A 444,021-nucleotide genomic window follows, 5' to 3' on the forward strand; every position below is an offset into this window, starting at 1 on the left:
CCCGGCTGAAGTTAATGGCGACGGCGGGGGAAAGCGTCACGGCGCGGGGTGAACCGGGGTCCCCCGTGCAGGGGACTCCGGCCCTTACCCAGGTGGGGGTTTCACCCGAGCAGAAACGGTTTCAGGTTTTCCAGCAGGGCGCGAGGACGTTCTTCGGCGAGGAAATGGCCACATTCTTCGATCGCCGTACCGGAGACGTCCTTCGCGTAGTCCCGCCAGATCTCCAGCGTCGGCAACTTTCCCAGCAGGCCACTCGCACCCCACAGTGCCAGCACGGGGAGTTCGAGGCGACGACCCGCGTCGAAATCGGCGTCGTCCGCTTCCGCGTCGTGCGGGAAGGACGCGCGGTAGTCGTCGAATCCGGCCCGCAGGGCGCCCGGCGCGGAGAAGGCGCGGACGTATTCGTCGACGGCCTCCCGGCTCAGGCCTTGCCGCTGATGCGTCCGGCGTTCGAAGAAGTAGCCGAGGTAGGCGGCGATGTCCTGGCCGGCGAGCAGCTCCGGCAGATCCGGCTGGAGGTGGAACAACCAGTGCCAGTAGGCGCGGCCGATCTCGGCGTCGAGGCGATTCCAGAGTTCCCGGGTGGGGATGATGTCGAGAGCGCTGCGGCAACCGGGCGAAGGCCCGTGCCCACTACGCCCGCACCCGAAAGCGCGTTTAGAGGACTAAACGCGGGCACTTCCGGGGCCGGTGGTGCCGCCGAGGAAGCGGTACGCGCGGGGGTGGGCCCGGAACCAGACGTTGAGCCTGCCGATCCGGCGCACGAGCGAGGAGCGCAACGTCGTCGGCACCAAGCCGCCGAAAACCCGCACCGCCGAACGGAAACGATCGAAGCGGCGTTGGTCGCGCTCCGTCCACTGTAGACCCAGCCGGGCACGCAAGGCGGGTGGCAAGGTACCCCGGATGACGAACATCTGCGCTAGGTACTGCCAGTGTCGCAGGCGAACCCAGCGCTTGTCGGGCAACCATCGCCACGGCTTCTTCACCGTCCGGATCGTCTCGAACAGCGTCGAGATCGTCTCGTTCGGAGCGAAACCGTCGATCATCTCCGCGTAATACCGCTCGAATTCCGGCCACGTCGGCGGCATGTCCTGCTCGCGCAGGCCGAGAAGCCGTCCGACGCCGCACATCTGCCCGTAGTATTCGTCCAATTCGGACGGAGTCAGCGGAGTGCCGTAAAACCTTTGCGTGTCAACGGGAACCATGACGAGCGTGGCATGAACCCAGGCGTAGGCGGGTGGGTTCAGCGCGCTGTACCGGTGCCCGTCGGCGTCGATCCCGGTGAACGACCGGTGCAGCGCGCGCAACCGGTCCGCCTCGTACCGTGCGCCGTCCGGACCGCCGTAGACGTAGATGGACAGCGACGCGGCCGTGCGCATCAGTCGGGTCCACGGATCCTCGATGTAGTCGGAATGATCCCGCACCCCGGCCGCCACCACCGGATGCGCGACCTGCAGCACCAGTACCTGACCGGCCAGCAGCCCGGCCCGGAAGTCCCCGAAGTACCGCCACGCCGCCGTTCCCTTGACGATCGGCGGCCCGCTCATGACGCGCCGCGGATGAGCATCATCAACGGCAGCGCCACCTCGACGCCGTCGTCGCCGGTGGCGAGCCTGCGCAGCTGCAGCCCGGCGATCAGCGCCACGACCGGTCCGGTCAGGCGTTCCGGCGACGCGACCCCGAGCGTCCGCAAAATCACCAGCGCGAGTTCGTCGTAGGCGGCGAAACAGCGCGCCGCCGCGTCCTGCAGACCGGGGTCGCGCGCCGCCTGGAGCCACAGCTCGTGCGCGCCGAGTTCGTCGGTGCCGAACGGCAGCTTGGCGATGACCTGCTCGACCACCGACGCGGCCTCCTCGACGCTCAACCCCTGTTCGCGGTAGGCGTCGACGAAGCCGGTCAGCTTCGCGGTCTCTTCTTCGACGAACAGCAGCATCGCCTCACGCAGCAGCGCCGTCTGGCTGGGGAAGTGGTAGGTCAGCGTGCCGAGCGAGACTTCGGCTTGCCGCGCGATACGGCGGTTGGTCAGCCCACCGACGCCCTGTTCCCCGACCACCTTGAGCGTGGCGTGGAGGATGGTCTCGCGGGTGTTCACCAACCGGTCTCGGGTTTGCGGTCCTGCCACCGTTCGACCTCTTCCAGTTGCGCGGCCAGCGAGATCAGCCGTTCCTCGGCATGCGATGGGCCGAGCAACTGCCCGCCGAGCGGCAGCCCGTCCGGGCTCAACCCGGCGGGCACGTTGACCCCCGGCCAGCCCAGCACGTTCCACGGCCAAGCGTAGGGGCACGCCGCGATCATGGCCTGGTCGGTCTGCCAGCCACTGAGCTCGTCGAAGCTGCCGATCCGCGGTGGCGGGGTCGCGGTCGTCGGGGTGAGCAGCACGTCCACCCGGCCGAACACCGAGCCGATTTGCCGCTGCAGCAACGGTTCCGCGGCCCTGGCGAGGCGCAGCGCCGGACCGGCGAGTACCGAGCCCTGTCGTGCGTTGGCCCGTGTGCGCGGGTCGAGCCGCGCCTGATCCGGGACGCGACGGGACCAGTCACGGACGCCGACGAGCGAGCGTGGCAGGAAGGTGAGGCCGATCAGCCGGTAGTCCGGTTCGACCTCGACGATTTCGTGGCCGAGTTCGGCGAACCGCTCCGCGAGCCGGATGACCGCCGCGTGGACGTGCGGGTCCAGCCGGGTTTTGGTCGCGGTGAAAGGGATCCTGGTGGACAGCCCGATGCGCATCCGGCCAGGTTCACGGTGGGCGGCCGCCTGGAACGCGGTGCCGGTGCCCGCCGCGACGTCCAGCAGCAGGGCCGCGTCGGCCACGGTGCGCGCGAGCGGGCCGACCACGGTCAAGCCGTGGAACAGTTCCCGTTCGGTCGGGACGCGGCCGCGCTGCGGTTTGATCCCGACCAGATCGGTCCAGGCGGCGGGGATCCGGATCGACCCGGCCCCGTCGGAACCCAGCGCGGCGGCGATCACCCCCGACGCGATGGCCGCCGCCGCGCCGCCTGAGGAACCGCCCGGGGTGCGCTCGGGGTCCCACGGATTGCGGGTCGTGCCGAACGCCGGGCCTTCGGTGAAGGGCCACTGGCCGAGTTCCGGGGTGTTGGTCTTGCCGATGAGCACCGCGCCCGCCTCGCGCAGCGCGGCCACGGGCGGGGAGTCGGTCGTCGCGAGGGAGAAGTCGCCTTCGCAGCCGAACGCCGTCGGCAGTCCGGTGACGTCGAGGTCGTCCTTGATCGCGGTGGGGACGCCGAGCAGGGGAGCGGTTTCGCCGTCGGCCAGCCGCCGGTCGGCGTCCTCGGCCTCGCGAAGGGCCTCCTCATGGCGAAGGCACTTGAAGGCGTTGAGGGTCGGCTGGCTCGCTTCGGCGCGTTCGAGTGCGAGACGGGTCAGCTCGACTGAGGACGTCGCCCCACTGGCGAGCAGGGCGGCCTGTTCGGCGAGGCCGGTGAACGCGAGGCTCGATTTCGAGGTGGTCATGGCTCCCCCTGCACGTCTCGTTCGTTCAAACGAACGATACCACCGGGTAGCGTCGGTGTGGTTACGTGAGTTTCATGAACCTCGATCGCTTTCCCCGCGTCGACCTCGGCGGTTACCCGACGCCGCTGCATCCGGCACCCCGGCTGGCCGAGGCGCTCGGCCTGGAGAACCTGCTGCTCAAACGGGACGACGTGCATCCGCTCGGCGTGGGCGGCAACAAACTGCGCAAACTCGAGTTCTTGCTCGGGGCGGCGATCGAGGCCGGTGCCGACACGGTGATCACCTTCGGCGCGCTGCAGACCAATCACGGCCGTCAGACCGCCGCCGCCTGCGCGAAGCTCGGCTTGCGGTGTGAACTCGTGCTCACCGCCAAGGTCCCTCGCGACGGCGACGCGTACGAACGGTCCGGCAACGTCGCCCTCGACCACCTCTTCGGCGCGAACGTGCACCTCTGCCAAGACGGCGAGGAGACGGGCAAGACCTACGACCGGCTGCTCACCGAAGCTGTCGCCGAGGGCCGCGAGGTGGCCACCTTCCCGGTCGGCGGGTCCGACGCCGTCGGGGCGCTCGGGTACGTCGCCGCCGCGGGGGAGATCGCCGGGCAACTCGCCGATCGCGGCATCACCAAGGCACGGCTGATCGCCCCGCACGCCAGCGGCGGGACGTCGGCCGGGCTCGTCGTGGGGACGGCGGACCTCGATTGGCTGACCCTCGACATCGCCTGCGTCAGCCATCCGGTGGACGAGGCCCTGGACAACCTCGCCGACCTCACCACCGCGGCCTCCGCCCTGCTGGGCACAGTGCCGCCGTCACTCGAAGGACTTCATATCGACGACCGCACGATCGGCCCCGGCTACGGCGTCCCGACCGCCGAAACCTGGGACGCGGTGCGGCTTTTCGGTCGTACGGAAGGGATCGCGCTCGATCCCGTGTACACCGGCAAAGTGGGCGCCGCGCTGATCGACTGGGCCGCTGAAGGCCAGTTCGCGGCCGACGAGCACGTGGTTTTCCTGCACACGGGCGGGTTGCCCGGCCTCTACGGGTACGCCCCGGAATTCACCGACGCGGTGAGCCGCTGACGCGACCCTCAGCATCCCGGCGATCAGGACCACGTGCACCACCAACGAAAGCCGTTGCGCGACCCCGACCGGGAGGATGTCGGTGAGGGTCATGAAGAACGGGATGTCGGACAGGCGCACGAAGATGAAGCTGAGCCCGAAGACGATCAGGCCGGTCGCGCTGCCCCAGGCCAGGCGGCCGATCTGCCTGGCCGCGGGGGTGCCCCGCAGGTTGTCGCGCAGGCTGAAGCCGGCGGCGGGCAAGCTGAGGAACGCGATGAGGCAGGCGTAGAGGTGGATCTCGCCGCTGACCGGGTCCGGGAACTCCGGGTAGCTCGCCGGGAAGATCGCGGCCGCCGCCAGTCCCAGCGACCACAGCATGAAGAGCAGTTTCGTGGTGCGGCTGAGCGGGATCCCGGCCGCGGCCAGCGCGCCCAGCGCGGTGAGCGAACCGATGGACAGCGAGAGCACACTGGCCCCGAGCATGCCCGTGCCGCGATCGACGTAGGCGTAGCTGGACAGCGTGTCGAACACCGGATCGCGTGAGCTGATCAGGTGCAGCACGACCATGGTGAACAGCGCCCAGCCGATGGCCGCCCCCGACGCGATCAGCCAGGGCTTGGTCCGCGATCTCTCCCCAGGGAACGTCATGCGTCCAGCGTGCTCGCGCGGCCGCGGCTTTCCGATCCGGGAAGCCCCCGGTTTTACCCTGGGGCTACCCCGAAGTCGACTACTACCAACAGCTGGTCATCGTGCCTTTTCGCGCGGGGCCAGCGTTCGCCGTCGGGGTCCTGTTTCTCCGCGGTGCGCACCGCGTCGAGGACGGCGTCCGGACCACGCTTCCGGCTGATGTCGAGCACTTCCGGCCAGTCGAAAAGCTCGTAGTCGTCGACACCGACCGCGACACCGTCCGTCGCCAGCAGCAGGGCTTCGACCTCCGAACGCGGCCAACTGCGGCGGACGGCCTCGGCGGCCGCCTTCGGTTCCGCCTCGGCGACCCAGAAGCCGTCCGGCGCGTTGCGTTTGGCGCGGACGTCGGAACCGGTGCGGAGCTGACCGCCGCCGCGAAGCGAGACCAGTCTGTCGTCGGTGAGCGGGTCGGCACCGGAGGGCCCGAACGCGACGATCGGGCTGTCGGCGAGCACGAGCCCGTCGACGGTGTCGTCCGTCCAGCGCGCGATCGCGACCGTGCTCGACGGCGAGCGGCCCGGTTCGAGGCCTTCGCGCCGCGCGACGTCGGCGATCGACTCGGCCAGCAGCACCGCGAGATCCGCCTGGGGTTCCGCGCTCAGCGCCTGCGACAGGCTGTGCACGAGCAGGCTCGCGTACCAGCCGCCGGGCGGGAGATCCGGCTGCGGCGAGGTCGCGCCGTCGAGCACCACCACGGCGTTCCCGAGCACCGCGACGTGGTCCTCGGTCGGGCGCGGCGAGCCGTCCGCACCTACTCCGTCCCTTTCCGCCACTGCGATTTCGGCCATGCCACGACCCTAACTGTCAACCGGAGTTGACACAGCCGAGGTGTCAACGTAGGTTGACGTCATGACTGAAGCGACAGACCTGGCCGCGCGAGCCGGTGACCGCGATCCCCGGGTGGGATTGCGCGCCGTCGCCGCATTGCGCCGGCTGTTGGAACAACTCGAAGCCGTGCAGGTCCGCAGCGCGCGGGTGCAGGGCTGGTCCTGGCAGGAGATCGCGGCCGAACTAGGCGTCAGCAGGCAAGCGGTGCACAAGAAGTACGGGAGGCACTGATGTTCGAACGCTTCACCCCTGAAGCCCGCGAAGTCGTCGTCGAGGCTCAGCGCGTCGCGTCGGACGAGGCGTCCGCCAACGTCGACCCGCTGCACCTGCTGACCTCGCTGGCGCGGAACACGAAGGTGCTGACCGCGCTGGGCTGCCCGGGCGACGAACTGGCCGACGACCTCCGGCGGGTGCGCCGCCGGGGCGGGATGAGCGACGCCGACGTCGAAGCCCTGAGCGGTTTCGGCATCGACGTCGAGCACATCGTCGAACGGGTCGAGCAGACCCACGGCCCCGGCGCGCTGACCGGCGGTCAGCGGAGCAAACGCGGCCATCGGCCCTTCACGCCGGAGGCGAAGAAGGTGCTGGCGCAAACCCTTCGCGAAGCCGTCGATGTCGGCAGCAAGCGCATCGAGGGCGAGCACCTTCTGCTCGCACTGACGTCCCTTCCCGGCGTGGCCGCCGACGTCCTCGCCCAGCGCGGCATCGACTCCCTCGCCGTCCGGCGCCTGCTGGAGCGGCGGGAGGCCAGCTGACGCTCGTGAGTGATCCGAGTCGTTGGAACGCCCCGGATCACTCACGAGCACGCCAGGCGACCAACGGCAGGAACGCCTGCGTGAGCGGCCCGATGGCGAGCGCGTAGAGGATCGTGCCGACGCCGACGGTGCCGCCGAGCAGCCACCCGGCGGCCAGGACGGTCAGCTCGATGAGGGTTCGGACGAAACGGATCGACTTACCCGTCCGGGCCGCGAAACCGGTCATCAGCCCGTCGCGGGGGCCAGGGCCGAGCCGCGCGCCGACGTAGATCGCGGCGGCGAGGCCGTTGAGCACGACGCCGGCGACCAGGTTGGTGATCTGCCAGCCGAGGACGTCCTGCTCGGGCAGGAAGAGCCGCACGAAGTCGACGGTGAGCGAGATGACCACGATGTTGGCGACGGTGCCGATACCGGGCCGCTGCCGCAGGGGGATCCACAACAGCAGCACCGCGACCGAGGCGAGCGCGGTGACCGTGCCGAACGTGAGGCCGGTGAGCTTCATCAGGCCTTCGTGGAGCACGTCCCACGGGTCGAGGCCGAGGCCGGACCTGGTCAGCATGGCCATGCTGCCGCCGTAGAGGGCGAGCCCGCCGACGAGCTGGATCGAGCGGCGGGTGGTGTCGTGGGAGATGCCGACGGGTCTGAGGTCGAGTGTAAGTGCCACGACTGCACCATCGGGGGTAAGTGGCTATCTTGACCATGGCCAATCCGCAATAATTGGCCTTATGGAACCGCTGATTCCGCTGACTGGACGTGTTTCGGGCCAGAAATTGGCCACCTTGCTGGGAAGTTGGCGGCAGAGTGGTTCTCGTCACGGCGCAGCGGACCTCGCGGCGGCCGTCGAATTGCTGGTCCTCGATGGCAGGCTGCCGCTCGGCACGAAACTCCCGGCCGAACGGGAACTCGCCGACGCGCTGGAGGTCAGCCGCACGCTGATCGGCGCCGCGTTGGACAAACTGCGCGCCGACGGGCTGGTCGCCAGCCGCCGTGGGGCAGGCTCCTGGATCGCTTCCCCCGGCGGCCGTGGCCGGGAGACGCTCCTGCCGTCCGGCGACGACCTGATCGACCTCGCCCAGGCCTGCCCACCCGCCATCGCAGGCCTGGTGCCCGCGGTTGACGCCGCCCGCAAGGCCTTGGTGGAGCATCTCGGCGAGAACGGCTATCACGTGCGCGGCCTGCCGGTCCTGCGCGAACGGATCGCCCGCCGCTACACCGAACGCGGGATGCCGACCAACGCCGATCAGGTGATGGTCACCAACGGCGCACATCACGCGTTCGTGCAGGTCCTGCGGATGCTGGCCGGTCCCGGTGACCGGGTGCTGGTCGAGCAGCCGACGTATCCGAACGCGCTCGAAGCCATCAGCGCAGCGCACGCCATCCCGGTGCCGGTGCCGCTGGACCCGGCAAGCGGCTGGGACATCGTCGGGATCGAGGCCGCGCTACGGCAGTCCGCGCCGAGGCTCGCGTACTTCGTCGCGGACTTCCAGAACCCGACCGGGCTGCGGCTGGACGCCGGCGGCCGGGAGCGGCTCGCCACCGCGCTGAACCGCGCGCGGACACCGGCGATCATCGACGAGACCCTGGTCGAACTGGACCTCGAAGGCGATCCGGTGGACGGGCCGCCGCCACTCGGCGCGTTCGCGGGCGACCTCGGCATCACGATCGGCTCGGCGTCGAAATCGCATTGGGCCGGGCTCCGGCTGGGCTGGATCCGCGCTTCGGAGGACGTCATCGGCAGGCTGATCGCGGCTCGCTTCGCCATCGACCTGGGGTCTCCGGTCTTCGAGCAACTCGTTCTCGCCGAACTGCTCGACGACGGCGGGGCCGCGCTCGCGCACCGCCGCGAGGAGACGCTGGCCCTGCGTGACGCCCTGACTGGAGCACTGAACTGGTACTGCCCGGATTGGATGTTCACCGTGCCGCCGGGCGGGCTTTCGCTGTGGTGCCGTCTGCCGGAGCCGATGAGCACGCGCTTGGCCGTCGCGGCGGCGGGGCACGGGGTGCAGGTGGCGCCCGGTTCGCGGTTCGGCGTCCACGGTGGGTTGGAGCGCTGGCTCCGGCTGCCATACGCGTTGCCCGCCGACCGGCTTTTCGAGGCCGTGCGCCGGCTTGGCGCGGCCGCCGCTTCGGTGACCGCCGCCCCTTCCACGGCCACCCCGGTGGCCGTCCAGATCACCTGACGCCCTCCTGACCTCCCGCGTTTCGTCCTCTGAACGCGGTAGTTGGCGACACGAACTACCGCATCTAGAGGACGAAACGCGAGGTTAAAGGGGCGTGGAAACGGAAATAGCCGGTGCGCCGGCGGGGCGGCCGATGCTCCAGGGAGGGCATCGGCGCCGCACGACCAGCGCACCGGCTATCCGGCCCGCCCCCAGGCCGAAACCTGGGGACGGGCACCGCGGCGGTTACCCGGCACAGCCCCTCGACGTGCCGGGAACCGCCCGCGGATCAGGTGGTCTTCGAGCTTGGCCGGCTCCTGCTCGGCGCGGTGAGCAGAAGCCCCCGAAGTCCACCCGGTGCTGGTCCCGGCGCCGCAGGGGCAGCGCGGCGCCGGGGCCGGGATCCGAACCGGCCGGGCGCGGTCGGCCGTTCGGAAAGACGGGGAAAACCTGAACGAGGGCAGGCTGAAACGCGACTGGGCCGGGGATTCTCAGAAGACGTCGAAAACCGAAGTTGATCTTGGTTTGGACGTGGTTCTCCCCGGCGACCCGGTCAGGTCAGTCGGGGGAGGTGGCGGGAAGCGCGGCTTCCCTGCCGGTGCGCTCGCCTTCGTGATCGCAGCCGGTGCCGAGAAGCTTCAGCTGCGTGGCGGGGATTCCGGCGTCGAGCACCGCGAGCGGCCCGCGGCCGCCGGCGGAGTTGTCGTGCCCTGGCTGGGCGCTCGTGGTGGGCGCGAGCGGGGCCACCGGGGTGTTCGGCAGGCCGCCACCGCCGCCCGAGCCGCCGCCGTCCGGGGACGCGTGCGTGTCGGACTCGGCGGGAGCGGCCGGAGAAGCGGGCTTGGCGTCGAACTTGACCCGGGTGGGCAGGACGACGCGGTGGTTCTGGCTCGCCGTGGCCGGAGCGGGCGTCTCGCCCGGGACGGCCGGACGCGGGGCCTGGCTGATCGGTGCTGCCGGTGCGATCGGCGTGGCGGTCTTGGCCGGGACGGCGATCGTGACCGAGCCACTGGCCGAATCGCCGGAGCCGCCGTCGAAAACGGGGTCGAGTGCGTCGCCGACGCCCGGCAGGATCTCGGGATCACCCGATCCGCAGCAAGGACCCGGCGTGATGATCGGCGCGAGAACGTTCTCGCCGATCCCGCCGACGACCCCGCCGACGGTTTCGACGACGCCGCCGACCGTGTTGGTGACGACGTTCAGCACACCGCCGATGAGGCCGCCCAGCAGACCGTTGCCGGACTGGGTCTTGGTGGTCTGGGTCTTGGTGGTCTGAGGGGCCTTCTCGGCGGTCTTCTCGACGGAACTCGCGCTCGATACGGCCTGCTCCTCGACGGTGGCCTCAGGCTCCTCGCTCGAAGCGGGAGCGGGCTCTTCCGTCGCGGATTCGTCCTTCGCTGGTCCGGTTTCCGGGGTGTCCGTGGTCTCGGCGGGTTTCGTGGCCTTCGCCGGGCCGGAGTCCGAAGTGGACTCGTCCGGAGTAGTCGTTTTCCCGGCGTCGGTTTCGTTCGACGGCTGGACCACGGAGGTCTCCGGCGTCGTGGCCGTCACTTCCTCGGCCGAAGCCGGAGTGCTCAGGACGGCACCGAGGACCCAGCCCGTGATCGCGATTCCGCTCGCGAAAAGGATTCGCGCTCCGGCGTTCGACAGCGTCTTCGAGGGAATGCGGCCGCCACGGCGCACGACTGCCGTACCACTCATGGCAATCACCGCCGTCCGCGCCTGAAACCCACGTTCTCCGCGTGAGTTCGATCTTTCTTGGGGTCTCTTCCGGCCAGGTCGCAGTTCCCCCGGGGCTGCACCAGTTTTAGCACCGGAGGGGAGTGTTTCACTTCAGCCGCCGCCGATCCAGCCCGTTAGGCGGAACGACGCAACCGGCTCCGGTGCCTGGAGTACTGAAGTTGATCACTCTCGGTGTGTGTCGAGCGGCCATCCGGGGATGGGTGGAACTACTCAAATCCCCGGTGACCTGATGTTTTCAAGCCTCGAGCCGGATCCCTGCTGCGGTGCGTGCCGTCGAAGTCGCGTTCGGTGATCGAGCGGGCGGCCGTGTGCCGCCGGAGACGGAGAGTCCGCGATGTGGGACGCGAACGCGGTGTCGGCGGCGGTGCTCAGCGCGCTGAAGGCCTATCGGCTGAGCGAAGCCGACGCCAGGGACGTCTGTCAGGAAGCGTGGCTGGAGCTGTTCCGCGCGCCGGGCGCGCTGCGCGACGAAGCGAAGCTCCGTGCTTGGTTGACGACCACCGCGCGACGCGGCGCGCTCCGGATGATCAGCAGGAACAGGCGCGAAACGCCCCCTCCGCCTCCGGGGCTTGAACCGACCCCGGAGGCGGAGGTCGTTCGCGCCGAACGGGACCGCGCGCTCTGGGCGGCGGTCGATCGGCTCCCGGACGTGCACCGCCGCCTGATGTGGTTGCTCGCGCACCGGCCGGAGCTGTCCTATGCCCAGCTCGCCGGGGAGCTGGGGATCAGTCCGGCCAGTGTCGGAAGGCTCCGAAGACGGTGTCTGGACAGGCTCCGGCGCGCTCTCGAAAAGGGTGGCTGGGCCTGACGGACATCAGACCAGTCACCTCAGTTTGCGCAATCGGGTGACGGCTTCGTCGATTACCTCGTTACGTTTGCAGAACGCGAAACGCAGCAGGTGTTTCCACTCTTCCGGGTGATCGGTGAACACCTTTACGGGGACGGCGGCCACGCCCACCCGTTCGGGGAGCTCCCAGGCGAGTTCCGCGGCGTCTTCGAAGCCGAGCGGCCGGACGTCGACGCAGACGAAGTACGTCCCGGCGGTCGGCCGGACGGCGAACCCGGCTTCCGCGAGGCCTGCCGCGAGCCGGTCCCGTTTGCCCTGCAGGCTCGTGCGCAGGTCCTCGACCCACGGCAGTTCGCGGTCGAGCGCGTGGGCGACGGCCGGTTGCAACGGGCCGCCCGAGACGAAGGTGATGAACTGCTTCGCCGCCTTCACCGCCGCGACCAGTTCGGGGCTCGCGCAGACCCAGCCGATCTTCCAGCCGGTGCAGTTGAACGTCTTGCCCGCGCTGGAGATCGAGACCGTCCGCTCGCGCATACCGGGGAAGGTGGCGAGCGGGAGGTGCTCGGCGTCGTCGAACACCAGGTGCTCGTACACCTCGTCGGTGATCGCGAGCAGATCGTGCGTCACGCAGAGCGCGGCGACGGCCTCCAGTTCGGCCCGCGTGAACACCGTGCCGGTCGGATTGTGCGGCGAATTGATCAGGATCGCCCTGGTGCGCGGGGTCACCGCGGCGCGGAGGCCCTCGACGTCCAGCGCGAACCGGCCGTCCCGTTCCACCAGGCCGACGACGCGCCGCTCCGCACCCGCCATGGCGACCGCGGCCGCGTACGAGTCGTAGTACGGCTCGATGACGATGACCTCGTCCCCGGCCTGCGTCAGCGCGATCAGCGACGCCGCGATGGCCTCGGTCGCGCCCGTGGTGACGAGGATCTCCGTGTCCGGGTCGTACTCGACGCCGTACCGCAGGCGGTGCCCCGCGATCGCCGCGCGCAGCTCCGGCCGCCCCGGGCCCGGCGGGTACTGGTTCGCGCCGCCGAACAGCGCGTTCTTGGCGGCGTCGAGCATCCCGGCTGGCCCGTCGGTGTCGGGAAAACCCTGGCCGAGGTTGACGGCGTCGTGGCGGACGGCCAGCGCCGTCATCTCGGCGAAGATGGTCGACGTGAAGGGCTGGAGGCGGGAGACGAGGAGAGGTTCGCGCACGATCAGCCATCCTCACGGACAATGGCGGTGTGGAGCAACTGACGCCCGCCAAGGTGACCCCAGCCGACCCGCCCGGTGGAACCGCCGCCGAGGAGGAGAAGCGTCGCGGCCTGCGCAAGATGAAGATGGTCGCGCTGTCGTTCCTGCTCGGCGCCACGGTGATCTTCCTGCTGACCAGCTGGGCCGAAGCCGCGGGCTGGCCGGGCTGGGTCGGCTACGTCCGCGCCGCCGCCGAAGCCGGGATGGTCGGCGCGCTCGCCGACTGGTTCGCGGTGACCGCGCTGTTCCGGCATCCGCTGCGGATCAAGATCCCGCACACCGCGATCATCCCGAACAAGAAGGACGCGCTGGGCAACAGCCTCGGTGACTTCGTCGGCTCGAACTTCCTGTCCGAGTCCGTCATCCGCGAGAAGCTGAGCCGGGTCGAGGTCTCGAAGCGCCTCGGAGGCTGGCTCTCACAGCCGCAGAACGCCGAACGCGTGACGTCCGAGCTGGCCACCGTCGTCCGTGCCGCGGTGAAGGTGCTCCGCGACGAAGACGTCCAGGCGATCATGGAACAGGCGGTGGTCAAGCGGATCGTGGACAAGCCGTGGGGGCCGCCGCTCGGCAAGATCCTCGCGGGTGTGTTCGCCGACGGGGCGCACCACAAACTGGTGGACCTGATGTGCGACCGCGCCTACGAATGGGTGCGGGACAACCACACGACGATGCTGCGCGTGGTGTCGGACCGGGCGCCGAGCTGGTCGCCGAAATTCGTCGACGGGATGCTCGCGGACAAGGTCTACGGCGAAGTGCTGTCGTTCGTGTGGGCGGTGAAGACCGACGTCAACCACCCCATGCGGCTGGCGCTGGACAAATTCCTCGGCGAATTCGCCCTCGACTTGCAGACCAACCCCGAGGTGATGGCGCGCGCCGAGCAGGTCAAGTCCCAGATGCTGGGGCACGACGAGGTGCAGAAGCTGATCGGTTCGGCCTGGGCGACCGCCAAGGAGATGCTGCTCAACGCCGCCGAGGACCCGTCGAGCGAGCTGCGCCGCCGGGTGCGCACCGGCCTCGAGTCGCTGGGCGGTCGGCTGGTCTCCGACGACCACATCCGGTCCAAGGTGGACAACTGGGTGGAGGGGGCGGCGGCCTACCTGGTCACGCACTACTCGCAGGAGATCACCACGATCATCACCGACACCGTGCAGCGCTGGGACGCCGAGGAGACCTCGCGCAAGATCGAACTCCAGGTCGGCCGGGATCTGCAGTTCATCCGGATCAATGGCACGGTGGTCGGCGCGCTCGCCGGACTGGTCATCTACGCGGTCGCGCAGCTGCTCTTTTGAGCGGCGGCGCATATACCACACTCCGGAGGCCTCGCCGCGAGTTGTCCACAGGAAGTGGAGTCATCCCCAGGGTTATCCACAGCTTTTCACGTCTTTGGCCTAACGCTGTGCACAACCCCTGGGGGTAACTCGGGGGTGAGTGACACCAGAAGTTGTGGTGAGGGCGGACGAGTTCCGCCTCCAAGCACGCGAGATCCGGCTCTGAACACGGGTGTGACGGGGCCAGGCACACGCAAGTAGATGATCGGTCGCGGTCAGGTCATCAGGTCGAGACGTCCGCCGTCCGCGCCCGCCACGCCCGCGCCTTCTCCCGGTTCCCGCACGACCGCATGGAGCACCACGTCCGCGACCGGTTGCGCGACTCGTCGTAGAACGCCCACAAGCAGTCGTCCGCCGGGCAGATCTTGAGCCGGATCCACTCGCCGAGCACGGCCAGCCGGATCGACGCCGCCATCACCGCCTCGCTGACCGATTCCGCGACCAGGAGCGGGCCTTCCGGACCGAGGACGACCTCGGCCGGCGCGCGCAGGCCGAGCCGGGGCAGCCGCGGATCGCCGATCGCCGCTCGCAGCGCGTTCCGGGTTTCGCGGGCGACCGCGGGGGTATCCGCGCGCAGCCGGTGATCGTGGGCCCAGTGTTGCCAGGTCTCCAGCTCGTCCAAGAGGTCGGTGCCGCGTTCGACGTTCACCGTGTTCAAAAACTCGACCACCAGGGACGCGTCGGTGTTCACCTCGCCCAGTGTACGGCCGGGACCGGTTGTCATCGGCAGCGATAACCCCCATACTCGGTTCACTGGTTACTCGATCATTCTGGAGGCTGACCCATGGGTGCGGTACCGACCTTCGGCGCGGTGGCCCTCGACTGCCCGGACCCGGTCGCGCTGGCGGAGTTCTACCGCGAGCTGCTCGACTGGGAGGCCGCTGACGTCGCCGAAGACGGCCATTGGGTGACGTTGCGGAACCCGCAGGGCGGCGCACGGTTCTCGTTCCAGCGCGTCCCGGACTACCGGCCGCCCGCGTGGCCGTCCGCCGAGCACCCGCAGCAGGCGCACGTCGACCTCGACGTCACCAACATGGAAGCCGCGCACGAGCGCGCGCTGAAGATCGGCGCGAAGCTGCTCGACGACTCCCCGGAGACCTTCCGCGTGTACGCGGATCCGGTCGGACACCCGTTTTGTCTGTGCGCCTGCTGACCTCGGCCGCGAAAAATGCGTAATCTCTGATACGTGATTTGTCCGAAGTGCCAGAACGCCATGAAGACCGTCGACAAGAACGGTGTCCACATCGACCAGTGTCAGGGATGCCGCGGCATCTTCCTGGACAGGGGCGAGCTGGAAGCCATCGCCGGTGCCGAGAACTCGTACTACGGCGGCGGGCACCAGCCGCCTCCGCCGTATCAGGGAGGTGGCCACGCGCCGGCTCCGCACTACGGCCGTCCGGATTCCCCGCGTCCGCACCGAGGGGGGTACGCCGACTCGCCGAAGGGCTACCGGGGCGGTTACGCGGATTCGCCGAAGGGGCACCGCGGCGGCTACGCGGACTCCCCGCACGGGTACGGCCACAGCCACAAGCGTCGTAAGGGCGGCTTCCTCGAGGGTCTCTTCGACTGACCGTGGTCCTCGATCTCAAGATCTGCCCGGCCTGCGGTGATCGCGCCGAACGGCCACGAGTCGAGAGCGGGCTGCTGGTGTGCGCGGAATGCGCACACCGGTGGCCGTTCCGGCGGCTTCCGCTGTTCGCGCTGACCGGGCCCAGCGGCGCGGGGAAATCGACGGTCGGACCCCGGCTGGCGGACCGGCTCGGCGAGCTGGCCCTCGTGGTCGAACAGGACGTGCTGTGGACGGGGGCGCTACGCGACGACGTCCCCGGCCATCCCGCGTTCCGGTCGACCTGGCTGCGGATGGCGGCGATGTTGCACCAGAACGGGCGGCCGGTCGTGCTGTGCGGCACCGTCGCGCCGCCCGAGTTCGAGCGCTTGCCCGAGCGCGTCTTCTTCTCCGACATCCACTACCTGGCGCTCGTCAGCGAGCCCGAGGCCCTGCGCAAACGCTTGCTGGCGCGGCCGGCTTGGCGTGAGTGGGACGAGGAGCGGGTCGAGGAGATGCTGGAGTTCAACGAGTGGCTGCAGCGGGAAGCGCCGTCGCTGGAGCCGCCGGTCGAGTTGTTCGACACCACTCACATCCCGGTGGACGCCGCCGTCGACCGCGTGGAGGCCTGGGTGCGCGGCTTCCTCTCAGGGTGACAGCGGCCAGGTGCGGCCTTCGGGTGAATCCAGCCAGATCACCTGCTCTTCGCCGTCGAGGCTGAGCCCGAACCGGTCCCGCCATGGCTGACCGAGTTCGAACCATTCCTCCTGCGCGCTTTCGACCAGTTCCCAGAGCCGCCGAGGGCCGCCCTCGGCCACCTCGAAGCCGTCGCCTCGTTGCCGATGCCGCACCCATGAGCCGTCCGGGTGGACCAGCGCGGTGTGCCGGCCGTCCCGCAAGGCTGTCACCCCGGGAAGCTGAAGCCCGGCGAAGAACTCGAACCGGCTGCGGACTTCGGTGATGGCCCTCATCGGCAACCGGGTCGGCCGCCAGGCCGCTTCGCCCTCGGGCACCTTCGACGGTTTGAACCGATGCGCGCGCAGCGGCATGAAGCGGCCGTCGCGGGCGAGTACGCGTCCGTGTCCCGTCGCGCCTTCGCCCGCGACGATCCGGACGAGCCCGCCGCCGATCGGCCGGTTCAGCGTGGTGACGATCAGCCCGCCCGGCACCGTCTGTTCCAGCCACGCGGGCGGGATCGAGGACACCGAGCAGGTGCACAGGATCCGGTCGTAAAGCACGCCGGCCGGGTAGCCCTCGGCGCCGTCGGCCGCGGCGCACGAAGGCGCGTATCCGGCCTCCGCGAGCCGCTTGCGCGCGGTGTCCACCAGTTCCGGGTCGATGTCCACCGTGTACACGAGTCCCGAGCCCAGCCGCTGACAAAGCAGCGCGGTGTTGTAGCCGGTGCCCGTGCCGATTTCCAGCACTCGGTGCCCGTCGGCGACCCGGAGCTCTTCGAGCATGATCGCCATGATCGACGGCTGGCTGGACGAACTCGTCGGCGTTCCCGGCTGCGCGCCGAGGTAGCGCGCCCGTTCCCAGAGCCCGGAATCGTCGTCGAGCTGGACGACCAGCACGTCGGGGGAGTAGACCCGGGCGAGCCAGCCGTCGTCGCCGCTCTGCATCGCGGCCCAGCCGTTCGCCGCCGGGACGAAGAACCGCGGCAGGAAGACGTGCCGGGGCACGGTGCGGAAAGCGGTCATCCAGCGCGCGTCGTGCAGGACGCCTTCGGCGAGCAGATGCTCGACGAGGCGCCGCCGTAGCCGCGTCGCACCCGACATCCCTCCACCGTAGCGGGGTGAGCGCCAACACACCCGATGGTTGCAAGCAGGGTGCTTGCAATAGCTAGCACTCGGGCGTAGCGTTGAAGACGTCGCGAGGAGGTGACCGATGTCAGACACCAACCGGGACCAGCCCGCATCGGGCGGACCGATGGAGAAGGTCGCGGACATCGCTTCCGACATCGGCGAGTACATCCGTCAGCAGCGCAGCAACGCGAAGATCTCCTTGCGGCAGCTGTCGAAACTCGCCGGCGTGTCCAATCCGTACCTGAGTCAGATCGAGCGCGGGGTCCGCAAACCCAGCGCGGAGATCCTGCAGCAGATCGCCAAGGGCCTGCGTATCTCGGCCGAGGCGCTCTACGTGCAAGCGGGAATCCTCGATCTGCCGATGGGCGGCCCGGTCGGCGACGCGATCCGCGCCGACACCGAGCTGACCGAACGGCAGAAGCAGGTCCTGCTCGACGTCTACGAATCGTTCCGCCGCGAGAACGCCGCCGCGAAACCAGAACCGGCGGCGCAACCCCCACAGCAAGCCGTCGAAGCCAAGGAGTCAGCATGACCACCCCCACGAAGAACAAGACCGACCGCAAGCACAGCGCGCTCGACCAGGTCCGCACCCCGCTGCTGGCCGCCCTCGGCGCCGGGAACCTGGCGGGCCAGGCCGTCGTCGGCGCCGTGTCGAAGGCCAAGGAGCGCGTCGTCGAGGGCAGCGAGACGGCCCGCAAGAACATCGAAGAGCTCCCGCACGACGTCGAGGGCCTCCGCGAGAAGCTGGACCCGGCCGAGCTGCGCAAGGTCATCGACGAGTACACCGAGGCCGCGCTGAAGCTGTACAACAAGCTGGCCGAGTCCGGCGAGCAGGCGTGGGACAAGATCGCCACGCAGCCGCAGGTCAAGAAGGCCATCGAGCAGCTCGAAGAGGCGCTGAGCACCGCGCAGGACCGCGTCGAGGACGCCACCAGCGAAGCCCGTGAGCGCATCGACACCGTGCTCGGCAAGGTCACCAAGGGGACCCGCTCGGTCGGCGAGAAGGCCGCCCGCAAGGTCTCCGACGTCGCGGTCGACATCGCAGGTGAGGTCGAGGAGATCGGTGACGACCTCGCGCACGAGACCCGCTCGGCTTCGCGCAAGGTCGCCAACAAGACCGCGCCGAAGACCACCACCCCCGCGCGCCGCACCACCACCAGCACCACCAGCACCACCACGAGCCCGGCCGCCAAGAAGCCGGCCACCGCGCCGAAGACGACCGAGAAGTAAGGTCCGCGTGGATCCCAGGGCCCCTGGTACCGGCTTCGGTACCAGGGGCCCCGGCCATTCGCCCGGTTTGACGTAAGCTGACTTCGTGTTCGTTGCCACCTGGATCCTCTTCGCCATCCACTGGGGCGGCGCACTGACGGGGCTGTTCGCTTTCGTGCATGCGCTGCTGCAGCGCGCTGACGCGTATTCGGCCGCTGACCGCAAGACCAAGCCCATCTGGATGCTCATCACCGGCGGGGCCACCGTCGTGCTGATCGTCTTCCGGTTCTACGGCGGCGGCATGATCCTGTGGCTGCCCGCACTCGTCGCGGTCCTGGTCTACCTCGTGGACGTCCGGCCCAAGCTCATCGAGGTCCAGCGCGGCGGCCGTAACTGGTGACTATCGTGGCGGTGTGACTGACTGGACCATCGCCGGAAGCCTCACCGTCGTCCCCGCCCCTTCGCGCCCGGACCTGCTCGCCGAGCCCGTCGCCAAGGCGCTCGCCGCCCTTTCCGATCCGGACGCCGTCGGCGTCACCGAGATCGATGCCGGACTGGCCGACACCGCCGCCTTTTGCGAGGCGTACGGCTCACCGCTCTCGGCGTCCGCGAACTGCGTCGTCATCGCGGGCAAACGCGCCGGTGAAGTCCGGTTCGCCGCCGCGATGATCCTCGCCACCACCCGCGCCGACGTGAACGGCGTGATCAAGCGCCGCCTCGACGTGCGCAAAGCGTCTTTCGCCCCGATGGACGAAGCCGTCTCGCTCACCGGAATGGAGTACGGCGGCATCACGCCGGTCGGGCTGCCGGAGGGCTGGCCGATCCTGATCGACCAGCGCGTCGCGGATGAGCCCGAACTCGTCATCGGGAGCGGCATCCGCGGCAGCAAGCTGCTGATCTCGGGTGCGGCGCTCGCGTCGTTGCCCGGCGCCGAGGTGATCGACGGGCTCGCCCGTCCCATCACTGACTCGTGAGTGGTAATGACGGTTAGAACCGTCATTACCACTCACGAGAAAGACGTGACTTCCGCGCGGGACCGGATGGCCAGTCCCCGCGGAGTCACCCAGCGAGTGATGAGCGCGAAGGCGGCCTCACACACCAAAGCCAGTACGACGACGGCGATCCCGCCTGCCAGGATCTCGCCGTGGCCCGGATTCCCGAGCGCGAAACCGTCCACAATGTACCGTCCGAGCCCGCCGCCGTCGTTGACGATCGCGCCGATCGCGACGGTGGCGATCAATTGCAGGAACGCGACGCGAGCACCCGCGAGGATGACCGGTGACGCGAGCGGCAACTCCAGGCGCAGCATGATCTGCCACTCGCGGTAACCGGTTCCGCGTGCGGCGTCGATGGTTTCCTGCTCCAGTTGGATGACGCCCGCGTACGTGTTCGTGAACAACGGAGGCAGCGCCAAAGCCACCAGCGCGAGCATCAGCGGCCAGAACGTCGTGTCGACTTCGAGCCGGGAAGCCAGGAACCAGAACAGGATCACCAGCCCGAAGCTGGGGATCGCGCGGCCGATGTTCACCGCGCTCGTCGCGAGGAACTGCGCGCGCCGGTAGTGTGCCAGCCACAACGCGGGCGGGATCGTCAGCACGGCCGAGATCGCCAGAGCCAGCAAGGAAAACTGGAGATGTTCGAGCGTCCGGTACGGCACGCCTTCCGGGTCGGTCCAGCTCCAGCGGCCCGGTTCGCCGAACCACTCGATGGTCTGGTCGATGATGCTCATCGCGACGCCGCCTTCCGCGACCACGGCGCGAGGGCGCGCCCACCGAGCCACAGCAGCAGATCGACCACGACGGCGAGCACCACGGAAAGCCCGACACCGACGATGATCGACGTCGGATTAGGGGTGGTCGTCTGGATTCCGGCGCGGATGAAGTAACCCAGGCCGCCCTTCCCGAGCATGGAAGTCACCGTCACGAGCCCGATCGTGGTCACCGCCGCGACCCGCAGCCCCGCCATCACCACCGGCAGCGCGAGCGGGAGTTCGACCTGCCACAGCAGTCGCGAGCGCGTGAAACCCATGCCTATCGCGGCTTCGCGGACTTCCTTGGGTACCTGTTCGACACCGGTGACGATGTTGCGGATCAGGATCAGCAACGTGTAAGTCGCCAGGGGGATCACCGCGGTGGTGAAGGACGTCAGGCCGGTGAACGGCACCAGCACGGCGAAGGCGCCGAGACTCGGTATGACGTACAGCGAACCGGCCGTGCTCAGCGCGACGACGTAGAACCAGCGGCGACGCAGCGAAACCACGGAAACACCGACCGACACCACCAGTCCGATGGCCAGCGCCGCCGCGGTCAGCGTGATGTGTTCGCCGAGTCGATCGAGGATCTCGTCGAAATGGCGGTCCACCCAGCGCCATTCGAACAACGGTCGCCCGCTTTGGGACGGCACGGGGAACACGGAGGACGCTCGCACCGGCCGACCCTACCCCGTTCGGGGAGCCCGATTCCGTTCGTCGGGAGCGAAAAGGGCGGAACTCTCAAAATGTGGATTCTGTCGGTACCCGGAGATACTGTCCATTCCTCTGAACGAGTCATAGGAGTGTGTGCACGTGCGCTGGACACGGAACGTTCGAGTGGGCGCGGTGCTCGCCGCCGCCGTCCTCGGTATGACCGCCTGCGGGGGTGGCGACGACGCAGCGGCTCCGGCCGCGCAGAGCAAGGGCGGGGCGCCGATCGTCGTCGCCTCCTTCAACTTCACCGACAGCCTGATCCTCGCCGAGTTGTACGCGAACGCGCTGGAGGCCAAGGGCTATCCGATCACCCGCAAGCTGAACCTCGGTTCGCGCGAGCTGATCTACCCGGCGTTGAAGTCCGGTGAACTGCAGTTCATCCCGGAGTACCAGGGCGCCGCCATCACCACCGGTTTCGGCAAGGAGGCCGCGAAGGACGCGGCAGCCGAGCACGAGCAGCTGAAGAAGCTGTTCGAGCCCGAGGGCATCGGCCTGCTGGACTACTCGCCGGCGGAGGACAAGAACACCTACATCGTGAAGGCCGATCTCGCCAAGGAGAAGGGCCTCAAGAAGATCAGCGATCTGGCCAAGGTCGACAACGTCATCGTCGCGGGCGGCCCGGAGTGCGAAACGCGGCTTCCCTGCTTCAAGGGCTTCACGGACGTGTACAAGCTGAAGGCCACTTTCCAGACCGTGCAGGAAGCAGGCCCGCGGGTCGAGCAGCTGCGGTCCGGCAAGGTCACCGTCATCCCGGTCGACTCGGTGAGCCCGCTCGTCGGCGACCCGCAGTTCGTGGCGCTGGAGGACGACCTCGCCATCGTCCCGACCGAGAACGTCGTGCCCGCGGTGAACAAGAAGGTGCTCGACGAGCGCGGCGCCGACTTCGCGGCCGTCGTCAACGCCGTCAGCAAGGCCCTCGACACCGTGCAGCTGCGTGAGTTGAACAAGCGCGTCGACTCGGACGGCGAGAAGCCGGGCGACGTCGCGAAGGACTGGCTGAAGGAGAAGTCGCTCATCTAGTCCCACCTCGCGCGCGCTATGAAAGGTCCTTTCCTTGCAAATTTTGCAAGGAAAGGACCTTTCATAGCGTTCGGGGCAGGGGCGCTCGCTCCCCCTGCGGGCGGCGGTGGAATCGTGGACGCTGTCTTGCACACGGGTGAAAGGGAGTGGGATGGGAAAGGTCACCGCCATCGCGGAGCGCACCATCGAGGCGCCGGCCGACAAGGTCAGGGCGCTCGTCGCGGACTACGCCGAAACCCGCCCGAAGCTGCTGACAGAGCACTACCGCGACTACGAGGTCATCGAAGGCGGCGTCGGCGCGGGCACGAAGGCGCGCTGGAAGCTGCAGGCGACGTCGAAGCGCGTACGTGACGTCGCCGCGACGGTGACCGAGCCGTCCGAAGGCGCCCTCGTGGAAACTGACGCGAACTCCAGCATGGTCACCACCTGGACCGTCCGCGAGGTGCCCGAGGGCAGCCTCGTCCGCATCGAGACGACCTGGGACGGTGCGGGCGGCATCGGCGGTTTCTTCGAGAAGACCTTCGCGCCCGGCGGGCTCAAGCGGATCTACGAGGGAGTTCTCGGCAAGCTCGCCGAGGTCGTGTAGCGCTCGCCACAATCGGAATGGTCGCCCCGGTTAGACCGTTGTACCCGTCGTGAATACGGGGTGATCGCCCCGCTTGTGTTTCGCAACAGACTTGGAGTTACCTCGTGAACGCAACCGAGATCCGGCTCGCCTCCCGTCCGCACGGTGTCCCGACGCTCGAGAACTTCGAGATCGCGGACGTCGAGATCCCGACCCCCGGCGAGGGGCAGATCTTGGTCCGCAACCAGGTGCTGAGCGTGGACCCGTACATGCGCGGCCGGATGAGCAGCGCGAAGTCCTACGCCGAGCCGTACGAGGTCGGCAAGGTCATGCACGGTGGCGCCGTCGGTGAGGTCGTCGAGTCGACCGTCGACGACTTCAAGCCGGGCGACATCGTGCTGCACGGCCTCGGCTGGCGTTCGCACGCCGTCGTCGCCGCCAAGCACGCGGTGAAGGTCGACCCCGACGCCGCGCCGATCTCGGCCTACCTCGGCGTCCTCGGCATGACCGGGCTCACCGCGTACGCCGGGTTGCTCGAGGTCGCGGAGTTCAAAGAGGGCGACACCGTCTTCGTGTCCGGCGCGGCGGGGGCCGTCGGGTCCATCGTCGGCCAGCTGGCGAAGCTGAAAGGCGCGAAGCGGGTCATCGGCAGCGCGGGCACGGACGAGAAGGTCAAGTGGCTGACCGACGAGCTGGGCTTCGACGCGGCGTTCAACTACAAGGACGCCCCGGTCGCCGAGCAGCTGCGCGCGGCGGCGCCCGAGGGAATCGACGTGTACTTCGACAACGTCGGCGGCGAGCACCTCGAAGCGGCCATCGACTCGATCAACCTGCACGGCCGGATGGCGATCTGCGGGATGATCTCGGTCTACAACAACACCGAACCCGCCGCGGCGCCGCGCAATCTCGCGTCGATCATCGCGAAGCGGTTCACCATGCGCGGCATGCTGGTCGGCGACCACTACGCGCTGCAGCCGCAGTTCGTCAAGGAGGTCGCGCCGCTGGTCGCCGCCGGTGAGCTCAAGTACTCCGAGACCATTGTGGACGGTATCCGCAACGCGCCGCAGGCCTTCCTGGACCTGTTGGGCGGGGCGAACACCGGCAAGATGCTGGTCCGCGTCTGACTCACCCCCGCGCTATGAAAGGTCCTTTCCTTGCAAAATTTGCAAGGAAAGGACCTTTCATAGCGCGCGCGGAACTCAGTACTGCGTCGTGAGCGCGCCGTGCGTCAGCGCCGCGTCCAGTTCCTCGACCGGCATGTCCAGCTTCATCTGGTCGCGGAAGATCTGCCCGGCGCTCGGCAGGACGGACCGCTCCGGCCAGGTTTCCGGCTTCCACAGCGAGGACCGCAGGAAAGCCTTGGCGCAGTGCAGGTACAGCTCTTCGACCTCGACCAGGATCGCCAGCGCGGGCCGCTTCCCCTTGATCACGAGGTCGTCGAAGAACGGGGCGTCCGCGACCAGTTTCGCGCGGCCGTTGACCCGCAGCGTCTCGTTCATCCCCGGCACCAGGAACAGCAGCCCGGCGTACGGGTTCTCGATGATGTTGGTCTGGCTGTCGAGCAGCTTGTTGCCGGGCCGGTCGGCCAGCACGAGCGTCCGGTCGTCGAGCACCTTCACGGAACCGGCCGGGTCACCGCGCGGGGAGACGTCACAGGTCCCCTCGGCCGAGGCCGTCGCCAGCAGGTAGAACGGCGAGTGTTCGATCAGCGTGCGTGCGTGCGGGTCGATGAAGGGGATGATCTTCCCCTTGGTCCGCTCGGTCGGGTGGCCGAGATGCTCGCGGAGCGCATCGAGTGTCTCGATCACCTTGATTTCTGGAGTCCCCATAGACTCAGTCAACCACTAGAAGACGACAGTCCGGTTCCCGTGCACGAGCACGCGGCCCTCCAGATGCCACCGCAGTCCCCGCGCCAGCGTCACCTTTTCGATGTCGCGGCCCTTGCGGACCAGGTCCTCGACCGAGTCGCCGTGGTCGACGCGGATGACGTCCTGGTCGACGATCGGGCCCGCGTCGAGGTCGGCGGTGACGTAGTGGCAGGTCGCGCCGATCAGCTTCACCCCGCGCGCGTGGGCCTGGTGATACGGCCGCGCGCCGACGAACGAGGGCAGGAAGCTGTGGTGGATGTTGAGCGCCCGCCCGGCCCAGGCCTCGCACAGTTCCGGGGGCAGCACCTGCATGAACCGGGCGAGGACGACGGCGTGCGGGTCGTGTTCTTCGACCAGTTTCCGCACCTCGGCGAAAGCGGACGCCTTGGCCGCGGGGTCGCCGGCGGGGAACGGGACGTGGTGGAACGGGATGCCGTGGGCGCGGGTGATGTCACCGAGCGAGTCGTGGTTGCCGATGACCGCGGCGACGTCGACGTCCAGTTCGCCGGACGCGACGCGACCGAGGAGGTCGTAGAGGCAGTGCCCGGCCTTGGAGACGAGGATCACGGCGCGGCGGCGCTCCCCGGTGTCGCTGACCTGCCAGCTCGACTCGGCCGAAAGCGACTCCGCGACGTCGGCGAAGCGCGAGCGCAGTTCCGCGGCGTCGAAGGGGAGCGAATCGGCGCGGACGACCTGGCGGGTGAAGAACCAGCCGGTGTCCGGGTCGGTGTGGTACGCGGCTTCGACGATCCAGCCGCCGTGCTCGGCGAGGAAACCCGAGATCCGGGCGATGATGCCGGTGCGGTCGGGGCAGCCGAAGGAGATCACGTAGCGGCGTTCAGGGTTTGACACGCACTCCATTGTCGCTGGTCCCGGCCGCGGCGCGGCGCCGGGTCAGGATGCGGACGCGGATCCGCCGTCCGAGCTCGATCGTCCCGACGAGCAGCAGGCCGAGCGCGAAGGACAGCAGAAGGCCCTTCTCCGGTTCGTCCGCGAAGGCCGCTCCGCCGACGAGACCGATAAGGACGCTGTACACCGCCCAGACGCTCGCGCCGAGGGCGTCGAGCGGGACGAACTTGTGCGGCGGGTAGCCGAGGCTGCCGGTGGCGAGCCCGCTCGCGACGCGGCCGCCGGGCAGGTAGCGGGCGGCGAGGATCAGCAGGACGGCGTTGCGCCGAACCTGGATCTTGGCCCATTCGTAGCGCCGGATCCCGTCCGGACCGCGCTGCAGGCGGGCGAGTGCTCGGGGGCCGGCCGCGGCGCCGACGGTGTAACCGAGACAGTCGCCCAGCCAGGCCCCGAGTGCGGTGACCACGGCCAGCAGCGCCAGTTGCGGCAGCTCCGGGCCGATCAGGACGGCGACGGTGATGACGGTCGTCTCACTCGGCATGAACGGCAGGAGCGCGTCCAACCCGGACACGAGGAACACGATCACCCACAGCCAGGGTGAGCCCAGCGAGCCCCGAAGCAGTTCGGTGACGTACTCCAGCAGTTCCACGGTTCCATGGTGATCACCGCAGGTCGCTTTGGGGTGACGGAGCGGGGTTCGACCGGTGAATTCCTAGTCGGGGGCCACCGACGACCAAGGCACCGTGAGTTCACCCAGCCGCCAGCGCGACGGACGGCTCAGCACCGGCCAGCCGCGCGCGGTGAGCAGATGCACGGTATGCGCCCAGCGGGCACGGACGCCGAAGTTCTGATGCGGCGCCGCCGTCGCCCAGCAAATGTCCAGAGTGGACAGTAGTTCGTGGACGCGTTCGCCGGGAACGTTGCGGTGGATGAGGATTTTGGGCAGTCGTTCGGCCACTGTGGACGGACGTTCCAGGCTGGCGAGATGCACCGACAGGGTCAGCGCACGAGGGCCGTCGTGTCCGACGGCGACCCACGTGCTCAGCCGCCCGATCTCGTCGCAGGTGCCTTCGACGAGGAGTCCGCCCGGCGCCATCGCGTCCAGCATCAGCGACCAGGCGCCGGTGACCTCGGCTTCGTCGTACTGCCGAAGCACGTTGAACGCGCGCACCAGCACTGGCCGTGTCCCGGCGAGCTCGAAGCCACCGCGCCGGAAGTCCAACCAGGGCCGGTCGACGCACGCCTGCGCCACGGCCACTCGTTCGGCGTCCAATTCCAGGCCGAGCACCCGGACGTCGCGGCGCACGGAGCGCAGCCATCGCGCCATCTCCACCGTGGTCACCGGCGAGGCGCCGTAGCCGAGGTCCACCACCAGCGGTTCGTCCGCGCTGCGCAGCAGCCGGGTCACGCTCGCGTCGCTCGCGAGCCACCGGTCCACGCGGCGGAGCCGGTTGGGGTTGGTCGTCCCGCGTGTCGGTGCCCCGACCGGTTTCAGCGCTCGGCCAGCCACTTCGCGACGAATTCGGCCTCGCGCTCCAACAGTTTGACGACCTGTTCGGCGATCACGCCCTCCAGCTTCCCGCCGACGAACGGGATCCGCACCTTGACCTCGCCGCTGTTGGCCAGCGTCGTCCGCTCGCCTTGGCCGGTCAGCGACGTCTTCGCGGTGATCTCGCCCGGTACACCGTGTACGGACGCCGTCGCGACGCCCGTGTACCCGTCGCCGTCGGCGCGCCAGGTCTGCTCGCGCTCGACGACGAGGTCGCCGCGGTGCAGGGTCCGGACGGCGGACGGGAGCTTGTCCGAGCTGATGCCCTGACGCAGCTTGTAGCGCACGCCGTCCCCGGTCATGCCGTACTCCAGCAGTTCCGCGTCGTCCCCGCCGATCTGCTCCAATCTGGCCCGCAGCGCCGCCTCACTCGACACCGCGTCCCACACGCTCGCGACGTCGGCGGAGAAGGCTGTGCGGTGCTCGATACGGGAGGCCATGGCGCCAGACAGTACCGTTCACGGGCGTGAGCACCGCTGAAACTCCCTCCCAGCACGTCGCCCTCGCCGACCACACCACGCTGCGGCTCGGCGGCCCGGCGCGGCGCTACGCCGAGGCGAAGACGGCGCAGGCCCTGGTCGACGCGGTCCGCGAGGCCGACGACGCGGGTGAGCCGGTCTTGCTGCTCGGCGGCGGTTCGAACCTGGTCGTCGCCGACGAGGGCTTCGACGGGGCGCTCCTGAAGGTCGGCAACACCGGCTGGACACGTGACGGAGGTCTCGTCGAGGTCGCGGCCGGGCAGAACTGGGACGGTTTCGTCGAGGGCCTCGTCGCGGAAGGCGTCGGCGGGCTCGAATGTCTCTCCGGGATCCCCGGTTCGGTCGGCGCGACGCCGATCCAGAACGTCGGCGCGTACGGCTGTGAGGTGGCCGAGTCGCTGGTCTCGGTCGACCTCTACGACCGCGCCGCCCGCGAGATCCGCACGCTGACCGCTGAAGAGCTCGGGTTCGGCTACCGCACATCGATCTTGAAGGGGACTGACGCGGGTGTCGTCCTCACGGTGCGCTTCAACGTCACCGAAGACGGCCTCTCGGCCCCGATCCGCTACGCCGAACTCGCTCGCACGCTCGGCGTCGAGATCGGCCATCGCGTCCCGACGGCCGAAGCGCGCGAAGCGGTCCTGAAGCTGCGTCGCGGCAAGGGCATGGTCCTCGACACGGACGATCACGACACCTGGAGCGCGGGCTCGTTCTTCACCAACCCGATCATCGGGGAGGCGCAGGCCGCAAAGGTATTGGCGGGGATCGTCGACGTCGTCGGCGAGGACGTGCGCGTGCCGCGGTACCCCGCGCCCGGCGGCACGAAGCTGTCGGCGGCGTGGTTGATCGAGCGGGCGGGGTTCGCGAAGGGCCACGAAGGGCCGGGAGGCCGGGTCTCGCTGTCGACGAAGCACACTCTCGCGCTCACGAACCGGGGGAAGGCGTCGACCGCCGACCTCCTCGCCCTGGCCCGCGAAGTGCGCGACGGCGTCGAGGCTCGCTTCGGTGTTTCGCTGCACCCCGAGCCCCTGCTCATCAACTGCTCGCTCTAGTCCCTGTCGCATTTAGTCCTCTAAATGCGGTTCTTGCGCGCGCAAAGACCGCATACAGAGGACGAAATGCGGGTAGCCGGAACAACCAGGCGAAGGCCCCGCGCGTCTACCAAGCGAGGGGCGAGGGTGAGTTCCGTCGCCGCGGGTAACGTCGGAGAGGTCCCCAGCGCTGAGCGGGTAGGTGCTCGCGTGGGGGTCAATGGGAGGTTCACGGTGATCGAACGGCGCACGGTGTTCAAGGCCGCGCTCGCCGCGGGGGCGGCCATGCTGGCCGCTGCCTGCTCCAGCGAAGAAGGTGGCAACGCCAAATCGCAGGGCAGTGGTGGCGAAGGGGAGTCCTCCGCGCCGTCGGTGGCGAAGATCACCGCCGAACCCGCCGTCGACGCCAAGGACGCTTCCGTGGTGACGCCGGTCGTGGTGAAGGTCGCCGACGGCAAGCTCACCGAGGTCAAGGTCACCGGCGAGTCCGGAAAGGACGTCAAGGGCGAACTTTCCCCCGACGGCCTCACCTGGACGGCCTCCGAGGTCCTCGGCTACGGCAAGACCTACACCTACGCCGCCAAGGCCACCGGCAGTGACAACAAGACCGCCGAGCTCAAGGGCACGTTCACCACGGTCAAACCGGCCAAGGAGGTGCGTGCCACGCTGAACCCGACCGACGACGCCGAGGTCGGCGTCGGCATGCCGATCAGCGTGAAGTTCGCGTCCCCGGTCAAGGACAAGGCGGCCGCCGAGAAGGCGCTCAAGGTGAAGACCGACAAGGACGTCGAGGGCTCCTGGGGCTGGCTGTCGGACACGCAGGTCGACTGGCGGCCCAAGGAGTACTGGCCCGCCAACATCACGGTCAGCGTCGAAGCGAAGCTCTACGGCGTCGCGCTCGGCGGCGGCGCGTACGGCAAGGCCGACGTCACCACCAAGTTCAAGATCGGCCGCAACCAGGTGGTCAAGATCCACACCCCGGACCACGAGATGAAGGTCTACCGCGGCGGGGCGGTGTCGGCGAGCTACCCGTGCTCGAACGGGCTGGACGGCGACGTCCAGCGCAACACCCCCAACGGCACGTTCATCGTGATGACGAAGGAGCCGACGGCGCGGTTCGACAACGCGCGCTACGGCTACACCAACGTCAACAAGAAGTGGGCCTGCCGGATCTCCAACAACGGCGAGTACATCCACGAGAACCAGGACAACGCGGCGAACATCGGCAAGGCCAACACCTCGCACGGCTGCGTGAACCTGCTCGACGCGGACGCGAAGAAGTACTTCGACTCGGCGATGATCGGCGACCCGGTCGAGATCACCGGCTCGAAACTGAGCAGCCCGATGAAATCGGACGTCAAGAACTGGTTCTACGACTGGAAGTCCTGGAAGGCCCTCTCGGCCGTCAAGTAGCCCCTCGGCCTCGTGAGCGGTAATGACGGTTCTAACCGTTCTTGCCACTCACGAGGCCCACGCGTCAGCCCATACAGTGCTGGCATGAAGACCGAAGTAGTCGGCTACGGCGGGACGCGGATCGGCCTGTGGGTCGAAGGCGCCGAGAACACCCGTCCGATCGTGTTCGTGCACGGCTGGGCCCAGTCCAGCCGTGCCTGGGCGCCCCAGCTCGCCGACCCCGCGCTGTCCGAGCGGTTTCGCCTGGTCGCGATGGATCTGCGCGGGCACGGGGACTCAGAAGCCCCTTCGGCCGGCTACGACGATCCGCGGGTTTGGGCCGAGGATCTCGCCTCCGTGCTCGACTTCGCCGGGGAAAACGCCATCCTCGTCGGCTGGTCGTATGGCGGATTGGTGATCACGGATTACCTTCGCGTGCACGGTGCCGCACGGCTCGGTGGCGTCGTACTTGTGGGCGCGATCACAGAAATCGGCAAGAATCGTCCGGGCGGGAAGGTCGGCCCCGCCATGCGCGAGGCCATCCCGGCGGTGCTGTCGGACGATCCGGCGGTCGCGATTCCCGCGTTGGTGCAGTTCAGCCAGCGGATGACCGCCTCGCCGGTGTCGGGAACGCTGACCCAGGCCCTGCTCGGCGCCAGTCTCGCGACGCCGCCCTCCGTGCGTTCCGCCCTGTTCCGGCGCGACGTCGGCAGCGGGGACGTACTTCGCGATCTGGACAAACCGACCCTGATCGTCCATGGTCTCGCGGACGCTGTGATCGATCCGACGTCCGCGGAGTACGCCGCCGGGAAGATTCCGGGGGCCGTTGTGCGTTGGCTACCTGAGGTGGGGCATCTGCCGTTCGCCGAAGCGGCGGAGGAGTTCGGTGGCCTGCTGCGCGGGTTCGCCGATCAGTAGGACTTCAGGAGTGTTGACCAGGTGACGTTCCCTCTGCACGGGTTCGATGCCGCGCCCAGGCGCGTCGCGGTGCTGTCGTTGCACACCTCACCGCTGGAACAGCCGGGTACCGGCGACGCCGGCGGGATGAACGTCTACGTGAGCCAGACGGCCACCGAGATGGCCCGCCGCGGCGTCGAGGTCGAGGTGTTCACGCGGGCCACGTCCTCGGACCAGCCACCGGTGGCCGAACTGGCGCCCGGCGTACTGGTGCGGCACATCCCGGCCGGGCCGTTCGAGCCGCTGGGCCGCGACGAGCTGACGGCACAGCTGTGCGCGTTCACCGCCGGGGTGCTGCGGGCCGAGGCTTTCCACGAGCCCGGCTACTACGACCTCATCCATTCGCATTACTGGCTCTCCGGCCAGGCGGGCTGGCTCGCCCGCGACCGCTGGGGCGTGCCGCTGGTGCACACCGCGCACACCCTGGCCAAGGTCAAGAACGCCGCGCTGGCCGAAGGCGACACCCCCGAACCGCGCACCCGCGTGATCGGTGAGGAGCAGGTCGTCGCCGAGGCGGACTGCCTGGTCGCGAACACCCGCGTCGAGGCCCGCGAGCTGATCGAGCTGTACGACGCCGACCCGCACGCCGTGCACGCCATTCCGCCGGGGGTCGATCTCGACCGTTTCACGCCGGGCTCCCAGCAGGCCGCGCGCCGCGCGCTGGGGCTGCCGCAGGACGCGATCGTGCTGGCCTTCGCGGGCCGGATCCAGCCGCTGAAGGCGCCGGACGTCCTCCTGCTGGCCGCGGCCGAGATGCTGCGCGAGCGGCCGGAACTGGCGTCGCGGCTGGTCGTGCTGATCGTCGGCGGCCCGTCCGGGAACGGGCTGGAGCAGCCACAGGCCCTGCGTGAACTGGCCGTCTCCCTCGGCATCGAGCGGCAGACCCGGTTCATGCCGCCGCAGCCGGGCGCGGCACTGGTCGAGGTCTACCGCGCGGCCGACATCGTCGCGGTGCCGAGCTACAACGAGTCGTTCGGGCTCGTCGCCCTCGAAGCGCAGGCCTGTGGGACGCCGGTGATCGCGGCCGAGGTCGGCGGGTTGCCGGTCGCGGTCCCGCACGGCGTTTCCGGGCTGCTGGTGCCTTCGCACGATCCGAAGGACTGGGCGGACGCGCTCGCGAACGTCGCGCTGCGGCCGGGCTGGCGTGCCGAACTTTCGGCCAACGCCGTCGTCCACGCGAGGCGCTTTTCCTGGCGTCGCACGACGGACCGGCTGCTCGACACGTACGCTCAAGCGACCGGCGCGTTCCGGCGTGCCCTCGAACAGCGCGCGGAGGTGGCGGTTTGACGCTCGACGAAACTTTGCAGTCCTCTTTGGACAACGCGGGCCTGAAGTACGACAAACGTGGCGAGGGAAGGTACTTCGTCACCTTGCCCGGGACCAAGAAACTGCAGACGAACTGCTGGCTGGTCGCCGGGGATCACGCCTTCGCCGTCGAAGCCTTCGTCTGCCGCCGCCCCGATGAGTCCCATGAGGACGTTTACCGCTTTTTGTTGCGGCGCAACGCGAAACTGTACGGCGTGCACTACACGGTGGACGCGATGGGCGACATCTACCTGGTCGGCCGGTTCGGCCTGGACACGGTGACCGAGGCCGAACTGGACAAGATCCTCGGGCAGGTGCTGGAGGCCGCCGACGGCGACTTCAACACGCTGCTGGAACTCGGGTTCGCCGAATCGATCAAACGCGAATGGGACTGGCGGGTCTCGCGCGGCGAATCACTGGCGAACCTGCAGGCGTTCAAGCATCTCGTCGAACCTTCGAACGGGCACGAACCAGGAGCCTTGACCGACTCGTGACCCGAATGGTGCAACGGCACCGAGTCCCGCTCCGTCTCTCTCCGCAGCACTGGAGGGAGAAGGTTTGATGCACAAGCGATGGAGATGGGTCGCCGCCGCCGGGATCGTGCTGGCGCTCGCGGGTTGCTCGGCGAAGCAGTCCGGAGAGCAATCCGCCGCCCAGCCGATGTCGGCCGACGGCAGGGAGGCGGCCCCGAACCAGGGGGCGCCGAACAAGGAGAGCGGCGGAACGGCGGGCAAGGAGAAGGCGCCGGTGCCCGCCGGACAGCCGGGGATCGCCGACCGCAAGCTGGTGCGCACGGCGAGCCTGGAGCTCACCGCGCCGAACGTTGGCGACGTGATTTCGCAGGTACGCGTCATCACCCAGGGCGCCGCCGGTTACACCGGCCAGGAGAGCACTCAGGAGAAGCGGGCGTCGGTCAACGTCGTCGTCCCCGCCGAGCGCCTCGACGGTGTGCTGGACCAGTTGGGGAAGCTGGGGAAGCAGGTCAGGCGTGAGGTCACCGCGACGGACGTGACCGAGCAGATGGTCGACGTCGATTCGCGGCTGGCCACCCAGCGGGCGAGTGTCGAGCGCATCCGCGCGCTGCTCGCGAAGGCGACTTCGGTTTCGGAGATCGCTTCGGTCGAGAGCGAGCTGACGAGCCGCGAAGCCGAACTCGAGTCACTTCAGAAGCGGCGGGAGAGCCTGGCCGGAAGTGTCGCCATGTCGACAATTTCTTTGCTGGTAAAGCCGGAAACGGCCGCTGCGGCGGAGCAGTCGAGCAGCGGGTTCTTCGGCGGGCTGGCCGACGGCTGGGACGCGTTCCTGACCTTCGGCGGCGGCCTGCTGACCGTGCTCGGTGCGATGGTGCCGTTCCTGCTGGTCTTCGGGATCCCCGCGGTCGCACTGGTGTGGTGGCTGCGCAAGCGGCGCCGCTCGGCGACGCCCGCGATGGCGACGGCGTCGGACCTGCCGTCCGCGCCACCACTGGACTGAGTCAGGCACTGAAAGAACTAGGCGGGACGGCTCGAGGGAGGGGGGAGTCGCGATCTCGAGCCGCCCCGCTGAAGTTCCCGCCAGGGTGGACCCGGTGACGAGGGGGATGCCAACGGGGCCGGCGGGCGCCGCGACTCGGCAGGGGGGAGACGAGTCGCGGTCGTCACCCGCGTCGAGCCGGGGAGTGCGTGGAATCCGGCCGCGCGGGACGTAGTCAACCTGTCAGATCTCCACCTGTAATCACAAGACTACCCGTTACTCCGTTAGAGTGAACTTCGCGAACCGGGATAACGGAGTGCAGTCCGATTTCCAGGGATTGGCGCTTGTTGGCAGCCCGTCTTCTGGACGAGTGAGGTGTTACCCGTAGGTAACGCACTCTCTGTAGAAGAAAGGGCAATTCCAGCCCTCTGACCGGCGCTTCCGCTCACTCTGGCAGGCTGGGGCCCATGGCTGAGCTTGGGACTCTGGTGCTGCTGCGTCACGGGCAGAGCACGTGGAACGCCGAAAATCTGTTCACCGGCTGGGTGGACGTGCCGCTCTCGGAGCAGGGCGAGCGGGAGGCCAGGAAGGGCGGGCAACTGCTCGCCGAGTCCGGTCTGCTGCCGGACGTCGTGCACACCTCGCTGATGCGCCGGGCGATCTCCACCGCCAACCTGGCGCTCGACGCCGCCGACAGGCACTGGATCCCGGTGAAGCGCGACTGGCGCCTCAACGAGCGGCACTACGGCGCGCTTCAGGGCAAGAACAAGAAGCAGACGCTGGACGAGTTCGGCGAGGAGCAGTTCATGCTCTGGCGCCGTTCGTACGACACCCCGCCGCCCCCGATCGACCCGGCCGACGAGTTCAGCCAGGTCGGCGACGCGCGCTACGCCGACCTCGGTGACGCCGCCCCGCTGACCGAATGCCTCAAGGACGTCGTCGCGCGGCTGCTGCCGTACTGGGAGTCCGCGATCGTGCCGGATCTGCGTGACGGCAAGACCGTCCTGGTCGCCGCGCACGGGAACTCGTTGCGGGCGCTGGTGAAGCACCTCGACGGCATCTCCGACGACGCCATCGCCGGGCTCAACATCCCGACCGGTATCCCGCTGCGCTACGACCTGACCGAGGACCTCAAGCCGGTCACCGCCGGTGGGACCTACCTGGACCCGGAGGCAGCCAAGGAAGCCGCGGCCGCCGTCGCGAACCAGGGCCGTTAGCCCGCATTTCGTCCTCTAAACGCGGTAGTTCGTAGTACGGACCACCGCGTTTAGAGGACGAAATGCGTCAGGGGAGGGCCTGGACCATCTCGATGCCGGCGGCCTTCCAGCCTTCAGGGAGACGCTGCAGGCGCAGGACCATCGGCAGCTTCTTCTCCTGGGCCTTGCCCTGGGCGTCCACGACGTTCATGGTCGCGTAGAGCAGCACGCTCGCCTTGTCGTCCACGAGCTCCATCACCGCCGCGATCGACTTCGGATCCATCGACGACTTCGTGCCCCCGCTCCGGATCTGGCTCACCTGAGTCGCTTTGCCCTGCTGGAACTGGGTCAGCAGCGGTCCGGTCGAGACGGACTCGTAGCGCGCGTGGGTGCCTTCAGCGTCGGCGGGATCCACGTTCAGCAGGGTCTCCGCGATCCGCAGACCGCCGTCACGGGCGGAGTCCCGCGTCACCGCGATCGCGCGGTCGCCCGCGCCCGGCTTCTCGGGCGGCAGTTGGACCCGCCACGGGTTGACCTTGAACTCGCCGATCCGCCACCGGTCGCCCTCGCGCACGGTCGAAAGCAGCACCGACGCGATGCCCTTGCTGGTGGCGCCCGCCCGGGTGCTGCTCTGGTCGACCACCGTCAGCACCTGGGCCTTCTCGGGTGCCAGCTCGACGGCTGCCGAGACGATCACCCGCGTGACCAGCTTGACCGGCTCCGGCGAGTTCCGGACCGTGGTCAGCAGCTTCGCCACCTCTTCGCGGGCGGCGGGCGTGAGGTGCTCGCTGGTCGCCTTCTCGTGCGCGGGCAGGGCCGTGCTGTCGTAGGAGAGCACCGCTTCGATGGCCGTCTGCACCGCTCCCAGCACCGAACCGGTCCGCGCCGGGTTGACGAGGGCGAGATTCGCCGGTGGGCTCTCCGGTTCGGGCCGCGCGGCGCCGGAGACCGTGGTGGTGCAGCCCGCGAGCGCGAGCAGCACGGCGAGCCCGGCCCAGCGCTTCACAGCAGGCCCAGCTCCCGCGCCCGTGCGTCCACCTGGAGCCGCGACGTCACGCCGAGCGCGACCAGCAGTTCCGAAACACGCCGCTGATAAGTGCGTACGCCCATGCCGAGGCTCTTCGCCGCCTTGTCGTCTTTGCAGCCGGTGGTCAGGAACTCGAGGATCTGCGGTGCCTCCATCCGGATGTCGGCGAACCGCGCGTCGAACGTCTCCAGCGTGGCGGCCGCCCGCCAGGCGGTTTCGAACAGCGACAGAATGCCCTGGACCAGCTCCGGGCGCGAGATGACGCTGTAGGAGCGCACCGCCTTGCCCTCGTCACCCGCCATGATCGCGACCCGCTCGTCGAGCAGGATCGTCTCGTTGATCTCCTCGGTGCCGATCCGGATCTGCGCGCCGAGGCCGGAGAGGTGGTGCAGGTGCTGCGCGGTCTGCTCGTTCAGCAGGACGCCGGGGCGGTACAGCTTGCGGATCCGCTTGTCGTGCACCAGCCGCTCGCCCTGTCTGGTGAGCGACGGCCGGGAAAGCGCCCAGGTGTACAGGTCGTCGGCCGCGCACGCGATGTCGGTCGCCGCGACGAACAGATGAGCCGTCCGGTCGAACAGCTCTTCTTCTCCACGGATCAGGGAGATGTCACTGACGAGTTCCACGGCGACAGTCTTCCAACATTCGGATGACTTGTGCCGGGAACGTCGCATTTCCCCGTGGGCGGGATACCCGGAGTCGGGATAAACGCGACGAAAGTAGGGATCCGGGCATCCGGCACCGACGGCGTCCCCGCTTCGGGTGACCCGCTTCACCCGGGAGATCTCGGCAAGGGATCGGCCACATGAACGGGGTCTGACCTGCAGGCGAACAGGCTGTCCCCAGGTGTCATAGGCATCACGAGTACGCGGCCGGGACTAGGCCAAAAGGCTACCCGGACGCTTACGATTCCCCTGTGACCACGCCTGTTGCCCTCGCCCTTGCCGTCGGCGGACTGATCGTCGGTGTGGTTTTCGGCTTCCTGATCGCGAGGGGCCGTGCCCGCCGCGAGGAACGCCGCCCGACCGGGCCCACCGTGGCCGAACTGCTCGAACGTCTCGTGCGGTCGAGCAACAACGGGGTGGTCGTGCTCAACAAGTTCGGCGACATGGTCCTGCACAACCCCCGTGCCTACGAGCTGGGCCTGGTGAAGGTCAACCAGGCCGACCCGCGGGCCCGCAAGGCCGCCGAGCAGGTGGCCGAGACCGACGAGCCGGTGGAGATCGACCTGTCGCCGCTGGAGGCGAGGGGACGTCAGCCGGAAGCCGTCCTCGGCGAGGTCCGCCCGCTCGGCGACGGGTTCACCGTGGTCGAGGCCGTCGACCACTCCGAGGCGGCCCGCCTCGAAGCCGTCCGGCGGGACTTCGTCGCGAACGTCAGCCACGAACTCAAGACGCCGGTCGGCGCGATCGCGCTGCTCACCGAGGCCGTCCTCGACGCCGCGGACGACGAGGAGGAGGTCCGCCGGTTCGGCGGCAAGATCCTCCGCGAGTCGACCAGGCTCGGCCAGCTCGTCACCGAGCTGATCGCGCTTTCGCGGCTCCAGGGCGCCGAACGGCTGCCCGATCTGAACGTGGTCGAGGTCGACGCCGTCGTCCGCGAGGCGCTCGGCCGGACCACGCTCTCGGCCGAATCCGCCCAGATCACCATCACCACCGACGCGGCGAGCGGGCTCCTCATCGAGGGCGACCGGACGCTGATGGTCACCGCGCTGTCGAACCTGCTGGAGAACGCGGTCGCGTACTCGCACCCGGGGAGCCCGGTGTCGATCAGCAGGCGGCTGGTCGACGGCAAGGTCGAGATCGCGGTGACCGACCGCGGTATCGGCATCGCCGAGGACGAGCAGCAGCGCGTCTTCGAGCGGTTCTACCGCGCGGACAAGGCGCGGTCGCGGGCCACCGGCGGGACCGGGCTCGGCCTGGCGATCGTCAAGCACGTCGCGGCCAACCACGGCGGTTCGGTCGGCCTGTGGAGCCGTCCCGGCACCGGGTCGACGTTCACCCTGCGGATCCCCGCGCACATCGGTGCCGAACCGGCGGCGACCGCCAAGCAGACTCCGCCGGTATCCCGGCCGGAGAAGACCCCCGAGCGGACACCCCGTCTCGTGGCAACAGGGCATGAAAGCCCCGACCATGGAGGAAACCTGTGACGAGGGTTCTCATCGTCGAGGACGAAGAGTCGTTCGCCGACCCGCTCGCGTTCTTGCTGCGCAAGGAGGGCTTCACGGCCGCCGTGGCCGGAACGGGACAGCAGGCGCTCGAGGAATTCGACCGCAACGGCGCCGACATCGTCCTGCTCGATCTCATGCTCCCCGGAATGAGCGGAACGGACGTCTGCAAGCAGCTCCGGCAGCGGTCCGCCGTCCCGGTGATCATGGTGACCGCGCGGGACAGCGAGATCGACAAGGTCGTCGGGTTGGAACTCGGCGCCGACGACTACGTCACCAAGCCGTACTCGGCCCGCGAGCTCATCGCGCGGGTGCGGGCGGTGCTGCGCCGAGGCGGTGAGCCCGGCGCCGAAGGCGAACTGGCGCCGTTGGTGCTGTCCGCCGGCCCGGTGCGGATGGACGTCGAGCGGCACGTGGTGACCGTCGACGGCCAGGAGGTGTCCCTGCCGCTCAAGGAGTTCGACCTGCTCGAATACCTGTTGCGCAACGTGGGCCGCGTGCTCACCCGCGGGCAGCTGATCGACCGGGTGTGGGGCGCGGACTACGTCGGTGACACCAAGACGCTCGACGTCCACGTGAAGCGGCTGCGGTCCAAGATCGAACCGGATCCGGGATCGCCCCGCCACCTGGTCACGGTCCGTGGCTTGGGCTACAAGTTCGAGACCTGATCGGCCTGGTACCCGCCTGTTGCGATACAGATCACGGTTACGGTTTCGTGACCTGACGTGCGGGCGGGTACCGTAGACGCTCGTGCGCCTAGGGGTACTCGACGTCGGTTCCAACACCGTCCATCTACTCGTGGTCGACGCCCACCGTGGCGCCCACCCGACCCCGATGCATTCCGAAAAGGCCGTCCTCCGGCTCGCTGAGCAGATCACCCGCAACGGCGACCTGAGCCGCGCGGGCGCGGACAGCCTCGTGCGGGCGGTCGAATCGGCGAAGGCGGCGGCCCTGCGGCTCGGCTGCGAAGAGGTCATGGCGTTCGCCACCTCCGCGGTCCGCGAGGCCAAGAACGCCCCCAAGGTGCTGGCGAAGGTCCAAGAGGAGACCGGCGTCGAGTTGAAGGTGCTCTCCGGGGTCGACGAGTCCCGGCTCACCTTCCTCGCCGTCCGCCGGTGGTTCGGCTGGTCGGCGGGCAAGCTGCTGGTCCTCGACATCGGCGGCGGCTCGCTCGAGATCGCGATGGGCCGCGACGAGGAGCCCGAACTGGCCGAGTCACTGCCGCTGGGCGCCGGCCGGACCACCCGGACGAGGTTCCGGAACGACCCGCCGTCCCGCTCGGAACTCATCGCGACTTCGGCCTGGCTCGAAGAACAGCTCGGCACGCTCGCGAAGAAGGTCGCCAAATTGGGTGAACCCGATCGTGTCGTGGCGACGTCGAAGACGTTCCGGTCACTCGCTCGATTGACCGGAGCGGCGCCGTCGGCCAGCGGGCCGCATGTGCGCCGTACCCTGACCGACACCGCGTTGCGCCAGCTCATCGCGTTCATCTCCCGGATGACCGCCCCTGACCTGGCACAACTCGAGGGGGTCAGCGCGAGCAGGTCCCATCAGCTGGTGGCGGGCGCGCTCGTCGCACAAGCCACCATGCGGGCACTTTCCTTGGAAGAACTGGAGATTTGTCCGTGGGCGCTGCGCGAAGGTGTCATCCTGCGGCGGCTGGACCATTCGAATGGTGCGGACGACACTGTGGGCGGCAGCGCCCGACTGGACTTCGTCGAAGGAGAACGGGCACGGTGAAGAGGTGACGGAAATGCGGATGACGGCCACTAGCGCGCGCGACGCCGCCGATGCCCCGTCGCGTGCCGGTTCACAACGGCTCGAGCGCGCATTGGACAGCACGGTATGACGGACGAGACAGAGAGCGGCCAGCCACAGAAGACCGTGGCGGAGCTGCTCGCGCAGCACGGAGCCCAGCCGGAAGGCGGGCGCCGCAGGCGACGCCGCGCGGCCGACGACGACGAGGACGAGGCTCCCGAGCCGACGCCCGGCCGCCGTGCGCCGTCGGTGAGCGACACCGCGCCGCAGGCGATCATCGACCGGGTCTCCGGCGACACCCCGCCGCCGCCCTCGCGCCCGCCTCGCCGCGGCCGCCCGCCGGGGCCGCCGCAGCAGGACTCCGCGCCGCTGCCGGTGCCGCCGGACGTCGCGTCGACACCGACCCGCCAGACACCGCCGGTGCGTCCGCCGAAGCCGGTCCAGCCGCCGCAGGAGTCCGGGCAGTTCGCCCGTCCGGCCCCGCCCAAGCCGGGTCAGCCGCCGCAGGAGTCGGGCCAGTTCGTCCGACCGGCTCCGCCTCAGGAACAGAGCGGCTATCAGCAGCGGCCACCCCAGCAGTCCGGTCAGTTCGCGCGCCCGGCTCCGCCGCAGGAGTCGAGCGGCTACCAGCGGATGCCCGAGTCCAACGGCCTGCCCCCGCGCGGCCGTCCGCGGCCGACCGGTCCGGAAGAGACCCGCGGCGCGGTGCCGCCGGTCCGCCGCCGCCCCGAGCCGCCAGCCGGCCCGCCGTCCGCCGGTCTCTCCGCGAGACTCGACGGTGGGGCCGACGCGGGCGTCGACGAGGAGCAGGACCAGCCCGGCCCGATGGCCAGCGGCGCGTTCGCGACCCCGCCCGCCCAGCCGGTGCGGCGCCGTCGCCCGCCCGCCCGCCCGGTCCAGCCCAAGGCCGAGCCGAGCACCGAGCAGTTCGCCGCGGTGGGTGACGAGGCCCCTCCCGAAGCCAAGGCGCCCGCGCCCGTCGAGCCGGAGGTACCCGCCGGGCTGGCGGGCTGGCGCAAGCGACGCCAGAAGGTGCAGTCCGAGGACACCGAGATCGGCGGGATCCCGCCGGTGCCGCCCCCGGCGGCCGCCGCGCCCGTCGAGCCGGTGACGGATCCCGAACCGGATCCGTTCGACGCGGGGCCCCCGACCATGGGTTCTCCCCACCCGCCCCATCCCGCCCCGATGCCGTTCGTGCCGCCGCATTCGCTCGACGACCGTGACCGGCAACAGGACGACCTCGACGAGTATGAGCGCGACTTCGCCGACCCGGCCTACCCCGACAGCGGTCCGGACTTCGACCGCGAGGAGTACGGCTTCGGCCGGACGGCGGACGGCTACCGGTCCGACGACTACGAAGACGACTACGAGGACGACCAGGACGCGGACGTCGTCGAAGAGGACGAGCCCGAGGAGTACGTCGAGAACGCCTCGCCGGGTAAGCAGTGGCTGGCCTTGGCCGGTCAGCTCGCCCTCGGCGTGGTCGGCGGTGCCGGGGTCTGGCTGGGCTTCAACTGGCTGTGGGTGAACATCCCCGCCGCCGCGCTGGTCGCCGCGCTGCTGGTGATCGTCGCGCTGGTGTGGATCGTCCGGAAGATCCGCAAGGCGGACGACCTGCAGACCCTGGTGCTCGCGGTCCTGGTCGGCCTGGTGGTGACGGTCTCACCGGCCGCGCTCCTCCTCGTCGCCCGTTAGCCGGCGCCAAGGCGACGGTGACCAGCACGACGGTGACCACGACGATGGTGACCACACGGTCTCCGAAAGCGCGCCAGCGCGACGGAGACTTCACCGTCGCGCCCTCTTTCGCCGGAGGCTCGCGATCTCGATGGCAGGGCGCCCTTAGGCTCTCCCCGTGAGTGCTCTCGGGGACTCGCGCCCGGGCAGCGAGATCGCGAAGGGCGCGACAGACAAACACAGCGCGACAGATATTTCAGTAGGCGTGTCGACCGCGTCCGTCTGGCCGTTGCGGGCGGGAGCGGCCTTCGAGATGGCCGCCGACCTCGGCTACGACGGCGTCGAGGTGATGGTCTGGGCCGACCCGGTCAGCCAGGACGTCACCGCGCTGCGCCGGTGGTCCCGCCGCACCGGGGTGCCGGTGCTGTCGATCCACTCGCCGTCGCTGCTGATCACCCAGCGCGTGTGGTCGCCGGATCCCGAGGTGCGCCTGCGGATGTCCGTGGACGCGGCGCTGGAACTGGGCGCGCGCACGGTCGTGGTGCATCCGCCGTTCCGGTGGCAGCGCCGCTACGGCGACGCGTTCGGTGACCTCGTCGACGAACTCGAAGAGGAAAGCGGCATCGAGATCGCGGTCGAGAACATGTTCAAGGTCCGCCCGCCCGGCGGCTCGCGGACCGCGCGCGTGTCGGCCTTCCGGCCGTCGATCGACCCTACGGACGTAGGGTTTCGCCACTACACGCTCGACCTCTCCCATACGGCGGCGGCGGGTATGGACGCCCTCGCGCTCGCCGAACGGATGGGTTCCGGGCTCACGCACGTCCATCTGGCGGACGGCACGGGCCTGCCGAAGGACGAGCACCTGGTCCCCGGACGCGGGATCGAACCCTGCGCCGAACTCCTCGAAAAGCTCGTGAACAGCGATTTCGCCGGACAGATCGTGCTGGAGATCAACACCCGCCGATCGCCGAACGCGGCGCAGCGGTCGAGGGACCTCGCGGAGTCACTCTTGTTCGCGCGGTTTCACCTCGGCCAGTGACAAAGATCGTCTCCAGGTGCGGAGATTCATTCCTGTCTGCACTCCAGGCGCTGGTACACGTAAAGTTCCGACCGTGAACCAGCTGCGCTTGTTGATCTCCCGCACCCCGATGGATCGGCTCGTGGTCTTGGTCAGTTCTCGGTGAGCGCGGCCGACGACACGGTCACCTCCTTCGACGCGGCGTGTGCGACGCGATCACTGGGTGACGGCACGTTCACCGCGGTACTGCGCACGGAATGGTCGATCGGCGGGCATCCGCACGGCGGCTTCCTGATGGCCTTGATGGCGCGGACCGCCCTCTCACTCCTGCACGAACGCGGCGAACCGCCGTCCGAGCCGCTGGCGATCAGCGCGGAGTTCCTGCACCCGCCCGCGGTGGGGCCGGTGCTGCTGCGTACCGACGTCCGGAAGGTCGGAAGGCGCGCCTCGGTCGTCGCGGTCCTGCTGGAGCAGCGGGGCCGCAGTTGCGTCGAGGCCAGGGTGACCACCGGGCGGCTGCCGATGCGGCGGCCGGAGTGGACCGACGTCCCCGCCATGCCCGCGGAGCCGCCGCCCGGCGCGGTGCCCGTCACCGGTGAGACCTCCGAAGGCATGTTCAACCTGGCGAAGGGTTGCGACGTCCGGCTGGATCCGGCGAGTGTCGGCTACCTGCACGGCCGGATCGGCGACCCGCCGAAGGTGCGGCTGTGGGTCCGGCCGCGGCACGGCCTGCCGGATCCGTTCTTCGCCCTGCTCGCGGGGGACGTGAACCCGCCGGTGGTCTACAACCTCGGCCGCGTCGGCTGGGCGCCGACCGTGCAGCTGACCGCGTTGCTGCGCACGCGCCCGGCGCCGGGCTGGTTGCGGGTGATCGTGCAGGCCCAGTCGGTGCACGAGGCCTGGTTCGACTCGGACGCCATGGTGGTGGACTCGCAGGGCAGGCTGGTCTGCCAGGCGCGTCAGCTGGCGCTCGCCCCGGCGCCCGGCGGCTGACGGCGGTTTGGCACGCTGAACCGCATGACTGTGATCGCGGTTCTGGGTGCCGGGAAGATCGGGGAGGCCCTGCTCTCGGGCCTGCTGCACGGCGGGCACAGCCCCGCTGACCTGTTGTTCACCGAACGCTACCCGGCACGCGCGGCCGAGCTGACCGAGCGCTACGGCGTACAGGGCGTCACCGTCGCCGACGCCGCGCGCCGGGCGGACGTCCTGGTCGTCGCGGTCAAACCGCAGGACATCGACCCGGTGCTGGACGACCTCGCGCCGCTGCTCGGCAAGGAGTCGTTGGTGGTCTCGCTGTGCGCGGGCCTGCCGACCGCCCTGTACGAGCGCAGGCTGGCCGAGGGCGTCCCCGTGGTGCGGGTCATGCCGAACACCCCGATGCTCGTCGGAGAGGCCATGAGCGCGGTCTCCGCGGGCGCGCACGCGACCGCCGAGCACATCGCGGTGGTGAAGGACCTGCTTTCGCACGTCGGGCAGGTCGTGGAGGTGCCGGAGTCGCAGCAGGACGCCGTCACGGCGCTGTCCGGCTCGGGGCCGGCGTACTTCTTCTACCTGGTCGAGGCCATGATCGACGCCGGGATCCTGCTCGGCCTGCCGCGCGCGCTCGCCGGTCAGCTGATCATCCAGTCGGCGGTCGGGGCGGCGAAGATGCTCGCGGAGTCCGACGAACACCCGGTGCTGCTGCGCGAAGCCGTCACATCGCCGGCCGGAACGACCATCAACGCCATCCGCGAGCTGGAGAAGCACGGCGTCCGCGCGGCACTCCTGGCCGCCATCGAGGCCGCGAAGGATCGCTCGACCGAACTCGGCGCCGCCCACGACCCCCGCATTTAGTCCTCTGAATGCGTTTTGGGGCCGGCGCCGCCGGCCGGAGCGACCCAAAATCACTGACGACCCCTGTGGACGCTGAAGCGACCGAGGCTGCGGCGGCCGAGGTCTTTTGATCTCTTGAAGTCGCGCGTTTAGGCCGATAGGCGCCGCCATCGCGATGGCAGGGCGCCATTTGGGCCAACCGCGACTTCACTCCGTAGTCGCGCCCTGGCAGCGCGATCGCGGTCGCGCGATAATTCATACAGTCTCGCGTCGCTTTAGTCCCACCAGTCCCGCTACTCTCAGGAGAGCACGTGCGTGTCGATACCACAGGTGGGGAAGCCTCGTGGCGCGACACGTGTCGAAGGACACGGTGAATCATGCCGCCGAACAAGAAGGATGATCTGCCCTCAGTGGGCCAGGTCCAGTTTTTGACGGTCGCCGAGGTGGCCACGCTGATGCGGGTCTCCAAGATGACCGTCTACCGCCTGGTTCACTCGGGCGAGTTGCCCGCGGTCCGCGTGGGAAAGTCGTTCAGAGTGCCCGAAAAGGCCGTTCACGAGTATCTGCAGGGCGCGTACTTCGACGTGGGCTGAGGCCCGCTTCGCGAAGCACAACGTGCCCGCCGGAGGGCGTCTTCCGGGGCGCGGGTACCCTGGAAGACCGCTCGTGCCTGTGCGCTCCACCCGTTGGACGCTGCGCCGGGCAGCGTGACCGACGACGAAGGAAGGAGCGCTCTCGATGGGCTCTGTGATCAAGAAGCGCCGTAAGCGCATGTCGAAGAAGAAGCACCGCAAGTTGCTGCGCCGGACGCGTGTTCAGCGTAGGAAGGCCGGCAAGTAGACACAGCCGGTGAGTGGCCCGTCCAGTTTCTGGACGGGCCACTCCCATTTAGTGGACGTCGTCCGCCCATTCGAGTGAGACGTGCATCCCCTCTGCGAGCGTCCGGTTAATAGCATGTAAGCGCTGCATCGACTACCCCTAATGAGCGGTAACATCTCAAGGGCAGCCGCGCGATGCTTCCAGTGAGTGCAGGTTCGCGCACACTCGGTAGATCAAGTACGTACTCAAGGTCATCAGGACCCCGTGATCGAAGTCCGAGAAACCGCCTGAAAGCCGCAGGGAGTCCTATGCCGTCGAACATCGTGCTCGTGACCGGGGTCGGGGGAGACCTTGGCGGGAAGCTGCTCGCCAGACTCGGCAACAATCCGGAGTTCGAGCGGGTGATCGGCGTGGACACCACGCCTCCGCAGAAGTCGGTGCTGCAGCGGATGGGCCACGCCGAATACGTCCGCGCCGACATTCGCAACCCGCTGATCGCCAAGGTGATCAGCACGGCCAAGGTCGACACGGTCGTGCACGGCTCGTGCACCGCGCATCCGGCCGGGCCCGCCCGCCGTACGGCGATCAAAGAGGTCAACGTCATCGGCACGATGCGGCTGCTGGCGGCCTGTCAGCGTTCGCCGCTGGTGCGCAAGCTCGTAGTGAAGTCGACGGCCGCGGTTTACGGCGCCGGAGCGCGTTCGCAGGCCGTCTTCACCGAGGATTCCGAGCTCATCCCCACCTCGGCCAGCGGATACGCCAAGGACGCCGTCGAGATGGAGGGGTACGTGCGCGGGCTCATGCGCCGCCGTCCCGACATCACGACGACGCTCTTCCGGTTCGCCAACATCATCAGCCCCGAGATCGACACCGTGCTCTCGCGCTACTTCGCGCTGCCGATCGTCCCGACCGTCTTCGGCTACGACGCGCGGATCCAGCTGCTGCACGCCTCAGACGCGTTGGCCGTCTTCGAGCGGGCGACGATGGAGGACAAGCCAGGCGTGTTCAATGTCGGCTCGGCAGGGGTACTCACCCTCTCCCAGGCGATCCGGCGAGCCGGCCGGGTCGGGCTGCCGATGCCCAGCGGTGTGGTGCCGTCGGTCGGGAAGGTCCTGCGCGGCGCCCGCGTGGTCGACTTCTCCGCCGACCAGGTCCGGCTGCTGAACTTCGGCCGCGTCGTGGACATCACGAAGCTCAAGAAGGACTTCGGCTATATCCCGCGCTGGACGACGCGTGAGGCGTTCGACGACTACATCACCGGCCGCGGGCTCAGGCCCGTGGTGGACGGTGGCAGGCTCGCCGGGCTCGCGGGCAAGGTACTGGTGGCCGCGGCGACCGGGCAGGCGACGAACCGGTGAGCAGGCCCTACGAGAACACCCCTGAAAACTCTCACGAAGGCGAGGCGGAAAACGTGAGCGGCGCTCAAGCGCAGGTCATCCCGTTGCACGGCCCCGGCAGAGAGAAGCCGGCCCCGGCCGCTCAGGCGGATCGGGATCTTCGCGAGTCCGAAGAGGCGCAAAACCACCTGAACCAGCAGGAACGCGGGGCCGACGCGCCCGTCGTCGAGTTCCCCGGCTCTTCACGGGTCTCCCCGGCGAAAACCCAGCCCGCCGATGCGGATCTGCTCCCGGAGTCGCTCAAGAAGGCGCTGGGGTTCCTGCGGGGCAGGCTGACCGGTGACTACACCGTCGACGAGTTCGGTTTCGACGCCGAGCTCACCGAAACCCTGCTGTTGCCGCCGCTGCGCGCGCTGTACGAAAAGTGGTTCCGCGTCGACACGTTCGGCGTCGAGAACCTGCCGTCCGACGGCGGCGCGCTGCTGGTGTCGAACCACTCCGGCACGTTGCCGCTCGACGCGCTGATGACCGCCGTCGCCGTGTACGACCACGCCCCCGGCGGCAGGCATCTGCGCGGCCTTGGCGCGGACCTGGTGTTCCAGGTGCCGTTGGTCGGCTCCTTCGCGCGCAAGTCCGGGCAGACCCTCGCCTGCAACGCGGACGCGGAACGCTTGCTGCGCAAGGGAGAACTCGTCGGTGTCTGGCCGGAAGGGTTCAAGGGCATCGGGAAACCGTTCTCCTCGCGGTACAAACTGCAGCGCTTCGGCCGTGGCGGTTTCGTTTCCGCGGCGCTGCGGGCCGGGGTGCCGATCATTCCCGTGTCGGTCGTCGGCGCGGAGGAGATCTACCCGAAGGTGGGCGACATCAAGCTGCTCGCCCGGCTCCTCGGCCTGCCGTACTTCCCGGTGACGCCCTTCTTCCCGCTACTCGGCCCGCTCGGCGCGATCCCGCTGCCGACGAAGTGGAGTATCGAGTTCGGCGAGCCCATCCGCACGGACACCTACGACGCGGACGCCGTCGACGACCCGATGCTGGTGTTCACGCTGACCGACCAGGTGCGGGAGTCGATCCAGCAGTCGCTGTACAAACGCCTTTCGCAGCGGAAGAGCGTCTTCAAGGGGTAGGCCGCCTTCCGAATGCCATGAAAGGTCCTTTCCTTGCAAAATTTGCCAGGAAAGGACCTTTCATGGCGTTGGAGAGAGGTGGCTCAGCGCTTCCGGTAGGCCATCCCGGCCGCCACGGCACCGGCCACCGCGCCGACACCCAGCACCGAGGGAACGCCGATCTTCGCGGCCTTCCGCCCGGTCCGGAAGTCGCGGATCTCCCAGCCGCGCGCACGGGCGACGTCGCGAAGGCCGCCGTCGGGGTTCACCGCGACGGCGGTCCCCACGACCGACAGCATCGGGACGTCGTTCTGTGAGTCCGAATACGCCGTGCAGCGCTTGAGATTCAGCCCTTCGCGTGACGCGAGCGCCCGGACGGCGTGGGCTTTCGCGCGGCCGTGCAGGAGATCACCGACGAGACGGCCGGTGTAGACGCCGTCCTTGGTCTCGGCGACGGTGCCCAGCGCGCCGGTGAGGCCGAGGCGCCGCGAGATGATCGCCGCGAGTTCGATCGGGGTCGCGGTGACGAGCCAGACGCGCTGGCCGGCGTCGAGGTGCATCTGCGCCAGCGCCCTGGTGCCGGACCAGATCTTGTCCGCCATCAGCTCGTCGTAGATCTCTTCGCTGATGTCGGTCAGTTCCTGCACGGTGCGACCGGCCACAAAGGACAGTGCGCGTTCGCGATGGGTTTTGATGTCCTCTTTGTTCTCCCGGCCGCCGAGCCGGAATTTCACTTGCTGCCAGACGAATCCGGCCAGATCGGCGGAGGTGAAGAACTTGCGCGCGGCCAGGCCGCGGGCGAAGTAGAAGATCGACGCGCCCATCATCATGGTGTTGTCGACGTCGAAGAAGGCGGCCGCGGTCAGGTCCGGCGGTGCGGGCGGGGCCGGCGGTTCGAGGGCTTCGGCGGACGCGGTCGCCATGGCGGCCTCGGCCGACGCCTCGCCCGCGAGCTCGGCCAGCCGTTCGAGCTCTTGACTCTTATCCCTGCCCCGCCAAACTGACACGCACACCGCCTCCGGAATCCCAGGTGCCTATGCACAGCGTAGCGAGAGCTCACCCGGGCTGTCCCAGGTGTGGCGCCTGCCTCACCACCCGTCCCGTCAGCCGATGACGATCGGTGGCAATCCCGGGATCAGCGGCGGAATCGAAAGCAGCGGCGGGGGTGGCGTGACAGTCGTCGGAACCGGCAGCGGCGGGTTCGGTTTCGGCGTCGGAGTCGCCACCACGGGCGGCGGGGTCCCGCCGGTCGGCGGCGCGAGCGGTCCGGTCGGGTTGGCGGTGTCCACGCCGGAGGACGGCGGGACAGCCGTCGGTGTCGATGTCGACGTCGGCGACCCTGTCGGCGCGGAGGACGGCCCGGGAACGGTCACCGGCGGTACGACGGCGTCGGGGGAGCCGGGGTCGCGCTCGCAGTCACCGGCGGCCGGGACGGCGCCCAGTTCGTCGGACGAGCCCGTGGTGATCGTGTAGCAGACCAGCCGCGAGCCGAGATCCGTCGTGCGGTCCTGGACCTTGTCGAGCAGGACACGGGCCGCGGTGAACTTGTCCCGCGCTTCGGCGGGGGCTCGTTCGATCTGGAGACCGAGCCGGTCGGATTGCTGCCGCGCCCAGGTGTGCAGTTCCGTGAGCCGGTTCTGCCCGCCTTCGTCGGTGACGACGGCCGTCAGCTGCGAGACGCCGGCGCGCAGATCGGACTCGAAGTCGGCGAGTCCGGTGAAGTACGCCTCGGTGGTCGAAGCCTGGCGGGTGAGTTCGTCGAGTTCGCCGACGCGGTTCGTGGCGAACTCCAGGTGCTTGTTCGCCTTGTCCTTCTCGTCGAAGGTGAGCCCGAGCGCGGCCGATTCACCCGCTCGTTTGATGCCGTAGAGCGGATCGCCCGGCAAAGCGTTCTTGGACAGCAGCAGGGTGAGGCCGCCCAGCGCGAGGACGAGCGCGACGGCGGCCGCGGCGAGGTTGGCGATGGTGCGGCCACGCCGTTTCGGCGGTGCTTCGGCTTCGGCGAGACGTCCGGCGATCTCCTCGCGGATCCGTCGCCGGGTTTCGGCGTCGGGCGCGCCGGCCGAGCCCAGTTCGCGAAGGCCACCGACGAGCGCGAGTTCACGCGCGAATTCGTCTTCTTCCGGAATCGCGTCGCCGTCGACAAGGTCCGCGAAGCGGTCACCGTCCGCTCGCTCCCGTGCGAACCATCCCGGCACGCCCACGGTCCTGCTCCGTCTCTTGCGCTCAGCCCGGTCCTGACACCGGTCTGGCTTGGGAAACGAGTGGGAGCGCCCCAGGGTTACGGCAAGGCCCGGTGAGGAAGAAATATGGGACTTTAACGCAATCCGGTGGGCAGGAGTTGTGCCAAACGGCGTACCGCGCGGTGCTGGAGCGCCTTGATGGCGCCTTCGTTGCGTTTCATGATCGCCGCGGTCTCGGCGACGGAAAGCCCCTGCATGAACCTCAGCACGATGCATTCGCGCTGGTCTTCACCCAGTTCGGCGACGCAACGCAGCAATTCGGCCCGGGTCGCGCGGCTGATGGCCTGCTGTTCCGGTCCCACGACGGCCTGGACGCCGACGTTCCCGATCGGTGCTCCGCTGGGTTCGGCGACCTCGTCGGTCACCACCTCCAGCCGGAACCGGCTCGACTTCACGTGATCGAGGATGATGTTGCGCGCGATGGTGACGAACCAGGCGCCGACGTCACGCCCCTGGTAGCTGACCGACGTGATGCGGCGCAGCGCGCGAAGAAAGGTTTCGCTGGTGACGTCTTCGGCGAGGTCCCGGTCGCCGAGGCGGAACAGGACGTAGCGGTAGACGACGTCGACGTAGCGGTCGTAGAGCCGTCCGAAGGCGGAAGTGTCGCCACCCTGCGCGGCGCTGACCAGCTCCCAGGCTTCGGCCTTCGCGGCTTCGGCGGCGGCATTGGTCTCTTCGGTGGTTTCGTCGTGGCGCGGGGCTTTGGCCTGCCGAGGCGACGGCGCCGGGGAGAGACCGCTCCGGCGGAGAATGTGGCCCGCCAGCATCGAGACGGGATGGGGCGCGGGAAGGGTCACTGTGCTCCTCCCGTTCCGGGCAGAGAAGACCGGCCGGCATGTCCCACCACCGCGTGGGCCTGCAAGATCTGCACGTCCGGACTTCCTTTCTCACCATCGAGTGATCAACACCACTCGACGACGATCAGCAGCATACGTGTAGTTACCGCGAAGTAGGTAGCGGTGCCGGGGTTACGGAACTGCGACGAAAGCGAGTGACCCCCATGACGACGGCCGAGATGACAAACTGGCAACGCCGTTCACCGAGGGAAGAGGTTCGCAGTTGAGCGCGGAGCAGGTTGCCGAAGGAAGCGTGCCCACTTTGCTCGCCGAGGCCGCCCGGCAGTGGCCCGGCAAGACGGCCGTCCTGGAGACCGGGGGCGGGGTCACACTGACTTGGGCGGAACTCGACAACGCCGCCCACACACTGGCTCGTGCCCTGCTCGACGCGGGAATCGACCGCGGCGACCGGGTGGCGTTGCGGTTGCCGACGTCGGCCGCCTTCGCCGTCGCGCTTTTCGGAGCTTTGCGGGCGGGCGCGACCGTGGTCCCGATCTCGCCGCAGGCGCCGGTGGCGGAGCTGAACGGGTTGCTTGAGCACAGCGGCGCCCGGCTCCTCCTCGAACGCGAAGCGACCGAGGAACTCTTCGACGGAGTGACAAGCCTCTCACCCCCCGTTACCTCGGATGGAGCAGTCGAACCAGTCGACGCGGCCGGGGCCGATGAGGACATAGCTGTCATTTCGTACACCTCCGGGACGACCGGTCCGCCTCGCGGCGTGATGCTGTCGCACCGGGCACTGCTGGCGAACCTGGACCAGCTGAGCCGGATCGTCCCGACGCCGCTCGTGCACAGCGACCGGGTGCTCATCACCATCCCGCTGTTCCACGTCTACGGCCTCGGTCCCGGTCTGCTGCAGACCACCTCGGTCGGCGCGACGGCGATCCTTTCCGAGCGTTTCCTCGCCGAGCGGACGCTGGCCGACTGCACCGAATACCGCGTGACCTCGATCGCCGGCGTGCCCGCGATGTACGCCGAGTTCGCCGCGATGGACCCGGAAGAACTGGGCGCGGGGCTTTCCACCATCCGGCGGATGACCTCGGGTGCGGCGCCGCTGCACCCCCGGATCCTCGCCGCGATCCGCGGCGCCACCGGCCTGGACGTCTACGAGGGCTACGGCCTCACCGAATGCGCGCCGGTGGTCACCACGACACTGGTCACCGGCTACCCGAAGCCGGGCTCGGTCGGGCGGCCGCTGCCCGGGATCGAGCTCCGGCTGGTCGACAGCGACGGTGACGCGACGCCCGTCCCGCTGGACCCCGACGACCTCGGCGACGCCTTCGACGAGGACGGCGGCACCGGACTGGTGTCCATCCGCGGCGCGAACCTGTTCTCCGGCTACTGGCCCGACGGCGCGCACGGACCCGACGAGGAGGGCTGGTTCCGCACCGGCGACGTCGGCTACCTCGACACCGACGGCGACCTGCACCTGGTGGACCGGGCGAACGACCTGATCATCGTCAACGGCTTCAACGTCTATCCGCACGAGGTCGAGAACGTGATCTCGATGCTGGACGAGGTCGTCGAGGCGGGGGTGGTCGGCGTCGTCGACGAGCGCACCGGCGAGGCCGTGAAGGCCGTCGTGGTCCCCGCGCCCGGCGCGTCGCTCTCGGAGCAGCAGGTCGTCGAGCACTGCGGGCAGCACCTGGCCGGGTACAAGGTGCCGCACACCGTCGAGTTCGCCGAGTCGCTGCCGCATTCGGCGACCGGGAAGCTGCGGCGTTTGCGCCTCAGGTAAGGATGGAGCCATGGCGCACCACGTGACCGTCATGACCCGCATGGGCTGTCATCTGTGCGAGGTCGCGGAACAGGACATCGAACGGATCTGCGGCGAACTCGGCGTCGCCTGGTCGGCGCAGGACGTCGACAGCGACCCGGAATGGCGGGCCGAATACGGCGACCGCGTGCCGGTGATCCTGATCGACGACACCGAACACGGATACTGGCGGGTCGAAGAGGACAGGCTTCGCAAAGCCTTGGCGTAACACACTCGTAAGGGCGAACGGCCGACCTCGGACCGCTTTCGCTCCGAAGATGGAGTCGTGGACGACGAACGCAGGCTCACCTTCCCGCAAGCCGCCCTGACTGGGCTGCTCGCCCTCGCCGCCGCGCTCGGCGTCGGACATCTCGTCGCGGGCTTCGTCGGGTACACGGCTTCGCCGTTCATCGCCGTGGCGAACTTCGTCATCGACCACAGCCCCCACGCCGTCGTGGCTTGGGCCGAACAGACCCTGGAGACCTGGGACAAACCCGTCCTCAGATTCGGTCTCTCCGTCGTCCTGGTCCTGTTCGCGCTGCTCGCCGGGCAGCTGTCGCGACGCAAGCCGCTGCCGGGTCAGGTGTTCATCGGGGTGCTCGGCGCGGCCGGGGTCGCCGCGGTTTACGTGCGCACCGACCTCGGGCAGATCTCGCTTTTGGCGCCGGTGGCCGCGACGGTCGCCGGGCTCGTCGTGTTCACGTGGCTGCACCTGGTCTTCCGGCCGCCGGTGTTCTTCGACGACCGCGAAGGCGAGGGGCCCGACCGCCGCAAGGTGCTGATCACCGGCGCCTCGGTCGCGGCCGGAGCCGGTGTCGCCGCGCTGACCGGCCAGCTCGTCGGGACCCGCAAGAACGCCGAGGAGTCGCGCGCCGCCGTCGGCAGGCTGGTCGCGGCCCGGACCGCTCCACCGATCCCGCCGGACGCGGACTTCGTGAAGTTCGGCACCCCGCCGTATCTCACTCCTTCGAAGGATTTCTATCGGATCGACACGGCCCTGGTCGTCCCGCAGGTCCGCACCGAGGACTGGCGCCTGCGGATCCACGGCATGGTCGACCGCGAAGTCACCTATACGTATGAAGACATCCGCTCGCGGCCGCTGCTCGAACGCGACGTCACGTTGTGCTGCGTCTCCAACGAGGTCGGCGGCCCGTACATCTCCAACGCGCGCTGGATCGGCATCGACCTGCGCGACCTGCTGAACGAGGCGGGCGTCGAACCCGGCGCCGAACAGCTGTTCGCGACCAGCGTCGACGGCTGGACCTGCGGAACACCCGTCGAAGCCGCGCTGGATCCAAGGCGTGGCGCGATGCTCGCCATCGGCATGGACGGCGAACCGCTGCCGATCGAGCACGGCTTCCCCGCGCGGATCGTGATCCCCGGGCTCTACGGCTACGTGTCCGCCACGAAATGGGTGACCGACCTGGAGATCACCACCTGGCAGGCGCGCGAGGCGTACTGGCTCGGCCGAGGCTGGGGCCGCGAAGGGCCGGTGAAGACGCAGTCGCGGATCGACGCCCCCGGTTCGGCGGTGAACGCGGGCAAGATCGTCGTGTCCGGGATCGCGTGGGCGCAGCACACCGGCGTCGCGAAAGTCGAGATCCGCGTCGATCAGGGGCCGTGGCAGGAGACCGTGCTGTCGGCCGAGACGTCGAAGGACACCTGGCGTATGTGGTGGACCGAGATCGACATCCCCGCTGGTCAGCATCAGATCGCCGTCAGGGCGACGGATCAGTCGGGCTACGCGCAGACCGAAACGCGCGTCGGAACCGTGCCGGACGGCGCCACCGGCTGGCACACGGTGTCGGTGAACGCGCGCTGACCCGCGGGAAGGGGGCCTTCACGCGGAACGGCTGGTGTGGGGTGCGTCATCCTCCCTACCAGTGACTTTGTGCCTGCGTTCACAAATGGCTACCGTAGATACGTCGCCTCCGCGAGCGCCCGGCATCGAACCGGACTCAGCGCCACGGGTCAAGAGCCGATTTCCTGGTTCAGGTGACTCATGTCGTCAGCAGGACCAGTAGGGAGCGGACAAGCGTGGTGTCGCAACGAGGCCGGCGCACCCGGGTGACACCGGACGCCGACAACGCGCCCACCGCGGAGATGCCCGCCGTCGAGACCGCCGCCGAACCGGAAGCGGTCCGCGCGAAGTCGATCCCCGAGGCCGCGGTCGCCCGCCTCGCCGTCTACCTGCGGGTCCTCTCCGGACTGGCCGAGCAGGGCGCGACCACGATCTCCAGCGAGGAACTCTCACAGGCCGCGGGCGTCAACTCCGCGAAACTGCGCAAGGACCTGTCCTACCTCGGCTCCTACGGCACCCGCGGCGTCGGCTACGAGGTCGGTGTCCTGGTCAGCCAGATCGAGCGCATCCTCGGCCTGACCCGCAAGCACAAGGTCGCCGTGGTCGGTATCGGCAACCTCGGCCACGCGCTGGCCAACTACGGCGGGTTCCCCGGCCGCGGTTTCCCGGTCGAGGCGCTGTTCGACCTCGACCCGGATCTGGTCGGCGTGCCGGTCGGCGGCCTCCCGGTTTCGCATCTCGACGAGATCCCCAAAGTCTGCGCCGAACGGCAGATCTCCATCGGCGTCATCGCCACTCCGCCCACCGCCGCGCAGTCGGTCTGCGACCGGCTTGTCGCAGGTGGCGTGCAGTGCATCCTGAATTTCGCCCCGGTGGTGCTGCAGGTGCCGCCGCATATCGAGGTTCGCAAAGTCGATCTCGCCGTCGAGCTGCAGATCCTGTCGTTCCATGTCGCCCGCCGCGCGGATCTGGCCGCTCATGGCAACGGTGGAGGGGACGTCGGCCCCGCGACGGCCGAGAATGGCAGCGTGAACGGCCACGGCAACGGAATGGTGGTGCGCTGAAATGAGCGTGTTGGCGGTCGGGCTCTCGCACCGCAGTGCCGAGCTGAGCACCCTGGAGCGCGTCGCGGTCCCCGCGACCGAAGTGACCAAGGTGCTCCACGAGCTGCAGCAGGCTGAGCACGTCAGCGAGGCGATCCTCGTCTCCACCTGCAACCGCATCGAGGTCTACGCCGTCGTCGAGACCTTCCACGGCGGGCTGAACGACGTTTCCGACGTACTCGCCCGCCAGGCCGGGATGCTGCCCGCGGACCTCTACGACTCGCTGTACGTGCACTACGCGGGCGCGGCGATCGAACATCTTTTCTCGGTCACCTCCGGTCTGGATTCGATGGTCGTCGGCGAGACGCAGATCCTCGGCCAGATCCGGTCCTCGTACGCCACCGCGCGTGACGCCGGCACCGTCGGCCGCACCCTGCACGAGCTGATCCAGACCACGCTGCGCGTCGGCAAACGCGTGCACAGCGAGACCGGTCTCGACAAGCTCGGCGCCTCGGTCGTGTCCGAGGCGCTGGCCGCGGCAGGGCACATCGAGGGCAAGCACGCGCTGATCGTCGGCGCCGGTTCGATGGGCGCGCTGACCGCGTCCCACCTGCGCAAGTCCGGGATCGGCGAGCTCACCATCGCCAACCGGACCGAGGCGAGGGCCGCCCGGCTCGCCGCCGCGAGCGTCGAACAGGGAGTGCCTGCCAAGGCCGTCCAAATGAGCGGCATCGCGGCCGCGGTCGCCGAGGCGGACGTCGTCGTCTGCTGCACCGGCGCGCAGGCCGCGGTCTTCACCGCCGAGCACGTCCCGGCCCGCGACGGCCGTCCGCTGGTGGTGTGCGACCTCGGTCTCCCGCGCGACGTCGAGCACGACGTCGCCGAACTGGCCGACGTCACCGTGGTCGACCTCGAGACCATCCAGCGCCGCATGCGTGAGGCCGGCACCCCGACCACCGAACGCCAGACCGCGAAGGCCACCGGCATCGTGCTCGACGAGGTGCGCGAGTACCTCGCCGGACAGCGCAGCGCCGAGGTCACCCCGACGGTGACCGCGCTGCGGCGCCGGGCGGCCGAGGTGGTCGACGCCGAACTGCTGCGGCTGGACAACCGCCTGCCGGATCTCGAAGCCGGGGTCCGCGAGGAGGTCGGCCGCACGGTCCGACGGGTGGTCGACAAGCTGCTGCACGCGCCGACGGTGCGGGTGAAGCAGTTGGCCGCCGAGACGGCCGACACCGACTACGCCAACGCGCTGCGCGAGCTGTTCTGCCTCGACCCGCAGGCGCCCGCCGCCGTGGCGAGTCCCACCGCACCAAAGGGTGACGGTGGCGAGCGCGGCCCGATCCCGCCTTCGGGAAACGAGCCGTCGCGCGCGCTTCGGCCGGAGGCCCCGCTGTCGCGACGGCAGGGCGCCGAGTAATGACAAGCGAGTTCCAAGAGCAGGGGCGCCCTGGCGGCGCGATCGCGGTCGCGCGCCGCACCGCGAAAAGGACGAGTGATCATCAGTGAGCAGAGTCATCCGCATGGGGACGCGCGGCAGCAAACTCGCCCTCGCGCAGACCGGCACCATCGCCGACGCCCTGCGCGCCACCGGGGCCGAGGTCGAGCTCGTCACCGTGACGACCCCTGGCGACAAGTCGTCCGCGCCGATTCCGACGATCGGGGTCGGCGTCTTCACTTCCGCGCTGCGCGAAGCGTTGCTGCGCAAGGAAGTCGACGTCATCGTGCACTCGTACAAGGATCTGCCGACGAAACCGGAACCGGACATCGTGCTGGCCGCCGTGCCGCGCCGCGAGGACCCGCGTGACGCTTTGATCGCCCGTGACGGGCTGACTCTCGGCGAGCTTCCGCCCGGTTCGACCGTCGGCACCGGGTCGCCGCGGCGCACCGCGCAACTGCGCGCGCTCGGGCTCGGTTTGGAAATCGTGCCGATCCGAGGCAATATCGACACCCGCATGCGCAAGGTGGCCGACGGCGAGCTGGATGCCGTGGTGCTCGCGCGTGCCGGACTGGCCAGGATCGGCCGGGCCGGGGAGATCACCGAGACCCTCGACCCGATCCAGATGCTGCCCGCCCCCGCGCAGGGTGCGCTGGCGGTGGAGTGCCGGGCCGGGGACGTGGACATCGAGCACCTGCTCGGGTCCACAGTGGACGATGAAGGCACCCGTGCCGTGGCGACCGCCGAACGGGCGTTGCTCGCGGCGCTGGAAGCCGGGTGCAGCGCACCGGTCGGAGCGCTGGCGGAGATCGTCGAGGACCTGGACGCCGAAGGGCGGGTCGTCGAGCGGATCTCCTTGCGGGGCACCGCCGCCGTCGAAGCCGACGGGGAAGCGGTCGACATGGTGCGCGCTTCGGCGCTCGCCGACGTCCGCGATGCTGAACAGCTCGGCCGGACATTGGCCGCCGAGCTGCTTGACCTGGGGGCCGGCGCGCTGTCCGGCCCCGCCCAGTGAGCTGAGAGTGACAGTTACGGCCGCGATCGACCGCGGCCGCCTAAGAGGAGAACGCACAGATGACCCCCGCGCGTAAGACCACCGGGCGTGTCGCCTTCGTGGGCTCGGGCCCCGGTGACGCCGGTCTGCTGACCGTCCGCGCTCAGGAGCTGCTCGCCAAGGCCGAGGTCGTGGTGACCGACCCGGACGTCCCTTCGGGCGTCCTGGCCTTCACCGCGGAGGGCGCCGAAGTGCGCCCCGCCGTCGGCGAGGCCACCGAGGTCGCCAAGGACCTGGTGAACGAGGCCAAGGCCGGAAGACTGGTGCTCCGGCTGATCGCCGGTGACCCGCTCACCCAGCCCGCCGTCGTCGCCGAGGTGCAGGCCGTTTCCCGCACCAGCGCCGTGTTCGACATCATCCCCGGCGTCTCGCCCGGCGCCGCCGTCCCGGCGTACGCCGGTGTCGCGCTCGGTGGCATCCACACCGAGGTCGACGTCCGCGGTGACGTCGACTGGGCCGCGCTGGCCGCCACCCCCGGCCCGATCGTGCTGCACGCGACCTCGGCGCACCTCGCCGAAGCCGCGTCCGCGCTGACCGAGCACGGGCTGGCGGCGACCACGCCGGTCGCCGTCACGTCGAACGGGACCATCAATACCCAGCGCACCCTGGACACCACGCTGGCCACCGTCGCGAACGAGGCGGGCGAGCTCGTCGGCCCGCTGATCGTGACCATCGGCCAGGCCGTCGGCCAGCGCTCGAAGCTGTCGTGGTGGGAGTCGCGCGCGCTGTACGGCTGGAAGGTCCTGGTGCCGCGCACCAAGGAGCAGGCCGGTGAGATGGCGGAGCGGCTTCGCGGCCACGGCGCCACCTCGCACGAGGTCCCGACCATCTCGGTCGAGCCGCCGCGCAGCCCCGCGCAGATGGAGCGCTCGGTCAAGGGGCTCGTCGACGGCCGCTACCAGTGGATCGTCTTCACCTCGACCAACGCCGTCCGCGCGGTGTGGGAGAAGTTCGAGGAGTTCGGCCTCGACGCCCGCGCGTTCTCCGGTGTGAAGATCGCCTGCGTCGGCGAATCGACCGCCGCGAAGGTGCGCTCCTTCGGCATCATCCCGGAGCTGATCCCGGAGGGCGAGCAGTCCTCGGAGGGCCTGCTGGCCGAGTTCCCGCCGTACGACGACGTCCTCGACCCGGTCGACCGCGTCCTGCTGCCGCGGGCCGACATCGCCACCGAGACCCTGTCGGCCGGCCTGCGTGAACGCGGCTGGGAGATCGACGACGTGACCGCGTACCGCACCGTGCGTGCCGCGCCGCCGCCCGCCGAGACCCGCGAGATGATCAAGACCGGCGGTTTCGACGCGGTCTGCTTCACCTCGTCCTCGACCGTGCGGAACCTCGTCGGCATCGCCGGCAAGCCGCACACCCGCACGCTGGTCGCGTGCATCGGCCCGAAGACCGCGGAGACCGCCGTGGAATTCGGGCTGCGGGTCGACGTCCAGCCCGAGAAGGCCGACGTCCCGCACCTGGTCGACGCGCTCGCCGAGCACGCCGCCCGGCTCCGTGCCGAAGGTGCGCTTCCGCCGCCGCGTAAGGCGAAGCGAGCCCGCCGCTCCTGATTTCGTGACGAGAACCCCCTTCTCCGCATGCTGTAGGAAGGGGGTTCTCGTCGTTAGCGAAACCTTGGTGCTTGCCAAGCGATGAGGCTTAACCTCGGTGATCCGACAATCGCTGGGGAGTGACCATGAAGTCTCCCGTTCACGCAGGTACCGCTTTGAGTGTGCTGGCGCTCGGTTTCGCCGGGTTCGCGGGCACCGCCTCCGCCGCGGCGGCCACCCCGTTCGAGGTCTGCAGTCCGCTCGGTTGCGCGGTGCAGAGCGTGCGGGGCACCGTCGAGAACCTCGGCGGCCAGACCCGGGTGTCGGCCACCGTCACCGACAGTTCGCCCACTTCGAAACTCACCGCCCAGTTCGTCCTGTCCGGTGCCTCGACCGAGGGGTACCAAGTCGTCGCCGACAACGAAACGAAGCGGATCTCTTTCACCGGGCGGACCGTGGCGACCAAGCTGACCGTGACCGCCTGCGGCGGCGGGGGCTGCAACACGAAGTCCATTCCGCTGTAGGGCCTCGTGAGTGGTAATGACGGTTAGAACCGTCATTACCACTCACGAGGCCCTCGCGAAACTGCGCGGATCACCTGAAACGGGCGCCATGGTCGCGAGAAGTGTCTCTTGTGGACGGTCAAGGCCGTCGATCTTCGACACCTGGACGCCGACGTGGATGAGCGGGGAAGATTCCGGCCGTTGAACGGCCGGAATCTTCCCCGCTCGGGTCTACCGCAGGTCAGTCGCTGGGGGAGGGCCAGTCACTCACAAGGTTTTCAGCTGAAGAACTTCACGACCTCCGTGTAGGCGAGGTAGGCGAACATCGCGAGACAGATCCCGAGAAGCCCGTTGGAAAGCCACCGCGAACGCCCTTCCCGTGGCACCCGCGATGTGTTCAGCAGTACCAGCAAGGTCGCCGCCAGGAACGGCATGAACAACGCGCCCAGCACGCCGTAGATCACCGTGAGCTGGAAAGGCTGATCGAGGAACAGCAACGCCATCGGCGGAAAAGTCAGCCACAGCACGTAACCCCGGTACGCGGGACTGTGTTCCCCGGCCTTCTTCTCATACTCCTCAACGGTTTCCGTCGCGTTCGCGGGCAGCCGCAGAATGCGCCACCAGTCCGCGAAGAGCAGGCTCACGCCATGCCAGACCCCGATCACCGAGGTGAACGAAACCGCGAAAAAGCCGATGAGGAAGGGGATCCGCGCCCATTGCCCGTAATCCGCGGCGAGGGTGTCGCCGAGGAACAGCAGGCCCTTGTCGCCCGAGATGATCTTCTGGCCGATCAGCAGTTCCGCGCCGACGATCAGCATCGCGATCACGAAGATCCCGGTCATGACGTAGCCGACGGCGTTGTCGGTCCGCATCATCGACAGCCACTTCGACGAGCGCCAGCCCTTCGCGAGTGTCCAGTAGCCGTAAGCGGCCATCGTGATCGTGCCGCCGACGCCGCCGACCAGGCCGAGGACGTAGACGAGCGACCCGTCGGGCAGGGTCGGGACGGCGCCTTCGAACAGCGCGGTGAAGTTCGGCGTGACGAGGATCGCGGTCCCGACCACGGTCACGAACATGATGCCGACCAGGACGGTCATCAGTTTCTCGATGATCGCGTAACGCCCGAACCACACCAGCGCGAAGCCGAGCAGGCCGCAGATCATCGCCCAGTACCGCACCGAGAGCCCGGGGAAGAGCGCGTTCAGCGGCAGCCCCGACGCCGACATCGCGGTCGCGCCGTAGACGAACCCCCAGATCACCGCGTAGATCCCGAAGTAGATCAGCGCCCAGATCCCCAGCGTCCGCCAGCCGGACAGGATCGTCCGGCCCGACGTCAGGTGCCAGCGGCCGACGGCTTCGGCCAGCGCGAGTTTGAAGATCGTCCCGACGAGCACCGCCCACAGCAGCGTGTACCCGAAGCGCGATCCGGCCACCATCGTCGCGACGAGGTCGCCCGCGCCGACGCCGGTCGCCGCGGCCATGATCCCTGGCCCGACCTGACGCAACCGTGCGCGCCAGCCGACGGGCGGTTCTTTTGGTCGGTCGGTCACCGTTGAGCTCGACATGAGAGGCAAAGTAACCCACGTCACACCGGGAACGAATCGGGCAAAGGCGACTCTTTACCGTCCCTTAGGAAAGCTCCGCCCGGCTGGACCAACGAGCCGTTCACCGCGCCTGTGGACGGCTTCTCGAGCGGGCGGGAGTACCGTCTATGGGGTGTTTCCCGAACATCGTCCCCGCAGGCTCCGTACCACTCCGGCGATGCGCAGGCTGGTCGGTGAGACGACGCTGCGCCCACGTCAGCTGATCCTCCCGATGTTCGTGGCCGAGGGTATCGACACGCCCCGCCCGATCTCGAGCATGCCCGGCGTCGTCCAGCACACCCGCGACACGCTGCGCAAGGCCGCCGTCGACGCGGTCAACGCCGGCGTCGGCGGCCTGATGCTGTTCGGCATCCCGAAGACCCGTGACGCCGAAGGCTCCGGTGCGATCGACCCGGACGGCATCCTGAACGTCGCCCTGCGCGACCTTCGGGCCGAACTCGGTGACGCGACGGTCCTGATGGCCGACACCTGTCTCGACGAGTTCACCGACCACGGTCACTGCGGTGTCCTGGACGCCGACGGCGCGGTCGACAACGACGCGACGCTGCGTGTGTACGCGGAAATGGGCTTGGCGCAGGCGGAAGCGGGGGCGCATCTGCTCGGGCCCAGCGGGATGATGGACGGCCAGGTCGGCGTCATCCGCGCCGCCCTCGACCGGGCCGGGCGTACCGACACCGGCATCCTCGCCTACTCGGCGAAGTTCGCGAGCGCGTTCTACGGACCCTTCCGTGAGGCCGTCGATTCGCAGCTCAAGGGCGACCGGAAGACCTACCAGCAAGACCCGGGCAACGTGCGCGAAGCGCTGCGTGAAATCGAGCTGGACATCGCCGAGGGCGCGGACATGATCATGGTCAAGCCCGCACTGTCCTATTTGGACGTCATCCGGGCGGCGGCCGACGCGTCGCCGGTTCCCGTCGCGGCGTACAACATCTCGGGCGAGTACGCGATGGTCGAGGCGGCCGCGGCGAACGGCTGGATCGACCGCGAGCGCACGGTCCTCGAAGTGCTGACGTCGATCCGCCGCGCGGGCGCGGACATGATCCTCACCTACTGGGCCGCCGAAGCCGCCACCTGGCTGGACTGAGCGTTGTACAGACGAAAGGGGCCCCTTCGCTGCGGAAGGGGCCCCTTTCGCCTCGCTAATCAGCCTGAAGCAGGAAGACTTCCACACTGAGGTTCGACCATCGGCCGGCCACGGCGTAGACGCGATCGTCGGCCCAGAGGTACCGGAAGAACCCCGGGATCGGCCCGGTCTCGTCCTGGTCGGAGTTCCTGATCTGTGCCTCCAGGAACGGGGTCACCTTCCCGTCCGTGACCGCGATCTTGACCGTCCGTTGCGGTCCGGTGTTGTAGATCGGGCCGACCTGGGTGAGGATCTGGCCGTCCACGATCTGGATCGGCGCCTGGATCGTGCCCTCCGGAACCGACGCCGTCCACTTGCGCTGCCCGGTGTTCAGGTCCACCGCGACGAGCGCGTTCACCTGTCCGCCGATCGTCCTGGTCGGCGTGTAGAACGTGTCGCCTTCCACGATGATGGCGCTCGTCTGGTGTTCGGTCCCCGAGGCGAGGCTCCCGAAGCCCTGCGGCGAGGTGCCGTCGAGCTCCTCCTCGCTGTTGGGTTTGCCGCCGTCGATCTTCGACTTGAGCTTCATGTTGTCGTCGAAGAGGAAGTACGTGCCTTGCTCGGTGTTCGAGCCGTAGGCCAGCACGGGCTTCACCGAGAGGAGACCGATCCCGGAGACCGAGTAGCCGGAGTGGGGGACGCTGTCCTCCAGTTCGACGTTCCCGGTCGCCGGGTCGATCTGGAGCGCGGTGACCGAGAAGTCGCCGGTGAGGCAACTCGCCACGACGATGGCCTTGCCGTCCCTCGGCATCATGTCGTGTCCGGAGCAGGTGTCCTCTCCGTCGGCTTTGCGGGAGAAGGTCTTCGTCCACTTGATCGCGCCGGTGGCCAGGTCGAGCGCCGCGTAGCCCTGGTCCGCGGTGACGAACACGACGTCGCCCATGATCTGCGTGACGACGGCCTCCACCGAGACCACCCGGTCCTGCATCTTCTGCGGGACGACCATCGGCACCTGCCAGCCGAGCTTCCCGTCCTTCAGATCGAGGATGGTGGCGTTGTCGCAGCTCCCGTCCTCCTTGTCGACCTTCGCCTTGCCGAAGGCGAGGACGATCTTGCCGCCGACGGGCTCGACCCCGGTGCCGCAGAAGATCTTGCCGTCCGGTGCCTTCGTCAGCCAGCGCTGCTTGCCGTTCGCCCTGGTGAACGCGGCCACGTACCGGTCACGGACGACGACGAGGTCATCGTCGTGCAGCCAGGTGGTGATGCCGTGCTTGTACTCCGGGACGTCCTGCTTCGCCCCCGACAGTTCCCATTTGACCTTCGGTGACCCGCCGGGAGAGCCGGGATTCGCGGAGGGCTGAGCGGCCTGATCCTGCTTCGAGTCCCCGCCGCTCAGCGCGATGGGGAGCACGACGGCCGCGGCGACGACCACCACGACCAGCGGGACGAGCCAGAAGAGGAACTTCTTGCGCTTGGGCGGTGGCGGTGGTGGTCCCTGCCGTGGGGGGCCGTACTGCTGCTGAGGGTAGGGCTGCGGCCGCTGCCATCCCTGAGGCGGTTGCCCGTGCGGTTGCCAGGGTTGTTGTGGCGGCCATGGCCCGTTGCCGGGCGGAGTAGGTCTGGTCATTTTTGTTCCCCAGTTATTCGGTGATGATCGCGGAAAAGCCGCCCGCGCTACGGTTCGACGGTGTAGATGTCCAAGCTGTACTTCGGGAAACGGCCGGAAACGGCGTAGACGCGGCCGTCCGCCCAGAGATACCGGTAAAGGCCCGAAATCGGCCCGTTCTTGTCGTTGTCGGCGTTCTCGATCTGCGCCTCGACCAGCGGTGTCACCGTGCCGTCCGCGACGGCGATCTTGACCACTCGCTGCGGTCCATCCCGTTCGACGGGCGCGACCTCGGTGATCACCTGGCCGTCCTCGATCGCGAGCGGGGCCATCACCGTGCCCTCGGGGACCTTCGCCGACCACTTGCGCTGCCCGGTGTTCAGCTCCACGGCGACCAGTGCGTTCACCGTGCCCGCCTGGGGCATCGTGATGGTGTAGAGCACTTCTTCGGTGACCAGGACCGGGCTGACCTCATGCTCGGTGCCGGACGCGTCACTGTCGAAGCCCTGGCCGTCCGTGCCGTTGAGGCCGTCCGGGGTGAAGGGGTCGCCGCCGTCGATCTTCGACTTGAGCTTCAGGTCGTCCCCGAAGAGGAAGTACGTGCCCGTGTCGGTGGTCTTGCCATAGACCAGCAGGGGTTTCGCCGAGAGGACGCCGACGTTGCCGAGCGAAGAGCTCTCCTTCGGCAGGTGTTCTTGCCCCTCGATGTTCCCGGTCGACGGGTCGACCCGCAGCATGCTGAGGCCGTACTCCCCGGTGAGGCAGGTCATCACGACGACGATCTTGCCGTCCCTCGGCACGGCGTCCTGCCCGGCGCACGTCGGGCTGTCGGCCTGGTCGGGTTCGCGCAGGTGGGTCTTCGCCCACTTTTTCGCGCCGGTGGCGAGGTCGAGTGCGCCCATACCCTCCCCCTGCGTGGCGAAGACAGCGTCGCCGGCGATCTGCAGGATCGCGGATTTGGGCGGGCGGTCGCCTTGCAGCTTCTGAGGTATCTCGAGTGGCTGCTGCCAGCCGAGCTTCCCGTCCTTCAGGTCGAGGACGGCCGCGTTGTCGCAGGTCTTCTCCTCGCCGTAGGCGAAGGCGATCTTCGCGTCGACAGGTTCCACGGAGGCCCCGCACGCCCGCTTCCCGTCCGGTACCTCGGTGAGCCAGCGCTGTTTGCCGTCCGCCCTGGTGAACGCGGCGACGTACTTGTCCCGGACGACGACGAGAGTGTCCTCGTACAGCCAGGTCGTGATGCCCTGCTTGTACTCGGGAACGTCGCCCTCCAGCCCGGACAGCCGCCATTTCACCTTCTGGGCGACCGGGGCCGGACTGCTCGGCTGCTGCTGTTGGGCGGCCTGATCGCGGGGCGGGTCCCCGCCGGTCAGCGCGATCGGGAGCACGACGGCCGCGGCGACGACCACCACGACGAGCGGAATCAGCCAGAAGAGGAACTTCTTGGACTTCTCCGGCGGAGGAGGAGGTGGCGGCGTCTGGTGCTGTTGTGGATAGCCGTACCCCTGCGGTGGCCAGGGTTGTTGCTGCCCTTGCCAAGGCCCGGTGGGCCGGTTCGGTGTGGTCATGCGAAATCCCCAGTTTTCGTGTCGATTCGCGCACAAGCTACCTGGGCGGCAACGCTCTGGCCTGCGGAACCACGTAGGCTGCCCGGCGTGAGCGACAGCACAGCCGACGAGACGGACGACGAGCGCCGCAAACGGGGGAGGGCACCCGACCCGCTCCTTCCCGGACAGAAGCCACCGGTGATCACCGTGCCGACGCCGGTCGTCATCTCCTTCTGGCTCTGGATCGCCACGGGTGTCGTGCTGGTGGCCGGTCAGATCGCCTTGCTGGTGTTGAAGCAGGAATTGACCGACGGGATCATCAAGCAGATCACCGCCAACCCGGTCCCTGGGCAGCCGGTCGACCCGGCGCAGATCGCGTCCGGGGTGAACACCTTGCTGTGGATGCTGCTCGGCGGGGCCGTCACCTTCGCCGTCCTGTTCGCGTTGTTCGCCTACAAGGCTCGCGAGGGAACGCGCTCGGCCAGGACGGTGCTGACCGTGGGTGCCGTCTTCCTGGTGCTGGTGGAGCTGTTGGTCCTTCGCGGCACGCTCAACGTGTTCCTGCTGGTGGCCACGCTGCTGACCGCGATCGCGCTGATCCTGATGTACCTGCCCAGCGTGTCCGACTTCTTCCCGAAGGTCGGGCGCAAGCTGCCATGACCGCCGAGCCGTCCCTCTACGGCGAACCCGGCGTCGGCTGGACGGCGTTGCTCTGGGCACCGCTGTTCGCCCTCGCCGGGCTGCTCGCCGAACTGGCGACCGGCGGACCGGTGCACTGGCTGGCCTGGATCCTGGTCGCGGCGGGGCTGGTGCTGATCACCGTGCCGTGGGTGTACGCGCGCCGCCGGTACCTCTCGCTCGAAGTCACCGCCGACGGCTATCGACAAGGCAGGGAAACTCTAGAGGCGGCGCGGATCGCCGAGGTACTCGAAGACGAGGAAGCCCCCGTCGGGGCACGGGTCCTCGGTGGCGGCTGGACGATCCCCAAGAAGCACGGCGAGGTCCCGCTGAAGCTCGACGACGGCGTCTTCGTCCGCGCCTGGGCCAAGGATCCCGACGCCCTTCGGGAGGCTCTCGAGGGTTTGGTGCGTGCTCGCACCACAGAGTCATGAGAAGCTGCTCACTGTGATCGACCTTCCCCAGCCGACCGGGGCCGACTTGTGGCCGCCGGAGGACGACCGGCCAGCGGCCCGGCTGCACAAACCCCTGCGCGCTCTGGTGGGGGTCGCCGAACTGATTCTCGCCGCGCTCGCGGTCTGGGGCGTCTTCGCCTGCTGGAAGGCCGGGGTCGTCCCGGTCCCGATCACCTACGGCGAATCGACGACGCTCGAATCGCAGCGGTACTTCGGTGGCCCGCTCGCCGGTGCCATCGGGCTGGGCGTGCTGGCCGCGATCCTGGTGGTGGACGCGATCCGCCAGTTCCTGCTCGCGATGAAGACGCGACACCGCGCGCCCAAGGAAGCCCAGAACTGAAAACCGGCTCAGTTGAGCCAGACGACCGCGGCGTTGACCGCGGTCGAGAACAGCAACCACAGCAGATACGGCACGAGCAGCCAGGCCGCGAGCTTCGACCGGCGCGCGAACTCCGTCATCGTGACGGGCACGACGAAGTCCAGTACGACGACGTCGGCCAGTGCCAGGACGTGGGCGCCGCCCGCGAAGAACAGCGGCGTCCACAGCAGGGTCAGCAGCAGGCAGACGCCGTAGAAGGCGAAGCCGCGCGTTTCGCCATCGGTCCGCCAGTAGCACCAGGCCGCGATGGCGACCAAGAGGAGCAGGGCCGACCACATCGGGCCGTAGAGCCAGCCTGGCGGTGCCCACGAGGGGCGGGTCAGCGCGTTGTTCATCCCGGAACGGGTCGCCACGGCCAGCGCGGCCACCACCCCCACGATCGCCGACATGCCGATGAATCCGGCCAGTGCTTGCCAGCGCAGGCGACGGTGGTGGGTCGGCGGTGGCGGCACCGTGGACACGTGGGTTCCTCCGCGAGGTTTCGGCGGGAGTGGTGCCCACCCTAGTGGGGCCGGTCACCCCGTGCCCATCTCCGCGAGACTCGGCGGCGGGAGTCGCCGGGGATTTGCGAGACTGGGGAGGTGACTACCGGAGTCGATCAGTCCAAGGCATGGTTCGAACGAGCGAAGGCCGTGGTCCCGGGCGGGGTGAACTCCCCGGTGCGGGCCTTCAACTCCGTCGGCGGGACCCCCCGGTTCATGGTGCGCGGCGAAGGGCCGTATCTCTGGGACGCCGACGACAACCGCTACGTCGACCTGGTCTCTTCTTGGGGGCCGATGATCCTCGGGCACGCGCATCCGGCCGTCGTTTCCGCCGCGCGCGAAGCCGCCGTTCACGGCCTGTCGTTCGGCACGCCGACCCTCGGTGAGGTCGAACTGGCCGAGGAGATCATCGCGCGCGTCGCGCCGGTCGAGCAGGTTCGCCTGGTCAACTCCGGCACCGAAGCGACGATGAGCGCGATCCGGCTGGCCAGGGGGTTCACCGGCCGGGCGAAGATCATCAAGTTCGCGGGCTGCTACCACGGCCACGTCGACGCGCTGCTCGCCGAAGCGGGCTCCGGCGTCGCGACACTCGGCCTCCCGACGTCGCCTGGGGTCACCGGCGCGCAGGCGGCCGACACGATCGTCCTGCCCTACAACGACCTCGACGCCGTTCGTAAGTCCTTTATGGACAACCCGGACTCGATCGCCGCGATCATCACCGAAGCCGCCGCGGGCAACATGGGCGCCGTCGCCCCGGTCGAAGGCTTCAACGCCGGGCTCGAGGAAATCGCCCACGAGCACGGCGCGCTGCTGATCATGGACGAGGTGATGACCGGGTTCCGCGTCTCGAAGGCGGGTTGGTTCGGCCTCGAAGGCGTCGCCGGTGACCTCTACACCTTCGGCAAGGTGATGTCCGGCGGGCTGCCCGCCGCGGCCTTCGGTGGCCGCGCCGACGTGATGGCGAAGCTGGCCCCGGGCGGGCCCGTGTACCAGGCGGGGACGCTCTCGGGTAACCCCGTGGCCGTCGCCGCCGGGCTCGCGACGCTGCGCGCGGCCGACGACGCCGTGTACGCGGCCCTCGACGCCAACGCGAAGCGGCTCGGCGACCTGTTCGACCGGTCGCTGACCGAGGCCGGTGTCACGCACACCGTGCAGTACGCGGGCAACCTGGTCAGCGTGTTTTTCAGCGACAGCCCGGTGACGAACTATCCGGGCGCGCAGGCCTCGGAGACCTGGCGATTCCCGGCGTTCTTCCACGCCCTGCTCGACAACGGCGTGTACGCGCCGCCGAGCGCCTACGAGGCGTGGTTCGTCAACGCGGCCATGGGTGACGCTGAGTTCGAAATCATCGAGTCGGCGCTTCGCGTGGCCGCTCGTGCCGCGGCCGAGGCGGTCCAGGCGTGAGCGAGACGACGATCGTGCACCTGCTTCGCCACGGTGAGGTGCACAACCCGGACAAGATTCTCTACGGCCGCCTGGCCGGCTTCAAGCTCTCCGACCGCGGTCAGCGCCAGGCGCTGACGGTCGCCGAGGCCGTCGCGACGCACGACATCACCTACGTCGTCGCTTCGCCGCTTCAGCGTGCGCAGGAGACCGCGGCGCCGATCGCCGCCGCGCACCGGCTCGACGTCGACACCGACGAGCGGCTCATCGAGGCGGACAACCAGTTCGAGGGCGAGCGGGTCGCCGTCGGCGACGGTGCCCTGCGCCAGCCGAAGCACTGGCCGAAACTGGTCAACCCGTTCCGCCCCTCGTGGGGCGAGCCATACGTCGAGATCGCGCACCGCATGCTGGGCGCGATCCACCGCGCTCGGCGGGCGGCGGAGGGGCACGAGGCGCTGTGCGTCTCACACCAGCTGCCGATCTGGACCGTGCGGCGCTTCCTGGAGGCGAAGCGCCTCTGGCACGACCCGCGGGTCCGGCAGTGCTCGCTCGCGTCGCTGACCAGCCTGGTCTTCGAAGGCGAAGAGCTCGTGCGGATCGTCTACAGCGAGCCCGCCGGCGCGACCGACCCGAAGGTGACCGGGGCATGAAGCGACTCGTGGCGGCCGTCGTCGGGCTGGCGCTCGTCGTCACGGGCTGCACCACCGGCAAGGACGCCGTCGTCACCGGCGGCTCGTTCAACTTCGTCTCGCCGGGCGGGAAGGTCGACATCACCTACGACGTCGCCGATCGCCAGCAGTCGCCGACGCTGTCCGGTGACGACCTGATGAACGAGGGCAAACAGCTCTCGATCGCCGACTTCCCCGGCAAGGTCGTCGTGCTGAACCTGTGGGGCCAGTGGTGCGGGCCGTGCCGCGTCGAGGCGCCGGAGATGCAGAAGGTCTACGACCAGACCAAGGCGTCCGGCGTCCAGGTCGTCGGCATCGACCTGCGGGACAACGACCGCGCGCCGGCGCAGGACTTCATGCGGGACCGGAAGCTGACGTACCCGTCGATCTACGACCCGTCCGGCCGGACGTTGCTGCAGCTGTCGGGCTATCCGCGCAACATCATCCCGTCGACGATCGTGCTGGACAAACAGCACCGTGTCGCGGCGGTCTTCCTGCGGGACCTGCTCGCCTCGGACCTGCTGCCCGTCGTCGAACGGTTGGTCGCCGAAGCTGTCTGACGGGCTGGTTATCCTCCTCATCTCAGCCGCGCGGCGGCTCTGAACTGGGGAGAAAGAAATGACGACGGCTTCAGACGTGCCCAGACCCGGGCAGCAGGACGCCGAGGCGATGATCGCCGAGGCCAAGAAGGCCCTCTGGGTCATGGTCGGTGTACTCGTCGTCCTCTGGTTGATTCAGATCTACAACGCCATCGACGGCTACAGCCTCATGTACGAATACGGGACGCGGGCGCGCGAAGTCAGCTCCTTGCCGACCGTGCTCACCGCACCGCTCATGCACGCCAGTTGGGGGCACATCGAGTTCAACTCGGGACCGCTGTTCATCTTCGGGTTCCTCGCGGCGTATCGCGGGGTGAAGAAGTTCCTCAGCGTCACCGTGCTGATCGCGGTGCTGAGCGGGCTCGGAGCCTGGACCCTCCACGAGTCCGGCACAGTCGGGGTCGGCGCGAGCGGCCTGGTCATGGGGTACTTCGGGTACGTCCTGGTGCGCGGGATCTTCGACCGGCACAAGATCGACATCGTCATCGGGCTGGTGATGGCGCTGTGCTTCGCCTACCAGTTCGCAGGTCTGTTCCCGCAGGACGCGGCGATCAGCTGGCAGGCGCACCTCTTCGGCTTCCTCGGTGGCCTGACCGGCGGCTGGGTGTTCCGGGACCGACGTCCCAAGCCCGAGGTCGGCGCACCCGCGTTCCCGACCATCCCGCTGACCCCGCCCGATTCTCCCAAGTAGCGCGTTTCGTCCTCTGAACGCGGTAGTTGCGTGTGCAAGGACCGCATTCAGAGGACGAAACGCGGCGAAGCGGGTAGGACCAACGTCCTGACCGGGTGCGACGTAGGTCCCGTTGAGGGCGCCCCGGCGTTTTCACCTCGACCACACTGCCTACGCTCCTTTGCGTGAACGGTGTGACCGAGCTGGCCCTCTCCGGGCCGCTGCTGCTCGCGGCGGGTGTCGCGCTGCTGGCCGGGGCGATCTCCTTCGCGTCACCGTGCGTCGTCCCGCTGGTGCCGGGATATCTCGCGTACCTGGCGGCGCTGGTCGGCGCGGACGCCCCCGCGGTCAGTCCCGACGAAGAGCGCAAGAAGGGTCGCTACGCCGTCGTCGGCGCGGCGGCTCTGTTCGTGCTCGGGTTCACCGTCGTCTTCGTGGTGACGCTGGGGACGCTGGTGTGGATCGCCGACGCCGTCCAGCTCAATATGGACCTCCTTCAGCGACTCGGCGGCGTGCTGACGATCGCGATGGCGCTGGTCTTCCTCGGCTGGATCCCCGGACTGCGGCGCGAGTTCCGTTCGCACCACGTGCCGCGCGGCGGGCTGTGGGGCGCGCCGGTGCTCGGCGCCGTGTTCGGCCTCGGCTGGACGCCGTGCATCGGGCCGACGCTGTCCGCGGTCACCACCCTGGCCAGCGCCACCGGCGGCACCGCCGTCCGCGGTTACGCGCTGATCCTGGTGTACTGCCTCGGCCTCGGCGTCCCGTTCCTCCTCATCGCGGTCGGCGCCCGCTGGGCCGTCCGCGCCACCGACTGGCTGCGCCGCCACGGCCGCCAAGTGCAGGTCTTCGGCGGTGTCCTGCTGATGATCGTCGGCATCCTGCTGGTGACCGGGCTGTGGGGCGACATGATCGGCTGGATCCGGAACACCCTCGTCAACGACCTCAGGCTGCCCTTGTGACCACCACCGAAGCGCCGCCCAAGAAGGAATACCGCCAGACACCGCTGAAGCGGGTTCTCGCCTTCCTCCGCAACACCTGGCGTGGCCTGACGTCGATGCGCACCGCGCTGGTGCTGCTGTTCCTGCTCGCGCTCGCCGCGATGCCCGGCGCGCTCCTGCCGCAGCGGAACCTCAACGTCGCCAAGACCGACGAGTACATCGCCGCGTACGGCTGGTGGGGCGAACTGCTCGACCGCACGCAGTTCTTCGAGGTCTACGGCAGCGTCTGGTTCTCGGCGATCTACATCCTGCTGATGATCTCGCTCATCGGCTGTCTCGCGCCGCGCAGCCTCGAATACGCGAAGGCGATGCGCGCGAAGCCGGTGCTCACGCCGCGCAAGCTCTCGCGGATGCCGCACCACCTGTCCACCACGACCGACCGGACCCCCGAGACGGTCATGAAGGACACTCACGCACTGCTCAAGGGCTGGCGCCGCGTAGAGCGCGAAGAGGCCGACGGCGTCCGAAGCATCTCCGCCGAACGCGGATACCTCCGCGAGACCGGCAACCTCGTCTTCCACTTCGGCATGCTCGGCCTGATCATCTTCTTCGCGCTGGGCAAGCTCTTCGGCTACGAAGGCCAGGTCATCGTCCAGGCCGACAACAGCCCGTGGTGCAACTCCGGCATCCTCGGCTACGACACCTTCAACGCGGGCCTGCGCGTCGACGGCACCGACCTCAACGCGTTCTGCATCCGGCTGAAGGACTTCGAAGCGCGCTACACCGAGTCCGGGCAGGCGAACTACTACCACTCCAACATGGAGTACCAGTCCGGCGAGGATCTGCGGACCGGCGCGTGGAAGCCGTACGGACTCGAGGTCAACTCGCCGCTGCGCACCGCGGGCGACCGCGTCTACCTGCTGAACTTCGGCTACTCGCCGAAGTTCACGGTGACGTTCGCGGACGGCACCGTGCGCTCCAACATCACGCCGTGGCGTCCCGCGGACGAGCCGACGAAGCTCTCCGAAGGTGCTACGAAGATCGACCAGCCCGGCATCACCGACCCGGTCGAACGCCGCACCCGGCAACTCGCGATCACCGGCCTGCTCGCCCCGACCGCGTTCATGCACGGCAACGTGCTGACGTCGTCGCGGCCCGAGGCGAACAAACCGGCCGTCGCCGTCGACATCTACCGCGGCGACCTCGGTCTCGACGCCGGACGCGGGCAGTCGATCTTCCAGATCGACCAGTCGCTCGTCGAGGACGGCAGGCTCAAGAAGCTCACCCGGCAGAACCTGGACCAGGGCCAGGAAACCGTGCTGGACGACGGCACGAAGGTCCGCTTCGACGGCGTCCAGAAATGGGTCGCCATCCAGGTCTCGCACGATCCGGTGCAGGGCTGGGTGCTGGTCTGCGCGATCGCGATGCTGCTCGGATTGGCGGGATCGTTGCTGGTCAAGCGGCGCCGGGTGTGGGTCCGGGTGACCCCGGCACGCGAAGGTGAGACGGGTACCGTGATCGAGGTCGCCGGGCTGGCGCGCACCGATCAGGCGGGCTACGGCGAAGAGTTCCAGCGGATCGGCGACAAGCTGGTCCAGGGGCAGAGAGGCAACTAGAGGTCATGCCGATCAACGAGACGCTGTCCCAGTACAGCGACTACTCCTACACCACCGCGGCGGCGATCTACGTCCTCGCGCTGATGTTCACCCTGTTCGAGCAGGGCTTCGGTGCTAAGGGCCGTCTGGCGGCGGAGCGCAGCAAACAGCGCGTCCGCGAACTGGTCGGCGCGGGCGGGCCGTCGGCGACCACCGTGACCCCCGCCGAGCCTCCGCGCGAGGTCGGCCGCCCCGAGCGCATCGGCCGCATGGGCGCCGCGCTGCTGGTGCTCGCCGCGCTGCTGCACCTGGCCGCGATCGTGCTGCGCGGGCTCGCCGTGCACCGCGCGCCGTGGGGCAACATGTACGAGTACGGCATGGCCACGACCTTCATCGCGGTCCTCACCTGGCTCGTCATCCTGCGGAAGTTCCCGGTCCGCCACCTCACCGGCTTCGTGCTCACGCCGGTCGTGATCCTGATGTTCGTCAACGGCACCATGCTGTACACGACGGCGGCGCCGGTGCAGCCCGCGCTTCAGTCCTACTGGCTGATCATCCACGTTTCGGCGGCCATCATCGGTTCCGGTGTCTTCCTGGTGCCCGGTGTCGCGAGCGTGCTCTACCTCTTCCGCGCCGCCCACGACGAGAACCCGGCCAAGTTCGCGCGGTTCGGCCCGAAGCTGCCCACCGCGGACGTGCTCGACCGCATCGCCTACCGCACGACCATCTTCGCCTTCCCCGTCTTCACCTTCGGCGTGCTGTGCGGCGCCGTGTGGGCCGAGGCGGCGTGGGGCCGGTTCTGGGGCTGGGACCCGAAAGAGACCGTCGCGTTCGTCGCGTGGGTCGTCTACGCGGCGTACCTGCACTCCCGTGCCACCGCGGGCTGGCGCGGCAAGCGCGCGGCGATCATCAACATCGTCGGGTTCTCGGCGACGGTGTTCAACCTGTTCTTCGTGAACCTGGTCACGGTGGGTCTGCACTCCTACGCCGGGGGCTGACCGTCACCGCTGCACGCGAGCCGACTACCGTCGATACTTGAGGTAATGGGGGAAGACGTGCGCGGAGGAGGATTTCAGCGGTGACCGGACCCAGCGAAGAATCGGCTCCTGGCCACCCCGAACCCACCGAGAGCGTCCAGCCCTCGGAAATGTTCTCCGAGGACAGGACGGACTCGGCGCCGCATCCGAACGCGAGCGGTTTCGAAGCCGAGCCGACGCAGGTCGTCCAGCCGCAGTACCCGCCCCAGGCTCAGCAGGCGCAACAGGCTCAGTACGCGCCGCAGCCCGGCCAGCAGCCGCCGCCGCTGCCGCAGCCCTCCCACGGGCAGTACCCGCAGCCGTACGACCAGAACCTGCCCCCGTTGCATCCGCAGCAGCAGCCTCAGCAGCCGCCGCAGGCTCCGCAGCAGGCGCAGTACCCGCCTCAGCAGCAGTACGTCCCGCAGCCGGTCCAGCAGCAGCCGGCGGTTCCGGGCCTCCCGCAGCCGCAGGGCAGGCACGCGCTCCCGGACGAACTCGCCACCGCGAGCCTGGTCAAACCGCAGAAGCGCAAGCCGCAGTCGGGCTGGCGCAAGGCCGTCTACGTCGGCACCGGCAAGCTCATCAACCCCGGCGAGAGCCCGGCCGACACCCGCAAGCGCGAGCTGATCGCGCAGATCAACCAGCCGCTGCGCGGGTGCTACAAGATCGCGATGCTGAGCCTCAAGGGCGGCGTCGGCAAGACCACCACGACCACCACGCTGGGCTCGACGTTCGCGTCGCTGCGCGGTGATCGCGTCGTCGCCGTCGACGCGAACCCGGACCGCGGGACGCTGTCGCAGAAGATCCCGATCGAGACCACCGCGACCGTGCGGCATCTGCTGCGGGACGCGGACAAGATCACCAGGTACAGCGACGTCCGCTCGTACACTTCGCAGGGCGGAAGCCGGCTGGAGATCCTCGCCAGCGAGCAGGACCCGGCGGTGTCGGAGGCGTTCTCCGAGGACGACTACCGGCGCACGGTCACCCTGCTGGAGCACTTCTACAACATCGTGCTCACCGACTGCGGGACCGGTTTGATGCACTCGGCGATGAAGGGCGTCCTGGACGTCGCGGACGCGCTGGTGGTGGTCTCGTCAGGCTCCGTGGACGGCGCGCGCAGTGCATCGGCGACCCTCGACTGGCTTGAGGCGCACGGCTACGGTGACCTGGTCAAACGGTCTGTCGCGGTGATCAACTCGGTGCGGCCGAAGGGTGGCTCCGTCGATCTCGACAAGCTCTCCGCGCACTTCGGCGCCCGCGTCCGGTCGGTCTGCCGGATCCCGTTCGACCCGCACCTGGAAGAGGGTGCCGAGATCGAACTGGACCGGCTCCACGCCGACACCCGGCTGGCGCTGCTGGAACTGGCCGCCACCGTCGCCGATGGTTTCGGTGGCCAGCAGTACCGCCAGGTCCAGCCCTAGTCTTTGTCCTCGTCTTTACTCTTGCGCTGCTGCTCACCGAGCTTGCGCAGGAAGTCGGGGTCGTCGTCCGGGGCCAGTGTCGGCCGCGACGAGGGCACCCCGACGCGCTCGATCCCGAATGCGCGCCACAAGACAACGGCGACGGTGAGCGCTCCGATGGCCGCGAGCAAATAGATCATGCTCGGTCCCTTTCCGCGTGGAGGACGTTGCTCAGTCCCACGAGGCTAGCCTCTTTGCCGCGCGAGGGGGGACCTATGGATACCCCAATGTGACGAAGGGCCGGTTCGGGCCCTTCGTCACCGGAGTCCTTTATGCGAAAAACGCGAGGTCAGACGGTGCGTGCCGGCTCGCTGGCGTCGGTGGTCAGCTCCGCGAGGAGCTCGTTCACTTCGGCCTCGCGGAATCGGCGGTGCCCACCGGGAGTACGAATCGAGCCGATCCGGCCCGCGGTCGCCCAGCGGGTCACGGTCTTGGGGTCGACCCGGAACAGGGCCGCCACTTCACCGGGGGTGAGCAACCTTCCGCCTATGGTCGCGGTCATCTTCCGCCTCCTTCACGGTTCCAGTGCTAGACCGGAGGCGGGCCCAATGCCCGTCGTGCCGGGTAGCCAACGCGGCAATCGTTGCATCTCACCCGTCAGGTACTCGAACGGTTGTCCAATAGTAAAGAGCCCTTAAAGGGCAAAACCGACAAGCGAGACATGCGCCGCCGGACCCGGTGGTCTTGTCAAGGAGGTACGAAAAACGCGCCCTTGTCCTGCCGATCGGCGCAGGGCCCCTAAGGTGTAGCGGTGGACCAGGTGGATCGGAAGATCATCGCGGCATTGCGGGAGAACGGGCGGGCTACCTACGCCGACCTCGGCCGATCGGTCGGCCTCTCGGCCTCGTCGGTGCACGAGCGGGTCGGCAAACTCGAAGCCGCCGGGGTGATCACCGGCTACCACGCCATGGTCGATCCCAGCACGGTCGGACTCGGGGTGACGGCGCTCGTCGGCATCCATCCCACCGACACCGCGACCGAAGACGACGTCGCGGCCGCGCTCGGGGCTTTGGACGAGGTCGAAAGCTGCTATGCCGTCGCCGGTGACGAGGCGTTCGTCGTCAAGGTGCGGGTGTCGACCGTCGACGACTTGGAGCGGACGCTCGGCAGGCTGCGGCGGATCCCCGGCGTCGGCCGGACGAACACCACCGTCGTGCTTTCCACCCGCTTCGAAGGACGCCCGAACAACGCGGGTCTGGACGACGGCCGCAACGGCAACGCGTAGCCTGCGTTGATGTGAGCGACACTCCGGAAACCGCCGATCACCTCGCCCGTGACCTGACGCTGTACGTGCTGGCCAGGTTCCTCCTGGTCGGCGTCATCGGTGGCGGGTTGCTGCTGGTCAACGTCCCGCTGCTGGTCGCGTTGCTGATCGGCCTGGTCGTGGGGCTGCCGCTGGGGCTGCTGCTGTTCCGCCCGCTGAACGCGCGCGTGACCGCCGGGCTGGCCCGCCGCAACGAAAAGCGCGCCCGCGCCCGTGCCGAACTGCGCTCCCAGCTGCGCGGCGACCGGGTGGACGGGACAGCGTGAGCCGGCTCCACAACCGCAGCTGGGTCCGCGAAGCCGTCCGCATCATCGAGGCCGACGCGAACCGCAGCGCGGATACGCACCTGCACGTCTTCCCGCTGCCCGCGGAATGGGGGATCGACCTTTACCTGAAGGACGAGTCCGTCCACCCGACCGGCTCGCTCAAGCACCGGCTCGCGCGTTCGCTGTTCCTGTACGGACTGGTGAACGGCCAGATCGGGCAGAACACCGTGCTGGTCGAGGCCTCCAGCGGCTCGACAGCGGTTTCGGAGGCGTACTTCGCGCGGATGCTCGGGCTGCGGTTCATCACCGTGGTGCCGCGGAGCACCTCGCCGGAGAAGATCGCGCTCATCGAGTTCTACGGCGGCGAGTGCCACTACGTCGACCGGGCGCCGGACATGTATCCGGAGGCCGAGCGGCTCGCCGCGGAGTGCGACGGCCACTACCTCGACCAGTTCACCTACGCCGAGCGCGCGACGGACTGGCGCGGGAACAACAACATCGCCGAATCGGTCTACGCGCAGATGCAGTCCGAGCGGCACCCCGTGCCGACGTGGATCGTGGTCGGCGCCGGAACCGGCGGCACGAGCGCGACCTTCGGCCGCTACGTGCGCTACAAGCGGCACACCACGAAGATCGCCGTCGTCGACCCGGAGAACTCGTCGTTCTACGGCGCCTGGGAGACCGGTGCGCTCGACTACGCGACCGGCATGCCTTCCCGGATCGAGGGGATCGGGCGGCCACGCGTCGAGCCGTCGTTCGTACCCGGCGTGATCGACGAGATGCTGCAGGTGCCCGACGCCGGTTCGCTGGCGGCCATCCGCGTCCTGCGCGAGCGGACCGGTCACTGGGCGGGCGGCTCGACCGGCACGAACCTCTTCGGCGCGTTCACCCTGATCTCGCGGATGATCTCGGAAGGCCAGGCGGGCAGCGTCGTCACGCTGCTGTGCGACGGCGGCGAGCGGTACGCCAACACGTACTACGACGACGAGTGGCTGGCGCGGAAGAACATCGACATCGCGCCTTATCTGGAGAAGTACCGGGAGTTCCTGGTGAGCGGGAAGTTCGCTCCGGAGAGCTGAAGGTCTCGTGAGTGGTAATGACGGTTAGAACCGTCATTACCACTCACGAGGCGTTCTACAGCGCGAGCGCGACCGCCGTCAGGATCGCCCAGCCCAGCATGGCGAATCCGGTGTCCCGCAGCGCCGGGATCAGCGCGCGGCCCTGCTCGCCGCCGCCGACGGCCTTGACCGACTTCAGCAGCAACGGCGCGGTCAGGAGGCCCAGCAGCGCCCACGGCGTCACGAAGGCGAGCAGCACGCTGACGACGTACGGCACCGCGACCAGCACCAGGTAAAGCCGCCGGGTGCCCTTGTCGCCGAGCCGGGTGGCGAGCGTGCGCTTGCCGGACTCGATGTCGGTCGGGATGTCGCGGAGGTTGTTGGCGGTCAGCACACCGGTCGAGAACGAGCCGACGGCGACCGCGCAGCCGAACGCCGTCCAGCTGAGCTGTCCGGCTTGGACGTACACCGTGCCCAGCACGCCGGCCAGTCCGAAGAAGACGAAGACCGCGATCTCGCCGAAACCGTAATAGCCGTAAGGCTTCTTGCCGCCGGTGTAGAACCAGGCGCCGAGGATGCAGACCGCGCCCATCGCCAGCAGCCACCACAGGCCGCTGATCGCGACGAGCACGAGCCCGAGAACTCCGGCGAGTCCGAGAGCCACGAGAGCGGCCGCGAGGACCGCTTTCGGCTTCGCGGCCCCGGAGCCGACCAGGCGCAGCGGGCCGACGCGGTTCTCGTCGGTACCGCGGATGCCGTCGGAGTAGTCGTTCGCGTAGTTGACGCCGACGATCAGGGCCAGCGAGACCAGGAGCGCGAGAACCGAGCGGGGCCAAGAAAAGCCGTCGAGCGCGATAGCCGCGCCGACCCCGGCGACCACCGGCGCCACCGCGTTGGGCAGCGTCCGCGGGCGCGCCCCTTCGATCCATTCACCAGCAGTCGCCATGCCGCCATTCTGGCCCTGGCCACTACCGGTCGGTACGTGGGGCTACTCGCATTTAGTCCTCTGCTTGCGGCATCGAGTCACCGCAAGCAGAGGACTAAATGCGCTACTTCACGTCGAGGACGTCTTCGAGCGTCCAGGTGAGCGTGCCGCTGTTCGGAACGGCGATTTCCGGTTCGTCCGCCAGCGCGGGCCCGGCCAAAGCGACCAGACCCATCGTGACGGCGGTGCAGGCCAATACTGTGCGTGTCCAGCGCGTCATGGTTAAGACGTAAACCCGCGGGTAACGACTCTGTCAACAAAGTCCCAGTAATCGGTGGGAAATTCACGACCTTAGTAGGAGATCCCGGACGGCCGCCCTATCGATCTTTCCGGGGCCTCGCAACGGTAGTTCTTCGGTGAACTCGACCCGCTTCGGCGTGGCCGCCGCACCGGCCTCTTCACGGCACGCGGCGCGCAAGGCTTCGACGTCGCAACCAGCACCGACGACGAGCGCGACGACCGCTTCGCCCCACTCGGGATCGGGTATGCCGACCACACACGCGTCACGGACTCCGGGCTGCGCGGTCAGTACCCGTTCGACGGTCGCGGCGGCCACCTTCACCCCGCCGGTGTTGATCATGTCGTCGATCCGGCCCAGGATCTCCAGCCGTCCGTCGGGCCCCAGCCGTCCGCGGTCGGAGGTGCGGAACCGGCCCCCGTCGAACGCTTCCGCGGTCAGGTCCGGTCGAAGTCGGTAACCGTGCGCGAGCACGCCCCCGGCGACGCAGACCCGCTCGTCGTCGAGTTCGATCCGGACGCCGTCGAGCGGCACGCCGTCGTAAACGCAGCCGCTCGCCGTCTCGCTCATGCCGTACGCGGGCACGATCCTCACGCCCGCTTCGGCCGCGCGCTCCCGCAGCTCCACGGTCGTCGCCGCGGCGCCGATCACGATCGCGTCGAACGCGCGGGCCGCGGCCAGTCCCGGGCCGGCGTCGTCGAGCAGCCGCCCGAGCTGGGTCGGGACGAGCGCGGTGTAGCGCGGTCCGTCCAGCGCGAGGAGCGGCGCGGCGGCCTCGGCGAAGTCGTCCGGCCGGAAACCGGAGGCGTACAGCACGGCGGGTGTCGTCCCGGCCAGCAGCGAGCGGACCAGCACCTGCAACCCGCCGATGTACTGCGCCGGAGTGGCGAGCAGCCACTGCCCCGGCCCGCCGAGCCGCGCGTGGGTCGCGTTCGCCGACGCGATCAGCGCGGCGGCCGAGAGCAGGACGCCCTTGGGCTCGCCGGTCGACCCCGAGGTGGCGATGATCACCGCCGTCCCGGGCTCGGCCGGGCGTGTCGGCTCCATCGCGTCCCGCAGGGCCTCCGACGCGTAGGGGAGGACGGCCGGACCGCCGTCGAGCGCCCCGGCCAGTGCCGTGGTCAGCTCGGCGATCGCCTCCGGACTCCCGTCCACCCCTACCGCACGCATCCCGCCAGCCTAGGCCCGCCGCCGGATCGCGTTTAGCCCGCTGAAGGCGATCAGTAGTAGTACGGGAAGGCCGACCAGTCGGGGGAGCGCTTCTCCAGGAACGCGTCGCGTCCTTCGACGGCTTCGTCCTGCATGTAGGCCAGCCGGGTGGTCTCGCCGGCGAAGAGCTGCTGGCCGACCAGGCCGTCGTCGGTGAGGTTGAACGCGTACTTCAGCATCCGCTGCGCCGTCGGAGACTTGCCGTTGATCGTCCACGCCCAGTCCAGCGCCTCGGTCTCGAGGTCGGCATGCGGGACGGCGGCGTTGACCGCGCCCATGGCCTGCATCTGCTCGGCGGTGTATTCGCGTCCGAGGAAGAAGATCTCCCGCGCGAACTTCTGCCCGACCTGCTTGGCGAGGTACGCCGAGCCGTAGCCGCCGTCGAACGAGCCGACGTCGGCGTCGGTCTGCTTGAACCGCGCGTGCTCGGCCGAGGCGAGCGTGAGGTCGCACACCACGTGCAGCGAGTGCCCGCCACCCGCGGCCCAGCCCGGGACCACCGCGATGACCACCTTCGGCATGAACCTGATCAGCCGCTGCACCTCGAGAATGTGCAGCCGTCCGGCCCGCGCCGGATCGATCGTGTCCGAGGTCTCCCCATCCGCGTACTGATACCCGGAGCGTCCGCGAATACGCTGGTCACCACCGGAACAAAACGCCCAGCCACCGTCCTTCGGCGACGGGCCGTTGCCGGTGAGCAGGACGCACCCGACGTCCGAGCTCATCCGCGCGTGGTCGAGCGCGCGGTACAGCTCGTCGACGGTGTGCGGCCGGAAGGCGTTGCGGACCTCGGGACGGTCGAACGCGACACGCACGACGCGTTTGCCTGAGCGGCTCTCAGAGGAGCGGTGATAGGTGATGTCGGTGAAGTCGAAACCTTCGACCTCGGTCCACAAGGCGGGGTCGAACAGCTCGGAAACCTGGGCGTCATCCACGTTTGGGAGAATAGGACGTGTGGCCGTGAGTCGTAGTGTCAAACCCGAGGTCTGCCGGTGAATCCATCCACCGCGCAGGCCAGGGTCATCGTCGACGAGCTCGTCCGCAACACCGTCTCGCACGTCGTCCTCTGCCCTGGCTCACGCAACGCCCCGCTGTCGATCGCGCTGTACGACGCCGCGGCGGCCGGGCGTCTCCAGCTGCACGTCCGCATCGACGAACGCGGTGCCGCCTTCCTCGCCCTCGGCATCGCCGCGCGCACCGGCCGACCCGTCGCCGTGCTGTGCACCTCGGGCACCGCTGCCGCGAACTTCCACCCCGCCGTGCTGGAGGCCGATCGGGCCGGGGTCCCGCTGATCGTGCTGACCGCCGACCGGCCGCCCGAGCTGCGGGCCGCGGGCGCGAGCCAGGTCATCGACCAGCACCAGCTCTACGGCAACGCCATCCGCTACTTCGACGAACTCGCCGTCGCCGAACGCCGCGCCGGGCAGAACTCGTACTGGCGTGGCCAGATCTGCCGCGCCTGGAACGCCGCGTACGGCGAATGGCGCTGCGGGCCGGTGCATCTGAACATCCCGTTCCGCGAGCCGCTCGTCCCCGACATCGACGATGACGGTGAGTGGTTCGAGTCACTCGAAGGGCGTCCCGACGGCGCCCGGTGGACCGAGCTTCCCGACTTCGGCGCGCTTCCCTCTTTCGTGGTGCCCTCGGCCCGCTCCGGCCTGGTCATCGCTTGCGACACCGGCGTGCAGGCCGCCAGCGAATGGGCCGAACTGCATGGCTGGCCGGTCGTTTCCGAAACCGGCGGCATCGGGCTGGCGGGCGCGACGGCGATCTCGTCCGGCGCCTGGCTGCTCGGCGTCGAGGAGTTCATCTCGCGGCACAAGCCGGAGCAGGTGCTGTGCATCGGGCGTCCGACGGTGTTCCGGCAGGTCCAGCGGGTCCTGTCCGATCCCGACGTCGAGGTGCTGCTGGTCCGGCCCGATTCGGACTGGCCCGCGCCCGCGCACAACGTCCGGCAGGTCGGCCAGTGGTTCGACGAGCCGACCAAACCGGCCGATCCCGAGTGGCTCGCGAGCTGGCAGCGCGCGGACAAGGCGGCGTCGTCGGCGGTGGCCGAAGCACTGGCCGCCGAACCGTGGCCGAGCGGGTTGCGCCTGGCCACCGAGCTGGTCGACGCGGTCCCGGAGGGGTCGCTGCTGGTCGTCGGCTCGTCCAACCCGACCCGCGACGTCGCGCTCGCCGGACGGCTCCGGCCCGACGTCCTCGTGCACCGCAACCGCGGTGTCGCCGGGATCGACGGCATGGTGTCGACGGCCATCGGCGCCGCGACCGTCCACAGGGGACATTCGTACGCGCTGCTCGGGGACCTGACCTTCCTCCACGACGCGAGCGGCCTGCTGACCGGACCCGCGGAGCAACGCCCCGACCTGACGATCGTGGTGCTCAACGACGACGGCGGCGGCATCTTTTCGCTGCTGGAGCAGGGCGCGCCGGAGCACAACGCGAGCTTCGAGCGCGTCTTCGGGACGCCGCACGGCGCCGATCTGGGCGCGTTGTGCGCGGGCTACCGCGTGCCGCACGTCGTCGCGGAGACGCTTACCGAGTTCCGCGCCGCGCTGAAGCCCGGGCCCGGACTGCGAGTGGTGGAGGTCCGCGTGGACCGAACGCGCCATCGCGAGCTGCACGCGCGCCTCCGTACGGCGGTGTCCTCCGCCGTGCGCGCTGTCTAACTGTTTCCAGAGGCTGGGAACCCCTCCTTCGGCCGTGTCTGCGCGATGCTCGTCTGGCTACGTTCGAGCGCGCTGACAAATCCCTGGGAGGGACTCGCAATGCGCTTGAAGACTCGCGCCGGCTTCGCCGGATTGACCGCGGGCGTCGTCACGGTGCTGCTCGTGGGCACCGCGTCCGCCGCGCCCGCGCCCGGTTCGATCGGCGTCGGCGACCCGTACTACCCGCACGCCGGCAACGGCGGCTACGACGTCGGGCACTACGACCTCCGGTTGAGCTACCAGCCGTCCACCGACCTGCTGTCCGGGACCACGACGATCCTGCTCACCGCGACACAGGACCTCTCGGCGTTCAACCTCGACTTCGGCTTGAAGGTGTCGAGCGTCCGCGTCAACAACAGGCCCGCGCAGTTCGCGACGTCGACCGATGGCACCGGTGAGCTGACCGTCACCCCGGCGACCCCGCTGAAGAAGGGCCAGACGGCGACCGTCGTCGTCGCCTACGCGGACACGCCGTCGAAGGTGAAGATCGACGGCTTCACCGCCTGGAAGAAGACCCCGGACGGCGCGCTGGCCGTCGACGAACCGCAGAGCGCGGCCTGGTGGTTCCCGTCCAACGACCACCCGACCGACCTGGCCACCTACGACGTCTCGGTCGAGGTCCCGAACGACGTCGCGGCGCTGTCCAACGGCACGCTGGTGCGCAAGACGGTGCAGCGGCCGGGCTGGACCCGCTGGAACTGGCGCAGCACCAAACCGCAGGCGACGTACCTCACGTCGCTGGAGGTCGGCAAGTTCGAGGTGCGCGAGCAGACCACGCCGGACGGCCAGCCGTTCATCACCGCCTACGGCGCCGACCTCGGCGAATCGCTCGGCGCGGCCAAGGCGAGCATCGAGCGGACACCGGAGATCACCGAGTTCCTCGCCTCGAAGTTCGGCCCGTACCCGTTCGAAGCGCAGGGCGGCGTGGTCACCACCGGCATCACCTTCGCGCTGGAGAACCAGACACGGCCGGTCTACGGCGCCAGGGCCTTCCGGTCCGGCTCGAACACCTCGATCGTCACCCACGAGCAGGCACACCAGTGGTTCGGTGACAGCGTCACACTCGGCAAGTGGAGCGACATCTGGCTCAACGAGGGCTTCGCCTCCTACGCGGAGTTCCTGTGGTCGGAGGAGACCGGCGAGGGCACGGCCGACGAACTCGCCCAGTACCTCTACGACTCGGCGCCTGCCGATGACCCGTTCTGGCAGGTCCTGCCCGCCGACCCGGGGGTGGAGAACCAGTTCGACGCGGCCGTCTACGACCGTGGCGCGCTCGCGGTGCACGCGTTGCGCAAGGCTGTGGGCGACGACACGTTCTTCCGGATCCTGCGGACCTGGCAGCAGGTGAAGAAGAGCAAGTCGGCGGTGATTCCGGAGTTCATCGCCCTGGCGGAGAAGATCTCGGGCAAGCCGCTGTACGACCTGTTCCAGACCTGGCTCTACACCAAGGGCAAGCCCGCGGTGGGCCCCAACGGCGCACCGGCTCTCCGGGCCGCTGTGGCGCCTGTCGCACCGAAGTCCTACCCGCAGATCAAGGCGACGCACGAATTCCTCGCCGAGCGACACGCCCACTGACGGGTAGCGATACGCTCGCGGCGTGACGGCCAAAACGGAGCGGGTGAGGCGCATCGGGTGGTACGCCGCCCTCGGTGTCGCCTCACTCGTCACCGTGCTCTGCTGCTCGCTGCTGTTCGCCGCCATCCGCAACGACAGCGCGATCGAAGCACAACTCGGTCAGGCGACCGCGCAGGTCGAGTCGGTGACCTTCGACCGCACGATCATCAACTACGCCACCCCGGACGGCATCGTGCACAGCCCGGCCAACGGCGTCCTCTACCCGGCCGGGCTCGCCGCCGAGCAGCTCGTGAACATCGAGTACGACGTCAGTGACCCGGAACTCGCGCGGGTGGCGGGCCGGTCGGCGGTCAACACGCTGCTGCCGCTGGGCAGCATGGTCTTCTTCACCTGGCTGATCGCGGGGCCACTGCTGTGGTGGATCCGGCGGCAGCGGCTGGCTTACCGGCGCTCGCTCGCCGAGAGCTCGGTGACGGCTCCGGCTCCGGAACCCTCCGCGCCCTCCGCCTGACGGGGCAATGCGCGTGAGGCGGTGTACCGCGTGCCATGAAAGGTCCTTTCCTTGCGAAATTTGCAAGGAAAGGACCTTTCATGGCACGACCCGAAGCCCCCAACAAGGCTTACCCGACGGACTCCCGCCACCACCCCAGGACCTCGTCCGCCACTCCCGGCGCCGCGACCAGCAGCCCGTCGGTGGGCAGCGGGACCCCTTCCCCGCGCCGGTCCAGCACCACGGCCCCCGACTCGATGGCCAGCGCGACCGAGCCGGCGACGTCCCATTCGCGGTAGCTGTGCAGCACCGCGGCGGCCGCGTGTCCCAGCGCGACCTGCGCGATGGCCAGCGCCGCCGAACCCAGCACCCGGACGCCGGCGTGCGCGGCGGCGGCGCGTTCGACGAACTGGCCCATTCCGGGCCAGAGGCCCTTGCGGGTGAGTTCCGTGCAGACGATCGCTCCGGCGGTCCCGCAGCGGTCGGTCAGCCGGATCGGCTTGCCGTTCGCGCGGGCGCCGCGGCCACGGGCGGCGGCGTAGATCTGGGCGCGGTACGGGTCGGCGACCACGCCGACCACCGGGCCCGAAGCGTCGATCAGGGCGAGGCTGTACGCGCACCAGGGGACACCGGCGACGTAGTTCGCGGTGCCGTCGACCGGGTCGACCACCCACCGGTATTCGGCGACGTCGGCACCGTGGTCGGCGCCGAATTCACCGCCGACGACGGGGATGCCGGGGAATTCCGCGGTCAGGACGCGGCGGGTGTGGCGTTCGAGGATGCGATCGGTGTCGGTGACCCAGTCGAAGGGCGAGTCCTTCAGGTCGGGCTGGGTGCCGCGGCCGGCGGTCGCGGTGATCACGTCGGTCGCGTCGTTGGCCAGCCGCCCGGCCACTTCGAGGGCCCTCGACAGCAACCCGGGCTCGACGGGCTGCGGCGGCCTTGACGACAGGAGGGTCATGCCTGCCTAGTGTGGCCGAGACTGGTTTCCGGAACACGACCACGAGATGACATGTCGTCTGTTCCGTTTTTGTTGGCATGGGCGTCACAACCGGATGCGACAGTGTGCCTCGTGCGAGTCGCGATAGTCACCGAAAGTTTCCTGCCCCAGGTGAACGGCGTGACCAACTCCGTGCTCCGCGTCGTGGAACACCTCCGCGACCGCGCGCATGACGTGCTGATCATCGCCCCCGGACCGGGCCCCGTGGAGTATCTCGGCGCTCCGGTCGTGCGCATTCCCGCCCTCGACTTCCCCGGCGTGAACTCCCTCCCGGTCGGTGTGCCGACCCGGGCGGTGCTCACCGCCCTCGCCGATTTCCGGCCGGACGTGGTGCACCTCGCCTCGCCGTTCGTGGTCGGTGCCCGCGGGCTCGCCGCGGCCAGACGGCTGCGGGTGCCGTGCGTCGCGGTGTATCAGACCGACATCGCCGGTTTCGCCGCCGCGTACGGCTTCGGCATCGCCGCCCGCGCGGCCTGGCGCTGGGTGCGCCGCCTGCACTCGCGGGCCGACCGCACGCTCGCGCCGTCGTCGGATTCCGTGGAGCAGCTGAGACTGCACGGGATCCCCCGGGTGCACCACTGGGCGCGTGGCGTCGACATCGAGCGGTTCTCGCCGGTGCACGCCGACCCCGCGTTGCGCGCCGACCTGGCGCCGAACGGGGAACTGCTGGTCGGTTTCGTCGGCAGGCTCGCGCCCGAAAAGGAGGTCGAGCGGCTGACCGCGCTCGCCGGGGTCGCGGGGATCCGGGTGGTCGTCGTCGGGGACGGGCCGGAACTGCCGATGCTGCGCGAGCGGATCCCGGGCGCAGCCTTCCTGGGCGCCCGGTACGGCGAAGAGCTTTCCGCCGCGTATGCGAGCCTCGACGTCTTTGTCCACACAGGACCGCACGAGACGTTCTGCCAGGCAGTCCAGGAGGCGATGGCGTCCGGGCTGCCGGTGCTCGCCCCGAACGCGGGTGGCCCGAAGGATCTGGTCCTGCCCGGCCGCACCGGCTACCTGTTGCCCGCCGACCGGGCCGGATTCGCGGCGGCGCTGGTCGACAAGGTGAACGACCTGCGCGACGACGCACTGCGCGCCAGGTTGGGGGAGAAGGCGCGCAAGGTCGTGCTGGGCCGGACCTGGCCCGCGGTCGGCCACGAATTGGTCGGCCACTACGAGGCCGTTCAGGGCAAAGTCGCTCGCGCGGCCTGACCAAATGCACATCGTTCAGCTGGCCAACTTCTACGGGCCACGCTCGGGCGGCTTGAAGACGGCGCTGCACCACCTCGGCGCCGGTTACGTGGCGAGCGGCCATCAGGTGACCCTCATGGTGCCGGGACGTCGCTACACCGACGAGGTACTGCCCTCGGGCGTCCGGCGCGTTTCCCTTCCGGCACCGCGGATCCCGGGTACCGGCGGTTATCGCGCGGTCGATCCACACCGGGTGCGCGCGGTGCTGAACCGGCTGGAGCCGGACAGGCTGGAGGTGTCCGACAGGCTCACGTTGCGCGGCATGGGCGTCTGGGCGCGGCGCAACGGCGTGCCCAGCATGGTGATCTCGCACGAGCGGCTCGACAGGCTGCTGGAGCAGTTCCTGATGCCCGAACCCGTCGCGCGGCGGATCGCGGACGTCGCGAACCGGCGGATGGCGCGGCGGTACGACACGGTCGTCTGCACGACGGCGTTCGCCCGCACGGAGTTCGACCGGATCGCCGCGCCGAACGTCCGTCGTGTCCCACTCGGCGTCGACCTCACGACGTTCACCCCGGCCCGCCGCGACGAGGGCTGGCGGCACACGCTGTCCGGTACCGCCGACGCCCTGCTCGTCCACTGTGGACGCTTGTCGCCGGAGAAGCACGTCGAGCGCAGTGTGGACACCGTCGCCGAGCTGACCGAGTCCGGACATCGCGTGCGGCTCGTGATCGCGGGCGACGGGCCACGGCGGCGGGCACTGGAACGGCGGGCTCGCGGGCTTCCGGTGACGTTCCTCGGCTTCGTTGCCGGACGCGGGGAGGTCGCGCGCCTGCTGGCCAGCGCCGACGTCTCCCTCGCGCCGGGGCCGCACGAGACGTTCGGGCTGGCCGCGCTGGAGGCGCTGGCTTCGGGAACGCCGGTGGTGGTTTCGGCGTCGTCGGCGCTGCGGGAGATCGTGCGCCCCGGCTGCGGCGAGGCCGTCGACGATCACGCCCCGGCCTTCGCGGGCGCTGTCACGGGTCTGCTGGAGCGCCCCGAGGACGCCAGGCGCGCCGCCGCGCGGGCCCGCGCGGAGGAATTCGCCTGGCCGAGATCGGTACAGGGAATGCTCTCCGCACTCGCCTGATCACTTTGTATCTCTTTTGTACAACCGGCCTTCATCGTCCCCACACGCCATCGAGCGAGAGGACGGCACGTGAGGTTCGAAGTACTGGGGACGTTCACCATCTCTTCCGGTTCGCGGTCGGTCCCGCTGGGCGGCCGGATGAGAAGAACGCTGCTGGGCGTGCTGCTGGTCCGGGCGAACACCTTCGTACCGGTCGACGTGCTCACCGAGGCCCTGTGGGAGAGCCGGTGGGAGCCGAGGGCGGTGCCGAAGCTGCACTGGCACGTCCACAAGCTCCGGCAGTCCCTTCCCGAAGACGACCGGATCGGCTTCGACAACGGCGGCTATCGGCTCGAGGTCCATCCCGGCGAACTCGACGTCGAGACCTTCGAGACGCTGGGCGGCCAGGCGCTGAAGGCCGCGGATCCCGCGCAGCGCGTCTCGTTGATCCGGCAGGCGCTCACCCACTGGCACGGCGCGCCCTACGACGGCCTGGACGTCCCGCTGCTTTCGGACGAGACGATGCGTCTCTCGGAGTACCGTCTGGTCCTGCTCGAAGAGCTCTACCAGGCGGAACTGGACCTCGGACGGCACGCGAGCGCGGCCGTCGAGCTGGCCGGCCTGGTGCGGCGGCATCCGTTGCGGCAGCGTGCCCAGTACCTCCTGATGGACGCTCTCTGGCGAGCCGGGCGCACGTCCGACGCGCTGGCGGCGTACCGGCGCGCACGCCGGGTCTCGATCGATCAGCTCGGCCTCGAACCGGGGCCGGAACTGCGGTCACTGGAGCGGAGGATCCTCGCCGGTGAAGCCGCGGGGGCCGGTGCGCACCGTGCCCCGGCGTTGCTGAACCGGACAAGGTGAACCTACGGGGCGCCGCTTTGCTCCTGCTTGGCCGACGGCGCCCCTCAGGGTTCGCGAAGTAGTGTTCGAGTATGTCCCGAGCGAGTCTTGACAAGGATCCGCACGAAGTCGCCGCCATGTTCGACGACGTCGCGAACGGCTACGACCGCGCGAATTCGTTCATGACCTTCGGCTTCGATCGCCGCTGGCGCACCACCACCGCACGGGTGCTGGACGCCAAACGCGGCGAGAAGGTGCTGGACCTCGCGGCGGGCACCGGCGTGTCCACCGTCGAGTACGCGCGCAACGGCGCCTGGTGCCTGGCAGCGGACTTCTCGGTCGGCATGCTCAAGGCCGGCAAGCATCGCGGCGTCCCGATGGTGGCCGCCGACGCGTTGAAGCTGCCGTTCGCGGACGAAAGCTTCGACGCGGTGACCATCTCGCTCGCGCTGCGGAACTTCGTCGACACCAAGGCCGCGCTCACCGAGATCGCGCGGGTGGTCAAACCGGGCGGCCGTCTGGTGATCTGCGAGGTGTCGACGCCCACATTCCCGCCGATCCGGTTCCTGCACCGCAAGTTCATCCTGCGGCTGCTCACCTGGGTCGGCAGCCGGACCTCGACGAACCCCGAAGCCTACTCCTACCTGGCCGAATCCATGCTGGCCTGGCCGGATCAGCGGACGCTGGGCGAGATCATCGCGAGCGCGGGTTGGACCGAGGTGGAGTGGCTGAACCTCACCTTCGGCGTCGTCGCCATCCACCGCGCCAAAAAGCCCGCATAAACTCGCGGCCATGACACGTCGCAACGCAGACCACGACGCCGAAGTCATCGTCGTCGGTGCCGGACCGGCCGGCTCCACCGCCGCCACGTACCTCGCTCGCGCGGGTGTCGACGTGCTGCTGCTGGAGAAGACCGAGTTCCCGCGCGAGAAGGTGTGCGGCGACGGTCTGACCCCGCGCGGCGTCAAGCAGCTGATCGATCTGGGCATCGACACCAGTGAGGACGCCGGCTGGGTGCACAGCCGCGGGCTGCGGATCCTCACCGGCGAGCTCACGCTGGAGCTCGACTGGCCGGACCTCACCAGCTACCCGCCTTACGGCGTTTCGCGGACCCGGCAGGACTTCGACGACCTGCTCGCGAAGACCGCGGTCAAGGCGGGCGCGCGGCTGTACGAGCGCACCACCGTCACCGGCGCGATCACCAGCCCGGCCGGTCGCGTGATCGGCGTCGAGGCGAAGGTCGGCCCCGAGAAGACCCCGGTGAGCTACCGCGCTCCGCTGGTATTGGCCTGTGACGGCGTCTCGGCGCGGCTCGCGCTGAGCGTCGGCATCCAGAAGAACGAGAAGCGCCCGATGGGCGTCGCGGTCCGCCAGTACTACAAGAGCCCGCGCCACGATGACCCCTTCATCGAGGGGCACCTGGAGCTTTGGGACCGCAGCGACCCACGCGACCCGAAGCTGCTGCCCGGCTACGGCTGGGCGTTCCCGCTCGGCGACGGCACCGTGAACGTCGGCCTCGGCATGCTGTCGACGTCGGCGGCGTTCCGCAGCACCGACTACCGCGCGCTGCTGCGCCAGTGGCTCGACGGGACGCCCGAGGAATGGGGCTACCGCGAGGAGAACGCCATCGGCAAGGTCGGCGGCGCCGGTCTCCCGATGGGTTTCAACCGCACCCCGCACTACCGCGACGGCCTGTTGCTGCTCGGCGACGCGGGCGGCATGGTCAGCCCATTCAACGGCGAGGGCATCTCGGCCGCGATGGAGTCCGCGCAGCTGGCGTCCGAGTTCGTCGTGCAGGCGCTTGCACGGCGCGAAGGACCGTCGCGCGAGCGGGCGCTGGAGGGCTACCCGCGCGCTGTCGGGGAGCTGATGGGCGGCTACTACCGGCTCGGCAATGTGTTCGCGAAGCTGATCGGCAAGCCGAAGGTCATGCACGCCGCGACGAAGTACGGATTGCGGATCAACTCGATCCTTCCGCTGGTCTACAAGGGACTCTCGGGCTGCTACGACGCCAAGGGCGGCGACGGCGTCGACCGCCTGATCGCCGCCTTGGCCCGCGCCACCCCCTCGCCGCGCTGACCCCACACCCGCATTTAGTCCTCTACATGCGTGGGCTCCCGCCCTCTCGTGCCTCTTACCGGCGCATGTAGAGGACTAAATGCGTGAGGGCGCGAGTGGTATCGGTCACAGGACAAAGGTGGCCAAACGGACCCGGGAAGCCGATCTTGGGAACGACGTCGCAGGTCACCGGTACCGCACGGCGGAAGTAACCGTACTGGCCGTGCGGCCAGGTTAGGGCAGCCTTATAGCACGGGGCCTAGGGACAAGAATGTGAGTCGCGTCCTACACTCCCCCCATGCTTTGTGAATCGCTTCACATCCTCGACGGGAGGCTTGTGAACTATTTCACAAGCAAGGGGGTCGTCATGCACGGCCCGTAAGGGTTGCCTAACCCTCGGCGGTGTGACCCAAGTCCCTTAGGGTGCCGACGAGGGAAGCGGTGAACCCCGACTCGAAAACCGCAGCGGCGCGGAAAGGATGGCGAAAACCCCGTGCTGATGTTGCCTGTGCTGGCCCAGGCCGATACCCCACCGGTGCCTACAGTGCCGAATCTCGACATGTACCTCCCCCTGGTCCTCCTGTTCGTCCTCGCTCTCGGATTCGCGGTGCTCTCGGTGCTGCTCGGTCCGCTCGTCGGTCCGAGCCGCGCCAACAAGGCGAAGCTGGCGGCCTACGAATGCGGCATCGAACCGTCGCCGCAGCCGGTCGTCGGCGGTGGCCGGATGCCGGTCGCGTACTACATCACCGCGATGCTGTTCATCCTGTTCGACATCGAGATGGTCTTCCTCTACCCGTTCGCGGTCTCCGCGGACGCGCTGGGCATGTTCGGCCTGGTGGAGATCGTGCTGTTCATCGCGACGGTCGGTTTCGCGTACGCCTACGTATGGCGTCGCGGCGGCCTGGATTGGAACTAGAGAAGCATGGGCCTCGAAGAAAAACTCCCCAACGGCATCCTGCTGGCCAGCCTCGAAGGCCTGGTGAACTGGGCCCGCAAGAACTCGATGTGGCCCGCCACCTTCGGCCTCGCCTGCTGCGCGATCGAGATGATGACCGTCGGCGGTTCCCGCTACGACATCGCCCGGTTCGGCATGGAGCGCTTCAGCGCGACGCCGCGCCAGGCGGATCTGATGATCGTCGCCGGCCGTGTCACGCAGAAGATGGCGCCGGTGCTCCGCCAGATCTACGACCAGATGGCCGAGCCCAAGTGGGTGCTGGCGATGGGCGTCTGCGCCTCGTCCGGCGGCATGTTCAACAACTACGCCGTGGTGCAGGGCGTCGACCACATCGTCCCGGTCGACATGTACCTCCCCGGCTGCCCGCCGCGGCCCGAGATGCTGCTCGACGCGATCCTGAAGCTGCACGCCAAGATCCAGGACGAGCCGATCAACGCGCGCCGGGCCGCGATCCGCGCCGCCAGTGGTGAGCGCACCGAGCTGATCGCCTCCTCGATCAAGTACGCGAAGAAGTGAGCGACGTGCCTGAAGACAACACCCCCGAAGAGACCCCGGAGACCGGCGGCGAGCAGTCCAGCGCCGATCGGCCCGAAGGCGGCCTCGAGCCGCAGGGTGCCCGCCCGGCCGAACCGGTCGTCACCGGTAAAGAGCGCCAGGGCATGTTCGGCGTCCACGGCACCGGCGACACCTCCGGCTACGGCGGCGTCCGCCTCCCCGCGTACAGCCCGCCCCCGGCGGAGCGCCCGTACGGCGGCTGGTTCGACGAGTTCGCCGACGAGTTCTACGCGGCCTTGGCGGACAACAAGATTCCGGCGGACGCGATCCTGCAGACGACGGTCGACCGCGGCGAGATCACCTTCTACGTCGCCCGCGAGCACCTCGTCGAGATCGCCAAGGTCCTGCGCGACGACACCGGTCTCCGCTTCGAACTGCTCAGCTCCGTCTCCGGCGTTGACTACGGCGTCGACGTCCCGCAGCGGCTGCACTCGGTCTACCACTTCACGTCGATGACCTACCGCCGCCGCATCCGGCTCGAAGTCACCCTCGACATCGAAGACCCGCACGTCCCGTCGCTGGTCGGGGTCTATCCGACCGCCGACTGGCAGGAGCGGGAGGCGTACGACCTGTTCGGCATCGTCTACGACGGCCACCCGGCGCTGACCCGCATCCTCATGCCGGACGACTGGGACGGCCACCCCCAGCGCAAGGACTACCCGCTCGGCGGGATCCCCGTCGAATACAAGGGCGCGGAGATCCCGCCGCCGGACCAGCGGAGGTCGTACTCGTGAGCAACTTCCTGCGGGCACGGATATCCCGGCCATGTCGACACCAGCGGAGGTCGCACTCGTGAGCACCGAAAACCTCTCCGACGTCACGACGGGCACCGCCACGGGACCCCAGGGCTCCGACAGCACCGACGACGTCGACTACGCCGACTCGCGTGACACCACCGAAGGCCGCGTCTACACCGTTTCCGGCGGTGACTGGGAAGACGTCATCGAGGATTCCCGCCACGACGAGCGCATGGTCATCAACATGGGCCCGCAGCACCCGTCGACGCACGGCGTGCTCCGGCTCGTGCTGGAGATGGAGGGCGAGACCGTCACCCAGCTCCGCTCGGTCATCGGCTACCTGCACACCGGGATCGAGAAGAACTGCGAGTACCGCACGTGGACCCAGGGCGTCACCTTCGTGACGCGCATGGACTACCTCGCGCCGCTGTTCACCGAGATGACGTACTGCCTCACCGTCGAGCGCCTTCTGGGCATCCAGGCCCCGCGCCGCGCGGAACTGCTGCGCGTGATGCTGATGGAGATCAACCGCATCGGCTCGCACCTGGTCTACATCGCCACCGGCGGGATGGAACTCGGCGCGACCACCGCGATGACGCTCGGTTTCCGTGAGCGCGAAGAGGTCCTGCATCTGCTGGAGCACCTCACCGGTCTCCGGATGAACCACGCGTTCATCCGGCCCGGCGGTCTCGCGCAGGACATGCCCGCCGACTACCAAGAGGTGGTCAGCGCGTTCGTCAAGACGATGGACGAGCGGCTTCCCTTGTACGACAAGCTCTTCACCGGTCAGCCGATCTGGCGCAACCGGCTCAAGGGCGTCGGCTACCTGCCGGTGGACGCCTGCCTCGCGCTCGGTGTCACCGGCCCGGTGCTGCGCAGCGCCGGTCTCCCGTGGGACCTGCGCAAGACCGAGCCGTACTCCCGCTACGACGAGTTCGAGTTCGACATCCCGACCTCGACCGACGCCGACTGCTGGGCGCGGTACCTGATCCGCGTCGAAGAGATGCACCAGAGTCTGCGGATCATCAAGCAGTGCCTCAAGAAACTCGAACCGGGCCCGGTCATGGTCGAGGACAAGAAGGTCGCCTGGCCGGCGCAGCTCTCGATCGGCAGCGACGGCATGGGCAACTCGCTCGAGCACGTCCGCAAGATCATGGGCCAGTCGATGGAATCGCTGATCCACCACTTCAAGCTGGTCACCGAAGGCTTCAAGGTCCCGGCGGGCCAGGCGTACGTGCCGGTCGAGTCGCCGCGCGGCGAACTCGGCGCGCACCTCGTGTCCGACGGCGGCACCAGGCCGCTGCGGGTCCACGTGCGCGAACCGAGTTTCGTGAACCTGCAGTCGATGCCCGCGATGGCCGAAGGCGGCCTGGTGGCGGACGTCATCGCCGCCATCGCCTCGATCGACCCCGTCATGGGGGGAGTGGACCGCTGATGACCCAGCCCGGAACGACACCGACGCCCGAGCCCGGCACCAGCCCGGCCGAGCAGACCCACATCGCCGCCGGCGGTGACGTCGACGTGATCGCGATCGCGCCGGATCCCGCCGAGGCGGCGGGGATCCTGGAGAAGGCGAAGCTCGAAGACATCTTCGACGCCGACACCTACGCCAAGGCGCGGAACCTGATCTCGCGGTACCCGCAGTCGCGGTCGGCGCTGCTGCCGCTGCTGCACCTGGTGCAGTCGGTACAGGGTTACGTGAGCCAGGAAGGCATCGCCTTCTGTGCTCAGCAGCTGGACCTGTCCGACGCCGAGGTCAGCGCGGTCGCGACGTTCTACACCATGTACAAGCGCCGCCCGTGCGGCGAGCACCTGGTGAGCGTCTGCACGAACACGCTCTGCGCGGCCATGGGCGGCGACGCGATCTACAAGAAGCTCCAGACGCATCTCGGCTCCGAAGAGAAGCCGTTGGGGCACAACGAGACCGCGGGTACGCCGAACGAGCCCGGCTCGATCACCCTCGAACACGCCGAATGCCTCGCGGCCTGTGACCTTGCCCCGGTCATCCAGGTCAACTACGAGTATTTCGACAACCAGACCGAGGACAAGGCCGTCGCGCTGGTCGACGCGTTGCAGGCGGGCAAGAAGCCCGCTCCGACGCGCGGCGCGCCGCTGACGAACTTCAAGGGCGCCGAACTGCAGCTCGCCGGGTTCTTCCCGGAGGACGCGCAGCAGTACCGCACGGACGTCGACGGGCCTTCGCAGGCCGTCGAAACCCTGCGTGGCGCGCAGGTCGCGCAGGACCGCGGCTGGACCGCGCCCGCGATGAAGGACGTTCCGCTCCCCACTGTTCCCTCTAACACAGGGGAGAAGAAGTAATGGCCGATCCCATCACTCCGGTCCTCACGAAGCGCTGGCTTTCGCCCAACTCCTGGACGATCCAGTCCTACGAAGCCCTCGAGGGCTACACCGCGATCCGCAAGGCGCTCAAGGGCACTCCCGAGCAGATCGTCCAGCTGGTCAAGGACTCCGGTCTGCGCGGCCGTGGCGGCGCGGGCTTCCCGGCGGGCATCAAGTGGTCCTTCATGCCGCCGAACGAGGACAAGCCGCACTACCTCGTCATCAACGCCGACGAGGGCGAGCCGGGTACCTGCAAGGACATCCCGCTGATGATGGCGGACCCGCACTCGCTCATCGAGGGCTGCATCATCGCCTCGTACGCGATGCGTTCGCACCACTGCTTCATCTACGTCCGCGGTGAGGCGCTGCACTGCATCCGCCGTCTCAACGCGGCCGTGCGTGAGGCCTACGAAGCGGGCTACCTCGGCAAGAACATCCTCGACTCCGGCTTCGACCTCGACATCACCGTGCACGCGGGCGCCGGGGCGTACATCTGCGGCGAGGAGACGGCGCTGCTGGACTCGCTGGAGGGCCGTCGCGGTCAGCCGAGGCTCAAGCCGCCGTTCCCGGCCGCCGCGGGGCTCTACGCCGCGCCGACCACGGTGAACAACGTCGAGACCATCGCCAGCGCGCCGTACATCGTCAACGGCGGCTCCGACTGGTTCCGCCAGATGGGCCGCGAGAAGTCGCCTGGCCCGAAGATCTACTCGATCTCCGGCCACGTCGAGAAGCCCGGCCAGTACGAATGCCCGCTCGGCACCACGCTGCGCGAGCTGCTCGACATGGCGGGCGGCATGAAGGACGGCATCCCGCTGAAGTTCTGGACGCCGGGTGGTTCGTCCACGCCGATGTTCACCAAGGAACACCTCGATGTTCCGCTGGACTTCGAAGGCGCGGCGGAAGCCGGGTCGATGCTGGGCACGACGGCCGTGCAGGTCTTCAACGAGACCGTTTCCGTGCCGTGGGCCGTGATGAAGTGGACGCAGTTCTACGAGCACGAGTCCTGCGGCAAGTGCACGCCGTGCCGCGAGGGCACCTACTGGCTCGCGCAGATCCTGGAGCGCATGGTCGCGGGCAAGGGCACCGAGGAGGACATCGACACCCTGCTCGACGTCTGCGACAACATCCTCGGCCGCTCGTTCTGCGCCCTCGGCGACGGCGCCGTTTCGCCGATCCAGAGCGGGATCAAGTACTTCCGCGAGGAATTCCTCGCACTGTGTCAGGCAAACAAGCGCGAATTGGTGGGGGCGCAGGCATGACGATCGCACCCGACAAGCCCGGGACCGAGGTCGAAGAGACCCCGGTTCCCGAGGGCCACGTCAAGCTGGTCATCGACGGTGAAACGGTCATCGCGCCCAAGGGTGAGCTGCTGATCCGCACCGCCGAACGGCTCGGCACGGTCATCCCGCGCTTCTGCGACCACCCGCTGCTCGACCCGGCGGGCGCCTGCCGCCAGTGCCTGGTCGAGGTCGAAATGGGTGGCCGTCCGATGCCGAAGCCGCAGGCCTCGTGCACGATGACGGTCGCCGACGGCATGGTCGTGAAGACCCAGCTGACCTCGGCCGTCGCGGACAAGGCCCAGCAGGGTGTGATGGAGCTGCTGCTCATCAACCACCCGCTGGACTGCCCGGTCTGCGACAAGGGCGGCGAATGCCCGCTGCAGAACCAGGCGCTCGCGCACGGCCGCGCGGACTCCCGTTTCGTCGACACGAAGCGGACGTTCCCGAAGCCGCTGCCGATCTCCTCGCAGGTGCTGCTGGACCGCGAGCGGTGCGTGCTCTGCCAGCGCTGCACCCGGTTCTCCCGCGAGATCGCCGGTGACCCGTTCATCGAGCTGCTCGAACGCGGCGCCCACCAGCAGATCGGTACCGCCGAGACAGCCGACGTACTGGACATGGCCTCCCGGACGACGTCGGGACAGCCGTTCCAGTCCTACTTCTCCGGCAACGTCATCCAGATCTGCCCGGTCGGCGCGCTGACGTCGGCCGCGTACCGGTTCCGTTCGCGGCCGTTCGACCTGGTGTCCGCGCCGAGTGTGTGCGAGCACTGCTCGTCCGGCTGCGCCGAGCGGACCGACTTCCGCCGCGGCAAGGTCATGCGGAAGCTCGCGGGCGACGACCCCGAGGTCAACGAAGAGTGGATCTGCGACAAGGGCCGGTTCGCGTTCCGTTATGCCACGGCCGAGGACCGCATCCGCCGCCCGCTGGTCCGCAACGCCGACGGCGTGCTGGAAGAGGCTTCCTGGACCGACGCGCTGCGTGCGGCCGCGACAGGGCTGGCCAAGGCGCGTGACGGCAAGGGCGCCGCGGTGCTGACCGGTGGCCGTCTGACCGTCGAGGACGCCTACGCATACTCGAAGTTCGCGCGAATCGCCTTGGGCACCAACGACATCGACTTCCGGGCGCGTCCGCACTCGGCCGAGGAACTGAACTTCCTCGCGTCGCACGTGGTCGGGACGACGCCGGAAAGCGGTGTCACGTTCGGCGAGATCGAGCGGGCGCGCACGGTGCTGTGCGTCGCTTTCGAGCCCGAGGACGAGGCGCCCATCGTGTTCCTGCGGCTGCGCAAGGCGGCCCGCAAGAACCGCACGAGAGTTGTCCACTTGGGACAGTGGACCACCTCCTCGGTCAGCAAGACCTTCGGTGAGCTGCTGGCCTGCGCGCCGGGCGCCGAGGCCGCCGCGATCGACGGCATCGCGCAGCACGCGCAGGACGTCGACCAGGCGCTCATCGCCGAAGGCTCGGTGATCCTGGTCGGCGAACGCGCGGCCGAGGTCCCCGGCCTGTTCTCCGCCCTGCACCGGCTGGTGGAGCGCACCGGCGCCCGGCTCGCGTGGATCCCGCGTCGTGCGGGTGAGCGCGGTGCCCTGGCGGCGGGCGCGGCGCCGACGTTGCTGCCCGGTGGCCGTCCGGTCACCGACGCCGCGGCCCGCGCCGAAATCGAAAAGGCTTGGGGTGCCACGCTTCCCGCCACGGAAGGCCGCGACACCACCGCCATCCTCAAGGCGGCCGCCGAGAACGGCCTCGACGGCCTGCTGGTCGGCGGCGTCGACCCGGACGACCTGCCGGATCCGCGCCTGGCGCTGCGGGCACTCGTGAACGCGAAGTTCGTGGTGAGCCTGGAACTGCGGCACAGCGCGGTCACCGAACACGCGGACGTCGTCCTCCCGATCGCCCCGGCGGTTGAGAAGGCGGGCAGCTACCTGAACTGGGAAGGCCGCCGCCGCGAGTTCGCCGTCACCCTCGAAGGCACCGGCGCCCTGCCGGACTGCCGGGTGCTCGACACCCTCGCCGTCGAGATGGACGCGGACATCTTCACGCAGACCCCGGCCGCCGCCGCGGCCGATCTCGCCAAGCTCCCCGCGCGTGAGATGAAGGACGCTTTCATCGCAGATTTCGCGATGAAGGACGCTTTCATTGCGCGCGCCGAGCCCGCCAACGGTCAGGCCCTCCTCGCCACCTGGCGGCAGCTGATCGACAACGGTTCGCTGCAGGACGACGAGCCGCACCTCAAGGGCACGCAGCGCGAGGTCGTCGCCAAGCTTTCGGCGAAGACAGCCGAAGGCCTCGGCAAGACCGTGAAGGTCTCCACCGAACGCGGCTCCATCACGCTGCCGATCGAGGTCGCGGACCTGCCGGACGGCGTCGTGTGGCTCCCGGGCAACTCCGACGGCTCGGCCGTCCGCGCCTCTCTGGGCGCGGGGCACGGCTCCACCGTCAACCTCACCGGAGGTGAGAAGTGACTCCGTTGCTCAGCCAGATGCCGGACGCCGCCGAGCGGGCGGCGCTGCTGGCCGACGACCCGTTGTGGCTGGTCCTGATCAAGACGGTCGTGATCCTGCTGATCGGCCCGATCCTGACGATCTTCCTGATCGTCTGGGAACGCAAGGCCGTCGGCCGGATGCAGAACCGTCCCGGCCCCAACCGCGTCGGTCCCGGCGGCTACCTGCAGTCCCTCGCGGACGCGATCAAGCTGCCGTTCAAGGAACAGATCATCCCGGACACCGCCGACCGCAAGGTGTACTTCCTCGCGCCGGTGATCTCCGCGGTGCCGGCGCTGATCGCGCTGGCCGCGATCCCGTTCGGCCCGGTCGTGTCGATCTTCGGTGAGCGGACCACGCTTCAGCTGGTCGACCTGCCGGTCGGCGTGCTGGTGATCCTGGCCTGCTCCTCGATCGGCGTGTACGGCCTGGTGCTGGCCGGTTGGTCGTCCGGCTCGCCGTATCCGCTGCTCGGTGGCCTGCGAAGCGCGGCTCAGGTGATCTCCTACGAGATCGCGATGGGTCTGTCCATTGTGGGCGTCATTCTCTACGCGGGTTCGATGTCGACCTCGGCGATCGTCGAGTCGCAGCAGAGCGGCTGGTACTTCTACCTGCTGCTGCCGAGTTTCGTGATCTACCTGATCTCCATGGTCGGTGAGACCAACCGCGCGCCGTTCGACCTCCCCGAGGCCGAATCCGAGCTGGTCGGCGGTTTCCACACCGAGTACAGCTCGATGAAGTTCGCGATGTTCTTCCTCGCCGAGTACGTCAACATGGTGATCGTTTCGGCGTTCGCGACCACGTTGTTCCTCGGCGGCTGGAAGTTCCCGTTCGTCGGCGCCGACCACGCGCTCAACCAGGGCTGGCTCCCGCTGCTGTGGTTCACGGCCAAGCTGTTCATCCTGCTGTTCGGGTTCATCTGGCTGCGCGGCACGCTGCCGCGGCTGCGGTACGACCAGTTCATGCGGCTGGGCTGGAAGGTCCTGGTCCCGGTCAACCTGGTCTGGATCGTCGTGATCGTCTCGGTCCGCGCGATCAAGAACTCGGGTGGGCTGAGCACACCGCAGATCCTCATCGGCGGCGGCGCGCTCATTCTCGTCGTCGTCATCCTGAGCCTGCTGTTGCCGGACAAGAAGGTGCCGGACGACGACTACGTCCCGGTCACCGGTGGCGGGTTCCCGGTACCGCCGCTCGATCTGCAGGTTCCGGACAAGACCCCGCGTCAGAAGGCCATCGCGAAGGCCGAAGCCCGGGCTGCCAAGCGCAAGCCCGCGGCGGTTTCCAGTGGAAGGGAGGCCGGCGATGGGGATGTTTGATCCCATCAAGGGTTTCGGTGTCACCTTCGGGATGATGTTCAAGAAGGTCGCCACCGAGGAGTACCCGGAGGCAGGCGCCCCCGCCGCTCCGCGTTACCACGGCAGGCACCAGCTGAACCGGCATCCCGACGGGCTGGAGAAATGCGTCGGCTGCGAGCTGTGCGCGTGGGCCTGCCCGGCGGACGCGATCTTCGTCGAAGGCGGCGACAACACCGAAGAGGCGCGTTATTCGCCCGGTGAGCGGTACGGCGCCGACTACCAGATCAACTACCTGCGCTGCATCGGCTGCGGGTTGTGCGTCGAGGCCTGCCCGACCCGGTCCTTGACGATGATCAACTTCTACGAGCTGGCCGACGACGACCGCCAGCGGTTGATCTACACCAAGGAAGACCTCCTCGCGCCGCTGCTGCCCGGCATGGAGCAGCCGCCGCACCCGATGCGGCTCGGCGACAACGAGCAGGACTACTACGTCAACGGTCCGGAACTCGCGCGCAAGCAGCCCACCGGGGCCACCGAAGCGGAGGCCGTCCAGTGATCACGGCTTTCCTCGCTCAGACGGACGTCTCGGCCGGGATCACCACCGGCGAGACCATCGCCTTCTGGGTGCTCGGTCCGCTCGCGCTGCTCGGCGGGCTCGGGATGATCTTCTCCCGCAACGCCGTGCACTCGGCGCTGTGGCTGGTCCTCACCATGCTGTGCCTCGGCGCGCTGTACATGATCCAGCAGGCGCCGTTCCTCGGCTTCACGCAGATCATCGTCTACACCGGCGCGATCATGATGCTGTTCCTGTTCGTGCTGATGATGGTCGGCCGGGAGAGTTCGGACTCGGTCGTCGAAGTCCTGCGCGGGCAACGGGTCATGGCGACCCTGCTCGGCATCGGTGTCGGCGGGCTGCTCGCGGCGGGCCTCGCCCGTTCGCTGGCCAACGTCACCCCGGCGATGCCGCTGGACCCGGCGAGCCTCGACGGCGGCGGCCCCGGCGGGCTGGGACGGCTCATCTTCACCAAGTACCTGTTCCCGTTCGAGCTCACGTCGGCACTGCTGATCACCGCCGCGCTCGGCGCGATGGTGCTCGCCTTCACCGACCGGCACGCCAAGGGCGGCAAGAAGTCGCAGAAGGAACTCGTCATCGACCGGTTCACCGGCAAGCACGACCGGCCTTCGCCGCTGCCCGGCCCGGGTGTCTTCGCCACCGCCAACTCGATCGCCACGCCGGCGCTGCTGCCGGACGGTTCGATCGCGCCGGAGTCGCTCTCGGACATCATCGAGTCCACTTCGGCCTCGCGGCTGGAAGACGAGCGCAAGCAGGTCGCGGGTTCGACCGAAGGCCCCGACGCACACGCTCTCGTGGGCAAGCCTGAAGGGGAGAAGGAATGACCCCGACGTACTACCTGCTCCTGTCCGCGCTGCTGTTCACCATCGGCGCGGTCGGGGTGCTGGTGCGCCGCAACGCGATCGTCGTGTTCATGTGCATCGAGCTGATGCTGAACGCGGCGAACCTGTCCCTGGTCACGTTCGCCCGGATCAACGGGACGCTCGACGGCCAGGTGATGGCGTTCTTCGTGATGGTCGTGGCCGCCGCGGAGGTCGTGGTGGGGCTGGCGATCATCATGGCGATCTTCCGCACCCGGCGCTCGGCCTCGGTCGACGACACCAACCTGCTGAAGTACTAGGGGTTCAAGAGTGACCGCATCATCGTGGCTGCTGGTGGCCTTCCCGGCTCTTGGCGCACTGATTCTTCTGCTGGCCGGTAAACGTGCCAGGGGCTGGGGACACCTCCTCGGCAGCGCGACCGTCTCACTGTCCTTTGTGTACGGCTTGATCCTGTTCTTCACGGCCGACACGAAGAACGTCGCGGACGTCAAACTGTTCTCGTGGATCCCGGTTTCGGCGCTGCAGGTCGACTTCGGGCTCCGGATCGACGCGCTGTCGCTGACGTTCGTGCTGCTGATCACCGGCGTCGGCATGCTGATCCACTTCTACTCGATCGGCTACATGGCCGAGGATCGCGACCGGTCGAGGTTCTTCGCCTACCTCAACCTGTTCGTCGCCTCGATGCTGATCCTGGTGCTGGGCAACAGCTTCGTGACGCTGTACCTCGGCTGGGAAGGCGTCGGCCTCGCGTCGTACCTGCTCATCGGCTGGTACCAGGACCGCCCGTCCGCCGCCACCGCGGCGAAGAAGGCGTTCCTGATGAACCGTGTCGGTGACGTCGGGCTCGCGCTGGCGATCTTCCTGATGTTCAAGTACGTCGGGAGCACCGGTTACGCCGAGGTCTTCGGCGCGATCGACAAGATCCCGACCGGCGCGATCACCGCCATCGCGATCCTCCTCCTGCTGGGCGCCTGCGGTAAATCCGGTCAGTTCCCGCTGCAGGCCTGGCTTCCGGACGCGATGGAGGGCCCGACCCCGGTCTCGGCCCTCATCCACGCGGCGACGATGGTCACCGCCGGCGTCTACCTGGTCGCCCGCGCGCACGAGATCTTCAACGCCACCCCGGACGGCCGCCTGATCGTCACCCTGGTCGGCACGGTCACGCTCCTGATCGGGTGCATCATCGGCTGCGCCTACGACGACATCAAGAAGGTCCTGGCGTACTCCACGGTCAGCCAGATCGGGTACATGATGCTCGCCGTCGGCCTCGGGCCGATCGCCTACGCGCTCGGCATCATGCACCTGGTGGCGCACGGCTTCTTCAAGGCGGGGCTGTTCCTCGGGGCCGGTTCGGTCATGCACGCCATGAACGACGAGGTCGACATGCGGAAGTACGGCGGGCTGCGCAAGCACATGCCGGTCACCTTCTGGACCTTCGCGCTCGGCTACCTCGCCCTGATCGGCATCCCGCCGCTGTCCGGCTTCTTCACCAAGGACGCGATCATCGAAGCGGCCCTGTCCCAGGGTGGCTGGCGCGGCTGGGTGATGGGCGGCGCGGCACTGCTCGGCGCCGGGCTCACCGCGTTCTACATGACCCGCCTGATGGTGATGACCTTCTTCGGCAAGGAACGCTGGAAGGAGATCAAGAGCAGCGACGGCCGCGACTTCCACCCGCACGAATCGCCCGCGGTGATGAAGTGGCCGATGATCATCCTCGCCGTCGGTTCGGTCGGTGCCGGTGCGTTCTTCGCCCTCGGCGACCGGTTCGCCGAATGGCTCGCTCCCGTGGTCGGCCCGCTCGAGGAGGGTGGCCACAGCGTCATCCCGCACGCGCTGGTCCCGATCCTCACCGTGGCGCTCTCCGTACTCGGCGCGGTGGCCGCGTGGCTCTTCGTCGGTCGTAAGGACGTGCCGGTGGAACGGCCCGAGCGAGTCTCCGGCGTGGTCAAGGCCGCGCGCAACGACCTCTACGGCAACACCCTGAACGAGACGCTGGTCGCCCGTCCGGGCACCTGGCTCGCCCGCGCGCTGGTCTACGTGGACAACCGCGGGGTCGACGGCGCGGTCAACGGCCTCGCCGCCGCACTCGGCGGCGGATCCGGGCGCCTGCGCCGCCTGCAGACCGGCTTCGTCCGCTCATACGCACTGTCCATGCTGGGCGGCACATTCCTGCTTCTGGCGGCACTTCTGCTGGTGAGGTTCGCATGACCTGGGTACTCGCAACCATCCTGCTGCCGCTGGTCGGCGCCGCGGTCGTCGCGGGGATGAAGAAGAACGACAGGCTGGCGACGCTCACGGCGCTCGTGGTGTCGCTCCTGACGTTCCTGCTGGTGATCCCGATGTGGGCGAGCTACACGCCCACGGGGGACCGGATCCAGCAGAAGTCCTCGATGGACTGGATCCCGAACTTCGGCATCCACATCTCGTTCGGCATCGACGGCATCGCGCTGGTGATGATCGCGGTCATCGGGCTGCTGGTGCCGATCGTGGTCGGCGCGCTGGGCCTGACCGACAAGCTCCCGGCCGGGCGCTCGGCGGGCGGGTTCCTCTCGCTGATCCTGGTGCAGGAGGCGCTGACCATCGCGGTGTTCGCCGCGACCGACGTCTTCCTGTTCTATGTGCTGTTCGAGATCATGCTGATCCCGATGTACTTCCTGATCGGCGGCTACGGCGGCGCGAACCGGCAGTACGCGGCGGTCAAGTTCTTCCTGTACTCGTTCCTCGGCGGCCTGATCATGCTGGCGTCGGCCATCGGGGCGTACTCGATGGCGTCGGACGAACTCGGCAAGGGCACCTTCGACTGGGAAACCCTCGTCACCGTCGTCCGCGACGCCCCGCTGGGGACGCAGATCTGGCTGTTCATCGGGTTCTTCCTCGCCTTCGCGATCAAGGCCCCTTTGGTGCCGTTCCACACCTGGCTGCCGGACGCCGCGGGCCAGGCGCCCATCGGCGTCGCGGTGCTGCTGGTCGGGGTGCTGGACAAGGTCGGCACGTTCGGGTTCCTGCGCTACTGCCTCCCGATGTTCCCGGAGGCCAGCAAGGAACTCGCGCCGTGGGTGCTGGTGCTCGCCGTCGCGGGTGTCCTTTATGGATCGATTCTCGCGGCGGGCCAACGTGACATGAAGCGGTTCATCGCCTACGTGTCGATCGCCCACTTCGGCTTCATCGCGCTGGGCATCTTCACCTTCAACGAGCAGGCGATGGTCGGCTCGGTGTCGTACATGCTCAACCACAGCCTCGCCACCGGCATGCTGATCGTGGTGGTCGGCCTCATCGTGATGCGCGGTGGCTCCACCAGGATCTCGGACTACGGCGGCATGGCGAAGGTGACCCCGCTGCTCGGCGGGATGCTGCTCATCGCCGGTCTGTCCACTTTGTCCCTGCCCGGCACCAACTCCTTCATCAGTGAGTTCCTGGTGCTGTTGGGGTCCTTTGTGGACTACCCGGTGTACACGATCATCGCGACGGTCGGCATGGTGCTGGCCGCGGCGTACGTGCTCTGGCTCTACCAGCGCGTCATGCAGGGCCCCGTCCGTGGTGACGCCCTGATCGGTGCCGGCGGTGGGCCCGGCACCGCGATCGCCCCCGAACTCGGGGCGACCAAAGCCATCAAGGACCTCGGCGGCCGGGAGATCGCGATCCTGGCGCCGATGGTGGTGCTGATCATCGGGCTCGGGTTCTATCCCAAGCCGGTGCTCGACACGATCACCCCGTCGGTGCAGGCGACGATGTCGTCCGTGCAGGGAGGCAAGTAAACCGTGCACTTCTTGACTCAGGCGCCACCGGTGCAGGTGCCGTCGATCGACTACTTCGCCGTCACGCCGATCTTGATCATTCTCGGCGCGGCGTGTGTCAGCGTGCTGTTCGAGGCCTTCCTGCCCAAGCACATGCGGTGGCCGTCGCAGGTCTTCCTGTCCCTGCTCGGGATCGGTGCGGCCGGCGTCTTCCTCGCCTGGTACGCCAGTTCGTCCGCCCCGAAGAACGGCATCACGACCTTCAGCGGCGCGATCGCCGTCGACCGGCCGTCGCTGTTCCTGTGGGGCACGCTGCTGGCGCTGGCGCTGGGCGCCGTCCTGCTGATCGCGGACCGCTCGGTCGAACCGGGCGGGGCGTTCGTCGCGCAGGCGGGCATCCGTCCCGGCACGCTGCAGGACCGCGCGCAGGTCGGCACCACCGGGATGCAGACCGAGGTCTTCCCGCTGACGCTGTTCGCGCTCGGCGGCATGATGTCGTTCGTCGCGGCCAACGACCTGCTGACCATGTTCATCGCGCTCGAAGTGCTGAGCCTGCCGCTGTACCTGATGTGCGGTCTCGCCCGGCGTCGTCGCCTGCTCTCGCAGGAATCCGCGGTCAAGTACTTTCTGCTCGGCGCGTTCTCCTCGGCGTTCTTCCTCTACGGCCTCGCGCTGCTGTACGGCTACGCGAACTCCGTGAAGCTGTCCGACATCGCCAACGCCGCCGCCGGTTCGGACCGTTCGGACACGCTGCTGTTCGCCGGGCTCGGCCTGCTCGCGGTCGGTCTGCTGTTCAAGGGTTCGGTCGGCCCGTTCCACACCTGGACCCCGGACGTCTACCAGGGCGCGCCGACCCCGGTCACCGCGTTCATGGGTGCCTGCACCAAGGTCGCCGCGTTCGGCGGGATCCTGCGGGTGTTCTCGGTGGCGTTCGAGTCGACCAGCTGGGAATGGCGCGGCGTGCTCTGGGGCGTCGCGATCATCTCGATGCTGATCGGCGCGGTGCTGGGTCTCACGCAGACCGACGTGAAGCGCATGATCGCCTACTCGTCCATCGCGCACGCCGGATTCCTGCTCGTGGGTGCGATCGCGATGACCGAGGAAGGCCTGTCGAGCACGCTGTTCTACCTGCTGGCCTACGGTTTCACCACGCTCGCCGCGTTCGGTGTCGTCTCGCTGGTGCGGGACTCGAACGGCGAGGCGACGCACCTGTCCGCGTGGGCGGGCTTGGCGAAACGGTCACCGGTGCTGGCCGCGGTGTTCACGTTCCTGCTGCTCGCACTGGCCGGTATCCCGCTGACCAGTGGGTTCGTCGGCAAGTTCGTGGTGTTCTCGGCGGCCCTGTCCGACGGGATGGCGCCGCTGGTCGTCGTCGCACTGGTCTTCAGCGCCGTCGCCGCGTTCTTCTACCTGCGGGTGATCGTGCTGATGTACTTCTCCGAACCGGCGCCCGACGGCCCGACCGTCACCGTGCCCGGCGCGTTCACCACCACCGCGATCACCATCGGCGTCATCGTCACGCTGGTGCTCGGCCTGATTCCGGCGTTCGCCCTCGACTGGGCGGGCTCCGGCGGTTTCGCTCTCAAGTAAGGCTTTCTTGCGCGTGAAGGCCCCCTTCCCTCGGGAAGGGGGCCTTCACGCGCATCGGGTACTGAATTGCCGGGCCGCACCTGGCAAGTTTTCGCCATGCCGAAGCCGAAACCCAGCCCTCAGCTACGGGCACTCGCCGAGGGACTTCGAGTCGCGCGGCGGGTCAGCAGACTGGCCATGACCGAAGTGGCCGAGAAACTGGACTGGTCACAGTCGACGATCAGCCGTCTCGAAACCGGAGTGCGCGCCGCGTCCACCGAAGAGGTGTCGGCACTGCTCGCCGTCTATCAGATCACTGGCGGGCAAAGGGAAGCGTTGATCGAGCTGGCTCGCGACGCCGACCGCCCCACCTGGCTGGAAACTCGCGACACCGAGGTGCCATGCCAGGTGAAAACCCTTGCGCAGTACGAACTCGAAGCCACCAAGATCGTCGAATCCAGTACCGCGTCGCTTCCCGTGCTGCTGCAGACACCTTCGTACGCGAGGGCCGCGCTCTCCGCGGCCGACGTCTCCGCCGCCGCCCTCGAAGCGCGAATGGACCTACGCCAGGACCGGCAGAAGGTCCTGGAGCGGAAGGATCCGCCGAAGCTGGTCGCGTTCCTCGACGAGGGAGTTCTGCGACGGCAGATCGGCGGCGAACGGATCATGGCGAACCAGCTTCGGTACCTCCTCGCGCTGGCGCGGCGGCCGACTGTCGAGCTGCGCGTCTTCCCCTTCGACATCGGCGGCCATCCCGGGATGTGCGACGGCTACGCCCTGCTCGAATTCCCTGACGGCAGGCCGGTGGTGCGGCTGGAACACCAGCGTTCCGGGTTGTTCTTGCACCAGCCCGCCGACGTCGAGCCTTACGCGCGGGCGACCGTGCGCTCGACCGCGGTGGCACTGGGTCCGGGGCGGTCGGTGCAGTTGATCGAGAGCCTGGTGCCGCCGGTTTAGTGGTCGAGGCTCGCCCGCAACGCGGCGACCTTCTGGGTCAGCAGCGTGGGTTCGCCGGGCAGGACGGTGATGTACCGGTTGGTGGACGAGCCGGTCACGTGCATGGCCACCCGCCCGGCGTCGATGTCCAGGTACGTCAGACCGTCGGTGGCTTCGACGCGCTTGCCGCCATCGGGTCGCTTGGCCGCGGCGAAGAACCCGATACCGAAGTACGGCTGTTCGAAGACCTCGTCCAGTTGCCGGGCCTCACGGCTCCGCGACTCGGCTTCGTCGTCGTAGAGGCCGCTTCCGGCACCGGGCTTGAAATCGTCCTGTGGCAAGGAGAACGGGGCGAACCGCGCGGGCGGATATTCGGGCAGGTTCAGCACGAGCGCCGCCGCGCGGTCGTCGGTCCGCACACTCTTCAGCCAGACCCGGTTGCCCTGGCAGATCGCGGTCACCGCGGCACGACCGCGTGCGGCGACCAGGACGCTGTACTGCTCCGCTTCCGTCCGCACCGTCGCGTAGTACTCGGAATTCGGCCGGTCGAGGATGTGCAGGACGTCCTCGAAGTCGCTCGTCAACCGCTTGCCCTCGGTGAAGCCGAGCCCGCCGAGCTCCTCGAACGCCGCCCGATCCTCACTGTTCAGCGAAGACGGCGGGATGTACCGCAAGCCGCCCGCGAAGATCAAATGCGGATCTCCGCAGCCGGCGTGACGGAACGCGGTCAGCAAGGTGTCGAGCGTGATCTCGACCGGGCGCGCGAGCACCACGTTTCTCCCTCCCCTGAGACTGTGGCGCTACTTCTTCTTCTCGCCGATCACCGGCGGCATCGGCTTCTCGATGTAGCCGCCGAAGGTCTCGTCCGGGTCCGGGTTCTGGAGGTACGCCGGAGCCTTCTTCTCCTTGTCCTCCTCGCCCTTCCCGCGGGCCGCACCGGGCGCCATCGGCATCCCGTTCACCCCGCCACGACCGGCGACTCCCGGCGCTCCCGCCGTACCCCGGCCGCCCACGGGCTGGCCCGGCGTCCCGGTGCCGCTTCGGCCACCCGGACCGGGCTGCCCGCTGCCACCCGGCGCGCCGGGGACGCTGCCGCCCCGGTACCCGCCCGGCGACCCGGGCCCGGCTGGCGTTCGCCCCCCGGGCGACCCCGGCGTGCCACCGGTTCCCGGACCGAAGGAGGGGTACCCGGGCGGGAAGGCCCCCGGCTGGTTGAAGGTGTTGATCGGCTTGCCGGTCGGCCCGAAGTCGACGTTCGCCGCCGGCGGTACGACCGGCGTGACCGGAGGTGGCGTGTACGAGTTCGCGCGGGTTCCGTCGTCGGGCGGCGGAAGGTGCGGCCCAGGCTGGACCGGCTGCGGCCCACCCTGTCCGGGCTGTGGCCCGCTCACGGGGCCGCCCGTGCCGAGGCCGCCAGCACCTGGACCACCTGTGCCGGGACCGTCCGGACCCGGCGTGCCGATGCCCGGCCCGCCGGTCCCGCGATACGGCTCGCCTGTCCCGGGGTCACGCCCGTCGGAGCCGTCGCCGAAGCCCTTGACCGCCGGCTTGCCGGAGCTGCCGTCGTCCAGCGCGATGGACCCACCCGGATCGTTGAGCTGCGCGTACTGGGCGGGGAGCACGTCACCGTTGGAGGTACTGGCCGAGTGATAGGTCGCGAAGGTATCGATGTTGTGCTGGCTGTCAGCCTGGTATCCCTTGACCCGATCGAAGTAGCCGACAGGCTTGCCCTGCATCAGGTCGAGCGCGTCCTGAGCGGTGGGCTGGGGCTGCTCCGGCGGCACAGGCTTGACCGAGTTCTTCGCCGAACCGAAGGCGTCCATCTGCGCGGAGATGGCGCTCTGGGCGACCGCCAGATGCATCGCGTCGTCGTACGCGGCCTCCACGACCGGCTTCGTTGCGTCGGCGGCTGCCTCGCTGGACGCGCCTTGCCAACCGGCCATGGTCTTCTGGGTGAGCGCAACGAGCTTCTGGGCGCGTTCGTGGTACCGCTTGGTCAGGTTGTAGGCCGCAACCTGCGCCTCGGAGAGTGACCCGGTGCCTTCGCCACCCGTGATCTGCTCGTAGATCTGAGCCGCGGTTAGCGGTCCTTCGGCGACCATCAGTTGCCGCCCCCTCTGACCGTGGCGAGGACTCGGATCGCAGCCTCACGCGCGGCATTGCAGGGGTCCTTCTTGCCGATGTTGGCTTCGGACTGCTCCAGCACGATATCAACGGTCTCGTTGTCGCTGGTTCCCAGCGCAACGGAGCATCTGCCCCGACTTGTCCGCTCGTCTTCCGTGCCATAGGCGGTTACTGGGTATCCGTCGATCGATTCGAGCGGTTGAAACAGTTTGTAGGGATTCCCCTTGGCTTCGTAGACACTCGTCATGCCCCTGTCGGGAGACTTGCTGAAGAGCACGTTGACCCGAGGGCGGGTGGCGGCTGGCGGGGACCACCTGCAAGAAGGGCCAGACGCGCCATCTAACCGATCTGTGGTTTCCGCAGTGGTGCCGAGAAGTTCCTTGGCTTGCGTTTCGGTAAGGGCACTGCAGGGTGCCTGCTTGATCCGCGCCAGATCGATCGGGCTTCCGACCTTAGGCACGCCTGGGCCGGGTAGTTGACCGGTTGTGTTTGAAAGGCTCGGGCTAGTGCCGCCACCGGTAGGTGTGGGCGTGCCGGTGGTAGTAGGAGTCGAGCATGCGCAGAGTGCAAGCGTGGTCGCGCTGAGGACAAGGATGGTGCGTCGCATCAGGCGATGCCCTTCGGCTGTTGGTTGATGACTGAAGTAGCGTGGTCTTCCGCAGTGGCGTACTTGCCGAGAGCAGCCACGTACTTCTGGGCCATGTTCTCGCAGTATGCGACACGTTGCCTCAAGGCGTTCTCCAGCGCGACACCAGAGTGTTGAGTGACGTTGGCGTTTCCTCCGCTGGCGAAGTCCTGCCCTGGAGGCATAGCCCTGGCGACCTTGCCTGCCTCATCAAGGTCATCGATGTATTCGTTGGCCAGCTCGCGCCACTCTTTCACCAGTTCGTGAAGGGTCGCCTCGTCGTACTTGAACCCCGCACCCTCCGCAACCGGCGCACCATACGAACCACCGGTGGGACGAGGACCCATGGAGTCGTTCCAGCGCATCCCTGGGTCGTAGGTCGGCTGACCCTCAGGCATGGCCATGCACCCCTGCCACCTCGAGCCGATCCCCGCTGACTGGGCGAACCCGCCCCGAAGTCACCGTCGTCATATGCCCCTCCCGTGGCTACAAGGCGCTCTACCCCGATGCACCCTGCGTAATCCGACGCCGGGAAGATTACCAGGGTTCCCCGGCAGCCGAGCACGTCTGCATAAAGTTCCGTTCCTCGCTGAATAGCGTTCGTGACCATGGTGACTATCCGTGAAAACCATTCGGGTGGATGCGCGCCGAAAGAAGAGGTTTTTCCTGGTGTATGCGACTCCTGGTCCGCATACTCCGCGTAATGAAGTTCCGAAGAGTGATTCTTGTTGCACTGCTTGCCGGACTATTGGCGGCTTGTACGGATTCCGTGGTCACGGCCCCGCCTCAACCGCACTTTCCGAAATGGCAGCCAAAGCAACCGCGGCCTGCGGATCGTGACGAAGAGGCCACCGATGCCGCCCTCGCCGCCCTGGACTTCTGCGAGCTAATTGACCTGGCCGCCTACGACCGCAGGAAGGGCGACGATCCCCGGCCCGTCGAGCGGAAAGCGGAGGTGAAGGACGGCAGGAAGTGGTGCTCATTGTTCCGTGGGGGCTACGACATCATCTACGTTCGCGATGTGGACCCCGGCCACACGGTGCTCCGGAATGACGGCGCCGTCGTCGACCTGGGCGGTGTGAAGGCCTACCAGATCGAAACCCATCGTGAGGGCGGGATCGCGGGGTGCTCGATCACGGTTCCGGTCAGCTTTCTGCGAGCCGTCAGATTCGAGATCGGTAGCGCCAGCAGGGGCAAGGACTGCGAACTCCTCCGTGACTTCGCCGCCGCCGGTGCCGCCAAACTCTCCCGCGACCTCGTCTACCCACCGGACGGCCAGGACAGCGCCCGGGTCGGGGCCTGCGCGAACTGGATCTCGAACAGCAAGGGCGAGGACTGCGATCCGGCCGTCGACGCGCGGGTGCCCACGGGCGCCGAGCTGGTCCTCGCCGCCGGGGCCGCCGATCCGAACGTCGAATGCGCGGTGTTCCGCGACGCGGTCGAAAAGACCTTCGGGCCGGAGTTCGAGCCGATCGCCACACCGGGCTCCTGTTACTTCGTCGAACCACTGCATCGCCTTCAGATCGAGGCCGGGGCGACCGCGAGTGGCGGCGCGCCGGGGGAGTGGCTCGCGGATCCGAACAAGACCTTCAAAGACCACCATCGAACGTCGTTCAGCGGAAACCCCGGGGTCACGTTCCGCTCGAAGGACGACAGCGAGTTCTCCCTGTATGTCTCGCCGCTCGGCGATCTTGACGTGCCTGGGCATGTCCGGCTGCGGATTTCGCCCCAGCGGGAGCGGGGGATCGACGACTGGGATCGCTCGAAGGTGGTCTCGGCCGTGGACGTCGCACGGGCACACGCCGTGATGGAACGGGCGATGGCGACCCACTTTCGGACGACCAGGTGAGGTCCGGGCCGTCGTAAGCTTTCCTCCATGTACATCGAGCGGGTCCGGCTGGAGAACATCCGCGGGTTCAGTGGTGCCCGCGCCGTGGACCTCCGCCTGCCCGGCCCCGGTTGGGTAGTGCTCGCCGGGCGGAACGGTTCCGGCAAGACCTCGTTGCTGCGCGCCATCGCGGTCGCGGCGGCGCCGGATGTGGCGTGGGGGCTGCTGTCGGACGCCGCGAGCTGGATTTCGACGGGGTCGACGAACGGGTCCATCGAACTGTCGGTGATGCGCGAGGAAGGTCCGGCGCCGGTCGAGGTCCGCTGGCTCGATTCCGGGCTGCTGCCGATCTCCGGTCTCCCGCCTGGTCAGCCGTTCTGCGCGGCGTATGGCCCCTTCCGTCGGCTCGCGGGCGGTAGCGGCGAGGCCGAATCATGGATGCGTGGCGCCGGATCGCTGGCGCGGATGGCGAGCCTCTTCCACGAAGACGCCTCGCTCGCCGAGGGCGTCACCTGGCTGATCAATCAACATCTCCGTGCCCTGGAAGGAAAAGCAGGCGCCCGCGAACTGAAGGACGCGGCGCTGGAGATCCTCGGGGACGGCCTCCTGCCCGGCGGCTACCGGATCCGGGACGTCGATTCGGACGGGCTCTGGGTCGAATACCGGGGCGACCGGTTCCCGCTGCGCGAGATGAGCGACGGCTACCGCACGGTGACGGCGCTCGTGGTCGACCTGCTCAAGCAACTCGACAGTGCGGGCCTCGACCACGAGAGTCCCGGGGTCGTGATCATCGACGAGGTGGACGCGCATCTCCACGTGTCGTGGCAGAAACGCATGGGGCCGTGGTTCAAGGCGCATTTCCCGCGGATCCAGTTCATCGTGACCACGCACAGTCCCTACGTCTGCCAGGCCGCCGATCCCGGCGGGCTCATCCGGCTTTCCGGGCCGGACGAACAGGTCCCGCCGCGTGTGGTCTCCGAGGAACTCTACGATCGGGTCGTGTTCGGCACCGGCGACGACGCCGTGCTTTCCGACCTCTTCGGTCTGGACACGCCCTATTCGCCGCAGGCGGTCGAGCTTCGGGAACACCTCGCCGAGCTCGAGTTTCAGGTGGCTTCCGGGCGGGCGGACGAGAACGGCGTCCGGGAATGGGAACGCCTGCGGGACATGCTGAGCAGCTCGCCACCGAGCCGGGTGGACGAGGTGTCCCGGCGGTTCGAGGCCGACGATCGGTGATCGCAATCCGCCGGATCGCGCTGCCGGGCCGGGTGGTGGCCGATCTCGAAGACCTGACAGCGCGCATTCCGCCAGGTGACAGCAAAGAAGCACGACGGCTGTGGCGGGTTTCCCGTGCCGTACGGCGTTCTTTGCGGGCAGGCTTGGACGTCATGGCCGCCGGCCGCGGCTACTGCATGTACTGCGGTGACGGCCTCGGGTCCACTGTGGACCATTTCGAGCCGATCGCGCGGAATCCAGGGCGGGCGTTCGACTGGCTCAACCACCTGCTCGCTTGCGAGTACTGCAACAGCCACCACAAACGTGATCTGTTCCCGGTGGACGACGAAGGCGACAGCCTGCTGATCGATCCGACCGCCGAAGACCCGCTGGAGCACCTGTTCCTGGTGCTGTCGATAGGGGCTTACCGCGCGCTCACCGAAAAGGGCGAACAGACGATCAAGGTGTGCGGGCTGAACCGCGCGCAACTGGCGCGCGGGCGGGAAACGGCGGTCAACCAAGTGAGCGCGCTCGTCATGGGCTGGTGGACCGCACGCGAACTCCGGGACGAGGAAATGCGGCGTGCGATGGTCTGGACCCTGCTCGACCAGCCGCACGCCGACGTCCTCCACGCGATGCTCCGGCAGGCGGGAATGCCCGGGGCACGCGCCGTTTTCCGGGCGGACGACGACCTCGTCTCCCTGCTTCGCGCCCCGGAACTCGCCGAAGACCTTCAGCTCTCCGGCGGCGCCGTGTAGGCGGCCAAGGTGGCGTCGGCGCGGGTGCGAGCGGTGTCCGCGTCGGTCCCGCCCTCGATGTCGGCCTGGTACCAGGCTTCGCTGCTCAGGGTCATGAACCGCACGCCCTCTTCGCTCACCATCCAGGACATGGCCGCCCCGGGATCGTTGGCCTCACCGGATTCGAGGTGCAGCGCGAGCCCGTTCAGCATCATGTCCCAGCCGATGCCGACCGCGCCCGGCCCGAACCGGTTCCAGTGTTCGTTCGGGACGGCGGTGTGGTCGAGTTCGAATCGGGTGCGCCCGTCGGGCTCAGCGCTCAGCCGGACCTCGATCCAGCTGACGTCGCCGCCGTACTCCCAAGTCGCGGCGAAACTCTTCGGGGGATCGCAGCGTTCGACGGTCCCGCCCGCGTTGCCTTCGAGCTGGTACTTGCCGCCGACCCGCAGTTCGCCGACGACCGGCAGGAACCAGCGCGGAATGCGTTCGGGGTTGGTGCAGGCGTCCCAGAGGTCGTCCGGATCGGTGTCGTAGACCTGGCCGACGGTGACCGTCACCGCGTCACCCGCTTCGACCACACGTTTGCCCACCTTGCGCTGGACGGAGTTGATCTGGCTGGTCACGGTGACCATGGGAGTCCTCCTCGGCTCGGCAACGGACAAAGTATCAGTTCCTGCTTATATAAGCCAACATGGAAAAGGGCGCCCGGGTTGACCCGGACGCCCCTCTCCCGGCGTGCTGGTTACGGCGTGGGGGAGCAGGCCGCGCGGCCGACGATCACTTCACCGGTGATGTTCGAGGCCGGGGCGAATTTGATCCGCAGCATGGTCAGCCCGATGCTGCCGTCGCCGGGCAAGGCCTGCTCGTTGAAGATCGCTTCGGCGAGCAGGGTCCCGTCGGACTTGGTGATCGGCTTGACGTAGCCGACCGGCACCGGCGACGGCAGCGTGCCGAAACCGGTCGCGCCGCCGTAGGACCAGGTGGCGTTCGTGTTGCTCTGGGTCGCCGTGCAGCTGACCGAGTAGGACCGGAGCTTGAGCCGCGACCCGCCCGTCGAGACCAGTGCCGACAGCTCGAAGTTCTGGCCCTTGGCCTCCGACTTCGTCGTGGTCACGTCGTTCTCCGGGTTGACGACCGTGGTCGTGCACGTCGTCGTGCCGCCACCGAAAGTGATCCCGGTCTTGGACACGACCCCGGACGAGTTGGCCGTCGGTCCCTCGACCGCGCAGTCGGCCAGCGACGAGATCGCGATCGGCGTCTGCCCGGCCTTGCCGAAAGCGGCGGAGCCGAGCGACGCGACGCCTGCGGGGTTGGCCGCGGCGGCAGGCGCCACTCCGACGCCGAGACCTGCCAGCAACAGTGCGCCGACGAGGCCGGTCCGACTTGCGATGGTGATGCGCATCGCTTCCTCCTCACGTGTTGGAGAGCGAGCCCGAAGCGGCCGTTCTTCCCTTTTGTCATCACTATCTGCATGTCGGATTCACCTGTTGCGCGCGTGACGGTCGTTTCACTCGTCCGTGGATCATGGGCACTCGTTGGATATTCACATTCGTATTCGGATACAAATCTGTATATTCGGGTGCATGCCGACCTACCGCGTCCTTGTCAACGGCAAGTTCGACCACCCCGACGCCGAGACCCGTGCCCGGCTCCTCGCCGAGTTGGACCAGCACCAGGCGATCGGGTTCACCGAGGACGGCCTGCTCACCTACAGCGCGCACCTCGGCGCCTTCACCTTCCGCATCACCTTGCGCGGCGACGAAGAGCGTGAGGTGCTCGATGAGGCCGAGCTGAAGGTCATGGAGCTGCTGGACGCGAAGGGCCACCCGTATCGCGACGTCGCGGGCAAGGCGACCTGCATGGACGACATCAAGATCCGCCGCCGCTGACCTCGGACGGTCAGGAGACCTCGGCGGGCGGGGCCGCGAAGGTGTTGCACGCCGAAGTGTCCTTGGCCTTCAAGCCGCGCTTCTGCCACAACGCGGCGTTCTTCGCCGAGCCGTGGGTTTCGCTGTCCGCGCCTTCGTATCCGGCTTGCCCGAGCGGGGCGATCAGTCCGGCGGTGATCGAACCGCGGCCGGCGGCGTTGGCGAGGAACAGTGTGCTGAAGCAGTCGGCCTGCAGTTCGAGCCGCCTGCTCAGATCGAGGATCTTCGGCCGGTCGCCGTCCGCCTCGCGGTAGAGCGTGTCGTGTTTCCGGAGGAGATGCCGGACTGCTCCTGGACGTGATGCCCGTCCTCGTGGGCGAGTCTTTCGCCGGAATCGTCCGGTGTCGTCATGTCGTATCCCCAGTTCGTGCCGAGCGCGGCGGGATACTCGGCGGGGGTGTCATATTCGTCACCGTTTCCCCTGGACAGCACGTCAACAGGCCTCAGCGGGTAGCCACTACGCTGGAAGCAATCCCGAACCGGTGTCAAAGAGAGCGGAGCCGACGTGTCTGTGTCTTCACCTGCCCCAGGTGGTGCCATCGAGGACCTGCGCGCGTCCGTGGGGCTCCAGATCGCCGACGAGCAGCTCCTGCGCACCCTCGCGGCCGGTCTCGCCGACGTCGAGACCCTGCTCCGCGAGGTCGTCCGCAGTGACGTCAAGGCCGTCGAGGACGCCGCTTCGCACCTGGTCGAAGCGGGGGGCAAACGCTTCCGTCCGCTGTTCACGCTGCTGGCCTCGCAGTTCGGGCCGAAGCAGGGCGACCAGGTGGTCATCGCCGCCGCGGCGGTCGAGCTGGTGCACCTCGCGACGCTGTACCACGACGACGTGATGGACGAGGCGACGATGCGCCGCGGCGCGGAGAGCGTCAACGCCCGCTGGGACAACACCATCGCGATCCTGACCGGCGACTTCCTGTTCGCGCACGCCTCGCGGCTGGTCGCCGACCTCGGCACGGACGCCGCCCGGATCATCGCCGAGACCTTCGGCGAACTGGTCACCGGCCAGATGCGCGAGACGGTCGGCCCGGCCGACGGCGACGACGCGGTCGAGCACTACCTCACGGTCATCGCGCAGAAGACCGGTTCGCTGATCGCCACCTCCGGCCGCTTCGGCGGGATGATGTCCGGCGCCTCCGACGAGCACATCGACGCGCTTCGCCGCTTCGGCGACATCATCGGGACGGCGTTCCAGATCTCCGACGACGTCATCGACATCGCGTCGCCCTCGACGGAACTCGGCAAGGCGCAGGGCACGGACCTGCGCGAAGGCGTCAGCACCCTGCCGATGCTGTACGCGCTGGCCGACCCGGCCACCGACCCGCGCCTGGTCGAGCTGCTGTCCGGCCCGATCTCCGACGACAAGCTCGTCGCCGAGGCCCTCGACCTGCTGCGGGCCTCGTCCGGACTCGAACGCGCACGCGAAACCCTTTCCGACTACGCTCGGCGAGCGCGTGCCGAGCTCGCTGCGCTGCCCGCGTCGCCCGCCCGGGACGCCTGCGAATCGGTCGCCGACTACCTCGTCGCGCGAACGCATTGACAAGGGGCAGGATAGATGTCCATTTTCGGACAGGTTTGGCTGTGGAGTCTGCTGGCGTTCGTCGTCGGGGCGCTGCTCACCTGGCTGGTACTGGTGCTGCCGGCGCGCAAGCGCGTCCGTGAGCTGGAAAGTTCGCTGGCCACCGCGCATGCCGAGACGTCACGGGTCCCGGCCGGGGTGAGCCTCGGCGCGGCGGCCGCCGGCGGGACCGCGTACTTCACGAAGCCGTCGCACGACGAGCTGGACGAGGAGTTCGCGGCCGCCGAGGAGCCGAAGCCCGCTTATCCCGAGACCCTCACTGAGCGCGAGCCCGCGCGGCCGTGGGCCGAACCGGTCGAGGAGAAGGCACCGGAGCCTGTCGAGGACGTCCAGGAGGACCTCGTCGAGGAGCGGCAACCGGAGCCGACGCGGACCTTCGAGCCTGAAGAGGAATACGAGGCCGAGTACCATATCGCGCCCGAAGCGGAGCCGGAGCCCGCCGAGCGGACGCAGTTCATCCCGGCGACCCCGGTGGATCCCGAGCCCGAGCCGGAGAACCCGTACGCCGCCGCGGCGACCGAGTATCTCCAGCCCGCGTCGCAGCTGGATGTCGAGCCCCTGCCCGAGCCGGAGCCCGAGCCCCTGCCCACGCCGGGTGAGGGGCCGTACCGGTCCCGCCTGGAGATGCAGCTGGACCCCGAGGGCACGGAAACGCAGCCCGAGCCGGTCTCGCTGTTCAGCCCCGCGTCGCGCGTGGACATGGAGCAGCCGCCCGTCGAGACCAACTGGTTCGAGCGGGAAGAAGAGCTGCAGGAGCCGCCGGCGTACGCCTTCGGTTCCGACGAAGAAGCGAAGGCCGGTCTTCTCGACTCCGAGCCCGAGACGCCCGCCGAAGCCACCCAGGTGCTGCCCAAACGCACGCCGCGAGGCACGGTCCGCGGCGGTTTCGAGCCGCCGCAGCCGATCCAGCCGTCGATGCGGGCCATCGAACGCCGTGAGCCGGACCTGTCCGGTGGGCAGAGCGGCTCACTGTTCGAGCCCGCCGTCCAGCCCGGTGACGCCATGCCCGCCCCGGAGCCCCCGCCCGCGCGGCAGGTCGCGCCCGCGGTGGAGTCCGTTCCGCCGGGCCCGTTCGGCCCCGGTTCGGCGATGCCGCGGCCGGGCGGTGGCCGTCCCGCCGACGACTTCGGGGTCAAAGCCAGCGTCACGGCACTGCGGTACTGCACCGAGGACTCGCCTCAGTTCCCGAAGATGGTCGCCGAGGTCTGGTTCCGCACCGCCTCCGACGCCGAGCGGGTCGGGTTCCGTCCCCTCGCCTAGATATCTGCGATGAAGGGGCCTTTCATCGCAAAATTCGCGATGAAAGGCCCCTTCATTGCATTCCTGACTAGCTGACGACGGTCCAGGTGTCCTTGCCGCGCAGCAGCCCCTGCAGATCGGGTGTGCGGGCGGCCTGGGCCTCCGCGACCTGGGCACGCGCCTGGTCGTCGTAGGTGGGCCGCTCGACCTGCCGCAGGATGCCGGTCGGCACGTGGTTCAGGTTCTGGTCGCCGATCCGCGACAGCGCGAACGCGTACGCGGTGTCCTCGATCGTCGGGTCGTGCACGATGAGGTTCTCCTCGCCGATGTTCGCGACCTTCCCGACCTCGAGGCCGCCCCAGCCGCTGCGCGTGACGCCGAATTCACTCTGCGGGCCGAACCTGATCGGCTCACCGGTCCGCAGTGGGATGAGCCTGCTGGCGGCTTCGTCCTTGTCCTTGAGGACCTCGAACGCGCCGTCGTTGAAGATCGGGCAGTTCTGGTAGATCTCCACCAGCGCCGAACCGCGGTGCTTCGCGGCGGCCTCCAGCACCTCGGTCAGGCCCTTGCGGTCCGAGTCGAGCGCGCGGCCCACGAACGACGCCTCGGCGCCGATCGCCAACGACAACGGGTTGAACGGGGTGTCGACCGAGCCCATCGGGGTGGACTTGGTGACCATGCCCTGTCCGGACGTCGGCGAGTACTGGCCCTTGGTGAGGCCGTAGACGCGGTTGTTGAACAGCAGGATCTTGATGTTCACGTTGCGCCGCAACGCGTGGATCAGGTGGTTGCCGCCGATCGACAGCGCGTCGCCGTCACCGGTGACGACCCACACCGACAGATCCGGGCGGGCGGTCGCGAGCCCGGTCGCGATCGACGGCGCGCGGCCGTGGATCGAGTGCATGCCATAGGTGTTCAGGTAGTACGGGAACCGGGATGAGCAGCCGATCCCCGAGATGAACACGATGTTCTCGCGTTTGAGGCCGAGTGTCGGCAGGAACGACTGCACGGCGTTGAGCACGACGTAGTCGCCACAGCCTGGACACCAGCGGACCTCCTGGTCCGACTTGTAGTCCTTCGCCTTCTGCGGTTCGGTTTCGGCCGGCACGAGGTCCAAGCCGCCGAGGGTGGGAATCCCCAGATCAATCGCGGTCACTTCGCCGCCTCCGTACTGGTGATGATCTCCGTGAACACGCCTTGCAGCTCCTCGGCCTTGAACGCCATCCCGGCGACCTTCGTGTACGACTTCACGTCCACGAGGTACTTCGCCCTCAAGAGCATCGACAGCTGGCCGAGATTCATTTCAGGGACGACCACGGTGTCGTACGCACGGAGCACGTCACCGAGATTGCCCGGGAACGGGTTGAGGTGTCGCAGATGCGCCTGCGCGATCGGCATGCCTTCCTTGCGGACCCGGCGGCACGCGGCGCCGATCGGCCCGTAGGTGGAGCCCCAGCCGAGCGCGAGGACCCTGGCCTTGCCGCCGCTCGGGTCGTCGACGACGAGGTCTCCGACGTCGATGCCGTCGATCTTGGCCTGCCGCAGGCGGACCATCTTGTCGTGGTTGTCGGGATCGTAGGAGATGTGCCCGGTCTTGTCGGCCTTCTCCAGCCCGCCGATGCGGTGCTGCAGACCGGCCGCACCCGGCACGGCCCAAGCGCGGGCGAGTGTCTCGGGATCGCGGACATACGGCCAGAACTCCCCGGAACCGTCTTCGGCATTCGGCTCGGTGGCGAATTCCACCCGCAGGTCCGGCAGGTTCTCGACGTCCGGGATCAGCCACGGCTCCGAGCCGTTCGCGATCGCGCCGTCCGACAGCAGGAAGACCGGGGTGCGGTACTTCAGCGCGATCCGGGTGGCCTCCAATGCTGCTTCGAAGCAGTCCGCGGGGGACAGCGGCGCGACGATCGGGACCGGGGATTCGCCGTTGCGGCCGAACATCGCCTGCAGCAGATCGGCCTGCTCGGTCTTGGTCGGCAGCCCGGTCGACGGGCCGCCGCGCTGGACGTCGATCACGACCAGCGGCAGTTCCGTCATCACCGCGAGGCCGATGGCTTCGGACTTCAGCGCGATACCGGGACCGGAGGTCGAGGTGACGCCCAGCGCGCCGCCGTAGGAAGCGCCGATTGCCGCGCCGATACCGGCGATCTCGTCCTCGGCCTGGAAGGTGAGGATGCCGTAGTTCTTGTGCTTGGAAAGCTCGTGGAGGATGTCCGACGCCGGGGTGATCGGATACGTGCCGAGCAGGATCTGCAGGCCGGACTGCTGCCCGGCGGCGACCAGGCCGTACGCCAGCGCGGTGTTCCCGGTGATCTGGCGGTACGTGCCCTGGTTCAGCTTCGCCGGCGCGACCTCGTACGTGGTCGCGAACGACTCCGTGGTCTCGCCGTAGTTCCAGCCCGCCCGGAAGGCCAGGATGTTGGCTTCGGCGATGTCGGACTTCTTCGCGAACTTCTCACGCAGGAAGCGTTCGGTGCCCTCGGTCGGCCGGTGGTACATCCAGGAGAGCAGCCCGAGCGCGAACATGTTCTTCGCGCGTTCGGCGTCCTTTTTGGACAGTCCGGTTGCTTCGAGCGCGCCTCTGGTCAACGTCGACATCGCGACCCGGTGGACTTGATAGGCCGAAAGGGTGTCGTCGTCGAGAGGATCGTTGTCGTAACCGACCTTGACCAGGTTCCGCTTCGTGAACTCGTCGGTGTTGAGAATGATCGTCCCACCGTGCGGGACGTCGGCGAGGTTCGCCTTGAGCGCCGCGGGGTTCATCGCGACCAGGACGTCCGGCCGGTCGCCCGGAGTCAGGATGTCGTAGTCGGCGAAGTGCACCTGAAAGCTCGAGACGCCGGGGATGGTGCCCTGTGGCGCGCGGATCTCCGCGGGGAAGTTCGGCATGGTCGACAAGTCGTTGCCGAAGGCCGCCGCCTCCGAGGTGAACCTGTCGCCGGTCAGCTGCATGCCGTCACCGGAGTCACCGGCGAACCGGATGACCACCCGGTCCAGCTTGGCGACCGCGGTGGGCCGTATGGCCGACAAGGAGCCGTTGCCGTTCGCGCTCGTGCTCATAGGTCAGGGATTCCCTCTCTCCCGACGTGCGTCGTCCCCCGGCGAAGCCGGAGATCGACGTGCCTCGCCCGGCGATGTCAGCCCGGTCACAGGTGCCATGTCCCGAGGTTAGTCCCCGGCACACTTTCCAGGTTGCCCTAAAAATGGCCTCGACCTACTCCTCGAGTGGCCTGGGCTCGTCGCTGAGCGGGGATTATCCGGTTTATCTGTTACCGATGGTAACGGTTAGAGATACGCCTCGACTGTGAGCCGTATCTCCTTCAAGCGTAGTGAAGTCCGGTCGAGGAACGGTCAGCGGCCGGTCATGGCGGCTTTGAGCCTGGCGAGCCTTTCGGCGAAAGCGGGCGCGGTGAGCGACGCCAGCTGCGGCTCGATCTCGGCGTCGACGGCTTCCGGATGTCCGGTCAGCGCGGCGGTGTGCCGAAGCGTGCGCTTCGTCGCGAGGAGGACGTCACGCGGAGCGCCGACGGCGGGTCGTGCCAGCTCACGGGCTGCCTCGACCAGATCTCCGTCGACGAGGCGGAGCGCGAGCCCGGCTTCGACAGCGGCTTCGGCGCCGACGACTTCTCCGAAGAGGGTCATCGCGGCCGCCTTCTGCGGACCGACGAGCCGCTGGATCATCCACGTCATCCCGCCGCCGGGATGGATCCCCAAGTCGAGAAATCTGGCCACGAATTTCGCCCGCGGTCCCACGATGCGGACGTCCGCGGCGAGCGCGAGGTTCAATCCGGCGCCGACGGCGGCGCCACCGACCGCCGCGATCGTCGGCAGGGAACACCGCGCGACCGAGAGGAATCCGTCATAGATGGCGCGGAGTCCGTCCTCCCGGGCGCCGGCGAGAGTGTCGAGGTCCGCGCCCGCGCAGAAGGCCGGTGGCTCCCCGGTGACGACCACAGTGTGGACGCTCTCGTCGGCTTCGGCGCGCGCGACGGCGTCGGCCAGCTGGGCGGACAGGTCGAGGGTCAGCGCGTTGCGGGTCGCGGGCGCGTCGATGGTGAGCACGGCGACGCCGCCGTCGTGGCTGGAACGGATCTGATCGGTCACGGGGTCGAGGGTTTCATGCCTCGGGGGTCGGCGGGCGTTCCAGTAGCCGGGAAAGGTTCATGCCTCGGGGGTCGGCGGGCGTTCTAACAGCCGGGAAAGGACGACGGTGGAGACGGTCCGGTCGACGATCTCCAGTCCGCGCAGCCGCTCCAGCGCCGTCTCCAGGTGGTGGATGTCCGACGCGCGCAGGTGGACGATCGCGTCGGCCGCGCCGGACACGGTGTAGGCGGCGACGACCTCCGGCAACGGTTCCAGCCGGGCGCGGATCCGGGCCGGGGTGATGTTGCCGTTGCACGTGACCTCGACGAACGCCTCGGTTCCCCAGCCCAGCGCCTCGGGGTCGACGACCGCGGTGAAGCCGCGCAGGACGCCGGTTTCGAGCAGTCTGTCCACCCGTCGCTTCACCGCCGGCGCGGACAGACCGACGACTTTCCCGATGTCGGCGTAGCTGGACCTCGCGTTGGCCATCAGACATGAAACGATTCGCTGGTCGATGGTGTTCACACGCAATGTTTAGCAGGTATACGCGCAGCGAACAGCGATTGATTGCGGAATTAGGTAAGCCTTACCCTTCGTGTATGCCGGTACTAGAGCAGCCCCGTGTGCCCACGACGCGCCGCTACCTCATGTGCCCGCCGCGGTACTTCGCGGTGGATTACGTCATCAACCCCTGGATGGACCCGACCGTCCCAGTCAGCGTCGACACCGCGATGGCGCAATGGACCGAACTCCGTGACACCTACCGACGCCTCGGCCACACGGTCGAGGAGATCGACGCTCAGCCCGGCCTGCCCGACATGGTGTTCGCCGCGAACTCCGGCACCGTCGTCGACGGCCGTGTCCTCGGCTCCCGGTTCCGCGCCCCGCAGCGCACCGCCGAGGCCGAGCACTTCCGCCGCTGGTTCGTCGAGCACGGCTACCGCGACATCACCATGCCCGAGAAGATCAACGAGGCCGAAGGCGACTTCGCCTGGACAGGCAGGGTCCTGCTCGCCGGCACCGGCTTCCGGACCGACCCCGCGGCGCACGCCGAAGCGCAGGAGGTCCTCGGGGTCCCCGTCGTCTCGCTGCGGCTGATCGATCCGAGCTACTACCACCTCGACACCGCCCTGTTCGTCCTCGCCGAGGCCACCGACACCACGTCCGCGCAGATCGCCTATTACCCGGAGGCGTTCTCGGCCGGATCGCGGAAGGTGCTGGAGCGGATGTTCCCGGACGCGGTAATCGCGGACCGGGCCGACGCCGAGTGCTTTGGGCTGAACGGGGTTTCCGACGGCCGTAACGTGGTCCTGCCGGTCGAGGCGACCGGATTGGCCGCGCGGCTGACCGAACGCGGCTACGAGCCGGTCTTCGTGGACATCTCCGAGCTCAGGAAGGCGGGCGGCGGCCCGAAGTGCTGCACCCTGGAGATCCGCAAGTAATCCGTTCGTGGAGACCTTGCGGGATCATGTAACTACTCCATTCGCCAACGCGATTAATCGGGAAACTGACTGACTCGGTCCCGAATGAGGCGCGATGGTGATCCTGGCGATTGGCGGCGTGGGCAAGCCCGTGCGCGCGCTGGATCCAGGCGAAAACGAATCCTGGGTGACGGTCGACCAGTTCGAACGGGTGCTGGACGCGGTGGCCGGACGAGAAGACGTCGGCCTGACCTTCGACGACGGCAACTCCTCCGACGTCGAGATCGCGTTGCCGCGACTGGTCGAGCGCGAGCTGACGGCGGAGTTCTTCCCGCTGGCCGGCCGCATCGGCCAGCGGGGCTTCCTCGACGCCGACGGTCTTCGGGCGCTGGTCGACGCCGGGATGTCGATCGGTTCGCACGGCTGGGAGCACCGTGACTGGCGGCGGCTCGACGGCAGGCACGCGCGCCGCGAACTCGAAGCGGCGCCGAAACTGCTCGCCGATCTGAGCGGCAAACCCGTGCGGTCGTACGCGCCGCCGTTCGGCGCCTACGACCGGCGGGTGCTCAAGCGGCTCCGGTGTTCCGGCGCGACGAGGGTTTACACGGCCGAAGGCGGCGCGGCGTCGCATGACGGCTGGCTGCGGCCGCGGACCGGGATCCGGCACGACGTCGATCAGGAGTGGATCGACGGCGTACTCGGTGACCGGGACGGCCTGTACCACCGAGCGGGAAGGTTCATGGCGCGCGTCGCCAGGCTTGCCCGCTTTTGACCGATTTCCGTTGTGTAGTGGGAAAGCAACACCCTGGCAGCCCTTGAGTCCAGTCGTTGGCGGCGGCATCCTGAGCATCCTCGATAAAGAAGTCTTATTAACTAAGGGGTGCACGGTATGCGGAAATCGCTCCTGCTCTCGACGATGGTGCTGGCCGCAGGACTGACCCCCGCGGCGCTGGCCGCGGCTTCACCGGCTCCGGTCTCGGTCCAAGCGGGGCCGACCGCGCAGCAGTTGCTCGCGAAGACCGCCGCCTGCAAACAGATCTCGAACGGCAAGTACAAGACCGACGACGAAACCGGCCGGACCATCGCGGTCTGCGACGCGGGAAGCGCCGTGTTCTGGAAGGCCGACATGGACATCGACTGCGACGGGCAGCCGACGCCGCGATGCAACAAGACCACCGACCCGTGGTTCCAGGACGGCACCGCGTACCCGCGCTCCGACGGCAAGGCATTGATCGCCGACCAGACGCCCTACGTCGTCGTGCCGAGCATCAGCGGTACGTGGAACTTCGAGAAGTCCGGGCTCAAGGGCGCCGGCTCGTGCGCGGTGATCTACAACAACAAGGTGCTCTACACCGTCATCGGTGACACGGGCCCGAACGACATCATCGGCGAAGCGTCCTACGCGACCGCGAAGGCGCTGGGCATCAACCCGGACCCGAAGAACGGCGGCGTCGACTCGGGCGTGACCTACATCTGCTTCAAGAACTCGAAGGTGTCGCCGATCGAGGACCACGGAAAGTCGACTTCCGGGGGGGAGGGCCTGGCGGCGAAGTTCGTGCAAGGCTGACCGCGGGGCGAAGCGCGGGGTGGGGAGCAGCGGCGCGGGGTGGGGCGTGGGGCACGTTGGTCGTGAGTGGCGATTCGGGTTAGAACCCGAATCGCCACTCACGACCAGCCGGACCGACCCCTCACCGCCGCCCCTCGGTTCTTCCTTCTCCCCGGCTCACGAGCCCTAATCGAGACGAAACCCTTACGCGCCGCCTGTAGCGTTTCGCACCCCGTGGACGATGAGTAATTCCCTTGCCGCACAGGCATTCCGCCAAAAGCAGGCGAACCGAGGACACCGGTAACGAACCCGGCCTTCCCGCCGACCAACGGGCAGCGGAATGCGGCTGGAGGAATTCGTCATGAAGATCAGTGTCTTCGGGCTCGGTTACGTCGGTTGTGTGTCGGCGGCGTGCCTGGCCGGGCGTGGGCACGAGGTCGTCGGGGTCGACGTGAACCCGGTGAAGATCGACCTCGTCTCCAGCGGCAAGGCGCCGGTGGTGGAGGAGCGCATCGGTGAGCTGACCGCCGAAGTGGTCGCACAGGGCAAGCTGAGAGCCACCACCGACGTCAGACAGGCGATCGCGGACAGCGAAGTCTCCCTCATCTGCGTCGGTACCCCCTCGGCTCCCAACGGCAGCCTGTCGACGGCGTTCCTGGAGCGCGTGGCCGAGGAAATCGGCGAAGCGCTCAAGGAGAAGACCACCAGGCACACCGTCGTCTTCCGCAGCACCATGCTCCCGGGCACCTGCCTCGATCTGCTCGTCCCGATCCTCGAGAAGTCGTCCGGCCGTACCGCCGGTGTCGACTTCGGGGTCGCGGTCAACCCGGAGTTCCTGCGCGAGGGCAGCAGCGTCAAGGACTTCTACGACCCGCCCAAGACCGTCATCGGCCAGCTCGACGCGGCCAGCGGTGACGTCGTCGCGGCGCTCTACGAAGGGCTTCCCGGGGAGGTCTTCCGTGTCGCGATCCCGGTCGCCGAGATGACGAAGTACGCCGACAACTCGTTCCACGGGCTCAAGATCGGCTTCGCGAACGAACTGGGCTCGATCTGCCGCGCCTTGGGGCTCGATTCGCATCAGGTGATCGACGTCTTCCTCGCCGATCGCAAGCTCAACATCAGCCCCGCCTACCTTCGCCCCGGGTTCGCCTTCGGCGGCTCGTGCCTCCCCAAGGATCTCCGCGGTCTCGTCTACGCGGCGCACCGCGCGGACGTCGCCGTCCCGATCCTCTCGCACGTGCTGCCCTCGAACGACGAACATCTCCAGCGTGCCTTCGACCTGGTCGCGCGCGCCGGAAAACGCAAGGTCGGCCTGTTCGGCCTGTCCTTCAAACCCGGCACCGACGACCTCCGGGAGAGCCCGCTCGTCGAGCTCGCGGAGCGCTTGCTCGGCAAGGGGTACGACCTCCGCATCTACGACGCCAATGTCAGCCTTTCGCGGCTGATGGGCGCGAACCGCGAGTACATCGAGGGCAGGCTGCCGCATCTCGGGCAGCTGCTGGCCGGTTCCGTCGGCGAGGTCGTCGACCACGCCGAGGTCTGTCTCATCGGCTGCACCGATCCGGACGTCCTCGCGGCGCTCCCGGCGGGTGGCGGTCACACCATCATCGATCTCGTCCGCGTACCGGACGCCGACCGGCGCCGGACTGAAGAGGGATATGTCGGTCTTGCCTGGTAAAGCTCTCATCCTCGTCGAGAACCTTTCCGTCCCCTTCGACCGCCGGGTCTGGCAGGAGTGCCAGACGCTGACGGGCGCCGGCTGGGAAGTCCACGTCATCTGTCCACAAGGGACGAAACGGGACACCGAGGCCGAAGTCACCATCGACGGCGTCCACATCCTTCGGTACCCGCTGAAGGCCGCCACCGGTGGCCCGGCCGGGTATGTCCAGGAGTACGGCTCCGCGCTGTGGCACACCCTCCGGCTGGCCCGCAAGGTCGGCCAGGGCGGAAAAATCGACGTCGTCCACGCCTGCAACCCGCCGGACATGCTGTTCCTGGTCGCGCGGTACCTCAAGCGCCAGGGCGCGAAGTTCATCTTCGACCAGCACGATCTCTGCCCCGAGCTGTACCTCTCGCGCTTCGACCGCGGTGAGGACTTCCTGTACCGCGCGGTCTGTGCGCTGGAGCGTCGCACTTACAAGACCGCCGACGCCGTCATCGCGACCAACGAGAGTTACAAGGACGTCGCCGTGAAGCGCGGCGGCAAGTCGCCGGACGACGTCTTCGTCGTGCGTAGCGCCCCGATGGTCGAGCGGTTCCACCAGGTCCCGGTCGAGCCCGAGTTGAAGAAAGGCAAGCCGCATCTGCTGGCGTACCTCGGCGTGATGGGCCCGCAGGACGGCGTCGACTACGCCTTGCGCGCGCTCGCGTCCCTGCGTGACACCGTCGGCCGCACCGACTGGCACGCCGTGTTCATCGGCTCCGGTGACGCCTTCGACGCCATGGTCGCCTTGTCCAAGGAACTGAAGCTCGACGACCAGGTCGAGTTCACCGGCCGGATCTCCGACGACGATCTGCTGCGCTACCTGTCCGCGGCCGACGTGTGCCTTTCGCCGGATCCGCTGAATCCGCTCAACGACGTGTCGACCATGAACAAGATCATGGAGTACATGGCGATGAGCCGCCCGATCGTCTCGTTCGAGCTGCGGGAGGCCCGGGTTTCGGCCGGGGAGGCCGCGCTGTACGCGCCGGCGAACGACGAGCCGGAGTTCGCGAAGCTGATCGCGCATCTGCTCGATTCGCCGGAACAGCGGGCGGAGATGGGTGAGCTGGGGCGGGCGCGGGTCGCCGGTCCGCTCTCTTGGGAGAACTCGCAGAAAGCCCTGCTCGCGGCCTATGCGGCCGCGACTCGTTGATCGGCTTCCCCGGTCGCGTTTTGAACAAGACTCGGGCGATCCTGTAACCAACGCCGCGATCGAGCCGACGGGGTTGATGCACACCCGCACGCACCGAGGGGAGATCCCGGCTTTGACTGACGACACGGTGCGCCTGTCCATGATCGGGCAGGTTCTGCGCGGACGATGGCGGACCCTGGTGGTCCTCGCCGTCCTCGGTGCCCTGGTCGGCGCGGGATCGTCGGTGATCCTTTCCCCCGGCTACCGGACCACGTCCAGCGTGCTGCTCCAGGGGCCGCGCGAGGCGGACGAACTGCTCACCCAGGCCGACGTGGCGACCAGTTCCGTCGTCCTCGACCGGACGGCCGCCGCTCTCGGTGACGGCCAGACCGGCGCCGATCTGCGGGACAAGGTGGCCACGTCGGTCGCACAGGGCAATGTGATCACCATCGAGACCATCGGCGAAACCGCCGAACAGACGCAGCGGCTGGCGGATCAGCTCGCGCAGGAGTTCGTGAAGTACTCCACCCAGATCATCGCCGGTTCCGGTGACGCCGCCGTGCAGTTGGCGCAGGAGCGTCGCGAGACGTTGCGCCAGCAGGTCGCGCAGACCAACCAGCGGATCAGTGAACTCTCGGCGAAGGTCAACGACGGCAAGACGACCGTGGAGAGTGTCCAGCTCCGCACCGAACTGCAGGGGCTGCGCTCGACGATCGAGTCGGCGATGTCCACGTTGAACGCCGCCGACACGGCGAGCGGGCTCGGCAACATGGTCGTGCTGGGCTCGGCCGAACTGCCGTCCTCGGCGGCGGCGCCCACCCTGGTGCAGCTCGCGCTCGGCGGTGCGGCGCTGTTCTTCCTGCTCGGCCTGTTCGGGTATCTCTTCGCCGCCCGCACCGACCGGCGGCCGCGCGACGAGCAGGAGATCGCCGCGGCGCTCGGCGGCCCGGTGCTGGCCACCTTCGACGTCGTGGACGAGCGGCCTGCCGAGACCTCCTTGCGGGCCAAGCTCCTCCATGACGACCGGCCGTGGAACATCCCGCGGGTCGACGTCTTCCCCGACGAGATCGACACCGTCGTCCAGTACCGGCGCCTGGTCTCCCGGCTGCCGCACCGGCGGCTGCTGGTGGTGGCCGCCGACGGCGACCACGCCGGTGCGAAAGCCGCCGAACGGATCGTCGGTCTCGCCGACCGGTGGTTCGTTCCGGTGACCGTTTCCCCGGCCCGTCCCCTCATCGAAGACACCGACGCCGACGGCGTTCTCGTCGTGTCGAGCCTCGGCTCCCGGTCCGCTTGGGAGCTGGTCGGAATCGCCGAAGCCTGTGCCGACGCCGGTCTCACCGTGGTGGGCATCGTGCTGACCCGCCCGGTCCGGCCGACCCGCACCCGGCCCGGCGCACCCGCCCCCAAGGACCACGAAGCACTGGCAGGAACATCGTGACGAGCGCCGAGAAAGCGAAGTCAGAGCCGCTCATCGACCTGCAGCGGCTGGTCGTGTCGATCCGGCGACGCCGCCGCCTCTGGGTGGCGACCGCCCTGCTCGGGCTGATCGCCGGTGGGCTGGTCGCGGTGTTCCTGCCGTCGCCGCCCACCGCGGTGGCGCAGATCCTGGTCATCCACCCCGACGACTCGCCGACCGACAGCGGGACGCTGATGCGGACCGACGTCGCCGTCCTCCAGACGACGAAGATCGCCACGGAGGCGCTCAAGAAGCTGAACAGCACCCAGGCACCGGAGGAGTTCCTCAAGGATTACGAGGGGCTCGGCCTGACGAACAACGTCCTTCAGCTGACGGTCAAGGCCAAGAGCAAGGACGAGGCGCTGGCTCGCGCGCAGGCGATTTCCGACGCCTTCATTACCGAGTACATCGCTCGCAACCAGGCGGCCGCGGCGGCGCAGCAGAAGGCCCTGCTCGACCAGCGCAACCAGGCGCAGGACGAACTGACCCCGATCGAAGCGGCGATCGTGGCCGAGGAGGCCAAGAACCGCAACGCCAACCCGGCCCAGCTGGAGCGGCTGTACGCGCGCCGGGCGGAGCTGAACTCGAAGATCTCCGACTACGACGGCCGGGCGCAGGAGGCTGGCATCGGCACGCCGAAGGTCGCCGCCGGGACGCAGATCGTGGACGCGCCGCGGATCCTGCCGAACTCCTTCCTGAAGACCCTCGCCACCGACGCCGGGATCGGCTTCGCGCTGGGACTGCTCGTCGGACTGGGGCTCGCGGCCGTCACGAGCGTGATCAAGGACCGGCCGGTGCTCCGCCGCGAGATTTCGCGGCACCTCGGCGCTTCGGTGATCGCGCAGCTGCCCGAACCGGCACGTTTCCTGCGGAGTTCCCGCGCGGTCACCCGGCGGCGGCGGGTCGCGACGACGCTGGTCCGGGCCGTGCGGCAGCCGGGTGGTCCGGTGTCCTTGCTCGACCTGGGCGCCCGCAAGATCACCGCCGCGCTCGCCGTCGACATGGCGCGAGAGCTGGCGGCGAAGGGGCCGGTCTCGCTCGTCGACGACCTGCCGAAGGCGGACCTCCGCGGGCTGGCGGGCGAAGGCCCGATCCGGGTATTGGACCGCGGTGACGTGCCGATCTCCGGGCAGGAATGCCGGATCGGCGTCGGCTCGGTCGAGCCGGGGACGTCATGGACCGACCTGGAGTTCCTCGGTGAGGAGACGATCCTCGTCGTCCGCACCGGCTACGCGAACACCGAATGGCTGCACACCGTCGCGCGGCAGCTGGCCGATCGGCACATCCCGATCATCGGCGTCGTCGTGGTGGATCCCGATCCGCGTGACCACACCGACGGGACCCTGTGGGACGGCCTGCACACGGCGTTGCGCGGGCGCGCCGCGCCGATGCCGAAACCGGTGGAGATGTTCCCTCGGGAGAGGAAGAACGGGTATCCGACGCCGTACAAACGCGCCAAGGAGGTCGGCAACGCCGATCTGCCGACGAAACGATTCGCGCCTGTGTCACCGGATAACGCAGAAGCCTTGTAAGGGGAGTAAAAGCAGATGTGCGGTATCGCAGGCGCTTACTCGTGGCCGGACGGGGGACCGCTCACCGATCGGCTCACCAAGATCCTCGCCCACCGCGGACCGGACGGTTCTGGCCGGTACGACCACCGGGCCGGGGACGGGGAAGTCCACTTAGGACATCGAAGGCTCTCGATCGTCGACCTGACCGAGACCGGCGCGCAGCCGATGGTCTCCGGCGGGCTCGCGCTGACCTACAACGGCGAGCTGTACAACGCGCCGGAACTGCGGAAGGAACTCGAAGCCGCGGGTGTGCGGTTCCGGGGGACCTCCGACACCGAGGTCCTGCTGGAGGCTTGGCGGAAGTGGGGCACCGATGGCTTGCACCGGCTGCGCGGCATGTTCGCGTTCGGCGTTTTCGACGAGCGTTCCGGCGAGCTGGTGCTGGTGCGCGACCAGCTGGGGATCAAGCCGCTCTTCCTGGTGCGCCGCGGCAAGGGCGTTGTCTTCGCGTCGGAACTGAAGGCGCTGGCCACCGAACTCGGTGGATCGCTGACCGTGGACGACACCGCGCTCGTCGCTTCCCTGCTCTACTACTGGGTTCCGGACGGACGCTGCGCGTTCCGCGAGGCCGAGAAGCTGCCACCGGGCAGCTGGGCACGGTTCCGGCCCAACGGTGACGTCGAACGCGGCACCTTCTGGTCGCTGCGCCAGGTCGCCGAAGAGGGAGCCGCTTACGAGGGCGAGTTCGACCTCAACGCCGTCATCGAGGACTCGACGAGCAAGCACCTGATGGCCGATGTGCCGGTCGCGACGTTCCTCTCCGGCGGCCTCGACTCCAGCTACCTGACCGCGCTCGCCGCGCGTGAGCAGCCCGGCATTTCCGCGTACACCATCGGTTTCCGGGCCGAGGACGCGAAGTTCGAAGCGATGCCGGACGATCTGATGTACGCGAAGAAGGTCGCCGCGAAGTTCGGCGTCGACCTGCACGAGATCGAGATCGCGCCGCAGGTGCTCGACCTGCTGCCGCGGATGACCTACCACCTCGACGAGCCGATCGGCGACCCGGCTGCGATCAACAGCTACCTGATTTGCACCGCCGCTCGCGAGGCAGGCGTCAAGGTGATGCTTTCGGGCATGGGCGCCGACGAGCTGTTCGCCGGTTACCGCAAACATCTCGCGAACAAGATCGCCGTCCAGTACCAGCGGGTCCCCGGTCTCGTGCGGCGGCCGGTGGAGTCCCTTGTGGACAGACTGCCGGTGGCGACGTCGAAGCGCGGGTTCCGGTCGGTCCGCTTCGCCAAGCGGTTCCTCTCGTTCGCGGAGCTGCCGGAGGAGACCGCGTTCCGGCGCAGCTACACGATGTACGACCAGGCCGAGCTCGTCGCGTTGCTGAACCCGGACCTCGCGGGCGCCGTCGGCGACGTGCTCACCGAGCACGCGGACACCTATCACGACAACACGTTGACCGACTTCGTGAACCGAATGTGCCTGGCCGATTCCCGGCTGTTCCTGCCCGGACTCAACCTCGCCTACACCGACCGGTCCAGCATGGCCGCCTCCACCGAAGTGCGGACGCCGTTCGTCGACATCGAGGTCGTGAAGGCCGCGTTCCGGATCCCCGGTGACAAGAAGATCGTGAAGCGCCAGGGGAAAATGGCGCTGAAGGAAGCGGCGTTGTCGATCCTGCCCGCCGAGATCGTGCACCGGCCCAAGGGTCTGTTCAGCGCGCCGCTGCGGGCTTGGATGAGCCGCGACCTCGCGCCGCTGGTGCGCGAGGTGACGAATGAAGGCGAATTGGTGAAGGCCGGTTTCCTCCGCCGTGAGGCCCTGCAACGGCTCGTCGACGAAGACGCGTCCGGGCAGCAGGACCGGTCCAAACATCTCTGGCACATCTTGACCCTCGAATACTGGTATCGCGGTGCCGTTGCCGCCCGGTCCGGTGGGTCGTGAGTGGCGATTCGGGTTCTAACCCGAATCGCCACTCACGACCAACCCGACCGCCCACCTACCGCCGCGCCGTTGCGGCCCGATCCGATTGATCGCTGAGGAGCGACGTGAAGCAGGTAGTGCAGAACTACAAGAGCGGGGAGCTGGCGCTTCTCGACGTCGAGGTCCCCGCGTGCAAACCGGGGGGTGTGCTGGTCCGCACCGCCTATTCGCTGATCTCCACCGGCACCGAGATGATGAAGGTGTCCGAGGCGAGCCTTTCCCTGGTGGGCAAGGCGAAGGCGCGGCCGGATCAGGTCGCGAAGGTGATGCAGAGCGTCGCGGCGAACGGACTGGGCGCCACCTACCGCAAGGCGATGAACAAACTCGACTCCTACACGCCGCTGGGGTACTCGCTGTGCGGTGTCGTCGAGGAGGTCGGCGCGGGCATCGACGACGTCGCCGTCGGAGATTTCGTGGCGTGCGCCGGGAACGAGCACGCGCTGCACGCGGAACTCAACTGGGTGCCCAAGAACCTCTACACCAAGGTGCCCGACGGCGTCGATCCTCGGCACGCCGCGTTCGGCACGGTCGGCTCGATCGCGATGCAGGGGGTCCGCCAGGGCGAACCGCAGATCGGCGACATCGCGCTGGTCATCGGGCTCGGCCTGATCGGGCAGCTGGTCGTCCAGCTGCTGGTGGCCTCCGGCGTCCGCGTGGTCGGCGTCGACCCGGACCCGGCGCGCTGCGCGCTCGCCGAACAGCTCGGGGCGCTGAAATGCGGTGATCCCGGATCCGGCGTCATCGACACCGCGGTCGCGGAGATCAGCTCCGGGCACGGCGTCGACCAGGTGTACCTCGCCGCGGGCGGCAGCACGAACGAGCCGGTGGAGCTGGCCGCGAAGCTGGCCCGCGACCGCGGCCGGGTGATCGACATCGGCAAATGCTCGCTGAACCTGCCGTGGAACGCCTACTACGAAAAGGAACTCGACGTCCGGTTCTCCCGCTCGTACGGCCCCGGCCGCTACGACCCGGAGTACGAACTCGAAGGCCGGGACTACCCGATCGGCCAGGTCCGGTGGACCGAGCGCCGTAACCTCGAATGCGTCGTCGACCTGATGGGCAGCGGCCGTCTCGACGTCGAGCCGCTGATCTCGCACGTCTCGGACTTCTCCGACGCCGTCGAGACGTACCGGAAGCTGAACGAGGGCGAACTCAAGGCCGTCGCGGTGCTGTTCGAATACGAGAAGCGGGTGGCGGGCGCCGCCGAGCAGGCCGTCACCTCGGTATCCGTGCCGAAGCCGTCGGTGGTCCGCGCGGCGCCGAAGCCCGGCGGCGTGCGGGTCGGGTTCATCGGCGCGGGTAACTACGCGTCCTCGATGCTCCTGCCGCATCTGGCGGAGATGGAGAACGTCGACCTCGCCGACGTCGTCACCACCTCGGCGCTTTCGGGCGCGAACGCCAAGCGCAAGTTCGGTTTCGCGCGCGCCACCACCGACCTCGACTCGATGCTCGAAGACACCTCGATCGACGCGGTGTTCATCGTGACCCGGCACAGCTCGCACGCCGAGCTGACCCGCCGCGCGCTGCTCGCGGGCAAGGCCGTCTTCGTCGAGAAGCCGCTCGCCCTGTCGGAGAAGGAACTCGAGGTCGTGCTCGGCGCGATCGAGGAGTCCGGCAACGACCGGCTGCAGGTCGGCTTCAACCGCCGGTTCGCGCCGCTGCTGAACGAGTCGGTGCTCCACTTCGGACCGCGGATCGGCCCGGCTTCCGTGCGGTACCTGGTCAACGCCGGTCGTCTCGACGCGGGCAGCTGGTACAACCAGGCCGACAGCGAGGGTTCGCGCTTCGCCGGCGAGGGCGGCCACTTCATCGACACGGTCAGCTGGCTGCTCGGTTCCGACCCGGTCTCGGTGTACGCCACCGCGACACCCGGTCACCAGGACCTGCAGATCCTGCTGCGCTACCCGGACGGCTCGACGGCGTCGATCGCCTACACCACCAGCGGTTCTTCGGCGTTCCCCAAGGAGACCGTCGACGTCACCGCCGACGGCAAGGTGCTGAAGTTCGACGACTTCGCGCGCGCGTCGGTGTTCGGCCGCAAGAAGTGGGCGAGTTCGCGCATCCCCAAGGGTCGCGACAAGGGGCAGGCCGCCGAACTCGAAGCCTTCGTGAACGCGCTGACGACCGGGGTCGCGATGCCGGTGTCCGTCGACTCGCTGGTCTCGACGACGCTGGCCACGCTCGCGGTCAACCGCAGCCTGGAAACCGGTGCCGTGGTGCGGATCGACGCCAAGGAGGGGCTTGGCTGATGGATCCCTCCTGGTACCTGCGAAGACTGTCGCGGATGGGGCCCGCCGAGATCGCGGGCCGGGTGACCGACGTCGTGCGCAAACGCCAGTGGCGTGGCGTCGCGGGGGAGAAGGCGGTCTGGCTGCCGGACCGGCGATTCGCGTCCGTGCCGGGCGAAGACGTTCTCGCCGCCGTCTCCGGTGAAGCGGTCAAGGATCTGCTCGTCAAGGCGGACCGGCTGATGGACGGGCGCGCCGAGTACTTCGGCGTCGAACGGGACGACCTGGTCGGCCCGGACTGGTCGTTCGATCCGAAGACCGGCAGGCGCGCACCGTCCGATGTGTACTCGTTCGATATCCCGTACCGGAGCGAGGACGCCGTCGGTGACATCAAGCAGATCTGGGAGCCGTCCCGGCACCAGCACCTCACCGTGCTGGCCGCCGCGTACGCCCTGACCGGCGACGACCGGTACGCCGAGCGCGTCGCCGCGCACCTGAAGTCCTGGTGGGCGGCCAACCCGCCGATGCGCGGGGTGCACTGGGTCAGCGGGATCGAACTCGGCATCCGGTTGCTGTCGTGGGTCTGGGTCCGGCGGTTGCTCGACGGCTGGGCGCCCGCCCCGGCGCTGTTCGAGGACAACCCGGTGGCGCTCAACCAGATCTGGCAGCACCAGCGCTGGCTGGCGGCGTTCCCCAGCCGGGGTTCGTCCGCGAACAACCACGTGATCGCCGAGGACGCCGGGCAACTCGCCGCCGCTTGCGCTTTCGACTGGTTCCCGGAATCCGCGGGGTGGCGCGATTCGGCGCTGACGTCGCTGGACAAGATGCTGCGCCACAACACCTTCGACTCCGGGATCAACCGCGAACTCGCCACCGAGTACCACGGGCTCGTCCTGGAACTCGGGCTCGCCGGGGCGCTGGAGGCGAAGACCGCCGGTGTCGCGGTACCCGAGTCGACCTGGCTGGTCCTGCTCCGGATGACCGATGCGCTGGCGTCCATAGTGGACAACCGGCTGCGGCCGCCGAGGCAGGGTGACGCCGACGACGGCTTCGGCTTGATCGTGGACGGCGACGAAACCAGTCGCTGGGCTTCGCTGCTGAACACCGGAACAGTCCTTTTCGGACGGACCGACTGGTGGCCGGAGGTGCGTGCCGGGGACGTGCGGACGCAGCTCTTCTCCGCGTTGGGCGGGAACATCGAGGTGCGTTCGTCGCGTCCGGTCAAGCGCCGGGACGACTTCGCCGACGCGGGGACGACCATTCTGCGTGACGGCGCGATCTGGTGCCGCTGCGACGGCGGGCCGCACGGCTTTCTGTCCATCGCCGCACACGCGCACGCGGACGCGCTCTCGGTCGAAGTCCGGCACGACGGCGTCGACATCCTCGCCGACCCGGGAACCTACTGCTACCACGGCGAACCGAAGTGGCGGTCGTACTTCCGGTCCACGGCCGGGCACAACACGCTCGAACTCTCCGGTACCGACCAGTCCGTTTCCGGCGGTCCGTTCCTGTGGACGAAACACGCCGTCACTACGGTGATCTCGGCCGGGACGCCGTCGCACTGGAGTGCCGAGCACGACGGCTACGCGCCGTCGGTCCACCGGCGCTCGGTGGAGCTGGAGGGTGCCGAGCTGCGCATTTCCGACGAGGTTCGCGGCGGCGATGCGCGGCCGTGCCGTCTCGCGTTCCACCTCGGCCCGGCCGTCGAGGTCGCGCTGTCCGGCGGGACGGCGACGCTGTCCTGGACGGTCGACGGCCACGAACGGAAGGCTTCGCTCGAACTGCCGCCGGAGCTGCGGTGGACGGCGCACCGCGGGGAGACCACCCCGCCGCTGGGCTGGTATTCGGCCGGGTTCGGCAGGCGCGAGCCCGCGTGGACGGTGCTCGGCAGCGGAACAGCCGCCGACGGCACCACCTTCACCACCGCGCTCACCTTCGATTCAGGTAGCGAGGACCCCCCATTGTGATCGCACGACCGCACCGTCTTCGCCGGGCAGCGCTTCTGGTGCTGCTCGGCCCGTTGGCGCTCACCGCCTGCACCACACCGGCCGAAGAGCCTGGGCCCGGACCGGATCCGGCCAAGGCGCCGTCCGGTTCGATCGCGCAGGTGTGCGACAAGCAGCCGGCGGGTCCGGCGGAGGCGCCGGCGGGGGCGGTGAAGATCGACCCGGCGGTACCGGGCGACCTCGCCGCGAAGACGCGGTCGAGCCCGGCCGGGACGACGTTCTGGCTGGCACCGGGCACGCACAAGCTCGGTGACGACCGCTACGACCAGGTCAATCCGAAGCCGGGGAACGTCTACGTGGGTGGCCCGAAGGCTGTCCTCGACGGACGGAAGATCAACCAGTACGCCTTCGCGGGCGACGGCGCCGACGTCAAGATCCAGTACTTGACCGTGCAGGGTTTCGCGGCACCGCACGACGAGGGTGTGGTCAACCACGATTCGGCCGACGGCTGGATCGTCGAGCACAGCACCCTGCAGGACAACGACGGTGCCGCGCTGATGGCGGGCGCACGGCAGCAGGTGCGGGGCAACTGCCTGCGGCGCAACGGGCAGTACGGGATGAACGCCTACGCGCGGGACAGCGGCATCACCGGTCTCGTCGTCGAGGGTAACGAGATCTCCGGCAACAACACCGGCGACTGGGAAAGCAAGATCGACGGCTGTGGCTGCACCGGCGGGATCAAGTTCTGGGCGGTGAACGGCGCCGACGTCCGCGGTAACTGGGTGCACGACAATCGCGGCGCGGGCCTGTGGGCGGACACGAACAACAACGACTTCCTCATCGAGGGCAACGTCATCGAGAACAACGACAGCTCCGCCCTCCTGTACGAGACCAGCTACAACGCCGTCATTCGCGGCAACACCTTCCGCCGCAACAACTGGGTGGACGGCAAGCGCTACATCGACCGCGGTGACAGTTTCCCGGTGGCGTCGATCTACGTGTCCGAGTCCGGTGGCGAGCCGAGGGTGAAGGCGCGCACGGACAAACTGGAGATCTCCGGGAACTCGTTCGAGAACAACTGGAACGGCGTCACCCTGTGGGAGAACTCCGACCGGTTCTGCAACAGCCCGGCGAACACGTCGTCCGGATCCTGCACCCGGCTGGTGCCCGAACAGGGGAAATGCGCGCAGCCCGCGATCGCGGCAGGCGCGCTGAACGCCGACTGCCGGTGGAAGACCCAGCGCGTCGAGATCCACCACAACCGCTTCGTGCTCGACCCCGCCGCCACCGGCTGCGAGGAGAGCTGCGCGCGGATGGCGATGCTCGCGAACTTCGGCACGTTCCCGGAGTGGTCGCCGTACAAGGGCGAGGTCGTCCAGCACGCGATCACCTTCGCCCAGGGCAACCGGCTCTACGACAACACCTACTCCGGGCCGTGGAGCTTCGTGGCCTTCGAGCCAAGCCGGGTGCTGGGCTTCGGCGAGTGGCAAGGCTCGCCCTACCGGCAGGACCCGGGCAGCAAACTCACCCGTGCCGGAGGTGGCTGACATGCTCGATCCCGCGGTCCGGCCCGCGGCGGCGATCCGCCAGAGCACGCCCAAGGCGGTCGGTGTCGTCTGGACGCTACTGATCATCAACACCCTGGGCTCGACAGGCGCGAAGACGGTCCTCTCGCTGCCGAGGTCGGTCAGCCAGCTGATCACCATGGGCGCGCTGGGTGCCGCGTTCGTGATCGCGCTCGCCTTGAACAGCAAGCTGCGGATCAGGCCGAGCGCCTATCTCTTCCTGCTCACGGTGTTGCTGGTGCTGAGCGTGGTCGCGAGCCTGAACCTCGACGGCGGGTTCGGCGCGCTGTTCCGCTGCTTCCGGTTCGGCCTGTTCCTCAGCACCCTGTGGTTGCTGACCCGCTGGTGGGGCGGCCTCGACCTCGTCCGCACCCACATCCGCGCGTACACCGTGGTGCTGGTGACCGTGGTGATCGGGCTCGCGCTGAGCCCCGGCAACGCGCTGCCGTTCGAGTACGGCGGACGGCTCACCGGGACGCTGTGGCCGCTGACCCCACCGCAGGTCGGCCAGTACGCGGCCATCGTCATCGGCCTCACGACCCTGTTGTGGCTCGGCGGGAAACTGGACCGGCGGAACGCGCTGATCGTCATCGTCCCGGCGTTCGGGATCCTGCTGCTGACCCACACCCGCACCGCGATGCTCGGCCTGGTCGCCGGAACCGTCGTGGCGCTGATGTCGCAATGGATGTCCAGCGCCCGCGCCCGCAAGGTGTTCACCGGACTGGTCTTCGGCGGGCTGATCGTCGTGGTGGCGCTGGGCGGGCTGTTGCAGGCGTGGTTCCTGCGTGGCCAGAGCGAGGAGAACTTCTCCAGCCTCACGGGCCGGGCGAAGGTGTGGGACGCGCTGCTCGACGCGCCGCGTACGACGCTGGAGTACCTGTTCGGTGTCGGGTTGACCGACAAGTCCTACGACGGGCTCCCGATCGACAACAGCTGGCTCGCGGTCTACCACGAACAGGGTTTCGTCGGGATGGCGATCGTGGCGGCGTTCCTGCTCGTGCTGGTCGTGGTCGCGGTGCTGCGGCCGCCGTCGCCCGCGCGGGCGTGCGCGATCTTCCTGATCACCTACTGTCTTTCCGCCTCCTACACCGAGGCGGGCCTCGGCGACGCGTCGCCGTACCTGCTGCACCTGGCCTTGGCCGCGTCGCTGCTGGCGCGGGTGCCCGTCGACGAACCCGAGTTTCTCAAGGAGACGGCGTGAAGATCCTCGTGATCCACAATCGGTACAGATCCGAGCAGCCGAGCGGGGAGAACAACGTCGTCGACCAAGAGGCCGCGTTGCTGACCGAAGCCGGGCACGACGTCGACCTGTTCGAACGGCGCAGCGACGACATCGCGGAGATGTCGCTTCCGCGCAAGGCCGTCGTCCCGCTTCAGGTGCCGTGGAATCGGGCCGTACGCGCGGAACTCGCCCGGCGGTTGAGCGAAGACCGGCCGGACGTCGTCCACATCCACAACACGTTCCCGCTGCTGTCGCCTTCGGTACTCGCCGCTTGTGCCGATGCCGGGGTCCCGACGGTCGCGACCGTGCACAACTACTCCCTGATCTGCCCTCCCGGCACGCTGTACCGCGATGGCAAGGTGTGCACCGATTGCGTAGGCCGCAAGCCGATTCCGGCCGTGCGGCACGGGTGCTACCGCGGCTCGGGGCTCGCCACCGTGCCGATGGCGGCAAGTCTGATGCTGAATCGCAAACGCTGGTGGTCTTGGGTCTCGCGGTTCTTCTGCATTTCGGGCGCGCAACGCGAAGTGCTGATCTCCGCCGGGATGCCCGCCGAGCGGCTCATGGTGAAGTACAACTACGTCGACGATCCGGGCAAGACGCGCAAGGGCGCGGGGGAACACGTGCTGTTCCTGGGCCGGATCACCGCCGAAAAGGGGGTCGGCCTGCTGATGGCGGCCTGGGACCGGCTCGCGGCGGCGGGCGGCCCGTTGCCGCCGCTGGTGATCGCCGGCACCGGCCCGATGCAGGACGAGGTCGCCCGCTGGGCACACGGCCGCGACGACGTCCGCTACGTCGGCCTCCAGTCCAAAGAGGAGTGTCGCGACCTCGTCACCCGCTCGACCGCCGTCGTCGCCCCCTCCGCATGGCTGGAGACGTTCGGCCTCGTCGTGGTCGAGGCGATGGCCGCCGGTGTCCCGACGGTCGCCGCCGCCCACGGCGCCTTCCGCGAACTGGTGGAGGACGGCGTCACCGGCTTGCTGCACGAACCCGGTAATGCCGACTCGCTCGCGGCCCGGCTGCGGGAAATCGTCATCGACGCCGAACGGAACCAGCAGATGGGCTGGGCGGCCCGGCTGGTGTACGAACAGGAATTCACGCCGAAGGTCGGTCTCGAACGACTCGTCGGCGGATACCAGGCCGCGATCGACGTAGTATCGCCCGCGTGATCACCGGTCCGCCCGCGCTCCCGCCGCGGGCGCGGATCCCGCTGTGGGTCCTGGGCGCTTTCGGCTTCCTCGTCGCCCTCGTCCTCGGCGTGCGCTACGCCGGAACCTCCCACACAGCCGGACTGGACGCCTTGCTGCTTCCGGCCATCGACCGGGTCGAAGGCCCGCTCTGGTACCTGGCGACCGCGATCGACTTCGCCGGCGAACCGGTGGGCGCGGTCGTGGTCATCGCATTGTTCGGCTGGCTGTGCCTGCGCCACCGGCGGCCGCGGACGGCGATCCTGCTGGTGGCCGCGGCCGGGGTGACGGTGGCGCTGACCACCGGCCTGAAACCCCTGACCGGCAGGCTGATCCACGGCGAGTTCCTCTCGTATCCCAGCGGGCACACGGCTTTCGCGGTGACCGTGGCGGCGGTCGTCGCGTTGCTGGTGATCGACGTACGGGACCTCGGACCCGGCGGCGCGGCTTCGGTACTGGTGGGGCTGGTCGCGCTCGCGGGGCTCGCGATGGGGTGGGCTGAGGTGGCGCTGGGGGCGCACTACCCGACGGACACCTTCGGGGGCTTCGGCGTCGCTGTCACGGTGGTGCCGGTGGCGGGGTGGGCGGTGGACCGGCTCACGCGGCGGGCTTGAGTGTCGCTACGACGGCTGGGCGAGGTGGAACAAGATCCACGCCAAAGCCGGGAACTCCTCGACGCCACCGCGCCCCAAGGTATCCAGAGGCGTGACTGTGACCAGCCGGACGCGGTTCTCTCGCTCCCCTTGGAAGAACGCGAGGATCTCGCCGGTGTCCTCATCCGGTGTGACCAGCCCATTCTTGCTCGGCCTTGCCGTATCGGGTGAAGTCGACGTGCGTGCCTTCGAACATGTGCCGAATCCAGAACCTGTCGGTGAGCACCGGTGAAGGCTCGGGCGTCTCTGCCATCCCTCCACGTCACGCGGCCTGCTTGACTCCGACGGCTGGGCGAGGGCGGGTTCGTGCGGCCCGGAACGCGGCGTGGAGTTCGCCGAGCACGACGTCCGGCTCGGTGCGCAGCCGGGACGGCAGGGTCTGCAACACGACGATCCCCGCGGCGGCGTACCGGGCGTTGCGGGCGACAGTGGCGCGGTGGTCTTCGAGGCTCGTGTGGTGACGGTACGAGTCGATCTCCCAAGCGAACGCGACCTCATCGCACCAGAAGTCCGGCGTGGCGATGTAGTTCCCGTTCGCGTCGTGGATCGCGACATTCCACTGGCCGGGCGGGAGACCGGATCTTCGTAAGAGGTGCCAAGCGTCGGCTTCGGCGACCGATTGGGCTCCTCCGAGGAGCGGGGCGAGGGCTCGTCTCGGTAGGGCGGTTCCGGTGCGTCTCGCTTGGTCGAGTTCGACGGCGAGCATGCCGGAGGTACAGAAGCGGCGTTGGACGGCCTCGGCCATCATCGCCTGGATCTCGTCTTCGTTCGTGAGCCTGCGGGCGGCGTCGATGACGGCTCGGGGGACGGGGGCGACGGGCAGCTCACCGCGAAAATACGGACGAGGAAGGTGCCTTGTCCTTTCGACGTGCACGAACCCCGTCGTGGCGACTCGCCGATCGTGGGGTATCAGGATGTGCACGTCCCGCGGTGAGGGCAATCGTTGCAAACCGTGGTGGCGAAGTGCCCAGAGACCAGTGAGGCTCGAGCCTTCGCGTCCGTGGAGCAACGCGCCCTGGAGCCGCTGTTCATCGGTGGGTTCTCCACTGTGGAGCAGCACTATCCCGGGAAGTAGCCGTTGCCACGGGCCGCCGGGACGGCATCGGCGCGTAATGGTCCGTTCCGGCACACCGGCGGCTTCGAGCTCCGCCGCTCGAAGGACCTGCGGGCCATTGGTCAGAAGCGGGTTGTTCGTCCAGTTTCCTCGATGCACTTGATCACCATGGACCTCGGCACCGACAAGAGTGCTCGAAAAGGTGCTTGAACGGACCTGTCACGCCGAAATTCGGTCGAGTGGGGAAGATTCCGGACGTTCAACGTCCGGAATCTTCCCCACTCGACCCCGCCTCGCAGCAGGTCCGCCTCAGCACCCACCGTCTCCAAACGAACTACAAGCATCCTGCGAGTAAGGAGCCCCCTGCCACCCCGAAACCCCCACCGTCCGCGAAGTATCGTGCACGACGAAGCGCCATTCACCCGAGTAAACGTTGCCGTGCCACCGGTTCTCCTGCCGGAAGGTCACCGCCTCCGAAACGGAAGAGCCCCGGTAAGGCGACCAGTCCGGATAGGTCCCGAAATTCGACAGAAGAGCCATCCGGCCACAAAAGCCGGAACACTCAGAACCGATACGGAAACGATTTCCGTGAATGGAAACGCGCTGCGTCTTCCACCGGCAATCGTCGTACAAGGGACGAGAAGCGATCCCGGGTGAAGAACAGGTCGAAACCGAAGGAACGAGGCGCGTGCAAGAGCCGGAAGAGGTGTTCGCCGGGCTGTTGCAGAAGCGGTCCGCGTTTTCCCACAGGGTGATTCCGGCCCAGTTGTCCTCGAAGACGTTGTCGACGATCTCGATCAGCGACGTCCGGGCGCGCACGCGCGGTTCACCGCCGGCCTCGGACAGGTAGATCGTCCCGACCGGGAAGTCGTCGCCTCGCGCGGCGAAGGCGCGGCCCTGCACGAGGGTGTTGCGCCGGAAGGTGTTCCCTCGGACGACGAGGTTGTAGGAGGTTTCGTAGAACAACGCCTCCGCCTCGTTGTCCTCGATCACGTTGTTCTCGATGAGGAAGTCGTTGTTGTTCGTGTCCGCCCACAGTCCCGCGCCGTGGTTGTGGTGGACCCAGTTGCCGCGGACGTCGGCACCGTCGACGGCCCAGAATTTGACGCCGCCGCTGCAGCCGCAGCCGGGTACCTTCTTCTCCCAGTCGTCGGTGTTGTTGCCGCTGATCTCGTTGCCTTCGACGAGCAGTCCGGTGATCCCGTCGCCGGCGCGGTAGGCGTTGATGCCGTACTGCCCGTTGTTCCGCAGGCAGTTCCGCAGGATCTCCTGGCGCGGTCCCGCCATCATCGCGGCGCCGCGGTTGTCTTCGATGGTGTTGCCCTCGATGGTCCAGTGCGCACCGGAGTCGTGGTTGACCACGCCCTCATCCTGCGGCGCCACGAAACCGCGGATCGTGAGGCCGCGGATGAGGACGTCGCTCGCCTGCTGGGTGAACGCGTAGCGGTTGACGCCCGCGCCGTTCAAGACCGCGCCGGGTGCGCCGAGGTAGGCGTTGCCGTCTTTCGGGATGATCTGGCCGAACTCGTCCGGGCCGAGCGTGTGCGTGCCCTTGGTCAGCCAGAACGTCGTGCCTGCCGGGAGTTCACGCGTCTTCGCGGAAAGGTCGGTTCCCGGCTCGACGACCACGGCGCCGGCCGGTTTCGACGGGCTCACCGGCCCGGCGGCGCAGACCGCGACAGGAGCCGCCGCGGCAGGCGAGGCCACGACGACTCCTGTCGCGAGGAGCAGCGACAAAACCAGGGACAGGGGTCTCCAAGTGGGCATACCGGAAACGGTAAGCCACTATGGACGGTCCCAGACCGACACTTACAGGTGAACCTTCAGCAGGTCTCCGTCTCCCCGAACCCGCTGCAGGTGTCCTGCAGATAGGGCGCGGCCTGCCATTGCGCCGCGGTCAGCCGCCGCGACGTGTCATGGGCGACGAACGTCCAAGGCCCGTAGTACTTGTTGTCGTGCCACCGGTTGTCCTGCCGGAACGTGATCGCCTCCGAGATCACCGCGGCGCGGTACGGCGACCACGTCGGGAAGGTCCCGTAGTTCGAGAGCACCGCCATCCGTCCGCAGAGGCCCAGGCAGCCTTCCATCGCCGAATCGAACTCGAACGTGTTCTCGCGCACCGAAACGCGTTGGGTCTTCCATCGGCAGTCGCCGTACAGCGGCTCGGTGGCGATAGCCGGAGCGGAGCAGCTGGACGTCGGTGAGACCAACGCCGTGCACGAGAGCGTGGAGGTGTTGGCCGGGCTGTTGCAGAACCGGTCGGCGTTCTCCCACAGCGTGATCCCCGACCAGTTGTCGGAGAACATGTTGCCCCGGATGTCGATCCGGCTGGTCCTGGCGGGCAACCGCGGCTCCCCGCCCGATTCGCTGAGGTACACCGCCGCGACCGGGAAGTTGTCACCCTTCGCCGCCCGGGTGCGGCCCTGGACCAGCGCGTTGCGGTTGAACGTGTTCCCGATCAGCTCCAGGTTGTAGGAGATCTCGTAGAACAGCCCCTCGGACGCGTTGTCCTCGATCAGGTTGTCCTCGATGAGGAAGTCGTTGTTGTTCGTGTCGGCCCAGAGCCCGACACCGTGGTTGTGGTGGACCCAGTTGCCGCGGATGTCGGCGCCGTTCACGGCCCAGAACTTCGCCCCGCCGCTGCAGCCGCAGCCGGGGACCTTCTTCTCCCAGTCGTCGGTGTTGTTCCCGGAGATCTCGTTGCCTTCGATGAGCAGATCGCTCAGCCCGGTACCGAAACGGTAGGCGTTGATGCCGTACTGGCCGTTGTTCCGCAGGCAGTTCCCGATCACCCGCTGGCCGGAGCCGGTCATCATCGCGGCGCCGTCATTCTCCTCGATGACGTTGCCCTCGATGGTCCAGCGGTCACCGGAGTCGTGGTTCACCACGCCTTGATCGCGTTCGGCGACGAAACCGCGGATGGTCAGCCCGCGGATCACGACGTCCTTGGCCGACGTCGTGAAGGCCGCGCGGTTGATCCCGCGTCCGTCCAGAATCGACCCAGGGGCGCCGAGGTAGACGTTGCCGTCCTTGGGCATCACCTGCCCGTACTGGTCGGAACTCAGGTGGTGCGTGCCGGGCGCCAGCCAGAACACGCTCCCCGGTGGGCTGAACCGGGTCTTGTCGGTCAGATCGGTTCCCGGTTCGACGACCTGGGCGCCTTCCGGTGCGGAAGGGACGCCGACAGTCGTGTCGCACACCCCTCGGGCCGGCTCTGGAGTCGCCACCGCTGTGGATTCAACGGCGACCTGGAGCAGTAGTACCGACAGCGCGACGCGGAGCGCGCGCGAGCCGGCCGAGCGATAGGCGATCCCTGGACTCATACCCTTCTCCGAAATACCGGCTTCACCGGACGGCCACCCAGCCACGGCGCCGGATCATCCGCGTCGAGCGCTTTGCGGTACACGAGGCACGCCTGCGATACCACTTCGACAGTCCGGTCGATGTCTTCTTCGGACAGTGCGCTGCTGACCACGAACGACGGTCCGAGGACCCCGCCCGTGACCAGTTGCCGCAGGAACAACGTTCGGTAGTCCTGCGACGGTTTCTTTTCCGCGTCGAGCGTGCCGAAGACGAGGTTGCTCGCCCGGCCGCGTACGACGACGTGTTCTTCGACCCCGGCCGAGGCCGCGACTTCGCGGACCCCGGCGGCGAGCCGGTCGCCGAGCGCGTGCAGCCGCCCGGCGATGCCTTCTTCGGTGTAGGTCTCCATGACCGCGATCGCGGCGGCCAGTGAATGGGTCTCGGCGCCGTGCGTGGTGGACAGCAGGAAGACGCGCTCGCCGGCGGTGCGGAGCCCGCCGAGTTCCATCAGTTCGCGCTTGCCCGCCAACGCCGAGACGGCGAACCCGTTCCCGAGTGCTTTCCCGAAGGTCGAAAGATCCGGTGTGACACCGTACATTCCCTGCGCTCCGGCCTCCGACCAGCGAAAACCGGTGATCATCTCGTCGAAGATCAGCACGCAGCCGTACCGGTCGGCGAGTTCACGCAGGCCGATGAGGTAGCCGGGCGGGGGTTCCTGTTGAGTGGCCGCCTCCAGGATCAGGCAGGCGACCCGGCCCGCGTGCTCCCGCAGCAACGCTTCCGTCGCCGTGAGATCGCCGTAGGGGAACGACACGGTCAGGTCGGTGATCTCGGCCGGAATCCCCGACGACATCGGCGTGGTGCCGATGAACCAGTCGTCGATGGAGAAGAACGCGTGGTCGCGGCAGATCGCCGCCAGCGGCCTGCCGGTGGCGGCCCTGGCGAGCTTGACCGCGGCCGTGGTGGCGTCCGAGCCGTTCTTGGCGAACTTGACCATCTCGGCGGTGGGAACGGTCTCCAGGAACTTCGACGCCGCCTTCTCCTCCACGATGGACGGACGGGCGAAGTTCGCGCCTCGGTCGATCTCGCGGTGGGCGGCTTCGGTGACCCGAGGGTGCACGTGCCCGAGGCTGACCGCGCGCAGCCCCGAGCCGTACTCGATGTAGGAGTTCCCGTCGACGTCCCAGACCTGCGCGCCACGCCCGTGGGAGATGACCGGTGCCAGGTTCTCCGGGTACTGGTCGTCGCCCTTGGCGTAGGTGTGGGCGCCTCCGGGGATCATCGCGTGGAGACGCTCGTTGGCCCGCATGGAACGGGGAAGATGACGGGTCACCTGTCTCACCTCGTGTTCTGTAGTACCGCGGAGAGCGGGAGGGCGTGGCGGTCCCGCGCCGAGACGAACGCGACCGGGAGGGGCCAGGGGATCGCGAGATCCGGGTCGTCGTAGGCGATCGCGACGTCTTCGGCCGGATCGTGCGCGCGGTCGATCCGGTAGGAGACGTCGGCGTACTCGGTCAGCGCCTGGAACCCGTGCGCGCAGCCCGCCGGGATGTACAGCGAGACCTGGGTCTCCCCGGTGAGTTCGAAGGTCTCCTTGCCGAGGTAGGTCGGGGAATCCGGGCGGAGGTCGACGACGACGTCGAAGACTTCGCCCCACGAACAACGGACCAGTTTCGCCTCACCCTTGCCCGAGCGGAGGTGCATCCCGCGCAGCACTCCCTCGCGGGACCGCGAAACGCTGTCCTGAAGGAACCCCTCCGGGTCGATCCCCACCGACCGGACGACGTCGGCGTCGAACGTGCGGCTGAAGAATCCGCGTTCGTCGACATGCGGCGTCGGCTCGAACAGGTACGCGCCCGCGATGGCGGGCACCGGTATCGCCTTCATCGGACTCCCATCGGGAGGAAGGCGGACGACAATTCGGAGAACTGCCGTTCCAGCAAGCGCGCCTGCTCCGCGCCGCGTTTCGCCAGGGTTTCGGACAGTTCGTCGGCCCGGTTTTCCAGCTCGGCGAACTGGCGCTCCAGCGCGTCGGAGTCGATCTCCTTGGCCGACTGGCAGAACTCCCCGAGACCCAGTTCGGTCATGAGGACGTCGTTCTTGTGGGCATACCCGATGGACAACGTCGGTTTCGCCAGCTTCAGCGCGCACAGGACGTTGTGGTAGCGGGTGGCGACGACGGTCTCGACCGCCGACATCGCCCGCAGCACGTCATCCAAAGTGGACGCTTCGGGCGCGGAGAGCAGCGGCGAATCGAGTTCCGCCATGATTTCGTCGACGACCTGCCGATCGGCCTGATCGCCGATGAACAACCGGACCTGACGGCCGTCGGCGATCAGTTTGGCCACGAACCGGGTCATCTTGTCCACATAGGACTCATAGATCTCCTCGGCCCGTCCCCGGTCGTCGTTCCCGCCGTAGTAGGCCATCACGCCGACCCCGACGGCTCCCGGGCGCACCGGTGCCGACGGCGCGGAGAGGGCGAAGGCCAGATCCGGATAGACGTGATCCCGGGTGACGTCCACGCCCATCTCGCGCATCGCGTCGCGGGACGGCTCGTCCCGGTAGGACCGGAACGCCGCCAGCCGCGCGGCCCAGCCGATGATCGCCCGCGTGGCCCGGTGCCCGCTCACGTTGGCGCCGACACTGACGAAGGCGACCTTGGTGCCCACGAGCCTGCCGGACATCGAAAGCAGCAAAAGGGCGTACGGGAAACCCCATGGCCGCAACGGAAGAGTGGATTCGAGGACACCCATCCCCGGCACGATCACCACGTCCTGGCGCCGTACCCACGCCGCCGTGCGGAAGGCGTCGACGAGCTTGCCGAGTGCCTTCATGGCGATGGACAGTGGTCCCGAAGCCGTCCGGTATTCCCCCTGGTACCAGTTCAAGGCGGTCGTCTCGAGTCCGTAGCGCGACGCGACGATCTCCGGACCGCCGCACATCACGTGGAGCGCGGCGTCCGGATGTTCCGCCCGCAGATACCCGAGAACCGCCTCGAAGGAACCGTCGTTGCCGAGGTTCCCGGAGCCGAGGAGTCCGAACAGCCCGATTCTCGCGGGCCGGCTCAAGGGATTCTTCCCTCCTGGCCGGCGACGACCGACACCACGGAGACCTCGCGCGGGCCGACTTCGGCCTCGGCCTGCACCGGCATCCGGCCCATGGCCGGGTTCCCCGCCCGGTTCAGCATCCATTGCCGCAGGTACCGGAAGCACTCGCGTTTCTCCGCGCCGGAGATCGGCGCGTTGCGGATCGCCTTGACGTAGCCCAAGACGTACTCGCCGAGCAGCCGGACCATCGGGTGACGCAGTTTGTCGGCCCGCTTCGGGTCCAGGTTGGTGGCCCGGCGGCGCACGGTCGGGTGTTCGTGCTCGGAGCGGCCGGGGTGGTCGCGGCGGAAGTACAGCCAGTCCGGCACCTGGTGGAACCGGCCGTGCAGGGCCAGCTCCGAGATGATCGTGCGGTCCGCGTGGTGGTAGCTGTCCAGCGGCGCGACGCGGCGCAGCACCTCGGTGCGGATGACCGCGCCGTCGTCGTCCCCGCCGGGCGCGAACAGCGTGCTGCGGAAACGTTCCGCGGCATGCGGCGAAACCGTGTTGAGCGGGTACTCCAGCGCCTGCGTGACGACACCCTTCTCGTCGATCATCGCCGTCCACGAGTGCGACAGGACGAACTCGGGGTGCTCGTCGAGCGCCTCGATGCAGCGCTCAAGCAGGTCGCGCGCGTAGAGGTCGTCGTCGGAGGCCCACTTGAACAGCTCGCCGCGGGCGACGTCCACGCAGTAGTTGTGGTTGGGCGCGCAGCCGATGTTCACCGGCTGGCGCACGTAGCGCACGCGGGAATCCAGCTTCGCGTACTCGCGGCCGATCTCTTCGGTGCGGTCGGCGGACGCGTTGTCCGAGATGATCAGCTCGAAGTTCTCGTAGCTTTGGCCGAGGAGTGCGTCCAGCGATTCGGCGAGATAGTCCTCGCCGTTGTAGACCGGGAGCCCGATGCTCAGCCGAGGAGCGGTGCTCATGACGTCCTCATTTCTTCCTTCTCCGGGGTCAGATGGTCTTTGAGAGCGGCATGGAGCTGAAGCCACCACACCGCCGAACCGCTGGTGATCGCCAACGCGACCCCCCAAGCGGATCCGGACGCCCCGGCCAAGAAGGCGCCAATGAGCCCGAAGCCGACATAGCCGGCGGAATTGATCAGCTGGGCGCGAAGGCTCCGTTTCGCAGCGCCGAGCGCACGCAATCCGGCGGCCGCCCCGGTGTTGAATCCGGCCGCGGCGATACCGATGGTCACCGGGAGGATCAGTTCCGAAGCGGGATCCCAGACGTCGCCGAGCACGAACCGGCCGGCGTCGTCGGGTACCAGAAGCAAGGTGAAGCCCCAAAGCAGGGCCGCGGCCGCCTGACCCGCGCCGAGAACGGCGCAGAAGCGGCGAAGGCGATGCGGGGCCCGTTGGAGCACCCGCGCGCCTTCGGCCACCGTGGCCAGGGAAAGTCCCATCAACAGAGCGAAGAAAGGTCCGAGAAGGAGTTCGGCACCCCGCACCGCGCCGACACTCGCCAGCCCGGCGATCGCGCCGAGGCCGTACATCCGCAGCTGCGTCGAACCGGCGTTGCTGACGTTCTCGACCACGTACCGGGCACCGAGGTCACGATGTCGTTTGAGCCATTCGAGCGTGCTGCGCGGGTCCGGCCGGACGCCGGACTGCAAGCAGCCGTATCCGGCGGCGACCGCCCCGGACAGGCCCCACGCCAGGATGAACGCGACGACCGTGTCGAACCCTTGGTGCGCGATGAACAGCGCCGGGATCAGGGCGATGCCCCAGACGACGTCGTTGACGAACGCCTTCTTCCCGTGCCCCGCGGCGAAGAAGGTGAACCGCCAGGCGTCCTGGAGCAGCAACGCGGGGATGACCACACCGAGCGCGACGAACGCCCCGCCGATGGGGCCACCCACCACGAGACCGGCGACCACACTGATCACACCGGCGACGACACCCGCGGAGAGCGCCGTGCCGGTCGCCCTGGCGGTCGCCGTCCGCCAGATCTCGGTGGGTACCCCGGAGAACCGCACCATCAGCGGATCCGTCGTCAGTCCGCGTGAAAGGTTGAGCACCACGCCGTAGCTGACCCAAGCGAGGCTGAACATGCCGAAGGCGAACGTGCCGAGTGAGCGCGCCACGAACAGCCCGACCACGAAGTTGGTGATACTGGAAACGGCCTGGTCGCCCAGGCCCCAGCTGAGCCGTCCGGCCATGGCCCGGACGGCTGGGGAACGCAGAAGTGATCGCACTGCCATCATTCCTTGAGCAATCCGGCGTCGTGCAGCGCCTTCGCGGCGGCGACGACGGAAGCGAACGGCAGCCCGGACCGCTCGGCGACGTCGAGCAGCCTGTGCTCACCATCCGAGAGGTTGAGCACCCAGAGCATGGCCATCTGGGCTTGTTTCGCGTCGCTCCGGCCGCCGAGCGAGTCGTACAGCCCGCGTTTGCCCAGTTGCGGCTCGCCGTACGGACTGAGGTTGACGTAGCTGCGATTGTGGTCGAGGACGGCGAAGGTGTCCCGCAAGGTCTGGAGGGTTTCCTCCATGGCCGCGGTCGAGACGAAATCGAGGTTGTCCGCCGAGGTGTGGTACTCGGGGTAACCCGCGTAGGGCGTCCTCGTCAGGGATCCGACACCGAGGTTGAAGCCGGGGGAGCAGAACTGGCGTTCGTCGTAGCCGTACGGCGAGAAGTCCACGATCTCGTGCGCGCGATCGGCGAGGACATACGCGAGCACGCGGTCTATCTCCGCGTCACCTCGGCGGCTTCGCTTGTACGTCAGCGATCCCGGGTCGCCGGCGCACGCCAGTACGAGCCCCGCTTTGATCCGGCCGACGCGTTCGGTGTTGCGCGCGAGCCAGGTGATGGCCCCGATCGTGCCCGGCATGAACAGGAACCGGTAGGTGTAGTGGGGATTTTCGAGCGTCTGCGCGAAGGCCGCCGCGATCGCGATCCCGGCGACGTTGTCGTTCGCCAGCGACGGATGGCAGGTGTGGCAGGAGATGATCACCTCGTCGGCGACCTCGCCCGGCACGACGTGTTCGGCGTAGGTGAGGTGACCGTCGTCCAAAGTGGAATCGATGTGCACCTCGTACTCGCCGTCCGGCAGCGCGTCGAGGGTTTCCTGCGCCAGGCAGAAGCCCCACGTCGGCGAGTAGTAGCTGGTCCGGTACGGCACCCAGGACGGCTGCTCGGGCAGCGTGTGAAGATGGCTACGCAGCTCGGTGAGCGGCATCTTCTTCGACACCGGGACGCTGTAGCCGACGACGTGCAGGTTCGACTCCTGGAAGTCGACGACGCGGCGGCCGGAGGCGTCCTTGATGTAGGCGTCGCGGATGTTCCACTCCTGCGGCACCGTCCAGTCCAGTACCTGGGTGCCGGTGGGGACCTCGTGGGTCTCCAGTGGGATGTGCTCGCCGACGATCTCCAGCGTGCGGCGGACGCCGTCGCCGGTGATGCTGCGGCACAGCGGATACAGGCGCGCGACCAGCTCCCGCAGGTCGGCGCCCGTCTCCAGCTCCCGGTGCGTCATCAGCGACGCCGCAAGGTGTCGTCGAGTTCACCGGCGGCGGTGCGGTCCTGCAACCGTGCCAGCCGGGTGAACAGGCGCTGGAAGCCGTGTTCGGTGAGGCCGTGGGTCCGGTACGCCTCGATGAGTTCGAGCGCGCCGTCCTTGACCGACCAGTCGCAATCGAAGCCGGGGATCGCCGCACGGAACCGGGAGAAGTCGACCCGATAGGAGCGCGGGTCCGCGCCCGCCTCGCCGGTGATCCGCAGCGTCGAGCCGGGAACGGCCTCGACGACCTCTTCGGCGATCTCGGCGACGGTGACGTTGTTACGCTCGGTGCCGATATTGAACGCCTTGCCGTGTATGGCCTCCTTCGGCGCTTCCAGTGCGGCGGTGAAGGCGCGTGCGATGTCCTTGGCGTGCACCAGCGGCCGCCATGGCGTGCCGTCGGACAGCACCAGCACTTCGCCGGAGAGGTGGGCGTGCGCGGTGAGGTTGTTGAGCACGATGTCGCCGCGCAGCCGGGGCGAGAACCCGAACGCGGTGGCGTTGCGCAGGTACACCGGGCTGAAGTCGTCGTCCGCGAGTTCCTGGACGTCGTCCTCGACCCGCACCTTCGACTCGGCGTACGGCGTCACCGGGCGCAGCGGCGCGTCCTCGTCGACCAGGCCGTCGCCGCCCGAGGCGCCGTAGACCGAGCACGTCGAGGCGTAGAGGTACCGCTTGACCCCGGCGTCCTTCGCCAGCCTGGCGAGCCGGACCGAAGCGTGGTGGTTGATGTCGTAGGTCAGGTCCGGCGCCAGCGAACCGAGCGGATCGTTGGACAGCGCGCCGAGGTGGATCACGGCGTCCACCCCGGTCACGTGCGCGGCCGTGACGTCACGAAGGTCGACCTCGTAACCCTCGGGGTCTTCGGGCTGGGGGCCCAGCACGCAGGTGTCGTAGAGACCGGAGTCGAGCCCGATCACCTCGTGGCCGGCGGCGGCCAGCACCGGGGCCATCACCGTGCCCAGGTAACCCTTGTGCCCGGTCAGCAGCACACGCATGGCTTTCAGCCTTTCGAGGAGAGATCGAGCGTCAGTTTCTTGAGGTCGAAGGCCTCCGCGTACCGCTGTCCGCATTCGATGCCGCGAATACGGGCGAGTCCTAGGAAGGCTTCACGGTCGTACCAGGGACGGTGCCGCTGCGAGGCGTAGTGCTCCTGCAGCAGGCGGACCTTCTCCTCGGCGCGCTCAGGGGAAAGCGGGACGTACGCGGTGGGCTTGCCGAGGTCGCCGTCCCATTTGGCGATCTCGTACTCCAGCTGGAGATGGGTGCGGAACACCGTCGGCACCAGCGTCGCCAGGCCGCGGTGGTCCTGATGGGCGTCGGCCGTGCGCGGCGAGAGGACGAGGTCCGGATCCGTGCGGCGGCGCAGGTCCTCCATCGCGTTCTTGGCCTCTTCCCACTGTGCGGGGAGCCGGCCGTCGGGCAGTTTGAGCACGGTGACCTCGACGTCGGCGCCCGGGCAGAAGGCCGCGAGCGCGGCGTGCTCCTCGGCTTCCCGTTCGGTGCCGCCACCGGACAGGACGAGCGCGTCGACCCGGACACCAGGGTTGTCCGCGCAGATCGTCAGCAGTGTGCCGCCGGCGCCGATGGCGATGTCGTCACAATGCGCGCCGAGGGCGACGATCCGCTGGAGCCCGCCGGTACCGAGTCCGATCACGCGATGCCCACCGGTGCCGGTTCGTGCTCCCACAACGCCCACGGGCGGTCGCCGTGCGCGTAGGCGTCGTCGAGCTGGACCCGTTCCTTGACCGTGTCCGTCGGCTTCCAGAAACCGCGGTACGGGTACGCGAGCAGTTTCCCCCGCTTGGCGAGTTCACCGCAGCCGTCGGTCACCAGGTCGCCGCCCTCGGGGATGTGGTCGAAGACCTCCTGGCGCAGCACGAAGTACCCGCCGTTCTCCCACAGCGGCATCTCGCTGACCGGGGTCAGCGAGCCGATCCGGCCGTCCTCGCCCATTTCGACGCAGTGGAACGACGACTGCGGCGGCACGACCATCATCGAGGCGCCGGCGTCGGAGTTCGATAGCCGCTCGATCATGTCCGGCAGCGGGGCGTCGGTGAGGACGTCGGCGTAGTTGGCGAGGAACATCTCGTCGCCTTCGAGGTACGGGCGCACCCGGCGCAGCCGCTCCCCGATGGCCGATTCGAGGCCGGTCTGCACGAAGGAGATCGACCAGTCCGCGATGTCGGTCGACAGCAGTTCCGCCTTGCCGTTCCGCAGGATGAAGTCGTTGGAGGTGGTCTCCTGGTAGTTGAGGAAGAATTCCTTGATGTGGTGCGCGCCGTACCCCAGGCAGAGGATGAACTCGGTGTGGCCGAAATGCGCGTAGTACCGCATGACGTGCCAGATCAGGGGCCTGGGGCCGACCATGGCCATCGGCTTGGGCACGTCGGACGCGTCACCGTTGCGCATCCGCATGCCGTAGCCGCCGCAGAAGAGGACTACCTTCACGACTTCACCTCGACGATTTCCAGGTGCGGGATGGGAAAGACCAGTTTTCCGCCCCAATCATCCACAAAGGACAGCTGGGCGGTCAGTTCCTTCCGGAGATTCCACGGAAGGACGAGCACGTAGTCGGGCCGGTCCGCCTCGATGTGCTCCGGCGGGAGGATGGGGATGCGGGTACCGGGGGTGAACCGGCCGTGCTTGTACGGGTTGCGGTCGACGGTGTACCGCAGGACGTCCGGCCGGATACCGCAGTGGTTCAGGAGCGTGTTGCCCTTGCCGGGGGCGCCGTAACCGACGACGGTCTTGCCTTCGAGCGCCGCGTCGGTGAGGAACTTGTTCAGCTCCAGCCGGACCGTGGTGACCCGCTCGGAGAATTCGGTGTAGCCGGACATTTCGTGCAGTCCGGCGGCCTTCTCGGCGTCGAGAACCTGCATCATCCGCTCGCTCGGCTCGGCGGCGACGGCGTCCGGACGCGCCCACAGCCGGATGGAACCGCCGTGGGTGGGGAGGAGTTCGACGTCCACAACGGACAAACCGCCCCGGGAAAGCGCCCGGCGCGCGGATTCCACCGTGTAGTACTGGAAGTGCTCGTGGTAGATCGTGTCGTATTGGTTCTCTTGGATCAGCGTCAGCAGGTGCTGGACCTCGATGCTGACCCAGCCGTCATCGGCGACGAGGGCGCGGAGGCCGCGCGTGAACCCGATGATGTCCGGAATGTGCGCGTAAACGTTGTTCGCCACGACGAGGTCGGCGGGACCGTGCTCCTCGCGGACGTCGCGCCCGGTTTCGGGGCTGAGGAAAGCGGTCTTCGTCGGCACCCCGGCGTCACGCGCGGCTTGGCCAACGTTCACCGAAGGTTCCACGCCGAGACAGCGGATCTGCTGCGACACAACGTGTTTGAGCAGATAGCCGTCGTTGCTGGCGACCTCGACGACGAACGAGGACTCGTCGAGTCCGAGCCGCTCGACAGCGCCGTCGACGAACGTCTTGGCGTGTTCGACCCAGGAGGCGGAATACGACGAGAAGTACGCGTACTCGGTGAATGTCTCTTCCGGGGTGATCAGCGGCGGGATCTGGGCGAGCCAGCATTCGGTGCAGACCAGCAGGTGCAGGGGGTAGGTCGGCTCTGGTTCCGCGAGCTGCTCGGCGGTCAGGAAACGCTCGCACGGCGGCGTCGCCCCGAGGTCGACGACACTGGCGAGATGGGCCGAGCCGCAGAGTCGGCAGGTGGTCATCGAGAGGGCTCCTTGGCTCGCGTCACGTATCCGAGACGTCGGCCCCCCGGGTCACCTCGTTACAGGCCTTTCAAAGCTCTCGTGGTTCCGTCTCACAACCGAAACCTGTTCGGCGCAGGCGCCTCCGCCATCCGGGTGCGCGGCACCGCATTCAGAGGACTGAACGCGGTGCCGCGGCTCACACCGTCAAGAAACCACCAACGCGTAGTCCGCGTCGGTCGCCGAGGTTTCCGGGTGACCGTCGGCGTTCACCTGCGTCGCCACGACTTCGACCGTCCAGGTGCCCGCGGCCGGCTTCTCCAGAATGACGTTCTCCACCGTGTCGATGGTGTTCGGCGACCCGCCCGCGGTCGAGAAGTTGCCCGCACGCAGGCCGTTGTTGCCGTAGTACACCGTCCCGTCCGGCGCGGTGACCTTCAGCGTGAGGTCGTTGACCCGGGTGACCGACGCGCTCGGCGAGCCGGCCGGGTCGGTGTAAGCCAGCGTCGCCTTGAACTGCTTCGTCCCGTTCACCGCGACCGTGTACTTCTTGCTCTGCCCGGTGCCCAGCAGGTCCGTTTCGTTGACCAGTACCGGCAGTTTCCACCCGTTCGCCTTGGCCTGTTCGTGCAGGTAACGCACGTTCGCGGTACCCCAGCCCTGATGGGTGCGGGTCATGTCGTGCGAAGTGCCACTGAACGCGAACTGGTCGGCCCCGTTGACCAGCAGCGCTTTCGCGGTCGCGGCGTGGGGGCGGCTCGTGAAGACGTCGCGGCCCTTGCCGGGGCCGCCGTCGAACACGCCGTCGGCCCACATCTGGAACAGCAGACCGGCGTTTCCGCAGGTGATCGGGGTGGCGCCGCTCGTCCCGCCGAAGGACGTCGTGTAGGAGGTGTCACTGGTGGACGACGTCGTGTCGATCCGGTCGTAATAGTTCGAGAGCTCCGGCTTGATCCGCCCGTCGGCGGCCGGGCCGATGCTGGCGCCGCCGTTCCACTTGTCGTCGGTGCGGCCCAGCGTGTTGTAGTGGTACTGCCCGCCGACCGAGAGCACGTTCTTCGACCAGGCCTGCGGTCGCGACTGCTGGGTCCCCGCGTTGCTCTGTGACTGGCAGATCAGCAGGTCGTGATCGAAAACGATCTTGTCGAGTTCGGCCGAAACCGAGTTGTACGCCGTCGTCAGCCCGCCGCCCCAGCTGTTGCTCTGGAACACCGCGCGATATTTGCCCGCCGGGTCGACCAGTTCCTTGGTGTGGGCGTAGCGGTCGGGCTTGTTGTAGGTGGCGAAGATGCCCTGGGCCTCGGGCAGCAGGCCGCGCTGCGGCGCGCTCACCCCGGAGGCGAAGATCTGCCCGTAGGTCGAAGTGCCGTGGCTGGTGCTGGTCGAGTTCGACCCGTGCAGCACCGTAGGCCGCGCCTTGAATTCCTGGTGGGTGACCCGCAGCCCGCCGTCCATCACCTCGCCGCGCACACCTTGCCCGCGGTAGCCGCCGACGCTTTCGAGGTGGTTCGCACCCCCGCTTTCGCGGGCGTTGGCCATGTCGGTTTCGGGCGCGGTGATCGCGCCGACGGCGAGCACCTCGGCGCCCTGGGCCACGGCGGCGACCTGACCGGAGCCGAGCTTCGCGACGATGTGCTGGCCGCTCTGCGAGATCGCCTCGATGACGCCGCCGAGCCGCAGGATCCGCTCGGCGACCGCGCGCTGGTCCCGCGCGTCGGATTCGACGAGTGTCACCAGATGGCTGCCGGTGCCGCTGATCGAAAATGCCGACGATTCCACCTTGTCGCCTGGCCGGTATTCGCCGAGCCAGCGGACGAAATCCAATTTCGTGATCGATTCCCTGTTCTCCGGCTTCAAGCGGACCACGTAGGCGAAATCGGGAATGTAGGTCCCGATTCGCACGCCGAGTGCCCGCAATCGCTCGCGCTGCGCGTCGGTCAGCGCGCCACGGACCTGGAGCAGGTACGCGCCCCGCCAGTCCTGGCTCGCGGCGGTCCGCTGGCTGAGTGGATCGAAGGTCCTGCTGGCCAGCCGGATGAACTGCGGGTTCTCCTCGGCGTGAGCGGCGACGGCCACTCCGCTCGTCAGGAGAAGCGCGCCGACCAAGGGCGCGAGAATGCGGACAGACTTCGGCCGTGGCATGAAATACCTCCGGGGAGCTCTGCAGGGGAGAGGTCTTCGAAGGTACCGGCCAAAAGACGTGTTGATCAGCCACTGAACGGCCCAGCCGTTTTCCGCCGGTGCGGGAAATGGAGCATAAACGGTTAAAAACCGATTCGGGAAAGCCTCGTCGGTCGTCCCGCCGAACCGGGTCAGCCGCGCGCGTAGACGGCCCTACCGTCACGCAGCCTGCTGTTCAGCACGATGCCGCACGTGCCGATCCTGCCGACCACGGTCTCCACCTCGACCGCGAGGTAGTCCAGGTCGGTGACACGCAGGCGGTGGCGGTACAGGTGCATCTCGGGAGCCGTCCCCAGCGGATGTGCGTGCACGAAGTGGATCTTGAACGATCGCGTGGTGATCCGGCCGCGCGGCGCAACGGACGCCGGGCCGGGTTCACTCCATCAGGGCTTCGGAAAGCTCGCGGATCGCGGCGGTCTCGGCGGTGTGGATGCCCCGGAGCAGCTCGCCCATCGTGCTGAAGAGGTCACCGACCTCGACGTCGGTGCACGGCATTTCGTCGTTGTAGTGCGCGCGCAGTTTCCACAACTCCGCACCGGCCGCCGCGGCCGCGTCCTGTCCGGCGTCGCCCTCGCGGACGCCCGCCGAGACCGCGCTGACCAGCCCGCGCACCCAGGCGAACTCCGCGTTCGACGCCGGGAGGGCGGCCTCGGCCAGTTCGGCCCAGCGTTCGCCGATCCCGCGCCAGGTCGAGGCCTGTTCGGCCAGTGACGGCAGGCCGAGCAGCCCCGAAGCTTCCGTGAGCGCGTCGGCGAACAGGCCACGCAGATGTCCGCCCGCCATCCCCGCCGGGGTGACGCTCTCCCAGACGTTGAGCAGCGCCCCGAAGAGGCCGCGTCGCTCGCTGAACGCACGCGGCCAGCCCTTGGGGTCGCGTGCGTCGGTCATCCCCTTCGCCCAGCGCTCCCAGGCGGGCAGCGAGAACGATTTCGACGGTGTCGAGAGGTTTCGCGCGCAGTCCGCCAGCCCGCCGCGGACGGCCGCCCGCCAGTCGGAGACCTCGCCGGGCTGGATCGTCGCGAGCAGGTTCTTGTACGAGCCGACGCGGTCGCGCGCGAGGTCGAAGGTCTTGCGGTCGACCGTCAGCGGGGCGAGGTTCCGGTCGTCGACGAGCACCCGGCCGTCCTCTTCGCCGTACGCTACGACGAAATGCCCGCCGGCACCGGACAACTCCGGCGGCAGCTGCCAGTAACGGAGCGACTCGCGGTCGGGGAGGACGAGCACCGGCCGCCCCGCGCCGAGGTCGGCGGTGAGCCGTTTCGCGGCGGCGCGTTTGCCACCGGTGGTGTGGATGTCGGCCTCGAGGCCGACTCTGTCCACTGTGGACTTCAGCCAGTCCTGCGGATACTGCCACCGCGCGCGGAAACCGAACACGATCGTCGACGTCGATTCGTGCGCGAAGTCCCACAGGAGGTAACCGGCCCCGATCCCGCCGGACACGGCGAACAGCAACGCCTCGCTGGGCGCCTTTCCGTCCGGCCCTTCGACACCGTGGTGCGCCAGTACGGCGGCCACCGCCGACACGTCCGGTTGCAGGCCGCCGCGCAGTTCGTACTCGCTCACCCGGCCATCATGCCACTCAGAAATCCCTGACCAGGAAAACCCTGCCACGCACGGGATCCGTCACATACACGGCTTTGAAACGCTGGTCGATCGCGACCCCGCCGGGGTTTACCCCGAGTGACAGGTCACCGGTGAGCGAGTTGGTCACGCCGTCGATCCGGGCGATCCCGTTGGGACCACCGTTGGCGTACACGGTGTTCGTGTCCTGGTGGATCGCGACCGCCGACGATTCGGAGCGCAGCAGCACCGTCGCCTTTTCCTCGCGGGCGTCCGCGTCCACGACGGACAGATGATGGATCGCCGAATTCGCGACGAACACCGTCCCGCTGCCGCGATGCACGGTGACCCCGGTCGGTGCCTTGCCGACCTTGACACCGTCGGTGAACTTCTCCGCGCCGATGTCGAAGATCTCGAGGGAATCCGTGCGCGTGCTGGTGCAGTGCGCGAGTTTGCGGCCGCCGTCCACCGCGATCGAGGACAGGCTCGACGCCGGCCCGGGCACCAGCTTCAGCAGGCGGCAGCCGACGCCGTCGAGGACGGCGAGGATGCCGGTGACGTCGCTGACCGCGTAGATGCGGTTCGCCTGCTCGTCGACGTCGACGCTCGACGCCCCCGGACCGGCGGGCATCACGCTGACGACGTCGTTGGTGAACCCGTCGATGACGAGGACGGTCCCGGCGGGTGGGTTGGTGACGAAGACCCGGTTGGTCACGGTGTCCACGGCCAGGCCCGCGGGCTCGCCGCCGACCGGGATCACCGCGCCGACGGTGCCGGACCGCGAGTCGAGGACGACGATCGTGCCGGTGGAGGGGTCCGAGACGTAGGCGAAACCGGTGACGGAATTCACCGCCACGGTCTCCGGGCTGCCGCCGACCTCGATCACGATGACTTTTTCGGCGCTGGCCGCCGGGGCGAAGGCGATCGTGGAAGCCCCGGCCGCGGCCAGCGTGAGCAGGGCTCGGCGGCTCAGTTCGGGTCCTCGCACAGGCGCCTCCCCAAGATCGCTCCGGGAACTGACGATAACCCGCGGTTCGTCCGGGCGAAGGAACTTCGCGTCCCCCGATCGCGTTGTTTCCGGTGGGTAACCCCCTCGCCCACTACTCGGAGAACGAAAGGAGCAGGACGCCGTGCACAAACACCAGAACGGGCTGAAGACCGTCGTCCTGCTCGGCGTGCTGTCCGCGTTCATCGTCGGGATCAGCGGTTTCTTCGGGCGGGGCGCGCTGGTCATCGGCCTGGTGGTGGCGCTCGGCGTCAATGCCTACGCCTACTTCAACTCCGACAAGCTCGCCCTGCGCGCCATGCGCGCCCGGCCGGTGTCCGAGGCGGAGCATCCGGCGATGTACCGGATCGTGCGCGAACTGGCGACCACGGCGCGTCAGCCGATGCCGCGGTTGTACGTCAGCCCCACGCGGGCCCCGAACGCGTTCGCCACCGGCCGCAGCCCCCGGCACGCGGCGGTGTGCTGCACCACCGGGATCCTCGGCCTGCTCGACGAGCGCGAGTTGCGGGCGGTGCTCGGGCACGAACTGTCGCATGTCTACAACCGGGACATCCTCATTTCGTGCGTCGCGGGCGCGCTGGCGAGTGTGGTCAGCGTGATCGCCAACATCGCGATGTTCGCGAGCGTCTTCGGCGGCAACGACCGAGAGGACGGCGACAGCCCGCTGGTCGCGCTGCTGCTGGTGCTGATCGGCCCGATCGCGGCCGCCGTCGTGAAGCTCGGCGTCAGCCGCTCGCGGGAGTACCAGGCCGACGCGTCGGCCGCGGAACTCACCGGTGACCCCCTCGGCCTGGCGTCGGCGCTGCGGAAACTCGACCAGGGGACGCGAGCGGCGCCGCTCGCGCCGGAGCCGAAGCTGGTCTCGCAGTCGCACCTCATGATCGCGAACCCGTTCCGGCCGGGCGAAGGCCTCTCGAAGCTCTTCTCCACCCACCCGCCCATGGACGAACGCATCCGCCGCCTGGAAGAGATGGCCCGCCACCCCCTCTGACCAGGCAAAGCGCGTTTAGCGGGCTAAACGCGACGTCTCGAGCCGTGGGCGGCGTAGTCAGTTCAGCCGGTAGCGCCTTGGGTGCGCGCGACGTTCATCAGGTATTCGCCGTAGCCGGACTTCGCCAGCTTCGCGCCGAGGGCGAAGCACTGGTCGGCGTCGATGAAGCCCATCCGCAGCGCGACCTCTTCGAGACAGGCGATCCGGACGCCCGTCCGGTGCTCGAGGACCTGCACGAACTGGCCCGCTTCCAGCAGCGAGTCGTGCGTGCCGGTGTCGAGCCAGGCGAAGCCGCGGCCGAGGTCGACCAGGGTCGCGCGATCCTGCCGGAGGTAGGCGAGGTTGACGTCGGTGATCTCGAGTTCGCCGCGCGGCGACGGTTTGAGCTCGCGGGCGATCTCGAGGACCTGGTTGTCGTAGAAGTACAGGCCGGTGATGGCCTTGTTCGACTTCGGCTTCGCGGGCTTTTCCTCGATGGAGAGGAGTTTGCCGTCGGCATCGATCTCGCCGACGCCGTACCGCTGCGGGTCCTTGACCGGGTAGCCGAACAGCACGCAGCCGTCGAGCGAGGTCGCGGCGGCCTGCAGCCTGCTGGAGAAACCCTGGCCGTAGAAGATGTTGTCGCCGAGCACGAGCGCGACCTCGTCGTCGCCGACGAAGTCCGCGCCGATGATGAACGCTTCGGCCAGCCCGTTGGGGGCGGCTTGTTCGGCGTAGCTGAGGCTGAGCCCGAACTGGCTGCCGTCACCGAGGAGCTTGCGGAAGTTCGGCAGGTCGACCGGCGTCGAGATGATCAGGATCTCGCGGATCCCGGCGAACATCAGCACCGAGATCGGGTAGTAGATCATCGGTTTGTCGTAGACCGGCAACAGCTGTTTCGAGATGGCCTGGGTGATGGGATGCAGCCGCGTCCCGCTGCCCCCCGCCAGCACGATGCCCTTCATCCTCAGCCCCCGCTTCGTAGCCGTCCGTCAACGACTCACACTACCGGGTGGTGGTCAGAAAGCAGGTCCCTTGGCGAAGTACGCCTTGCAACCGAGGTTGTATTCAGTGGAGATCTGCAGCACGTTCTCGCCGCCGTCGACCGGCAGCAACGTCGAGCTGTAGTTGGGGCAGAAGTTGTCGTAGATGCCGGTGATGTGCAGCGGCGCGGGCAGCTCGTACCAGTCCCCGGAGCCGAAGTCGTCGTTGGCGAGCAGGACCCGGCCGTTCTTGCTCTGCGGGTCGCCGGCGGCGTTGGTGTAGACCTGCCCGACCATCACCAGCCGCACCCCGTTCGGGCCGCCGGGGAACAGCGTGATCGTCTGGGCGTGCTGGAAGTAGTTGCCGTTCGCGGTGGTGACGCGGGTGCCCGGATCGACCGGGTCGCCCCAGTTGGCGCCGTCGGAGGAGATCTTGAAGTACGGGTCGCAGTAGCGGTCGCGGTAATTGCAGATCTCGTAGGCCAGGTAGTACCGGCCGTCGGGGAGGCGGCGGATGATCGGCATACCCGGTCGCACGCGATGCGGTGGGATGGCCATCGTGCGCTGCTTCGTGCCCCAGTTCACCCCGTCGGTGGACGCGACCCGGTTCATCACCTGCGCGAACTGCGGTGCCTCGGTCTCGTCGGCGTAGTGCAGCCACAGCGTGCCGCCGGCGTCGACGACGAACTCGGGCTCCCAGACGCCGTCGTGGTTGTGTGAACGGGCGGCCTCGGAGAGGAAGGACCAGCTGCGGCCGGTGTCACGGCTGGACCAGATCTTGATGCCGATCCGGCGCTGCGGACCGGCGTCCTGGCGGTAACTCGCGGCCCACAGCAGTGTGCCGGGGCGAAGCCTGCCGACACGCTGCGGCAGCTCGTACAGCGTCCCGCAGCACATCCCATAGCGGCCGTCGCGGTCGCGGACCTCACCGACCTTGTGGAAGCTCTGGCCCTCGTCGGTGCTCTCCATGATCGGCGTGAACTTGCCACTGGCGTCTTCGCTGGTCAGGGACGCGAGGATGCGACCGCGACCGATCGGGGAATGCTCAAGGCGGATGAGTCGCGGGTACGAGCCGTAGCCCGTCACGAGCTGTTGCCGCTCGGACGCGTGCGCGGATGTGACCAACGACGCGATCACGGTGAGTGACAACGCAAAGGCGAGTGCGGTGCTGAGGCAGCGCTTCATCGTGACCTTCCTCGAACGCGAGCGCCGGATTACACCATGTGGATTTGTCCTTTTCGGACTCCCGCGAAGGCGGCGCGGCAGAAACCCACGCCAGAGTGGCCTGAATCGCCCGGCCGGGTGGCCCGGTAACGCTGGGCGATCGGTCGGCGAAGCTCCTAGGACTGCTCGATATGGGGGAACACGTGATCAGGCGCTTGTGCGCGGCCTCGGGCGCCGTGCTGTTGACCGTCGGCCTGGTGGCCTGCTCGCCGGCGAACACCGGCCGCGTCGTCCCGCGAGCCGCCGCCCAGGAAGGGCTGCGCGCGCCTTCGGGAGTGCCCGCACCGCCGACGTCCACCACCACGCCGCCGCCCGCGCCCCAGCCGCCGGAGACGCATTCGGGCAAGGGGAACGCGTCGGTCCCCACGACCTGGCCGAAGCGGCTGGGCTTCGTGACCTTCGACTGCCCCAAGTGTTCCGGGCATGTCGCGGTCAACACCGAGAACGAGCTGATCGTCAACGACTCCGGCCCGTACAAGGGCACGCAGTGGATCAACGACATGCCCGGCTACCAGGCGAAGACGTTCACCATCAAGGCCAACGCCGCCTGGACGCTGACCGTCACCGACGAAAGCGGCCTGCCCGTCCTGGAGCCGGGCAAGCCCGTCTCGGGCAAGAACGAGGCGGTCTTTTCCGTGCCCGACGCCGTCTCGTCGGTCGCGCTCACCACCAAGAAGAGTGGCCGCGTCGCGGTATGGGTGCACAGCGGCGACCACTCGGATCTCCCCGTGAACCAGCTCGGCGACTACAAGGGCGACATCCCCGTGTCCGGCCCCGCGTTCGTGTCGATCGAAGGCGACGGAACCTGGACGCTCACCGCGTCGTAGGCATGAAGAAGGCCACCTTCGAGACTCTCGAAGGTGGCCTTCTTCACAGGGATCAGCGGTAGTTCGTGAACTGCAGCGCGATCTCGAAGTCCTTGCCCTTGAGCAAGGCGATCACGTCCTGCAGCTGGTCCTTCTTCTTGCCGGACACCCGCAGCTGGTCACCCTGGATCTGCGCCTGGACGCCCTTCGGGCCCTCGTCCCGGATGAACTTGGCGATCTGCTTCGCCTTGTCCGACGCGATCCCCTGCAGGATCTTGCCGCTCACCTTGTAGATCTTGCCGGAAAGCGCCGGCTCGTCCGCCTCGAAGGCCTTCAGGGAGATGCCGCGCTTGATCAGCTTCTCCTTGAACACCTCGACCGCCGCCAGCGCCCGCTCCTCGGTCTCGGACTCGATCGCGATCGCTTCCTCGCCGGACCAGTCGATCTTGGTCCCGGTACCCCGGAAGTCGAACCGTGTACCGAGTTCCTTGCCGGCCTGGTTCAGGGCGTTGTCCACCTCCTGGCGATCGACCTTGCTCACCACGTCGAAAGAGGGATCCGCCACGTGTTCTCACACCTCGTACTCGCTTGTCAGGAGCTTCCACCCTAGCCCTGCGGAACCCGGTTGACCGGCCCGCCACGGCATTGGGTATTCTTTCGTCTCGGCCGGGCTCGCCCGGCCACGGCGAGTTGCCCGAGCGGCCAAAGGGATCTGACTGTAAATCAGACGGCACAGCCTTCGGGGGTTCGAATCCCTCACTCGCCACCCAGAGCGGCCCCGTGACCAGGTCACGGGGCCGCTCTTGTTCGCCTTCTCCCTGAGTTCCGGAGCCGCGCGAGACATGCTCCTCTACGTGTCGCCGTGAACCGCCCGCCTCGATTCGTACCAGGTCTCGCCCGCCGGTTCGCCCGCCATGTTCCAGCTCCACGACACCGTCGGCGTGACGCGCGCGTAGATCCCCGGCCCGACGGCTCCCACCCGCTCGATCGGGTCGGCGGCCTCGCCGTAGACCCGGACGCCACGCGCGATGAACGGGTCGAACGAGACCACATCGTCGATGACCAGGGCGACCTTGCGTCGTCCCGCCTGGATGTTGCGGAACTTCCGGGTCTTCCGCACCGATTCGCCGACTCCGCCCACCCAGAAGTACGTCCCGTCGTACTCGAACGACAGCGGGACGACATCCGGCTGCTCGCCGTCGAGCGTCGCGAAACGGGCCAGCGGTTGTGAACGGAGGTACGCGATCTCTTCTTCGGTGAAGGACACGATGGTTTCCTCTCTGCGGACTCTCGTCACCTACACGAACGCCGGTCTCTGAAATCGACATCGGGAAGAAGCCGCCGCGACCGCCACACCATGGAGGGCAGCCGCGCCTCGGTGAGCCGCTACTCGCGGACCGCGTAGTCACCGAAAGCGGGTTCAAGTAGCTCGAAAGCCCGCTTCGTCGCCTTCGTCAGCGCCTTGGCGATGTCGTCGTTGTTCTCGCCGGCGTGCGATCGCCGCAGGACCTCGCGGAAGAGGACGCGGTCGATCGCGTTGAGTTCGGCGGCCGCCATGACCGGGGTGACGTCGTCCGCCTCCGCGCCGGTTTCGGCCGCGAGGAGGTCGGCGAGCGCGGCCTCTCGCAGTTCGTGCAGCTCACGCAGCCGCGCGGTCAGGGTCGGGCTCTCCAGCACCATCTTCGCGAAGGCAGGCCCGGTGAAGCCGATCACGGGCGAGTGTTCCGCCACCGCGTCCAGGAAGGTGCGCCGTAGCGCGGCCAGCGCCGACTCACCCGTCTTTCTGGAGCCGACCGCGTTCGCCAGCCCGTTCGTGAACTCTTCGTGCTGGTCGAGCGCCAGGTCCTCTTTGCGTGGGAAGTAGTTGGTGACGGTCTTCTTCGCGACCCTCGCCGCCGCGGCGATCTCGGCGATCGTCGTCTCTTCGAAGCCCTTCTCGATGAAGAGCATCGTCGCGTGGTCTGAGATCAGTTGCCGCGTCTCCTGCTTTTTGAGCTCTCGCAAACCCACATCCTTGCTGGTCATGAGCGAACTTTACCACCGTCGTAAAAATATCCTTGACTTATTGTAGGTCGGATGTAAACTTACGTCCGTACTACCGACCAGAGAGACGGAAGAGGCTCCTTGACTGCTCGAATCCCCCAAGGCAACGAAGGCATCAACCGCGCCCAGGTCCGCCGGAGCGACCGCCGCCAGCAGCAGCCGTTCCCCGGCCGCTCGGCGCCGGTTCGCCGCTCGATCGGCGTTCCGCGGCGCAGGTCGTACTGACCGCCCAGCCAGTCCGAAAATCCACCGCTGACCGAAGGGGATAGCCCATGAACGTCCTGACCTCCACCATTTCGCTGACCGTCGACGACGTCGCCGCCTCCAGCCGCTTCTTCACCGAGCACTTCGGCTTCACCGAGCAGATGGCCGCGGAGGGTTTCGTTTCCCTCGGGCACGAGACCGCGAAGGTGAACATCGTCCTGCTCCAGGTGGGGATCGAGGTACTGCCGGAGAACCTGCGGCAGCAGCGCGCGTCCGGCGTGATCGTGGCCTTCACGGTCGAGAACCTCGAAGCCGAGGAGAAGCGCCTGCGCGGCGAAGGTGTCGAGATCACCTTGCCGCTTCGGGAGGAGCCATGGGGCGAACGCCTCTTCATGGTCACCGACCCGAACGGGGTGCCCGTGGAACTCGTGGAGTGGGTTCAGCAGTAAGGAAACAGCGAAGCGGGGCTTGGTCCACAGTGGACCAAGCCCCGCTTTTTCGGTGCCGCTACTTCATCGTGGCGAGCTGGATCAGGTTGCCGCAGGTGTCGTCGAAGACGGCGGTGACGACCGGCCCCATGTCGACGGCGTCCTGGGTGAAGACGACGCCCAGTCCCTTGAGTCGCTCGACCTCGGCGAAGACGTCGTCGACGGCGAACTGGGTGAACGGGATGCCGTCGCTGACCAGGGCTTCCTTGAACGGCTTCGCCGCGGGGTGACCGTCCGGTTCCAGCAGCAGTTCGACTCCGTCGGGGTCGGCGGGGGAGACCACGGTGAGCCAGCGGGCATCGCCGGTGGGTACGTCGTGTTTCTTCTGGAACCCCAGTTTCTCGGTGTAGAAGGCGAGGGCCTTGGCCTGGTCGTCGACGAAGACGCTGGTGAGGTTGACGCGGATCACGGGTTCGGTTCCTTCCGGTCGAGGGGCCACCGCTCGACGATCGAGCGCAGCGGGCTCGTGTCGAGGTGGTGGAACTTGTAGCGGCCCTGTCGCCGGGTGCGCACCAGGCCTGCTTGTTCGAGCATCGCGAGATGCTGTGAGATGGCCTGCCGCGAAGAGGTCAGGCCGTGCTTCATGGTCAGCCTGCCGCAGATCTCGAACAGGGTCTGACCGTCCTTTTCGGTCAGCTCGTCCAGGATGACGCGCCGGGTCGCGTCGCCGATCGCCTTGAACAGGTCGCCGTCCACGAGTCAGTTATAGGCAAGTCGCCGCTTGCCTGTCAAGCCGGGATCAGGAGCCGAGGTAGCGCAGGATCGCGAGGACGCGGCGGCTGTAGCCGGCGGTGTTGGCCAGTCCGAGCTTGTCGAAGATGGCGTTCACGTGCTTCTCGACGGCGCTTTGCGACACGTACAGCGACTCGGCGATCCCGGCGTTGGTGTGGCCCTGCGCCATTTTCTCCAGCACTTCACGCTCGCGGGCGGTCAGCTTCGCGAGCGGATCGGTGTGCGTGGTCCTGGCGAGCAGCCGCCGTACCACCTCCGGATCGAACGCGGCACCACCCGCCGCGACCCTGTCTAGCGCGTCCAGGAATTCGCCTACCTGGGCGACCCGGTCCTTCAGGAGGTAGCCGACGCGTTCGCCGTCACCCGTGATCAGTTCGGCCGCGTACCGCTTCTCGACGTACTGAGAGAGCACCAGGACGCCGATCTCCGGCCAGCGTTTCCGGATCTCGAGTGCGGCGCGAAGGCCCTCGTCGGTGTGGGTCGGCGGCATGCGGACGTCGGTGACGATCACGTCCGGCCGATACGCGGCCGTCGTCGAGACGAGCGCTTCGCCGTCTCCGACCGACGCCACGACGTCGTGCCCTTCTTCGACCAGCAGCCGGACCAGGCCTTCCCGGAGCAAGGTCGAGTCCTCGGCGAGGATCACCCGCACGGCAGCACCGCCGTCACCACGGTCGGACCGCCGAGCGGACTGTCCACAGTGAACTCCCCGTCCGCCGCCGCGACGCGCCGTGCGAGACCGGAAAGACCGCCACCGGACTCCCTCGCCCCACCCGTGCCGTCGTCGGTGATCCGCACCCGCACGCTGTCCCCGTCCCGTTCGGCCTCGATGTCGATCCGCGTCGCCGCGGCGTGTTTGATCGTATTGGTGACCGCCTCGGACGCGACGAAGTAGACGACGGTCTCGATCGCCGCCGATGGCCGTTCCGGCAGGTCGACGCGCAGGTGGACCGGTATGCCCGAGCGTTCCGCGAGTGCCTCCAAAGCCGGGTGCAGCCCGTCGGAGTCCAACGCGATCGGATACACCCGCCACGAAACCTCGCGCAGGTCGTTCAGCGCGCGCTGGGATTCCTCGTGCGCCTGCCGGAGCAGATCCGACGCGTGGTCCGGATCGCCGGTGCGCCGCGCCCTGCCGAGCAGCATGCCGAGCGCGACGAGCCGCTGCTGGACGCCGTCGTGCAGGTCTCGTTCGATCCGCCGTCGTTCGTCGTTGACCGCTTCGACGACCTCGGCGCGACTGGTGGCCAGCTCGGAAACCCGGCGGCGCAACTGTTCCTGTTTGCTGGGGCCGAGGAAGTGCCGCGCCAGCTTGCGATCCAAGGTGGCGATGCCGATGAGCCCCTGTACGGAAAGGAAAATGAGCAGCGCGCCGAAGAGCGCGGTGGTGATGAAGTCGTACCAGTCCGCGGGGGCCCCGCCGCCGGGCGACTGGCCGTTCAGGAGCTGGTAGCCGACGATGGCGCCGGATACGGCGCCGAACAGGATCAGGAGGAAGATCCCGGCACCCAGCAGGCCGACGACGCTGCGCGGGACAAGGTAGGTCATCGCACGGCGGCCGGTGTAATCCGTCGCGTTCTCGGCGCCGAGGTACTTCTCCAGCCGCCGTCGCTCCACTTCGGACAGTGCGCGGGCGCCGGCGAAGACGTGCCCTCGCAGCGCGGGGATCGCGAGCGCGATCCCGCCGAAGAGGACGTAGCAGAACTCCGCGAACGCGGTGGCGGCGCCGATCGCCAGGCCAAGCGTGCCGCGGAGCAGCTCGCGCAGGTGGCGGCGCAGAGCGGCCGGAACGGGCATAACGCCAGGTTAGCCGGGTATCCGAAGAAGGGTATTGCGGTTTTCCTCAGTGATCTGTGCCGCTTCACCTCAGGGTGCGGAACCCGGGCGATTCGTACGTTCGTTGGCATCTGCAGACGACCATGAAAGGCCGCCATGAACCTCCTCCTCGCCGAAACCGCCAACGAATCGATGGGCGGCCTGGCCGGCTGGGCAGTCTCACTGATGGACTCACTCGGTGGCCCGGGGGCGGCGATCATCGTCGGGCTGGACAACCTGTTCCCGCCGATCCCCAGCGAGCTGGTGCTGCCGCTCGCCGGGTTCTCCGCCAGCCGGGGGACGTTCACCCTGGTCGAAGCGCTGGTGTGGACGACCTTCGGCTCGGTGGCCGGTGCGATCATCGTCTACTACCTCGGGATGCTGCTGGGCCGCGACCGCACGCGCCGCTGGATGGCGAAGATCCCGCTGGTCAAGACCTCCGACTTCGACAAGACCGAGGCCTGGTTCCAAAAGCACGGCGCCAAGGCCGTGTTCTTCGGCCGGATGGTGCCGATCTTCCGCAGTCTCATCTCCCTGCCCGCCGGGATCGAGCGGATGTCGTTTTGGCGGTTCCTGGCGCTGACCACGCTGGGCAGCCTGATCTGGAACACGGCGTTCGTCCTGGCGGGCTACGGCCTGGGGGAGAGCTGGCACATCGTCGAGAAGTACGCCGGGTTCTTCCAGTACTTCGTGATCGCGGCCGTCGTGGTCGCGCTGGTGCTCTTCGTCGTCAACCGCCTGCGGGAAAAGTCCCGCACCAACGCCTGACGAACGCGCGTGAAGGCCTCCTTCCCTCGGCTGAGCAGAGGGAAGGAGGCCTTCACGCGGGGCTCAGGAGCGGAAGGGGCCGGTCACCTCGTAGGTGATCCCGCCGGAAGACGAGCCGGAAGTGCCGCGCTGTGAAGAGAAGTACAGCCGATTCCCCGCCGGGCTGAACGCCGGACCGCAGATCTCCGACGAGCTCTGGCCGTTGATCCGCAGGAACGGCGCCACGATGTCGTTCGGCGTGATGATGCAGATCTCCATGTTGCCGCCGTCTTCGGCGACGTACAGGTCACCCGACGAGGTCCCGGTGACGTTGTCGACGCCGGTCAGCGGCGCCGAACCGGGGCTGACCAGCGAATCGTCGTAGGCGAGTTCGTAGGTGTTGTTCGTCAGGTTGAGCTGCCAGACGCGGTTGTCGCCCTTGGTGGTGAACCAGGCGGTGTCGTTGGCGTAGTGCAGGCCTTCGCCGCCGCTGAACCGCTTCGCGCCGGACACCTGGTTGCGCGTGGGGGTGGGGGAGCCGTCGGGGTCGGGCACGTTCGCCCAGGTGAAGCTGCCCGAGGTGGCCGTACCCGCTTTGAGTACCTGAAGCGTTCCGGCGGAGAGGTTGCCCCAGGTCGTTGGGACGAAGCGATAGAAGCAGCCGTCCGAGACATCCTCGGTGAGGTAGACGACCTTGCGCACCGGGTCGGCCGCGGCCGCCTCGTGCTTGAACTTCCCCATCGCGGGCCGCTGGACCGCGGCCGTGGCCGGTCCGTTCGGCTGACACTCGTAGACGAAGCCGAGGTCGACCTCCTCACAGGAAAGCCAAGTGTTCCAAGGGGTTTTACCGCCCGCGCAGTTCTGCCGCGTATTCGCCAGGATGCGGTGGGCGCCGGTGATGTTCCCGCTCGCGTCGAATTTGACCGCGCTGGCGCCGCCACCCGGGGTGATCTCCGAGTTCGACACGTAGATCCAGCCGCTGCCGTCGGCGAACACCGCACCACCGTCGGGGGCGTTGTGCCAGGTGTACCCGGTGCTCGCGACCTTCTGGCCGGAGCGCGCGATGACGCGGCTGGTGAATCCGGCGGGCAGCTGGATCCCGTTCGCGTCGGCCGCCTGAAGCGCGCCGTACGGGCTGGGTCCGTTCTGCGCGGGCGCTGCCAAAGCCGTCCCCGAGAGCCTGTTGCCGAACGCCGTGACCCCGGCGCCGACCACGGCCGCGCGCAGGAAATTCCGTCGCTTCACTCGTGCCTCCAAGACATCCGCTGATGTGGTGGTGCGGTAAGGAGCGGAGGGGAGGTTACGGGCGTAACGGGACTTTCAGGTGAACTCGCAACGTATTCGCCGGTGGAAGGGAACTTTCGTAGGGATCACGTTCAGCCGAAAGCCCCGGATCCTGCGCGGATCCGGGGCTTCGGACTTCGTGCCGTTACGCCGCCTGAGCGACCGGCGTCGACGCCGGGGTCAGCGCGATGTCCAGCACGTCACGGACGTTCGCCACGGCGTGGACGTCCAGCTGGGCCAGCACCTCGGCCGGGACGTCGTCGAGATCCGGCTCGTTGCGCTGCGGGATGATCACCGTCTTCATCCCCGCCCGGTGCGCGGCCAGCAGCTTCTGCTTGACCCCGCCGATCGGCAGCACCCGCCCGGTCAGCGACACCTCACCGGTCATCGCGACATCCGACTTCACGACCCGGCCCGAAAGCAGCGACGCCAACGCGGTCGTCATCGTGATCCCGGCGCTCGGCCCGTCCTTGGGCACCGCGCCCGCGGGGACGTGCACGTGGATGCCGCGCTCCTTCAGGTCACCGACCGGCAGTTCCAGCTCGGCGCCGTGCGAACGCAGGTACGACAGCGCGATCTGTACGGACTCCTTCATCACTTCGCCCAGCTGGCCGGTCAGTTGCAGCCCGGTCGCGCCGGACTCCGGATCCGCCAGCGACGCCTCGATGTAGAGGACGTCACCACCGGCGCCGGTCACCGCGAGGCCGGTCGCCACGCCGGGGGTCGACGTGCGCTGGGTCGACGCGGGCAGCGAAGACTCCGGCAGGTGCCGCGGGCGGCCGAGGTAAGTCTCGAGCCCGTCGGCGTCGATGGTCAACGGCAGCTCGACCTCGTCCAGCGCCACCTTGGTCGCCACCTTCCGCAGCACCTTCGCGATGGTCCGGTTCGCGTTGCGCACCCCGGCTTCTCGCGTGTACTCGGCGGCGATGCGGCTGAAGGCGTCGTCGGTCAGCTTGACGTCTTCCTTGCCGAGGCCGGCGCGGTCCAGCTCGCGGGGGAGCAGGTGGTCGCGGGCGATGGTGACCTTCTCGTGCTCGGTGTAGCCGTCGAGGGTGACCAGCTCCATCCGGTCCAGCAGCGGACCGGGGATGGTTTCGAGCGCGTTCGCCGTGGCGAGGAACACGACGTCGGACAGGTCGAGTTCGACCTCCAGGTAGTGGTCGCGGAACGTGTGGTTCTGTTCCGGGTCCAGCACCTCCAGCAGCGCCGCCGTCGGGTCGCCGCGGTAGTCGGCGCCGACCTTGTCGATCTCGTCGAGCAGCACGACCGGGTTCATCGAACCCGCTTCCTTGATGGCGCGGACGATCCGGCCGGGCAGCGCGCCGACGTAGGTGCGGCGGTGCCCGCGGATCTCGGCCTCGTCGCGGATGCCGCCGAGCGCGACCCGGACGAACTTACGGCCCATCGCCTTCGCCACGGACTCGCCGAGCGAGGTCTTGCCGACCCCGGGAGGACCGGCGAGCGCGAGCACGGCACCCGAACGGCGTCCGCCGACCGGCCCGAGACCGGACTCCGCGCGACGCTTGCGCACGGCCAGGTACTCGATGATGCGTTCCTTCACGTCGTCGAGACCGGCGTGATCGGCGTCGAGGATGTCGCGCGCGGCGGCGATGTCGTGGACGTCGGTGGTGCGCTCGTTCCACGGCAGTTCGAGGACGGTGTCCAGCCATGTGCGGATCCAGCCGCCCTCGGGGGACTGCTCCGACGTCCGCTCCAGTTTGTCCACTTCGGACAGTGCGGCTTTCTTGACCGCGTCCGGCAGTTCGGCGGCTTCGACGCGGGCGCGGTAGTCGTCGTCGTTGGCGGTGCCGTCGAGTTCGCCCAGCTCTTTGCGGATCGCTTCGAGCTGACGGCGCAGCAGGAACTCCTTCTGCTGCTTCTCCATGCCCTCCTGGACGTCCTTGCGGATGGTGTCGGTGACCTCGAGTTCGGCCAACTGCTCGCGGCTCCATTCGAGGGCCTTTTCGAGCCGTGTCGAAACATCGAGCGTGGAGAGCAGTTCGAGCTTCTGGTCGGTGTTCAGGTACGAAGAGTTGCCCGCGAGGTCGGCGAGCGCGGACGGGTCCTCGACCTCCTGGACGGCGTCGATCATCTGCCAGCCGCCGCGCTGCTGGAGGATCGCGAGGACGACGCTCTTGTACTCGGACGCGAGCTTCGCGGAGTTGTCGTCGGTGGTCTCGGCGGCGACTTCGGCGTGGACCCAGCGGGCGGCGCCGGGACCGTCGGCGATGCGGCCGACGGTGGCGCGGCGGGTGCCGCGCAGCAGCACCGCGGTCTTGCCGCCGGGCACGCGGCCGATGCGCTCGACGGTCGCGATGGTGCCGAGTCCGGCGTACTCGCCGTGGACGCGGGGGACGATCAGCACCTCGGCCTTGGCGGCGGCGCTGGAGCGGATCCCCGGGAAGGAAGCCTGGGCAGGCGTGTTGGCCTGGGCGGACTCCACCGCGGCCCGCGTCTCCGTGTCGGTGAGGTCGAGCGGGACGATCATGCCCGGCAGCACGACGTCGTCATCGAGCGGGAGGACGGGCAGGAGGCGGTTGTCGGTCATCTGTGCACTCCTCGGTTAGTTGAGTCTGCCTAGCTCAACTCTCCGATCGACCCGTTTGTTTCCTCCTCACGTTCGCCGTCAGCGATCACCCACCCCTCGGACCTCTGCGCCCCAACGCGTCACGGTTAGCCTGCTAAAGGCGACGCGACGGGGTCAGAGGTCCGACCTCTTCTTGTGCGCCGCGTCCAGCAGCCCGCCTCGGGGCCGGGACGCGGGATTCGGCCCCCTCCGCCTCCCGGCCGCCGCACTGCTGGCCGCAACTCACCCACCCCTCGGACCTCTGCGCCCCAATGCGTCACGGTTAGCCCGCTAAAGGCGACGCGACGGGGTCAGAGGTCGGACGTAAGCGGGTGGGTGGCGACCCCGCACCAAGCGAACGGCCGGGCACCTTCCTCGTCCCGCCGCAGCTCCCGCACCGGCCGCCAGTCGGGCAGGTGCACGATGCCAGGCTCCAGCAGCGGCCAGTCCCCGAAGAGCGGCTTGATCTCTTCGCGGTCCCGCATCCATACGGGGTTGCTCGTCTTGCGGTACTGCTCCACCATCCATCGCAGGCCGTCGGCGTCCTCGCCGGTCTGGCCCCCGAAGCTCATGTGGGACAGCCCCAGCCAGCTGCCCGGCGCCAGCGCGTTCCGGTAGGTCGCGACCAGCGCGGGCGGATCGTCGTGCGGCCCGGCGAAATGCAGTACGGCCATCATCATCACGCACACCGGCTGGTCGAAATCGATCAGCCGCCGCGTCTCCGGATGCCCCAGTACGTCCTTCGGCCGCCGCATGTCCGCGTGGACGATTCCGGCCCAGTCCGTCGCCTCGTGTCGTTCGAGGATCAATTCCGCGTGCGCCACCGCCACCGGCTCGTAGTCGACGTACACGACCTTCGCCGTATCGTCCGGTTCCAGTTCCTCCTGGACGATCTCGTGCACGTTCCCGGCGGTCGGGACACCGGACCCCAGATCGATGAACTGCCGGATCCCCGCGTTCAGCGCGGCGCGCACGACCCGATTCATGAACTCGCGGTTGTGCCGCGCCCCCGGTTTGACCCACCGCCACTGCCGTTCCAGCGCGCGGGCGAACTCACGGTCGACCGCCCAGTTGTGGGTGCCGCCGAGGAACCAGTCGTAGATCCTCGCCGCGGACGGCTTTTCGGTGTCGACCCCGGTCGGCGCCACCGGCGCCACGTCGTCATCGCTGCTCATGACCAACCCCCTGATCCTCGAAGATCAGCGTATCTGGATCAGTACACGGCGGGCCGACGCTGCCAGTAGGTCCAGAGCGGCCGATAGCCCTGTGCGTACCAGAACGGCGTCGAGCGCGGATTGGCCAGCGCGTGGTGCAGCAGCACCGCTTCGGTCCCGCATTCGTCGAACACCTGGTGCGCGTGCGCGGCGAGCGCGGACCCCACCCCGCTCGATCGCGCCGGCTCGGCCACCGCCAGCGACGACAGATAGCCGACCCGGTCCGCCGCGACCCGGTCGCCGATCCACGAAGTCTCGTCGGGGAACTGCACCCGCACCATGCCCAGCGGACGCCCGTACAGCTCCGCGATCCACAACGTCGGGTTTTCCCGGCCCAGCTGTTTCGACAGATCCGCTGTGATCGCTTCCTTCGCGCCTTCGCGCAAAGTGACAGAGCCGAACTGCGCGTCATATCGCTGCAATTCCAGCTCGAGACCGACCGCGGTTTCGAGATCATCCGCTTCGGCGGGCCGGATGTGCACCCCAGGCGTCGTGGGCGGGCCGGTCACGGCGAGCCGGTCGGCCGGGCGGACCGCGATCACCAGCACCGGAGCGAATCCGCGGCGCAGCAATTCGGCCGAGCCGGGCGAATCGCGGCTCGGCCGCACCACGATCGCCGCCGTTTCGACATCTCCAGGTGGGGCGACCGCCTTCAGATGTTCATCCCATCGGGTGAGTAATGCGTCAAGGGCCGCTTCCGGGCGGGGTCCGGTGAGCCGGGCTTCGAGGCGATGTTCCACGAGGGCCCGCCACGGAGAGTCAACAGAATCAGGGCCCGCTTCGGTGCGTACCGACAATCCGGCGGCGGCCGAGTCGCCGGCTGTCGCGGAGAGTGACACGGAACCCTCGACAGGCTCCAGTGCAGGCATTTCCGGGAGCAGGGCGTCCACTGTGGCGAGCCGCTCGGCATGTCCGGCGGCGATCGCGTGGCTATTCATACGACTATTCAAGCCCCTACTGACGGGTCCGCGGGGAACTTCACGAGATTGGCCCCGTCGCGGTGCCAGGTGACTTCCGGTAGTCGGAAGGAACGCGAATAACGCTCCCATTTCACCCCTTGGTCCACGCAGGTCAGCGCGACGAGCCCATTGTTAACCCTGGGGTGATCTCATACTGTCTCGAATGGGACTTGGGTACGCCCTCCGGGGTACTGTATTGCCCTCATCCCCGAGGTCGCGGTAGGACAAGACCGGTTGGGCAGCCGGGAAGGAAGGTCGGATGCCGGACACGAACGGCAGCCCCGGGAGCACCGCACAGGCGGCACCGGGCAAGGGAGGGGCCGTTACGGAGGCTCGAACCGACGAGCGTCGATTCCGCGTCTACACCTTCGCCGTACTCACCATGGGCATCGCCGCCGCGGCCGCGGTCAGCCTGTGGCTGGACTTCGAGGCCTCCGACGATCTGTTGTGGATCGGGCCGATCCTCGCGCTCGCCTTCCTGCTCGCCGAACAACTCGGGATCAACGTCGACGTCCGCAGCGGCATCTCGTGGACGATCTCGTTCACCGAGATCCCGCTGGTCATCGGATTCTTCGTCGCGCCATTCGAAGTCGTCCTCGCCGCGCATCTCGCGGCGGGCATCGGAACCCTGCTGGCCCGCAAGGTCGCGGGCCGCGTCCTCTACAACGCCGGCGCCTTCCTGCTGGAGATCACCGGCGCGTTCGCCGTGGCAGGACTGGTGAAACAGGCCTCCGGCGCGCACGACATGACCTGGATCGCCGCGCTGGCAGGCACTTTGACCGCACCACTGGTCAGCACGCTGCTGGCGCTCGCCGCCGTCCGCGTGCTGCGCCGCCGCATGCGGGTCAGCACCGCGATCCGGCTGACCGGCCGCATCCTCGTCGTCGGGTTCGTCAACGCGTCGGTCGGTCTTTCCGGTTATTTGGTCATTTCCGGTACCCCGAAGGCCTGGCCGCTGGTGCTGGCGGTCTTCCTCGGGCTCACCGCGTTGTACTGGGCGTACTCCGATCTGCTTCGCGAACAGCGGGACATGGAAGCGCTATCCGATGTCAGCCTGATGGTCGCGCGTTCCGGTCAGCAGGCCGCCGCGCGTCCCGCCGGGCGGGCCGACGAACTCGTCGGCGGAGTGGACGTCCGTGAGTGGGCGACCATCGCCGAACGCATCAAGGACCAGCTGGCCGCCGGTCGCGTCGTGCTCAGACTGCGTCTGGAACCCAAGGACACCATGCGGATGGTCGTCGCGGGCGACGAACTGCCGCCGGTGGACCCGGCCGCCGACGACCCGCTGCTGCGCCTTCCCGGCGCGCACGTCCGGCATTTCCGGATCACCGAAGCCAATCCCGACGTCCGCTCCGCGTTGCTCGACCGCGGCGCGCAGGAGGCGCTGGTCGTCCCGCTGCGCAGTGCGAACCAGCTCCTCGGTGTCGTCGAAGCGCACGACAGGCTTTCGCGCTGGCGAGGCTTCGGCAAGTACGACGTCCAGTTGCTCGGCACCATGGCCAGCCACCTCGCGACGTCGCTGGACAACCGGCGCCTGCTCGCGACCCTGCGCCACGACGCCTACCACGACCCGCTGACCGGCCTGCTCAACCGGCCGGGTTTCCGCCAGGTCGCCAAGGAACCGTTGCGGGAACAGGTCGACGCGGTCGTGCTGCGGGTCGACCTCGACGTCTTCTCCACCGTCAGCGACGCGCTCGGTTACGTGTGGGCCGACCGGATGGTCATCGCCGCCGGCCGCCGCATCCGCGACGCGCTCGGTCCCGACGTCCCGCTCGCCAGGCTCGAAGGCGCTTCCTTCGCGGCGCTTCTCGTCGGCTGCGCGCCGGGACGCGCCCAGGCCGCCGCGGAACTGCTTCGCGCGGAACTCGTCGCCCCGTATCCGGTGGACCGGCTTTCCGTCGAAGCCAACGCGATGATCGGCTACGCCACCTCGTCCGCGGAGGACGACGACCAGGTCGACGTCGACGGGCTCCTGCAGCGCGCCGACGTCGCCGTCCGCGCGACCAAGGGCGGTGAAGAGGTCCGCGGCTACATGGCCAGCATGGGCCAGATCTTCATGCGCCGGTTCCAGATGGTCACGCAGTTCCGGCAGTCGCTCGAAGAAGGCCAGCTGAGCGTCCACTATCAGCCCAAGATCACCTTGCCGAACCGGCAGATCCAAGGTGTCGAGGCGCTGGTGCGCTGGGTGCACCCGGAGTTCGGGAGACTCGGCCCGGACGAGTTCGTCCCGGCGATCGAAGCCGCGGGCCTCATCGGCGTCCTGACTTCCTTCGTGCTCGAAGAATCGTTGAAGCGCGTGCGGAAGTGGCTGGACGAAGGCCTGCGCATCTCCGCCGCGGTGAACCTGTCGGTGCGGAACCTGGCCGACGAGGACTTCCCGACGAAGGTCGCGCGCGAACTCGACCGCTTCGGCATCCCGCCCGAGCTGCTCACCTTCGAGCTGACCGAATCCGGTGTGATGTCCGACCCGCAGAAGGCGCTGCCGATCCTGCGGGAACTGCACTCGCTGGGCATCGTGCTCGCCGTGGACGACTTCGGCACCGGCTACTCGTCGCTGGCCTACCTGCGGCAGCTCCCGGTCGACCAGGTCAAGATCGACAAGAGTTTCGTCCTCGGCATGGGCACCGACCTCGGCGACCTCGCCGTCGTGCGCTCCATCGTCGAACTGGGCCACTCGCTCGGCCTCACGGTCGTCGCCGAGGGTGTCGAGGAGGACGTGGCGCGGGATCAGCTCGAAGCGATGGGATGTGACGTGGCACAGGGCTACCTCATCTCGCGGCCGCTGCCGGAGGACCGCCTGGAGGCGTGGCTGCAGGCCCGCACGGCGCGCTCGCCCGGCCGCCACTCCGAGACCGTCCTGACCTTGCTGACCTGAGGTTTTGCGGTAACCACCCCCCAGTTCAGGCCCCCTGAACCTGGGTTGGTAATCTTTCCAAGTCCTCGCGAGAGGGCAAGGCCCCTTTAGCTCAGTCGGTAGAGCGTTTCCATGGTAAGGAAAAGGTCTACGGTTCGATTCCGTAAAGGGGCTCGCAACCTCAACCGCGTCACGCAAGCGTGTCGCGGTTAGGGTTATGTAAGGGCGGTGTAGCTCAGCTGGCAGAGCAAGCGGCTCATAATCGCTGTGTCGCCGGTTCAAGTCCGGCCACCGCTACGCGGTAATCCTGGGTATCCCAGGCCTAGTAGAGAAGGAAATGCTGTGGCTGCCACTGACGTGCGACCGAAGATCACGCTCGCGTGTGAGGAGTGCAAGCACCGCAACTACATCACCAAGAAGAACCGGCGCAACAACCCGGATCGCCTGGAGATGAAGAAGTTCTGCCCGAACTGCGGTACGCACCGGACTCACAAAGAGACCCGCTGAGCGTCTGGCGGTTCTCCAAGTCTCACCCGAAGCCGTCCTGGTCACACCAGGGCGGCTTCGGGCATTTCCGGGTTCTGTAGCCTGCTCGGGTGGCCTTGGACCAGTCGTTCACCGGGCGGGTGTACCCGCCGACCAGTACCTATGAAGTGAGTCGCGAGAAGATCCGGGAGTTCGCCGACGCACTCGGCGACGCGAACCCGCTCTACCGCGACACCGAAGCGGCGAAGGCGGCCGGATACCCCGACGTCATCGCGCCGCCGACGTTCCTCACGATCATCAACCTCGCTTCGATCAACGCGATCGTCACCGACCCCGAACTCGGGCTTGACTATTCGCGGATGGTCCACGGTGACCAGCGGTTCACCTACGTGCGGCCGGTGCACGCGGGCGATGTCTTGTCGCTCACCACGCACATCGACCACATCATGGCCCGCGCGGGGAACGACTTCATCAACCTGCGCGCCGAGATCGCCGGTGCCGACGGTGGTCCGATCGCCACCACGCACGCCCAGCTCGTGGTCCGAGGGGAGGGCGCGTGAGCACGTTCACCGCCGGAGAAGAACTGCCGCCACTGACCGTCGACGTCACCAGGGAACAACTGGTCCGGTATGCCGGTGCGTCGCTGGACTTCAACCCGATCCACTGGAACGAGGCCTTCGCGAAGGAGGTCGGCCTGCCGGACGTCATCGCGCACGGCATGCTGACCATGGCGCTCGGCGCGCGGCTCGTCACCGACTGGCTGGGTGACCCGGGCCGTCTCGTCGATTACTTCGCGCGCTTCACGCGGCCCGTGGTCGTGCCGAACGACGGCGCGGCGACGATCGAGTTCACCGGGAAGGTCGCCGTGGTCAACGACGACGGCACCGCGCGTATCGACATCATCGCCAAATTCGACGGCAAGGCGGTTCTGGGCAAGGCCCAAGTGATCGCCCGCGCCTGACCCAAAAACGACAGCAAGGGACCTTTGCTAGCGTCGCTTAGCATGCCTAAGTAAGCGAGAGCAAAGGTCCCTTGCTCTCTTTTCGCAGGTCAGAGGGTTCGCTAGGTCTCGGAGTCGGCTCGCGAAGCGCCGCGAAGACGCTTCGCGAGCTTAAGAAAGGCTCCTACGCGAGCTTAAGCAGCTTCTCGATGACCTCCGCCATGCCTTCCTCGCCCCGCGCGTTCGGGTGCAGCGGCGCCGCGGGAACCGCGGGCGCCGGGCCCTCGACCCACCGCCGGTTCGCGGCACTGCACATGTCGCGCCCCTTGCTCGCGGTCGACATGTCGGCGAAGCCTGCTTCGTGCTTCTTCGCCGTCTCCTGCAGCGCGGTGTTCAGCCGCGCGAGCGAGCCGCGGAAATAGGCCATGTCTCCGGCTCCGACCGGCAACACCGGCCAGCAAGCGCCATCATCGTCCGGAAGCACGGTCGGGTATCCGACGACCACGATGCGCGCTTCGGGCGCCTTCGCGCGGATCTGGTCCAGAATCCCGCCCAACCGGTCCATCGCGGTGGTGATCCGTTCGACGAGTTGGTCGCGTCCACGCGCGGTTAGCTGCGTCTTGCAGGGCGAAGCGGTCTGCTGCTGCGTCGCGCACTGGCTCGCGAAGCCGACGAAGCCCACGTCGTTGCCGCCGATACCGACGGTCACCAGCGTCGTGTCGCCGTTGATCGCGTCGAGTTGCGGAGCGTTCGTGCCGTCGCGGGTCTTCTGTGCGCCGGTGAGGTGTTCGGTCGTGGCGCCACCGCAGCTGACGTCGACGAACTCGGCCGGCCGCAGCTTCGCGGCGAGCAGGCTCGGATAGTTGTTGTCCGACCGGTCGCAGCCGGCGGGTGCGCCCACGGGTCGTCCGGTGCCCGGCGACGCCGTGTAGGAGTCACCCAGAGCGACGTACCGGCCCGTGCCATCCGAGGTGGTGACCCCCGCTGGTGTCACCGAGGTTCCGCGCTCCCACAGGTGGTAAGCGATCCCCAGAACCGACAGCACGATCACCAGGAACAGGCAGCCACCACCAGTTCTCCGCTGCGTCACCCATTCGTTGTACGCGACCAAGGTCACTTTTGTCATCGGACTTAAGGCCGATGATTCAGTCGTCCGGGATCAGACCGCGCAGCTCCGCGGCGAGGTCGAGCGCGTGGGTGACGTCCCGCGCGAAGTAATGCGGGTCGACGAACGCCTCGGCGACCCCGGTTTCGGCGGCCGCGTCCAACTGCTCGGCGACGTCCTCGAGGTCGGTGCCGGGTTTCGGATTGATCCGCAGCACCCGCCGCAGCGTGCCGGGGTCGCGGCCGGCCTTCTCCGCCGCGCTCGCCACGGTCTCCCAGAGCTTCGCGAGGTGGGGCGCGGGCAGCCCGGCAGGCAGCCAGCCGTCCGCGCGGCGGCCGACACGGTCCAGTGCCGCCGCGGACAATCCGCCGAGCAACACGGGCGGATGCGGCCGCTGCACCGGCCGCAGCCCGACCTTCGACGCCGGGATCCGCCAGCGTTCGCCTTCGTGCTCCACCGGGTCGCCGGTCCAGAACTCCCGAAGGACGTCGAGAAGCTCCTCCAGTTGCCTCCCGCGGCCCTTCCAGGGCGTGCCGGTCGCGGTGTACTCGTCGCGGAGCCAGCCGGTGCCCAGACCGACATCCAGACGGCCACCGCTCACCTGATCCAGCGAAGTGAGCATTCGGGCGAGCAGAACGGCCGGATACACCGTTCCGGTGAGGGTGCTCGTCCCGAGCCGGACCTTCTTCGTGACGCTCGCGGCCACCGTCAGCAGGATCAGCGGATCGGCGAAGGTGACGAATTCGGGCGGGTACGGCCGTTCCGGCGTGCCACCGGGGTAGAAGTCCGACGGCGAGACCGGGGCCAGCACCCGGTCTCCGACCCACAAGGACGCGTAGCCGAGTTCCTCGGCGGCCGTCGCGAAACCTGCGACGGCGTCCATCCTCGCGAGAGGACCGTACTGCGGAAGGGCGATTCCCAGGCGCATCACCGTCACCGTGCTTCCGCGAGCAGCCGGCCCATCCTGGTGATGCCCTCGGCGAGATCGTTTTCGGCCAGCGCATAGGAAATCCGGAAGTAGCCGGGCGTCCCGAACGCCTCCCCGGGCACCACGGCGACCTCGGCCTCGCGCAGGATCAGATCGGCCAGCGCCGCCGTGTCCGTCGGCCGCTCACCGCGGATTTCCATGCCCAGTAAGGCTTTCATCGACGGGTATAGGTAAAAGGCGCCGAGTGGCGCGGGAGTCTCGACCCCCGGGATCTCGGAAAGCAGCGAAAGTGCCGTCTTGCGCCGTGAATCGAACGCTCCGCGCATCGAGTGAACGGCGTCGAGCGGACCGCTCACCGCCGCCAGCGCGGCCCGCTGCGCGACGTTCGAAACGTTGCCGCACAAGTGCGACTGGTACGCCGTCGCAGCCTTGACCACGTCCTGCGGGCCGAGTAGCCAGCCCACGCGCCAGCCGGTCATCGAATACGTCTTCGCGACGCCGTTGAGGACGACAGTCCGGTCAGCGAGTTCCGGGACCACGACTGGCATCGAGGGCGCTTCGGCGCCGTCGTAGACCAGGTGCTCGTAGATCTCGTCAGTGACGACCCAGAGGCCGTTCTCGTACGCCCAGCGTCCGATCGACTCGACCTGCTCACGCGGGTACACGGCGCCTGTCGGGTTCGACGGCGAGACGAACAGCAGCACCTTCGTGCGTGGCGTCCTGGCGGCTTCGAGCTGCTCGACGGTGACCAGATATCCCGTCGTCTCGTCCGCCGTGACCGGCACTCCGACGCCGCCGGCGAGGGCGATCGACTCCGGATACGTCGTCCAGTACGGCGCGGGGACCAGTACCTCGTCGCCCGGGTCGAGCAAAGTCGCGAACGCGGAGTAGACCGCCTGCTTGCCGCCGTTGGTCACCAGGACGCGGCCAGGGTCGACGTCGAACCCGGAGTCGCGGAGGGTCTTCGCCGCGATCGCCTCGCGAAGCTCCGGCAGCCCGCCCGCGGCGGTGTAGCCGTGGTTCACCCTGTCCCGGACGGCCGCTTCGGCGGCATCCAGCACGTTGGCCGGGGTGGGGAAGTCCGGCTGCCCCGCCCCGAACCCGATCACCGGACGGCCCTGCGCCTTGAGCTCCCGGGCCTTCGCGTCGACCGCCAGCGTGGCCGATGGCGTGATGCCGCCGATGCGGGCCGAGACGCGGGACGCCGGGGAAAGCGAGGGTGCGGGAGCGCTCATGGCGACATCGTGGCACGATCATGGGGTCGGCCGTGGGGGAGTTTCCTCGCGGAAGGCTGCTCCGCGACGCTTTGAGGGGCGCGGTTGCGAAGCTGTTCGGGGGTTGCCGTAGACTTCTGGTCTCGGAACGCACTACGGTCATCCCCGCCACGGCGGTGGGGACGATGGAATGCGTCCTCGGGAGCCCCAGAGCATCGGGGATCCAAAGGGGTGTAGCTCAATTGGCAGAGCAGCGGTCTCCAAAACCGCAGGTTGCAGGTTCAAGTCCTGTCACCCCTGCGTAAACGAACTGGTGAAGGCGGAGGAGTGGTCGTGAGCGACAGCGACGCCAGCGGTGAGAAGGCGCAGGACGGCGCCGGGCGGAAGCCCGACGAACAGTCCCGCCCGGTGACCGCCGCTGCCCGGCGTGAGCGCCGTGCGTCCGCGCGCCCGTCCGGCAAGTCCGACGCCAAGTCGGATGACAAGACCCGCCCCGCCGGCAAGGCGAAGGCCGGGGACAAGACCGAAAAATCCAAGGACGCCAAAGGCACGGCGACTCCGAAGCGCGACCGCAAGCCGAAGCAGGCGTCGATCTTCGCCCGGCTGATGCGTTTCATCCGCGAAGTCTGGGCCGAGCTGCGCAAGGTCATCTGGCCGAACCGCAAGCAGATGGTCACCTACACCGCGGTGGTGCTGGTCTTCGTGGTGTTCATGGTGGCGCTGGTGAGCGGCCTCGACCTGGCCTTCAAAGAGGTCGTCGGTGCCGTCTTCGGCAGCTGAGGCAGCCGGTCGCGGGGCTTGAACGCGCCGCACGCCTGCCTTGCGCCACGGCAACCGATCAACTGAGAGGACGGAACGTGACCTCCGACAACGGCACAGCAGCCGGTCATGAGCTGACCGAGCTTTCCGACGAGCAGGTGCACTCGGCACTCGGCGACGAGCAGTCCGAGCACCTGGACTCCGTCGAGGTGCCTGCCGCAGGCGACGAGGTCGACGAAGCCGGAGATGTCGCGGAGGCCGAAGAGGCGTCCGACGAGACCGACGACACCGCAGCTGAGGCCGAGCCCGCCGAGGAACTCGACCCGGTCGCGAAGCTGCGCGCGGAACTCAACGCCGCTCCCGGTGAGTGGTACGTCGTGCATTCGTACGCGGGCTACGAGAACAAGGTGAAGACCAACCTCGAGACCCGTACCCAGACGCTGGACGTCGAGGACTACATCTTCCAGATCGAGGTCCCGACCGAAGAGGTCACCGAGATCAAGAACGGCCAGCGCAAGCAGGTGCAGCGCAAGGTGCTGCCCGGCTACATCCTGGTCCGGATGGACCTGAACGACGCCTCGTGGAGCGCGGTGCGCAACACGCCGGGTGTCACCGGGTTCGTCGGCGCCACTTCGCGCCCGTCGCCGCTGACCGTGGAAGAGGTGCTGAAGTTCCTCGCACCCAAGGTCGAAGCCGCGGCACCCGCCAAGTCCGGCAAGGGCGAGGCTGCTTCGTCCGAGTCGCAGCTGGGCGGCCCCGCGGTCGAGGTCGACTTCGAGATCGGCGAGTCGGTCACCGTCATGGACGGCCCGTTCGCGACGCTGCCCGCGACGATCTCCGAGGTCAACGTGGACGGGCAGAAGCTGAAGGTCCTGGTGTCGATCTTCGGCCGGGAGACCCCGGTCGAGCTGTCGTTCAACCAGGTCTCCAAGATCTGACGGCCGCCAGACGGCCGGCAGTCCCCGCGTACTGGCAGGTGTGCGGGGGACTCAAGTCAGTAAGAAGGAACAAACGAAATGCCACCCAAGAAGAAGAAGCTTGCGGCGATCATCAAGCTGCAGATCAAGGCGGGTGCGGCCAACCCCGCGCCGCCGGTCGGCCCCGCGCTGGGTCAGCACGGCGTCAACATCATGGAGTTCTGCAAGGCCTACAACGCCGCGACCGAGTCGCAGCGCGGGGACGTCGTCCCGGTCGAGATCTCCGTGTACGAAGACCGCTCGTTCGACTTCAAGCTCAAGACGCCGCCGGCCGCGAAGCTGCTGCTGAAGGCCGCGGGCGTGGAGAAGGGCTCCGGCGAGCCGCACAAGACCAAGGTCGCCAAGGTCACCTGGGACCAGGTCCGCGACATCGCGAAGACCAAGGAATCCGACCTGAACGCGCACGACGTCGACCAGGCCGCGAAGATCATCGCCGGCACCGCCCGCTCGATGGGCATCACGGTCGTCGACTGAGCTTCACCCCGCACCACCGTGGGAGAGCCAGGGCTGGCTCCAACACCACACTGATCCGTTGAAGAGTTAAGGACAGAAGTAATGCCCAAGCACAGCAAGGCCTACCGTCAGGCTCTTGAGCTGGTGGACCGCGAGCGGCTCTACGCCCCGCTCGAGGCCGCGAAGCTGGCCAAGGAGACCTCCAAGTCGAAGATGGACGCCACCGTCGAGGTCGCCATGCGCCTCGGTGTCGATCCTCGTAAGGCCGACCAGATGGTCCGCGGCACCGTGAACCTGCCGCACGGCACCGGTAAGACCGCTCGCGTCATCGTTTTCGCCGTTGGTGACAAGGCCGCCGAGGCCGAAGCCGCCGGCGCCGACGCGGTCGGCACCGACGAACTGATCGAGCGCATCCAGGGTGGCTGGCTCGACTTCGACGCCGCGATCGCGACGCCGGACCAGATGGCGAAGGTCGGGCGTATCGCCCGCATCCTCGGCCCGCGTGGCCTCATGCCGAACCCGAAGACCGGCACCGTGACCCCCGCGGTCGCGAAGGCCGTCTCGGACATCAAGGGCGGTAAGATCAACTTCCGCGTCGACAAGCAGGCCAACCTGCACTTCGTGATCGGCAAGGTCTCGTTCGACACCGAGAAGCTGGTGGAGAACTACGCGGCCGCGCTGGACGAGGTCCTGCGGGCCAAGCCGTCCTCGGCGAAGGGCCGTTACCTGCGGAAGGTCGTCGTCTCCACGACGATGGGCCCGGGTATCCCGGTCGACCCCGCCCGCACTCGCAACCTCCTTTCCGAGGACGCGTAACGCTGAGTCGTACATCACTGACAAAGGGGCGGTCCCGCTACAGCGGGGCCGCCCCTTTGTCGTGTTTGCTGGAGGGCATGCCTACCTTCGCGTCGTTCGACGGGCTCCAGCTGAGCTACACCGTGTGGGAGGGCGAAGGGCGCCCGGTGCTGCTTCAGCACGGTTTCGCGGCCGACACGAACGCCAACTGGATCGCACCCGGCGTCGTCGCCACCCTGCAGCAGGCGGGACTGACCGTGATCGCCCTGGACGCGCGCGGGCACGGCCGGTCGGCGAAGCCGCACGATGAGGCGAGCTACGGCGGCGACGCGATGGTCCGCGACGTGTCCACGTTGCTCGACGTACTGGGCCTCGAAGAGGTGTCGATGGTCGGCTACTCGATGGGCGCGATGATCGCGCTCGGCGCGGTGGCCGCCGACCCGCGGATCCGCTGCCTCGCGATCGGCGGGGTCGGCTCGGGAATCGTCGACTTCGGCGGCGTGGACACCCGAGTCGTCACGCCGGAAGCGATCAGCGAGGCACTCCTCGCTCCGGACCCTTCGACGCTTCCGCCGTCTTCAGCGCCTTTCAGGGCTCTGGCCGACGCACTCCGCGCGGACCGCGTCGCTCTGGCGGCCGTCGCGCGCGGGACCGCGAACCCGAAACTGGACCTGACGGCGATCGCCGTCCCGACCTTGGTCCTGGCGGGAGACAACGATCCGCTGGCCGCCGAACCGGAACGACTGGCCGCCGCCATCGCGGGCGCCCGCCTCGTCCGCGTCCCCGGCGATCACATGACCGCCGTCATGCACCCCGGCTTCGGCTCCGCCCTCGCCGGCTTCCTGACCTCGCACGACCTCTGACCCGTGTCGCCTTTAGCGGGCTAAACGCGATCAGGCGCGCACTTGCGTTTCGCCCCCTAATCGCGATCTGAGGGGAACAAGCCCAGGTCAGTTGCCGGTCGGGGGAGCAGGGCAGGGCTCGGGGGAGTTCGCGTGCCCGATGATCAGCCACTGACCCATCTCGACTTCCTGCAGGGTGAAGCTACCCAGCAGGGGCCCTCCGCGGATGTTGTACCAGCACGAGTGGATCGTCAGGTTCTGCCGCGGGACCACGCTCGACATCGGGCGTACCGCGTAGATGTACGGCGTGATGTCGGTGACCTTGGCGTTCAAGGCCGGGACGGCGGTGGCGCAGTCCGGGTAACCGAGGTCGCGGGCGAACTGGGCCTGCGCCTGTTCGCTCATCGACAGGCAGACTTTCTCCACCCGGGTGGCGGGCGGGTACGGCTTGCCGATCGTGTCGTAGATGGCCCGCACGGCCTCCCACGGGTTGGTCGACAGCACCTGGTTGGTGTGGTGCTTGCCGCCACCGCCCTGCACGAACGTCGCCGTGTCCTGTCCCGCGTCGCTGGGGAAGATCTGCCGGTAGGCGATGGTGGCCCCGATGCAGATCAGCAGGATCACGATCACCCACGCGAGCAGCTTTCCGCCCAGGCGTCGCAGCCACCGCGGCATGCGCGGTCGAGGAGCAGGGACGAGCTCGCCGGGCGGCGGCCCCGGAGGCGCAGGCGGTTGGCCACCGTAGTGCTGGGCCACGGGCTGCGCGGGCTGCGAAGGCACCAGGCCCTGCTGCTGTGCCTCGGTGAATTTCAGATAGTCCTGGAACTGCTGAAACTGCTGGAACTGGCGCAGTTGCTCCTCGTCCAGCCGAGGCGCGGGCTGACCTCCCGCCTTGGGCTCGATGTCCGTGCCGGGCTCGTTGCCCGGCTTTCCGTCATCACGCTGCTCCGCCACGTCACCATGATGCCCCGCGAGCCCTCCTGTGCACTCCGCCGGTCGCGTTTAGCCCGCTAAAGGCGACTTCAGAGGGGGTGCGTCGAGGGGTGAAAAGGGGTCACGTATTCTTGTCAAGGTTCTACCGAAGACCGCTGGTCTTCTCCGGTCATCTGGCCTGGAGAACGAAGGCCCCGCTAGGGCGGGCGACCCGCGCAGGAGGAACGAGGCTCGCCCGCGACGCATTCCGTCGCGTGCCCTGACGCCCCGCGCCTGTCTGCGCTGGGGCGTTTCGTCGTTTCAGGGCTCTCAAGGCCAGTGGATCACTAGCCAAGAGAGGAGGCGACCATGGCGAAGCCCGACAAGGAGGCGGCCGTCGCCGAGATCGCGGAGAGCTTCCGCAGCAGCTCGGCCACAGTCGTTACCCAGTACACCGGCCTCTCCGTGTCCCAGCTGTCCCAGCTGCGCCGCGCTCTCGGCACCAGTGCCAAGTACCGGGTCGCGAAGAACACCCTCGTCAAGCGTGCCGCCACGGACGCCGGTATCGAGGGCCTTGAAGACCTGTTCGTCGGCCCGACCGCCATCGCCTTCGTCGAAGGTGAAGCTGTTGACGCCGCGAAGGCGCTTCGCGACTTCGCGAAGGACAACAACGCGCTTGTGATCAAGGGCGGCTTCATGGACGGCAAGACGCTGTCCGTGGACGAGATCAACCAGATCGCCGATCTCGACAGCCGTGAGGTCCTGCTCGCCAAGGCGGCGGGCGCGTTCAAGGCGAAGCTGTCCCAGGCCGCCGCGCTGTTCCAGGCGCCGGCGTCCCAGGTCGCTCGCCTGGCTGCCGCGCTGGAGGACAAGCAGCGCAACGCCGGTACCGAAGCAGCCGAAGCACCCGCCGAGAGCTGAACACCCCCCACCCCGAACTTTTAGTTCGTTTCAGAGAGGAAAGCCACCATGGCGAAGCTGAGCACCACCGAGCTGATCGACGCCTTCAAGGAGCTCACCCTTCTTGAGCTGTCCGAGTTCGTCAAGGAATTCGAGACCACCTTCGACGTGACCGCGGCCGCCCCGGCTGCCGTCGTCGCCGCCGCCCCGGGTGCCGCCCCGGCCGCGGCCGCCGAGGAGCAGGACGAGTTCGACGTCGTCCTCGAGTCGGCCGGCGAGAAGAAGATCCAGGTCATCAAGGTCGTCCGTGAGGTCGTCTCGGGCCTGGGCCTGAAGGAGGCCAAGGAGCTGGTCGAGGCCGCTCCCAAGGCCCTCCTGGAGAAGGTCGACAAGGAGGCCGCCGAGGCCGCCAAGGAGAAGCTCGAGGCTGCTGGCGCCAAGATCACCATCAAGTGATCCCGGGCGCGTCAGCGCCTGTCGCAGCACCGCCGAAGGGGCGGGCATCCACTACGGATGCCCGCCCCTTCGCTTTGGTCACCCCCGCCCCCGTGTCGACTTTCGCCCCCTGATCGCGACGCGTAGCCACGCTAAGTACCTGAGCGCGCCCTGGGCACCGGATCGCGTTTAGCCCGCTAAACGCGATCCGGGCGCGGCGCTCGGCGGCTGGGAGCGGTACCCCGCTGACCTGCGTTTAGCCCCCTAATCGCGACGCGCGCAGCGCTCCGACCTGGGCGCCGGACCGAGTTGATCTGCGAGCGAGGGTGACGTGCACTACGGTGCTGCCAGCGGTGCACGGGCCGACAGCGGGCTGCGCGAAAAGTTACCCGCGGGTCTGGCCAGAAAAGAAAACTGGTGAGTAACCTGTTCGCACTCAGCTCGTTGCACCTGGTTGACGCGGGTATCGCTGCGCGGACGCGTTCGCTCTCTCGAGCCAGTGGCACGGGAAGGCAGTGCGCGACGACGCGGAACAGCTCCTGGAGGTGCGATGGGTGCCGAGGTGGTCATCGAAGGTCTTTCGAAGTCCTTCGGTAAGCAGGCCATCTGGCGGGACGTCACGCTGACCCTGCCTCCGGGCGAGGTCTCGGCGATGCTCGGTCCGTCCGGAACCGGTAAGTCCGTCTTTCTGAAGTCGATGATCGGTCTGCTCAAGCCGGATCGCGGCCGGTGCATGATCAACGGCGTCGACATCGTGACGTGCTCCGAACACCAGCTTTACGAGGTGCGCAAGCTCTTCGGCGTCCTCTTCCAGGACGGCGCGCTGTTCGGCTCGATGAACCTCTACGACAACGTGGCCTTCCCCCTGCGGGAGCACACGAAGAAGTCGGAGACCGAGGTCCGCCGGATCGTTCTCGAGAAGCTCGAGATGACCGGTCTCAACGGCGCCGACAAGAAGCTGCCCGGCGAGATCTCCGGTGGTATGCGCAAGCGCGCTGGTCTCGCCCGCGCCCTGGTGCTCGACCCGCAGATCATCCTGGTCGACGAGCCGGACTCGGGCCTCGACCCGGTCCGCACCACCTACATCTCCCAGCTCTTTCTCGACGTCAACGCACAGATCGACGCGACGTTCCTGATCGTCACGCACAACATCAACCTCGCCCGCACCGTGCCGGACAACCTGGGCATGCTGTTCCGCAAGGAACTGGTCATGTTCGGCCCGCGCGAGGTGCTGCTGACCAGCGAGGAGCCGGTCGTCAAGCAGTTCCTCAACGGCAAGATGGACGGCCCCATCGGCATGAGCGAGGAGAAGGACTCGGCCCAGCTCGCCGCGGAGCGCGCCATGTTCGAGGCCGGTCACCACGCGGGCGGTGTCGAGGACGTCTCCGGGGTGCCACCGCAGATGCAGCCGACGCCCGGGGTGCCGACGCGGATGGGTGCGATCCGCCGCAAGGACCGGGTCATGCAGATTCTGCACGGCCTCCCGCACGAGGCCCAGCAGAGCATCATCGAGTCGCTTTCCCCGGAGGAGCAGCAGCGCTACGGGGTCCGCCCGCAGCGACTCGCCGCCGCCGGACACCGGTCGCCGCAGAACGACGGCTCGATGCCGAACCACCACCAGGGGCAGCTGCCCGACGATCAGGTCGCCCACATCCCGCATCCGGGGAGACCGGGCAACCACCGCTTGCGGCCACATGATCCGGGGTCAGGTGGCGCGTGAGCTCTTCCGCTTCATCGGCGAAGATCCCCGGGATCGGCATGTTGCGCGAGACCGGGAACCTGTTCGCTCTCGGCCTCGACATCGTTCGTGGCATCTTCCAGCGCCCGTTCCAGCTGCGGGAGTTCATCCAGCAGGCCTGGTTCATCGCCAGCGTCACGATCCTCCCGACGGCGCTCGTCGCGATCCCGTTCGGCGCGGTCATCTCGCTGCAGTTCGGTTCCCTCGCCCGCCAGCTCGGCGCCCAGTCCTACACGGGCGCCGGGTCGGTGCTCGCCACCGTGCAGCAGGCCAGCCCGCTGGTCACCGCGCTGCTGGTCGCGGGTGCCGGCGGTAGTGCCGTCTGCGCCGACATCGGTGCGCGGACGATCCGTGAAGAGATCGACGCTATGGAGGTGCTGGGCGTCTCCGCGGTGCAGCGCCTGATCGTGCCGCGCGTGCTCGCGATGATGCTGGTGGCGCTCCTGCTCAACGGCATGGTCAGCGTCATCGGCGTGCTCGGCGGCTACTTCTTCAACGTCGTCCTCCAGGGCGGGACGCCGGGCGCGTACCTGGCGAGTTTCTCCGCGCTGGCCCAATTACCCGACCTCTGGGTCGGCGAACTGAAGGCGCTGATCTTCGGCTTCATCGCCGCTGTCGTCGCCTCCTACCGGGGACTGAACCCGTCCGGCGGCCCGAAGGGCGTCGGCGACGCGGTGAACCAGGCGGTCGTCATCACGTTCCTCATGCTGTTCGTGGTGAACTTCGTGATCACGCTGATCTACCTGCAGATCGTGCCCGGAAAGCTGGACTGACGCATGACTTTTCTCCAGGGCGCCAAGCGGATCGCCAACCGTCCATTGCAGACTCTGGACACCCTCGGTGACCAGATGTCGTTCTACGGCCGCGCGTTGCTGTGGACGCCGCGGACGTTGCGCCGCTACATGAAAGAGGTCCTGCGGCTGCTGGCCGAGGTGAGCTTCGGTTCCGGCTCGCTCGCGGTCATCGGCGGCACGGTCGGCGTGATGGTCGGCCTGACCCTGTTCACCGGTGTGCTCGTGGGTCTGCAGGGCTACTCGGCGCTGAACTCGATCGGCACTTCGGCCTTCACCGGCTTCCTCACCGCGTTCTTCAACACCCGCGAGATCGCGCCGCTGGTCGCGGGTCTCGCGCTTTCCGCGACGGTCGGTGCCGGGTTCACCGCGCAGCTGGGCGCGATGCGGATCTCGGAGGAGATCGACGCGCTCGAGGTGATGGGCGTCCCGAGCTTGCCGTACCTGGTGACCACGCGGATCATCGCCGGTTTCGTCGCGGTCATCCCGCTGTACGTCATCGGTTTGCTGAGTTCGTATCTCGCGTCCCGGTTGGTCGTTATCTACATCTACAACCAGTCAGCGGGTACCTACGACCATTACTTCGACCTGTTCCTACCTCCACAGGATGTGTTGTATTCGTTCATCAAGGTGCTGTTGTTCAGCGTCTTGATCATCCTGTCCCATTGTTATTTCGGTTACCGGGCCTCCGGTGGCCCCGCCGGTGTCGGCGTGGCGGTCGGTAAGGCGGTCCGGCTGAGCATCGTCACGGTGTCCATCATGAACTTCTTCATCGGTTTCGCGATCTGGGGAACCGACGTCACGGTGAGGATCGCAGGATGATCGCGACACTGCGGCGCAGGCTGTTGGGTCTGCTTTTGGTCGCCGTGATCGTCGGCGGCGTGGCGCTGAGTATCGCGCTGTACGAAAAGGCGTTCACGCCGGTGGTGAGCGTGAAGCTCCAATCGGACAGCATCGGGAACCAGCTGCTGAAACAGTCCGACGTGAAGGTGCGCGGTCTCATCGTGGGTTCGGTGCAGGACATCGCCGCGACGCCGGACGGTGCCGAACTCACGCTCGCGCTGAAGCCGGAATCGGCGAAACTGATTCCGCAGAACGTTTCGGCGCGGTTCCTGCCGAAGACGTTGTTCGGTGAGCGGTTCGTCTCCCTCGAAATCCCGGACGCGCCGTCGGCGAAGACGATCAGCGAAGGTGACGTGATCACCCAGGACCGCACGTCCAGCGCGGTCGAGCTGGAGCAGGCCTTCGCTCACCTCATGCCGGTCCTGCAGGCGGTTCAGCCGCAGAAGCTGTCGAGCACGCTTTCGGCGATCTCGACCGCGCTCAACGGCCGCGGCGATCAGCTCGGTGACACTCTCGCGCAGCTCGGCAGCTACGTCGGCGAGCTGAACCCGCACGAGCCCCAGCTCCAGCAGAACCTCAAGGAGCTCGCGAAGTTCTCGGACAACCTCAACGCCGTCGCCCCGGATTTGGTGCAGACGCTGGACAACCTGAGTACCACGACGCGCACCATCGTGGACCAGAAGCTGAACCTGGCGAATCTCTACGGCAGCGTCACGCAGGCCTCGGTGGACCTGCAGACCTTCCTGCGGAACAACGCCGACAACCTGATCCGCCTCGCCGACACGGCCCGCCCGACGGCGGAGCTGCTGGCGAAGTACTCGCCGGAGTACCCGTGCGTGATCGGGCAGATGGCCGACAACCTGCCGAAGATCGACAAGGCCCTCGGCAAGGGCACGAACCGGCCCGGTCTGCACGCGACCATCGAGGTCACCGTCAACCGCGGTCCGTACCTGCCGGGCAAGGACGAGCCGAGGTTCGAGGACAAACGCGGTCCGCGCTGCTACGACCTGAAGCAGTTCCCGGACCCGTTCCCGCAGTATCCGCCGGACGGTCCGATCAAGGACGGCAGCACGGTCAAACCGCCTGCCCGCTCGGCCAACGACGGTCTCTCGCCGTCCAACGGCTTCGCGAACTATGGCGGCTACAACGGCAACGGTGGCGGCGCGCCCGCGGGTAACCCGTCGTACAGCGCCTCGGAGTCCGGCTTCCTCGCGCAGCTGGTCGCTCCGCAGGTCGGCATGGCCGCTTCGGACGTGCCTGGCTGGGGCTCGCTGCTCGTCGGTCCGCTCTACCGCGGGGCGGAGGTGCGTTTCCAGTGAGGGGTCTGCTCGCACCGCTGATCAAGCTCTGTGTCTTCGTCGTGGTCACCGTGCTGTTCACGACGATCCTCGGGATCAGCATCGCCAACATCAACACCACCAGCACGAACGCCTACAAGGCGCGGTTCAGCGACGCGACCTTGTTGCTGCCCAACGACGACGTCCGCATCGCGGGTGTCAGGGTCGGGCAGGTCAAGGACGTCCGCATCGTCGATCGGCGCCAGGCCGAGGTCGAGTTCGAAGTGGACGCCGGCCGCAAGCTGCCCGCCGGGGTGACCGCGCAGATCAAGTTCCGGAACCTGGTCGGCCAGCGCTACGTCTCGCTCGGGCAGGGCACCGACTCCTCCGGCAAGACCCTGGAGCCCGGCGGCAATATCCCGCTCGAGCGGACCACGCCCGCGCTCGACCTGACGCAGCTGTTCAACGGGTTCAAGCCGCTGTTCACCGCGCTCAACCCGGACGACATCAACAAGCTGTCCTACGAGGTCATCCAGGTCCTGCAGGGCGAAGGCGGCACGATCGAAAGCCTGCTGAAGCACACCGCGTCGCTGGCGACCACGATCTCCGACAAGGACCAGGTGATCGGTGAGGTCATCGACAACCTGAACTCGGTGCTCGACACGGTCAACGCGCATACGCCGCAGCTGAACGACCTGATCGTCAAACTGCAGCAGCTGGTCTCCGGGCTGGCCGCGGACCGCGAGCCGATCGGTGACGCCATCGACTCGCTCGGCACCCTCGCGCAGACGACGTCCGGCCTGCTCGGTGAGGCCCGTGAGCCGCTGAAGCAGGACATCGCCGCGCTCGGCACGCTGTCGAAGAACCTCAACGACAGCCAGCCGATCGTCGAGCACTTCATCCAGTTCCTGCCGCAGAAGGTGACGGCGCTGACCCGCACCGCCGACTACGGCTCCTGGTTCAACTTCTTCGCCTGTGAAATGACAGGAGCCGTCGCCCTGCCTCCGCTGATCAACGAACCGATCAACCTGCCGCTGCTGCCGGTGAACCGGGCGAGGTGCACGGCATGAAGTCGTTCCAGAAACGCAATCCGGTCCCGATCGCGCTGGTCGGCATCTCGGTGCTGCTGCTCGGTTTCCTCGCCGCGCTCAACTCCGACGACCTGCCGGTGATCGGCGGCGGGACGACCTACAGCGCGGAGTTCTCCGAGACCTCGGGTCTGCAGGAGGACAACGACGTCCGCGTCGCCGGCGTGAAGGTCGGCAAGGTCTCCGAAATCAAGCTCGACGGCGACAAGGTCCGGATCTCCTTCAAGGTCAAGGACGCCTGGCTCGGCGACAAGACCAGCGCGGCGATCAAGATCAAGACCGTGCTCGGCCAGAAGTACCTGGCGCTCGACCCGCAAGGGCAGCGCACGCTCGACCCGAGCGCGACCATCCCGCGTGAGCGCACGATGTCGCCGTTCGACGTCCTCGACGCCTTCCGCGGGCTTTCGCAGACGGTCGACAACATCGACACCGCCCAGCTGGCCAAGAGCTTCGACGTCATCTCGGAGACCTTCGCCGACACCCCGGCCGACGTGAAGGGCGCCCTCACCGGCCTTTCGCGCCTCTCGGACACGATCGCTTCACGGGACTCGCAGTTGGCGAACCTGCTCGCCAACACGCGGCAGGTCTCGCAGACGCTCGTCGACCGCGACGCCGAGTTCCAGAAGCTCCTGGCCGACGGCAACAAGCTGCTCGGCGAGGTGTCCCGCCGCAAGGAGGCGATCTCCGCGCTGCTGGACGGTTCGCGCAACCTCGCCACCCAGCTCAAGGGCCTGGTCGACGACAACGACGCGCAACTCGACCCGGTGCTCACCCAGCTCGACCAGCTGACCTCGATGCTGCAGCGCAACCAGGACGCCCTCGGCCAGGGCATCGCGCGGTTCGCGCCGTTCATCCGGGTGTTCACCAACACCATCGGCAACGGCCGCTGGTTCGACAACTACATCTGCGGACTGGTCCTGCCGTCGTTCGGCCCGATCAACGACAAGGGGTGCTACGAGAAATGAGTACCCGTCTCGGAGACAGCCTCGCCCGCGGCCTCACCATCGCGATCGTGCTCGCGCTGGTGGTCGCCGGAGCGCTGTGGTGGACGCTCAAGGACGCCGGCCGCAACCACCTGACCGCCTACTTCGCCGGTACCGTCGGGCTGTACGAGGGCAACAGCGTCCGGATGCTCGGCGTCGACATGGGCACGGTCACCAGGATCCAGCCGATGGGCAACCAGGTCCGCGTCGAACTCGAATACGACCGTTCGGTGGCGGTGCCCGCGGACGCGAAGGCGATCATCGTGTCACCATCGCTGGTCAGCGACCGCTACGTGCAGCTGGCCCCGGCCTACAAGGGCGGCCCGCGCATCGACGACGGCGCCGTCATCGGCCTCGACCGCACCGAGGTCCCGCTGGAGGTCGACGAACTCGCCGCCAGCCTCTCGCGGGTCAGCAAGTCGCTCGGCCCCAACGGCGCCAACAAGAACGGTTCGCTGTCGAACCTGCTCGACACCGCCGCGAAGAACTTCGACGGCAACGGGCAGGCGCTGCACGACACGATCACCAAACTGGGCCAGGCGGCGGGCACGTTGTCCGGCAACTCCGGCGACCTGTTCAAAACTGTCGAGAACCTCGGCTCCTTCTCGCAGACGCTGGTGAACAGCGACAAGCAGGTCCGCGACTTCGAGCGGCAGCTCGCCGACGTCAGCGGTTTCCTCGCGGGGGAGCGGGAAAACCTCGCGGCCACGGTGAAGCAGCTGTCCGACACGCTCACCGCGGTGCAGGCGTTCATCGAGAAGAACCGCGACCGGCTCAAGTCCAATGTGGACAAGCTGGCCAGTGTGACCAAGGTGCTCGTCGACCAGCGCGGCGCGCTCGCCGAGATCCTCGACGTCGCCCCGGTCGGGCTCGGAAACCTGGTCAACACCTACAACGCGTCGTCGGGCACGCTCGACGCGCGGGCCAACCTCAACGAGCTCACCCAGCCGCCGCTGGTGATGGTGTGCAACCTGCTCAAGCAGACCCCGGACGCGCTCGACGCGCTCGGTGACGCGTGCAAGGGGATCGCCGGACTGGTCGACGGGCTGGTGCCGCTGCCGTCGATCGCGCAGGTGATCCAGTCGTCGCAGGCGGGCCAGTTGCCGCCGCTTCCGCTCCCCATCGCCGGCCAGCTCTACGGAACGGCGGCGAAGTGAACATGAAGAAGTCCCTCGCTCTCATCGCTTCTGGAACGGTCGCCGCGCTCACGTTGAGCGGGTGCGGGTTCAGCGGGATCTACGACATCCCGCTGCCCGGTGGCGCCGAACTCGGCGACCACCCGTACACGGTCAAGGTGCAGTTCCGGGACGTGCTCGACCTGACCCCGCAGGCCGGGGTGAAGGTCAACGAGGTGGCCATCGGCCGCGTCGAGGCGATCGGGCTGACCCCGGACGGCTGGAACGCCGAGGTGACCCTGCGGGTCAACGGCGACGTGAAGCTCCCCGCGAACGCGCTGGCCAACGTCCGGCAATCGAGCCTGCTCGGTGAGAAGTACGTCGAGCTGGCCGCGCCGGCGGACGGTCAGGGCAAACTCGCCGACAACGCGGTCATCCCGCTGGCCCGGACGAACCGCAGCGTCGAGGTCGAAGAGCTGCTCGGCGCGCTTTCGCTGCTGCTCAACGGCGGCGGGGTGGAGCAGCTCAACACCATCACCAAGGAACTCAACAACGCCACGAGCGGCCGTTCGCCCGAACTCAAAGCGTTGCTGAACAACACCAACCAGCTGGTGACCAACCTGGACAAGCAGTCCGCGAACATCACGCGGGCACTCGACGGGCTGAACCGGCTTTCACTCACGCTGAACGGCCAGAAGGACAAGCTGGTCGGCGCGGTCGACAACCTCGGCCCCGGCCTCGGCGTGCTGGAGCAGCAGCGCGGCCAGCTGGTGACCATGCTGAACGCGCTCGACAATCTTTCCGGCGTCGCCGTCGACACGGTGAACAAGAGCAAGGAAGACCTCGTGGCCGACCTCAAGGCGCTGCAGCCGACGCTGCAGAAGCTCGGCGAGGCGGGCTCGGATCTGCCCAAGGCGCTGGAGATCCTGCTGACCTTCCCGTTCAGCGACGCCGCCTACGACGGCGTCAAGGGCGACTACTTCAACCTGTTCGCGAAGATCGACCTGAACCTGAACGAGATCCTCAAGAATCTCGGCCGCAGCCGTCAGAACCCGCTCCAGGACGTCGTTCCGGTGCCGGGATTGACCGGCGGCACCGAGGGGCCGGGCGTGAACCCGCCGCTGCCGATCCCGGACAGCGTCGGGGGCGTCGGCGGCGGCCAGGTGAGCGCGCCGCAGAGCGGCGGAAAGCCGCAACAGACCGGGCCCGCCGGGATCTTCGGCCTGCTGTCGGGAGGTGCGGGCTGATGCTGGTCCGGAGGACGAAGATCCAGTTGGTCCTGTTCGTGATCATCTCCGTGGTCGCCATCGTGTACGCGCTGATCCGGTTCGCCGGGCTCGGCTCGGTCTTCGGTGACGAGGGCTACACGGTGAAGCTCGAACTCAAGCAATCGGGCGGCATCTTCCAGAACGCCGAGGTCACCTACCGCGGCTTCAACATCGGCCGCGTCGGTGAACTGCGCCTGACGAAGACCGGGCTGGAGGCCGACCTCGACATCGCGCCCGACGCCCCGCAAGTGCCCGCCGATCTGGAAGCCCTGGTCGCGAACCGGTCCGCGGTCGGCGAGCAGTTCGTCGACCTGCGGCCCAAGAGTGAGCAGGGACCGTTCCTGAAGCAGGGCTCGGTCATCCCGGCGGACAAGGTCAAGACCCCGGTGCCCACCGAACAGCTCATCGGCGACCTCGACAGCCTCGCGGCGTCGGTGCCGGTCGATTCGCTGCGCAAGGTCGCCGACGAGTCGTACAACGCCTTCAACGGCACCGGCCCGGATCTGCAGCGGCTGCTCGACACCGCGCGCAGCTTCACCACGACCGCCCAGGAGTACCTGCCGCAGACGATCCAGCTGCTGGAAAAGGGCGGCCAGGTCCTCGAGACGCAGAACGACATGGCGAGCTCGATGAAGTCGTTCAGCGCGGACCTCGAGAAACTGTCCGGCCAGCTGAAGAACTCCGACGCCGACATCCGCAAGCTGATCGGGATCACCCCGCAGGTGGCGACCCAGATCAGCGAGGTGCTGGCGGAATCAGGGCCGGGGCTGGGCGCGCTGACGGCCAACCTGCTCACGACGGCGAACCTGCTCGTGACGCGGCTCGACGGGCTCGAGCAGGGGCTGGTGACCTACCCGATGCTCGCGGCGGGCGCCAACACCGTCGCCAACGACGGCACCGCGCATCTGGGCCTCGCGCTCAACCTGTTCAACCCGCCTTCGTGCACCAAGGGCTACATCGGCCTCGACAAGTACCGCGAGGGCACCGACACGACGCCGCGCCCGCCGAAGGACGACGCGTATTGCGCCGAGCCGAAGGGCAGCCCGATCAACGTGCGCGGTTCGCAGAACGTGCCGTACAACGGGGTCCCGCAGATCCCGTCGCAGGGCGACGTCGCCGCCAACGCCGGACGGTCGGCCGAAGAGCTGGCCGGCCTGCGCGCGGCGCAGGGCATGCCGAGCGTCCTGCAGAGCCCGGGCGTCAGCCTGGCCAGCCTCGGCGCCTTGCTGGGACTGCCCGGCTGAGCCCGAGACCGTATACCTACCCTGGAGTGTCATGAGTTCTTCTCGATCGTGGACCTCGCCGCGAACGCTGGTGCTGGGCGCCGCGGCGTTCGCGCTGGCCGCCCTGCTCGCCGCGGGCCTGTTCGGGATCCAGTGGGCGGTGGCGGCCTCAGACGACAACGCCGACCTGGCGCGTTCGCGGGACGAGGTGGTCAAGGCCGGTGGCACCGCGATCAAGGCCTACACCGAGGTCGACTTCGAGAACCTCGACGAGTTCTTCAACCGGCAGAAGGCCGTCTCCGACGACAAGATGAGCCAGCAGCTGGCCCAGCTGGAGCCGACCTACCGCAAGGCGCTCGGCGACGCGAAGACCAAGGTCGCGACCACGATCCAGGACATCGCGGTCGAGGAACTCGACGACCACGAAGGCAAGGCGAGCTTCCTCGCCGCCATCACCACCCAGGTCACCCAGGGCGACAAGGCGAGCTCGAAGGCGTTGCGCCTGGAGGTCTCGATGACCCGGGTCGGCGATGAGTGGAAGCTGTCCGGAATCGACAACGTGCCCCTCGTCGCGGCCGGCCAGTAAAGCGTCACCTAGAACGGAGCCTCGTAGTGCCCCCCTCCCGTCGCCAGCCTCCTCGCAGCACTCCGCCGGTGCGCCGCCCCCGGGTGGCCGGCCTGCGCCGGCCCGGTGCGTCTCCGGTCAGCGACGCGCCCGCTGCCGAGGCTCCCGCCCCCGAGGTCGAGGCCGAGGCCGAGGTCGACGAGACGCCGGTGACGAAGCCGGCGCCGGTCCGCCGTCCTTCGCCGCGGCCTGCTCCCCGTCCGGCTCCGGCTGTCAAGCCTTCGGAGCCCGCTGCTGAGGCGCCTGTAGAGGCGGAGGAGGCTTCGGAGGCTGTCGAGGCTCCTGAGAGTACTGAGGCCACTGAAGACGAGGTTGTCGCGAAGCCGAGTTCGCGTGCGAAGGCTCGTGCGGCGGCCCAGGCGAAGCCGGATGACATCGAAGAGGCCGAAGTCGAGGTCGCCGCCGAAGCGGACTCCGACTCCGACTCCGAGAAGCCGAAGAAGCCGGGATCCCGGCAGCTGATCCTGGCGGGCGCGCTGGTCGTCGTGGGGCTGCTGCTGGCCGGGGCCGCGGTGCTCTTCAAGATCCAGGCGGACGAGGTGACCAGCTCGACGGAGAACACCGCGCTGCTGGACGTCGCGAAGACCTCGCAGGTCAAGGACCAGGTCGCGAAGGCGACCGAGGCGCTGTTCTCCTACGACTACAACAACATCGCGAAGACCGAGGCCGCGGCGAACGATTTGCTGGTCAACGACGAGGTGCGGGCGAAGTACAACCTGCTGATGGGCGAGGTCAAGCGACTGGCGCCGCAGCAGAAGATGGTCGTGACCTGCAAGGTCACCCGCAGCGCCGTCATCCGGCTGGAGGGTGACCGGGCCGACGTGATGGTGTTCGTCGACCAGAGCTCGACGCGGGCCGACACGAACAAGACCACCGCCGGGAGCGCGCAGCTGCATCTGAACGCGGAGCTGCAGGGCGACAAGTGGAAGATCACGGCGATGAACACCTACGCCGCTCCGCCCAACCCCACCGCCCCCGCCGCGCCCCCCGCCTCCCCGGCCCCGAGCAAGTAACCCCCGGGTCGCGTTTAGCCCGCTAAACGCGACCCGCCGCTCCGCTCGAGCCTGGGCCGGGCACTTGCGTTTCGCCCCCTAATCGCGATCCGGCGCTCCGCTCAGGGCTGGGCCCCGGACTCACGTTTAGCCCGCTAACGCGATCTGGGCGGCGTCCTGTCGTGCCCCTCCAGAGGGCGTGCCGAGTCGACTTTCGCGGGCTAATCGTGACGCGCCGGCGCGCTGACCCACGTCGCGTTTAGCGGGCTAAACGCGCTCCGGCCGGCTTCCTGTGCGTCACCCCAGAAGGCTCACCGGTCACAGCGGTCACACGGCCAGAGCCGTGACGGTCACCTTCCCGGCCATCGGGCGCCCGACTCGATGACTCTCCGAAACAGCCGCCGGACGGATCACGATCTGCCCGCGAAACGCAGGTCGGCGCGCCAACGCCGTCACCTGCGGGTACCTGACGGTAACCCGGACAAGCGTCTTGTTCGTCACCCTCCGCGTGACCTCTTCAACGCTGCGCCAACCGGCGGGACCGCCGCGCGGCATCTTGACTACGAGCCCGCGTGGGGTCACGCTTACTGGCAACGGCGAGAACCGGCGGTGCCCTTGCGGGAGGGACGGCCCGGGGAAGCCGAGGAGAGGCATACCTGAAGACGTTGCGATGCAGGCTGGGCCCCATCGGGAGCGCCCCCTGGACAGACTGCGACGTTCGGGCTAGACTGCTTCTTTGCGCTGCCCTCTTTCAGGCTGCCCGGAGCCGGTAGTTAGGATAGTGGGCACACGGCACCCTTGACAGACCGCATCAGCTGTTGCTGACGCGGCTGCTCACCGCTCATTGTCCCCGGAAGGACGCATCTTGGCAGTCTCTCCCGCGAACCAGGCCACTGCTGCGACCACCTCGGCTGTATCTCGCTCGGAGTCCACGGGAATCCCGGGAGCCCCCAAGCGGGTCTCCTTCGCAAAGATTCGCGAGCCGCTCAACACCCCGAACCTGCTCGACGTGCAGATCAGGTCCTTCGAATGGTTCACCGGCGACGAGGCGTGGTTCGAACGCCGCGTCGAAGAAGGTGAAGAAAACCCGGTCGGTGGCCTGGAAGAGGTCCTCAACGAGATCTCGCCGATCGAGGACTTCTCCGGATCCATGTCGCTGTCCTTCTCCGACCCGCGCTTCGACGAGGTCAAGGCCTCCGTCGAGGAGTGCAAGGACAAGGACATGACGTACGCGGCCCCGCTGTTCGTGACCGCCGAGTTCGTGAACAACAACACCGGCGAGATCAAGAGCCAGACGGTCTTCATGGGCGACTTCCCGGTGATGACCGACAAGGGCACCTTCGTCATCAACGGCACCGAGCGTGTCGTCGTGTCCCAGCTGGTCCGTTCGCCGGGTGTCTACTTCGACACCAGCGTCGACAAGACCACGGACAAGGACGTCTTCAACGTCCGCGTCATCCCGAGCCGGGGTGCCTGGCTGGAGTTCGACGTCGACAAGCGCGACACCGTCGGCGTCCGCATCGACCGCAAGCGCCGCCAGCCGGTGACCGTGCTGCTGAAGGCGCTCGGTTGGACCACCGAGGCGATCCGCGAGCGCTTCTCCTTCTCCGAGACGCTGCTCGCCACCCTCGAGAAGGACCACACCGCAGGCACCGACGAGGCGCTGCTCGACATCTACCGCAAGCTGCGCCCGGGCGAGCCGCCCACCAAGGAGAGCGCGCAGACGCTGCTGGAGAACCTGTTCTTCAAGCCGAAGCGCTACGACCTGGCCAAGGTCGGCCGGTACAAGCTGAACAAGAAGCTCGGCCTCACCACGCCGTACGACACCGGGACGCTGACCGAAGAGGACATCGTCTCGACGATCGAGTACCTGGTCCGGCTGCACGCCGGCGAGGACAAGGCGACCGTCGGCGACCAGGTCATCCCGGTCGAGACCGACGACATCGACCACTTCGGCAACCGTCGTCTCCGCACCGTCGGCGAGCTCATCCAGAACCAGATCCGCGTGGGTCTGTCCCGGATGGAGCGCGTCGTCCGCGAGCGGATGACCACCCAGGACGTCGAGGCGATCACGCCGCAGACCCTGATCAACATCCGCCCCGTCGTGGCGGCGATCAAGGAGTTCTTCGGTACTTCGCAGCTGTCGCAGTTCATGGACCAGAACAACCCGCTGTCGGGGCTGACGCACAAGCGTCGTCTGTCCGCCCTCGGCCCCGGTGGTCTGTCGCGTGAGCGCGCCGGCATGGAGGTCCGTGACGTCCACCCGTCGCACTACGGCCGCATGTGCCCGATCGAGACGCCGGAAGGCCCGAACATCGGCCTGATCGGCTCGCTCTGCTCGTACGCGCGGGTCAACCCGTTCGGTTTCATCGAGACCCCGTACCGCAAGGTCGTCGAGGGCCGGGTCACCGACCAGGTCGACTACCTCACCGCGGACGAGGAAGACCGGTTCGTGAAGGCGCAGGCGAACGCGCCGATCTCGGAAGACGGCACCTTCGTCGAAGACCGCGTCCTGGTCCGTAAGAAGGGCGGCGAGGTCGAGCTGATCGACCCGCTGGACGTGGACTACATGGACGTCTCGCCGCGGCAGATGGTCTCGGTCGCGACGGCGATGATCCCGTTCCTCGAGCACGACGACGCGAACCGCGCGCTGATGGGCGCGAACATGCAGCGTCAGGCCGTGCCGCTGCTCCGCAACCAGGCGCCGTACGTCGGCACCGGTGTGGAGCTGCGCGCCGCGGTGGACGCCGGTGACGTGCTCGTCGCCGAGCAGTCCGGTGTCGTCGAGGAGCTCTCGGCCGACCTGATCACGATCATGCACGACGACGGCACGCGGAAGAGCTACGGACTGTACAAGTTCCGCCGCTCGAACCACGGCACCTGCTTCAACCACCGCCCGATCGTCAACGAGGGCGACCGGGTCGAGCAGGGTCAGGTCATCGCCGACGGCCCGTCCACCGAGAACGGTGAGATGGCGCTCGGCAAGAACCTGCTCGTCGCGGTCATGCCGTGGGAGGGCCACAACTACGAGGACGCGATCATCCTCTCGGAGCGCCTGGTGCAGGACGACGTGCTCACGTCGATCCACATCGAGGAGCACGAGATCGACGCCCGCGACACCAAGCTGGGCGCCGAGGAGATCACGCGGGACATTCCCAACGTCTCCGAAGAGGTCCTGGCCGACCTCGACGAGCGCGGCATCATCCGGATCGGTGCCGAGGTCCGCGACGGCGACATCCTGGTCGGCAAGGTCACGCCCAAGGGTGAGACCGAGCTGACCCCGGAAGAGCGTCTGCTCCGCGCGATCTTCGGCGAGAAGGCCCGCGAGGTCCGCGACACCTCGCTGAAGGTGCCGCACGGCGAGACCGGCAAGGTCATCGGCATCCGCGTGTTCTCGCGCGAGGACGACGACGAGCTGCCCCCGGGCGTCAACGAACTGGTCCGCGTCTACGTGGCCCAGAAGCGGAAGATCCAGCCGGGCGACAAGCTCGCCGGCCGCCACGGGAACAAGGGTGTCATCGGCAAGATCCTCCCGGTCGAGGACATGCCGTTCATGGAGGACGGCACGCCCGTCGACATCATCCTGAACACCCACGGTGTCCCGCGTCGTATGAACATCGGCCAGGTGCTGGAACTCCACCTCGGCTGGCTGGCGTCGCAGGGTTGGAAGATCGAAGGCAACCCGGACTGGGCGAAGAACCTCAACGAGGAGCTCTACGACGTCGACCCCGGCACGAACACCGCCACCCCGGTGTTCGACGGTGCCAAGGAAGACGAGCTGACCGGTCTGCTCGGCGCCACCAAGCCGAACCGTGACGGTGAGCGCATGGTGAAGCAGAACGGCAAGGCCACGCTGCTGGACGGCCGCTCCGGCGAGCCGTACCCGTACCCGGTCGCGGTCGGCTACATGTACATCCTGAAGCTGCACCACCTGGTCGACGACAAGATCCACGCCCGGTCCACCGGTCCGTACTCGATGATCACGCAGCAGCCGCTGGGTGGTAAGGCGCAGTTCGGTGGCCAGCGCTTCGGCGAGATGGAGTGCTGGGCGATGCAGGCGTACGGCGCCGCATACACCCTGCAGGAGCTCCTGACGATCAAGTCGGACGACGTGGTCGGCCGCGTGAAGGTGTACGAGGCCATCGTCAAGGGGGAGAACATCCCCGAGCCGGGTATCCCCGAGTCGTTCAAGGTGCTCCTGAAGGAGCTCCAGTCGCTTTGCCTCAACGTCGAGGTGCTGTCGAGCGACGGCGCCGCGATCGAGATGCGCGACTCCGACGACGAGGACCTCGAGCGTGCCGCGGCGAACCTCGGCATCAACCTGTCCCGCAACGAGTCGCCCTCGGTGGACGACGTCGTGCACTGACGGCTGTCCGAGGCGGGGCCTGCCTCCCGTGGGCCCCGCCTCGACCGCCAACCCCTCTAGTCGACTCAACCCCAAGGGGATGCAAAGACGTGCTGGACGTCAACTTCTTCGATGAGCTCCGCATCGGCCTCGCTACCGCCGACGACATTCGTCAGTGGTCCTTCGGCGAGGTCAAGAAGCCGGAGACCATCAACTACCGGACGCTCAAGCCCGAGAAGGACGGCCTCTTCTGCGAGAAGATCTTCGGCCCGACCCGGGACTGGGAGTGCTACTGCGGTAAGTACAAGCGGGTCCGCTTCAAGGGCATCATCTGCGAGCGCTGTGGCGTCGAGGTCACTCGCGCCAAGGTGCGCCGTGAGCGGATGGGCCACATCGAGCTGGCCGCTCCCGTCACCCACATCTGGTACTTCAAGGGTGTTCCTTCCCGCCTCGGCTACCTGCTCGACCTGGCGCCGAAGGACCTCGAGAAGATCATCTACTTCGCGGCCTACGTGATCACCGGTGTGAACACCGAGCTGCGGCACAACGACCTGCCGACCCTCGAGAACGAGATCGGTGTCGAGCGCAAGAACCTCGAGACCAAGCGTGACGCCGACATCGAGGCACGGGCGCAGAAGCTGGAAGCCGACCTGGCCGAGCTGGAGGCGGAGGGCGCCAAGTCCGACGTCCGCCGCAAGGTCAAGGAGGGCGGCGAGCGGGAGATGCGCCAGATCCGTGACCGCGCCGGTCGCGAGCTGGACCGTCTCGAGGAGGTCTGGACGACCTTCACCAAGCTCGACGTGCGTCAGCTGATCGCCGACGAGCTGCTCTACCGCGAGCTCGTCGACCGCTACGGCGAGTACTTCACCGGCGGCATGGGCGCGGAGGCCATCCAGAAGCTGGCCACCGAGTTCGACGTCGCGGCCGAAGCCGACAACCTGCGCGACACCATCCGCAACGGCAAGGGGCAGAAGAAGCTCCGCGCGCTGAAGCGGCTCAAGGTCGTCGCGGCCTTCCAGGCCACCGGCAACGACCCGCGCGGCATGGTGCTCGACGCCGTCCCGGTGATCCCGCCGGACCTGCGCCCGATGGTCCAGCTCGACGGTGGCCGGTTCGCCACCTCCGACCTGAACGACCTCTACCGCCGGGTCATCAACCGGAACAACCGGTTGAAGCGGCTCATCGACCTCGGCGCGCCCGAGATCATCGTCAACAACGAGAAGCGGATGCTGCAGGAGGCCGTCGACGCGCTGTTCGACAACGGCCGCCGCGGCCGCCCGGTCACCGGTCCCGGTAACCGCCCGCTGAAGTCGCTGTCCGACCTGCTCAAGGGCAAGCAGGGCCGGTTCCGTCAGAACCTGCTCGGCAAGCGTGTCGACTACTCCGGTCGTTCGGTCATCATCGTCGGCCCGCAGCTGAAGCTGCACCAGTGCGGTCTGCCGAAGGACATGGCGCTCGAGCTGTTCAAGCCGTTCGTCATGAAGCGGCTGGTCGACCTGAACCACGCGCAGAACATCAAGTCCGCCAAGCGGATGGTGGAGCGCTCGCGGCCGCAGGTGTGGGACGTGCTCGAAGAGGTCATCACCGGCCACCCGGTGATGCTGAACCGTGCGCCGACCCTGCACCGCCTCGGTATCCAGGCCTTCGAGCCGCAGCTGGTCGAAGGCAAGGCCATCCAGCTGCACCCGCTGGTCTGTGAAGCGTTCAACGCGGACTTCGACGGTGACCAGATGGCTGTGCACCTCCCGCTTTCCGCGGAGGCGCAGGCCGAGGCCCGCATCCTGATGCTGTCGGCGAACAACATCCTTTCGCCGGCGTCGGGCCGTCCGCTCGCCATGCCGCGGCTGGACATGGTGACGGGTCTGTTCCACCTGACCCGCCTGACCGAGAACGCCGTGGGTGCCGGCAACGCGTACTCCTCGCCCGCCGAAGCGATCATGGCGTACGACCTCAAGGCGCTGAGCCTGCACGCCCCGGTCAAGATCCGCATCGTCGACCGTCAGCCCGCCAAGGCCGACGAAGCGGCGCTCGCGGAGAAGGGCTGGGAGCCGGGCAAGGCCTGGCTGGCCGAGACCACCCTGGGCCGCGTGCTGTTCAACGAGCTGCTGCCGGCGGACTACCCGTTCATCAACGAGCCGATGCCGAAGAAGCGTCAGGCCCTGATCGTGAACGACCTCGCCGAGCGCTACTCGATGACGCAGGTCGCGCAGACCCTGGACCGCCTGAAGGACGCCGGTTTCTACTGGGCGACCCGTTCGGGTGTCACGGTCGCGATCTCCGACGTCCTCGTCCCGACCGGCAAGAAGGCCATTCTGGACGAGTACGAAGGCAAGGCCGACCAGGTCGAGAAGCGGTACCAGCGTGGTCAGCTGTCGCACGCCGAGCGCAACAACGAGCTCGTCAAGGTGTGGACGCAGGCCACCGAAGAGGTCCACAAGATCATGGAGACGGCGCTGCCGGACGACAACCCGATCGCGATGATCGTGAAGTCGGGCGCGGCGGGCAACATGACGCAGGTCCGGTCGCTGGCCGGTATGCGTGGTCTGGTGTCGAACCCGAAGGGTGAGTACATCCCGCGTCCGATCAAGGCCAACTTCCGTGAAGGCCTGTCGGTGGCGGAGTACTTCATCGCGACGCACGGTGCCCGTAAGGGGCTGGCGGACACGGCGCTCCGTACCGCCGACTCGGGTTACCTGACCCGGCGTCTGGTGGACGTGTCGCAGGACGTCATCGTCCGCGAGATCGACTGTGGCACCACCCGCGGCATCAACATGCCGATCGGTGAAGACATCGGCGACGGCAAGGTCCTGCGCGACCAGCACGTCGAGACCAGCGTGTACGCGCGGAACCTGGCGACCGACGCGGTCGACGCCAAGGGCAACGTCGTGCTCAACGCCGGTGACGACATCGGTGACCCGGCGATCGACAAGCTCATCTCGAGCGGGATCGCCAAGGTCAAGGTGCGTTCGGTGCTGACCTGCGAGTCGGCCGTCGGTATCTGCGCCACCTGCTACGGCCGGTCCATGGCGACCGGTCAGCTCGTCGACGTCGGCGAGGCCGTGGGTATCGTCGCGGCCCAGTCGATCGGTGAGCCGGGTACGCAGCTGACGATGCGTACGTTCCACCAGGGTGGTGTCGCCGGTGACGACATCACGACCGGTCTGCCCCGTGTCCAGGAGCTGTTCGAGGCCCGGGTCCCGAAGGGCAAGGCGCCGATCGCCGACGTCGATGGCCGTGTGCGCATCGAAGAGAGCGAGCGGTTCTGGAAGATCACGCTGATCCCGGACGACGGCAGCGAAGAGATCGTCTTCGACAAGCTGTCCAAGCGTCAGCGGCTCGCGAACACCCCGAGCGGCCCGCTGGGCGACGGCGACCGCGTGTCGGTCGGCCAGCAGCTGCTCGAAGGCACGCCGGACCCGCACGAGGTCCTGCGGGTCATGGGGCCGCGCGAGGCGCAGATGCACCTGGTGGACGAGGTCCAGAAGGTGTACCGGGCGCAGGGTGTGTCGATCCACGACAAGCACATCGAGGTCATCGTCCGGCAGATGCTCCGCCGGGTGACGATCATCGACTCCGGTGCCACGGACTTCCTCCCGGGCGAACTGCCCGAGCGGACCAAGTTCGAGGCGAAGAACCGGGCCTCGGTCGCCGAGGGCGGCGAGCCGGCTTCGGGTCGTCCGGTGCTGATGGGGATCACGAAGGCCTCGCTGACCACGGACTCGTGGCTGTCGGCGGCCTCGTTCCAGGAGACCACGCGTGTCCTGACCGACGCGGCCATCAACGGCCGCTCGGACAAGCTCGTGGGCCTCAAGGAGAACGTGATCATCGGTAAGCTGATCCCGGCCGGTACCGGAATCAACAAGTACCGCAACATCCAGGTGCAGCCGACCGAGGAGGCTCGGGTCGCCGCTTACGCGATCCCGTCCTACGACGACGGCTACTACACCCCGGATGTCTTCGGCTCCTCCACCCCGGGTGCCGCGGTGCCGCTGGACGATTACGACTTCGGCCGCGACTTCCGCTGATCCACCTAGCTCCACCCGAAGCGCCCCTGGCTCCCAGCCAGGGGCGCTTCGCTTTGCCCCTCCTTCACCCCCAGTCGCGTTTAGCCCGCTAAACGCGACCCGCCCTCGCGCCCGCCCCACTTGCGTTTCGCCCCCTAATCGCGATCCGGTGGCCGGGGACGGGGCGGGGAGGCGTACTCGCGTTTAGTGGGCTAAACGCGATCGGGAGGCGGATGGCGCCGACTTGCGTTTCGCCCCCTAATCGCGATCTGGCGGGAGGGGAGCGCAGGTCAGGGAGTCGCGCGCTCCTTGGGCAGGTTCCGGAACCTGGCCGCGGCGAGCGTGCCCTTGAGCAGCTGGCGGTTCGTCCGCGCTTCGCCGGTGATACGCGGGTCGTCGGTGTGGGAGAGCATGTCGAAGCAGTCGTACCCGGTCCCCATGTCGACCCTGTTGTCCGGGAACCGATCCGGCGCGAAGCAGGGCGCCAGCGCCTCACTCGGGCGATAGGGCCGCTACCGCAGGGTGGGAGCGGCACGATCGTCAGGTCGACCGCGCTCCCGCGGCTGTGCCCGGACTTCTCCGCGATGTACCCGTCGATCTTCCGGCCTTCTTCTCCGGAGCCTGCGCGGGCACGGGAAACGCGGTGAGCACGGCGAGAGCGTTGGAAGTTCCCGTCAGTTCATAACGAACCTGTAACGGCCTCGCGACCGGCGGACGTCGATTGCTGGTCCGTTGTGACCTGCGGTAGTGCGGCCAGGTGGCCTAGTTCCCACTACTCGGAAATTCGCCACTCGTTCGGACTAATGGCTCATCCGCATCGTGGGAAATCCACCCTGTCGTGGCATGTCTCATTCTTTGATCACGAGATTGACACTAAGGCGGCTTCGCACGAGTATTTCGCCCATGCAATCCCCAGTCGCCTTGGTGTGGCGCCGGCACGTTGACTTGCGACAGCAAGCAAGCGCGCTGTGTATGGATTCCTGACCTTTTCCGGATCGTCGTGTCCCGCTGAATCCGGGTGGCCGAAACGGCTGCATCCCTTCTGCGTGTGCTGACGATTTCCGCTGTGCCGCAACGGTTCTCTGCTTGAACCGGCGGTTGATTGCTTTCCCTTGATCCGTGTCGGTGACGCCTGCGCGAAATGGGGGAGAGGTGTGCCAATTGTCTGGCGCTTCGATAGCGAAAACAGGGAGAAAGAATGCTATCCAACTCGCCTGGGTTGCGAAAAGAGTGGCGAAAAGTGGCGATAGGCGCCATGGCGGCGGCACTCGCCGTGGGCACGGTGACCTATACCGGCTCGGCGACGAGTGCCTATGCGGACGTCCAGGTCGTCAAGGACGCGAAGAAGGCGGCTGACGGCAAGGAGTACTGGGTCCAGAACCACCTGGTGTCCAAGGACGTCGCGGCGGCTCGAAGCACCGACGGCAAGCGCAAGAAATGGTTGCTGGTCTGGGCCGGTGACGAGAACATCGCCGACACCCTGGTCAAGGACGTCAAGAACCTGCCGGGTTCTCTCGGCGGCGGCCTGAACAAGATCAAGAACGCGTTGCCCGGTCCGGACTTCCTCGCCGTGATCGACGCGACGCAGGGCTCGCCGACCTACGGCAAGGTCGTCAACACCGCCACTGTCGGACCGCTCGTCGAGAACGAGCCGCACCACATGCAGTACGTGTGGCACAAGGGCGACACGATCTACGCCGGTGCGCTTTTCGCCGCCGCGACCTACGCCTTCGACGTCTCCGCGTTGCCGCGACTGAAGCTCAAGGGCGTCAGCCTCCCGACCCAGACCCTCGGCGGGTCCGTGCCGGACGCGTACTGGGTGCTCAAGGACGGCACCGCGTACGGCACGTACATGGGTGGCCCGGTCGTACCCGGTCCGCATACCTACGCCAACGGTTCCACCGTGGTGGGCAACGGTTTCGCCGGCAGCCCGGGCGAGGTCGTCCGCTTCGACCAGAACGCGCAGGTGCTTTCCGAATCCCCGGCGGCCACACCGCAGGGGGACAACAAGAAGCTGTGCGACAACCTTCCGCAACTGGACAAACCGACCTGCGCCAACCCGCACGGCATCCAGGCTCGCGAGGACCTCAACACCCTCGTCACCAGTGACTACGCCGAGCCGCGCAACATCATCCTCGATCCGGTGAAGCAGCCGTCGCCGTATCTGCGGCGCCCGACCGTTCGCACGTGGGACATCTCCGACCGCAACAAGCCGAAGCTCAAGGCGGTCTCGTACCTGCCGGACGGCCCCCGCGCCGACCCGGCGGATCCGCTACACGCCGAGAGCCGTGCGGTCATGGAGACCACGGTGACCAACCTGCCCGGCCACAAGGGCGCGTTCGCCCAGACCATGCAGGGCGGCGCGGTGTTCTACACGCCGGACATCACCGCCAAGGAACCCCACTGGATCCAGGTGTTCGACGACGGTGCCGCGAACAAGGCGATCCACCCGAACAACGACTCCAACGGTGGTGGTTCGAACGGTGGCTGGATCCAGACCAGCCCCGACGACAAGTACCTCTACCGTGCGATCACCGGACGCTCCAAGGGCGCGCTCGGCCCGGACGACCCCGGTACCACCGGTGGCGTCTACATCCTCGACATCCAGAAGCTCGTCGCCGCGGGTGACAAGGTCGAGAACATCAACGGCCGGATCGACACGAAGGAGAAGTCGCAGCAGGGCGGTGGCGGTGACCTGCCGACCGTCGTCGGTGCGGCGCCGATCAACCCTGGCACGCCGGGTGGGGGCCCGCACTGGGGCGCCTACGACAACTTCGTGCTCGGCGACGACGGGTACTACCACGAAACCGACAAGCCGCAGCACCTCGCGGTGTCGAACTACTTCGTCGCACGGTCCGGTTTGGACGGTGACCACAAGGTCAACCTGCTGAACCTCGGTGAGGACGGGAAGGTCGCGGTCGACCAGAACTTCCGGGACGAGTTCACCGGGCAGGTCGGGATCAACTTCAACCGGAAGACCTGGCCACACGGGTCCTTCGGAAACGCCAAGCCGCACTCCGAACTGTTCGTCGTAGCGGACGCGGATCTCAAATAACCCTGTTCGGCGCGGAAGGTCGTGGGTGGCGGGCGCATCCCCGCCGCCCACGGCCCCGCCGATTCGCTCCGGAAGGTCCCCATGGATCACCACGTCATACCGGCGAGTTCGGGTTCGTCCGGAGTTGGCATCGCCCTGGTCCTGCTTCGGCTCGGGCTGTTGCTGGCGACCGCTTTTCTTGCCGGAACCGGGATTCTGCGTCCGCTGGTGGGCGAGCTGCCCCGGCGCCTTCACCTCGCCATCGCCGCGCTCGGCGGGGTTTCCGCCGCGCTCGCGACTGTTTCCGCTTTCGCGACCGACGTCAACGTCATCGCGCTGACCGTGCATATCGCACTCGCACTGGCGATTCCCGTTCTGGTGCGCTGGCCGTCAGCCGGCCGATGGGCTTCACTCGCCTTGGCCGCGTTGGTGGTGCTCGAAACCTCGCTTGGGCGGTCCGGTGTGGAGTTCGCCATCGACACCGTTTATGTCGCGGCGGCGGCCTTGTGGTTCGGCGTCACCGTTCTTTCGGTCTGGGTGCCCGCCGCGGGATGGCGCCAGACGAATTTCCGGCTCGGCCCGCTTTCCCTGACACTGGGCGGACTTCTCGTCGCCGCCGGAGCCGTCCAGCTGTTCTCCTCCGGGCTCGGGTTCGACCGCCGGATCTACGGAACCTTCTTCGGGATCACGTTGCTGCTGATCGCCGTGCTCCCGGTCGTCGCTACTGTCATCGCCGGATTTCTTCTGCCAGGCAAGGAATCCACGCACGCCTATCGATTCGGCGCGGCAGCCGTGGCTGCCGCTTTCGTCGCCTGGAGCGCCCTCGCGGCCATCCCCGAACCGCCCGATCTGCCGATTCCAGGAGTTCCTCTGCTCGCTGACGCGTCCATCGGTGACCAGCGGATCCCGGTGCTGGTGAGCCCGCAGCGGCCCGGCAAGAACCTCGTCCATTTCCCGGCGAGTGCCGGAGACGGCCTGTCCGCCGGAATCGAAGGCGGCCTGATCGGCAAGGCCATCGTGCGTCCCGGCGCCGAGGGCACCTGGGCCGAGGTCGACCTGCCGAAGGGACGCAGCGACCTGATCGTCAGCCGAGGCGAAGAGAAGACCGCGATCGAGGTCGACGCGGGGGAGGAGCAAGGGCCTGCCATCGAGGACACGGACGCGCCCGAATGCGCGTCGGCCGCGTTGGGTGGCCTGATCGCCGACCGTCGCGACGTCCTCACGTCGTGTCCGTCGGCCACACTTTCGGGCGAAGACAGCGGTTCCCTGGTCAAGCTCGTCGAGTTCCTCGCCGGGCGCAAGCCATCCGCGCTCACGCTCGTCGAGGACACCTCGCCGCGCAGTGTGGCCGCCGCGAAGCTGGTCCGCGAGACCGCCGCGCGCGCCGGACTCCCTGTGCAGGCCGAAGCGGGCCCGAACACCGCGCTGGTGGTGGTGGCAGGCTGGGCGGGCGGCTACACGGCGATGACCCGCGCGGCCGAGTCCCAGCGGCTCAAGCCGACCCATCAGTACGGCCTGTATCTGGCGCCGTGGCTCCTCAACGGCCCCATCGTCAACTCCGTCGCGAGTTCCTCGCTGCCGCTGAGGTTCGACCCACGGGAACAGGTCGCCGTCAGCTACGCGGTCGCCACGAACAACGCCTTCGGCGGCGAAAGCCCCACGCTCGGCGGCTTCCGGAACTGGCTGGGCGGCCAGTGGACGTCGGTGAACGGCGACGTCCAGATCTTCGCCGCGGCGCAGGTCAACGCCATGCCGATGTACCCGGGCGAACCGCACGCTGCCGGGATGATCGCCGACCGGAACTACGCGGGGCAATGGATCCCCGACGGCACGATCGTGCCGATCAGCTCGGTGCTGCGGTGAAGGATTCCGCTCGATTCCAGCAGCGGTAAGGAAAAAGGGAGAAGAGATGAAGCGAATCGCGGCCCGTGTGCTGCTGCCGCTCGCCGTGGCGGGCGCGTTGTCCGGACTGGCGGGCGGGGTCGCCTCGGCCGACCCGCTGCCGGGCCTGCCGACCGGTGGTGGCGGCCCGGCACTCTGGCTGATCCCCGGAGTCGACCTCGGCGGTCTGCTCGGCCCGGCCGTCACGGCGCCGACCGACCTCCTCGCCCCGATCTTCGGGATCATCACGCCGATCTCGTAAAAACCGTTACCAGCAAAGGAGAAACTTATGAAGAAGACCCTCGTTCGCGCGGTCGCCGGTGCGGCGCTCGCTGGGCTCGTCGCCCTCGGTTCGGCCGCTCCCGTGCTCGCCGCGCAGGACACCCAGAACGACGTCGTGGTCGTCGACGAGCCCGACACGAGCGACCTCGACAACATCTGGACGTTCGCGCCGCTCGGGGTCCCGGTGCTGGGCCTCATCCAGTCGCTCAACGGCGTCCCCGGCCGGCTGCTGCCGTCCTGACTTGGCGTGGCGGCGCGGCTCCCGGGCCGCGCCGCCGCTTTCGGTGAGGAGAACCGATGGCCGACAGACAACTGATCGGGCGCATCGCCATCGCGGGGATCGTGGTGGCCGCGCTCGCGACCTGCGTGGTGCTGCTCAACGGCGGCGAGGAACCACCGGCCGAGACCGTGGCCGTCGTCGACGAACCCACCGACGCCGCGCCGTCGCGGGAACCGGACCGCACGATCACGCGGACGCTCAGCCAGGCGCGGCAGCCGGTGTCGAACGACTGGCAGATCGCGTACGAACTCGTCGGGACGGGGACCGCGACCGTGGTCTACGACTCGAACGGGCTGGGGCTCGTGCACCAGGAGCTGCAGGTGACGCTGCCGTGGCGCAAGGAACTCACGTGGCGGAACACCGGCACACCGCCGACCGTCCAGCTGATGGGGCAGGGCGAGGGCGCTGTCGAATGCCGGGTGGCCGTGGGCGGCGCCGTCGTCACGGCACAGAAGTCCACCCCCGGCGAGGTCGCCACCTGCGCCGGCCGCCTGGCCCCCTCCTGACCCCGCCCCCATGTCGACTTTCGCCCCCTAATCGCGATCCGGGGCCGGAGAAATTCGCTGGCCGGGGTAGGGATCATGAAGACATGAGCTGGAGCTTCGAAGTGACCCCCGTCGACCACCCGGACGCGGCCCTGTTGCTGCGCGAGTACCTGGACGAGATCGCGTCGCGCTACTACGAGCGTCAGGTCACCGAAGAGGAGCTCGACGACCTGCTCGAGGAGCAGCACAGCCGGGACATGGTCTCGCCCACTGGTGCCTTCCTCCTCGCGCGGCGCGACGGGGTGCTGGCAGGCTGCGCCGGGCTCCGGGTCGTCGCGCCCGAGATCACCGAACTCAAGCGCGTCTTCCTGCGGAAGTCCGAGCGCGGCAAGGGCGGCGCGGCGCTGCTCGTGGCCGCCGCCGAAGACGTCGCTCGCGGCCTCGGGGCCACGCTGATCCGCCTTGACACTCGCGACGACCTCGTCGAGGCGAGGGCCCTGTACGCACGCCTCGGCTACGAGACTGTCGAGCCCTTCAACGACGACCCCTACGCGCACCACTACTTCGCGAAGTCCCTGGCCCCGGCCGTGCCGGATCGCGTTTAGCCCGCTAACCGCGATTGAGGGGTACCTGGTCGGCGACGTCGGCCAGGTAGTCCAAGGTGCGCAGAAGCTGTGGCCCACTCGGCAATGATTTCGGCACCACCGCCACCGTCCGGCCGGAGGTATGGAACTCGCGGCACCGGCTCACGTTTCGCAGCAGCCAATCCCGGACCTCGGAACGCAGCACGAAGCCGGGATTCGAACAGTCCACTTCGGACCCGCTGATCGAGAGCGTGCAGTCGGGCAGGTGCGCACCCACCTCGACGTGCACGACGGTCCGCAGCGAACCGGACTCCCGGGTGCCGTCTTGACGGAACCCGGCACCCGGCAGGTGGTACCGGTAGACGCCGAAGGGTATTCCCCGGTGGGTACCCACCACCGCCTGGTCGATCGACTCGCCGGTCCGCCGCAAGGGGGCGGGCGCCCGGCCCCGGACCGCCTGCTCGTGCCGTCCGCCCGAGGCGCCGTGCCCGAGCCGGGCGCCGCTGAAGAAGTCCCAGCCCCGTGCCTTGGCCAGCTTGGCCAGTCCACGTTTCTTCGCCGCTCCGGCGGCGATCCACCAGGCGGCCAGCCCGAGGGGCAACGCCACGGCGGTGATGGCGACGATCCACCCGGTCACGGCTCAGAAGTCCAGATTTTCGCTGGCCTCTTCGGTGGACTGCTCGTCATCACCCACGGAACCGTACTCGCCTGCTTTGATCCCGCCCGAGGTGTACGTGCCGACCTTCCCGGTGACACCCGCCGCGACCTCGCCCTTTTCCCTTCCGGTCTCCGGCGTTTTCCAGCTGCCGTCCGGATTCGTGGCCTTGCCGAGTCCGACGGTGTTCAACGCGGCCTTCTTCGTGGCCGACGTCATCCGCTCGCCGAAGCCGTCCGCGAGCCTGCCGCCCATGGCGCCGTCCTTCGAGGCGAACTTGCCCCACGCGGAAGCGCCCGGCCCGGCCGCCAGCTGCGCGGTGGACTTGTTGTGTGCCATCAGCTCCTTGTAGTTGCCCTTCCACTTGCCGAAGAACTCCTTGAGCTTGCCAAGGAACTGCTTGATCTTGTCGAGCAGCTGGCGAAGCTTGTTCAGGAACTTCTGCACCTTCGACGTCGTGGAGACCGCGCGGGTGGCCGTCAGCCCGCCCGCCGTCGCCGTCGAGCCGCCACAGGTCGGGACGGCCGCGGCCAGGGCGGGGATCCAGATCATGATCAGCCAGGTGATGAACTCGGTGAGGATCGCCTTGATGAACTCCTCGATCACCGTCATCACCATGCTGGAGATCTGCAGCAGTTGCGCGATGTCCCCCGCCTGCGCCGCGATCCCGTCGATGCCCTGCCCGAACTTCGCCAGCTTCTCGCCGGCCGCGTTCGCCGCGTCACCGTCCCATTGGGACAGTGACTTCACCGCGTTGTCGCCGAATTCCTTGCTGTACTTCTGCAGCCAGACACCGATGTTGTTGAAGTTGCTCGCCGCGTTCGACAACGCCGGACCGTCGCCGCTGACCATGTGGATGGCGTCCTGGATCGGCTGGCACACGTTCATCAGGAAGCTGAGCCCCTGGCCGACCAGCCAGCCGATCGGATCGCTCGCGATGTCCGCGACGCCGACGCAGGAGCTGACGAAGCCGGCCCCGCTGGCGGCGATGGTGCCGATGTCGCTCGCCTGGAAGCCGTCCGCGGTCGCGCTCTTGACCGTGTTGAAGGTGCTGACCCCGCTGCCGAGCGGACCGGGCAGCGACGTCAGCATCTTGTCCGTGCGGACGACGTCCGGGTTGTAGTCGTTGATCTGGATCCCGGTGTGCTCGCCGGTGATCTTCTGGTCGGCCACGATCGTGCCCCCTCGTTACTTGGCCGGTCCGATTTGCGGTGTCCGCGACCGCGCCGGCTGCTCGAGCATCTTGAGGATCTCGTTGAGCGATTTGACGTTGTCCTCTTCGTTGCGCTCGTAGATGGTGGCCGCGTTGCCGAGCTTTTCCGACGCCGCGGTCAACCCCGCCGACATCTCGATCAGCAGATCCTGCAGGTCGGTGCACATCTCCGTGTATTCGTTCTTCACGAACAGGCCGACCACACCCCACGATTCCTCACCGACGTCGGACTGCCGCACCAGCCGCCCCACCTCGGCCGGGACCCGGACGTCCTGCGCGAGCTTGCCCGAGTAAGTGCGCAGAGCGCTGATGACCACCGCGTGCCCCTCGCCCATCAGTGACCCCTCCTCAAGCACCATCCGGTGCGGATCGTCGTGATCGGCCCCTTGGACCCGGAAGCGCCACCCCCGGTTCCCGGAGCCCTTCAAATCGCGTTCAGCCCGCTGAAGGCGCTCGGCTCAGCGGTCGTCTTCGTCGAACAGGTTCTTCAGGAAACGGTCGCCGTCGGAGCCGCCGGCCGGGGGCGGGGTGGGCTGCTGCTGAGGTTCGGTTTCGGACCGCAGGACCGAGCGCTCGGCGTAGTCGTCGGGCTGCTCGGCCCGTCCCCGGGCGGGCGCGTCCTCCGTCATCTGCGCCTTCAAGTCCTCGACCGTGGTCCCGAACAGCTCGGCCTGGGTCTCCAGCACCTGGTCGACGAGGTTGAGGTCGTCGCCCAGGTGTTCTTCGACGATGGTGGCCTGCTTGCGGGCCGATGCGGCCACGGCCTGCTGAATGGTCGACATCAGCGCGGCCGAGAGGCCTTCGGGACGCTGTCGGAGGGCCTCCTCGGTGAACCGGACGTCCATGATGGCGCCGCCGGGGCCCGCCACCACGGTCACCGAACGGTCGGGTGATGTCGCCGTCGCCTCGAGTCTGCTCAGCTCGTCCTGCATCCCGCCGATGTTCGCGAAGCGATCGTCGACGTTCTGGAGCTTGGACTGGAACTTCTCGAATTCCGCGACCAGCTGGTCGAACTCGGCTGCCATGGAGCCTCCCCGTGCGAGTGCGATGCGCCACCTGGAACCACGCCCGTCGACGCTGTGACCGGTGTCATCGTGACCTATTCACCGGTTTGACGCGATGGTGTGCTTCCCGGATCCATCCGGCTCACCCGTTAGGGGAATAGGTAGCGTGGTTCGCCGAGTTACGGCGACAAGCAGCACAGCGAGGGGAGGCGTCGTGGACGCCGAACAGCAGGAAAGCGTGGAGGAGCCGAGGCGGGGGAGCCACGCGGCGCCGGAGGGTGCGCCCGTGCACCCGCTGATCGACCTCGGCCGGGACCCGAACCCGGGCAGGCCCGACCACGCCAAGCCGGACGAAGAGTGACGGCTGGGCGCGCGGCGCCTCCGTTGTGGGTGGTGGCGGGGGCATGGGTGAAGAAAGCGGCCGAAACGCCGTTTCATCAGGGTGGCCGCGGCGCGACGCCCGGCACGATATAGTTATCGACCCCCCGATTTGGTCGCCCCTGAAGTGGGCGGGTATCTTTGGAGACCGTGCCCGGCAGGCGTCGGGCCGTCCCGTGTGCCGTGCGGTGTGAACGGGGTGCTCAGGCATCCGGTTCGAAGGCTTCGCCCACACGGGATCCGACGGAAAATCCCTACGGGAAGTTACCGGTCGAAAGACCGTGACGCGGGCCGACACGCCCGACCGCGGGGGCCGGAGACAGACACGTAGTAGCAAGATCGCGAACAGAAAGCTGGTCCATTGCCCACGATCCAGCAGCTGGTCCGTAAGGGCCGCCAGGACAAGGCTGCCAAGCAGAAGACCGCGGCCCTCAAGGGGAGCCCGCAGCGGCGTGGCGTGTGCACTCGCGTGTACACCACAACCCCCAAGAAGCCGAACTCGGCGCTTCGCAAGGTCGCTCGTGTGAAGTTGACCAGCGGCATCGAGGTCACCGCCTACATTCCCGGTGAAGGCCACAACCTGCAGGAGCACTCGATGGTGCTCGTGCGTGGTGGTCGTGTGAAGGACCTGCCGGGTGTCCGTTACAAGATCATCCGCGGTTCGCTCGACACCCAAGGTGTCAAGAACCGTAAGCAGGCGCGCAGCCGGTACGGCGCGAAGAAGGAGAAGAGCTAATGCCTCGCAAGGGTCCGGCGCCGAAGCGGCCGCTGATCTCTGACCCCGTCTACGCATCCCCGCTGGTCACCCAGCTGGTGAACAAGGTGCTGAAGGACGGCAAGCGGTCCCTGGCCGAGCGCATCGTCTACGGCGCCCTCGAAGGTGCTCGCGAGAAGACCGGCACCGACCCGGTCGTCACGCTGAAGCGCGCCCTCGACAACGTGAAGCCCACCATCGAGGTGAAGAGCCGTCGTGTCGGTGGCGCCACCTACCAGGTGCCGATCGAGGTCAAGCCGGGCCGCTCCACCACCCTTGCGCTTCGCTGGCTGGTCTCCTTCTCCGCGGCTCGCCGTGAGAAGACCATGATCGAGCGCCTGCAGAACGAGCTGCTCGACGCGAGCAACGGCCTCGGCGCGAGCGTGAAGCGGCGCGAGGACACGCACAAGATGGCCGAGTCCAACAAGGCCTTCGCGCACTACCGCTGGTGATGACCGCCCGGCTGCCGATCCAAGCCTTGCCGGGCCCCAATTTTGAGACAGGGGAACACTCTCGTGGCACGTGACGTGCTGACCGACCTGAACAAGGTCCGCAACATCGGCATCATGGCCCACATCGACGCCGGTAAGACCACCACCACCGAGCGGATCCTGTTCTACACCGGGGTCAACTACAAGATCGGTGAAGTCCACGATGGCGCCGCCACCATGGACTGGATGGAGGAGGAGCAGAAGCGGGGTATCACCATCACCTCGGCTGCCACCACCACCTTCTGGGCCGATCACCAGATCAACATCATCGACACCCCGGGGCACGTCGACTTCACCGTCGAGGTGGAGCGATCGCTGCGCGTGCTCGATGGTGCCGTCGCCGTCTTCGACGGCAAGGAAGGTGTCGAGCCGCAGTCCGAGCAGGTCTGGCGTCAGGCGGACAAGTACGAGGTTCCTCGTATCTGCTTCGTCAACAAGATGGACAAGCTCGGTGCGGACTTCTACTTCACCGTCCGCACCATCGAGGAGCGCCTCGGCGCCCGCCCGCTGGTCATCCAGCTGCCGATCGGCGCCGAGAGCGAATTCGAAGGCGTCGTCGACCTCGTCCGCATGAAGGCGCTGACCTGGCGCGGCGAGGTCCAGAAGGGTGAGGACTACGCCGTCGAGGAGATCCCGGCCGAGCTCGCCGACAAGGCGGCCGAGTACCGGGAGAAGCTCGTCGAGACCGTCGCCGAGGCGGACGACGCCCTCATGGAGAAGTTCCTCGAGGGTGAGGAGCTGACCGAGGCCGAGATCAAGGCCGGTATCCGGAAGCTCACCGTCGACCGCGAGGCGTACCCGGTGCTCACCGGTTCCGCCTTCAAGAACAAGGGCGTTCAGCCCATGCTCGACGCGGTCATCGACTACCTTCCGTCGCCGCTCGACGTCCCCGCCGTCGAAGGCACGCTGCCCGACGGTGAGACCGTCGTGTCGCGCAAGCCGTCGACCGAGGAGCCGTTCTCCGCTCTGGCGTTCAAGATCGCCGCGCACCCGTTCTTCGGCAAGCTGACCTACATCCGGGTGTACTCGGGCAAGGTCTCCGCCGGCGCGCAGCTGATCAACGCGACCAAGGAGCGCAAGGAGCGCATCGGGAAGCTCTTCCAGATGCACTCCAACAAGGAGAACCCGGTCGACGAGGCCCAGGCCGGCCACATCTACGCGGTCATCGGCCTGAAGGACACCACCACCGGTGACACCCTCGCCGACCCGCAGAACCCGGTCGTCCTCGAGTCGATGACGTTCCCGGCGCCGGTCATCCGCGTCGCGATCGAGCCGAAGACCAAGGCCGACCAGGAGAAGCTCTCCCTGGCGATCCAGAAGCTGGCCGAAGAGGACCCGACGTTCCAGGTCAACCTGGACGAGGACACCGGCCAGACGATCATCGCCGGTATGGGCGAGCTGCACCTCGAGGTGCTGGTCAACCGGATGAAGTCCGACTACAAGGTCGAGGCGAACATCGGTAAGCCGCAGGTCGCCTACCGCGAGACGGTGCGCAAGACGGTCGAGAAGCTCGACTACGTGCACAAGAAGCAGACCGGTGGTTCCGGTCAGTTCGCGAAGGTCATCGTCAAACTCGAGCCGCTCGAGTCCACCGACGGTGCCCTCTACGAGTTCGACAACAAGGTCACCGGTGGTCGCGTGCCGCGGGAGTACATCCCGTCGGTCGACGCGGGCGCACAGGACGCCATGCAGTACGGCGTGCTGGCCGGCTACCCGCTCGTCGGGTTGAAGTTCACCTTGTTGGACGGCGCGTACCACGAGGTCGACTCTTCGGAAATGGCCTTCAAGATCGCCGGTTCCATGGCGATGAAGGAAGCCGCGAAGAAGGCCGGTCCGGTCATCCTCGAGCCGCTGATGGCCGTCGAGGTCACCACGCCCGAGGACTACATGGGCGATGTGATCGGCGACCTCAACTCCCGCCGTGGCCAGATCCAGGCCATGGAGGAGCGCGCCGGTACCCGTGTCGTCAAGGCACTGGTCCCGCTGTCGGAGATGTTCGGTTACGTCGGTGACCTGCGGTCGCGTACCCAGGGACGTGCCAACTACTCCATGGTGTTCGATTCCTACGCCGAGGTTCCCGCGAACGTCGCCAAGGAAATCATCGCGAAGGCGACGGGGGAGTAGTTCCCGTCCGTCCGCGGGCATAAGGGACACTCCTGACCGTCCGCAGCACCCACCGAGAAACGAATCTCCGTCCGACGACAGCCACGTTGGCCGGTGAGTAAGCAAAAAAGTCCAGGAGGACATTCCAGTGGCGAAGGCGAAATTCGAGCGGACCAAGCCGCACGTCAACATCGGGACCATCGGTCACGTCGACCACGGTAAGACCACTCTGACCGCGGCGATCACCAAGGTTCTGCACGACAAGTACCCCGAGCTGAACACGGCGTCGGCGTTCGACCAGATCGACAACGCGCCGGAAGAGAAGCAGCGCGGCATCACGATCAACATCTCGCACGTCGAGTACCAGACCGAGAAGCGTCACTACGCCCACGTGGACGCCCCCGGTCACGCGGACTACATCAAGAACATGATCACCGGTGCGGCGCAGATGGACGGCGCGATCCTCGTGGTCGCGGCGACCGACGGCCCGATGCCGCAGACCCGTGAGCACGTGCTGCTCGCGAAGCAGGTCGGCGTGCCTTACATCGTGGTCGCGCTGAACAAGGCCGACATGGTCGACGACGAAGAGATCCTGGAGCTCGTCGAGCTCGAGGTCCGCGAGCTGCTGTCTTCCCAGGACTTCCCGGGTGACGACGCTCCGGTCGTCAAGGTCTCCGGCCTGAAGGCCCTCGAGGGCGACGCCAAGTGGGGCGAGAGTGTTCTCGAGCTCATGGCGGCCGTCGACGAGAACGTGCCGGACCCGGTGCGTGAGCTCGACAAGCCGTTCCTGATGCCGATCGAAGACGTCTTCACGATCACCGGCCGTGGCACGGTCGTGACCGGCCGTATCGAGCGTGGCCGCGTCAACGTGAACGAAGAGGTCGAGATCGTCGGCATCAAGGAGAAGTCGACCAAGACCACCGTCACCGGTGTCGAGATGTTCCGCAAGCTGCTCGACCAGGGTGAGGCCGGCGACAACGTCGGTCTGCTGGTCCGCGGTATCAAGCGCGAGGACGTCGAGCGCGGCCAGGTCGTCGTGAAGCCGGGTACCACCACCCCGCACACGGAGTTCGAGGGCTCGGTCTACATCCTGTCGAAGGACGAGGGTGGTCGTCACACCCCGTTCTTCAACAACTACCGCCCCCAGTTCTACTTCCGCACGACGGACGTGACCGGCGTGGTGACCCTCAAGGAGGGCACCGAGATGGTCATGCCGGGCGACAACACGGACATCAGCGTTGTGCTGATCCAGCCGGTCGCCATGGACGAGGGCCTGCGTTTCGCCATCCGCGAGGGTGGACGGACCGTCGGCGCCGGCCAGGTCACCAAGATCATCAAGTGATTCAACGCCACCCGGGGGTCTGATACACCCCCGGGTTCAAGGCGTCAAATCACGTGTGCGACACTATTCAGGTTGCTCGTCCTGGGGCGGCCGAACCTTGCAAGTCATTTGACGCGCGGGTTCCGGCCGCCCTGGTATGAGCGGCCACGGTCCGTGGAGCTCTTCCTTCGGGTGAGGCCAGCGGGCGCGGCGGTTGAGACGGCATGGCCGGATCACTGCCTCCTCACATGAGGAAGACCAGCAAGACGACGATCCCGCGGGATCCGTCTGTGCGTCGGGCGCGACACGCCCGACCGCGTGGACCGGGGACAGGGCCGTTGAACTGCGAGAACTCCGGCCCCGCCGGGGTTTGAAGAGACAAAGCGGCACGAGACGACAAGGAACGCAGCCACCATGGCGGGACAGAAGATCCGCATCCGGCTCAAGGCCTACGACCACGAGGCGATCGACACCTCGGCGCGCAAGATCGTCGAGACGGTCACGCGCACCGGCGCCCGTGTTGTCGGGCCGGTGCCGCTGCCCACCGAGAAGAACGTTTACTGCGTCATCCGCTCGCCGCACAAGTACAAGGACTCGCGCGAGCACTTCGAGATGCGCACGCACAAGCGTCTGATCGACATCCTCGACCCGACGCCGAAGACGGTCGACGCGCTCATGCGCATCGACCTGCCGGCGAGCGTCGACGTCAACATCCAGTAGCGGCTGGCGAGCGGCGGAGAGTAAGAGACTCATGTCTGACAGGCAAGTGAAGGGCATCCTGGGCACCAAGCTCGGCATGACCCAGGTCTTCGACGAGAACAACCGGGTCGTCCCGGTGACCGTCGTCCAGGCCGGTCCGAACGTGGTCACCCAGGTTCGGACCCAGGAAACCGACGGCTACAAGGCCGTGCAGCTGGCTTTCGGCGCGGTCGACCCGCGCCGGGTCAACAAGCCGCGCACCGGCCACTTCGACAAGGCGAGCGTGACCCCGCGTCGTTTCCTTGCGGAGCTGCGTACCACCGACGCCGAGACCTACGAGGTCGGCCAGGAGATCACCGCTGAGGTGTTCGAGGCCGGTATCGAGGTCGACGTGACCGGTACCAGCAAGGGCAAGGGCTACGCCGGTGTCATGAAGCGTCACGGCTTCAAGGGCCAGGGCGCGAGCCACGGTGCTCAGGCCGTGCACCGCAAGCCCGGCTCGATCGGTGGCTGTGCCACCCCGGGCCGTGTCTTCAAGGGCCTGCGCATGGCGGGCCGGATGGGCAACGACCGGGTCACCACGCAGAACCTGACCGTGCACGCCGTGCGTGCCGAGGACGGCCTGCTGCTGATCAAGGGCGCCGTGCCCGGTCCCAAGGGCGGCCTGCTGTTCGTGCGCAGCGCCGCGAAGGGTGGTAACTGATCATGACCAGCGTCGAGCTGAAGACCCCGGCCGGTAAAGCCGACGGCACGGTCGAGCTCCCCTCGGAGATCTTCGACGTGCAGGCCAACGTGCCCCTCATGCACCAGGTCGTGGTGGGCCAGCTGGCCGCCGCTCGCCAGGGCACGCATGACACCAAGACCCGCGGTGAAGTCCGCGGTGGTGGCAAGAAGCCGTACCGCCAGAAGGGCACCGGCCGCGCCCGCCAGGGTTCGACCCGTGCGCCGCAGTTCACCGGTGGTGGCGTCGTCCACGGCCCCACGCCGCGTGACTACACCCAGCGGACCCCGAAGAAGATGAAGGCCGCCGCGCTCCGTGGCGCCCTCTCCGACCGGGCCCGCGCCGGACAGCTGCACGTCGTCACCGAACTGGTGACCGGCGAGAAGCCGTCCACCAAAGCCGCCAAGGCCGCCATCGCCGCGGTGACCCAGGCCAAGCGCGTTCTCGTGGTGCTGCACCGCGACGACGAGCTGAGCTGGAACTCCGTGCGCAACCTGGCCGAGGTCCACATCATCACGCCCGACCAGCTCAACACCTACGACGTGTTGGTCAACGACGACGTGGTGTTCACCAAGGCCGCTTACGACGTGTTCGTCGCCGGTCCCGTCAGGGGCAAGGGCGTCAAGGCCTCGGCGCGGTCGAGCGAGGTTTCGGAAGGGAGTGACGAGCAGTGAGTGCTATCGCCATCGCCGATCCTCGCGACATCTTGCTCGCGCCGGTGATCTCCGAGAAGTCCTACGGACTGCTTGAAGACCACAAGTACACGTTCGTGGTTCGCCCGGACGCCAACAAGACCCAGATCAAGATCGCGGTCGAGAAGGTGTTCGGCGTCAAGGTGGTCAGTGTCAACACCCTCAACCGCCAGGGCAAGCGTAAGCGGACTCGCGCCGGCTTCGGCAAGCGCAAGGACACCAAGCGCGCCATCGTGACTCTTTCGGCTGAAAGCAAGCCGATCGAGATCTTCGGCGGACCCACCGCGTAAAGGACTGAGCTGACACATGGGCATCCGCAAGTACAAGCCGACGACCCCGGGTCGTCGCGGTTCCAGCGTCTCCGACTTCGCCGAGATCACTCGGTCCACCCCGGAGAAGTCGCTGCTGCGTCCGCTGAGCAAGACCGGCGGCCGTAACTCCAGCGGCAAGATCACCACCCGCCACAAGGGCGGTGGCCACAAGCGTGCGTACCGGCTGATCGACTTCCGCCGGAACGACAAGGACGGCGTTCCCGCCAAGGTCGCGCACATCGAGTACGACCCCAACCGGTCCGCTCGTATCGCGCTCCTGCACTACGCCGACGGCGAGAAGCGCTACATCATCGCCCCGGAGAAGCTCAAGCAGGGTGACACGGTTGAGAACGGCCCCCGCGCCGACATCAAGCCGGGTAACAACCTGCCGCTGCGCAACATCCCGGTCGGCACCGTGATCCACGCGATCGAGCTCCGCCCCGGTGGCGGCGCGAAGATGGCGCGGTCCGCCGGTGCCAAGGTGCAGCTGGTGGCGAAGGACGGGCCTTACGCCCAGCTTCGTCTCCCGTCGGGCGAGATCCGCAACGTCGACGTGCGCAACCGCGCCACCATCGGCGAGGTCGGCAACTCCGACCACTCCAACATCAACTGGGGCAAGGCGGGTCGTAACCGCTGGCGCGGCAAGCGTCCCACCGTCCGTGGTGTCGTCATGAACCCGGTCGACCACCCGCACGGTGGTGGTGAGGGTAAGACCTCCGGTGGTCGCCACCCGGTGAACCCGAACGGAAAGCCCGAAGGCCGCACCCGCCGCCGCAAGGCTTCCGACTCCATGATCGTCCGCCGCCGGCGTACCGGCAAGAAGCGCTGAGCAGGGAGGTAGAAGAACATGCCACGTAGCCTCAAAAAGGGCCCCTTCGTGGACGACCACCTGCTCAAGAAGGTGGACGTTCTCAACGAGTCGGGCAAGAAGACCGTGATCAAGACCTGGTCGCGCCGCTCCACGATCATCCCGGACTTCCTGGGACACACGATCGCGGTGCACGACGGCCGCAAGCACGTCCCGGTGTTCGTCACCGAGGCGATGGTGGGTCACAAGTTGGGCGAATTCGCACCGACTCGGACCTTCAAGGGCCACATCAAGGACGACCGCAAGTCGCGCCGCCGCTGAGCGGGCACGAGAGAACAAGGAAGCTAGCGATGAACGCCCAGAACGACGTGGCCGAGGCTTTGCCGACGGCTTACGCGCGGGCTCGCTTCGTCCGGGACTCGCCTACCAAGGTGCGCCGGGTGATCGAGCTGATCAAGGGACGTAGCGCCGCCGACGCCTTGGCCGTGCTCCAGTTCGCCCCGCAGGCGGCAAGCGAGCCGGTCGCGAAGGTGCTCGCCAGCGCCGTGGCCAACGCCGAGAACAACCTCGATCTCGACCCGGACACCCTCTGGGTCAAGAACGCCTACGCCGACGAGGGCCCGACCCTCAAGCGTATCCGTCCGCGGGCCCAAGGCCGCGCGTACCGGATTCGCAAGCGGACCAGCCACATCACCGTCGAGGTGGAGTCGCGTCCGAAGGCCGAGGCCAAGAAGGCACAGGGCAAGAAGAAGGCAGGTGGCCGGTAGTGGGCCAGAAGATCAACCCGCACGGCTTCCGCCTGGGTATCACCACGGACTGGAAGTCGCGTTGGTACGCCGACAAGCAGTACGCGGAGTACGTGGCCGAGGACGTCAAGATCCGGAAGCTGCTGTCCACGGGCATGGAGCGCGCCGGGATCTCCAAGGTCGAGATCGAGCGCACCCGTGACCGGGTCCGCGTCGACATCCACACCGCCCGGCCGGGCATCGTCATCGGCCGTCGCGGCGCGGAGGCCGACCGCATCCGCGGCGCGCTGGAGAAGCTGACCGCCAAGCAGGTCCAGCTGAACATCCTCGAGGTCAAGAACCCCGAGGCCGACGCCCAGCTCGTCGCTCAGGGTGTCGCGGAGCAGCTGAGCAACCGTGTGGCGTTCCGCCGCGCGATGCGCAAGGCGATCCAGACCTCCATGCGTTCGCCGCAGGTCAAGGGCATCCGCGTGCAGTGCGGCGGTCGTCTCGGCGGTGCCGAGATGTCCCGCTCCGAGCACTACCGCGATGGCCGCGTCCCGCTGCACACGCTGCGTGCCGACATCGACTACGGCTTCTTCGAGGCCAAGACGACGTTCGGTCGCATCGGCGTGAAGGTGTGGATCTACAAGGGCGAACTCGTGGGTGGTCTCAAGGCCAGGGAGGCGCGTGACGCCGCCGCGGCCGCCGAGCGTGCCCCGCGCCGTGACCGTGGTGACCGTCCGTCCCGTCCGCGCCGTTCCGGTGCGTCGGGCACGACGCCGACCTCGACCGAAGCCGGCCGGGCTGCTGCCGCCGCCAAGAGCGACGACACCGCCCCCGCGGCCACCGAGGCCCCGGCTGCTGAGACTGCAGAAAAGACGGAGGGCTGACACGTGCTCATCCCGCGCAGGGTCAAGCACCGGAAGCAGCACTCCCCGAAGCGCCACGGTGCCGCCAAGGGCGGTACGAATGTGAGCTTCGGCGAGTACGGCATCCAGGCGCTTGAGCACAGCTACGTGACCAACCGGCAGATCGAGTCCGCTCGTATCGCCATGACGCGTCACATCAAGCGTGGTGGCAAGGTGTGGACGACCATCTACCCGGACCGCCCGCTGACCAAAAAGCCGGCGGAAACCCGCATGGGTTCCGGTAAGGGTTCGCCCGAGTGGTGGATCGCCAACGTGAAGCCGGGCCGCGTGATGTTCGAGATCTCGTTCCCGAACGAGGAGACCGCCCGTGAGGCGCTCCGTCGCGCGATCCACAAGCTGCCCATGAAGTGCCGCATCGTGACCCGTGAAGGTGGTGAGTTCTGATGGCGAAGGCAGGTGCTGCCCAGGCATCGGAGCTGCGTGAGCTCACCGCGGAAGAGCTCGTTCTGCGTCTGAAGGAATACAAGGAGGAGCTCTTCAACCTCCGTTTCCAGATGGCGACCGGACAGCTCGACAACAACCGCCGTCTGCGCATCGTCCGTACGGACATCGCGCGGATCTACACGGTCATGCGCGAGCGTGAACTCGGCCTGTCCGTTTCCCCTGACGCCGAGAGTGAAGGTGCCGCATGAGCGAGCAGCCCAACGCTGAGGCGGCCCCCCGTAACGACCGCAAGGTCCGTGAGGGTTACGTCGTCTCGGACAAGATGAACAAGACGATCGTGGTCGAGCTCGAAGACCGCAAGAAGCACCGTCGTTACGCCAAGGTTCTCCGCAGCACCAGCAAGGTCAAGGTGCACGACGAGAACAACGAGGCGGGCGTCGGCGACCGGGTCACCCTGATGGAGACCCGCCCGCTGTCGGCGACCAAGCGCTGGCGTCTGGTGCAGATCGTGGAGAAGGCCAAGTAAGTAGGGCTCTTTTTGAGTCCCTTAGTTCCGCAAGGCTCGCGGTTCAACGCGAGAACCAGCGCGACATACAGGAGTAGACGTGATCCAGCAGGAGTCGCGGCTTCGGGTTGCCGACAACACGGGCGCGAAGGAAATCCTTTGCATCCGCGTTCTCGGTGGTTCCGGGCGGCGCTACGCGGGTATCGGCGACATCATCGTCGCCACCGTGAAGGACGCCATGCCGGCCGCCGGCGTGAAGAAGGGTGACGTCGTCAAGGCCGTCATCGTTCGCACGCGCAAGGAGCGCCGTCGTCCGGACGGTTCTTACATCCGCTTCGACGAGAACGCTGCTGTGCTCATCAAGAACGACAATGAGCCCCGCGGCACCCGCATCTTCGGCCCGGTGGGCCGCGAGCTGCGCGACCGAAAGTTCATGAAGATCATTTCGCTCGCGCCGGAGGTGTTGTAGAGCATGAAGGTGAAGAAGGGCGACACGGTCGTCGTCATCGCCGGCAAGGACAAGGGTGCCAAGGGCAAGGTCATCCAGGCCTACCCCGAGCGCGAGCGCGTGCTGGTCGAAGGCGTGAACCGGATCAAGAAGCACACCCGGATCTCGCAGACCCAGCGCGGCGCGCAGTCCGGCGGCATCGTCACCCAGGAGGCGCCCATCCACGTCTCGAACGTGATGGTCGTCGACTCCGACGGCAAGCCGACTCGCATCGGCTACCGCATCGGCGAGGACGGCAAGAAGGTCCGGGTCTCGCGCCGGAACGGTAAGGACATCTGATCATGACCACCGCAGAGAAGATCGCCCCGCGCCTCAAGGTGCGGTACCGCGAGGAGATCAAGGGACAGCTCCAGGAGGAGTTCTCCTTCGAGAACGTCCACCAGATCCCGGGCGTCGTCAAGGTCGTCGTGAACATGGGTGTCGGAGACGCCGCCCGTGACAGCAAGCTGATCGAAGGCGCCATCCGCGACCTGGCCGCGATCACCGGGCAGAAGCCCGAGGTTCGCAAGGCCCGCAAGTCCATCGCGCAGTTCAAGCTGCGTGAGGGCCAGCCGATCGGCGCGCGCGTCACGCTGCGCGGCGACCGGATGTGGGAGTTCCTCGACCGGCTGCTGACCATCGCGCTTCCGCGTATCCGCGACTTCCGCGGACTTTCGCCGAAGCAGTTCGACGGCAACGGCAACTACACGTTCGGTCTCAACGAGCAGTCGATGTTCCACGAGATCGACCCGGACGCCATCGACCGCCCGCGCGGTATGGACGTCACTGTCGTCACCACCGCCAACACCGACGACGAGGGCCGCGCGCTGCTTCGCAAGCTCGGCTTCCCGTTCAAGGAGAACTGAGTCGATGGCCAAGAAAGCACTGGTCCACAAGGCCGCGAAGACGCCGAAGTTCAAGGTTCGCGGTTACACGCGCTGCCAGCGATGCGGTCGCCCGCACTCGGTGTTCCGCAAGTTCGGACTCTGCCGGATCTGCCTTCGCGAGATGGCACACGCGGGCGAGCTGCCCGGCGTCCGCAAGTCCAGCTGGTAAGAGTCTTTTTTAACTCCCACTTCGCCACAGGCCCTGCTTTAGCACAGGGAACCAGGGCGAGAAAGGTTGACAGGTCACCATGACGATGACCGACCCCATCGCAGACTTCTTGACCCGTCTGCGTAACGCGAACTCGGCTTACCACGACGAGGTCGTGCTTCCCCACTCGAAGATCAAGGCGAACATCGCCGAGATCCTCAAGCGCGAGGGCTACATTTCGGGCTACCGCGACGAGCCGGGCGAGAAGCACAAGAACCTCATCGTGGAGCTGAAGTACGGCCCCAACCGTGAGCGCAGCATCGCCGGCCTTCGCCGCGTGTCGAAGCCCGGCCTGCGGGTCTACGCAAAATCGACCGAACTGCCGTCGGTTCTCGGTGGCCTCGGCGTCGCGATCATCTCGACGTCGTCCGGCCTCCAGACCGACCGTCAGGCCAAGCGCAACAGCGTGGGCGGCGAAGTCCTCGCCTACGTCTGGTAAGGAAGGGGGCACAGACATGTCACGCATCGGAAAGCTGCCGGTCGCCGTCCCCTCCGGGGTCGAGGTGACCATCGATGGTCAGCACATTCAGGTCAAGGGGCCCAAGGGCACCCTTGAGCACACCATCGCCGAGCCGATCACCGTGGAGCGCGCCGAAGACGGCACGCTGCAGGTGAAGCGGCCCGACGAAGAGCGCACCAGCCGTGCCCTGCACGGTCTCACCCGGACGCTGGTCAACAACCTCGTCGTCGGTGTGACCGAGGGCTACGAGAAGAAGCTCGAAATCCACGGTGTCGGTTACCGGGTGCAGGCCAAGGGTTCGGACCTCGAGTTCGCTCTCGGCTACAGCCACCCGGTGAAGATCGAGGCCCCGGAAGGCATCACCTTCAAGGTCGAGACCCCCACCCGGTTCTCGGTCTCGGGCATCGACAAGCAGAAGGTCGGCCAGATCGCCGCGGTCATCCGCAAGCTGCGCCGCCCGGACCCGTACAAGGGCAAGGGCCTGCGCTACGAGGGTGAGAAGATCCGCCGCAAGGTCGGAAAGACGGGTAAGTGATCATGAGCGACACGACTACGAAGCGCAAGCCGGTCGGCAAGGACATCTCGACCCGCCGCCGCGTCGCGAAGGCCCGTCGGCACTTCCGCCTTCGCAAGAAGATCAACGGCACGGACCAGCGTCCGCGCCTGGTCGTCAAGCGTTCGTCGCGGCACATCGCCGTGCAGCTGATCGACGACCTCGCCGGCAAGACCCTGGCGTCGGCGTCCACCCTCGAGGCGGACGTCCGCGCGCTCGACGGCGACAAGAAGGCCAAGGCCGCGAAGGTCGGGGAGCTTGTCGCCAACCGCGCCAAGAACGCCGGTGTCTCGACCGTGGTGTTCGACCGTGGCGGTAACGCTTACCACGGCCGCATCGCCGCTCTCGCTGACGCCGCCCGTGAAGCGGGGTTGGAATTCTGATGCAGATGCTCGTGAATGGAAGGAAAGCCTGATGCCGGGACGTACACGGCAATTCGGCGGCGGACAGGGCGGACCCGGCGGGCAGGGCGGCAACGACCGCAATGAACGTCGTGGTGGCGGCCGGGATCGTCGCGACAGCGGTCGTGGCGGGGCCGGCCAGGACAAGACCCCGCACCTCGAGAAGGTCGTGACGATCAACCGCGTCGCCAAGGTCGTCAAGGGTGGTCGTCGCTTCAGCTTCACCGCCCTGGTGGTCGTCGGTGACGGCGACGGTCAGGTCGGCGTCGGCTACGGCAAGGCCAAGGAAGTTCCCGCGGCCATCGCCAAGGGCGTCGAGGAAGCGAAGAAGAACTTCTTCCGCGTTCCCCGCGTCGGCGGCACCATTCCCCACCCCATCCAGGGTGAGGAAGCCGCCGGTGTCGTGCTGCTGCGTCCGGCTTCCGCCGGTACCGGTGTCATCGCCGGTGGTCCGGTCCGCGCGGTCCTGGAGTGCGCGGGTGTCCACGACGTGCTGTCGAAGTCGCTCGGCTCCGACAACGCGATCAACATCGTGCACGCCACCGTGGCGGCCCTGAAGGGTCTGCAGCGTCCCGAAGAGGTCGCGGCCCGCCGCGGTCTCCCGCTCGAGGACGTCGCGCCGGCTCGGATGCTGCGCCAGCGTGCGGGTCAGGGGGTCTGACATGACTCAGCTCAAGGTGACCCAGGTCAAGAGCAAGATCGGCACCAAGCACAACCACCGTGAATCGCTGCGTACCCTCGGGCTGCGCAAGATCCGGCAGTCTGTGGTGCGTGAAGACACCCCCCAGGTTCGCGGCCTCATTCACACGGTCCGCCACCTGGTGGAGGTCGAGGAGGTCAAGGCATGACTGCCATCAAGATCCACCACCTTCGTCCGGCTCCGGGCGCGAAGCGCGACAAAATCCGCGTCGGCCGTGGTGAAGGCTCGAAGGGCAAGACCGCCGGTCGCGGTACCAAGGGCACCAAGGCCCGGAAGAACGTGCCCGCCGGTTTCGAGGGTGGGCAGATGCCCATCCACATGCGGCTCCCGAAGCTTCGCGGCTTCAAGAACCGCTTCCGTACCGAGTACCAGCCGGTGAACCTGGGCGACATCGCCCGCGTCTTCCCGGAGGGTGGCAAGGTCGGCAACGAGGAGCTCGTCGCGAAGGGTCTTGTTCGCAAGAACAAGCTCGTGAAGGTGCTCGGCAACGGTGACCTGAACGGCGTCAAGCTGGACGTCACCGCCGATGCTTTCTCCGGCTCCGCCAAGGAGAAGCTCTCCGCCGCCGGTGGCTCCGCCACCACGCTCTGAGCTCTCTTCGCTCGCTTCACCGAAAGGCCCGCCTGGCTCCGCCACGGCGGGCCTTTCGCTTGCGCTCGCTTCGCTCTCGCGCCTTCGCTTCGCTCGGCTCCACCGTGTCGACTTTCGCGGGCTGATCGCGATCCTGCGGTCGCCCAGGTGCCCGGTGCCCATGTCGACTTTCGCGGCTAACTGTCATCCGGTCCCTTCTCCCTGGCGCTCCCACGGACTTGCGTTTCGCGGGCTAATCGCGACCTGCGCGCCGAGACCGTCTCAGGTCACCCAGGCGACTTTCGCCGCCTAACCGCGATCTGCCAGCCGCGCCGGCCCTCCGCACCCGTGTCGACTTTCGCGGGCTAACCGTGATCCTGCGGTCGCCCAGGTGCCCAAGTCCCAGATCGCGGTTAGCCCGCGAAAGTCGACGTGTCCACCCAGGCGAAGGGCGTGGCGGCTGCGGGGTGGAGCTGGAAGGATCACGAGGTGGACACACCTTCCGGGCAGGATCCGCAGCCCTTTCAGCACCAGCCGGACGCTTCGCCGACGGTCGTGTCGGTGCCGGGCCCCGCGGATCCAGTGGGCGCTCCGGAGCGGTATGACCGGCCCGAGCCGCGCCGATTGGTCGCGGCGGGCCTGTCCGCTTTGGCGATGGTCCTGACTCTCGTCGGCTGCTTCTTCCCGCTCTTCCGCTCGGAGTACCGTTTCGACGTCGAGGGGAGCCAGCAGCTCACGACGGTGCAGAGCGCTTGGGGCTCGGAGTTCATCGACGGAGGCCTTTCGTCGCGGCAGGCGGCCGCACCACTCGGCGTCCCCTTGCTCATCGCCGCCACCTTGCTCCTCACCGCGCTGCTCGTCAGCTTGAGAATGGCCAACTCACGACCGGGCAACGCGCTCGACCGATGGCTGGCCACCAGCGCGGCGGTGTTTCTCGTCGGCGTCGTGACCACTATCGGAATGCTGACCGTAGGCGTAGGACTCGGGGCGTCCATCAAAGCGACGACCACACTCGAAGCGGGCATGTGGGCTCTTTTCGCCGCGGTCGTCGCCTCAGCGGGGGCGGCGATCATGAGCCAGCGCGTCGAAGACGCCGGAATCCCGGTGAGTGGAGACCAGAGTTTCGCGGATATGCCCACGCCGAAGGACGGCATCTCCATCACGGTGCTCCCGCCGGAGCCGCGGCCCGCGCCCCCGCCGGACTATTCGGCCTTCGCGCCCCCACCGGATCCCGGCCCCAGGGAGCGCGATTAGCCCGCTAAACGCGCTCGCGGCGGCCGATACGCTGGGGTAGGAGGTGGCCGATGGCTTGGGTGGTGGTCTTTTTCGGTGCGGCGGTGCTCGTGGCTTTTACGCCAGGGGCGAACAACCTGCTCGGTCTGCACCACGGCATGACGCAGGGTGCGTGGAAGGGGCTCGTCGGCCTGTTAGGCCGTTTGGCCGCGTTCACGGTCTTGATCGCGGCGGTCGCCGCAGGGCTCGGACAGCTCCTTGCCGCTTCCGAACTTGCACTCACGGTGATCAAGTGGGCGGGTGTCGCCTACCTGGTCTGGATCGGCGGACGGCTGCTGTGGTCGACCTTCCGCGGTGAACGGACGACGGTGGCCCCGGGACCGCAAGGCGCTGAACTCGTACCGGCGCTGCGGATCGCGAGGAAGGAATTCGTCGTCGCGATCACGAACCCGAAAGCGATCCTCATCTTCACCGCGTTCGTGCCTCAGTTCATCGACGCAGCTCACGGCTCCTTTTCTGCCCAGATCGCGATCCTCGGCGCCGTTTATCTGCTGGCCGAATTCGTCGCGGGCGCCACTTATGTCGGAGTCGGCACGCTCGTGAAGTCGCTTCGCCTGTCCCGCCGCGCCACTCGCAACGTCGATCGCGGCACCGGTGTCGTACTCATCGGAATGGCGGGCGCCCTCGCTGCGTCGAGCTCCTGAGCCTCGTGCCTGATCACAGCGCGTTTAGCGGGCTAAGTGCGTTCCGGTGCGGCCGGAAAGTGGGGAACGACAGGGCGATCTGTCAAGGTTCCGAAGCAAGAAGCGGAAGTCGATCAACCTGGTGGACCAACCTTCGTTCGGAAAACCCACACGCACTGCGGACACGCCCTGTGAAGCTGTTAGAGTCGGCGACACGCTTCGGGACGAGTGTGCCCCGAAGCGTTCCTGGCTTGTGCCAGAAAGCTGTGTGTTCCTGCCGGCCCCAGGCCGGCCAAGCCGATCGTCGGTAAGACAGCCGACGACGCCGAGGAGGTCCCCCGCGTGCTCAGCGCCTTCCGCTCGGCTCTCGCGACGCCGGATCTACGTAAGAAGATCCTGTTCACGCTAGCCATCGTCGCGGTTTACCGAATCGGTGCCACCATCCCGGCCCCGGGCATCTCTTATTCCGCCGTGCAGCAATGCACGGAGACTGGGTCGCAGGAGGGCGTCTATCAGCTGCTGAACCTGTTCAGCGGTGGTGCGCTACTGCAGCTGTCGCTGTTCTCGACCGGCATCATGCCGTACATCACGGCGAGCATCATCGTCCAGCTCCTCACCGTGGTCATCCCGCGGTTCGAGGAGCTGAAGAAGGAAGGCCAGGCCGGCCAGGGCAAGCTGACCCAGTACACCCGGTACCTGACGATCGCTCTCGCGGTCCTGCAGGCGACCGGTGTGGTGGCGCTCGCCGACCGCAAGCAGCTCTTCCCGCAGTGTGAAACCGCGATCATCCCGGACAACAGCGTCTACACGCTGGCCATCATCGTCGTCACGATGACCGCCGGTACGGCCGTCATGATGTGGCTGGGTGAGCTGATCACCGAGCGCGGCGTCGGCAACGGCATGTCCGTGCTGATCTTCCTGAACATCGCGGCCCGCATCCCGATCGAGGGTGGCAACATCCTCAGCAGCGCCGGCCCGGTGGTCTTCACCCTGATCTGCGTGTTCGGCTTGGTGATCATCGCCAGCGTCATCTTCGTCGAGCAGGGCCAGCGCCGGATCCCGGTGCAGTACGCCAAGCGCATGATCGGCCGCCGCATGTACGGCGGAACCTCGACCTACCTGCCGATCAAGGTGAACCAGGCCGGTGTCATCCCGGTCATCTTCGCCTCGTCGCTGCTCTACCTGCCGGACCTGATCAGCCGCCTTGTCGGGGACGCCAACAGCAACGCCGGCTGGCAGGTCTTCATCCAGAACTACATCGTCAACCAGTCCAGCTGGGCGCACGTCCTGCTGTACTTCGCGTTGATCATCTTCTTCACGTACTTCTACATCACGATCACGTTCAACGTGGACGAGCGTGCGGAAGAAATGAAGAAGTTCGGTGGCTTCATCCCGGGTATCCGCCCGGGGCGTCCCACCGCGGAATACCTCAGCTACGTCCTCGGCCGGATCACTCTGCCGGGCTCTTTGTACCTGGGCATCATCGCGATCCTTCCGAACTTCTTCCTGTCCGTCACCGGCAGCGGGAACAACCAGAACTTCCCGTTCGGTGGCACGGCTGTGCTGATCATGGTCGGTGTCGGTCTCGACACCGTGAAGCAGATCGAAAGCCAGCTGATGCAACGTAACTACGAAGGGTTCTTGAAGTGACGCGCCTGGTTCTCGTTGGCCCTCCTGGCGCGGGCAAAGGTACTCAGGCGGTAGCACTGTCGGAGAAGCTCCGGATCCCGCACATCTCGACCGGCGATCTGTTCCGCGCCCACGTGGGGGAGCAGACGCCGCTGGGCCAGGAAGCCAAGCGCTACCTGGATTCCGGTGAACTCGTCCCTGACTCGGTCACGAACGAGATGGTGCGCGAGCGCCTGGCCGAGCCGGACGCCAAGGTCGGGTTCCTGCTGGACGGCTTCCCGCGCAACACGAAGCAGGCCGATGTCCTCGGTGAAATCCTCGGCGAGGCCGACACCGAGCTCAACGCGGTCATCCAGCTCCAGGTTTCGGAGGACGTCGTCGTCGAGCGGCTGCTTTCGCGCGGCCGCTCGGACGACACCGAAGACGTCATCCGTCGTCGTCAGCAGATCTACGTGTCCGAGACGGCTCCGCTGCTCGAGTACTACGCGGACATCCTCGTCACGGTCGACGGCGTCGGCACGGTCGAAGAGATCTCCGCCCGCGTGCTGGAAGCGCTGCGCGACCGCACGTGAATCTCGGAGGACTGCGTGTACTGCAACGACTTCGTCGTGGGCGCATGATCGAACTCAAGACCCCTGGCGAGCTACAGGCGATGCGTGCCGCCGGACTGGTCGTCTGGCGTACTCTCACCGCGGTGCGGGAGATCGCCAAGCCGGGGGCCACGACGGCCGATCTCGACGAACTCGCCGAGCAGACGATCCGCGACGCCGGTGCGGTGCCCTCGTTCAAGGGCTACCACGGCTTCCCGGCGTCGATCTGCGCCTCGGTGAACGAGCAGATCGTCCACGGCATCCCGTCGAAGACACAGACCCTGAACGAGGGCGACATCATCTCGGTGGACTGCGGCGCGATCCTCGACGGCTGGCACGGCGACTCCGCTGTCACCCTCGCGATCGGTGAGGTGTCGAAGGCGGATCTCGCGCTTTCGGCGGCCACCGAGGCCGCGATGTGGGCGGGGATCGCGGCGGTGTCGTCCGGTGGCCGGCTCACCGACATCTCGCACGCCGTGCAGACCGCGGCCGAGAAGGCGAGCCGGGAAGACGGCATCGAGTACGGGATGATCGTCGAATACGGCGGTCACGGCATCGGGCGCCAGATGCACATGGACCCGTTCCTGCCGAACCTGGGCAAGCCGGGCAAGGGCCCGCGGCTCAAGACCGGGATGGCGCTCGCGATCGAACCCATGCTGACCGGTGGTGGCGGCGAGACCGTCGAGCTCGACGACGGGTGGACCGTCGTGACCGCGGACGGCTCACGCGCCGCGCACTGGGAGCACACCGTCGCCATCACCGATGACGGCCCGTGGGTGCTGACCGCCCCCGAAGACGCCTGACCCAGCCCGCCCGGATCGCGTTTAGCCCGCTAACCGCGACGCCCCCCGACCTGCGTTTAGCCCCCTGATCGCGATCACCGGGAGCGCGATTAGGGGGCTAAAGTCGCCAGGGCGCCGGAGCGCGGTTAGCCCGCTAAACGCGAGTCCGCCCGCTGCCCGGCCGAGTGCCTGTGCCGCCGACAAGGCGCCTGAGGGTCGCCCCTTCAGGTAGACCTCGCCCCGCCGAGACGCGCCAGGTCGCAGGCCCACCGGAGCGCGATTAGGGGGCGAAACGCACGTCGGCGCAGGCGTACGATGGAGGCAGTCGCCATCGGTGGGCACAGGGGGCAACTAACACAGTCACCCCCGTTTGGGGCTCACGACACGGGTTGCGTACACTGTCAAGTCGGTGTACTCATCGCGCCCGGATCCTGCGCGCTCGTGAATTCTCGCGAACGGACATTGGAGCCGGGCAGGAGTGTGCCGAAGCACCACCCAGCCAAGCACTCAAGCTCTGACTGATAACACAGCGTAGCGACAGGAAATGCGGAGGACATGGGCAAGAAAGACGGGGCCATCGAGGTCGAAGGCCGCGTAGTCGAGCCGCTCCCCAACGCGATGTTCCGCGTCGAGTTGGAGAACGGCCACAAGGTCCTTGCACACATCAGCGGCAAGATGCGGCAGCACTACATCCGCATCCTGCCCGAGGACAGGGTTGTCGTGGAGCTCTCGCCCTACGACTTGTCTCGTGGTCGCATCGTCTATCGCTACAAGTGATCACGACGAGTTAGCACAAGCAGGAGAGCAGGAGACGTGAAGGTTCAGCCGAGCGTCAAGAAGATCTGCGACAAGTGCAAGGTGATCCGCCGCCACGGCCGGATCATGGTGATCTGCGAGAACCTGCGGCACAAGCAGCGGCAGGGCTGATCACTCGCACTCGTACAGAGTGGATTGACGGCTACACAATCTCCCCGCACCTGCCGGGCCGTGCGAACGGCCCGGTTCACCCTCGGACTTCAGGCCGAGGCCGGGACACCCGAAGCGCAAGCAGAGGGCACGACAGGCGAGTCGGTCCCGGGACCGGACGGGGAGCAGACCTGAAGACGAATTCTATGAAGGAGCATCAACGCCAATGGCACGACTCGCTGGCGTAGACCTCCCCCGCGAAAAGCGGTTGGAGATCGCGCTGACCTACATCTACGGCATCGGCCGTACCCGCTCGAAGCAGCTCATCGCGGCTGCCGAGCTCAACGCGGACACTCGCGTCAAGGATCTGAGCGATGACGACCTCGCCAAGCTGCGGGTCTACATCGAAGAGAACTTCAAGGTCGAGGGTGACCTTCGCCGCGAGGTGAACGCCGACATCCGTCGGAAGATCGAGATCGGGTGCTACGAGGGCCTTCGCTGGCGTCGCGGACTTCCCGTCCGTGGTCAGCGCACCAAGACCAACGCCCGCACCCGCAAGGGTCCGAAGAAGACGGTCGCCGGCAAGAAGAAGGCTGGCAAGAAGTGAGCGTCCAGGGCAAGAAGGTCGTGCAGATGGGCGGCGTTCACCGTCGCGGCTCGGCTTGTGTCTCGCCCAAGGCGCTCTACGCCCGCCCGATGGCGCTGCGGAACCTGTACACCGACGCCGGTTCGATCATCCGGCGCGGCCAGGCCGAAGCGGTCGCCGCTCACCAAGAGAACGCGCGCTAACAGGAGAACCCTCAAAACATGCCACCGAAGTCTCGTACTGCGGCGGGGGCCAAGAAGGTCCGCCGTAAGGAAAAGAAGAATGTCGCGCACGGTCACGCGCACATCAAGAGCACCTTCAACAACACCATCGTCTCGATCACGGACCCGACCGGTGCCGTGATCGCGTGGGCGTCGAGTGGTCACGTGGGCTTCAAGGGCTCGCGTAAGTCCACCCCGTTCGCCGCGCAGATGGCCGCCGAGAGCGCCGCCCGCAAGGCTGCCGAGCACGGCATGAAGAAGGTCGACGTTTTCGTGAAGGGCCCGGGTTCGGGCCGCGAGACGGCGATCCGCTCGCTGCAGGCAGCCGGCCTCGAGGTCGGCACCATCCAGGACGTGACCCCGCAGCCTCACAACGGCTGCCGCCCGCCCAAGCGGCGCCGGGTCTGAGGAACGGGGAGGAGTAAGAAGAAATGGCTCGTTACACCGGCCCCGCGACGCGTATTTCGCGTCGCCTCAAGGTTGACCTCATCGGCGGCGACCAGGCTTTCGAGCGTCGCCCCTATCCGCCCGGCCAGCACGGCCGCGGTCGGATCAAGGAGTCCGAGTACCTCCTGCAGTCGCAGGAGAAGCAGAAGGCTCGTTACACGTACGGCGTTCTCGAGCGTCAGTTCGTCCGGTACTACAAGGAAGCCGTTCGGCGTCCCGGTAAGACCGGTGAGAACCTGCTGCAGATCCTCGAGTCCCGTCTCGACAACGTGATCTACCGCGCCGGCATCGCCCGCACCCGCCGTCAGGCGCGTCAGCTGGTGAGCCACGGTCACTTCGTGGTCAACGGCGTCAAGGTCAACGTTCCCTCGTACCAGGTCAGCAAGTGGGACATCATCGACGTGCGGCCGAAGTCGTTCTCGATGCTGCCCTTCGTCGCTGCCAAGGAGTCGTTCGGCGAGCGTCCCGTTCCCGCGTGGCTCCAGGTCGTTCCGTCCAACCTCCGTGTGCTGGTCCACCAGCTCCCGGAGCGCGCTCAGATCGATGTTCCGGTCCAGGAACAGCTGATCGTCGAGCTCTACTCGAAGTGATCCATCACCGGGCCGGGGTTTCCCCGGCCCGGTGTGGGCACGGGCGGCGGCGCCCGGAGCGCGCCGCCGTTTCGCCATCCCTTTCGGTGTCATATGGCGGGCGCCGTTTGGAAAGGAATTAGGAAAGATGCTGATTTCCCAGCGGCCGGCTCTCGGCGAAGAGACGGTCAACGAGACCCGCTCCCGGTTCACCATCGAACCGCTGGAGCCCGGCTTCGGCTACACGCTCGGCAACTCGCTGCGGCGCACGCTGCTGTCGTCCATTCCGGGCGCGGCCGTGACGAGCATCCGCATCGACGGCGTGCTGCACGAGTTCACCACCGTTCCCGGGGTGAAGGAAGACGTCACCGACATCATCCTGAACCTCAAGGAGCTCGTGGTCTCCTCGGAAGAGGACGAGCCGGTCACCATGTACCTGCGCAAGCAGGGCCCTGGTGAGGTCACGGCTGCCGACATCGTGCCCCCGGCCGGTGTCACCGTGCACAACCCGGATCTGCACATCGCGTCGCTGAACGGCAAAGGCAAGCTCGAGATCGAGCTCGTCGTCGAGCGCGGCCGCGGTTACGTTCCGGCCCTGCAGAACAAGCAGGCGGGCGCGGAGATCGGCCGGATCCCGGTCGACTCCATCTACTCCCCGGTGCTGAAGGTGACCTACAAGGTCGAGGCGACCCGTGTCGAGCAGCGCACCGACTTCGACAAGCTGATTCTGGACGTGGAGACGAAGCCGTCGATCACGCCGCGGGACGCCGTCGCGTCGGCCGGTAAGACGCTGGTGGAGCTGTTCGGTCTCGCGCGCGAGCTGAACGTCGACGCCGAGGGCATCGAGATCGGCCCGTCGCCGCAGGAAGCGGACACCATCGCCGCCTACGCGATGCCGATCGAGGACCTGGACCTCACCGTCCGGTCGTACAACTGCCTCAAGCGCGAGGGCATCCACACCGTCGGCGAACTGGTCTCGCGCAGCGAGGCCGACCTGCTGGACATCCGCAACTTCGGTGCGAAGTCGATCGACGAGGTCAAGCTCAAGCTCGTCGGTCTCGGCCTCGCGCTGAAGGACAGCCCGCCCGGGTTCGACCCGACCGCGGCCGCGGCCAGCTACGACGGTGAAGGCTGGTCCGAGGGCGTCGACAGCATCACGGACGGAATTTCGGACAACGGCCACGACGATGGCCAGGACTACGCAGAGACGGAGCAGCTGTAAGGCCAGCTTCGGCTCCCTCACCGGTAGGGGTGGGGGAGCCTCGGCCTCCAGCTGTGAGCTGAACGAGGAGAACCGATGCCCACCCCCACAAAGGGACCCCGTCTCGGCGGGTCGCCCGCGCACGAACGGCTGATCCTGGCCAATCTGGCCACCCAGCTGTTCGAGCACGGCAAGATCACCACGACCGAGGCGAAGGCCCGCCGGGTGCGCCCGCTGGCCGAGAAGCTGATCACGAAGGCGAAGCGGGGCGACCTGCACAACCGTCGTCAGATCCAGCGCATCGTGCGCGACAAAGACGTCGTGCACAAGCTGATCGCCGAGATCGGTCCGTTCTTCGCGGAGCGTCCGGGTGGCTACACCCGGATCACCAAGACGATGGCGCGCAAGGGCGACAACGCCCCCATGGCCGTCATCGAGCTGGTGGCCGAGAAGACCGTCACCGCCGAGGCCGAGGCCGCGCGCAAGACGAAGTTCGCCAAGGACGAGCCGAAGGCTGCCGCCCCGGCCGCCGAGGAGACCACCGAGGCCACTGAGGCTGCCGACACGGCCGCCACTGAGGCTCCGGAGGCCACCGAGGCTCCTGCCGCCGACGAGGCCGCTGAGGCCCCCGCCGCGGACGCGGACAGCAAGAAGGACTGACGTCCTGACGGCACCGAACACCCCGGACGAGCCCGCCACTCCCACTGCGGAGGGCGGGCTCGTTCGTCTGCGTCTGGATGTTTCCTACGACGGCACCGATTTCTCCGGCTGGGCGCGGCAACCCGGACGGCGCACGGTCCAGGGCGTCCTCGAAGAGGCGCTCGCGAAGCAGCCTCCAGGAGCCTCGGTCCCGAAGTCCGTCGTCGTCGCCGGCCGCACCGATGCCGGAGTGCACGCGGCCGGCCAGGTGGTCCACGTCGACGTGTCGCCTTTAGCGGGCAAAACGCGATCCGGTCGCCTGGAACTGGACGAGCAAGGCATCCCTGACCTGGGGCGGATGTGTCACCGGTGGAACCGGTATTTGCCAGGTGACGTCCGGGTACTGGGCGCTCGCGTGGCGCCTGCGGGCTTCGATGCGCGGTTTTCCGCCGTGCGGCGGCACTATCGCTACCGCGTCTCCGACGCACCGTGGGGCGTGGATCCCTTGAGGCGCCATGACACCTTGGCCTGGGGACGGCCGCTCTCGATCGATGCGATGAACGAGGCGTCAGCCTCCCTTCTGGGGCTCCAGGACTTCGCTGCCTTCTGTAAACAGCGCGAAGGCGGGACGACCATCCGAGAGCTGCAGAGGCTCGTCTGGCGGCGTACCGGGCCGCACGCGGTCGAGGTCGACGTCTCCGCCGACGCGTTCTGCCACTCGATGGTGCGAAGCCTGGTCGGGGCACTGCTCCTGGTCGGCGATGGCCGCCGGCCGCTGGATTGGCCCGGCGACGTCCTGGAGAGCCGCACGCGCGACAGCGCTGTCGCTCCCGCCCACGGCCTCACGCTCATGGCCGTCGACTACCCGCCGGACACCGAACTCGCCGCCCGCGCCGATCAAACGCGTGCCATGCGCACTCCCTCCTGACCCGGCCGCGGCACAGTTAGCGGGCTAACCCCGCCGCGGCGGGCCCGCTGGACGGCCTCGACGACGCCTTCGAAGTCGGTCGCCAGATCATCCGCGGTGACGATGACGAACCGCCAGCCCTCAGCTTCCGCGCGTCTTCGGCGTTTGCGGTCGTGGGCTCGTTGTTTCGGCGTGTTGTGCCATCGGCCGTCGTATTCGATGGCGACTTTGGCCTCGTCGTCCGCGAGGTCCAGGCGGGCGATGAACTGACCCGTCCGGGAGAAGACCTCGACCTGAGGTGTCGCCTTGATGCCGCCGGCGGCCAGCACGATTCGAAGTTCCGATTCCCGAGGAGACTCCGCGCGTGGATCGGACAGTCGCAAAGCATGTCTGGCCAACCGGATCCCTCGATTACGACGGCCATAGAACTCCCGGTTGAGATGCAGATCGGTCAGCTTCTCGGCTCTCATGAACTGGTCCAGATCCGGGACGCCGGTGCGGAGCCGTCGCACCCACCCGGCTTTGCGAGGAGAAAGTCGAAGGAGCAGGTCCAGCGCGATCCGGCTTTTCCTCGCGATACGAATGCCGTTCCACGGCTTCGATTCTTCGGGCTTGACCTCGGTCCGCCGCACCTTGATACCGACTATCGGCCCGAAGCGGTGCTTCTCCGGCACGACCATCTCGACCGGGTCGTTGGGCTTGGCCAGCTCGATGCCGTGGACGGTCGCCGCCGATCGGCCGGTCAGCACGGCTTCCGGCGGTGCCAGCAACGCGGCGCCACGGCAGCGCAGCTCGTGCGTGACTTCTACGTCAGCGCGCGTGTAGACGTCTTGGAACAGCCTCCGGACGCTGGGACCGCGTAGCCGGCTTGCCGTGATGAGGCCCGCTTTACGTGCCTCGGAGCCGCGGAAGACGTCGGGGAGATGGGATGAATCGAAGGGTTTGGTCATGCCGACACGGTGATCGACAAGACCGACAACCCATGGCCATCACCGCCCCTGCGGGACCGGCTTATCCACAACCCCTGACTTATCCACAGCCGTCGCGGTTGCCTCTTGACCGACCAGTGCGCGACCCGCTTCCCGGCCCAGGTCGACTTTCGCCCCCTAATCGCGCTCCGGGGCGGGACGCAAAACGGGGGCACTGTCCGATGTGGACAGTGCCCCCGCAGGGCACCTTTAGGCCGCTAAAGTCGACGCGGGCGGGTTAGTCGCCGCGGCGCACGGGGCCCAGGATCTGCTGTTCCTTGGCCGTGGTGACCAGGCGGAGGGGGCGCCATAGGTTGCGCCCCAGTGCGACGACCTGGTCGTCCTTCAACGTCGTGAGCTGCTTCATCATCTGCGGCGGGAGCCGCCAGATGCGCGCGGCCAGCTCGGCCTGTCCGGGCGGGAGCCGCTGCATCAGCACCAGATCGGCCGCGTTCGCCGTCGCCCCGGCCTGAGGGTGCAGGTACGGCAGCACGTAGACCGTCGTCTGCCACGGCGAACGCGGCGGGAACAGGTCCTGTGGCGTCGGACCGCCGTCGGTCACCACGAGCAGCGGCGCGTCCTCCGACGGGCGTGGGAGGTCCACCGGCGACAGCCGCCGGATCTGCACCAGCGGAGACGGCCTGCCGTTGGGCTGGTTCCCCGCCGCTTGGGGGAGAACCTGCCACGCGGCCGGACGTCCGGTCGCCACGACGACCCACGCCCCGACGGCCATCGCCCGTAGCGCCACCTGGCGAGCCAGGTACAGGCCGCCGACCAGCACGATCCGGGTCGGTGTCGAGCGCAACGCGGAGATCGTCAGCGGCTCGCCCTTGAGCCCGGAGCCGAGGACGATTCCGCCTCGGTCGCCGGACGGGCTGATCGCGTCCAGCATCGCCGGGTCGACGGTGAATTCCGGGGCGACCCCGGCGTTTTGGCCGGCGTCACGCATTCGGGTGCTCATGCCGTGCCTCCGATCGGCAGCGTCGCGGAGAACCCGGAGATCTGCAGGCCGCGCAACGGCGTCAGCGTCACGCCCAGCCGGTCCGAGATGCCCTGTAGCCGCTGGTCCGCCGCATCAAGTTCACGCGGGTTCCGCGCGCTCAGGCGCACGATGCCCCGTAAGCCGATCTTGCCTTCGTCGGCGGACGGCGAGATCGACATCGCCACCGTCGCCGACAACGCGCGGACACTGGTCAGCGCGTTCAGGCTGCCGCTGATCTTGCCCTTGGGCCAGCTGGTGATCGCGTAGCTCGCGTGTCCGATGCCCGCCGCGGTGACGCCGGTCCAGCGCTCCTGCAGACCGACTTTCGCGGGCGAACCGGCGACCGCGGTCAGTTCGGCGGCCGAAATACTGGACCGCAGCAGCTCGTCCGGATCGAGCGGCCGGGTCGGCACGCCCTGGGACTCCAAGGCGTTGCGCACCCGCGACAGCGCGCCGATCAGCGCGCGGTGGGCACCGACGACGCCGCCACCGCGTTCGCGGATGGCGGCCGGGCACCGGCGCGGGTCGAGCCGGATGGCGACCCACGTCGTCCGCCGTGCGGCCGCGGGAAGCGGGCCGAGCACCTCCATGTAGGAGCTGAGCGCGGGCGAGTCCGACGGAAGCGCCGCGCTACCCGGGTAGCAGTGCCAGATCATCTGGATCGAGTCGAGGACCACACCGCGGTCTTCGAGACAGGGCGCGAGCGCGGACAGCGGCAGGCTGGGCGCGCCACCGGCCTGGGTGATCAGCGCGGGAGCGGGTTCGACGAGCAGAACAGCGGTCCACGTCCCGTCGTTCCACGCGATGCCGACCTGCTGGCGTTCGTGGTCGACGCCGTGCGCGACGACGAGATCGGGAACGGCGAGGCGAAGCAGGTTCACCCGGGCGTCGTCGGGGCCGGTGACGGCGTCCTCTTCGGCGGCGAGCGTCTCGATGCTGCTCGGCGGAAGCGGAGTCGCCACACGATCATGCGAACGGAGCATGTACCGCATGGTGAGTCCGGCCCATTGGGTGAACCAGCGGCCGCCCCAGCGCAGGAACGCGATGATGATCGCGACCGCGAGGACGCCGATCGCGACGTACTTCAGCTTCATGTCGATCGCGAGGAGCACGAGACCGATCGCGAGCCCGAGTTCGAGCACGACCAGGTTCGCCACGGGCAGCGGGCCGAGGTTGATCCCGCCGGTCCGGCGCCGTGCGGGCGCTGCTATCCGCACCGCCGGGGTGGGGGGAGGACCGGGCTGCGGGCCGGGGCCACCGGACGGAGGACCGCCCGGGCCACCGGGCCCACCAGGGCCACCAGGTCCGCCGGGCCCACCAGGCCCTCCTGGACCGGGGCCACCGGGGCCACCGGGACCCTGCGGTCCGCCAGGACCTCCTGGGCCTCCGGGTCCGCGAGGAACACCGGGGCCTCCAGGGCCTCCGGCGGGGCCACCCGGACCGCCCGGCCTGCCGGGCCTTGGCGGCGGCCCCGGCGGGCGGCCTGGAGGTTGAGACCCCGGAGGGCCAGGCGGACGTGGAGGAGTGGTGACGGACATCCGCGCTTTCTCTTCCCCTCGTGCGTGCTGCGTACCCGGAAAGCCGGTCCCGAGGAACTCGACCCTAGCTGGAGTTGGTAGAAACCCCACACCAGACGGTCCCCGTACGGCTATCCTGCGGAACCGTACCGCGACGGGGAGGACTGTAGGTCGAGAATGCCATCAACACCGACTACTAAGTCTCAAGTTCAGGCTTATCAGTTCGTTCTGCGCCGGATGCAATCCGCGCTGGTCCGTCGCGACGCCGTCATGCTCCACGACCCGATGCGCACGCACACGCGCGCCACCATCGTGGGTGTCGTGCTGGCCGCGCTGGGCGTCCTGGTCTTCGTGATCTGGGGACTCCTGAGCCCGAAGCCTTCCGTGCCGGAGGCGGGAAACATCGTCATCGGCGAACAGTCCGGAACGGTTTACGTCGTCGCCGGGAACCCCAAGAAACTGGTTCCGACCTTCAACCTCGCCTCCGCCAGGCTGCTGATCATCGCTCAGTCGAAACAAGGGGCGCAGCAGGCGGGAAACAAGCCTTCCGGGCCCGCGCAGGCCTCCGAGGTGAAGAACCCCACAGTCGTTTCGGACGAACAGCTGAAGAACATTCCCCGCGGCCAGCTCATGGGCATTCCCAACGGCCCGCAGCTGATGCCGACCGAGGGCCAGCGTGTCGGCCCGGAATGGGGCGTATGCGACGAGGTCATGTACGACCCGACGGTGCCAAGGCCGGATCTCACGAAGACGGAGACGACCGTCTACGCGGGTGTGAAGCAGCTGGGGAACCGTGAGCTCGGCCAAAACGAGGCACTGCTGGCCAAGGGTGCCAACGGCCGGACCTATCTGATCTACCGCCTGGCGTCGAACCCCAACCTCCCGAACGCGAACGCCGTCAAGGCCGAGATCAAGCCCGACGCCAGCGCCGTCCTGTCCGCGTTGAAGCTGCCCGATCAGCCTCGCGGTATCTCCCAGGGCCTGCTGGACGCGATTCCCGAGGTGCCGGAGCTGAAGCTGCCAGACGTCCCGGGCAAGGGCGAGACCCCCAACTTCGACATCGACGGCCTCAAGGTCGGAGACGTCTTCTCCACCGAGCAGGCCGGCGGGAAACTGGACTTCCACCTCATCACGCGGGAAGGGATCCAGCCCATCTCCCCGGCCGTCGCGGACATCGTCCAGACCGGGAAGAACGACGGCAGCACTTCGGTCATGTCCGTGGCGCTGGGCAAGATCCGCAACGTCACGCGGGTGACCGCGGGACAGAACGGCTTCGTCGACCTCGACGCGTACCCCCAGACCGTGCCGACCGTGCTCAACGCGACCCAGGGTTCCCGGGTTTCCTGTCTGAGCTGGTCCATCACCGGCGACGGCGCCAGCCGCGACGGGCACACCGCGGTGTTCGTCGACGACAAGCTGCCGAAGGGCAGGAACGCCGACGGTTCCGCTCCCGGGGTCAAGATCGGTACCCCCGGTCCGGTCGGCGCGCCGATCAACAGCTTCTACATGGAGCCGGGTTTCGCGGCGGTCGTCCAGTCGGCGACCGGCAAGGAGACCTTCGACAAGGGGCCGATCCAGCTGATCTCCGATCGCGGGATCCGCTACGGCGTCCCGGACGCGGTCACGGCGGACTCGATCGGGCTCAACAAGCGGGTGCCCGCACCGGAAGCCATCGTCAGGATCCTGCCGGTCGGCGCGTCGCTGAACACACAGGACGTGCTTCGTACGTTCGACACGGTGCCGATCGACGACAGGGCGGGTTCGGTCGCGACTCAGTCGCAGCAGGCTCCGGCGGGGAACTGATCCCGGGAACCCCTGGGCAGGCGCGCGCGTCTCAACGCCCAAGCACTATCGGGTGAGTGGAGGGTGCAGTGGCCGGCCTGAAGATCGACGGCACCGTCGTCGGTGACTACGCGAAGCGGGTGGACGCGGCCGCCGGGGAACTCGAGCTGGCGGCCGCCGAAGTGACCGGGAAGGCCGTCACGGTCGAGTCCCACGGCACGCTGGGGGAGGAGCTGGGACTCGGCGCGTCTTACGGGCGTGCGGCCGAGGCCATCCGACGTCAGCTGGTGGAAGGCGCGGCCGCGCTGCGGTCGGCGTCGGAGGCCCTGCACAAGGTGACCGCGCGGCACGCCGGACACGACGACGAGGCCGCCCAGATGATCAAGCACGCCGTGGAGCTCTGAGCCGCATGATCGCCGAGTCGGAGAACCCGACCGATTCCATCCCGCACCCGATGGCGGCCGCGCGCCCGGCCGCTCCGGTGGCGCCCCCGAGCGCGTTTAGCCCGCTAAACGCGACGGGGGCGGGAGAGGGCGACCTGGTCGAGGCTGCCGCACCGCATCTCGCCTTTCTCACGGAGCTGTCCGGCCATCTGGGGCTGATCGATCCGGTCGAGGCCTACCTGACCCCGCTGGCGGCGCGCTGGGAGGACTTGAAGGACGAGGCCGACCGGCTCCGGAAAGCGGCGAAGACTGCGGGCACCGTCTCGAAAGAACTGTCGGAGGACCTCGGCCGCCTCGACGCCGGATGGTCGGGCAAGGACGCCGACGCCTTCGTCGCGTACATCCGGGACATCAACGTCGCGGGTTCTGATGTCGAAGACGCCCTCACCACGTTGGCGGGTTCGCTGGACGAATTGGTGCTGTCGATCCGCCGCATCCTCACCGACCTCGTCGAGGTTCTGGTCGATACGGCCGAACTGACCTCCGAGACCGCGATGCTGCCGGTCGGTGGCGTCGGGCGGGCGCGAAATCAGCTCGAGGAGGCACAGGAGTCGGCCAAGGCGCTCTTCGAAGCCGCTCGCGACGTACTCGAGAGCTTTGTAAGGCTTTGCGACGGCGTCGACGGTCCTGATGCGGCTTCGCGGAGCATCGAGATCACCCACCGGTTCCCGCAAAAGGAGTTCAAACTCCATGACGAGGCCGCGGCGGCGGGCGCGCCGGTGCCGGAGAAGAACGCCGGTGGCAAGGCGGAAGCCGGTGCGCCTGATTCCGAGGAGCAGTCGACGTCGCCGTCCGCGGCCGATTCCGGGGAGGGGCGGAAGACGGGCTCGCAGGAGCCTCTGATCGAGCAAGGGCAGGCGCCGATCCCGGAGGTCGCGCCCATGCAGGCCTCGCCGGCTCCTGGCCAGGCTGCTGCCGGGGCGGGAACCGCGATGATGCCGATGGGGATGGCGCCGATGGGGATGGGCATGGGCGGGGGAGGTCGGACGGCTCACCAGTCGAAGACACGGCCCGCCTCGAAACCGTCCGACGTGGTCGGTGAGCCCGGTCAGGTCGTCCCGCCCGTGATCGGCGAGGACGACACCCCCGCGAAACCCGGCCCGAAGCCCAAGCCCGCCAAGTAGGTGCCCCACGGGCGGAGCGACTTTCGCGGGCTAACCGTGATCTGTGCGGGACTCGCCTCAGAGCCGCACAGATCGCGATCAGCCCGCGAAACGCAAGTCCTACGGGGTTTTACGGCCTGGTGAGGCGGTCGGCCGGTTGCGGCGGACCGAGTGCACCACGAACAGCGTGATGAGCAGCGCCACCAGACCCCCGCCGGTTCCGGCGAGCGCGACGATCATCGGTGCCGAGTCCCGGTCGTTCGCCGGCGGCAGGTTGGCGGGCAGCTGAACCGGCTTGGCCTTGTCCGCCTCCGACGGCACGATCGCCGTCAGCGCCGCGATCGGGTCGATGACCCCGAAGCCGACGAAGTTGTCCCGCCCGCCCGGCGCCGCGGGGTGCTGCGCCGTCGCCTTGATCCGGTTCATCACCTCACGCGCGCTCAGGCCCTGGAACTTCGCACGAATGAGAGCGGCCACACCCGCGACGTACGGTGCGGCGAAGCTGGTGCCTTGGATGGGACCAGGGTCTCCGCCGCCCTCGATGGTCAGGTTCGCCAGGCTGCTCGATCCTTCCGCCGGATCCAGCGAAATGATCTTGGTGCCCGGAGCGGCGACACTGACCCAAGGGCCGTTGACGCTGAATTCCGCGACACCGCCGGTTTCGTCGATCGCCGCGACGGACAGGACGTCGTCGGAGAACCACGGCGGCGTGACGATCATCTTGGGGGACTTGGGGTCCGGCTGGTCGTTCTGCGGGCATTTGTCGCCGACGTTGCCCGCCGCCGCGACGACGACCACGTCGCGCTCGACGGCGTAGTTCACCGCCGCCTGCAGCTGCTTCTCGCCATCGGTGATGCCGCCGGTGGCCGGACGACAGTTGTCGACCGACATGTTGATCACCTGCGCGCCCTTGTCGACGGCGCGGACCACGGCCTGCGCGAGCGTCTTCAGCGTCCCGGCGGTTTTGCCCTGTTCCTGCTGCCGTCCACCCTTGTTCTGGCCCGGCGCCGTTCCGTCCGCCGCTCCGCCGACAGCGCCGTTGCCCTGCGAGGACGGCGGAAGCTGCGATCCTCCCGGGTTGTTCGACGAAGCGGGCGGTCCGGAGCTGGCGGGCGGTGCGGGCGGTGGTTCCGGCTTCTTTTCCGTCTCTTCGTAATTCTGGCTCGACTGACGGATCGACAGGATCGTGGCGTCCGGCGCGACCCCGCGGAACCCGATACTCGCGTCCGGTGGGTTCGCGGCGATGATCCCCGCAACCTCGGTGCCGTGGCCGTCGCAGTCCTCGAGTCCCGGCGCCTTGCCACCGCCGGGAGGCGCGACGTAGTCGCCCCCCGATTCGACGCGACCACCGAAGTACGGGTGCGCGCTGACCCCGGTGTCGATCACGGCGACCTTGACACCCCCGCCGATCGACTGGGTGGCGCCGCGCATCAGCTGGTGCACCTTTTCGATCTGCAGATATTCCTGGCCCCAGGGGCGGTTCTTGATGTCGACCTGGTCACCGCCGAGCTTGCTGCGCTGAACGCACTCGGTCTTCTTCTCGTAGTTCTTGTCCGGCTTGCCTTCGTCCACCGGTTTCTTGGACTTGTCCACCGGAGGCGGAGTCGCGAAGTAGCCACCGGCGTCCGCCGGGACGCTGCTTTGCTGTGCCCACGCGGGAAGCGCCACCGATGCCGGCGAGAGCACACCGATACCGGCGGCCAGCAGCATCGTTCCGGTACGTCCGGCGAGGCCGAGGTGGCGGACGCGCGTCCCCCTGGACTTCCGCGCTGCAGCCATCAGAGCATCATCCGATCGGGTCGTCACTTGAAGTTGAGGTGGCGCAGCGTCGTGTAGAGATCCATGACGCCGAGGGCCAGCGGGAGCACCGTCGCGATGAAGACGGCCTCGAAGATCTCCACGGTTCGCCGCAGCGGCGGTGAAAAGCGCTGGTTCGGGAAGATCACGCCGACCACGAGCGCGCCCGCGCCGATCAGCAGCAGCGCGCCGAACACGAACAGGACGCGATTCAGCGGGCTCGCCGACCACATCCAGCCGAGCAGGATGCCCGCACCGGACACCATGCCGGTGGTCAGAAGCGCGATGGCCTGCGCGCCGTTCGCGTACGCCCGCGCACGCAGAAGCAGGACCAGCGTGGCGACCACGCCGAGAATCGGCCCGAAGATCGACGGCGACGTCGAGGCGATGATCGCGAACAGCGCGGTGGCGGCGCCGCAACCGGTCAGCAGGCCGGTCATGTACTGGTGGGCGACCGCGGTGCGGCGCTCGATGGCGCGGTAGTCCGGGAAGCCCGAGTCTTCCTTGAGTTCTTCGGCGCTGCCGGGAACGTGGGGCGTCGGGAGGGCGGCGAGCTTGATCGTCGCACGCGGCAGGATCGAGATGCAGGCCAGCGCGAACGCGGTCGCGCCGGCGGCGATACCGGCGATCGGGGTGTCGATGAGCGTCGCGGCCAGGAACGTCAGCGCCGAGATCGTCGCTGTCGTCGCAGCGGCGATGAAGGTGGTGATCCCGTGGCCGATGACGAGGATGCAGACCGCCGCCACGATGATCACGAGGGCGCTCGCGAGCAGAAGGTTCGCCCACAGGGACAGCCCCGGCACGATGTAGAAGCCGCTGACGAAGGCCAGCGGCAGGCCGCCTGTCGCGGCGATCAGGACGCCGGTCGCCTCGGCCTTGTAGGCCTTGGCCAGTGTCGCGCCGATCGCGACGCACGCGATCGCGCCGACGCCACCGGCGATGGCGGCGGCGAGGGCATTGCCGCCGTAGAACGAGCCACTGGTGAAGAGCGCCAGGGCCGCGAAGAACAGAGCCAGACCGCCCGCGATGTGTCCGAAGCGGCGCGCCGTTTCCTTGGTCCACGGCCGGAAGCTGTCCGGGGAGGACTCCGCGATCGCGTCGACGACGTCGTCGTACAGCGGCGGAGGCGGGTTCTCGTTGCGTTTGCGCAGCTGCAGCAGTTCGCCGTCGACGACGCCGAGGGACGCGAGGGTCCGGCTCGGGTCGAGTGGCGCGTCGCCGAGCTTCGCCAGTGCCCAGCCGCCGTGGCGGGCGCCGCCGTCCGGCGTCGCCTCCTTCGCCATCTCCAACAGCATGGGCAGCAGGTCCGCCACCGCGACGTCAGCCGGCAAAGCCACGTCGATCCGGGTGCGTGGTGCGACCACCGTCACCCTGCTGAATACCGTCGTGCCCGTTGCCACTGCCTTCCCCCTGCCTGAGAGTCTGCTCCCGGGGGAACTTATACCGAACCCGGGTGCGCACATCATCGACTGTCGGAAAAAGACCGGCAAAAGTAAGGGAGACGACCCACGCGGTCCTCTCGCCGCGCGCCGGGCACGTCGACTTTCGCCGCCTAACCGTGACGCTTAGCGCCCCTAAGTACTTCGGGGGTCCCGTGCCGCCGGATCGCGGTTAGGCGGCGAAAGTCGACGTGGGCCGGCCGGAGGCCTTGCGGGTTCGTTGGGTCTTGTCGGTCCTGAGCCCTACACTCCCCGACATGCGTATGGCCCCGGTCGGGGCCGTTCTCGGCGTTGTCCGGATTTTCCCCGGCCACGTTCGATAGGTTGTCTCGCGCACCAGTACGCGCACCAACGGTGGCCGCCATCGTCGAGTTTGAAGAGGGGTCCTTCGATGAGCACGCTGCAGTTCAAGAAGTCACCGCGCCTGGCGGCGCCGCGGCCGCCGGGTGGCGAGGTGCATCTCGAACCGCCGCCTGAGGTGCCCCGCACCATCCCGGGCAACATCGTCATGAAGCTGCTTCCCGCGGTGATGATCGTCGCCTCCCTCGGGATGATGGTCTTCATGTTCACCACGGGTGGACGCAACCCCATGATGATGATGATGGGCGGCATGATGGTGCTGAGCACCGTCGGCATGATGGCCGGTGGTGCGGGCAAGGGCGGTGGCGCCAAAAAGGCCGAGATGGACGAGGACCGCAAGGACTACCTCCGCTACCTCGGCCAGATGCGTGACAGGGCCCGCGAGGCCATGGTCGACCAGCGTGCCGCGCTCGAGTGGGTCCACCCCGACCCGCAGACGCTGTGGTCGCTGGCCGCGAGCCGCCGCATGTGGGAACGCCGCCAGAACGACCAGGACTTCCTCCATCTCCGCGTCGGCCGCAGTTCGCACCGGCTCGCGACGCGGCTCGTGCCGCCGCAGACCGGCCCGGTCGACGAACTGGAGCCGATCGCGACGCTGGCGCTGCGCCGGTTCGTCCGCGCGCACTCGATCGTCCCCGACCTGCCGACCCAGATCACCCTCCGCGGGTTCGCCGCGGTCAGCATGCAGGGCGACCGGGGCCTGACCCGCGGCCTCACCCGGGCGATGCTGGCCCAGCTGGTCACCTTCCACAGCCCCGACGACGTCCTCATCGCGGTCGCGACGGCGGGCCGCGCCAAGGAGGAGTGGGAGTGGGCGAAGTGGCTGCCGCACGCCCAGCACCCGGCGCTCGCCGACGGCATCGGCCAGCTGCGCATGATGGCGGGCTCCCTCGCGCAGATCGAGCAGTGGCTCGACGAAGAACTCCGTGACCGCCAGCGGTTCTCCCGTAACGCGACGCCCGCGCCGGATCAGCCGCACGTCGTCATCGTCGTCGACGACGCCGAGGTCACCCGCGAGGAACAGATCATCCTCGAAGAGGGCCTCGTCGGCGTCACCCTGATCGACCTTTCCGACTCCATCGGCAACCTCGCGGCCCGTCGTGGTCTGCGGCTGGTCGTCGAGGAAGACCGCCTCGGCGCGCGCAGCGCCGGCGGCGTCGAGTGGTTCGGCCGTCCGGACACGCTGAGCGTGGTCGAGGCCGAAGCACTGGCACGACTGCTCGCGCCGTACCGCGTCGGCACCGCCGCGCAGGACGCCGCCGAGGAAGAGCCGCTGCTGTCCAACCCCGGTCTGCTGGAACTGCTGGGGATCCCCGGCGACCCGATGACCTTCGACGTCCAGCAGGCCTGGCGGCCGCGTCCGGTGCGGGACCGCTACCGCGTCCCGTTCGGCGTCGGCGAGTACGGCCAGCCGGTCGAGCTGGACATCAAGGAAGCCGCGATGGAGGGCATGGGCCCGCACGGCCTGTGCATCGGGGCGACCGGTTCCGGTAAGTCCGAGTTCCTCCGCACCCTGGTGCTGGGCATGCTCGCGACACATTCGTCGAGCACGCTGAACTTCGTCCTCGTCGACTTCAAGGGTGGTGCGACGTTCCTCGGCCTGGACGCCGCGCCGCACGTTTCCGCGGTCATCACCAACCTCGCGGACGAGGTCACGCTGGTCGACCGCATGAAGGACGCGCTGGCCGGTGAGATGAACCGGCGCCAGGAGGCGCTGAAGAACGGCGGTAACTTCAAGAACGTCTGGGAGTACGAGAAGGCCCGCGAGAACGGCGCCGACCTCGACCCGCTGCCCGCGCTCTTCATCGTCTGTGACGAGTTCTCCGAGCTGCTGGCCGCGAAGCCGGACTTCATCGACCTGTTCGTCGCCATCGGACGGCTGGGCCGGTCGCTGCAGATGCACATGCTCCTCGCGTCGCAGCGGCTGGAAGAGGGCAAGCTGCGCGGTCTCGACTCGCACCTTTCCTACCGCATCGGCCTCAAGACCTTCTCCGCCGCGGAATCCCGTGCCGCGATCGGCGTGCCAGACGCGTTCGAGCTGCCGTCCGTCCCCGGTGGCGGGTACCTCAAGTACGACACCTCGACGCTGGTCCGCTTCAAGGCTTCGTACGTCTCGGGCCCGTATCGACCCGCGGGCATCAAGGCGGCAGGCCCGGTCGCGACCGTGGTCCGCGCGGACAAACGCCCGCAGCTGTTCGTCCCCGACTTCGTCGAACTGCCGAAGGAGCCGGAGCCGCAGCAGATCGAGGCCGCGCCGGTGGAGCAGGCCAAGCCGGAGGAAGCCGTCGAGCCCAGCGAGCTCGACGTGATCGTATCCCGGCTGATCGGCCAGGGCCCGCCGGCCCACGAGGTCTGGCTGCCGCCGCTCAAGGAACCGAACTCGCTCGACACCCTGCTGCCGAACCTGAACCCCACCGACGACCGCGGTCTTTCCCCGGTCGGGTTCTTCGGCAACGGACGGCTGCAGGTACCGCTCGGCATCGTCGACCGGCCGTACGAACAGCGTCGTGACCTGCTTTGGGCCGACTTCTCCGGTGGCGCCGGGCACGGTGTGATCGTCGGCGGCCCGCAGTCGGGCAAGTCGACCATGCTCCGGACGCTGATCATGTCGATGGCGCTGACCCACACCCCCGAAGAGGCGCAGTTCTACGCGCTCGACCTCGGTGGCGGTACCTTGGCCGGTCTCCAGAGCCTGCCGCACGTCGGTGGCGTCGCCGTCGCCCGGCGCGAGCCCGACAAAGCCCGCCGGATCGTGGCTGAGCTGACCACCCTGCTCACCGAGCGGGAAGGCAAGTTCGGCGCACTGGGCATCGACTCGATGAACGAGTTCCGCAACCGGAAACGGCGCGGCGAGATCAAGCCAGAAGACGACGCCTTCGGTGACGCCTTCCTGATCGTCGACAACTGGAAAGCGCTCCGGGACGACTTCGACGAGCTGGAAACCTCGATCACCAAGCTCGCCACCCAGGGTCTTTCCTACGGCGTGCACGTCATCATCGCGGCGAACCGGTGGGCGGACATCCGTCCCGCGATCAAGGACATGATCGGTACCCGGTTCGAACTTCGCCTCGGTGACCCGAGCGAGTCCGACATCGACCGCCGCGTCGCGGTGAACGTCCCGGCCGGCCGCCCCGGTCGCGGTCTGACCAGGGACAAGCTGCACCTGCTGACCGGTCTTCCGCGGATCGACGGCTCGAGCAACCCCGACGACGTCGCCGCCGGTGTCGCCGACGCCGTGGCGAAGATCAAGGGTGCGTGGCGCGGCCGCCCGGCGCCGCAGGTCCGCCTGCTGCCCGAGATGGTCACCTACGACGAGGTCCTCAGCATCGACTCCAAGCGCAACACGAAGCTGGTGCCGATCGGCGTCAACGAGGAAGACCTCCAGCCGATCTACCTCGACTTCATGGCCGATTCGCACTTCTACGCGTTCGCGGACGGCGAGTCGGGCAAGACGAACCTGCTGCGGCAGATCACCCGGGGCATCACCGAGCGGTACACGACGCAGGAAGCAGTCATCATCCTCGTCGACTACCGGCGCACGATGCTCGGCTTCATCGGCGGAGACCAGCTGCTCGGCTACGCGGTTTCCGCCGCGCAGCTGGAGAGCATGGTCAAGGACGTCCACGGGTCGATGACCCGGCGGCTCCCCGGTCCGGACGTGACGCAGGAACAGTTGAAGACGCGGTCCTGGTGGACCGGTCCGGAGCTGTTCATCATCGTCGACGACTACGACCTGGTCGCCACGCAGACGAGCAACCCGCTGAAGCCGCTCGCCGAGTTCCTCGCCCAGGCGAAGGACGTCGGTCTGCACATCATCGTGGTGCGCCGGAGCGGTGGCGCCAGCCGGGCGATGTTCGATCCGATCCTTGGCAAGCTCAGGGAGATCGCGGCGCCCGGTATGGTCATGAACGGCTCGCGGGACGAAGGCAACCTCATCGCCAACGTGAAGCCGAGCCAGATGCCGCCGGGCCGAGGAAACCTCGTGACCCGCAAGCACGGCAAGCAGCTCATGCAGGTCTCGTGGATCCAGCCGGACTGACCTCCCGCGGAACCAGGTGAGGTACGGGCTGGGCGTGGAGTGAAGACGACGATCTGCGGGAGTGGCTTGTGACAGTGCGGGTAGCGGTGGACTTCGGGACATCGAGCACCTGCGTAGTCGCTTCGATCAACGGCCGTGAGCCGCAGGTCGTCGTGGTTGACGGGCAGCCCTTGATGTCGTCGGCGGTTTACGCCGCGCCGGACGGGACGCTGTTCGTCGGTCAGGAGGCGGAACGGCAGGCGGCGGTGGACCCGTCGCGCTACGAGCCGAACCCGAAACGCCGGATCGACGAAGGCGACCTGCTGCTGGGCGACAACGTCCTCCGCGTGACCGACGTCGTGCACGCCGTGCTGAAACGCGCGGTGACCGAGGCGCGCCGGCTCGCCGGTGACTCCGAGGTCGAGTTGCTCGTCCTGACCCACCCGGCCGATTGGGGCGCGACCCGGACCCGCCTGCTCCGGCAGGCGGCGGGCGGGCTCGCGCGCCAGGTCGCCCTCGTGCCGGAACCGGTCGCCGCGGCGGTCTATCACGCGGCGACGTTCGCTCCGGTCGACCTCAATTCCGAGCGCACCGTCGAGTTCAGCGGCCGTCCCGGCGACGCCCTCGCGGTGCTCGACCTCGGCGGCGGCACCGTCGACGTCTCCGTGGTCCAGCGCATGCCCGGCAGCCCGGCGGATCGCAGTTCGCCCGCTAAACGCGCCGGGTTCCAGGTGCTGGCCACCCGGGGGGATCCGAGTTTCGGCGGGGCGGACGTCGATCAGGCGCTCTTGGAGCATGTGGGTTCGCTGGTGTCGTCCGTCGATCCGCCGGAATGGCGGAAGCTGGTCGAGGGCCGCGAACTCACCGACCGGCGGCGGCGTCGCGTCCTGCGGCAGGATGTGCGCGGCGCGAAAGAGACGTTGTCGCGGCACGCGTACACCGACGTCCCGATGCCGCCGCCGTTCGCCGACGCCCACGTGACCCGTGAGGACCTCGAGCGGCTTATCGCGGGCCCACTTGGGCGCGCGGTCGAGCTGACAGTCGCCGCGATCAGCGATTCCGGGCTGCGGCCGAAGCAGCTGACCGCGATCTTCCTCGTGGGCGGGTCCAGCCGGATCCCGATGGTGTCGCGGCTCGTGCACGAGCGGACCGGCGTCGTCCCCACGACCCTGGATCAGCCGGAGACGGTGGTCGCCCGCGGCGCCCTGCGCGCGGTGCTGATCGACCCGGACCGGACGGGATCGCTGGCCGGCTCCGCGGTCTCTCGTGCGGGCGGCGCCCCAGCGCCTTCCCCCGCCGATCGGCGGCCTCAGTTTCCTCCTGGCCCTCACCACCCCACCCCGCCCCCACAGGTCGCGTTTAGCCCGCTAAACGCGACACGGCAGGGGCCACCGTCGCCGCCGATGGGGCGCCAGGGCATGGCGGGACCGCGGCAGCCGTGGCGACCGGGCGAGCCCTCCCGGGAGAGCAAACCGGCCGAGCGCGGCGGGAAGAGCAAGAAGACGCCCTGGATCATCGCCGCGGCCGTGGTGGCCGTGGTGGCGGTCGTCGGCGGTGTCCTCTTCGCGGTCAACAGCGGTGAGGACGAGCCGGAAGGGCGGACGCTCGCCCAGTACGACTACCGCTTCATCGCGCCGATGGACTGGACACAGACCGACGACCGGGTCGCCGACCGTCAGGTGGTGATCCATCCGAGCGATTCCCTCACTGGAGACGACCTAGTTGTCGCCCAGGAGTACGTGATGGACTACGACGCGACGGCCGACAGACAGAAGCTCGTCGACGAAATCAGTTCCGGGGCACGGAGCGCGCCCCATAAGTACAGTGGCTTCAACGGCGCCGCGAACTATGCCGGCAAAACCGTCATTTACTACCGCGAGACCAAGCCGAAGGCGCGCGTCGACTGGTACGTCGTCGCACAGGGAAAGATCCGCGTCCACATCGGTTGCCAGTACGGCACCGGCTCACCGCTGGAACAGCGGGTGAGCGCGGCCTGCGAGCAGGTCGTCAAAACGATGGCGGTCGTCAACTGAAGGGGGAGCCATATGGCACCCGAACCCGAGACCGCCGCTGAGCATTTCGCGCGCACTGGGCGTGACGCGGTCACTTACGCCCGGCAGGTCGCCCGCACGGCCAAGGCGCGTTATGAACGCCGCCGGGGAGAAAACGCCGAACTGGCGAAGCAATTCGGCAAGGGACGGCTCGCCGGCGGCGAGACCGCGCCGACCCCCAGTGTCGTCCGGAACGCCGCGAAACGGTTCCGTGCCGGCGCCGGTCTTCCGGTCCCCGCTTTGCCCTCGGCGGCGGACTTGGTTCCCCTTCGGCCAGAACCCGTGCCCCGTCGGCCACGGGTGGGTGACGACGACGAGGACTTTTCGCAGTCGCGAATCATGATCCGCGGCGAATGATCGACCGCTGTGCACTTGCGAAATCCCGTGGTGAAACGCCATTTCTTCGCGCGATTCGCGAGGTGGGCGTGCTCCGCCGGAGCCCGGTTCCCCCGGCGAGCGTTCACGCAAGCAACTACTTGAAACCAAACAGCGACAAGGGGGAACCAGACATGGCAGGGTCTCCGTCGTAGGTCCGTACGAAACGAACACACCAAGTGCGGATAACCACGAACGAAGGGGGTAGCTCCCATGGCTGGCGGTTTTCAGGGAAGCGTCGAACAGTTCACCCAGTCTGAGAAGCGGGTGACCGAGGTTCGCGTTTCGATGGACCAGAACCTGAGCAAGCTTCGCGACAACATCGAGGCCACCCGTGCGGGCTGGACCGGTGACGCGGCTCTTGCGTTCAACAACGTGATGAAGCGCTTCGATGAGGCGGGCAGGGGGCTCAACCAGGCCCTCCAGAACATCGGTGAGCTGCTCGAGCAGGCCGGTTCGAAGTACAACGCTTCCGAGCAGCAGCAGCAGGAACTCATCAACTCGGTCAACAAGGGCTTCGGCGTCCTCGGCTGATCCTGCTCCCCGCGCACCAAACCACAGACTTTTCTTAATCACTGGAGGAAAAAATGGGCGAGATGAAGGTCGATTACGCCACGATCCACGCGGCGGCCGACGACTGCAAGAACACCGGCGGTGAGCTGGAGGCTCTGTTCGGGCAGCTGAAGAGCGACCTCGCTCCGCTGGTCAACACCTGGCAGGGTGACGCGCAGACCGCTTACCTGGCCGCGCAGCAGGAGTGGGACAGCAAGTTCGAGGAGCTCAAGCAGCTGCTCGCGCAGGTCGCCGGCGTGCTGCCGCAGCTGGCCGACGGCTACCAGGCCACGGAGCAGGGCGTCACCGGCCTGTTCTGAGTCTCACGATCGGAACGAGCAACGGCGGGCAGGCATCTTCGGATGCCGAGCCCGCCGTTTCGTTTGTGCGAAAGAAAAGCCGCGGCGGAGGAACTCCGTCGCGGCTTTCGGCGTATCTGGCCGAGGTCAATGCGGCGCGCCGACCTCGAATTCCGGCGTGGTGTTCAGCACCCGGACGGTGACCTTCTTCTGCTGTCCCGAAAGGTCGATCGAGCAGTCGAACGTGGTGCCGTTCTCCACCGGTTGGCCGGACGGGCACGCCACGTTCTTCACGTCCGGCTCCCCGTAATGCTCGTTGAGCACACGGACGACACCGTCCTGGACCGACTTCTGATCGAGACTGTCGCCCGCGAACGCGCCGAGCAGCCAAGCGCCGACCCCGCCCGCGACCACGACGGCCGCGGCGATTCCACCGACCAGCAACGTTTTCTTGGAAACCTTCGGCTTCTTCGCGGGCTCGGTCCCGAAAGCGCCGAGTCCGCCGTATTGGGACGACGACTGCGCGGGCTGGAACCCTCCGCCGTACTGGACCAGCGGGGGATTACCCGGAGGAGTCTGTTGCGGTGCCTGCCAATTCTGCTGCGGCGCGGGCTGCTGCGGCGGTTGCTGCCAAGCGGCTCCCGGTGCGGGAGCGCTGCTTTGCTGCCATGGCCCGGAAAACGAGCCGGTGACGCCGGGCTGACCGGGCTGCCACGGCCCGGTGTAGGAGCCGGTGCTCGCCGCGTTCGGGTCGCTTTGTTGCCACTGCCCGGAATGCGGCCCGGTGGCCTGCCCTTCCTGCTGCTGGTTCCCCGGATTCGCCGGTGGCTGCCACCACTGCTGTGGCTGTTGTGGCTGTTGCTCGGGCGGCTGGCTCATCGGTGGTCACCTCGGGGCGTCGAGAACTTCACAGCATCGGGATGAAGGCGTTCGGTCACGCGTCAGACGCCCTTCAGCGCGGCGAACCGGCGATTGAAGTCGTCCTTCGCCGCCTTGTCCGGCAGCACGGTGATCTGCGAGGCGTCCGGCAGCCTCGGCATGTCCTGCGCGGTCGCCTTGCCGCTGAACCGGAAGTCGTACTTCAGCTCGATCTTGTGTCCGCCACCCTCGATCTTGGCCTCCATCACGATCTGGTTCAGCGTGCCGTCCGCGTTCAGGGACACGGTGGTCATCACCGGCGCCTTCTTCATCTCGTCCGTGATCGCCCCGGTGATCTTCAGGGGCAGGACCTCCACCCGGCGCTCGACGAACTTGCCGAACGGGACGGCGGCGGTCAGCTCGATCCGGTTCCCCGGCAGGCTTTTGGCGCCCTTCACGATCTTCTTGTCCGCGTTGTAGGAGACGGCGATGGCGTCGGCCATCTTGCAGGCGGTGATGATCCCGCTCCACGCGCAGGGGATGGTCAGCCCGGCCTCCGACTTCGGCATCGAAACCCAGGGGGTAGGGGCGAGACTCTTGTAGACCGGCCCGAGGTAGGCGTATTCGACGGTCCCGTCGCCCGGGGTGTACCAGTCGATGCTGTCGTCCGGGTTCTTCTGCGAACGATGGCGGCTGACGCGGCTCTCCGGCGAACCGGTGCGGGCGGAGGAGATCGTGCTGCGGATGTACTGCTCGTCGAACCGGAAGTAGGCGCCCGATTCGCTGGTGACGTCCCGCTGGTCGCCGATCGTGTCCTGCAGCTTGTTCATCGCCGCTTCGAACTTCGTGCCGACGTACGCCGCGGCGTCGTCGCCCTTCGGCACGGCGTTGCCCGCCCGGGCCTGGCCGCAGGCGGTGGTGAGTGCCAGCACGGCGCCCAGCACGCACAAGATGATCGTTGGCCGTTTGTTCATCGCCGTTCCCCTGAATCGAGTCCCCGCGCGCGGTGCGCGTCCGGATCGTCTCATCCTCCCCCGCCGAAGGTGATGCCGTGGGCGGTTCCGCCACACCGGCGGGGTACGCTTGCGGGGCGCCCGCCGGGCGCCGGTCCTAGTATGGGACCCCGGACCGACCCCCGCTTCGCAGTAGGGTCGGGCGTGGGGGTATCTTCATATGTCGTTGTGCGCTGCGGCGCGTAAGCGCTAGGCCCGCACAGAACCCACACGCAATGTTGACGACGAGGTAGACCCTTGCCCACGTACAGCCCCAAGCCCGGCGACGTCACTCGTGCCTGGCACGTGATCGACGCCGAGGATGTCGTGCTCGGCCGGCTCGCGACCGAGGTCGCCACGCTGCTGCGCGGCAAGCACAAGCCGACCTTCGCTCCGCACGTGGACACCGGTGACTTCGTCATCATCGTCAACGCCGAGAAGGTCGCGCTCACCGGAAACAAGCGCGAGCAGAAGTTCGCCTACCGGCACAGCGGTTACCCCGGCGGTCTGCGGAAGCGCTCCTTCGGCGAACTGCTCGACACCAAGCCCGAGCACCTGCTCGAGAAGGTCGTCAAGGGCATGCTCCCGAAGAACAAGCTCGGCCGCGCCCAGGCGAAGAAGCTCAAGGTCTACGCCGGCCCCGTGCACCCGCACGCCGCGCAGCAGCCGCAGGCGCGCGAGATTTCCAAGATCGCGCAGGTCGCGCAGTGAGTGAGGAACAGTCTGTGACCAGCACCGAGGAGACCACGACCGAGGCCCCGGCCGAGGCCGTCGCGACCACGGAAACCCCTGCCGTCGGCGAAGCCGTCGCGACCAGCGAGACGCCTGCCGGCGCTCGTCCGTCGCGTGCCGCGGGTGGCAACGCCCAGACCGTCGGCCGCCGCAAGGAAGCCGTCGTCCGGGTTCGCGTCGTTCCCGGTACCGGTGAGTTCAAGCTCAACGGCCGCACGCTCGAAGAGTACTTCCCCAACAAGGTGCACCAGCAGCTCATCCGTGAGCCGCTGGTGACGGTCGACAAGCCCGACTCGTTCGACATCTTCGCCAACCTGCACGGTGGCGGGATCTCGGGCCAGGCCGGTGCGCTCCGCCTCGCGATCGCTCGCGCGCTCGTCGAGGTCGACGCCGACGACCGCCCGGCCCTGAAGAAGGCCGGCTTCCTGACCCGTGACGCTCGCGCCACGGAGCGGAAGAAGTACGGCCTCAAGAAGGCCCGTAAGGCTCCGCAGTACAGCAAGCGCTGATCGCGCCTCTGGCGCAACCCGCGGAAGCGCCCATCCGTCTCTCGGATGGGCGCTTCCGTGTTTCCCGGGTCCTTTCGTCCCCACGGGCCCGTTGTCACAGCAGTCCCACGTGCCCCATGCGCCCCAGCTGTGTCACGGTTAGCCCGCTAAAGTCGCGCGCGTCGCGTTTAGCCCGCTAAACGCGAAAGCAGGGGCGCGGGGGGACAGGCGTGGGCACTGGCTAGGTTGTCGTGGTGGTTTTTCAAGGAGGTCGACAGATGGCACGTCTATTCGGTACCGACGGCGTACGTGGCCTCGCCAACGAGGAGCTGACCCCGGAACTGGCGCTCGCGCTCGCCGCCAGCGCGGCGCGCGTGCTCGCCGCCCACGACCGTTCGCACCGCCCGGTCGCCGTCGTCGGCCGCGACCCGCGGGCCAGCGGCGAGATGCTCGAGGCCGCCGTTGTGGCAGGTCTCACTTCCGCCGGCGCCGACGTGCTCCGCCTCGGCGTCCTCCCGACGCCCGCCGTCGCCTATCTGGTCGGCGCGCTCGAAGCGGACCTCGGCGTGATGATCTCCGCCTCTCACAACCCCATGCCCGACAACGGCATCAAGCTGTTCGCGGCAGGTGGCCACAAGCTTCCCGACGGGATCGAGGACGAGATCGAGGCCGGTCTCGACGCTCCCGTCAGCCGCCCGACCGGTATCGGCGTCGGCCGCGTCCAGGATGTCCCCGACGCGGGTGACCGCTACATCCAGCACCTGCTGTCGGCCACCCCGCATCCGCTCGCGGGCCTCCGGGTCGTCGTCGACTGCGCCAACGGCGCGTCGTCGTTCGCGGCCCCCGAGGTCTACCGCAAGGCGGGCGCCGAGGTCATCGCGATCCACGCCGAGCCGGACGGCGTGAACATCAACGAACACTGTGGGTCGAATCACCCGGACGCGTTGCGCGCGGCCGTCGTCGAGCACGGCGCCGACCTCGGGATCGCCCACGACGGCGACGCCGACCGCTGTGTCGCGGTCGACGCCGCGGGTGAGCTCGTCGACGGTGACCAGATCATGGCCGTCCTCGCGCTCGCCCTCGCCGAGACCGGCGAGCTGACCAAGAACACCCTGGTCGCCACGGTCATGAGCAACCTGGGCCTGCACCTGGCGATGCGCGCGCACGAGATCAACCTCGTCACCACCGCCGTCGGTGACCGCTACGTCCTCGAGGAGCTCCGCGCGAGCGGGTTCGCGCTCGGTGGCGAGCAGTCGGGTCACGTCGTTCTTCCCGCGTACGCGACCACCGGCGACGGCCTGCTCACCGCGCTGCGGGTGATGAGCCGCATGGCGTCCACCGGCAAGTCGCTCGCCGAACTCGCCGCCGTCATGAACCGGCTGCCGCAGGTGCTGGTGAACGTCCCCGTGGCGGACAAGGCGGCGGTCGCCGTCTCGGCCGCCGTCCGCGACGCCGTCGGCGCCGTCGAGGCCGAACTCGGCGAAGAGGGCCGCGTCCTGCTGCGCCCTTCAGGCACCGAACAACTGGTCCGCGTCATGGTCGAAGCCACCGCGCACGACACCGCACAGGCGGCCGCCGACAGGCTCGCCGGGGTCGTCTCCTCGGCCTCGTAGTCCCTCTCACGTCTTCCCAAGTCGCTGCGCCCGGGTTACCGGCCCGGTACATTCCGTGTGCAAGGAACGGCACCGGGAGGGCTTGGGCCACGTCTGATCTCCGACGCAGATCGTTGCCCAGGATGAGGGGGAGACATGGCTGGCGGCCACAAGGTCGATCCGCAAGCGCTGACGCAGGCGGCCAAGGCACTGAGCGACATTCCGAAGCACGCTTTGGAACAGCCCTTGGCGGCGGTCAAGGACATCCAGCTCGTGGCGATGGACTTCGGGCAAGGCCACCGGGAGAGCTACGGCCCGTACCGACCGGCCGTCACCCGGCTGGCCAACATGGCCGACAGTTACCTCAAGGCCGCTGACCTGTTCGCGCAGAAGCTGAACGCCTCGGGTGGCAAGTACGAGGCCAACGAGGCCGACACCGCGCAGTCCGTGAAAGCGAGCGGCCGGTGACCGCCCAGGAAGAAGACGACCTCCCGACCCGCGCCGAGGTCGAGCAGATCATCAACGACGAGCGGATCCCGTGGGACGTTCGGCGTGATCTCGCCCTTCAGTACATCGACTACATCGAGGACGAAGACCCCGACGAGGTCGGTTTCGCCAGCGACGAGGACAAGAACGGCTTCCGTGACGCCGTAAAGGCGCAGATGAAGATCAGCGAAGGCGATCTCAACGGGAACAATTTCTGGGGCGGCATGCTGTCCGACACCCAGTTGATCAACAGTCTCGAAGACAGTGTCCAAGTCGCCTATGGCAACGCCAAGGGCTATGTGGACAAATTCGCCGAAGAAGGCCGTCAGGCGAATCAGAAGGCAAACGCCGATGCCAGGACCGGCCTCGACCAGATGGCTTCCAAGGCGACCGCGACCAATCCGGCGGCGGAAACCTCGGATCAGATCCTGGATTTCGGCAAGCCGTCGTTCCGGAACATCGAGATCTTCGTCCCGCTCTACAACCGTTCCGTCGCGGCAGTGCGTTCTGGTGCCCCTGCCGATATCAATGAGCTGCGTGAGCTGTACGACCAACAGCGGAAGATCCCGTTCGGCAAGTTCGCGGCCGGTGCCGACGAATTCACGAAGCTGAAAGAGGCGGTCGCCACCTCCTCCGGTGATGTTTCCGGGGAGATGAAGAAGAATCTAGGCGGCTGGGAGGGCGCCGCCGCCGACCAGGCGCGGACCTATCAGCAGAACTACGAGGCCAAGACGAAGGTCGTCGCCGACGGCGCGGAGCACGCGGCCGTCGCGATGATGACGGCGGCCGCCTCGGTCGCGAAGTTCTGCCGCGACAAGGCCGACTGGATGATCAAGGCCTCGTGTGACCGGCTCGGTGAGGTGACCGCCCAGGATCTGGACCGGATCATCCGCATCGCGGAGCTCGGCAACAACGCCAGCCAGGATGACTTCAAGCACTGCTCGAAATTCCTCGACCAGCAGTCGCGCGACATGATCAACGACGACGACTGTGATCTCGACGAAGAGACGATCAATCACATCATCGGACAGGTCCGAGCCTATTTGTCGGGGACCTTCAACCCCTTCTACTCGCAGTACCTGAACGATTTCAGGACCATGTGCGCCAATACCCACACGGCGGTCGCCGGGGCTTGGCAAGGTCTGACCGACTTCTTCAGCAAGCTCGAGGAGAACCCGTTCGTCGATCTCGACGCGGCGGCAGGGACCTCGGACGGTGGGTTCAAGACCGGGGGAGGACAGGACAGCGGCGGCGGTCGTACCGGCGGCCCGGGCTCCGGGCCCGGGAGCGGTGGGGGTGGCGACACCACGCCGATCGGCGACACGAAGCCACCCGCTCCTCCGGCACCGCCGAGCCCTCCGGATCCGAACATCAACCCTGTCACGGACAAGCCGCTCGAAGTCGACCCGGAGACCGGCGAGGCTTACCCGATCGATCCGCACACCGGCGAGGCCGTCAAGCCTGATGGCCCGGAAACCGTCACCGTCGAGCAGGGCGATCACAAGATCTCCATGGCCGAGCCCGGCAAGGACGGCACGATGGGGATCTCCGTCGACGACGGCACAGGGCACCCGAAGGACTACAAGCTCGACTTCGGTGACTCGCGGCCGTTGCCGGACGACACCCCCAACCGCGGACCCGGCGGTGACGCGGCGACGGGCGGGGCGATCCATCGCGAGACCGCACAGCGGCCGGACGCTCCGCACGCCGACGACCAGTCGTTCAAGCCCGGCCCGGACGGCAAGATCCACCTCGAGGACGGCGGGCTCAAGATCACCGCCGAGCGACCGGACGGAGCTGACGGACCCACGCGGGTGACGGTCGACGACGGCAGCGGCAAGCCGACGACGTACACCCTCGGCGAAGAGGGTCGCGCCGCCAAGGCGGCCACTGGAACCGGCGGTGGCGCCCCCGAAGTCCGTTCGGACGCCGCTGTCCCGGGCAGGCACGCCGCCGAGCACGTTCCCGGTCAGCCGGTGGAAGTGGCGGCGAGGGAACACGCGACGGCGCAGAGCGCTCCAGCGCCGGTGTCGCAGGGTGGGGACCAGGCCGTGCGCACGCACGAGGTTCCGGTCTCCGGCGCGGTCGAAGTCCCGGCAGCCGCGATCGAGCAGACCACATCGGCAGCGGCTTCGGACTCGACGTCACCGCAGTCGTGGAGCAACCCACTGAGTGACGATGGACTCGACGAGGCCTCCGACCCGGCGGGTGCCGGTGGCGGCGCACCCACTTCCTCGACCTCGGGGCTCGGCTCGGCGCCGGGTGGGGGCGGCGATCAGTCCGCCGCTGCCCTGGGCGGTGGAATGGGGATGCTGGGCGGCGGCATGATGGGCGGTGCCGGAACGGGCAGCGGCGGCGAGGACCAGCAGCGCACCTCGAGCGGCTACCGCGTCGACGGCGGGCTCTTCGACACCGCGACGTCGACCAGCCGGATCAGCGGCTCTCTCGACGACGACGGCGTCATCGGGTTCCGCTAGCGGCCGGCATCAGCGAGGGAGGACTGACCGTGAGTTCCGAGGACGCGCTTGCCGCGATGAAGAGCAGATTGGCGGCTCTGGAGAGCGAAAATTCAGCCAGGATGGCGCTGCTCGACAAGCGTCGTGAAGAGGCGCTCGCCGAGAGCAAGGAGAAGTTCGACAAGCAGGCGAAGATCCAGGGCGGCGTCATCGTCCGGTTGCAGGAGCGCAACCGCAAGGCCAAGGCCGCGGGTGGCTGGGCGACCGAGTCGACCCTGGCCGAGAAGGTCGAAGACGACGGCGATTTCGGTTTCGAGGAGGACGAGGCCGAGAACGAGCGCCGTGCCGGGTACCGGACGGCCGAAGAGCCGCCGATCGCCTACCGGCCACCTGTTCCGTCTGCGCCGCCGCCACCCCCGCCGGTCCCGGTCCCGGTCCCGGTCCCGGTCCCGGAAGAGCGTCCGGCCGGACGGCACCGGCGGGCGGCCGCCGCGCGGGGCGACGACGACGATTTCGCCAACACCGACTGGCTGGCGACCTGAGCCGTCAGGTTCGCAGCGTCACGATGGCCCGCTCGACGCCGTGGAAGACGGCGTGCGTCTTGTACCGCACGTCCTCGGCGACGTGGTCGGGAGTCAGGATCTCGGCGAGGGCGCGTAGCGCCACTTCGCCCTCCGCGATCGCGACGCGCGAGCCGGGGCAGGTGTGCCTGCCGAGGCCGAACGCGAGTTCGGCGTCAGGACCGAGCGGGATGGCCAGTTTGTCTCCCGACGTGAAGTCGTTGCCGGACAAGGAGAACGGCGTGACCACGCGGCGGGCGGCGAAGCGAGTCGGGGCGATTTCGTGGATCAGGCCGCGTACGTCGTCGAGGACGTCTGGGCGGCGTAAAGTTTCAAGGGCGGCGAGGGCGAGGAAGTTCATGGAGTTCTCGTACGCGGCGTGGGCGAGCATCACCGGCGTGATCATCAGTTCGTCTTCGGTGATCCGGCCTGCTTCGCACGCTTCCCGGAGCAGCGCCAGTCCGCCGCCTTCGGCGGCCGTCGCCTTGAGAAAGAACATCGCCACCCTGAGCGCGGCGGTGTCCGCTCCGGCCGGCCCGCCCGACCAGACGTCCAGATTCGCGGCCGTCTCGGACAGGTTCGTCAACAGCTTCTCGTCAAGCGGCTCGACCGTGCCGAGTACCGCCTCGGTCACCCTGGCCGCCGTCGGCCTGGCGAAGTCGGCCACCAGGTCGAACCGAGCGCGCGACTTCAGCCCCTAATCGCGACGCGGAGGTCGGCGAGCACCTCCTCCGGCAGCGGCTCCACCAGGGCGATGACCTCCTTGACGACCGCGCGCAGCCGCCGGTGGTCCGCGCCGTCCATCAGCAGCAGGTTCGGGGTCTCGGCGGCGGCGCCACCCGGATTCGAGCTGAGCTCGCGGTCGCGCAGGGCCTTGACGCGATCCGCCGGATCGTCCAGCACGAAGAAGTCGTCCACGTTCGTATGATGCCCATGCCGCGGCCGGAGGAGGTGCGAGTGCCCCCAAATGAAGTGCCTGAGGAAGTGTCGCGGACGCCGCTCGTGCACCGCTTGCTCGGGCGCGCCGAGGTCGAGCGCCCGGCGTACACGCACCTCGACTGCTCGAACCGGCACGAACCCGTCGAAGACACGCTGACCTGGGCCCAGCTCCTCATCCACGTCCGCGCGGTCGCGGCGAAGCTGCGTGAGCTGATCCAGCCTGGAGACCGCGTCGCGATCACGGCGCGACAGGACCTCTCGTACATCGTCGCGTTCTTCGGCGCGCTGTACGCCGGGGCCGTCGCGGTGCCGTTGTCCGCGCCGGACGTCCGTGCGCACCGCGAGCGGCTCGTCGGGGTCCTCGACGATTGCGACGCCGACATCTGGCTCACGTCGGACGCCCTGGTCGAGCGGCTCACGGAGTTCGCCGAGGCCGAGCCGGTTCCGCCGCCGCGCGAGATCGTCGCCGTCGACACCCTCCCGCTGGACCCGGCGGACCGCTCCCTGCCGACACCGGTCTCTCCCGAAGATCCCGCCTACCTGCAGTACACGTCCGGCACGACGCGATCACCCGCCGGCGTGATCATCACGCATCGGGCCCTCTCGGCCGCGTGCTGGCAGATCTGCGAGGCCTACGACGTCGGCGAGCACACCACTTGCGTCGGCTGGATCCCGTTCTTCCACGACATGGGGCTGGCGCAACTGCTCGCGGGGACGATGCACTCCGGTGGCCGGACGGTGTTCATCGCACCGCTGGAGTTCATCCGGCGCCCGGAGCGCTGGCTGCTGCTGATGTCGAGGTATCCGAACACGCTCACGGCGGCCCCGAATTTCGCGTACGACCTGGTGACCGAGGCCGTCCCCGAGTCGAAGCGCGCCGAGTACGACCTGTCGACGGTGTCGATCGCGCTCAGCGGCAGCGAACCGGTCCGGGCGGCGACCGTCCGGGATTTCCTCGCCGCCTACGAGCCCCACGGCTTCCCCCGAGGCGCGTTTCGGCCGTCCTACGGCCTGGCCGAGGCGACGGTCTACGTCGCCAGCGGCGACTCCGGCGGGCCGGTGGTGACCGAGGTGGACGGCCGCGAAGTCGTCGAGATCGGCTGGCCACGGGGCCAGCGGGTCCGCGTCGTCGCCCCAGCGGATCGCGTTTTGCCCGCTAAAGGCGAACTGGGCGGGACGGGGGAGATCTGGGTCAAGGGGCCCAACGTGGGGGCCGGGTACTGGCGGCGTCCGGAATTGACCGCCGAGGTGTTCGACGCCGAACTCGACGGTGAGCGCGGCTGGCTCCGCACCGGTGACCTGGGCTGGATCCGGGACGGCAGGCTCTCCGTGACCGGCCGCCTGAAGGACCTGATCATCATCGACGGCCGCAACCACAGCCCCCACGACATCGAAGAGACCGTCGCCGCCGCTCACCCCCTTCTCGGGCCTGAGCGGGTCGCCGCCTTCTCGGTCGATCTGGACGACGGCGAGGGTGTCGTCGTGGTCGCCGAGCGCGCGCGAAAGGCGCCCGACTTCGACGAAAGCGAGGTCGCGCGGTCGGCCACCCGTGCGGTGGCCGACCGGCACGACGTGCGGCTCAAGGCCTTCCTCCTGGTGAAACCCGGCGGGCTGCCGCGAACCTCCAGCGGCAAGGTCGCGCGTTCCGCGGCCAGAACGCGATACTGGACGGCGGATGGGACAGAATCCCCTCATGGCAGCTGACGGGAGCGAGTACGTCGACGAGATCAAGGCCCTCGTCTGCGAGACCTTCGACGTCGATCCGGACATCATCGACGAGAGCACGCCCTTCGCCGAAATGGGTGTGGACTCCCGGCGCCGGGTCCGGCTCCTGGCGACGGTCGAGGTGGAGTTCGGGATCGACATCGACCTCGACGAGCTGGATCGCCTGGTCGACATCCGGGGTGCGGCGACCGTTCTCGCCGAGGCCGTGGAAGCGGGCGCGAAGCCGCGAAAACGCGGTCTACCAGGCTTCTTGCGCCGGAACCGTTTGAGTTAGCAAAGGTGTGAATGTTCCTGCGGCTTCGCTGACCGGTGGGTACATTCTTGTGTGCATATGCGATGGCACCTGATGCCGCCGGCGCGCGTCGTAGGTAGGACAACGAGGCGGATACAGAGGGACGAAGGGGGCACCGGTCATGCCGGACGGGGGCTACAAAGCCGATTCAGAGGCGATGCTCACGGCGTCGACGTCGTTGGAGCGCGCAGCTGAGAACACGACGTCCGAGGCGGGGAAGGTGGGGCCGACCCAGGTGCAACCCGCGGACTTCGGCCGGGTGCACAAGGATTACCAAAAGGGCTACGCCACCGGAATCCTCGCCATTTCCGATGCGATGAAGGGCTACGCGGGCCAGCTCACCCAGCTCGCCGGCGGAGTCAGTACCGCGTCGACCCGCTACACCTCATCCGACCAGGCGAACGCCACGGCTGCCAACAAGGCGGGGGCCCAGTAATGAGTAAACCGACGCCCGCCCAGGTCAAGGAAATCCTGAACGACCCCTACATCACGCAGGGCACCAAGGACGCTTTGCTGAACCCGTTCGCCAATCAGGAAGAAGCCTACAAAAAGGCTGTCGCCGAACGGGACGCGAACGCGGCCGGGGACAAGAAGCAGAAGGCCGCCGCCGAAAAGGCGGACAAGGATCTCGACTCGTTGGCCCGCCCGGCCGCGGGTGGTTCCACGACCAAATCCGACCAGGTGCTCGACCTCGGGAACCCGGCGCTGGACTTCTTTTCCGAATGGTCCGACCAGGTCTGGAACAAGATGCCGGACAAGCCGTCCGACATCAACTACAAGACCGACATCTGGGACCGGTTCCACGAGAACCGCGAGATCAATTTCCAGAAGATGTTCGACGAGGTCGAGGATCTCGGCGACGCCAAGAAGGCCGTCGAGCAGACCAGGACGGACGCGACTTCGGCGCTGACCACGCTCTTCCACGATTGGAAAGGGCAAGGCGCGACGGCCGCGAAGGTCAAATACGAGCAGCGGATCCAGCCTGACGCGCAAGAACTCATCGCGCAGATGGACGGCGTCATCAAACTGGTGCCGTCGACCATCGACAAGATCTACAGCGCGCTCAAGCTGAAGGTCGATGAAACGCTGAAGCTCCGCGTCGACAAGGTCGCCACGGCGCCGCTGTACATCGCGAAGCAGGTCGTCGAAATCGCGAACGGCAAGGTCGATTCCAAAGAAAAGCTCATGGACGTCGCGTACTGGCTCGACGCCGCGTGTCCGGGCAACAACCTCGCCGAACGGCTGCGTCACGACGACTGCGATCTGAACGACGGGAACAAGGAATACGCGATCGGGGCCGCGAAACAGTGGCTGAAGGGCTCGTTCGCCACTGAGTTCGGCGAGCGGTACGAGAACTTCAAGAAGCTTTGCAAGAACGCGACCGACACGATCAACGCGCAATATCACGAGCTTTCGCGGTTCATGGAGGACTACACGAATCCGTTCCCCGCGCCCGGAGCCGAGAAGCCGCCCGCCGACGACGGCAAGGGGAATGGCAACGGAAACGGCAATGGGAATGGGAACGGAAACGGGAATGGCGGCGGCACCCCGCCTGGTGGCGGGGGCGGCACTCCGCCCGGCGGAGGTGGCGGCACGCCGCCGGCGGCGACGGTTCCCGAGCCGCCCAAGCCGGAGGACAAGCCCGCTGACGGTACGAACCCGGTCACCGGGAAACCGCTCGAGCTGGACCCCGAAACCGGTAAGCCGTACCCGATCGACCCGGCGACGGGCGAAGCGATCAAGGACGGCCTCGACGGTCAGGACACCATGACCGTCCAAAAGGGCGACAACAAGATCGAGATGACCGAGCCGGATAAAGACGGCAAAATGGACATCAAGGTCGACGACGGCAAGGGTAACGAGAAGGACTACAAGCTCGACTTCGACGACCCGAAGGGCGAAGACGGCAAGCCCGGCGAAGAGGGTAAGGACGGCAAGAAGGACGGCGAGTTCGGCCCGCAGGGCGCGGTCAAGGAAGGCGAGCCCGGCGCCGACGGCGTCTACCGGCCCGGCCCGGACGGCAAGATCCACATCCAGGACGGCAACCTCAAGATCACCGCCGAGCAGCCGCAGGGGCCGAACGGTCCGACCGTGGTGACCGTCGACGACGGCAAGGGTGAGCCGACTACTTACACCCTCGACGAAAAGGGTGAGAAGAAGGAACTCAAGCCCGGCGACGTCCTCCAAACCGATGACATCAAGAACGGCCTCGACGACCGGAACCCCGGCAATCCGCAGCCGGGTCGGATGGACGATGTGCGCACGATGCCCGCACCGGCCGATGCCGGGATGGCGGACGGCGGGGGCTTCAGCGCTCCGGGCGGCGTCGAGGTCGGCGCCGGTGTCGGTGGTGGTGAAGGGACCGCAGGGGTGTCCGCGGGGGCCGAGGCCTCCGGCGGCGCCGCGTCGGGCGCGGGTGGCGAGGGCACCGTCCCGACGGCCAGCGGTGGTGGCGGCAGCTTCGAAGGCGCGCTCGGCGGTGTCGGCGAGGGTGGTTCGGCGGGGTCGCTGAACGAAGCCGGTTCACTGGAGCCAGGCATGCAGACCGGTGGCGGCGCGCAGCCGGCCGGGACTGACGGCGGCCTCGGGATGGCGCCCGGCGGGATGGACCCGGCACCCGCGGGCGCCGGCGCCGGTGCCGGAGCGGCGTCCACCGGAATGGGCGGCATGATGGGCGGAATGGGCGCCATGGGCGGCGCGGCCGGTGGTGGCGGGGGTGACACGCAACGCGGGTCGAGCCAGTACCGCGTCGAGGGTGGCATCTTCGAGACCAGTGGCGCGGGTGGCCGGATCAGCGGGTCGCTCGACGACGAGGGCGGCGACCGTTCGATCAGCTACGAGCGATGATCGGTAGTCGGGGAACGAGGGAGGACCGATGAGCGCTGTTGACCGGCTGGCGGCCGCCATGTCCAGGCAGGACGCCGCCATCACGGAGCAGTTGGAGCAGCGGGGGCTGCGGGAGCGGCACCTCGCCGACGCCAAGGCTCAGGCGATGGAGACCATGCAGAAGGACGCGGCCGTCCACGACAAGTACGCCGCCCACATGCAGGAACTGGGGAAGCGGAGCAAGGAGGCCGGCGGCTGGCTGACCGGCAAGACGACCGCCGACCGCAGCCACACGATGGGCTTCGGCATCGAGGACGACGACAAACCGGACGCCCGGTTCGCCGAGTTCGGTGCGCGACCCGGCCTCGACGCTTCGCGGCCGGTCGCTCCGCCACCGCCGCCCCCGCTTCCGGTCGCGCCGGGGGTGCCCGGAATGCCGGCGACGGTGGACGTCCCGCCCGCGGTGTCACCGCCCGCTCCGACCGCCGGTACGCCCGACGCGGCCGCTGCGCCGACGCGTCGTCGAGGTCGTCACGCCCGCGACGACAAGGGCTTCGACGACGACGACTTCTCGAACAACTCGTGGATGGTCGACTGACCGCTTCACGCACTCGGGGCCCGGCTCGCCAGAGCCGGGCCCTTCTCTTTGCTGGCCCGTGTCGCCTTTAGCGGGCTAAACGCGATCTGGCGCCCTGGCCTCTCGCCCCGGCCCGTGTCGACTTTAGCCCCCTAATCGCGACGCGTAGGCATGCTAAGTAACCAGGGGCGGGTAGCGGGCCGGATCGCGATTAGCCCGCTAAACGCAGGTCAGGCGGCGGGTTCGTCCTGGAGCTCGATCGGGGCGCGTTTGACGTCGGCGTCCAGCAGCGGCTGGTACTTGGTCGTCCCCGTCAAGTGTGTGAGGAAGAACGCCGTGAACAGCGCCCTCGTCAGCTGCTGGGTCCCGCGGTGCGGCTTCCCGTGCAGCAGGAGCTGACTCCAGTGCCTGCCCTCGGTGACGCCGAGATGCGACGACTTCCCGAGCGTCCGCAGCTGCACCGGCCCGCCCCAGGCGTCCGCGATGGCCTCGGCGTGTCCTGCTGACGGCGCGACGAGATCCTCGCCCGCCGCGAGGTGCAGACCGGGCACGGTCACCGACCGGGCGGACACCGTCGCCGGCGGCAGCGTCTGCGCGGGAGTGATGGTCGCGACAGCCTGGACCCGTGGTCGATCAGAGTCCTCGTCCGCCGCCTGCGCGGCCGCGAGAACGGCCGAACCGCCGCCGGTCGAGTGCCCCGCGAGGCCGAGCTTCGCCGGGTCGACGCTGATGCCGTCCGGTCCGAGGCGGACCGTCGTGATCAGGTCGAGCGTGGTGAGGAGGTCGCCGGCCAGCAGCCGGTGCGACGGCAGCGGTCCGCGCTGGGTGGCCGGGGCCGCCGCGACGATGCCCCAGCTCGCGAGGTGCCGGAGCAGGTGCCGGTAGCTGCCGGTGGGCTGCAGCCATCCGTGCCCGAACGCGATCGCGGGCAGACCGAGCCCCGAGCGGGGCGTGAACACGACACCCGGGAGCCCGACCAGAGCGAGGTTGCCGCGCAGAACCTCGTGCGGACCTGGGTGGGACAGCTCCGCGAGCAGCTGCTTGGGCTTGCTGGCCATGCCCGTGACCTTACTGCCCGTACCCCCGTCCAGCCCGCGCGCCGCCCCGGCGTTCGCCTTTAGCGGGCTAAACGCGACGCGTTCAGCCGCTGAAGGCGGTGGGCGGGCGCCCGGACGAAGGGGCTGAATTTCCCTCGTTAGGCTGGTGGCCGTGTGTGGAATCGTGGGATACGTCGGACACCGCCCGGCCCTGGACGTCGTCATCGGCGGCCTCCGGCGGATGGAGTACCGCGGCTATGACTCGGCAGGCGTCGCCGTCCTCGACGGCGCCGGTGCGCTGAACGTCGAGCGCAAGGCAGGCCGCCTGGCCAACCTGGAGACCCAGCTCGACACCGTCGGCAGGGACGCCTTCACCGGCACCGCCGGGATGGGCCACACCCGCTGGGCCACCCACGGCGCCCCGGTCGACCGCAATTCGCACCCGCACCGCGACGCCTCCCAGCAGGTCGCCGTCGTGCACAACGGCATCATCGAGAACTTCGCCGCGCTGCGCGCCGAGCTCGAGGCCGAGGGCATCGAGATGGCGAGCGACACCGACTCCGAGACCGCCGCGCACCTGATCTCCCGCGCCTACACCGAAGGCGACACGAAAGGCGACTTCCCGGCCAGCGTCGCCGCGGTCTGCCGTCGGCTCGAAGGTGCGTTCACCCTGGTCGTGACCATCGCCGACCAGCCGGACACCATCGTCGCCGCGCGCCGCTCCTCGCCGCTGGTCGTCGGCGTCGGCGAGGGGGAGCACTTCGTCGCTTCCGACGTCGCCGCGTTCATCGAGCACACCCGCGAGGCGGTCGAGCTCGGCCAGGACCAGCTCGTCGTGATCACCCGCGAGGGTTACGAGGTCACCGACTTCCACGGCGACGCCGCCCAGGCCAAGCCGTTCACCGTCGACTGGGACCTCTCGGCCGCGGAAAAGGGCGGCCACGAGTACTTCATGCTCAAGGAGATCGAGGAGCAGCCGGAGGCGCTGGCGAACACGCTGCGCGGCCACTTCGACGGCGGCCGGATCATCCTCGACGAACAGCGCATCTCCGATCAGGACCTGCGTGACGTCGACAAGGTCTTCGTCGTCGCCTGTGGCTCCGCGTACCACTCGGGCCTGGTCGCCAAGTACGCCATCGAGCACTGGTGCCGTCTCCCGGTCGAGGTCGAGCTGGCCAGCGAGTTCCGCTACCGCGACCCCGTACTGGACCGCGCGACGCTGGTCGTCGCCGTCTCGCAGTCGGGCGAGACCGCGGACACCCTCGAGGCCGTCCGCCACGCACGCGAGCAGAAGGCCCGCGTCCTGGCCGTCTGCAACACCAACGGCGCCCAGATTCCCCGTGAGTCCGACGCCGTTCTCTACACGCACGCCGGTCCGGAGATCGGGGTCGCCTCGACCAAGGCGTTCCTCGCCCAGATCGCGGCCAACTACCTGGTCGGCCTGGCGCTGGCTCAGGCGCGCGGCACCAAGTACCCGGACGAGGTCGCCCGCGAGTTCGCCGAGCTCGAGTCCATGCCCGCCGCGGTGCAGAAGGTCCTGTCCACTGTGGACCAGGTCCGTGACCTCGGCCGCCGGATCGCCGACTCGAAGGCCGTGCTGTTCCTCGGCCGTCACGTCGGTTTCCCGGTCGCCCTCGAAGGCGCGCTGAAGCTCAAGGAACTGGCGTACATGCACGCCGAGGGCTTCGCCGCCGGTGAGCTCAAGCACGGCCCGATCGCGCTGATCGAAGAAGGCCTGCCCGTCGTCGTGGTGATGCCGTCGCCGAAGGGGCGCGCGGTGCTGCACTCGAAGCTGGTGTCGAACATCAGCGAGATCCAGGCGCGCGGCGCTCGCACGATCGTGATCGCGGAGGAGGGCGACGAGACCGTCCGCCCGTTCGCCGACGAGCTGATCGAGATCCCGGCCGTGCCGACGCTGCTGCAGCCGCTGGTTTCGACGGTGCCGCTGCAGGTGCTGGCGGCGGAGATCGCCCGCACGCGCGGGTACGACGTCGACAAGCCGCGTAACCTGGCGAAGTCGGTCACCGTCGAGTAAGGACCGGAGGCGTCGTGCAGGGAATCTGGACCACGGAACGGATTCGCGCGGCGGAGGACCGGTTGCTCGCCGTCACTCCCGACGGCGAGCTCATGCGACGCGCGGCCTTCGGCCTGTCGGTGCACGCCGCCGAGATGCTGGCCGAGCACACGGGATCGGTGTCCGGGCGGCGGGTGACCTTGCTGGTCGGTTCGGGCAACAACGGCGGCGACGCCTTGTGGGCGGGCGCGTTCCTGCGTCGTCGCAATGTGGCCGTCTCGGCGATCCTGCTGAAGCCCCAACGCGCTCATGCTCAGGGTTTGGCCGCCTTGAAGCGATCCGGCGGCAAGGTGGTGTCCGTTGAGGACGGTCCACAGTGGATCGACCGGGCCGACCTCGTCATCGACGGGATCGTCGGTATCTCGGCGCGAGGGTCGTTGCGGTCGGACGCCGCCGCGCTGCTGGAACACGTGAGTTCGCCGGTGCTGGCCGTCGATCTGCCGAGCGGGGTGGATCCGGACACCGGCGCTGTCGACGGTCCCGCCGTCGTCGCCGACCGTACGGTCACCTTCGGCGCGCTCAAACCCGTGCACGCCCTGGCGCCCGCGTCGTGTGGCGAGGTCGCCCTGGTGGACATCGGGCTGCGACCGGAACTCGGCGATCCCGACCTGCGGCGGCTCGACACGGCCGACGTCGCCGCGGCGTGGCCGGTCCCCGGTCCGGGTGACGACAAGTACAGCCAAGGCGTGGTCGGGGTGGCCGCGGGATCCGCGACGTACCCGGGCGCGGCCGTGCTCGCGGCCGGTGCCGCCGTGCGGGCGACGTCGGGGCTGGTGCGCTACGCCGGACACGCCGCGGACGTGGTGCGCGGGCGGTGGCCCGAGACGATCGCGACCGGGTCGGTGACGGACGCCGGGCGGGTGCAGGCGTGGGTCGTCGGGCCGGGGATCGGCACCGGTCACGAGGGGCGCGACGTGCTGCGGTTCGTGCTCGGGCGGGGTGTGCCGGTGTGCGCGGACGCCGACGCGACGACGATCATCGCGCGCTCGCCCGACGTGCTCGACGCGCGTGATCCGGACACGCCGCTCGTGCTGACGCCGCACGCGGGTGAGTACGAGCGGCTGATGGGTTCGCCGCCGGGGGCGGACCGGGTCGCGGCGGCGCGGTCGGCCGCGCGGAAGTACGACGCCGTCGTGCTCCTCAAGGGACACTGCACGGTGGTCGCGGCGCCGGACGGGCGCGCGCTGGTGAACACGCCGCGGGGGTCGTGGCTCGCGACGGCCGGATCCGGGGACGTTCTGTCCGGTCTGGTCGGCGCGTTGCTCGCCGCCGGGCTCGATCCTTGGCTCGCCGCCGGCGCCGCCGCTCACGTGCACTCGCTCGCCGGATCGATGGCCGCCGACGGCGCTCCCACCTCGGCCTCCGGCATCCTCGACGCCGTCCCCGACGCCATCCGGGCCATCCGGTCACACACCCTCTGACCAGGGCCGCAGGTCGACTTTAGCCCCCTGATCGTGCTCTGACGGCACCCGCCCGCAGAGCACGATTAGGGGGCGAAAGTCGACCTGGCCAGCCGGAGGGGGAGGCGAGGGGAAATGGGAGAGTTATCGAGTTACGTGTTAACTCTGGGCGAATAATCTGGTAAGAAGCAGGTGTGAGCGCCGACACCTACCCCGCCGGGACCGCGATGGTCCGGGTCGTGAACGGTGTCGCCCATGTCTAAGACCAGGCCATCGGACGCCGCCGTCGAGCACCGGCGCCAGGAGATCCTCGACCACGTCATCGCCGCCGGTGAGGTCCGCATCGACGACCTCACCTCGCGGTTCGGCGTCAGCCTGATGACGATGCACCGCGACCTCGACGATCTTGCCGAGCGCCGCCTCCTCCGCAAACTGCGCGGCAAGGTCGAGGCCTATCCGGCGACGACCATGGAGTCGGCCGCCCGCTTCCGCGACACCTTCAACCAGGCCGCGAAGGACGCGCTGGGTGAGGCCGCCGCGGCACACGTTCAGTCCGGCCAGACGGTCTTCGTCGACGACTCGACGACGCTCTTCCCGCTCGTCCGCCGCCTCGGCGCGATCGAAGACCTGACCGTCATCACCAACTCGCTCGAAGCCGCCCGCATCCTCGGCCCGGCGAAGAGTGTCGAGGTCGTTCTCGCCGGCGGCCGCTATCACCACGAGTTCGACTCGTGCGCCGGGCCGGACGTCCTCGCCTTCCTCGAACGGACCCACGCCGACATCGCGTTCGTCTCGGTCGCCGCGGTCGCGGTCGGCCGCCTGTTCCATCCCGTCCAGGACTACGCCGCGCTCAAGAAGGTCGCGCTGCGCACCGCCAGCCGCAACGTCCTGGTCGTCGACAACTCCAAGTTCGGTCGCACCGCCACGTTCGCGCACGGAGACATCGGCGACTACGACCTCCTGATCACCGACGACCTGACACCGACCGAGGAGATCGAGGCCGCGCTGAACGCGGGCACGGCCATTGAGCAGGTCGAGTGCGACCCAGAGGGGCCGGAATATGAAATCTGACCTGGTCGCCGGAATCGACTCGTCGACCCAGTCGACGAAGGTCGTCGTCTGCGACGCGGACACCGGCGAAATCGTCCGTACCGGCCGCGCTTCGCACCCTGACGGCACCGAGGTCGCCCCTTCGGCGTGGTGGGAAGCGCTGCGCCAGGCCACGGACGGTCTGCTCGACGGCGTCGGCGCGGTCGGCGTCGGCGGTCAGCAGCACGGCATGGTCACCCTGGATGAAGCAGGAGAGGTCGTCCGTCCCGCGCTGCTGTGGAACGACACCCGGTCCGCGAAGGCGGCCGAAGACCTCGGGAGTGAACTCGGCGCGGAGAACTGGGCGAAGTCCGTCGGCTCGGTTCCGGTCGCCAGCTTCACCGTCACGAAACTGCGCTGGATGGCGGAGCACGAGCCCGAGCTGGCCGATCGCGTCGCCCGCGTGCTGCTGCCACACGATTGGCTGACCTGGCGGCTGCTCGGCGACGGAGCGGAGCCGATCACCGACCGCGGCGACGCTTCCGGTACCGGGTATTTCTCACCCGCCACCGGCGAGTACCGCCAAGACCTCCTCGCGCATGCCTTCGGTGGCCGGAGCCCTGAGCTGCCCAAGGTCGTCGGCCCCGCGGAGGCCGCGGGCCACACGCCGGACGGGATCCTGGTCTCGGCCGGAACCGGTGACAACATGGCCGCCGCGCTGGGACTCGAACTCGTCCCCGGCGACGTCGTCGTCTCGCTGGGCACCAGTGGCACCGTCTTCGGTGTCTCCGAGACCGCGAGCGCCGATCCCACCGGCATCGTCGCGGGATTCGCCGACGCCACCGGCCGGTTCCTGCCGCTCGCCTGCACCCTCAACGCCGCCCGCGTGCTCACGGCGACCTCGGCGATGCTCGGCGTCGAGCTCGCGGAATTCGACAAGCTGGCGCTCGCCGCCGCTCCCGGCTCCGGCGGTCTCACCTTCCTGCCTTACCTCGACGGTGAGCGGACGCCGAACCTCCCGGAGGCCAAGGGCACGCTCTTCGGCCTGACCCGCGCGAACATGACGCCGGAGAACCTCGCCCGCGCCGCCGTCGAAGGCATGTTGTGCGGACTCGCCGCCGGCCTCGACGCCCTGCGCGAACAGGGGCTGGAGGTCCGGCGCGTGCTCCTGATCGGTGGTGGCGCGCAGTCGGCCGCCGTCCGCGCGGTCGCGCCGATCGTCTTCGGCGTGCCCGTCGTCATCCCCGAGGTAGCCGAGTACGTCGCGGTCGGTGCCGCGCGGCAGGCGGCCTGGGCCCTCGCTTCCAGCGCGGAACCTCCCCGCTGGCAGGAAGACCACGGCAAGACCCGGCTCGAGCTGGCCGAGCCGACCGAGGCGGACCGCGCCGAGGGACACCGGATCCAGCAACGGCATCTCGAGGCCCGCGAACTCGGGCACGGCATTTCCGCGAAACCGAAAGAGGACTGAACCGATGGCCACGATCACCTACGACAAGGCGACCCGGCGCTACGCCGGTTCCGAGCGGCCCGCCGTGGACGCACTCGAACTCGAGATCGCCGACGGCGAATTCCTCGTGCTCGTCGGGCCTTCCGGCTGCGGCAAGTCCACCAGCCTGCGGATGCTCGCCGGCCTCGAGGACATCGACGAAGGCGCCGTCTGGATCGGCGACCGCGACGTCACGCAGCTGCCGCCGCGTGCCCGCGACATCGCGATGGTGTTCCAGAACTACGCGCTGTACCCGCACATGACCGTCGGCCAGAACATGGGCTTCGCGCTCAAGATCGCCGGCCGTCCGGCTTCGGAGATCAAGCAGAAGGTGCTCGACGCGGCCAAGCTGCTGGACATCGAGGACTACCTCGACCGTAAGCCGAAGGCGCTCTCCGGCGGTCAGCGCCAGCGTGTCGCGATGGGCCGCGCCATCGTCCGTGAGCCGCAGGTCTTCCTGATGGACGAGCCGCTGTCGAACCTCGACGCCAAGCTGCGTGTCTCGACGCGTACGCAGATCGCCGCGCTGCAGCGCCGCCTCGGCGTCACCACCGTGTACGTCACGCACGACCAGGTCGAGGCCATGACGATGGGCGACCGGGTCGCGGTCCTCTCCGACGGTCTCCTCCAGCAGTGCGACACCCCGCGCGCGCTGTACGACCGGCCCGCGAACGCTTTCGTCGCCGGATTCATCGGCTCGCCCGCGATGAACCTCGTCACCGCGAAGCTCACCGCGGACGGTGCCGAGCTCGGTGGGGCGCGGGTGCCGCTGTCCCGCGAGATCCTCGCCAAGGCCGACGGCGACACGGTCACCCTCGGCTTCCGGCCCGAGTCCCTCGAAGTGACCACCAGCGAGGACGGCACCGTGCCGGTCAAGGTCGACCTCGTCGAGGAGCTCGGCTCGGACGCGTACGTCTACGGCAAGCTCGCCGAGACCGACGCCGAAGGCACGAAGTCGAACGTCGTCACCCGGGTCGACCCGCGCAAGCCGCCGGTCATGGGCGACACCCTGCACCTGCGGATCCGTCCCGACGAGCTGCACGTGTTCTCCGCCACTGACGGGGCACGCCTGTCCTGAGCCGGTTCGTGGGAAACTGGTGGTCGTTATGACCGCCAGTTTCCCGCGTGCCGAAGTCGTGATCGACCTCTCCGCCATCCGGCACAACGTCGCCCTGCTCGCTTCCCGCGCCCCCGGTGCCCAGACGATGGCCGTGGTGAAGGCCGATGGCTACGGGCACGGTGCGTTCGAAGTCGGGCGTGCCGCTGTCGAGGGCGGGGCGACCTGGCTGGGCACCTGCTCCCTCGGCGAAGCGATCGCGCTGCGCCGCGCGGGGATCGGGGCCCGGCTCTTCAGCTGGCTCGACACTCCCGAAGCCGACTTCGCGGCCGCCGTCGCCGAAGACATCGACGTCGCTGTCAGCTCCCTCGACGAACTCGCTCGCGTGGCCGATGGCGCGCGCCGAGCGCGCGACTTCAGCCCCCTAATCGCGACCTCGCGGGTGCACCTCAAGATCGACACCGGCCTCTCCCGAAACGGCTGCCCACCTGCGGAATGGCGGGCGCTCGTGCAGGCGGCGGCCGCCGCGAAGCCGCTCGTCGAGGTCGTCGCGATCTGGTCGCACCTCGCCTGCGCCGACGAGCCGGGCCACCCCTCCATCGACGCGCAGGCCAAACGGTTCGACGAGGCCTACGACATCGCCCGCGCGGCCGGCCTGCACCCGATGCGTCACCTCGCGAACTCCGCCGCCGTGCTGACCAGACCGGATCTCCACTTCGACCTCGTGCGCCCCGGGATCGCGATCTACGGGCTGAACCCGGTGCCCGCCGCCGAGGACCTGCGCCCGGCGATGACCTTCAAGTCCTCGGTCGTGCTCACGAAACGGATCGCGGCAGGCGAGTCGGTTTCCTACGGGCACACCTGGACCGCCGAGCGCGACACCACCCTCGCCCTGGTGCCGGTCGGTTACGCCGACGGCGTGCCCCGGTCGCTGTCCGGCCGGATGGACGTCTGGCTCGGCGGACGCCGCCGTCCGGTGGTCGGACGCGTCTGCATGGACCAGCTGATCGTCGATTGCGGAGACGACGAGCCCGCCGTCGGCAGCGAAGTGGTCCTCTTCGGCCAGGGCACGTTTGGCGAGCCGACCGCCCGGGAATGGGCGGACAAGCTGGGAACGATCGACTACGAGATCGTGACCTCGATGTACCGCCCGCGCATCCACCGGACGTATCTGGAGGCAGGCTCGTGACACCTTCACGAAGACTGCTGGCCATCGTCGGTGGGGTCGGGGCGGTGGCCACCGGCACCGCCGCCGCGATCGCCGTCGCCGCACAGCAGCGGCGGCAGAGTGAGGATCCGTTCGTGGACGAGCCGTTGGGGGATCTCGAACCGGACCGGACTTCGACAGTGGCGGCGGAGGACGGCACGCCGCTCACGGTCGAGGAGATCGATCCGGCCGATGGGGGCGAACCGGAGCTGACCGTCATCGGTGTGCACGGTTTCGCGCTGTCGAAGCGCTGCTGGCATTTCCAGCGGCGAGACCTCGCGTCGCTGAAGCTGCCGCGGGTGAGGCAGGTTTACTACGACCATCGCGGGCACGGGCTTTCCGGTGCCGCGAACGCGGAAACCAGCACCATCGAACAGTTGGCGCGCGACCTCGACATGGTCGTGCGCTCGGTGGTGCCGGAGGGCCCCATCGTGCTCATGGGGCACTCGATGGGCGGCATGGTGATCATGGAGCTCGCTTCGGAGCACCCTGAGCTGTTCGACGACCGCGTGTGTGGCGTCGCGTTCATCGCGACGGCCGCGGGCGAGGTCGGCGCGCGAGGGCTGCCGAGGTCACTGCTTTCGAAGTACAACCCGCTCACCCGAGGTGTCGGCGGGCTGGCGGGCTGGCAGCCGGGCCTGGTCGAGTTCGTGCGGGCGGCAGGCGGGCAGCTGACCAGGCAGGCAGTCCGGAGGCTGGCTTTCGGCAGCCGGGACGTGTCGCCGCGCCTCGTCGACTTCATGCTGGAAATGCTCGAAGTGACGCCAGTGCGCGGGCTCGTGAACTTCGTCGACACACTGGGTAGCCATAATCGGTATGCCGCGCTCGCCGGGTTGAAGCACGCGCACGTGCTGGTCATCGGCGGGGATTCCGACCGGTTCACGCCGATCGCGCACGCCGAGCGGATCGCGGCGGAACTGCCGGACGCGGAGCTGGTGCGCGTGCGCGGTGCGGGACACATGGTGCAGCTGGAACAACCCGAACTGGTGAACAGCCACCTGATCGACCTGATGCAACGGTGCACGGGCACCGATGGGGAAACTTCCGACCGGCGAACCTGGTGGTGGCAGCGCTGATGAACTTCGCATTCCCGACTCCCGAGTCGACCATGGACTTCGGGCGTGCGCTCGGGCGTTCCCTGCGCGCGGGTGACCTCGTGCTGCTCGCCGGGCCGCTCGGAGCGGGCAAGACGACGCTGACCCGCGGGATCGCGGACGGCCTCGGCGTCGGCGGACGAGTCAGCTCGCCGACGTTCGTACTGGCCCGCGTGCATCCGGCGGGCGAAGCCGGGGTCGCCTTGGTGCACGTCGACGCGTACCGGCTGGGCGGAGACCTCTCGCAACTCGACGACCTGGACCTCGACACCGAACTGGAGCGGTCCGCGCTGGTGGTCGAGTGGGGTGAGGGTGCCGCGGAGCGGCTTTCGGACGACTACCTCGTCGTGCGCCTGGAGCGTCGTGAGGACGATGTCCGGATGGTCACCTTGGAGCCGCATGGCACCTGGACGTCCCGCGCCCCCGACTTGCGTTTAGCGGGCTAAACGCGATCTCACCCGGATGCCGCATCAGGGCCCACCTGGCGATGCGTCCCCTTCATGCCCCCAGCGGGCTTGGGGTGCGCATGCCGTTGATTCGGACAGCGGCATGCGCACCCTGCCTAGCCGACGAGGACCGGTTCCGCGTGCGGTCCGCGCCTCCGGTGAAGCCACCACAAACCACACAGGCCGATCACGCCGGTCTGCGCGGCCGGTGTCGCCACCACGGTCAAGGCGATGAGTGCGGTGACCAAGGCGAACCAGTAGAGCAGGACACGCTTCGTGTTCTCCTGGCTGCCGAAGAATGTGCTTCGCCAGAAATCGGGCCACTGAGCCGCAGGACGCAGATGGACCCGACGGCACGCGGGATCGGTGACCATGCCGACCGATTCACCCGCCAAATCGAGCAATTCGTCGAGACTGACTTCTGCCGGGTGACACCCGCCGTGGTGATCCTGGTTCTTATCCGGGGTCATCGCCTGCGGCTTGGGTGATTCCTCTGGCATACCGCCGGAACACGGCGCTACGCTGGGCATGTTTGATGCCTCCATAAGTCTTGTCCAGGTTGATGGAGTTGTTGAACTTCAAGCGGCTCCCCGGGCATGGGGAGCCGCTTCCTTGTGTGCGGTGCGTCGGTCGTTTCCGAGCCGCAACACAAGCCATTGTGGACGATCTTCCCGGACCTACGGGGCGGTAAGTGAAAGGTTGCTGAATCCTGCGGTGAGCGGTCGGCGGAATTCACCCCGGGTCATCGGATTGCGTGGCTATAACTCGAAAGAGTGATCGCGGAGGTCGAGCGCAATTTCATCGCGCAGACTGCGAGAGTTGAGTCTACTCAGAGTGTTTCGCGTTCACGCTATCGAGTGAGGCGTCATTATTAATGCGGAGAGAAATGTTCGGTAGCGGACATTCGGCTGCGGCATTCATGCATGAAGATGACCATGATCGATGCATCGTGCCCGCTCAGCGCCGACCTTCGACCGTTTGCCGCTTCCCGTTCGCGGTGAAAGGTCACGGGCCCGCTCCGCCTGCGACAAGTCGACTTTAGCCCCCTGATCGCGACGCGTAGGCATGCTAAGCAACGGGAGCGTCGTGTCGGCCCAGATCGCGATTAGGGGGCTGAAGTCGACCTGGGGGGCCGACGACGGAGCGCGCGATTCCCAGGTCGACCAGGTCTTGGGGGCGTAGCCGCAGGCGGTCCGCGAGGGCGGGGACTTCATCGGCGGGCAGCTTGAGGATCGCCGCGGCCGCCTCCGGCGCGGTGACCGAGAAGTACGCGTCGGGCGTCACCCAGGTCGACCCCGGCGCCGCGAACGCCAGCGCGCCACCGGATCCGCCTTCCCCGATCACCAGCGTCGTGATCGGCACGGCCGCGCTCGCGACAGCCTCGAACAATCCCGCGATCGCGGCCCCGGCGCCGTCCCGCTCGGCCGCCGCGTCGTTCGCCGCGCCAGGGGTGTCGACGAGAGTGAGTACCGGGATCCCGAGCCTGGACGCGAGCCGCACCAGACGTGCCGCCGTCCGGAAACCCGCGGGCAGCGTCGGCGTTCCGCACTGCGCCGCGTACGCGATCGTTCGCCCGTCTCGTCGGCCGAAGCCGCAAAGGACACCGGCGTCGACGCCTCCGCACCTGTCACCCGAGACCTGCTCGCGCCAATCGAAGTACGCATCGAGGTACTCCGCCGCCCTCGGCCGATCGGCGGAGCGCGCCGCCTGAACCGCGTCCCACCCGCTGTCGGGCAACTCCAGCGACCCCAGCGCGCCGGGAGGCTCAGCGGCCTCCGGCGTCGGCGAAGTCAGCAACCGCAACCACCGTTCCAGCGCCGCGGGCAGGTCGGCGGGCGGCACGATCTGATCGACATGGCCCCACGCGAGTTTCGCTTCGGCCGTGTAAGCCTCTGCGGGCGCGTCGGCGGGCCGCACCCGGGAGCCGGCGAAACCGACCTGCGCTTCAGGCAACGCGAGGATGATGTCGGCGCTCGCTCCGAGCGTCGCCCAGCCACCGCCCGTGGTCGGATCACGCAGCACCGAGATCTGCGGTACCGACCGGGCCCCGGCCGCCGCCCGCGCGATGCGCTGCAATTGCGAAAGCGCGCGCATCCCGTGCTGCATGCGGCTGCCGCCGGTCGCGATCAGCGACACCACCGGCAGCCCGGATTCCACCGCCCGCGCGAAAGCCGCCTCCACACGATCACCGGTCCGCTGACCGATTGACCCGCCGAGGAAGCCGAATTCGAAGGCGACCACGACCGCCTCGACGTCGCCGATCTTGGCGGTCCCGCAGAGGACGGACTCCTCTTCACCGGACCGCTCGGCGGCGGCTTCACACGCCGCGCGGTAGCCCGCCCAGCCGATCGGCCCGTCGTCCGGCTCGTCGGACCGTGGAACGTCCAGATCCTCGAAACCGGTCGCGATCTCCTTGATGACGGACCGCGCGGAAGGCCTGCTCACCCGAGCGCCCGCTTCATGACCTTGCCCATATCGTTGCGCGGCAACGCCTCCAGATAACGCACCACCCGAGGCCGTTTGTGCGGCGACAACAAACGTGAGACGTGCTCGGCGAGCTCCGTCTCCGTCGGGCGTTCCCCGTCGGGCACCACCCAGGCCACGATGCGCTCACCGAGGTCGTCGTCGGGCTCGCCGGTGACCGCGACCTCAGCGACACCGGGATGCTCCATGAGCGCGTTCTCGATCTCGCCCGCGCCGATCTTGTAGCCGCCGCTCTTGATCAGATCCGTCGCCTTACGGCCGACGATCTTCACGTATCCGGCCGCGTCGCGGGTCGCCATGTCGCCGGTCCGGAACCAGCCGTCGTCGAAGGCGGCTTCGGTCGCGTCGGGGCGGTTGAGGTACTCGGTGAACAGGTTCGGCCCGCGGACCTGGATCTCTCCGACGGTCTCGCTCTCCTCGACGGGTTTCCCGGCTTCGTCCACCAGACGCAGGTCGACGCCGCTCAGCGGGACACCGACGGTGCCGGGGACACGCTCGCAGTCGGCGCGGACGCTGGTGTTCATCAAGGTCTCGGTCATCCCGTAGCGCTCGATCACGCGCTGGCCGGTCGCCGCGGTGATGCGCTGGTGGTCATGGACCGGCAGCGCGGCCGACCCGGAGACGAGCAGCCGGGCGCCGCTCAGCGCCTCGGCGAGCGACGGGTTGTCAGCGACTTCGGCGGCGATGCGGTGATACATGGTCGGGACACCGAACATTATCGTCGCCCCGGTCGCGAGTTCGCGTGCGACGCCTTCCGTGGAGAACCGGCCGAGATGCCGGACCGAGCCGCCGCGCCGGAGCGGCCCGAGGATGCCGAGGATCAGGCCGTGCACGTGGAACAGCGGAAGACCGTGCACCAGGACGTCGTCGGCTGTCCATTCCCAGGCGTCTTCGAGTGCGTCGAGGGTGGTCGAGATCGCGCGGCGGGGGAGGACGACGCCCTTCGGCGGGCCGGTGGTGCCGGAGGTGTAGACGATCAGTGCCGGGGCTTCGGCGTCCGGTTCCGCGGGGAGATCGACGGCTGTGCCTTCGAGCGTGATGGCGCGTCGTGGCAGGTCCTCGAGACCGGCGGGCAGATCGGCGCCCGGTTCGGCGAGCACGAGGACGGGTGCGCTGTCGGCGAGGATGTGCGCGAGTTCGCGCTCGCCGATCTTCGGGTTGAGCGGGATGGCGGGGACGCCGGCGAGCAGGGCGGCGATCACGGCAACGCTGGTGTGCACGGTCGGGGTGGCCCAAACGGCGACGCGGCCGCTCGGCAGGTCACGGGCGAGTGTGCCGGCGACGGTGGCGAGGTCGGCGTAGGTCAGGGAGGTGTCGCCGAAGCGGAGGGCCTCCTTGTCGCCGCCGCTCGCGAGCGTGGGGAACAACCGATCGGACACCGCGTGACCTCCTGCTCGACTCCACCGGCCGGGGCGCGTGGATCCGAGGGCCCCTCGCTGGACCGTACCGCGCTATCCGCCCCCCATCCTGCGACCCGCTTCACACCCGCCCGGATCGCGTTTAGCCCGCTAAAGTCGCTCCGGCCTCCAGGCCCAGGGAGCGACTTTCGCCCCCTAATCGCGACGCGGGCGTGTGGTCACCGGGGCGAGGGGCGGCGCCCGTCCGGAGCGACTTTCGCCCCCTAATCGCGATCCGGCGGCGGGGGAGCGGGCGAGAGGAGCGGCACCGCGGGGGAGCGCGTTTAGCCCGCTAAACGCGACGCGGGGGCCTGGTCGTAGGCTTGGTAACCGTGCTGGTACTGGCCATCGACACCTCGACCCCGGCGGTCACCGCGGGCCTCGTCGCCCTGGACGGTGACGCGCTCGAATCCCGCGGCGACCGCGTCACGGTCGACCCGCGCGCGCACGGCGAGCTGATCACGCCCCACGCTCTCGAAGCGGTCAAGGCCGCGGGCGTCACGCTCCGCGACCTCGACGCCATCGTCTGCGGTGTCGGCCCCGGCCCCTTCACCGGCCTTCGCGCCGGTATGGCGACCGCCGCCTCGCTCGCCCACGCGCTCGGCATCCCGGCTCATCCAGTCTGCAGCCTCGACGCGATCGCCGCCGACGTCGTCCCCGGCGAAGCGCCCTTCCTCGTCCTCACCGACGCGAGGCGCCGCGAGGTCTATTGGGCCGCGTACGCCGCCGACGGCTCCCGCGCCGACGGCCCGCACGTTCAGCGCCCAGCCGAACTCGAAACCACTGTCAAGGTCGCGGCGGGCGACGGCGCCCTTCTCTACGCGGACGCCCTCGGCGTCCAGCCGATCGAGCCGCGCTTCCCGTCACCCCTCGGCCTGGTCAAGGCCGCTCGCACGGACTTCGGAAGCGAACCCGCCCCGCTCACGCCGCTCTACCTCCGCCGCCCGGACGCCGTCGAGCCGGCCGCGCGCAAGAAGGTGACCTCGCCGTGAGGCTGGAACCCTTGCACCGCAAGGATATCCGTCGCTGTGTCGAGATCGAGAAGATCCTCTTCCCCGGGGATTCGCCGTGGAGCGCCTACGCCTTCCACGCGGAACTCGACGCCGGCGGTCACTACCTCGTCGCGCGTCCGGACGAAAGCGACGAGGTCATCGGTTACGCCGGTCTCGCCATCGTCGGTCGCCGCGGCGACTACGAGACGAGCATCCACACGATCGGCGTCGACCCGGCATGGCAGCGCAACGGGATCGGCACCGCACTGCTGAAGGCGCTCCTCGACCGCGCGGACGAACTCGTCGCGCCGGTGTTCCTCGAAGTCCGTACGGACAACGACGCGGCGATCGCGCTCTACGAGCGGCACGGTTTCGAACGCATCGGCCTCCGGAAGCGCTACTACCAGCCCTCCGGCGCCGACGCCTACACGATGGCCCGCCCGCGGGCCCAGGTCCGAGACGAGGTGGCTGGCTGATGCCACGCATCATCATGGGCATCGAAAGTTCGTGCGACGAGACCGGTGTCGGGCTCGTCCGCCTGCACGACGACGACACGGTCGAACTCCTCGCCGACGAGGTCGCCTCCAGCGTCGACCAGCACGCTCGCTTCGGCGGCGTCGTCCCCGAGGTCGCCAGCCGCGCGCATCTGGAAGCGATGGTCCCGACCGTCGAACGCGCCTTCGCCACGGCCGGACTGAAACTGTCCGATGTGGACGCGATCGCGGTCACCGCCGGACCCGGTCTCGCCGGCGCGCTCCTGGTGGGTGTCGCCGCGGCCAAGGCGTACGCCGCCGCGCTCGACATCCCGCTCTACGGCGTCAACCATCTGGCCGGGCACATCGCGGTCGACACGCTCCAGCACGGGCCGTTACCCGACCGCTGCCTCGCGCTGCTCGTCTCCGGCGGCCATACGCAATTGCTGCTGGTGGACGACATCGCGTCCGAGATCACCGAACTCGGGTCCACTGTGGACGACGCGGCGGGCGAGGCCTACGACAAGGTCGCCCGCGTCCTGGGCCTGCCCTACCCGGGCGGCCCGCCCATCGACAAGGCCGCCAAGAACGGTGACGGCGCGGCCATCGCGTTCCCTCGCGGGATGACCGGGCCGCGCGACGCCAAGTTCGACTTCTCCTTCTCCGGCCTGAAAACCGCCGTCGCTCGCTGGGTGGAAGGCGCCGAACGCCGTGGCGAGGAGATCCCTGTCGACGACGTCGCGGCTTCGTTCCAGGAGGCCGTCGCCGACGTTCTCACCATGAAGGCGATCCGCGCGGCCAAGGAACACGGCGTGGACACGCTGGTGATCTCCGGTGGCGTGGCGGCGAATTCGCGGCTGTCCGAACTCGCCGCCGAGCGCTGCGCCGAGGCCGGGATTCACCTGCGCGTCCCGCGGCCCCGGCTGTGCACGGACAACGGCGCGATGATCGCCGCGCTCGGCGCGCATGTGGTCGCCGCCGGACGGCCGCGGGCATCGCTCGACTTCTCCGCCAATCCGGCGCTTCCGGTCCAGATCGTCTCGATCTAACGCGATTCGGCGGCGGTGCGCGGCGTGGGCGCGAGGTCGAGCAGCTCTTCCAGCGCCGCCACCGTCAACGCGGCGGCATTGCCGTCACCGTAAGGGTTTCCGGCGTGCGTCGGACGGAGATCGCCGCGCAGGATCTTGGCCGCGGTGTCGGCGATCAGACCCGTGTCCGTTCCGACCAGCCAGGCGCAGCCGGCCTCGATGGCCTCGCGCCGCTCGGTGACGTCGCGGAGCACGAGGACGGGGGTGCCGAAGGTCGGGGCTTCCTCTTGGATACCACCGGAATCGGTCAGGACCAGCTCGGCGAGCCGTAGCGCGCGCACGAGATCGGGATACTCGAGCGGCTCGGTGATCGTCACCCGCGGTGTCCCGCCGAGCGCGGTCAACACCTGCTCCCGCACGGCCGGATTGGGATGCACCGGGAACAGCACCTGGACGTCGCTGTGCTCCGCGACGATCAGTTCGATGGCCGCGAGCGTGCGGCCCAGCGGCTCACCCCAGGACTCGCGCCGATGCGACGTGACGAGGACGAGGCGTTCGTTCGCCTCGGTGATTTCCATCTCCAGCAAAGCGAGCGCGGTGTCCCTGGCCGGCAGATCACGTTCGGCGATCGCGATGACGGCGTCGACGACGGTGTTGCCGGTGACCACGATCCGTTGCCGCGGAACACCTTCCGTGCGCAACGCGGCCGCGGCACCCGGCGTCGGCGCGAGATGCAGGGCGGCGATACGCGAGATCATCTGCCGGGTGCCCTCTTCGGGGAACGGCGCCGCGAGATCGTGCGTGCGTAGCCCCGCTTCCAGGTGCACGACCGGGATACCCAGCCAGAACGCGGCGAGCGCGCCCGCCAGCCCGGTGGTGGTGTCGCCTTGAACGACGATCGCCGCCGGTGCGACCTGGCGCAGCAACCGATCGAGGGCGGGCAGCACCCCCGAGACCAGTTCCGCCTGCGAGCCCGTGTCCCGGGGCGGGGTGTCGAGCCAGGCGTCGACCGGCAGGCCGAACGGGATCAGCGCCTGTTCGACCATGCCCTGATGCTGTCCACTGTGGACGACAAGGGGTCGTAGGCGCGGGTGCTCCGCCAGTGCCAGTGCCAGCGGCGCGAGCTTGACCGCCTCCGGCCGGGTCCCGGCCAGCAACATCACATCCACGCGTTCGCGCTCCTCATCCACGATTTCGAGTGTCCCGGAGAAACCCGGTGACGGCCGCCGGCGTGCGAGGGGCCCACGCCGGCGGCCGTTCTGCCAGGGGAGCGTCAGCTCCCCACCTTGCCGAGCCGTTTCGTGCGGCGGTACCCGGCGATGACCGCGATGGTTCCGAGGACCAGCAGGATCACGCCGACGGCCAGCCACCAGCCGACATCGGCCCCGGTGGCGGCGAGGGCGCCCACCCCACCACCGGCGACGCCGACTCCGGCGCCAGGCACTTTGTACATCTCGACCTCACTTCACCCAGGTCAGGCGGTGGTCGCGGAACGACGGCCGCGGACGACGCGGATACCGACCGGAACGGCGACGGCGCCGAGCAGACCGAGACCGATCCACAGTCCGGCACCCGAAGCGAGCGGCACGGGCAGACCGGCCGGACCGCAGGTGGCCGACGAGATGATCACGTCACCGGAGCCGAGCGGGTTGAGCGCCCCGCCGAGCAGCTTCACGTGGACCGCGTTGACGGTCAGGCTGCCGTCGTTGTTCTTGATCTGCTCGTTCAGGATGATCGTCGCGACGTTGACGTTGCCGAGACCCACCTTCACCTGCGTGTTCGGCGCCGGCGTGGAGTCGACCGCGCCCGCGCTGCCGAGGTTCGCGCCGACCAGGTTCGTCGCGCCCTGCACCCCCTTCTGGGTCGCGGTGCAGGTGGCTTCGACGACCTTGATGCCGACGTCGCCGAGTGCGCCCTTGAGCAGCGGCAAGCCGACGTCGGCGGTGCTGGCCTTGGCCGTCACGGCGCCGGAGTTGTCGTCGCGCTTGGCTTCGGTGTTGATCGCCCCCGCGGTGAGCACACCGGTGAGGTTCGCCTTCGCGAGGCTGTTGGTGGTCGGCCCGGAGGTCTTCGCTTCGGCGAGCGGCCCGGCCTGCACCGCGTCGAGGCCGAGGAGCTTCACGTCGACCTTGACGCCATACGCGGAGCCGTCACCGGGGGCCGCCGACGCGGGCGCCGCACCGGCGAGAGCCACGCTCGCCACCACAGCGGCGAGCAATCCGCCTCGTCGCAAGAGGTGCGTGTTCTTCAACTGGTCCTCCGAATTGATTCGTGGGGGTTTTCTCTCATCTGCGGTCGGCGCATGGGCACGACCGTCGGACGAATCCTCAGCCAGCCTGATTCGGCTAGCGGCTCGTCTATCGGCGAGTGTTTCCGAAATTGCACAGAAAAGGGCCGAGGATCACCTGATCGGGTGACGTTGAGGACATTTGCCGCAGGTCGCGAATAAGGTCACTCGTTCGGACTAGTCAGTTTCTCCACGATCGTGCCGAAAGGCCCCGTGATCAAGTTGAAAATGAGAGCCCCGGGCGAAAGGGCCGGCTCCCGCTGACTTACTCTCGTCGGCGAGGTCCCCGTCCACTTCGTCGAATCCGTCGTCTGCTGCGCCTTTCCGGAGAGGGTCACCGTGGCCGTTGCAAGTGCTCCTTTGCCTGGTTCAAGCCGGTTTCCGCTGCGCATGGCGGTGGCCGCGGTGATCGCCGTCGCGGTCGGCCTGGTGCTGGCCGAACGCCTGTACCGGGTGTTCGAAGTGCAGGTATCGGGGCTGATACTGAGCGTTATCACCACATCGGGTGTCTTCGTCGCCGGTGAACGCGAGACTGTCTACTTTGGGTTGTCCGGCGATACTCCACTCGGGTTGAGAATGACGCCGGAATGCTCCTCGGTTTTCATGTTGCTGCCGCTTTTGTTGGTGACGGCCGTCATGTTGTATTTCCGGCCGAAAAATGCGAAGAGACTGTTCTCTTCGTTGGCGATTTCCGCGATCGTCGTCATTCTTGTCAATCAGATGAGGGTTTTGGCGATCGTCGGCCTCGTGAACTGGCTCGGCGTGGACGAAGGTTATTACTGGGGTCATACCTTGCTCGGTTCGATGGTCAGCGTCATCGGCGGCGCGACCGCCCTCGTACTGTTCGTCTGGCTGAGCACCCGGCGGTCGCGGGCCGAGCGCGGGGCCGCCTGATGGGCGGCGGCTCGATCAAGATCCTGCTCGCGATCACCCAGGCGTTCGCGCTCACCATGAGCGTCGCGTTCATCGTGTACGTGGTCGTGATCGTCGTGCCGTACCTGCGGCGCAGACCCGCGCCCGTCGGCGACGCCGCCGACTTCACCTGGCACTTCTTCGTTCCGTGCCGCGACGAGCAGACCGTCATCCGCGAAACGGTGCGGTACCTGCGTTCGACGTTCCGGCACGCGCACGTCTGGGTCGTCGACGACGACTCCGAGGACCGCACGGCCAGGGTGGTGCGCTCGATCTGGCGGCGTAACGGCGGTTTCGACCCGTACCTGCACCTCGTTCCCCGACGCCGTCCGGAGGCGAGGACGGGCAAGGGCGACGCGCTCAACGCCGCCTACCAGGCACTCAACGACTGGATGGGCCCGGACGCGAGCCGCGACGACGTGGTCGTCGTGGTCGTCGACGCGGACGGCCGCCCGGCGGAGAACTGCCTCGAAGTGTGCGCGGCGGACCACCTGTTCGGCGATGAGACGATCGGCGCGGTGCAACTCGACGTCTGGATGGGCAACGCGGGCACCCGTCCGCCGGGGAAGAACTGGTTCTCGCGTGCCTTCGGGCTGAAGCTGGCCCAGATGCAGGATCTCGAGTTCCGCACCGCCATCGCGGCGATCCAGACCTCGCGCGGGTTCACCGGCACGATCTCCATGGGCGGCAACGGTCAGTTCACGCGGCTGTCCGCATTGGACTCGATCGCCGGTGAGGACGAGCAGCCGTGGCGCGGTTCACTGCTGGAGGATTTCGAACTCGGCGTGCACCTGCTGACGGCGGGCTGGCGGACCGGGTACACGCCCGATTCCCACGTGAAGCAGGAAGGTCTCTACAGCCTGCGGCGATTCCTGGTGCAGCGCACGCGCTGGGGCCAGGGCACGATGCAGTGTTCGCGGTATCTGCGGCGGATCTGGGATTCGCCGCATGTGAGCACGCTGGGCGCGGCGGAGATGATGTACTACCTCGCGCAGCCGTGGATGCAGCTGCTCGGCTCGCTGCTGTACCCGATCCCGTTCATCCTGCTGCTGTTCAGCACCGCGGGGGATCCGGCGCAGGTGTGGACCTGGTTCGCCGACGACGGCGCGTGGATCCTGTTCGCGATCTACGGCTCGTTCGGGCTGCTGCCGTTCATCGTGTGGGGCCCGATCTATCAGTTCAAATGCCTGAAGAGCCGCAATCTTCTGCGCGGACTCGGGATGGGCTTCGCCTACGCGCTGTACATCTACACGTTTTACATCACGTCGTGGCGGGCACTGTTCCGCCTGGTTCGCGGCCGGAACGGCTGGTCGAAGACGCGGCGGAACACCGAGCACGCCCCCGGGGTGAAGGTCGCACTGGACTCCTGACCCGGTCCCGCGCGGATCGCGTTTAGCGGGCTAAACGCGATCCGCGCGGAGTCAGGCGGCGGGCAGGATCCGGACGTCGTCCGCCTTCACAAAGGCGATCCGGTGTCCGAACTGGATCTGGACGTACCTGGTCTTGCCCTTGACGACCACGTGATTCGCCGGGTCGAACGTCGTCGCCGAGTAGTACTCGGAACCGAGGAGGTTGCCGACGGAGTACCGCTGCCCGGCCGAGAACGTGTACGGCAGCGGGACGACCTGCTGCGCTGGCACGTTCGCCGGATAGGCCTCGGCCTCGGGGTACGCGCGCCCGAACACCGGTACCGTCGCCAGACCGGGCTTCGGGGTCACGACCAGGCCGAACGCCGGGCTCGTCGTCCGCGCGTCGCGGAACCAGCCCTTCTGGCCGAGATACCAGATCGCCGTCCAGCCGTCACGCCGCTCGGCGACCACATAGCGCTGGCCGGTCTCCGCGCGGCTGCCGATGTCGGAGACGGCCATCGTGCTGGCCGAACCGTCCGGGCGCAGGCCGATGTCCTTGAGCAGTGGCGCCGAGTCGTTCGGCGCACTGCGCAGCACGACCGATCCGGATCCCCTTGTCGGACAAGGCTTTCCGGCGGTCTCACAACCGGTGAACGCGGGCTGGTTCGTGGCGAAGTCCGGCGTGATGGTCACCAGCGGCGAACCGGGACGGCCGAAGCCGGACAGCGGCGCGCCCATCAGGTCGAAGTAGTGCGCCCAGTCCCAGTAGGGGCCCGGATCCCAGTGCATTCCCTTGATGGTCGAGGGAATCGTGCCCGGGACGTTGTCGTGGCCGAGGATGTGCGCGCGGTCGAGCGGGATGTCGTACTTCCGCGCGAGGTAGCCGACGAGCTTCGCGGAGGTGCGGTACATCGCCTCCGTGTACCAAGTGCCCTTCGCGGCGAAGCCCTCGTGCTCGATGCCGACGGACTTCGCGTTGACGTACCAGTTGCCCGCGTGCCAGGCGACGTCCTTGGTCGGGACGTGCTGCGCGATCTGGCCGTCGGCCGAGCGGATCGTGTAGTGCCAGCTCACGTACGTCGGGTCGGTGACAAGGTCCATCGCCGTGTCCCAGTAGCCCTCGGTGTCGTGGATGATGATGTATTCGACCTTCTGGCTCTTCGGCCGATCCGCCTTGTCGTGGTTGCCGTAGTCGTTGTTCGGCAGCTCCTGGTACGGCGCCGGCACCGAAAGGCACGAGAGCTTCTTCGGGCACTCCGCTTTCGGGCTCTCGGCCTTGGCGCGCGCGGGGCTCGTCGGTGTCGCGGCGAGGATGACGGTCTGGCCGTCGTCGGTCTTGCGGCTGACGCCCTTGGAGATGGTGTCGAAGACTTCGTCGGCGAAGGACTGCGCTCCCTCCGCGTCCTTCGCGCCGCTGTAACGCGCGACGGCGGCCTTCCAGTCGCCGGTCTCGCGCTGGTACTTCGCCAGCAGGGCGGCGCCACCGCGGATGTTCTGCGTGGTGTCGGTGCGCAGCGTCGCGACGTCCTGGCCGATCAGCGCGGACGCCTCGTCGATGGTTTGCAAGCCAGGCGGGGGAGGTTTCGGCGTCGGTGTCGCCGGGAGTTTCGCTCGGCGGGCGTCGTCGCCGCGCGGATCCTCCTCACCTTCGTCGTGATGCGTGCCGGTGCCCGCTTCACGCAGATCGGTCAGGTGCATCGGGCCGTAGCCGGCGGACGTGCTCGGCGTACCGGCGTTGAAGTCCCAGCGTGACTCCAAGTAGGAAACGCCGAGAAGGACGTTCTCGGGGACGCCGAACTCCTGCGCGGCGGCCGCGAAGTCCCGCTGACGCTGCTGATCCGCCGGAGCGGCTTCGGCGGGGACGGCGGCGAGGAGTCCGGCGGCGAGGGCGAGGACCGCGAGTCCGGCGGTCCGTTTGGACCGGCGCCGGAGCGGTTCGAGGGCAACAGGATGGAAGGGACGCGGCATGGGCGTGAACCCCCAGTGACTAGGTCTGCGGTTACAGGACCGACCCCAATGTCGGAACCTAACCAGAAACAGGCCCCTTCCGTAAGGTCCCTCCGACTTGCGTTTAGCCCGCTAAAAGCGATCCGACGACCTGCGTTTAGCGGGCTGAACGCGACTTGACGGCACGGGCCCAGCGATGGCGGGCGGTCGAGGGCGATGGAGAGCGGTGCGGAACCCTGACGGAAGAAAACGGCCGGTCAGGCGCTCGCAGGCCGAGTTTTCGGAGAGTGAGCGGACCCTCCTTGCGAAGCTGGCACTCACATGGCTAGAGTGCTAATTGCACGGCCCGAACACGCCCCGGCACCCGCGACGGCGGGGGTGGTAGGAGCCGTAATTCATCCTGCCAACGCTTTCGACGACCGTGGAGGTCAACCCGGTGAGCGTGAACATCAAGCCGCTCGAGGACAAGATCGTTGTCCAGACGAGTGAGGCCGAGGAGACGACCGCTTCCGGCCTCGTCATCCCCGACACCGCCAAGGAGAAGCCCCAGGAGGGCAAGGTTCTGGCCGTTGGCCCGGGCCGCATCGACGACAAGGGCAACCGCGTCCCGCTCGACGTTTCCGTCGGCGACGTCGTCATCTACTCCAAGTACGGCGGCACCGAAGTGAAGTACAACGGTGAGGACTACTTGATCCTCTCCGCCCGCGACGTGCTGGCCGTCATCAACTGACGTCCGCTCTCAGCGCATGACGCCCCGGGCCCCGCATTGCCGGGGAACGGGGCGTTCGTGTTTTCGAGCATAAAAACTGGAAGGTAAGCGGAACAGGCCATGCCCAAGCAGATCAGTTTCGACGAGGACGCTCGTCGCGCGCTCGAGCGCGGGGTGAACAAGCTCGCCGACGCGGTCAAGGTCACCCTCGGCCCGCGCGGTCGCCACGTCGTGCTCGACAAGAAGTTCGGTGGCCCCACCATCACCCTCGACGGCGTCACCGTCGCTCGTGAGATCGAGCTCGACGACCCGTTCGAGAACCTCGGCGCCCAGCTCGCCAAGAGCGTCGCCACCAAGACCAACGACGTCGCCGGTGACGGCACCACGACGGCGACCGTGCTCGCCCAGTCGCTGGTGAAGGTCGGCCTGCGCAACGTCGCCGCCGGTGCCAACCCGACGGCCATCGGCCGCGGCATCGAGGCCGCCGCGGAGAAGGTCATCGCGGTCCTCAAGGAGAAGGCGACCCCGGTCAAGGGTCGCGACAACATCGCCCAGGTCGGCACCGTCACCTCGCGTGACGCGGCCATCGGCGCCCTGCTCGGCGAGGCCGTCGAGCGGGTCGGCGAAGACGGCGTCATCACGATCGAGGAGTCGTCCACGCTGGCGACCGAGCTCGTGATCACCGAGGGTGTGCAGTTCGACAAGGGTTTCCTGTCGGCGCACTTCGCGACCAACCCGGAGGAGCAGAAGGCGATCCTCGAGGACGCCTACATCCTCCTGGTCCGCGAGAAGATCTCGGCGCTGGCCGATCTGCTCCCGGTGCTGGAGAAGGTCGTCGAGGCCAAGAAGCCGCTGCTGATCATCGCCGAGGACGTCGACGGCGAGGCGCTGTCCACCCTCGTGGTGAACTCGCTGCGCAAGACGATCACCGCCGTCGCGGTCAAGGCGCCGTTCTTCGGTGACCGCCGCAAGGCGTTCCTGGACGACCTCGCGGTCGTCACCGGCGGTGAGGTCATCTCGGCCGAGATCGGGCACAAGCTGTCCGAGACCACGCTCGCCCAGCTGGGCAACGCCCGCCGGATCGTCGTCACCAAGGACGACACCACGCTCGTCGACGGTGGTGGCACCAAGGACGACATCGCGGCGCGCGTCGCGCAGATCCGCAAGGAGATCGAGAACACCGACTCCGACTGGGACCGCGAGAAGCTGCAGGAGCGGTTGGCGAAGCTCGGCGGCGGTGTCGCGGTGATCAAGGTCGGCGCGGCCACCGAGACCGAGCTCAACGAGCGCAAGCACCGCATCGAGGACGCCGTGGCTTCGACCAAGGCGGCCGTCGAAGAGGGCATCCTGCCCGGCGGCGGCTCGGCCCTGGTGCACGCCGTCAAGGAACTCGACGGTGGTCTCGGCCTCGAAGGCGACGAAGCGACCGGTGTGCGCATCGTCCGCGACGCGCTGTCCGCCCCGCTGTTCTGGATCGCGACCAACGCGGGCCACGAGGGCGCGGTCATCGTGAACAAGGTCCGAGAGCAGAGCTGGGGGCACGGTTTCAACGCCGCCACCGGCGAGCTCACCGACCTGCTGGCCGCCGGCATCGTCGACCCGGTCAAGGTGACCCGGTCCGCGGTGGCGAACGCCGCCTCCATCGCCCGGCTCGTGCTCACGACGGAGAGCTCCATCGTCGAGAAGCCGGCCGACGAGGAGCCCGCCGCGGGTGGTCACGGCCACGCGCACTAGCTCCACCGTTCGACCCCGAAGCGGGGCGGTACTCCACCCGGAGTGCCGCCCCGCTTTCTTGTGCCGCCCGACCCCTCTCGGACCTGCGCTTAGCGGGCTAAACGCGATCCGGGGGCGGGGAGGCGTGGGACCGGCGGGAGCGACTTTCGCCCCCTAATCGCGATCCGTGGGCCTGCGCGACCGACTTGCGTTTAGCGGGCTAAACGCGATCCGGGGGCGGGGAGGCGTGGGACCGGCGGGAGCGACTTTCGCCCCCTAATCGCGATCCGTGGGCCGGGAGCGGAAGGGGGCTGGAGACGCGGAAGGGCGGCACCCCACCCGGATGCCGCCCTTCCGCGGTGTCGACTCGGCCGGCTCAGCCGTTCGACATGCTCAATGTGCGTTTGTCCGCCTTGATGATGTGCTCGCGTTCCGACTCCGACAGCCCGCCCCAGATCCCGTACGGCTCGTGCACGGCGAGCGCGTGGGTCCGGCACATGGCCAGCACGGGGCAAGCCAGGCACACGGCTTTGGCCCTCGCCTCGCGGCGGGCTCTGGCCGGCCCGCGCTCGCCGTCAGGGTGAAAGAAGGACGCGCTGTCCATGCCTCGGCACGAGCCTTCGAGTTGCCAATCCCATACATCGGCGTTGGGCCCCGGGAGCCTGCGTGTGTCCGCCATCCTGACCGCCTCCGTCATCCGGTCGAAGCGTTTACCTGCTCTGCTGCGCTGCGGATACTCCATTCGGTGCAACGGCGGTAACGTTAGAAGCGCGCCAATACTTGTTCAAGCGATTCAAGACGATTCAGCCGTTAGGCATCCCCCGGATGTGTGAGCGGTACTTTCCGTTCCGGTTGCCCCCGCCCCGGCCTGCCTGGATATTGGGTCGAGTGGGATCTCGGATCAGCAGTGAAGAACCCACCCTGCCGGTGGCCTCGGTCGCTCGCCGGCTCGGGGTCGCACCGTCCACCCTGCGAACCTGGGACCGCAGATACGGCGTCGGCCCGAGCCGCCACACCAACGGCCGCCACCGCCGTTACGGCAGTTCCGACATCGGCCGCCTCGAACTGATGCAGCGCGCGTTGCTCCGGGGCGCCTCGACGGCCGAAGCGGCGAAGTACGCACTCGAGCAAATGCCTCGGACAGCTGCGGAGAACCCGGGAACCCCCGTGGTCCAAGTGGAGGAGCAGGCCACCCCGCCGCCCGCGGAGGATCACGACGTCCCTTCCCGGCTCGCCAGACGTTTGAGCACGGCCGCGCTCGCGATGGACTTCGGCGCGGTACAGCGGATGCTCGCCGACACGATCCGCGAACTCGGCGTCCTGCCCGCCTGGACCGGTGTCGTCTCGCCGGTCCTGACCGCGCTCGGCGCCCGCTGGCGCGGGGTCAGTGCCGGCGCCGAGGTCGAGTACCTGCTCGCCGAATGCGTGTACGCCGCCCTGATCCGCGCGACGCCAGTGCTCCGCGAGCCGCGCAACCAGCGGCCGGTCCTGCTGACCTGTGTCCCGGACGAGCGCGACAACCTGCCGATGTACGCGCTCGCCGCGGCGCTCGCGGGCCGCCGGATCGGCGCTCAGCTGTTCGGTGCCTCCCTGCCGGCCGAGGTACTGGCGGTGACCGTCCGCCGCAGCGTCCCGGCCGCGGTGGTGCTGTGGTCGGGCCGGAACGCCACCGCGGATCCGCGCCTGTTCGCCAGGGTGTCCCGCGGCCGTCAGCGCAGCAGGATGTTCGCCTGCGGCCCCGGCTGGGATCCCGCGACGCTCCCGGACAAGATCGAACTGCTCGGCGAACTGACCACGGCCGCCGACCGGATCGAGCATGTTCTTGTCGGTGCGAGGCGCTAGAAAGGACGAATGGAAGAGTCCTTGCGATCCGCCGCGTTCGGGGACGGCGTGCCGCCGCCGTCGCCCTTCGCGGTGCCCGCCTCGCCTCGCGGACGGCTGCTCGCCGCGATCGGCCTCGGCGCCCGCGGCCGGTACGCGGCGGCGGCCACCGTGCTGAGCGGGTTGCGGACGAACAAGGATCCGGTGCTGGCGTCGCTGGCCGCGAGCACGCTGGCCTCGCATCGACGGCAGCTGGGCGGGCACGCGGCGGCGCTCGTCCTCGACGGGGAAGCGCTCGCGCTCGTGATCGCGGAGCCACGAGGCGAGCCGGACCCCGACGGCCTGGACGCGGAGGGGGCGCGGGCGGACGCCCTCCTCGGGCTCGCGGCGGACAACCTCGGGCGCGGCAGGCTGGCCGCCGCCCGCCGGCTGGCGGCCCGTGCGGGAGCGCACACCGGCAACTGGCGGAGCCGGACCAGGGCCGGTTGGGTGGGCGCGGAAATCGAACTGGCGAGTAACATTTTCGAGGCGGCGATCGCACCTGCGGAAATGGCGCTGGAAACGGCGCGGGCCCAGGGCGCCTGCCGACATGTCGTCAAATCACAACTCGTACTCGCCGTGGCGATGGCGAATGGAAGTTCCACCGAGCGGGAGCGCGTGAAGACGCTGGTCGAGGACGCTCGCGAGACCGCCGAGAAATACGAATTCAATTCACTTCTGTGGGTCGCTTGCCTGGTCGCGGCGGACCTTGGGGCAGGACACGCCGACGAGTATCGATTCAGAAGTGCCGAACTGTTGCACGCAGTGTTACGGCACGCAGATGCTTGCGGGAGGTGGCTGGCACGGGAATCTCCGTGGGTGCCGGGTTGAGGGCGTCTAGCCTGTTGGAGGGCCCATTCCGGCAACCGGGCTAAGAACTTTCAAAAAAAGCCACCGGATCGTGTCAAGGTTCGGGCTAAAGCGTCCGATAGGGGAAGTGGAATGTCACCCGGCTGCAGGAAGGAAACCCCGTGACGACGGTCTTGATCTGCGACGACCGACGCAGTGTCCGCGAAGGGCTCACTCGAGTGATGTCCGCGGTCCCAGGGGTCAGTCGCATCGACTGCGTAGCGCACGGTGACGAGCTGCTGGCCCGGTACTCCCGCCAGCCGGTCGACGTCGTGCTGGTCGGTACCCAGCGCGCTGTCCCGACTGGCGTCGAAGCCACCAGGCGGCTCGTCTCGGCGAACCCCCAAGCGAACGTGATCGTGTTCGGCGCCCCGGACGATGCGGGAAGCATCGCCGCCGCGATCGCCGGCGGAGCCCGCGGCTACCTGCGCTGGGACGCCTCGCGTCCCGAGCTGGTCGCCGCACTGGCGCACACCCTCGCCAGCACCTCGGTGCCGGCGCCGCGCCAGCCGTCGGACCCCGGCGTCCAGCTCACCGAGCGCGAGCTTCAGGTGCTTCGTGGGATGAGCCAGGGCAAGAGCAACGGACAGATCGGCCGCGAGCTGTACCTGTCCGAAGACACCGTGAAAACCCACGCACGCCGCTTGTTCCGCAAGCTCGGCGTGCGAGACCGTGCTCAAGCGGTCGCCCACGGATTCCGCCGTGGACTTGTTTCCTGACAACGCTTTCTTCATTTCGCTGGTTTGATCGCGCAACGGGTGACAACGGGCCGGGGGCACGCCCCTGGCCCGTACCTGTGTTCCCTGTCACGCTTCGCGCTTTTAAGCTCACCTCTCGGGCACTCTTGCCCGAGCGCGTCCGCCTCCGGGTGGACCGTCGTATCTCACCGCGTTCCGGCTCGTTGAAAGTTCGACACGAGCGGGGGATGCAGGAAGACCCGGATTTCCGCGCGCTCGCCGGAAGGGCGGCGCGCCGGTGACGGCCGTCAGCGAAAGCGGCGCCCCCGGGCGGTACGGTAACTGTCGCCGGTAGTGGCACCCGAAGTCACACGCCGGACTCTTTGCACGCCTATACGTAACACTGGGACTGTTGTCTGCGATGGCCAATGTGGGGGACGGACTGGATGAGCCGGTCGCCGCTGCTGTTGAGGGTGATCCTCAAGCGGTCGAGCGGTTGCTGGCGGCCATCCGTCCTTTGGTAGTGCGGTACTGCCGCGCTCGGGTTGGCAGGCAGGAGCGTTCGTTCGCTTCCGCAGACGACGTTGCTCAGGAGGTGTGTCTCGCGGTGCTCACGGCATTGCCTTCGTACCGTGATCAGGGCCGCCCGTTCCTGGCCTTCGTCTACGGGATCGCCCAGCACAAGGTGGCCGACGCGCATCGCGCGGCGGCCCGCAACCGCGCCGAGCCGGTCGCCGAAGTCCCCGACGAGATCGAGGGTGGCGTCGGCCCCGAGCAGCGCGCCCTCCAAGGCGAGCTGAACGAGCGCATGTCGCAACTGCTACGCGTCCTTCCCGACAAACAGCGTGAGATCGTGGTCCTGCGTGTCGTAGTGGGATTGTCCGCCGAAGAGACGGCCGAAGCCGTGGGGTCCACCCCCGGCGCCGTCCGGGTGGCCCAGCATCGCGCCCTCGCGCGCCTACGTAAGGTTCTGGCCGCTGAGGAGGTGATCTGAGTGACCGATCGCGACCATCGGTTCTCCCCTGAGACCGATCGTGAACTGACGGCTTTCGAAAGAGGGCTGACGTCCTCCGAGGCTGAGTTCGCCGCTGATCTATCGGCCGTGCAGGCCGACGACGCGCTGCTCGACGCTCTCGGTGGCTCGGACCCGCAAATGGCCGACGACCTCGGCGATCAGGAACTCAACGCGCTGTTGCTGGCTTGGCGGCGCGACATCGACAGTGAACCGCTCGCGGAACTGGTGGACGTCGACACCGCCGTCACCACCGTGAAGACCGCCGCGCTCGCCCGTAAACACGGGGGAAGACGCCGGCTGCTGGTCCCGGTGGCCGCCGCCGCGGCCGTCCTGGCCATCGCCTTCGCCGGTACCGGTCTCGCCGCGAAGGACGCGCAGCCTGGTGACACTCTCTGGGGCCTGACCAAGGTGCTTTACGCCGACCACGCCCGGTCGGTCGAGGCCGCCGCCGCGGTCAAACTCGATCTGGAAAAGGCCAACCTCGCGCTCGCCGGCGGGCGCCTCGACGACGCGCGCAAGGCGCTCGACGAGGCACAGGCCGCGCTGAGCCAGGTGACCGACGAAGAAAATCGCGACCTGCTGCTCGAGCAGCACCGTCAGCTGAGCGCGCAATTGCAGAACCCCACTCAGCCGACGCTGCCCTCTGACCAGCAGCCGCCCACGCAGACCCCGGTGTTGACGACGCCGCCGCCCACGCCGCAGCCGACTCCTCCGCCGACGTCGCTGCCCGGAGGCGGCAACCCCGGCACGAGTCTGCCGGGTACCACGACCCCGACGCCGACTCCGCCGACCTCGACGACAGAGCCGCCGCCGCCCACGACGTCGACGACGCAGCCCGCTTCGGGCAACGACCCTGGTGGCCCGCGCAACGAGCCGTCGCCGGGAGCCGGCGCGCAGGCACCCGGCGTGGTCGAGAACCAGTAGCACTGCCCAGAACGCTGAAAGGGCCTGGTGAGATCCCTCTCACCAGGCCCTTCGCTTTGCGGGCTCAAGTCGCCTTTAGCGGGCTAAACGCGATCAGTAGGCGCTCTCGTTGGCTGTGACACCGTCCGCGAAACCGCGGCAGTAGTCCCAGCTCACGTAGTCACCCGGGTTCGGATCGAAGGCGGGCTCGTGCGGCCGCATCCGTCCGTCGGCGAGCAGCTGCTCGAGACTGGCGCGGAGCAGATGCCAGTCGTGGTAGTGGGGTTCGTCGCATTCTCCGCAGTCGACCACGATCCCGCGTACTCCGCGAGGTTCGAGAAGCGCCTGGTAGACGGCGAGATCGGAGAGGTCGGCCAGCAGCTCGGTGCGTTCCTCGTCGCTGATCGGCTCGTCAAGCCGGTCGGCGTCGTCGATGAACGCGCGGGCCGGGTCCTCCGGGTCATCCGCGAACGGGTCTGGGGGCAACGCATCATGCGGCACGCCTGCACGCTACCGGGCGCCCACCCGGGCCGGGCGGCCGCCCGGCCCGGATATCATGAGGGGCAGGCCCTCGCCGTGATGCCATCAGCCACGGCGGCCCCCATTAGTCACCGCTAGGAAGGCCGTTCGCCTGCTATGACCAGCGACAGCGTCACCGCCCCCGTCCCGAGCAAGTTCGCCATGCTCGGGCTGACCTTCGACGACGTGCTGCTGCTGCCGGCCGAGTCCGATGTGGTGCCCAGTGCGGTCAGCACCCGCACCCGGCTCTCCCGCAACGTCACCCTGAACATCCCGCTGGTCTCCGCCGCCATGGACACGGTCACCGAAGGCCGGATGGCGATCGCGATGGCGCGCCAGGGCGGGATGGGCGTGCTGCAGCGCAACCTGCCGATCGACGACCAGGCGTCCGCCGTCGAGGTCGTGAAGCGCTCTGAAGCCGGCATGGTGACCGACCCGGTCACCTGTTCGCCGGAGGACACCCTCGCCGAAGTCGACGCCCTGTGCGCGCGGTTCCGGATCTCCGGTGTGCCGGTGACGGACGCCGCCGGGACGCTGGTGGGCATCATCACCAACCGCGACATGCGGTTCGAGGTCGACCACACCCGTGCGGTGCACGAGGTGATGACGAAGCTGCCGCTGGTCACCGCGCAGGTCGGTGTCACCGCCGAGGCCGCGCTGGGCCTGCTGCGTCGGCACAAGATCGAGAAGCTGCCGATCGTCGACGGCGCCGGCAAGCTGCGCGGGCTGATCACGGTCAAGGACTTCGTCAAGACCGAGCAGTACCCCAACGCCACCAAGGACACGAACGGCCGCCTGATCGTCGGTGCCGCCGTCGGCGTCGGACCGGACGGGCACAAGCGCGCGATGGCGCTGGCCGACGCCGGGGTCGACGTCCTGATGGTCGACACCGCGCACGGGCACTCCCGCGCCGTCGTCGAGACGGTCGCGCTGCTGAAGAAGGAACTGGGCGAAACCGTCGACATCGTGGGCGGCAACGTCGCGACCAGGGCCGGTGCGCAGGCGCTGGTGGACGCGGGCGCGGACGGGATCAAGGTCGGCGTCGGCCCGGGCTCCATCTGCACCACGCGCATCGTCGCCGGGGTCGGCGTGCCGCAGATCTCCGCGATCTACGAGGCCGACCAGGCGGCGCGCCCGGCGGGCATTCCGGTGATCGGCGACGGGGGCATCCAATACTCGGGCGACATCGCGAAGGCGCTCGCGGCGGGCGCGTCCACCGTCATGCTCGGCAGCCTGCTCGCGGGCACCGCCGAATCGCCCGGCGACCTGATCCTGGTCAACGGCAAGCAGTTCAAGACCTACCGCGGGATGGGGTCGCTGGGCGCCATGCAGTCGCGCGGCCAGGCGAAGTCGTACTCGAAGGACCGCTACGCGCAGGACGACGTGCTGAGCGAGGACAAGCTGGTCCCGGAAGGCATCGAAGGGCGCATCCCGTTCCGTGGGCCGCTCGCGAACGTCGTCCACCAGCTGGTCGGCGGGCTGCGGTCGGGGATGGGCTACGCGGGCGCGTCGACGATCTCCGAGCTGCAGGAGGCGCAGCTGGTGCGGATCACCGCGGCCGGGCTCAAGGAGAGCCACCCGCACGACGTCACGATGACCGTCGAGGCCCCGAACTACACCACCCGGTAGTCCGCCCTTTCGGACACTTACGCAGCCGGATCCCTTCTCGGGAGACTTGATCCGCCGATCAAGTCTCCTGGGAGGAACCGGATGTCTTCTCTGCCCTTTTCGCGGCGCACCTTGGTGGCTGTCTTCGCCGCTGCCGTCCTCGGGCTCGGCGGTGGGGTCGCGGCTTCGGCCGCGCCTGTTTCGAGCGCTGTCGAGACTGCTGCCGACACTCAGGCTTCGCCTGGCGAGCCGTGGAAGCGCACTGAGCTGTACTTCGGTGCGTCGAAGCCTGGCGGTGGCGAGGTGAGTGACGCGGAGTTCACGGCGTTTTCCGACAAGGTCATCACCCCGGCTTTCCCGGACGGGTTCACCGAGCTGACCGGCCGCGGTCAGTGGCGGGGGCCGGACGGGGTGATCACGCGGGAGAAGTCGAGGGTGATCGTGGTCGTGTACCCGTTCAGCGACCGCGACGCGAACCGCGAGATCGAGGAGATCCGGACCGCCTACAAAAAGGCCTTCTCGCAGGAATCCGTCCTTCGGGCCGACTCCGTGGAGAAGGTCTCCTTCTGACCCTGCGCCCCCAGCGGAGCGACTTTCGCGGGCTAAACGCGAAACTGGTGGGGCAGGCGGGGCTGGTGTGACTTTTCGCCCGGTTCAGGAGCCCCGTGCGCAGGTCACCCACGCGGCCTAGCGACAATGGGGTGTAACGGTCGTCGGTGAGAAGGGACTTGACGTGCGGGATCTGGTCGAGATCGGCATGGGCCGCACCGCGCGGCGGGCGTATGACCTCGATGACGTGGAGATCGTGCCGTCGCGGCGCACCCGGTCGTCGTCGGTCGTGTCCACCGCCTGGCAGATCGACGCGTACCGCTTCGAGCTGCCGCTGGTCACGCACCCCACCGACGCGATCGTGTCGCCGGGCACCGCGGTGGCCGTCGGCGAGCTCGGCGGGCTGGGCGTCCTCAACGCCGAAGGGCTTTGGGCGCGGCACCCGAACGTCGAGGACGCGATCTTCCGCCTCGTCCGGGCGGCCGAGGACACCGATGACCCGACCGCGATCGTGCGTGAGCTGCAGGAACTGCACTCCGCCCCGATCCGGCTGGATCTACTGAGCGAGGCGATCAAGACCGTCCGCGAATCCGGTGTCACCGTGGCCGCGCGCGTCAGCCCGCAGCACGCCGCCGAACTCACGCCGGATCTCCTGGCGGCGGGCGTCGAGATCCTGGTCGTCCAGGGCACGATCATTTCGGCCGAGCACGTCCAGCGTGACGCCGAGCCGCTGGATCTGAAGGACTTCATCGGGCGGCTCGACGTCCCGGTGATCGCGGGCGGTGTGAGCGACTACCGCACCGCGATGCACCTGATGCGCACCGGCGCGGCGGGCGTCATCGTCGGTCACGGCGCCACTCGCGGCGTCACGAGCACGGACAGCGTGCTCGGGATCGGGACGCCGATGGCGACCGCGATCGTCGACGCCGCGGCCGCGCGCCGTGACTACCTCGACGAGACCGGTGGCCGGTACGTGCACGTGCTCGCCGACGGCGGGATGAGCGTGTCCGGCGACATCGCCAAGGCCATCGCCTGCGGCGCCGACGCGGTCATGCTCGGTGCGCCGCTGGCCGCCGCCTCCGAGGCGCCGGGGCAGGGCCTCTACTGGACGGCGGCCGCCGCGCACCCGTCGCTGCCGCGTTCGCGCGTGGCGCTGGGGCCGGACTACGCCGTCGACCTCAAGACGCTGCTGTTCGGGCCGTCCTCGGACGCTGAAGGCGTCGTGAACCTCTTCGGTGCCCTTCGCCGAGCGATGGCGAAGACGGGCTACTCGGACCTGAAGGAGTTCCAGCGGGTCGGCCTGACCGTCCGCCGCTGACGTTCGCTCCCGGCCCGGATCGCGTTTAGCCCGCTAAACGCGATCCGGGCCGCTTTGCGTGCAGGTGGTCTCAGTAGTCACAGCAGCCCCATGCGTCCCTCCTGTGTCACGTTTAGCCCGCTAAAGTCGCTCAGGCGCGGGGGCGGTAGCGGGCGGAGCCGAGCGCGCGGGCGATCTTTCGCTGCAGGTCCCGCAGGATCGGGAGGGTTTCGTCGTCCGAGAAGCCCGTGGTGATCGACCAGTCCATCCCGGAGCCGAAGACGTCGCTGGCGAACACGATCTCGGTGGCGATCAGGGTCTTGCGCCATTCCGAGGCGCGTAGTGGTTTGTCCTCGGCCAGCGCCTCGCGAAGCCTTCGAGCCTGTTCGAAGAGGTCGGGCACGTCCTTGAAGCCCATCGCGACGGCGAGGGCGTCGGTGCAGGCAGCGGGTCCACCCCATTCCGCCAGGCCACAGCGCAGTACCGTGCGCTCGTCACGCGTCAAATCGATCGCCACCGGGGCATCCGTATCCACCGGCCGATGATGCCTTAGCCGCGTTCCCGCATCCGGGTGGAAGGTGACTGGCCGGTAACTTACCTCTGGTCAGAAGAGGTGGCCGGGGTTACAGTCGTGGGTGTGACTGCCAGTAACACCACCACTGAAGACGACTTCGACTACGACGTGATCGTCGTCGGCTCCGGGTTCGGCGGCAGTGTCGCTGCCCTCCGCCTGACCGAGAAGGGCTACCGCGTCGCCGTCATCGAGGCGGGCCGTCGCTTCGCCGACGACGAGTTCGCGAAGACGTCCTGGGACCTTCGCCGCTACGTCTGGGCGCCCCAGGTCGGCTGCTTCGGTATCCAGCGCATCCACATGCTCAAGGACGTCATGGTGCTCGCCGGCGCGGGCGTCGGCGGCGGCTCGCTGGTGTACGCGAACACGCTGTACCGCCCGTTGAAGCCGTTCTACGTCGATCCGCAGTGGTCCCACATCACCGACTGGGAGTCCGAACTCGGCCCGCACTACGACCAGGCCAGCCGCATGCTGGGCGTCGTCACCAACCCGAGCGTCACGCCGTCGGACGTCGTGATGAAGGGCGTCGCCGAGGACATGGGCGTCGCCGGCTCGTATCACCCGACACCGGTCGGCGTGTACTTCGGCAAGCCGGGGGAACGCGCCGAGGACCCGTACTTCGGCGGCGCGGGTCCGGCGCGCACCGGCTGCACCGAATGCGGCGCCTGTATGACCGGCTGCCGCGTCGGCGCCAAGAACACGCTGGTCAAGAACTACCTCTACCTCGCGGAGAAGGACGGCGCGAAGGTCATCCCCCTCACCACGGTGAGCGCGATCAGCCCGCTAAACGCAGGTGGGTACGAGGTGAGCATCAAGAAAACCGGGACCACCTCGCGCAAGTTCCGGCACAAGCTCACCGCCGCGCAGGTGGTGCTCGCCGCCGGGACGTGGGGCACGCAGAACCTGCTCCACGGCATGCGCGACACCGCCAAGCTGCCGAAGCTCTCGCCGCGGCTCGGGGAACTGACCCGCACCAACTCCGAGGCCATCATCGGCGCCGCCCGCACGTCGGTGGACGAGGAGCGGAACTTCAGCCGCGGCGTCGCGATCACGTCGTCGATCCACCCCGACGACAACACGCACATCGAGCCCGTCCGCTATGGCAAGGGCAGCAACGCGATGAGCCTGCTCCAGACCATCGCCACCGAAGGCGACTCGACGGTCCCGCGCTGGCGCCAGGCGGTCGACTTCATGCTCAAGCACCCGGTCCAGACCGTGAAGCTGCTCAACGGCTACCGCTGGAGCGAGCGCACGGTGATCTTGCTGGTGATGCAGAGCCTCGACAACTCCATCACCACTTACACCAAGCGTGGCCTCTTCGGCCGCCGCAAGTACACCTCGAAACAGGGGCACGGCGAGCCGAACCCCAGCTTCATCCCCGCCGGGCACGAGGCCAACCTCCGGACGGCCGAACGCATCGGCGGCATGGCGGGCGGCACCTGGGGCGAGATCTTCGACATCCCGCTCACCGCGCACTTCATCGGCGGTGCCCCGATCGGCACGGCACCGGACAACGGCGTGATCGACCCGTACCACCGGGTCTTCAACTACCCCGGGTTGTCCATTGTGGATGGATCGGCGATCACGGCCAACCTCGGCGTGAACCCGTCGCTGACCATCACCGCGCAGGCCGAGCGGGCGTTCTCGCTGTGGCCGAACAAGGGCGAACAGGACAGCAGGCCGCCGCAGGACTCGCCGTACGTGCGGCTCGAGCCGATCTCGCCGAAGAACCCCGCTGTTCCGGCGGGCGCGCCGGCGGCGCTTCGGCGCTAAATTGGGGTCGTGACAGCCACTGAACGCGCACATGTCCTGCTGAACCGCGTCCGCGCCCTGCACGACGAATGGGCGCGGGTGGCACGCGGGGTCGACGACGAGACCGTCTGGGCCCCCAGTGCGCTACCGGGCTGGACGAGGGCGCATCTGCTGTCCCATCTGGCCCGCAACGCCGACGGCTTGGTCAACCTGCTCACCTGGGCGAAGTCCGGCGTCGAAACCCCGATGTACGCCGGTGAGGGAGCCAGGGACGGTGACATCGAGCAGGGCGCGTACCGGTCCGCGGCGGAGATCGCCGAGGACGTCGTCGGCTCCGCGGCGCGATTTGCCGAGGTCGCCTCCGGCATGCCGGACGAAGCCTGGGCGGTACGGGTGCGCGCCAGGCAGGGCCGGGAGATCCCGGCGGAGTTCGTGCTGTGGCTCCGGCTTTCCGAAACCGCCATCCACCTGGCCGACCTGGATCTCGGTTACGACTTCGCCCGCGTCGCCGAGTTGCTCGCCGACGATTTCGAGGTCGTCGTCAGCAACGCCATCGGCATGTACGGCGGGGAACTGCCGTCCGTCCTGCTGGTCGCAGCCGGAGCCGACGGGACCCGGCACGAGTGGCGGATGGGCACCGGGAAGCCGGTGACGCTCACCGGAACCCCTGGCGAGGTACTGGCGTGGATCACCGGCCGCAGCGATGGCTCCACTTTGGACGGTGTCGCCCCGCCGCTCCCGCATTGGCTGTGACGGCACCGTCCTAGCCCCGTGTGCTGGCTGCTGCCCGTGTTCGCGTCGATCACGCCGGCCGCCGTCTCCACCGCGGCCGCCGCTCGTCGCATCGATGATCCTCGGCGCGCCCTACCTGATCTTCCTGTTCATCCGCAGCCTGAAGGAGGAGCGCGCGTGAACGCGAGACTGCATGCCCGGGAACTCGGCTACGGCGAAACACGCGTCGGGTCGCAACCTGTTCGTCCCGTGGGCGTCTCATGGACATGAGGCTGGAGAGAAGGGCGTTCCTCAAGCTCGCCGGCGCGACCGTGGCCGGGGCGGCCGCTTCGGCGTGCTCCGCGGCACCTCCCGCCCAAGCGCCCACCGCGGCTCCCGGAACGTCGTTGCCGCCGAGCACCAGCGTCACGCCGCCCGCCGGGCCGCCGGACTGGGCGGCGCTGCGGAAGAAGGTTGCGCTGTTGCTGCCGGGGGATTCCGGCTACGACAGCGCCAAACGCGTGTTCAATCCGGCGTTCGACGGTCTCAAGCCCGCAGCGATCGCGAAGTGTGCCAAGCCCGAAGACGTGCAGGCCGCTGTTTCCGCCGCGGCGAGGAGGGTTCCGATCGCGGCCCGGAGCGGCGGTCACAGCTACGCGGGATACTCCGTTCCCGACGGCGGGCTGATGCTCGACCTCGGCGGAATGTCCTCAGTGGACGTTCAAGGTGAGCAGGTCGTGATCGGCGCGGGTGCGAAACTCAAGGATGTCTACGCCACCCTCGGCGGCGCGGGCCGTTGTTTGCCGGCGGGTTCCTGCCCCAGCGTCGGTATCGCCGGACTGGCGCTAGGTGGCGGGATCGGGGTGCTCGCCCGAAAGTACGGACTCACCTGCGATCACCTGGTATCGGCGCAGGTCGTCACGGCGGACGGAAAACTGCGGACCGCGTCGGCGGACTCCGAACCTGAGTTGTTCTGGGCGTTGCGTGGCGGAGGAGGTGGAAACTTCGGTGTCGTCACGTCGTTCACTTTCCGCACCGATCCGGCTCCCTCGGCCGTCACCGTGTTCTCGCTGAAGTTCCCGGCGGGCAGCGCGAACGACGTCCTCGCCGAGTGGCAGCGTTGGCTGCCCGGAGCGCCGCCGGAGTTGTGGGCGAACGTCGTACTGTCCGGCGGATCCTCGGTCGGCGCGCGCGTTTCCGGTTGCTACGTAGGTGATTCCGCTTCCCTGGGGAAAATTTTGGACGGATTCATCGGTGCGACGCGTTCCGTCAAGCAACTCGACTATCTCGGTGCCATGAAGTACTTCTCCGGCAGCGAAAACCGACAGTCCTTTGTGGCCTCTTCACGGATACTGAGCGAACCGGCGGATCCCGTGAAGCTGACGTCCGTCCTCAAGGGCAGGCGCGGAATGGACCTGCTGGTCGACGGTCTCGGTGGCGCCGTCGCCGACGTCGCGCCCGAGGCCACCGCGTTCTGGCACCGGAAGGCGATCGGCAGTGTGCAGGTCTACGGCCAGGCTGACCCGCGTAATCGTTCCGTGGCAACGGATTCCGTCGCCGAAGTGGTGAACGGGATGGGCCTGGGCGGGGGCTACGTCAACTACATCGACCCCGCCCTTCCTGACTGGATGACGGCCTACTACGGCGACAACGCCCCTCGGCTCAAGCAGGTGGCGAACACCTACGACCCGGACAAGGTGTTCGGGTTCGCGCAGGCCGTCACCCCGGATTAAAGATCGATGCCGGTGAAGACGGTGACCCGTTCTTCGGTGAGGTCGTGCATCGCGGCGAGTACACCTTCGCGGCCGACACCCGACCCCTTGACGCCGCCATACGGCATCTGGTCCGCGCGGTAGGACGGGACGTCGCCGATGATCACGCCGCCGACTTCCAGTTCCGACGACGCGTAGAAGGCGAGATGCACGTCGCGGGTGAAGACTCCGGCCTGCAGTCCGTACGCGGATTCGTTGACCGAGGCGAAAGCCTCGTCGACACCGTCTACAATAGACACGGCAAGCACCGGTCCGAAGATCTCTTCCGCCCAGGCCTTTGTGGACGGTGGGACGTCGGTCAGCACGGTCGGCTCCACTGTCGCGCCGTCCCGCTTGCCGCCGGTGAGGACCTTCGCCCCCGCCGCGACGGCTTCGTCGATCCAGGCCACGATCCGCTCCGCGGCCGCCTCGTCGACGACCGGGCCGACGTCGGTGTTCTTGTCGTAGGGGTCGCCGGTCCGCTGGGTTTTCACGGCTTCCACCAGCGCGGGCACGAATTCCTCGGCGACCTCGCGTTCGACGATCACCCGCTGCACCGCGATGCACGACTGTCCGGCCTGGTAGTTGCCGAAGGTCGCGATGCGCTCCGCCGCGCCTTCGGGATCCGGCCAGTCGCGCAGGACGACGGCCGCCGCGTTGCCGCCGAGTTCGAGCACGACGTGCTTGCGCGGTGCGGCGTCCGCCAACGACCAGCCGACCGGGCCCGACCCGGTGAACGACACGACCGGCAGCCGAGGGTCCGCGACCAGCGCCGAAGTCTCGGTGTTGCCGAGCGGCAACACCGAAAACGCGCCTTCCGGCAGGTCGGTCTCGGCCAGGATCTCGCCGAGGATCAACGCGGACAGCGGCGTGCGCGGCGCGGGTTTGACGATGATCGGCGCGCCGACCGCGAGCGACGGGGCGACCTTGTGCGCCACGAGGTTCAGCGGGAAGTTGAACGGGGCGATGCCCAGCACCGGTCCGCGCGGGATACGCCGGGTGAGGGCCAGCCTGCCTTCGCCCGCCGGATCGGTGTCCAAGCGCTGCAGGTCACCGCTGAACCGACGGGCCTCCTCGGCGGCGATCCGGAACACCGACACCGCGCGCCGCACCTCGGCGTCGGACCATTTGAGCGGCTTGCCGTTCTCGGCCGTGATGACCTCGGCGATCTCCTCGGCGCGGCCGGCGATGACCCGCGAAACGTGGTCGAGGGCCGCGGCGCGGCTGTGCGCCGAGGAACGCCGGAACTCCTTCGCGACGCTCGCCGCCGCGCTCACCGCTCGTTCGACCTGCTCGGGGCCGGGCACCGCGACGGTCGCGACTTCGCTGCCGTCGTAGGGGTGGTGCACGGTGAGCGTCGAAGCGCCCTGCTCGGCGCGGCCGGCGATCCAGGCGGGACGCGGTTCCGGGGTGATCATGTCCATAGGTGACAAGGTATTCCAGTCAGGGCTTGACGAGCACCTTGAGCGCTTCGCGGTCGGCCATCGCGCGGTAGCCGTCCGGGACCTCTTCGAGTCCGATGGTCCGGTCGAACACCTTGCCCGGCTGGTACCGGCCCTCGACGACGTCGTCGAGCAGTTCGGGGATGTAGTGGCGGGCGGGGGCGACGCCGCCGGTGACGGTGATGTTGCGGCGGAAGAGCGGCGGGCCGATCGGACCCTCGTCGTACTGCGGCACCCCCACGCGGCTGATCGCGCCGCCGGGGCGGACAGCGCCGACGCCCATCTCGAAGGCGGCCTTCGTGCCGACGCATTCGAGAACGGTGTGCGTGCCTTCGCCGTTGGTCAGCTCTCGGACCTTCTCGATGCCTTCGTCGCCGCGCTCGGACACGACGTCTGTCGCGCCGAACTCGCGGCCGAGGTCCGTACGAGCCCGATGACGGCCCATCAGGATGATGCGTTCGGCGCCGAGGCGCTTCGCGGCGAGGACCGCGCAGAGCCCGACGGCGCCGTCGCCGATGACGGTGACAGTGGTGCGCTCGTTCACTCCGGCCTTGGTCGCGGCGTGATGGCCGGTCGGGAAGACGTCGGAGAGGGTGAGGAGCGACGCGAGCAGGTCGTCGTCCTCGGTGTTCGGCAGTTTCACGAGCGTGCCGTCGGCCTGCGGAACCCGGACAGCCTTGCCCTGGCCGGCGTCGACCCCCTTCGCGCCCCAGAAGCCTCCGTGCAGGCAGGAGGTGTGGAGGCCTTCGCGGCAGAACTGGCAGGTGTTGTCGGAGTACACGAAGGGCGCGACGACGAGGTCGCCGGTTTTGAGCGTGGTGACGTCGGAGCCGACGGCCTCGATGACGCCGAGGAACTCGTGACCGATCCGGACGCCGCGGTCGCGGGCGGGCATGCTGCCGTACGGCCAGAGGTCGCTGCCGCAGATGCAGGAGCGGACGACGCGGAGAAGGGCGTCGGTGGGTTCGCTCAGTTTCGGGTCGGGGACGGTCTCGACGCGTACGTCGCCGGCGCCGTAGATGACAGTCGCTCGCAAGACGGGTCCTTTCCTCAGCTGGACCCAGTATGGGCGCGTCGCGATTAGCCCGCTAAACGCGACGCGGTCCCGCGTCGCGATTAGGGGGCGAAAGTCGACGTCGGGCCCAGGTCGCGTTTAGCGGGCTAAAGGCGACGCCGGTAGAGGTCGCGCAGGAGGAGGACCTCGGCGCCGTGGTGGATGGCCTCCCGGTTGATGTGCAGGACGAGGGTCGCGAGCGGGTACTCGGAGTACGGGCCTTCGGCCTCCCCGCAGGGGCGTGCGAGGTCCTCGCCGGTGAGGCTGCGGACGCCGTCACGCCAGCGCGCGTAAGCGTCGTCGAGCTGCTCCAGCGCTTCTTTGGCGGAGGCCGCGTACGGGAAGGTCTGGTAGTCGACGGGCGGGCCGCCGAAGTGCGACGCGTTCCGCATCGCGAAGACGCCGACGATGATGTGGGCGATCCGCCAGGCGATCGTGGTCACCGGCGGCGGTGACGGCTCCGGATACGCCCAGTCGATCATGATCTCGCCAGTCTTGCGCGCCCGGATCGACCAGCAGCCCTCGACGGGCTCCCAGAAGTACTCGTCGTCGGTGAGGGTCTCCAGGCGAGGGCGAAGGTGCTGCCTCCAGTGCAGGTCGAGCTGCTCGGACAGTTCGCCGGTCCAGTCAATGCTCATGCCTTCGGACGGTAGGCCTCCCAGCGGTCAGCGGCTGTCCTGAATCGTCTGGGGGTTGGCGGCGGGGTGACCGGGCCCACCTGGGACGATGGTGGGGAAGCGTGCTGCTCTGATCAGGAGGTCTCAGGTGCCCAGTCCCACCGGTCCGGTACTCGTCGTGGACTTCGGGGCGCAGTACGCGCAGCTGATCGCGCGCCGCGTGCGTGAGGCCCAGGTCTACTCCGAAGTCGTCCCGCACACCGCCACCACCGAGGACATCCTCGCGAAGGATCCGGCCGCGATCATCCTTTCCGGCGGTCCTTCCAGCGTGTACGCGGAGAACGCCCCCGCGCTCGCCCCCGGACTGGTCGACTCCGGTGTGCCGATCTTCGGGATCTGCTACGGCCACCAGGTGCTCGCGCAGGCGCTCGGCGGCACGGTCGAACCGACCGGGATCCGCGAGTTCGGCCGCACCGAGGTCCGCGTCTCCGGTGAGGGTGGCGTGCTGCACGCCGGGCTGCCGAACACCCAGCCCGCCTGGATGAGCCACAACGACAGCGTCACCAAAGCGCCCGAGGGTGCCACCGTGACCGCGTCGAGCGATGGCGCCGCGGTCGCCGGGTTCGAAGACGTCGAGCGCCGCTTCGCCGGTGTTCAGTACCACCCAGAGGTCCACCACTCGCCGCACGGCCAAGAGGTGCTTCGCCGCTTCCTGCACGACATCGCGGGTATCCGGCCGCAGTGGACGACCTCGTCCATCGTCGACGAGCAGGTCACGCGCATCGCCGAGCAGGTCGGCGACGGCCGCGCGATCTGCGGGCTCTCCGGCGGTGTCGACTCCGCCGTGGCCGCCGCACTGGTCCAGCGTGCCATCGGTGACCGGCTGACCTGCGTGTTCGTCGACCACGGCCTGCTGCGCTCCGGTGAGCGGACCCAGGTCGAGCGCGATTTCGTCGCCGCCACCGGGGTCAACCTGGTCACCGTCGACGCGCGCGAGCGGTTCCTCGACGCGCTGGCCGGGGTCACCGACCCCGAGGAGAAGCGCAAGATCATCGGCCGCGAGTTCATCCGCGTGTTCGAGCAGGCCGAGCGCGATCTCAAGGCCAAGGGCGACTACAAGTTCCTGGTACAGGGGACGCTGTACCCGGACGTCGTCGAATCCGGCGGCGGCGAGGGCGCGGCGAACATCAAGAGCCACCACAACGTCGGTGGGCTGCCGGACGACCTCCAGTTCGAGCTCGTCGAGCCATTGCGCCTGCTGTTCAAGGACGAGGTGCGCCGCGTCGGGCTGGAACTCGGGCTGCCGGAGACGATCGTGCAGCGGCAGCCGTTCCCCGGCCCGGGGCTCGGCATCCGGATCATCGGCGCCGTCGACGCCGAGCGGCTGGAGACGCTGCGCGCGGCCGACGCCATCGCGCGCGAGGAACTCACCGCGGCCGGGCTGGACAACGAGATCTGGCAGTGCCCGGTGGTGCTGCTGGCCGACGTCCGCAGCGTCGGCGTCCAGGGCGACGGGCGGACCTACGGGCACCCGATCGTGCTGCGGCCGGTGTCGTCCGAGGACGCGATGACCGCGGACTGGACGAGGCTGCCCTATGAGGTGCTGGAGCGGATCTCGACCCGCATCACCAACGAGGTCGCCGAGGTGAACCGAGTGGTCCTGGACGTCACGTCCAAGCCGCCGGGCACCATCGAGTGGGAGTGACCCGCACCCCCTTCGACTCGCCTTTAGCGGGCTAAACGCGATCTCCCTCGCCTGGGCACCCGGGCGAGGGGGAGCGACTTTCGCCCCCTGATCGCGATCCGGTGGGCGTTGGCACCTGGGCGGCATAGGTCGACTTTCGCCCCCTAATCGCGATCCCGTGGGCCTCGGGCACCTGGGCGACCGGATCGCGATCAGGGGGCTAAAGTCGCGTCCTTCCGCAGGTGGGCGCAAGGCGAAGGCCCCGGCGAGGGGCCGGGGCCTTCTGAGGGAGTGGTTCGTGAGCGGGGCCGCTAGCGGCGGCTCTTGCGCAACGACGCGGCGAGCAGCAGGACGCCGACGAAGATCGCCCCGCCCGCCATGATCCACCGGAAGTCGAACTGCGGGAGCCACGTGGAGCCGTCCGAGAGGACGTAGCCCGACACCAGCAGCGTCGCGATCCCGACGATCAGGGTGAAGACGTCCACCCCGCGCTTCGCCGGCTGGGCCTGCGTGCTGTCGTACTTGTCGTAGTCGTACTCAGCCACGACGCACCTCCACGTTTCCGACACCGTTCTTGACCTGCAGGACGATCTTCTGGCCGCTGTCGCCCGGCGCGGTGAAGTCGATCGCGTCCTCACCGACCCCCGACCGCGTCTGACCGAGGCAGTCGACGTCCCCCGCCCCCGTCTCGCAGGTGACCTTCACTTCGGCACCCATCGGCACGAGCACCGTCGAGGTGCCCGCCCCATTGGTGACCTTCGTGGTCACCGTTGCCCCCGCGGGCAGCTTGGTCAGGTCGAGGCCGATGTCCCCGGCCGAACGGTGGTACTCGGGCTGCACCTCGGACACCTGGCTCGGCGTCGCGTTCAGGTCGCCCACACCGCCCTTCACGGAGAAGTTCTCGAACGGCACCGTGGTCAGCGCCATCCCGACGATCGCCAGCGGCACCGCCAGCCCGATCAGCCCACGACCGCCCCGGACGAACGAACCGGCCACCAGTCCGATGCCGACCACGCCCAGCGTGAGCCCGACGACGTGCTGCATGGTGAACCACGCCTCGCCGTCCAGACCGAGGACGGTGCCGACTCCGGCGACCAGTACGGCGACTCCGAAGGTGGCGGCGCCGATCTTCGACTTCCGGCCGCGAGGTGCCGGCGGCGCGGGAGGCGGCGGAGGAGTCTGCGGCGGCAGGCCACCGCTGCCGAACGACGACGACGCGTTCGGCAGGTCCCAAGCGGACGGGTCGGCCGCGAGGGGATCCCAGCCGCCCTCGGTCGCCGTCGAGGTGGAGGCCGACGCCGACGCCATCGAGAACGCGGCGGTCGGATACGCCGGAGCGGGCATCACCGGCCGGTTGAACTGTCCGCGATTGCGATGCAGCAGGTACAGCGCGACGGCGACCAGCGCGAAACCGATCAACCCCGTGCCATCGGTCATCCAGCCGCCACTCAGGGTCCAGGTGAGACCGGGGAACAGCAGGATCAGCAGCAGCACCGCGAACGCCGGCGAGCTCGACGCACGGCCACGACCGATCAGGCCCTCGAACGCGGAAACGCGGTCGCCCTCCTGCGGCAGGAACAGCCAGCCCAGCAGATAGACGAAGACGCCGAAGCCGCCGAACACGGTCGCGGCGACCAGTGCGACCCGGACCACGGTCGGGTCGATGCCGTACCGGTAACCGATCCCGGCCGCGACGCCGGCGAACTTACGGCCGTGTACCGGGCGAACCGGCCTGCTCCGCCAGAAATCCTTGACGGTCTCCTCGAAGCCGGCCGCGGGGCCGCGCTTCGGCGTATGTGTCTCACTCCCACTCATGTCACAAAGAATGCGCCCCGATGGACACCCGACACATCCGGGAACGTCCCTGAGGTTTCCCCAGCGGGAAGAGTCAGGGGTTTCCCCGATGGATCAGTATCTCCCGGCGTGTGACCATGGAGAACGTGCAGGAATCCGTTCCCAACGACCTCGCCGAGCAGGCGAAACCGACGATCATCGAGCGCCCTCCGGTGCCCGTGCCCGCCGTCCTGCCCTTGACGCAGTTCGAACCGCCCAAGATGTACCGTCGCCGGTCCGGCCGCGCCATCGCGGGTGTCGCGGGCGGGCTCGCCGATCACCTCGGTGTCAAGGTGCTCTGGGTCCGGACGGCGTTCGCGCTGCTGGCCGCGCTGAACGGCGCCGGTCTGCTCGCGTACGGCCTGCTCTGGGTGTTCGTCCAGCAACAGTCGGGTGAGGTCGAGCCGGAGAAATCCGCGCCGAAGGAGAAACAGCAGGCGTTCGGCCTGATGGCGCTGGGTGTCGGCCTCGCCGTCGCCAGCGGCACGCTGACCGGCCTGATCAGCGGCTGGGTCGCCATCCCGCTCGCGCTGGCCATGATCGGTGCGGCGGTCGTCTGGCGGGAGGCCGACGAGTCGCAGCGGCGGCGCTGGCGGCTCGGGGCGAAGGACAGTGTCGCCGGAGCGTTCCTCGGCGGCGGGGGCTGGTCGGCCGCGATCCGCGTCGTCGCCGGTGTCGCCCTGGTGATGGCCGGGATCGGCGTCGTCGTCCTGCAGAGCGGCAGTATGGAGCAGGTCAAGTTCGCGCTGGTCGCGGTGATCGCGACGCTGTTCGGCGTCGCCGTGCTGACCGTCCCGTTCTGGTTGCGCCTGGTCCGCGACCTGTCCGACGAACGCACCGCCCGCGTCCGCACCGACGAACGCGCCGAGATCGCCGCGCATCTGCACGACTCGGTCCTGCAGACCCTCGCCCTGATCCAGAAGCAGGCGGAAGCACCGCGCGAGGTCGCCAGGCTCGCTCGCGGTCAGGAACGCGAGCTGCGTGCCTGGCTGTACGGGCCGACGGGGTACGGCAAGAGCCAGAAGACCGAAGAGGAAGCGATCAGTGGTCAGTTGTCCGAGGTGCTCGCGGCCGCGTGCGGCGAGGTCGAGGACACCTTCGCGATTTCGGTTCAGCAGGTCGTGGTGGGGGAAGCCACGCTGAACGAGCCGTTGACCGCGCTGGTTCAGGCGGCGCGCGAAGCGATCGTCAACGCCGCCAAGCACGCGGGTGTCGACGAGGTCAGTGTGTACGCCGAGGTCGAGCCGACAGCGGTGACGGTTTTCGTGCGCGACCGGGGCAAGGGATTCGATCCCGACGTCGTCCCGGCCGACCGGCACGGACTCGCGGATTCCATCCGGGGGCGGATGGAACGGCACGGGGGCAAGTGCAAACTGCGTACCGCGCCGGGTGAAGGCACCGAGGTCCAGCTGGAGATGCCGGTCAAGGCGGGGAAGGGCGCGGCGTGAGGTCGCTATGCTCACTCCGACAGGGCGAGCAAGGGAGCATCGTGACGGAGAACCAGCAGACGCGGGAGCCGGTCAAGGTCTTCCTCGTCGACGACCACGCGCTCTTCCGGGCAGGCGTGCGTACCGAACTGGATTCGATCACCGACGACGTGCGCGTGGTCGGCGAGGCGGGCTCGGTGGCCGAGGCGGTCGCGGGGATCGCGCGCACCAAACCGCAGGTCGTGTTGCTCGACGTGCACATGCCGGACGGTGGCGGCGCCGAGGTCCTCCGCCGGGTCCGCCCGGACCTGCCCGATGTCGTGTTCCTCGCGCTGTCGGTCTCCGACGCCGCGGAGGACGTGATCGCCGTGATCCGCGCCGGGGCACGCGGCTATGTCACCAAGACGATCTCGTCGAAGGAACTCGTGCGCGCGGTCGTGCGGGTTTCCGACGGCGACGCGGTGTTCTCGCCGCGGCTGGCCGGATTCGTGCTCGACGCGTTCGCCGACCGGCCGGGTTCCGCACCGATCAGCGACCCGGACCTCGACCTGCTGACGCCGCGGGAACGCGACGTGCTGCGGTTGCTCGCGCGCGGGTACGCGTACAAGGAAATCGCGTCCGAGCTGTTCATCTCGGTGAAGACCGTCGAGACGCATGTGTCGAGCGTTCTGCGGAAGACGCAGCTTTCGAATCGGTACGAGCTTTCGCGCTGGGCTTCCGACCGGCGTCTCGTCTAGATGGCGCCTGTCCTCATCGGCCTGGTGGCCGTGTTCTTCCTCGGGATGGGACTACTCGGGCTCGTCGCGCCGCGGCGGCTGATCCGTCCGTTCGGCATCACGCTGGACTCCGCGACCGCGCGGACCGAGGTGCGCGCGGTTACGGCGGCTTCGGCGTGGCGATCGCCGTGCTGCTCGGTTTCGCGGCTTTCGACGTCGGCGGGATCCAGCGGGGCGTCGCGATCGCGGTGGCCGTCGCACTCGTCGGGATGGCCTTCGGGCGGCTGGTCGCGCGGTTCGCGGAGCGGCCGGAGCGGTTCTATCCGAGCTGGCTCTACTTCTGGGTCGAGCTGGTCATGGCCGCTCTGCTCGTCATCTCCGCCCTCTGACGCCGCGTCGCCTTTAGCGGGCTAAACGCGGTGCGGTGAGCCCCCGGGCCCCACCGCACCGCGTCGCCTTTCGCCCCCTGATCGCTCCCGCCGGCCTGGGAGGTTGGGACCGGCGGGAGCGCGTTTAGCCCGCTAAACGCAGGTCGTCACGGCGTCGTCTCCCCGGCGGTGGCGAGGGGGCGCTCCGCCACCGGGGCGGTAGCAAAGGTCCCCCGCTCCCTCGGGCGGAGCCGCGTCAGCGCGACACCGCCCAGCACGACGACCATTCCCGCGATCACCTGGAAGTTCAGCGCCTCGGCCAGGAACACCGCCCCCAGCAGCACCGACACCACCGGCAGCAGATACCCGACGATCGAAGCCGCGACGGCGCCTTCGCTCGCGAGGAGCTGGTAGTTCAGCGCGAACGCGATCCCGGTCGACCCGATGCCCAAGATCATGACCGCCACGATCGCGCCGGTGCTCAGGTGCATCGGTTCGAAACCGCCCATCGGCATGGCGAGCAGGATGAACCCGGTCGCGAGCAGCATTTGCCCGCCGGCCAGCGAGAGCGGCGAGTCGCCGGTGCCGGTGAGGTATTTGCCCTCGTAGACGATGGCGAACCCGTAGCTCGCGGCCGCCGCGAGGCACGCCAGCGCGCCCCAGCTGACCAGCCCGGAGGCTTCCCACGGCGCGAAGATCAGCAGAATGCCGACGAGGCCGATGACCAAGCCCGCGACCCGCACCGCGGTCATCTTCGTCCGCGTGCCCATCATCGGCGCGGCCAGCAGCACCCACAGGGGTGTCGTCGAGTTCAGCACTCCGGTGATCCCCGAATCGACGGTCAGCTCGCCCCACGCGAACAGCAGGAACGGCAGCGCGTTGTGGAAGAACGCCGCGACCGCCAGATGTCCCCAGATCCGCCGTCCCGACGGCAGCCGGTCCCGGCCGAGGTAGCAGAGCCCGATCAGCACGGCCGTTCCCAGCGCCACCCGCGCCAGCACCAGCTGCACCGGGGAGAACGCGCCGAGCCCCAGTTTGATCCAGAAGAAACTCGATCCCCACATGAGCGCCAGCGCGCCGATCCGCAGCAGCGTCTTGGTCTCGCCCACCCCAGTCCTCCTTCTCGCCTGGCCCAGCTTCGCGGCGCCGACGCGTAAGGACAAGCGAAATTAACTGCAGGGAGGCTTAAGAAGAACTGTACGATCGGAGCATGCTGGACGTACGCCGCATGCAGGTCCTCCGAGCCGTGATCAGCAGTGGTTCGATCACCGCCGCCGCCCGGAATCTCGGCTACACACCTTCCGCGATCAGTCAGCAATTGTCCACCCTGGAAAGGGAAGCGGGCGTCGAACTGCTCGAACGGGTCGGCCGCGGCGTGCGGCCGACACCGGCCGGTTCGCTATTGTCCGAACACGCGGAAACGCTGAGCACCCAGCTCGCGAAGGCCGAGGCCGCGCTCACCGAACTCAAGGAAGGCCGCACCGGCAGGCTCGCGATCCGCTATTTCGCCACGGCCGGTGCCTCACTGGTCCCGTTGGCCGTCGCCGCGCTGCGCCGGGACTTCCCCGGCGTCCGCCTCGACCTGAAACTGGTCGAGCCCGACGATTCGATGCCCGAGATCGAGTCGGGTAAGGCCGACGTCGCGATGATCGTGCTTCCCACCAGCATGCCCAAGGTCAAGGGCGTCGAGTACGTGCACGTCCTCGACGACCCGTATCGCGCGATTCTGCCGAAAAACCACCGGCTCGCCCGTAAACGGGTCCTCGACCTCGCCGAACTCGCGGAGGATCCGTGGGTCGGCGTCGACGGTCTCCCCGGTGCCTGCCGCGACATCCTGCTCGACGCCTGCGGCGCGGCCGGATTCGCCCCGAACCATGTCGTCGAATCCGAGGATTATCAGACGGCGCAAGGGTTCGTGGCCGCCGGGCTCGGTGTCGCGCTGATCCCGGAACTCGGCCTCGGCGCCCCGCATCCCGGCGTCGCCATCCGCAAGGTCCGTCGGCCCGATCCGGTGCGCTCCATCCACGCGGCCGTCGCCGCGCACGCCAGGGATCACCCCGCGGTGCGACGATTTCTCAGCGCCATCCGCGAAGGCGCCCTGACCGGACAGGCAGGCGGGAGTGATCAGGTGGGCAGGAAAACCGGCTGAGCTAGATCAGGAACAGTTCCGCGAACAGCACCCCGATGAGGATCGCCGCGACCACGGCACCCGCGGTGATCAGCCACTTCCGGGTGTCCGCCGACTTCGGCGCGGCCGACGCGGGGGCGGGCTGGTACTGCGGCTGCTGCGGCGGCGCGTACTGCTGCGGCGCTTGATACTGCGGAGGCTGCTGCCGGACGAACTGCGGGACCGGCTGCTGCGGCGCCTGCGGCATCGGCACCGGCATCGAAGCGGGCACCGTGGGCATGGCGGGCGCCGTCGGCGGGATGAACGCCGTCTGCCGCCCCTCGGTGATCGCGCCCAGCGAGCGGACCGTGTCGGCCATCGTCGGCCGCGCGCTCGGATCGGCTCGCAGCATCTTGCGCAGCGCGCCCGCCAGCGGACCGGCGGTCTGCGGCGGCCGCTCCGACGACTCGCCGTCCTCGCCGAACGGCGGCACCCCTTCGACGGCGGTGTACAGCGTCGCGCCCAGCGAGAACACGTCGGAGGCCGAAGTCGCCGGTTCGCCGCGCGCCACCTCGGGCGCCCGGTACGCCGGACTCGGCCCGCCACCGGTGATGCCGATGTCGGTGAGCTTCACGCCGCCGTCGTCGGCCAGCAGGATCGTGCCCGGCTCGACCGTCCGGTGCACCACGCCTGCCTCGTGCATCGCGGCCAGCGCGCGGCCGAGCATGATGCCCAGCGCGGCGGCCTGTTCCGCGGTCAGCCTGCCGTGCTCGGCCAGGAAGGTCGCCATCCCGCGCGACGGGATGTACTCCATCACCAGCCACACGTCCGGACCGTCCGGGAGGACGTCGTACACCTTGATGGCGGTGGCGTGCTCGAACTTGGCCGCGTCCTTGCCCTCTTGGATGACGACGGCCTTGGCCTGCTCCGCCCGGTCCGGCGGCAGGCCGACGGGCAGATACATCCGCTTCATCGCGACCGTGCGCAGCAGTCGCGTGTCGAACGCCAGCCAGACGATGCCCGCCCGGCCGCGCCCGATGGGCTGGTCCAGGCGGTACCGGCCGCCGACGATGGAACCTTCAGAACTCAATTGCTGCCTCGGATCATGCTCCGCCGGGCTCACCGGTCTGGCTGGTCGGGGTCGTCGGCGTGGTCGACGGGGTCGGAGTCTTCGGCGGAGTCGGCGTGTCACTCGACTTCGGGGTCGACTTCGGCGTGGACGGCCGATCCGGCTCCTGGGGCTGGGTCGCCTTGCTCGACGTCTTCTTCGAGGACGTCGTCTCCTTGGGCGGCTCGGCCGATTGTGTCTCCGACGGCGGTTCCGTCGTCTCGGGAGCCGAAGACGGCGCGGAAGGAGACGGCTTCGTCGAGGAGTTCCCGACCTGCGCGGGCGTTTCCGGGTTGTTCGGGCTCAGCAGCCAGATACCCAGCGCGGCCAGCGCCACGACCACCACGCCGCCGATGATCGCGGGCTTCTTCCACGCGCCCGGCTTCTCGTCGTCGTCCTCGTCCACCGGGCTGGTCTGCGCCCGGGTGGGCGGCGGCGGAGGAGGCGGGGTGTCGTCGTCGTAGGGATCGTCGTCGTAGTCGCCCGCGGGTACCGGGACGGCGCGCGTGGGCGCCGGGCCGCCGCCGGGGTGGCCGCGTTCCGACAGCAGCGCCGTCTCGTCGTAGTTGTCGTACCCGTCGTAGTCGTTTTCCGGGTAGTTCGACGCGGGCGGCTGGTGGTAGTCGTCCTCGTCGTAGTACGAACCCGCCGCGGCCTGTTCGTCGAGAAGCGAACCCGAGTGCCCGGCAGACTCGCTGTCGAGGGCCTGGGTCACGCCCGCGCCCGCGAGACCGCCCGCGACCGGGGCGGCGAGCATGGTTTCGTCGGCGGGGCCGCCCAGCGGCGTCTCACCGCGCGCCACAGCGGCCAGCAGTTCTTCGCACTCTTCGGCGGTGGGCCGGTGCCGGATCTCCGGATGCAGCAGCACGGCCAGCACGCTGGCGAGCGGGCCGGACTGACGCGGCGGGATGATCTGCCCGGCCGCGACGGCGTGCAACAGGCTCAGCGTGTTCTCGCTGAGGCCGAACGGGGGCTGGCCTTCGCAGGCCGCGTAGAGCGTCGAGCCGAGCGAGAAGACGTCGGACTCCGGGCCGGGGTCGCCACCGATGGCGACCTCGGGCGCCAGGTAGGCGGGCGTGCCGGCGATCATCCCGGTCTTGGTGACCGTGACGTCGTCCTTGGCCCGGGAGATGCCGAAGTCGGTGATCTTCACAGTGCCGTTGGGGGCGAGCAGGATGTTGCCGGGTTTGATGTCCCGGTGCACGATGCCGACGGCGTGCGCCTCGGTCAGCGCCGCCGCGACCTGCGCGCCGATCCGGGCCACCTCGATCGGCGGGAGCGTCCGCTCCTCCTGCAGCACCTGGGCGAGGCTGGTGGAGTTCAGGTACTCCATGATCAGGCACGGCTGCCCGTTGTCGTCGGTGACGACGTCGAACACCGAGATGGCGTTCGGGTGGTGCAGCCTGGCGGCGATCCGGCCCTCACGCATGGTGCGCTGGCGGGCGTCCTCGGCACCTTGGGCTTCGAGGCCGGGCTGCAGCAGCAACTGCTTGATCGCCACCGTGCGGCCGAGTACCTCGTCGTGCGCTTGCCAGACGGCACCCATCGCGCCCGTGCCGATCCGCCCGACGATGCGATATCGACCGGCGACCAGGCGACCCTCGTCGCTCACGCGACCTCCCTTTGGGCTCCGTCTTCACGTGGCGGAGTCGTCCGCGCACGCGGTGCGGCCTTCAGCACGCCACAGCCTTGGAGCGTATGCACATGTAGTGGTCTGTGTGCCGGCTTTTCCGAGACCGACTCGTGACAAGGCTAGGCGCTCACTCTGCGCACACACACGCGGCACGCTCTGATCGCCCTGGGTAGAGGGCACTTCAACGCCGGGTATCCGTCACATGTGCTGCGCCGACAGCAGCCGTGCGTCCGTGATGAGGCCCGTCGCCCGGTCGGCGAATTCCAGCACCTGCGTGACCCGCACCAGGCCGCCGTCCGGGTTGCGCATGGTCACCACGGCGAGGATGGTGCCGTCGGCCTGTTCCCGGATGTCCTGGATCTGGATGGCGTCCATCGAGCTCCACGCCTGGATGAGCTGACCCGCCTCGGACTCGGCCAGCACCGGCGCGAGCAGCGTCAGCGCGCCGCCGGGATCGGCGTCGACGGTCTGATAGAACTTCCGGACCGCGTCGATCTTGTCCTCGGTCGTGCTGACCGCGTCGGGCTTGGTGACCGGCTTCGAGCTGGAGCTGCTGGACGCCGAACCCTGCCGCGCGACCGAACCCGAGCCGGTGCCCGAAGAGGGGTGGGGCGTCGTGCTGGTGCCCGCCGGGGCCGATGTCTCGCGCTTCTCTTGCGGCTCGGAGGAGTCCGGGACGGCGAGCCCGCCGAGCGCGGCGGCTCCGCTCATCACTTCGGACGCTCCGGCGCCCGGCGCCGGGTTCTGCCGCTGGGTCCCCGCGAGCACGCCCGCGGTGACGACGGCGCCCGCGACGAGCAGTCCGGCGGCGACCAGGCCTGCCAGCTTCGCCCGCCGGGCACTGCGGCTTTCCGGCTCTTCTTCCGGCTCGTGCCGCGGCGACGGCTCTTCGCGGGTACGGGCGGGAACGAACTTCTGCGGCTCGCGGAAGACCTGCTCGAGGTACTCGCGGTCGACGCGGGTGTCGTTCAGGATCTCTTCCGGGATGACGTCCTCGACACGTACGGCGTCCTCACGCCGGATGCGCTGTCGATCAAGCACGAAATTCCTCGCTCTGGTCCGGGGCAGGCGCTGGGCCGTTCGGCCGACGCCTCTGGTCCGCGCGGCCGTCTTCTGAACGGTGCGGACCCTGCTGTCGTCAGGTAACCCTGTGGAGACGGTCCGCGGCCAGGCTCTGTCGCCGGAATGCCGTCGCGATACGACGAACGGCAGCTTATGTCACCCACCCGGACCAGGGACAACCGCTCGCCGCACCGCACGTGCAGAGGAACGGCACACCTGCACGTGCGTGACCACCTACATGCCGTCGTCGACGATCTTGTCGTCGTCACCGAAGGTCAAGGTGCGCTGTTCCATGGTCTTCGTCCCGTCTTTGTGAGTGACCTCGACGGTGTTGACCGTGACGCCTCGGCGCTGGTCGATGCTGACCTTCTTCACCTCGAAATAGGCGACGTCGGCGTAGCGCTCACGCAGGCCCTGCGCGCCTTCTTCGCGGAGACCGCCCGAGGTGACGTCGGAGGCCTGGTGCGGGTCGGTGGTGACGGTGTTGAGGAAGAGTTCGGTGTTGTCGCCCATCGCCTGCGCGTCCGGCTGCGACGCGTACCAGGGGGCGGGGGTGGTCGTGCGGTCGGCGGGGGTGATCGGCGGCTTCTGCGGCCGGTCGCTCGACGGCGGCGCGGGCTGACCGGTCGTGACCGGCCCGCCCGAGCCGGGCCGCGACCCGTCGGTGCCGGGGCTCTCGCTGTCGGAGGAGGTGCCGGAGTTGGCGGCACTGCGGTCGTCACGGGTGGGGAAGTCGGACTCGGACCCGGACGGGTTGCCCGCCGCGCCGCCCTGGGGGTGCGTGGTCGGGTTCGCGGCGAGCCCTTCGTTGGTCATCGGGCTGCCGCCGCGGTAACCGGGCCAGCCGCCCTGGCTTTGTTGCTCCGGGAGTGGCTTGCCCACCAGGAAGGAACCGGCGAAAAGCAAGCCGACGACGACGAGCGCGGACGCGGCGGCGGCGAACCAGGCGGCTTTGCGCCAGGTCTTGGGCGGGGTCACCGAAGCGGGCACCGAACCGAGGTCGAAGGTGCTCAGGCCGTCGATGGGCGGGGCCAGGTAGACACGGACGTCGTCGTCGTTCTCCACTGGTTCGGGACGGCGGGGGGCGGGCGCGGCCAGTGTCACCTTCGTGCGCTGGGCTGCCTTCGCGCGCCGTTCCTCGGCGGAGAGCCGAGGGGGTTCGGCCAAGGAGACTTCGACGCGGACCGGGCGTTCCACGGGGACCTCGCGAGCGGGCTGGGGGAGCGGCAGACGGCCGCTCGACGGGGCGTAGCCGGGGCTCGGCGCCCTCCTGTTCCGCGGTGGCGGCAGAGGAAGGGAACCGGTGGAGGGCGGGGCGAACTCGCTGTGCCCGTGCTGCCCGTGCCCGGTCGGGCGCTGCCGCCTCGGCGGCACAGGTGGGGTCCAGCTCTCGGTGCCACCGGCCCGGTGACGGCCCGCGTGCGTGGTGCCGTTCCGTCTGGTCCGTCCCTGGTGTTCCGCCCAGCCGTTCATGTCCGAGCGACCCCCTCATGGGCCGCCCCTGACGGCGAAGTGACACTGGTTAAGCCGAACAGAGCAGCGGTTTCACGGGATCCCTCGCGAGCAGACTCCCGGGCACTCTCGCGAGCAAATGCACGCGCATGCGACTGTGGGCGCGCGGGGCCAATGCCCCCGCGCGCCATCCGGGCATCGCCCGACCCAGACGCAAGGGTCCTCACGGGATCCACACTAAAAGCTCGACACCCGCAAGTCTTCACCCACTCTGCAAGTTGCAGATGTTTCACTCGGTCGGGCGCGACCGTATGGGCCGGAGTGACGCTACGGAGTGTTATTCCCGCTGGTGACGCCGGTCAATTGCCGCTGCGGTACTTCTGCTGGGTCGACTGCAGGGCTTTAGTGGCCGTTACTCCACTACCCGCTGCGAGCAAAATGGCGATGATGTCGAGCGTTGTTCCCCCACTAGTGAGCAACCAGGCGAGGAGCGAGGCCGCGGTGGTACCGCCCGCGATCGCCCAGCGTGTCTTGACGTACTGGGCGATGGGCGCCCCGCCCGCTCGCTTACCCGCCGCGTTGTTCAACATGGCGAGATAACCGAGATGGCCCAACGCGGCGAGCACACCGGCGATCGCGATGATGACGGCGATGAGGTTAATCATGACTCTATTGTTTATCGCGCTGTTCGCGATCGTGCTGCCAGGGCGCGACTATCGTCCGATCGTTACGTGAACCCCGAGGGCGCCCTGCCAGCACGATCGCGAGGCCTGGCGGCCGACAAAGGCGCGCGACCTCAAGGGATCAAGAGACCTTGGTCACGTCAGCTTCGGTCACGCCCGCCTTGGTCCCGCCGGTCTCGGAGGAGCAGGGGACCTTTGCTATCGCCCCAGCCTGCCCCGGCCCAGGTTCAGCAGCGCCATCGCCAGCTGCCGTCCCTCCGGCCCGAGTTCGCGGTAGCGGGCCAGCACGTCCATCTCACGGTTGTAGACGATCCTGGTGCCGCCCGCGGCCATCCTGGCGGCGCCGATCGTCTTGGAGACCTCGACGCGGCGTTTGACCAGCCGCAGGATCTCGCTGTCGAGCCAGTCGATCTCCTTGCGGAGTTCGCCGATCTCCTCGGCGGTGGCGATGGGTTCTTCGGCATCCGGCTTCTGCGTGGTGTTCATCGGGACCTCTCTTCGGTCCGGATTCCCTGCTGGCCCCCGGAACGGCGAAAGCCCCGGGTCCGTGGACTCCGGGGCTTCGGGTGATGGCGTTTCGGGCACTACGCGATCACGGGAGCCGGTGTCCGGATCCCGTAAAAAAATCGGAACGCGTGGTGCTGCACACCGATCATTATGCCACAACGACGCCATCACCCGGCCGGAAGCCGCTACGGGCCCCGCGGACGCGCGCGTGCACGAGCACGCTCATGGCGAGCCAGAACATCGGCATCGCCGGCCAGAAGAACGGCACGCCCGAAACCGTCCAGCGGACGATCAACAGCACCGAGAACACGACGGCGATCGCGACATGGATCCGCACCGCCGGATGCCCGAAGGCGACCGGACGCCGCTTCGGGACGGGTTTCGGCAGATCCGAGGTGAGCTTCTCGAGTTCGTCTGTGTACTTGGTGGAATACACAGTGCCGAGCCGCTCTTCTACCTCTTCGAGGGAGAGACGGCCTTCGCCGCCGGCGGCCTGGATGAGCGAGGCGACCCGCTCACGGTCGGTGTCGGCCGCCCTGGTCCGGGAGGGAATTCCGTTGGTGTCCATGGCATCCGATCCTCCGCCGCGCACACCGCTCGCGCGTCGGACGGCAGGCGACAACGACGCCTACGCCCGGCGCTGTAGCGTGGACCGGCGATGAACACCCTCTTCGATCTCCCAGCGGACGGCCCGGCCAAGCCCCGGCACACGGACCTGCTCGACGACCTGAACCCGGCGCAACGCGAGGCCGTGACCCACGCGGGCGCACCGCTGCTGGTCGTCGCGGGCGCGGGCTCGGGCAAGACCCGGGTTCTGACCAGGCGGATCGCGTACCTGCTGGCCGAGCGGGACGTGCACCCCGGCCAGATCATGGCGATCACGTTCACCAACAAGGCGGCCGCGGAGATGCGGGAGCGGGTGAGCGACCTCGTCGGCCGTCGCGCGAACGCCATGTGGGTGTCGACGTTCCACTCCATGTGCGTGCGGATCCTGCGCCGTGAGGCCAAAACGCTGGAGATGTCGTCGAGTTTCTCCATCTACGACTCGGACGACACGAAGCGGCTCATCACCCTCGTCGCCCGCGATCTCGACATCGACCCGAAGAAGTACGCGGCGCGCACGCTGGCCGTGCACATCTCGAACCTCAAGAACGAGCTCGTCGACCCGGAGACGGCGTCGTCGAACGCGGCCAACGACCTGGAGCGCCGGGTCGCCGAGGTCTACGTCGAGTACCAGCGGCGGTTGAACCAGGCCAACGCGTTCGACTTCGACGACCTCATCATGCGGACGGTCGAACTCCTGCAGACCTTCCCGGACGTCGCCGAGTACTACCGGCGGCGGTTCCGGCACGTCCTGGTCGACGAGTACCAGGACACGAACCACGCGCAGTACACGCTGATCCGCGAACTGGTCGGCACCGAGGCGAACGAGGCGGGTATCGACCCCGCCGAACTGTGCGTCGTGGGTGACGCGGACCAGTCGATCTACGCCTTCCGCGGCGCCACCATCCGCAACATCGAGGAATTCGAACGCGACTTCCCGAACGCGCGGACCGTGCTGCTGGAACAGAACTACCGCTCGACCCAGACGATCCTCTCGGCGGCGAACGGCGTCATCGCCCGCAACCCCAACAGGCGCGCGAAGCGGCTGTGGACCGACGCCGGTGACGGCGAAAAGATCGTCGGCTACGTCGCGGACAACGAGCACGACGAAGCGGCGTTCGTCGCGGGCGAGATCGACGCGCTGGCGGACAAGGGCGAAGCGGACTACTCCGACGTCGCTGTCTTCTACCGCACCAACAACCAGTCCCGTGTCTTCGAAGAGATCTTCATCCGGCTCGGCCTGCCCTACAAGGTCGTCGGCGGCGTGCGGTTCTACGAACGGCGCGAGGTCCGCGACATGCTCGCGTACCTGAGGGTGCTGGCGAACCCGGAGGACACGGTCAGCCTGCGTCGCGTCCTCAACGTCCCCAAACGCGGCATCGGCGACCGCGCCGAAGCGGTCATCGCGACCTACGCCGAGCGGGAGCGCGTCTCGTTCGCGCAGGCGCTGCGCGGGGCGGTCAACGGTGAGGTGCCGCTGCTGAACCCGCGCTCCGCCAAGGCGATCACCGGTTTCGTCGAGTTGCTGGACGAACTCGGCGAGATCGTCGAAAGCGGTGCCGAGGTCGCCGACATCCTCGAGGCGGTCCTGGAGCGCACCGGGTATCGCGCGGAACTCGAGGAGTCCGACGACCCGCAGGACGCGTCGCGGGTGGAGAACCTGACGGAACTCGTCACCGTCGCGCGGGAATTCACCGAATTCACCGCCGAGGTCGCCGGACCGGAGGGCGAACTGCCCGAGATCGACCCCGGAGTGCCGGAGCCGGGCTCGCTGCCCGCGTTCCTGGAGCGGGTTTCGCTGGTGGCGGACGCGGACTCGATCCCCGCGGCCGACGGCGGGGATGACGGCGACGGGCACGACTCGGGTGTGGTCACGTTGATGACCGTGCACACCGCGAAGGGCCTCGAATACCCCGTCGTCTTCTGTACGGGCTGGGAGGACGGGATCTTTCCGCATATGCGTGCGCTCGGGGACCCGACCGAACTGGCCGAAGAGCGACGGCTCGCCTACGTCGCGATCACGCGGGCCAGGAAACGGCTGTACGTCTCCCGTTCGATGGTGCGTTCCGCTTGGGGGCAGCCGCAGATGAACCCGGCTTCGCGGTTCCTCGACGAACTTCCCGGCGAACTGGTCGATTGGCGCAGGCTCGCACCGTCGCCGTCCTCCGGTGGTTTCGGTTCTTCGGGCGGTTCGCCGCGCGCGGCTACGACCTGGGGCCGCCGTGGAGGCGGTACCTCGTCGCCGTCGGGTTCGCCGGGCACGAGCCCGTTCGGCAAGGGCTGGAAGGACGCCGTCGCGCTCAAGCTCGACGTCGGGGACAGGGTCAGCCACGACAAGTACGGGCTCGGGACCGTCATCGCCTGCGACGGCGCCGGTCCGCGGGCCACCGCGACCATCGACTTCGGTGCCGCCGGCAAGGTCCGGCTGATGCTCATCGGCAGCGTTCCGATGGTCAAACTTTAGCCCTGACCTGCGGTTTCATCCCCGCGCTCGAAAACTGTCGGACCCTTCCCGTATACCTGTGCCATCGAACACGAGTTCGATGCGCTGGGGTATGCTGGCCGAGCCGGTGTACCCCCATCAGGGGAGGGGGCGCACGGTGTGGACGGGGTCTTGTTTGGGGTTCTCGCGGGTGGGGTATTGGAGTACTTGCGGGGTGTTGAAGAAGGGGCGGGATCGGATCGGGGTCCGGAACCGCCAGAAGTGCTCAGGCTGGTCGCGGCCTGGCGCGCGTTACTGCGGATGCACGAACCGGACGGGGCCGGACGGTGTGTCGTATGCGGGCACGCGCGGCGATGGCTGTTCGGGCCGCGGCCAGCCGGGTGCCGGGATCCTTCGCGGGGATTTTCCGCCCGATCGCTGCCGTTCAGGCGGCGCCCGGCGGGCCTGTGCACAGTGTGGCAAGTCGCGGTCGGGTACTTCTTCCGAAGACTACCCGGCGGCGTCACGTGAGGGCTCTGAGAGCCCGGAATTCGCTACTGGAGTGGTCACAGTTGCTGGAGTGGGCACAGCTTTCACGGTCGGCGCGGCTTTTGGAGTAGCTACAGCCTTTGTAGAGGCGCGCCAGAGCGTCGTTGCCCGGCGCGCCTATGTCCCAGGCGGGATTACCGGTGTAGCAAGGGAAAACGAGGCTCGATCAGCCGACGTTGACGCCACGGGCGGCGAGCCACGGGCGCGGGTCGATCTTCTTCGTGCCGTTCTGCCACACCTCGAAGTGCAGGTGCGGGCCGGTGCTCTGGCCGCGGTTGCCGACCTCGGCGATCTCCTCGCCGCACTTGACCTTCTGGCCTTCGCGCACGGAGAACGAGTTCATGTGGCCGTAGACGTGGATCGTGCCGTCGGCGAGCTGGACCTTGACCCAGAGGCCGAAACCGCTGGCGGGGCCCGCCTCGATGACCGTGCCGTCGGAGGCCGCGACGATCGGGGTGCCGATCGGGGCCGCGATGTCGATGCCGAGGTGGCTCGTGCCCCACCGGGCACCGAAGCCCGAGGTGAAGGTGCCCTTTGCAGGCATGCAGGTCTTGGGCCGTTTGGCCTCTTCTTCGGCCTTGCGGGCCGCTTCGGCCTCACGCTTGACGCGGGCCTGGGTGATGCTGTTGTTCTCCGAGAGCTTCTGGGCCTCGGCCGAGGCGTTCGTCGCCTGGCTGGTCGGGAGCAGTTCGGGGGCGCCACCACCGGCTCCGCCGCCGAGGGCGAACGAAGCGCTCGCGTCCTGGGTGCTGGCCAGCGGGGTGACGGCGGCGTCCGAGGATTCCGAAACGGACTTCAGGGTCTGCCCGGCAGCGGCGGCCGCGAAGGCGCCGGCAGCGACGGCTGCGACCACGACACGACCGCGAAGGGCGGAGGACGGGGGCGACAGGCGGTGCGAGCCCCGGACGCGGACGACCGCACCATCCAGTGCGTTCTCGAGCGCCGGGGAAGGAGCTTGGCCGCCGGGGGAGCGGTGTGAAGCCAAGACGGGGCCTTCCATGTTCGGGGAGTCTGATCAAGAGCCCGGGCGGGGGAACCCGGTGAACGACCTCGGGGGTGGTTCGTTCGGTGCTCTCATTCGTGATCTGACTGTAATGGGGACGCGGGAACAGTAACGAAGCGGTACCCCCAACAGCAAGATCTGACGGCCTCCTCGGCCGAACGGGCGACGACGATCTGGCCCTTGTCCAGTGAAGATTACCCAAAGTTAGAGGAGGTTTACTCGTAACCTTGTGACTTGCGTTACAGGTTCATGCGGCCGTTCGGGGGTACTGAGGGGCCCGGAAGGAGGCGAACGAGGGAAATAACCGGTTGCCCAGTGATGTTGAAGGAGGTTTATCCGCTGTAGACCCCCTCAGCGCCCGCTGCGACGCCCACTGCGACCTGCCCGCGACCTAACGCCGCGACCTGCTGCCGCGCCCGTGCGAGCCCGGCTTGCTAGCGTCGCCGTCGATGACTTCGCGCTCACGGCACCCTGGTGACGAATCCGCAGGACCCGCGGAATCCGCCGGGCAGGCCGCCCCCGGGACCGTGTCCGCCGAACTTCTCCGGAGCGAACCGGGCGCCCGCCCGCGGGCCCTCCTGCTGTCGGCGGGGTTGGTTTCGGCCGGTGCGGTCGCGCTGGCGGCCGGTGCGCTGATGCCCGTCGTCCGGGACGGCTCGGCCGGGTTCACCGCCGGACCGCTGCTGGTGGTGGTGCTGGCCTTGGCGCCCGCGGCGGTCGTGCTCTACGCCGTGGCGACGGGACGTCCGGGACTCGCGGCCGGGCTGGTGCTCGGCCTGACCGCGCTCGCGCCCGGACGGCTGCTGCTGGATCTGCAGTTGCTCGCGGACGGATCGCTCGCCTCACGTCCGGAACTGTTCCTCGCCGACCGCCTGCTCGCGATGCCTCAGGTGGGACCCGGGCTGTGGGCGCTGGTGGTGGGGCATCTGCTGACCCTCGCCGCCGGGGTGTTCGCCGCGGGAACCGCGCGCGACGAGTCGGAACTGGCGGGCGCGCTCGACGGTCAGCGTCGCTGGCGGCTGCTCGGGCCCGTGCTCGCGGTGGCAGGCGGGCTCAGTTCGCTGCTGCCGCCGCTCGGCTCGGACAACGCGTACCTCCTGGCGAAGAACGCTTTCGAGGCGCCGACGGTCGCGATGGCCGGGTACCTGCTGCTCGCGGCCTTGCTCCCGTTGACCGTGCTCGTGGCGGTGAGTTCGCCCTCGGCCGGGGTCGCCAAGGGCGGGTTCGCCGGCGCGGCGCTGGCCGCTCTCGCGGTCGGCGTGCCGCCGGTGGTCGCGGGGCTGGTCGTGGACAGGCTCTCGGTCGCGCCGGGTTCGGTGGTGGTGACCATCGCGGGTCTGGCACTGCTGGGACTGGCCTTCACCCGGTTCGACGTCGCCGAGAGCGGTGAGGCGGCGACCGGCGACCTGGCCGGTGAAGCCAAGCTGCCCGGATTGTTCTGGTGGCGGTCGGCGACCGGCGGACTGGCGCTGCTCGCCGCGGGGTCCGCGGTCGCGGGCGCGTTGACCCCGGTGCTGAAGGCCAACGGAGCGACGCCCGTGCCGGAGACGCCGTCGCGGTGGCTCCTGCTCGGCGCCGCCGTCGCGCTCGCCGTTCCGGCGCTGTTCGTCTTCGTGCCCAAGCTTTCGGCGTTCGCCAGGGGAGTCGTCGCGGCGACCTGGGCCGGGGTCGTCCTCGCGGGCGCGGCCGTGCTGAGCGCGGCCCTGTCCGTGACCGAGGACAAGGCGGTCGACCCGGCGCGGTTCGGCGTCGATCTCCCGCTGCCGGACAAGGTCGGCTTCTCGGCGGGCCCGGGTGTCACGTGGACGTTCATCGCGCTCGTACTGGCGGCCGTGGCCGCGCTCGCCGCCGTGGTCACCGGGGTCGTCGAGCGTGACGACAACGACGCCACCGCCGCCGACGACGACGGGCTGGACGGCACGCGGGCGAACGGCACCGTGCTCACCCCGGTCGTCGCGGCGGCGGTGCTGGCGATCGCCGCGTTCGGCACGCCCGTGTTCACCGCCTCCGGCTACACCGCGCCGGGGTTGTGGTCGGACTTCGGCGCGGCGTCGTGGGGCCTGCTCGGCGCGCTCGCGGTCGTGCTCGGCCTGTACGCGCTCGTCGTGCGCTCGCGTCCGGTCGCCGCCGCGTCGGCGCTGACCGGCGCCGCGCTGGTACTCGGCCTGCGCGCGGCGGAGCTGCCGCTTGTCGGTTCGGAGTACGAGGGCGCCTCGGCGGGTGTCGGGTTCTGGCTCGCGCTGAGCGCCGCCGTCGTCTCCCTCGCCGCGGCCGCGATGGCCGTCGCGGGTTCGAGGCGGTCTGAATGACGCGACGCCTCCTTCGTGTCGTACTGGCCGAGTTCGGCGTCGACGACGGTTCGGCTGTCACGCTCGCGAGGTTGATGCGGGACGACGGGGTCGAGGTCGTCTACTCCGGGCGTCTCGACACCGCCGAGCAAGTGGTCCGGACGGCCGAACAGGAGGATCCGGACGTCCTCGGTGTCGTCCGAGGCGAGAGTGAGCCGGAGGGTCTCGCCGAAGCGCTCCCGGGCGTTCTCCTCTTCGCGGTCGGTAACGGCCCCAGCCGGTTCGACAACGCCTTCGAAACCCTGGAAGAGGCCGCGAACTGGGTCTCCGGTGTGCGGTCTCACACCGTGGAAACACCGTCTGACCGCGTACGGTGACCGACTTCACCAGGTGCGGAGTCCCCTGCTTCTGCGCAGGTCGCTAACCTCGACTGGTCCGACAGCGCGGTTCGGAAACGGACCACCACAGTGGCGTGTCGTCAGGAGACTGGAGTAGTGGACCTCTACGAGTACCAGGCGAGGGATCTCTTCGCCGCCCACGGAGTACCGGTTCTGCCGGGTGCCGTGGCAAACACCCCCGAAGAAGCCAAGGCCACCGCCGAGAAGATCGGCAACCAGGTCGTCATCAAGGCGCAGGTCAAGACCGGCGGTCGCGGTAAGGCCGGCGGCGTCAAGCTGGCCCAGACGCCGGACGAGGCCGCGGAGAAGGCCGAGGCGATCCTCGGTCTCGACATCAAGGGCCACATCACGCGTCGCGTGCTGGTGGCCGAAGCCTCGGACATCGCCGAGGAGTACTACTTCTCCTTCCTGCTGGACCGTGCGAACCGCACCTTCCTCGCGATGGCTTCGGCCGAAGGCGGCGTGGAGATCGAGCAGCTGGCCGTCGAGCGTCCCGAAGCGCTCGCGAAGATCCCGGTCGACGCGATCACCGGTGTCGACAAGGCGAAGGCCGTCGAGATCCTGACCGCGGGCAAGTTCCCGGAGAAGGTCATCGACGAAGCCGCCGACGTCGTCGTGAAGCTCTGGGAGACCTTCGTCTCCGAGGACGCGACCCTGGTCGAGGTCAACCCGCTGGTCCGTGACCCGCAGGACAAGATCATCGCCCTCGACGGCAAGGTCACCCTCGACGAGAACGCCTCGTTCCGTCAGCCGGGCCACGAGGCCCTGGTCGACAAGGACGCGGAGAACCCGCTCGAAGCCAAGGCCAAGGCCAAGGACCTCAACTACGTCAAGCTCGACGGCGAGGTCGGCATCATCGGCAACGGCGCGGGCCTCGTGATGTCCACTTTGGACGTCGTGGCCTACGCGGGTGAGAAGCACGGCGGCGTCAAGCCCGCCAACTTCCTCGACATCGGCGGCGGCGCTTCGGCCGAGGTCATGGCGGCCGGGCTGGACGTCATCCTCAACGACACCGACGTGAAGAGCGTCTTCGTGAACGTCTTCGGCGGCATCACCGCTTGCGACGCGGTCGCGAACGGCATCGTCGAGGCGCTGAAGATCCTGGGCGACGAGGCCACCAAGCCGCTCGTCGTGCGGCTGGACGGCAACAACGTCGTCGAGGGTCGCCAGATCCTGGCCGACGCGAACCACCCGCTGGTCACCGTGGTGGACACAATGGACAACGCGGCCGACAAGGCCGCCGAGCTCGCCGCGGCAGGTGCGTGAGATGTCGATCTTCATCAACGAGAACAGCAAGGTCATCGTCCAGGGGCTCACCGGCTCCGAGGGCATGAAGCACGCGACCAAGATGCTGAAGTCCGGCACGAACATCGTGGGTGGCGTCAACGCCCGCAAGGCGGGCCAGACCGTCTCCATCGAGGGCAAGGACCTCACCGTGTTCGGCACGGTCGAGGAGGCCATCAAGGAGACCGGCGCCGACGTTTCGGTCATCTTCGTGCCGCCGAAGTTCGCCAAGGACGCGGTCATCGAGGCGATCGACGCCGAGATCCCGCTCGCCGTGGTGATCACCGAGGGCATCCCGGTGCACGACTCGGCCTACTTCTGGGCGCACGCGGTCGCGACGGGCAACAAGACCCGCATCATCGGGCCGAACTGCCCCGGCGTGATCAGCCCCGGCAAGTCGAACGCGGGCATCATCCCGGCCGACATCACCGGCCCGGGCCCGATCGGCCTGGTGTCGAAGTCCGGCACGCTGACCTACCAGATGATGTACGAGCTGCGTGACATCGGTTTCTCGACCGGTGTCGGCATCGGCGGCGACCCGGTCATCGGCACGACGCACATCGACGCCCTCGAGGCGTTCGAGGCCGACCCCGAGACCAAGGTCATCGTGATGATCGGCGAGATCGGCGGGGACGCCGAAGAGCGCGCCGCGGCCTACATCAAGGACAACGTGACGAAGCCGGTCGTCGGCTACGTCGCGGGCTTCACCGCGCCTGAGGGCAAGACGATGGGCCACGCGGGCGCCATCGTTTCCGGCTCCTCCGGCACGGCCGCCGCCAAGAAGGAGGCCCTCGAGGCCGCCGGCGTCAAGGTCGGGAAGACCCCGAGCGAGACCGCCGTCCTGGCGCGCGAGCTGTACAACAGCCTCTGACCCTTCGGAGACTGACGCTTCCCCCGGCGGGCCGGGCGCCTCACCAGGTGCCCGGTCCGCCGTTCGCGTTTAGCCCGCTAAACGCGACCCGGGGACGGGTCGACTTTCGCCCCCTAATCGCGACCCGGCGGGGCAGGTTGCGTTTAGCGGGCTAAACGCGATCTGGTCGTCGACGAGGGGTTCCGCACGGAACCCGATCGGGTGTACAGACGTCTCAGAGCCCGAGGCGTGGGGTGACCGCGTGTGCGCTAGCGTTCGAGCATCACAGCCGCCTCGTTTGTCCCGGGAGTCCCGCGTGCCCCGGGGTGCCGGTCGAACGACAGGAGAGCATTCGGATGTCCTATCCCAGCGGTGGGCCCGGCTACCCCCAGCAGGGTGGCGGCCAGCAACACCCCAACCCCGGCTCGGGAGCCTTTCCGCAGCAGCAGGCGCCGTCGCAGGCGGCCCCGCTGAACCTGGCGTTGCTGCTGGCGCTCGCCGTCACCGTCCTCGGCCTGGTGCAGTTCTTCATCGGTTTCTCCGATGAGGCCGACGCCGCCAAGGAGGTCTCGGTCTTCCTCCTGGTCAGCGGTCTGCTCGCGGCTCTGCACGCGTTGCCGCGCGGCCCGAAGACGCTTCCGTTCGCCGCGCTGTTCAGCGTCCTCGGCGCGTTCGGCGCGCTCGACCTGATCGTCGGCTACCCGACCGTCGACGGCGGGGAGGGGCGCACGGAGGTCTCGCTTCCCGGCATCCTCACCGTGGTCCTGATCCTCGGCATTCTGCAGATGCTGGTCGCGGTCGCCGCGCTTTTGTTCGAGCACGAGGTCATCAAGCTGCCGGCCGCGAAGCCGCAGCAGCAGGCACCGCAGGCCCCGTACAGCCAGCAGTTCCCGCAGCAGGGCCCGCAGGGTCCGTTCGGTCAGCAGGGTCAGCAGGGCCCGGCCGCCACGCAGGTCCAGCCGTTCCCCGGCGCGGGCCAGCAGGGCCAGCAAGGTCAGCAGGGTCAGCAGGGTCAGCAGCAGGGCGAGCCGTCCGGTCCGTTCGCGCAGCCGGGCGGGTTCCAGCCGCCGGTCACGCAGCCGCCGGGCCAGCAGGCCACGACGTACGCGCCGCAGCAGGGGCAGTTCTTCCAGCAGCCGCCGTCGTCGGAGTCGGGTCAGAACCCCGGCACGCCGCCGGGTGGTTTCGACCGGCAAAGCTGACCTTTTCAGACAAAAGAAACACCCGCTGTGACTCTCCGTGTCACGGCGGGTGTTTTTCTTTTCCGGGTTACCCGACCGGGTGGGTTGGGCCACGTGCGCCACCTGGCGGCGGCGTGCCTCACCCGGACGGCCCAGTCCGGATGTCATGGTCGGCTCATGAAGCTGCTCACCCGCGACGAACGCCCGCCGGGCGAAGAGCCGGTGAGTGACCTCGTCCCCGAGCCGGAGGTGTCCAGGGCGAAGCGGGTTCGGGTGTTGCTCGCCGCGGCCTGCGTGCCCTTGCTTTTCTCCTACACCGCCGTCGCGACCGTCCTCGCGGCGGTGGCGTTCGCCGCCGACCGGTCCCGTTTCTCCGCCACCGGTGCCCTGCTCGCCGCGGGGCCGGGCTGGCTCGCCTCGTGGCAGGTGGAACTCGAACTCGGTGGCCATCCGATCGGTGTGCTGCCGCTGCTGCCGACGCTCGGTGTCGCGTGGTTCACGGCGAGGACGGCCGCGCGGGCCGTGCGACGGATCGGCGGCCGGACGCCGTCGGACGCGCTTCCGGTGGTCGTGGTGATCGCCGCGGCGCACGCGTTGTTCGGCGTGCTCATCGCCCTGCTGGCCGGAGGATCGCCGGTCGGGGTGAACCCGCTGACCGCCTTCTGCGTGCCGGGACTCATCGCCGGGCTCGCCGCCGTCGCGGGAACAGCCAAGCGGTGCGGGCTGCCCGCCACGCTGCGGGACCGGTTCGACGCGGTGGCCGTACGCGGCCTGCGGGCCGGGGCGTTCGGCCTCGCCGCGATGGTCGCTTGTGGGGCGGCGGTGTTCACCACGGCCACCGCCCTCTCGTGGTCCACTGTGGACAGTTTGTTCGAGCCGGGGCTCGGCGCGAGTTCCGGCCTGCTCGTGCTTTCCGTGGCCTATCTGCCGAACGCCGTCATCGCCGCGATGTCCTTCACCACCGGGCCGGGTTTCTCGGTCGGTTCGCTGACCGTCGGCATGTTCGGCTACCAGGAAGGGCGACTGCCCGGCGTGCCGGTGCTGGCCGGGATCCCGTCGCACCACGCGGCCTGGTGGCCGGCGCTGCTGCTCCTTCCCGCACTGGTCGGCGCGCTGGTCGGCTGGAAGATCCGCGCGCTCGACGAGGATCCGATGCTTCGGATGCGCGCGGTCGCCGTCGCGGGCGCGCTCGTCGCGTTCGGTTGCGTCGTCCTCGGGACGCTGGCCGGCGGCAGACTCGGTGACGGGCCGTTCGACCCGGTCAGCGTGCCGGTCGGGGTCGCGTCGGTGATCGTCTTCTGCTGGATCGTCATTCCTGGCGGGTTCGTCGCCTTCTTCGCCGGAGCGCACGAGCCTCCCGAGCCGCCAGGGGAACCGGCTGCCTTCATTGAAGACGCCGTCGAGATCGAGGAACAAGCCGTCGAGTCCGAAGAGGACGAAGCAGCGGAACCGGATGAAGACGGCGACGCCGAACTCTCACCCGAGGCCGAACTCGACGACGAATTCGAGGACGAAGTCGAAGCGGAACTCGCCCGCGAGCTGGGTGAGGACCTCGACGCGACCCTGGCCGAGATCGAGTCCGAACCCGAGCCTGAGCAGGACATCGCTGTGACCGAGTCCACCGAGGGGTCCGGCGACGAAAGTGCGCCCGGCGGCGACCGTTAGGGTTGTCGCGACCAGGTGAAGCGCCGTACGCCCGAGTGCGTACCGCCGTGGCAAGGAGCCCGTTCTGGCTAGTCGGTTGGACCTGCCCACTCCGGTGAAGCTCGTCGTCCTCGCGTCCGGTTCCGGCACGCTGCTGCAGGCCGTGCTCGACGCCGCCGAAAAGCCGAACTATCCGGCGAAGGTGGTCGCAGTCGGAGCGGACCGCGGCGGGATCGCGGCGCTCACGCGAGCCGAACGCGCCGGCGTCCCCTCGTTCGCGGTGCGGATGGCCGACCACGCCGACCGTGCGGCGTGGGACAAGGCGATCACCGAAGCCGTCGCCGCCTACCAGCCCGACCTGGTCGTTTCCGCGGGATTCATGAAGATCCTCGGCGCCGAATTCCTCGCGCGGTTCCCCGGCCGCGTGATCAACACACATCCGGCGTTGCTGCCGTCGTTCCCCGGCGCGCACGCCGTGGCCGACGCGCTGGCGATGGCCGTCAAGGTCACCGGGTCGACGGTCCATTTCGTCGACGCCGGGGTGGACACCGGGCCGATCATCGCGCAGGAATCGGTGGTCGTGGAGCCCGATGACGACGAAAACGTCCTGCACGAACGGATCAAGGCCGTGGAACGCAGGCTCCTGGTGGAAACGATCGAAAAACTCGGCCGGAGCGGGTGCTCGGTCGAGGGACGAAAGGTGAGGTTTTCGTGAGTACCGCACAGGGACAGCGTCCCGTCCGTCGCGCGCTGATCGGCGTCTCGGACAAGGCCGGCCTGCTCGAACTCGCCACCGGGCTGCACGCGGCGGGTGTCGAGATCGTGTCGACCGGCGGCACGGCGAAGGTCATCGCGAACGCCGGAGTGCCGGTGACGCCGGTCGAAGAGGTCACCGGGTTCCCCGAGTCCCTCGACGGCCGGGTCAAGACGCTGCACCCTCGCGTGCACGCGGGCCTGCTCGCCGACCGTGACCGTCCGGAGCACGTCGAGCAGCTCAAGCAGCTGGACATCGCGCCGTTCGACCTGCTCGTGGTCAACCTGTACCCGTTCACACAGACCGTCGCTTCCGGCGCGAGCCCCGAAGACTGCGTCGAGAACATCGACATCGGCGGCCCGGCGATGGTGCGCGCGGCGGCGAAGAACCACAACAACGTCGCCGTCGTGGTCGACCCCTCCCGCTACGAGTGGGTGCTGGAGCGCGTCGCCGACGGCGGTTTCGCACTGGCCGACCGCAAGCGGCTCGCCGCTCAGGCGTTCGCGCACACGGCCGCGTACGACACCGCCGTCGCCGCGTGGTTCGCCAACGTCTACGCGCCCGCGGACGACTCCGGCTTCCCTGACTTCACCGGCGCGACCTGGGAGCGCGGGGATGTCCTGCGCTACGGCGAGAACCCGCACCAGAAGGCCGCGCTGTACAAGCACTGGCGGCCGGGCCTCGCGCACGCGGAGCAGCTGCACGGCAAGGCCATGTCGTACAACAACTACGTCGACACCGACGCCGCGCGCCGCGCCGCCTACGACTTCGACGCCCCGGCCGTCGCGATCATCAAGCACGCCAACCCGTGCGGGATCGCCGTCGGCCAGGACATCGCCGAGGCGCACCGGAAGGCGCACGCTTGCGACCCGGTTTCGGCCTACGGCGGGGTGATCGCGACCAACCGGCCGGTGAGCCGCGAGGCGGCCGAGCAGATCGCCGAGGTGTTCACCGAGGTCGTCCTGGCGCCGGACTTCGACGCCGAGGCGCTGGAGATCCTGCAGCGCAAGAAGAACGTACGGCTGCTGAAGTTGCCGGCCATCACGTCGCCGGATCCGATCGAGTTCCGGCCGATCTCCGGCGGCATGCTGGTGCAGACCGTCGACACGATCGCCGCCGAGGGCGACGACCCGGCGAACTGGACCCTCGCCACCGGCGCGCCCGCCGACGAGCGGACGCTGGCCGACCTCGAGTTCGCGTGGCGTTCGCTGCGCGCGGTGAAGTCGAACGCGATCCTGCTGGCGAACGACGGCGCGACCGTCGGTGTCGGCATGGGTCAGGTCAACCGGGTCGACTCCTCGCGGCTCGCGGTCGCGCGGGCGGGAGACCGGGCGAAGGGCTCCGTCGCCGCTTCGGACGCCTTCTTCCCGTTCCCGGACGGGCTCGAGGTCCTGCTGGAGGCCGGTGTCCGCGCCGTCGTCCAGCCGGGCGGCTCGATCCGCGACGCCGAGGTCATCGCCGCCGCCGAGGCCGCCGGGGTCACCCTGTACCTCACCGGCACGCGCCACTTCGCGCACTGATGCCAAGTCGCCTTTAGCGGGCTAAACGCGACGCGTTTAGCCCGCTAAAGGCGCTCCCGAGGGGCCAAGATCGTCGCCCTCGCCGCCTTCGGCTCGGCGCGCTGACCGCCCGGCACCCATTCCCTGGCCGTCGTGCCATGCTGACCGCGTGTCGCCTTTAGCGGGCTAAACGCGACACGGACGGACGCGAATCGCCAGGGGAGGATCGGTGCACCAGCCGCCGCAGGGGTACGGCCAGGGACCGGGCCATGGGCAGGGAGGCCGGCCGGGCTACGGACAGCAGCCGGGCTACGGACAGCAGCCGGGCTACGGACAGCAGTCCGGTGGGTACGGCCCACCTCAGCCCGGCGTGCCGGGGTACGGCCCACCGCCCGGATACGGTTCGCCCGGCTACGGGCAGCCGCCGAAGAAGAAAAAGACCGGGCTGATCGTCGGCCTGATCGTGGGCGGCGTCGTCCTGCTCGGCCTGGGCATCCCCGGCGGCATCTTCGCGTCGGAGTACTACTCGTCCGTCGGCAAGGCGCCCGTCTCCCAGCAGCCGCCGGCCGAGTGCAAGGTGTCCCCGGAGGTCCTGAACAAGGCTGTCACCGCCAGCTTCCAGGGCGTCCGTGAGCACGAGTTCAAAGCGGGTGACATCGTCACCAAACAGTACGGCTGTTCCTGGTCCGCGCCGGATGGTGACCACGTCCACGACCGCACCCTGCGGGTCACGGTCTACCGTCACGAAGGCCCTGAAGCCGAGAAGCGGGCGGCGGAGTCGTCCACTGGATCGGCTGCTCCATCCGAGCGTCAGCAGCAGGTGCCGGGCATCGGGCAGAAGGCCGTTCTGGTCTCTTTGGACACCGACAGCGCCTTCAGTGGCGCTGAATTGCGGTTCACCCAGGGCGTGTACGTGGGCGTCGTCAGTTACCAAGGCTGGGACAAGGGGTTCTTCACGAACTCGCCGATCCCGCCCGGAGAGTCCGCCGAAGTGGCGAAGTCCGTCGGTGCCGAGCTCGCGAAGAACCTGCCCAAGTAGCCGCTACGCGTAAAGGTCGTTCAGCCAGGCCGTCCACGCCTTCTCAGCTTTGTCCGCGTCGGCGTCCTCGGCGAACAGGTGGTGCCCGATGCCGACAGGCCAGCCCCACACGTTCCGGCCGTAGAAGCGGTACAGCGCGTTCTCGGTCCGGATACCGAGGAACGTCGACGTCAGGTAGTCGACGACACCCTCGATGTCGTCGACGCCCGGGACCGCGAAGCGCACCTTGTCGCCCACAGCCTTCGCTCCGACAGCCGCCAGGACCGCTTCGAACGCCTCCGGTGCCGTCGACGCTTCGGGCGCGTCGGCTTTGAGGTACTTCGCCTCGCGGCGGTTGAAGTGCGCCAGGTACTCACCGAGCGAGTGGTAGTAGAAGTCCGTGTGACGGCGGCAAGCGTCGTATTCGACGTCCCAGTCGTCGAGGACGGTGGTGTGCTCGAAGCGCAGGTACGTCCCGCCGTCCTTCGGTTCGAGGACGTACTCGAGGGTGTTGAACCAGCCCTTCTCGTCTTCGGCATAGGTGACGAAGTGCCGTGACGGCTTCCAGGCGGTCACCATGCCGCCATTCGGGGTGAGGCCGGACTCGGCACCGCCGTCGCGAGGCTCGTACCGGATCGGCCAGAGCCAGCCGCCCGTGCCCGTGGTGATCGCGGCCCAGGTATCGGCGGGGGTGGTGGGCAGAAAGCCCTCGAAGCGGACCTCGGAGTTCTTCGCCATGGCTGTCCTCTCTTTTTGCCTTCATAGAGGCGACGCCTGGCCGGGGCCCGTTTCGACAGACGCATCGCGGTTAGCCCACTAAAGGCGATGTGACAGGGGTCACAGTTGTGAGTTGTCGAAGTGGTCGAGGCGGCCGCGTCCCTGGGGTGTCCGCGAAGACAGCGACCAGAGGAGACCGGCATGCACCAGGGCGCGATCGACGAAATCCTGAACCGCCCGCTCAGTCAGGAGCTGCTGGCCCGTGACCTGGCCCGGTTGGCCTTCACCTGGCACGACGGCACGCCGCGGTCGATTCCGATCGGCATTTTCTGGAACGGCGAGGAGATCGTCATGTGCACGTCGAAGAACGCGCGGAAGTTGCCGGCGTTGCGCCGCAACCCCGCGGTCGCACTGACCATCGACACCGAATCGCACCCGCCGAAGGTCCTGCTCATCCGCGGCCGGGCCGAACTGGACGTCGTCGACGGCATTCCTCACGAGTACATGCAGTGGAACGGCACCTACGACATGACGCCCGAGCAGCGGGCCGAGTGGGAGGAGGGCGTGCGCTCGCTCTACGACGGCATGGTCCGGATCGTGGTGACCCCGACCTGGGTCAAACTGATCGACTTCGAGACCACCCTGCCCACCAACATCGAGGAGCTCATGCGGCGGCAGAAGGAACGTCAGGGCGCCTGATCCGGCGGTGGCTGTACAGCGAGGGCGTCACCGCGCCCGCCCTCCGCGCGTCCGGGCGAGGCGCGCCCGTTTCTCGTCGATTTCTTGGGGGAGAAGGAGTTCGTAACCGGCTGCGTGACAGGTCCGGTGATCGTTCCCACGTCGCTTGACAAGCGCCGCGGCAGCCGGTGTACTGGATGTATCGAACACGCGTTCGAGGCGCCGCCTTCCCCGTGGTGCACTCAAGCCGTCCATAAAGGACGGTCCAGGTGTCGTGGGGAGGTGAGGTCCGGTGACAGCGGAGGTGGTCGAGGCACGGGCCTTGCCGTTGGCGAGGCTGGCGGCTTTGCCAGGAGTGAGCACGGCCAGTGGCGTGGCTTCCACGGCCGAACACGCGAGGACGACGGGAAGGGTGCTCCCGGTGTCCCCGGCGTTGTCCGGTCTGCTGCCCGCCGCGGGGCTCCGGCGCGGGAGCACCGTTTCGGTGCTGGGGTCCACGTCACTGTTGCTCACCCTGCTCGCCGCCGCGACCGCCGGCGGTGCGTGGGCGGTCGCGGTCGGCCTGCCCGCGCTCGGGGTGGTCGCCGCCGCGGAACTCGGGGTCGAGGTGGGCAGGCTCGCGCTGGTCCCCCGTCCCGGTGCCGAGTTCCCGGCGGTGACCGCGGCCCTGCTCGACGGCTTCGATCTCGTGGTCGTCGGTCCCGGGCTCGCCCGGCCCGAGGTGGCGAGGCGGCTTTCCGCGCGCGCTCGCCATCGCGGTTCGGTCCTGCTCTCTTCGGGGCCGTGGCCCGGCGCCGAAGTGGAACTGACCTGCCATCGATCCCGCTGGACGGGCTTCACCGGCGACGGGGCGGGCTACCTGCGCGCCCGCGAGGTCGAGGTGCGGGCCGGTGGCCGGGGCGCGGCCGCCCGGCCGATGTCGGCGTTGCTGCGGTTCCCCGGCGAGGGTGAAGTCGAGCGAGCGGACCTTCCCACGACCAGGTGGGGGACGGCGTGAACCCGCCCGTGCGCATGCTGGTGCTGTGGTGCCCGGACTGGCCCGCGGTCGCCGCCGCGGCCCTCGCGGGTGAACCCGTTGGCCGCCCGGCCGCGGTGTTCTCGGCGAACCGTGTGGTCGCCTGCACCGCGGTGGCCAGGGGATACGGCGTCCGCCGCGGGATGCGGCGGCGCGAGGCCCAGTCCTGCTGCCCGGAGCTGGCGGCCTTCGGCGAGGACGACGGCCGTGACGCCCGGCTCTTCGAACCCGTCGCGCAGGCGGTGGAGGAACTGGCCGTCGGGGTCGAGGTGGTGCGCCCGGGGATCGTCGCCGTCCCGGTCGACGGCGCGGCCGGGTACTTCGGCGGCGAACACGGACTGCTCGAACGGCTGGTGGACGAGGTGTCCGTGGCCGCGGGGGTGGAATGCCAGGTCGGCGTCGCGGACGGGTTGTTCGCCGCGACGCTCGCCGCCCGCCGTTCGACGCTGGTCGGGCCGGGGGAGACGGCGGAATTCCTCGCTCCGTTGCCCATCCGCGAACTCGACCAACCCGAAGCCGGGCGGGCCGAACTGGTCACCTTGCTCCGGCAGCTCGGCCTTCGCACACTGGGTGCCTTCGCCGCGCTCGACGAAAATGACGTCTCCGCGCGCTTCGGCATGGAAGGCGTGCTCGCCCACCGGTTGGCTCGCGGGCGTTCCGAACGTCCGCCGTTGCGCCGCCGTCCGCCGCCGGAACTGTCGCTCGCGAAGACGTTCGACCCGCCGATCGACCGGGTCGACGCCGCCGCGTTCGTGGCGAGGGGGCTCGGCGAGCGGTTCCACGCCGGACTCGCCGCACACGGGCTGGCCTGCACCCGGCTCGGTATCTACGCCACCACCGAGACCGGTGAACAGCTCGGCCGGGTGTGGCGCTGCGCCGAGCCGCTGACCCCGCTCGGCGTCGCGGACAGGGTGCGCTGGCAGTTCGAAGGCTGGCTGAAAGCGAAGGAGCGCCCCCATTCCGGGGTCGTGCGGCTGCGGCTGGAGCCGGAAGAGACCGTCGAAGGCCGCACGCTGCAACTCGGGTTGTGGCAAGCGGGCGCGGCAGGCGCACTGCGGCCCTCCACCGAAGACGACGACCTGGCCGGTGAGCGAGCGGGACGGGCCCTGGTGCGGGTGCAGGGGCTGCTCGGTCCGGAAAGTGTCTTCACCGCGGTACTCGACGGCGGTCGCGATCCCGCCGAACGCGTCCGGCTGGTGCCGTGGGGAGACAGACGGGAGAAATCCGCGCAGGCGGACGCGAACTGGGCCGGGCGGCTCCCGGCCCCCTCCCCGGCGACGGTGTTCGCACGACCGGTGCCCGCGCAGGTGCTGGACGAGAACGGCCGTCTGGTGGAGATCACCGCGCGGCGCCGGGTCACCGCCCCGCCGTTCCTCGTGAGCTTCGAGGGCGGCGAGCCGCGTGAAGTCCTTGCGTGGGCCGGTCCGTGGCTGGTCGGTGTCCGGGCCGGGGCCGGGCACGCGCGGTCGGGGACCCGGATCCGCCTGCAGGTGCTGCTGGCCGACGGACACGACACCGAGGAAGCGGTGCTGCTCCGGTTCGAACACCGACAGAATCCAATGTGGACACTGGAAGGGAAGTACGACTGAACATGGACGAGGAGTACACGCGGCTGGTGCGGCGATGGCTGGAGGAACCGGCCATCCCGGTGCAGCGCGCCGAGTTGGACACGGCATGGGCGGCGTGCGTCCCGCGAGCGGAAGTATTCGTCCCCGTGCCGAGGCGTTCGCCCGAGAACCGGTGACCGATGGGCTGGAACAACCCTCCACGGCCGTGGAAGGACCTCGCCCGCGAGCTCGCGGGCGAGGTCCCGCCCGGCGACGGCGGGGACAGCCCCGCGTGGAGCGCCAAACGGCACGGCTACCAGCGGCCCGCCGATCTCGCCGACCTGAGCGGTGACGACGACGGCGCCACCGCGCGCCGGGTGCCCTACGCCGAACTGCACTGCCATTCGAACTTCAGCTTCCTCGACGGGGCGAGCCATCCCGAGGAACTGGTGGAGGAGGCCGCGCGCCTGGGCTTGGACGCGATCGCGCTCACCGATCACGACGGCATGTACGGCGTGGTGCGGTTCGCCGAGGCGGCCAGGGAACTCGGCGTGCACACCGTCTTCGGCACGGAACTCAGCTTCGGGCTGTCCGGTCCGCAGAACGGGTTCGCCGACCCCGAGGGGGAGCACCTTCTCCTGCTGGCCAAGGGAAAGGACGGTTACCTGAGCCTGAACCGGGCGATCACCGCGGGGCAGCTGAACGGCTTCGACAGGCAGTCGTTGTCCCCCAAGGAAAGGGCGGAAAAGGGCAGACCGGTCTACGACCTGCGCGCGGTCGCCGAAGAGGTCCGCGGGAAGTGCGTCGTGCTCACCGGCTGCCGCAAGGGCGCGGTGCGGAAGGCACTCGTCACCGAGGGGCCCGCGGCGGCCGTGGTACGACTGAAGGAACTCATCGACCGCTTCGGCCGGGACAACGTCTACGTCGAACTGATCGACCACAGTCTTCCCTTGGACAGCACGCACAACGACCTGCTGAGCGAGATGGCCGACGAGTTCGGGTTGCCGACGGTGGCGACCACGGCGGCGCACTACGCCCGTCCGGAGCGTGCCCCGCTGGCCGACGCGTTGAGCGCGATCCGCGCCCGGCGCGGGCTGGAGGACATGGAGGGCTGGCTGCCCGCCGCGGGGACGGCGTTCCTGCGCTCGGGGGAGGAGATGGCCGAGATCTTCGCGCGGTATCCGGGCGCGGTGCAGCGGGCGGCGTTGCTCGGCCGGGAATGCGCGTTCGAACTGCACCACATCGTGCCGAAGCTGCCGCCGTTCGACGTGCCGGAGGGACACACCGAAGCGTCCTACTTGACGGAACTCACCCTTGAGGGCGCCAAGGAACACGAGAAGAACAAGGACGCCGAGTACCGCGAAAAAGCCAAGAAGCTGATCGAGCACGAGCTGAAGATCATCGAAGACCTGGGCTTCCCCGGCTATTTCCTGATCGTCTGGGACATCGTGCGGTTCTGCCGGGAGAAGAACATCCTCTGCCAGGGCCGGGGATCGGCCGCGAACTCGGCGGTCTGCTACGCGCTCGGCATCACCAAGGTCGACGCCGTGCGGTACAACCTGCTCTTCGAACGTTTCCTCGCTCCCGATCGCGACGGCTACCCGGACATCGACCTCGACATCGAATCCGATCGTCGTGAGGAGGCGATCCAGTACGTCTACGAGAAATACGGCAGGCTGAACACCGCGCAGGTGGCGAACGTGATCACCTACCGGGCGCGCTCCGCGGTCCGTGACGCGGCGCGGGCACTGGGGTACTCGCCCGGTCAGCAGGACGCGTGGAGCAAGCAGATCGACCGTTGGGGCGCGTTGCGCACCACGGAAAAGGACCACGATCACGACATCCCGGCCGACGTCGTCGAACTCGCTTGCGCGCTTGAGGACTTCCCCCGGCATCTCGGCATCCATTCCGGCGGGATGGTGATCTGCGAGCAGCCGGTGAGCGAGGTCGTCCCAATCGAATGGGCCCGGATGGCGGACCGCAGTGTCGTGCAGTGGGAAAAGGACGACTGCGCCGCCGCGGGGCTGGTCAAATTCGACCTGCTCGGGCTCGGAATGTTGTCGGCCCTGCATTATATGATCGACCTCGTTCGTGACCACAAAGGGGAAGAGGTCGACATCTCCGAATTGGATCTCAAGGATCAGAACGTCTACGGAATGCTCTGCCGCGCCGACGCGATCGGCGTCTTCCAGGTGGAGAGCCGTGCGCAGCTGGCCACCCTGCCTCGCTTGCGCCCCAAGAAGTTCTATGACCTCGCGGTCGAGGTCGCGCTCATCCGGCCCGGTCCGATCCAGGGTGGTTCGGTGCATCCCTACATCCGGCGCAAGAACGGCCAGGAGAAATGGGATTTCGACCATCCGAAACTGGAGAACGCGCTGAAGAAGACCCTCGGCGTCCCGTTGTTCCAGGAACAGATGATGCAGATCGCGCTCGACGTCGCCGATTTCACCCCGGCGGAGGCCGATCAGCTGCGGCACGCCATGGGGTCCAAGCGGTCCGAACGGAGGATGGAACGGCTCAAACGACGTTTTCTCGAAGGTGCCGCGAAGAACGACATCGAAGCGGAACTCGCCGAGAAGATCTTCGGCAAACTCAAGGCGTTCGCGAATTTCGGCTTCCCGGAAAGTCACGCGCTGAGTTTCGCCTTGCTGGTGTTCGCGAGCGCGTATTTCAAGTACTACCACCCGGACGCGTTCCTGGCCGGGTTGCTGCGCGCCCAGCCGATGGGGTTCTACTCGCCGCAGTCACTGGTCGCCGACGCCCGGCGGCACGGGGTGAAGGTGCTCGGCCCGGACATCAACGCGAGTCTTCCGCACGCCACGTTGGAACCGTTGCCGGAAGGGGGAAAGCTGCTCGCCGTGCGGGGTGGCCTGTCCACTGTGCGGATGATCGGCGAGAACCTGGCGAAGGAGATCGTCGAGGAGCGCGCCCGCGGCGGCCCGTTCGTGGATCTGCCCGAGGTCGCCCGGCGGGTGCGGCTGACCAAACCACAGATCGAAGCGCTGGCCACGGCCGGTGCGTTCGGTTGTTTCGGCGAGAGCAGGCGGAGCGCGCTCTGGGCGGCGGGCGCGGTCGCCGACGAGAGCCTGGAAAAACTGCCGGGTCTCACCACCGGGGCCAAAGCGCCGATGTTGCCGGGCATGGAAGAAATCGACGTCGCGGCCGCGGACGTCTGGGCCACCGGCGTGTCCCCGGACAGCTTCCCGACCCAGTTCGTCCGGGGTCACCTCGACGAACTCGGTGTCGTGACGGCGGCGGGCCTGCGTGAGATCCCGCACGGCACCCACGTGCTGACCGGAGGCGCGGTGACCCATCGCCAGCGGCCGGCGACCGCGGGCGGCGTCACCTTCATGAACCTCGAAGACGAGACGGGGATGATCAACGTCATCTGCACGATGGGGGTGTGGCAGCGCTATCACCGGGTGGCCCGCGGCAGTCCCGCGCTGCTGGTCGGCGGCGTGGTCGAACGCACCGGTGAGGTGGTGAACGTCCTCGCCGAACAGATCCGGCACCTGCCGCTGCGGATCACCGCCAAGTCCCGTGACTTCCGCTGACCATGCTTGACGACCGGGCGATGTTCGTGCTGTAGTTCGATCAACGTCGCAGTGCACCCGGCAAAGAGACCGTCGTGGGCGCGGAGGCGTCGGACCATGGGAAATCATGGAAACCCCTTCTTCGTCGAACGACCGGCTGACGGCGTTCGGAAATCAACTCGTTCAAGTTCATCAGTGGCTGCGTGAAGAGCTGGCCGGACTGCACGACGACCTCGGGTCGGTCGCGGCGGGCCGGGCCGAGCGACTGCGCGATCTGCGTGCGCACTGCTTCACTTTCTGCTCGGCGCTGACCAGGCATCACACCGGGGAGGACGGCGGCGCATTCCTTGTGCTGTCGGAGAAATTCCCCGAACTACGGCCGGTTCTCGAAGAGCTCGCGCACGACCATGACGTCATGACCGGGATCATCGAACGACTCGAAGGACTCGTCGGCGGCATCGGTCCGGAGTCGAGTCCGGCCGAGATTTTGCACGTCCAGCGGGAACTCGACGGGCTCACGGCGATCATGGAAACGCATTTCCGCTACGAGGAGAAGCGGATCGTCGAAGCGCTCGACTCGCTGGACAGGCCGGAGTGGCGGAAGACGAAGCCGTCTTTCCTGCTGAAATCGCATTAGGACATGTTCTGTCCTATACGGTCTTTAGGGTTCTCCTCAACGCACTGAAACGACCGAGGAGAACCCTGATGACCAGCGCGAACATCGCCGCCAGTCCGATCCCCGCCGGCTATCACTCCGTCACCCCGTGGATCATTTCGCGCGACACCGCGGGCGTGATCGACTTCCTGAAGCAGGTCTTCGACGCCGAGCCGCTGGGTGAACCGGTGTACGTCGAGGGCGGGAAGATCGGGCACGCCGAGGTCCGGATCGGCGACTCCGTCGTCATGCTGTTCGACGCGCAGGACGACTGGGTCGACACCCCGGCGTACCTGCGGCTTTACGTCGAGGACAGCGTGGAGACACAGCGCCGGGCCATTGAAGCGGGTGCCGAAGAGGTCACGAGGCAGACGGAACTCTTCTTCGGCGACCGCGTCGGCCGGGTCCGCGACCCGTTCGGCAACCTGTGGTGGATCCAGACCCGGCTCGTCGACCTCGAGTACCCGGAGATGGAGCGCCGCATGAACGACCCGAAGTTCATCGAGGCCATGCGGTACGTGTCGGGCTCGAAGATCGTCCCCAGCCGGTATGCGATCCTGGAGGGGTGACCGAGACTGCGGAAGACTACCGAGAAGCCGTCCTTTCCCAGCAATGGTGGGAAAAACGTAGTTTCGTCGGTTGCGACTTCACCGAGGCGGACCTCCGCGGACTCCGTACCCAGGGGTGCACCTTCGACCAGTGTGACTTCACCAAGGCCGACTTCGAGGGCTCGCGCCACGAGGCGTCGGCGTTCCGGTCGTGCACCTTCGACCGCAGTGTGCTCGCCGGCACCCGGTGGAGCTCCTGCTCGCTGCTCGGTTCGTCCTTTGTGGACTGCCGGTTCCAGAAGATCGCGTTCACCGAATGCGATCTGTCGCTGGTCTCGCTGAGCCGCAATCGACTGTCCAAAGTGGATCTGTCCGGGCTTCGGCTGCGCGAGGCGAACCTGACCGAGGCGGACCTCAGCGGCGCCGATCTGCGCGGCACCGACCTCACCGGTGCCCGGCTGGCGGGCGCGAAACTCGAGGGTGCCGATCTGCGCGGCGCCCGGCTCGACGCCAACGGCCTGGTGCAGGCGAACCTCTCGGGCGTCCACGTGGACACCGAGACCGCCGTGGCCTACGCCGCCGCGCACGGCCTCGTCATCCACTGACCCCTGACCGCTATGAAAGGTCCTTTCCTTGCGAAATTTGCAAGGAAAGGACCTTTCACAGCACTTACGGGAGCTAGTCGATCGGCGGTTCGCCCGGGTCCAGTTCGATGAGGTCGCCCTCGGCGAGCAGTTCCTCGATGGACGCCGGCAGCAGGTACGCCGACCCGCCACCGGGCTGGTTGAACCACGGGATCGCGACACCGGCGAGCGCTTCGAGTGGACGCTGCACGCGGTACACGTGGTACGGCCGGTTAACCCACTCCGGCACCAGCGAGCGCTCCTCGAACGGTGTCCCGGCCGCATAGGTCAGGTTGCCGTTCGGGCCGCCGAAGCGGTCCAGCTCGCTGCCGGCGGGCAGCTCACGCAGTTCCTTGCCGCGGAACAGCGTCAGCGGCGGCTCACCGCTGAGCGGCGAGATCGGCCAGTTCTGCTTGGCGTCGGGCTGCCCGGTGTTCGCCGCGGCGGCGGGCGGACGTGCCGGTTCCTCGCGCCGCATCGGTGGCGGAGGCGGCGTCACCGGCGGTTCGCGCCGGGGCGGGGCGGGCGGCGGGCTCGCCAGCGTCGGGTTCGGCCGCACCGGGGGCGCGGGCGGGACCGGAGCGGGGGCGGGCTCGTCGTCCAGGTCGTCCCCGAGCAGCTCTTCCGCCGTCGTGAACGCCGTCTGCTCCTGCGCCGGGATCGACTCCCGCGGCGGCACCGGATGCGAACCGGTGGCGATCTCGGGGGAGAGCGTCGCCAGCACGGGCGCTGCCGGAGCGGGCGGTTCCTCGGCAGGCTGCTCTTCGACAGCGGACCGCTCGTCGAAGGCCTGCTCGGCGGCGGGCGGAGCACCGTTCGGGTTCAGCAGGACCTTGCCGAGCATGAACGCGGCCGCGTCCTCGGCGTCGCCGAACACCGCCGGGTTGGTCAGCTTCCCGTCGTACCAGCCGACCCGCCAGCCACCGCTGTCGACCTGCTCGACACTCCAGCCGTGTTCGGCGGGCGAGCCGATGCGGTAGACGTCGTCGGGCACGTCGAGTTCGTCGAACTTCGACTGCAGCTCGTTCAGCACCGGCACGGGGTGCTCGGCGCGGCGCGGCCGACGGTGATCTTGGGACTCCGGGGCCGCGCGACGCGGGAGTTCCGCGCGCCGCGGTTCGGGCTCCGGCCGGGAGAGGTGCGCGGCCGCTACCGGGGCGGGCTGTTCCTGCGACGGAGCGTCGACCTGCGTGACCTCGGAGTCCGACGGCGGTGGCGGATTCGGCGCCTCCGTGTCGTGCGTGAGGAGGGGCAGCGCGTCCGCGTCGGCCTGCTCGACCGGCGTATAGCCCGCCGTCGTCTCGGTGTCGTCCTGGTCGTACGACGCGTCCTCAGGTCGCGTGTCCTCGTGCTGCTGGGCGTAGGAGTCGCCCTGCAGCGGCCGCGCGTACGTCGTGGCCTCGGGATCGGCGAGTGGCCTCTGATGCGAGGCCTGCGGCTCCTGCTCGGGCTCGACGTGCTGATGCGGCTCCTCGTCCTGCCGGGCTTCGTCGGCGTAGACGTCCTGCTCGGACTCGTGGAACTGCGCCTCTTCGTGCGGGTACTGCCCGTCGTAGCCGTCGGCGTACTGCTGCTCGGCGGCGGCTTCGTGAAAGTCCTGCGCCTGGTAGTCCTGAGTGTCGTAGTCCTCTCCGTACCGCTGGGCCTGCTCGGCCTGGTCCGGGAGGGTGCTCTCGGCAGCGGGCACGGCCGCGGCGGCCGCGACCGGTGCGGCCGACGCGGCGGCCATCGAGGCAGCGTCCGGCCCCTGCTGGTGCGCAGGCGGGACGGGCGGCTGAGCGGTCTGGTTCGGCCCGGGACCACCCGGGCCCGCGAGCCCGTTGGGGCCGGGCTGACCGGGACCGCCCTGATTGACCGGGGCCTGCTGCGGCGGCACCGGACCGTTCTGCGGCGGGCCCTGCGGAGGCGGTCCACCGGGACCACCAGGGCCACCGTTGGGCCCACCCGGTCCACCGGGACCACCCGGGCCGTTCGGCCGCTGCTGCGGGGGCTGATTCCCCCGGGTGAGGTAACCCGCCGCGGCCTGCAGCGTGGAGTCGTCGACCTCGGGCAGGGTGAAGCCGTTCTGCCGGACGTGGTCGATCAGGTCGAGTTCCGGCGAGACGCCGTACTCGCGCAGGTAGAAGTTGACGGCGGCGGGCCAGATCCACTGGCCGTCGCTGTGGAAGGCGACCGGGACGGTGGCTTCGGGGGTCTGCGCGAGCCTGTCGATGTCGTAGCCGCGCTCGGTGACCACCAGCGGCGCGTGGTCGAGGTATTCGAGCAGCCTGTCCTGCTCCTCGATCTCCAGATCGGGCCGGTTGATCACCGGACGACCGGCCGGGCCGATGGTGTCGAAGATGCGGGCGATGCGGAAATGCGGTCCGGGTTGCTCCGGGCCGAGACCGGACATGCGCCGGATCAGCCATTCGGGCACGTTCTCCTCGGAGCGGGGGAACATGCGGAGCTCGTCGGAGTACGCCTGCGGAGGCGGCGCGAGACGCCATTGCGGCTCGTCGCGGTTGTATTCGAGGTTGTAGCTGGACGGGTGGTCGAGCTGGTAACGAGCGTTGAACCAGGTGCCGCGGCCGTCGCGATACATCCCGGCACGGAGCCTGCCGAACAGCGTCGCGATGTCGTGCGTCGCGACCCATTCGTGCGCGGTGCCGTCCTCGGTGATGATCTCGCCGGTCATCTCGTGGTACCTGCCGACGGCTCGGTACTCGGCGGTCACCTTCCGCCAATCACGCGGCGCGGCCCGCAGCAGGGCGAGGCCGATCTGCTTGACCAGGGTGTCCTGCTCGGTCGCGTTCAGCTGAGTCGTCGGTTGTGCCACGGTCACATTTTGACCGTATCCGCGTCCGCGTGCACCCCGCATGTGGGTTTTGCCGCTCTTGACAACTGGCGAAGACGCCCTGACCTGGTGTCCGTTAACTCACCCGGGATACTGACGAGGTGAACCGATTTGCCCGTGAGGCCATGAAGGACGAGGACTGATGGCGGTGGCCGGACAGCGGCGTGACCGTGGGGCACTGCTCCGTCACCTGCCGTTCCTGCTGGTGATGCTGGTGGTGGCCGTCGCGGCCCTGCGGATCGGCCAGTACCACTGGCGGCAGGGAGCCGCGCTGATCGGTGGGGCCCTGATGCTCGCGGGTCTGCTGAGGGCGGTCCTTCCCGACGCGAAGGCGGGGCTGCTGGCGATCCGGGGCAAGCCGGTCGACGTCCTGACTTATGGCGCGCTTTCTGTCTTGATCCTTTTCATCGCCTTCACGATCACCGGCGGTCCCCTGTCCTGATGCGCGTGAAGGCCCCTTCCCTCGGCTGAGCTGAGGGAAGGGGGCCTTCACGCGCTTTGGGGGTCAGGAAGCCATCGCGGGGACCCGGGCCTCACGGCGGTCGAGACCGCCGGAGACCGCGGCCAGGGAGAGTCCCAGCACGGCCAGCGACGCGCCGACCCAGTTGGGCGCGACCAGGCCGAGGCCGCCCGCGATCACCAGGCCGCCGAGGTAGGCGCCGATCGAGTTCGCGATGTTGAACGCCGACTGCACCGCGGCCGAGACCAGCGACGGCGTCCCGCCCGCCTTCTCCATGATCCTGGCCTGCATCATCGGGCCGATCATGAAGCCGGCGAGGCCGACGAAGAAGATCGTCACCGCGGCGCCGACCTTGCCGTTCGCGGTGATCGTGAAGATCGCCAGCACCGTCGCGAGCCCGGTCAGCGCGAGGTAGAGACTCGGCATCAGCGCCTTGTCGGCGAGCCTGCCGCCGAGGTAGTTGCCGATCGTCATGCCGACCCCGGCCAGCGAGAGCAGCAGGGTGACATTCGACGGCGAGTAGCCGGTGACGTCGGTCAGCATCGGCGCGATGTAGGACAGGCAGGCGAACACGCCGCCGAGGCCGAAGGTGACGATCGCGAGCGCGAGCCACACCTGTGGACGGCGGAAGGCGCCCAGTTCGCCGCGCAGCGACGGTTCAGTCGGTTTGCCCTGGTGGGGGACCATTTTCGCGATCGCGGCGATGGCGACCAGGCCGATCAGGGCGACGACGCCGAACGTCGCGCGCCAGCCGACCTTCTGGCCGAGCAGCGTCCCCAGCGGCACGCCGACGACGTTGGCCAGGGTCAGGCCCATGAACATCATCGAGACGGCCTTCGCGCGTTCGCCCGGTTTGGCCAGGCTGGACGCGACGACCGCTCCGGCGCCGAAGAACGCGCCGTGCGGCAGGCCCGCGAGGAAGCGGAAAGCGACGCCGAAACTTTGGTTCGGCGAGAGCGCGAAGAGGGCGTTGCCGAGCGTGAACAGCCCCATCATCGCCAGCAGCATGGTCTTGCGCGGCAGCCGGACCGCGGCCGCCGTGAGCAGCGGGGCGCCGACCACGACGCCGAGGGCGTAGCCGGAGATGAGGTAACCGGCGGACGGGATCGACACACCGAAATCAGTGGCGGCTTCGGGCAGTACGCCCATCATGACGAATTCGGTGGTTCCGATGCCGAAGGCACCGATGGCGAGCGCGAGCAGCGCGACGGGCACGGCTCTCCTTCCGGGGTCGTACGTGAGTAAACGATTACTCGCCCAGCGTCGCGGATGGGGAGCTGAATCGATTTAGGTCTTGGGCACAAAAGAAGACAGCGCGTTCGGCCTCAGCGTCGACGAGCTGTCCTGCATCCAGTTCAACGGATCGAGGGTGCCTTTGTCATCCCGGTTTCGGGTGAGGCTGACCACCCTCAGCGGCGAGCGGCGAGGACTCCTTGGAGCAGTCCCGGGAAGAGCTCGTCGAGATCGTTGCGGCGCAAGGAGTTGTAGCGCGTGGTGCCCTGCTGGCGGCCCATGATGACGCCCGCTTCGCGCAGGGTGCGCAAGTGATGGGTGAGTGTGGACTTGGTCACGGCGACGTCGAATCCGCTGCAGGAGATCTCGGTGCCGGGCGTGGCCAGCTGGCGGACCAGGTCGAGGCGCACCGGGTCGGCGAGCGCGGCGAGGACCGCCTCGATCCGGATCTCGTCCTGCCCGGGGTAGGCGTACTGCGGGGTGGTGGTCGCGGCCATGAGTCCATAGTACGACGCCCCTCGAACTTCCCGGAGGTTCGTAGTACGGTCCTCATCGAACTACGACAACCATCGAACAACGACCCCTGAGCGACTTTCGCCCCCTAATCGCGCTCCGGCGCCAGCCGGGCGCCCCCGGACCCAGGTCGACATTCGCGGGCTAATCGCGCTCCGTGGGGCACCTGGGCGACCGGGGCCCGGATCGCCTTTAGCGGGCTGAACGCGATCCGGGCCGAAGCGGGAGGCGACGTGAAAAGGGGTCTGGAGCTGGGGAGTCCATGACTTTCGCGCCATCTAGGCCCTCGGTGCTGGCACTCGGCACCTTCGCGGTCGGCACCAGCGGCTACGTCGTCGCCGGGCTGCTGCCCGCGCTGACCGGCGAGCTCGGCGTCTCCGAGACGGCCGCCGCTCAGCTGGTCACCGCCTTCGCCATCGCGTACGCGGTCGGCTCGCCGCTGTTCGCCGCGGTCACAGGCCGCTGGGAGCGGCGCACCCTCCTGGTCGCCGCCCTCGTCGTCACCGCCGTCGGCAACGCCCTCGCCGCCCTCGCGCCCGGCTACGTGACCCTCCTCTTGGCGCGGGTGGTCACCGCGATCGGCGCCGCCGTGTTCACCCCGGCCGCCAGCGCCGTCGCCGCCGAACTCACCACGCCCGAACGCCGGGGCCGCGCCGTCGCGCTCGTCTTCGGCGGCCTGACCATCGCGACCATCCTGGGCGTCCCGCTCGGCAGCGTCCTGTCGCAGAGCGTCGGCTACCACGCCGTGTTCGCGCTCGTCGCGGCCTTCTCGCTTCTCGGCGCCATCGCGGTCCGGATGGTCCTGCCCGCCGTCCCGGCACCGCCTCCGGTCCGCCTGGTCGAACGGTTCACCGTGGCCAAGGACCCGCGTGTACTCGCCATGCTCGGCGCGACCGTGCTCGGCTGCCTCGCCGCGTTCTCCGTCTACACCTTCATCTCGCCGGTCCTGTCCGCCACGGCGGGCGTCCACGGCACGACGGTCAGCCTGCTGCTGTTCGTCTACGGCGCGGGCGGCGCGCTCGGCAACGTCCTCGGCGGCCGCGCGACCGACCGCTGGGGCGCCAGGGGACCGCTGCTGGTCGTGTTCGGCGGGATCACCGTGGTGCTCGCGATGCTGCCGCTGGTGGCGACCACCGTCGCCGGTGCGGCGGTCGCCCTTTTCCTCTGGGGCCTGGCCACCTGGTCGATCAACCCGCCGATCCAGCACCGGCTGATCGAGTTGTCCAGCAAGAACGCCGGGCTCGTCCTCTCGCTCAACGCGTCCGCCATCTACCTCGGCGTCGGCCTCTCCGGTCTGGTCGGGGGAGCGGTGCTCAGCGGCGGCGGTCCGCTCCTGCTGCCCGAGATCGCGGCGGTGCTGACCGCGCTGGGCGCGGCCGTGGTCGTGACGGGCTGGCGGAGCCGCGTGCGGCGGCCCGCGCCGGCCGAGTGACGCCTATTCGGCGCGAGACTGGATTTCGCAGTCAGGTCCGGGGAAGACCAGCCCTTCGTGCCCGTCGGCGAACCGGACGAGGTATGGCGGGGCGCCGTGTTCTCCGCGTACCTCGAGGATTTCACCGCGCTGCTCAGCCGAGCCCACCGTGCGTCCGTGCACGTGGATCTCGTCTCCGACGGTCGCGTGCATGAGTACCACCTCCGACGCTTCAAGGTTAGGAGTGTCGGAGGGGGCTCGTACAGGTTTACGCCACGATCGGCCCAGGGCTTCGGTGAAATCCGCGGGCTCGCGGTGACCGTCGTCGATAAGCTGCCCGGATGACCGATGTACTCGACGTGGTGGACGGGAGGAGCGGCGAACTCGTGCTTCGCCGCGCGGGCGAGGATTTCGAAGTCATCGCCAACGGGGTCTTCCTGATGGACACCCGCAACGGTGAATCCGAACGGTTGCTCGTCTCGGTGGCGGCGGATCTGGTGCCGGGCAAGGCACGCATGCTGATCGGCGGCCTCGGTGTCGGCTATTCGCTGCGTGCCGCGCTGGACCACCCCGGCGTCGGCGAGATCGTGGTCGTCGAGCGCGAACCCGCCGTGATCGGCTGGAATCGCGAGGGCCCGCTCAAGGACGTCCACGGCGACGCTCTCTCCGACGAGCGGGTCACCGTGGTCGAAGCCGATCTGGTGAAGTGGTTGCGCCGGACGGAGGAACGGTTCGACACGCTGTGCCTCGACATCGACAACGGTCCTGAGTGGACGGTCACCGACGGTAACACGAAGCTGTACCAGAACGACGGCCTCGACATGCTCGCCGCACGGCTGCGTCCCGGCGGTGTACTCGCCGTGTGGAGCGCCGAGTCGGTTCCGTCGTTCGCGAAGCGGCTGCGAGCGCGATTCGGCGAGGTGCGGGAGCTGAAGATCCCGGTGCCGCAAGGGGAACCGGATGTGCTGTGGTTCGCGCGGGTGTAGCGGACGCCGCCGCTGTACCCGGACGCGGTGACTCTGGCACCGGACGCGTCGGTATCGGACGTGCTGAATGGGATCGACCTGTCGCCGGGCTGCTCGGTGAAGGACAGTATCGGTTGCCTGGACCTCTCCGGAGCGGGCTTCGAGGCGCTCTTCGAAGCCCCGACGGTGTCTCCGGCGTGACCGTCAACCGTGACGGCGACTTCGCCGAACTGTCCACTTCGTACACTCATGGCGATCTCGGTGACGCGTGGCGTGGCGCGACCTCGGCGGTCGCCACGACGTTCCCGGCCTGCCGATCACCGGCTACGAACACGGCGACGACCTCGCCGCCGCCTTGCGAGCCGGGTACACGGCACTGAGGCCGCTGCGGATCTGGCTGAAATGATCGCCGGATGGAGATCACCACCTGGCACCTCGAACAGACCTCGCCGGACGACCTGAGCGCGGCCGGGCCGCCCGCCGTCCCGGTGACGGTCACCCGCGCTGAACTGGTCAGCCCGGAGCTGAACCGGTACCTCTACACCGCCGTCGGCGGCGACTGGTTCTGGACCGACCGGCTCGGCTGGACTTGGGCGCAGTGGATCGAGTGGCTGGACAGGCCTGGCGTCGAGACCTGGGTGGCCTACGCGCAAGGAACACCGTGCGGGTACTTCGAACTCGACGGCAGCGGCGAAGCCGGTCTTGAAGGCACTGTCGAACTCGCGTACTTCGGCCTGATGTCGTCCTTTGTCGGGAAGGGCATCGGACGGCATCTGCTGACGGTCGCGCTGCGTGAGGCATGGGCGCTCGCGGAACGCTGGCCGGGCAAGACGGCGACGCGCCGGGTGACGGTCCACACCTGCACCACGGACGGCCCGGCCGCGCTCAAGAACTACCAGGCACGCGGTTTCCGGGTGTTCCGCACCGAGGTCGAGCAGGCCGGACTGCCCGCCGAGACGCCGGGGCCGTGGCCGGGAGCCGGGAAGAAGTAGTTGTCGAGTGAGTGGCAAGTCGTGCTCTATTGAGAGATTGGGCAAAGGTGGCGCGTTTTTTCGGGATGGGGTCTGGGTGGGGCGGCACCGCACTCGCGTGCTCAACGACGGATCTCGCGTGCTTGGAGGCGTAACACCCGAGGCGCGGCCCGCTCTTGACTGTCCATAAGGGACATTGTCGACGACCATAGTGTCCGGTTAGGTGATTTAGGCGGTTTCGCGAGGGGGTCGTGAGTGGCAAGTCGTGTTCTAACCCGAATCGCCACTCACGACTTCGCTCGGAACCGTGTATGGAGGCATCAAGCGGACGCTCAGCTGCCAGAACCTGTCGGTAGTTACTCCGCCGGGGCTTTGGCGGCGGCCTTGGCCGCCTTCTTGAACGCCCGCACCTCACCGAGGGTCTTCGTGTCGACGACGTCCGCGATCGAGCGTCGCGAACCGCGGTCGCCGTACGCACCGGCGGCCGCGCGCCAGCCCTTGGGCTGCACGCCCAGTTGTTTGCCGAGCAGCGCCAGGAAGATCTTGGCTTTCTGCTCGCCGAAACCGGGCAGCGCCTTGAGCCGCTTGAGGACCTCGGGACCGTCCGGCTTGGGCCGCCCGGAGGTCCAGATCCCGGCGGCGTCGCCGTCGTAGACCTCGACGATGTGCTGGGCGAGGTCCTTCACCCGGCGGGCCATCGAGCCGCCGTAGCGATGGATCGCCGGCGGGACCACGCAGAGTTCGACGAAGGTCTCGGTGTCCGTCGCGACGATCTTCTCGATGTCGAAACCGTCCATCCGGTCCGCGATCTTCTGCGGCCCGCGGAACGCGTGCTCCATCGGGAACTGCTGGTCCAGCAGCATGCCGACGAGCAGTGCGAACGGGTCTTCGCTCAGCAGTCGGTCCGCTTCCTCGTCCCCGACCAGGTGCAGTGCGCGCGTCATGCGCCCAGGATCTCACGACCCGGCCGGGGTGCGCGTCCTCATCCGGGCGGGTCGACCAGCAGGTCGGCGGCCGCCGTGGTGACGGCGGCCGACACCGCCGCCAGCGCGGGGGAGTCGAGTTTCCACTGCTGCCAGAACAGTGGTACGTCGATCGGGTGGTCCGCGTCGAGACAGGCGAAGGTGCCGTCACGCAAGCGGTTCCCGATCTGCGCGACCGGCACCATGCCCCAGCCCATCCCGGCCGCGACGGCGTCGAAGAATCCTTCGGACGACGGAACGTAGTGCCGCAGCGAGCTCGCGATCGTGCCGCGTTCACGCGCGAAGCGGTCCTGGAGGTCGTCGCGGCGGTCGAAGACGACGACGGGGGCTTCGGCGAGGGTGAGGTCCGTGCCGAGTTCGGGGCTCACGACGGCCAGGTACCGCATGTGCCCGAGCCGGTGCGCCGAACATCCCGCGACCGGATCCGGTGACGACGTCACGGCCGCCATCACCAGCCCCTCCCGTAGCAGGGTCGTGGTGTGGTCCTGATCCTCGCGGTGCAGTTCGAAGCAGATCTTCTGTTCGGGCGGCACCCGGGTGAGCGCCGGCAGGAACCACGTCGCCAGCGAGTCGGCGTTCACCGCGATCGGCAGCCGGACCGGTTCTTCGCCCGCGGTCAGGCCGAGTTCGGCCCTGGTGTCGGCCTCCAGCAAGGCCAGTTGACGGCCGAAGCGCACGACGGCCTGGCCGGATTCGGTCAGGCGCACCGGTTTCGTGCGGATCAGCAGCACCCGCCCGGTGCGCTGTTCGAGCGCCTTGACGCGCTGGCTGATCGCCGAGGGGGTCACGTGCAGTGCCGAGGCAGCGGCGTCGAACGTGCCTTCGTCGGCGACCGCCAGCAGCGTCCGAACGAGGTCGAGCGGCAGATCGGTCATCATGAGCGCTAATGTTACGTAAGAATCTTTAGCTGTACTGTTGATCAGGCGCTTCCTAGTGTGCTTCCCATGGGAGACGTTCTGCTCAGCGCCGCCGCCGGTTTCGGCGCCACCATGGCCCTCATCGTCGCGATCGGGGCGCAGAACGCCTTCGTACTGCGCCAAGGCATCCGCCGGGAATCGGTGTTCGTGGTCGTCCTGATCTGCATCGTCTCGGACGTCATCCTGGTGAGCCTCGGCGTCGGCGGAGTTAGTGCCATGGTGGGGGCGTCACCCGAAGCGCTGACCATCGTCACCCTGGTCGGTGGCGCTTTCCTGCTCTGCTACGGCGCTCTCGCGGCCCGTCGCGCGTTCAAGCCGGCGGCGCTGGATACCGGTGGCCCCGAGACCGGCGGATCGCTGCGCCACATCGTGCTGACCACGCTGGCGCTCACCTGGCTGAATCCGCACGTCTACCTCGACACTTTGCTCCTCCTTGGTGCGATCGCCGCGGGGCACGGTGGTGGCCGGTGGGCGTTCGGCGTCGGTGCGGTGCTGGCGAGCGTGCTTTGGTTCCTCGCGCTCGGGTTCGGCGCGAGGCTGCTCAGCGGGTTCTTCCGCAAGCCGTCGTCGTGGCGGGTGCTGGACGGTCTCGTCGCCGCCACGATGATCGCCCTCGGTGTGACGCTGGTGGTCAGCGCCTGATCGGTTGCGGGGTATGGCGGGCAGTTGTATGCATGAGTCATGCATTATTTCCGCGTCCGCCATCGCCTGGAGGCCGGAGATGGCTGAACTCACCGCACTCCTTTCGGCCCTCTGCTTCGGTACCACTCATTTCGTCAGCGGAGTGCTGGCGAGACGCGCTCCCGGGATGACGATCTCGTTGTACGCGCAGCTCGGAGGCACCGGGCTCAGCGTCGTCGCCGCTCTGGTTTTCCGTGGACCGGCCACGGCGCAAGCGCTTGCCTGGGGTGCCCTTTCCGGACTCGGGACGGGCGTCGGCGTCGCCTTCCTCTATCGCGCGATGGGCCGGGGCGCGATGAGCGTCGTCGTCCCGGTCAGTGACCTCGGCGCGGTGGTCATCCCGGCCGCGGTCGCCGTGCTCGCCTTGGGCGAACGGCTGTCGGTGCCCGCCGCCGCCGGGATCGTGCTGGCGTTGCCGTCGGTGTTGCTGGTCTCGCGAAGCGGCGACGGACACGGCTCCGCGGGGGTGGCCGACGCGCTCGTCGCGGGTGTCGGGTTCGCCCTGCAGTTCCTCGCCATGGCCAAGGTGCCCGCCGACGCCGGGTTCTGGCCGATCGCGGTCAGCCGGGCGGTGTCGGTCTGCGCGATCGTCCCGCTCGTGTACCTATCGTCGGCGACGTTCCGGTTGCCCGGTGCGACGGCGGTGAAGGCAGCCGTCGCCGGAGCGCTCGGCTCGGTCGCGATCCTGCTGTACTGGTACGCCACGCAGCGGCAACTGGTCGCCGTCGCGACCGTGCTCACCGCGCTTTATCCGGCGATCCCGGTCGTGCTCGCGATGATCTTCCTGCGCGAGCGCGCCAATCGGGCGCAGATCGCCGGGCTGATCGGCGCGGGTGCCGCGATCGGCCTCATCGCCATCGGATGATCTGCTGCCGTTGTGATCTCTCACAAGGAGACGTGGACAAGTCTGGTCTTTGTCCCGGTTCTCGCCGCTGGTTTGTGACGGATGATGACCTCACCACGCTTGTCGCGGCTTTGACCTTCACGGTCGCCGCCCCCGCGGTGGCGGGCGCCGCGACGACGAGTGGCTGGAACGACTGGTCGTGCCGTCCGAGCGCGAAACATCCCGAGCCTGTCCGAGGGGACGACGATGCCCGCGTACTACCTCAAATTCGTGGGTGGCGCGGAAAAGGGGAAGCATTTCGTCGGCTTCGGCTCGAACTTCAAGGGCACGACGCTCAACGGCCTTTCCGAGCTGGCCAGGGCATACTTTCGCTGCCCGGCATCGACCTGCTCGCCGACGGCGTATGCGGGGCGTGCCGGGGCCGGCCTGCACGAGCATCGTCAGCCGCCACGATCGAGTGGTCACGCCGTACACCAGTGGTGTGCTGGGCGAACCGGGCACGACCGACATCGTGCTGCAGGACCGCTGCGCGAGTGACGTGTCCGGGCATCTGAGCCAGGCGATCGACCCCAACGTCACGAGCCTGATCCTCAAGGCGCTCGATCCGGCGAACGCGCCCGCGCCGGCGTGCGGCCGTTCTTCGCGCCGCTGTAAGCGTCAGGGCCTGGTCGCGTGCACCACGAACACCGACCGGGTCCGGTCCGGCGTTTCGACGTCCAGGCGGTTGACCGTCACTTCGGTGAAACCCGCTTCGGAGGCCAGTGCAGCCGCCTCGTCCTCGGTTTCCGGCAGCTTCAGGTCGGTGGGGACGATGGCGGCGAACGCCTCCGACGGCCGGAACGCCGACGCCGGCGGCAGGCTGAAGCCCACCCGGCCGCCGGGGCACAGCACCCGCAGCCAGTCGCGGAGCGCGGCCGCGCCGAGGAAATGCAGCGAGGACGCGCACAGCACGGCGTCCGCGCCCTCGTCCTCCACCGGCGCGGGGACCGCCGACGCGACCTGCCAGGTGACGCGCTTGCCGGGATCCAACGACGCCGCCTTCGCCTCGGCCTGCGCGATCATGCCCGGCGAGATGTCGATCGCGAGTACCTCACCCGGATCCAGGCGCAGCGCGGCGAACGCCGCCACGCCGGTGCCGGTCGCGACGTCCAGAACGCGTTCGGGGGCCGTGCGGCCGAGGCCGTCGACGAGCGCGTCGGCGACGAGGCCGTGAAAGGTGTCTTCGTCGTAGTGCGCGGCGATATCGTCGAAGAGACCGGCCGCGATTTCCTCGCTCACCGCCTCGACTTTATCGGGCAACCGCCGTCGTCCGGCGAAACCCAGGTCGGCGCGGTGATACCAGCACAGTTCCGGGTCGCCTTCGAGCCAGCAGAGCAGGACATCGACGCCGTCGAGGTCAGCGGGGAAGTCGATCAGGAGCGGAGCGAACCCCTTCAGCTCCGCGCCGGTCCGCTGGACGGTGGTCATCAGATCGTCCAGCCGGGCCTGCGCGGCCTTCCACTCCGGCATCCCGCCGAGCGCGGTCTCGCGGCCGCCCGGGCGCAGGGACGCGGCGAGCTCGGCCGCGTCGGCGCGCAGGCGGACGAGCTCGTCGAGCACGGGGCGTAGCCGGGCGAGTTCGGCGCGGGCTTCAGGAACGGTGAACAAACCCATGCGCCGATGGTCCCAGTCCGCTCAGCGGCGCCGCCGGGCGAGTCTCGCCGCGAGGCCCGCGCCGATCAGGAGGAACCCCGTCCCGAGCAGTCCGCCGATGAACAGCCAGCTCGTGACGCCGTAGGTGACATCGTTCTGCGGCAGGTACTTCACCAGCCGGAAGCCCCATTCGGGCACCGCGGCGGCGGCCACGCCGGGTGCGACGCCCCAGACCAGGCCGCCGACGATCGGGCCGGTCGCCGAGAGCGCGCCGAGCAACCCGACCGCGAGCAGCAGGATCCCGCCACCGACCAGCAGGCCGATGCCGAAGACGTCTCGCTGAGTGCTGAGGGTTGCCTGGACGAGCATCTGCTGTCGGAGGCCGCCCCAGGCCAGCAGGCCGAGCGCGACCGGTGTCAGGACCAGGCCGCCGGCGCCGCTGAGCACCCGGCGCACGCCCCGGCCGGCACGGCTGTCTTCGGGGACCACGTCGTCGTCGAAGGGCTCGTACGGTTCGTACGACTCGACGTCCTCGTAAGGCCTGCGAGGGTCCTTGGGCTGCTGGTCGTACTCGCCGTACTCCTGGTAGTCCTCGTCGTCGTACTCCGCGACGTACCGGTGCGATGACATGGGCGGGCCACCTCCCTTAACCGGACTACGGATGCCAGGCCCGCTCGGTTCACATCGATCTCGCCCGGAGCGCGTTTAGCCCGCTAAACGCGCTTTGAGGCGGCGGCGGGCGAGGGTGCCGACCAGACCCGCCCCGACCAGCAGTGCCCCGCTGCCGAGCAGGGCGCCCATCACCAGCCAGGTCACCAGGCCGGCGCCGAGTTCCCGGCCACCGATGTCGTACATGACGCTCAGGAGATCCGACGAGCCGATGAGGGCGGTCAGCCCGGGCAGCACCCCCCAGACCATGCCGCCGACGACCGGACCGAGCCCGGACAGCGCGCCGAGGAGCGCGACGCCGAGCAGGAGAAGAGCACCGAACAGCAGCAGGATCAGGCCGAGTGGATCCTCCCCGATGCTGTAGGCCCGCGCGAAGACGCGCTGCAGCCGCATGCCGCCGTAGATCACCATGCCGAGCGCGACCGGCGTGAGCAGTACGCCGCCGAGCGCGCTGAGCACGCGAGGCACGGCGCGGCTGTCTTGCCTAGGCTGGAGGTAGGGCTCCGGTGCCGGTTGCTGCTCGTGGGGCGGTACGGCGTAGGGGTTGGTGGACATGGCGACCGCCTTTTCCGAGGACCGGGAGAGAAGTGCGGTTCGATGATGTCGCGGTTTCGCGGGTCCCGTGACGGCCGGATGGCCGTCGTCCGACCGGGTGACGTCGGCCACATCGGCCTCGTGGAGACTTGATGCCGACCACTACTGGAACCATCCAGGACCGTTAAGCAGTACGCTTGTACCGCTACCGGAGATTTAGAAGAAGAACGCGAAGATCCGCGGAAGGAGCACCGCTGCTCATGGCCAAGATCAAGGTCCAGGGCACCGTCGTCGAGCTCGACGGCGATGAGATGACCCGCATCATTTGGCAGTTCATCAAGGACAGGCTGATCCACCCATACCTGGACGTGAACCTGGAGTACTACGACCTGGGCATCGAGGAGCGGGATCGCACCGACGACCAGGTCACCGTCGACTCGGCCAACGCGATCAAGAAGCACGGCGTCGGCGTCAAGTGCGCCACGATCACGCCGGACGAGGCGCGGGTCGAGGAGTTCGGCCTGAAGAAGATGTGGCTCTCGCCCAACGGCACGATCCGCAACATCCTCGGCGGCGTGATCTTCCGCGAGCCGATCGTCATCCAGAACATCCCGCGCCTGGTGCCCGGCTGGACCAAGCCGATCATCATCGGCCGCCACGCGCACGGTGACCAGTACAAGGCGACCAACTTCAAGGTCCCGGGTCCCGGCACGCTGACCATCAGCTACACCCCGGACGACGGCTCCGAGCCGATGGAGTTCGAGGTCGCGAAGTTCCCCGAGGGCGGCGGCGTCGCCATGGGGATGTACAACTACCGCAAGTCCATCGAGGACTTCGCGCGCGCCTCGCTGCAGTACGGCCTCGACCGTGAGTACCCGGTCTACATGTCGACCAAGAACACCATCCTGAAGGCCTACGACGGCATGTTCAAGGACGTGTTCGAGGAGATCTACCAGGCCGAGTTCAAGGCCGACTTCGACGCCAAGGGCATCTCCTACGAGCACCGCCTGATCGACGACATGGTCGCCGCGGCGATGAAGTGGGAGGGCGGCTACGTCTGGGCGTGCAAGAACTACGACGGTGACGTGCAGTCCGACACGGTCGCGCAGGGCTTCGGCTCGCTGGGCCTGATGACGTCGGTGCTGCGCACCCCGGACGGCAAGACCGTCGAGGCCGAGGCCGCGCACGGCACGGTGACCCGGCACTACCGCCAGCACCAGCAGGGCAAGCCGACCTCGACGAACCCGATCGCGTCCATCTACGCGTGGACCCGGGGCCTCGAGCACCGCGGCAAGCTGGACTCGAACCCGGAGCTGATCGGGTTCGCGAACAAGCTGGAGCAGGTCGTCGTCGAGACCGTCGAGAGCGGCAAGATGACCAAGGACCTCGCGCTGCTGATCAGCAAGGACCAGCCGTTCCAGACCACCGAGGAGTTCCTCGCGACGCTGGACGCCAACCTGGCCAAGAAGATCAGCCAGGGCTGAGCCTGTCGCTGAGTACGTGAAGGCCCCCTTCATTGCGCTAGACGCGGTGAAGGGGGCCTTCACGTACTTGTGACGGTGGGTAGTACACGTGCCGTCCGGTTGGCGCCTCCGGGTGGTTGGCGTTCCGGGAGCTGGGCGACCGCCCCGGCTTCTGCCACTCTGTTCGAGGAAGAAAACGATTCCCTTGTTCGAGGAGTGACCACCATGGCCATCTCGAAACCGGTTTTGTTCGCCGGCGGCGGACTGGCGTTGATCGTCGTCGTCGCCATCTCGGGGCAGGACAGGGAGTCGAGCGCTTCGAGCCCGACCGGTTGCCAGGTCGTGGTGACGGCCGACGTGCTCAACGCCCGCGACACCCCCGGCGGGCAGAAGATCGTCGGGAAGTACGTCAAGGACGCGAAGATCGACGCCCAGCCGGTGGTCGAGAACGGCTTCCGCAAGATCGCCGAGGGCAAGTGGGTCTCCGCCCAGTACGCGACCCCGGTCGAAGGCTCCCAGTGCGGCCCGTGACCCGCCCCGGATCGCGTTCAGCCCGCTAAAGGCGACGTGCCCGCAGGTCGCGTTTAGCCCGCTAAACGCAGGTGGGTGCCCTCCTCGGCCGCCAGGACCTCGCCGCTGAACTCCTTCCGCGCTTCGGCCACCGAGACCTCGCGGTCGGAGCCGGGCCAGAAGTGGGTCAGCAGCAGCCGTCGGGCGCCTCCGCGTTCGGCCCAATGCCCGGCCTCGCCCGCCGTCGACACCAGCCGCGGCGTCTCGGTGGGAGACGGCCCCTGGAGGGTGGCGTCGGCGATGAGCAGGTCGGCGTCGCGCCCCAGCTCCGCCAAAGCCGGGCTCGGCCCGCTGTCGCCGGTGTAGGCGACGGTGAGCCCCGGCGCCGTCAACCGGACGCCGTAGTTCGGCACGTGGTGCGGCAGCAGGAACGTGGTCATCCGGAACGGCCCGATCTCGCGCGGCGGGCCGAGATCGAACACGTCGAAGATCGTCGTCGGATGCGGTCGCGGTTCCAGCGCCTCCAGCCGCCTGACCGTCCCCGGCGTGCAGTGCAACGGGATCCTCGGCTCATCAGGCAGCCCATACGCCCTGGCCCGGCCGAGCGCGCTCACGTCCGCGCAATGATCGGGATGCTCGTGCGTCACCACCACCGCGTCGACCCGGCCTTCGGGGCAGTGTTCGAACAGTCTCGACGCGGCGCCGTAGCCGAGGTCCAGCACGATCCGGAAACCTTCGTGGACCAGGAGGAAGCCGGCGCAGGCGCGACCCGGTTCGGGCCAGGCGCCGCAGCTGCCCAGCACGGTCAGCTCGCTCATGCGCGCAGTCTCGCAGAACGAACGCCCTGACGGTTCTGTCGGACCCTCCGGGTAGCGTGCGATGGGTGCTGACCGTCTCCACTGTGAATGTCAACGGCCTCCGTGCCGCCGCGAAAAAGGGCTTCGTCGAGTGGCTCGGCTCCACCGAGGCCGATGTCGTCGCCTGCCAGGAGGTCCGGGCCGAGCTCAAGGAGCTCCCGGCCGGTGCCGCCGCGCCGGAAGGCTGGCACGTGGTGCACGCGCCGTCGGCGCAAAAGGGGCGCAACGGCGTCATGCTCTTCAGCCGGGCCGAGCCGGACGAGGTCCGCATCGGTTTCGGCGAGCCCGAATTCGAGGACAGCGGCCGCTACGCCGAGATCCACCTGCCGGACGTGGTGGTCGCGAGCCTGTACCTGCCCAGCGGTGACGTCGGAACCCCGCGCCAGGACGAAAAGGAGCGCTTCATGGCGGCGTTCCTGCCGTACCTCGTCGACCTGCGCGCCAAGTCCGCTGCCGACGGCCGTGAGGTCGTCGTCGTGGGCGACTGGAACATCGCCTACGAGAACATCGACCTGAAGAACTGGCGCGGGAACCAAAAGAGTTCGGGCTTCCTCCCGGAGGAGCGGGAGTGGCTCGGCCGCGTGTTCAGCGAGGCCGGTTATGTCGACGTCCAGCGCAAGCTCGACCCGGAAGGCCCTGGCCCGTACACCTGGTGGTCGTACCGCGGGAAGGCGTTCGACAACGACTCGGGCTGGCGCATCGACTGCCAGATCGCCACTCCCGGCCTCGCCGAGCGGTGCACCTCGGTCGTCGTCGAGCGTGCCGTGTCCTACGACCAGCGGTGGTCCGATCACGCGCCCGTGACGGCGACCTACGCCGACTGATCCGGGGCGGTCGGTCGGCGATGCCGCAGCACGACCATTCGCCGTGACCTCCGGGATCCGGTCAGGCACAATCAGGAACAGGAGGTGGCGGTCATGCACGAGTCGATCGAACTCAAGAAGCGCGAGATCGAGCAATTGTGCCGGGCACACTCAGTGCACCGCCTCGATCTGTTCGGCTCAGCCGTAAGCGACAGGTTCGACCTTCAGTCCAGTGACGTGGACGTGCTTGTCGAGTTCGATATCGGGCCAGGGTTCGACTACTTCGATACCTACTTCGATCTGAAGGAAGGCCTTGAACAGGTACTGGGTCGTCCCGTTGACCTCATCAGCGTGACCAGCATTCGCAATCCCTACTTCAAGCAACAGGTGCTGGAGACTCGGGAGCTGCTCTATGCAGCGTGACGCTCGGGCTTACCTTTGGGACGCCTTGAGGGCAGCGGAACTGCTGAGTGAAGTTCAGCAAAGGCGAGGATTACGACGCTTACCGGTCGAACGCCATGCTGCGCTCGGCGGTCGAGCGTCAGTTCGAAATCATCGGTGAGGCGCTGAACCAGCTGTCCAAAGCCGACAGCGACTTGGCAGCGCAAGTGCCTGACCTCGGGCGTATCGTCGCATTTCGTAACATCCTCATCCATGGCTACGCGACGGTCGACGACGCCTTGGTGTGGCAGGTGCTCACCGAGCGGCTTCCCGGGTTGATCGGCGTCCTGCGGCGGTTGCAAGACGCGTAGGTCCGACCACGCGCCGGTGACGCCGACGTACTCCGGATAGGCTGCACGTCGGGAGAACCGGGGGTCGCGATGGAAACGAGCGAAGCCAGGCGTGTCGAGGCGACGAACGCCGAGCGGTACCAGATGTCCGGCCAGTACGGGTGGGAGTTCAGCCCGGACGCGCCGAACCTGCTCGAACGCTGGACGGTGCTGCCGTTCAACCAGCGCGGGGACAAGCGGATGGCGTTCGGCGCGCTGAACGGCGCCTACAACGGGCTTCGGTTCAGTGTTTTCGACTACCACCGCCGTCCGACGGTCACGAGCGTGCACACGCGGTGGACCAACAAGAAGGTCAACGAGCTCGAAACGATCTCGATCGACACCGTCTGGGTGATCACGCTGCCCGCGCCGATGCCGAACTTCCAGATCGTGTCGAGCATCGAATCCGCTTGGGACGTCGAGCAGTATCCCGAACCCGCCACCGCGGACCGGAAGTTCAACCGCTGGTACAAGCTGATCGACACCGATCCGAACGTCGCGGTCCAGATACTGACACCGCAGGTCGCCGCCACGATGCGGTCGTTGAAGCTGCACACGTGGTCGCTGGTGGGAGCGGACCTGGTCTACGTCGAGAATCCGACGTTCGGCCGGACCAAACCGGACGACGTGCTTGCGACGTTGGGCAGGCTGGCGCAACTCGTGCCGCAGCTGCCTTTCCACCTCGGTGGCGGGCAGCCTGCCGCGCCGCCACCGCAGCCCCAGTACCCGTCCCAGCCTCAAGCGCCGCAGCAGTATCCGGCCCAGCCTTATCCACCCCAGCCGTATCCGCCGCAGAATCCCGGCTATCCGCAGCAATATCCGCCCCCGCCGCAGTACGGCCAGCCGCCGTATCCGCCGCAGCCGCCGGGATATCCGCCACCCCAGTACCCGCCGCAGCCGTATCCGCAGCCCGGGTATCCGCCGCAACCCGGACCGTACGGGCCGCCGCCGGGGTACCCGCCGCGCGGCTACTGACGGTTCTTCGCGCTCTCCGTCCACACTGGACTCTGGACGAAGTGGTTGTCGAACTTTTCCTGACTGTCCAAGAGATCCTGGACGGTCGCCTCGCCGTGGCCGACCTTCTCCAGCAGCCGGAAGTAGTCGAACCGTTCGACACCGGGGACGAACACGATCAGCACGTTCGCCGCTGAGTCCACCGCCGCGCGGAAGGCGTGCGTCGTCAGCGGTGGGACGACGAGCATGTCGCCCTCGGAAACGGTGACGATCTCTTCTCCCACAAGGACTTCCAGCTTTCCGCCGAGCATGAAGAACAGCTCGGAGGATCCGGTGTGATAGTGCGGCGCCGCGCCGTCGGCGCCGACGCCCAGCCGTGTTCTCGCACTGCTCATGACCCCACCTGTGGTCGAGACGTCGGCGAGCAAGGTGACGGAGTTCGGGGTGGCGCCGACGGTCTCGGCTTCGGCGGCGCGGACGAGGACGGGTTCGCGAATTTCGCTGCGCTGAGTCATGACTCGATAGTTCCACTGCTGATAGTTAGCTGTCAAACTATCTCCCGTCGAATAGACTGTCGCCGTGAGCGAAGAACGGAACGCGGACGCGATCGACGCGGTGGTCGGCGCATGGCGGCGGGAACGGCCGGACCTGGAGCTGACCGCCATCGGGGTCGCCGGGCGCCTCGGTCGCGTGGCGCTGCTGATGACGCCGATGGTGGAGGCCGTGTTCGCGAAACATGGCTTGAAACAAGGGGAGTTCGACGTGCTCGCGGCGCTTCGGCGGTCAGGGAAGCCGTACACGCTGATCCCGTCCGAGCTGTCCGCGACGCTGATGATGTCCAGGGCGGGAATGACCAACCGGATCGACAGGCTGGAGTCGGCGGGACTGGTCGAGCGCGCGCTCGATCCGGAGGACCGGCGCAGTTTCCGGGTCACGCTGACCGAGCGCGGCTTCGAAGTCGTCGACGCCGCGATGACCGAGCACACCGCGAATGTCACGAAGCTGCTCGCGTCCCTTGGCGAGGACATCGACGTCCTGGACGCTTCGCTGCGCCGGCTGCTGAAGCCCCTCGAAAACTAAAGGGGCCCTTCGCCGCATCACGTGCGGCGAAGGGCCCCTTCAGCTCCCTGGATGGATCAGCAGGACAGGTTGCCCCCGGGTGCGACGCCGAGGATGCCGGTGAACTGCTGGTACTTGCTCACGCGGCTCTGCACCTGGCCGGGGTTGCCGCCGTTGCACTCGAGGCTTCCGTTGATGCTGCGGATGGTTTCGCCGAAGCCGCGGCTGGTGACCATCGCGTTGTGCGGCGTCATCGTGCCCGGCCCGTTCTGGGTCATCCAGTACCAGATGCCGGTCTTCCAGGCGACCGCCGCGTCGTTCTGCACGAGCCACGGGTTGGTCAGCAGTGGCAGGCCCAGCGCGTCGCCGGCGGCCTTGTAGTTGAAGTTCCAGCTCAGCTGGATGGGGCCGCGACCGTAGTAGGCGGCGTTGCCCGCCGGGCAGCCGTAGGGCTGGGTCGTGTCGCAGTAGTGCGGGTAGTTGGCCTGGTTCTGCTCGACGATGTGCACCAGGCCGCCGGTTTCGTGGCTGACGTTCGCCAGGAAGGCCGCCGCCTCCTGCTTCTTGACGGTGTCGCTGCCGGTACCCGCGAAGGCGGGGTACGCGCTCAGGGCGGTGACCAGGCCGTTGTAGGTGTAGAACGAGTTCCGGCTCGGGAACATCTGGTTGAACTGGGCCTCGCTGACCACGAAGCCGGACGGGTTCGGCGGATTGGTCGTGCCGCCGCCGCAGGCGCCTTGATCGGCCCATACCTGCGCTGTTCCCGGGGTCTCGTTCTGTGTCCACCATTTCGCGGACCAGTTGTGCCCGTTGTGCGAGGCGGTGTTGCCGCCCCGGTAGACCGAGCTCGCGGTCCACGGCGTCACGCAGTCCGCCGCGGCGGCGGACTGGGCCGGGACGACCACGGCGACCGTGGTGGCGGCGAAGGTGGCGGCGACCGCCGCGAGAATACGTCGAAGAGACATCGGTGGCTCCTTCGTACGAGGGACCATGCAGGGATAATGGTCTATACCTTTTAAAGGGTATGGCCACAGGTATAGACCATTGCGCGCAAGAAACCAACCGGGGAAGGTTGAATCGCCCCTGTTCGGCCGCATGGTGACGGGGAAACGGTCCAACCTGTCCAGTTCTGTCCGAAACCACTTCCGATCTCGCCCAACTTTGAGAAGAGGGGTGCTCGAAAGATCCCCCCTGTGAGGGGCTACTCTCGTGCCCCGAGTTGATCAGAACCGACAGGTCTTGACACGCTCGGTAGTTTTTTGACCAGTAACCTGGAAATGCTCACTCGTTCGGGTTAGCGTTCCGGTTCGGCAATGTCACGTCACGGGAGGCACTCCGGTGCGGAACCCAGTTCATCTCCTGATGCGGTCGGCTCTGCCCGCGGCCAGGGCCGCGGCGGTCGTCGCGATCCCTGTCGCGCTGCTCGTCGCGGGCGCTGTCCCGGCATCGGCGGCGGAGTCGACAACGCGCTCGGAGATGGCGTTCGGCCTGTTGGGCCCGGTCGGCCTGATCGCCGTCGCCCTCGGCATCGTCGGTATGGCCTTCGGGGTCTTTCGTCAGCGCCGGAAGGCGCGTGCCGTCGGCGTCATCCCCGTCGTCCCGGTCCAACCCGCCGGTCAGGACGTCACCGCGATGGCCGAGGCCGTGCTCGCCGAGGACGACGGCCTCGCCCGCCCTCAGCGTCCCTGACCTGCACCTTTCCAGCTCAGATCGCGTTTAGCCCGCTAAAGGCGCCTGCCTGCCGGAGCGCGATTAGCCCGCTGAAGGCGACTTGCCGGATTTCTTGGGTAGGTACACCTAGTCCGGCCCGGATTGTTTAGCGGCGCGCTGATCGCCACGCTCGGGTCCATGACGGTGACGCGGCGTCGCAGCCGGCCCGGTGATCCTTTTCCCCGCGCCCTTGACCAGGCGATCACGGACAGCGGTCTCGGTCTCGACCGGATCCGCCACCGGCTCGCCCAGCAGGGGGTCCGGGTCAGCGTCGCGACCTTGAGCTACTGGCGGACCGGAAGAAGCCGCCCCGAGCGGTGCGACTCCCTGAAGGCGGTCGCGCTGCTGGAGCGGCTCTTCGAACTTCCTCGCGGTTCCTTGCTGAACCGGCTGGGCCCGCGTCGCCCCCGGGGGCGGTGGGGCGACGCGGGAACCGGATCAGACGCCGGAGTTGGTGCGGATCCAGCTGCGGAAGTAGGGGACGTCCACGTAGATGGACGGCCCGGTCGCGCAGGTGCTGCTGTTGTTCCCGGCGCGGCTCGTGGCGCCGACCAGCTGCCAGACACCGCTGACCTGCTTCACCTGCGGGCCGCCGGAGTCGCCGTAGCAGGCACCCGAGTTGCCGTTGGGGTTGTTGGTGCAGATCTCGCTCGCGGCGTTGATGCCACTGCACCGGGTGTCGGCGACGATCGAGGTGTTCAGCTCCTGGAGGTTGATCGGGGCGCCGCAACCACCGCGGACGGGGCAGGTCTGGCCCCAGCCGATGATCCGCGTCGCGGTGCCAACGGCCCCGGACGAAGCGGCGATCGCGACCGGCGCCTGCGAAACCGCCGTCGAGAGCCGCAGCAGCGCCAGGTCGGCGCTCGGGTGGGCGATCCGCTGGGCCACGCGGGCGACGGTGCCGCCGCTGGTGCGGTTCGTGGTGCCGACCCGTACCTGATACGGCGTGCCACAGTGGGCCGCGGTGACCACCCAGGTCGAGCTGATCAGTGAACCACCACACTGGTGACCACCGGAGCTCGACTGCTGGGACACCATGAACGAGTAGACCTGGGTCGCGTTGCCGCCGCCGACGATGTTCGGCTGGACGCCGCCGGTGGGCTCGGCCGCCGCCGCGACGCCGGAAAGCGAGAAGACGGCCGCAGCCGCCGTGGCCAAGCCCATCAGCAGGGATCGTGCCTTCATCTGGGTTCTCCTTCGGTGTGGCCGGAACATCCGGTGCCTAGAACGCTAGGAACCGGACACCGCGCCCAGAACCGTCGGAAGTATGTGGTGGTTAACCGTTTAGACCTTTAGTCAGGTTCGAGGCCGGATCACCCGCCATGGCGCCGCCTGAGAGAATCCGGGCGTGTCCGACGAACTGAAGCGCCCGCGGGTGCTCTCCGGGATCCAGCCGACCGCCGACTCGTTCCACCTGGGCAACTACCTGGGTGCGCTGCGGCAGTGGGTGCGGCTGCAGGACACGCACGACACCTTCTACATGGTCGTCGACCTGCACGCGATCACCGTCGAGCAGGACCCGAAGGTGCTGCTCGATCGCACCCGCCGCTCGGCCGCCCAGCTGCTCGCGCTCGGCGTCGACCCGGCCCGCAGCGCGCTGTTCGTCCAGAGCCAGGTGCCCGAGCACGCCCAGCTGGGCTGGGTGCTGGAATGCCAGACCGGGTTCGGCGAGGCGAGCCGGATGACGCAGTTCAAGGACAAGGCCGCGAAACAGGGCACGGATCGCGCCAGCGTCGGCCTGTTCACCTACCCGGTCCTGCAGGCCGCGGACATCCTGCTGTACCAGGCGAACGAGGTCCCCGTCGGCGAGGACCAGCGGCAGCACCTGGAGCTGACGCGCAACCTCGCGCAGCGGTTCAACAACCGCTACGGCAAGACGTTCACCGTGCCGGAGCCGCATATCGTCAAGGACACGGCGAAGATCTACGACCTGCAGGACCCGACCGCGAAGATGAGCAAGTCCTCGTCGACCGGCAACGGTCTCATCGAGCTGCTCGAAGACCCCAAGAAGTCGGCGAAGAAGGTGCGCTCGGCGGTCACCGACACCGGCCGCGAGATCGTCTTCGACGCCGAGAACAAGCCGGGCGTCTCGAACCTGCTGACGATCCTCTCCGCGTTGACCGACCAGCCGATCGCCGGACTCCAGACCTCATACGAGGGCAAGGGCTACGGCGATCTGAAGAAGGGTGTCGCCGAGGCGTTCGTCGAATGGGTCACGCCCGTGCAGGCACGCGTTCAGTCCTATCTGGACGACGTCGCCGAGCTCGACAAGGTGCTGGCCCTCGGTGCGCAACGGGCGAGGGAAGTCGCTTCGGTGACGTTGCGGAACGTCTACGCGAACATCGGGTTCCTGCCTCCGGCGGGCTAGCTCGCGTTGCGGGCCACTCCGGGCGTGGTTAGCGTCTACTGGTGGCGAAAGATGACGGCGTGAAGCCGGAAGAGGACAAGCTGTTACCCCGTCTCCGGCGAAAGTACGGCTGGCTCGATCACCTCATCCGGGCGAACGACGCCTTCACCGAGCGCTACGGCAACCACTACGCCGCCGCCATCACCTACTTCAGCGTGCTTTCGGTGATCCCGATCCTGATGGTCGCCTTCGCGGTCATCAAGATCGTGCTCGCCGGCGACCAGACGGTGACGAACCAGCTCGTCGACGGCATCAAGAAGTCGGTGCCGGAGGGGCTCAGCGATCTGGTCGGCAGCATCATCAAGGCGGCGCTGGACTCCGGCGGCGGCATCGGCGTTTTCGGTCTGCTGCTGGCGTTGTACTCCGGTGTCGGCTGGATGTCGAACCTGCGTGACGCGCTGACCGCCCAGTGGGGCCAGGAAAAACAGAAGCTGCCGTTGGTCTCGACGACGATCAAGGATCTGCTGTCCCTGGTCGGACTCGGCGTCGCGCTGGTGGTCTCGTTCGGTCTCACCGCGGCGGGCAGCGGTGTCGGACGGTTCCTGCTCGAACTCGTCGGCCTGGAGAACCAGGGCTGGGCCGTGTTCCTGCTGAAGGTCGCGACGATTCTGCTCGGCCTGCTCGCGAACACGCTCGTGTTCCTGTGGGTCATCGCGAGGTTGCCGCGTGAACACGTCGCGCTGCGCAGCGCCGTCAAGGGCGCCGTGTTCGCCGCCGTCGGCTTCATCGTGCTTCAGCAGGCCGCGACCTTCTACCTCGGCAGCGTCACGAAATCGCCGGCGTTCGCGTTGTTCGGCCCGGTGATCGGTCTGCTCGTGTTCGCGAACCTGGTTTCGCGGTTCCTGCTGTTCGTCACCGCGTGGACGGCGACCGCGAAGGAGAACATGTCGACGGTCATCGAGCCACCGGCCCCGGTGCTCATCCACCCGAGGGTGACCGTGCAACAGGGGCCGGGCCTCGGTGCGGTCGGCGGCGCTTTCGCGACCGGTGCGCTGTTGGGCTGGCTGGGCCGCCGAAGGTCCTGACCGCTCCGGCTACTTGCTCGCCATGGCCTTCTTGCGCTGGTGGCCGATGACGAACGACGCCACGATGATCAGGAAGACGACCAGCGTGATGATCCAGCCGATCGTCCCGAACGGGTCTTCGGCCGCGACCGCGGCACCGCTGTTCGACGCGCCTTCGGCGTTCGGTGCGGCCTTGGCCACGCTCGTGTCCACGGTCTCCGCCGGCTTGTAGTCGATCCGCCCGACCGATTCGGCCTTGTCCTGGCGCAACGCGATGCCGTAGTCGAGGAGCTTCGCGGCTTGCTCGGTGACCCGGGTCGGGCGCTGCTCGGCGCGAAGCATCACGACGGCGACACGGTGGCCGTTCTGGAGCGCGCCGCCGACGTAGGTGTGGCGCGCGTCGTCCGTGAAGCCTGTCTTCCCGCCGAGGAATCCGGGATAGGACCCCAGAAGCTTGTTGTCGTTGTAGATCGTGACGGCAGGTTTCCCGGCGGTCGGCGGGATTACGAAGGCCTTGGTCTTGACCACCTGCGCGAATTCGGGCTGCTTCATCCCGTAGTGGAAGATCAGGCTCATGTCGTAGGCCGAGGTCGTCATGCCCGGCCCGTCGAGCCCGGACGGCGTCGCGGCCCGCGTGTCCGTGGCGCCGATACGGGCGGCCAGCGCGTTCATCTTCCCGATGGTGATGTCGACACCGCCCAGCGCGGTGGAGAGCGCGTGTGCCGCGTCGTTGCCCGAGTGCATCAGCAGTCCGTGCAGCAGTTGGTCCACTGTGTACTCACCGCCGGCGGCGATGCCGACACAGGTGCACTCCTGCTCGGCGTCCTCTTTGGTCGGGACGATGACCTTGCGCGGTGGCAGTTCGGTGACCACGACCAGCGCGAGCAGGGTCTTGATCAGGGAAGCGGGCCGCTGACGGGCGTGCGGATCCTTCGCCGCGATGACGTCGCCGGTTTCGAGGTCCTGCAGCACCCACGACGCGGCGGTGGTCCCCTCGGGCGGGTTCAACGCGCGTTTGGGGAGCACGAGCCCGCATTCGGCCATTCGCTCGCCACCCACCGGAGCGGGCGGGACGGGCAGCGGCGCCGGAGCGACCTCGCCGGGACGCGGCTTCTCGGAGGTGTCGACGGGCGGCGGTGGCACCGACTTGTTCGCGCACGGCTGCGCCTGGTCTGGAGGCTGCGGGGCGGCTGTGGCCACCGGCGTCACCGCGAGGGCGAGCACACCGGAGACGAGGACCAGGAGCGACCGGGAGATAGCGCTGTGCACCCGAGCAATGTAGCGTCGCGTCGCCCGCTGCATACTCAGGGGCATGCGCATTTCGCGAGGTACTTCGATGTTCCTGCTGGGTTTCGGCGTGTGGTCGTGGATCATCTGGATCACGTTCGCCAAGAATCTCTGGGACAGCGACCGCGCCTGGGCCGCCGACGGCTCGCCCACCGCCTACTTCATCGTGCACGCGGTGCTGACGGTCGTCTCGTTCGTACTCGGCACCATCATCGGCCTGATCGGTCTGCGCACGCTTCGTGGCGCCAAGTCACCGGACGCGGAAAAGGCCGACGCCTGATCAGGTTTGTCGTCCTTTTGACGGTGGCGGGCCCGGCGTCGGCTCCTTAACGTTCACTCCACCGAATCATGGAGGTTGAATGTCCCGGATCAGACGTCTGCTCGTCCCCGCGCTCGTCGCGGCGGCGGCGGGAACCGTGTTCGCGGCCCCGTCGGCGAGCGCCGCGCCCGCACCCGAGTGCGACACCGTGAGCGCGCCGTTCACCTACGTGGTGCTCTACAACCCACGTACCCCGGAACGGAAGGTCGACACCGAGCTGCGCGCCAAGTGCGGCGAGAAGGTGGCGTACTACCCGGAGATCGGTGTCGCGGTGGCGACCTCGCGCAACGCCGACTTCCAGGCGAAGATCGGCGTCTTCCGCGCCTACTCCGGCGGCCGTGACGTCGCGTTCCCGCCGGCGGCTTCGGCCAGGTCGACCCGCTCCGCCGTGGTCGACACCAAGGAAACCGAAGAGACCACCAGCGTCGCCGTCGACGAGGACCTGTCGGCTCAGCAGTGGGACATGCGGGCGATCCAGGCTCCCGAGGCGAACAAGGTCTCCGGTGGCAGCAGCTCGGTGACCGTCGGCGTGCTGGACTCGGGCATCGAGCCCACACACCCCGGGCTGAAGGCCGCCTTGGACCCGAAGACGTCCGCCGGCTGCAACTCGGGCGCGCCCGACACCTCGCCCGCCGCTTGGGCGCCGACGAACTCCGACCACGGCACCCACGTCGCCGGCACCATCGCGGGCAAGGACACCGCGCGCGGCTTCACCGGCGTCGCGCCCGGCGTCAAGCTGGCGTCGGTGAAGGTCGTGAACGACGACGGCCTGATCCTTCCCGAAGCCGCCGTCTGCGGGTTCATGTGGGCGGCGAAGCACCGCTTCCCGGTCACGAACAACAGCTACTACATCGACCCGGGCATGTTCTACTGCTCGAAGGAGCCGGGTGACGCCGCCGCGTACGAGGCCGTCCGCCGCGCGGTGGTCTACTCGACCGGCCGGGGCGTCCTGAACGTCGCCGCCGCCGGCAACAGCGGCTTCGACGTCACGAAGCAGACCACCGACCCGAACCGCCCGCACCCCGTCGACTCGAGCTGCGGCATCCTGCCGAAGGCGATCGAAGGCGTCGTGACCGTCTCGGCCATCGGCTACGCGGGCACGAAGTCGTCCTACAGCAACTACGGCGCCGGTCAGGTCGAGGTGACCGCCCCCGGTGGTGACCGCGCCCAGCTGCCGCCCACCGGCCAGGGCGCCGGTTGCCCGCTGTCGACCATCTTCAACGGCGCCTACGGCACCAAGTGCGGTACCTCGATGGCGTCCCCGCACGCCGCCGGTGTCGCCGCGCTGCTGGCGTCCCGCTACCGCCACGCTCCGCCGCGGCTGCTGACCTGGCTGCTGGAGCACCAGGCCGACCCGATCGCGTGCGGCACCGCGGCGCCGGTCTGTGAAGGCCCGGAGAAGAACAACTCGTTCTACGGGCACGGCCGTGTCAACGCTCTGGACGCGGTGAAGTAGTCCGTTGTTCCGACCGCCGGGGCCTGTCCGCGTTTCGTGGGCGGGCCCCGGTGTCGTTCCGGCACTTTCGGCGAAGGGGAGTTCACGATGTCGATGTTCGGTCGGTTGGTTCCCGTGATGGCGGGGCTGGCGATGCTTCCACTGCTCACCACGCCCGCGGCGGCGGTGGAACCTCTTGCCCGGCCTTGCAGTGAGGAACCGAGAGAGTTGCCCATCGGCGAGTTCACCGACTATCGGGAGATGGTCCGCGAACTCGGCAGGCTTGAGCGCGTGAGCAAGGGGCGCGTCGCGGTCAAGGAGGTCGGGCGGTCCAACCGGGGCCGGGTGATCCACCAGGCGACCGTCGGGACCGGCCCGAAGGTCTTCGTGGTCTCCAGCGAGATCCATGGGAACGAAAAGACCGGCACAGACGCGCTTCTGCGCATTCTCGACTACCTCGGCACTTCGGAGTCACGGGACGCCGAGCGGCTGCGGAAGACCGTCACCTTCGTCGCCGTTCCCAAACTGAACCCGGACGGCGCCGAACTCGACCGGCGCGGCAATGACCTGTCGTGGGCCGAAGTGCAGCAGAAGTTCCCGCAACTCAAGGACCGGCCCCCCGCCTGGAACTACCTCAGCGATGTCCTCCAAGGTGACGACTACCGCAAGCGTCCCGGGTTCGACGTCAACCGCGACTTCCACCCGGACCTGAACTACGTCCCGCGCGCGGAGGACGTTCCCGGTGCGCCGGATCAGCCCGGCTGGTTCATCACGCCCGAGGCGCGGGCGCTGCGTTCGGTGTACGTGGAGCTGACGAAGCAGCGTGGCAAGGTGCCTGACGTCTACGTCGACCTTCACCATCAAGGCGCGTGCGTCCGGCAGGACGGCAGCAACCGGCTCCTCGACGTCGGCATCGACTACCCGCCGCTGCCCGACAAGTTCTTCGAGCCCGGCCAGAAGTACGCGAAGTATCGCGACGTGTACACAAAGGACGAATCGCGGCAGCTGGCCATCAGCGCGTTCAACGGGATGACCTCGCGTGGCTTCGTCGGGGCGCGTTATCCGCACGCGGCCGATCGTGACCTGCCCGGTCAGGCGCGGTGTGCGTTCGCCTTGAACGGGACGGGGACGGTGCTGTTCGAGGTGCGCGGGCAGACGCAGACGCTGGGGCAGCAGCACCGGGAGCATTTCACGCGGGCGGTGATGGCCGGGCTGTACAACATGCTGCGGGACGTGAGCACGGGCGCTGTCGACTACATCGACCCTGAGGCTTTCGACCGGCTGCCCGGCACCGCCGACTCGGCCGCTGCCGCACTCGCACGCGTGCTGGAGTAGGTGCTCAGTGCGGTCGCTCAGTGAAGTACATGATGGCCCCCTTCCTTGCGCTAGGCGCAAAGAAGGGGGCCATCATGTACTTTTAGGCGGCTGTTGTGAGGTGGATGTCGGGCCGGGGCCTGGCTGCGGCCACGCTGTGGGCGGCAGTGAGGTCGGCAAGGACGCCGTCGGGATCGTTCTGCAGCCGGGAAGGCAGGGTTTGCACGACGACAAGGCCTGCCGCCGCATACCGGGTATTTCGGTCGATGGTTCGCGCATAGTCCGACCTGCGGAAATGAAACTCGAAAGAGTCGATCTCCCAAACGAGACCTACGTCCTCCCAGAACGCGTCGGGACGTCCGACATAGCGTCCTTGCCGATCGTAAATCGCCGCGTTCCAGTGGGTCGGCGGCGATGACATGCGCTGGCTGAGCATTTTGGCACGGGATTCCGCCATCGAACGGAGATCCATCCAGTTCATCAGAAGTCGCCTCGGCACAGCGGTTCCCCGTAATGAGCCGTGATCGAGCTCGGCGAGTAGCACTTTCGGATGGCATCCACCTTTTTGGACCGCTTCGATCAAGACGGCTTCAACCTGTTCGGTGCTCCTAAGTCGGCGCACGGTGTCCGTGGCGGCCCTGATCAAGGGTGCTAACGGCACTCCGTCTCGGACGTTCGGCGACGGTAGGCGGATCGTCCGTTCCATCGTCACGAAACCGGTGCTGCGAATCTTCCGGTCATGCGGGATCAGCAGGTGCAGCCCCGCGTCCGGTGGCATCGCGGCTGGGCGCAGTCCGTGTCGCAGACAAGCTTCGGTACCGGTGAGCAGCGCGTCCGCTCCGCCGTGCAGCAGACCGGCGGTCACGAGTTGCTCAGTCGTCGGTTCGTTGCTGTGCAACAGGATTATGCCCGGCAACAAGCGTTGCCAAGGTCCACCCGGCAGACAGCGGGTGTAGATCGTCCTGCTGCTCATCTCCAGGCTCTCCAGGTCGGAAGCCCGAACGACGCCGTTGCGGCTTCGCTCCAGCAGCAGTTCGGGATGCTGAGCCCATCTCCCCCTCTTGGTCATGCAGTCAGCATGGGCGCGGGATAGATCACCTCACCAGAGCTGTTCGCGCAGTCTGTGGATAACTACCCTGTTGTGGATAAGTCACCCAGAAGTACATGATGGCCCCCTTCCTTGCGCCTAGCGCAAGGAAGGGGGCCATCATGTACTTCAAAAAGAGCGTCAGACGCGCTTGAACAGCAGAGCGCGCTTCACTTCCTGAATGGCCTTCGTGACCTGGATGCCACGCGGGCAAGCGTCGGTGCAGTTGAACGTCGTCCGGCAGCGCCATACGCCTTCGGAGTCGTTCAGGATGTCGAGCCGCTCTTCGGCGCCTTCGTCACGTGAGTCGAAGATGAACCGGTGCGCGTTGACGATCGCGGCCGGGCCGAAGTACGAGCCGTCGTTCCAGTACACCGGGCACGAGGACGTGCAGCAGGCGCACAGGATGCACTTGGTCGTGTCGTCGAACCGGTCGCGGTCGGCCTGCGACTGGATCCGCTCGCGCGTGGGCTCGTTCCCGTAGGCGATGAGGTACGGCTTGACCGCACGGTACGCCTCGAAGAACGGGTCCATGTCGACGTAAAGGTCCTTGAGCGTGGTCAGGCCCTTGATCGGCGCGATGGTGATGACGGTCTTCTTGCCGCCGGTCTCCAGCAGGTCCTTCATCAGGACCTTGCACGCCAGCCGGTTGATGCCGTTGATCTGCATCGCGTCGGAACCGCAGACGCCGTGCGCGCACGAGCGCCGGAACGAGAACGTCCCGTCGATGTAGTCCTTCACGTAGAAGAGCAGGTTCAGCAGCCGGTCGGTGCGCTGCGCCGGGACGTCGTAGGACTCCCAGTGCGGCTCGGTGTCGACCTCGGGGTTGAACCGCAGGATCTTCAGCGTGACGGTGATCGGCGTGTGGTCGGAGGACACGGCCTCCGACTTCTCGGGGGTGGCCGTGGTCATCAGTACTTCCGCTCCATCGGTTCGTAGCGGGTGAAGGTCACCGGCTTGTAATCCAGTCGGATGTCGGCGTTCAGCTCGGAACCCTGCTTGTAGGCCATGGTGTGCCGCATGAAGTTCGTGTCGTCACGGTTCGGGTAGTCCTCGCGCGCGTGTCCGCCGCGGGACTCCTTGCGCGCCAGGGCGCCGACGACCAGGACTTCGGCGAGTTCGAGCAGGAAGCCCAGCTCGACGGCCTCGAGGACGTCGGTGTTGTACCGCTTCCCCTTGTCCGACACGGTGATCCGGCTGTACCGCTCCTTCAGTGCCTGCACGTCGGTCAGCGCCTGCTTCAGCGTGTCCTCGGTGCGGTACACCGAAGCGTGCGAGTCCATCGTCCGCTGCAGCTCGGTGCGGATGTCGGCGACGCGTTCGTCACCGTGCTCCGAGAGCAGCAGCGACAGCTGGTCTTCGACGACCTTGGTCGGGTTTTCCGGCAGCTCGACGTGGTCGTGCGCCAGCGCGTACTCGGCGGCGGCGATGCCGGCGCGGCGGCCGAACACGTTGATGTCGAGCAGCGAGTTGGTGCCCAGCCGGTTCGAACCGTGCACGGACACGCACGCCACCTCACCCGCGGCGTACAGGCCGGGGATGACGTTTTCGTTGTCCCGCAACGCCTCGCCGTGGACGTTGGTCGGGATGCCACCCATCACGTAGTGACAGGTCGGGAACACCGGCACCGGTTCGGTGACCGGGTCGACCCCCAGGTACGTCCGCGAGAACTCCATGATGTCCGGGAGTTTCGCGTTCAGCGTCTCCTCGGGGATGTGCGTTACGTCGAGGACGACGTAGTCCTTGTTCGGCCCGCAACCCCGGCCCTGCAGCACTTCCTGCACCATCGACCGGGCGACGATGTCACGCGGCGCGAGGTCCTTGATGGTGGGGGCGTAGCGCTCCATGAACCGTTCGCCGTCGGCGTTGCGGAGGATGCCGCCTTCCCCGCGCACGGCTTCGGAGATGAGGATGCCGAGCCCGGCGAGACCGGTCGGGTGGAACTGGAAGAACTCCATGTCCTCCAGCGGCAGGCCCTTGCGGAAGATGATGCCGAGGCCGTCACCGGTGAGGGTGTGCGCGTTCGACGTCGTCTTGAAGATCTTGCCCGCGCCGCCGGTGGCGAACACGATCGACTTCGCCTGGAAGACGTGCAGCTCGCCGGTCGCCAGCTCGTAGGCGACGACGCCGGAAGCGGCCGGGTTGCCGTCCTCGTCCGGGGTCAGGATGAGGTCCAGCACGTAGAACTCGTTGAAGAACTCGGTGCCGTGCTTGACGCAGTTCTGGTACAGCGTCTGCAGGATCATGTGCCCGGTGCGGTCCGCGGCGTAGCAGGCGCGGCGGACCGCGGCCTTGCCGTGGTCACGGGTGTGCCCGCCGAAGCGGCGCTGGTCGATCTTGCCCTCGGGTGTCCGGTTGAACGGCAGGCCCATCTTCTCGAGGTCGAGAACCGCGTCGATGGCTTCCTTCGCCATGATCTCGGCGGCGTCCTGGTCGACCAGGTAGTCGCCACCCTTGATCGTGTCGAAGGTGTGCCACTCCCAGTTGTCCTCTTCGACGTTCGCCAGCGCGGCGCACATACCGCCCTGGGCGGCGCCGGTGTGGGAACGCGTCGGGTAGAGCTTGGTGAGGACCGCGGTGCGGGCACGCTGGCCGGACTCGATGGCCGCGCGCATGCCGGCGCCACCGGCGCCGACGATCACCACGTCGTACTTGTGGAACTGCATGAGGACTCCGCTTAACGTGTGGTGGGCGTCAGTTGGCCGAGATGCCGGGATCGAAGGTGAAGATCACCATCGTGCCGACGGCGAGGATCAGCACCATCGAGACGTAGAGCACGATTTTCAGCCAGAACCGGGTGCTGTCCTTGCGGGCGTAGTCGTCGATGATCGTCCGCAGCCCGTTGCCGCCGTGGATTTCGGCGAGCCACAGCATCGACAGGTCCCAGAACTGCCAGAACGGCGAGGCCCAGCGGCCGGCGACGAAGCCCCAGTTGATGCGGTGCACGCCGCCGTCGAGGATGTTCATGATGAACAGGTGGCCGAGCACCAGGACGATCAGGGCGAGGCCCGAGATGCGCATGAACAGCCAGCTGTAGAGCTCGAAGTTGCTCCGGCGGGCGGCGGGACGCTTCGGGGAACGCGGCTTGTCGAGTGCGAGAACTTCGGATGCCATGGTCAGTGCCCCCCGAACATAACTTCGACGGTGCGCTTCATCATGAAGAAGGCACCGGGAATCATCACCACGATCCAGATGGCGAGGATCGTCCATAGCATCGGCTTCTGGAACTTCGGTCCCTTCTCCCAGAAGTCGACCAGCATGACCCGGATGCCGTTGAGCGCGTGGAACAGCACCGCGCCGACCAGGCCGACCTCGAGGAGGTTGACCAGCGGGGTCTTGTAGGTCTCGATGACCTCGTTGTACGTGTCGGGCGACACGCGCACGAGCGCGGTGTCGAGGACGTGCACGAAGAGGAAGAAGAATGTCAGCACGCCGGTGATGCGGTGCAGCACCCAGGACCACATACCGGGGTCGCCCCGGTAGAACGTCCCTTGCCGGCGTGAGGCACCCGCGGAGGCGCTCGCGGCCGCCTCGGTGGCGGTGCTAGCCGTGGTGGACATCGGTGAACGGCCTCCAACGTCATGGCTCGGGCCCGCTGACCGCTGGTTTCCGCGCCTGCCGCCGGGACGTCCGCTGGGGACGGCTCCGGCGACGGTGCCGAGATCATGGTCATCGAGCGTGGATGAAAAGGATGCTAGACCCGCACCTCACGGTGGGCTCACCTCCGGGTTCCTCTGTGTGATGGACCAGACATCGAGGCTCCCGCACGATCGGGTGACGCAGGCCGGTAACTCACCGGTTCGTCCACTGTGGACGGGACGGGTCGCCGCGGAGTGTCCTGAACGGTGCGTGACGATCTTGGATCTTTCTCGCGGCCAGAGGGCCGGGTACTGCCTGCGATTACTCCGTCATGGTCACCGTAAGTACTCCCTTGGTCGCGCGTACGACTCATGAGTAAACGTTTGTGTTACGTAGCGTGCCTTTCCTATGGCGGCTAAGCGGCCGTTAGGTACCGTTCCTCGGTCGACCCGGCATTCGTCGCCGGGCCGTTTCTTCGGACCATCCGCTGGATCAGCGGGGAGGGAGACACACGTTGCGTCGCATGCGTGGAACCGCGCTGGCCGCCGCTGCCATGGCCGGTGCTCTGGTACTGGCCGGATGCGCGAAGGATTCTGGTGCGGGGAACAACAACAACGCGAGCACGGGGGACCAGGCCGCCGGCTGCGTGACCGCGCCGAAGCCGCCCGCCGCGGCCGCCGCCTCGACGAGCACCAGCCAGGCAGGCGAGAAGGTCGACGGCAGCAAGCTCAAGGTCGCGTTGGCCTTCGACGTCGGCGGCCGTGGTGACGCGTCGTTCAACGACTCCGCCGCCGCCGGTACCGACAAGGCCAAGGCCGAACTCGGCGTCACGTCGGTCACCGAAAGCACCGCCGCCGCGACCGAGGACGAGGCCGCGAAGTCGCAGCGTCTCGACCAGCTCGCCTCGCAAGGCTTCAGCCCGGTCATCGCGGTCGGCTTCGCCTACGCCAAGGCCGTCGGCGCCATCGCGCCGAAGTACCCGAACACCCAGTTCGCGATCGTCGACGACGACTCCGTCAAGGCGCCGAACGTCACCCCGCTGGTGTTCGCCGAGGAGCAGGGCTCGTTCCTGGCCGGTGTCGCCGCCGCCTACAAGTCGAAGAAGTGCCACGTCGGCTTCGTCGGTGGCGTCAACACGCCGCTGATCCAGAAGTTCGAGGCCGGCTTCCTCCAGGGTGTGAAGGCCGCTTCGAGCAAGGCCAAGATCGAGGACGAGTACCTCACCCCGGCCGGTGACTTCTCCGGGTTCCAGGACCCGGCGAAGGGCAACGTGAAGGCCGCCGCCCAGATCGCCAAGGGCGCGGACGTCGTCTACCACGCCGCCGGTGCCTCCGGTAAGGGCGTTTTCGAGGCCGCGAAGTCGAACAACGCCATGGCCATCGGCGTCGACTCCGACCAGTACAACCAGAAGACGGTCGAGGCGTCGAAGGACGTCATCATCACCTCGATGCTCAAGCGCGTCGACGTGGCGGTGTTCGACTATCTCCGCGCGCTCGCGAAGGGCGACCTCACGTCGCTGCCGAAGCGGTTCGACCTCAAGGTCGATGGCATCGGTTACGCCACTTCCGGTGGCAAGGTCGACGACATCAAGGACGTCCTCGAGGGCTACAAGGCGCAGATCGTCTCCGGGGCGATCACCGTCTCGGACAAGCCGCAGAAGTAAGCTCCACCAGGGGGCCCGAAGCATGTTTTCCCGCTGAGGGCCAATCGTGACCGCGGGGCTCGGGAGGGTAATCCCTTCCGAGCCCCAACCTGTTTACCCAGAACTGGATGGCTTTTTCATGAGCGCTCCCCAGGCCGAGGTCACCGACGCCCCCGACCGGGGTGAACCGGCCGTGCAGCTGACCGGGATCACGAAGCGATTCCCCGGTGTCGTCGCCAACTCCGACGTCAACCTCACCGTCGTCAAGGGCGAGGTGCACGCCGTCTGCGGCGAGAACGGCGCGGGCAAATCGACCCTGATGAAGATCCTCTACGGCATGCAGCAGCCGGACGAGGGCGGCATCGCGATCAACGGCGAACCGGTGAAACTGCGCAATCCGCAGGACGCCATCAAGGCCGGGATCGGCATGGTCCACCAGCACTTCATGCTGGCCGACAACCTGACCGTCGGGGAGAACGTCTTCCTCGGCGCGGAGAACCTGCACGGCATCGGCCGCGCCGCCAGGGCGAAACTGGCGGAGTTCGCCGAACGCGTCGGCCTCCACGTCCGGCCGGACGCGCTGCTCGAAGAACTCGGCGTCGCCGACCGTCAGCGCGTGGAGATCGTCAAGGTGCTCTACCGCGGCGCCCGGATCATCATCCTCGACGAGCCCACCGCGGTGCTCGTGCCTCAGGAGGTCGACGCGCTGTTCGAGACCGTCCGCGCCATGCAGAAGGACGGCTTCACCTTCCTCTTCATCTCGCACAAGCTCGACGAGGTGCGCGCGATCGCCGACACGGTCACCGTGATCCGCCGCGGCACCACCGTCGGCACGGCCGATCCGAAGACGATCACCTCGCGCCAGCTGGCCGAGATGATGGTCGGCTCGGAACTGCCCAGCCCGGAGACCCGCGAGTCCACCGTGACCGATCGGGCCGTCCTCCGCCTGGACGACGTCTGCCTGAGCGTCGAGGGGTCCGAGCGGAACGTGCTCGACCACATCTCCTTCACCGTGCACGCGGGCGAGGTGCTCGGGATCGCCGGCGTCGAGGGCAACGGGCAGACCGAGCTCGTCGAGACGATCATGGGCATGCGCAAGGGCGGCGGCCGGATCGAATTGACCGAGGCCGACGGCAACGTCGTCGAACTGCACAAACTGGGGACGCTCGCCCGTCGCGAGGCCGGGATCGGCTACATCGCCGAAGACCGCACGCGGCACAGCCTCCTACTCACGCAACCGTTGTGGGTCAACAGGATTCTCGGCTACCAGACGCGCAAGCCGGTCGCGAAAGGACAGTTGCTCGACATCGTCGGCGCGCGTGAGGACACCCGCCGCATCGTCGAGAAGTACGACGTCCGCACCCCGGGCATCGACGTCCCGGCCGCCGCGCTTTCCGGCGGGAACCAGCAGAAGCTGATCGTCGGCCGTGAGCTTTCGGGGGAGCCGGTGCTGCTGATCGCGTCGCATCCGACGCGCGGTGTCGACGTCGGCGCGCAGGCGTTGATCTGGGAACAGATCCGCCAGGCCCGCGCGGCCGGGCTGGCCGTGCTGCTGGTTTCGGCCGACCTCGACGAGCTGATCGGGCTTTCCGACACCATTCAGGTCATGCTGCGCGGACGGCTGGTCGGCGCGGCCGACCCCGCGACCGTGACCCCGCAGGAACTGGGCTCCGCGATGACGGGTGCCTCCGAAGACTCCCAAGACTCCGAAGAGGATGGTGTGGCGTGAAAAGGTTCGCTATTTGCGGCACTCATTGCTTTGGAGGAACAGCGTGAGTTCCTGGCGTACGAGGCTGCTGCCGCCTCTGCTCGCGATCGTGTTCGCCGTCATCCTGACGGCCATCGCGCTCATCATCTCGGGCGCCGATCCGCTGCAGGCGTACGGCACGATGATCGGCCAGCTCTTCAAGGGCTCGACAGCCGTCGACACGGTGAACCTCGCGACGGTCTATTACCTGTCCGGGCTCGCGGTGGCCATCGGCTTCCAGATGAACCTCTTCAACATCGGCGTCGAGGGCCAGTACCGGTTCGCCGCCATCGTCACCGCCATCATCGGTGGGGCACTGCGACTGCCGCCGGTGATCCACGTGCTGGCGATCCTGGTCGTCGCGGTGCTCAGCGGCATGCTGTACGCGGCCATCCCGGCCGTGCTGAAGGTGACCCGAGGCGTTTCCGAGGTCATCTCGACGATCATGCTGAACGCGATCGTCGGCGGCATCGTGGCGTTCCTGGTCAACGCGGATCAGTTCGGCGTGCAGACCGGCAACAACATCGCCACCCGGGAGATCGACGGCACCGGCCGGATCCCGGGTATCCCGATCCTTTCCGGTGAACTGTTCGGCTTCGTGTTCATCGCGGCGCTGATCGGCGCCGCCTACTGGTTCATGCTCAACCGGACCCGGTTCGGCTTCGAGCTCAAGGCCTCCGGCGAATCGACGACGGCGGCCGCCGCCGGTGGGGTGAACGCCAAGAAGATGACGCTGATCGCGATGCTGCTTTCCGGTGGTGTCGCCGGTCTGGTCGCGATGCCGGAACTGCTCGGCCGCGACTTCAGCTACGGCATCACCTCGACCCAGATGTACGGCTTCACCGGGATCGCGGTCGCCCTGCTCGGCCGCAACCACCCGGCCGGGATCGCGCTGGGCGCCCTGCTGTGGGCGTTCCTCGACCGGTCCGCGGTGTCGCTGGAGCAGATCAACGTGTCCAAGGAGATCGCCACGATCATGCAGGGCGTGATCGTGCTGTCGGTCGTCATCGCGTACGAAGTCGTGCGCCGCGCCGATCTGGCCGCCGAACAGCGTCGCGTGGGTCGCGCGCTGGCGGGCAACGGCCGCAAGGGGTCGAGCGTTTCCGAGGGAGGTGCGGTGTGACCACCGCGGACGTTCTTTCGCCCAACACAGGCGGCACCACCATGCCGGTGAAGCGGCAGAAACGCCGTATCCCGGGCTGGGCCAAGGGCGCCATCTGGGGTCTGCTGGCGGTCGGCGTGCTTTCGGCCGCTTCGTACGCCACCGGCGTCAACACGCTGACCTCGACCAACACCGCGCACACCGCGTTGCGGCTGGCGCTGCCGATCCTGCTGTGCGCGCTCGGCGGGCTCTGGGCCGAACGCGCGGGCGTGATCAACATCGGCCTCGAAGGCATGATGATCCTCGGCACCTGGGGTGCCGCCTGGGGCGCCTTCTACGGCGGCGTCTGGGCCGGATTGCTCGCTGCCGTGGTGTTCGGGGCGCTCGGCGGCCTGCTGCACGCCGTCGCGACGGTGACCTTCAACGTCAACCACATCGTCTCCGGTGTGGCGATCAACCTGCTCGGTCTCGGCGTCGCGAAGTACCTCGCGAACCTGGTGTTCACCCCGCTTTCGGGTAACCCGCGCCAGTCGCCGCCGGTCCCGAAGTTCGACACCTACTCGGCGACGTTCCTCTCGGACTGGCTTTCGGACCTGGAGAAGATGCAGCGCGTCTTCATCTCGGACCTCGCCGGGATCCTCAACGGCCTCATCACCGAGGTCGCGCCGCTGACGATGATCGCGATCGCGCTGGTGCCGATCAGTTATCTGGTGCTGTGGCGGACCCGGTTCGGCCTGCGGTTGCGGTCCTGCGGGGAGAACCCGGTCGCGGCCGAGTCGCTCGGGGTCAACGTCTACGTGCACAAGTACATCGCCATGCTCGTCTCCGGCGGGCTCGCCGGGATGGGCGGCGCGTCGCTCGTGCTGCTCGCCGGCGGGGCGGACTACCTGGAGAACCAGACCAACAACCGCGGGTACATCGGCCTCGCGGCGATGATCTTCGGCAACTGGCGGCCGGGTGGCCTGCTCGGCGGCGCGGCGCTGTTCGGGTACGCGGACGGGCTCCAGCTCGCCGGTGGCGGGACCGCGGTGCTCGCGCTGCTGTACGGCGCGGTGATCCTGCTGGCCGTGATCGTGGCGGTGCAGTTGTTCCGCCGTCAGTGGATCGCTTCCGCGCTCGGTGTCGTCGGCGCCGGTCTGCTGTACGCGATCTACTGGACCAACGACGACCTGCCCAGCGACCTCATCCCGTACACCGCGCACTTCGTGACCCTGATCGTGCTCGCGGTCGCTTCGCAGCGGCTGCGGCCGCCCAAGGCGGACGGCGCTCTCTATCGGCGAGGTGAGGACTGACATGGCGGAGTACGACTGGGAAGCCCTGCGGGCTCAAGCCGTCGAGGTGGCGAAGTCGGCGTACGCGCCCTACTCGGGTCTGCACGTCGGCGTCGCCGGTGTGGTGGACGACGGCCGGATCGTCGTCGGCTGCAACGTCGAGAACGCGTCTTACGGGCTGGGCATGTGCGCGGAATGCACGATGGCGGGGCAGCTGCGGCTGACCGGCGGCGGCAAACTCGTCGCGGTCGCCTGCCGCAGTGGCGCCGGTGAGCTGCTGATGCCGTGCGGCCGTTGCCGTCAGATCCTGTTCGAGCACGGCGGCGCCGACTGTCTCGTGGACACGCCCAGCGGGATCCTGCCGATGTCCGCGGTGCTGCCGGACGCGTTCGGCCCGGACGACCTGCCGTGAGCGCGTTCGCCGCCGTCGACGTCATCCGCGCGAAGCGGGACGGCGGACGGCTGTCCGACGAGCAGATCGACTGGACCATCGACGCGTACACGCGCGGTGAGATCGCCGAGGAACAGATGGCCGCGCTCGCGATGGCCATCTTCCTGCGGGGCATGGATTCCGGCGAGATCGCGTGCTGGACCGGCGCGATGATCGCCTCGGGGGAGCGGCTCGACCTGAAGGTCAGCCGTCCGACGATCGACAAGCATTCGACGGGCGGGGTCGGCGACAAGATCACGCTTCCGCTGGCGCCGCTCGTCGCGGCGTGCGGGGCGGCCGTGCCGCAGCTGTCCGGGCGCGGGCTCGGGCACACCGGTGGGACGCTGGACAAACTGGAGTCGATCCCGGGCTGGCGTGCCGCTTTGTCGACTTCGGAGATCATGCGGCAGCTCGACGACGTCGGCGCGGTGGTCTGCGCGGCGACGTCCGGGCTGGCTCCCGCGGACAAGAAGCTGTACGCGCTGCGGGACGTGACCTCGACGGTGGAGTCGATTCCGCTGATCGCCAGCTCGATCATGAGCAAGAAGATCGCCGAGGGCTCGGCCGGACTGGTGCTCGATGTGAAGACCGGGTCCGGCGCGTTCATGAAGACGCTTCCGCAGGCGCGTGAACTCGCGCGGACGCTGGTGGAGATCGGGACCGCGCACGGCGTCGCCACGACGGCGCTGATCACGGACATGAACGTGCCGTTGGGCTATGCCGTCGGCAACGCGATCGAGGTCGCGGAGTCGATCGAGGTGCTGCGCGGCGGTGGTCCGGCCGACGTCGTCGAGCTGACCGTGGCTTTGGCCAGGGAGATGCTGGCGCTGGCGGGATTGTCCGATGTGGACCCGGCTTCGGTGCTCGCGTCCGGACGGGCTTACGAGACGTGGTGCCGGATGATCGCCGCGCAGGGCGGGGACCCGGAGGCTCCGCTGCCGCGGCCAAAGCACGTCCACGTCGTCTCGGCGCCCGCTGAGGGAGTGTTGACGTCTCTGGACGCTTATTCGGTCGGGGTCGCCGCCTGGCGGCTCGGGGCCGGGCGGGCGCGCAAGGAGGATCCGGTGCAGGCCGCGGCGGGTGTGCTGTGCCTGGCGAAGCCGGGCGACAAGGTTTCTGCCGGGCAGCCGCTGCTGGAACTCCACACGGACACCCCGGACGCCGTCCCTTCGGCTCTCGCCGCCCTCACCGACGCCTACGCCGTCTCCTCGGAGGCCCCGGCGGCCACGCCCCTGGTGCTGGAGACCGTCCGCCCCTGAGCGCGTTCAGCCCGCTAAACGCGCTCAGCGGCGTCGGCGGGCGGATCGCGATCAGGGGGCGAAAGTCGCTCTGGTCGGTTCTGCGTTTCGTCCTCTGAATGCGGTGGTTCGCACTACGCACTACCGCAACTAGAGGACGAAACGCGTGGCGATCGGGGGCGCGTGGGGTGTGCGAGGTTCCGAGTAGCGTGAAGGCCCCCTTCCCTTGGCTGGTCACTCAAACAACAGCCGAGGGAAGGGGGCCTTCACGCGCTAAAGGGAGCGTGAGCCTCAGTCAGAGGTCTCGTCGCCGCCATCGGCCTTGGCCTTGGCGTCGGCCGCCTTGGGCGCTCGGCCGTTGCGCGAGCTGCGGCGCGGCTGACGCGGGGCGGGCGGCGGCGGGGAGATCTGCTGCAGGGCCGGGCCACCGCCGAGCATCAGCTCCGCGAAGGTCGCCATGGCCTCGTCCAGCTGGCCGCCGATGCGGCGCACGGACTCGTCGTTGCTCTTGCGCACCAGCGTGTCCACCGAGTCGGTGTCCGGCTGCTTCGACAGCGTGCTCTCGACCTTGGACAGGCCGCTGCGGATCGATCCGTCGAGGTCGCCGAGCCGTCCGGTGAAGCCGTCCTCGACCTTGTCGAGCCGCTCGGCCAGGTCGTCGAGCCGCGAGGTGACCTTCTCGAGCCTGTCGCCGAGGCCGTCGAGCCGCTCCGACGCGTCGATCATCTCGCCGGTCTCGGTCAGCGCGGTCTTGAGCGCGTCGGCATTCGCGGCGAGGCTTTCCTTGGTGGCCTTGTCGAGGTTCTCGACGCGGGTGCGCAGCTCGCGGTCGACGGTGTCGACGCGGTCGCGCAGGACCGACTCGGCCTGCTCGACGCGCTCGCGCACCGGGCCGATCACCGACTGCGGCAGCGAGTCGGTCTTCACGTCCTGCTTGTCGAGGTGCGCGCCGAGCTCGTCGAGACGGCGGTGGATGTTCTGGAGCTTGTCCTCGAGCCCGTCCATCCGGCCCGCGACGCCTTCGAACTTCGCGGCCATGCCGTCGAGGCGGCCGTCGAGCTGGGCGAACGGCTTGGCGAGCTTGTCGACGATGCTTTCGACGGCGCGGGTCAGCGCGGCGAGCGCGTTGTCCTGCGCTTCGAGCCGCGACATGGTCTCGTCGAGGCGCTCGGCGAGCACGCTGACCTCGGTGCGGTCGGGCATCTCCGAGAGCCGCTTGCGGACGGCGCCGAGCGAGTCGACCGGGGCAAGGCGGGCGTAGATGTCGTCGAGCGCGTCGAAGATCTGCTGCTGTTCGCTCTCACGCACTTCGGCCGCGCGCACCAGCATGTTGCGCATCCGGTCGAAGGACGGGGCTGCAATGTTGTTGTCAGTGGTCACTGCGGTGTCCTTCGTGGGCGGGGAAATGGGAGGGACGTGACCTGAAGCTTATCCATTGCGAAATTGCTGTGCGTATGGCCCCCGGGTATCGGACAATGCCACCCGCTGCCCCTGATGGCCGATTCAGCCGGTGATCCACAAAGCTGAGGGTTAAGTCGAGCATGAGACTTACCGCCATGTAGGGGAATGACAGGCTGGTTACCGTTACGTATGTCCGCTGAAAGCAGCAGTTCCCGCATCCCGGAGGCGGTACTGACCCGTGCTCCGAAAGTCCTCTTGCACGACCATCTGGACGGCGGGCTGCGGCCCGCCACGGTGGCCGAACTCGCCGACCGGACGGGGTACCCGGCCTTGCCCGTGAAGGACCCCGTCGAGCTGGGCCGATGGTTCCGCGAAGCCGCCGATTCCGGCTCCCTCGTCTCGTACCTTGAGACGTTCGCGCATACCTGTGGCGTGATGCAGACCGAGGAAGCGCTGGTCAGAGTGGCCGCCGAGGCGGTGGAAGACCTCGCCGCCGACGGGGTCGTCTACGCCGAGGTGCGCTACGCCCCCGAACTCTTCGTCGAACGAGGCCTTTCACTCGATGCGGTGGTCGAGGCCGTTCAGGCGGGTTTCGAGGAAGGTGAACGGAGAGTGGCCGCCGGAGGGGGCCGGATCCGGATCGGGACGTTGCTCTGCGCGATGCGCCAGCACGCCCGCGCCCTCGAGATCGCGGGCCTCGCCGTCCGCTACCGCGACGCCGGTGTCGTCGGGTTCGACATCGCCGGACCGGAAGACGGATTTCCGCCTACCAGAAATCTCGACGCATTCGAGTTTCTTCGTACGAATAATGCGCATTTCACCATTCATGCCGGGGAGGCGTTCGGGCTTCCGTCCATTTGGGAGGCGATTCAGCATTGCGGTGCCGAGCGCCTCGGTCACGGTGTACGCATCGTCGAGGACATCAAGACCGACAGTGACGGCACGGTCCATTTGGGACGGTTGGCCGCCTACGTCCGCGACCGCCGGATCCCGCTGGAGATCTGCCCCACGTCCAATGTCCAGACGGGAGCGGCGCGCTCGATCGGTGAGCATCCCATCGGCCTGCTCACCCGGCTGCGCTTCCGGGTCACGGTCAACACCGACAACCGCCTGATGAGCGGCTGCTCGATGACCAGCGAATTCGCCGCGCTGGCCGAGGCGTTCGGCTTCGGCCTGGCCGATCTGGAGTGGTTCACCATCAATGCGATGAAATCCGCGTTCCTCGATTTCGATCGGCGGCTCGACATCATCAACACGGTCATCAAGCCCGGGTATGCCGCCTTGCGTTCGTTAGCATAGCCAACTATATTCCACTATATAGGAGATCTTTCCCAAATGGTGGAACGGTGGCGAAGATGGCGCAGGTCGTGGACGCGGGGGTCGGCGGAAAACGACGCTGGCTCATCCTCGCGCTCGGCCTCGCCGCGCAGACCGCGAGCTGTTCGTTCCTCTACGGGATCCCGTTCCTGGTGCCGTCCATGCAGCGTGCGGAGGGGCTCACGCTGGCCGAGGCGGGAACGGTGGTGGCGGCACCGAGTCTTGGCCTGTTGTTCACCTTGATCTTGTGGGGTGCGGCCGCGGACCGTTACGGAGAGCGTTTGGTCATCGCTCTAGGCCTGGGCGCATCGGGGTTACTCCTCGTGTACGCGGCCCTCGGCGATCACTCGCTCGGGGTGCTCTTTGGGGTATTTCTGCTCGCCGGTGCGTGCACCGCGTCAGTGAACGCCGCGAGCGGCCGGGCCGTCCTCGGCTGGTTCGGTCCGGCCGAACGCGGCTTCGCGATGGGTGTCCGCCAGACCGCCCAGCCGCTCGGCGTGGCGGTCGCCGCGTTCGGCCTCCCGCCGCTCGCGGACCGCTGGGGTTTCCAGGTTTCCCTTCTGCTGCCCGCGCTGGCCGCGCTCGTCGTCGCACTGTTCGTCGCTTGGCTCCTGGTCGATCCGCCGCGCCCGGAGACGCGATCCGCGACCGGCGAGAAACCGCCGTCGCCGTACCGGAAGCCCGCGTTGTGGCGGGTCCACGGTGCGAGCGCGCTGCTCGTCGTCCCGCAGTTCACGGTCTCCGCGTTCACGCCGGTGTACCTGGTGACCATGCACCACTGGACGGCCGCGTCGGCCGGCCTGTTCGTCGGTGGTGTCCAGATCCTCGGCGCGCTGGGGAGGCTCGCGTCGGGCTACTGGTCCGACCGCGTCGGCAGCAGGCTGCGGCCGATGCGGCAGCTGGCCGTTTCGAGCGCCGCGGTGATGCTGCTGGTCGCGCTCGGGGACGCGACGTGGCCGTGGCTGGTGCTGCTCGCGCTCGTGCTGGCCGCGGTGATCACCGTGTCCGACAACGGACTCGGGTTCACCGCTTCGGCGGAGATGGCCGGGCTCGCGTGGGCGGGGCGGGCGATGGGCACGCAGAACACCGGCCAGAACATCGCCGCCGCGCTGACCCCGCCGATGCTCGGTCTCGTGATCGGCGATTCGCGGTACGCGCTGGCCTTCTGCGTGGCGGCGGTCTTCCCGGTCCTCGCGATCGCGCTCGTGCCTGTCAAGCACGAGCAGGCCGTACCTCGCAGGTAGTCGACTACTTGCGAGGTAAGGCTTCATCCTTCCACAGGCGGGCGAGGGCCTTGACCCGGTGCCGAAGGTTGATCAACGGAAGATCGGGGACGTTGACTGTCCCCGCTCGGCCGCAGCGGCACCCAGGTGAGGTCAGGTTCCAGCAGGTCAGCAAGTACCGGTCTGCGAGAACCGTCATCACCACTCACGACCCCACACCTCGGAACCCCCAAGCGCTATGAAAGGCCCCTTCATCGCAAAATTTGCAATGAAGGGGCCTTTCATAGCGTCCCGTAGTGAGGGTCAGGCGACCGTCAGGCGGTTCTCGAAGGTCTCGACGAGCTTGCGCCACTCGGACTGCTCCGCGTCGAACGGGGCACTCGGCTCGAGGCGCGTGGGGTCCGGCCGCAGCACGAACGACACCAGCCAGCCGAGACTTTCGTTGGCGGCCAGCGCGGTTTCGACGCTGTCGTCTTCGGCCCAGTCGGCGGCGTCGGTGATCAGCTCGACGGCCAGCTCCAGCTGGGTCGGGTCGATCGCCTCCGGGCCCTCGGCGATGTCGTCGGCGATACCGGTCAGCACGTAGGTGTTCTCGGGGTCGACGTCGATTTCGAGCTCGCCCGCGGTGGCCTTCGTGGCCACCTCGTCCCAAGTGGACACTTGGGCGAGGTCGTTGCCCGCCAGGTCCTTGCCCTCCGCGATCGCGCGGATGAGCGCCTTCTCGGAGGTGAAGACGTCGATCTCGCCTTCGCTGCCGAAGAAGATCGGCTTGTCGTCGAGGTAGCAGCGCAGCGTGTAGTACTCGGCGCCGGAGGTGATGATCTTGATCGGGTCGATGCCGACCTCGCCCCAGAAACCGACGGGCTCGTCGTCTTCCTCGTCCTCGTCGACGGCTTCGAGGTCCTCGTCGTCATCGGTGGCGGCTTCGGCCGCGGCGGACTCCGCGAGGAAGGTCGCGAGTTCCTCCGCCGTCTGCTCCAGCACCTTCTCGTCGACGTCGGGAGCGGTCACCAGACCGTCGATCGCGTCGAGCACGGTGTCCCACTTCTCGGAGACCGCCTCCGACAGGTCCGCCCACAGCCGCTCGCCGTCGCGGCCGGTGAAGGGCAGCGTGCCCTGGTCCAGCAGCGAGAAGCTCTCGTGCGCGTCGAGGACCTCGTGGACGTCCTCGAGTTCGCACACGTCCGCGAGCGAACGCACGATGCCGATGATCTCGGCCAGCTCGCCGATCGTCCACTGGTCCGGCTTCTCGGCCACCAGCTCCGGGACGCCGACCAGGTCGAAGGTGTGGTCGTCGTCCGGGATCAGCTCGGGCACGTTCAGCGCCGGCACGACCTCCCACGCGGGGTGGTCGAGCAGGTCGTGCTGCTCCGAAGTCCGCACGAACGCGGCGAGGTGCGCGGCGTCGGGGAAGGCGTACAGGTCTTCCTCGTCGCCGAGGAAGGCTTCCCACTCCTCGCCGTCTTCCCGCCAGCGCGGCGCCCAGAGAGTGACGACGTCACCCTGAGGCAGGCCGAGTTCGATCGGGATGATGTCCTGTGCCATTCCTAAGCCCTCTCGGATTACCGCCTGTGTGCGCGCGACCGGGTGATGCTTGCCCGATTTGGATGCGCGGTACCGCGAAGCCTACGGGTTTCCGCCGGAGGGCGCGATCACCCCTGGGCAAGAAGCGACCAACGGATGGCACGATAGGTCCTCTGATGACTCTTACAGACCTCCTGCCTGCGGATCCCGACCCCGACTCGCTGTTCGAAGCCTTCTCCACCTGGACGGCCGAGCGCGGGCTCGAGCTGTACCCGGCGCAGGAGGAGGCCATCATCGAAGTGGTCTCCGGCGCGAACCTGATCCTGTCGACACCGACGGGCTCGGGAAAGAGCCTGGTCGCCGTCGGCGCCCACTTCACCGCGCTCGCGCACGGCCGCCGCAGCTACTACACGGCGCCGATCAAGGCGCTGGTCTCGGAGAAGTTCTTCCAGCTCATCGAGATCTTCGGCGCGGAGAACGTCGGCATGATGACCGGCGATTCGAGTGTCAACGCCGAGGCGCCGATCATCTGCTGCACGGCGGAAATCCTGGCGAATATGGCGTTGCGGTTCGGTGCCGACGCGCCGGTCGGCCAGGTCGTCGCCGATGAATTCCACTTCTACTCGGAGCCGGATCGCGGCTGGGCCTGGCAGGTGCCGCTCCTGGAACTGGGAGGCGCGCAGTTCGTGCTGATGTCGGCGACGCTCGGCGACGTCTCCTTCTTCGAAAAGGACCTCACCCGCCGGACCGGCCGTCCGACCGCGGTGGTCACGTCGGCGCAGCGGCCGGTGCCGCTCACCTTCCGCTACGCGCTGACCCCGTTGCACGAGACGATGTCCGAGCTGCTCCACGGTGGTCAGTCGCCGGTGTACGTCGTGCACTTCTCGCAGGCCGCGGCGATCGAGCGCGCGCAGACGCTGATGAGCATCAACGTCACCACCAAGGCGGAGAAGGAGGCCATCGCCGAGATGCTCGGCGACTTCCGCTTCGCCGCCGGGTTCGGGAAGACCCTCTCGCGGCTGGTTCGGCACGGCATCGGCGTGCACCACGCCGGCATGCTGCCGAAGTACCGGCGCCTGGTCGAACAGCTCGCGCAAGCCGGGCTGCTGAAGGTGATCTGCGGGACCGACACCCTGGGTGTCGGCATCAACGTACCGATCCGCACAGTGGTCTTTTCCGCGCTGACGAAGTACGACGGTGTGCGGCAACGGCATCTCAAGGCGCGCGAGTTCCATCAGATCGCCGGTCGCGCGGGCCGCGCGGGCTACGACACCGACGGCTACGTCGTCGTGCAGGCGCCTGACCACGTCGTCGAAAACGCCAAGGCGCTGGAGCGGGCGGGCGACGATCCCAAGAAGAAAAAGAAGATCGTCCGCAAGAAGGCGCCCGAGGGCTTCGTCAACTGGACGGAGAGCACCTTCGACCGGCTGATCGCGGCCGACCCCGAACCGCTCACGTCGAGTTTCCAGGTCAGCCACTCGATGCTGCTGAACGTCGTCTCCCGGCCGGGCAACGCGTTCGATTCGATGCGGCATCTGCTGGAGGACAACCATTCCGACCGCGCGACCCAGCGCAAGCTGATCCTGCGCGCGATCGCGATCTACCGCGCGCTCCTCGCGGCCGGTGTCGTGGAACGGCTCGACGAACCCGACGAGCAGGGCCGGATCGTGCGGCTCACCGTCGATCTGCAGTTCGATTTCGCGCTGAATCAACCGCTTTCGCCGTTCGCGCTGGCCGCGATCGAACTGCTCGACGTCGAGTCGCCGTCCTATCCGCTCGACGTCGTGTCCATTGTGGAATCCACGGTGGAAAACCCGAGGCCGGTCCTTTCGCAGCAGCAGTTCAAGGCACGCGGCGAGGCCGTGCAGGCGATGAAGGCCGAGGGCATCGAATACGACGAGCGGATGGAACTGCTCGAAAACGTCACCTATCCGAAGCCGCTGGAGGAGCTGCTGGAGGCGGCGTATTCCCGGTACCGGCAAGGACATCCGTGGGTCGACGACTACGAACTGAAGCCGAAGTCCGTCGTGCGCGACATGTACGAGCGCGCGATGAACTTCGTGGAGTACATCGGTTTCTACCAGCTCGCCCGCTCGGAAGGGCTGGTGCTGCGGTACCTCACCGACACCTACGACTCGCTCCGGCACACGGTCCCCGACGAGGCCAAGACCGAGGGCTTGCAGGACCTCATCGAATGGCTGGGGGAGCTGGTACGCCAGGTCGACTCCAGCCTCCTCGACGAATGGGAAGCCTTGCGGCATCCCGAAGAGGGCGGTCCGGTTTCGACGCGGCCGCCGTCGGAGCCGCCCGCGGTCACGCGGAACGAGCGCGCTTTCCGGGTACTCGTGCGGAACGAGCTGTTCCGCCGCGTCGAGCTCGCTTCCCGGCGTGCCTACGGAATGCTCGGGGAACTCGACGCCGCGTCGGGCTGGGACGCGGACGCGTGGGAAGACGCCATCGAGGACTACTTCGACGAGCACGAAACCCTCGGCATCGGGCCGGACGCGCGTGGCCCCCAGCTGCTGATCATCGAAAAGGAGGCGGAGAGCTGGCGGGTGCGGCAGATCTTCGACGATCCGGCGGGTGACCACGACTGGGGCATCAGCGCCGAGGTCGACCTGGCGGCGTCGGACGAGGCGGGGTTCGCGGTCATCCGGGTCACCGCGGTGAACCGGCTCTGACTTCGGGCGGGGCAGGGCGAAGCTGACGGCGGCGCCGGACCAGCTGAACAATCGGCACGATTAGGGAAAGCGCGGGCAACGGGAAGCCCAGGATCAGGCCGGCCGTGATGTCCGCGAGCGGGGCCGCGACGGTGGCGACGAACACCCACGTCGGCGCCGTCGGCAGCTTCGCGCCTGCCCTGGCCTTGCCCCACGGCTTCGCGATCGAGAGCCACGCCTGGAACGCGATCGCACTCGCCATCAGCGCGGTCCCGGCCACCAGCGCCACCGGTGCCGGTTCCGGGTCCCCGGCCCGCGCCGCCGCCACGGAGTCCTGCAAAGCGCCGGAAAGCAGGAAGATCCCGGCGTAGAGCTGGACGAGCGTGATCACGAACTTCGCCAGCACCCACCAATGCCGGGCGAAACCCCAGGCCGTCGCCGCGGCGAGCATGAAGCCGGTGAAGGCCGACGCGTTGGCGAGCGGGGCCAGCAGGAGGGTGTCGATCTCGTGCGCCATCGACGTCGCGGCGACGCGAATTTCGCCGTCTTCGGTCGCCCGGCTGATCGCCAGCAGGGTGAACAGGGCCAAAGCCTGTCCCATCCAGCCCACCGACGTGATGACGTGCAGCCACACCGTCATCTGGCGCCATCGTTGTTTTCTCACGCCGCCCAGATTCGCCCGCGCGCCCGGCCCGGCGCATCGGGGGCGACCCTGAGATCAGACCGGAAGGGGCGGGAAGCAGGCTTGGGCGTCGTGGCCGTCGAACCACAGCCCGACCATGAACGCCATCGTCGCCTCCATGAGCTTCGCCCGGTCGAGCCCACCGGCGTTCAGTGGCGTACACCCGAGGTCGCGAACCAACGAGCTCACCGTGGCGATCGCTTCCGGCGAGCCGCAGAGCGGCACGGCCAGCGGACGGCCGTCGAACACCGGTGGTGTCATCCGCCAGACGTCCACGTGGCACAGGTTGAACGCCTTGACCACGTGCGCGCCCTTCGCCGCGAGGGCGATCCTGGCGGCTTGGTCGGGGACCGTGAGTTCGGCGCCGGGGCCGACCGCGTTGGTGCAGTCGGCGAGGATCTTTCCGCTGAGATCCCCTGCCGCGGCGACGACTTCGGCTACCGAGGCGGCGGGGACGGCGAGGAGGATCACCTCACTCGCGCGAGCGGTTTCCGCCCAGGTTCCCACTTTCGCGGAGATCTTGGCCGCCTTGGCCTGGTCGCGGGCGGCGACCATCACCTCGTGCCCGGCGGCGGCCCACTGGCCACCGAGCGCCTCCGCCATGCCGCCCGCGCCGAAAATGCCGATACGCATGTCTTGCTCCCTAGGATCGAGTTACCGCTCGACCGTAGAAAGCGGCGCGGATACCAAGTGGTTACCGGAGGTCCCATGAACGACGTCTTCCTCGCGGACTGCCGCGCCCGGCTCGCCTTCGACCTGATGGCGAACACGTGGAACCCCGTCGTGCTCTGGGCCTTGCGGGACGGCGCGCTGCGGCCTGCCGAGCTGCGGCGGCGGCTCGGTGGTATCTCGACGAAGGTGCTCACCGAAACGGTCCGGCGGCTGGAGTTCAACGGCCTGGTCAGCAGGCGTGACTGCGGGCGGACGGCGAAGGTCGAGTACTCGCTGACGGACCTCGGCGCCAGCCTCCTGGGGCCGATCGAGGCCTTCGGGGAGTGGGCGTTCCGGCACGGTGACGACGTGATGGCGGCGCAAGACCGCGCGGTGGGTCTCGTGAGTGGTAATGAGGGTTAGAACCGTCATTACCACTCACGAGGCGGCTAAGCGGGCGGGCGGGCCTCGGCCAGTTTGAGCAGTGGAAGCGCCGCGGCGGCATCGGTGATCAGCGTGGAGACCATGCCGGAGCGGAGCACGGCGTCGATCGCTTCGGCCTTCGGTTCCGTGTAGCCCAACGCGATTACCTCCGGAACGGCCAGTAGCTCTTCGGCGCTGATGGCCAGTACGTGGTGGGCCAGTCCGGTGGACATCGGGGTGCCGTCGGCGTCGAAGAGCCGTGCGGACACCTCGGCTTTGGCACCGCGTTTCGCTATGGCGACGCGTTCGGCCTCGTCGAGCGCGTCGTACACCGTCGACTCCTCGGGTTTCCACGCGCCGATGCTGACGACCGCCTTGGTCAGGTTCTTGAACTGCCCGAAGGTCTCCGCGATCCCTGGCTGCCTTCGGAGCGTCTCGGTGGTGCGGCGGTCGGGGAGGACGAGCGGGCCGAAGATCGGGTACGCCTGTCCGCCGGAGACGGAGGCGACCCGGCTGACCGTCTCCACCGACCGGTCCCGCATGTCCATGCCCGCTTGGACTCCGCACAGTTGCACGACCGGACAGCGTGGCAAGGACCGGATGGCGTCGGTCATCGCGTTCACGGAACGTGCCCAGGCCAGGCCGAGGACGTCGCCGGGAGTGATGATTTCGGTGAGGAGCCGGGCGGCGAGGGTGCCGATCTTCCGCCGGGCCAGCTCGCGGGATTCCGGTTCCGCTGCTCGTTCGAGCACGAGCACCCGGTCCAGCCGGTACGCGGTGCGGATCTCCTCGGACAATACGAGATCCACCGGCGCGGGCAGGTGGAACTCGACCTTGACGATGCCGCTTTCCCTGGCCGCGTCGAGCATCCGGGCGACCTTGAACCGGCTGACGCCGAACTCGTCGGCGATCTCGAGTTTCGACGCGCCCTGGTCGTAGAACCGCCGGGCGACCGCGGCCAGGCGCACCGACTCCACCAAGCCAGGCTCCTGTTTCTTTCCGCTCATATGAGCACTATAACCCGAAATTCAGGCGAAAGGTTGACGTAACACCAAGGAAAAGTTCACGATGCCTGGAAATGCAGTCCGAAGCATAAGCCCGACTCGCTCGTTTGAGCGCAAAGAAGAGGAGCTGGCATGCGTGCCGCGATCGTGGACAAGCCCGGGGAGATCAGGGTCGGCGAGGTGCCCGATCCGAAACCGGGGGATCGCCAGGTCGTCGTCAAGGTCGGAGCCTGCGGAATCTGCGGTACCGACCTCCACATCGCCGACGGGCACTTCCCGCCGACGCCGTATCCGATCGTCCCCGGCCACGAGTTCGCCGGCGAGATCGTCGAACTCGGCGCCGACGTGCCGGGCGGCTGGCGGATCGGCGACCGGGTCGCCGTCGACCCGTCGCTGTTCTGCGGCTACTGCAAGCCTTGCCGGTCCGGCCGCGGCAACCTCTGTGAGAACTGGAACGCGACCGGGGACACCGTGAACGGCGCTTTCGCCGAGTACGTCGCCGTTCCCGCCGCCAACTGCTACCGGATGCCGGACACGATGACCTGGGAACAGGGCGCGCTGGTCGAACCGGTTTCCTGCGCCGTTCACGGGGTGCGCCGGATCGGTGTCGAGGCGGGGGAACGGTTCCTCGTCGTCGGCGCGGGCACGATGGGGCTGATCATGCAGCAGTTGCTGCAGCGTGCGGGCGCCCACGTCACGGTGGTCGATCGCAACACCTCACGGCTCGGCCGGGCCATGGACCTCGGCGCGGCCGCGGTCGCGGGTGACGTGAAGGACCTCGACGACGAGAAGTTCGACGCCGCCGCGGACTGCACCGGCGCCGCGCCCGCCATCGAAGCCGCTTTCGACTCGCTTCAGCGCGGAGGCCGTCTGCTGGTCTTCGGGGTCGCGCCCGCCGAAGCACGCGTCGCGCTTTCGCCGTTCAGGATCTACAACGACGAGATCACCGTCGTCGGCTCGATGGCCGTCATGAACAGCTATGGTGCCGCGCTCGACCTCGTCGCCGACGGCGCCATCGACACCGGCGCGCTCCTCACCGACACGCTGCCGCTGGAGCGGTACCCGGACGCGCTCGCCCTCATGCGCAGCGGTGCCGGGCTGAAGGTCCAGGTGCTACCGGGAGGCGAAAGTGCGTAAAACAGCCGCTCTGCTCGCGGTTCTCCTGCTGACCCTCACCGGATGCGCCGGGGCGGGCGCGCTCGGGAACGGCGATCGGACGCTCGTCGTCGCGATCGTCGCGAACCCGCAGATGAAGGACGCCATCCAACTTTCCGGCGAGTTCGAGAAGGCGAATCCCGGCGTCACCCTCAAATTCGTGTCGCTGCCCGAAAACCAGGCCCGCGCGAAGATCACCGCGTCGACGGCTACCGAAGGCGGCGAGTTCGACGTCGTCATGATCAGCAACTACGAGGCGCCGCAGTGGGCGGCGAACGGCTGGCTCGAAAACCTCGAACCGCATATCGCGGCGAACCCCTCGTACGACTCGGCCGACTTCATCCCGAGTATCAAGGAATCCTTGTCGCACAACGGTTCCCTGTACGCGGTGCCGTTCTACGGTGAGTCGTCGTTCCTGGCTTACCGGAAGGATCTGTTCGAAAAGGCCGGACTCACGATGCCCGCCAGGCCGACGTGGACGCAGATCGCGGAGTTCGCGGCGAAACTCGACGACAAGGCGAAGGGGATCGCGGGGATCTGCCTGCGTGGCAAGCCGGGCTGGGGCGAGAGCCTCGCGCCGTTCACCACGGTCGCCAACACCTTCGGCGCGCAATGGTTCGACAAGAACTGGAACGCGAAACTGGACAGTCCCGAGTTCAAGGCCGCCGCGGAGTTCTACGTGAACCTGGTGCGGCAGCACGGTGAGGTCGGCGCGTCCAGCGCGGGCTTCTCCGAATGCGGCACGCGGTACACCCAAGGCCAGGCCGCGATGTGGTACGACGCGACGGTCATGGCGGGGACCAACGAGGACCCGTCGGCCAGCAAGGTCGTCGGGAAGTCCGGCTACGCCCCGGCACCGGTGGAGAAGACGCAGGCGAGTGGCTGGCTCTACACCTGGGCGCTGGCGATCCCGAAGGTCGCCAAGGACAAGGCCGCCGCCTTCAAGTTCATGTCTTGGATGACCGACAAGGCCTACGTGCAGCGAGTCGCCAAGGAGTACGGCGACTGGAACCGGGTGCCGCCGGGTGTGCGGAAGTCGACCTACGACATCCCTCAGTATCGCGAGGCCGCCAAGGCCTACGCGCAGCCGACGCTGGACGGGATCGCGGACGCCGACCAGCGCAAGGCGATGGTGAATCCGGTGCCCTACCCCGGAATCCAGTTCGTCGGCATTCCCGAGTTCCAGGATCTCGGCACCCGCGTGAGCCAGCAGCTTTCGGCGGCGATCGCGGGTCAGCTCACCGTGGACGAAGCCTTGAAGCAGGCGCAGGAGTACGCGCAGACCGTCGGTAAGTCGTATCAGGAGGTGCAGTGATGGCCACGCTCTCCGCTCCTGCCCGCACCGAGCCCGCCCACGCCAAGGCGGCTGCTCCGAAGCGAGGCACCGACACCCCGTTCAAACGACGGCTGCCCCTGTTGCCCGCGTTGCTGTTCGTCGTCGCGGTGACCCAGTTGCCGTTCCTGCTGACGGTGTTCTACTCGTTCCAGTCATGGAACCTGGTGCGGCCCGGCTCGCGGCACTTCGTCGGGCTGCAGAACTACATCGACGTCTTCGCCGACTCGACGTTCCTCGCGGCGTTGCTGAACACCGTCGTGCTCACGGTCGTCTGCGTCTTCTTTTCGCTGCTGCTCGGGCTGGGGCTGGCGATCTTGCTGGACCGCAAGTTCCTCGGCCGCGGGGTGGTCCGGACGTTGCTGATCACGCCGTTCCTCATCCTGCCCGCGGCGGGCGCTCTGCTGTGGAAGACGACCATGTTCGACCCGACGTACGGGTTGCTGCATTTCGTGTTCGGCACGGACGTCGACTGGCTTTCGGAGTTCCCGCTCGCGGCGGTGATGGCGCAGGTGGTCTGGCAGTGGACGCCGTTCATGATGCTGCTGATCCTGGCCGGGCTGCAGAGCCAGCCCAAGGACGTGCTGGAGGCGGCGGCCGTCGACGGGGCGGGCCGCTGGCGGACGTTCACCTCGATCACGTTGCCGCATCTGAGCCGGTTCCTGCAGCTGGCGACCCTGCTGGGGGCGATCTACATCGTGAACAGCTTCGACGCGATCTTCCTGATGACCCAGGGTGGTCCGGGCACGGCGAGCACGAACCTGCCCTTTTACATCTATCAGCGCGCGTTCCAAGGTTTCGACATCGGGCAGTCGTCCGCGATGGGCGTCATCGTCGTGATCCTGACGATGATCGTCGCGACCTTCGCGCTGCGGCTGATGTTCCGCACGTTCTCGGTCCAGGGAGGCGCGAAATGAAGAGCCGCTTCGGTCCGGGCGCGCTGACGGTCGCGACCTGGGTGATCGCGATCCTGTTCGTGTTCCCGCTGCTGTGGATGATCCTCACGGCCTTCAAACAGGAGGCCGACGCCTACACCGATCCGCCACGCCTGTTCTTCACCCCGACGCTCGACCAGTTCGCGGGCGTCCTCGAACGCGGTTTCCTGCCGTACCTCTCGAACTCCGCGTTCGTCACCGTCGTGTCGACGGTGTTCGTGCTGCTGCTGGGTATCCCGGCGGCGTACGCGCTCTCACTGGCGCCGGTGAAGGGGACGAGCAACGCGCTCGGTTTCTTCCTGTCGACGAAGATGCTGCCGATCGTGGCGGCGATCATCCCGCTGTACGTGATCTCGCAGAACACGCGGCTGCTCGACAACGTCTGGGCGCTGATCATCCTGTACACCTCGATGAACCTGCCGCTGGCCATCTGGATGATGCGGTCGTTCTTCCTCGAAGTGCCGCACGAGATGATCGAAGCCGCCCGGATCGACGGCGCCACCCTGCCGGTGCTGCTGCGGAAGATCATCATGCCGGTCGTCGCGCCGGGGGTGGCCGCGACCGCGCTGATCTGCGTGATCTTCTCGTGGACCGAATTCTTCTACTCGGTCAACCTCACCGCCGCGAGGGCGGGGACCGTGCCGGTGTTCCTGGTCGGGTTCATCACCAGCGAGGGGCTCTACTGGGCGCAGCTGTCCGCCGCGGCCCTGCTCGCTTCGCTGCCGGTGATGATCGTCGGCTGGATCGCGCAGAACCACCTGGTGCGGGGGCTGTCCATGGGCGCGGTCAAGTAAGGCGTTGGGTCTCGTGAGTGGTAATGACGGTTCTAACCCTCATTACCACTCACGAGCCCGATCGGTTACGCGAGCGAGATCGCTTGACTCGGGCAGATGTGCGCGGCGGTGCGCGCGTTCTTCTCCGCGTCGCTCCCCTGGGGTTCCGGGACCAGCACGATGACCGTCCCGTCGTCCTCGCTCTGATCGAACAGCTCGGGATCGGTGAGCACGCACTGGCCCGCGCCCACACACCTATCGGCGTCCGCGATGATCTTCATGGCTCCTCCTACCAGGTGACCGGAAGCGCGTGGAGGCCGTAGATCGACGAATCGTGCTTGAACGGCAGTTCGTCGACCGGAACGGCGACCCGGATGTCCGGGATACGCCGGAACAACGTATCGAACACGATCTGGAGTTCCATCCGCGCCAGATTTTGGCCGAGACACTGGTGTGCCCCGAAGCCGAACGCCACGTGGTGCCGCGCGCCGCGTTCGATGTCGAAGGCGTCGGGGTTCTCGAAGCCGTCCGGGTCGTGGTTGCCGGCGTTGCTCAGGCCGACCACGCCCTCACCGGCGCGGATGAGCGTGCCGCCGATCTCGACGTCGGCCGTGGCCAAGCGCGACGTGGCCGTTTCCGCGATCGTGAAGACGCGGAGGAGCTCCTCGATCGCGGGGAGCGTCATGCCGGGGTCGGCCTTGATCTTGGCCAGCTGATCGGGGTTCTCCAGCAGTGTCACCGTGCCGAGCGAGATCATGTTCGCCGTCGTCTCGTGCCCGGCGATGAGCAGCAGGAACGCCAATCCGACGAGTTCGCCGTGGTCGGCGTCGCCCGTTTCCCGCTGCTTCAGGATCTGACGGCCGAGGAGATCGTCCTCGGTGGCGTCGGCTTCCTTCTTGGTGACGAGTTCGTCGAGGTAGCTTTCGAGCTGCTCGAACGCGGTCATCCGTTCTTCGGCGGTGACCTCCCGGCTGAGCATCCTGGAACTGCAGGATTGGAAGAACTCGTGGTCCGAATAGGGGACGCCGAGCAGTTCGCAGATGACCAGTGACGGCACCGGCAGCGAAAGCGCCGTGACGAGATCGGCGGGTTTGGGACCCGCGAGCAGGGCATCGATGTGTTCGTCGACGATCTGCTGAATACGCGGCTGCAGTGCCTTCATCCGCTTGACCGTGAATTCGCCGACGACGTCCCGCCGGGCCCGGCCGTGTTCCGGCGGGTCCATCGCGATGAGGGACGGCCGGAAAGGCTTGTCCTCGCGCCGGATCTGGCGCGCCACCATCTGCGGGAACAACGGATTCTGCCGGTCGGAACTGAAATGCGGGCTGCTCAGCATTTCGCGGATGTCTTCGAGCCTGGTCAGTGCCCACGCGGTCTGCCCGGAAGGCAGGCTGACCCGCGAAACCGGACTTTCCTCGCGAAGCCTTTGATACTCCGGAGGCGGCGAAAACGGGCACTTTCGGGCCAGCGGCAGAGTTGCGGTGGTTTCCTCGACGTCGGTCATCGGGTCCTTCCCCGGGTGTCGGGTGGGTCGGGTGAGATTCGGACAGAGGCCCCAAAACATATGCGGATGGTTTTATTCCGCTTATGTCATCCAAGGTACTCAAGTGGAGGCAGGTCGTCCACTGGCGAAGGGGTGGTCCGTCGGGAAGCGTGAAGTGCGCGTTCGTCCGTGCGAGAATCACGGCGCCGAAACACCCTGGAGAGGCGAGGACCATGACAGCCGACCCCGAGACCCGCTTGCGTGCCGACGCGCGCCGGAACCGGGATCAGATCCTGGCCGCCGCGAGGGAGATCTTCGCCGCCCAGGGCGCCGAGGTCCCGATGGAAGAGATCGCGCGCGCGGCAGGCGTCGGTGTCGGCACGCTTTACCGGCGTTTCCCCGATCGGGACGCGTTGATCCGGGCGGTCGCCGTCGACAACTTCGACAAGGTGCTCAGGGACGCGAAGGCGGCGAAAGACCAGGAGTCCTCTGATTGGGCCGCGCTGATCCGGCTGCTGCACCAATCGATGGAACTCCAGTTGAGCATTCAACTCGCGATGGTGTCGCCGCGGGCACTGGCGATCCTGAGGAGCGATCCCGCGATCAAGGCCCTGCGAGACGAGTTGCTCCTGGTGATGGACGCCTTCGTCCGGGGCGCCCAGGCGGAGGGCAGGCTCCGGACCGACGTCGCCACGGGTGACGTCGCGATCTTGTTCGCGACGCTGCTGCGTCAGATGCCGGGCAAGGCCGAAGAAGTCGCGCGGATGGCGACCCGGCGCTGCATCGGGATCATGATCGACGGCTTGCGGGCCGGGCAGAGCGAGGAGTTGCCGGGCCGGGCACTGACCAGCGCCGACCTGGACCCCCGGTAGCTGAAAGTCCGTGAAGGCCTCCTTTCCTACCCTCAAAGTAGGGAAGGAGGCCTTCACGGCAAGTCCCGCAGTTAGAGGACTAAACGCGGGAAGTGGCTAGACGCCCAGCGGGTGCCAGACGGTCTTCGCCTCCAGGTACCGCCGCAGCCGCGCGATGTCGGCGTCGGCCGTCCAGTCCGGCTCGGTGTCCGGCACGGTCAGGACACGCTTCACGGTGCCCGCGGCGTCGCGCGCCAGGTCCGCCCGGGCGGACGGCTCCGCGCCTGTCGGGTCCAGGGCGTTGACGTCCCCGTGGGAGGCCAGCCACGAGCCCAGCTCCGACGCCCGGCCGGTCAGGATGTTCGCCACCCCGCCCGGCAGGTCGGATGTCGCCAGGACCTCCGACAGGGTGATCGCGGGCAGCGGCCGCTCCGCGCTGGAGACGACCACCGCCGTCGAGCCCGTCGCCAGCACCGGGGCGAGCACGCTCACCAGACCCAGCAACGACGACTGCTGCGGCGCCAGCACGCCGACGACACCGGTCGGCTCGGGCACGGTGAAGGAGAAGTACGGCCCCGCGACGGGGTTGGCCCCGCCGAGCACGGTCGCGATCTTGTCCGTCCAGCCCGCGTACCAGACCCAGCGGTCGATCGAAGCGTCCACAAGGGACTGTGCCTTCTTCGCCGCGAGGCCTTCGGAAGCGGCCACCTCCGCGACGAACTGCTCGCGACGGCCCTCCAGCATCTCCGCGACCCGGTAGAGCACCTGGCCGCGGTTGTAGGCGGTCGCCGCCGACCAGCCGCCGAAAGCCTTGCGGGCGGCGGAAACCGCGTCACGGACATCCTTGCGGGACGCGTGCGAGGCGTTCGCGAGGAACTTGCCCTTGCTGTCGGTGACCGGATACACCCGGCCCGATTCCGAGCGCGGGAACTTGCCGCCGATGTAGAGCTTGTAGGTCTTCGCCACCGAAATACGGTCAGACATCGAGGTAGGCCTCCAGTCCGGTGCGTCCGCCTTCGCGGCCGAAACCCGACTCCTGGTAGCCGCCGAACGGCGCGGCGGGATCGAAGCGGTTGAACGTGTTGGCCCAGACGACGCCGGCGCGGAGCTGGTTCGCCATCCACAGGATGCGCGAGCCCTTCTCGGTCCAGATCCCGGCGGAAAGCCCGTACGGCGTGTTGTTCGCCTTGGTGACGGCTTCCTCCGGCGTGCGGAAGGTCAGCACCGACAGGACCGGCCCGAAGATCTCCTCGCGGGCGATGCGCATCGACTGCTGGACGTCCGAGAATACGGTGGGAGCGAAGAAGAAGCCACGTTCGGGCACCGGGCACGGGCTGGTCCAGCGCTCCGCGCCTTCGGCGTCGCCGGATTCCACGAGACCCTTGATCTTCGCGAGCTGCTCGGCGGAGTTGATCGCGCCGATGTCGGTGTTCTTGTCCAGCGGGTCGCCAAGCCGCAGCGTCGAAACGCGGTAACGGAGCTTTTCGAGCACCTCTTCCGCGATCGATTCCTGCACCAGCAGCCGCGAACCCGCGCAGCAGACGTGGCCCTGGTTGAAGAAGATCCCGTTGACGATCCCCTCGACGGCCTGGTCCAGCGGGGCGTCATCGAAGACGACGTTCGCCGCCTTGCCGCCCAGTTCCAGCGTCAGCTTCTTCGCGGTGCCCGCGATCTGGCGCTGGATGGCCTTGCCGACCTCGGTCGATCCGGTGAACGCGACCTTGTCGACGTCGTCGTGGCCCACCAGCGCGGCGCCGATGTCCCCGGCGCCGGGCAGGATGTTGACCACCCCCGGCGGGAGTTCGGCCTGCTGGCAGATCTCCGCGAACACCAGCGCGGTCAGCGGCGTGGTCTCCGCGGGCTTGAGCACCACGGTGTTGCCGGTGGCCAGCGCGGGCGCGATCTTCCACGCGAGCATGAGCAGCGGGAAGTTCCACGGGATGACTTGACCCGCGACGCCGAGCGGCTTCGGGTTCGGGCCGTAGCCCGCGTAGTCGAGCTTGTCGGCCCAGCCCGCGTGGTAGAAGAAGTGCGCGGCCGCCGTCGGCACGTCGGAATCGCGCGATTCCTTGATCGGCTTGCCGTTGTCGAGACTTTCCAGCACGGCCAGCTCCCGCGACCGTTCCTGGATCAGCCGGGCGATGCGGAAGAGGTACTTGGCGCGTTCGGAGCCCGGCATCTTGGACCAGACGCCGTTGTACGCCTTGCGCGCGGCCTTCACCGCACTGTCCACATCGGACACCGAGGCGGTGCCGACTTCGGCGAGCACCTCTTCGGTGGCCGGGTTGATCGTCTTGAGCGGCTCGCCGGAGCCGTCGACGAACTCGCCGTTGACGAACGGCCGGTAATGCGGTTTGAGGTTCGCGAGGTCGCGCGATTCGGGCGCGGGCGCGTACTCGAAGATGCCCATGGTCAGTCCACCGTCACGTAGTCGGGACCGCTGTAGTGGCCGTCGGCCTGGGTGCGGCGCTGCAGCAGGAGGTCGTTGAGCAGGCTGGACGCGCCGAACCGGAACAGGTCCGGGGTCAGCCACTGCTCGCCGGCGACCTCGTGCACCGCGACCAGGTACTTGATCGCGTCCTTGGTCGTCCGGATGCCGCCGGCGGGTTTGACGCCGCGCAGTTCGCCGGTCTGGACGAACCAGTCGCGGACGGCCTGCAGCATCACGTGCGTGACCGGCAGCGTCGCGGCGGGCGAGACCTTGCCGGTGGAGGTCTTGATGAAGTCGCCACCGGCCAGCAGCGCGAGCCAGGACGCGCGGCGGACGTTGTCGTAGGTGGCCAGCTCGCCGGTTTCGAGGATGACCTTCAGATGCGCGTCGCCACAGGCGGCCTTGATGGCCTGGATCTCCTCGAAGACCGCCATGAAGCGGCCCTCCAGGAACGCGCCCCGGTCGATCACCATGTCGATCTCGGCGGCACCGGCGTCGACGGCGATCTTGGTGTCGGCCAGCTTGATCTCGCGGCTCGTGCGGCCCGCCGGGAAGCCGGTGGCGACACTCGCGACGTGGATGCCGGTGCCGCGCAGTGCCTCGACAGCCGTCTCGACCATGTCCGGGTACACGCAGACGGCCGCGACCTTCGGGGTGTCCGGCCGGTCCGGGTCCGGCCGCATGGCCTTCGCGGCGAGCGCGCGGACCTTGCCGCGGGTGTCGGCGCCTTCGAGGGTCGTCAAGTCGACCATCGAGATGGCAGTGTCGATCGCCCAGAGCTTGGCGGCCTTCTTGATGCTGCGCGTGCCGAGGCCCGCCGCCCGCTGCTCGACGCCGACCTGGTCGACACCAGGCAGCCCGTGCAGGAACCGGCGCAGGCTCGCCTCGTCGCGAGTCGCGTCCGCCAGCGGCGACGGGGTGGCCGTCGCCGCTGACGAGCTGGTCGTAGCTGTCATACGGGTGAGTGTAAGCGGCCTACAGGCTGGGCACCGGGGCCTGGGCGACCGCCCTGGTCGAGGGCACCACCGGGGCGCAGAACTCGGAGATCATCGGCAGCTGACGCTTGAGCGCGGCGTCCGGCGAAGCGGTGATGTCCACGGTGGCCAGCGTGGAGATGTTCTTGCCGGACTCGTCCTGGAAACTGAGGGTGGCGAACCCCGGAAGGTCGCCGCCGTGCCCCCAGATCGAGATGTCCTCGGCGCAGGCGCCCGCGGCCTTGAGGTTCAGCTTCATCAAGCCGAGGCCGTACTCCATGCCGCCGCCGACCGGGACGGTCTTCTTCATCTGCGTCATCAGGCCGGCGGGAAGCAGATGGCCGCCGAACAGCGCCTCGAAGAAGCGGTTGAGGTCCTTGCCCGAGGACACGATGCCGCCCGCGCCGAAGTAGCGCGAGTAGTTGTAGGTGGTGACGTCGGTGAGGCCGCGCGGCGCGTCGTACAGCTGCTCGTAGCCGTGGGCGGCCGGGCGGAGCAGGAACGGGAAGTCACGGGGGAGTGAGGTGTCGCGCAGGTGCAGCGGCCGGGTGACGCGCTCGGCCAGCACCCGTTCGAGCGGTTTCCCGGTGGTCTTTTCGACGAGCAGGCCGAGAACGTTGTAGCCGGTGTTGGAGTACGCCCAGCTCGTTCCGGGCTTGAACTGCAGCGGCTGCTTCGACACGCTCAGGCGGATCTGGTCGTCGCTGTCGAAATGCTCGAAGCGCTCGGTGTCGATCTCCGGCCCCGTCGCCCAGGTGTCCTCGGGAGCCAGGTCGCGCTGGAGGCCGCTGGTGTGCTGCAGCAGCTGACGGACGGTGATGGGCTCCGGATACGGCAAGAGGCCCGGCAGGTAGCGCTGGACGGGTTCGTCCAGTCCCACGCGGTTCTCGGCCACGAGCTGAAGGACCAGGGTCGCGACGAACACCTTGGACACACTCGCGACCCGCCAGCGGCCCGCAGCGTCGGGCTTGCCCGGTCGGTCGACGTTCGCGACCCCGCTGACGCCGCGGAAACCGTCGGCGACGGCGACCATGCCGGGGATGCCCGCGGCGACGGCCGCGTCCATCGCCGTCTGTCGCGGATCGGTCTTCCCAGCGGCCGCCGCCGGGAAGGCGGTGACGGAAAGCAGTGCGGCACAAGCGATCGCGACGAAACTTCGGCGCATGCGGTGAATCCCCCAGTTCAGGTCAGGCTTCCAGTTCGGGTGTGTCCTTCTTACGCGGTTTCCGCTTCACGACGACGCCACCCCAGAACGCCAGGCCGGTGATCTTCACCGTCGGCGCGGTCGCCGCCGCCGGGGGCGTCCCGGCACGGTCCTCCAGTTCGAAGGCGCCCATGAAGCCGATTCCGGTGACGTCCACGTTGATGTCGTCGGGCACGATGATGTCGATCCCGCCCATGATCGCGACCGCGGTGATCGTCGAATGCTTCTCGGCGAACCGCGCGTACCGCAGATCGAGTTCGGCGCCGCCCCAGAACGCGAAACTGTTGTGCTGCGGCGGGACGACCCAGCTGCCCTTGCGTGACGCGCCCGACATGACGGCGATCGAGGCGCCGGAGCCGGGGTGCCCGCCGATGCGGTCGTCGGGCAGGCCCAGCGCGCGCGAGGTCACCGGCTCGATCGCGGACCGTGACTGCTGGGGCAGATCCGCGGTGACCGGTTTGAGGTCCCCGAACGTCTTGGCCGCGTACACGATGGTGAGCCGCTCTTCCAGCTCGTTGATGGTGATGCGGCCCTCGGACATCGCCGCGTGCAGCACCTGCGCGACCTGCTCTCGGTCGGCGTCGGAGATGCGCATCTGATCGGGTCCGGGCAGGGCTGGCTCTTCGCTCACGCGCAGGAGCCTAGCGCCGGCGCGAGGGCCGGGCGTCCGTCTTTTGGCCGACAGTGGGATTCTGCCGTGATGGGGAACTCACTACCTGGTGCGATCGAACTGCCGGACGGGGTCAAGGTACGCGGGCGTGGCCTGGGCCGGCCCTGGCCGGAGGGGCCTTCGCCGGATTTCGGGCTTTACTTGGGCGGCGCGAAGCTGCGCCGGAAACACGACCACAAGCTGGACTGGGACCACGAGTGGATCCGCTGGCCCGATTTCCTGGTGCCGATGGACCGAGCCGAGGCGCGGCGGCAGATCGTGGCCCTGCACGGCCGGGCCGCGGCGGGCGAGAACGTCGAGGTCGCCTGTTACGGCGGCGTGGGGCGGACCGGGACGGTGCTCTCGTGCTTGGCCACGCTTTCCGGGCTGTCCGCCGAGGAAGCCGTCGCGTGGGCGCGGGCGAACCACCACGAACGTTCGGTGGAGATGCCGTGGCAGCGCCGCTGGGTCGGCTGGTTCGCGCGGCAGGCGTGAGGAGCTAAGTTGACCGGCATGGATGTGCACGTCGTTGATCACCCGCTGGCCAAGGCCAGGCTTTCCACCATGCGCGACGCGCGCACCGACAGCGCCGCTTTCCGCGCGGCGCTGCACGAACTGACCGTCATGCTGGTCTACGAAGCCACGCGCGACATGCCCGTGCGGATCGAGCGGATCCACACGCCGGTGGCGCGCACCGACGGCTACGCGCTGGCGAGTCCGCCACTGCTGGTGCCGGTGCTCCGGGCGGGGCTCGGGATGGCGGATCAGGCGCACAAACTGATCCCCGACGCCCAGATGGGTTTCGTCGGCCTCGCTCGTGACGAAGAGACGCTCAAGCCGACGCCGTACCTGGAGTCGCTGCCGGAATCGCTCGCCGACCGGCCGGTGCTGGTGCTCGACCCGATGCTGGCGACGGGCGGCTCGATGGAGTACACGATCCGGCTACTCACCGACCGGGGCGCCACCGACGTCACCGCGATCTGCGCGCTCGCGGCGCCCGAGGGCATCGAGCACCTGGAGAAGACTGGGCTGCCGCTGCGGGTGGTGACCGCGAGCATCGACGAACGGCTCAACGACTCCGGCTTCATCGTGCCGGGCCTCGGGGACGCGGGGGACCGGCAGTACGGCGCCGTCTGAGCCTCGCCCCGGATCGCGTTTAGCCCGCTAAACGCGATCCGGCCGGTTCGCAACATCCCGCTGGGTGCCGGGCACTGACGGGTGTGACCAGAACAGTGACCGGATCGGTGGGGGTGCCGGTGGACTCGTCCGAACCTCCTCCCGACGGGAGCGACACGGAGCTTTGGCGCGCGGCCGCGGGCGGTGATCACGGTGCGTTCACCGAGCTTTTCGAACGCCACGTCCAGTCGGTGTGGAATCACGCCTATCGGTTGACGGGATCGTGGGCGTCGGCCGAAGACCTGACTTCGATGACCTTCCTCACCGCTTGGCGGCGCAGGTCGGGTATCACGCTCATCCGGGACAGCGCGCTGCCCTGGCTGTACACCGTCGCGGGCAACCTCGCGCGCACTGAACACCGCAGTTCCGGGCGACGGCTCCGGCTGGCCCGGCGGCTGCCGGAACCCCGGTCGGTGGTCGACCACGCCGACACCGTCGTCGACCAGCTCGACGGCGAAGACCGGCTCAGGCAGGTGCTCGCCTTGGTCGCGAAGCTGCCGAAGTCGCAGCGCCAGGCCGTCGAGCTCTGCCTGCTCGGCGATCTTTCGCTCGCCGACGCCGCCGAACTGCTCGGCGTCGCCGAAGTGACCGTTCGCGCCCACATCTCGCGGGCCCGCGCGCAGCTGCGAGCCGCTCTGGAGGAGAAATGACCGACGACCTCCGCCTGCCCGGCAGGCGTGAACTCCCCCCGGAAGTGCTGGACAACCTGCGGATGTCCCTGCGGGAGGGGATGGGAAAACCCAGCCGGCGGCGATGGCCGATCGTGGCCGCCGCGGCCGCCGTCGTCCTGGTCCTCGCGGGCGCTCTGGTCGCCACCGTGGTCATCCGGGAACCGGACAGGCCGGGTCCCGTCGTCGCGAACCCTGACTTCTCCCTCGACTGGCCGAGGGCGGTGTCGGCGATGAACCGGTGCTGGGCGGTGATCAAGTCCCAGGGCAGGGCCGCGAGCTTCCCGGACCGGGACGAGTGGTCGCCGCGCTTCACCGTCGTTTCGTCGTCGGTCACCGTCGTCGCGGTGACGGCGGGCGAAGGACCCTTCTTCTGCGAGACCACGCTGATGACGGCGACCGTGTCCGATCCGGCCGCCGCTCCGCCGTACACGCACGGCGGGACCGCCGCCCTGCTGATGACCCGGGCCGGGACGGTCGCGGGCATCGCCGACCCCGGGTGGCCGCAGTTGGAGATCACGGGTCAGAACGAGACGTCGTCGTCACTGCGGGAGATCCCGATCTTCCGGCCGGGGAACCTGTTCGTGTACATCGCGCCGATGAAGCCGTCAAAGACCACCTACGCGGTCGGGCCGACTCCGGGGAAACAATCCCGGCCTAACCGATACCAGGCTCCCCACCCTCTTCGGCCCGCGCCGGAGCCGGCGGCGTCGGAGCTCGACAAACCGGTGTCGCCGGTTCCCGACCGGGCCACGCCCGCGGGCGAGTTCTTCAACACCTGCACAAGAGGAGCGCCCGACGCGGTGGCCGACGAGGACGCCTACCGGGTCGGTGCGCTGATCGAAGGGGAGAAGGTCGGAGTCGTCGTCGCGCGCCTGGGTGACCGGGCCATCGTGTGCCAGGGCGGACTCGGGTACGGGGACGGGAAGACCGAGTACTACCGGGTCTTCGACGAGCGGAGGAAGTCCGCCGGACCTGTGCATCCTTTGTGGACGGAAACGGTCGGCATGGCGAACCGGCCCGGGAACGCCGCTCGGCCCCAGAACGCGTACTTGGGGGTCGTTCCCGAGGCGGCCGCGGCCGTGAAGCTCGACTTCGGGACCGGCAAGACGATCGACGCGACCGTCGCGGACGGGACTTTCGCGGCCTGGCTGCCGGACGGGGTCAGCCAGGACTACGAGCACGCGCGGGTGGGCATCACCGTCCTCGACGCGGCTGGGGCGATCCTGCACCAGGGCACCCTCCCGCTCTACTGATCGCGTTTAGAGGACTAAATGCGGCGCGGTGTGGATCGCGTTTAGCCCGCTAAACGCGAGTTGTCAGTGGCGCAGCCAGCCGGAGGCGTTCGCCCGCAGCGCGGTCTCGTAGGCCTCGCTCACGGTGAACTCCTCCGGCAGGTTCCCGTTCAGTTCCAGCGACACCAGGCCGTGCACGATTCCCCAGCAGCTCACGATGACGACCTCGGGCGGGACGTCGGCGAAGACGCCGTCGGCGACGGCCGCGCGGATCGTCTCCTCCAGCGGCGCGAGCGTGGCGCGCGCCTGCTCGGACATCTCCTCGGCGGGCTCGAAACCCGGGACCGACTTCGTGAACATGATCGCGTAGAGATGCGGGTCGGCCAGCGCGCTTTCGCGATAGGCGACGCCGAGCCGCACGAGGTCCTCGACCGGGTCGCCGGTGCGCGAAACGCCGGACATCCGGAGGCCGAAGCGGCGGAAGCCCTCGGCGAAGAGGGCGCTGACCAGATCAGTCTTCCCGCCGAAGAGTGAATAGACCGCGGTGGTGGACGTGCCGACGTCGGCGGCCAGCTTGCGGAGGCTGAGCGCCTTCGGGCCGTCGGCCGAGATGAGCTCACCGGCGCGGTCCAGTAGCTTCAGCCGGAGGTTCTCGTCGTGCGTCCTGGGGCGAGGCATGTCCCGAGCGTATCGGAACGCTGTTATCAATCGCTCGGATTCGGAGTTGACCTGGAGCGCACTCCAGGTCGTACTGTCGACGACATGAGCTACTCGATAGCGGAAGCCGCGCGACGTAGCGGGTTGTCCATCGACACCCTCAGGTACTACGAGCGCATCAAACTCGTCGAGCCCCCGGCACGGGACGCCGCGGGGCGCCGCGCCTACACCGATGAGGATCTCGGGTGGCTGGGGTTCCTGACCAAGCTGCGGTTGACCGGCATGCCCATCAAACGCATGCGGGAGTACGCGTCACTGCGCCACCACGGCGCGGCGAGCGCGGGACGGCGCAAGGCGATCCTCGTCGACCAGCGCAACTCGGTCGCCGACCGGATCGCCGAGCTGCAGACCTGCCTCGACATCCTCGACTACAAGATCGACCACTACGACCAGGTGGAGCGCAAGGTGCTCGGCACCGGAGCCACCATGGAGGGAATTTCAGCGTGATCAGCACCAGGAGGCTCGGCGGTCTGGAAGTCGGGGCGCAAGGACTCGGCTGCATGGGGATGAGCCAGGCCTACGGCGTCCGGGACGACGACACGGAGTCGATCGCCACCGTCCACCGCGCCCTCGAACTGGGCGTGACCCTGCTCGACACCGCCAACGTCTACGGTGCCGGTGCGAACGAGGAACTGGTCGGCCGGGCTATCGCGGGCAAGCGGGACCAGGTGGTGCTGGCGACCAAGTTCGGCATCATCTGGGACAAGGACGGCGGGATGTCCGCCCGTGGGGACGCCGCTTATGTCAAGACGAGCTGCGAAGAGTCCCTTCGCAGGTTGAACGTCGACCACATCGACCTCTACTACCAGCACCGGGTCGACCCGGACACGCCGGTCGAGGAGACCTGGGGCGCGCTCGCGGAGCTGGTGGAGGAGGGAAAGATCCGGTTCGCCGGTATCTCCGAGGCGAGTGCCGAAACGATCCGTCGCGCGCACGCCGTCCACCCGGTCACGGCCCTGCAGAGCGAATGGTCCCTGTGGACTCGCGGCATCGAAGGCGAGATCCTCCCGACCGCTCGCGAGCTGGGGATCGGCATCGTGCCGTTCTCGCCCCTCGGCCGAGGGTTCCTCACCGGAAGCGTCACGTCGGTGAGGGACCTGCCGGAAGACGACATGCGCCGCAATCTGCCCCGGTTCGCCGAAGGCAACTTCGAGCGGAATATGGCGATCGTCGAGGCGCTGCGGGCGCTGGCGGCGGAGAAGGGTGTGACGGCGGGTCAGCTCGCGCTCGCGTGGGTGCAGGCTCAGGGCGACGACGTCGTGCCGATTCCGGGCACCAAGCGGCGCAAGTACCTCGAAGAGAACACGGCGGCCGCCGAACTGGAACTGTCCGAAGTGGACATCGAGGCCATCGAGAAGGCCGCACCGGCCGAGGCGATCGCCGGTGAGCGTTACCCGGAGCGGCTCGCCCGGGCCGCCGGCAAGTAACTTCCCCAAGAATTGCGAGAGAAATCATGACGGGTTCGACGCTGCCCATTCGCAGGCTCGGCACACTGGAAGTCGGTGCGCAGGGGCTCGGCTGCATGGGCATGAGCGAGTTCTACGGTCAAGGTGACGAAACCGAATCGATCGCGACGATCCATCGCGCGATCGAGCTGGGCGTCACCCTGATCGACACGGCGGACATGTACGGCTTCGGCCGCAACGAGGAACTGGTCGGCCGCGCGCTGGCCGGCAAACGGGACAAGGTCGTGCTCGCGACCAAATTCGGCATCGTGCGCGACGAGGCCGACCCCGGCAAGCGCGGGATCCGGGGCGACGAATTCTATGTGCGGCAACAGGTCGAGGCCTCGCTGCGCAGGCTGAACGTCGACCACATCGACCTGTACTACCAGCACCGGGTCGACCCGGAAGTGCCGATCGAGGAGACCGCGGGGGCGCTGTCCTCGCTGGTCGAGCAGGGGAAGATCCGGCACATCGGCTTGTCCGAAGCCGGTCCGGAGACGATCCGGCGGGCGCACGCCGTGCATCCGGTGACGGCGGTGCAGACGGAATGGTCGCTGTGGTCACGCGACATCGAGGACGAGGTCGCCGGAGTCTGCCGCGAGCTGGGGATCGGCCTGGTGCCGTATTCGCCGCTCGGGCGCGGGTTCCTCACCGGCCGCTTCAAGTCCAAAGAGGACTTCGCCGAGGGTGACTTCCGGCAGACGGCGCAACCGCGCTTCGCCGACGGGAACCTCGAACGGAACCTGGCGATCGTGGAGGCACTGCGGGCGCTCGCCGAGCGAAAGGGTGTCACCGCGGGTCAGCTGGCGCTGGCGTGGGTGCAGGCGCAAGGTGAGGACGTCGTGCCGATCCCGGGCACCAAGCGGCGCAAGTACCTCGAAGAGAACGTCGCGGCTGTCGGCTTGAAGCTGACGGCCGAGGACGTGGCCGAGATCGAAGAGGCGGTACCGGCCGACGCGGTGGCCGGGCAGCGCTATCCCGACGAGAGCATGAAGCTGCTGTCGCGCTGAGGCAAGCCTGCGGTGAGTGGTCGGTCCAGTTGGTCGTGAGTGGCGATTCGGGTTCTAACCCGAATCGCCACTCACGACCCCCTGTACCGAGACCTCACTTGAGCCCTTGCAAGGCCAACAGCAGGGGATGCACGTCGGTAGCCCCCACCCGACCGGACGGTTGGAAGGCCGGATCGGAGCACAGCAGCACCGGACTGTCCTCAGCGGAATCCGGCAGCCGTCCGTGCGAACCGCGCACCCAGCGCGGATCGGTCGGGACGACGTCCATCGCGTAGCGCAGCCCGGCGAACTTCTTCGCCAGGTTGAGCCCGGCCCGCGCCTTGGCGAACTTGTCCTCCGGATCGAAGAACAGCTCGGCGGGGTCGTAACCCGGTTTGCGATGGATTTCGACACCGCGCGCGAAATCGGGCTTCCGCGCGTCGTCGAGCCAGTAGTAGTACGTGAACCACGAATCCGGCTCGGCGACCGCGACGAGTTCGCCTGCCCGTTCGTGGTCCAACCCGTAACGAGCTTGCGCCTCACGATCGAGGACCTCGTCGACGCCGGTCAGCTCACCGACGATCGAGCGAACCCGCTCGACGTCGGCGGAGTCGCGAACGTAGACGTGCGCGACCTGGTGGTCGGCGACGGCGAACGCGCGCGACGCCCACGGGTCGAGGTATTCCATCCCCGCCTGCGTGTAGACCTCCAGCAGTCCTTCGCGACGCAGTGGCCGGTTTATGTCGACCGGCCTGCTGACGTTCGTGATCCCGTACTCGCTGAGCGCGACCACGGTCGCCCCGGCGTCGCGGGCGTCGTCCAGCAGCGGCGCGAGCGCGTTGTCCAGTTCTCGCGCCGCCAACGCCGCCTGCGGTGCGTCGGGGCCGAAGCGCTGCAGGTCGTAGTCCAGATGCGGGACGTAGGTCAGCAGCAGATCGGGACGTTTCTCCCGCAGGATCTGCCGGGACGCGCCGATGACCCACTTGCTCGATTTGAGCGACGCCGTCGGACCCCAGTACTGGAACAGCGGGAACTCCCCCAGCGCACCGGTGAGCTGATCGTGCAGCTCGGGCGGGCGCACGTAGGCGTCCGGCGACTTGCGGCCGTCGGCGTGGTAGATCGGCCGCGGGGTCACCGTGACGTCGGTGCTCATCCCCATCGCGTACCACCAGCAGACGTTCGCCGACGTGTAGCCGGGATGCGCCGCCCGCGCGGTCTCCCACAGCTTCTCGCCGCCGACGAGCCGATTGTGCTGGCGCCACAGGAAGATCTCGCCGAGCTCGCGGAAGTACCAGCCGTTGCCGACGATTCCGTGCTGCGCGGGCATCAGCCCGGTGAGAAAGGTCGACTGCGCGCTGCAGGTGACGGCGGGCAGCACCGTGCCCAACTCGGCCTGCCAGCCGTCACGGGCGACGGCGGACAGTTTCGGCATGTCCCGCAACGCCTTCGGGGTCAGCCCGACGACGTCGATGACGACCAAGGGTTTCACGCGGACGCCCCTTCCTTGACGAGGTTCGCCTGTGCCCACTCGAGTTCCGCGGCGATTCCGCCGACGAGGTCACCCGCGTCCGGGAGCACGCTCCAGGTGTAGGTCTCGACCTCGATATGCGGTTCGCCGGGCAACCCGGCGGCGACGGTGCGCAGGACGTCGGTCGTGGTGGACAACGGAGCGGCCGGGGCCTGGTGCAGCGGCATGTGGAAGTGCACGCGCCACGGTCCCTCTCCTGGTAATTGTCGCCATGCGTCGGGCAGGTCGTCGGCCTTGCGCACGACACCGTCCGCGCCGAGTTCTCGGACCTGGTGCAGATACCGCGGTTCGGCGAACGCGGTCAAGGCCTCGCGAGCTTCGGCGGGATCTTCCACATGCAGTGCGGCGGAGGCCTGCACCTTGACGATGTCCACATCGGACTTCGCGATCGCGGCCAGTGTCTCCGCCGGGTCGGCGAACGAGACCGCCAGGTGACAGGTGTCCAGGCACAGTCCGACATACTCCGGGTCGACGCGGCCGGAAAGCCAGCCCAGCGCGTCGGCCACGGTGTCGAGCACACAGCCGGGTTCGGGTTCGACGGCCAGCTTGATCGGCCGGTCACCGATCGCCCGGACGACCTCGCCGAAAGCCTCGGCAGCGCGGCGGTCGTCGTGCTCGGACCACGGCTCACGCCAGGCGAGCGGCAGCGTCGAGATGCTGCCGTACGAAGCGTCGTCGGCGAGCAGCTCGGACAGGACGGTCACGCAGTCGATCGTGTAGGCGACCCGGTCGCTGTTCGTCCACTCAGGACGGTAGACCGCGTGTTTGACGACCTCGTCGTGGAAACCGCCGTATGGGAACGCGTTGAGTGTGTACACCGACAGACCGCGCGCGTCCAGCTCCGCACGGAACGCCTTGCGGGCATCCGCGTCGTCGGCGAGTCCGCGCGCGACCGGCGCGGAAAGCCACAGCCCGACGCCGAGCCGATCGGCGCCCAGCCGTTCGCGCACCGGGAGCGCGTACCGCTCCAGCTGCGCGACGATGCCGTCGACATCCTCGGCGGGATGAACGTTCGTACAGTAGGAAATCATTTGCGGGCACCTCGCAGCACCGAGTTGCCTTCGAAGGTCGCAGCCTCGCCGGTGAACCCGGGCAGCGGGTCGAGCGTGAGCCGTCCGCTCTGCCCGTAGAAGTCGACCGGGTTCTGCCACAGCACCTGGTCGACGTCGGCCTCGGTGAAACCGCCGTCGAGCATCGCCTGCCCGGTTTTGGCGGTCTTCAAGGGATCCGAGCGGCCCCAGTCGGCGGCCGAGTTCACGATCATGTTGTCCAGCCCGTACTGGCGCAGGATCTCGACCATCCGGTGCTCGTCCATCTTGGTGTCCGGGTAGATGGAGAAGCCCATCCAGGCGCCGGAATCCTTGACCAGCTTGACGGTGACCTCGTTGAGGTGGTCGACGACCACACGCTCCGGTGCGACGCCGGCCTCACGGACGACGTCGAGCGTGCGCTTGGTGCCTTCCAGCTTGTCGCGATGCGGGGTGTGCACCAAGACGGGCAGGTCGTGCTCCAGCGCCATCGCCAGCTGCTGCGCGAAGACCTCGTCCTCTTCCTTGGTCATCGAGTCGTAGCCGACCTCGCCGACCGCGACCACGCCGTCCTTGGCCAGGTACCTCGGCAGGACGTCGAGCACCTCGCGGCAGCGGGGATCGTTGGCTTCCTTGGGGTTCAGCGCGATCGTGCAGTGGTGCCGGATGCCGAACTGGGCGGCGCGGAACCGTTCCCAGCCGATGAGGGCGTCGAAGTAGTCGGTGTACGAGCCGACGCTGGTGCGCGGCTGGCCCAGCCAGAACGCGGGTTCGACGAGAGCGCGGACGCCTGCCGCGTACATGGCTTCGTAGTCGTCGGTGGTCCGGGAGGACATGTGGATGTGGGGGTCGAAGATGCGCACGGTCAGTGGCCTTCCTTGAGCAATGAGAGGGCGTCGGCGGGAACGTCACGTCCGGCCGCCCGGCGTTCGTCGGCGAAGTCGGCGAGCATGCGCCTCAGCTCGTCGTCCGCGCGGGTTTCGAGATCCGCGACGGCGGCGAGCGGAACGCCGACGAAGACGCATTTGAGGACACCGTGCCGCCAAGTGTGGTCGTCCAGGAACCGGGCGAAAGGCCCCATGGCGGCGGCGACCAGGCGGATGTCGTTGGCCCGCAAGGCGTCTTCGACCAGTTTGACGCCGGTGTCAGTGACTTCGGCGTCCGGCGACGCCAGCTCGTTGAGCGCGCGGAGCACCCCTCGCCGCTCGGCGTCGTCGCCGTAGCGGTAAAGATCCCGCAGCTCGGCGGCCAGCGCCGCGTCGTCGAGGACTTCGGCCAGCACTGTCACGAGCCGGACGCGCGCCCGGTCGTCGACGGTGCCGTGCACCAGCCCCTGCGGATCCGTCTCCGGGCGCACCGCCGTCCGGCCGACCTCGCGGCCGACGGCCGGGAAGAGCGAGCCGACGTCCGACGGCTTCTCCCGGATCCGGCGTTCCGCCTTGTCCAGCCAGGTTTGCGGCAAGGCGTCGGTGAGGGCTTCGAAGGCCCTGCGCGCGGTGTCCGGTGCGGCGTGGCTGTGCCGGGGCAGTTCGACCGCGGCCAGCCGGGTGTAGCCGATCTCCGCCAGCGCGGCGAGCGTCCCCGGCAGGTCCAGATGACCGTCGCCGAATTCGAGGTGCTCGTGGACCCTCGGCAGCATGTCGTCCAGCTGCACGTTCCACAGCAGCGGCCCGGCGAGCCGGACGCACTCGGCCGCGTTGACCGGCTCGACGGCGACGCAGTGCCCGACGTCGAGCGTGACGCCGAACAGCTCCGGCTCGCCGAGTTCCTTGCGCAGGTCCAGGACCTGACTCAGATGCTGTACGAGGTGTCCGGGTTCCGGTTCCATCGCGAGCCGGACGTTCAGTCGCGAAGCGTGCTCCAAGACCGCGGCAACGCCTTCGCGCAACCGTGACCAGGCGGTCTCTTTGTCCACAGTAGACACACCGGACCAGAACGAAACGCAGTCGGCACCGAGGTCGGCCGCGATCCGCATCGCCCGCGCCAGGAAGTCGATCCGGAGCGCGGGGTCGTCCGACAGCAGCGTCGGTGAGTGCTTGCGCCACGGGTCGAGCAGGTACCGGGCACCGGTCTCGATCACGACGCGGTTCAGGCCGAGCGCCGAAAGCCGCGACGCCACGTGGTCGACCCGCTGTGCCAGGTCGTCGGCGAACGGGTCGAGATGGTCGTGGTCCAGCGTCAGCGCCACCCCGGTGTAGCCGAGGTCGGCGATGATCGCGAGGGCGTCGTCGAGGCGGTGGTTGGAGAAGCCGTTCGTGCCGTATCCCAAGGAGAACGTCATCATGTGGGGCTCACCTTCCGCGACAGCTTGCGGGCGATCGGCAGCGCGGTCGCGACCAGCGCGGCCCCCACTACTGAAGCCTTGGCCGTGATCGCCGCCTGGAGCGGGACCATGCCGTGGATGCCGGATTTCGTCGCCGAGCGCACGGACTTCGCCGACGGGTCACGGACGGCGTCCGCCTGCGCGCGGCCGACCAGGCCCGCGTACCCCGAGCCGGCCGCCATCGAGGCGAGCCGGTGCCAGCCGCCCCGCGCCGGTCCGGTCAATGCCAACGTTGTCGCGGCACAGGTGGTGGCCAACGCGGCACGAGCCGTACTTGGCTTCGCGCCGTGGACCTCACCGGTGGACAAGGCGGTGACGCCGAGCGTGTGGACACCGACGGCCGCCGCGGCGGTGAGAGCCTTCTTCGGAGAGTCGCCTGCGCCCAGCAGGACGTCGAGCGTGCGGCAGGCCGCCATCGCCACCGGTCCGGCCGGGGTCGGCTTGAGCACGGTGTCGTAAGCCCACACCGCGGCGGCGAGCGGGACCGCGACCCGCATCGCCTGACGGCCACCGCCGAGCGCGGCCAGGCCGAGCCCGGCCGCGGTCAGCGTCGCCCCGGTGGTGAGCGCCGCGCCCGCGCTCACCCGCCCGGACGGGATCGGCCGCTCGGGACGCTCCACGGCGTCGAGCTTCCGGTCCGCCCAGTCGTTGAGGGCCATCCCGGCCCAGTAGATGGCGACCGAGGAGAGCGGCAGCAGCAGCCGTCGTCCGGTCATCTTGAGTCCCGCCGCCGCGGATCCGGCGACCGTGTCACCGAGCACCGTCAGCGCGGCGGGCGCCCGTACGAGTTCCACGTAAGCCTTCACAGGGTTCCCGCCCAGGTGATCAGGCGGGCGGCCTGCTCGGCGAAGCGGTGTTCGTCGCTGCCCAACGGATCCTTGAAGAAGAAGCCGAGTTCGGTCAGCGCGCCGCTCTGGCCGTCGGCGTGCGCCGCGGTCACCAGCCTCGCGAGGTCGAGGATCAGCGGTGCCGCGAGCGCGGAGTCGTAGCCGGTCCAGGTGAACTGCAGGCTCATGCGCGCACCGAGGAAACCCTCGAACGACACGTGATCCCACGCGGTCTTGATCTCGCCGAGGTCAGGCACGTTGTCGATGTGCAGCGGCGCGGTGACGTCCTCGCCGAGCAACGCCGCGAGGCCGCGGGCCTTCGATTCCAGCTTGCTGTTCGCGGTCACCGGGTCGGCCAGTGTCTCGCCGTCACCGCCGCCGAGCAGGTTGGTGCCGGACCAGGAGCGGACCTTCAGCGCCCGCGCGCTGAACATCGGCGCGAGGACGGTGCGGAGCAGGGTCTCGCCGGTCTTGCCGTCGGAACCCGCGTAGGGCAGGCCTTCCCGTTCGGCGAGCTGCCGCAGCGCGGGCAGGGTGACCCCGGGCGACGGCGTGAACTCGACGTACGGGCTCCCCGCCTTCAGCGCCGCGTAGGCCGACAGAGAACTGGACGGCAGGACCGCCCTCGCCGGATCCGCGAGCGCCGCTTCGAGCGCGTCGAGGTCGTCGTGTTCGGGAAGGTGGGGGCACGGGGCCTCGGTGGAGGACACGTTGACCACCACGACCCGCGCGAGGCCGTGCCGGTCGGCGAAAGCCCGGATGTCCGCGCCGAGCCGCGCGGCGGCGTCGGCCTGGGCACCCGTATGCGTCGCCGGGTGGTAACCGTCGCGGATCTCGGCGTCCACTTCGGCCAGTCCGGACCGGACCGCCGAGAACACCGAGTGCCCGAACACGCCGGCGCCCGCGAGCTGTTCGGCGCGCTTCTCCAACGGCGTGTGCGCGATGTCGTGCCCGCCGAGGACCAGGTCGTCCCAGCCCGGCAACGGAACCCCCGCGAACGCGGGTAGCTCGGTGACACAGCCGACCGGACCGGTCACGCCGGCGCGCAGGGCCAGCAGGCCCACCGCGGCGGTCGTGGCCACCGATCCTCTCGCGCCGATCAACCAGATGCCCGTGCGCTCCTGAGCAGGCATTTCTCCACCTTTCCAAGATCCGGAACGTCCGACGGCCTATTTCCTCGGATGGTCGGACGTTTCGGATCGAACCAAGTCGCCTTGAGGTACGTCCATGCGACTTTCGGCTGGATCTACACCGCCGTTACCACTTCGCCGCCTCCTCGGTTTTCTCCATGTCCTCAGCTACTCGCCTTCGTGGTGACGCCGGGCACAGCGGTCCATCGCGCCTCTTCGGCCGCGCTGCGCTCGACCGCGTCGAGGACCATCTGAACCCTCAACCCGTCCTCGAAGGACGGTTCGGGATCCGTGCCTTCGCCGATCGCGGTCAGCAGATCGGCGACCTCGTTGGTGAACGTGTGCTCGTAGCCGAGGAGGTGGCCCGGCGGCCACCACACCCCGACGTACGGGTGGTCCGGTTCGGTGACCAGGATCCGGCGGAACCCCGACTCCGTGGCGGGCTGGCCACCGTCGAACCAGGACAGTTCGTTCATCGATTCGAAGTCGAACGCGAGGCTCGCCTTCGATCCGTTGATCTCCAGCCGCATCGAGTTCTTGCGGCCCAGCGCGTACCGGGTCGCCTCGAAACTCGCCACGGCCCCACCGGAGAACCGGCCGAGGAACAGCGCGCAGTCGTCGACCGTGACCTGCCCCGTCCCGCCGTCGCCGTCCGGCCGCTCCTTGACGAAGGTGGTGGTCAGTGCCGAAACCCCGGTGATCGTGTCGCCGGTGACGAACTGGGCGGCGTCGACGATGTGCGCGCCGAGATCGCCCAGCGCGCCGGAGCCCGCCTTGTCCTTGTGCAGCCGCCAGGTCATCGGCGACTCCGGATCCGACAGCCAGTCCTGCAGGTAGACCGACCGCACGTGGCGGATCTCGCCGAGTGCCCCGCTCGCGACCAGGTTCCTGGCGTGCGCGAGCGCGGGCACCCGGCGATAGTTGAAGGCCACCATCGACCGGACGCCGCCTCCGCGGGCCTTCGCCGCCGCCTCCGCCATCGCCTCGGCTTCGGCGAGGGTGTTGGCCAGCGGTTTCTCGCACAGCACGTGCTTTCCGGCCTCGAGCGCGGCGATCGCGATCTCGGCGTGGCTGTCGCCCGGGGTGCAGATGTCGACCAGGTCGACGTCGTCGCGGGCGATCAGCGCGCGCCAGTCCGTCTCGACGTCTTCCCAGCCGAACCGCTCCGCCGCGGCCTTCGCCCGCACCTCGTCACGGCCGCCGAGCACGGCGAGTCTCGGGATCAGCGGTGGCGCGAAGAACCGGTGCACACTGCGCCACGCGTGCGAATGCACCGCACCCATGAACGCGTGGCCCACCATGCCGACCCCGATCGTTTCCTTTGCCGTGCTCATGCCCCTCCTATGTCTCCGCTTGCGTGTGTCGGGTACGCGGGTTTACGAGTCGAAGCCGACGTCCATGTACCGGTCGACGTTCTCCTTGGTGACCACCGCGGAGTACGTGGTGATCTCCGACGGGATCTCGTGCTCGGCGAAATCGCTCGCACCCTTGTTCTGGCCGAGCAGCCGGGCGAGCGAGATCGCGGACGACGCCATCGACGGGCTGTAGAGCACCGTCGCCTTCAGCGGCTCGGCGTCGGACTTGATCAGGTTCATCGCGTTCTTCGAACCCGCGCCGCCGACCATCAGGAAGTCCTTGCGGTTGGCGTTGTTGATCGCCGCGATGACGCCGACCCCCTGGTCGTCGTCGTGGTTCCAGAGCGCGTCCAGTTTGGGCGCGGACTGCAGCAGGTTCGAGGTCTGCTGCTCACCCGACTCCGGCGTGAACTGCGCCGAGACGCGCGGGCCGACCGCGAAACCCTGACGCGCCAAGGCGTCCTTGAAACCCTTGCTGCGTTCCTGGGTCAGCGGCAGCGAGTCGATGCCCGCGACCTCGCCGATCACCGGGCTGGCGATGTTCTTCGCCTTCATCTGCTTGGCGATGTAGTTCCCGGCGTTGACGCCCATCCGGTAGTTGTCGCCACCGATCCAGGTGCGGTACGCGAGCGGGGTGTCGAAGACGCGGTCGAGGTTGATCACCTGGATACCGGCGTCCATCGCCTGCTGGCCGACGGCGGTGAGTGCCTTGCCATCGAACGGCAGGATCACCAGCACGTTGACCTTGGCGTTGATCAGCGTCTCCACCTGGGAGATCTGCTGGTTGACGTCGTTGGTGCCCTCGGTCGCGTTGAGCGTGACCTCACTGAACTTCTGCGCCTGCGCGCGGGCGTTCTTGGTGATGGCCGCCATCCAGCCATGGTCGGCGGCGGGCGCCGAGAACCCGATGGTGACGGGGTTTCCCGGCTGCGAGTTGCTGCCCGCGTTGGCCACGTTGGCGGCGGTGTTCTGCGCCGGTGCCTCGTTCGAGGTACACGCGGTCAGCAGCGCGCCCGCTCCGACGGCCGCGCCTCCCAGCAGGAAACGGCGGCGGTGCAGGGATTGTTCGGTCATGACGACTCTCCATCCACGGTGATGAGGTGGTTGCCACTGAGCGAGAGGTAAGGCGACGGTGCCGGGGGTCGTGGGGGGGGGGTCGGGGTTTCACCCCAACCGCCCCCCCCCCCCCCCCGTGCCGGACCCCACACAGTCCGCCCTTCCCCCCCCTGGGCCCTTCCTTTCTTTTCT

The 444,021-nt window shown here is 68.3% G+C and carries 445 protein-coding genes, 4 tRNA genes and 2 pseudogenes; 291 read left to right on the plus strand and 160 right to left on the minus strand.

The window, feature by feature from the left end:
• Positions 1-101 precede the first annotated feature (101 nt).
• The 4 genes and pseudogenes from ACZ54P_RS05360 to ACZ54P_RS05375 all read right to left on the minus strand — a co-directional run.
• Positions 102-605, minus strand: a pseudogene (locus ACZ54P_RS05360) (alpha/beta fold hydrolase); the annotation flags it as partial.
• 60 nt (positions 606-665) lie between these two features.
• Positions 666-1,547, minus strand: coding sequence for an oxygenase MpaB family protein (locus ACZ54P_RS05365; RefSeq protein WP_465460334.1), 882 nt, complete (start codon positions 1,545-1,547; stop codon positions 666-668).
• Entirely contained in the window at positions 1,544-2,122 is a 579-nt protein-coding gene (locus ACZ54P_RS05370) for a TetR/AcrR family transcriptional regulator (protein ID WP_465460335.1), read from the minus strand. Before ACZ54P_RS05370 ends, ACZ54P_RS05365 begins: the two co-directional genes overlap by 4 nt.
• A complete protein-coding gene (locus ACZ54P_RS05375) occupies positions 2,089-3,471 on the minus strand; it encodes an amidase (protein WP_465460336.1) in 1,383 nt (460 codons plus the stop codon). The genes ACZ54P_RS05370 and ACZ54P_RS05375 overlap by 34 nt, the downstream gene beginning before the upstream one ends.
• Positions 3,472-3,545: 74 nt before the next feature.
• Between ACZ54P_RS05375 and ACZ54P_RS05380 the strand changes: the two genes are divergently transcribed.
• Entirely contained in the window at positions 3,546-4,550 is a 1,005-nt protein-coding gene (locus ACZ54P_RS05380; RefSeq protein ID WP_465460337.1) for a D-cysteine desulfhydrase family protein, read from the plus strand.
• A 75-nt stretch (positions 4,551-4,625) separates the two neighbouring features.
• Here the strand turns inward: ACZ54P_RS05380 and ACZ54P_RS05385 are convergent.
• A pseudogene (locus ACZ54P_RS05385) lies at positions 4,626-5,180 on the minus strand (DUF998 domain-containing protein); the annotation flags it as partial.
• A 53-nt stretch (positions 5,181-5,233) separates the two neighbouring features.
• On the minus strand, positions 5,234-6,007 hold the full coding sequence (locus ACZ54P_RS05390; RefSeq protein WP_465460338.1) for a protein phosphatase 2C domain-containing protein: 774 nt from the start codon (positions 6,005-6,007) through the stop codon (positions 5,234-5,236).
• A gap of 61 nt (positions 6,008-6,068) precedes the next feature.
• On the opposite strand from ACZ54P_RS05390, the gene ACZ54P_RS05395 reads away from it, so the two are divergent.
• A complete protein-coding gene (locus ACZ54P_RS05395) occupies positions 6,069-6,278 on the plus strand; it encodes a sigma factor-like helix-turn-helix DNA-binding protein (protein WP_014154112.1) in 210 nt (69 codons plus the stop codon).
• Positions 6,278-6,802: a Clp protease N-terminal domain-containing protein gene (locus tag ACZ54P_RS05400; protein WP_465460339.1), complete on the plus strand. Its 525-nt coding sequence runs from the start codon at positions 6,278-6,280 to the stop codon at positions 6,800-6,802. The genes ACZ54P_RS05395 and ACZ54P_RS05400 overlap by 1 nt, the downstream gene beginning before the upstream one ends.
• A gap of 37 nt (positions 6,803-6,839) precedes the next feature.
• Here ACZ54P_RS05400 and yczE read toward each other — a convergent pair whose 3' ends face one another.
• Entirely contained in the window at positions 6,840-7,466 is a 627-nt protein-coding gene (gene yczE, locus ACZ54P_RS05405) for a membrane protein YczE (RefSeq protein ID WP_465460340.1), read from the minus strand.
• Positions 7,467-7,527: 61 nt separating this feature from the next.
• Here yczE and yczR point away from each other — a divergent pair, with 61 nt between their 5' ends.
• Positions 7,528-8,982, plus strand: coding sequence for a MocR-like transcription factor YczR (gene yczR, locus ACZ54P_RS05410; RefSeq protein ID WP_465460341.1), 1,455 nt, complete (start codon positions 7,528-7,530; stop codon positions 8,980-8,982).
• A gap of 537 nt (positions 8,983-9,519) precedes the next feature.
• Here yczR and ACZ54P_RS05415 read toward each other — a convergent pair.
• Positions 9,520-10,662, minus strand: a complete 1,143-nt coding sequence (locus ACZ54P_RS05415; protein WP_465460342.1) for a hypothetical protein — start codon at positions 10,660-10,662, stop codon at positions 9,520-9,522.
• A 376-nt stretch (positions 10,663-11,038) separates the two neighbouring features.
• Between ACZ54P_RS05415 and ACZ54P_RS05420 the strand changes: the two genes are divergently transcribed.
• Positions 11,039-11,512, plus strand: coding sequence for a sigma-70 family RNA polymerase sigma factor (locus ACZ54P_RS05420; protein ID WP_465460343.1), 474 nt, complete (start codon positions 11,039-11,041; stop codon positions 11,510-11,512).
• A 15-nt stretch (positions 11,513-11,527) separates the two neighbouring features.
• On the opposite strand, the gene ACZ54P_RS05425 is transcribed toward ACZ54P_RS05420, so the two are convergent.
• Entirely contained in the window at positions 11,528-12,691 is a 1,164-nt protein-coding gene (locus ACZ54P_RS05425) for a pyridoxal phosphate-dependent aminotransferase (protein WP_465460344.1), read from the minus strand.
• 29 nt (positions 12,692-12,720) lie between these two features.
• On the opposite strand from ACZ54P_RS05425, the gene ACZ54P_RS05430 reads away from it, so the two are divergent.
• Positions 12,721-14,019: a DUF445 domain-containing protein gene (locus tag ACZ54P_RS05430; protein ID WP_465460345.1), complete on the plus strand. Its 1,299-nt coding sequence runs from the start codon at positions 12,721-12,723 to the stop codon at positions 14,017-14,019.
• Between the two features lie 262 nt (positions 14,020-14,281).
• Here the strand turns inward: ACZ54P_RS05430 and ACZ54P_RS05435 are convergent, their stop codons facing one another.
• Positions 14,282-14,782, minus strand: a complete 501-nt coding sequence (locus ACZ54P_RS05435; protein ID WP_465460346.1) for a CGNR zinc finger domain-containing protein — start codon at positions 14,780-14,782, stop codon at positions 14,282-14,284.
• A gap of 60 nt (positions 14,783-14,842) precedes the next feature.
• On the opposite strand from ACZ54P_RS05435, the gene ACZ54P_RS05440 reads away from it, so the two are divergent.
• The 3 genes from ACZ54P_RS05440 to ACZ54P_RS05450 are packed head-to-tail and all read left to right on the plus strand — an operon-like array spanning position 14,843 to position 16,260.
• The gene (locus ACZ54P_RS05440; RefSeq protein WP_465460347.1) at positions 14,843-15,211 is read left to right on the plus strand and encodes a VOC family protein; all 369 of its coding nucleotides are present in this window, start codon (positions 14,843-14,845) and stop codon (positions 15,209-15,211) included.
• 33 nt (positions 15,212-15,244) lie between these two features.
• Positions 15,245-15,628, plus strand: coding sequence for a TFIIB-type zinc ribbon-containing protein (locus ACZ54P_RS05445; RefSeq protein WP_465460348.1), 384 nt, complete (start codon positions 15,245-15,247; stop codon positions 15,626-15,628).
• A 2-nt stretch (positions 15,629-15,630) separates the two neighbouring features.
• A complete protein-coding gene (locus tag ACZ54P_RS05450; RefSeq protein ID WP_465460349.1) occupies positions 15,631-16,260 on the plus strand; it encodes an AAA family ATPase in 630 nt (209 codons plus the stop codon).
• Here ACZ54P_RS05450 and ACZ54P_RS05455 read toward each other — a convergent pair.
• Positions 16,252-17,382 (minus strand): methyltransferase domain-containing protein, encoded by a 1,131-nt coding sequence (locus tag ACZ54P_RS05455; RefSeq protein WP_465460350.1) that lies wholly within the window; start codon positions 17,380-17,382, stop codon positions 16,252-16,254. The genes ACZ54P_RS05450 and ACZ54P_RS05455 overlap by 9 nt on opposite strands.
• 109 nt (positions 17,383-17,491) lie before the next feature.
• Here ACZ54P_RS05455 and ACZ54P_RS05460 point away from each other — a divergent pair, with 109 nt between their 5' ends.
• From ACZ54P_RS05460 to ACZ54P_RS05475, 4 genes are all read left to right on the plus strand, one after another.
• Positions 17,492-17,941: a helix-turn-helix domain-containing protein gene (locus ACZ54P_RS05460; protein ID WP_465460351.1), complete on the plus strand. Its 450-nt coding sequence runs from the start codon at positions 17,492-17,494 to the stop codon at positions 17,939-17,941.
• Positions 17,938-18,639, plus strand: coding sequence for a hypothetical protein (locus ACZ54P_RS05465; RefSeq protein WP_465460352.1), 702 nt, complete (start codon positions 17,938-17,940; stop codon positions 18,637-18,639). Before ACZ54P_RS05460 ends, ACZ54P_RS05465 begins: the two co-directional genes overlap by 4 nt.
• Before the next feature lie 85 nt (positions 18,640-18,724).
• Positions 18,725-19,018, plus strand: coding sequence for a DUF2516 family protein (locus tag ACZ54P_RS05470; RefSeq protein ID WP_465460353.1), 294 nt, complete (start codon positions 18,725-18,727; stop codon positions 19,016-19,018).
• Between the two features lie 13 nt (positions 19,019-19,031).
• Positions 19,032-19,592: a YbaK/EbsC family protein gene (locus tag ACZ54P_RS05475; RefSeq protein WP_465460354.1), complete on the plus strand. Its 561-nt coding sequence runs from the start codon at positions 19,032-19,034 to the stop codon at positions 19,590-19,592.
• A gap of 32 nt (positions 19,593-19,624) precedes the next feature.
• Here ACZ54P_RS05475 and ACZ54P_RS05480 read toward each other — a convergent pair whose 3' ends face one another.
• Together ACZ54P_RS05480 and ACZ54P_RS05485 are read right to left on the minus strand one after the other, a co-directional pair.
• A complete protein-coding gene (locus ACZ54P_RS05480) occupies positions 19,625-20,347 on the minus strand; it encodes an ABC transporter permease (RefSeq protein WP_465460355.1) in 723 nt (240 codons plus the stop codon).
• A complete protein-coding gene (locus tag ACZ54P_RS05485; RefSeq protein WP_465460836.1) occupies positions 20,344-21,030 on the minus strand; it encodes an ABC transporter permease in 687 nt (228 codons plus the stop codon). The genes ACZ54P_RS05480 and ACZ54P_RS05485 overlap by 4 nt, the downstream gene beginning before the upstream one ends.
• 175 nt (positions 21,031-21,205) lie before the next feature.
• Between ACZ54P_RS05485 and ACZ54P_RS05490 the strand changes: the two genes are divergently transcribed.
• From ACZ54P_RS05490 to ACZ54P_RS05500, 3 genes are all read left to right on the plus strand, one after another.
• On the plus strand, positions 21,206-22,102 hold the full coding sequence (locus ACZ54P_RS05490) for an ABC transporter substrate-binding protein (protein ID WP_465460837.1): 897 nt from the start codon (positions 21,206-21,208) through the stop codon (positions 22,100-22,102).
• 151 nt (positions 22,103-22,253) lie between these two features.
• Positions 22,254-22,688, plus strand: coding sequence for an SRPBCC family protein (locus tag ACZ54P_RS05495; protein WP_465460356.1), 435 nt, complete (start codon positions 22,254-22,256; stop codon positions 22,686-22,688).
• 104 nt (positions 22,689-22,792) lie between these two features.
• Entirely contained in the window at positions 22,793-23,791 is a 999-nt protein-coding gene (locus ACZ54P_RS05500; protein WP_465460357.1) for an NADP-dependent oxidoreductase, read from the plus strand.
• 75 nt (positions 23,792-23,866) lie between these two features.
• Here the strand turns inward: ACZ54P_RS05500 and ACZ54P_RS05505 are convergent, their stop codons facing one another.
• The 5 genes from ACZ54P_RS05505 to ACZ54P_RS05525 all read right to left on the minus strand — a co-directional run bounded on the left by ACZ54P_RS05505 (position 23,867) and on the right by ACZ54P_RS05525 (position 27,373).
• Positions 23,867-24,496, minus strand: coding sequence for a pyridoxamine 5'-phosphate oxidase family protein (locus tag ACZ54P_RS05505; RefSeq protein WP_465460358.1), 630 nt, complete (start codon positions 24,494-24,496; stop codon positions 23,867-23,869).
• A gap of 15 nt (positions 24,497-24,511) precedes the next feature.
• Positions 24,512-25,396, minus strand: a complete 885-nt coding sequence (purU, locus tag ACZ54P_RS05510) for a formyltetrahydrofolate deformylase (RefSeq protein ID WP_465460359.1) — start codon at positions 25,394-25,396, stop codon at positions 24,512-24,514.
• A complete protein-coding gene (locus ACZ54P_RS05515) occupies positions 25,374-26,033 on the minus strand; it encodes a DedA family protein (RefSeq protein ID WP_465460360.1) in 660 nt (219 codons plus the stop codon). Before ACZ54P_RS05515 ends, purU begins: the two co-directional genes overlap by 23 nt.
• Positions 26,034-26,096: 63 nt before the next feature.
• Positions 26,097-26,894 (minus strand): class I SAM-dependent methyltransferase, encoded by a 798-nt coding sequence (locus ACZ54P_RS05520; RefSeq protein ID WP_465460361.1) that lies wholly within the window; start codon positions 26,892-26,894, stop codon positions 26,097-26,099.
• Positions 26,876-27,373, minus strand: coding sequence for a DUF2505 domain-containing protein (locus ACZ54P_RS05525; RefSeq protein ID WP_465460362.1), 498 nt, complete (start codon positions 27,371-27,373; stop codon positions 26,876-26,878). Before ACZ54P_RS05525 ends, ACZ54P_RS05520 begins: the two co-directional genes overlap by 19 nt.
• A 26-nt stretch (positions 27,374-27,399) precedes the next feature.
• Here ACZ54P_RS05525 and ACZ54P_RS05530 point away from each other — a divergent pair, with 26 nt between their 5' ends.
• From ACZ54P_RS05530 to ACZ54P_RS05560, 7 genes are all read left to right on the plus strand, one after another.
• Positions 27,400-28,464, plus strand: a complete 1,065-nt coding sequence (locus tag ACZ54P_RS05530) for a UDP-N-acetylmuramate dehydrogenase (RefSeq protein ID WP_465460363.1) — start codon at positions 27,400-27,402, stop codon at positions 28,462-28,464.
• A gap of 213 nt (positions 28,465-28,677) precedes the next feature.
• Positions 28,678-29,856 (plus strand): L,D-transpeptidase, encoded by a 1,179-nt coding sequence (locus tag ACZ54P_RS05535; protein WP_465460364.1) that lies wholly within the window; start codon positions 28,678-28,680, stop codon positions 29,854-29,856.
• Positions 29,857-29,940: 84 nt separating this feature from the next.
• On the plus strand, positions 29,941-30,753 hold the full coding sequence (locus ACZ54P_RS05540) for an alpha/beta fold hydrolase (protein WP_465460365.1): 813 nt from the start codon (positions 29,941-29,943) through the stop codon (positions 30,751-30,753).
• A gap of 21 nt (positions 30,754-30,774) precedes the next feature.
• A complete protein-coding gene (mshA, locus tag ACZ54P_RS05545) occupies positions 30,775-32,079 on the plus strand; it encodes a D-inositol-3-phosphate glycosyltransferase (protein ID WP_465460366.1) in 1,305 nt (434 codons plus the stop codon).
• Positions 32,076-32,591, plus strand: a complete 516-nt coding sequence (locus tag ACZ54P_RS05550; RefSeq protein WP_465460367.1) for a type III secretion system chaperone family protein — start codon at positions 32,076-32,078, stop codon at positions 32,589-32,591. Before mshA ends, ACZ54P_RS05550 begins: the two co-directional genes overlap by 4 nt.
• 67 nt (positions 32,592-32,658) lie before the next feature.
• Positions 32,659-33,570 carry a DUF4349 domain-containing protein gene (locus ACZ54P_RS05555; RefSeq protein ID WP_465460368.1) on the plus strand — a complete coding sequence of 304 codons (912 nt, stop codon included), beginning with the start codon at positions 32,659-32,661 and terminating at the stop codon, positions 33,568-33,570.
• Positions 33,571-34,016: 446 nt separating this feature from the next.
• A complete protein-coding gene (locus ACZ54P_RS05560) occupies positions 34,017-34,766 on the plus strand; it encodes a phosphoglyceromutase (RefSeq protein WP_465460369.1) in 750 nt (249 codons plus the stop codon).
• 67 nt (positions 34,767-34,833) lie between these two features.
• Here ACZ54P_RS05560 and ACZ54P_RS05565 read toward each other — a convergent pair whose 3' ends face one another.
• Both ACZ54P_RS05565 and ACZ54P_RS05570 read right to left on the minus strand, forming a co-directional pair.
• Positions 34,834-35,751, minus strand: a complete 918-nt coding sequence (locus tag ACZ54P_RS05565; protein ID WP_465460370.1) for a hypothetical protein — start codon at positions 35,749-35,751, stop codon at positions 34,834-34,836.
• On the minus strand, positions 35,748-36,395 hold the full coding sequence (locus ACZ54P_RS05570; RefSeq protein WP_465460371.1) for a DNA-binding response regulator: 648 nt from the start codon (positions 36,393-36,395) through the stop codon (positions 35,748-35,750). The genes ACZ54P_RS05565 and ACZ54P_RS05570 overlap by 4 nt, the downstream gene beginning before the upstream one ends.
• 290 nt (positions 36,396-36,685) lie before the next feature.
• Here ACZ54P_RS05570 and ACZ54P_RS05575 point away from each other — a divergent pair, with 290 nt between their 5' ends.
• The 11 genes from ACZ54P_RS05575 to ACZ54P_RS05625 all read left to right on the plus strand — a co-directional run bounded on the left by ACZ54P_RS05575 (position 36,686) and on the right by ACZ54P_RS05625 (position 47,478).
• The gene (locus ACZ54P_RS05575) at positions 36,686-37,918 is read left to right on the plus strand and encodes a sensor histidine kinase (RefSeq protein WP_465460372.1); all 1,233 of its coding nucleotides are present in this window, start codon (positions 36,686-36,688) and stop codon (positions 37,916-37,918) included.
• Complete coding sequence (locus tag ACZ54P_RS05580) at positions 37,915-38,604, plus strand: response regulator transcription factor (RefSeq protein ID WP_037319339.1); 690 nt, start codon at positions 37,915-37,917, stop codon at positions 38,602-38,604. Before ACZ54P_RS05575 ends, ACZ54P_RS05580 begins: the two co-directional genes overlap by 4 nt.
• Before the next feature lie 82 nt (positions 38,605-38,686).
• The gene (locus ACZ54P_RS05585) at positions 38,687-39,676 is read left to right on the plus strand and encodes a Ppx/GppA family phosphatase (RefSeq protein ID WP_465460373.1); all 990 of its coding nucleotides are present in this window, start codon (positions 38,687-38,689) and stop codon (positions 39,674-39,676) included.
• Positions 39,677-39,781: 105 nt separating this feature from the next.
• Complete coding sequence (locus tag ACZ54P_RS05590; RefSeq protein WP_465460374.1) at positions 39,782-41,389, plus strand: hypothetical protein; 1,608 nt, start codon at positions 39,782-39,784, stop codon at positions 41,387-41,389.
• A 292-nt stretch (positions 41,390-41,681) separates the two neighbouring features.
• Entirely contained in the window at positions 41,682-42,407 is a 726-nt protein-coding gene (locus tag ACZ54P_RS05595) for a sugar phosphate isomerase/epimerase family protein (protein ID WP_465460838.1), read from the plus strand.
• Between the two features lie 141 nt (positions 42,408-42,548).
• A complete protein-coding gene (locus ACZ54P_RS05600) occupies positions 42,549-43,379 on the plus strand; it encodes a thioesterase family protein (protein ID WP_465460375.1) in 831 nt (276 codons plus the stop codon).
• 24 nt (positions 43,380-43,403) lie between these two features.
• On the plus strand, positions 43,404-44,219 hold the full coding sequence (gene proC / locus ACZ54P_RS05605) for a pyrroline-5-carboxylate reductase (protein WP_465460376.1): 816 nt from the start codon (positions 43,404-43,406) through the stop codon (positions 44,217-44,219).
• A gap of 356 nt (positions 44,220-44,575) precedes the next feature.
• Positions 44,576-44,791, plus strand: coding sequence for a helix-turn-helix domain-containing protein (locus ACZ54P_RS05610; protein ID WP_016330918.1), 216 nt, complete (start codon positions 44,576-44,578; stop codon positions 44,789-44,791).
• A 145-nt stretch (positions 44,792-44,936) separates the two neighbouring features.
• A complete protein-coding gene (locus ACZ54P_RS05615) occupies positions 44,937-45,038 on the plus strand; it encodes a 30S ribosomal protein bS22 (protein ID WP_007030867.1) in 102 nt (33 codons plus the stop codon).
• 287 nt (positions 45,039-45,325) lie between these two features.
• On the plus strand, positions 45,326-46,375 hold the full coding sequence (locus ACZ54P_RS05620; protein WP_465460377.1) for an NAD-dependent epimerase/dehydratase family protein: 1,050 nt from the start codon (positions 45,326-45,328) through the stop codon (positions 46,373-46,375).
• Entirely contained in the window at positions 46,372-47,478 is a 1,107-nt protein-coding gene (locus ACZ54P_RS05625) for a lysophospholipid acyltransferase family protein (protein ID WP_465460378.1), read from the plus strand. Before ACZ54P_RS05620 ends, ACZ54P_RS05625 begins: the two co-directional genes overlap by 4 nt.
• An 83-nt stretch (positions 47,479-47,561) precedes the next feature.
• Here ACZ54P_RS05625 and ACZ54P_RS05630 read toward each other — a convergent pair whose 3' ends face one another.
• The 3 genes from ACZ54P_RS05630 to ACZ54P_RS05640 form a co-directional block, all read right to left on the minus strand.
• Entirely contained in the window at positions 47,562-48,464 is a 903-nt protein-coding gene (locus tag ACZ54P_RS05630; RefSeq protein ID WP_016330921.1) for an HAD family hydrolase, read from the minus strand.
• A 96-nt stretch (positions 48,465-48,560) separates the two neighbouring features.
• Positions 48,561-49,661 (minus strand): DUF5667 domain-containing protein, encoded by a 1,101-nt coding sequence (locus ACZ54P_RS05635; protein WP_465460379.1) that lies wholly within the window; start codon positions 49,659-49,661, stop codon positions 48,561-48,563.
• 113 nt (positions 49,662-49,774) lie between these two features.
• On the minus strand, positions 49,775-50,497 hold the full coding sequence (locus ACZ54P_RS05640; protein WP_465460380.1) for a sigma-70 family RNA polymerase sigma factor: 723 nt from the start codon (positions 50,495-50,497) through the stop codon (positions 49,775-49,777).
• Between the two features lie 292 nt (positions 50,498-50,789).
• On the opposite strand from ACZ54P_RS05640, the gene ACZ54P_RS05645 reads away from it, so the two are divergent.
• The 8 genes from ACZ54P_RS05645 (at position 50,790) to ACZ54P_RS05680 (ending at position 59,684) form a co-directional block, all read left to right on the plus strand.
• On the plus strand, positions 50,790-52,274 hold the full coding sequence (locus tag ACZ54P_RS05645; RefSeq protein ID WP_465460381.1) for an AMP-binding protein: 1,485 nt from the start codon (positions 50,790-50,792) through the stop codon (positions 52,272-52,274).
• Positions 52,275-52,284: 10 nt separating this feature from the next.
• Positions 52,285-52,521: a glutaredoxin family protein gene (locus ACZ54P_RS05650; RefSeq protein WP_465460382.1), complete on the plus strand. Its 237-nt coding sequence runs from the start codon at positions 52,285-52,287 to the stop codon at positions 52,519-52,521.
• A gap of 57 nt (positions 52,522-52,578) precedes the next feature.
• The gene (locus ACZ54P_RS05655; RefSeq protein ID WP_465460383.1) at positions 52,579-54,114 is read left to right on the plus strand and encodes a molybdopterin-dependent oxidoreductase; all 1,536 of its coding nucleotides are present in this window, start codon (positions 52,579-52,581) and stop codon (positions 54,112-54,114) included.
• Positions 54,115-54,329: 215 nt separating this feature from the next.
• Entirely contained in the window at positions 54,330-55,157 is an 828-nt protein-coding gene (locus tag ACZ54P_RS05660) for a redox-sensing transcriptional repressor Rex (RefSeq protein WP_465460384.1), read from the plus strand.
• Position 55,158: 1 nt separating this feature from the next.
• Complete coding sequence (locus tag ACZ54P_RS05665) at positions 55,159-56,556, plus strand: glutamyl-tRNA reductase (RefSeq protein WP_465460385.1); 1,398 nt, start codon at positions 55,159-55,161, stop codon at positions 56,554-56,556.
• An 85-nt stretch (positions 56,557-56,641) separates the two neighbouring features.
• The gene (hemC, locus tag ACZ54P_RS05670) at positions 56,642-57,589 is read left to right on the plus strand and encodes a hydroxymethylbilane synthase (RefSeq protein ID WP_465460386.1); all 948 of its coding nucleotides are present in this window, start codon (positions 56,642-56,644) and stop codon (positions 57,587-57,589) included.
• Positions 57,590-57,648: 59 nt separating this feature from the next.
• Entirely contained in the window at positions 57,649-59,181 is a 1,533-nt protein-coding gene (locus ACZ54P_RS05675) for a bifunctional uroporphyrinogen-III C-methyltransferase/uroporphyrinogen-III synthase (RefSeq protein WP_465460387.1), read from the plus strand.
• A gap of 125 nt (positions 59,182-59,306) precedes the next feature.
• Positions 59,307-59,684, plus strand: coding sequence for a hypothetical protein (locus ACZ54P_RS05680; RefSeq protein ID WP_465460388.1), 378 nt, complete (start codon positions 59,307-59,309; stop codon positions 59,682-59,684).
• 257 nt (positions 59,685-59,941) lie between these two features.
• Here ACZ54P_RS05680 and ACZ54P_RS05685 read toward each other — a convergent pair whose 3' ends face one another.
• On the minus strand, positions 59,942-61,228 hold the full coding sequence (locus ACZ54P_RS05685; protein ID WP_465460389.1) for an Nramp family divalent metal transporter: 1,287 nt from the start codon (positions 61,226-61,228) through the stop codon (positions 59,942-59,944).
• Between the two features lie 151 nt (positions 61,229-61,379).
• Between ACZ54P_RS05685 and hemB the strand changes: the two genes are divergently transcribed.
• Positions 61,380-62,351, plus strand: coding sequence for a porphobilinogen synthase (gene hemB / locus ACZ54P_RS05690; protein WP_465460390.1), 972 nt, complete (start codon positions 61,380-61,382; stop codon positions 62,349-62,351).
• A 55-nt stretch (positions 62,352-62,406) separates the two neighbouring features.
• Here the strand turns inward: hemB and ACZ54P_RS05695 are convergent, their stop codons facing one another.
• A complete protein-coding gene (locus ACZ54P_RS05695; RefSeq protein WP_465460391.1) occupies positions 62,407-63,957 on the minus strand; it encodes an outer membrane protein assembly factor BamB family protein in 1,551 nt (516 codons plus the stop codon).
• 47 nt (positions 63,958-64,004) lie between these two features.
• Positions 64,005-65,501: an outer membrane protein assembly factor BamB family protein gene (locus ACZ54P_RS05700; RefSeq protein ID WP_465460392.1), complete on the minus strand. Its 1,497-nt coding sequence runs from the start codon at positions 65,499-65,501 to the stop codon at positions 64,005-64,007.
• An 87-nt stretch (positions 65,502-65,588) separates the two neighbouring features.
• Here ACZ54P_RS05700 and ACZ54P_RS05705 point away from each other — a divergent pair, with 87 nt between their 5' ends.
• The 3 genes from ACZ54P_RS05705 to ACZ54P_RS05715 are packed head-to-tail and all read left to right on the plus strand — an operon-like array spanning position 65,589 to position 66,953.
• Entirely contained in the window at positions 65,589-66,140 is a 552-nt protein-coding gene (locus tag ACZ54P_RS05705; protein ID WP_465460393.1) for a hypothetical protein, read from the plus strand.
• A complete protein-coding gene (locus ACZ54P_RS05710) occupies positions 66,137-66,592 on the plus strand; it encodes a hypothetical protein (protein WP_465460394.1) in 456 nt (151 codons plus the stop codon). The genes ACZ54P_RS05705 and ACZ54P_RS05710 overlap by 4 nt, the downstream gene beginning before the upstream one ends.
• On the plus strand, positions 66,570-66,953 hold the full coding sequence (locus ACZ54P_RS05715) for a hypothetical protein (RefSeq protein WP_465460395.1): 384 nt from the start codon (positions 66,570-66,572) through the stop codon (positions 66,951-66,953). Before ACZ54P_RS05710 ends, ACZ54P_RS05715 begins: the two co-directional genes overlap by 23 nt.
• 8 nt (positions 66,954-66,961) lie before the next feature.
• Here ACZ54P_RS05715 and ACZ54P_RS05720 read toward each other — a convergent pair whose 3' ends face one another.
• A complete protein-coding gene (locus ACZ54P_RS05720; protein WP_465460396.1) occupies positions 66,962-67,453 on the minus strand; it encodes a tryptophan-rich sensory protein in 492 nt (163 codons plus the stop codon).
• 120 nt (positions 67,454-67,573) lie between these two features.
• Here ACZ54P_RS05720 and hemL point away from each other — a divergent pair, with 120 nt between their 5' ends.
• The 8 genes from hemL (at position 67,574) to ACZ54P_RS05760 (ending at position 75,767) form a co-directional block, all read left to right on the plus strand.
• Positions 67,574-68,878 carry a glutamate-1-semialdehyde 2,1-aminomutase gene (hemL, locus tag ACZ54P_RS05725; protein ID WP_465460397.1) on the plus strand — a complete coding sequence of 435 codons (1,305 nt, stop codon included), beginning with the start codon at positions 67,574-67,576 and terminating at the stop codon, positions 68,876-68,878.
• Positions 68,875-69,507 carry a histidine phosphatase family protein gene (locus tag ACZ54P_RS05730; protein ID WP_465460398.1) on the plus strand — a complete coding sequence of 211 codons (633 nt, stop codon included), beginning with the start codon at positions 68,875-68,877 and terminating at the stop codon, positions 69,505-69,507. The genes hemL and ACZ54P_RS05730 overlap by 4 nt, the downstream gene beginning before the upstream one ends.
• Positions 69,504-70,085, plus strand: coding sequence for a TlpA family protein disulfide reductase (locus tag ACZ54P_RS05735; RefSeq protein ID WP_465460399.1), 582 nt, complete (start codon positions 69,504-69,506; stop codon positions 70,083-70,085). The genes ACZ54P_RS05730 and ACZ54P_RS05735 overlap by 4 nt, the downstream gene beginning before the upstream one ends.
• Before the next feature lie 58 nt (positions 70,086-70,143).
• Positions 70,144-70,815, plus strand: coding sequence for a rhomboid family intramembrane serine protease (locus tag ACZ54P_RS05740; RefSeq protein ID WP_465460400.1), 672 nt, complete (start codon positions 70,144-70,146; stop codon positions 70,813-70,815).
• 164 nt (positions 70,816-70,979) lie between these two features.
• A complete protein-coding gene (locus ACZ54P_RS05745) occupies positions 70,980-71,753 on the plus strand; it encodes a cytochrome c biogenesis CcdA family protein (RefSeq protein WP_465460401.1) in 774 nt (257 codons plus the stop codon).
• Positions 71,750-73,348 carry a cytochrome c biogenesis protein ResB gene (gene resB, locus ACZ54P_RS05750; protein ID WP_465460402.1) on the plus strand — a complete coding sequence of 533 codons (1,599 nt, stop codon included), beginning with the start codon at positions 71,750-71,752 and terminating at the stop codon, positions 73,346-73,348. The genes ACZ54P_RS05745 and resB overlap by 4 nt, the downstream gene beginning before the upstream one ends.
• Positions 73,349-73,353: 5 nt before the next feature.
• Entirely contained in the window at positions 73,354-74,325 is a 972-nt protein-coding gene (ccsB, locus tag ACZ54P_RS05755; RefSeq protein WP_465460403.1) for a c-type cytochrome biogenesis protein CcsB, read from the plus strand.
• An 80-nt stretch (positions 74,326-74,405) separates the two neighbouring features.
• Entirely contained in the window at positions 74,406-75,767 is a 1,362-nt protein-coding gene (locus tag ACZ54P_RS05760; RefSeq protein ID WP_465460404.1) for a MinD/ParA family ATP-binding protein, read from the plus strand.
• Here the strand turns inward: ACZ54P_RS05760 and ACZ54P_RS05765 are convergent.
• The gene (locus ACZ54P_RS05765; protein WP_037308437.1) at positions 75,764-75,946 is read right to left on the minus strand and encodes a hypothetical protein; all 183 of its coding nucleotides are present in this window, start codon (positions 75,944-75,946) and stop codon (positions 75,764-75,766) included. The two genes, ACZ54P_RS05760 and ACZ54P_RS05765, sit on opposite strands and share 4 nt — an antisense overlap.
• 149 nt (positions 75,947-76,095) lie before the next feature.
• Complete coding sequence (locus ACZ54P_RS05770) at positions 76,096-76,308, minus strand: BldC family transcriptional regulator (protein ID WP_465460405.1); 213 nt, start codon at positions 76,306-76,308, stop codon at positions 76,096-76,098.
• Positions 76,309-76,557: 249 nt separating this feature from the next.
• Between ACZ54P_RS05770 and ACZ54P_RS05775 the strand changes: the two genes are divergently transcribed.
• From ACZ54P_RS05775 to cds1, 3 genes are read left to right on the plus strand one after another with little or no spacing between them, the layout of a single operon-like run.
• Positions 76,558-77,031, plus strand: coding sequence for an Lrp/AsnC family transcriptional regulator (locus ACZ54P_RS05775; protein WP_465460406.1), 474 nt, complete (start codon positions 76,558-76,560; stop codon positions 77,029-77,031).
• An 11-nt stretch (positions 77,032-77,042) separates the two neighbouring features.
• Complete coding sequence (locus ACZ54P_RS05780) at positions 77,043-77,336, plus strand: DUF4229 domain-containing protein (protein WP_465460407.1); 294 nt, start codon at positions 77,043-77,045, stop codon at positions 77,334-77,336.
• The gene (gene cds1, locus ACZ54P_RS05785) at positions 77,333-78,415 is read left to right on the plus strand and encodes an L-cysteine desulfhydrase Cds1 (protein ID WP_465460408.1); all 1,083 of its coding nucleotides are present in this window, start codon (positions 77,333-77,335) and stop codon (positions 78,413-78,415) included. Before ACZ54P_RS05780 ends, cds1 begins: the two co-directional genes overlap by 4 nt.
• 55 nt (positions 78,416-78,470) lie before the next feature.
• Here the strand turns inward: cds1 and ACZ54P_RS05790 are convergent, their stop codons facing one another.
• The 4 genes from ACZ54P_RS05790 to ACZ54P_RS05805 form a co-directional block, all read right to left on the minus strand.
• The gene (locus ACZ54P_RS05790; RefSeq protein WP_465460409.1) at positions 78,471-79,340 is read right to left on the minus strand and encodes a 1,4-dihydroxy-2-naphthoate polyprenyltransferase; all 870 of its coding nucleotides are present in this window, start codon (positions 79,338-79,340) and stop codon (positions 78,471-78,473) included.
• A 103-nt stretch (positions 79,341-79,443) separates the two neighbouring features.
• On the minus strand, positions 79,444-79,599 hold the full coding sequence (locus ACZ54P_RS05795) for a hypothetical protein (RefSeq protein WP_465460410.1): 156 nt from the start codon (positions 79,597-79,599) through the stop codon (positions 79,444-79,446).
• A 63-nt stretch (positions 79,600-79,662) separates the two neighbouring features.
• Complete coding sequence (gene menE / locus ACZ54P_RS05800) at positions 79,663-80,787, minus strand: o-succinylbenzoate--CoA ligase (RefSeq protein WP_465460411.1); 1,125 nt, start codon at positions 80,785-80,787, stop codon at positions 79,663-79,665.
• Between the two features lie 50 nt (positions 80,788-80,837).
• Positions 80,838-81,761 carry a 1,4-dihydroxy-2-naphthoyl-CoA synthase gene (locus ACZ54P_RS05805; protein ID WP_061980092.1) on the minus strand — a complete coding sequence of 308 codons (924 nt, stop codon included), beginning with the start codon at positions 81,759-81,761 and terminating at the stop codon, positions 80,838-80,840.
• A gap of 57 nt (positions 81,762-81,818) precedes the next feature.
• Between ACZ54P_RS05805 and menD the strand changes: the two genes are divergently transcribed.
• The 3 genes from menD (at position 81,819) to ACZ54P_RS05820 (ending at position 85,620) form a co-directional block, all read left to right on the plus strand.
• Positions 81,819-83,495: a 2-succinyl-5-enolpyruvyl-6-hydroxy-3-cyclohexene-1-carboxylic-acid synthase gene (gene menD, locus ACZ54P_RS05810; protein ID WP_465460412.1), complete on the plus strand. Its 1,677-nt coding sequence runs from the start codon at positions 81,819-81,821 to the stop codon at positions 83,493-83,495.
• Positions 83,496-83,594: 99 nt separating this feature from the next.
• On the plus strand, positions 83,595-85,109 hold the full coding sequence (locus ACZ54P_RS05815; protein WP_465460413.1) for a M1 family metallopeptidase: 1,515 nt from the start codon (positions 83,595-83,597) through the stop codon (positions 85,107-85,109).
• Between the two features lie 22 nt (positions 85,110-85,131).
• Positions 85,132-85,620: a DUF3592 domain-containing protein gene (locus tag ACZ54P_RS05820; protein WP_465460414.1), complete on the plus strand. Its 489-nt coding sequence runs from the start codon at positions 85,132-85,134 to the stop codon at positions 85,618-85,620.
• Between the two features lie 109 nt (positions 85,621-85,729).
• Here the strand turns inward: ACZ54P_RS05820 and ACZ54P_RS05825 are convergent, their stop codons facing one another.
• On the minus strand, positions 85,730-86,560 hold the full coding sequence (locus tag ACZ54P_RS05825; protein WP_465460415.1) for an inositol monophosphatase family protein: 831 nt from the start codon (positions 86,558-86,560) through the stop codon (positions 85,730-85,732).
• Positions 86,561-86,671: 111 nt separating this feature from the next.
• On the opposite strand from ACZ54P_RS05825, the gene ACZ54P_RS05830 reads away from it, so the two are divergent.
• The 20 genes from ACZ54P_RS05830 to ACZ54P_RS05925 all read left to right on the plus strand — a co-directional run bounded on the left by ACZ54P_RS05830 (position 86,672) and on the right by ACZ54P_RS05925 (position 109,072).
• On the plus strand, positions 86,672-87,790 hold the full coding sequence (locus ACZ54P_RS05830; protein ID WP_465460416.1) for a glycosyltransferase family 4 protein: 1,119 nt from the start codon (positions 86,672-86,674) through the stop codon (positions 87,788-87,790).
• A gap of 4 nt (positions 87,791-87,794) precedes the next feature.
• Positions 87,795-88,898, plus strand: a complete 1,104-nt coding sequence (locus ACZ54P_RS05835) for a glycosyltransferase family 4 protein (protein WP_465460417.1) — start codon at positions 87,795-87,797, stop codon at positions 88,896-88,898.
• A gap of 69 nt (positions 88,899-88,967) precedes the next feature.
• Positions 88,968-89,738, plus strand: coding sequence for an AfsR/SARP family transcriptional regulator (locus tag ACZ54P_RS05840; RefSeq protein ID WP_465460418.1), 771 nt, complete (start codon positions 88,968-88,970; stop codon positions 89,736-89,738).
• Positions 89,739-89,809: 71 nt separating this feature from the next.
• Complete coding sequence (locus tag ACZ54P_RS05845) at positions 89,810-90,499, plus strand: demethylmenaquinone methyltransferase (protein ID WP_465460419.1); 690 nt, start codon at positions 89,810-89,812, stop codon at positions 90,497-90,499.
• 10 nt (positions 90,500-90,509) lie between these two features.
• Complete coding sequence (locus ACZ54P_RS05850; protein WP_037308398.1) at positions 90,510-91,796, plus strand: geranylgeranyl reductase family protein; 1,287 nt, start codon at positions 90,510-90,512, stop codon at positions 91,794-91,796.
• Between the two features lie 478 nt (positions 91,797-92,274).
• Positions 92,275-92,691, plus strand: a complete 417-nt coding sequence (locus tag ACZ54P_RS05855) for an NADH-quinone oxidoreductase subunit A (protein ID WP_465460839.1) — start codon at positions 92,275-92,277, stop codon at positions 92,689-92,691.
• 6 nt (positions 92,692-92,697) lie between these two features.
• Complete coding sequence (locus ACZ54P_RS05860) at positions 92,698-93,246, plus strand: NuoB/complex I 20 kDa subunit family protein (RefSeq protein ID WP_005151847.1); 549 nt, start codon at positions 92,698-92,700, stop codon at positions 93,244-93,246.
• A gap of 5 nt (positions 93,247-93,251) precedes the next feature.
• A complete protein-coding gene (locus ACZ54P_RS05865) occupies positions 93,252-94,019 on the plus strand; it encodes an NADH-quinone oxidoreductase subunit C (protein WP_465460420.1) in 768 nt (255 codons plus the stop codon).
• Positions 94,020-94,050: 31 nt separating this feature from the next.
• Positions 94,051-95,457 carry an NADH-quinone oxidoreductase subunit D gene (locus ACZ54P_RS05870; RefSeq protein ID WP_465460421.1) on the plus strand — a complete coding sequence of 469 codons (1,407 nt, stop codon included), beginning with the start codon at positions 94,051-94,053 and terminating at the stop codon, positions 95,455-95,457.
• Positions 95,457-96,341 carry an NADH-quinone oxidoreductase subunit NuoE gene (nuoE, locus tag ACZ54P_RS05875; protein ID WP_465460422.1) on the plus strand — a complete coding sequence of 295 codons (885 nt, stop codon included), beginning with the start codon at positions 95,457-95,459 and terminating at the stop codon, positions 96,339-96,341. The genes ACZ54P_RS05870 and nuoE overlap by 1 nt, the downstream gene beginning before the upstream one ends.
• Positions 96,341-97,621 (plus strand): NADH-quinone oxidoreductase subunit NuoF, encoded by a 1,281-nt coding sequence (gene nuoF / locus ACZ54P_RS05880; RefSeq protein ID WP_465460423.1) that lies wholly within the window; start codon positions 96,341-96,343, stop codon positions 97,619-97,621. Before nuoE ends, nuoF begins: the two co-directional genes overlap by 1 nt.
• Positions 97,618-100,104, plus strand: coding sequence for an NADH-quinone oxidoreductase subunit G (locus ACZ54P_RS05885; RefSeq protein WP_465460424.1), 2,487 nt, complete (start codon positions 97,618-97,620; stop codon positions 100,102-100,104). Before nuoF ends, ACZ54P_RS05885 begins: the two co-directional genes overlap by 4 nt.
• Positions 100,101-101,438: an NADH-quinone oxidoreductase subunit NuoH gene (gene nuoH / locus ACZ54P_RS05890; RefSeq protein ID WP_465460425.1), complete on the plus strand. Its 1,338-nt coding sequence runs from the start codon at positions 100,101-100,103 to the stop codon at positions 101,436-101,438. The genes ACZ54P_RS05885 and nuoH overlap by 4 nt, the downstream gene beginning before the upstream one ends.
• On the plus strand, positions 101,425-101,973 hold the full coding sequence (gene nuoI, locus ACZ54P_RS05895) for an NADH-quinone oxidoreductase subunit NuoI (protein WP_465460426.1): 549 nt from the start codon (positions 101,425-101,427) through the stop codon (positions 101,971-101,973). Before nuoH ends, nuoI begins: the two co-directional genes overlap by 14 nt.
• Entirely contained in the window at positions 101,970-102,815 is an 846-nt protein-coding gene (locus ACZ54P_RS05900; protein ID WP_465460427.1) for an NADH-quinone oxidoreductase subunit J, read from the plus strand. Before nuoI ends, ACZ54P_RS05900 begins: the two co-directional genes overlap by 4 nt.
• On the plus strand, positions 102,812-103,111 hold the full coding sequence (gene nuoK, locus ACZ54P_RS05905) for an NADH-quinone oxidoreductase subunit NuoK (RefSeq protein WP_076164289.1): 300 nt from the start codon (positions 102,812-102,814) through the stop codon (positions 103,109-103,111). Before ACZ54P_RS05900 ends, nuoK begins: the two co-directional genes overlap by 4 nt.
• Positions 103,112-103,121: 10 nt before the next feature.
• Positions 103,122-105,020: an NADH-quinone oxidoreductase subunit L gene (gene nuoL / locus ACZ54P_RS05910; RefSeq protein WP_465460428.1), complete on the plus strand. Its 1,899-nt coding sequence runs from the start codon at positions 103,122-103,124 to the stop codon at positions 105,018-105,020.
• A complete protein-coding gene (locus ACZ54P_RS05915; protein ID WP_465460429.1) occupies positions 105,017-106,567 on the plus strand; it encodes an NADH-quinone oxidoreductase subunit M in 1,551 nt (516 codons plus the stop codon). Before nuoL ends, ACZ54P_RS05915 begins: the two co-directional genes overlap by 4 nt.
• 3 nt (positions 106,568-106,570) lie before the next feature.
• Complete coding sequence (nuoN, locus tag ACZ54P_RS05920; protein WP_465460430.1) at positions 106,571-108,136, plus strand: NADH-quinone oxidoreductase subunit NuoN; 1,566 nt, start codon at positions 106,571-106,573, stop codon at positions 108,134-108,136.
• Positions 108,137-108,313: 177 nt separating this feature from the next.
• Positions 108,314-109,072 (plus strand): helix-turn-helix domain-containing protein, encoded by a 759-nt coding sequence (locus ACZ54P_RS05925; RefSeq protein ID WP_465460840.1) that lies wholly within the window; start codon positions 108,314-108,316, stop codon positions 109,070-109,072.
• On the opposite strand, the gene ACZ54P_RS05930 is transcribed toward ACZ54P_RS05925, so the two are convergent.
• The 4 genes from ACZ54P_RS05930 to ACZ54P_RS05945 are packed head-to-tail and all read right to left on the minus strand — an operon-like array spanning position 109,069 to position 112,204.
• Positions 109,069-109,824, minus strand: a complete 756-nt coding sequence (locus ACZ54P_RS05930) for an ESX secretion-associated protein EspG (protein WP_465460431.1) — start codon at positions 109,822-109,824, stop codon at positions 109,069-109,071. The two genes, ACZ54P_RS05925 and ACZ54P_RS05930, sit on opposite strands and share 4 nt — an antisense overlap.
• 27 nt (positions 109,825-109,851) lie before the next feature.
• Positions 109,852-111,153 carry a PPE domain-containing protein gene (locus tag ACZ54P_RS05935; protein ID WP_465460432.1) on the minus strand — a complete coding sequence of 434 codons (1,302 nt, stop codon included), beginning with the start codon at positions 111,151-111,153 and terminating at the stop codon, positions 109,852-109,854.
• Positions 111,153-111,782 carry a DUF3558 domain-containing protein gene (locus tag ACZ54P_RS05940; RefSeq protein ID WP_465460433.1) on the minus strand — a complete coding sequence of 210 codons (630 nt, stop codon included), beginning with the start codon at positions 111,780-111,782 and terminating at the stop codon, positions 111,153-111,155. Before ACZ54P_RS05940 ends, ACZ54P_RS05935 begins: the two co-directional genes overlap by 1 nt.
• On the minus strand, positions 111,782-112,204 hold the full coding sequence (locus ACZ54P_RS05945; RefSeq protein ID WP_465460434.1) for a hypothetical protein: 423 nt from the start codon (positions 112,202-112,204) through the stop codon (positions 111,782-111,784). The genes ACZ54P_RS05940 and ACZ54P_RS05945 overlap by 1 nt, the downstream gene beginning before the upstream one ends.
• Before the next feature lie 551 nt (positions 112,205-112,755).
• Here ACZ54P_RS05945 and ACZ54P_RS05950 point away from each other — a divergent pair.
• From ACZ54P_RS05950 to ACZ54P_RS05960, 3 genes are read left to right on the plus strand one after another with little or no spacing between them, the layout of a single operon-like run.
• Positions 112,756-113,649: a hypothetical protein gene (locus tag ACZ54P_RS05950; RefSeq protein ID WP_465460435.1), complete on the plus strand. Its 894-nt coding sequence runs from the start codon at positions 112,756-112,758 to the stop codon at positions 113,647-113,649.
• Between the two features lie 27 nt (positions 113,650-113,676).
• The gene (locus ACZ54P_RS05955; RefSeq protein WP_465460436.1) at positions 113,677-114,864 is read left to right on the plus strand and encodes an AAA family ATPase; all 1,188 of its coding nucleotides are present in this window, start codon (positions 113,677-113,679) and stop codon (positions 114,862-114,864) included.
• Complete coding sequence (locus ACZ54P_RS05960; RefSeq protein ID WP_465460437.1) at positions 114,861-115,601, plus strand: HNH endonuclease; 741 nt, start codon at positions 114,861-114,863, stop codon at positions 115,599-115,601. Before ACZ54P_RS05955 ends, ACZ54P_RS05960 begins: the two co-directional genes overlap by 4 nt.
• On the opposite strand, the gene ACZ54P_RS05965 is transcribed toward ACZ54P_RS05960, so the two are convergent.
• On the minus strand, positions 115,577-116,212 hold the full coding sequence (locus tag ACZ54P_RS05965) for an SRPBCC family protein (protein ID WP_465460438.1): 636 nt from the start codon (positions 116,210-116,212) through the stop codon (positions 115,577-115,579). The two genes, ACZ54P_RS05960 and ACZ54P_RS05965, sit on opposite strands and share 25 nt — an antisense overlap.
• A gap of 110 nt (positions 116,213-116,322) precedes the next feature.
• The gene (locus ACZ54P_RS05970; RefSeq protein WP_465460439.1) at positions 116,323-116,982 is read right to left on the minus strand and encodes a hypothetical protein; all 660 of its coding nucleotides are present in this window, start codon (positions 116,980-116,982) and stop codon (positions 116,323-116,325) included.
• 181 nt (positions 116,983-117,163) lie between these two features.
• On the opposite strand from ACZ54P_RS05970, the gene ACZ54P_RS05975 reads away from it, so the two are divergent.
• Positions 117,164-117,469, plus strand: a complete 306-nt coding sequence (locus ACZ54P_RS05975) for a DUF6204 family protein (RefSeq protein ID WP_465460440.1) — start codon at positions 117,164-117,166, stop codon at positions 117,467-117,469.
• A gap of 10 nt (positions 117,470-117,479) precedes the next feature.
• Here the strand turns inward: ACZ54P_RS05975 and ACZ54P_RS05980 are convergent, their stop codons facing one another.
• Complete coding sequence (locus ACZ54P_RS05980) at positions 117,480-117,872, minus strand: neutral zinc metallopeptidase (protein ID WP_465460841.1); 393 nt, start codon at positions 117,870-117,872, stop codon at positions 117,480-117,482.
• Positions 117,873-118,019: 147 nt separating this feature from the next.
• Between ACZ54P_RS05980 and ACZ54P_RS05985 the strand changes: the two genes are divergently transcribed.
• Both ACZ54P_RS05985 and ACZ54P_RS05990 read left to right on the plus strand, forming a co-directional pair.
• Entirely contained in the window at positions 118,020-119,045 is a 1,026-nt protein-coding gene (locus tag ACZ54P_RS05985) for a polyprenyl synthetase family protein (RefSeq protein ID WP_465460842.1), read from the plus strand.
• Positions 119,046-119,060: 15 nt separating this feature from the next.
• Entirely contained in the window at positions 119,061-120,344 is a 1,284-nt protein-coding gene (locus ACZ54P_RS05990; RefSeq protein WP_465460441.1) for a sunset domain-containing protein, read from the plus strand.
• Positions 120,345-120,411: 67 nt separating this feature from the next.
• On the opposite strand, the gene ACZ54P_RS05995 is transcribed toward ACZ54P_RS05990, so the two are convergent.
• The 4 genes from ACZ54P_RS05995 to ACZ54P_RS06010 form a co-directional block, all read right to left on the minus strand.
• Positions 120,412-121,479: a 2-oxoacid:ferredoxin oxidoreductase subunit beta gene (locus ACZ54P_RS05995; protein WP_465460442.1), complete on the minus strand. Its 1,068-nt coding sequence runs from the start codon at positions 121,477-121,479 to the stop codon at positions 120,412-120,414.
• A complete protein-coding gene (locus ACZ54P_RS06000; RefSeq protein WP_465460443.1) occupies positions 121,476-123,383 on the minus strand; it encodes a 2-oxoacid:acceptor oxidoreductase subunit alpha in 1,908 nt (635 codons plus the stop codon). Before ACZ54P_RS06000 ends, ACZ54P_RS05995 begins: the two co-directional genes overlap by 4 nt.
• Positions 123,384-123,674: 291 nt before the next feature.
• Positions 123,675-124,427, minus strand: coding sequence for an enoyl-CoA hydratase (locus ACZ54P_RS06005; RefSeq protein ID WP_465460444.1), 753 nt, complete (start codon positions 124,425-124,427; stop codon positions 123,675-123,677).
• Positions 124,428-124,484: 57 nt separating this feature from the next.
• Positions 124,485-124,931: an Lrp/AsnC family transcriptional regulator gene (locus ACZ54P_RS06010; RefSeq protein ID WP_037308316.1), complete on the minus strand. Its 447-nt coding sequence runs from the start codon at positions 124,929-124,931 to the stop codon at positions 124,485-124,487.
• A gap of 74 nt (positions 124,932-125,005) precedes the next feature.
• Here ACZ54P_RS06010 and ddaH point away from each other — a divergent pair, with 74 nt between their 5' ends.
• From ddaH to ACZ54P_RS06080, 14 genes are all read left to right on the plus strand, one after another.
• Entirely contained in the window at positions 125,006-125,848 is an 843-nt protein-coding gene (gene ddaH / locus ACZ54P_RS06015; RefSeq protein WP_465460445.1) for a dimethylargininase, read from the plus strand.
• A 94-nt stretch (positions 125,849-125,942) separates the two neighbouring features.
• Positions 125,943-126,599, plus strand: coding sequence for a polysaccharide deacetylase family protein (locus ACZ54P_RS06020; RefSeq protein WP_465460446.1), 657 nt, complete (start codon positions 125,943-125,945; stop codon positions 126,597-126,599).
• A gap of 117 nt (positions 126,600-126,716) precedes the next feature.
• On the plus strand, positions 126,717-127,394 hold the full coding sequence (locus ACZ54P_RS06025) for a glycoside hydrolase family 75 protein (protein ID WP_465460447.1): 678 nt from the start codon (positions 126,717-126,719) through the stop codon (positions 127,392-127,394).
• A 340-nt stretch (positions 127,395-127,734) separates the two neighbouring features.
• Positions 127,735-129,051 (plus strand): nucleotide sugar dehydrogenase, encoded by a 1,317-nt coding sequence (locus ACZ54P_RS06030; protein WP_465460448.1) that lies wholly within the window; start codon positions 127,735-127,737, stop codon positions 129,049-129,051.
• The gene (locus tag ACZ54P_RS06035; protein WP_465460449.1) at positions 129,032-130,228 is read left to right on the plus strand and encodes a glycosyltransferase family 4 protein; all 1,197 of its coding nucleotides are present in this window, start codon (positions 129,032-129,034) and stop codon (positions 130,226-130,228) included. Before ACZ54P_RS06030 ends, ACZ54P_RS06035 begins: the two co-directional genes overlap by 20 nt.
• Before the next feature lie 139 nt (positions 130,229-130,367).
• Positions 130,368-131,648, plus strand: coding sequence for an exopolysaccharide biosynthesis protein (locus ACZ54P_RS06040; protein ID WP_465460843.1), 1,281 nt, complete (start codon positions 130,368-130,370; stop codon positions 131,646-131,648).
• Entirely contained in the window at positions 131,645-133,198 is a 1,554-nt protein-coding gene (locus ACZ54P_RS06045) for a Wzz/FepE/Etk N-terminal domain-containing protein (protein WP_465460450.1), read from the plus strand. Before ACZ54P_RS06040 ends, ACZ54P_RS06045 begins: the two co-directional genes overlap by 4 nt.
• 15 nt (positions 133,199-133,213) lie before the next feature.
• Positions 133,214-135,127, plus strand: a complete 1,914-nt coding sequence (gene asnB / locus ACZ54P_RS06050; protein WP_465460451.1) for an asparagine synthase (glutamine-hydrolyzing) — start codon at positions 133,214-133,216, stop codon at positions 135,125-135,127.
• 104 nt (positions 135,128-135,231) lie between these two features.
• Positions 135,232-137,415, plus strand: a complete 2,184-nt coding sequence (locus tag ACZ54P_RS06055; RefSeq protein WP_465460452.1) for a bi-domain-containing oxidoreductase — start codon at positions 135,232-135,234, stop codon at positions 137,413-137,415.
• Complete coding sequence (locus ACZ54P_RS06060; protein ID WP_465460453.1) at positions 137,415-139,361, plus strand: heparinase II/III family protein; 1,947 nt, start codon at positions 137,415-137,417, stop codon at positions 139,359-139,361. Before ACZ54P_RS06055 ends, ACZ54P_RS06060 begins: the two co-directional genes overlap by 1 nt.
• Complete coding sequence (locus ACZ54P_RS06065; protein ID WP_465460454.1) at positions 139,358-140,887, plus strand: right-handed parallel beta-helix repeat-containing protein; 1,530 nt, start codon at positions 139,358-139,360, stop codon at positions 140,885-140,887. Before ACZ54P_RS06060 ends, ACZ54P_RS06065 begins: the two co-directional genes overlap by 4 nt.
• Position 140,888: 1 nt before the next feature.
• On the plus strand, positions 140,889-142,106 hold the full coding sequence (locus tag ACZ54P_RS06070) for an O-antigen ligase family protein (RefSeq protein WP_465460455.1): 1,218 nt from the start codon (positions 140,889-140,891) through the stop codon (positions 142,104-142,106).
• Complete coding sequence (locus tag ACZ54P_RS06075; protein WP_465460456.1) at positions 142,103-143,296, plus strand: glycosyltransferase family 4 protein; 1,194 nt, start codon at positions 142,103-142,105, stop codon at positions 143,294-143,296. The genes ACZ54P_RS06070 and ACZ54P_RS06075 overlap by 4 nt, the downstream gene beginning before the upstream one ends.
• Positions 143,293-143,928: a phosphatase PAP2 family protein gene (locus tag ACZ54P_RS06080; RefSeq protein ID WP_465460457.1), complete on the plus strand. Its 636-nt coding sequence runs from the start codon at positions 143,293-143,295 to the stop codon at positions 143,926-143,928. The genes ACZ54P_RS06075 and ACZ54P_RS06080 overlap by 4 nt, the downstream gene beginning before the upstream one ends.
• A 160-nt stretch (positions 143,929-144,088) precedes the next feature.
• Here the strand turns inward: ACZ54P_RS06080 and ACZ54P_RS06085 are convergent, their stop codons facing one another.
• The 18 genes from ACZ54P_RS06085 to ACZ54P_RS06170 form a co-directional block, all read right to left on the minus strand.
• Complete coding sequence (locus tag ACZ54P_RS06085; protein ID WP_465460458.1) at positions 144,089-144,220, minus strand: hypothetical protein; 132 nt, start codon at positions 144,218-144,220, stop codon at positions 144,089-144,091.
• Positions 144,221-144,229: 9 nt separating this feature from the next.
• Positions 144,230-144,841: a hypothetical protein gene (locus tag ACZ54P_RS06090; protein WP_465460459.1), complete on the minus strand. Its 612-nt coding sequence runs from the start codon at positions 144,839-144,841 to the stop codon at positions 144,230-144,232.
• A 489-nt stretch (positions 144,842-145,330) separates the two neighbouring features.
• Entirely contained in the window at positions 145,331-146,788 is a 1,458-nt protein-coding gene (locus tag ACZ54P_RS06095) for a right-handed parallel beta-helix repeat-containing protein (RefSeq protein WP_465460460.1), read from the minus strand.
• A 56-nt stretch (positions 146,789-146,844) separates the two neighbouring features.
• The gene (locus ACZ54P_RS06100; protein WP_465460461.1) at positions 146,845-148,344 is read right to left on the minus strand and encodes a right-handed parallel beta-helix repeat-containing protein; all 1,500 of its coding nucleotides are present in this window, start codon (positions 148,342-148,344) and stop codon (positions 146,845-146,847) included.
• Positions 148,341-149,657: a glutamate-1-semialdehyde 2,1-aminomutase gene (locus ACZ54P_RS06105; RefSeq protein ID WP_465460462.1), complete on the minus strand. Its 1,317-nt coding sequence runs from the start codon at positions 149,655-149,657 to the stop codon at positions 148,341-148,343. The genes ACZ54P_RS06100 and ACZ54P_RS06105 overlap by 4 nt, the downstream gene beginning before the upstream one ends.
• A gap of 5 nt (positions 149,658-149,662) precedes the next feature.
• Positions 149,663-150,211: a dTDP-4-dehydrorhamnose 3,5-epimerase family protein gene (locus ACZ54P_RS06110; RefSeq protein WP_465460463.1), complete on the minus strand. Its 549-nt coding sequence runs from the start codon at positions 150,209-150,211 to the stop codon at positions 149,663-149,665.
• A complete protein-coding gene (locus ACZ54P_RS06115) occupies positions 150,208-151,395 on the minus strand; it encodes a polysaccharide pyruvyl transferase family protein (protein ID WP_465460464.1) in 1,188 nt (395 codons plus the stop codon). Before ACZ54P_RS06115 ends, ACZ54P_RS06110 begins: the two co-directional genes overlap by 4 nt.
• The gene (locus ACZ54P_RS06120) at positions 151,392-152,342 is read right to left on the minus strand and encodes a glycosyltransferase family 2 protein (protein WP_465460465.1); all 951 of its coding nucleotides are present in this window, start codon (positions 152,340-152,342) and stop codon (positions 151,392-151,394) included. The genes ACZ54P_RS06115 and ACZ54P_RS06120 overlap by 4 nt, the downstream gene beginning before the upstream one ends.
• Complete coding sequence (locus tag ACZ54P_RS06125) at positions 152,339-153,619, minus strand: hypothetical protein (RefSeq protein ID WP_465460466.1); 1,281 nt, start codon at positions 153,617-153,619, stop codon at positions 152,339-152,341. Before ACZ54P_RS06125 ends, ACZ54P_RS06120 begins: the two co-directional genes overlap by 4 nt.
• On the minus strand, positions 153,619-154,893 hold the full coding sequence (locus ACZ54P_RS06130; protein ID WP_465460467.1) for a DUF4910 domain-containing protein: 1,275 nt from the start codon (positions 154,891-154,893) through the stop codon (positions 153,619-153,621). The genes ACZ54P_RS06125 and ACZ54P_RS06130 overlap by 1 nt, the downstream gene beginning before the upstream one ends.
• On the minus strand, positions 154,893-155,915 hold the full coding sequence (locus tag ACZ54P_RS06135) for an NAD-dependent epimerase/dehydratase family protein (protein WP_465460468.1): 1,023 nt from the start codon (positions 155,913-155,915) through the stop codon (positions 154,893-154,895). The genes ACZ54P_RS06130 and ACZ54P_RS06135 overlap by 1 nt, the downstream gene beginning before the upstream one ends.
• A 5-nt stretch (positions 155,916-155,920) precedes the next feature.
• The gene (locus ACZ54P_RS06140) at positions 155,921-156,574 is read right to left on the minus strand and encodes a PIG-L deacetylase family protein (protein ID WP_465460469.1); all 654 of its coding nucleotides are present in this window, start codon (positions 156,572-156,574) and stop codon (positions 155,921-155,923) included.
• Positions 156,571-157,368: a sugar phosphate nucleotidyltransferase gene (locus ACZ54P_RS06145; RefSeq protein WP_465460470.1), complete on the minus strand. Its 798-nt coding sequence runs from the start codon at positions 157,366-157,368 to the stop codon at positions 156,571-156,573. The genes ACZ54P_RS06140 and ACZ54P_RS06145 overlap by 4 nt, the downstream gene beginning before the upstream one ends.
• Entirely contained in the window at positions 157,365-158,600 is a 1,236-nt protein-coding gene (locus ACZ54P_RS06150) for a class I SAM-dependent methyltransferase (RefSeq protein ID WP_465460471.1), read from the minus strand. Before ACZ54P_RS06150 ends, ACZ54P_RS06145 begins: the two co-directional genes overlap by 4 nt.
• 186 nt (positions 158,601-158,786) lie before the next feature.
• Complete coding sequence (locus ACZ54P_RS06155) at positions 158,787-160,721, minus strand: S8 family serine peptidase (RefSeq protein WP_465460472.1); 1,935 nt, start codon at positions 160,719-160,721, stop codon at positions 158,787-158,789.
• 170 nt (positions 160,722-160,891) lie between these two features.
• Positions 160,892-161,071, minus strand: a complete 180-nt coding sequence (locus ACZ54P_RS06160) for a hypothetical protein (protein ID WP_465460473.1) — start codon at positions 161,069-161,071, stop codon at positions 160,892-160,894.
• Between the two features lie 64 nt (positions 161,072-161,135).
• On the minus strand, positions 161,136-162,323 hold the full coding sequence (locus tag ACZ54P_RS06165; protein ID WP_465460474.1) for a BtrH N-terminal domain-containing protein: 1,188 nt from the start codon (positions 162,321-162,323) through the stop codon (positions 161,136-161,138).
• Positions 162,324-162,339: 16 nt separating this feature from the next.
• A complete protein-coding gene (locus ACZ54P_RS06170) occupies positions 162,340-163,308 on the minus strand; it encodes a YncE family protein (protein ID WP_465460475.1) in 969 nt (322 codons plus the stop codon).
• Positions 163,309-163,450: 142 nt separating this feature from the next.
• Between ACZ54P_RS06170 and htpX the strand changes: the two genes are divergently transcribed.
• The gene (htpX, locus tag ACZ54P_RS06175; protein WP_465460476.1) at positions 163,451-164,317 is read left to right on the plus strand and encodes a zinc metalloprotease HtpX; all 867 of its coding nucleotides are present in this window, start codon (positions 163,451-163,453) and stop codon (positions 164,315-164,317) included.
• 62 nt (positions 164,318-164,379) lie between these two features.
• Here the strand turns inward: htpX and rfbA are convergent, their stop codons facing one another.
• Complete coding sequence (rfbA, locus tag ACZ54P_RS06180; protein WP_465460477.1) at positions 164,380-165,261, minus strand: glucose-1-phosphate thymidylyltransferase RfbA; 882 nt, start codon at positions 165,259-165,261, stop codon at positions 164,380-164,382.
• 54 nt (positions 165,262-165,315) lie between these two features.
• Positions 165,316-166,464, minus strand: a complete 1,149-nt coding sequence (locus ACZ54P_RS06185) for a sialidase family protein (RefSeq protein ID WP_465460478.1) — start codon at positions 166,462-166,464, stop codon at positions 165,316-165,318.
• 182 nt (positions 166,465-166,646) lie between these two features.
• Between ACZ54P_RS06185 and ACZ54P_RS06190 the strand changes: the two genes are divergently transcribed.
• On the plus strand, positions 166,647-167,330 hold the full coding sequence (locus ACZ54P_RS06190; RefSeq protein WP_465460479.1) for a hypothetical protein: 684 nt from the start codon (positions 166,647-166,649) through the stop codon (positions 167,328-167,330).
• 52 nt (positions 167,331-167,382) lie between these two features.
• Here the strand turns inward: ACZ54P_RS06190 and ACZ54P_RS06195 are convergent, their stop codons facing one another.
• Entirely contained in the window at positions 167,383-167,874 is a 492-nt protein-coding gene (locus ACZ54P_RS06195) for a YajQ family cyclic di-GMP-binding protein (protein ID WP_465460480.1), read from the minus strand.
• Between the two features lie 119 nt (positions 167,875-167,993).
• Between ACZ54P_RS06195 and ACZ54P_RS06200 the strand changes: the two genes are divergently transcribed.
• Positions 167,994-168,075, plus strand: a tRNA-Tyr gene (locus ACZ54P_RS06200).
• 84 nt (positions 168,076-168,159) lie between these two features.
• On the opposite strand, the gene ACZ54P_RS06205 is transcribed toward ACZ54P_RS06200, so the two are convergent.
• Entirely contained in the window at positions 168,160-168,576 is a 417-nt protein-coding gene (locus tag ACZ54P_RS06205; protein WP_465460481.1) for a PPOX class F420-dependent oxidoreductase, read from the minus strand.
• Between the two features lie 119 nt (positions 168,577-168,695).
• Positions 168,696-169,334: a TetR/AcrR family transcriptional regulator gene (locus ACZ54P_RS06210; RefSeq protein ID WP_465460482.1), complete on the minus strand. Its 639-nt coding sequence runs from the start codon at positions 169,332-169,334 to the stop codon at positions 168,696-168,698.
• A gap of 99 nt (positions 169,335-169,433) precedes the next feature.
• Here ACZ54P_RS06210 and ACZ54P_RS06215 point away from each other — a divergent pair, with 99 nt between their 5' ends.
• Together ACZ54P_RS06215 and ACZ54P_RS06220 are read left to right on the plus strand one after the other, a co-directional pair.
• Positions 169,434-169,577, plus strand: coding sequence for a hypothetical protein (locus tag ACZ54P_RS06215; RefSeq protein ID WP_465460483.1), 144 nt, complete (start codon positions 169,434-169,436; stop codon positions 169,575-169,577).
• A gap of 47 nt (positions 169,578-169,624) precedes the next feature.
• A complete protein-coding gene (locus tag ACZ54P_RS06220; protein WP_465460484.1) occupies positions 169,625-170,005 on the plus strand; it encodes a VOC family protein in 381 nt (126 codons plus the stop codon).
• Positions 170,006-170,063: 58 nt separating this feature from the next.
• Here ACZ54P_RS06220 and ACZ54P_RS06225 read toward each other — a convergent pair whose 3' ends face one another.
• Genes ACZ54P_RS06225 through ACZ54P_RS06240 form a run of 4 tightly spaced genes read right to left on the minus strand, consistent with a single transcriptional unit; the run spans position 170,064 to position 172,570 of the window.
• On the minus strand, positions 170,064-170,453 hold the full coding sequence (locus ACZ54P_RS06225) for a VOC family protein (RefSeq protein ID WP_465460485.1): 390 nt from the start codon (positions 170,451-170,453) through the stop codon (positions 170,064-170,066).
• Complete coding sequence (locus tag ACZ54P_RS06230; RefSeq protein ID WP_465460486.1) at positions 170,450-170,740, minus strand: ArsR/SmtB family transcription factor; 291 nt, start codon at positions 170,738-170,740, stop codon at positions 170,450-170,452. Before ACZ54P_RS06230 ends, ACZ54P_RS06225 begins: the two co-directional genes overlap by 4 nt.
• Before the next feature lie 43 nt (positions 170,741-170,783).
• The gene (locus tag ACZ54P_RS06235) at positions 170,784-171,428 is read right to left on the minus strand and encodes a response regulator (RefSeq protein WP_465460487.1); all 645 of its coding nucleotides are present in this window, start codon (positions 171,426-171,428) and stop codon (positions 170,784-170,786) included.
• Entirely contained in the window at positions 171,419-172,570 is a 1,152-nt protein-coding gene (locus tag ACZ54P_RS06240) for a sensor histidine kinase (protein WP_465460488.1), read from the minus strand. The genes ACZ54P_RS06235 and ACZ54P_RS06240 overlap by 10 nt, the downstream gene beginning before the upstream one ends.
• A 135-nt stretch (positions 172,571-172,705) precedes the next feature.
• Between ACZ54P_RS06240 and ACZ54P_RS06245 the strand changes: the two genes are divergently transcribed.
• Positions 172,706-173,356: a DedA family protein gene (locus ACZ54P_RS06245; RefSeq protein ID WP_465460489.1), complete on the plus strand. Its 651-nt coding sequence runs from the start codon at positions 172,706-172,708 to the stop codon at positions 173,354-173,356.
• Between the two features lie 63 nt (positions 173,357-173,419).
• Here ACZ54P_RS06245 and ACZ54P_RS06250 read toward each other — a convergent pair whose 3' ends face one another.
• The 4 genes from ACZ54P_RS06250 to ACZ54P_RS06265 form a co-directional block, all read right to left on the minus strand.
• Positions 173,420-174,580 carry an alkaline phosphatase PhoX gene (locus ACZ54P_RS06250; RefSeq protein ID WP_465460490.1) on the minus strand — a complete coding sequence of 387 codons (1,161 nt, stop codon included), beginning with the start codon at positions 174,578-174,580 and terminating at the stop codon, positions 173,420-173,422.
• Positions 174,581-174,764: 184 nt separating this feature from the next.
• A complete protein-coding gene (gene lon / locus ACZ54P_RS06255) occupies positions 174,765-177,167 on the minus strand; it encodes an endopeptidase La (RefSeq protein WP_465460491.1) in 2,403 nt (800 codons plus the stop codon).
• Positions 177,168-177,496: 329 nt separating this feature from the next.
• Positions 177,497-178,360 carry an SAM-dependent methyltransferase gene (locus ACZ54P_RS06260; RefSeq protein WP_465460492.1) on the minus strand — a complete coding sequence of 288 codons (864 nt, stop codon included), beginning with the start codon at positions 178,358-178,360 and terminating at the stop codon, positions 177,497-177,499.
• A 38-nt stretch (positions 178,361-178,398) separates the two neighbouring features.
• The gene (locus ACZ54P_RS06265; RefSeq protein ID WP_465460493.1) at positions 178,399-179,337 is read right to left on the minus strand and encodes a GNAT family N-acetyltransferase; all 939 of its coding nucleotides are present in this window, start codon (positions 179,335-179,337) and stop codon (positions 178,399-178,401) included.
• Between the two features lie 280 nt (positions 179,338-179,617).
• On the opposite strand from ACZ54P_RS06265, the gene ACZ54P_RS06270 reads away from it, so the two are divergent.
• From ACZ54P_RS06270 to ACZ54P_RS06295, 6 genes are all read left to right on the plus strand, one after another.
• Positions 179,618-182,233 (plus strand): putative bifunctional diguanylate cyclase/phosphodiesterase, encoded by a 2,616-nt coding sequence (locus ACZ54P_RS06270; protein ID WP_465460494.1) that lies wholly within the window; start codon positions 179,618-179,620, stop codon positions 182,231-182,233.
• An 80-nt stretch (positions 182,234-182,313) separates the two neighbouring features.
• A tRNA-Thr gene (locus ACZ54P_RS06275) sits at positions 182,314-182,386 on the plus strand.
• Between the two features lie 50 nt (positions 182,387-182,436).
• Positions 182,437-182,509: transfer RNA gene (locus ACZ54P_RS06280), tRNA-Met, on the plus strand.
• A gap of 45 nt (positions 182,510-182,554) precedes the next feature.
• Positions 182,555-182,719, plus strand: coding sequence for a 50S ribosomal protein L33 (gene rpmG / locus ACZ54P_RS06285; protein ID WP_005152047.1), 165 nt, complete (start codon positions 182,555-182,557; stop codon positions 182,717-182,719).
• 89 nt (positions 182,720-182,808) lie between these two features.
• Positions 182,809-183,258: a MaoC family dehydratase N-terminal domain-containing protein gene (locus ACZ54P_RS06290; RefSeq protein WP_465460495.1), complete on the plus strand. Its 450-nt coding sequence runs from the start codon at positions 182,809-182,811 to the stop codon at positions 183,256-183,258.
• A complete protein-coding gene (locus tag ACZ54P_RS06295) occupies positions 183,255-183,659 on the plus strand; it encodes a MaoC family dehydratase (protein WP_465460496.1) in 405 nt (134 codons plus the stop codon). The genes ACZ54P_RS06290 and ACZ54P_RS06295 overlap by 4 nt, the downstream gene beginning before the upstream one ends.
• Positions 183,660-183,822: 163 nt before the next feature.
• Here the strand turns inward: ACZ54P_RS06295 and ACZ54P_RS06300 are convergent, their stop codons facing one another.
• The 3 genes from ACZ54P_RS06300 to ACZ54P_RS06310 are packed head-to-tail and all read right to left on the minus strand — an operon-like array spanning position 183,823 to position 186,906.
• Entirely contained in the window at positions 183,823-184,755 is a 933-nt protein-coding gene (locus ACZ54P_RS06300; protein WP_465460497.1) for an SGNH/GDSL hydrolase family protein, read from the minus strand.
• Between the two features lie 28 nt (positions 184,756-184,783).
• The gene (locus ACZ54P_RS06305; RefSeq protein ID WP_465460498.1) at positions 184,784-185,680 is read right to left on the minus strand and encodes a TIGR03619 family F420-dependent LLM class oxidoreductase; all 897 of its coding nucleotides are present in this window, start codon (positions 185,678-185,680) and stop codon (positions 184,784-184,786) included.
• The gene (locus ACZ54P_RS06310) at positions 185,677-186,906 is read right to left on the minus strand and encodes a pyridoxal phosphate-dependent aminotransferase (protein WP_465460499.1); all 1,230 of its coding nucleotides are present in this window, start codon (positions 186,904-186,906) and stop codon (positions 185,677-185,679) included. Before ACZ54P_RS06310 ends, ACZ54P_RS06305 begins: the two co-directional genes overlap by 4 nt.
• Before the next feature lie 206 nt (positions 186,907-187,112).
• Here ACZ54P_RS06310 and ACZ54P_RS06315 point away from each other — a divergent pair.
• The 6 genes from ACZ54P_RS06315 (at position 187,113) to ACZ54P_RS06340 (ending at position 190,732) form a co-directional block, all read left to right on the plus strand.
• A tRNA-Trp gene (locus ACZ54P_RS06315) sits at positions 187,113-187,185 on the plus strand.
• A gap of 27 nt (positions 187,186-187,212) precedes the next feature.
• Complete coding sequence (gene secE, locus ACZ54P_RS06320; protein ID WP_396556893.1) at positions 187,213-187,665, plus strand: preprotein translocase subunit SecE; 453 nt, start codon at positions 187,213-187,215, stop codon at positions 187,663-187,665.
• A 77-nt stretch (positions 187,666-187,742) separates the two neighbouring features.
• Complete coding sequence (gene nusG, locus ACZ54P_RS06325; RefSeq protein WP_465460500.1) at positions 187,743-188,582, plus strand: transcription termination/antitermination protein NusG; 840 nt, start codon at positions 187,743-187,745, stop codon at positions 188,580-188,582.
• A gap of 78 nt (positions 188,583-188,660) precedes the next feature.
• Positions 188,661-189,095, plus strand: a complete 435-nt coding sequence (gene rplK, locus ACZ54P_RS06330; RefSeq protein ID WP_076164368.1) for a 50S ribosomal protein L11 — start codon at positions 188,661-188,663, stop codon at positions 189,093-189,095.
• Between the two features lie 81 nt (positions 189,096-189,176).
• A complete protein-coding gene (rplA, locus tag ACZ54P_RS06335) occupies positions 189,177-189,890 on the plus strand; it encodes a 50S ribosomal protein L1 (protein ID WP_061979985.1) in 714 nt (237 codons plus the stop codon).
• Positions 189,891-189,967: 77 nt separating this feature from the next.
• Positions 189,968-190,732, plus strand: coding sequence for an alpha/beta fold hydrolase (locus tag ACZ54P_RS06340; protein ID WP_465460501.1), 765 nt, complete (start codon positions 189,968-189,970; stop codon positions 190,730-190,732).
• An 87-nt stretch (positions 190,733-190,819) separates the two neighbouring features.
• On the opposite strand, the gene ACZ54P_RS06345 is transcribed toward ACZ54P_RS06340, so the two are convergent.
• Entirely contained in the window at positions 190,820-191,665 is an 846-nt protein-coding gene (locus ACZ54P_RS06345) for a hypothetical protein (protein ID WP_465460502.1), read from the minus strand.
• A gap of 327 nt (positions 191,666-191,992) precedes the next feature.
• Between ACZ54P_RS06345 and rplJ the strand changes: the two genes are divergently transcribed.
• The 15 genes from rplJ to ACZ54P_RS06420 all read left to right on the plus strand — a co-directional run bounded on the left by rplJ (position 191,993) and on the right by ACZ54P_RS06420 (position 213,271).
• Positions 191,993-192,544, plus strand: a complete 552-nt coding sequence (gene rplJ / locus ACZ54P_RS06350) for a 50S ribosomal protein L10 (RefSeq protein ID WP_061979982.1) — start codon at positions 191,993-191,995, stop codon at positions 192,542-192,544.
• A 48-nt stretch (positions 192,545-192,592) separates the two neighbouring features.
• On the plus strand, positions 192,593-192,979 hold the full coding sequence (rplL, locus tag ACZ54P_RS06355; RefSeq protein ID WP_276366348.1) for a 50S ribosomal protein L7/L12: 387 nt from the start codon (positions 192,593-192,595) through the stop codon (positions 192,977-192,979).
• Between the two features lie 529 nt (positions 192,980-193,508).
• Positions 193,509-194,678: an ABC transporter ATP-binding protein gene (locus ACZ54P_RS06360; RefSeq protein ID WP_465460503.1), complete on the plus strand. Its 1,170-nt coding sequence runs from the start codon at positions 193,509-193,511 to the stop codon at positions 194,676-194,678.
• Between the two features lie 38 nt (positions 194,679-194,716).
• Positions 194,717-195,469 carry an MlaE family ABC transporter permease gene (locus ACZ54P_RS06365; RefSeq protein WP_101612142.1) on the plus strand — a complete coding sequence of 251 codons (753 nt, stop codon included), beginning with the start codon at positions 194,717-194,719 and terminating at the stop codon, positions 195,467-195,469.
• A 3-nt stretch (positions 195,470-195,472) separates the two neighbouring features.
• Positions 195,473-196,309 carry an MlaE family ABC transporter permease gene (locus ACZ54P_RS06370; RefSeq protein WP_465460504.1) on the plus strand — a complete coding sequence of 279 codons (837 nt, stop codon included), beginning with the start codon at positions 195,473-195,475 and terminating at the stop codon, positions 196,307-196,309.
• Entirely contained in the window at positions 196,306-197,649 is a 1,344-nt protein-coding gene (locus ACZ54P_RS06375; protein WP_465460505.1) for an MCE family protein, read from the plus strand. Before ACZ54P_RS06370 ends, ACZ54P_RS06375 begins: the two co-directional genes overlap by 4 nt.
• Positions 197,646-198,677, plus strand: a complete 1,032-nt coding sequence (locus tag ACZ54P_RS06380) for an MCE family protein (protein WP_061979978.1) — start codon at positions 197,646-197,648, stop codon at positions 198,675-198,677. Before ACZ54P_RS06375 ends, ACZ54P_RS06380 begins: the two co-directional genes overlap by 4 nt.
• Complete coding sequence (locus tag ACZ54P_RS06385; RefSeq protein WP_465460506.1) at positions 198,674-199,660, plus strand: MCE family protein; 987 nt, start codon at positions 198,674-198,676, stop codon at positions 199,658-199,660. The genes ACZ54P_RS06380 and ACZ54P_RS06385 overlap by 4 nt, the downstream gene beginning before the upstream one ends.
• Positions 199,657-200,835, plus strand: a complete 1,179-nt coding sequence (locus ACZ54P_RS06390; protein ID WP_465460507.1) for an MCE family protein — start codon at positions 199,657-199,659, stop codon at positions 200,833-200,835. Before ACZ54P_RS06385 ends, ACZ54P_RS06390 begins: the two co-directional genes overlap by 4 nt.
• 2 nt (positions 200,836-200,837) lie before the next feature.
• Complete coding sequence (locus tag ACZ54P_RS06395; protein ID WP_465460508.1) at positions 200,838-202,040, plus strand: MCE family protein; 1,203 nt, start codon at positions 200,838-200,840, stop codon at positions 202,038-202,040.
• Complete coding sequence (locus ACZ54P_RS06400) at positions 202,040-203,305, plus strand: MCE family protein (protein WP_465460509.1); 1,266 nt, start codon at positions 202,040-202,042, stop codon at positions 203,303-203,305. The genes ACZ54P_RS06395 and ACZ54P_RS06400 overlap by 1 nt, the downstream gene beginning before the upstream one ends.
• A 31-nt stretch (positions 203,306-203,336) precedes the next feature.
• Entirely contained in the window at positions 203,337-203,870 is a 534-nt protein-coding gene (locus ACZ54P_RS06405) for a hypothetical protein (RefSeq protein WP_465460510.1), read from the plus strand.
• 83 nt (positions 203,871-203,953) lie between these two features.
• Positions 203,954-204,922 carry a hypothetical protein gene (locus ACZ54P_RS06410; protein WP_465460844.1) on the plus strand — a complete coding sequence of 323 codons (969 nt, stop codon included), beginning with the start codon at positions 203,954-203,956 and terminating at the stop codon, positions 204,920-204,922.
• Positions 204,923-205,766: 844 nt separating this feature from the next.
• Complete coding sequence (gene rpoB / locus ACZ54P_RS06415; RefSeq protein WP_465460511.1) at positions 205,767-209,267, plus strand: DNA-directed RNA polymerase subunit beta; 3,501 nt, start codon at positions 205,767-205,769, stop codon at positions 209,265-209,267.
• Positions 209,268-209,356: 89 nt separating this feature from the next.
• On the plus strand, positions 209,357-213,271 hold the full coding sequence (locus ACZ54P_RS06420; RefSeq protein WP_465460512.1) for a DNA-directed RNA polymerase subunit beta': 3,915 nt from the start codon (positions 209,357-209,359) through the stop codon (positions 213,269-213,271).
• Positions 213,272-213,540: 269 nt separating this feature from the next.
• Here ACZ54P_RS06420 and ACZ54P_RS06425 read toward each other — a convergent pair whose 3' ends face one another.
• Positions 213,541-213,690: a hypothetical protein gene (locus ACZ54P_RS06425; RefSeq protein WP_465460513.1), complete on the minus strand. Its 150-nt coding sequence runs from the start codon at positions 213,688-213,690 to the stop codon at positions 213,541-213,543.
• A gap of 815 nt (positions 213,691-214,505) precedes the next feature.
• Here ACZ54P_RS06425 and ACZ54P_RS06430 point away from each other — a divergent pair.
• The 6 genes from ACZ54P_RS06430 (at position 214,506) to ACZ54P_RS06455 (ending at position 219,817) form a co-directional block, all read left to right on the plus strand.
• Positions 214,506-216,305: a hypothetical protein gene (locus ACZ54P_RS06430; RefSeq protein ID WP_465460845.1), complete on the plus strand. Its 1,800-nt coding sequence runs from the start codon at positions 214,506-214,508 to the stop codon at positions 216,303-216,305.
• Between the two features lie 81 nt (positions 216,306-216,386).
• A complete protein-coding gene (locus ACZ54P_RS06435) occupies positions 216,387-218,147 on the plus strand; it encodes a hypothetical protein (RefSeq protein WP_465460514.1) in 1,761 nt (586 codons plus the stop codon).
• Between the two features lie 46 nt (positions 218,148-218,193).
• Complete coding sequence (locus ACZ54P_RS06440; RefSeq protein WP_465460515.1) at positions 218,194-218,427, plus strand: hypothetical protein; 234 nt, start codon at positions 218,194-218,196, stop codon at positions 218,425-218,427.
• Between the two features lie 27 nt (positions 218,428-218,454).
• Positions 218,455-218,688 (plus strand): hypothetical protein, encoded by a 234-nt coding sequence (locus tag ACZ54P_RS06445; protein WP_465460516.1) that lies wholly within the window; start codon positions 218,455-218,457, stop codon positions 218,686-218,688.
• A gap of 56 nt (positions 218,689-218,744) precedes the next feature.
• A complete protein-coding gene (locus tag ACZ54P_RS06450) occupies positions 218,745-219,233 on the plus strand; it encodes a hypothetical protein (protein ID WP_465460517.1) in 489 nt (162 codons plus the stop codon).
• Between the two features lie 83 nt (positions 219,234-219,316).
• Positions 219,317-219,817, plus strand: coding sequence for a GNAT family N-acetyltransferase (locus ACZ54P_RS06455; protein ID WP_465460518.1), 501 nt, complete (start codon positions 219,317-219,319; stop codon positions 219,815-219,817).
• Positions 219,818-219,821: 4 nt separating this feature from the next.
• On the opposite strand, the gene ACZ54P_RS06460 is transcribed toward ACZ54P_RS06455, so the two are convergent.
• The 4 genes from ACZ54P_RS06460 to ACZ54P_RS06475 all read right to left on the minus strand — a co-directional run bounded on the left by ACZ54P_RS06460 (position 219,822) and on the right by ACZ54P_RS06475 (position 222,689).
• Positions 219,822-220,433, minus strand: a complete 612-nt coding sequence (locus ACZ54P_RS06460) for a hypothetical protein (RefSeq protein ID WP_465460519.1) — start codon at positions 220,431-220,433, stop codon at positions 219,822-219,824.
• A 3-nt stretch (positions 220,434-220,436) separates the two neighbouring features.
• A complete protein-coding gene (locus tag ACZ54P_RS06465; protein ID WP_465460520.1) occupies positions 220,437-221,624 on the minus strand; it encodes a hypothetical protein in 1,188 nt (395 codons plus the stop codon).
• 15 nt (positions 221,625-221,639) lie between these two features.
• Positions 221,640-221,999 (minus strand): hypothetical protein, encoded by a 360-nt coding sequence (locus ACZ54P_RS06470; RefSeq protein WP_465460521.1) that lies wholly within the window; start codon positions 221,997-221,999, stop codon positions 221,640-221,642.
• 123 nt (positions 222,000-222,122) lie between these two features.
• Entirely contained in the window at positions 222,123-222,689 is a 567-nt protein-coding gene (locus ACZ54P_RS06475) for a YbaB/EbfC family nucleoid-associated protein (RefSeq protein ID WP_465460522.1), read from the minus strand.
• 193 nt (positions 222,690-222,882) lie between these two features.
• On the opposite strand from ACZ54P_RS06475, the gene ACZ54P_RS06480 reads away from it, so the two are divergent.
• The 40 genes from ACZ54P_RS06480 (at position 222,883) to truA (ending at position 248,172) form a co-directional block, all read left to right on the plus strand.
• On the plus strand, positions 222,883-223,029 hold the full coding sequence (locus ACZ54P_RS06480) for a hypothetical protein (protein WP_167386361.1): 147 nt from the start codon (positions 222,883-222,885) through the stop codon (positions 223,027-223,029).
• A gap of 378 nt (positions 223,030-223,407) precedes the next feature.
• Positions 223,408-223,782: a 30S ribosomal protein S12 gene (gene rpsL, locus ACZ54P_RS06485; RefSeq protein WP_003102113.1), complete on the plus strand. Its 375-nt coding sequence runs from the start codon at positions 223,408-223,410 to the stop codon at positions 223,780-223,782.
• Positions 223,782-224,252: a 30S ribosomal protein S7 gene (gene rpsG / locus ACZ54P_RS06490; RefSeq protein WP_005166770.1), complete on the plus strand. Its 471-nt coding sequence runs from the start codon at positions 223,782-223,784 to the stop codon at positions 224,250-224,252. The genes rpsL and rpsG overlap by 1 nt, the downstream gene beginning before the upstream one ends.
• 63 nt (positions 224,253-224,315) lie before the next feature.
• Positions 224,316-226,415: an elongation factor G gene (fusA, locus tag ACZ54P_RS06495; RefSeq protein WP_465460523.1), complete on the plus strand. Its 2,100-nt coding sequence runs from the start codon at positions 224,316-224,318 to the stop codon at positions 226,413-226,415.
• A 127-nt stretch (positions 226,416-226,542) separates the two neighbouring features.
• The gene (tuf, locus tag ACZ54P_RS06500; protein ID WP_465460524.1) at positions 226,543-227,736 is read left to right on the plus strand and encodes an elongation factor Tu; all 1,194 of its coding nucleotides are present in this window, start codon (positions 226,543-226,545) and stop codon (positions 227,734-227,736) included.
• 393 nt (positions 227,737-228,129) lie between these two features.
• Positions 228,130-228,435, plus strand: a complete 306-nt coding sequence (gene rpsJ / locus ACZ54P_RS06505) for a 30S ribosomal protein S10 (protein ID WP_003102098.1) — start codon at positions 228,130-228,132, stop codon at positions 228,433-228,435.
• 31 nt (positions 228,436-228,466) lie between these two features.
• The gene (gene rplC / locus ACZ54P_RS06510) at positions 228,467-229,117 is read left to right on the plus strand and encodes a 50S ribosomal protein L3 (RefSeq protein ID WP_061979959.1); all 651 of its coding nucleotides are present in this window, start codon (positions 228,467-228,469) and stop codon (positions 229,115-229,117) included.
• Positions 229,118-229,119: 2 nt separating this feature from the next.
• The gene (gene rplD, locus ACZ54P_RS06515) at positions 229,120-229,809 is read left to right on the plus strand and encodes a 50S ribosomal protein L4 (protein WP_465460525.1); all 690 of its coding nucleotides are present in this window, start codon (positions 229,120-229,122) and stop codon (positions 229,807-229,809) included.
• Positions 229,806-230,117: a 50S ribosomal protein L23 gene (rplW, locus tag ACZ54P_RS06520; RefSeq protein ID WP_378238597.1), complete on the plus strand. Its 312-nt coding sequence runs from the start codon at positions 229,806-229,808 to the stop codon at positions 230,115-230,117. The genes rplD and rplW overlap by 4 nt, the downstream gene beginning before the upstream one ends.
• Positions 230,118-230,133: 16 nt before the next feature.
• On the plus strand, positions 230,134-230,967 hold the full coding sequence (gene rplB / locus ACZ54P_RS06525) for a 50S ribosomal protein L2 (protein ID WP_465460526.1): 834 nt from the start codon (positions 230,134-230,136) through the stop codon (positions 230,965-230,967).
• An 18-nt stretch (positions 230,968-230,985) separates the two neighbouring features.
• Positions 230,986-231,267, plus strand: a complete 282-nt coding sequence (gene rpsS / locus ACZ54P_RS06530) for a 30S ribosomal protein S19 (protein WP_026468892.1) — start codon at positions 230,986-230,988, stop codon at positions 231,265-231,267.
• 29 nt (positions 231,268-231,296) lie between these two features.
• The gene (gene rplV, locus ACZ54P_RS06535) at positions 231,297-231,713 is read left to right on the plus strand and encodes a 50S ribosomal protein L22 (protein ID WP_005166780.1); all 417 of its coding nucleotides are present in this window, start codon (positions 231,297-231,299) and stop codon (positions 231,711-231,713) included.
• Positions 231,713-232,564, plus strand: coding sequence for a 30S ribosomal protein S3 (rpsC, locus tag ACZ54P_RS06540; protein WP_061979957.1), 852 nt, complete (start codon positions 231,713-231,715; stop codon positions 232,562-232,564). The genes rplV and rpsC overlap by 1 nt, the downstream gene beginning before the upstream one ends.
• Positions 232,565-232,567: 3 nt before the next feature.
• The gene (rplP, locus tag ACZ54P_RS06545) at positions 232,568-232,987 is read left to right on the plus strand and encodes a 50S ribosomal protein L16 (protein WP_061979956.1); all 420 of its coding nucleotides are present in this window, start codon (positions 232,568-232,570) and stop codon (positions 232,985-232,987) included.
• Positions 232,987-233,235 (plus strand): 50S ribosomal protein L29, encoded by a 249-nt coding sequence (gene rpmC / locus ACZ54P_RS06550; protein ID WP_061979955.1) that lies wholly within the window; start codon positions 232,987-232,989, stop codon positions 233,233-233,235. Before rplP ends, rpmC begins: the two co-directional genes overlap by 1 nt.
• Entirely contained in the window at positions 233,232-233,513 is a 282-nt protein-coding gene (gene rpsQ / locus ACZ54P_RS06555; protein WP_007031041.1) for a 30S ribosomal protein S17, read from the plus strand. Before rpmC ends, rpsQ begins: the two co-directional genes overlap by 4 nt.
• A gap of 79 nt (positions 233,514-233,592) precedes the next feature.
• Positions 233,593-233,961, plus strand: coding sequence for a 50S ribosomal protein L14 (gene rplN / locus ACZ54P_RS06560; protein WP_005166785.1), 369 nt, complete (start codon positions 233,593-233,595; stop codon positions 233,959-233,961).
• 3 nt (positions 233,962-233,964) lie between these two features.
• A complete protein-coding gene (gene rplX / locus ACZ54P_RS06565) occupies positions 233,965-234,279 on the plus strand; it encodes a 50S ribosomal protein L24 (protein WP_037314671.1) in 315 nt (104 codons plus the stop codon).
• Positions 234,280-234,281: 2 nt separating this feature from the next.
• Entirely contained in the window at positions 234,282-234,845 is a 564-nt protein-coding gene (gene rplE, locus ACZ54P_RS06570) for a 50S ribosomal protein L5 (protein WP_061979954.1), read from the plus strand.
• Positions 234,846-234,849: 4 nt separating this feature from the next.
• On the plus strand, positions 234,850-235,035 hold the full coding sequence (locus ACZ54P_RS06575; RefSeq protein ID WP_005166789.1) for a type Z 30S ribosomal protein S14: 186 nt from the start codon (positions 234,850-234,852) through the stop codon (positions 235,033-235,035).
• Between the two features lie 79 nt (positions 235,036-235,114).
• Positions 235,115-235,513 (plus strand): 30S ribosomal protein S8, encoded by a 399-nt coding sequence (gene rpsH / locus ACZ54P_RS06580; RefSeq protein ID WP_005166791.1) that lies wholly within the window; start codon positions 235,115-235,117, stop codon positions 235,511-235,513.
• Between the two features lie 16 nt (positions 235,514-235,529).
• Positions 235,530-236,069, plus strand: coding sequence for a 50S ribosomal protein L6 (gene rplF / locus ACZ54P_RS06585; RefSeq protein ID WP_037314677.1), 540 nt, complete (start codon positions 235,530-235,532; stop codon positions 236,067-236,069).
• A gap of 2 nt (positions 236,070-236,071) precedes the next feature.
• Positions 236,072-236,470, plus strand: a complete 399-nt coding sequence (rplR, locus tag ACZ54P_RS06590) for a 50S ribosomal protein L18 (RefSeq protein ID WP_037314970.1) — start codon at positions 236,072-236,074, stop codon at positions 236,468-236,470.
• Positions 236,471-236,501: 31 nt separating this feature from the next.
• Positions 236,502-237,149 (plus strand): 30S ribosomal protein S5, encoded by a 648-nt coding sequence (rpsE, locus tag ACZ54P_RS06595; protein WP_076163010.1) that lies wholly within the window; start codon positions 236,502-236,504, stop codon positions 237,147-237,149.
• 1 nt (position 237,150) lies between these two features.
• Positions 237,151-237,336 (plus strand): 50S ribosomal protein L30, encoded by a 186-nt coding sequence (gene rpmD, locus ACZ54P_RS06600; RefSeq protein WP_076163011.1) that lies wholly within the window; start codon positions 237,151-237,153, stop codon positions 237,334-237,336.
• Complete coding sequence (gene rplO / locus ACZ54P_RS06605) at positions 237,333-237,779, plus strand: 50S ribosomal protein L15 (protein WP_037314680.1); 447 nt, start codon at positions 237,333-237,335, stop codon at positions 237,777-237,779. The genes rpmD and rplO overlap by 4 nt, the downstream gene beginning before the upstream one ends.
• A gap of 468 nt (positions 237,780-238,247) precedes the next feature.
• Complete coding sequence (locus tag ACZ54P_RS06610; RefSeq protein WP_465460527.1) at positions 238,248-239,012, plus strand: hypothetical protein; 765 nt, start codon at positions 238,248-238,250, stop codon at positions 239,010-239,012.
• Positions 239,013-239,062: 50 nt separating this feature from the next.
• A complete protein-coding gene (locus ACZ54P_RS06615; RefSeq protein WP_465460528.1) occupies positions 239,063-239,695 on the plus strand; it encodes a LysE family translocator in 633 nt (210 codons plus the stop codon).
• 321 nt (positions 239,696-240,016) lie between these two features.
• Positions 240,017-241,324: a preprotein translocase subunit SecY gene (gene secY, locus ACZ54P_RS06620; RefSeq protein ID WP_465460529.1), complete on the plus strand. Its 1,308-nt coding sequence runs from the start codon at positions 240,017-240,019 to the stop codon at positions 241,322-241,324.
• Positions 241,321-241,875 carry an adenylate kinase gene (locus tag ACZ54P_RS06625; RefSeq protein ID WP_465460530.1) on the plus strand — a complete coding sequence of 185 codons (555 nt, stop codon included), beginning with the start codon at positions 241,321-241,323 and terminating at the stop codon, positions 241,873-241,875. Before secY ends, ACZ54P_RS06625 begins: the two co-directional genes overlap by 4 nt.
• A 44-nt stretch (positions 241,876-241,919) precedes the next feature.
• Positions 241,920-242,696 carry a type I methionyl aminopeptidase gene (gene map / locus ACZ54P_RS06630; protein WP_465460531.1) on the plus strand — a complete coding sequence of 259 codons (777 nt, stop codon included), beginning with the start codon at positions 241,920-241,922 and terminating at the stop codon, positions 242,694-242,696.
• 534 nt (positions 242,697-243,230) lie between these two features.
• A complete protein-coding gene (infA, locus tag ACZ54P_RS06635; protein ID WP_005166804.1) occupies positions 243,231-243,452 on the plus strand; it encodes a translation initiation factor IF-1 in 222 nt (73 codons plus the stop codon).
• Positions 243,453-243,488: 36 nt separating this feature from the next.
• Complete coding sequence (rpmJ, locus tag ACZ54P_RS06640) at positions 243,489-243,602, plus strand: 50S ribosomal protein L36 (protein ID WP_004558882.1); 114 nt, start codon at positions 243,489-243,491, stop codon at positions 243,600-243,602.
• A 205-nt stretch (positions 243,603-243,807) separates the two neighbouring features.
• Complete coding sequence (gene rpsM, locus ACZ54P_RS06645) at positions 243,808-244,188, plus strand: 30S ribosomal protein S13 (protein ID WP_005166805.1); 381 nt, start codon at positions 243,808-243,810, stop codon at positions 244,186-244,188.
• A complete protein-coding gene (locus ACZ54P_RS06650; RefSeq protein WP_004558884.1) occupies positions 244,185-244,370 on the plus strand; it encodes a hypothetical protein in 186 nt (61 codons plus the stop codon). Before rpsM ends, ACZ54P_RS06650 begins: the two co-directional genes overlap by 4 nt.
• An 18-nt stretch (positions 244,371-244,388) precedes the next feature.
• Positions 244,389-244,796, plus strand: a complete 408-nt coding sequence (gene rpsK / locus ACZ54P_RS06655) for a 30S ribosomal protein S11 (protein WP_020643222.1) — start codon at positions 244,389-244,391, stop codon at positions 244,794-244,796.
• Between the two features lie 23 nt (positions 244,797-244,819).
• Complete coding sequence (gene rpsD, locus ACZ54P_RS06660) at positions 244,820-245,425, plus strand: 30S ribosomal protein S4 (protein WP_061979949.1); 606 nt, start codon at positions 244,820-244,822, stop codon at positions 245,423-245,425.
• A gap of 127 nt (positions 245,426-245,552) precedes the next feature.
• Complete coding sequence (locus ACZ54P_RS06665) at positions 245,553-246,626, plus strand: DNA-directed RNA polymerase subunit alpha (RefSeq protein WP_005166811.1); 1,074 nt, start codon at positions 245,553-245,555, stop codon at positions 246,624-246,626.
• A gap of 75 nt (positions 246,627-246,701) precedes the next feature.
• The gene (gene rplQ, locus ACZ54P_RS06670) at positions 246,702-247,265 is read left to right on the plus strand and encodes a 50S ribosomal protein L17 (protein WP_038519813.1); all 564 of its coding nucleotides are present in this window, start codon (positions 246,702-246,704) and stop codon (positions 247,263-247,265) included.
• Between the two features lie 73 nt (positions 247,266-247,338).
• Positions 247,339-248,172 (plus strand): tRNA pseudouridine(38-40) synthase TruA, encoded by an 834-nt coding sequence (truA, locus tag ACZ54P_RS06675; RefSeq protein ID WP_465460846.1) that lies wholly within the window; start codon positions 247,339-247,341, stop codon positions 248,170-248,172.
• Here the strand turns inward: truA and ACZ54P_RS06680 are convergent.
• The 3 genes from ACZ54P_RS06680 to eccE form a co-directional block, all read right to left on the minus strand.
• Complete coding sequence (locus tag ACZ54P_RS06680; RefSeq protein WP_465460532.1) at positions 248,142-249,101, minus strand: endonuclease domain-containing protein; 960 nt, start codon at positions 249,099-249,101, stop codon at positions 248,142-248,144. The genes truA and ACZ54P_RS06680 overlap by 31 nt on opposite strands.
• A 256-nt stretch (positions 249,102-249,357) precedes the next feature.
• Positions 249,358-250,080, minus strand: coding sequence for a hypothetical protein (locus tag ACZ54P_RS06685; protein WP_037314709.1), 723 nt, complete (start codon positions 250,078-250,080; stop codon positions 249,358-249,360).
• A complete protein-coding gene (eccE, locus tag ACZ54P_RS06690) occupies positions 250,077-251,258 on the minus strand; it encodes a type VII secretion protein EccE (RefSeq protein ID WP_465460847.1) in 1,182 nt (393 codons plus the stop codon). Before eccE ends, ACZ54P_RS06685 begins: the two co-directional genes overlap by 4 nt.
• A gap of 537 nt (positions 251,259-251,795) precedes the next feature.
• On the opposite strand from eccE, the gene eccB reads away from it, so the two are divergent.
• From eccB to ACZ54P_RS06705, 3 genes are read left to right on the plus strand one after another with little or no spacing between them, the layout of a single operon-like run.
• Positions 251,796-253,421 (plus strand): type VII secretion protein EccB, encoded by a 1,626-nt coding sequence (gene eccB / locus ACZ54P_RS06695; RefSeq protein ID WP_465460533.1) that lies wholly within the window; start codon positions 251,796-251,798, stop codon positions 253,419-253,421.
• A 56-nt stretch (positions 253,422-253,477) separates the two neighbouring features.
• Complete coding sequence (locus ACZ54P_RS06700) at positions 253,478-253,804, plus strand: hypothetical protein (RefSeq protein ID WP_465460534.1); 327 nt, start codon at positions 253,478-253,480, stop codon at positions 253,802-253,804.
• A gap of 5 nt (positions 253,805-253,809) precedes the next feature.
• Complete coding sequence (locus tag ACZ54P_RS06705) at positions 253,810-254,967, plus strand: WXG100 family type VII secretion target (RefSeq protein WP_465460535.1); 1,158 nt, start codon at positions 253,810-253,812, stop codon at positions 254,965-254,967.
• 99 nt (positions 254,968-255,066) lie between these two features.
• Here ACZ54P_RS06705 and ACZ54P_RS06710 read toward each other — a convergent pair whose 3' ends face one another.
• Positions 255,067-256,725: a S8 family serine peptidase gene (locus ACZ54P_RS06710; RefSeq protein WP_465460536.1), complete on the minus strand. Its 1,659-nt coding sequence runs from the start codon at positions 256,723-256,725 to the stop codon at positions 255,067-255,069.
• A gap of 23 nt (positions 256,726-256,748) precedes the next feature.
• On the minus strand, positions 256,749-258,113 hold the full coding sequence (gene eccD, locus ACZ54P_RS06715) for a type VII secretion integral membrane protein EccD (protein ID WP_465460537.1): 1,365 nt from the start codon (positions 258,111-258,113) through the stop codon (positions 256,749-256,751).
• Positions 258,114-258,573: 460 nt separating this feature from the next.
• Here eccD and eccCa point away from each other — a divergent pair, with 460 nt between their 5' ends.
• The 5 genes from eccCa (at position 258,574) to ACZ54P_RS06740 (ending at position 265,858) form a co-directional block, all read left to right on the plus strand.
• Positions 258,574-262,581, plus strand: coding sequence for a type VII secretion protein EccCa (gene eccCa / locus ACZ54P_RS06720; protein WP_465460538.1), 4,008 nt, complete (start codon positions 258,574-258,576; stop codon positions 262,579-262,581).
• 68 nt (positions 262,582-262,649) lie between these two features.
• On the plus strand, positions 262,650-264,593 hold the full coding sequence (locus ACZ54P_RS06725; RefSeq protein WP_465460539.1) for a type VII secretion-associated protein: 1,944 nt from the start codon (positions 262,650-262,652) through the stop codon (positions 264,591-264,593).
• 12 nt (positions 264,594-264,605) lie between these two features.
• Positions 264,606-264,968 carry a hypothetical protein gene (locus tag ACZ54P_RS06730; RefSeq protein WP_465460540.1) on the plus strand — a complete coding sequence of 121 codons (363 nt, stop codon included), beginning with the start codon at positions 264,606-264,608 and terminating at the stop codon, positions 264,966-264,968.
• A 231-nt stretch (positions 264,969-265,199) separates the two neighbouring features.
• Positions 265,200-265,520, plus strand: coding sequence for a WXG100 family type VII secretion target (locus tag ACZ54P_RS06735; RefSeq protein ID WP_364214736.1), 321 nt, complete (start codon positions 265,200-265,202; stop codon positions 265,518-265,520).
• Positions 265,521-265,573: 53 nt separating this feature from the next.
• Positions 265,574-265,858, plus strand: coding sequence for a WXG100 family type VII secretion target (locus tag ACZ54P_RS06740; protein ID WP_465460541.1), 285 nt, complete (start codon positions 265,574-265,576; stop codon positions 265,856-265,858).
• 126 nt (positions 265,859-265,984) lie between these two features.
• On the opposite strand, the gene ACZ54P_RS06745 is transcribed toward ACZ54P_RS06740, so the two are convergent.
• Together ACZ54P_RS06745 and ACZ54P_RS06750 are read right to left on the minus strand one after the other, a co-directional pair.
• Positions 265,985-266,716: a DUF4333 domain-containing protein gene (locus ACZ54P_RS06745; RefSeq protein WP_465460542.1), complete on the minus strand. Its 732-nt coding sequence runs from the start codon at positions 266,714-266,716 to the stop codon at positions 265,985-265,987.
• 62 nt (positions 266,717-266,778) lie between these two features.
• A complete protein-coding gene (locus ACZ54P_RS06750; RefSeq protein WP_465460543.1) occupies positions 266,779-267,669 on the minus strand; it encodes a hypothetical protein in 891 nt (296 codons plus the stop codon).
• A 276-nt stretch (positions 267,670-267,945) separates the two neighbouring features.
• Here ACZ54P_RS06750 and rplM point away from each other — a divergent pair, with 276 nt between their 5' ends.
• The 6 genes from rplM (at position 267,946) to ACZ54P_RS06780 (ending at position 273,983) form a co-directional block, all read left to right on the plus strand.
• Positions 267,946-268,398 (plus strand): 50S ribosomal protein L13, encoded by a 453-nt coding sequence (gene rplM / locus ACZ54P_RS06755; RefSeq protein ID WP_465460544.1) that lies wholly within the window; start codon positions 267,946-267,948, stop codon positions 268,396-268,398.
• 14 nt (positions 268,399-268,412) lie between these two features.
• Entirely contained in the window at positions 268,413-268,928 is a 516-nt protein-coding gene (gene rpsI / locus ACZ54P_RS06760; protein WP_465460545.1) for a 30S ribosomal protein S9, read from the plus strand.
• Between the two features lie 257 nt (positions 268,929-269,185).
• Positions 269,186-270,520, plus strand: coding sequence for a phosphoglucosamine mutase (gene glmM, locus ACZ54P_RS06765; protein WP_465460546.1), 1,335 nt, complete (start codon positions 269,186-269,188; stop codon positions 270,518-270,520).
• Between the two features lie 135 nt (positions 270,521-270,655).
• On the plus strand, positions 270,656-270,967 hold the full coding sequence (locus ACZ54P_RS06770) for a hypothetical protein (RefSeq protein ID WP_465460547.1): 312 nt from the start codon (positions 270,656-270,658) through the stop codon (positions 270,965-270,967).
• Positions 270,964-273,462, plus strand: coding sequence for a hypothetical protein (locus ACZ54P_RS06775; RefSeq protein WP_465460548.1), 2,499 nt, complete (start codon positions 270,964-270,966; stop codon positions 273,460-273,462). Before ACZ54P_RS06770 ends, ACZ54P_RS06775 begins: the two co-directional genes overlap by 4 nt.
• A gap of 29 nt (positions 273,463-273,491) precedes the next feature.
• Positions 273,492-273,983 carry a hypothetical protein gene (locus ACZ54P_RS06780; protein WP_465460549.1) on the plus strand — a complete coding sequence of 164 codons (492 nt, stop codon included), beginning with the start codon at positions 273,492-273,494 and terminating at the stop codon, positions 273,981-273,983.
• A gap of 4 nt (positions 273,984-273,987) precedes the next feature.
• Here ACZ54P_RS06780 and ACZ54P_RS06785 read toward each other — a convergent pair whose 3' ends face one another.
• Together ACZ54P_RS06785 and ACZ54P_RS06790 are read right to left on the minus strand one after the other, a co-directional pair.
• A complete protein-coding gene (locus tag ACZ54P_RS06785) occupies positions 273,988-274,668 on the minus strand; it encodes a cytochrome P450 family protein (protein WP_465460550.1) in 681 nt (226 codons plus the stop codon).
• A 23-nt stretch (positions 274,669-274,691) separates the two neighbouring features.
• Positions 274,692-274,919, minus strand: a complete 228-nt coding sequence (locus ACZ54P_RS06790; RefSeq protein ID WP_465460551.1) for a hypothetical protein — start codon at positions 274,917-274,919, stop codon at positions 274,692-274,694.
• A gap of 15 nt (positions 274,920-274,934) precedes the next feature.
• Here ACZ54P_RS06790 and ACZ54P_RS06795 point away from each other — a divergent pair, with 15 nt between their 5' ends.
• The 5 genes from ACZ54P_RS06795 (at position 274,935) to ACZ54P_RS06815 (ending at position 280,381) form a co-directional block, all read left to right on the plus strand.
• Positions 274,935-276,644: a fatty acyl-AMP ligase gene (locus ACZ54P_RS06795; RefSeq protein ID WP_465460848.1), complete on the plus strand. Its 1,710-nt coding sequence runs from the start codon at positions 274,935-274,937 to the stop codon at positions 276,642-276,644.
• The gene (locus ACZ54P_RS06800) at positions 276,634-276,939 is read left to right on the plus strand and encodes an acyl carrier protein (protein WP_465460552.1); all 306 of its coding nucleotides are present in this window, start codon (positions 276,634-276,636) and stop codon (positions 276,937-276,939) included. The genes ACZ54P_RS06795 and ACZ54P_RS06800 overlap by 11 nt, the downstream gene beginning before the upstream one ends.
• Before the next feature lie 139 nt (positions 276,940-277,078).
• Positions 277,079-277,393 carry a hypothetical protein gene (locus ACZ54P_RS06805; protein ID WP_465460553.1) on the plus strand — a complete coding sequence of 105 codons (315 nt, stop codon included), beginning with the start codon at positions 277,079-277,081 and terminating at the stop codon, positions 277,391-277,393.
• Complete coding sequence (locus tag ACZ54P_RS06810; RefSeq protein ID WP_465460554.1) at positions 277,393-279,804, plus strand: WXG100 family type VII secretion target; 2,412 nt, start codon at positions 277,393-277,395, stop codon at positions 279,802-279,804. Before ACZ54P_RS06805 ends, ACZ54P_RS06810 begins: the two co-directional genes overlap by 1 nt.
• Positions 279,805-279,832: 28 nt before the next feature.
• Complete coding sequence (locus tag ACZ54P_RS06815; RefSeq protein WP_465460555.1) at positions 279,833-280,381, plus strand: hypothetical protein; 549 nt, start codon at positions 279,833-279,835, stop codon at positions 280,379-280,381.
• Between the two features lie 209 nt (positions 280,382-280,590).
• Here ACZ54P_RS06815 and ACZ54P_RS06820 read toward each other — a convergent pair whose 3' ends face one another.
• Entirely contained in the window at positions 280,591-281,418 is an 828-nt protein-coding gene (locus tag ACZ54P_RS06820) for a dienelactone hydrolase family protein (RefSeq protein WP_465460556.1), read from the minus strand.
• A gap of 151 nt (positions 281,419-281,569) precedes the next feature.
• Between ACZ54P_RS06820 and glmS the strand changes: the two genes are divergently transcribed.
• The 8 genes from glmS to tsaE all read left to right on the plus strand — a co-directional run bounded on the left by glmS (position 281,570) and on the right by tsaE (position 291,190).
• Positions 281,570-283,432, plus strand: coding sequence for a glutamine--fructose-6-phosphate transaminase (isomerizing) (glmS, locus tag ACZ54P_RS06825; RefSeq protein ID WP_465460557.1), 1,863 nt, complete (start codon positions 281,570-281,572; stop codon positions 283,430-283,432).
• A 14-nt stretch (positions 283,433-283,446) separates the two neighbouring features.
• Positions 283,447-284,892, plus strand: a complete 1,446-nt coding sequence (locus ACZ54P_RS06830) for an NAD(P)H-hydrate dehydratase (protein WP_465460558.1) — start codon at positions 283,447-283,449, stop codon at positions 284,890-284,892.
• A 234-nt stretch (positions 284,893-285,126) separates the two neighbouring features.
• The gene (locus ACZ54P_RS06835) at positions 285,127-285,942 is read left to right on the plus strand and encodes a DeoR/GlpR family DNA-binding transcription regulator (RefSeq protein ID WP_465460559.1); all 816 of its coding nucleotides are present in this window, start codon (positions 285,127-285,129) and stop codon (positions 285,940-285,942) included.
• The gene (gene xylB, locus ACZ54P_RS06840) at positions 285,932-287,368 is read left to right on the plus strand and encodes a xylulokinase (protein ID WP_465460560.1); all 1,437 of its coding nucleotides are present in this window, start codon (positions 285,932-285,934) and stop codon (positions 287,366-287,368) included. Before ACZ54P_RS06835 ends, xylB begins: the two co-directional genes overlap by 11 nt.
• A gap of 4 nt (positions 287,369-287,372) precedes the next feature.
• Complete coding sequence (locus ACZ54P_RS06845; RefSeq protein ID WP_465460561.1) at positions 287,373-288,464, plus strand: ABC transporter ATP-binding protein; 1,092 nt, start codon at positions 287,373-287,375, stop codon at positions 288,462-288,464.
• A 28-nt stretch (positions 288,465-288,492) separates the two neighbouring features.
• Positions 288,493-289,632, plus strand: a complete 1,140-nt coding sequence (alr, locus tag ACZ54P_RS06850) for an alanine racemase (RefSeq protein ID WP_465460562.1) — start codon at positions 288,493-288,495, stop codon at positions 289,630-289,632.
• Positions 289,629-290,726: an alpha/beta fold hydrolase gene (locus ACZ54P_RS06855; RefSeq protein WP_465460563.1), complete on the plus strand. Its 1,098-nt coding sequence runs from the start codon at positions 289,629-289,631 to the stop codon at positions 290,724-290,726. Before alr ends, ACZ54P_RS06855 begins: the two co-directional genes overlap by 4 nt.
• Complete coding sequence (gene tsaE / locus ACZ54P_RS06860; protein ID WP_465460564.1) at positions 290,726-291,190, plus strand: tRNA (adenosine(37)-N6)-threonylcarbamoyltransferase complex ATPase subunit type 1 TsaE; 465 nt, start codon at positions 290,726-290,728, stop codon at positions 291,188-291,190. The genes ACZ54P_RS06855 and tsaE overlap by 1 nt, the downstream gene beginning before the upstream one ends.
• Before the next feature lie 116 nt (positions 291,191-291,306).
• On the opposite strand, the gene ACZ54P_RS06865 is transcribed toward tsaE, so the two are convergent.
• From ACZ54P_RS06865 to ACZ54P_RS06875, 3 genes are all read right to left on the minus strand, one after another.
• Complete coding sequence (locus ACZ54P_RS06865) at positions 291,307-291,720, minus strand: hypothetical protein (protein ID WP_465460565.1); 414 nt, start codon at positions 291,718-291,720, stop codon at positions 291,307-291,309.
• A gap of 538 nt (positions 291,721-292,258) precedes the next feature.
• The gene (locus ACZ54P_RS06870; protein WP_465460566.1) at positions 292,259-293,635 is read right to left on the minus strand and encodes a carboxyl transferase domain-containing protein; all 1,377 of its coding nucleotides are present in this window, start codon (positions 293,633-293,635) and stop codon (positions 292,259-292,261) included.
• The gene (locus tag ACZ54P_RS06875) at positions 293,632-295,053 is read right to left on the minus strand and encodes an acyl-CoA synthetase (RefSeq protein WP_465460567.1); all 1,422 of its coding nucleotides are present in this window, start codon (positions 295,051-295,053) and stop codon (positions 293,632-293,634) included. The genes ACZ54P_RS06870 and ACZ54P_RS06875 overlap by 4 nt, the downstream gene beginning before the upstream one ends.
• Before the next feature lie 350 nt (positions 295,054-295,403).
• On the opposite strand from ACZ54P_RS06875, the gene tsaB reads away from it, so the two are divergent.
• From tsaB to tsaD, 3 genes are read left to right on the plus strand one after another with little or no spacing between them, the layout of a single operon-like run.
• Positions 295,404-296,063, plus strand: coding sequence for a tRNA (adenosine(37)-N6)-threonylcarbamoyltransferase complex dimerization subunit type 1 TsaB (tsaB, locus tag ACZ54P_RS06880; RefSeq protein WP_465460568.1), 660 nt, complete (start codon positions 295,404-295,406; stop codon positions 296,061-296,063).
• Complete coding sequence (rimI, locus tag ACZ54P_RS06885; protein ID WP_465460569.1) at positions 296,060-296,539, plus strand: ribosomal protein S18-alanine N-acetyltransferase; 480 nt, start codon at positions 296,060-296,062, stop codon at positions 296,537-296,539. Before tsaB ends, rimI begins: the two co-directional genes overlap by 4 nt.
• Positions 296,539-297,585 carry a tRNA (adenosine(37)-N6)-threonylcarbamoyltransferase complex transferase subunit TsaD gene (tsaD, locus tag ACZ54P_RS06890; protein WP_465460570.1) on the plus strand — a complete coding sequence of 349 codons (1,047 nt, stop codon included), beginning with the start codon at positions 296,539-296,541 and terminating at the stop codon, positions 297,583-297,585. The genes rimI and tsaD overlap by 1 nt, the downstream gene beginning before the upstream one ends.
• Here tsaD and wecB read toward each other — a convergent pair.
• The 3 genes from wecB to ACZ54P_RS06905 form a co-directional block, all read right to left on the minus strand.
• Positions 297,582-298,733, minus strand: a complete 1,152-nt coding sequence (gene wecB / locus ACZ54P_RS06895) for a non-hydrolyzing UDP-N-acetylglucosamine 2-epimerase (protein WP_465460849.1) — start codon at positions 298,731-298,733, stop codon at positions 297,582-297,584. The two genes, tsaD and wecB, sit on opposite strands and share 4 nt — an antisense overlap.
• Before the next feature lie 104 nt (positions 298,734-298,837).
• Entirely contained in the window at positions 298,838-299,017 is a 180-nt protein-coding gene (locus ACZ54P_RS06900; RefSeq protein WP_465460571.1) for an LPXTG cell wall anchor domain-containing protein, read from the minus strand.
• Between the two features lie 21 nt (positions 299,018-299,038).
• On the minus strand, positions 299,039-299,815 hold the full coding sequence (locus ACZ54P_RS06905; RefSeq protein ID WP_465460572.1) for a choice-of-anchor P family protein: 777 nt from the start codon (positions 299,813-299,815) through the stop codon (positions 299,039-299,041).
• A 426-nt stretch (positions 299,816-300,241) separates the two neighbouring features.
• Between ACZ54P_RS06905 and xrtP the strand changes: the two genes are divergently transcribed.
• Positions 300,242-300,745 carry an exosortase P gene (xrtP, locus tag ACZ54P_RS06910; RefSeq protein WP_465460850.1) on the plus strand — a complete coding sequence of 168 codons (504 nt, stop codon included), beginning with the start codon at positions 300,242-300,244 and terminating at the stop codon, positions 300,743-300,745.
• The gene (locus tag ACZ54P_RS06915; protein ID WP_465460573.1) at positions 300,745-302,133 is read left to right on the plus strand and encodes a glycosyltransferase; all 1,389 of its coding nucleotides are present in this window, start codon (positions 300,745-300,747) and stop codon (positions 302,131-302,133) included. Before xrtP ends, ACZ54P_RS06915 begins: the two co-directional genes overlap by 1 nt.
• 51 nt (positions 302,134-302,184) lie before the next feature.
• Here ACZ54P_RS06915 and ACZ54P_RS06920 read toward each other — a convergent pair whose 3' ends face one another.
• Positions 302,185-304,080, minus strand: a complete 1,896-nt coding sequence (locus ACZ54P_RS06920) for an N-acetylmuramoyl-L-alanine amidase (protein ID WP_465460574.1) — start codon at positions 304,078-304,080, stop codon at positions 302,185-302,187.
• A gap of 415 nt (positions 304,081-304,495) precedes the next feature.
• On the opposite strand from ACZ54P_RS06920, the gene groES reads away from it, so the two are divergent.
• Both groES and groL read left to right on the plus strand, forming a co-directional pair.
• Positions 304,496-304,789 (plus strand): co-chaperone GroES, encoded by a 294-nt coding sequence (groES, locus tag ACZ54P_RS06925; protein ID WP_007031106.1) that lies wholly within the window; start codon positions 304,496-304,498, stop codon positions 304,787-304,789.
• A gap of 99 nt (positions 304,790-304,888) precedes the next feature.
• Entirely contained in the window at positions 304,889-306,502 is a 1,614-nt protein-coding gene (gene groL / locus ACZ54P_RS06930) for a chaperonin GroEL (RefSeq protein WP_465460575.1), read from the plus strand.
• A gap of 355 nt (positions 306,503-306,857) precedes the next feature.
• Here the strand turns inward: groL and ACZ54P_RS06935 are convergent, their stop codons facing one another.
• Positions 306,858-307,160: a WhiB family transcriptional regulator gene (locus ACZ54P_RS06935; RefSeq protein ID WP_037315007.1), complete on the minus strand. Its 303-nt coding sequence runs from the start codon at positions 307,158-307,160 to the stop codon at positions 306,858-306,860.
• Between the two features lie 248 nt (positions 307,161-307,408).
• Here ACZ54P_RS06935 and ACZ54P_RS06940 point away from each other — a divergent pair, with 248 nt between their 5' ends.
• The 5 genes from ACZ54P_RS06940 (at position 307,409) to ACZ54P_RS06960 (ending at position 311,806) form a co-directional block, all read left to right on the plus strand.
• Positions 307,409-308,323: a MerR family transcriptional regulator gene (locus tag ACZ54P_RS06940; RefSeq protein ID WP_465460851.1), complete on the plus strand. Its 915-nt coding sequence runs from the start codon at positions 307,409-307,411 to the stop codon at positions 308,321-308,323.
• A 9-nt stretch (positions 308,324-308,332) separates the two neighbouring features.
• The gene (locus ACZ54P_RS06945; protein WP_465460576.1) at positions 308,333-309,172 is read left to right on the plus strand and encodes a hypothetical protein; all 840 of its coding nucleotides are present in this window, start codon (positions 308,333-308,335) and stop codon (positions 309,170-309,172) included.
• 140 nt (positions 309,173-309,312) lie between these two features.
• A complete protein-coding gene (locus tag ACZ54P_RS06950; protein WP_003073605.1) occupies positions 309,313-309,909 on the plus strand; it encodes a response regulator transcription factor in 597 nt (198 codons plus the stop codon).
• A 379-nt stretch (positions 309,910-310,288) separates the two neighbouring features.
• Positions 310,289-310,861 (plus strand): sigma-70 family RNA polymerase sigma factor, encoded by a 573-nt coding sequence (locus ACZ54P_RS06955; protein WP_037314832.1) that lies wholly within the window; start codon positions 310,289-310,291, stop codon positions 310,859-310,861.
• On the plus strand, positions 310,862-311,806 hold the full coding sequence (locus tag ACZ54P_RS06960) for an anti-sigma-D factor RsdA (RefSeq protein ID WP_465460577.1): 945 nt from the start codon (positions 310,862-310,864) through the stop codon (positions 311,804-311,806).
• Between the two features lie 93 nt (positions 311,807-311,899).
• Here ACZ54P_RS06960 and ACZ54P_RS06965 read toward each other — a convergent pair whose 3' ends face one another.
• Complete coding sequence (locus ACZ54P_RS06965) at positions 311,900-312,286, minus strand: DUF5319 domain-containing protein (RefSeq protein ID WP_037314839.1); 387 nt, start codon at positions 312,284-312,286, stop codon at positions 311,900-311,902.
• Positions 312,287-312,421: 135 nt separating this feature from the next.
• Between ACZ54P_RS06965 and guaB the strand changes: the two genes are divergently transcribed.
• The 3 genes from guaB (at position 312,422) to ACZ54P_RS06980 (ending at position 315,779) form a co-directional block, all read left to right on the plus strand.
• Positions 312,422-313,933: an IMP dehydrogenase gene (guaB, locus tag ACZ54P_RS06970; RefSeq protein ID WP_061983387.1), complete on the plus strand. Its 1,512-nt coding sequence runs from the start codon at positions 312,422-312,424 to the stop codon at positions 313,931-313,933.
• Positions 313,934-314,014: 81 nt separating this feature from the next.
• Entirely contained in the window at positions 314,015-314,482 is a 468-nt protein-coding gene (locus tag ACZ54P_RS06975; protein WP_465460578.1) for a DUF3574 domain-containing protein, read from the plus strand.
• Between the two features lie 163 nt (positions 314,483-314,645).
• On the plus strand, positions 314,646-315,779 hold the full coding sequence (locus ACZ54P_RS06980) for a GuaB3 family IMP dehydrogenase-related protein (RefSeq protein ID WP_465460579.1): 1,134 nt from the start codon (positions 314,646-314,648) through the stop codon (positions 315,777-315,779).
• A 130-nt stretch (positions 315,780-315,909) separates the two neighbouring features.
• Here the strand turns inward: ACZ54P_RS06980 and ACZ54P_RS06985 are convergent, their stop codons facing one another.
• Complete coding sequence (locus ACZ54P_RS06985) at positions 315,910-316,293, minus strand: hypothetical protein (RefSeq protein WP_465460580.1); 384 nt, start codon at positions 316,291-316,293, stop codon at positions 315,910-315,912.
• A gap of 102 nt (positions 316,294-316,395) precedes the next feature.
• Here ACZ54P_RS06985 and ACZ54P_RS06990 point away from each other — a divergent pair, with 102 nt between their 5' ends.
• The 3 genes from ACZ54P_RS06990 to ACZ54P_RS07000 all read left to right on the plus strand — a co-directional run bounded on the left by ACZ54P_RS06990 (position 316,396) and on the right by ACZ54P_RS07000 (position 320,525).
• The gene (locus tag ACZ54P_RS06990) at positions 316,396-318,102 is read left to right on the plus strand and encodes a GMC oxidoreductase (RefSeq protein WP_465460581.1); all 1,707 of its coding nucleotides are present in this window, start codon (positions 316,396-316,398) and stop codon (positions 318,100-318,102) included.
• 9 nt (positions 318,103-318,111) lie between these two features.
• Positions 318,112-318,834: a maleylpyruvate isomerase N-terminal domain-containing protein gene (locus ACZ54P_RS06995; protein ID WP_465460582.1), complete on the plus strand. Its 723-nt coding sequence runs from the start codon at positions 318,112-318,114 to the stop codon at positions 318,832-318,834.
• 245 nt (positions 318,835-319,079) lie between these two features.
• Positions 319,080-320,525, plus strand: coding sequence for an FAD-binding oxidoreductase (locus ACZ54P_RS07000; RefSeq protein ID WP_465460583.1), 1,446 nt, complete (start codon positions 319,080-319,082; stop codon positions 320,523-320,525).
• Here ACZ54P_RS07000 and ACZ54P_RS07005 read toward each other — a convergent pair.
• From ACZ54P_RS07005 to ACZ54P_RS07015, 3 genes are all read right to left on the minus strand, one after another.
• Positions 320,522-321,967, minus strand: a complete 1,446-nt coding sequence (locus ACZ54P_RS07005) for an aldehyde dehydrogenase family protein (RefSeq protein WP_465460584.1) — start codon at positions 321,965-321,967, stop codon at positions 320,522-320,524. The genes ACZ54P_RS07000 and ACZ54P_RS07005 overlap by 4 nt on opposite strands.
• A 19-nt stretch (positions 321,968-321,986) precedes the next feature.
• Positions 321,987-323,021, minus strand: coding sequence for a zinc-dependent alcohol dehydrogenase family protein (locus ACZ54P_RS07010; RefSeq protein ID WP_465460585.1), 1,035 nt, complete (start codon positions 323,019-323,021; stop codon positions 321,987-321,989).
• Between the two features lie 125 nt (positions 323,022-323,146).
• Positions 323,147-323,677, minus strand: coding sequence for a DinB family protein (locus tag ACZ54P_RS07015; RefSeq protein ID WP_465460586.1), 531 nt, complete (start codon positions 323,675-323,677; stop codon positions 323,147-323,149).
• Positions 323,678-323,804: 127 nt separating this feature from the next.
• Here ACZ54P_RS07015 and guaA point away from each other — a divergent pair, with 127 nt between their 5' ends.
• Positions 323,805-325,361 (plus strand): glutamine-hydrolyzing GMP synthase, encoded by a 1,557-nt coding sequence (gene guaA, locus ACZ54P_RS07020; protein ID WP_465460587.1) that lies wholly within the window; start codon positions 323,805-323,807, stop codon positions 325,359-325,361.
• 290 nt (positions 325,362-325,651) lie between these two features.
• Here guaA and ACZ54P_RS07025 read toward each other — a convergent pair whose 3' ends face one another.
• Both ACZ54P_RS07025 and ACZ54P_RS07030 read right to left on the minus strand, forming a co-directional pair.
• Positions 325,652-325,885, minus strand: coding sequence for a hypothetical protein (locus tag ACZ54P_RS07025; RefSeq protein WP_465460588.1), 234 nt, complete (start codon positions 325,883-325,885; stop codon positions 325,652-325,654).
• Positions 325,878-327,155, minus strand: a complete 1,278-nt coding sequence (locus ACZ54P_RS07030) for a PspC domain-containing protein (RefSeq protein WP_465460589.1) — start codon at positions 327,153-327,155, stop codon at positions 325,878-325,880. The genes ACZ54P_RS07025 and ACZ54P_RS07030 overlap by 8 nt, the downstream gene beginning before the upstream one ends.
• A 110-nt stretch (positions 327,156-327,265) precedes the next feature.
• Here ACZ54P_RS07030 and ACZ54P_RS07035 point away from each other — a divergent pair, with 110 nt between their 5' ends.
• The 3 genes from ACZ54P_RS07035 (at position 327,266) to ACZ54P_RS07045 (ending at position 329,705) form a co-directional block, all read left to right on the plus strand.
• Positions 327,266-328,621, plus strand: a complete 1,356-nt coding sequence (locus ACZ54P_RS07035; protein WP_465460590.1) for a PspC domain-containing protein — start codon at positions 327,266-327,268, stop codon at positions 328,619-328,621.
• 41 nt (positions 328,622-328,662) lie between these two features.
• Positions 328,663-329,337 (plus strand): response regulator, encoded by a 675-nt coding sequence (locus ACZ54P_RS07040; protein ID WP_037315017.1) that lies wholly within the window; start codon positions 328,663-328,665, stop codon positions 329,335-329,337.
• 155 nt (positions 329,338-329,492) lie between these two features.
• Entirely contained in the window at positions 329,493-329,705 is a 213-nt protein-coding gene (locus ACZ54P_RS07045) for a DUF4345 family protein (RefSeq protein WP_465460591.1), read from the plus strand.
• A gap of 146 nt (positions 329,706-329,851) precedes the next feature.
• Here ACZ54P_RS07045 and ACZ54P_RS07050 read toward each other — a convergent pair whose 3' ends face one another.
• Entirely contained in the window at positions 329,852-330,793 is a 942-nt protein-coding gene (locus ACZ54P_RS07050) for a DMT family transporter (RefSeq protein ID WP_465460592.1), read from the minus strand.
• A 101-nt stretch (positions 330,794-330,894) separates the two neighbouring features.
• On the opposite strand from ACZ54P_RS07050, the gene ACZ54P_RS07055 reads away from it, so the two are divergent.
• Entirely contained in the window at positions 330,895-331,833 is a 939-nt protein-coding gene (locus ACZ54P_RS07055; protein ID WP_465460593.1) for a LysR family transcriptional regulator, read from the plus strand.
• A 1-nt stretch (position 331,834) separates the two neighbouring features.
• Here ACZ54P_RS07055 and ACZ54P_RS07060 read toward each other — a convergent pair whose 3' ends face one another.
• The 7 genes from ACZ54P_RS07060 to ACZ54P_RS07090 all read right to left on the minus strand — a co-directional run bounded on the left by ACZ54P_RS07060 (position 331,835) and on the right by ACZ54P_RS07090 (position 338,804).
• Positions 331,835-332,881 carry a serine/threonine-protein kinase gene (locus ACZ54P_RS07060; RefSeq protein WP_465460594.1) on the minus strand — a complete coding sequence of 349 codons (1,047 nt, stop codon included), beginning with the start codon at positions 332,879-332,881 and terminating at the stop codon, positions 331,835-331,837.
• Between the two features lie 13 nt (positions 332,882-332,894).
• On the minus strand, positions 332,895-334,511 hold the full coding sequence (locus tag ACZ54P_RS07065) for a serine/threonine-protein kinase (RefSeq protein WP_465460595.1): 1,617 nt from the start codon (positions 334,509-334,511) through the stop codon (positions 332,895-332,897).
• A 219-nt stretch (positions 334,512-334,730) separates the two neighbouring features.
• The gene (locus ACZ54P_RS07070; protein WP_465460596.1) at positions 334,731-335,573 is read right to left on the minus strand and encodes a hypothetical protein; all 843 of its coding nucleotides are present in this window, start codon (positions 335,571-335,573) and stop codon (positions 334,731-334,733) included.
• A gap of 255 nt (positions 335,574-335,828) precedes the next feature.
• Positions 335,829-337,067, minus strand: coding sequence for a hypothetical protein (locus ACZ54P_RS07075; protein WP_465460597.1), 1,239 nt, complete (start codon positions 337,065-337,067; stop codon positions 335,829-335,831).
• Between the two features lie 338 nt (positions 337,068-337,405).
• A complete protein-coding gene (locus ACZ54P_RS07080) occupies positions 337,406-337,711 on the minus strand; it encodes a hypothetical protein (RefSeq protein WP_465460598.1) in 306 nt (101 codons plus the stop codon).
• 216 nt (positions 337,712-337,927) lie between these two features.
• Positions 337,928-338,215 (minus strand): chorismate mutase, encoded by a 288-nt coding sequence (locus tag ACZ54P_RS07085; protein WP_465460599.1) that lies wholly within the window; start codon positions 338,213-338,215, stop codon positions 337,928-337,930.
• 169 nt (positions 338,216-338,384) lie between these two features.
• The gene (locus ACZ54P_RS07090) at positions 338,385-338,804 is read right to left on the minus strand and encodes a DUF1707 SHOCT-like domain-containing protein (protein ID WP_465460600.1); all 420 of its coding nucleotides are present in this window, start codon (positions 338,802-338,804) and stop codon (positions 338,385-338,387) included.
• A gap of 90 nt (positions 338,805-338,894) precedes the next feature.
• Here ACZ54P_RS07090 and pcrA point away from each other — a divergent pair, with 90 nt between their 5' ends.
• Complete coding sequence (pcrA, locus tag ACZ54P_RS07095) at positions 338,895-341,303, plus strand: DNA helicase PcrA (RefSeq protein ID WP_465460601.1); 2,409 nt, start codon at positions 338,895-338,897, stop codon at positions 341,301-341,303.
• Positions 341,304-341,976: 673 nt separating this feature from the next.
• Here the strand turns inward: pcrA and ACZ54P_RS07100 are convergent.
• A complete protein-coding gene (locus tag ACZ54P_RS07100) occupies positions 341,977-342,663 on the minus strand; it encodes a M23 family metallopeptidase (protein ID WP_061983412.1) in 687 nt (228 codons plus the stop codon).
• Between the two features lie 599 nt (positions 342,664-343,262).
• Between ACZ54P_RS07100 and ACZ54P_RS07105 the strand changes: the two genes are divergently transcribed.
• The 9 genes from ACZ54P_RS07105 to ACZ54P_RS07145 all read left to right on the plus strand — a co-directional run bounded on the left by ACZ54P_RS07105 (position 343,263) and on the right by ACZ54P_RS07145 (position 353,750).
• The gene (locus ACZ54P_RS07105; protein WP_465460602.1) at positions 343,263-345,122 is read left to right on the plus strand and encodes a hypothetical protein; all 1,860 of its coding nucleotides are present in this window, start codon (positions 343,263-343,265) and stop codon (positions 345,120-345,122) included.
• Entirely contained in the window at positions 345,119-345,478 is a 360-nt protein-coding gene (locus tag ACZ54P_RS07110) for a hypothetical protein (RefSeq protein WP_465460603.1), read from the plus strand. Before ACZ54P_RS07105 ends, ACZ54P_RS07110 begins: the two co-directional genes overlap by 4 nt.
• 117 nt (positions 345,479-345,595) lie before the next feature.
• Positions 345,596-346,765 carry an ADP-forming succinate--CoA ligase subunit beta gene (gene sucC / locus ACZ54P_RS07115; RefSeq protein WP_061983415.1) on the plus strand — a complete coding sequence of 390 codons (1,170 nt, stop codon included), beginning with the start codon at positions 345,596-345,598 and terminating at the stop codon, positions 346,763-346,765.
• Position 346,766: 1 nt separating this feature from the next.
• Positions 346,767-347,654, plus strand: coding sequence for a succinate--CoA ligase subunit alpha (gene sucD / locus ACZ54P_RS07120; protein ID WP_465460604.1), 888 nt, complete (start codon positions 346,767-346,769; stop codon positions 347,652-347,654).
• 335 nt (positions 347,655-347,989) lie between these two features.
• Entirely contained in the window at positions 347,990-348,835 is an 846-nt protein-coding gene (locus tag ACZ54P_RS07125) for a DUF5336 domain-containing protein (RefSeq protein WP_465460605.1), read from the plus strand.
• A gap of 156 nt (positions 348,836-348,991) precedes the next feature.
• Complete coding sequence (locus ACZ54P_RS07130; RefSeq protein WP_465460606.1) at positions 348,992-350,479, plus strand: cell division protein PerM; 1,488 nt, start codon at positions 348,992-348,994, stop codon at positions 350,477-350,479.
• Between the two features lie 76 nt (positions 350,480-350,555).
• On the plus strand, positions 350,556-351,173 hold the full coding sequence (gene purN / locus ACZ54P_RS07135) for a phosphoribosylglycinamide formyltransferase (RefSeq protein ID WP_465460607.1): 618 nt from the start codon (positions 350,556-350,558) through the stop codon (positions 351,171-351,173).
• Positions 351,170-352,732, plus strand: a complete 1,563-nt coding sequence (gene purH / locus ACZ54P_RS07140) for a bifunctional phosphoribosylaminoimidazolecarboxamide formyltransferase/IMP cyclohydrolase (RefSeq protein ID WP_465460608.1) — start codon at positions 351,170-351,172, stop codon at positions 352,730-352,732. Before purN ends, purH begins: the two co-directional genes overlap by 4 nt.
• Positions 352,733-352,940: 208 nt before the next feature.
• Complete coding sequence (locus ACZ54P_RS07145; protein ID WP_465460609.1) at positions 352,941-353,750, plus strand: hypothetical protein; 810 nt, start codon at positions 352,941-352,943, stop codon at positions 353,748-353,750.
• 3 nt (positions 353,751-353,753) lie between these two features.
• Here the strand turns inward: ACZ54P_RS07145 and ACZ54P_RS07150 are convergent, their stop codons facing one another.
• Entirely contained in the window at positions 353,754-354,467 is a 714-nt protein-coding gene (locus tag ACZ54P_RS07150) for an SRPBCC family protein (protein ID WP_465460610.1), read from the minus strand.
• A 180-nt stretch (positions 354,468-354,647) separates the two neighbouring features.
• Between ACZ54P_RS07150 and ACZ54P_RS07155 the strand changes: the two genes are divergently transcribed.
• The 8 genes from ACZ54P_RS07155 (at position 354,648) to ACZ54P_RS07190 (ending at position 363,027) form a co-directional block, all read left to right on the plus strand.
• The gene (locus ACZ54P_RS07155; RefSeq protein ID WP_465460611.1) at positions 354,648-355,145 is read left to right on the plus strand and encodes a pyridoxamine 5'-phosphate oxidase family protein; all 498 of its coding nucleotides are present in this window, start codon (positions 354,648-354,650) and stop codon (positions 355,143-355,145) included.
• A 301-nt stretch (positions 355,146-355,446) separates the two neighbouring features.
• A complete protein-coding gene (locus ACZ54P_RS07160; RefSeq protein ID WP_465460852.1) occupies positions 355,447-356,121 on the plus strand; it encodes a hypothetical protein in 675 nt (224 codons plus the stop codon).
• Between the two features lie 14 nt (positions 356,122-356,135).
• Complete coding sequence (locus ACZ54P_RS07165; protein ID WP_465460853.1) at positions 356,136-357,728, plus strand: DNA polymerase Y family protein; 1,593 nt, start codon at positions 356,136-356,138, stop codon at positions 357,726-357,728.
• Positions 357,729-357,730: 2 nt separating this feature from the next.
• Positions 357,731-357,883, plus strand: a complete 153-nt coding sequence (locus tag ACZ54P_RS07170; protein WP_167386360.1) for a hypothetical protein — start codon at positions 357,731-357,733, stop codon at positions 357,881-357,883.
• A gap of 3 nt (positions 357,884-357,886) precedes the next feature.
• On the plus strand, positions 357,887-361,240 hold the full coding sequence (locus tag ACZ54P_RS07175; protein WP_465460612.1) for an error-prone DNA polymerase: 3,354 nt from the start codon (positions 357,887-357,889) through the stop codon (positions 361,238-361,240).
• Between the two features lie 106 nt (positions 361,241-361,346).
• Complete coding sequence (locus ACZ54P_RS07180) at positions 361,347-361,856, plus strand: hemerythrin domain-containing protein (protein ID WP_465460613.1); 510 nt, start codon at positions 361,347-361,349, stop codon at positions 361,854-361,856.
• Between the two features lie 68 nt (positions 361,857-361,924).
• A complete protein-coding gene (locus tag ACZ54P_RS07185; protein WP_465460614.1) occupies positions 361,925-362,443 on the plus strand; it encodes a VOC family protein in 519 nt (172 codons plus the stop codon).
• Positions 362,440-363,027, plus strand: a complete 588-nt coding sequence (locus tag ACZ54P_RS07190; protein ID WP_465460615.1) for a pentapeptide repeat-containing protein — start codon at positions 362,440-362,442, stop codon at positions 363,025-363,027. The genes ACZ54P_RS07185 and ACZ54P_RS07190 overlap by 4 nt, the downstream gene beginning before the upstream one ends.
• Before the next feature lie 73 nt (positions 363,028-363,100).
• Here the strand turns inward: ACZ54P_RS07190 and ACZ54P_RS07195 are convergent, their stop codons facing one another.
• Positions 363,101-365,902 (minus strand): TNT domain-containing protein, encoded by a 2,802-nt coding sequence (locus tag ACZ54P_RS07195; protein ID WP_465460616.1) that lies wholly within the window; start codon positions 365,900-365,902, stop codon positions 363,101-363,103.
• A 118-nt stretch (positions 365,903-366,020) separates the two neighbouring features.
• Here ACZ54P_RS07195 and ACZ54P_RS07200 point away from each other — a divergent pair, with 118 nt between their 5' ends.
• On the plus strand, positions 366,021-366,320 hold the full coding sequence (locus tag ACZ54P_RS07200; protein ID WP_044855640.1) for a DUF3017 domain-containing protein: 300 nt from the start codon (positions 366,021-366,023) through the stop codon (positions 366,318-366,320).
• 63 nt (positions 366,321-366,383) lie between these two features.
• Here ACZ54P_RS07200 and ACZ54P_RS07205 read toward each other — a convergent pair whose 3' ends face one another.
• A complete protein-coding gene (locus tag ACZ54P_RS07205; protein ID WP_465460617.1) occupies positions 366,384-367,553 on the minus strand; it encodes an MFS transporter in 1,170 nt (389 codons plus the stop codon).
• A gap of 194 nt (positions 367,554-367,747) precedes the next feature.
• On the minus strand, positions 367,748-368,068 hold the full coding sequence (locus ACZ54P_RS07210) for an ArsR/SmtB family transcription factor (protein WP_465460618.1): 321 nt from the start codon (positions 368,066-368,068) through the stop codon (positions 367,748-367,750).
• Between the two features lie 278 nt (positions 368,069-368,346).
• Here ACZ54P_RS07210 and ACZ54P_RS07215 point away from each other — a divergent pair, with 278 nt between their 5' ends.
• Positions 368,347-369,516: an MFS transporter gene (locus tag ACZ54P_RS07215; protein WP_465460619.1), complete on the plus strand. Its 1,170-nt coding sequence runs from the start codon at positions 368,347-368,349 to the stop codon at positions 369,514-369,516.
• Between the two features lie 3 nt (positions 369,517-369,519).
• Here ACZ54P_RS07215 and ACZ54P_RS07220 read toward each other — a convergent pair whose 3' ends face one another.
• On the minus strand, positions 369,520-369,708 hold the full coding sequence (locus ACZ54P_RS07220; RefSeq protein WP_465460620.1) for a DUF1918 domain-containing protein: 189 nt from the start codon (positions 369,706-369,708) through the stop codon (positions 369,520-369,522).
• A 128-nt stretch (positions 369,709-369,836) separates the two neighbouring features.
• Between ACZ54P_RS07220 and ACZ54P_RS07225 the strand changes: the two genes are divergently transcribed.
• From ACZ54P_RS07225 to ACZ54P_RS07240, 4 genes are all read left to right on the plus strand, one after another.
• Positions 369,837-370,481, plus strand: coding sequence for a spermine/spermidine synthase domain-containing protein (locus ACZ54P_RS07225; RefSeq protein WP_465460621.1), 645 nt, complete (start codon positions 369,837-369,839; stop codon positions 370,479-370,481).
• A 27-nt stretch (positions 370,482-370,508) separates the two neighbouring features.
• Positions 370,509-370,661, plus strand: a complete 153-nt coding sequence (locus ACZ54P_RS07230; protein ID WP_465460622.1) for a hypothetical protein — start codon at positions 370,509-370,511, stop codon at positions 370,659-370,661.
• Positions 370,662-370,728: 67 nt separating this feature from the next.
• Positions 370,729-370,866, plus strand: a complete 138-nt coding sequence (locus ACZ54P_RS07235; RefSeq protein ID WP_465460623.1) for a hypothetical protein — start codon at positions 370,729-370,731, stop codon at positions 370,864-370,866.
• 7 nt (positions 370,867-370,873) lie between these two features.
• The gene (locus tag ACZ54P_RS07240; protein WP_465460624.1) at positions 370,874-371,452 is read left to right on the plus strand and encodes a GNAT family N-acetyltransferase; all 579 of its coding nucleotides are present in this window, start codon (positions 370,874-370,876) and stop codon (positions 371,450-371,452) included.
• Between the two features lie 335 nt (positions 371,453-371,787).
• Here ACZ54P_RS07240 and ACZ54P_RS07245 read toward each other — a convergent pair whose 3' ends face one another.
• Positions 371,788-372,375: an HhH-GPD-type base excision DNA repair protein gene (locus ACZ54P_RS07245; RefSeq protein ID WP_465460625.1), complete on the minus strand. Its 588-nt coding sequence runs from the start codon at positions 372,373-372,375 to the stop codon at positions 371,788-371,790.
• Positions 372,376-372,413: 38 nt separating this feature from the next.
• Complete coding sequence (locus ACZ54P_RS07250) at positions 372,414-373,292, minus strand: LysR family transcriptional regulator ArgP (RefSeq protein WP_465460626.1); 879 nt, start codon at positions 373,290-373,292, stop codon at positions 372,414-372,416.
• 66 nt (positions 373,293-373,358) lie between these two features.
• On the opposite strand from ACZ54P_RS07250, the gene ACZ54P_RS07255 reads away from it, so the two are divergent.
• The 3 genes from ACZ54P_RS07255 (at position 373,359) to ACZ54P_RS07265 (ending at position 375,393) form a co-directional block, all read left to right on the plus strand.
• Positions 373,359-373,973, plus strand: coding sequence for a LysE/ArgO family amino acid transporter (locus ACZ54P_RS07255; protein ID WP_465460627.1), 615 nt, complete (start codon positions 373,359-373,361; stop codon positions 373,971-373,973).
• Between the two features lie 79 nt (positions 373,974-374,052).
• On the plus strand, positions 374,053-374,877 hold the full coding sequence (locus ACZ54P_RS07260; protein ID WP_465460628.1) for an EamA family transporter: 825 nt from the start codon (positions 374,053-374,055) through the stop codon (positions 374,875-374,877).
• A 225-nt stretch (positions 374,878-375,102) separates the two neighbouring features.
• The gene (locus ACZ54P_RS07265; RefSeq protein ID WP_465460629.1) at positions 375,103-375,393 is read left to right on the plus strand and encodes a hypothetical protein; all 291 of its coding nucleotides are present in this window, start codon (positions 375,103-375,105) and stop codon (positions 375,391-375,393) included.
• A gap of 120 nt (positions 375,394-375,513) precedes the next feature.
• Here ACZ54P_RS07265 and ACZ54P_RS07270 read toward each other — a convergent pair whose 3' ends face one another.
• From ACZ54P_RS07270 to ACZ54P_RS07280, 3 genes are all read right to left on the minus strand, one after another.
• Positions 375,514-376,509, minus strand: a complete 996-nt coding sequence (locus ACZ54P_RS07270; protein ID WP_465460630.1) for a DUF2203 family protein — start codon at positions 376,507-376,509, stop codon at positions 375,514-375,516.
• Between the two features lie 21 nt (positions 376,510-376,530).
• Positions 376,531-377,118 carry a hypothetical protein gene (locus ACZ54P_RS07275; RefSeq protein WP_465460631.1) on the minus strand — a complete coding sequence of 196 codons (588 nt, stop codon included), beginning with the start codon at positions 377,116-377,118 and terminating at the stop codon, positions 376,531-376,533.
• A gap of 75 nt (positions 377,119-377,193) precedes the next feature.
• On the minus strand, positions 377,194-377,712 hold the full coding sequence (locus tag ACZ54P_RS07280; protein WP_465460632.1) for a hypothetical protein: 519 nt from the start codon (positions 377,710-377,712) through the stop codon (positions 377,194-377,196).
• Positions 377,713-377,951: 239 nt separating this feature from the next.
• Here ACZ54P_RS07280 and ACZ54P_RS07285 point away from each other — a divergent pair, with 239 nt between their 5' ends.
• Together ACZ54P_RS07285 and ACZ54P_RS07290 are read left to right on the plus strand one after the other, a co-directional pair.
• A complete protein-coding gene (locus ACZ54P_RS07285; RefSeq protein ID WP_465460633.1) occupies positions 377,952-379,175 on the plus strand; it encodes an NADP-dependent isocitrate dehydrogenase in 1,224 nt (407 codons plus the stop codon).
• 204 nt (positions 379,176-379,379) lie between these two features.
• On the plus strand, positions 379,380-379,685 hold the full coding sequence (locus ACZ54P_RS07290) for an SH3 domain-containing protein (protein ID WP_465460634.1): 306 nt from the start codon (positions 379,380-379,382) through the stop codon (positions 379,683-379,685).
• Between the two features lie 53 nt (positions 379,686-379,738).
• Here ACZ54P_RS07290 and ACZ54P_RS07295 read toward each other — a convergent pair whose 3' ends face one another.
• The gene (locus tag ACZ54P_RS07295) at positions 379,739-380,482 is read right to left on the minus strand and encodes an MBL fold metallo-hydrolase (RefSeq protein ID WP_465460635.1); all 744 of its coding nucleotides are present in this window, start codon (positions 380,480-380,482) and stop codon (positions 379,739-379,741) included.
• A gap of 56 nt (positions 380,483-380,538) precedes the next feature.
• Here ACZ54P_RS07295 and ACZ54P_RS07300 point away from each other — a divergent pair, with 56 nt between their 5' ends.
• The 4 genes from ACZ54P_RS07300 to ACZ54P_RS07315 all read left to right on the plus strand — a co-directional run bounded on the left by ACZ54P_RS07300 (position 380,539) and on the right by ACZ54P_RS07315 (position 383,069).
• Positions 380,539-381,345, plus strand: coding sequence for an exodeoxyribonuclease III (locus ACZ54P_RS07300; RefSeq protein WP_465460636.1), 807 nt, complete (start codon positions 380,539-380,541; stop codon positions 381,343-381,345).
• A gap of 93 nt (positions 381,346-381,438) precedes the next feature.
• Positions 381,439-381,747, plus strand: coding sequence for a nucleotidyltransferase family protein (locus tag ACZ54P_RS07305; RefSeq protein ID WP_465460637.1), 309 nt, complete (start codon positions 381,439-381,441; stop codon positions 381,745-381,747).
• 47 nt (positions 381,748-381,794) lie between these two features.
• Positions 381,795-382,076, plus strand: coding sequence for a HepT-like ribonuclease domain-containing protein (locus ACZ54P_RS07310; RefSeq protein WP_465460638.1), 282 nt, complete (start codon positions 381,795-381,797; stop codon positions 382,074-382,076).
• Between the two features lie 69 nt (positions 382,077-382,145).
• Positions 382,146-383,069 carry a hypothetical protein gene (locus ACZ54P_RS07315; RefSeq protein ID WP_465460639.1) on the plus strand — a complete coding sequence of 308 codons (924 nt, stop codon included), beginning with the start codon at positions 382,146-382,148 and terminating at the stop codon, positions 383,067-383,069.
• Here the strand turns inward: ACZ54P_RS07315 and ACZ54P_RS07320 are convergent.
• Complete coding sequence (locus ACZ54P_RS07320) at positions 383,063-383,563, minus strand: cupin domain-containing protein (RefSeq protein WP_465460640.1); 501 nt, start codon at positions 383,561-383,563, stop codon at positions 383,063-383,065. The two genes, ACZ54P_RS07315 and ACZ54P_RS07320, sit on opposite strands and share 7 nt — an antisense overlap.
• Positions 383,564-383,627: 64 nt before the next feature.
• On the opposite strand from ACZ54P_RS07320, the gene ACZ54P_RS07325 reads away from it, so the two are divergent.
• On the plus strand, positions 383,628-384,128 hold the full coding sequence (locus ACZ54P_RS07325) for a MarR family winged helix-turn-helix transcriptional regulator (RefSeq protein ID WP_465460641.1): 501 nt from the start codon (positions 383,628-383,630) through the stop codon (positions 384,126-384,128).
• A 56-nt stretch (positions 384,129-384,184) separates the two neighbouring features.
• Here ACZ54P_RS07325 and ACZ54P_RS07330 read toward each other — a convergent pair whose 3' ends face one another.
• Entirely contained in the window at positions 384,185-385,072 is an 888-nt protein-coding gene (locus ACZ54P_RS07330) for a glycoside hydrolase family 19 protein (protein ID WP_465460642.1), read from the minus strand.
• 397 nt (positions 385,073-385,469) lie between these two features.
• Between ACZ54P_RS07330 and ACZ54P_RS07335 the strand changes: the two genes are divergently transcribed.
• The gene (locus tag ACZ54P_RS07335) at positions 385,470-385,796 is read left to right on the plus strand and encodes a hypothetical protein (protein ID WP_465460854.1); all 327 of its coding nucleotides are present in this window, start codon (positions 385,470-385,472) and stop codon (positions 385,794-385,796) included.
• Between the two features lie 459 nt (positions 385,797-386,255).
• On the opposite strand, the gene ACZ54P_RS07340 is transcribed toward ACZ54P_RS07335, so the two are convergent.
• Positions 386,256-387,002, minus strand: coding sequence for a S1 family peptidase (locus ACZ54P_RS07340; protein WP_465460643.1), 747 nt, complete (start codon positions 387,000-387,002; stop codon positions 386,256-386,258).
• A 163-nt stretch (positions 387,003-387,165) separates the two neighbouring features.
• Between ACZ54P_RS07340 and trpS the strand changes: the two genes are divergently transcribed.
• Both trpS and ACZ54P_RS07350 read left to right on the plus strand, forming a co-directional pair.
• Positions 387,166-388,185, plus strand: coding sequence for a tryptophan--tRNA ligase (trpS, locus tag ACZ54P_RS07345; RefSeq protein ID WP_465460644.1), 1,020 nt, complete (start codon positions 387,166-387,168; stop codon positions 388,183-388,185).
• A gap of 41 nt (positions 388,186-388,226) precedes the next feature.
• Complete coding sequence (locus ACZ54P_RS07350) at positions 388,227-389,249, plus strand: YhjD/YihY/BrkB family envelope integrity protein (RefSeq protein WP_465460645.1); 1,023 nt, start codon at positions 388,227-388,229, stop codon at positions 389,247-389,249.
• A 9-nt stretch (positions 389,250-389,258) separates the two neighbouring features.
• On the opposite strand, the gene ACZ54P_RS07355 is transcribed toward ACZ54P_RS07350, so the two are convergent.
• Entirely contained in the window at positions 389,259-390,497 is a 1,239-nt protein-coding gene (locus ACZ54P_RS07355; RefSeq protein WP_465460646.1) for a D-alanyl-D-alanine carboxypeptidase family protein, read from the minus strand.
• 43 nt (positions 390,498-390,540) lie between these two features.
• Between ACZ54P_RS07355 and ACZ54P_RS07360 the strand changes: the two genes are divergently transcribed.
• From ACZ54P_RS07360 to ACZ54P_RS07370, 3 genes are all read left to right on the plus strand, one after another.
• Positions 390,541-390,795 (plus strand): SCO4848 family membrane protein, encoded by a 255-nt coding sequence (locus ACZ54P_RS07360; RefSeq protein WP_465460647.1) that lies wholly within the window; start codon positions 390,541-390,543, stop codon positions 390,793-390,795.
• A 79-nt stretch (positions 390,796-390,874) separates the two neighbouring features.
• Entirely contained in the window at positions 390,875-392,290 is a 1,416-nt protein-coding gene (locus tag ACZ54P_RS07365; protein ID WP_465460648.1) for a S8 family peptidase, read from the plus strand.
• A gap of 87 nt (positions 392,291-392,377) precedes the next feature.
• Positions 392,378-393,604: a M14 family zinc carboxypeptidase gene (locus ACZ54P_RS07370; RefSeq protein ID WP_465460649.1), complete on the plus strand. Its 1,227-nt coding sequence runs from the start codon at positions 392,378-392,380 to the stop codon at positions 393,602-393,604.
• An 82-nt stretch (positions 393,605-393,686) separates the two neighbouring features.
• Here ACZ54P_RS07370 and ACZ54P_RS07375 read toward each other — a convergent pair whose 3' ends face one another.
• From ACZ54P_RS07375 to sdhC, 5 genes are all read right to left on the minus strand, one after another.
• Complete coding sequence (locus tag ACZ54P_RS07375; RefSeq protein ID WP_465460650.1) at positions 393,687-394,652, minus strand: hypothetical protein; 966 nt, start codon at positions 394,650-394,652, stop codon at positions 393,687-393,689.
• A 159-nt stretch (positions 394,653-394,811) separates the two neighbouring features.
• Complete coding sequence (locus ACZ54P_RS07380; protein WP_037315745.1) at positions 394,812-395,582, minus strand: succinate dehydrogenase iron-sulfur subunit; 771 nt, start codon at positions 395,580-395,582, stop codon at positions 394,812-394,814.
• Positions 395,582-397,336: a succinate dehydrogenase flavoprotein subunit gene (gene sdhA, locus ACZ54P_RS07385; RefSeq protein WP_465460651.1), complete on the minus strand. Its 1,755-nt coding sequence runs from the start codon at positions 397,334-397,336 to the stop codon at positions 395,582-395,584. Before sdhA ends, ACZ54P_RS07380 begins: the two co-directional genes overlap by 1 nt.
• Positions 397,337-397,364: 28 nt before the next feature.
• Positions 397,365-397,784, minus strand: coding sequence for a succinate dehydrogenase hydrophobic membrane anchor subunit (locus ACZ54P_RS07390; protein ID WP_037315751.1), 420 nt, complete (start codon positions 397,782-397,784; stop codon positions 397,365-397,367).
• Between the two features lie 2 nt (positions 397,785-397,786).
• Positions 397,787-398,230 (minus strand): succinate dehydrogenase, cytochrome b556 subunit, encoded by a 444-nt coding sequence (gene sdhC, locus ACZ54P_RS07395; RefSeq protein ID WP_465460652.1) that lies wholly within the window; start codon positions 398,228-398,230, stop codon positions 397,787-397,789.
• A gap of 542 nt (positions 398,231-398,772) precedes the next feature.
• Between sdhC and ACZ54P_RS07400 the strand changes: the two genes are divergently transcribed.
• The 6 genes from ACZ54P_RS07400 (at position 398,773) to ACZ54P_RS07425 (ending at position 405,700) form a co-directional block, all read left to right on the plus strand.
• Entirely contained in the window at positions 398,773-399,912 is a 1,140-nt protein-coding gene (locus tag ACZ54P_RS07400) for a BMP family lipoprotein (protein WP_465460653.1), read from the plus strand.
• Between the two features lie 118 nt (positions 399,913-400,030).
• The gene (locus tag ACZ54P_RS07405) at positions 400,031-401,620 is read left to right on the plus strand and encodes an ABC transporter ATP-binding protein (RefSeq protein WP_465460654.1); all 1,590 of its coding nucleotides are present in this window, start codon (positions 400,031-400,033) and stop codon (positions 401,618-401,620) included.
• Between the two features lie 43 nt (positions 401,621-401,663).
• Entirely contained in the window at positions 401,664-402,761 is a 1,098-nt protein-coding gene (locus ACZ54P_RS07410) for an ABC transporter permease (RefSeq protein ID WP_465460655.1), read from the plus strand.
• Entirely contained in the window at positions 402,758-404,032 is a 1,275-nt protein-coding gene (locus tag ACZ54P_RS07415; RefSeq protein WP_465460656.1) for an ABC transporter permease, read from the plus strand. The genes ACZ54P_RS07410 and ACZ54P_RS07415 overlap by 4 nt, the downstream gene beginning before the upstream one ends.
• A gap of 1 nt (position 404,033) precedes the next feature.
• Complete coding sequence (locus ACZ54P_RS07420) at positions 404,034-404,423, plus strand: cytidine deaminase (protein WP_465460657.1); 390 nt, start codon at positions 404,034-404,036, stop codon at positions 404,421-404,423.
• Positions 404,420-405,700 (plus strand): thymidine phosphorylase, encoded by a 1,281-nt coding sequence (locus ACZ54P_RS07425; protein WP_465460658.1) that lies wholly within the window; start codon positions 404,420-404,422, stop codon positions 405,698-405,700. The genes ACZ54P_RS07420 and ACZ54P_RS07425 overlap by 4 nt, the downstream gene beginning before the upstream one ends.
• A 270-nt stretch (positions 405,701-405,970) precedes the next feature.
• On the opposite strand, the gene ACZ54P_RS07430 is transcribed toward ACZ54P_RS07425, so the two are convergent.
• Complete coding sequence (locus ACZ54P_RS07430; RefSeq protein WP_037315791.1) at positions 405,971-407,059, minus strand: hypothetical protein; 1,089 nt, start codon at positions 407,057-407,059, stop codon at positions 405,971-405,973.
• Positions 407,060-407,269: 210 nt separating this feature from the next.
• On the opposite strand from ACZ54P_RS07430, the gene ACZ54P_RS07435 reads away from it, so the two are divergent.
• Together ACZ54P_RS07435 and ACZ54P_RS07440 are read left to right on the plus strand one after the other, a co-directional pair.
• Positions 407,270-408,379, plus strand: a complete 1,110-nt coding sequence (locus tag ACZ54P_RS07435) for an adenosine deaminase (RefSeq protein WP_465460659.1) — start codon at positions 407,270-407,272, stop codon at positions 408,377-408,379.
• A 56-nt stretch (positions 408,380-408,435) separates the two neighbouring features.
• Entirely contained in the window at positions 408,436-409,641 is a 1,206-nt protein-coding gene (locus ACZ54P_RS07440) for an MFS transporter (RefSeq protein WP_465460855.1), read from the plus strand.
• A 282-nt stretch (positions 409,642-409,923) separates the two neighbouring features.
• Here ACZ54P_RS07440 and ACZ54P_RS07445 read toward each other — a convergent pair whose 3' ends face one another.
• Complete coding sequence (locus tag ACZ54P_RS07445) at positions 409,924-411,165, minus strand: primosomal protein (RefSeq protein ID WP_465460660.1); 1,242 nt, start codon at positions 411,163-411,165, stop codon at positions 409,924-409,926.
• 155 nt (positions 411,166-411,320) lie between these two features.
• Here ACZ54P_RS07445 and ACZ54P_RS07450 point away from each other — a divergent pair, with 155 nt between their 5' ends.
• Positions 411,321-413,825, plus strand: a complete 2,505-nt coding sequence (locus tag ACZ54P_RS07450) for a DEAD/DEAH box helicase (RefSeq protein WP_465460661.1) — start codon at positions 411,321-411,323, stop codon at positions 413,823-413,825.
• On the opposite strand, the gene ACZ54P_RS07455 is transcribed toward ACZ54P_RS07450, so the two are convergent.
• Positions 413,803-414,468: a hypothetical protein gene (locus ACZ54P_RS07455; RefSeq protein ID WP_465460662.1), complete on the minus strand. Its 666-nt coding sequence runs from the start codon at positions 414,466-414,468 to the stop codon at positions 413,803-413,805. The genes ACZ54P_RS07450 and ACZ54P_RS07455 overlap by 23 nt on opposite strands.
• 54 nt (positions 414,469-414,522) lie before the next feature.
• Positions 414,523-415,119 (minus strand): NADPH-dependent F420 reductase, encoded by a 597-nt coding sequence (locus ACZ54P_RS07460; RefSeq protein WP_465460663.1) that lies wholly within the window; start codon positions 415,117-415,119, stop codon positions 414,523-414,525.
• Between the two features lie 75 nt (positions 415,120-415,194).
• On the opposite strand from ACZ54P_RS07460, the gene ACZ54P_RS07465 reads away from it, so the two are divergent.
• Entirely contained in the window at positions 415,195-415,560 is a 366-nt protein-coding gene (locus ACZ54P_RS07465; protein WP_465460664.1) for a winged helix-turn-helix transcriptional regulator, read from the plus strand.
• Between the two features lie 26 nt (positions 415,561-415,586).
• On the opposite strand, the gene ACZ54P_RS07470 is transcribed toward ACZ54P_RS07465, so the two are convergent.
• The gene (locus ACZ54P_RS07470; RefSeq protein WP_465460665.1) at positions 415,587-416,567 is read right to left on the minus strand and encodes a sugar-binding transcriptional regulator; all 981 of its coding nucleotides are present in this window, start codon (positions 416,565-416,567) and stop codon (positions 415,587-415,589) included.
• 129 nt (positions 416,568-416,696) lie between these two features.
• Between ACZ54P_RS07470 and ACZ54P_RS07475 the strand changes: the two genes are divergently transcribed.
• Genes ACZ54P_RS07475 through ACZ54P_RS07490 form a run of 4 tightly spaced genes read left to right on the plus strand, consistent with a single transcriptional unit; the run spans position 416,697 to position 420,781 of the window.
• Positions 416,697-417,701, plus strand: a complete 1,005-nt coding sequence (locus tag ACZ54P_RS07475; protein WP_465460666.1) for a zinc-dependent alcohol dehydrogenase family protein — start codon at positions 416,697-416,699, stop codon at positions 417,699-417,701.
• A complete protein-coding gene (locus ACZ54P_RS07480) occupies positions 417,694-419,034 on the plus strand; it encodes an ABC transporter substrate-binding protein (RefSeq protein WP_465460667.1) in 1,341 nt (446 codons plus the stop codon). Before ACZ54P_RS07475 ends, ACZ54P_RS07480 begins: the two co-directional genes overlap by 8 nt.
• Positions 419,034-419,969: a carbohydrate ABC transporter permease gene (locus tag ACZ54P_RS07485; RefSeq protein WP_465460668.1), complete on the plus strand. Its 936-nt coding sequence runs from the start codon at positions 419,034-419,036 to the stop codon at positions 419,967-419,969. The genes ACZ54P_RS07480 and ACZ54P_RS07485 overlap by 1 nt, the downstream gene beginning before the upstream one ends.
• Positions 419,966-420,781 (plus strand): carbohydrate ABC transporter permease, encoded by an 816-nt coding sequence (locus tag ACZ54P_RS07490; RefSeq protein ID WP_465460669.1) that lies wholly within the window; start codon positions 419,966-419,968, stop codon positions 420,779-420,781. The genes ACZ54P_RS07485 and ACZ54P_RS07490 overlap by 4 nt, the downstream gene beginning before the upstream one ends.
• Positions 420,782-420,846: 65 nt before the next feature.
• On the opposite strand, the gene ACZ54P_RS07495 is transcribed toward ACZ54P_RS07490, so the two are convergent.
• Positions 420,847-421,041, minus strand: a complete 195-nt coding sequence (locus tag ACZ54P_RS07495; protein ID WP_465460670.1) for a ferredoxin — start codon at positions 421,039-421,041, stop codon at positions 420,847-420,849.
• 8 nt (positions 421,042-421,049) lie between these two features.
• Positions 421,050-422,264 (minus strand): cytochrome P450, encoded by a 1,215-nt coding sequence (locus ACZ54P_RS07500; RefSeq protein ID WP_465460671.1) that lies wholly within the window; start codon positions 422,262-422,264, stop codon positions 421,050-421,052.
• A gap of 212 nt (positions 422,265-422,476) precedes the next feature.
• On the opposite strand from ACZ54P_RS07500, the gene ACZ54P_RS07505 reads away from it, so the two are divergent.
• Entirely contained in the window at positions 422,477-423,115 is a 639-nt protein-coding gene (locus ACZ54P_RS07505) for a TetR/AcrR family transcriptional regulator (RefSeq protein ID WP_465460672.1), read from the plus strand.
• A gap of 96 nt (positions 423,116-423,211) precedes the next feature.
• On the opposite strand, the gene ACZ54P_RS07510 is transcribed toward ACZ54P_RS07505, so the two are convergent.
• Genes ACZ54P_RS07510 through ACZ54P_RS07530 form a run of 5 tightly spaced genes read right to left on the minus strand, consistent with a single transcriptional unit; the run spans position 423,212 to position 428,298 of the window.
• Positions 423,212-424,078, minus strand: coding sequence for an aldehyde dehydrogenase family protein (locus ACZ54P_RS07510; protein ID WP_465460673.1), 867 nt, complete (start codon positions 424,076-424,078; stop codon positions 423,212-423,214).
• On the minus strand, positions 424,071-425,504 hold the full coding sequence (locus ACZ54P_RS07515; protein WP_465460674.1) for an aldehyde dehydrogenase family protein: 1,434 nt from the start codon (positions 425,502-425,504) through the stop codon (positions 424,071-424,073). The genes ACZ54P_RS07510 and ACZ54P_RS07515 overlap by 8 nt, the downstream gene beginning before the upstream one ends.
• A gap of 2 nt (positions 425,505-425,506) precedes the next feature.
• The gene (deoC, locus tag ACZ54P_RS07520) at positions 425,507-426,481 is read right to left on the minus strand and encodes a deoxyribose-phosphate aldolase (protein WP_061983481.1); all 975 of its coding nucleotides are present in this window, start codon (positions 426,479-426,481) and stop codon (positions 425,507-425,509) included.
• A 19-nt stretch (positions 426,482-426,500) separates the two neighbouring features.
• On the minus strand, positions 426,501-427,664 hold the full coding sequence (locus ACZ54P_RS07525) for a serine hydrolase domain-containing protein (RefSeq protein ID WP_465460675.1): 1,164 nt from the start codon (positions 427,662-427,664) through the stop codon (positions 426,501-426,503).
• 22 nt (positions 427,665-427,686) lie between these two features.
• A complete protein-coding gene (locus ACZ54P_RS07530) occupies positions 427,687-428,298 on the minus strand; it encodes a DUF1707 SHOCT-like domain-containing protein (protein ID WP_465460856.1) in 612 nt (203 codons plus the stop codon).
• A 105-nt stretch (positions 428,299-428,403) separates the two neighbouring features.
• Here ACZ54P_RS07530 and ACZ54P_RS07535 point away from each other — a divergent pair, with 105 nt between their 5' ends.
• The 4 genes from ACZ54P_RS07535 to ACZ54P_RS07550 all read left to right on the plus strand — a co-directional run bounded on the left by ACZ54P_RS07535 (position 428,404) and on the right by ACZ54P_RS07550 (position 431,452).
• On the plus strand, positions 428,404-428,847 hold the full coding sequence (locus ACZ54P_RS07535; RefSeq protein WP_465460676.1) for a protein-tyrosine phosphatase family protein: 444 nt from the start codon (positions 428,404-428,406) through the stop codon (positions 428,845-428,847).
• 18 nt (positions 428,848-428,865) lie between these two features.
• Positions 428,866-429,489: a uracil phosphoribosyltransferase gene (gene upp, locus ACZ54P_RS07540; protein ID WP_400562334.1), complete on the plus strand. Its 624-nt coding sequence runs from the start codon at positions 428,866-428,868 to the stop codon at positions 429,487-429,489.
• Between the two features lie 95 nt (positions 429,490-429,584).
• On the plus strand, positions 429,585-430,178 hold the full coding sequence (locus ACZ54P_RS07545) for an RNA polymerase sigma factor (RefSeq protein ID WP_465460857.1): 594 nt from the start codon (positions 429,585-429,587) through the stop codon (positions 430,176-430,178).
• Positions 430,175-431,452, plus strand: coding sequence for a hypothetical protein (locus ACZ54P_RS07550; protein ID WP_465460677.1), 1,278 nt, complete (start codon positions 430,175-430,177; stop codon positions 431,450-431,452). The genes ACZ54P_RS07545 and ACZ54P_RS07550 overlap by 4 nt, the downstream gene beginning before the upstream one ends.
• 63 nt (positions 431,453-431,515) lie before the next feature.
• Here ACZ54P_RS07550 and ACZ54P_RS07555 read toward each other — a convergent pair whose 3' ends face one another.
• Entirely contained in the window at positions 431,516-432,109 is a 594-nt protein-coding gene (locus ACZ54P_RS07555; RefSeq protein ID WP_465460678.1) for a TetR/AcrR family transcriptional regulator, read from the minus strand.
• Between the two features lie 84 nt (positions 432,110-432,193).
• Here ACZ54P_RS07555 and ACZ54P_RS07560 point away from each other — a divergent pair, with 84 nt between their 5' ends.
• From ACZ54P_RS07560 to ACZ54P_RS07570, 3 genes are read left to right on the plus strand one after another with little or no spacing between them, the layout of a single operon-like run.
• A complete protein-coding gene (locus ACZ54P_RS07560; protein ID WP_465460679.1) occupies positions 432,194-432,595 on the plus strand; it encodes a MerR family transcriptional regulator in 402 nt (133 codons plus the stop codon).
• A complete protein-coding gene (locus ACZ54P_RS07565; RefSeq protein ID WP_465460680.1) occupies positions 432,592-433,575 on the plus strand; it encodes an aldo/keto reductase in 984 nt (327 codons plus the stop codon). Before ACZ54P_RS07560 ends, ACZ54P_RS07565 begins: the two co-directional genes overlap by 4 nt.
• 26 nt (positions 433,576-433,601) lie before the next feature.
• A complete protein-coding gene (locus tag ACZ54P_RS07570) occupies positions 433,602-434,603 on the plus strand; it encodes an aldo/keto reductase (RefSeq protein ID WP_465460681.1) in 1,002 nt (333 codons plus the stop codon).
• A 94-nt stretch (positions 434,604-434,697) separates the two neighbouring features.
• Here ACZ54P_RS07570 and ACZ54P_RS07575 read toward each other — a convergent pair whose 3' ends face one another.
• The 8 genes from ACZ54P_RS07575 to ACZ54P_RS07610 all read right to left on the minus strand — a co-directional run bounded on the left by ACZ54P_RS07575 (position 434,698) and on the right by ACZ54P_RS07610 (position 443,847).
• Complete coding sequence (locus tag ACZ54P_RS07575; protein WP_465460682.1) at positions 434,698-436,071, minus strand: alkaline phosphatase family protein; 1,374 nt, start codon at positions 436,069-436,071, stop codon at positions 434,698-434,700.
• Positions 436,068-437,141: a metabolite traffic protein EboE gene (gene eboE, locus ACZ54P_RS07580; RefSeq protein ID WP_465460683.1), complete on the minus strand. Its 1,074-nt coding sequence runs from the start codon at positions 437,139-437,141 to the stop codon at positions 436,068-436,070. Before eboE ends, ACZ54P_RS07575 begins: the two co-directional genes overlap by 4 nt.
• Positions 437,138-438,001: a TatD family hydrolase gene (locus ACZ54P_RS07585; RefSeq protein WP_465460684.1), complete on the minus strand. Its 864-nt coding sequence runs from the start codon at positions 437,999-438,001 to the stop codon at positions 437,138-437,140. The genes eboE and ACZ54P_RS07585 overlap by 4 nt, the downstream gene beginning before the upstream one ends.
• 2 nt (positions 438,002-438,003) lie before the next feature.
• Entirely contained in the window at positions 438,004-439,419 is a 1,416-nt protein-coding gene (locus ACZ54P_RS07590; RefSeq protein WP_465460858.1) for an EboA domain-containing protein, read from the minus strand.
• Positions 439,419-440,267, minus strand: a complete 849-nt coding sequence (locus tag ACZ54P_RS07595; protein ID WP_465460685.1) for an SCO3242 family prenyltransferase — start codon at positions 440,265-440,267, stop codon at positions 439,419-439,421. Before ACZ54P_RS07595 ends, ACZ54P_RS07590 begins: the two co-directional genes overlap by 1 nt.
• The gene (locus ACZ54P_RS07600) at positions 440,264-441,421 is read right to left on the minus strand and encodes an inositol-3-phosphate synthase (RefSeq protein WP_465460686.1); all 1,158 of its coding nucleotides are present in this window, start codon (positions 441,419-441,421) and stop codon (positions 440,264-440,266) included. Before ACZ54P_RS07600 ends, ACZ54P_RS07595 begins: the two co-directional genes overlap by 4 nt.
• Before the next feature lie 161 nt (positions 441,422-441,582).
• Positions 441,583-442,752, minus strand: a complete 1,170-nt coding sequence (locus tag ACZ54P_RS07605) for a Gfo/Idh/MocA family protein (protein ID WP_465460687.1) — start codon at positions 442,750-442,752, stop codon at positions 441,583-441,585.
• A 42-nt stretch (positions 442,753-442,794) separates the two neighbouring features.
• Positions 442,795-443,847 (minus strand): substrate-binding domain-containing protein, encoded by a 1,053-nt coding sequence (locus ACZ54P_RS07610; RefSeq protein WP_465460688.1) that lies wholly within the window; start codon positions 443,845-443,847, stop codon positions 442,795-442,797.
• Positions 443,848-444,021: the final 174 nt, after the last annotated feature.

This window comes from Amycolatopsis sp. NPDC034160 (assembly GCF_055575355.1).

Excerpts from the sequence above, each read along its gene's own strand:
- ACZ54P_RS07315 (WP_465460639.1), top strand. The coding sequence starts at position 382,146 with ATGGAAACGAGCGAAGCCAGGCGTGTCGAGGCGACGAACGCCGAGCGG.
- ACZ54P_RS07610 (WP_465460688.1), bottom strand. The coding sequence starts at position 443,847 with ATGACCGAACAATCCCTGCACCGCCGCCGTTTCCTGCTGGGAGGCGCG.
- ACZ54P_RS05415 (WP_465460342.1), bottom strand. The coding sequence starts at position 10,662 with ATGAGTGGTACGGCAGTCGTGCGCCGTGGCGGCCGCATTCCCTCGAAG.
- ACZ54P_RS06425 (WP_465460513.1), bottom strand. The coding sequence starts at position 213,690 with ATGGGGACCGGGTACGACTGCTTCGACATGCTCTCCCACACCGACGAC.
- ACZ54P_RS06120 (WP_465460465.1), bottom strand. The coding sequence starts at position 152,342 with ATGAGCACCGCTCCTCGGCTGAGCATCGGGCTCCCGGTCTACAACGGC.
- ACZ54P_RS06475 (WP_465460522.1), bottom strand. The coding sequence starts at position 222,689 with ATGGCAGCCGAGTTCGACCAGCTGGTCGCGGAATTCGAGAAGTTCCAG.
- nuoK (WP_076164289.1), top strand. The coding sequence starts at position 102,812 with ATGACCCCGACGTACTACCTGCTCCTGTCCGCGCTGCTGTTCACCATC.
- ACZ54P_RS06450 (WP_465460517.1), top strand. The coding sequence starts at position 218,745 with ATGGCCGACAGACAACTGATCGGGCGCATCGCCATCGCGGGGATCGTG.
- ACZ54P_RS07250 (WP_465460626.1), bottom strand. The coding sequence starts at position 373,292 with ATGATGACCGATCTGCCGCTCGACCTCGTTCGGACGCTGCTGGCGGTC.
- rplA (WP_061979985.1), top strand. The coding sequence starts at position 189,177 with ATGCCCAAGCACAGCAAGGCCTACCGTCAGGCTCTTGAGCTGGTGGAC.
- ACZ54P_RS07195 (WP_465460616.1), bottom strand. The coding sequence starts at position 365,902 with ATGCGGGGTGCACGCGGACGCGGATACGGTCAAAATGTGACCGTGGCA.
- rpsH (WP_005166791.1), top strand. The coding sequence starts at position 235,115 with ATGACGATGACCGACCCCATCGCAGACTTCTTGACCCGTCTGCGTAAC.
- ddaH (WP_465460445.1), top strand. The coding sequence starts at position 125,006 with ATGCCGGTACTAGAGCAGCCCCGTGTGCCCACGACGCGCCGCTACCTC.
- guaB (WP_061983387.1), top strand. The coding sequence starts at position 312,422 with ATGACCAGCGACAGCGTCACCGCCCCCGTCCCGAGCAAGTTCGCCATG.
- ACZ54P_RS05465 (WP_465460352.1), top strand. The coding sequence starts at position 17,938 with ATGACCACCCCCACGAAGAACAAGACCGACCGCAAGCACAGCGCGCTC.
- ACZ54P_RS05855 (WP_465460839.1), top strand. The coding sequence starts at position 92,275 with ATGTTGCCTGTGCTGGCCCAGGCCGATACCCCACCGGTGCCTACAGTG.
- ACZ54P_RS07210 (WP_465460618.1), bottom strand. The coding sequence starts at position 368,068 with ATGGCCGCGACCACCACCCCGCAGTACGCCTACCCCGGGCAGGACGAG.
- ACZ54P_RS06040 (WP_465460843.1), top strand. The coding sequence starts at position 130,368 with ATGATCGGGCAGGTTCTGCGCGGACGATGGCGGACCCTGGTGGTCCTC.
- infA (WP_005166804.1), top strand. The coding sequence starts at position 243,231 with ATGGGCAAGAAAGACGGGGCCATCGAGGTCGAAGGCCGCGTAGTCGAG.
- purU (WP_465460359.1), bottom strand. The coding sequence starts at position 25,396 with ATGGAGTGCGTGTCAAACCCTGAACGCCGCTACGTGATCTCCTTCGGC.
- ACZ54P_RS05650 (WP_465460382.1), top strand. The coding sequence starts at position 52,285 with ATGGCGCACCACGTGACCGTCATGACCCGCATGGGCTGTCATCTGTGC.
- ACZ54P_RS07605 (WP_465460687.1), bottom strand. The coding sequence starts at position 442,752 with ATGAGCACGGCAAAGGAAACGATCGGGGTCGGCATGGTGGGCCACGCG.
- ACZ54P_RS06100 (WP_465460461.1), bottom strand. The coding sequence starts at position 148,344 with ATGAGTCCAGGGATCGCCTATCGCTCGGCCGGCTCGCGCGCGCTCCGC.
- ACZ54P_RS07515 (WP_465460674.1), bottom strand. The coding sequence starts at position 425,504 with ATGGGCATCTTCGAGTACGCGCCCGCGCCCGAATCGCGCGACCTCGCG.
- ACZ54P_RS06665 (WP_005166811.1), top strand. The coding sequence starts at position 245,553 with ATGCTGATTTCCCAGCGGCCGGCTCTCGGCGAAGAGACGGTCAACGAG.
- ACZ54P_RS06060 (WP_465460453.1), top strand. The coding sequence starts at position 137,415 with ATGGATCCCTCCTGGTACCTGCGAAGACTGTCGCGGATGGGGCCCGCC.
- rpsJ (WP_003102098.1), top strand. The coding sequence starts at position 228,130 with ATGGCGGGACAGAAGATCCGCATCCGGCTCAAGGCCTACGACCACGAG.
- ACZ54P_RS06945 (WP_465460576.1), top strand. The coding sequence starts at position 308,333 with ATGGAAGAGTCCTTGCGATCCGCCGCGTTCGGGGACGGCGTGCCGCCG.
- ACZ54P_RS05975 (WP_465460440.1), top strand. The coding sequence starts at position 117,164 with ATGCCGACCTACCGCGTCCTTGTCAACGGCAAGTTCGACCACCCCGAC.
- ACZ54P_RS06385 (WP_465460506.1), top strand. The coding sequence starts at position 198,674 with ATGAAGTCGTTCCAGAAACGCAATCCGGTCCCGATCGCGCTGGTCGGC.
- ACZ54P_RS07380 (WP_037315745.1), bottom strand. The coding sequence starts at position 395,582 with ATGACCACGGCCACCCCCGAGAAGTCGGAGGCCGTGTCCTCCGACCAC.
- nuoI (WP_465460426.1), top strand. The coding sequence starts at position 101,425 with ATGGGGATGTTTGATCCCATCAAGGGTTTCGGTGTCACCTTCGGGATG.
- ACZ54P_RS07185 (WP_465460614.1), top strand. The coding sequence starts at position 361,925 with ATGACCAGCGCGAACATCGCCGCCAGTCCGATCCCCGCCGGCTATCAC.
- ACZ54P_RS07460 (WP_465460663.1), bottom strand. The coding sequence starts at position 415,119 with ATGCGTATCGGCATTTTCGGCGCGGGCGGCATGGCGGAGGCGCTCGGT.
- ACZ54P_RS06185 (WP_465460478.1), bottom strand. The coding sequence starts at position 166,464 with ATGAAGCGCTGCCTCAGCACCGCACTCGCCTTTGCGTTGTCACTCACC.
- ACZ54P_RS06810 (WP_465460554.1), top strand. The coding sequence starts at position 277,393 with ATGAGTAAACCGACGCCCGCCCAGGTCAAGGAAATCCTGAACGACCCC.
- ACZ54P_RS05870 (WP_465460421.1), top strand. The coding sequence starts at position 94,051 with ATGTCGACACCAGCGGAGGTCGCACTCGTGAGCACCGAAAACCTCTCC.
- ACZ54P_RS07275 (WP_465460631.1), bottom strand. The coding sequence starts at position 377,118 with ATGTCATCGCACCGGTACGTCGCGGAGTACGACGACGAGGACTACCAG.
- ACZ54P_RS06430 (WP_465460845.1), top strand. The coding sequence starts at position 214,506 with ATGGCGGCGGCACTCGCCGTGGGCACGGTGACCTATACCGGCTCGGCG.
- ACZ54P_RS07215 (WP_465460619.1), top strand. The coding sequence starts at position 368,347 with ATGACTTTCGCGCCATCTAGGCCCTCGGTGCTGGCACTCGGCACCTTC.
- ACZ54P_RS07560 (WP_465460679.1), top strand. The coding sequence starts at position 432,194 with ATGAGCTACTCGATAGCGGAAGCCGCGCGACGTAGCGGGTTGTCCATC.
- ACZ54P_RS07365 (WP_465460648.1), top strand. The coding sequence starts at position 390,875 with ATGTCCCGGATCAGACGTCTGCTCGTCCCCGCGCTCGTCGCGGCGGCG.
- nuoE (WP_465460422.1), top strand. The coding sequence starts at position 95,457 with ATGACCCAGCCCGGAACGACACCGACGCCCGAGCCCGGCACCAGCCCG.
- ACZ54P_RS06680 (WP_465460532.1), bottom strand. The coding sequence starts at position 249,101 with ATGACCAAACCCTTCGATTCATCCCATCTCCCCGACGTCTTCCGCGGC.
- ACZ54P_RS06750 (WP_465460543.1), bottom strand. The coding sequence starts at position 267,669 with ATGAACAAACGGCCAACGATCATCTTGTGCGTGCTGGGCGCCGTGCTG.
- ACZ54P_RS07055 (WP_465460593.1), top strand. The coding sequence starts at position 330,895 with ATGCTGGACGTACGCCGCATGCAGGTCCTCCGAGCCGTGATCAGCAGT.
- ACZ54P_RS07445 (WP_465460660.1), bottom strand. The coding sequence starts at position 411,165 with ATGGCACAGGACATCATCCCGATCGAACTCGGCCTGCCTCAGGGTGAC.
- ACZ54P_RS06365 (WP_101612142.1), top strand. The coding sequence starts at position 194,717 with ATGTTGCGCGAGACCGGGAACCTGTTCGCTCTCGGCCTCGACATCGTT.
- ACZ54P_RS05825 (WP_465460415.1), bottom strand. The coding sequence starts at position 86,560 with ATGACCCTCCTGTCGTCAAGGCCGCCGCAGCCCGTCGAGCCCGGGTTG.
- ACZ54P_RS06685 (WP_037314709.1), bottom strand. The coding sequence starts at position 250,080 with ATGAGCACCCGAATGCGTGACGCCGGCCAAAACGCCGGGGTCGCCCCG.
- ACZ54P_RS06735 (WP_364214736.1), top strand. The coding sequence starts at position 265,200 with ATGGCTGGCGGTTTTCAGGGAAGCGTCGAACAGTTCACCCAGTCTGAG.
- ACZ54P_RS05610 (WP_016330918.1), top strand. The coding sequence starts at position 44,576 with ATGCCGCCGAACAAGAAGGATGATCTGCCCTCAGTGGGCCAGGTCCAG.
- ACZ54P_RS07590 (WP_465460858.1), bottom strand. The coding sequence starts at position 439,419 with ATGACGTTCTCCTTGGGATACGGCACGAACGGCTTCTCCAACCACCGC.
- ACZ54P_RS07530 (WP_465460856.1), bottom strand. The coding sequence starts at position 428,298 with ATGCGCATCTCCGACGCCGACCGAGAGCAGGTCGCGCAGGTGCTGCAC.
- pcrA (WP_465460601.1), top strand. The coding sequence starts at position 338,895 with ATGAACACCCTCTTCGATCTCCCAGCGGACGGCCCGGCCAAGCCCCGG.
- ACZ54P_RS07335 (WP_465460854.1), top strand. The coding sequence starts at position 385,470 with ATGCGGTCGGCTCTGCCCGCGGCCAGGGCCGCGGCGGTCGTCGCGATC.
- yczR (WP_465460341.1), top strand. The coding sequence starts at position 7,528 with ATGGAACCGCTGATTCCGCTGACTGGACGTGTTTCGGGCCAGAAATTG.
- ACZ54P_RS07570 (WP_465460681.1), top strand. The coding sequence starts at position 433,602 with ATGACGGGTTCGACGCTGCCCATTCGCAGGCTCGGCACACTGGAAGTC.
- ACZ54P_RS07475 (WP_465460666.1), top strand. The coding sequence starts at position 416,697 with ATGCGTGCCGCGATCGTGGACAAGCCCGGGGAGATCAGGGTCGGCGAG.
- ACZ54P_RS05440 (WP_465460347.1), top strand. The coding sequence starts at position 14,843 with ATGGGTGCGGTACCGACCTTCGGCGCGGTGGCCCTCGACTGCCCGGAC.
- ACZ54P_RS06455 (WP_465460518.1), top strand. The coding sequence starts at position 219,317 with ATGAGCTGGAGCTTCGAAGTGACCCCCGTCGACCACCCGGACGCGGCC.
- ACZ54P_RS07125 (WP_465460605.1), top strand. The coding sequence starts at position 347,990 with ATGTCCTATCCCAGCGGTGGGCCCGGCTACCCCCAGCAGGGTGGCGGC.
- ACZ54P_RS05390 (WP_465460338.1), bottom strand. The coding sequence starts at position 6,007 with ATGGCCGAAATCGCAGTGGCGGAAAGGGACGGAGTAGGTGCGGACGGC.
- ACZ54P_RS06265 (WP_465460493.1), bottom strand. The coding sequence starts at position 179,337 with ATGAATAGCCACGCGATCGCCGCCGGACATGCCGAGCGGCTCGCCACA.
- ACZ54P_RS06340 (WP_465460501.1), top strand. The coding sequence starts at position 189,968 with ATGCCTACCTTCGCGTCGTTCGACGGGCTCCAGCTGAGCTACACCGTG.
- ACZ54P_RS07510 (WP_465460673.1), bottom strand. The coding sequence starts at position 424,078 with ATGTCTGACCGTATTTCGGTGGCGAAGACCTACAAGCTCTACATCGGC.
- rplL (WP_276366348.1), top strand. The coding sequence starts at position 192,593 with ATGGCGAAGCTGAGCACCACCGAGCTGATCGACGCCTTCAAGGAGCTC.
- ACZ54P_RS06095 (WP_465460460.1), bottom strand. The coding sequence starts at position 146,788 with ATGCCCACTTGGAGACCCCTGTCCCTGGTTTTGTCGCTGCTCCTCGCG.
- rplE (WP_061979954.1), top strand. The coding sequence starts at position 234,282 with ATGACCACCGCAGAGAAGATCGCCCCGCGCCTCAAGGTGCGGTACCGC.
- ACZ54P_RS06745 (WP_465460542.1), bottom strand. The coding sequence starts at position 266,716 with ATGAGCCAGCCGCCCGAGCAACAGCCACAACAGCCACAGCAGTGGTGG.
- ACZ54P_RS05620 (WP_465460377.1), top strand. The coding sequence starts at position 45,326 with ATGCCGTCGAACATCGTGCTCGTGACCGGGGTCGGGGGAGACCTTGGC.
- ACZ54P_RS07495 (WP_465460670.1), bottom strand. The coding sequence starts at position 421,041 with ATGAAGATCATCGCGGACGCCGATAGGTGTGTGGGCGCGGGCCAGTGC.
- ACZ54P_RS07200 (WP_044855640.1), top strand. The coding sequence starts at position 366,021 with ATGGCGGTGGCCGGACAGCGGCGTGACCGTGGGGCACTGCTCCGTCAC.
- ACZ54P_RS06030 (WP_465460448.1), top strand. The coding sequence starts at position 127,735 with ATGAAGATCAGTGTCTTCGGGCTCGGTTACGTCGGTTGTGTGTCGGCG.
- ACZ54P_RS07525 (WP_465460675.1), bottom strand. The coding sequence starts at position 427,664 with ATGCGCCGAAGTTTCGTCGCGATCGCTTGTGCCGCACTGCTTTCCGTC.
- ACZ54P_RS05555 (WP_465460368.1), top strand. The coding sequence starts at position 32,659 with ATGCACAAGCGATGGAGATGGGTCGCCGCCGCCGGGATCGTGCTGGCG.
- ACZ54P_RS06150 (WP_465460471.1), bottom strand. The coding sequence starts at position 158,600 with ATGACCACCTGCCGACTCTGCGGCTCGGCCCATCTCGCCAGTGTCGTC.
- rpsK (WP_020643222.1), top strand. The coding sequence starts at position 244,389 with ATGCCACCGAAGTCTCGTACTGCGGCGGGGGCCAAGAAGGTCCGCCGT.
- ACZ54P_RS06220 (WP_465460484.1), top strand. The coding sequence starts at position 169,625 with ATGAACGTCCTGACCTCCACCATTTCGCTGACCGTCGACGACGTCGCC.
- ACZ54P_RS07370 (WP_465460649.1), top strand. The coding sequence starts at position 392,378 with ATGTCGATGTTCGGTCGGTTGGTTCCCGTGATGGCGGGGCTGGCGATG.
- ACZ54P_RS06390 (WP_465460507.1), top strand. The coding sequence starts at position 199,657 with ATGAGTACCCGTCTCGGAGACAGCCTCGCCCGCGGCCTCACCATCGCG.
- ACZ54P_RS06210 (WP_465460482.1), bottom strand. The coding sequence starts at position 169,334 with ATGACCAGCAAGGATGTGGGTTTGCGAGAGCTCAAAAAGCAGGAGACG.
- ACZ54P_RS06125 (WP_465460466.1), bottom strand. The coding sequence starts at position 153,619 with ATGGCAGTGCGATCACTTCTGCGTTCCCCAGCCGTCCGGGCCATGGCC.
- ACZ54P_RS07535 (WP_465460676.1), top strand. The coding sequence starts at position 428,404 with ATGGGGAACTCACTACCTGGTGCGATCGAACTGCCGGACGGGGTCAAG.
- ACZ54P_RS06310 (WP_465460499.1), bottom strand. The coding sequence starts at position 186,906 with ATGAGCGCTCCCGCACCCTCGCTTTCCCCGGCGTCCCGCGTCTCGGCC.
- ACZ54P_RS07150 (WP_465460610.1), bottom strand. The coding sequence starts at position 354,467 with ATGGCGAAGAACTCCGAGGTCCGCTTCGAGGGCTTTCTGCCCACCACC.
- groL (WP_465460575.1), top strand. The coding sequence starts at position 304,889 with ATGCCCAAGCAGATCAGTTTCGACGAGGACGCTCGTCGCGCGCTCGAG.
- ACZ54P_RS05540 (WP_465460365.1), top strand. The coding sequence starts at position 29,941 with ATGAAGACCGAAGTAGTCGGCTACGGCGGGACGCGGATCGGCCTGTGG.
- ACZ54P_RS07075 (WP_465460597.1), bottom strand. The coding sequence starts at position 337,067 with ATGAACGGCTGGGCGGAACACCAGGGACGGACCAGACGGAACGGCACC.
- ACZ54P_RS07550 (WP_465460677.1), top strand. The coding sequence starts at position 430,175 with ATGACCGACGACCTCCGCCTGCCCGGCAGGCGTGAACTCCCCCCGGAA.
- ACZ54P_RS05965 (WP_465460438.1), bottom strand. The coding sequence starts at position 116,212 with ATGGTCACCGTGACCAGCCAGATCAACTCCGTCCAGCGCAAGGTGGGC.
- ACZ54P_RS05765 (WP_037308437.1), bottom strand. The coding sequence starts at position 75,946 with ATGATCTATTTGCTCGCGGCCATCGGAGCGCTCACCGTCGCCGTTGTC.
- ACZ54P_RS06110 (WP_465460463.1), bottom strand. The coding sequence starts at position 150,211 with ATGAAGGCGATACCGGTGCCCGCCATCGCGGGCGCGTACCTGTTCGAG.
- ACZ54P_RS07420 (WP_465460657.1), top strand. The coding sequence starts at position 404,034 with ATGGCGGAGTACGACTGGGAAGCCCTGCGGGCTCAAGCCGTCGAGGTG.
- rplX (WP_037314671.1), top strand. The coding sequence starts at position 233,965 with ATGAAGGTGAAGAAGGGCGACACGGTCGTCGTCATCGCCGGCAAGGAC.
- ACZ54P_RS05795 (WP_465460410.1), bottom strand. The coding sequence starts at position 79,599 with ATGACGCGCTGGACACGCACAGTATTGGCCTGCACCGCCGTCACGATG.
- ACZ54P_RS06155 (WP_465460472.1), bottom strand. The coding sequence starts at position 160,721 with ATGCCACGGCCGAAGTCTGTCCGCATTCTCGCGCCCTTGGTCGGCGCG.
- ACZ54P_RS06615 (WP_465460528.1), top strand. The coding sequence starts at position 239,063 with ATGGCTTGGGTGGTGGTCTTTTTCGGTGCGGCGGTGCTCGTGGCTTTT.
- ACZ54P_RS06730 (WP_465460540.1), top strand. The coding sequence starts at position 264,606 with ATGGCACCCGAACCCGAGACCGCCGCTGAGCATTTCGCGCGCACTGGG.
- eboE (WP_465460683.1), bottom strand. The coding sequence starts at position 437,141 with ATGATTTCCTACTGTACGAACGTTCATCCCGCCGAGGATGTCGACGGC.
- ACZ54P_RS07360 (WP_465460647.1), top strand. The coding sequence starts at position 390,541 with ATGCGCATTTCGCGAGGTACTTCGATGTTCCTGCTGGGTTTCGGCGTG.
- ACZ54P_RS06800 (WP_465460552.1), top strand. The coding sequence starts at position 276,634 with ATGGCAGCTGACGGGAGCGAGTACGTCGACGAGATCAAGGCCCTCGTC.
- ACZ54P_RS07450 (WP_465460661.1), top strand. The coding sequence starts at position 411,321 with ATGACTCTTACAGACCTCCTGCCTGCGGATCCCGACCCCGACTCGCTG.
- ACZ54P_RS06400 (WP_465460509.1), top strand. The coding sequence starts at position 202,040 with ATGCTGGTCCGGAGGACGAAGATCCAGTTGGTCCTGTTCGTGATCATC.
- ACZ54P_RS06920 (WP_465460574.1), bottom strand. The coding sequence starts at position 304,080 with ATGCCGCGTCCCTTCCATCCTGTTGCCCTCGAACCGCTCCGGCGCCGG.
- ACZ54P_RS07390 (WP_037315751.1), bottom strand. The coding sequence starts at position 397,784 with ATGGCATCCGAAGTTCTCGCACTCGACAAGCCGCGTTCCCCGAAGCGT.
- ACZ54P_RS07340 (WP_465460643.1), bottom strand. The coding sequence starts at position 387,002 with ATGAAGGCACGATCCCTGCTGATGGGCTTGGCCACGGCGGCTGCGGCC.
- ACZ54P_RS06710 (WP_465460536.1), bottom strand. The coding sequence starts at position 256,725 with ATGGCTGCAGCGCGGAAGTCCAGGGGGACGCGCGTCCGCCACCTCGGC.
- ACZ54P_RS06070 (WP_465460455.1), top strand. The coding sequence starts at position 140,889 with ATGCTCGATCCCGCGGTCCGGCCCGCGGCGGCGATCCGCCAGAGCACG.
- ACZ54P_RS07030 (WP_465460589.1), bottom strand. The coding sequence starts at position 327,155 with ATGAGTGGGAGTGAGACACATACGCCGAAGCGCGGCCCCGCGGCCGGC.
- ACZ54P_RS06865 (WP_465460565.1), bottom strand. The coding sequence starts at position 291,720 with ATGCCCAGCGTAGCGCCGTGTTCCGGCGGTATGCCAGAGGAATCACCC.
- ACZ54P_RS06445 (WP_465460516.1), top strand. The coding sequence starts at position 218,455 with ATGAAGAAGACCCTCGTTCGCGCGGTCGCCGGTGCGGCGCTCGCTGGG.
- ACZ54P_RS06240 (WP_465460488.1), bottom strand. The coding sequence starts at position 172,570 with ATGCCCGTTCCGGCCGCTCTGCGCCGCCACCTGCGCGAGCTGCTCCGC.
- rplJ (WP_061979982.1), top strand. The coding sequence starts at position 191,993 with ATGGCGAAGCCCGACAAGGAGGCGGCCGTCGCCGAGATCGCGGAGAGC.
- ACZ54P_RS07305 (WP_465460637.1), top strand. The coding sequence starts at position 381,439 with ATGCACGAGTCGATCGAACTCAAGAAGCGCGAGATCGAGCAATTGTGC.
- ACZ54P_RS06440 (WP_465460515.1), top strand. The coding sequence starts at position 218,194 with ATGAAGCGAATCGCGGCCCGTGTGCTGCTGCCGCTCGCCGTGGCGGGC.
- ACZ54P_RS05885 (WP_465460424.1), top strand. The coding sequence starts at position 97,618 with ATGACGATCGCACCCGACAAGCCCGGGACCGAGGTCGAAGAGACCCCG.
- ACZ54P_RS07290 (WP_465460634.1), top strand. The coding sequence starts at position 379,380 with ATGGCCATCTCGAAACCGGTTTTGTTCGCCGGCGGCGGACTGGCGTTG.
- ACZ54P_RS05365 (WP_465460334.1), bottom strand. The coding sequence starts at position 1,547 with ATGAGCGGGCCGCCGATCGTCAAGGGAACGGCGGCGTGGCGGTACTTC.
- ACZ54P_RS07080 (WP_465460598.1), bottom strand. The coding sequence starts at position 337,711 with ATGATTAACCTCATCGCCGTCATCATCGCGATCGCCGGTGTGCTCGCC.
- ACZ54P_RS07015 (WP_465460586.1), bottom strand. The coding sequence starts at position 323,677 with ATGAGCATTGACTGGACCGGCGAACTGTCCGAGCAGCTCGACCTGCAC.
- ACZ54P_RS06245 (WP_465460489.1), top strand. The coding sequence starts at position 172,706 with ATGAACCTCCTCCTCGCCGAAACCGCCAACGAATCGATGGGCGGCCTG.
- ACZ54P_RS07225 (WP_465460621.1), top strand. The coding sequence starts at position 369,837 with ATGACCGATGTACTCGACGTGGTGGACGGGAGGAGCGGCGAACTCGTG.
- ACZ54P_RS05770 (WP_465460405.1), bottom strand. The coding sequence starts at position 76,308 with ATGACCGCGACCATAGGCGGAAGGTTGCTCACCCCCGGTGAAGTGGCG.
- ACZ54P_RS07330 (WP_465460642.1), bottom strand. The coding sequence starts at position 385,072 with ATGTCTCTTCGACGTATTCTCGCGGCGGTCGCCGCCACCTTCGCCGCC.
- ACZ54P_RS06405 (WP_465460510.1), top strand. The coding sequence starts at position 203,337 with ATGAGTTCTTCTCGATCGTGGACCTCGCCGCGAACGCTGGTGCTGGGC.
- ACZ54P_RS06085 (WP_465460458.1), bottom strand. The coding sequence starts at position 144,220 with ATGGCAGAGACGCCCGAGCCTTCACCGGTGCTCACCGACAGGTTCTGG.
- ACZ54P_RS05680 (WP_465460388.1), top strand. The coding sequence starts at position 59,307 with ATGAAGTCTCCCGTTCACGCAGGTACCGCTTTGAGTGTGCTGGCGCTC.
- ACZ54P_RS05915 (WP_465460429.1), top strand. The coding sequence starts at position 105,017 with ATGACCTGGGTACTCGCAACCATCCTGCTGCCGCTGGTCGGCGCCGCG.
- ACZ54P_RS07270 (WP_465460630.1), bottom strand. The coding sequence starts at position 376,509 with ATGGGTTTGTTCACCGTTCCTGAAGCCCGCGCCGAACTCGCCCGGCTA.
- rplC (WP_061979959.1), top strand. The coding sequence starts at position 228,467 with ATGTCTGACAGGCAAGTGAAGGGCATCCTGGGCACCAAGCTCGGCATG.
- ACZ54P_RS06270 (WP_465460494.1), top strand. The coding sequence starts at position 179,618 with ATGCCGGACACGAACGGCAGCCCCGGGAGCACCGCACAGGCGGCACCG.
- ACZ54P_RS07110 (WP_465460603.1), top strand. The coding sequence starts at position 345,119 with ATGACGCGACGCCTCCTTCGTGTCGTACTGGCCGAGTTCGGCGTCGAC.
- ACZ54P_RS05560 (WP_465460369.1), top strand. The coding sequence starts at position 34,017 with ATGGCTGAGCTTGGGACTCTGGTGCTGCTGCGTCACGGGCAGAGCACG.
- ACZ54P_RS07220 (WP_465460620.1), bottom strand. The coding sequence starts at position 369,708 with ATGCACGCGACCGTCGGAGACGAGATCCACGTGCACGGACGCACGGTG.
- ACZ54P_RS05990 (WP_465460441.1), top strand. The coding sequence starts at position 119,061 with ATGTCCATTTTCGGACAGGTTTGGCTGTGGAGTCTGCTGGCGTTCGTC.
- alr (WP_465460562.1), top strand. The coding sequence starts at position 288,493 with ATGACCGCCAGTTTCCCGCGTGCCGAAGTCGTGATCGACCTCTCCGCC.
- ACZ54P_RS06900 (WP_465460571.1), bottom strand. The coding sequence starts at position 299,017 with ATGTACAAAGTGCCTGGCGCCGGAGTCGGCGTCGCCGGTGGTGGGGTG.
- rpsD (WP_061979949.1), top strand. The coding sequence starts at position 244,820 with ATGGCTCGTTACACCGGCCCCGCGACGCGTATTTCGCGTCGCCTCAAG.
- ACZ54P_RS07375 (WP_465460650.1), bottom strand. The coding sequence starts at position 394,652 with ATGACCAAGAGGGGGAGATGGGCTCAGCATCCCGAACTGCTGCTGGAG.
- eccB (WP_465460533.1), top strand. The coding sequence starts at position 251,796 with ATGCCATCAACACCGACTACTAAGTCTCAAGTTCAGGCTTATCAGTTC.
- ACZ54P_RS07000 (WP_465460583.1), top strand. The coding sequence starts at position 319,080 with ATGAGGCTGGAGAGAAGGGCGTTCCTCAAGCTCGCCGGCGCGACCGTG.
- ACZ54P_RS06260 (WP_465460492.1), bottom strand. The coding sequence starts at position 178,360 with ATGAGCAGCGATGACGACGTGGCGCCGGTGGCGCCGACCGGGGTCGAC.
- rfbA (WP_465460477.1), bottom strand. The coding sequence starts at position 165,261 with ATGAAGGGCATCGTGCTGGCGGGGGGCAGCGGGACGCGGCTGCATCCC.
- ACZ54P_RS06130 (WP_465460467.1), bottom strand. The coding sequence starts at position 154,893 with ATGACGCACCGGGAGCTGGAGACGGGCGCCGACCTGCGGGAGCTGGTC.
- rpsG (WP_005166770.1), top strand. The coding sequence starts at position 223,782 with ATGCCTCGCAAGGGTCCGGCGCCGAAGCGGCCGCTGATCTCTGACCCC.
- ACZ54P_RS05740 (WP_465460400.1), top strand. The coding sequence starts at position 70,144 with ATGACGACGGCTTCAGACGTGCCCAGACCCGGGCAGCAGGACGCCGAG.
- ACZ54P_RS06470 (WP_465460521.1), bottom strand. The coding sequence starts at position 221,999 with ATGGGCGAGGGGCACGCGGTGGTCATCAGCGCTCTGCGCACTTACTCG.
- tsaD (WP_465460570.1), top strand. The coding sequence starts at position 296,539 with ATGCCACGCATCATCATGGGCATCGAAAGTTCGTGCGACGAGACCGGT.
- ACZ54P_RS07435 (WP_465460659.1), top strand. The coding sequence starts at position 407,270 with ATGTCCGCTGAAAGCAGCAGTTCCCGCATCCCGGAGGCGGTACTGACC.
- ACZ54P_RS05525 (WP_465460362.1), bottom strand. The coding sequence starts at position 27,373 with ATGGCCTCCCGTATCGAGCACCGCACAGCCTTCTCCGCCGACGTCGCG.
- ACZ54P_RS05595 (WP_465460838.1), top strand. The coding sequence starts at position 41,682 with ATGGCCGCCGACCTCGGCTACGACGGCGTCGAGGTGATGGTCTGGGCC.
- ACZ54P_RS05925 (WP_465460840.1), top strand. The coding sequence starts at position 108,314 with ATGACCGAAGTGGCCGAGAAACTGGACTGGTCACAGTCGACGATCAGC.
- ACZ54P_RS07500 (WP_465460671.1), bottom strand. The coding sequence starts at position 422,264 with ATGACCGACGTCGAGGAAACCACCGCAACTCTGCCGCTGGCCCGAAAG.
- ACZ54P_RS05665 (WP_465460385.1), top strand. The coding sequence starts at position 55,159 with ATGAGCGTGTTGGCGGTCGGGCTCTCGCACCGCAGTGCCGAGCTGAGC.
- ACZ54P_RS07245 (WP_465460625.1), bottom strand. The coding sequence starts at position 372,375 with ATGACGCGCGCACTGCACCTGGTCGGGGACGAGGAAGCGGACCGACTG.
- ACZ54P_RS06975 (WP_465460578.1), top strand. The coding sequence starts at position 314,015 with ATGTCTTCTCTGCCCTTTTCGCGGCGCACCTTGGTGGCTGTCTTCGCC.
- ACZ54P_RS07600 (WP_465460686.1), bottom strand. The coding sequence starts at position 441,421 with ATGCCTGCTCAGGAGCGCACGGGCATCTGGTTGATCGGCGCGAGAGGA.
- ACZ54P_RS05850 (WP_037308398.1), top strand. The coding sequence starts at position 90,510 with ATGACACGTCGCAACGCAGACCACGACGCCGAAGTCATCGTCGTCGGT.
- ACZ54P_RS06020 (WP_465460446.1), top strand. The coding sequence starts at position 125,943 with ATGGTGATCCTGGCGATTGGCGGCGTGGGCAAGCCCGTGCGCGCGCTG.
- ACZ54P_RS07005 (WP_465460584.1), bottom strand. The coding sequence starts at position 321,967 with ATGGACATGATCACCCCGGAACCGCGTCCCGCCTGGATCGCCGGCCGC.
- ACZ54P_RS05420 (WP_465460343.1), top strand. The coding sequence starts at position 11,039 with ATGTGGGACGCGAACGCGGTGTCGGCGGCGGTGCTCAGCGCGCTGAAG.
- ACZ54P_RS06835 (WP_465460559.1), top strand. The coding sequence starts at position 285,127 with ATGTCTAAGACCAGGCCATCGGACGCCGCCGTCGAGCACCGGCGCCAG.
- ACZ54P_RS06795 (WP_465460848.1), top strand. The coding sequence starts at position 274,935 with ATGCCGCGGCCGGAGGAGGTGCGAGTGCCCCCAAATGAAGTGCCTGAG.
- map (WP_465460531.1), top strand. The coding sequence starts at position 241,920 with ATGATCGAACTCAAGACCCCTGGCGAGCTACAGGCGATGCGTGCCGCC.
- ACZ54P_RS07285 (WP_465460633.1), top strand. The coding sequence starts at position 377,952 with ATGGCCAAGATCAAGGTCCAGGGCACCGTCGTCGAGCTCGACGGCGAT.
- asnB (WP_465460451.1), top strand. The coding sequence starts at position 133,214 with ATGTGCGGTATCGCAGGCGCTTACTCGTGGCCGGACGGGGGACCGCTC.
- proC (WP_465460376.1), top strand. The coding sequence starts at position 43,404 with ATGACTGTGATCGCGGTTCTGGGTGCCGGGAAGATCGGGGAGGCCCTG.
- ACZ54P_RS06820 (WP_465460556.1), bottom strand. The coding sequence starts at position 281,418 with ATGGCCAGCAAGCCCAAGCAGCTGCTCGCGGAGCTGTCCCACCCAGGT.
- ACZ54P_RS05860 (WP_005151847.1), top strand. The coding sequence starts at position 92,698 with ATGGGCCTCGAAGAAAAACTCCCCAACGGCATCCTGCTGGCCAGCCTC.
- ACZ54P_RS07130 (WP_465460606.1), top strand. The coding sequence starts at position 348,992 with ATGAAGCTGCTCACCCGCGACGAACGCCCGCCGGGCGAAGAGCCGGTG.
- ACZ54P_RS07260 (WP_465460628.1), top strand. The coding sequence starts at position 374,053 with ATGGCTGAACTCACCGCACTCCTTTCGGCCCTCTGCTTCGGTACCACT.
- xrtP (WP_465460850.1), top strand. The coding sequence starts at position 300,242 with ATGGCGGTGGCCGCGGTGATCGCCGTCGCGGTCGGCCTGGTGCTGGCC.
- ACZ54P_RS05735 (WP_465460399.1), top strand. The coding sequence starts at position 69,504 with ATGAAGCGACTCGTGGCGGCCGTCGTCGGGCTGGCGCTCGTCGTCACG.
- ACZ54P_RS05400 (WP_465460339.1), top strand. The coding sequence starts at position 6,278 with ATGTTCGAACGCTTCACCCCTGAAGCCCGCGAAGTCGTCGTCGAGGCT.
- rpsE (WP_076163010.1), top strand. The coding sequence starts at position 236,502 with ATGCCGGGACGTACACGGCAATTCGGCGGCGGACAGGGCGGACCCGGC.
- rpsM (WP_005166805.1), top strand. The coding sequence starts at position 243,808 with ATGGCACGACTCGCTGGCGTAGACCTCCCCCGCGAAAAGCGGTTGGAG.
- ACZ54P_RS06025 (WP_465460447.1), top strand. The coding sequence starts at position 126,717 with ATGCGGAAATCGCTCCTGCTCTCGACGATGGTGCTGGCCGCAGGACTG.
- tsaE (WP_465460564.1), top strand. The coding sequence starts at position 290,726 with ATGAACTTCGCATTCCCGACTCCCGAGTCGACCATGGACTTCGGGCGT.
- sucD (WP_465460604.1), top strand. The coding sequence starts at position 346,767 with ATGTCGATCTTCATCAACGAGAACAGCAAGGTCATCGTCCAGGGGCTC.
- ACZ54P_RS05935 (WP_465460432.1), bottom strand. The coding sequence starts at position 111,153 with ATGGTCGCCGAAGGACCGCTAACCGCGGCTCAGATCTACGAGCAGATC.
- xylB (WP_465460560.1), top strand. The coding sequence starts at position 285,932 with ATGAAATCTGACCTGGTCGCCGGAATCGACTCGTCGACCCAGTCGACG.
- ACZ54P_RS05505 (WP_465460358.1), bottom strand. The coding sequence starts at position 24,496 with ATGGGGACTCCAGAAATCAAGGTGATCGAGACACTCGATGCGCTCCGC.
- lon (WP_465460491.1), bottom strand. The coding sequence starts at position 177,167 with ATGACCGACAACCGCCTCCTGCCCGTCCTCCCGCTCGATGACGACGTC.
- ACZ54P_RS07400 (WP_465460653.1), top strand. The coding sequence starts at position 398,773 with ATGCGTGGAACCGCGCTGGCCGCCGCTGCCATGGCCGGTGCTCTGGTA.
- ACZ54P_RS05955 (WP_465460436.1), top strand. The coding sequence starts at position 113,677 with ATGTACATCGAGCGGGTCCGGCTGGAGAACATCCGCGGGTTCAGTGGT.
- ACZ54P_RS06935 (WP_037315007.1), bottom strand. The coding sequence starts at position 307,160 with ATGGCGGACACACGCAGGCTCCCGGGGCCCAACGCCGATGTATGGGAT.
- ACZ54P_RS07175 (WP_465460612.1), top strand. The coding sequence starts at position 357,887 with ATGGGCTGGAACAACCCTCCACGGCCGTGGAAGGACCTCGCCCGCGAG.
- ACZ54P_RS07505 (WP_465460672.1), top strand. The coding sequence starts at position 422,477 with ATGACAGCCGACCCCGAGACCCGCTTGCGTGCCGACGCGCGCCGGAAC.
- ACZ54P_RS05790 (WP_465460409.1), bottom strand. The coding sequence starts at position 79,340 with ATGGCGACTGCTGGTGAATGGATCGAAGGGGCGCGCCCGCGGACGCTG.
- rplQ (WP_038519813.1), top strand. The coding sequence starts at position 246,702 with ATGCCCACCCCCACAAAGGGACCCCGTCTCGGCGGGTCGCCCGCGCAC.
- ACZ54P_RS07085 (WP_465460599.1), bottom strand. The coding sequence starts at position 338,215 with ATGAACACCACGCAGAAGCCGGATGCCGAAGAACCCATCGCCACCGCC.
- menE (WP_465460411.1), bottom strand. The coding sequence starts at position 80,787 with ATGCGTGCGGTAGGGGTGGACGGGAGTCCGGAGGCGATCGCCGAGCTG.
- ACZ54P_RS05835 (WP_465460417.1), top strand. The coding sequence starts at position 87,795 with ATGCACATCGTTCAGCTGGCCAACTTCTACGGGCCACGCTCGGGCGGC.
- ACZ54P_RS05815 (WP_465460413.1), top strand. The coding sequence starts at position 83,595 with ATGCGCTTGAAGACTCGCGCCGGCTTCGCCGGATTGACCGCGGGCGTC.
- ACZ54P_RS07320 (WP_465460640.1), bottom strand. The coding sequence starts at position 383,563 with ATGACTCAGCGCAGCGAAATTCGCGAACCCGTCCTCGTCCGCGCCGCC.
- ACZ54P_RS07105 (WP_465460602.1), top strand. The coding sequence starts at position 343,263 with ATGACTTCGCGCTCACGGCACCCTGGTGACGAATCCGCAGGACCCGCG.
- ACZ54P_RS05380 (WP_465460337.1), top strand. The coding sequence starts at position 3,546 with ATGAACCTCGATCGCTTTCCCCGCGTCGACCTCGGCGGTTACCCGACG.
- ACZ54P_RS07180 (WP_465460613.1), top strand. The coding sequence starts at position 361,347 with ATGGAAACCCCTTCTTCGTCGAACGACCGGCTGACGGCGTTCGGAAAT.
- ACZ54P_RS07440 (WP_465460855.1), top strand. The coding sequence starts at position 408,436 with ATGGCGCAGGTCGTGGACGCGGGGGTCGGCGGAAAACGACGCTGGCTC.
- ACZ54P_RS05495 (WP_465460356.1), top strand. The coding sequence starts at position 22,254 with ATGGGAAAGGTCACCGCCATCGCGGAGCGCACCATCGAGGCGCCGGCC.
- ACZ54P_RS05845 (WP_465460419.1), top strand. The coding sequence starts at position 89,810 with ATGTCCCGAGCGAGTCTTGACAAGGATCCGCACGAAGTCGCCGCCATG.
- eccCa (WP_465460538.1), top strand. The coding sequence starts at position 258,574 with ATGAGCACGCTGCAGTTCAAGAAGTCACCGCGCCTGGCGGCGCCGCGG.
- ACZ54P_RS06135 (WP_465460468.1), bottom strand. The coding sequence starts at position 155,915 with ATGCGTGTGCTGCTGACCGGGCACAAGGGTTACCTGGGCACGGTGATG.
- ACZ54P_RS07490 (WP_465460669.1), top strand. The coding sequence starts at position 419,966 with ATGAAGAGCCGCTTCGGTCCGGGCGCGCTGACGGTCGCGACCTGGGTG.
- ACZ54P_RS05615 (WP_007030867.1), top strand. The coding sequence starts at position 44,937 with ATGGGCTCTGTGATCAAGAAGCGCCGTAAGCGCATGTCGAAGAAGAAG.
- ACZ54P_RS07255 (WP_465460627.1), top strand. The coding sequence starts at position 373,359 with ATGGGAGACGTTCTGCTCAGCGCCGCCGCCGGTTTCGGCGCCACCATG.
- sdhC (WP_465460652.1), bottom strand. The coding sequence starts at position 398,230 with ATGTCCACCACGGCTAGCACCGCCACCGAGGCGGCCGCGAGCGCCTCC.
- ACZ54P_RS06375 (WP_465460505.1), top strand. The coding sequence starts at position 196,306 with ATGATCGCGACACTGCGGCGCAGGCTGTTGGGTCTGCTTTTGGTCGCC.
- ACZ54P_RS07265 (WP_465460629.1), top strand. The coding sequence starts at position 375,103 with ATGCCCGCGTACTACCTCAAATTCGTGGGTGGCGCGGAAAAGGGGAAG.
- rplD (WP_465460525.1), top strand. The coding sequence starts at position 229,120 with ATGACCAGCGTCGAGCTGAAGACCCCGGCCGGTAAAGCCGACGGCACG.
- ACZ54P_RS07405 (WP_465460654.1), top strand. The coding sequence starts at position 400,031 with ATGAGCGCTCCCCAGGCCGAGGTCACCGACGCCCCCGACCGGGGTGAA.
- rpmD (WP_076163011.1), top strand. The coding sequence starts at position 237,151 with ATGACTCAGCTCAAGGTGACCCAGGTCAAGAGCAAGATCGGCACCAAG.
- ACZ54P_RS05590 (WP_465460374.1), top strand. The coding sequence starts at position 39,782 with ATGACGGACGAGACAGAGAGCGGCCAGCCACAGAAGACCGTGGCGGAG.
- ACZ54P_RS06360 (WP_465460503.1), top strand. The coding sequence starts at position 193,509 with ATGGGTGCCGAGGTGGTCATCGAAGGTCTTTCGAAGTCCTTCGGTAAG.
- rplB (WP_465460526.1), top strand. The coding sequence starts at position 230,134 with ATGGGCATCCGCAAGTACAAGCCGACGACCCCGGGTCGTCGCGGTTCC.
- ACZ54P_RS07470 (WP_465460665.1), bottom strand. The coding sequence starts at position 416,567 with ATGAGCGGAAAGAAACAGGAGCCTGGCTTGGTGGAGTCGGTGCGCCTG.
- ACZ54P_RS07465 (WP_465460664.1), top strand. The coding sequence starts at position 415,195 with ATGAACGACGTCTTCCTCGCGGACTGCCGCGCCCGGCTCGCCTTCGAC.
- sdhA (WP_465460651.1), bottom strand. The coding sequence starts at position 397,336 with ATGCAGTTCCACAAGTACGACGTGGTGATCGTCGGCGCCGGTGGCGCC.
- deoC (WP_061983481.1), bottom strand. The coding sequence starts at position 426,481 with ATGACAGCTACGACCAGCTCGTCAGCGGCGACGGCCACCCCGTCGCCG.
- ACZ54P_RS05455 (WP_465460350.1), bottom strand. The coding sequence starts at position 17,382 with ATGTCGGGTGCGACGCGGCTACGGCGGCGCCTCGTCGAGCATCTGCTC.
- rpmC (WP_061979955.1), top strand. The coding sequence starts at position 232,987 with ATGGCGAAGGCAGGTGCTGCCCAGGCATCGGAGCTGCGTGAGCTCACC.
- ACZ54P_RS07295 (WP_465460635.1), bottom strand. The coding sequence starts at position 380,482 with ATGAGCGAGCTGACCGTGCTGGGCAGCTGCGGCGCCTGGCCCGAACCG.
- ACZ54P_RS06035 (WP_465460449.1), top strand. The coding sequence starts at position 129,032 with ATGTCGGTCTTGCCTGGTAAAGCTCTCATCCTCGTCGAGAACCTTTCC.
- ACZ54P_RS05675 (WP_465460387.1), top strand. The coding sequence starts at position 57,649 with ATGACCCCCGCGCGTAAGACCACCGGGCGTGTCGCCTTCGTGGGCTCG.
- ACZ54P_RS06915 (WP_465460573.1), top strand. The coding sequence starts at position 300,745 with ATGGGCGGCGGCTCGATCAAGATCCTGCTCGCGATCACCCAGGCGTTC.
- ACZ54P_RS06705 (WP_465460535.1), top strand. The coding sequence starts at position 253,810 with ATGATCGCCGAGTCGGAGAACCCGACCGATTCCATCCCGCACCCGATG.
- ACZ54P_RS07240 (WP_465460624.1), top strand. The coding sequence starts at position 370,874 with ATGGAGATCACCACCTGGCACCTCGAACAGACCTCGCCGGACGACCTG.
- ACZ54P_RS05695 (WP_465460391.1), bottom strand. The coding sequence starts at position 63,957 with ATGACCAGACCTACTCCGCCCGGCAACGGGCCATGGCCGCCACAACAA.
- ACZ54P_RS06435 (WP_465460514.1), top strand. The coding sequence starts at position 216,387 with ATGGATCACCACGTCATACCGGCGAGTTCGGGTTCGTCCGGAGTTGGC.
- rplK (WP_076164368.1), top strand. The coding sequence starts at position 188,661 with ATGCCACCCAAGAAGAAGAAGCTTGCGGCGATCATCAAGCTGCAGATC.
- ACZ54P_RS05460 (WP_465460351.1), top strand. The coding sequence starts at position 17,492 with ATGTCAGACACCAACCGGGACCAGCCCGCATCGGGCGGACCGATGGAG.
- rpsQ (WP_007031041.1), top strand. The coding sequence starts at position 233,232 with ATGAGCGAGCAGCCCAACGCTGAGGCGGCCCCCCGTAACGACCGCAAG.
- ACZ54P_RS06000 (WP_465460443.1), bottom strand. The coding sequence starts at position 123,383 with ATGAGCACGAGCGCGAACGGCAACGGCTCCTTGTCGGCCATACGGCCC.
- rplO (WP_037314680.1), top strand. The coding sequence starts at position 237,333 with ATGACTGCCATCAAGATCCACCACCTTCGTCCGGCTCCGGGCGCGAAG.
- ACZ54P_RS05970 (WP_465460439.1), bottom strand. The coding sequence starts at position 116,982 with ATGCGCATCACCATCGCAAGTCGGACCGGCCTCGTCGGCGCACTGTTG.
- glmM (WP_465460546.1), top strand. The coding sequence starts at position 269,186 with ATGGCACGTCTATTCGGTACCGACGGCGTACGTGGCCTCGCCAACGAG.
- ACZ54P_RS05375 (WP_465460336.1), bottom strand. The coding sequence starts at position 3,471 with ATGACCACCTCGAAATCGAGCCTCGCGTTCACCGGCCTCGCCGAACAG.
- ACZ54P_RS05940 (WP_465460433.1), bottom strand. The coding sequence starts at position 111,782 with ATGCGACGCACCATCCTTGTCCTCAGCGCGACCACGCTTGCACTCTGC.
- ACZ54P_RS05700 (WP_465460392.1), bottom strand. The coding sequence starts at position 65,501 with ATGACCACACCGAACCGGCCCACCGGGCCTTGGCAAGGGCAGCAACAA.
- ACZ54P_RS05435 (WP_465460346.1), bottom strand. The coding sequence starts at position 14,782 with ATGACAACCGGTCCCGGCCGTACACTGGGCGAGGTGAACACCGACGCG.
- ACZ54P_RS06955 (WP_037314832.1), top strand. The coding sequence starts at position 310,289 with ATGGCCAATGTGGGGGACGGACTGGATGAGCCGGTCGCCGCTGCTGTT.
- ACZ54P_RS07165 (WP_465460853.1), top strand. The coding sequence starts at position 356,136 with ATGCTGGTGCTGTGGTGCCCGGACTGGCCCGCGGTCGCCGCCGCGGCC.
- ACZ54P_RS06740 (WP_465460541.1), top strand. The coding sequence starts at position 265,574 with ATGGGCGAGATGAAGGTCGATTACGCCACGATCCACGCGGCGGCCGAC.
- ACZ54P_RS06575 (WP_005166789.1), top strand. The coding sequence starts at position 234,850 with ATGGCCAAGAAAGCACTGGTCCACAAGGCCGCGAAGACGCCGAAGTTC.
- ACZ54P_RS06815 (WP_465460555.1), top strand. The coding sequence starts at position 279,833 with ATGAGCGCTGTTGACCGGCTGGCGGCCGCCATGTCCAGGCAGGACGCC.
- ACZ54P_RS05710 (WP_465460394.1), top strand. The coding sequence starts at position 66,137 with ATGACCGCCGAGCCGTCCCTCTACGGCGAACCCGGCGTCGGCTGGACG.
- upp (WP_400562334.1), top strand. The coding sequence starts at position 428,866 with ATGGATGTGCACGTCGTTGATCACCCGCTGGCCAAGGCCAGGCTTTCC.
- ACZ54P_RS06805 (WP_465460553.1), top strand. The coding sequence starts at position 277,079 with ATGCCGGACGGGGGCTACAAAGCCGATTCAGAGGCGATGCTCACGGCG.
- ACZ54P_RS06370 (WP_465460504.1), top strand. The coding sequence starts at position 195,473 with ATGACTTTTCTCCAGGGCGCCAAGCGGATCGCCAACCGTCCATTGCAG.
- ACZ54P_RS05395 (WP_014154112.1), top strand. The coding sequence starts at position 6,069 with ATGACTGAAGCGACAGACCTGGCCGCGCGAGCCGGTGACCGCGATCCC.
- rplV (WP_005166780.1), top strand. The coding sequence starts at position 231,297 with ATGAACGCCCAGAACGACGTGGCCGAGGCTTTGCCGACGGCTTACGCG.
- rplF (WP_037314677.1), top strand. The coding sequence starts at position 235,530 with ATGTCACGCATCGGAAAGCTGCCGGTCGCCGTCCCCTCCGGGGTCGAG.
- ACZ54P_RS05945 (WP_465460434.1), bottom strand. The coding sequence starts at position 112,204 with ATGGCCATGCCTGAGGGTCAGCCGACCTACGACCCAGGGATGCGCTGG.
- ACZ54P_RS05685 (WP_465460389.1), bottom strand. The coding sequence starts at position 61,228 with ATGTCGAGCTCAACGGTGACCGACCGACCAAAAGAACCGCCCGTCGGC.
- ACZ54P_RS07090 (WP_465460600.1), bottom strand. The coding sequence starts at position 338,804 with ATGGACACCAACGGAATTCCCTCCCGGACCAGGGCGGCCGACACCGAC.
- rpsS (WP_026468892.1), top strand. The coding sequence starts at position 230,986 with ATGCCACGTAGCCTCAAAAAGGGCCCCTTCGTGGACGACCACCTGCTC.
- nuoF (WP_465460423.1), top strand. The coding sequence starts at position 96,341 with ATGGCCGATCCCATCACTCCGGTCCTCACGAAGCGCTGGCTTTCGCCC.
- ACZ54P_RS07170 (WP_167386360.1), top strand. The coding sequence starts at position 357,731 with ATGGACGAGGAGTACACGCGGCTGGTGCGGCGATGGCTGGAGGAACCG.
- ccsB (WP_465460403.1), top strand. The coding sequence starts at position 73,354 with ATGCCGATCAACGAGACGCTGTCCCAGTACAGCGACTACTCCTACACC.
- ACZ54P_RS07280 (WP_465460632.1), bottom strand. The coding sequence starts at position 377,712 with ATGTCCACCAACCCCTACGCCGTACCGCCCCACGAGCAGCAACCGGCA.
- ACZ54P_RS06845 (WP_465460561.1), top strand. The coding sequence starts at position 287,373 with ATGGCCACGATCACCTACGACAAGGCGACCCGGCGCTACGCCGGTTCC.
- ACZ54P_RS07155 (WP_465460611.1), top strand. The coding sequence starts at position 354,648 with ATGCACCAGGGCGCGATCGACGAAATCCTGAACCGCCCGCTCAGTCAG.
- rplR (WP_037314970.1), top strand. The coding sequence starts at position 236,072 with ATGAGCGACACGACTACGAAGCGCAAGCCGGTCGGCAAGGACATCTCG.
- ACZ54P_RS06770 (WP_465460547.1), top strand. The coding sequence starts at position 270,656 with ATGGCTGGCGGCCACAAGGTCGATCCGCAAGCGCTGACGCAGGCGGCC.
- ACZ54P_RS05480 (WP_465460355.1), bottom strand. The coding sequence starts at position 20,347 with ATGAGCATCATCGACCAGACCATCGAGTGGTTCGGCGAACCGGGCCGC.
- ACZ54P_RS07555 (WP_465460678.1), bottom strand. The coding sequence starts at position 432,109 with ATGCCTCGCCCCAGGACGCACGACGAGAACCTCCGGCTGAAGCTACTG.
- ACZ54P_RS06395 (WP_465460508.1), top strand. The coding sequence starts at position 200,838 with ATGAAGAAGTCCCTCGCTCTCATCGCTTCTGGAACGGTCGCCGCGCTC.
- ACZ54P_RS07485 (WP_465460668.1), top strand. The coding sequence starts at position 419,034 with ATGGCCACGCTCTCCGCTCCTGCCCGCACCGAGCCCGCCCACGCCAAG.